This is a genomic window from Serratia sp. Tan611 (assembly GCF_905188235.1).
GTDB lineage: Bacteria > Pseudomonadota > Gammaproteobacteria > Enterobacterales > Enterobacteriaceae > Serratia_B > Serratia_B rhizosphaerae.
The window spans coordinates 3,441,737-3,898,953 of sequence record NZ_LR994655.1 but is presented as its reverse complement, the minus strand read 5'-3'; the positions used below and the strand labels follow the sequence as shown (position 1 = coordinate 3,898,953).

Below are 457,217 nucleotides of genomic sequence, written 5' to 3'. Positions count from 1 at the left end.
CCCGCGAGCCGCGTCCGCTGCCGAAGCTGGTGATCAAGCGTAAACCTGACTCGCTGTTCGATTACCGCTTTGAAGATTTCGAGATTGAAGGTTACGACCCACATCCGGCGATTAAAGCGCCAGTGGCGATCTGATTTCAGACGATGCTTCTTTACAGGGCGCAACTCCGGTTGCGCCCTTTTTCTTTGTTACCTGCCGGCGGTGATGCCGCTGAACGTTGCGCGTAACGCCGCATTTTTTCTGCTTTGTCTGCCATTTGCACCTTTTGTTTGCGCACTGTTTTCCAGGCGTTGACCGAGGCGCTGTTATCGTTTGCCCCGGTGATTACACTCAGCGTCATGAACGATAACTCTCACAACAACGTTTGCCGGCAGCGGGGAATCACGCTGATGGAGCTGCTGTTGGCAGTTTTGATTAGTGCGATGCTGAGCGGTTGGGGCGTGAGTCACTGGCGGCATCACCAGCAGGCGCTGCGGCTGGAGCAGGCCACCCAACAGCTACTGGTGTTTTTACAGCGCCTGCAGGCCGACGCCAACTGGCGCAACCGCACGGCATTGCTGTGGTTTAAACCGCATGGGCGCTGGTGCCTGGGCAGCGGGGCTGAACCGGCTGACTGTCAGCAGCCGGCAAGGTGGCTGTTCACGCCGCCGAGCGATGATATACAACTGCTCGACTTCACCCGTAAAGAGCTGGGTTTTTACGGGGTGCGTAACAGCGCGCAGGGCGGACATATCCGCCTGGGCAACCGCGCCGGCCAACTGCAGGTGGTGCTTTCCGCCCAAGGGCGCTTGCGCATTTGCAGCATGGGGGCCGCGCTGCGCGGGATCCGCGCATGTTAACGTCAGCGCGCGGGTTCACCCTGCCTGAGGTGCTGCTGGCCATGGCGGCGGGAAGCCTGATTATTTTGGCGGCGGCGAAGGCCTATCCTGCGCTGCGCCAGCAAAGCGCGGCGTTTCTCGGCGCTTATCAGCTGGAGCTAAGGCTGCGGCAGGCGGCGTTTGGTATTGAAAAAGATCTGCGCCGCGCGGGATTTTGCGCCGGGACGTGCATCGGGCGGGCGATGAGTATCGCGCGGCATGCCGGGGAGGCGCCCGACAGCTGCGTCATCGTCGCCTATGATTTGAACCGCAACGGCCGCTGGGAAGCGACGGGCGACGAGGCGGAGAAATTCGGCTACCGCTTACGTGAAGGGCGGCTTGAGCGCCAGCGCGGCGTTAGTCAGTGTAACGGCGGCGGCTGGGAAAACCTGTTTGAGCGTGCCGAAGTACACATTGAGACGTTTAACGTTCGTCTGCTGCCGGGGAAAGACGGGCGGCGCCTGCTCCGGCTGACGCTGGGCGGTCGTTCGGCGGATTCGGGGGCGATGACGCGCTCAATGCGGTGGGATATCAACGTGGAGGCGCCGTCAGCATGAACGGACGGGATTCTCAGCGCGGCAGCGTGCTGGCAGCGGTGATGTTGGTGCTGGTGATGGGGTTGCTGCTGCTGGGCGCCCAGCAAAAACAGCTGGATAGTGCGCTGCTGCTGGCGGTTGAGCAGCGGCGCTACCTGCAGGCGTATAATCGGGCGTCGTCTGCGTTGAACTGGGGACTGACGCAATCCTGGCCGCCGTCGTTGCTGAATGCAGGAGCGTGGCGCTGTCAGCGGCAACCTGCGTCGGGGCTACAGGCCTGCGTCAAGCGCGCCTCCCGGGCGGACATGATACTGCTGCGCGGGCTGGGTGAGATACCCGCAGCGGAACCGCTCTGGCTGTATCAGTTGGCCATGCCGGATGCGCACGGACGGCTGCGGGCAGAACCGGGCGGCTGGCTGGATTTTTGCCCGGAAAAGGATGCAGCGGCCTGTGAGGATTAATGGCAATAGCGGGGTGGGCCGGCATCAGCGCGGCTTCAGCCTGGCGGAAGTATTAATTGCGACACTGTTATTCTCGGTGTCGCTGCTCGGCCTGTTACAATACCATCAGGTATTATTACAGGGGCTGCAGCGGCAATGGCAGTACCGGCAGGCCTGGTCGCTGGCCCATCAGCAGTTGGAGCGTCTGGCCGCCGGCAGCGATGCTGATGATGTCCTGGCGCCCGGCTGGCGGCGCGAGGTGTGGCAGAGCGCCGTCGACGGCGTCTGCCGGCAGATCACGGTCAGAGTAGATACGCCGCAGCGTCAGCATGCTCAGCTTGGGCGCTGGTATTGCGGCGATGACTAACCCGGCGCGTATGTATATGGTTTTCAAGGAGCCTCATGTTTACGGTTTATCATTCCAATCAGCTGGACGTGCTGAAAACGCTAACCAGCGTATTGATCGCCAGAGAACCGTTGGCCGACCCTTTCCAGCAGGAGGTTGTGCTGGTGCAAAGCCCGGGAATGGCGCAGTGGCTGCAGATGCAACTGGCCGAGCAGTTCGGCATTGCCGCCAATATTGAGTTTCCGCTGCCGGCGACCTTTATCTGGGACATGTTTACCCGCGTGTTGCCGGGCATCCCGAAAGAGAGCGCCTTCAGTAAGGACGCTATGACCTGGAAACTGATGTGGCTGCTGCCCGATATGCTGACACAGCCCGAGTTTGCCCCGTTGCAGCACTATCTGACCGACGACGGCGATAAGCGCAAAATTCACCAGCTTGCCGGGCGCGTTGCCGATCTGTTTGACCAATATCTGGTGTACCGGCCGCAGTGGCTGGAAAGTTGGCAACGTGGCGAATTGATCGCCGATCTGCCTGAGGCGCAGCAGTGGCAGGCGCCGCTGTGGGCGCGGCTGGTGCAGTATACCCAGGAACTGGGGCAGCCGGAGTGGCACCGTGCCAACCTGTATCGCCGCTTTATCGCCACCCTTGAGCAGGCGGAACAGTGCCCGTCAGGGTTACCGGCGCGGGTGTTTATCTGCGGTATTTCGGCGCTGCCGCCGGTCTACCTTGAGGCGCTGCAGGCGCTGGGCAGGCATATTGATATTCATCTGATGTTCACCAACCCGTGCCGCTATTACTGGGGCGATATCCAGGACTACGCGTTTCTGGCGCGGCTGCAAAGCCGTAAGCGACGCCGCCGCCACCAGGCACAGGAACAGGGGTTATTCCGCGATCCCGAGCAGGCGGCGCAGCTGTTCGACGCTGAAGGCGAGCAGCTGCTGAGTAACCCGCTGCTGGCGTCATGGGGTAAGCTGGGGCGCGATCATCTGTATCTGCTGGCGCAGATGGAAACGCTGCAGGAGGTTGACGCTTTTGTCGATATCCCGGCGGACAACATGCTGCACGGCATCCAGCGCGACATGCTGGAGCTGGAGGATTGCGCGGTGATCGGCACCACGCCGGAAACTTTTGAACGCAGCGATGCCAAGCGACTGCTGGACCCCGACGATCGTTCACTCAGTCTGCACGCCTGCCATAGCCCGCAGCGCGAAGTTGAAGTGCTGCACGACCAACTGCTGGCGATGCTGGCGGAAGACCCGCAGCTTACCGCACGCGATATCATTGTGATGGTCGCCGATATTGACAGTTATACGCCATACATTCAGGCGGTGTTCGGCAATGCGCCGGCGGATCGCTACCTGCCGTTTGCCATTTCCGACCGTAAAGCGCGCCAGGCTCATCCGGCGTTGCAGGCGTTTATCTCATTGCTGGATTTGCCGCAGAGCCGCTTTACCTCTGAACAGGTGCTGCTGCTACTGGAGGTACCGGCGCTGGCCGCACGCTTTGCCATTCAGGAGGAGGGGCTGCGCCTGTTACGCCATTGGGTGGCTGAATCCGGCGTACGCTGGGGGCTGGATGATGACAACGTGCGCGAGCTGGCGCTGCCGACCACCGGCCAGCACACCTGGCGCTTCGGCATTACCCGCATGCTGTTGGGCTATGCCATGGACAGCAACGCCGGCGACTGGCAGGGGGTGTTGCCATACGATGAATCCAGCGGGCTGGCGGCGGAGCTGGCGGGTCAGTTGGCTGAACTGCTAACGCAGCTCGGCCTGTGGCGCCAACGTCTCAGCGAAACGCGCACCCTGGCGGAGTGGGCGCCGCTGTGCCGCCAGCTGCTGGAGAGCTTTTTTGCCGCCGATGGCGACACGGAAGCCGCGCTGGCGCTGATAGAAAAGCAGTGGCATCAGGTACTGGAGCATGGTGCCAATGCTCAATATCCCGATGCGGTACCGCTGAGTCTGTTGCGTGACGAGCTGGCGGCGCGTCTCGATCAGGAGCGGATCAGCCAGCGTTTTTTGGCCGGGCAGATCAATTTCTGCACGCTGATGCCGATGCGTTCCATCCCGTTCAAGGTGGTGTGCCTGCTTGGCATGAACGACGGCGTTTACCCGCGCACCCTGCCGCCGCTGGGCTTTGACCTGATGGCGCAGCAGGTGAAGCGCGGCGACCGCAGCCGCCGCGACGACGACCGTTATCTGTTCCTGGAAGCTATTTTGTCCGCGCAGGAAAAGCTATATATCAGCTTTATCGGGCGTTCGATTCAAGACAACAGCGAACGTTATCCCTCGGTGTTGGTGACGGAGTTACTGGAGTACCTGCAGCAGAGTTACCGTCTGCCGGGAGATGAGGAACGGGATGTCGATGCCAGCGCGAGCCGGGTTAGCGAACATTTACTTCGCTGGCATGCCCGTATGCCGTTTGCGGCAGAGAATTTCTTGCCGGACAGCGAGGCGCAAAGCTACGCCGCCGAATGGCTGCCGGCCGCCGACGGACGCGGCCAGGCGCACCCCGAGTTCAACCAGCCGCTGCCGCCCGAACCCAAAACACAGATCGCGCTGGATGAGCTGCAGCGTTTTTATCGCCACCCGATCCGCGCATTCTTCCAGCAGCGTCTGGGCGTTAGCTTTGTTCTGGAAGAAACCGAACTGCCGGACGAAGAGCCGTTTACGCTGGATAATCTCAGCCGCTATCAGTACAACAACCAACTGCTGAACGCGCTGATTGACGGCGACGATGCGGCAAAATTGTATCAGCGCATCAGGGCCTCCGGCGGTTTGCCTTACGGCGCCTTCGGCGAGATTTACTGGCAGAAGCAACAGGAAGAGATGCAGGATTTGGCGGCGCAGGTGCGTGAGGAGCGCAAGACAAGCGGCAGTCTGGAATTGGATATCGACGTGGCGGGCGTGCATATCGGCGGCTGGCTGCATCAGGTGCAGGAAGATGGCCTGCTGCGCTGGCGGCCGGCCGCTCTGTCGGCGGTGGACGGCATTCTGCTGTGGCTGGAGCATTTGCTGTATTGCTGTGCGGGCGGTCAGGGGGAAAGCCGCATGCTGGGGCGCAAGAACTCAGTCTGGCGTTTTGCCGCGCTGCCGGCGGAAGCCGCGCAAGAGCAATTGGCGGAGCTGGTGGCCGGCTATCAGCGCGGCCTGTGCCAGCCGCTGATGCTGCTTAATAAGAGCGGTTGGGCCTGGTTAAGCCAGTGTTATCAGCCGGAAAATCAGGCGATTGACTGGAACGAAGAGACGCAGAGTAAAGCGCGCGGTAAGCTGCTGCAGGCCTGGCAGGGCGACCAGCGAATTCCTGGCGAAGGGGAAGACCCTTATGTACAGCGGGTGCTGCGTCAGCTGGATAATGATGCCCTGGCGCAAATTTTAGCGGAAACAGAACGTTACCTGCTGCCGGTTGCCAGACATAATCTGGGATAGTGAGCCCGGGTGGTGCACCGTGGCGGGAGGTGGTAAAACTAGGGCTCGCTGCGGGTAAATACCCGGTTCTACAGTGACAGTAAGTACTTACCGGGGAGCTGCCGACAAGGCGTATTTTTACGCTGCAGCATGCTCGGCATGAGGTTTTGTGGTTTTTTTATCGGCTTCGCCGGCGCTCGGGAATAGGCGCTGCGGAGCGGAAATAGGGGTTTAATTTGGATATGCGCAGACGTTGGGCCCGTTTTTGCGGGGTAATGTTGTTGGTAGTCTTTTGGGCACCGTCAGGCTGGGCTGAGCAGGGATGGCAGCCGCTGGCGGAGAAAATCCATAAAAGTGAGCACGATCCGCGCCATTACCAGGCCATCAAGCTGGCTAACGGCATGACGGTGCTGCTGGTTTCCGATGAGCAGGCACCGAAGTCGCTGGCGGCGCTGGCCTTGCCGGTCGGTTCCCTGGAGGATCCCGACAGCCAACTGGGGCTGGCGCACTATCTGGAACATATGGTGCTGATGGGCTCCAAGCGCTATCCGGAGCCGGAAAATCTGTCTGAATTCCTCAAAAAACATGGTGGCAGCCATAATGCCAGTACCGCGTCGTACCGTACCGCCTATTATTTGGAGGTGGAAAACGATGCTCTGGCGCCAGCCGTCGACCGCATGGCTGATGCGATCGCCGAACCGCTGCTGGATCCTGGCAATGCGGATAAAGAGCGCAACGCGGTGAATGCCGAGCTGACCATGGCGCGTTCGCGCGACGGGATGCGCATGGCGCAGGTGGGAGCGGAAACGTTGAATCCGGCGCACCCGAGCGCGCGCTTTTCCGGCGGCAACCTTGATACGCTGAAGGACAAGCCCGGCAGCAAGCTGCATACGGAACTGACAACATTCTATCAACGCTATTATTCCGCCAATCTGATGGTCGGCGTGCTCTACAGCAGTCAGCCGCTGCCGCAGCTGGCAGCGCTGGCGGCGAAAACCTTTGGTCGGGTGCCGGACCATCAGGCCAGCGTGCCGCCGATTACCGTGCCGGCGGTAACCAAGGCGCAACAGGGCGTCATTATCAATTACGTTCCGGCGCAGCCGCGCAAACAGCTGAAAGTCGAGTTCCGTATTGATAACAACAGCGCGGCTTTCCGCAGTAAGACCGATACCTATATCAGCTATCTGATCGGCAACCGCAGTAAAAATACGCTGTCTGACTGGCTGCAGCAGCAGGGGCTGGCCGATGCCATTAACGCAGGCGCCGATCCGGTGGTAGATCGCAACGGCGGGGTGTTTGTCATCAGCGTCTCGCTGACGGACAAGGGTCTGGCGAAACGCGACCAGGTCGTGGCCGCTATCTTCAACTATCTGAAAATGCTGCGTCAGCAGGGCGTCAAAAAAAGCTATTTTGATGAGATTGCGCACGTGTTGAATCTGGATTTCCGCTACCCGTCGATCACCCGCAACATGGACTATATCGAATGGCTGGTGGATACCATGCTGCGCGTGCCGGTCGAGCATACGCTGGATGCGCCTTATCTGGCGGACCGTTACGATCCGGAGGCTATTGCGCAGCGTCTGGATGAAATGACGCCGCAAAACGCCCGCGTCTGGTTTATCAGCCCGAATGAGCCGCATAACAAAACGGCATACTTTGTCGATGCGCCGTATCAGGTGAATAAAATCACCCCGCAGCGTTTTGAACAGTGGCAGCGCCTGGGACAAGCGATCTCTTTGTCGCTGCCGACGCTGAACCCGTATATCCCGGATGACTTTACCCTCACAACGCCATCACACCGCTTTACCCAGCCGGAAGTGGTGGTGAACCAGCCGGGGCTGCGCGTGCTGTATATGCCGAGCCGCTATTTTGCCGATGAGCCGAAGGCCGACGTGACCGTTGCCTTCCGCAACGCCGAGACCATGAATTCGGCGCGCAATCAGGTGTTGTTCTCGCTGACGGATTATCTGGCCGGCATCGCACTGGATCAACTGAGTTATCAGGCTTCGGTCGGGGGCCTGAGCTTCAGTACCTCGCCGAGCAATGGCCTGCTGTTTAATGCTAACGGCTTTACCCAGCGTTTACCGCAACTGCTGACGTCGCTGATCGAAGGCTACGCCGGGTTTACGCCGACGCAGGCGCAGCTGGATCAGGCGAAGTCCTGGTATCTGCAACAGTTGGATGCCGCTGAGAAGGGCAAAGCCTTCGAACTGGCGCTCCAGCCGATTCAGATGGTGTCGCGTGTGCCCTACTCAGAACGCAGCGAACGGCGGGAGGTGCTGAAAACCCTGACGCTGAAAGACGTGCTTGCCTACCGTGACGGCCTGTTGAAAAACGCTACGCCGGAAATGCTGGTGGTGGGCAATATGAGCAAACCGCAGGTTGATCAACTGGCGTCCGCACTGAAGCAAAGCCTTGCCTGCCGCGGCATAACATGGTGGCACGGGGAAAATGTCCAGGTCGCTAAAAAACAGCTGGCGAATCTGCAGCGCACCGGCAGCAGCACCGATTCGGCGCTGGCGGCGGTCTATATCCCAACCGGCTATGATGAAATCAGCGGCATGGCGCACAGCTCGTTGCTGGGGCAGATTATTCAGCCTTGGTTCTATAGCCAGTTGCGCACTCAGGAACAGCTGGGGTATGCGGTCTTTGCTTTCCCGATGTCGGTCGGGCGGCAGTGGGGCGTAGGCTTCCTGCTGCAAAGCAACAGTAAACAGCCAAACTACCTCTACCAGCGCTATCAGGATTTCTACCCGAAGGCAGAAAAACGGCTGCGCGAGATGAGCGCCGCGGACTTTGCCCAATATCAGCAGGCACTGATTAATGAACTGAAGCAGCGGCCGCAAACGCTGAGTGAGGAAGCGGGGCGCTTTAGCAACGACTTCGAGCGCGGCAACTTCGCCTTTGATACGCGGCAGAAGCTGATCGCGCAGATACAGCTTCTGACGCCGGCCAAACTGGCGGACTTCTTCCACCAGGCGGTGATACAGCCGCAGGGGCTGGCGGTGCTGTCTCAGGTCAGCGGCAGCAGCCAGGATAAAGCCGATTATGCGGCGCCGCAGGGCTGGAGCGCTTACCCGAATGCATCCGCGCTGCAGCAAACCATGCCGCGCCAGGTGGTTAAACCATGATGGCGCAGGCTCCGCAAACGCTCGATCCGTTAACGCTGCCGCTTTGCGGCGAACGGCTGATTGAAGCCTCGGCGGGGACCGGCAAGACCTTCACCATCGGCGCGCTGTATCTGCGCCTGCTGTTGGGTTTGGGTAAGCAGGCGGCGTTTTCCCGCCCGCTGACGGTAGAGGAAATTTTGGTGGTGACCTTTACCGAGGCCGCCACCGAAGAGCTGCGCGGCCGTATCCGCAGCAATATTCACGGGCTGCGCATCGCCTGTATCCGCGGGCGTGAGCACTGCAACAACCCGCTGTTCGCTGCATTAATGGCGGAGATTGACGACCTGGCGGATGCGGCGGCGCAGCTGTTGGCCGCCGAGCGGCAAATGGATGAGGCGGCGATCTATACCATCCATGGCTTCTGTCAACGTATGCTGACCCAGAACGCCTTTGAGTCCGGCATTTTATTTGAGCAGACGCTGGTGCAGGATGAGCTGCCTCTGCGCCGGCAGGCTTGCGCAGACTTTTGGCGCCGCCATTGCTACCCGCTGCCGCTGGACGTTGCGCGCGCGGTCAGCCAGGAGTGGAGCGGGCCGGAAGCCTTGCTGAGCGACCTGTCCGCCTATCTGCACGGGGAGGCGCCAACGCTGCGCCAACCGCCGCAGGAGGATGAAACGCTGCTGGTGCGCCACCAGAAGATCGTGGCGCGTATTGAAGCCATCAAAGCGCAATGGAGCGCGGTGGCGGCCGATCTGCATGACCTTATCAGCAGTTCCGGCGTGGATAAACGCAGCTACAGCAGCAAGCACTTGCCTAACTGGCTACATAAGGTCGGAGAGTGGGCCGGGCAGGAAACGCAGGATTATCAACTGCCGAAGGAACTGGAAAAATTCCGCCAGTCGACGCTGCTGGAAAAAACCAAAAAAGGCGAGGCGCCGCGCCATGCCCTGTTTGACGCCGTTGATGGTCTGTTTGCCGAACCGTTGACGCTGCGCGATTTGGTGATGGCGCGCGCGCTGAGCGAGATTCGCACCTCGATTCAACAGGAAAAGCGCCAGCGCGCCGAACTGGGGTTTGACGACCTGCTAAGCCGACTGGACGGCGCCCTGCAAAGTGCGGGTGGCGATCATCTGGCGCAGGCGATACGTCAGCGCTATCCGGTGGCGATGATTGACGAATTTCAGGATACCGATCCGCAGCAGTATCGCATTTTCCACAAGTTATATGTGGGGCAGGCGGAGTGCGGACTGCTGTTGATTGGCGATCCCAAACAGGCGATTTACGCGTTCCGTGGGGCGGACATTTTCACCTATATGCGTGCCCGCTCTGAGGTGAGCGCCCACTATACGCTGGAGACCAACTGGCGCTCTTCCCCGACGATGGTCGGCAGCGTCAACCGGCTGTTTTCCCGGCTGGAAAAACCGTTTCTGTTCGGCGAGATCCCGTTTATTGACGTGGCGGCGGCGGATAAGAACCAGAAACTGGCGTTTGAACTGCATAATCAGCCGCAGGCCGCCATGCACTTCTGGCTGCAGCCGGGCGACGGTGTCGGAGTGAGCGACTACCAACAGCAAATGGCACGCCTGTGCGCGACGCAAATTCGCGACTGGCTGAATGCCGGGCAGCGCGGAGAAGCCTGGCTGGCGGATGGCGACAAGCGCCGGCCGGTACAGGCATCGGATATCACCATCCTGGTGCGCAGCCGGGCGGAAGCGGCGCTGGTGCGCGATGCGCTCAGCCTGTTGGCGATTCCTTCAGTATACCTGTCGAATCGCGACAGCGTGTTTGATACGCCGGAAGCCAAAGATTTGCTGTGGCTGTTGCAGGCGGTGCTGGCGCCGGAGCAGGAGCGGACCTTACGCAGCGCGATGGCGACCGGCCTGCTGGGGCTGGATGCGCCGACGCTGGATGCGCTGAATCATAACGAGCGGGCGTGGGATACGCTGGTCGAAGAGTTTGACCAATATCGCACGCTGTGGCTGCGGCGCGGCGTATTGCCGATGCTGCGCGAGGTAATGACGCAGCGGCATTTGGCTGAGAATCTGTTGGTCAGCCCCGGCGGCGAGCGGCGTCTGACCGATGTGATGCACCTGGGTGAACTGCTGCAGGAGGCGTCGGCACAGCTCGACAGCGAGCATGCGCTGGTGCGCTGGCTGGCGCAGCAGATTGCCCAGCCGAACAGCCAGTCGGACAACCAGCAGCTGCGTCTGGAAAGCGACCGCTACCTGGTGCAGGTGATGACGATTCACAAGTCCAAAGGGTTGGAGTATCCGTTGGTCTGGCTGCCGTTTGTCGGCAACTATCGCCAGCAGCAGCAGGTGCTGTATCACGATCGCCACAGTTTCAAAGCCTTGCTGGATCTGAATGCCGATGAAGAGAGCATAGCCTGGGCCGAGGAGGAGCGGCTGGCGGAGGATTTACGCCTGCTTTACGTCGCGCTGACGCGTTCGGTGTACCACTGTAGCATCGGCATTGCGCCGCTTATTCAGGGGACACGTAAAAAGCAGGGGGAGACGGATTTGCATCGCAGTGCGCTGGGGTATCTGGTGCAGGGCGGTCAGGCGGGGGATGCCGCCTATTTGCAGAGCTGTCTGCAGCAACTGGCTGATGAAAGCATTGCGTTATCCCTGCTGGAACCGCTGGATGAGCAGCCTTGGCAGCCGCAGAGCGAGCAGGCAGAGCTGTTGGCAGCCAGAGAGGTCAAGCGACAGTTGCAGGACTTTTGGCGGGTGACCAGCTATACCGGCCTGCAGCAACACGGCGCCGGGCTGATGCAGGATCTGCTGCCTCGTCTGGACGTTGACGCCGCGGGTGAGAAGGCGGCTGAAAGTGAGCCGTCACTGACCCCGCACACCTTTCCGCGCGGCGCAGCGCCGGGCACCTTTTTACACAGCCTGTTTGAAACGCTGGATTTTACCCAGCCGCTGGATGCCGCCTGGCTGGCGGAGCAGCTGCAGCTGAACGGTTATGACGCGTGTTGGCAGCCGGTGCTGCAGACGTGGATGGAGACGCTGCTGCATACCGTACTAAATGACAGCGGCGCCACGCTGGCGCAGCTGACGCCGCAGGCTAAACAGGCGGAGCTGCAGTTTTATCTGCCGATCGGCCAGCTGTTGCAGGCATCGCAGCTGGATACGCTGGTGAAGCGCTATGACCCGCTGTCGGCACGCTGTCCGGCGCTGGATTTTCAACGAGTGCAGGGGATGTTGAAAGGCTTTATCGACCTGATTTTCTGCTGGCAGGGAAAATATTACCTGCTCGACTATAAATCCAACTGGCTGGGTGAAGACAGCAGCGCCTATACGCAGCCGGCGATGGCGCAGGCGATGGCGGAACATCGTTACGACCTGCAGTATCAGCTGTATACCCTGGCGCTGCACCGCTATCTGCGCCACCGTCTGGCAGACTATGACTATCAACGCCACTTTGGCGGCGTGATTTATCTGTTTTTGCGCGGCGTCGACGGTCAGCATCCCGGCAACGGCATTTTTGCCTGCCGTCCTGAAGCTGCCTTGGTGGAGGGGATGGATCGGCTGTTCAGCGGCGACGATAACCAGGGGGAATCTGAAGCATGATGCAGCTACTCCAACAGGCGGTCACGCTTGGCGTGCTGCGTCCGCTGGACATACAGTTCGCCCGGGTGGTCGCCGAGCCGGAACGGCCGGATATGCTGCTGGCGGCTGCCTGCCTCAGCGCGGAAGCCGGTGCCGGCCACGTCTGTCTACAGCTGGAGCAGCTGTTGCCGGAGACGCTGTTCGGCGCGCGTCAGCCTGAGCTGGCGCAGGCGGTCTGGCAGGCTGCCGGCCAGCCGGACGTTGACGAATGGCGGCGTTTGCTGCTGTCGTCTGCTGCGGTCAGCGACGGCAGCCTGCCGACACCGCTGGTGCTGCAACAGCAGCGGCTCTATCTGCAGCGCATGTGGCAAAGCGAAGGTGAGGTGGCGGCCTTTATCGGCAGTGACGATATGCCGCAGGATATTGAGCCGCAGCGCCTGCGTCCGATCCTGGACCGTCTGTTTGGCGAAGCGGAGGCTACGCCGGACTGGCAGAAAATCGCCGCCGCCGTCGCCGCCACGCGGCGGATTGCGGTGATTTCCGGCGGGCCGGGCACCGGCAAAACCACCACGGTGGCAAAGCTGTTGGCGGCGTTGGTGCAGTTGGCCGATGGCGAGCGGCTGCGCATTCAGCTTGCGGCACCGACCGGAAAAGCGGCGGCGCGGTTGACCGAGTCGCTCGGCAGCGCCAGCCGCCGGCTGGGGCTGACGGCGCAGCAGCTGAGTCTGTTTCCTACTGAGGCGGCAACGCTGCACCGTCTGCTGGGTGCACAGCCGAACAGTCAGCGCATGCGCTATCACCGCGGCAACCCGCTGCATCTGGACGTGCTGGTGGTGGATGAGGCCTCAATGGTGGATTTGCCGATGATGGCGCGCCTGATTGCCGCCCTGCCTGAACATGCCAGAGTGATCTTCCTCGGCGACCGCGATCAGCTGGCCTCGGTGGAGGCGGGCGCGGTGCTGGGAGATATTTGCCGCTTTGCCGAGCAGGGCTACAGCGAAGCGCGAGCGGCGCAGCTCAGCCAATTGACCGGCTGTGCGCTGCAGGGGCAGCCGGCGCAGGCGGCTGCGGCAGTGCGCGATAGCCTGTGCCTGCTGCGTAAAAGCTACCGTTTTGACGCCAACTCGGGCATTGGACAGCTGGCGTTTGCGGTTAACGCCGGCGATGTCAGGGGCGCGCGCACGGCGCTGGACGGCCGCTTTGACGACGTCGCCGGCTATCCGCTGGCGGAAACGGCGGACTACCAGGCGCTGCTGGATGCCTGCGTGGTGGGCTATCGCGACTACCTGATGCAGGTGGCAGCCGGCACCGGTGCGCAGCAGGTGCTGGATGCGTTTGGGCGCTTTCAGGTACTGTGTGCCCTGCGGGAAGGACCGTTCGGCGTCAGCGGGCTGAATGAACGGATTGAGACTGCTCTGCAGCGCGCCGGGCTGATACGGCGTACGCCCGGCGCCGCAGGGCGCTGGTATCGGGGGCGTCCGGTGATGATTGGCCGCAACGACAGCGCTCTGGGGCTGTTTAACGGCGATATCGGCATTGCCTTACCGGATGAGACAGGGGAGTTGCGCGTTCACTTCCAACTGCCGGACGGCAGCATCAAGTCGGTGCAGCCAAGCCGCTTACCGGCGCATGAAACCGCCTATGCAATGACGGTGCATAAGTCGCAGGGGTCGGAGTTCGATCATACGGTACTGGTGCTGCCCAACCACTATCTGCCGGTGTTGACGCGGGAGTTGGTGTATACCGCCATTACCCGTGCGCGTAAGCGCCTGTCGCTGTATGCTGCCGATAAGGTATTGATGGGCGCCGTGCGTACGCCGACGCAGCGCCGTAGCGGGCTGGCGGAACGTCTGGTGATGGCAGACGATGAACAGGGGCGCTAAGGCGCCCCTGCATAACTTACAGGTCGGCCAGCAGGATTTTTGAGCGACGCTGATAGTTGTACAGCGCCTGTTTCTGCATCGGCAGTACGTCAACCTCCGCCGGTGTGAAGCCCCGTTCCTGGAACCAGTGAATACTGCGGGTGGTAAGCACGAACAGCTTTTGCAGCCCCATCTGCCGCGCCTGGCTTTCCACCCGCTGCAGCAGCATTTCACCGCGCGATGAGCTACGGTAATCCGGATGCACCGCCACGCAGGCCATCTCGCCGATCTTCTCTTCCGGGAAGGGGTAGAGGGCTGCACAGGCGATGGTCAGGTTATCCCGCTCAATAATGGTGAACTTATCGATCTCCATCTCCAACTGCTCGCGTGAGCGACGCACCAGAATACCCTGTTGTTCCAGCGGGCGAATCAGTTCGAGAATACCGCCGATGTCGTTGATGGTCGCCCGCCGTACCTGCTCGGCGCTTTCCATCACGATCTGCGTACCGATACCGTCGCGGGAGAACAGCTCCTGCACCAGCGCGCCGTCTTCCTGGTAGCTGATCAGGTGACAGCGCCGCACGCCGCTGCGGCAGGCTTTTACCGCGCCGCGCAGGAAGCGGACGGTGCCGGAGTGGTAGTCGCCACTCTCTTCCAACGCATCAAGGCGCTTCTGCGCATCGTTGGGGAATAGTTCGGAGATAATCTCGCCCTCGGCGTCGGTCACCCCTTGTGACGAACAAAAGCCGATCATCTTTTCCGCTTTCAGCTTGCTGGCCAACTGGGTCGCCACTTCTTCTGAGGTCAGGTTGAAGCTTTCACCGGTGACGGATACCGCCACCGGACCAATCAGCACGATGGCGCCGCTGTCGAGCTGACGGTTAATAGCCTCTTCATCAATACGGCGGATACGCCCGCTGTGGTAGTAATCCACGCCGTCATCGATACCCAGCGGTTGGGCGATAATAAAGTTGCCGCTGACCACATTGATATGCGCGCCCTGCAGTGGGGTGTTATTCAGGCTCATCGACAGCCGGGCGGTAATATCCAGTTGCAGCAGGCCGGCCGCCTGCTTGACCAGCTCCAGCGTCGGCGCATCGGTCACGCGGGTATGTTTGTGGTAGAGCGGTTCGAGATTATGTAGCGCCAGATTGGTGTCAATCTGTGGCCGTGCGCCATAAACCACCACCAGGCGAATGCCCAAGCTGTGCAGCAACCCGATATCGTTAACGATATTAGTAAAGTTTTCATGCTCAATCGCCTCGCCACCGAGCATCACGACGAATGTCTTGCCGCGGTGGGCGTTGATATAGGGAACTGAGTGACGGAATCCTTGAACCAGCTCTGTACTACGTTCCTTCACGGCAAACCTCATGTGAATATTTATACGATATTTTTGTATTTTTATTCTTTTCTGCCGCTAATGGCAAGGGGGGATTTGCGTTGTTTTCCCTGCTAACACTGTTAAATCGTTAATAAATTGAAAACCCATCAAAAGATTTTCTGATGACAGCGCCGAATGGATTCGTTAAAGTTTTCGCCATTGTCTCTGTTTTGCTGTTTTTTTAGTCTACTGCTATTGGTTGGAGCCGCATGTCAAACGATAATCACAATCTGGGTCGCCGTCGTCTGTTGCAGGGGGTTACCGCAACCTGGTTGCTGAGCGTGAGTCGTGTCGGTTTTGCCGCGTCGTCGCATGTTATCGCGGTGCGTGTCTGGCCTTCATCCACTTACACGCGCGTGACGCTAGAGTCCAACGTGGCGCTGAAATACAAACAGTTTGCGCTGACCAATCCCGATCGCATCGTGGTGGATATTGAGGGCGTGCAGCTTAACAGCGTGCTGAAAGGCATCGCCTCCCAGGTGCAAAACAGCGACCCTAACCTGAAGCAGGCGCGCGTCGGCCAGTTCGATAAAGACACCGTGCGTCTGGTGCTGGAGCTGAAGCAGGATGTCCGCCCGCATATGTTCACCCTGGCGCCGGTCGCTGAATACCGCAACCGTCTGGTGCTGGATATGTATCCCAGCAAGCCGGCGCCCGGTGATGATGACTATGATCCGCTGTTGGCGTTGCTGGAAGATTACAATAAGGGCGATCTGGAACGGACGCTGCCGGCACCGGCCAAAGCGCCGCAAACCGGTAAGGCGGGGCGCGATCGGCCGATCGTCATTATGCTCGACCCGGGACACGGCGGTGAGGATCCTGGTGCAATCGGCAAGTACAAAACGCGCGAGAAAGACATCGTGCTGCAGATTGCCCGCCGGCTGAGAACGATGATCAAGCGCGAACCGAATATGAAAGTCTTTATGACGCGTAACGAAGATGTCTTCATTCCGCTGAAGGTGCGGGTGGCAAAAGCGCGCAAGCAGCGCGCCGATCTGTTTGTCTCCATCCACGCGGATGCCTTTACCAACCGTGCGGCGCGTGGCTCATCGGTGTTTGCGCTGTCGACCAAAGGGGCAACCAGCGCTGCGGCGCGCTATCTGGCGCAAACGCAGAACGAATCGGATCAGATCGGCGGCGTCAGCAAAAGCGGTGACCGCTATCTGGATCACACCATGTTCGATCTGGTGCAGACGGCGACCATCAACGACAGCCTGAAATTTGGCAAGGAAGTGCTGCATCGGATGGGCAGTATCAACCGGTTGCACAAGAATCGTGTCGATCAGGCCGGTTTTGCGGTGTTGAAGGCACCGGACATTCCTTCCATTCTGGTGGAGACGGCGTTTATCAGCAACGTGGAAGAAGAGCGTAAACTGCGTACCAGCCGTTTTCAGCAGCAGATTGCGGAATCTATACTGGCGGGTATCAAGGCTTATTTCTCCAACGGCGGGGCGAGGCGTTAAAGAGAAAGATGACGCTGGGCTGCGGCCCGGCGTGATGATGTTGGCGGATTTTAGATACAAAAAAACACCCATAAGGGTGTCAATTGTCATCATCAATAATGGTTGCGGGGGCCGGATTTGAACCGACGACCTTCGGGTTATGAGCCCGACGAGCTACCAGGCTGCTCCACCCCGCGTCCGTCTTGATGCTTGTGCGTTCTTTATCGTTTGGTTGCGGGGGCCGGATTTGAACCGACGACCTTCGGGTTATGAGCCCGACGAGCTACCAGGCTGCTCCACCCCGCGTCCGTTTAACGCATTTTTCTCGAACCCAACCCATTATAAGATGCCGCTGGTACAGCATCGGTTGGTTGCGGGGGCCGGATTTGAACCGACGACCTTCGGGTTATGAGCCCGACGAGCTACCAGGCTGCTCCACCCCGCGTCCGATGGATGCGCACTATACTCTCCATGGTTTATGTTGCAACCCCTTTTTGCAGATAATTGGTCTAAAGCCGTTTTTTGGCTTATTTCGCCCGCACATTGCTTTCTTTTTCATCACCCTGCGCGGTGTGAGATTTTTTATTGGCAGCGATTCCTTTATCTGAAGGGGTTTGTTATCTTTCGCCGGTATCCCCTTTATTTTTCAAGCTGCAGATGTGCGACGGGGCCTGGCCTGCCGTCTGCACCTCGAAATGTCTTGGGTAAAAACCATACCTGTTTTTTAAGAGAGCGCGCGATGAAAGGACGTTGGGGTAAATACCTGCTGGGCGGGTTAGTGATAGCAATCTTGGCGGGCTGTTCGTCAAAGCCGACCGACCGTGGTCAGCAATATAAAGATGGGCAGCTGGAGCAACCGCTGGCGTTGGTTAATCAACCGAACACCCGTGGCGTGCCGATGAACGGCGATGATTACGCCAACCAACTGCTGGAGATTCAATACGCGTCTCCTTCTTTGTTTAACCGTAACAGCAGTACCTACCAGGCGGTAAAGAGCTGGATGGCCTCCGGTGCGGACACCCGCCAGCTTAGCCAGTTCGGCCTCAGCGCCTACCAGATGGAAGGGGCGGACAACTACGGCAACGTACAGTTTACCGGCTACTATACGCCGGTGGTGCAGGCGCGCTACACGCCGCAGGGCGAATTCCGCTACCCGCTGTACCGCATGCCGCCGAAACGCGGCCGTCTGCCGAGCCGTGCGGGCATTTATAACGGCGCGTTGGATGACCGCTACATCATCGCCTACAGCAACTCGCTGATGGACAACTTTATGATGGAAGTGCAGGGCAGCGGCTATGTCGATTTTGGTAACGGTCAGCCGCTGGTGTTCTTTGGCTACGGCGGCAAAAACGGCCATGCTTACCGCAGTATCGGCCGGGTATTGATCGACCGGGGCGAGGTGGCCAAGGCGGATATGTCGATGCAGGCGATCCGCAAGTGGGCCGATAGCCACAGCGAAGCGGAAGTACGCGAGCTGCTGGAGCAGAATCCGTCCTTTGTCTTCTTCCGCCCGGAATCTTTCGCGCCGGTGAAAGGCGCCAGCGCGGTGCCGCTGATCGCCAAGGCGTCGGTGGCGTCCGATCGATCGCTGATTCCTGCCGGCACCACGCTGCTGGCGGAAGTGCCTCTGCTGGACAACAAGGGTAAATTCACGGGAAAATATGAGATGCGCCTGATGGTGGCGCTGGACGTTGGCGGCGCGATTAAAGGCCAGCACTTTGATATCTACCAGGGTATCGGGCCGGACGCCGGCCACGCGGCTGGTTTTTACAACCACTATGGCCGGGTATGGGTGCTGAAGGGCGGCAACAGCGGCGCGCCGTTGTTCAGCGCCTATCGGCCAAAGGTCAGTCAGAGCGGGAGCTTGCTGGTGACGCGTTAATTGTTAACGCCCGTCGTCGTTAACCCGCAGGGGCCGGATTTTCCGGCCCTTATCATTTGCATAATTAAGGTAATTAAAGCGTTATGAGCACACCCTATTCAGAAGCCTATCTGCAACGTTTTGGCGGTACGGCGCGTTTGTACGGCCAGCAGGCGTTGGCGCTGTTCGCCCAGGCGCACGTGTGCGTGATCGGCATTGGCGGCGTGGGCTCATGGGCGGCGGAGGCGTTGGCGCGTACCGGCATCGGCGCCATTACCCTGATTGATATGGATGATGTCTGCGTCACCAATACCAACCGCCAGATCCACGCGCTGCGCGGCCACGTCGGCCAGTCGAAGACGGAGGTGATGGCCGAACGCATTCTGGCGATTAACCCGGAGTGTCGGGTGACCTGCATCGACGATTTTATTACGCCGGATAACGTGGCGGAACTGTTGGACAACGGTTTTAGCTATGTGATTGACGCCATCGACAGCGTGCGTCCGAAGGCGGCGTTGCTGGCCTATTGCCGCCGCTTTAAAATCCCGGTCGTCACCACTGGCGGTGCCGGCGGACAGATCGATCCTACACGTATTGAAGTGGCGGATCTGGCGAAGACCATCCAGGATCCGCTGGCGGCCAAACTGCGCGAGCGGCTTAAACACGATTTCAACGTGGTGAAAAACAGCAAGGGTAAACTGGGGATCGACTGCGTCTTTTCCAGCGAAGCGCTGGTCTACCCGCAGCCGGACGGCTCAGTGTGTGCATCGCGCAGTACGGCGGAAGGACCAAAGCGCATGGACTGCAGCGCCGGTTTCGGCGCGGCGACCATGGTCACCGCAACCTTCGGCTTTGTTGCGGTTTCACATGCGCTGAAGAAGATGATGGCTAAAGCGGCTCGTCAGGCATAGCGCGCGGCGATATCCTTTACCGCCGCAGCCAGCGCTTCCAGACCGCTGGCTCGGGTGGCGCTGAGCTGGGCGCGCAATCCCAGGCTGTCGAATAGCGCCAGAGGATCGGCGGCCAGCAGTTGCTGCGGCGTCTTTCCTTCCACGGTGGTTAATAACACCGCCAGCAGGCCGCGCACGATGCGGCCTTCGCTGTCGCCGTAAAAATGCAGTCGATTGTCATCCAACAGCTGATGGCCTAACCAGACGCGGTTTTCACAGCCGCTCAGCTCTATCTCCGCGTTGCGCAGCGCTTCCGGCAGCGTGGGCAGCTGTTTTGCCAGCATCACCAGTTGGCGATAGCGGTCTTCCCACTGTTTCAGCGCGCCGAATTTTTCTGTCAGGGCCGCAGCGGTAATGTCGTGGCCGAAGGGGTGAGGGGCTAGCATAGCGTCTCCGAAATTACAGTGTATCAATCTGCCAGCAGATCGACGGCATTCACCATGGCGTCGACCAGCCTGTCGACGTCTTCCGGCGTATTATAAGGGGCGAAAGAGGCGCGCAGGGTGCCGCTGACGCCCAGCGCCGCCATCAGCGGCTGCGCGCAGTGCTGCCCGGCGCGCAGCGCGATGCCTTGCTCCGCCAGCAGCGTGACGATATCGCTGTGATGAATACCGGCAATATCGAACGCCAGCAGGCTGGAGCCGGAGCAACGGAAGCTGCGAAAGCCTGCCAGTTGTGCCAACCGATGCTCGGCGTCGTCGGTTAATTGCCGTGCGTAGGCTTCCGCCGCCGGCAGATTTTGTTCCTCCAGCCAGCTCAGCGCTGCGCCCAGCCCCAGTACTCCGGCGATATTCGGCGTGCCGGCCTCAAAGCAGTAGGGCGGTTTTTGCGCGGTAAAGCCGTCAAACGAGGCCTGAGTCAGCATTTTGCCGCCGCCTTGCCACGGCGCCATCTGCGCCAGCAGTTCACTTTTGCCGTACAGCACGCCGATACCGGTCGGGCCATATAGCTTATGGCCGGAAAAGGCGTAAAAGTCGATGTTTAACCGCCGTACGTCCGCCGGACAGTGCACGATGCCCTGGGCGCCGTCGATCATGACTTTGGCACCGACGCCGTGCGCCAGCGCGATCGCCTGCGCCAGATCCGGACAGCCGCCGGTAACGTTGGACATCTGTCCCAGCGCCAGCAGCCGGGTTTTATCGCTGAGCAGCGTCGGCAGCAGCGCCAGGTCGGGCAGCCGGTCGGCCCCCAGCGGCAGTTTTGTTACGCAGGCACCGGTCTGCTCTGCGACCATCAGCCAGGGGATCAGGTTGGCATGATGCTCCGCCTCGCTGACGATAATTTCATCGCCGGGCTGTAGGCGGGGGCGCGCATAGCTTTGCGCCACCAGATTAATCGCCTCGGTGGTGCCGCGCGTCCAGACAATTTCTTCGGCGCCGGCGGCGTTAATCAATGCCGCCGCCTGATGGCGCGTCTGTTCAAAACGTACGGTCAGATCCTGAGCGGCCTTATGCTGGCTGCGGTGCACGGTGGCCGCCTCGCTGCTGTAAAACTGCTGCGTGGCGGCGATCACCGCCTGCGGCTTCAGCGCGGTGGCGGCGCTGTCCAGATAAACGCCGGGCTGCGCCAGCGCGGGAAACTGGCGGCGGAAAAGTGAGGAATTAAACGACGACATAGTGGATTATCATTGGTCGGAACACCTGTCGATCCTGTCCTATTTTGCCGTGACTGACAAGTCCATTGCAGCGGTTGTCTGGCATTCCGGTGTGAGTTTGTTATGCTGTTTCTACGGGTGCGCAACCTTGCCTTTATGTATCTAAAGGTCTTTTACAGCATTTTTATCTACAAGGAGTCCAAGATGAAGAAAACGGCCGCAGTTATCTCTGCTCTGATGCTGACGTTCACGTTGGCAGCCTGTTCCAGTAACTATGTGATGCACACCAATGATGGACGAACCATTGTTGCCGACGGTAAACCGCAGGTTGATGAAGATACCGGGATGATCAGCTATAAAGATGCGAACGGCGTCGAACAGCAAATTAACCGTGCCGACGTGAAAGAGCTGGCAGAAAGCGACCAGTAAGCGTCAGGTAAAAAAAAGCACCGCAATGTTTGCGGTGCTGCATAAATCACTATGGACAGACAGGGTAAATGTACAGGAAGTGAAAAAACAGTAGCTTAGCTACCATGTCCGGAATCGCCGGACAATTTGCAAACACAACATCACAACCACAAGCCAAAAGTTCATCGGCGTCCTCGACACCCAATCCCTTTTCGTTCCGGCCCGGGAAGTGCCGCCACTATAGGTATTTGCTGGCGTCTGCTCAACGGACAATTTATAATGCATCGGATAAAAAAAACTAATGAAATGGACGCGGAGAAAGCGAGCCAGCGCGCGTCTGTCAACGCAACCCGCTTTTAGGGTTGATGGTGTTGTAATTTTGTTACACAAAAGTAGCTAATTAATGTCTAAACGTTTACCACCCCTTAATGCGTTGCGGGTGTTTGATGCGGCAGCCCGCCATCTCAGTTTCACTAAAGCGGCCGAAGAGCTTTTTGTCACTCAGGCTGCGGTGAGCCACCAGATCAAGTCTCTGGAGGATTTCCTCGGCCTTAAACTGTTCCGCCGGCGCAACCGTTCTCTGCTGCTGACCGAAGAAGGACAGAGTTATTATCTGGATATCAAAGAGATATTCTCCTCCATCAATGAAGCAACGCGTAAGCTGCAGGCGCGCAGCGCCAAGGGCGCATTGACGGTCAGTTTGCCGCCGAGTTTCGCTATTCAGTGGCTGGTGCCGCGCCTGTCTGGCTTTAACTCAGCTTATCCGGGAATTGATGTTCGTATACAAGCCGTTGACCGGGAAGAGGATAAACTGGCCGACGACGTTGACGTCGCCATTTTTTATGGCCGCGGTAATTGGCCGGGGCTACGTGCGGAGCGATTGTATGCCGAATATCTGCTGCCGGTGTGTTCTCCTAGCCTGCTGACCGGCGAGCGCGCCTTAAAATCGCCGGACGATCTGGCTAATCACACGCTGCTGCACGATACTTCACGCCGCGACTGGTTGGCCTATACCCGGCAACTGGGTTTACAGCATATTAATGTGCAGCAGGGGCCGATTTTCAGCCACAGCGCGATGGTGGTACAGGCGGCGGTGCATGGTCAGGGCATTGCGCTGGTGAACAACGTGATTGCGCAGACGGAAATTGAAGCGGGCAGGTTGGTATGTCCGTTTAATGATGTTTTGGTCAGCAAAAACGCTTTTTATCTGGTATGTCATGACAGCCAGGCAGAACTGGGTAAAATAGCCGCCTTTCGCCAATGGATACTGGCGCGTGCTGCCAGCGAGCAGGAAAAATATCGTTTCCGCTATGAACAATAAACCGGCGGCCTCAGGCGGTCGGTTATCGACTAAAGGTAAATAACGATGAGCAGTCGTTCTATGCTGATTTTTGCCGCGATCAGCGGTTTTGTATTTGTTGCTTTGGGGGCATTTGGCGCGCACGTGCTGAGCGGTACGCTGGGCGCTAATGAAATGGCGTGGATCCGCACCGGGCTGGATTATCAAGGGGTGCATACCCTGGCGGTGCTGGCACTGGCGGTAGCGATGCAACGCCGCGTCAGCCTGTGGTTTTACTGGAGCGGAGCGCTGCTGGCGCTCGGCACCGTGTTGTTTAGCGGCAGCCTGTATTGTTTGGCGCTGTCGCACCTGAAGGTCTGGGTCTATATCACGCCGGTAGGCGGCGTGTGTTTCCTGATCGGTTGGGCATTGATGTTGATTGGCGCTTTGCGTCTGAGGAAAAAGGCCGAGCGCCATGAATAAAGTTGCATTGTACTGCCGCCCCGGCTTTGAAAAAGAGTGCGCGGCGGAAATTACGGATAAAGCCTCTCAGTTGGAGATTTTCGGCTTTGCCCGGGTAAAAGAAAACAGCGGCTATGTGCTGTTTGAGTGCTATCAGCCGGACGATGCTGACCGGCTGGCGAAAGAAATTCCCTTCCGCGAGCTAATTTTTGCCCGCCAGCTGATTGTCGTCGGTGAGCTGCTGCGCGATCTGCCGCCGGAAGACCGCGTTTCGCCGATTGTCGGTATGCTGATCGGCGTGGTCGATCGCGGCGGCGAGCTGCGGGTAGAAGTGGCGGACACCAACGAAAGCAAAGAACTGATGAAGTTCTGCCGCAAGCTGACGGTGCCGCTGCGCGCCGCGATGCGTGAGCAGAAGGTGCTGATGGCGCGTGAAAACCCGACGCGGCCGGTGGTGCACGTGTTCTTTATCGCGCCGGGATGCTGCTATGTCGGCTATTCATACAGCAACAATAACTCGCCGTTCTATATGGGCATCCCGCGGCTGAAATTCCCGGCCGATGCGCCAAGCCGTTCAACGTTGAAGCTGGAAGAAGCGTTCCACGTGTTTATTCCCGCCGATGAGTGGGACGAACGTCTGGGCAGCGGCATGCACGCCGTGGATCTTGGGGCCTGCCCTGGCGGCTGGACCTATCAGTTGGTGAAGCGCAGCATGATGGTGCATGCGGTGGATAACGGCCCGATGGCGCCAAGCCTGATGGATACCGGTCAGGTTACCCATCATCGCGCCGACGGTTTTAAATTTGAGCCGAACAGCAGCAAAATCTACTGGTTGGTGTGCGATATGGTGGAGAAGCCGGCTAAGGTCACCAGCCTGATGATTCAGTGGCTGGTCAAAGGCTGGTGCCGTGAGGCGATCTTCAACCTGAAGCTGCCGATGAAGAAGCGTTACGAAGAGGTCTCGCAGAATCTGCAGAGCATCCGGGAGGCGTTGGGTGCGGCAGGCATCAGCGCGGATGTGCATGCCAAGCAGCTGTATCATGACCGTGAAGAGGTGACGGTGCACGTACGCCGCATGTGGTCCGCCGTGCCGGGCCGCCGCGACGAACGGGACTGATATGACAGGGCGCTGCTTGCAGCGCCCTTAGTTTATCGGCAGCCGCAGCTGTTGCAGGTTGCCGTCCAGCATCAGATCGGTACGCAGCGTGGCGATCTGTTTGCTGACGTAGGCCATCTCGCGGTGCTGTTCCAGTTTTTTGCGCCATTTCTCCGGCACCGTATCCAACTGCTGATACAGCGTATCCAGATCCGCCGCCTGCTGCAGAAGCTGCACGGCGGTCTTCGGCCCGACGCCGGCAACCCCGGGGATTTTACTGTTGCTGATACCGGCCAGCCCCCAGTAATCCGGCAGCTGCTGCGGCGCTACGCCGAACTCTTTCTGCACGAAAGGCAGATCCAGCCAGCGTTTTTGGAAGTAATCGCGGATTTGCACCTGGGGCGCCAGCAGCTGGCAGTAGCCCTTATCGGTCGACACGATGGTAACCTGGTGGCCGCCGCCGGATACCTTGGCGGCCAGCGTTGCAGCCAGGTCGTCCGCTTCGTTGCCGGGGGAGTGCCAGCAGGCGACGCCGAGACTGGCAAACGCCTCGCGCAGCTGCGGCATTTCCTGCTGTAGAGTGTCCGGCATGGGCGAACGGCCGGCCTTATAGTCCGGCAGCAACTGGTGACGCCAGCTGTCGCCCCGGTCGTCTTCGTCAAAGACCGCGACCGCGTGGGTTGGTTTGCTGTGCTGAATCAGCTGCGTCAGCGCATGACGGCAGGCATCGACGCACGGAGAACCTTGTACGGCGTGGATACGGCGAATCAGGTTCAGGGCATCGACGATCAGTAGATGTATGGCCATAGTGGTTTAGCTAGCAAAAAGGCAGGGCGGCTGGGCGCCGCCCCACGGTTGGTCAGGTAATGATTTCATAGCAGGGCACGTAGGCGCTGCCCGGCAGCTTCATGCGGTGCTGGGCGACGAAGCCCTGCAGCAGCTGATCCATCTGCTTCATCATTTGCGGGTCGCCATGCAGTTTGTACGGGCCGAACTGCTCAATGGCGTGAATGCCGTTCTCTTTCACGTTGCCGGCGACGATGCCGGAGAACGCGCGGCGCAGCGCGGCGGCCAGTTCTTCCGGCGGCTGCTGCGGCGACAGGTTGAGGTTGGCCATATTCTCATGGGTCGGCTCAAACGGCAGCTGCAGGTCCGGAGCGATGCGCATCGACCAGTTGAAGCTGTAGGCGTCACCGGTATTGCGGCGGTTTTCTTTCACCAGCGGCATCGCCTTCTTCATCTGGCGCGCCACTTCGGCCGGGTCGTCGATGATAATGGTGTAATGGCGGCGCGCCGCGTCGCCGAGGGTATTCATGATGAACTCATCCAGCACCCGGAAGTAGTCGGCGCTCTCTTTTGGCCCGGTGAGGATCAGCGGCAGCACCTGCTCGCTGTTTTCCGGATTCATCAGGATGCCCAGCAGGTACAGCAGCTCTTCCGCTGTGCCCACGCCGCCCGGGAAAATAATGATGCCGTGGGCGATGCGCACGAAGGCTTCCAGACGTTTTTCGATATCCGGCATGATCACCAGTTCGTTGACCAATGGGTTAGGCGGCTCGGCGGCGATGATGGATGGCTCGGTCATGCCGATAAACCGGCTGTTGCGATAGCGCTGCTGAGCATGGCCGACCGCTGCGCCTTTCATTGGCGCCTCCATGGCGCCCGGGCCGCAGCCGGTGCAGATGTTCAGTTCGCGCAGGCCCAGCTCGCTGCCGACTTTACGCGCGTACAGGTATTCGTTCTGATTGATCGAGTGGCCGCCCCAGCACACCACCATATTGGGATCTTCATCCAGATGCAGCGTGCGCGCATTTCGCAGAATCGAGAACACCAGGTTGGTGATATGGACGGAGTTTTCCAGATTCAGGTGCTGGAAGCGCCCGGCGCTGGCGATTTGCCCGTGCACGAACAGAATATCGCGCAGCACCGCGAACAGGTTGGCCTGCAGGGAACGGATAATGCGCCCATCGACAAAGGCGTCTTCCGGCGGGTTGACCAGCTCGAGTTTTACGCCGCGCTCACGGCGCAGTACATTGATATCAAACGTTTCATAGCGTGACAGCAGCTGTTTGCTGTTGTCGGTCTGGCTGCCGGAGTTCAGCACCGCCAGTGAACAGTTGCGGAATAAACGATACAGGTCGCTGCTGGCGGTACGCTTCAGCATGTCTACTTCCAACTGCGACAGCAAATCCATTGAGCCAAGCGGGCTGATATGTGTAATCAAGGTAACTCCTTTGCACCCATGGCGGGGCGGTGGCAATCCATACGGCAGGACCGCCTGTCATTATGACGACCCCGCTTGTGCACGCTGCGGTTAATAACGCCTATCTGCTCTGCGGCACCCGCTATGCGTGAGGGCGCCGAGAATTAACCTTACCGCCGTCCCCTGATTTTTACCAATGCAAACCTGCTATTAGCTCAGTTGTTGAGCAACGCCTCGCATTTATTGGCGTGCCAGACGGCCGTGCGCCGGCGCAAAGGCGACGTTGCTGCGCCACGGGTTGATGTCCAGGCCGCCGCGGCGGGTATAGCGCGCATAGACCGAGAGGCGTTCAGGCTGACAAAAACGCATGATATCGTTGAAAATGCGCTCCACGCACTGTTCATGAAATTCATTATGATGGCGGAAAGAGACTAAATAGCGCAGCAACGCCTCGCGGTTAATCTGCGCGCCGCGGTAGGCGATTTGCACCGAGCCCCAGTCGGGCTGATTGGTGATCAGGCAGTTGGACTTCAGCAGATGGCTGACCAGCGTTTCTTCCACCACGGGGCTGCCCGCTGCCGCATCCTGCAGATAGTCGGCGCTGAACTGATAGTCATCGATGCTGATGTCCTGCTGGTCCAGGCATTCGCCCTGCAGCTGCGCAATAGGACGCCCTTCAATTTCATCCAGGCGGAACAGTTTCACTTCCACCTCTCCCTGCGCGCAGGCCGCCAGATCGCGCAACAGCGTGCAGCGCACCGCTTCCCAGTTCTCAAAACGGGTCTGGTTGAAGCTGTTCAGGTAGAGTTTGAAGCTTTTTGATTCGATCAAATTCAGGCTGAAGGCATCGAGGCTGATTTCTCCCACCGCCACCTGCGGCAGACCTTTAGCGTTGAGCCAGGAGAGCTCGTACAGCGTCCAGATATCCGCGCCGTGGAACGGCAGGCTATCGGGGTAAAGGCCCAGCGGCTCGCGGTTCATGCTGCGCGGCACCGGCTGCAGCAGCGTGGCGTCGTACTGGTCGTGGTAAGCGGTGGGTTTACCGAGCGCCAGCCCTGATAATGCCTGATGATTTTGATAGGAGGACATCTGCTGTCACCTTACTCCGGTTAGTGCTGAAAAATGGCATTGCAGACGCGGCAACGTGCTTAACGCCGGCGTCGCTGCAAGCAAGTATGCAAGGTTATGGGTACAATGGCCGTCAGTTTACCGTATGCGAGAGAAAATATGGACCATGATGTGACTCACGCCTTGCGTGAATTTACCCAGCGCTATGTGGCGCTCTGGCAGCAGCAGCGTGGCCATGCGCCGGCCAGCCGCGAATTGTACGGCGTGCCTTCACCGTGCGTGGTAGAAAATCGCGACGATGAGGTGCTGTGGCTGCCGCAGCCGTTTACGCCTGCGGCAACGCTGGAAAAGGTAGAAACTGCGCTGGAGCTGCGGCTGCAGCCGGATATTCACACCTTTTATACGCAGCAATATGCCGGGGATATGAGCGCGCAGTTCGGCGAGCATCGTCTTAGCCTGCTGCAGGTGTGGAGCGCGGATGATTTTATCCGCCTGCAGGAAAACCTGATCGGTCATCTGGTGACGCAGAAACGTCTGAAGCTGTCGCCGACGCTGTTCCTGGCGACCACGGAATCAGAGATGGAGATGGTGTCACTGTGCAACATCAGCGGCAATGTGGTGCTGGAACAGTTTGGCAGCGATCGGCGTACGCTGTTGGCGGCTACGTTGGGCAACTTCCTTGATGCGCTGCGCCCGTTAGCTGGTGATTGAGCTAAAACCCAAAATGCTTGTGAGATATCTCGCACAAACCTTGTGCGAGATCGCTTTTAATTTATAGACGCCTAATGGCAAAAATTGATTTATTGCTAGATGTATCAGTTGGTTAACGTATCGCTAAAAACTATCGTGTAACGCCTTTTTGTACTTTTGTCTCACAATCCCTTGTGGCGAGAAAGGAATTAAGCGATCTTATACATGCCGGACGGAAGGCGGCTGGAGCTGGAAGCATCGGGATGATGCAGACTTCTGGATGAAGAAGCGGATGCGCCCAGTGAAGGGTGGCGGGATGGCGTCAGGGCGATGCTCAGGATATTTCAGGAAAGAAATCAGGGACACCTCCAGGATGGAGATTGAGAGCCGGTACGGGATGGCTGGTGGGTCAGGGAGACCGAGGACCGCGTCAGGATGATGCTAGTTAAAGGATAAGGCATGGACGTTGGGTCAGGATGGCCGCAGGAAAAGTTTTCAGGGATTGAGCAGGGAGCATTCCGTGTAGCGGGAAAGCTATAAAACGAACCGGGGGCACTGTTCATACAGTGCCCCCAACTTTTTGCCTGCCTTGCGCATTTAGCCGATCGCTCCCAGCGTATCCCCTTGGCCCTGTTTTTTCGGCAGCAGGAACAGCGTGGCGTAGATATCCAGCAGATAAATGGCGGCCAACAGGCTGATGGCCGCGGTGAAGGATACCTGCGTCACCAGTGCGCCAATGACCAGCGGCCCCAACCCGCCAACGCCGCGTCCCAGATTAAACAGAATATTTTGCGCCGTAGCCCGAGCCTGCGTTGGGTAGGTGTCTGAAATCAGTGCGCCGTAACCGCCAATCATGCCATTGACGAACAACCCCATCACCGCGCCGGCCAGCAGCATCCAGGTCGGGTCGCTGAGTTGTGCGTAGCACACCACCATCACCACCGCACCCAACTGATAAGCGATGAAAATCTTCCAGCGTGCAAAGCGGTCGGCCAACATGCCGAACAGCCAGATGCCCAAGGTCATGCCGACGACCGTCACCGCAGTCCAGATGCCGGATTTGGTCAGGGAAAAGCCAAAGTTGGTCGCCAGATAGGTGGGCATCCAGATCATCAGCCCGTAGTAACCAAAATTTTGCACCGAACAAAGAATAAAAATGCCGATGCTGGCGCGTCCGGTCGCGCGGTCCTTGAACAGCAGACCGAGACGCTGGCGGAAGGATAAAACCGGCGCCGTGCTTTTTTGCCGCTCGAATTCTTCCGGCTCTCCCAGCGTGCGGCGGATCAGGAAGGAGGCCAGGGCCGGCACCAGGCCGACCAGAAACATGCCGCGCCAGCCGATATGCGTCAGCAGCAGCGGCGTCAGAAACGCCGCAGCCAGCACGCCAAGCTGCCAGCCCATGCCCACGTAGGCGGAGGCGCGGTTGCGCTTTTCCGCCGGCCAGGCTTCGGCGATCAGCGCCATACCGATGCCGAACTCGCCGCCCAGCCCGATACCTGCCAGCGTGCGGTAAGCCAGCAGATCCCAATAGCCGACCGCCAGCGCACACAGGCCGGTAAACAGTGAAAACATCAAAATAGTGACGGTAAGGATGCGGATCCGGCCGAAGCGGTCACTGAGGTGGCCGAAAATTATGCCGCCCAATACCGCGCCGATCAGCGTCCAGGTGACCAGCGAGCCGGATTCGGCAGAGGTGAGGTGTAGTTCGGCGGCGATAACCGGCAGCATAAAGCCCAGAATAAGCAGGTCAAAACCATCCATGGCATAGCCGGTCACCGAGGCCAGCATGGCTTTACCGGGCGTTGCGTGTTGTTTTACTGCTGATGTTGCGGTCATGTGTATCATCTTATTTATTGGTTTACTTAATGGATATTGTGCCGCGCGCGCAGTTCAGCCACCAGCGTAAAATCTGTCTTGCCGACGGAATTTGGGCTATAACCGGTTAAATGCTATGCTCTGCCGCCTTTCAGCCTGCGCGCTGAGTTTTATCGCTTCGAACGATCGGAAATGCAGATGAATATACATAATCAGGTTCGCCTTTACTTGCAGACTATCGAACAATCCATGCGCGATCTGGCGCTGTGGCAGGCTACGCCGCCGGCGCCTGAGGCGTTTAACAGCAGCGAACCGTTTTGCATTGACAGCATGCAGGCGGAGGAGTGGCTGCAGTGGGTGATGCTGCCGCGCATGTATGCCCTGCTGGACGCCAATGCGCCGTTGCCGACGCGCTTTGCCATCACGCCCTATTTTGAAGAGGCGCTGAAAGACAAAGAGCCTGGCTGTCTGCCGTTGTTGGTGGTGCTTCAGCGCCTGGATGACTTACTGAATCAAGAGCCGCAGTAATGCTGGAGATTCTTTATCAGGATGAGCATCTGGTGGCGGTGAACAAGCCCGCCGGCTGGCTGGTGCACCGCAGCTGGCTGGACCGCCATGAAAGCGTGTTTGTGATGCAGACGGTGCGCGATCAGATCGGCCAGCACGTTTTTACCGTTCACCGGCTTGACCGGCCGACGTCCGGCGTATTGTTGATGGCGCTGTCCAGCGAGGTTGCTCATCTGTTGTCGCAGCAGTTTGAACAGCATCAGGTAGAGAAAACTTACCATGCGGTGGTGCGCGGCTTTGTCAATGAAGCCGCGACGCTCGACTATCCGCTGACGCAGGAGCGGGACAAGATCGCCGATAAGTTTTCTGATGCGGATAAAGCGCCGCAGCCGGCACTGACCCACTATCGGCCGTTGGCGCAGGTGGAAATGCCGGTGGCGATCGGGCGCTATGACAGCGCGCGCTACAGCCTGATGGAGCTGCAGCCGGAAACCGGCCGCAAGCATCAGTTACGGCGCCATATGACGCATTTGCGCCACCCGATCATCGGCGACAGCAAACACGGCGATCTGCGGCAAAACCGCGGCATGGCGCAGCATTTTTCCTGTCCGCGCCTGATGCTGCATGCCAGCCACCTGCGGCTTAATCACCCGGTGAGCGGACAGCCGCTGCAGATTTCCGCCCGTTGGGATCAGGCCTGGCAGGGCGTAATGTCACAGTTTGGCTGGCTGGATGTTCTCCCTGAGCTCGTCAGGGTTGAGTTTCCGGCGGCTTACGGTCAAGCTAGCTGAGAATTTTTTCAGAGCATTAAGGGAGTTGTAAGCATGGCTCAGGTCGGTATTTTCGTCGGCACGGTATACGGTAATGCGTTGTTGGTGGCGGAAGAAGCGGAAACCATCCTTATCGAGCAGGGGCACGAGGTCAAACTGTTCGAAGAGGGGACGCTGGAAGAGTGGCAGGCCTATCATCAGCATTATGCGCTGGTGGTGACCTCGACCACCGGGCAGGGAGATTTGCCGGACAGCATCGCGCCGCTGTTCGTGGCGATTCGCGATCGGGTCGGTTATCAGCCGGAGCTGCGCTACGGAGTGATTGCGCTGGGCGACAGCAGCTATGACAATTTCTGCGGCGCCGGCCGGGCGTTTGATGCATTGCTGCAGGAGCAGGGGGCGACGCGCGTAGGGGAAGTGCTGGAAATTGATGCCATGGAACAGCCTGAACCCGAAGTGGTTTCCTGCCCGTGGGTAGAAAAATGGGCGGCATTGCTGAAGTAAACCCTGAAGGGCGCGGTGACCGCGCCCTGATGATTATTTGCCGCGGGTCAGCTTTTCCAGGTCGGCTTCAATCTCGGCAATCTTGTGCGACACCACGCCTTCCAGATGGCGCAGGTCTTCGAGGATCTTGCGTTTCAAATCGACTTCCGCCTGATCGCGCTGACACAGCTGATCCAGCTCATCGATCACATAGCGCAGGTTGGGGTTTATCTCGTGGATCTCTTTATAACCCTGACCGGCGTTGTCGGCCACCACGGTTTTACGCTGACGTGGATATTTGAATTTCACGCTTTTGGCGAAGAACTCGCCTTTATCCTTGCGGAAATAGATCTTGAGGATGTCGTTATTGGCCTCTTGCCGCAGGCTATAACGATCGATATCTTCCGGTTGATTAATGCCCAAGCTTTTCAAATTATCGTACATACGTCGCCCCTAGTAATAAGTGTTATTCCACGTTAGTGAGGATGCCCGCGTTGCTTAAGATAAAAAAATAGCGGGTGAATCACCCGCTATTCAGCTTAGTCGATGGTGCGCAATAACTCATTAATGCCGACTTTTCCGCGCGTCTTGGCGTCCACTTTTTTGACGATCACCGCACAGTACAGGCTGTAGGAACCATCTTTGGACGGCAGGTTGCCGGATACCACGACGGAACCCGCTGGGACGCGACCGTAGTGGATTTCGCCGGTTTCACGGTCGTAAATACGGGTGCTCTGGCCGAGGTAAACGCCCATGGAGATCACCGAGCCTTCTTCCACGATCACCCCTTCAACCACTTCGGAACGTGCGCCGATAAAGCAGTTGTCTTCGATGATGGTCGGGTTGGCCTGCAGCGGCTCCAGCACGCCGCCGATACCGACGCCGCCGGACAGGTGAACATTTTTACCGATCTGCGCGCAGGAACCGACGGTGGCCCAGGTATCGACCATGGTGCCTTCGTCAACGTAGGCGCCGATATTGACGTAGGATGGCATCAGCACGGTGTTGCGTGCGATAAACGCGCCCTGGCGCACGGTGGCCGGTGGTACGACGCGGAAACCTTCTTTCTGGAAGCGCGCTTCGTCGTAGTCGGCGAATTTCATCGGTACTTTGTCGTAATAGCGGGTTTCAGCCCCGTCCATCACCTTGTTGTCGTTGATGCGGAAAGAGAGCAGCACGGCTTTTTTCAGCCACTGATGGGTTACCCACTGGCCGTCAATCTTTTCGGCGACGCGCAGGGCGCCGCTGTCCAGCAGGGCGATGGCCTGGTTTACCGCTTCGCGCGTTACGGTGTCTACGCTCGTCGGGGTAATGTCCGCACGACGTTCAAAGGCGCTCTCGATAACGTTCTGTAATTGCTGCATTCTGTTCTCGTCCTGATAATGTTTAGCTAAAGGTTACTGGTTTACCCAAAAGATTTCGAGTGGCGGCGAGGCGGCAACCGCACGAGTTCCCCGGAGCTTACGTCGGTAAGTGACTGGGGTGAGTAAGGGCAGCCAACAACGCTGCCGCTTGAAAGATGAAGGGTATATCACATTTTATCGTTTGGATTGAGGGCCTCTGTCAACCGTTGTTCCAACTTTCTGCGCGTTTGGGCGTTTAAAGCACGCCGATCGCCGTCGGCCAGAATAAATAAATCCTCAACCCGCTCGCCGATAGTGGAAATGCGCGCGCCGTGCAGGGAAAGCCCCATATCGGCAAACACTTCACCGACGCGCGCCAGCAGGCCGGGCTGATCCAGCGCGGTCAGCTCCAGGTAACTGCGCCGGTCGGTGTGGGTCGGTAGAAAGCTGGCCTCCGTCGGCACGCTGAAGTGGCGCAGTTTGGACGATGGCCGGCGCACCCGCGGCGGCTGATAGTCGCGTTGGGTGATTGCCTGCAGCAGCGCCTGACGAATGGCGTTGTGGCGATCCTGCGCCAGCGGGCTGCCGTCCGGTTCCAGAACGATAAAGGTGTCCATCGCCATTCCGTCGCGGTTGGTGAAAATCTGCGCGTCGTGTACGCTCAGGTTGCGGCGGTCCATCTCTCCGGCGACGGCGGCGAACAGGTAGGGACGATCCGGGCTCCAGATAAAGATTTCGGTGCCGCCGCGCGTCGCCTGCCGGCTGACCAGCACCAGCGGTTTGGTGGAGTCGTGGGCCAGCAGGTGGCGTGCATGCCAGGCCAGCTGATTGGGCGAATGACGCAGGAAATAGTCGGCGCGGCAGCGGCTCCAGATGCGGTGCAGCGCCTCTTCGTCGATATTGTCCATGCGCAGCAGCGCCAGCGCCTGCAGGCGGTGGTGGCGTACGCGTTCGCGCAGGTCCGGGCTGTTCTGCATGCCGCGGCGCAGCTGCTTTTCCGTGGCGAAATAGAGCTCGCGCAACAGGCTCTGTTTCCAGCTGTTCCACAGCGTTTCGTTGGTGGCGCAGATATCCGCCACCGTCAGGCAGACCAGATAGCGCAGCCGTGTTTCGCTCTGTACTTCGGCGCTGAACTGCTGGATCACCGTCGGGTCCTGAATGTCGCGCCGCTGGGCGGTGACCGACATCAACAGGTGACAGCGCACCAGCCAGGCGACCAGCTGGGTTTCCCGCGAGTTGAGGCCGTGCAGCGCGGCGAACTCCACCACGTCTTCCGCCCCCAGAATAGAGTGATCGCCGCCGCGTCCTTTGGCAATATCGTGAAACAGCGCGGCGATCAGCAGCAGCTCCGGGTGGGGCAGGCGCGGATACAGCTCGACGCACAGCGGGTGGCGCGGCCGGGTTTCTTCATCGGCGAAGCTTTCCAGCTTTTGCAGCACGCGAATCGTGTGTTCATCTACGGTGTAGGCGTGGAACAGGTCAAACTGCATCTGGCCGACGATTTTTCCCCACTGCGGCATATAGGCCCACAGCACGCTGTGGCGGTGCATCGGCAGCAGGGCGCGCGCCACCGCGCCGGGATGGCGCAGAATCGCCATAAACAGCTCGCGGGCTTCGGGAATGGTGCACAGCGGCTGCTTCAGATGGCGACGCGCATGGCGCAGCTGGCGCACGGTGGTGGAGTAGATGCCGCGGATATCGCGGTTACGCACCATCAGATAGAACATGCGCATGATGGCTTCCGGCTGGCGTTCAAACAGCGTCTCGTCGCGCAGATCGATCAGATCGCCGCGCAGCTGGAAATCATCGTTCAGCGGGCGCGGTTTTTCCGTGGCGTCCAGCGCCAGAATTGCTTCATCAAACAGCTGCAGCAGCATGTTGTTCAGTTCGCTGACGCGGCGCGTCACGCGGTAGAAGTCTTTCATCATGCGCTCGACCGGCTCATTGCCTTCGCCTTGGTAGCGCAGCCGCTGCGCTACGCTGAGCTGGCGGTCGAACAGCAGCCGGTTATCATAACGCGACAGCTCCAGATGCAGCGCGAAGCGGATACGCCACAGCAGGCTCTGACATTCGTTCAGCTCGTTGCGTTCCGCCTGTGTCAGAAAGCCGAAACCGACCATTTCATCCAGCGAGGTGGCGCCGAAGTGGCGCCGCGCCACCCATAACAGGGTATGGATATCGCGCAGGCCGCCGGGGCTGCTTTTGATGTCCGGCTCCAGGTTGTAGCTGGTGCCGTGGTAGCGCTGGTGACGCTCCTGCTGCTCCTCTATTTTTGCGTGGAAAAAGTCGGGGGAGGGCCAGAAGCCGTCGCTGAAAATGTGTTTTTGCATCTGCAGGAACAGCGCCACGTCGCCGCAGATCATCCGCGATTCGATCAGGTTGGTGGCCACGGTCAGATCGGCCAGCCCTTCCAGCAGGCACTCTTCCAGCGTGCGTACGCTGTGGCCGACCTCCAGTTTCAGATCCCACAGCAGGGTGATGAATTCGCCGACGCGCGCCGCCTGCGGCTCGCTCAACCGCTGCTGGCTGAGCACCAGCACGTCGATGTCCGACAGCGGATGCAGCTCATCGCGGCCGTAGCCGCCCACCGCGACCAGTGCGGTTTCGGCAACCTGCTCAAAGCCGTAAAAACGCCACAGGCGGCGCAGCAGGCGGTCGACGAACTCACTGCGCGCCGCTACCAGGCTTTCGGCGCTGGCTCCGGCGTCAAAGGATGTCGCCAGCCAGTGCTGAAACTGCTCCAGTCGCTGTTTCAGCGTGCCGCAGTCCAGCTCATCATCGCCATAGGTATGGGGCGAGGCTGGCGGCGTCAGTGGCGCGACGACCGGCGGGGCGGATGCACGAAAATCTTCAGACATGGGATGGCCTATAAAAATAAAAAAGGCCGGCAAAAGCCGGCCTGTGTTATGCGTTTAGCGTACGGCGTTGCCGCCGCGCTTACATGTCATGCGTAATGATGTTGGGGATGGTGTCATCCTTGCGCAACGTCATTATCTCGCAGCCGTTTTCAGTCACCACAATAGTATGCTCATACTGTGCCGACAAGCTGCGATCTTTGGTTTTTACCGTCCAGCCGTCTTTCATGGTGCGGATGCGGTAGTCGCCGGCGTTGACCATCGGCTCGATGGTGAAGGCCATGCCCGCCTGCAGCACCACGCCGCCGTCGTCGGCGTCGTAATGCAGCACCTGCGGCTCTTCGTGGAACACTTCGCCGATGCCGTGTCCGCAGTATTCACGCACCACGGAGAACTTCTCGGCCTCTACGAACTGCTGAATGGCTTTGCCCAGCGTGCGCAGGCGGATGCCCGGCTTGACCATTTTCAGCGCCAGGTACAGGCTTTCCTGCGTGATGCGGCACAGGCGCTCGCCCAGAATCGTCGGTTTGCCCACCAGGAACATCTTGGAGGTGTCGCCGTGCCAGCCGTCTTTGATAACGGTGACGTCGATATTGACGATATCGCCGTCTTTCAGCACTTTGTCATCGCTCGGGATGCCGTGGCACACCACTTCATTCACCGAGATACAGACGGATTTCGGGAAGCCGTGGTAGCCCAGGCAGGCGGAGATCGCCTGCTGCTTTTCCGTGATGTATTCGTGACAGATACGGTCCAGTTCACCGGTGGTGACGCCGGGTTTGACGTAAGGCTCGATGATTTCCAGCACTTCGGCGGCCAGGCGGCCGGCTACGCGCATTTTTTGGATGTCATCAGCGTTTTTGATTGAGATGGCCATGAAATTCGTCCGAAGGTGTCGTGCTTGCCGACAATATTAAGAATATAGAAGCAGTTTGCTATGGTATCAGCCCGCCGGAGGGCTGCCAAATTTGATTTGCGCGCGCGGGCGGCGTTCAGGGGTTATACTGCAACAAAAGTTGGAGTCGGCGACGGGTTTATGGTATAAAGCGCGCCGGCGATCCGCGACTTCCGTCCAAAAGACGGTGGCCGGTGAGGCTGAAACTACTTAACTGCACTCGATTTGTGTAAATAACACACACGTATCGGCACATGCGCCGGGGTGCCTCAGGTGAGAACTTCGCTCTGGGGTCGGCGTTATGGGATACGTGGAGGCATAACCCCAATTTAATCTATAGAGGTTTAATCATGGCAACTGTTTCCATGCGCGACATGCTCCAGGCCGGTGTACACTTCGGTCACCAGACCCGTTACTGGAACCCGAAAATGAAGCCATTCATCTTCGGCGCTCGTAACAAGGTTCACATCATCAACCTGGAAAAAACCGTACCAATGTTCAACGACGCTCTGGCTGAGCTGAGCAAGATCTCTGCCCGTAAAGGCAAGATCCTGTTTGTTGGTACCAAGCGCGCAGCAAGCGAAGCGGTAAAAGAAGCTGCCAACAACTGCGACCAGTTCTTCGTGAACCATCGCTGGTTGGGCGGTATGCTGACTAACTGGAAAACCGTTCGTCAGTCCATCAAACGTTTGAAAGATCTGGAAACCCAGTCTCAAGACGGCACCTTCGACAAGCTGACCAAAAAAGAAGCGCTGATGCGTACCCGTGAACTGCAGAAGTTGGAAAACTCTCTGGGCGGTATCAAGGATATGGGCGGTCTGCCAGACGCTCTGTTCGTTATCGATGCCGATCACGAACACATCGCGATCAAAGAAGCCAACAACCTGGGTATCCCGGTATTCTCTATCGTTGATACCAACTCCGATCCAGACGGCGTTGACTTCATCATCCCTGGTAACGACGACGCAATCCGTGCAGTAAACCTGTACCTGACCGCCGTTGCTGCCGCAGTACGCGAAGGTCGCTCTCAAGATCTGGCCGTTCAGGCGGAAGAAGGCTTGGTAGAAGCTGAATAATAAGGCAAGCTCGAACTCGAGCCCTTATTAACCAGGTATTGACATATGTTGGTTAGGGGGGCCTTAAAGGCCCCCTTTGCTTATCTGAATGAGAACCCTGTCCGATAGGTTCCGCGTTGTTGCCCGGCGCGACGGCGCGAAAGGTATCGGGTAAATCTCCGAGTGAGATAACCGAGGAATTAAAAAATGGCTGATATTACCGCTGCCCTGGTAAAAGAACTGCGCGAGCGTACTGGCGCTGGCATGATGGATTGCAAAAAGGCGCTGGTTGAATCCAACGGCGACATCGAGCTGGCAATCGAAAACATGCGTAAGTCTGGTGCGATCAAAGCAGCGAAAAAAGCAGGCAACGTAGCTGCTGACGGCGTGATCAAAACCAAAATCGAAGGCAACTACGGCGTGATTCTGGAAGTTAACTGCCAGACTGACTTCGTGGCTAAAGACGCTGGTTTCCAGGCATTCGCTGACAAAGTGCTGGACGCGGCCGTTGCCGGTAAAGTAACTGACGTCGAAGTACTGAAAGCACAGTTCGAAGAAGAGCGCGTTGCTCTGGTGGCGAAAATTGGTGAAAACATCAACATTCGTCGCGTAGCCGTACTGGAAGGCGACGTGCTGGGCAGCTACCTGCACGGCGCACGTATCGGCGTTCTGGTTTCCGCTAAAGGCGCTGACGAAGAGCTGGTTAAGCAGATCGCAATGCACGTTGCGGCCAGCAAGCCTGAGTTCGTGAAGCCTGAAGACGTTTCTGCCGAAGTGGTGGAAAAAGAGTATCAGGTTCAGCTGGACATCGCTATGCAGTCCGGCAAGCCGAAAGAAATCGCAGAGAAAATGGTTGAAGGCCGCATGAAGAAATTCACCGGCGAAGTTTCTCTGACCGGTCAGCCTTTCGTTATCGAGCCAAGCAAATCCGTTGGTCAGGTGCTGAAAGAGCACAACGCTGACGTTGTTAACTTCATCCGCTTCGAAGTGGGCGAAGGCATCGAGAAAGTTGAAGCTGACTTTGCTGCTGAAGTTGCAGCAATGAGCAAGCAGTCTTAATGACTGTTAATGGAACCGCCGTCTGGCGGTTCCATTTTATATCCGCCGTATTTCAGGCAGCGGGTAGGGTGCCTTTTTCCTGCAACCTGAATTATTTAGGATATATCTTTATCCGGATCCAGCCAGATTTACTCCGATGGCGAGCCCTGCCGGGTTATACTCTGCGCAGGCGCATTTCATCGGCTAAAACCCCCAATACTATTACTGCTGCTTAGGACAGAATAACCATGGCAACCAATGCAAAACCCGTATATCAGCGTATCCTGCTCAAACTGAGCGGCGAAGCCCTGCAAGGCGCAGAAGGTTTTGGTATCGACGCGAGCGTTTTGGATCGCATGGCTCAGGAAGTGAAAGAGCTGGTCGAGCTGGGCATTCAGGTCGGTGTAGTTATTGGCGGTGGCAACCTGTTCCGCGGCGCGGGCCTGGCGCAAGCCGGGATGAACCGCGTAGTGGGCGACCACATGGGAATGCTGGCTACCGTGATGAACGGCCTGGCTATGCGTGATGCACTGCACCGTGCCTATGTGAACGCCCGCCTGATGTCGGCTATCCCGCTGAATGGCGTGTGTGATAACTACAGCTGGGCAGAGGCCATCAGCCTGCTGCGTAACAACCGCGTAGTGATTTTCTCTGCCGGTACCGGCAACCCGTTCTTTACCACCGACTCTGCCGCCTGCCTGCGTGGGATCGAAATTGAAGCAGACGTGGTATTGAAAGCCACCAAAGTGGATGGTGTATACTCCGCCGATCCGGTGAAAAACCCGGATGCGACGCTGTACGAACAGTTAACCTATCAGGACGTGCTGGAACGTGAACTGAAAGTCATGGATCTGGCCGCGTTTACGCTGGCGCGCGATCACAGCCTGCCGATCCGCGTGTTCAATATGAACAAGCCGGGTGCGCTGCGTCGCGTCGTGATGGGTGAGAACGAAGGTACATTGATCAGCAAGTAATTGCTGCTCGATACTGATTGAGCGGGGCGGGTGGCGACGTGCGCGCCTGTCCCCAGCAAGTAAAATTCACGGGCTATAATAAGCCTGCCAAGTAACCCGTTTCCAAAGGTTCGCAACGTGATTAATGACATCAGAAAAGATGCTGACGCACGCATGGAAAAAAGCGTCGAAGCATTCAAAAACCAAATCAGCAAAATCCGCACCGGCCGCGCGTCGCCAAGCATTCTTGACGGCATCATGGTGGAATACTACGGCGCCGCGACGCCGCTGCGCCAGCTGGCCAGCATCACGGTGGAAGATTCCCGTACGCTGAAAATCAACGTGTTCGATCGTTCCCTGAGCCAGGCGGTGGAAAAAGCCATCATGACCTCCGATCTGGGTCTGAACCCGTCTTCCGCTGGTTCCGACATCCGCGTGCCGCTGCCTGCGCTGACCGAAGAGCGTCGTAAAGATCTGATTAAGATCGTGCGTGGTGAAGCAGAGCAGGGCCGTGTGTCCGTGCGTAACGTGCGTCGCGATGCCAACGATAAGGTCAAGGCGTTGCTGAAAGACAAGGAAATCAGCGAAGATGAAGAACGTCGTGCGCAAGACGACATTCAGAAAATGACCGATGGTTATATCAAGCTGGTAGACGCCGCTCTGGCGGAGAAAGAAAAAGAGCTGATGGAATTCTAATCGGCTTTGCGCTGAACAAAGCGTCGCTTAGGCGGCGCTTTATTTTTTGCAGCGCAGATCTCGTTTTATCGTACTGAAAGATCGTGGACATCCGGTGAGCAAGGTTTCACACTGGAGCACTATCGATCTTATCAGACAGTTACTCAGAGCGAACTCATGAAGCAACTGACTATTCTTGGCTCCACCGGTTCCGTCGGCACCAGCACGCTGGCTGTTGTACGGGAAAATCCTGAACGTTTCGCCGTGAAGGCGCTGGTTGCCGGTCGCAATGCGACGGTGATGGCGCAGCAGTGCCTGGAGTTCCGCCCGGCCTATGCGGCGATGGCGGACGAAGCCTCGGCGGCGCAACTGCGCACGCTGCTGGCGGAGCAGGGCGTGACGACCGAAGTGATGGCGGGTGAACAGGCCGCCTGCGAGCTGGCGGCGCTGGACGACGTCGATCAGGTGACTGCGGCCATCGTCGGCGCCGCCGGTTTGCTGCCAACGCTGTCGGCAATCCGCGCTGGCAAGCAGGTGCTGCTGGCGAATAAAGAGTCGCTGGTGACCTGCGGCCGTCTGTTTATGGATGCGGTGCGGCAGAGTCAGGCGCAGCTTTTACCGCTCGATAGCGAGCATAACGCGATTTTTCAGAGTTTACCTGAGAGCATTCAGCGCCAGTTGGGATACTCTTCACTGGAAGATCATGGTGTTTCGCGCATTGTGCTGACCGGTTCCGGCGGCCCGTTCCGTACCACGCCGCTGGAGCAGTTTGCCGCGATGACGCCGGATCAGGCGTGTGCCCATCCCAACTGGTCGATGGGGCGCAAGATCTCGGTGGATTCCGCCACCATGATGAATAAAGGTCTGGAATATATTGAGGCCCGCTGGCTGTTTAATGCCTCGGCCGAACAAATGGAAGTGATTCTGCACCCGCAGTCGGTCATTCACTCGATGGTGCGCTATGTCGACGGCAGCGTACTGGCGCAGTTGGGCACGCCGGATATGCGTACGCCGATCGCCCACGCGATGGCCTATCCGCAGCGCGTGAATTCCGGCGTTGCCGCGCTGGACTTTTGCCGCATCGGCGCGTTGACCTTCTCCGAGCCTGAGCGTGAACGTTATCCCTGCCTGCATCTGGCCATTGCGGCCTTTGATGCGGGGCAGGCGGCGACCACCGCGCTTAATGCCGCCAACGAAGTGGCGGTGGCCGCTTTCCTGCAGGCGCAGATTCGCTTCACCGATATCGCGGCGGTGAACCAAAAAGTTGTCGAACGGCTGTCTTTGCAGGAACCGACCTGCGTTGACGCGGTCTTAGATATCGATCGCCAGGCGCGTGTTGCTGCCGCTGAAATTGTGAAGGCGCAGCGCGCCTGAGCCCGTGATATTGTCTGATTTTGTTCGTAAATTGCGCGCGCCGCTCTGGGCCTGTTTGTTCAGGCTTCGCTGAGGTGATATAGTCTGCGCCACCTGTCAGCGGTTATACCGTTGAATAATGGCCTGATTGGTATGCCGAATACCTCTTCGTCCCAGACGACGTCTGGGCTATCAGGACGTGCAGACGAAAAAGCCGTGTCGGGCACACGGCTTTTTTTGCGCGCAAGGGCCTGAAGTTCCGGAAAGGCTGTTGTGTTTCTATCGAGGAAATAAGTACGAGTTATGTCGTCCGCAAATCAACAAGAAGCTAATCCGTCCATTTCAGGGCCACGTCACGTTGCCATCATTATGGACGGTAACGGACGTTGGGCTAAACGTCAGGGCAAGTTACGTGTCTTCGGTCATAAAGCAGGGGTGAAATCGGTGCGCCGAGCCGTCAGCTTTGCCGCCAGCCATCATTTGGATGCGCTCACGCTTTATGCCTTCAGCAGTGAGAACTGGAATCGTCCGGCGCAGGAGGTCTCCGCATTGATGGAGCTTTTTGTGCGCGCCCTGGACAGTGAAGTGAAAAGCCTGCACAAACATAACGTCAGATTGCGCGTGATTGGCGATGTCAGCCGATTCAGCGCACGTTTGCAGGAGCGTATTCGTCGCTCCGAGCAACTGACTGAAAATAACGATGGCCTGACGCTCAACATTGCCGCCAACTACGGCGGTCGTTGGGATATCATGCAGGGAGTAAAGACTTTGGCCGAAAAAGTGCAGGAAGGTTTACTGCGCCCGGACCAAATCAGCGAAGAGTTGCTGAGCGAACAGGTTTGCATGAGCGATCTGGCGCCGGTGGATCTGGTGATCCGTACCGGCGGTGAACACCGCATCAGCAACTTCTTACTGTGGCAGATCGCTTATGCCGAACTTTACTTTACTGATGTACTCTGGCCTGATTTTGATGAACTTGTCTTTGAAGGTGCGCTGAATGCATTTGCACAACGTGAGCGCCGCTTCGGGGGAACAACACCTATCGGCGCTAATGCGTCCTAGGGGGAACTTTTGCTGAAGTATCGCCTCATAACTGCTCTGATTTTAATACCGATCGTTATTGCAGCGCTGTTTTTGCTGCCTCCGGTGGGATTTGCCCTGGTAACGCTGGTAGTGTGCATGTTAGCTGCGTGGGAGTGGGGCCAGTTGGCCGGGTTTGCCTCCCGTTCTCAACGTATCTGGTTGGCGATACTCTGCGGCTTTTTACTGGCGCTGATGATGCTGAGCGTACCGGCCTATCATCAGTCCGTTCACCTGCTGCAGGTTGGCGGGCCGCTGTGGATGTCGCTCGGATGGTGGCTGGCTGCGTTGCTGCTGGTGCTGTTTTATCCGGGCTCTGCAGGGCTGTGGCGTAATTCACGCCCGCTGCGGCTGGTATTCGGTATCCTGACTATCGTGCCGTTCTTTTGGGGCATGCTGGCGCTGCGTCAGTTCGGCTATGAGCAAAACCATTTTACCGGTGCCTGGTGGCTGCTGTATGTGATGCTGCTGGTATGGGGTGCGGATTCCGGCGCCTACGTCTTCGGCAAACTGTTCGGCAAACACAAGCTGGCACCGAAGGTTTCGCCGGGTAAAACCTGGGAAGGTCTGATTGGCGGTCTGGTGACCTCGGCGCTGATTTCCTGGCTGTTTGGCCGCTATGCGCCGCTGAACGTGGTGCCGGCAACTCTGCTGGTTTGTTCGGTGACTGCCGCGCTGGCCTCGGTGCTGGGCGACCTCACCGAGAGCATGTTCAAACGGGAAGCGGGCATCAAGGACAGCGGCCATCTGATTCCGGGACATGGCGGGATACTGGATCGTATCGACAGCCTGACCGCCGCCGTGCCGGTATTTGCCTGTTTGATGCTGTTAGTGTTTTAATCCGTCCGTGACGGGGAGTGTAGGGATGATGTTCAGCGTGCTCTGGAACCTGGTAGCGTTTATTATTGCACTCGGTATATTGATTACCGTGCATGAGTTCGGGCACTTTTGGGTGGCCCGTCGCTGCGGCGTCCGCGTTGAACGCTTCTCCATCGGCTTTGGCCGCGCCCTGTGGCGGCGCACCGACCGTCACGGCACCGAATTCGTTATCGCGTTGATCCCGCTGGGCGGCTACGTCAAAATGCTGGATGAGCGCGTGGAGACGGTGGCGCCTGAGCGGCGTCACCAGGCCTTTAACAATAAAACCGTCTGGCAGCGCGCCGCCATTGTCAGCGCAGGGCCAATCGCGAACTTCCTGTTCGCCGTGGTTGCTTACTGGCTGGTGTTTATCATCGGCGTCCCTAGTTTTCGTCCGGTTATTGGCGAAATATCACCACAATCTATCGCCGCTCAGGCGCAAATTTCACCAGGAATGGAACTAAAGTCCGTTGGCGGTATCGAAACGCCTGATTGGGAAGCTGTTCGTCTGGCGCTGGTGACCAAGATTGGCGATGAGAAAACCGAAGTAGGGATTGCGCCTTTTGGCACATCGCAGGTGGTAAATAAAACCCTGGATTTACGCCAGTGGAATTTTGAGCCAGACAAGCAGGATCCGGTGGTTTCACTGGGGATTATTCCCCGCGGGCCGCAGATTGAATCGGTATTGGCACAGGTGCAATCCGGTTCGGCAGCGCAAAAAGCGGGTTTGCAAGCCGGGGATAGGATCGTTAAAGTCGATGGTCAGCCTTTAGGACGTTGGCAAACGTTGGTGAAGCGAATTCACGACGGCCCGGGGCAGCCGCTGGCTTTAGAGATTGAGCGAAACGGCGCGCCGTTGTCATTGACGCTGGTTCCGGATAGCAAGACGGCGGCAGGAAAGGACATCGGCTTTGCCGGTATTATTCCGAAAGTGTTGCCACTGCCGGATGAGTACAAGACGATTCGTCAGTTTGGACCGTTCTCGGCGCTGTATCAGGCCGGGGACAAGACCTGGCAAATCATGCGCCTAACGGTCAGCATGCTGGGTAAATTAATAACCGGTGATGTGAAGCTGAACAACCTGAGCGGCCCGATTTCCATAGCACAGGGCGCCGGGGCTTCAGCCGGAGTCGGGTTTGTGTATTACCTGATGTTCCTGGCGTTGATTAGCGTCAACCTGGGGATCATCAACCTGTTCCCATTACCGGTGTTAGATGGTGGGCACCTCCTCTTCCTGGCGATAGAAAAGCTGAAGGGTGGCCCGGTTTCCGAGCGAGTACAGGACTACAGCTACCGCATAGGTTCGATTTTGCTGGTACTGTTAATGGGTCTTGCACTTTTCAATGATTTTTCTCGCCTGTAAGGGCGGGGATAGGTTAGGAAGAACGCATAACAACGATGGCGATGAAAAAGTTGCTCATAGCGTCGCTGCTGTTTGGCAGCGCCACCGTATACGGTGCAGACGGGTTCGTGGTGAAAGACATTCATTTCGAAGGCCTGCAGCGGGTCGCCGTCGGTGCGGCGTTACTCAACATGCCGGTTCGCGTAGGCGATACCGTCACTGACGATGACATCAGTAATACCATTCGTGCCTTGTTTGCCACCGGCAACTTCGAGGACGTGCGCGTACTGCGCGATGGTAATACGTTGATCGTGCAGGTTAAGGAACGTCCTACCATTGCCAGCATCACCTTCTCCGGCAACAAGTCGGTGAAAGATGACATGCTCAAGCAAAACCTGGAAGCCTCTGGCGTCCGGGTTGGCGAAGCGCTCGACCGCACCACGATTTCCAGTATTGAAAAAGGCCTGGAAGACTTCTACTACAGCGTTGGTAAGTACAGCGCCTCGGTGAAAGCCGTGGTGACGCCACTGCCGCGCAACCGTGTTGACCTGAAGCTGGTGTTCACGGAAGGGGTTTCCGCAAAAATTCAACAGATCAACATCGTCGGCAACCATGCCTTCACCAACGATGAACTGATTTCACGTTTCCAACTGCGTGATGAGGTGCCATGGTGGAACGTGGTCGGCGATCGCAAATACCAGAAGCAGAAACTGGCGGGCGATCTTGAAACCCTGCGCAGCTTCTATCTGGACCGCGGTTACGCGCGTTTCAACATTGATTCGACGCAGGTCAGCCTGACGCCGGACAAGAAAGGTATCTACATCACCATCAACATCACCGAAGGCGATCAGTACAAGCTTTCTGACGTGGTGGTGAACGGCAACCTGGCCGGCCATTCGGCCGAAGTCGCCCAGTTGACCAAGATTGAGCCGGGCGAACTGTACAACGGCAGCAAAGTGACCAAAATGGAAGACAACATCAAGAAGATGTTGGGCCGTTATGGTTACGCCTACCCGCGCGTACAGACTCAGCCGGAAATCAACGATGCGGATAAAACCGTCAAGCTGCACGTCAACATCGACGCGGGCAACCGCTTCTATGTGCGCCGCATCAAGTTCGAAGGTAACGACACCAGCAAAGATTCCGTACTGCGCCGTGAAATGCGTCAGATGGAAGGCTCATGGCTGGGCAATGACCAGGTTGAGCAGGGCAAAGAGCGTCTGAACCGTCTGGGCTACTTCGAAACCGTGGACGTTGAAACGCAACGCGTGCCGGGTACTGCCGATCAGGTTGACGTCACCTACAAGGTGAAAGAGCGCAACACCGGTACGTTCAACTTCGGCGTAGGTTACGGTACGGAAAGCGGCGTCAGCTTCCAGGTTGGCGTTCAGCAGGACAACTGGCTGGGCACCGGTTACTCGGTGGGCGTCAGCGGCACCAAGAACGACTATCAGACCTATGCGGAACTGTCCGCCACCAACCCATACTTCACCGTTGACGGTGTGAGCCTGGGCGGTCGTATCTTCTATAACGACTTTAAGGCCGACGACGCAGACCTGTCTGATTATACCAACAGCAGCTACGGCGTTGACGGTACGCTGGGTTTCCCAATCAACGAGAACAACTCGCTGCGCGCCGGCCTGGGCTATGTGCATAACAGCCTGTCCGACATGCAGCCGCAGATCGCCATGTGGCGTTATCTGAACTCGATGGGGCAGGATCCGAACACCATGGATCGCGCCAGCTATAAGGCGGATGACTTCACGCTGAACCTGGGCTGGACGTACAACAACCTTGACCGTGGTTATTTCCCGACCTCCGGTAACCGCACCACCCTGAATGGTAAAATCACCATTCCTGGCTCTGACAACGAATACTACAAACTGACGTTGGACAGCGTACAGTACGTGCCGATCAACGAAGATCGCACCTGGGTGCTGTTGGGCCGTGGCCGTCTGGGCTATGCCGACGGTCTGGGCGGTAAGGAAATGCCGTTCTATGAGAACTTCTATGCCGGCGGTTCCAGCTCCGTGCGTGGCTTCCAGTCCAATACCATTGGTCCGAAAGCGGTGTACTACAATTCCAACTCCTACAGCTGCAGCAACGGCACCAAGCTGTGCGGCTCTGACGATGCGGTCGGCGGCAACGCCATGGCGGTCGCCAGCATGGAGTTGATTACGCCTACGCCGTTTATCAGCGAAAAATACGCTAACTCGGTACGTACCTCGCTGTTCGTCGATGCGGGTACCGTGTGGGATACCAACTGGGAGAAGAACCAGACCGCTGGTTTCGATATTCCGGATTACAGCAAACCAGGCAACATTCGCGTGTCCGCCGGTATTGCGCTGCAGTGGATGTCGCCGCTGGGGCCGTTGGTGTTCTCTTACGCCAACCCGCTTAAAGATTACGAAGGCGATAAATCCGAGCAGTTCCAGTTTAATATTGGTAAGACCTGGTAACGGTTTTACCTCTGTGTAAAACGTTGCTAAGAATCGCAATAGCCAGACTGTCAAAGCGACAGAGGGAGAAAAGTCTCATTGTTTCGTGAGATAAGTCTGGCAGATTGTGTATTTCACGTGTCGAATGACACAAACGGTGATGGTAAGGAGTTTATAGTGAAAAAGTGGTTGTGTGCCGCAGGCCTCGGTTTAGCAATGGCTGCTTCAGCGAGTGTTCAGGCTGCTGACAGTATTGCTGTCGTTAACGTTTCCAGCATTTTCCAACAGTTGCCAGCACGCGAAACCGTGGCGAAACAACTGGAAAACGAATTCAAAGGCCGTGCAAGTGAACTCCAGAACATGGAACGCAGCCTGCAGACTAAAATGCAGCGACTGCAGCGTGACGGCTCTACGATGAAGGCGAGCGAACGCAGCAAGCTGGAAAAAGACGTGATGGCGCAGCGCGAGCAGTTCTCCAAGAAAGCTCAGTCTTTCGAGCAGGACAATCGCCGTCGTCAGATGGAAGAGCGTAACAAGATCCTGAGCCGTATTCAGGATGCAGTGAAAACTGTTGCCAGCAAAGAAGGTTATGACGTGGTGATCGACGCCAACGCCGTAGCTTACGCAGGTTCTTCCAAAGACATCACTGCTGACGTGCTGAAACAGGTTAAATAAAACATGCCTTCAATTCGACTGGCTGATTTAGCGCAGCAGTTGGATGCACAATTGCACGGTGATGGCGATCTCGTCATCACCGGCATTGCTTCTATGCATTCCGCACAAACTGGCCAAATTACGTTTTTGTCAAACAGCCGCTATCAACAGCAGCTGTCTTCCTGTCAGGCCAGCGCCGTGGTGCTGACTGAAGCAGATCTGCCACACTGCCGCAGCGCGGCGCTGGTGGTAAAGAATCCCTACCTGACCTATGCGCGCATGGCGCAACTGATGGACACCACGCCGGCACCGGCTCAGGATATCGCGCCAAGCGCGGTAATTTCTCCTGAAGCGCAGCTTGGGCAGAACGTGGCCGTCGGCGCGAATGCGGTTATTGAGTCAGGCGCCGTGCTCGGCGATAACGTGGTTATCGGCCCGGGCTGTTTTATCGGCAAGAATGCTCGCCTGGGCGCGGGTACGCGCTTATGGGCAAACGTCACCGTCTATCATGAGGTTGAAATTGGGCAACGCTGCCTGATTCAGTCGGGGACGGTGATTGGCGCAGACGGCTTCGGCTATGCCAACGAACGCGGAAACTGGGTGAAGATCCCCCAACTGGGCACGGTCATCATCGGCGATTGCGTCGAGATTGGCGCCTGCACCACCATTGACCGCGGTGCGCTGGATAACACTCTGATCGGAAATGGTGTTATCATCGACAACCAATGCCAAATTGCGCATAACGTGGTGATTGGCGAAAATACCGCCGTTGCCGGTGGCGTCATCATGGCTGGCAGTCTGAAAATAGGCCGCTATTGCCAGATCGGCGGCGCCAGCGTGATCAACGGTCACATGGAGATTGCCGACCAGGTGGTGGTCACGGGAATGGGAATGGTTATGCGACCAATCACCAAACCTGGGGTATACTCTTCGGGTATTCCGTTACAACCCAATAAAGCTTGGCGTAAAACCGCCGCGTTGGTGATGAATATCGATGAGATCAGCAAGCGTTTGAAAGCTGTCGAACGAAAAGTCGGTAAAGACGACGATTCCCAATAAGCTTGCCCGCTGCATCACGGCGTATTCAGTCCCAAAATGAAATACTGCAGGCAATATCGTGCACGTATAGGGAAACGAAGTGCAAAATAAAGATGCAGCTTGCAGGATGATGGGTATAATCACCGCCGCCCGCCTAACTGGGTAGAAAAACGAAACGCGTTGGCCGCTCGCGGCTAAAAGCGCAAAGTGTTGTGAATTTGCGGCCTGCCTGATGATCTCCTTTTTGGGGTCAACGCAGGCCGTGTTGTTGATGCCATCAGTTTTTAGAGACAGGAAGAGTATTTTGACTACTGACACTCATACTCTAGATATTGCAGAAATTTTGGAACTGCTCCCTCATCGTTATCCATTCTTGCTGGTTGACCGTGTACTTGAGTTTGAAGAGCATAAATATCTGCGTGCGGTAAAAAACGTTTCCGTTAACGAGCCGTTTTTCCAGGGCCACTTCCCTGGCAAGCCGATTTTCCCAGGCGTATTGATCCTGGAAGCCATGGCGCAGGCCACCGGTATTCTGGCGTTTAAAAGCGTCGGCAAGCTGGAGCCGGGCGAGCTGTACTATTTTGCCGGTATTGACGAAGCACGCTTCAAGCGTCCTGTCGTGCCTGGCGACCAGATGATTATGGAAGTCACTTTCGAGAAAACTCGTCGTGGCCTGACGCGCTTTAAAGGCGTGGCGACCGTCGACGGTAAAATTGTCTGCGAAGCAACCATGATGTGTGCCCGCAGCCGGGAGGCATAATCCGTGATAGACCAAACCGCCTTTATCCACCCAAGCGCAATTGTTGAAGACGGTGCCGTTATCGGCGCCGGAGCGCACATTGGCCCTTTCTGTTACGTCGGCTCCCAGGTGGAAATCGGCGAAGGCACGGTGCTTAAATCTCACGTAGTGGTCAATGGCATCACCAAAATTGGCCGCGAAAACCAGATTTATCAGTTCGCCTCTATCGGCGAAGTGAACCAGGATCTGAAATATGCGGGCGAACCGACGCGCGTTGAAATCGGCGACCGTAACCGCATTCGCGAGAGCGTAACCATTCACCGCGGTACGGCGCAGGGCACCAACGTGACCAAAGTCGGCAACGATAACCTGCTGATGGTTAATGTGCACGTGGCTCACGACTGCGTGGTGGGGAATTCCTGCATACTTGCCAACAATGCGACGTTGGCGGGCCATGTGGAGATCGACGATCATGCGATCATCGGCGGTATGACGGCTATTCACCAGTTCTGCATTATCGGCGCGCACGTCATGGTTGGCGGCTGCTCCGGCGTTGCGCAGGATGTGCCGCCTTTCGTTATCGCGCAGGGCAACCATGCAACGCCGTTCGGCGTGAATGCCGTTGGTCTGAAACGTCGCGGCTTTGATAAGGATGAAATGCAGGCGATCCGTAACGCTTACAAGACTCTGTATCGCAGCGAAAAAACGCTGGACGAAGCCAAGACGGAAATCGAAGCGCTGGCACAGCAGCAGCCGGTAGTGAAGCAGTTCCTCGATTTCTTCGCGCGTTCCACCCGCGGCATTATTCGCTGATCTATGTCAACGCGTCCATTGACTATCGGACTGGTCGCCGGCGAGACCTCCGGCGACATTCTTGGCGCCGGATTGATTCGCGCGCTGAAAGCGAAGCACCCGAATGCGCGCTTTGTCGGCGTAGCCGGCCCGCTGATGCAGGCCGAGGGATGCGAAGCCTGGTACGACATGGAGGAGCTGGCGGTAATGGGCGTGGTGGAAGTGCTGGAGCGCTTGCCCCGTCTGCTGAAGATTCGTAAGGATCTGACCCGCCGCTTCAGCGAACTGGCGCCTGACGTGTTTGTCGGTATTGACGCGCCAGACTTCAATATCACGCTGGAAGGTCGCCTGAAACAGCGCGGCATTCGCACCATTCACTATGTCAGCCCGTCCGTCTGGGCCTGGCGTCAAAAGCGCGTTTTCAAAATAGGCAAAGCGACCGACCTGGTGTTGGCGTTTCTCCCTTTTGAAAAAGCGTTTTACGATCGTTTCAACGTTCCCTGCCGTTTTATCGGCCATACCATGGCCGATGCGATGCCGCTGCAGCCGGATAAACTGGCCGCACGTGCCGCATTGGGCATTGCGCCGGAGGCGCGCTGTCTGGCGCTGCTGCCGGGCAGCCGCGGTGCGGAAGTGGAGATGCTGAGCGCCGATTTCCTACAAACCGCGCAGCTGTTACGCACCCGCTATCCGGACCTCGAAGTGGTGGTGCCGCTGGTGAATGCCAAGCGGCGCGAACAGTTCGAGCGCATCAAGGCGCAGGTAGCGCCGGATCTGCCCGCCCATCTGCTGGACGGCAAAGCGCGCGAGGCGATGATCGCCAGCGATGCGGCATTGCTGGCTTCCGGCACCGCTGCGCTGGAGTGCATGTTGGCCAAGTGTCCGATGGTGGTAGGCTATCGTATGAAGCCGTTCACTTTCTGGCTGGCGCAGCGGCTGGTGAAAACGCCGTACGTTTCGCTGCCGAACCTGCTGGCCGGGCGTGAAATCGTCACCGAGCTGCTGCAGCACGACTGCGTACCGGACAAGCTGGCCGCGGCGTTGCTTCCTCTGCTGGAAGATAGCCCGCAGGCGGAGCAGTTGAAACAGACTTTCCTTGAACTGCATCAGAGCATCCGCTGCGATGCAGACGAACAGGCCGCTCAGGCTGTGTTGGAGCTGGCGAACAAATGACTGAAGCCTTTATCTACCCCGACGCCCGGCTGATTGCCGGCGTGGATGAAGTCGGGCGCGGCCCACTGGTCGGCGCGGTGGTTACCGCTGCGGTGATCCTTGACCCGGCGCAACCGATCGTCGGCCTGGCCGATTCGAAAAAGCTCAGCGAAAAGCGCCGGCTGGCGCTGTATGATGAGATCCTCGCCAAGGCGCTCTCCTGGAGCCTCGGGCGTGCCGAGCCGGAAGAGATTGACCGTCTGAATATTTTGCATGCCACGATGCTGGCGATGCAGCGGGCGGTGGCCGGGTTGCATATTGAGCCGGATATGGTTTTAATCGACGGTAATCGCTGCCCGGCGCTGCCGATGCGTGCGCAGGCAGTGGTCAAAGGCGACAGCCGCGTGGCGGAAATCAGCGCGGCGTCTATCCTGGCGAAGGTGACGCGCGACCGTGAAATGACCGAGCTGGATCGCGCTTTTCCGGAATATGGCTTTGCGCAGCATAAAGGCTATCCGACCGCTTTCCATCTGGAGCGGCTGGCCGCGTTGGGCGCCACCGAACATCATCGTCGCAGCTTTGCCCCGGTAAGACGGGCGCTGGAGCTGTAATCTGCGGGCCGAACCGGGCCTGACAATACGCTGGAGTTAACCCGGGTTCAGCCTGCTGAGCCCCCCATTTTGGTATCTGGATATGGCCGAACCTCGTTTTATTCACCTGCGCGTTCACAGCGACTACTCCATGATAGATGGACTCGCCAAGACCGGCCCGTTGGTGAAGAGGGCCGCGGCGCTTACCATGCCGGCGCTGGCCATCACCGACTTTACCAACCTGTGCGGCCTGGTGAAATTTTATGGCACGGCGCACGGCGCCGGGGTAAAGCCGATCATCGGCGCAGATTTCCACGTACAGAGCGACGTGCTGGGCGATGAGCTGGCCGAGCTGACGGTACTGGCGGCGAACAACACCGGCTATCAAAACCTGACGCTGCTGATTTCCCGTGCTTACCAGCGCGGCTACGGCGCGGCAGGGCCGATTATCGACCGCGACTGGCTGATTGAATACCGCGAAGGGCTGATTCTGCTGTCCGGCGCCAGAATGGGCGACGTGGGCAAATTTATGCTGCGCGGCAACCAGGCGCAGGTCGATCAGTGTCTGGATTTTTATCAACAATACTTCCCCGACAGTTACTACCTGGAGCTGATCCGCACCGGACGCCCGGACGAGGAGAACTACCTGCACGCGGCGGTGGCGTTGGCGGCTGAACGCGGCCTGCCGGTGGTGGCCACCAACGACGTACGCTTCCTGGTAGAAGACGATTTTGACGCGCATGAAATTCGCGTCGCTATCCATGACGGCTTTACCCTCGACGATCCCAAACGCCCGCGCAACTATAGCGCGCAGCAGTATATGCGCAGCGAAGATGAGATGTGCGAGCTGTTTGCCGATATTCCTGAGGCGCTGATCAACAGCGTTGAAATCGCCAAGCGCTGCAACGTCACCATCCGTCTGGGCGAATATTTCCTGCCGCAGTTCCCGACCGGTGAGATGACCACCGAAGACTTCCTGGTCGCCAAGTCGAAAGAGGGGCTGGAAGAGCGCCTCGAGTTTCTGTACCCGGATCCGGAGGTTCGCGCCCAGCGACGCCCTGAATATGATGAGCGTCTGGATATCGAGCTGAAGGTCATCAACCAGATGGGTTTCCCCGGCTACTTCCTGATCGTGATGGAGTTTATCCAGTGGTCGAAGGATAACGATGTGCCGGTAGGGCCGGGACGTGGCTCTGGTGCCGGCTCACTGGTGGCCTACGCGCTGAAAATCACCGATCTGGATCCGCTGGAGTTCGATCTGCTGTTCGAACGTTTCCTTAACCCGGAACGTGTCTCGATGCCCGACTTCGATGTCGACTTCTGCATGGAAAAACGCGACCGGGTGATCGAGCACGTGGCGGACATGTACGGCCGCGAGGCGGTATCGCAGATTATTACCTTCGGCACCATGGCGGCGAAAGCGGTAATCCGCGACGTGGGCCGCGTGCTGGGGCATCCGTATGGCTTCGTTGACCGTATCTCCAAGCTGGTGCCGCCTGACCCGGGCATGACGCTGGAGAAAGCCTTTGCCGCCGAGCCGCAGCTGCCGGAAATCTATGAGGCGGATGAAGAGGTCAAAGCGCTGATCGATATGGCGCGCAAGCTGGAAGGCGTCACCCGTAACGCCGGTAAACACGCCGGGGGCGTGGTGATCGCGCCGACCAAGATTACCGACTTCGCGCCGCTGTACTGCGACGCCGAAGGGCATCACCCGGTGACGCAGTTCGACAAGAACGATGTGGAATACGCCGGTCTGGTGAAGTTTGACTTCCTGGGGCTGCGTACTCTGACCATCATCGACTGGGCGCTGGAGATGATCAACGCCCGGCGCGCCAAAAGTGGCGAGGAGCCGATAGATATCGCGGCGATCCCGCTCGATGACAAGAAAAGTTTCGATATGCTGCAGCGCTCGGAAACCACGGCGGTATTCCAGCTTGAATCGCGCGGCATGAAAGACCTGATCAAACGCCTGAAGCCCGACTGTTTCGAAGATATGATCGCACTGGTGGCGCTGTTCCGCCCGGGGCCGCTGCAGTCCGGCATGGTAGATAACTTTATCGACCGTAAGCACGGTCGTGAAGAGATCTCCTACCCGGATATCCAGTGGCAGCATGAATCGCTTAAACCGGTGCTGGAGCCGACCTACGGCATTATCCTGTATCAGGAACAGGTGATGCAGATTGCCCAGGTGCTGGCCGGCTATACGCTGGGCGGCGCGGATATGCTGCGCCGTGCAATGGGTAAGAAAAAGCCGGAAGAGATGGCGAAACAGCGCTCGGTGTTTGAAGATGGCGCGAAGAGCATCGGCGTCGACGGCGAACTGTCGATGAAAATCTTTGACCTGGTGGAGAAATTCGCCGGTTACGGCTTTAACAAATCCCACTCTGCCGCCTATGCGCTGGTATCCTACCAGACGCTGTGGCTGAAAGCGCATTATCCGGCCGAGTTTATGGCGGCGGTGATGACCGCCGATATGGACAACACCGATAAGGTGGTCGGCCTGGTGGACGAATGCTGGCGCATGGGGCTGAAGATCCTGCCGCCGGACATCAACAGCGGCCTGTATCACTTCCACGTCAATGATGACGGCGAGATCGTTTACGGTATCGGCGCGATTAAAGGCGTGGGTGAAGGGCCGATTGAGGCTATTCTTGAAGCACGCAACAGCGGCGAGCAGGGCTATTTTAAAGATCTGTTTGACCTGTGCGCGCGCTCGGATATCAAAAAGCTTAACCGGCGTATTCTGGAAAAGCTGATTATGTCCGGCGCATTCGACCGGTTGGGGCCGCACCGCGCCGCGCTGATGAACTCGCTGCCTGATGCATTGAAAGCGGCGGACCAGCATGCCAAGGCCGAGGCTATCGGCCAGGTGGATATGTTTGGCGTACTGGCGGAAGCGCCGGAACAGGTGGAACAGTCCTACGCCAACGTGGCGCCGTGGCAGGAGCAGGTGGTGCTGGACGGTGAGCGGGAAACGCTGGGGCTGTATTTGACCGGCCACCCGATTACCCAGTACCTGAAGGAGATCGAACGCTACGCCGGCGGCCTGCGTTTGAAAGATATGCACCCGACGGATCGGGGCAAAATGACTACCGCCGTCGGGCTGGTGGTCGCTGCGCGCGTGATGGTCACCAAGCGCGGCAATCGTATCGGTATTTGCACCCTGGATGACCGTTCCGGACGCCTGGAGGTGATGTTATTTACCGACGCGTTAGAAAAATACCAGCATTTGTTGGAAAAAGACCGTATCCTGATTGCCAGTGGACAGGTCAGCTTTGATGACTTTAGCGGTGGGCTTAAAATGACCGCCCGCGAGCTAATGGACATCAGTGAAGCCCGTGAAAAATATGCTCGTGGGCTTGCTATCTCGCTGACGGACAGGCAAATTGATGACCAGCTTTTGAACCGTCTCCGCCAGTCGTTGGAACCCCATCGATCGGGGACGATTCCAGTGCATCTGTACTATCAACGGGTCGACGCTCGTGCCAAGCTGCGTTTTGGCGCAACCTGGCGAGTGACGCCCACGGACCGCTTGTTGATAGACTTACGGACTTTGGTAGGTAATGAGCAGGTGGAACTGGAATTTGACTAATATAGGAATGCTATGAGTCTGAATTTTCTTGATTTTGAACAGCCGATTGCAGAGCTGGAAGCGAAAATTGACTCGCTGACTGCCGTCAGCCGTCAAGACGAAAAATTAGATATTAATCTGGACGAAGAAGTTCAGCGCCTGCGTGAAAAGAGCGTTGAGCTGACGCGCAAGATTTTTTCCGATCTTGGGGCCTGGCAAGTTGCTCAACTGGCACGCCACCCGCGCCGTCCTTATACCCTGGATTATATCGAACATATCTTTACCGATTTTGAAGAGCTGGCAGGCGACCGCGCCTATGCTGATGATAAAGCCATCGTCGGCGGCATCGCGCGTCTGGAAGGCCGTCCGGTGATGATTATCGGCCACCAGAAAGGTCGTGAGACGAAGGAAAAAATTCGTCGCAACTTCGGCATGCCGGCGCCGGAAGGCTACCGTAAGGCGCTGCGCCTGATGGAAATGGCCTCGCGCTTTAACATGCCTATCATCACCTTTATCGATACTCCGGGCGCCTATCCGGGCGTGGGCGCAGAAGAGCGCGGCCAGTCGGAAGCTATTGCCCGCAACCTGCGTGAGATGTCGCGTCTCAACGTGCCGGTGATCTGTACGGTCATCGGCGAAGGCGGCTCCGGCGGCGCGCTGGCTATCGGCGTGGGCGACAAAGTCAATATGCTGCAGTACAGCACCTATTCGGTGATTTCGCCGGAAGGCTGCGCCTCTATCCTGTGGAAGAGCGCGGACAAAGCGCCGATTGCCGCTGAGGCGATGGGCATCACCGCACCGCGCCTGAAAGAGCTGCAGCTGATCGACTCGGTTATCCCGGAGCCGTTGGGCGGCGCTCACCGCGATGTACCGGCGATTGCCGAATCGCTGAAGGCGCAACTGCTGGCGGATCTGACCGATCTCGACGGGCTGAACAAAGAAGAGCTGCTTAACCGCCGCTATCAGCGCCTGATGAACTACGGCTACTGCTGATCCCGGTGCCGATCAAAAACCGCCTGCGGGCGGTTTTTTTATGCCTGCGATTTGGCGCATCCGCTTTGATCGGCAACGGCGTTTTCGGCCGTTTCCCCGTTGACGGCGGCAAAGCCGGCCGATATGTTGCTAACGGTCTGAATAAAAGGAGAAAACTATGCTGGCATTACGTCAGGTGCACCATATTGCGATTATCGCGTCCGATTATGCCGTAAGTAAGCGTTTTTACTGCGATATTCTGGGCTTCACGCTGCAGGGCGAGTATTATCGCGCGGAGCGTGACTCCTGGAAGGGCGATCTGGCGTTGAACGGCCAGTATGTGATTGAGCTGTTTTCCTTTCCGTCGCCGCCGGCGCGGGTCAATCGCCCGGAAGCCTGCGGCCTACGTCATCTGGCGTTCAGCGTTGCGGATATTGAACAGGCGGTGGCGCAGCTGCAGGCGGCCGGCGTAGAGTGCGAGCCGGTGCGGGTTGACCCTTATACCGAGTCGCGGTTCACATTCTTCAGCGATCCGGATGGCTTGCCGCTAGAATTATATGAACAATGAATGCTTAATCGGCGCGTAATGGCTCAGGTTGCAGGCTGAATATGCTATTATCGCGCGCCTGCCTTAGGTTCTCTTTGAGTTATTTCCGCCATGCAACAGCCTGTTTTTCGCGTCGGAGAGTGGCTGGTTACGCCGGCTGACAACCAAATCAGCCGTGACGGGCGTCGGAAGACGCTGGAGCCACGTTTAATCGATATGTTGTTCTATTTCGCCTGCCACCCGGATGTGGTGCTGAGTCGGGATGAACTGATCGAGAATGTCTGGAAGCGTAATATCGTCACCAATCATGTGGTGACGCAAAGTATTTCCGAACTGCGTAAATACCTGAAAGACGGCGATGAGCAGAGTCCGGAATATATCATCACGGTACCGAAGCGCGGCTATAAACTGGCGGCGCCGGTGATATGGTGCCGCGAAGCTGAAGATACGCCGTTGGCAGCGCCTCAGGTGGCGGTGATTATGCATGAGCCGGAAGACGGCGATGATGAAGAGGATGCGCCGGTCTATGTGCCGCCGCGCCCGACGACGTCAACGGCGGCCAAAGGCAGTGACAGGCGGTTTTATCAGCGTTCGCCGTTTTGGGTATGGCTATGCTTCCTGGCCGCGCTCTGCGCCTGCGTGGCGTTTGTCGGTATTGCCACGCAGGCGCAGCGCGTGCCGGTCGCTACCATGCCGATGCTGCTCAATCCGCGCGATATCGATATCCGCATTCAGGGCGGCAACAGCTGCAGCAACTGGATGCCGCAGCTCTCCTACGTGGTGGGCATCAGCGAACTGATCGCCGATTCACTCAATACCTATTCCACCTTTCTGGTGCATGACCAGACCAACTACAACTACTCGGGGCCGAGCAGCTCCGGCAAGTCGCTGACCATCGAGTTCGTCAACCAGCGCCACTACCGCGCCCAGCAGTGCTTCCTGTCCGTGCGGCTGGTGGATAATGCCGACAGCTCAATCATGCTGGATAAGCGCTATTTTCTCACTAAGGATAATCAGCGCACGATCCTGATGGACCTGCTGAGCAATATGTCCGCCGTACTGAAACAGCCGTGGCCGCCCCAGTTGGAGACGCGGCTGAATAAGCTGTTGCCGAAGCAGGGGCCGGCCCTGCAGCAGTTCTATCAGGCGCACCAGCTGTTGATTCAGGGCGATATGGCGTCGCTGACGCGCGCCAGCGGGCTGCTGAGCGACCTGATGAAGAGCTCGCCCGATTTCCTGTATATCGCCGCGGAAAAAACGCTGGTCGATTTATTGCGTAATTCTTATCAGCCGTTCGACGGCGAGCAGTTGGCTCAGCTGCAACGCGATATTCAGCAGTTGGCCTCGGTGCCGGAATTACAAGACAGCCCGATCCTGCAGCAGATATATACCGTAGAGGCATTGGGGCAAGGGCAGGTTGACGAGGCGCATCAGGCAATTAATAAAGCGATTGATGTGCAGATGTCATGGCTGAATTATGTGCTGCTGGGCAAGGTATATGAAATGCAGGGGCAAAATCATTTGGCCGCCGACTCTTATATTACCGCGTTTAATCTACGGCCCGGTGAAAATACGCTGCACTGGATTAATAATGGAATATTTCAGACCTCGGTAAGCACCGTGGTGCCTTATCTGAACAACTACGCCAAGCAATAAATATGTCTTACTGACCGCGCCGCCAATGAGATTGGCGGCGCGGTTATTTTTTTGTTGGATGGTATTTTTATGCTGTTAATTTTAGGTTAACTTAATTTGTTGTCTTAGGCATTTATTTAACACGCTTTGTGCTTTTAATTTCATGTTTTTATTGGCTGTTTATCTTTTCTTGATTCCTTGATGTGTTAATGGAAAACCTCAGCTTATCATTTGTATGATCATGAGCGTAATATCACCTTATCTTTAGGACTTTATTCCCGTGGCTGCTTAATATCCTGAGCATCAAGTCAGGCGGCGCCGGCCGTTTTTTCCATTCTGACTTAGAGAAAAATAACACTCAGGAGAAACTGACCATGGCTTCATCCAAGAAAATTGGGCTTATTGCCTGTACCGGTGTCGTTGCCGGTAATATGATGGGGAGCGGGATAGCATTGTTACCCGCGAACCTGGCTAGCCTCGGCGGCATTGCTATATGGGGATGGGTAATCTCTATTATTGGCGCCATGTCTTTAGCCTATGTTTATGCCCGCCTTGCCACCAAAAATCCACAGGAAGGCGGCCCGATTGCCTACGCAGGGGAAATTTCCCCGGCATTCGGTTTCCAGACCGGCGTACTTTATTATCATGCCAACTGGATTGGTAATTTAGCCATCGGTATTACCGCTGTATCTTACCTTTCCACTTTCTTCCCCGCATTGAATAACCCGATCCCGGCAGGTATTGCCTGTATCGCCATTGTCTGGGTCTTTACCTTTGTGAATATGCTGGGCGGCACCTGGGTCAGCCGTCTGACCACCATGGGGCTGGTACTGGTGCTGATTCCTGTGATTGTGACCGCCATTGCCGGTTGGCACTGGTTTGATGTTGCCACCTATCACGCCAACTGGAACACCTCCGGCACCACTGACAGCCACGCGGTGATTAAAAGCATCCTGCTGTGCCTGTGGGCGTTTATCGGGGTGGAATCCGCCGCCGTCAGCACCGGCATGGTGAAAAACCCGAAACGCACCGTACCGCTGGCTACCATGCTGGGCACTGGCCTGGCCGGCATTGTCTACATCGCCGCAACGCAGGTGATGAGCGGCATGTTCCCCGCCAGCCAGATGGCCGCCAGCGGCGCGCCGTTCGCCATCAGCGCCTCTGCCATTATGGGCAGCTGGGCCGCGCCGATGGTTTCCGCCTTCACCGCATTTGCCTGCCTGACTTCATTGGGTTCGTGGATGATGCTGGTGGGTCAGGCCGGGGTGCGCGCCGCGCATGACGGCAACTTCCCGAAAGTGTACGGCGAGCTGGATAAAAACGGCATTCCTAAAAAAGGTCTGCTGCTGGCCAGCTGCAAAATGACCGCGCTGATGGTGCTGATCACCGTGATGAGCTCCAGCGGCGGCAAGGCGTCCGACCTGTTCGCTGAGTTGACCGGTATCGCGGTGCTGTTGACTATGCTGCCTTACTTCTACTCCTGCGTAGATTTGATCCGCTTCGAAGGCGTTAACGTACGCAACCTGTTGAGCCTGATTGCCTCCGTCTGCGGCTGTGGCTTCTGCTTTATCGCGCTGATGGGCGCCAACTCCTTCGAACTGTCCGGCACCTTTATCGTCAGTCTGATCATCCTGATGTTCTACGCCCGGAAGATGAATACCCGTCAGGTCGCCAAGCAGGCGGCTATCGAAGATAACGCCGCAGCGAAAGCACATTAAGCCGCGGCCGTTAACCCACTGATATTTATCCAGCCCTTTTCCTGCCGACCTGTCTGCCGTGACGGGAAGGGGCTGGCTTTGCCAGGAGATAGAGTATGAACGTTATTGCCATCATGAATCACATGGGCGTCTACTTCAAAGAAGAGCCGATCCGTGAGCTGCACCAGGCGCTGGAAAATCTGGGCTTCCGCCTGGTTTACCCGAACGATCGCGCGGACCTGCTGAAGCTGATCGAAAACAACGCCCGCCTGTGCGGGGTGATCTTCGACTGGGACAAATACAACCTGGAACTGTGTGAAGAAATCAGCCAGCTCAATGAATACATGCCGCTGTATGCATTCGCCAACACCTATTCGACGCTGGACGTCAGCCTGAACGATTTACGTATGCAGGTGCGCTTCTTTGAGTATGCGTTAGGCGCTGCTCAGGATATCGCCGCCAAGATAAAACAGAACACCGATGAGTATATCGACAGCATTATGCCGCCGCTGACCAAAGCGCTGTTCAAATACGTACGCGAAGGGAAGTACACCTTCTGTACTCCGGGCCATATGGGCGGCACCGCCTTCCAGAAAAGCCCGGTCGGCAGCCTGTTCTATGACTTCTTCGGGCCGAACACCATGAAGTCCGACATTTCGATTTCCGTTTCGGAGCTGGGTTCGCTGCTGGATCACTCCGGCCCGCATAAAGAGGCGGAAGAGTATATTTCCCGCGTCTTCAACGCCGAGCGCAGCTATATGGTGACCAACGGTACGTCAACGGCGAATAAAATCGTCGGCATGTACTCGGCGCCGGCGGGAAGCACGGTGCTGATTGACCGTAACTGCCATAAATCGCTGACGCATCTGATGATGATGAGCGACATCACGCCAATTTATTTCCGTCCGACCCGTAATGCCTACGGTATTCTTGGCGGCATCCCGCAGAGTGAGTTCAGCCGCGCTACCATCGCCAAACGGGTGAAAGAGACGCCGAACGCCAGTTGGCCGGTGCATGCGGTGATCACCAACTCCACCTATGACGGCCTGCTGTACAACACCGACTTTATCAAAGACACGCTGGACGTGAAGTCGATTCACTTTGATTCCGCCTGGGTGCCTTACACCAACTTCCATCCGATTTATAAAGGCAAATGCGGGATGAGCGGCGACCGTGTGGAAGGCAAGGTGATTTATGAAACCCAGTCCACCCATAAACTGCTGGCGGCGTTTTCGCAGGCGTCGATGATTCATGTGAAAGGCGACATTAATGAAGAAACCTTCAACGAAGCCTACATGATGCATACCACCACCTCGCCACACTATGGCATCGTGGCCTCTACCGAAACCGCGGCGGCGATGATGAAAGGCAACGCCGGTAAGCGTCTGATTGAAGGTTCTGTCGACCGTGCAATTAAATTCCGTAAAGAAATCAAACGGCTGAAAGTGGAGTCCGACGGTTGGTTCTTTGACGTCTGGCAGCCTGAGCATATCGATGACGCCGAATGCTGGCCGCTGCGTTCCGACAGCGCCTGGCACGGTTTCAAAAACATCGATAACGAGCATATGTACCTCGACCCGATCAAAGTCACCATCCTGACGCCGGGGATGAGCAAAGAGGGTGAGATGCAGCCGTTCGGTATTCCGGCCAGCATCGTGGCGAAATATCTGGATGAACACGGCATTATCGTTGAAAAAACCGGGCCGTATAACCTGCTGTTCCTGTTCAGCATCGGCATCGATAAAACCAAGGCGCTGAGCCTGCTGCGTGCGCTGACCGAATTTAAACGTGCGTTCGATCTGAACCTGCGGGTGAAAAACATGCTGCCGTCGCTGTATCAGGAAGCGCCCGAGTTTTATGAGGATATGCGCATTCAGGATCTGGCGCAGAATATTCACCGCCTGGTTGAGCAGCACAATCTGCCGAACCTGATGTACCGCGCCTTTGAAGTATTGCCAAGCATGGTGATGAACCCGTATCAAGCCTTCCAGAAAGAACTGCACGGTGAGGTGGAAGAGGTGTATCTGGAAGAGATGGTCGGTAAGGTGAACGCCAACATGATCCTGCCATACCCACCGGGCGTGCCGCTGGTAATGCCGGGTGAGATGCTGACCGAAGAGAGCCGCCCGGTTCTGGAGTTCCTGCAAATGCTGTGTGAAATCGGCGCGCATTATCTGGGTTTTGAGACCGATATCCACGGCGCTTACCGTCAGGCAGACGGACGTTACACCGTTAAAGTGCTGAAAAACGAAAAATAAGCGTAATCAGTCATCGGGAGGCGTTCGCGCCTCCCACTTTTTGTCGGCTACCGACTGATGGGAGACTCCTATGCAAACACCCACACAGCCGCGCGCAATCTACTATGTCGTAGCGATACAAATTTGGGAATATTTTAGCTTTTACGGCATGCGTGCGTTACTTATTCTCTATCTGACCCACCAACTCGGCTATTCTGACGGCCATGCCATCGAGCTATACAGCGCCTACGCTTCTCTGGTTTACGTTACCCCCATTCTCGGCGGCTGGCTGGCCGACCGCCTGTTAGGCAACCGCGCGGCGGTGATTGCCGGCGCGGTGTTAATGACGCTCGGCCATGTGGTGCTGGGCTTCAGCGGCGCATCCAGCCAGGCGCTTTATCTGGCGCTGGCGATCATTATCTGTGGCTACGGCCTGTTTAAATCGAACATCAGTTGCCTGCTGGGGGAGCTGTATCAACCGAATGACGCACGGCGCGAAGGCGGTTTTTCTCTGCTGTACGCCGCCGGCAACGTCGGCTCGATACTGGCGCCTATCGCCTGCGGGCTGGCGGCGGAACGCTATGGCTGGCATATCGGCTTTGCGCTGGCGGGGATCGGTATGTTTGCCGGCTTGACCCTTTTCCTGTGCGGCGGGCGTCATTTTCGTGGCGTGCGCGGCGTCAACCTGGTACAGCTGCGAGCCGTCTGCTGGGGCGTGCCGAACTGGGGCTGGTTGGCTGCGGCGTTACTGCTTGCGCCGCTGTTTTTCACCTTTCTGTTGATCTATGGTTTGTCCGGCTACCTGTTGATGCTGGTCTGTTCGGTGGCTGTGGTGTGGCTGGCGCGCATTCTTTGGCGGGCGGACGCCGACCAGCGCCGGGCGCTGTGGCAAATTATCACACTGATGCTGTTGGGGACGCTGTTCTGGGCCTTTGCGCAGCAGGGGGGCAGTTCTATCAGCCTGTTTATCGATCGCTTCGTCGACCGACGCTGGTTCAGTTGGACGGTGCCGACCGCGCTGTTCCAGTCGATCAACGCGCTGGCGGTGATGTTGGGCGGCGTGGCGCTGGCCTGGCTGGGGAGCAGCGGTGAAACAGGGCGTCGTGCGCTGCGTACTTGGTGCAAGTTCGCTTTTGGCCTGCTGCTGATCGGCAGTGGTTTTATGCTGATGGCGATCAATGCGCGGCTGGGGCAGTTAGGTAAACAGACCTCGATGGGGATGATGATTGCCGGGCTGGCGCTGATGGGTGCGGCTGAACTGTTTATCGATCCGGTGGCGATGGCGCAGATTACCCGTCTGAACATTCCCGGCGTTACCGGTGTGCTGACCGGTATTTATATGCTGGCGACCGGCGCGGTAGCCAACTATCTGGCGGGCGTGATTGCCAGCCATACCGTGGAGCAGCAGACCAGCGGCGCCGCCGTGCAGGCCTATGCGCAATTTTTCGCTCAGGTGGGTTGGTGGGCCGGCGGCAGCGCCAGCGTGATGATTGTGCTGCTGGGCGGCTGGTGGCTGGTGGCGCGCCGTCAAACGCGGGCGGTTAATGCTTGATTGATAATAGCCGCCGGGGTTACCTTGCAGCCATGTCGAGACGATAGAACCTATTCATGGACAGCAATCAATTAATCACCCGGGTGGCGGAGCAGTTGGGAACGTGCCGGCAGTTGCTACTGGCTTTCAGCGGCGGGCTGGATTCCAGCGTCCTGCTGCATGTGCTGACGCAACTGCGTCGCCGGCATCCTGAGTTGCAGCTGCGCGCGCTGCATGTGCATCACGGCCTGAGCCGGTTTGCCGACCGCTGGGTAATGCACTGTCAGCAGCAGTGCGATGCATGGCGGGTGCCGCTGACGGTGCGTCATGTGCAGCTTGATCCGCGCGCCGGCGGTATTGAGGCGGCGGCGCGCGATGCCCGCTATCAGGCGTTGCAGACGGCGTTGCAGCCGGGAGAAAGCCTGCTGACCGCTCAGCATCTGGATGACCAGTGCGAAACTTTTCTGCTGGCGCTCAAGCGCGGCAGCGGCCCGGCCGGATTGTCGGCGATGGCCGCCTGCGGCGCGCTGGGGGAACATGTTTTGCTGCGCCCCTTGCTTGGCGTCAGCCGTCAGCAACTGGAGCACTATGCAAAACAGCATCAGTTGGACTGGATTGATGACGACAGCAATCAGGATGCGCGTTTCGATCGCAACTTTTTACGTTTGCAGATTTTACCGTTGCTGCAACAGCGCTGGCCGCACTTTGCCGAAGCGACGGCGCGCAGCGCCAGCCTGTGCGCCGAACAGGAACAGCTGCTGGATGAGCTGCTGGCGGAGCAGCTGCAGACGTTGCTGGACGATGAGCGATCGTTGGCGATTGACGGCTTGAGCGCCTGCTCCGCCGCGCGCCGCTTTGCCCTGTTGCGCCGCTGGATCGCGGGCTTTGCGGTCAGCATGCCGGCAAGAGAACAGCTGCAGCGGGTGTGGGGGGAAGTGGCGCTGGCCCGCCGTGACGCCGAGCCGCAGCTGCGTCTGGGGAACTATCAGATTCGCCGCTTCCGCCAGCGGTTATACCTGTTGCCGCCGCTGGCAGATTTACGCGATCAATGCCTGGCCTGGCCGGATGAGGCGCCGCTGGCCCTGCCGGACGGTCTTGGCGTGCTCAGCCGCGAGGGCGGCCCGGATACCGTGCGGGCACCGCTGCCGCAGCAGCACGTCAGCGTACGCTTCGGCGTCAGCGGCACCCTGCGCATCGTCGGACGGGCGCATTCGCGCTCGGCGAAAAAACTGTGGCAGGAGCTGGGTATTCCGCCCTGGCAGCGTGAACGGATCCCCTTACTCTATTATGATGATCAACTGATTGCCGCGCCCGGCGTTTTTATTACCGAGGCGGGGCGGCCGCAGCCGGAACAGGCGTTCTGGTCGCTGCGGTGGCAGAAAACCTAAGTCCCACAGAGGAACGGCAATGAAATTTGTGAGCGTTGTTATTGCAGCAGCCGGGCTGCTGAGCCTGCCGGCGCTGGCCGCCGGCGATGCGGCGGCGGGCAAGAATAAGTCCGCCAGCTGTCTGGCCTGCCATGGCGCGGCGGGTAAGGTATCGGTGCCGATGTACCCGAATCTGGCGGGGCAAAATGCCCTGTATCTTGAGCATGCGCTCAAGGCTTATCAGAGCGGCGATCGCTCCGGCGGTCAGGCCGAGGTGATGAAGGCTTACGTCTCCGGCCTGTCGGACGCGGATATTGCGGATTTGGCGGCGTATTACGCCAGTCTGAAGCCTTAGCCTATGACAAGGGCAGCCGGCGGCTGCCCTGTAAGAGGAAGAGCGTGACAGTTCAGTCGGAAAGACTGACGACCACGGTACCGATTTCCGGATGGCTGAAACTGCTGATGTGGTCCAGGCGCAGATCGCGCTGCTGGCCGTTCAGTTCGATGGTTAAATATTCAACACGCTTTTTTTGCAGCATATCGACGGCTTTGGCTTCAAGCACTTCACCGTCGCGTAACTCCAGCTTCAGAATAAGTTTATGCTGACAGGCGAGTTCCAGGTTGTCGTAATCATCGCAATTGATGGGTTGGTACTCATCATTCATCAACATAGTCGCTCACCAATAAGTTAGCGGCGGCAAAGGCCGCCTGTTCCCGAACGGAGGACGGCAGTGCGCCGTTGGCGGCCACATCGTCCAATGCCTTTAAGACACAGGTTAGAGCATCAGGCACGTAGCCGAGATCTCCGCTGCCGATCCCGGCGTAAAAACGTCGTACTAACTCACAGTATTGTTGCACAATTTCCTCCCTTAAGAACCGCAGAGCCATCAATAATGCTAATGCGATGACGCGCAGGTTTGCGGAGTTTGTCGATCCTGAACGACTATAGCACGGTGTTATTAAGTTATCAGCACCCCCGGTCAGCGCTGAATATCCCGAGCTTTCCCTGCGTTGACGGATGAAATCAAGTACACTGTGCGTTGGAAATAATGAGGTTACGCATGGCACTGAAAGCGACAATTTATAAAGCCACGGTCAATATTGCGGATATGGATAGGCACTTCTATCACGACGCCGCGCTTACCCTTGCTCAACACCCTTCGGAAACCGAGCAGCGCATGATGCTGCGCCTGCTGGCGTGGATTTGCCATGCCGATGAGCGCCTGACGTTTACCAAAGGGCTAAGCGCCGATGATGAGCCGGAGCTCTGGCAGCGCAATGACCACAACGGCCTGGAGCTGTGGATTGAATTGGGGCTGCCGGATGAGAAACGATTAAAAAAGGCCTGCAACCAGTCACCGTGCGTGGTGCTGTATGCCTACGGCGAGCGCGCCGCCCAGGTCTGGTGGCAGTCGATGCAGAGTAAGGTTGCTGCTTACCGCAACCTCAGCATCCGCTTTTTAAATGACGAACAGCTGACCCGGCTGGCGGCGCTGGCCAACCGCAATATGACGCTGCAGGCGACACTGCAGGAGGGAACTATTTGGTTGTCCGATGCTCAGAGTAGTCTGGAAATCCAGTTTGCCGAATGGCAGCAGGCCGGAGAGTAACCGTTGCTGGAATTGTCACGAAGCGTGGCCATTGCGGACCATGAGATTGTGCTGACGGCCATCCGAGCGCAGGGGGCGGGCGGCCAGCATGTGAACAAAGCCTCAACGGCGATCCATTTGCGCTTTGACATCCGGGCCTCCAGCCTGCCAGAGTATTATAAAGAAAGATTACTGGCCTTTACGCATCATCTGATTACCAGCGAAGGGGTGGTGGTGATCAAGGCGCAGGAGTATCGCAGCCAGGAATTAAATCGTGAAGCGGCGTTGGCGCGGCTGGTGGCGTTGATCCGTCAGGCGATGGTGGTAGAAAAAACGCGCCGCCCGACCCGGCCAAGCAAAGGCGCACAGCGGCGTCGCGTGGAAAGCAAAGTACGTAAAGGCGCAACCAAGGCGTTACGAGGGAAGATTCGTCCCTGACATCTGTCATCGAGATAAGAAGCACAGTAGGAGAAAAACTGTGAAAAAAATAACTATTGCCCTGTTATTAGCCGCAGGGACGCTGTCATTGTTCGGTTGTAACAACCATTACCAGCCAAAAGAGCAGGCGCTGCAGCCTATGAAGCAGAGCTATCAGGGCGTATTGCCGTGTGCAGACTGCGAGGGGCTGGATACGTCGCTGTTCCTGGATGAAGACGGCACTTTCGTGCTGCAGGAAACCTACCGTGGCAGCCGTGACGGTGATAAAACCTTCGCCAACTACGGCAAATGGGCGCGCACGGCGGACAAGCTGGTGCTGACCGACAGCAACGGCGATAAGCGCTATTTCCATCCGGTGGGGAAAAATCTGGAGATGCTGGACCAAAGCGGCGCGCCGATTGACTCCAAGCTGAACTATCAGCTGCAGCCGGTGGAAAAATTCTTGCCGAAAACGCCGATGGCGCTGCGCGGCAGCTACACCTATATGGCGGATGCGGCAGTGTTTAAAGACTGTGCGACTGGTAAAACCTTCCCGGTGGATAACAACCTGGCGCTGGAGCGCGGTTACGCCAACAGCGGCGTGGAAGGCGGCGAGCCGGTATTCCTGATGCTCAGCGGCCACTTCAGCGTACAGCCGTCGATGGAAGAGGGGATGATGGAGAAAGCGCTGGTGCCGGATGGCAACATCAAGTTTGATAAGGCCAAAGGCTGCGACAGCAAATAACAGCGATAAAAAAACCCGCCTCGGCGGGTTTTTTGTTGGCTGAGAAACGTTAGCCTTTGATCTGCTTAACCAGATAATCGACGATGTCGCCGGTTTTGAGCATTTGCTTTTCGCCGTCGCGACGGTTTTTGTACTCGATCTCATCGTTGTCCAGGTTGCGGTCGCCGATGACGATAGAGTGCGGGACGCCAATCAGTTCCATATCGGCGAACATGACGCCCGGACGCTCTTTACGGTCGTCGAGGATCACGTCGATACCGTGGCCGCGCAGCTCGGCGTACAGTTTTTCCGCCAGCTCCTGCACGCGGAAAGACTTGTGCATGTTCATTGGCAGAATCGCCACCTGGAACGGCGCGATAGCGTCAGGCCAGATGATGCCGCGCTCGTCATGGTTCTGTTCGATAGCCGCCGCCACTACACGCGTGACGCCGATACCGTAGCAGCCCATGGTCAGCACCTGGTTACGGCCGTCTTCACCCTGTACGGTCGCCTTCATGGCTTCCGAGTATTTTGTGCCCAACTGGAAGATGTGACCGACTTCGATGCCGCGTTTGATCTGCAGCGTACCCTGACCATCCGGGCTGGCGTCGCCTTCAACCACGTTGCGGATGTCAGCCACCTGTGGCAGCGGCAGGTCGCGTTCCCAGTTGATGCCGAAGTAGTGCTTATCGTCAACGTTGGCGCCAGCGCCGAAATCGCTCATAGCCGCGACGCTGCGGTCGATCACCACCGGCACCGGCATATTGAGCGGGCCAAGCGAACCCGGGCCGGCGCCCACGATGGCGCGAATCTCATCTTCGGTGGCGAAGGTCAGCGGCGTTGCCACCTGCGGCAGTTTCTCCGCTTTGATCTCGTTCAGCGCGTGGTCGCCACGTACCAGCAGGGCGATCAGCGAATGGCCGCTCTCTTCGCTGGCGCGCACCAGCAGCGTTTTCACGGTTTTTTCCACCGGTAGCTGGAACTGTTCAACCAGCTCGGCGATGGTTTTGGCGTTTGGCGTATCGACGATGCGCAGCTCTTCCGTAGCGGCCGCGCGCGGCTGCGCCGGCGCGACGGCTTCGGCCAGCTCGATGTTGGCGGCGAAATCGGACACGGTGGAGAAGACGATATCGTCCTCGCCGCTGTCGGCCAGCACCTGGAATTCATGCGAGGCGCTGCCGCCGATGGAGCCGGTATCCGCCAGCACCGGACGGAAGTCCAGCCCCATGCGGGAGAAGATCTTGTTATAGGCTTCATACATGGCGTCATAGGTCGCCTGCAGCGATTCCTGCGTGGTATGGAACGAATAGGCGTCTTTCATCAGGAATTCGCGGGAACGCATCACGCCGAAACGTGGGCGCACTTCATCGCGGAATTTGGTCTGAATCTGGAAGAAGTTCAGCGGCAGCTGTTTATAGGAGCTGATTTCATTGCGAATCAGATCGGTAATCACTTCCTCATGCGTAGGGCCGAGTACGAACGGACGTTCGCCGCGATCGACGAAGCGCAATAATTCCGGGCCGTATTGCTCCCAACGGCCGCTTTCCTGCCACAGATCGGCGGGCTGAACCACCGGCATGGAAACTTCGATCGCATTGGCGTTGTTCATTTCTTCGCGAACGATGTTTTCAACTTTTTTCAGAACCCGCAGGCCGGTCGGCAGCCAGGTGTAAAGACCGGAGGCCAGCTTGCGAATCATCCCGGCGCGCAGCATCAGCTGGTGGCTGATCACTTCGGCATCGGCAGGGGTCTCCTTCAGAGTGGAGAGCATATATTGGCTAGTACGCATGGTGTTTTTGTTCCGTTAGAACTGCAAATTGCAACGGGCTGCCGACAAGGCGGCCAAAATTGTCAAAAGTGATTTAGTTTAACAGCGTGAGACGGTTGCCAAAAGAGAGCGGGACGAATTTTAACGCGGCTCCAGCGACAGCACCTCGGTCATGCCGGCGATGACCCGCCAACGCACGTTGAAGTCCAGAAGCCAGACGGCATAATCTCGCCCTGTATCTTCCCCCTTACGGTAGGCTGGACGCGGATCCTGCGCCAGCACCTGGGTAATGAAACGGCGCAGCTGAGGGTAGCGCGTTTGTTGCTGCAGCAGTTGCTGTTCCGCCAGCGGTGAAAAGCTGACGGGCATATCCGCCGTCGGCGCCGCCTGGGCAAAGCCGGCCACGGCCTGCGGCTGGCTTTCGGCGAACGGCAGGTAGGGTTTGATATCCACCACCGGCGTACCATCCACCAGATCCAGACTGCCGAGTTCCAGTACGACCTCACCGCCCTGAATGCGCACTTTTTTCAGCTCGACCAGCGACATGCCGATGGGGTTGGGGCGGAAGGTCGAACGGGTGGCGAACACGCCCATGCGGGCATTGCCGCCGAGGCGCGGCGGCCGCACGGTGGGGCGCCAGCCGCCATCCATGGTTTGGTGAAAAATAAACATCACCCACAGATGGCTGAACGCCTCAAGGCCGCGTACTGCTTCGGCCTGATTGTAAGGCGGCAGCAACAGCAACTCGCCGCCGCCGTCTTCTACCAGCCCCGGTTGCCTGGGAACGGCGAATTTTTCTTTATACGGCGAGCGGATAGTTCCGATCTGATTGACAACAAATTCACTCATTTGGACGAAACGTTAAGCGCAGAACCCTGGCAGACGGCCTGTTGGTAACAGCCGGCGACGCCTTTGACAATCTGGCAGTCGTGCAGCAGCACGGCGTTGGCCTTCATATAGGAGGCGCGGATCTGCATACGTTTACGTGCGGTGGTCATGTTCGGCGGGGAGTCCTGAATGGTGGTCTGGCAAGATTCGCCGGAGACTTCACCCAGATCGCGGAACGGCTTGCCGACCAGCTCTTCTGCGCTTTTATACAGTTTTACCGGCGCAGGGCGGGGCGCTGGCGCAGGTTTGCTTGACGTTGTGGTCGTGGGTTTGCTGGTACTGTTTGTCGGGGTTGATTCGGTATGCAGCATGGAGCAGCCGCTAAGCGCAAGCGCTAACAAACAGAGAGGTAAAGCACGCATAGAGATTCCTCTGCCTTTTCATAAAAGTGGCGCTATTGAAGCAATCTATGGTGGAAATAACAAGACGGGCCGAAGCCCGTCTTGCAATTATAGGAACAAAATAGCCTTAAGATTGCGAGCTATCTGATGTTATCCCACCGTAAAAAGCGTGGAATTACCAGCCTTTCACCGCGCCGCCGTTGAAGATTTTGTTCGCGGCTTCGTTCACTTCGTCTGACTGATAAGCCTGAACGAATTTTTTCACGTTTTCCGCATCTTTGTTGTTTTCACGCGCAACCAGCAGGTTGACGTAAGGCGAATCTTTACCTTCAACAAACAGGCCGTCTTTGGCCGGAGTCAGGCCAATCTGGCTGGCGTAGGTGGTGTTGATTACCGCCAGCGCGATTTGCTGATCGTCCAGCGAGCGTGGCAGCTGTGGCGCTTCCAATTCAACCAGCTTCAGGTTTTTCGGGTTTTCGGTCACGTCCAGAATGGTCGGCAGCAGGCCCACGCCGTCTTTCAGCTTGATCAGCCCTTCAGACTGCAGTAACAGCAGAGAACGGCCCAGGTTGGTTGGATCGTTCGGCAGCGCGATTTGCGAGCCAGGCTGCAGTTCGCTCAGCGATTTGATTTTCTTCGAGTAACCGGCAATCGGATACACAAAGGTATTGCCGACCGGCACCAGTTTATAACCGCGATCCTTGATCTGCTGATCCAGATACGGTTTGTGCTGGAAGGCGTTAACGTCGATATCGCCTTTGCTCAGCGCTTCGTTAGGCAGGACATAGTCGTTGAAGGTTACCAGCTCAACGTCAAGGCCATATTTGTCTTTCGCCACTTTTTGCGCGACTTCTGCAACCTGCTGTTCTGCGCCGACGATCACGCCGACCTTGATATGGTTTGGATCTTTTTCATCCTGGCCGCAGCCAGCCAGAGCCAGAGAGCCGATCAGTGCGCCGATTGCCGCGATGGATTTAAGTTTTAACGACATATCCCTTCCTCTTATTAGACTCGCATACAAAGATGCTGTGCGCGTTGCTGTGAAACTTATTTATGGGTGACGGCTTTGACAACCCGATCGCCGCAGAACTGGATCAGATACACCAGGATCACCAGTAATACTAATACGGTATTCATCACCGTGGCGTTATATCCGATATAACCATACTGATAACCAATCTGCCCCAGGCCGCCGGCGCCGACGGCACCGCCCATGGCGGAATAGCCCACCAGAGTGATCAGTGTGATGGTGGCGGCGTTAACCAGACCCGGAAGCGCTTCCGGCAGCAGAACTTTTTTGATGATCTGCAGCGGCGTGGCGCCCATGGCGCGCGCGGCCTCCACCAGACCGGACGGGATCTCCAGCAGGGCGTTCTCCACCATACGGGCGATAAACGGCGCTGCGCCGACGGTCAGCGGCACGATCGCCGCCTGCAGGCCGATGGAGGTGCCGACGATCATGCGCGTGAAGGGAATCATCCAGACCAGCAAAATAATAAATGGAATGGAACGGAAAATATTCACCAGTGCGGACAGCACTTTATACAGCGCCGGGTTGGCGATAATCTGTCCCGGACGGGTGACATACAGCAGCACGCCGACGGGCAGGCCGATGATAAACCCGAAGAAGCCGGAGACAAAGGTCATCATGACGGTTTCCCACACGCCACGCGCCATTAACCACATCATTGCCTCAGACATAACCCAGAACCTCTACTTTTACCTGATTTTCTTGCAGGAATTTAATCGTCGCCAGTGCGTCTTCATCGCTGCCGTGCAGCTCTGCCAGCATCACACCGAATTTCACTCCGCCCGCATAATCCATCTGCGCGCTGATAATATTGTTGTTGACGTTGAAGCGGCGAGCTGCTTCGGACAGCAGCGGCGCATCCACCGACTGGCCGGTGAACTCCAGGCGCAGCAGGGGTTGACGGTCGCCGCTGCGTTCCGGACTCAGGCGCTCGGCATAATCGTCAGGAATATCCAGATGCAGCGTGGACTGAATAAACTGCTGCGCCAGCGGCGTTTTCGGGTGCGAGAACACTTCGCTGACGCTGTCTTTTTCAATCAGTTGACCCTGGCTGATAACGGCGACCTGATCGCAGATGCGTTTTACCACGTCCATTTCGTGGGTGATAAGCAGGATGGTCAGCCCCAGGCGACGGTTAATGTCTTTCAGCAGTTCCAGAATCGAACGGGTGGTGGCCGGGTCCAGGGCGCTGGTGGCTTCGTCGCACAGCAGTACTTTAGGCTGGCTGGCCAGCGCGCGCGCGATCGCCACGCGCTGCTTTTGCCCGCCGGACAGGTTGGCCGGGTAGGCGTCGTGCTTATCGGCCAGACCGACCAGCTCCAGCAGTTCGCCGACGCGCTTTTTGATGTCGGCGCGCGGGGTGTTGTCCAACTCCAGCGGCAGCGCGACGTTGCCGAAGACGGTGCGGGACGACAGTAAGTTGAAGTGTTGGAAAATCATGCCGATTTGGCGGCGCGCGCGCGTCAGTTCGCTTTCTGACAGGGCGGTCAGATCCTGGCCGTCCACCAGAACCTGGCCTGATGTCGGGCGCTCAAGCATATTGGCGCAGCGGATAAGCGTACTCTTACCGGCCCCGGATGAACCGATAACGCCATAAATTTGCCCGGCAGGGACGTGGAGAGTCACGTCTGAGAGCGCGTTAATGGTACGCGAGCCCTGCTGGAACACTTTGGTAATGTTAGAGAGTTTAATCATATTCTTCTTATTTTAGCGTGGTTGCCCGTGGCTAGATAAAAGTAAACCTTGGCGTGGAACCAAGGCATGGTCAGATGTTAAGGCGTCTAGACGTCTAAGTCAACGGGGGAGCTTTCGCTACCGTTCTCAGTATGGGGTAAAACATGCGATACTGTCCGCGTTTTCAGGCCCTCAGGAGCAAACCGGTGACACAAAGCGTTCCAGCTATTTTTTTAGATCGTGACGGCACGATCAATGTCGACCATGGCTATGTCCATGAAATCGATGACTTCCAATTTATTGATGGTGTGATCGATGCATGCCGTGAATTAAAAAACATGGGCTTTGCGTTGGTGCTGGTAACCAATCAGTCGGGCATTGCGCGCGGGATGTTCAGCGAAGAGCAGTTTATGTATCTCACCGAATGGATGGACTGGTCGCTGGCTGACCGTGGCGTCGACTTCGACGGCATCTATTTCTGCCCGCATCACCCGGAAGGAACGGTAGAAGAGCTGCGTCAGGTGTGCGACTGCCGCAAACCACAGCCGGGCATGCTGCTGCAGGCGCAGCAGGAACTGAATATTGATATGGCCGCTTCTTATATGGTGGGCGATAAACCGGAAGATATGCAGGCCGCCGCCGCTGCGGGTGTCGGCATGAAAGTTCTGGTGCGTACCGGCAAAGCGGTAACGGCAGAAGGGGAGCAACAGGCCGATTGGGTGTTAAATAGTCTGGCTGAGCTGCCGCAGGCGATAAAACAGCGGGTTTAATCGACGTTGTGGCGTAATAGTGAGCGGTTGAGAAAAAAGTGAATATTAATCCTTGTCATTCTGAATCGCCTCCCTATAATGCGCCTCCATCGACACGGAACATGTGAACAACATCACAGAGTATCCGGGGTCGACAGGGAAAAAAATTCTGAAAAAATGAATTGACTCTGAAAGAGGAAAGCGTAATATACGCCACCTCGAGTTAGCAAGCGAAAGCACGTAACTCACTGCTCTTTAACAATTTATCAGACAATCTGTGTGGGCACTCACAAGACGATATCCAGCATCTTCGGATGCAAAAAAATATCAAGTCTTGAAGAGTGACTAACTGAAGTAAAATTCATGCAGTAAATCTTTGAGCAATAGCTATTAACTTAGCGAATCAAGCTTTTAATTGAAGAGTTTGATCATGGCTCAGATTGAACGCTGGCGGCAGGCCTAACACATGCAAGTCGAGCGGCAGCGGAAAGTAGCTTGCTACTTTGCCGGCGAGCGGCGGACGGGTGAGTAATGTCTGGGAAACTGCCCGATGGAGGGGGATAACCACTGGAAACGGTGGCTAATACCGCATAACGTCTTCGGACCAAAGTGGGGGACCTTCGGGCCTCACACCATCGGATGTGCCCAGATGGGATTAGCTAGTAGGTGGGGTAATGGCTCACCTAGGCGACGATCCCTAGCTGGTCTGAGAGGATGACCAGCCACACTGGAACTGAGACACGGTCCAGACTCCTACGGGAGGCAGCAGTGGGGAATATTGCACAATGGGCGCAAGCCTGATGCAGCCATGCCGCGTGTGTGAAGAAGGCCTTCGGGTTGTAAAGCACTTTCAGCGAGGAGGAAGGGTAGTGTCTTAATACGGCATTACATTGACGTTACTCGCAGAAGAAGCACCGGCTAACTCCGTGCCAGCAGCCGCGGTAATACGGAGGGTGCAAGCGTTAATCGGAATTACTGGGCGTAAAGCGCACGCAGGCGGTTTGTTAAGTCAGATGTGAAATCCCCGAGCTTAACTTGGGAACTGCATTTGAAACTGGCAGACTAGAGTCTCGTAGAGGGGGGTAGAATTCCAGGTGTAGCGGTGAAATGCGTAGAGATCTGGAGGAATACCGGTGGCGAAGGCGGCCCCCTGGACGAAGACTGACGCTCAGGTGCGAAAGCGTGGGGAGCAAACAGGATTAGATACCCTGGTAGTCCACGCCGTAAACGATGTCGATTTGGAGGTTGTGCCCTTGAGGCGTGGCTTCCGGAGCTAACGCGTTAAATCGACCGCCTGGGGAGTACGGCCGCAAGGTTAAAACTCAAATGAATTGACGGGGGCCCGCACAAGCGGTGGAGCATGTGGTTTAATTCGATGCAACGCGAAGAACCTTACCTACTCTTGACATCCAGAGAACTTTCCAGAGATGGATTGGTGCCTTCGGGAACTCTGAGACAGGTGCTGCATGGCTGTCGTCAGCTCGTGTTGTGAAATGTTGGGTTAAGTCCCGCAACGAGCGCAACCCTTATCCTTTGTTGCCAGCGGTTCGGCCGGGAACTCAAAGGAGACTGCCAGTGATAAACTGGAGGAAGGTGGGGATGACGTCAAGTCATCATGGCCCTTACGAGTAGGGCTACACACGTGCTACAATGGCGTATACAAAGAGAAGCGAACCTGCGAAGGCAAGCGGACCTCATAAAGTACGTCGTAGTCCGGATTGGAGTCTGCAACTCGACTCCATGAAGTCGGAATCGCTAGTAATCGTAGATCAGAATGCTACGGTGAATACGTTCCCGGGCCTTGTACACACCGCCCGTCACACCATGGGAGTGGGTTGCAAAAGAAGTAGGTAGCTTAACCTTCGGGAGGGCGCTTACCACTTTGTGATTCATGACTGGGGTGAAGTCGTAACAAGGTAACCGTAGGGGAACCTGCGGTTGGATCACCTCCTTACCTAAAGATATCCTGACTGTGCAGTGTCCACACAGATTGTCTGATGAAAAAGTAACGAGCAGAAATACCTTTATAGGCTTGTAGCTCAGGTGGTTAGAGCGCACCCCTGATAAGGGTGAGGTCGGTGGTTCAAGTCCACTCAGGCCTACCAAATTCTTCCTTATGCTGCGTTATGCTCTCGGTACGTTTACCAAAGTAAACTTCCCGGTCGCATGCCTTGCCTAAGAAAGAATTAACTCTTTACGAGTTGGTAATAACAAAGGTATTGCACGCGATTATATGGGGCTATAGCTCAGCTGGGAGAGCGCCTGCCTTGCACGCAGGAGGTCAGCGGTTCGATCCCGCTTAGCTCCACCATATAAGTCCGAAAATCAATACTTCAGAGTATATTGGCAACAGTATGCTGCGAAGTATTTTGCTCTTTAACAATCTGGAACAAGCTGAAAATTGAAACATGGCAGCTGAAACTTGTCCCCCGTAGACGTTTGGGATGAGGAGTAACCTGTCATAGAGTCTCTCAAATGTAGCAACGCGACGATGTCGGAAGACACCTTCGGGTTGTGAGGTTAAGTGACTAAGCGTACACGGTGGATGCCTAGGCAGTCAGAGGCGATGAAGGGCGTGCTAATCTGCGAAAAGCGTCGGTAAGGTGATATGAACCGTTATAACCGACGATACCCGAATGGGGAAACCCAGTGTGTTTCGACACATTATCATGTCATGAATACATAGTGGCATGAGGCGAACCGGGGGAACTGAAACATCTAAGTACCCCGAGGAAAAGAAATCAACCGAGATTCCCCCAGTAGCGGCGAGCGAACGGGGAAGAGCCCAGAACCTGAATCGGCTTGTGTGTCAGTGGAAGCGTCTGGAAAGTCGCACAGTAAAGGGTGATAGTCCCGTACACGAAGATGCACAGGTCGTGAGTTCGATGAGTAGGGCGGGACACGTGTTATCCTGTCTGAATATGGGGGGACCATCCTCCAAGGCTAAATACTCCTGACTGACCGATAGTGAACCAGTACCGTGAGGGAAAGGCGAAAAGAACCCCGGCGAGGGGAGTGAAATAGAACCTGAAACCGTGTACGTACAAGCAGTGGGAGCACCTTCGTGGTGTGACTGCGTACCTTTTGTATAATGGGTCAGCGACTTATATTTTGTAGCAAGGTTAACCGAATAGGGGAGCCGTAGGGAAACCGAGTCTTAACTGGGCGTCTAGTTGCAAGGTATAGACCCGAAACCCGGTGATCTAGCCATGGGCAGGTTGAAGGTTGGGTAACACTAACTGGAGGACCGAACCGACTAATGTTGAAAAATTAGCGGATGACTTGTGGCTGGGGGTGAAAGGCCAATCAAACCGGGAGATAGCTGGTTCTCCCCGAAAGCTATTTAGGTAGCGCCTCGTGAACTCATCTTCGGGGGTAGAGCACTGTTTCGGCTAGGGGGCCATCCCGGCTTACCAAACCGATGCAAACTCCGAATACCGAAGAATGTTATCACGGGAGACACACGGCGGGTGCTAACGTCCGTCGTGAAGAGGGAAACAACCCAGACCGCCAGCTAAGGTCCCAAAGTCATGGTTAAGTGGGAAACGATGTGGGAAGGCACAGACAGCCAGGATGTTGGCTTAGAAGCAGCCATCATTTAAAGAAAGCGTAATAGCTCACTGGTCGAGTCGGCCTGCGCGGAAGATGTAACGGGGCTAAACCATGCACCGAAGCTGCGGCAGCGACACTTAGGTGTTGTTGGGTAGGGGAGCGTTCTGTAAGCCGTTGAAGGTGTGCTGCGAGGCATGCTGGAGGTATCAGAAGTGCGAATGCTGACATAAGTAACGATAATGCGGGTGAAAAACCCGCACGCCGGAAGACCAAGGGTTCCTGTCCAACGTTAATCGGGGCAGGGTGAGTCGACCCCTAAGGCGAGGCTGAAAAGCGTAGTCGATGGGAAACAGGTTAATATTCCTGTACTTGGTGTTACTGCGAAGGGGGGACGGAGAAGGCTAGGCTAGCCGAGCGACGGTTGTCTCGGTTTAAGCGTGTAGGGGGAGTGACCTGGTAAATCCGGTTACTTGTTAACCCTGAGGCGTGATGACGATGCACTACGGTGCAGAAGTAGTTGATGCCAAGCTTCCAGGAAAAGCCTCTAAGCTCCAGGTAACACGAAATCGTACCCCAAACCGACACAGGTGGTCAGGTAGAGAATACCCAGGCGCTTGAGAGAACTCGGGTGAAGGAACTAGGCAAAATGGTGCCGTAACTTCGGGAGAAGGCACGCTGGCGCGTAGGTGAAGTCCCTCGCGGATGGAGCTGAAGCCAGTCGCAGATACCAGCTGGCTGCAACTGTTTAATAAAAACACAGCACTGTGCAAACACGAAAGTGGACGTATACGGTGTGACGCCTGCCCGGTGCCGGAAGGTTAATTGATGGGGTTATGGGTAACCAGAAGCTCTTGATCGAAGCCCCGGTAAACGGCGGCCGTAACTATAACGGTCCTAAGGTAGCGAAATTCCTTGTCGGGTAAGTTCCGACCTGCACGAATGGCGTAATGATGGCCAGGCTGTCTCCACCCGAGACTCAGTGAAATTGAACTCGCTGTGAAGATGCAGTGTACCCGCGGCAAGACGGAAAGACCCCGTGAACCTTTACTATAGCTTGACACTGAACATTGAGCCTTGATGTGTAGGATAGGTGGGAGGCTTTGAAGTGTGGACGCCAGTCTGCATGGAGCCAACCTTGAAATACCACCCTTTAATGTTTGATGTTCTAACTCGGCCCCCTAATCGGGGGTGAGGACAGTGTCTGGTGGGTAGTTTGACTGGGGCGGTCTCCTCCCAAAGAGTAACGGAGGAGCACGAAGGTTAGCTAATCACGGTCGGACATCGTGAGGTTAGTGCAAAGGCATAAGCTAGCTTGACTGCGAGAGTGACGGCTCGAGCAGGTGCGAAAGCAGGTCTTAGTGATCCGGTGGTTCTGAATGGAAGGGCCATCGCTCAACGGATAAAAGGTACTCCGGGGATAACAGGCTGATACCGCCCAAGAGTTCATATCGACGGCGGTGTTTGGCACCTCGATGTCGGCTCATCACATCCTGGGGCTGAAGTAGGTCCCAAGGGTATGGCTGTTCGCCATTTAAAGTGGTACGCGAGCTGGGTTTAGAACGTCGTGAGACAGTTCGGTCCCTATCTGCCGTGGGCGTTGGAAGATTGAGAGGGGTTGCTCCTAGTACGAGAGGACCGGAGTGAACGCACCACTGGTGTTCGGGTTGTCATGCCAATGGCATTGCCCGGTAGCTAAGTGCGGAAAAGATAAGCGCTGAAAGCATCTAAGCGCGAAACTTGCCTCAAGATGAGTCTTCCCTGGGCCTTTAAGGCCCCTGAAGGAACGTTTAAGACTAAGACGTTGATAGGCTGGGTGTGTAAGTGCAGCGATGCATTGAGCTAACCAGTACTAATGAACCGTGAGGCTTAACCTTACAACACCGAAGGTGTTTTAGAGACGTGATTTGATTTTCAGTGAAGTTCCGAGATTGGATTGACTGGCGACGTGGAAGCGTTGCGGGTTGATTGAAACAGAATTTGCCTGGCGGCAATAGCGCGGTGGTCCCACCTGACCCCATGCCGAACTCAGAAGTGAAACGCCGTAGCGCCGATGGTAGTGTGGGGTCTCCCCATGCGAGAGTAGGACACTGCCAGGCATCAAACAAAGTAAGAAGCCTCATGCGAAAGCATGAGGCTTTTTGCGTTTTTGGCCGTTAGGATCGTTTTATACGGGCGCACTGTAACAGTGCGTGACTTTCATCCTACTGTTTAATCCGTATCACAAAAATCACGACAATATTCTTCGCCTGCTACTCATTAAGTTGTTAATTTGTTGTAAACAACAAAGCAACAATAAACCTGCAGGGTGCCAAAACACTGGCTTGGAGAATAGATAATGACTGAAACAACCTCACCGCTCGGGGATGCCGCTACGTTAGAGGCACAAGATAAAAAAAAGCGAATCTTTGCCATTGTTGGCGCTTCATCGGGCAACCTGGTGGAGTGGTTTGATTTCTACGTTTATTCCTTCTGCTCGATCTATTTTGCCGCCGCTTTTTTTCCGGCAGGCAACAGTACCACCCAACTGCTGCAAACTGCCGGCATTTTCGCCGCCGGCTTCTTTATGCGGCCGATCGGCGGTTGGCTGTTTGGCTATATCGCCGATAAGCATGGCCGTAAAAACTCCATGCTGATCTCGGTCTGTATGATGTGCGCGGGATCGCTGGTGATCGCCTGTCTGCCCACCTACGCGTCGATCGGCAACTGGGCGCCAGTGCTGCTGCTGGTTGCGCGCCTGTTCCAGGGGCTGTCGGTCGGTGGTGAATACGGCACCAGCGCGACCTATATGAGTGAAGTGGCGGTGAAAGGCAAGCGCGGCTTTTACGCTTCTTTCCAGTATGTCACGCTGATCGGTGGCCAGCTGTTGGCATTGCTGGTTCTGGTGGTGCTGCAGCAGATCCTGTCTCATGCTGAGTTAGTGGCCTGGGGCTGGCGCATTCCGTTTGCGTTGGGGGCGGTACTGGCGGTTGTAGCGCTCTATTTGCGCCGCTCGTTGAACGAAACGTCTGACGCCTCAACCCGTAATCATCAGGATGCCGGTTCGCTGAGGGGGCTGTGGAAAAACCGCAAAGCATTCTTGATGGTGCTGGGTTTTACTGCGGCAGGCTCGCTGACGTTTTATACCTTTACCACCTATATGCAGAAATATCTGGTCAATACCGCCGGTATGGACGCCAGGCTGGCCAGCGGCATCATGACGGCGGCGCTGTTCGTCTTTATGCTGCTGCAGCCGGTAGCCGGAGCTCTGTCGGATAAGATCGGCCGTCGTAACTCCATGCTGATCTTCTCCACGCTGGCGACGCTGTTAACGGTGCCGATTCTGTTTACTCTGAAAAGCGTCTCCAGTCCTTATGCCGCTTTTGGCTTGATTGTTGTGGCGTTGATTATCATCAGTTTTTATACCTCGATCAGCGGCCTGCTGAAGGCGGAAATGTTTCCGCCTGAGGTGCGGGCGCTGGGCGTGGGGCTGTCTTATGCCGTTGCCAATGCGATGTTCGGCGGCTCGGCGGAATACGTCGCCCTGTCGCTGAAGTCATTCGGCATCGAGAATGTCTTCTTCTGGTATGTGTCCGGCATGAGCCTGCTGGCGCTGCTGGTTTCGCTGAAGCTGCATCGCAAAGGGAAGGAGATTCAGCTGTAAGTCAGCGGGTGGCGTGGTACAGGCTATAGCCCGCCGCCGCCCCGGCAACATCCCAGGCAAAATCCTTCCAGCTCCAGCCGGTGCCGCCTTCGCGGCTGTCATACAGCTCTTTGGCGGCGCCGACGCTGATGGCGAACATCAGGCCGAAAGTGCGGCTGTGAGGCTCGCTCCAATTCTGATGGTCGCCGTAGGCGCTACCGGCGGCGGCCAGCGCCGCAGAGCCGATAAAATGCTGGGCTTTGTCTTTACCGGTCCAGCTGTCGTTGGCCAGATGGCTGCAGCCGCCGGTGAATAACAGTGGGATCAGCAGGCAGAGATGCAATACACGCATAATGAAAACGTCCTGTTGTCATGGCGTACAAAAACCCCGGCGCGTGCCGGGGTCTGGAGAATCAATTATAGCGGAATCAGAGTATACGGCTAATCAACCGGTCGATGCGGATGCGTCGTAATCGGCGGATCAGCTTGCGTACTTTTACCGGGTATTGCTGAATGCTTTCCAGTTCCTGGTAGTGGCCGACCACGGTGGTGTGGGTGCGGATACATTCCAGTTCCTGGGCGCGCTGTTCACGCATTTCCTGGTTAGGATCGTGGATCAGGATGGCGTTCTCCAAATCCAGCCGCCAGGCGCGCGGGTTGAGGTTATTGCCGGTGAGCAGCTGCCATTCATCATCGACCCACATGCCTTTCAGGTGGTAACTGTTGTCACCGTCCTTCCACAGGCGGACGATCAGCTGGCCGGTATCGACATAGCGTTGCAGACGGGTAACGAAGCGGCGCAGGTTGATTTCATACAGGTACGGCAGCGCGCCGATGATTTTGAACGGTTGATCCTGCGGAATATAGAAATCGTTGGCGGTTTTGTCACCGACGATAATTTCCACCTGTTTGCCCTGGCGCAGCAGATAAATAATATTGCGCACCAGCAGCGCCGGCAGGTTGAAGTAGGGGGTGCACAGCGTCAGCTTTTGGTCGGTGCTGGCCATCAGGTGATGGATGGTCTTGTTCAGCACGCTTTGTTTGCCCAGCCCGACCAGCGGCGTCACCGCCAGCTCGTCGTTGCCTGCGCTACCACTGTACTGGTAGCCGGCGTGGCGCAGGGCAAGACGAAACTGCCGCGTTTCGTTTTTGATTTCCGGGCTTTTGGGGCGATCGCAGCGGTCCAGGCGCTGCACGGCGCCGGCGGTCAGCAGATGCTGCCTGATATAGTCGACCATCGCGCTGGCCAACGAGCCGTTGCCAAGCAGCTGGTAACGATCGTAACGGTATTTATCGTGCTGATGCAGATAGACATCGTTGATGCTGGCGCCGCTGTAGATCACGGTATCGTCGACGATAAAGCCTTTGAGGTGCAGTACGCCCAGCGCTTCACGGGTATTCACCGGCACGCCGTACACCGGTACGCTAAGATCCGGGTGCTGCTGCGCCATGGCGCAGTACCAGTCGGCGTTGGTATTGGCTGCGGCGGCGCCGATACGGCCGCGCTGTGCGCGATGCCAGTCCACCAACACGCAAATTTCCAGCTCAGGGCGCTGCTGCTTTGCCTGATACAGCGCGTTGAGAATATCGCGGCCGGCGTCATCGTGCTCAAGATACAGGGCGACCAGATAGATGCGCTGAGTGGCGTTGGCAATGGCGTCAAGTAAGGCGGTGCGGTAATCCGACGGCGTGTACAGCGTACGAACATCAGCTACCGACTGGGGAATTTTTGGCAGTTGTGCAAGGTGTTGTTGATGTTTGCTACGTTTAAATTTTGACAACATCACAGTGCGCTTCTTCTCTCATGATTAGATGGCCGGAACGCCACATGCAGACAACATAAAATCGAACAAGTGGTCGATAATACCATTAGTTGCCCCGATTGTGCGTATGTTTTGGCATTAAATGGTGGATTTGTAACGCGTTGCGACATAGCTCACCCCGCTTTTCCGGACTTCAGCGGCAGCGTCAGATTGACGATACCGTCTTCCAGCTGTACGTCCACCATAAAACCCAGTTTCTCTGCCAATGTCACCATACCGCGGTTATTCGGCATGGTGATGCCGCTCAAACGCAGCAGACCGCGGCTGCGCGCATAGCCAATCATCTTTTCCAGCAGTTGACGACCCAGGCCTAATCCTTTCAGATCGGAACGTACCAGGACGGCGAATTCGGCGTCGGTATTGTCCGGGTCGGACAGTGCGCGCGTCACGCCGATAATCTGCTGATCCTCGGCGACCGCGACAAATGCCATTTCACGATCGTAGTCGATTTGCGTCATATTCGCTAAGTCATCATGACTAAACTCATTGATCTCGCTGAAATATCGGTAATAAAGGTCTTCTTTGGTCACGCGGTCGATAAAGTGCTTCAGCGCCGGCTCATCTTCCGGCAGGATCGGCCGGAACAGACAGTGAGCACCGTTCTTCAGCGTGATGGTCTCTTCCAGCTCCTGCGGGTAGGGGCGAATGGCCAACCGCGCCTGCGGATCGCCGCTGAACGGCGCCAGCTGCATTGATACGTCCAGCAGCGTGAATTCGCTGCCGGTCGCCAGCACCGGATGAATATCCAGCCGGGCGATCTCCGGGCAGTCGAGGATCAGGTTGGAGACCTGCACCAGCAGCCGGCTAAGGCCGGGAATATCCAGCGGGCGCAGGGCACTGCGGCCGCGAATCTTGCCGCCTTTCACCGCCTGCAGCACCAGATAGCGCGCCAGCGCCATATTGAGCGGCGGCAGGGCGACGGCGGCCTGATGTTCCTGCCGCCACTCCACGCCGCCTTCGCCCAGCATAATCAGCGGGCCGAAGATCGGATCCTGCTCAACGGCGATCCGCAGTTCCTGCGCGCCGGCGCGGTTCGCCATGCTCTGCACCAGCAGGCCGTGGATGCGCGCCTGCGGATAGGTACGCTTGACGCGATCGAGAATCGCATCGGCGGCGCGCTGCACCTCGGTGGCGGTGCGTAGATAGAGCATCACCCCCTGAACCTCGGACTTATGCGGAATATCCGGCGAGCGCAGCTTCAGCGCCACCGGATAACCGATCTGCTCGGCGATATGCACCGCTTCGGCGCTGTCGCCAGCAATCCAGGTCGGCAGCGTGCTGAGGCCGTAGGCCTGCAGGATCGGCTGCACCTCATGGGTATCCAGTTGACTGGCGCCTTCGGCCAGCGCCTGATGAATCAGCTGATGAGCGGCGGCGGTATTGGCGGTCAGTCCGACCGGCAGGGCCGGCGTCTCCTTCAGCTGTTTCTGATTGCGGCGGTACTCCACCATATGCATAAAGGCGGTCACGGCGCCTTCCGGCGTGCGGTAGGTGGGTATCCCGGCGTCGGTGAACAGCCTGCGGGCTTCCTGCGAGGAGTATTCGCCGCACCAGTTGGTCAGCAGCGTAATGCGCTTGCCGCGCGGGTGCTGGCGAATTGCCGCGACCAGTTTCTCCGCGGTTACGGTGCCGGGCGCGGCGGCGCTGGGGGCATGAATCAGCAGCAGCGCGTCGTAATCGTTGCTGTCCAGCAGCACCTGCAGCGCTGCCAGATAACGTTCCGGCGTGGCGTCATCATGCAGGTCGAGCGGGTTGTTCAGCGGGATAAAACCCGGCAGCGCCGCGCTGAGTTGCTGCTGCGTCTCTTCGCTCAGCATGGCCGGTTTGCCGTTGCGCGCCAGCAACTGGTCGAGCGCCATCGCCGCCGGCGCGGCGCCGTTGCTGATAATCATCAGACGCTCGCCGCGCAGAGGGTGCATATGGCTGAGGGTCTCCACCGCCGAGAACAGCTCGTGGGTATCCTGCACGCGCAGCAGGCCGGCGCGCTGGATGGCGGCATCATAGGCGGCGTCCAGCCCCTGCTGGCCGTTCAGCAGACGCTGGGCCTGCTGGCTGCGACCGCTTTTTACCACCAGAATCGGCTTATTGCGGGAGGCGCTGCGCGAGGCTGACAGGAAACGGCGCGCATCGTGAATATTTTCCAGATACAGCAGGATGGCGCTGGTTTTCGCGTCGCGCGCCAGAAAGTCCAGTAGATCATCGACGTCGATATCCTGGCTGTCGCCTAATGCGACAAAATAGGAAAAGCCGACCTCGCGCTGCTGCGCCCAGTCGAGAATGGTATTGGCGACGGCGGCGGATTGTGAAATAAACGCCAGCCGGCCCGGCAGTATCGGCACCGGTGAGAAACTGGCGTTGATGCCTTGCCACGGCGCCAGCAGGCCGAGACTATTCGGCCCCAGCAGGCGTATGGCGTAACGCTGGGCGCAGGCTTTCAGCTCGGCGAACTGCTCCGGCTGGGCGGAGAGAATAATCACGGCTTTGCAGCCGCGTTCGCCCAATGCGCCAAGCAGTGGCAGATTGCGTGAGTCGTGAGTGCAGATAATTGCCAGGTCGGGGGCGATCGGCAGGCTGGCGACGTCGGCATAGGCCATCACGCCGCATACCGCCTTATAGCGCGGCGTGACCGGCAGAATCGGGCCGTTGAAACCGCCGGCGAGCAGGTTGTGCATCATCAGATGGCCCGAACGTCCCGGCCGTTGCGACGCCCCCAGCACGGCGATAGATTTGGGACGTAATAGCGCTTCCAAGCCTCGCTGACTCATAACCTCACTCCTTTAACCGCAACGTTGTCGCCTGATTTTAGGCGCTTTATGGCGATGTTGCTGTGATCGACGCCGCTGGACGCGTAGGTTTACCGGCCAGATAGCGCTGGCGGAAATAGCTGAAGTGCTGGCTCAGGCCGAGCGCGGCAGCGTCGTCACCCGCCTGTTGCAGCAGCGCGGCGGCGACTTCGGCGGTGCAGTGCTGTTCGGCGCGGCTGGCTTCACGCAGCTGATAGTCGGACGCTGCGGCGACGTCCAGTGAAAATACCGGGAACTGATTCAGGTAGGGGCTTTTGCGGAACATTTTGCGCGCTTCCGACCAGGTACCGTCGAGCATGATAAACAGCGGCGGCTTGCCACTCGTCGGCAGTTGGCTGTAGACCGGCCGCCCGGCATCGGCGTAGGAGGCAGGGAATACCACGTACGGCTGACGGTGCGGCTCGTTAATCGCCGCCAGCAGCGCCGGATCGACTTCGGTGCGCGACCAGAGAAATGCCTGGGTGTCCGGCAGAATATCGGCGATCAGCCGGCCGGTGTTGCTGGGCTTGAGCGGTTCGGCGCCGAACATGATCAGGCAGAAACGGCTGTCGGCGGACTGAGGAGTAATAGTGTCGCACAGGCAGTTTTTCTGCGGCAGCAGGCAGCCCTGGCAGCGCGCCACGCGGCAGCCACGTGCCAGAAAAGGACGGGTGGCGCGATCCAGACGAAGCTGGCGCAGGCGAAGTACGGCGTTGTCGGTCATAGCGATCCTGGGCAGGCCGGCGCTTATTCCGGCGTAAAAACCGCTATTGTAACGCAGAAAACATCAGGGTGGGATGGGGGCCGCCGTCCGTCACGGACGGCGCGGCGGCGGGTTTTGCGTTACACTGATTCATCAAGCCAGTTGTCAAACGGCGCTTTGGGCATCGCGCCGCTGAGCATATCCACCATTTTCCCGTCGCGGAACAGCATGATGGTCGGGATGCTGCGAATCCGGAAGCGCGCGCTGAGTTCAGGTTCAGCTTCGGTGTTGACCTTGACGAAGCGCACCTTGCCGGCCCGTTCTTCGGCAACGTCTTCGAAAATCGGCGCAAAGTTGAGGCAGGGGCCGCACCACGGCGCCCAAAAGTCAACCACTACCGGCAGGTCATCCTGCAGTAATTTATCCAGGGTCTCTGCGGTGGCGTTAATCACCTCGCCATCGAATAATTCATGGCCGCAGCGGCCGCATTTGGCGCCGTCAGTCAGACGGTCTTGCGGGACGCGGTTGGTGGCGTTACAAGCGGAGCAAACTGTATTCATGGGAACCTCGGGTACGGGTAGCTGACATAGCGCGCAAGCGTGGCGGCTATGTTTCGTTAATGCTGTTTATTATCGGCAAAAGCGCGTTATCGAACAAAGAGGTTTGTTCAATGAATGTAATAGCCGGGATCTTATTCGTCCAAGTTGGTGGCTTAGCAGACCGACATCAGGTAATCTTCGCGCCTGCGCGTTGGTGGAGAAGACAATGAACGACTCATTTAGTGGCAAAAACGGCAAAGTTAAAGTGATGTACGTCCGCAATGACGAAGACGGCGGCGACGATCGTAACAACAAACGCCCGGCCGGCAAAGGCCGTCCGGCGGACAAGTCGCGCTCCGGTCGCGGCGCTCAGGATAATAAGGCGCGCGGCGGCGACCGCGGCGGGCGTCGTCCGGCACGTACGGAAGGACGCGGCGGCAATGATTCGCCGTGGAAAACCGTATCGCGCGGCCCGGATGCGGAGCCGGCGTTTGACCACGGCGGCATCAGCGGCAAAAGTTTTATCGATCCGGAACAGCTGCGCCGCCAGCGTGCGGAAGAAACGCGGGTGTATGGCGAGAATGCCTGTCAGGCGCTGTTCGCCAGCCGTCCTGACGCTATCGTGCGCGCCTGGTTCGTGCAGTCGGTGACGCCGCGTTTCCGCGAGGCGCTGCGCTGGATGGCGGCTAACCGTAAGGCTTACCACGTGGTGGATGATGAAGAGCTGGCAAAAGCGTCCGGCACCGAGCACCACGGCGGCGTCTGCTTCCTGATCAAAAAGCGCCAGGGACTGGATGCGACCACTTACCTGAAGACGGCGCCGGCCAGTGACTGCGTGCTGGCGCTGGAAGCGGTGGGCAACCCGCACAACCTGGGGGCGATCATGCGCTCCTGCGCCCACTTCGGCGTGAACGGCGTGCTGCTGCAGGATCCGGCGCTGCTGGAATCCGGCGCGGCGGTACGTACCGCAGAAGGCGGCGCGGAGCATATCAAGGCGATCAATGCCGACGACTTTCTGTCGGTGCTGGATAGCTTCCGCCAGGCGGGCTACACCATCGTGACCACCTCCAGCCATAAAGGCGTGGCGTTGGCGCAGGCCAAACTGCCGGCCAAAATGGTGCTGGTGCTGGGTCAGGAACGCGATGGCCTGAGCGACGGCGCCTGGCAGCAGGGGGACATGAACGTCTCCATCGGCGGCACCGGCAAGGTGGAGAGTCTGAACGTCTCGGTCGCGACCGGCATTCTGCTGGCGGACTGGTGGCGTCAGAATCAGGCGTAATGGCCAGATTGCGATAAAAGAAACGGGCGCCTGAGGCGCCCGTTTTTTATGGATGGATCAGTGGGCGCCGTCGCCGCCCCCGCCGCTGGAACTGAACGGTGGTTTGGCGAACCACACCAGCGCCAGCAGAATCAGGAACACCCCCGCCGACAGCCAGAAGATTTCGTTGGCCGAGATAATCAGCCCCTGAGCGGTAATCTGCTGGGCGATATACCCCGAAGCCTGCTGTTGGCTCATTCCCAACTGCTCAAGCTGGTGGTACATCTCCTGCGACTGCGGGTTGTAAGGGTTCACAAACTCCGTCAGCTGCGAATGGTGCAGCGATTCGCGCTGCGTCCACAGCGTGGTGGTGATCGAGGTGCCGATTGAACCGGCCAGAGTACGCACGAAGTTCGACAGGCTCGACGCCGCCGCCATACGCTCCGGCGGCAGGCCGGACAGGGTAATCGTCGTCAGCGGCATAAAGAAGCAGGCGATGGCGAAGCCCTGGACGAACTGCGGCCAGGCGGAGGCGCCGAAGTCCATACCCGGTTCAAAGGTATAGGCGCGCCAGTAGAAGCACACGGCATACATAATAAAGCTGAAGGTCACCAGCCGGCGCATATCCAGCCGGTGGCCGAATTTGCCGATGAGCGGCGACAGCAGCACCGGGATCAGGCCGACCGGCGCCGAGGCCAGCCCGGCCCAGGTCGCAGTGTAGCCGTACACCTCCTGCAACAGCTGCGGCAACAGGACGATGGCGCCGAAGTAGAGCATATAGGCCAGGCTGATGCACAGCACACCGATGGTAAAGTTACGCGACTTGAACAGCGACAGATCCACCACCGGGTGATCGTCCGTCAGCTCCCAGACCACCAGGAACAGCAGCGCCACCACCGCCACCACCGTCAGGGTGATGATTTCGGTGGAGTTGAACCAGTCCAGCTCTTTCCCCTGATCCAGCATCACCTGCAGCGAACCGATGCCCACCACCAGCAAAATCAGCCCGATAGTGTCTATCGGTTTGATCTCGGTTTTGGTTTCACGGCCGCGCAGCGTCGCCAGGGCGGCGAAAATCACAAACGCCCCGATAGGGATGTTGATGAAGAAGATCCAGCCCCAGTGATAGTTGTCGCTGATATAGCCGCCGAGAATCGGGCCGAAAATAGGCGCGACGATCACCGTCATCGACCAGAGCGCCAGCGCCATGGCCCGCTTCGCCGGCGGATAGTTATTCAGCAACAGGCTTTGGGACAGCGGGATCAGCGGGCCGGCCACCAGCCCCTGGATCACGCGGAAGAAGATCAGCATGCCCAGACTGTTGGAGATACCACACAGCCAGGAAGCGATGGCGAACAGCGCGGTGGACCACAGGAACAGCCGCACTTCGCCGAAGCGCTTCGCCAGCCAGCCGGTAATCGGGATGGAGATGGCGTTCGCCACCCCGAACGAGGTGATAACCCAGGTGCCCTGCGAGTTGGATGACCCGAGGTTACCGGCGATGGTCGGTATCGCAACGTTGGCAATGGTGGAGTCCAGCACCTGCATAAAGGTCGCCATGGCGAGCGCGACCGTCATCCAGGCAAGCTGGGCCCCCTCAAGCGGTTTTTGTGCTGCCAAGGTAGCCTCCCGCTCGCTTAACCGGCGTTAGCATGAATAACATCGGCGATCATCTGGTTCACCGGCGCCAGCTGCAGCGTCAGCGCATCGCTCTGATAGCGCGGCTTGTCGTTGACCACGTTGGCCAGCATGCGGCCGTTGAGGTCGCTGGTATCGACGTTCACCAGCGTAGACAGGCCGATGCGCAGCGGATGATCGGCAATCTGCTTGGCGTCCAGCTCGATACGTACCGGCAGGCGCTGCACCACTTTAATCCAGTTGCCGGTGGCGTTCTGCGCCGGCAGCAGGGAGAAGGCGCTGCCGGTGCCCATATCGATACCGACCACTTTGCCGTGATACACCACGTCGTCGCCGTAGACATCGCTGACCACGGTGGCCGGCTGGCCGATGCGCATATTGGCGATCTGCGTTTCTTTAAAGTTGGCGTCAACCCACACGTGATCGGCCGGCACTACCGCCATCAGCGGCGAACCGGCGGCGATCTGCGCGCCGACCTGTACGCTGCGGCGTGAGACATAGCCGGTGATCGGGCTGATCACTTTGGTGCGCTGCAGCGCCAGCCAGGCGTCGCGCATCTGTGCGGCAGCCTGTTGCACGGCCGGCTGCTGTTCCAGCGGCGTATTCAGCACCATCGCCTGATTGGCGTTGTATTGCTGCACGGCCACTTCCAGCGCGGCTTTAGCGCTGGTGACGGCGTCGCGCGCGTGTTGCAGCTCTTCACGGCCGATGGCGTCGACGCTGCCCAGCACCACGCGACGCTTGAGGTCGTTCTCCGCCTTGCTCAGGTCAGATTTGCGCAGGGCGATATTGGCCTGATACTGCTTACTGTTGATAATCAGCTGGTGGGTCTGACGCACGCTGTTGGCCAGCCCGGTTTTCGCCCGTTCGAACGCCTGTTCGGCGTCGGTCGGGTCGAGAGTCAGCAGCACATCGCCCTGTTTGACGTAATCGGTATTATCGAAATTGATGCGCGTTACGCTGCCGCCGACCTGGGACATAATCTGCACCTGGTTGCCCGCCACGTAGGCATCGTCGGTTTCCTGATGATGACGCAGCACCAGGAACCAATACACTAAATAAGCCACCCCAATAACAATAAAAATCACCGTCAGCAGAAGCAGCCAAAATTTACGCTGTTTCTTTTTGCCTGTCGGTTGCTGCGGGGTTTGTGTCTCCGCATTTGTGCTCATGGTTTTCTCCACGTTTTTCCTTGCCGGTTCAGGCGACGACGCACGCCGGCCGCCGTGATACCGCTTTAATTATTTTGGATAGAGTTATTATGCTTTTTCGTCCGTGGCCGACGGGGCTTGATAGCCGCCGCCCAGCGCGCGGATCAGTCCTATCTTCGCCTGCATCATATTGCTGCTGGCGCTTAATTCCGTCAGTTGCTGCTGGATCAGCTGCGTCTGACTGGATAACAGATCGTCACGCCCGATAATCCCTGCCCGGTAACGTGCATTGGCGACCTGGTAAACTTGCTGCATAGACTGCGAGGCCGAGGAGGCCTGCTGCAACTGCTGGGCGGTACTTTGCTGAACCGTAATGGCGTCAGCGGTTTCCTGCAGCGCATTGAGGATAGTCTGGTTATAGGATTCTACCGCCTGATCGTAGAGGGCGGACTCTTCACCCAGCTTGCTGCGCAGCGCGCCGGCGTGGAAGATCGGCAGCGAAATCGCCGGGGCGATATTCCAGGCCTGGCTGGCGGCTTCGAACAGGTTCGGGCTGGTGCCGTTGACGTTGGTGGTGGTCAAACCGGCGAAGGCGGAAATCGACAGGCTCGGATAGAACTCTTTACGGGCCGCGGCGACGCGCTGGTTATAGGATTCCACCAGCTGACGCTGGGCCGCAATGTCCGGGCGTTTACCCAGCAGGTCGGCGGTCAGCTCGCCTTTCGGCGACAGCAGCGAGTCGGCCGGCAGTTTCACCGGACGCAAATGCTGCATCGCATTCGGGCCCTGGCCGCTTAGGGCTGCCAGCTGGTGTTTTAACTGCTCGATTTGCGACTGCAGCTGCAGAATCTGCTGCTTGGCCGCATCGGACTGTGCTTTGGTTTGTTGCGGTACGTCAACGCCGGTCATCCCGGCCTGATATTGCTGCTGGCGCAGCTGCGTCAGGCGGTCGTTGTTCGTTACTTCCTGCTGCAGCAGTTTTTCCTGCGCATAATAGTTCTGCAGCAGGTAATAGGCCGAAGCTACGGAGCTGGTCAGCGTCAGCGCCGCCTGTTCCTGCTCGGCGCGCGCGGCGTCAACCTGCGCTTTGGCGGCGTTGACCTGGTTGCGGTATTTGCCCCACCAGTCAAATTCGTAGGCCAGGTTCAGGCCGAGCGAGTTGGAGCTGGAGTAAATTGGCTTGTTGGGATAACCAAGGCCGGAGTTGACGTTTTGCGGGGTACGCTGGCGGGTGGTGCCGGCGTTGAGATCCAGGTTCGGGCCGTTGGCGGCGCTGGCTTCACCCATCACGCTGCGTGCTTCGCGCACCCGTGCGGCAGCCTGCTTCAGCGACGGCGAGTTTTGCAGCGCCTGAGTCATCAGGCCATCGAGCTGCGGATCGTTGAGGGCGCGCCACCACTGCGGGCTGATGGCCAGCGAACTGACCTTCGGTTGCGCCAGCTGCAGGTTTTGCGGATCCATCAGGGTAGACTGCGGGGCTATATTATCGGTAGATGCACACCCGGCCAGCAGTAAAACGGCGAACAGCGGGGTGAGTCTCCAGTTAAATGGGGATCGCATAAATTTGGTTACCTGAACAGAAATGAATAATTAGGATAACTGTTCTGAGACTTCCATTTGATCCAGACGTGCCAGCAGTTTGCGCGTCAGCTGCTCCAGCTGGCGTTGCTCATCGTTATTGAGTGTGGACCAAAGGAAATGCAGACATTTGTGCTGCGGCGGCAGCAGTTGCGCCAGGAATTCGGTGCCTTTTGGCGTCAAATGCAGATGCAGACAGCGGCGGTCGTTGTCGCTTTCCTTACGTTCAATCCACCCGCGTTTTTCCAGCTCATCGGCGATGCGTGTCGCATTGGTGCGCGAAGAGCCGAGTGCGGAGCTGAGCTCCGAAGGCTGAATGCTGTGGTTTTCCTGTGCATCCAGCGTAATCAGCGCCATAAACAATGTCTCGTTTATCCCTTGGGCCTTCAGCATTTTATTGCGATTTTCCAGCAACTTGCTTTGCATATGCATGCACAGCCGCGTCAGCAGAATTTCCTGATAGGGGAAGTCTTTCTGACGTTTGGCGCGGAAATTCAACATATTTTCTATGGGGGTAAACGAGTTTTCCATTATTTAGGGGCCTCATTGATTACGTTCGGTATAGTAACGATAGTGATTAATAATGTAAATCTTCAGCTTGGTGAATAATTTAACAATTTGTGTCATTTATTTGCCGTGATTGCGCCATTAATCGCCACTTTGCGCATGGTTATGTGAGGGAGCGCACGTAATGGCTCTCGGCTCAACCAAAAACAATAAGAATTTTTAAAGTAATGCCGAACGCCAGCGCGCCGAACAGCGTAGCGTAAATAATGCTTTTCGTGCGGTAAAAGCATAGCGCCAGCGCGGCGAAACCGGTTAACGTCGGCAGCAGCCTGGCGTGATCGCGCATCACCTCCGGGGTACTGGAAACCACCAGCAGCGCGCAGATGGAGGCAATGCCGATGCTGTCGAGCAGCAGGGCGATTTTACCGCGCGGCATACCCGGCCGTTGACGCGCCGGGGCAAACCGCAAGGGCAGGTAACGGAACAGGTAATTCGCGCAGCCGACCACCAGACCGATAAGCAGTACATCAGCGTTCATCGACGTTCTCCGTTGCCGTTGGTTGTAACAGCGCCGCCAGGCAGCCTGCGCCTATACCGCTCAGGATTGCCGCCGGAATAGAGAAACACAGCAGCCCCAGCAGCGCGCCGGCCAGTGAAGCGGCGATGATCAGACTTTGCGGGCGGGTGAAGGCAGCCAGCAGAAAACTGAGAAACAGCGCGGGCAGCATAAAGGAGAGCGAGGCCTCAATAACCGGGAACTGCTCCAGCGGGCCGTTGCCAAACAGAGCGCCTAACGCCGTGCCCGCCACCCAGGCGAGCCATGAGCTGAGCGCGATGCCGAGCATCCAGTTCTCGCTCCAGCTGCGCCGGTCGCGGATCAGTTTGGCGCTGGCGGCGGCGAAGACCTCGTCGGTCAGGCCAAATGCCCACAGAGCAGTTTTACCTTTGGACAGGCGGGCGCTAATGCGGTGGCGCAGCGCCGGCCCGTAGAGAATATGGCGGATATCCATCGCCATCACCGTCAGCGCGGACACCCACAGCGACATCCCGGCGCTGAGCAGCGCAGTGATGACGAACTGGCTGGCGCCAGCGTAGATGATGCAGGAAAAAAACAGGCTTTCCAGCGGCGAGAAGCCGAGCTTGACGGCGCTGAGGCCAAAGGCGAACGCCACCGGTAGGTAGCCGATAACGATTGGCAGGCTGTCAATAATGCCATTGACGAAAGTAGAGCGTGCGGTGGAAGGCGTCAGGTTCTCAGAGGCTTGGCTTTGCATATTGTCGGCGGCACAGAATAGGAGACCAATAGTTTATCTCCAGAACATTACCAGAGAGTGAGTAATGTTTATACCCTGTGCCGCTAATAAATTTCACTGGTTATTGTTTTCTTGCTAATCAGATTTTGACCGCCACTGGGGGTCGTGCCGCTGGCCGCGCCACCAGATTAACAGGCTGATGATGCACAGCGTAATGCCGGCGGCGGCGACACCGTACCAGCCTGCATGTTGGTAGGCAGAGGCCGACAGCAGCGAGCCCAGCGCGCCGCCGATAAAGTAGCTGGTCATATAACCGGCGGTCAGACGGTTGCGCGCGTCGGGCATCACGCGGTAAATCACGCTCTGGTTGGTGACGTGTACCGCCTGCACCGCCAGGTCCAGAATGATGATGCCGATTAATAGTGCCCAGAGTGATTGTTTAGCTAAAGCGATGGGTATCCAGGATAACAGCAGCAGGATCAGCCCGGCGCTGGTGGTGAATCCGGCCCGGCCTTTATCCGTCTGCTGGCCGGCGTGGGAAGCAGCCAGCGCGCCGGCGGCGCCGACCAGGCCGAACAGACCGATAACGCCTTCAGAATAACCGAACGGCGGGGCGGCCAGCAGAAACGCCATCGAGGTCCACAGCACGCTGAAATTGGCGAAGGAGAGCGCGCCGAGCAGGGCGCGGGTGCGCAGCAGCGGCGTGGTGCCGAACAGTACGAAGATCGATTTCAGCAGCTGCGGGTAATTCAGCCCGCTGTGCTGCTTATAGCGCGGCAGCGCGCGCCACAGGATCAGCGCCATGACGATCATCAGCGCGCTGGCCACCCAGTAAATGGTGCGCCAGCCGCCGACGGAGGCCAGCGCCCCGGCGACGGTGCGCGCCAGCAGAATGCCGAGCAGCAGGCCGCTCATAATAATGCCGACGGTTTTGCCGCGTTTTTCCGGATGCGCCAGCGTCGCCGCCAGCGGCACCAGAATTTGCGCCACCACGGAAAACAGCCCGGTCAGTGCGGTGCCGAGGATCATCACCGCCAGCGTACTGGAGGTGGCGGTGATCAACATGCCGCCGGCGGCCAGCAGTGTCATAAACACGATCAGGCCGCGCCGTTCGAACATATCGCCGAGCGGCACCAGAAACAGCAGGCCGACGGCATAGCCCAACTGGGCGGCGGTGACGATAAAGCCGGCCTGATTAACCGACAGGTTAAACTGCTGGGCAATGGTTTCCAGCAGCGGCTGGGCGTAATAGTTGCTGGCGACGGCCAGGCCGGTCGCCATGGCGATCAGCGCGGTCAGCGCCGGACTGAGTCCCGGGTGTTCTGTTGTTGTTTTCATCGGATTTCAGATAACTGGAAAAAGTGCGCAGAGTATCGGGCAGGAAAGCTGACAAATCCAATGTATAATTTTCATTTTATTTATCTCATTTCACGATAGATGCCATGAACCTGAAACAGATCCGCTATGCGCTGGCGGTGGCGGAGGAGCAGAGTTTTACCCGCGCCGCTCAGCGTTGCCATACCGTCCAGTCAGCCCTTAGCCACCAGATTGCCAAACTGGAGGAGGAACTGGGCTGCGTGCTGTTTGAACGCACCTCGCGCCGGGTGTCGCTGACCTCGGCCGGGCGCGCGTTTATCCTGCCGGCACAGCGGCTGCTGTCGGCTCGTCAGACGCTGGTGGATGAAGTGGTGTCGGCCAGCGGCACGCTGTCCGGCACGCTGACCATTGGCACCATCTCAACGCTGAATGCGATAGATCTGACGGAAAAGCTGGCGGCCTTTCATCGCCATCATCCGGCGGTCAATATTCGCCTGTACGTGGGGATCAGCGAGCTGCTGCTGGAAAACGTTCGTCAGCAGCAGACCGACGTAGCGTTTGTCGGCATCTGGCCGGGGGACAAGGATATGCTGCCGGCCTCTCACCGTCTGCTGACCGATGAGCCGCTGGTGGCTCTGGTGTCGCCTCGCCATGCGCTGGCCGGCTGTCGGCAGGTGACGCTGCCGGCACTGGCGGAAGTTCCGCTGGTGGATTTTTATAGCGGCACCGGCGCCCGGCGGCAGACCGACCGCGCCTTTCAGGCCGCCGGGGTCAGGCGGCACGTCAGCTTTGAAATCGACCATATTGAATGGCTGGAGAATCTGGTGCGCAGCGGGCTGGCGACCGGCATCGTGCCGGTTTCTACCGCCCTGCGTCTGAGCGGACTGGTGGCGGTGCCCATCAAGGATGGCCCGCGCAGACAGGTGTATTGCGCCTGGCATCAGCCGCTGTCCAGGGCGGCGGAGCGCTTTTTACAGTTTAGCGACCTGGGGCCGGCGGGAGAGTGAGAATCGGCCCTCCCGCAGAGAGAGGGCCGTAGAGGGAGGGATTACTTCTTCGCCGCGGCTTCTTCGGCGGTTTTCACCCAGCCGTCAAATGTTGCCTGATGGGCCTTGATCCAACCGTTAACGTGGTTTTCGATATCGGATTCAGACGCCTGGCCTTCATGCATACGCAGGTTTTGGGCGTTGATATCGGCGATAGGCAGTTTCATGGTGGCGAACAGCTTGGCGGCTGCCGGGTTCTTCTCTGCCCACTGTTTGTTGGCGGCAATACGCATGGTATTGACCGGGAAGCCATAGTTGGCGCCGTTAGGCAGCTTGGTGTCGACGTTCTTCTGCTCGCCCGGCAGGGAGGAGAACGGCACCTGCAGCCAGACCACATCGCGCCCCGGTACCAGTACGTCGCTCACCCAGTATGGCGTCCAGGTGTAGTACAGGATCGGTTTGCCTTCCTTGAAGCGGGTGATGGTGTCGGCGATCATTGCCGCGTAGTTGCCCTGATTGTGCGTGACGGTCTTTTCCAGCCCGTAGGCGTCCAGATGGTGGTTAATCACCGCTTCACAGCCCCAGCCCGGCGTACAGCCGGTCATATCGGCCTTACCGTCGCCGTTGGTGTCGAACAGCTTGGCGATTTTCGGATCTTTCAACTGCTCCACGTTGGTGATGTGATATTTTTCTGCGGTTTTCTTGTCGATCAGATAGCCCTGTGCGGCGCCGTTGACGTATACCCCTTCACGGTAGAACTTGGCATCACCGCCGGCGGCCTTGTACTGGTCGGCGTGCAGCGGATCCCAGTTGACGGCGAGGAAGGTGGCGTCGCCGGAGGCGATTGAGGTATAGGCAACGTTGTAGTCGACTTCACGCGGTGGTTTAACGTCGTAGCCCAGTTTTTCCAGCGCCTTGCTGACCAGCAGGGTCTGGAAGGTCTCTTCCGAAATGGTGCTCTGCACCGGTTGTACCGAAATACCTTTTCCTGGCAAATCAGCAGCGGAAGCAACCTGTGAACCAATCAGTGTGGTAAGGGCGACAGCCCAGATTCCTGTAGTGCGCATAGTCTTTCCTCTGTGTTTGATGTTGTGGCGTTGTGACCCGCCGGAACGCTGCCGGCGGGAAAACCTCTCAGGCTTTTTTCATAAATGGCCGGGCGAGCAGGCCGATGGGACCGTGGGCGTACCAGCGATGGGCGCCTTTGCTGCGGCTGTCACGCCCCAGCGACTGGGTGAGACGGTCAAGGATAATGGCCAGAATCACGATGCCGACGCCCCCGACGGCGGCCAGGCCCATGTCGAGCCGGCCGATGCCGCGCAGCACCATCTGTCCCAGACCGCCGACGGCGATCATCGAGGCGATCACCACCATCGACAGCGCCAGCATCAGCGTCTGGTTAACCCCGGCCATAATGGTCGGCATTGCCAGCGGCAGTTGCACCTTGAACAGCAGCTGGCGCGGGCTGGAACCGAAGGATTCGGCCGCTTCGATCAGATCTTCCGGCACCTGTTTGATCCCGAGGATCGTCAGACGCACGATCGGCGGCAGGGCGAAGATAATGGTCACCACCACGCCTGGCACGTTGCCGATACCGAACAGCATGACGATCGGCACCAGATAGACAAACGCCGGGGTGGTCTGCATGGCGTCGAGCAGCGGCCGGATGATTTTGGCGGCGTGTTTGCTGCGCGCCAGCCAGATGCCGAGCGGCAGGCCGATGACGATACAGAAGAACAGCGCCGTCAGCACCAGCGCCAGCGTCACCATCGCCTGCGACCAGGCGCCGATTGCGCCGATGGCGATCAGCGACACCAGCGTGGCGGCGCCCATGCCGAGGCCGGACAGCTGCCAGGCGATCAGCGAGAACACGATAATGGCGATTGGCGCCGGCATCCCCAGCAGCAGCTGTTGAAAGCCGCTGAGGATAAAATCAACCGGCACGCGAATGCCCTGAAACAGCGGGCGGAAATGCAGCACCAGCCAGTCGATGCCCTGCGTGACCCAGGAGTCAAACGGCACCCAGGCTTTGTGGAACGGGTCGAGCAGGTTGAAGTGCTCCGGCTGGGCCGGCGCGCTGTTCAGCCAGTCTGCGCCGCCCTGGGCAGCCTGCTGTCCGGCATCATGCGCGGCAGGCGGCGGGCTGCTGGACCAGGCGTCCGCGCCATTCCCGGCCGGTGCCTGTGCGGGCGCATCGCCGGCGGAACCGCCGGTTGACCAGGGATCGCTGCTGCCGCCTGCGGGGGCGTCCTGTGCCGGAGCGCCCTGTGTCGGGGCATCCTGCGCCGGCGTGTTTTGCGCCGGGGCGTCAGGTTGTTCAGAGGCGCTTGCCCACGGATCTTGGTTTTTGTCATCACTCATTCGCTGGGCCCTCTTTATCTAAAGCCTGCAGCAGCATGGCTTTGGAGATGATTCCGATATAGGTGTGCTCGTCGTCGATAACCGGTACGGCGCAGGGCGCCTGCGCTACCAGCGAAATCAGTTCGCTGAGCGGCATATCGGCAGCAACCGGCGCCGGGGCTTCCAGCAGTGCGTCATCAAGGCTCAGGTTGGCCTCCAGCGCTTTTTCCAGCGAGTCGATCGACACCACGCCGACAAATTTCTGCCCGCGGTCGAGCACGTAGCCATAGCCGCGGTCTTCGTCACGCAGCAGACGCAGCGCCGAACGCGGGCCGAAACCGGGCGCTTTGCGGATCAGGGTGACCGGGCGGCGCTGGGCGATATCCTTCGCGCTGAAAACGTGGCTGATATCGACGCCGCGGAAGAAGGTGCGGACATAGTCGTTGGCCGGGTTGTTGAGGATTTCATCCGGCGTGCCGACCTGAATCACTTCACCGCCCTGCATAATGGCGATGCGATCGCCAATGCGCATGGCTTCATCCAGATCGTGAGAGATAAATACGATGGTGCGCTGATGTTTGGCCTGCAGTTTCACCAGCTCATCCTGCATCTCGGTGCGGATTAACGGATCGAGCGCCGAGAAGGCTTCATCCATCAGTAATATATCCGGGTTATTCGCCATGGCGCGGGCCAGGCCGACGCGTTGGCGCATACCGCCGGATAATTCATCCGGGTAGGAGTGGGCATAATTTTCCAGCCCGACCTGACGCAGCGCCTCCAGCGCTTTTTGCTGCCGTTCCTGCAGCGGAATGCCGGCCAGTTCCATGCCGAATGCCGTATTATTTACTACATTCAGGTGCGGCATCAGCGCAAATGACTGGAATACCATGCTGATTTTATTTCTGCGCACCGTACGCAGCGCAGATTCCGATATTTTCGCAATATCTTCGCCGTCGATGCGTACTTCGCCGCGGGTGGGGGTGATCAGACGATTGAGAAGGCGTACCAGGGTTGACTTCCCGGAGCCGGAAAGCCCCATGATGACGAAGATTTCGCCTTCTTCAATGGCCAGATTGGCATTTTTCACGCCAAGTGAAAGTCCGGTTTTTTCAAACAACTGGTCTTTGCTGAACCCTTTGTCTATCAGCTTAAATGCGCGATCCGGATGTTCACCGAATATTTTATATAGATTCTTAACTTCTATTTTAATTGACATGCAATGTGCTGTTTCCTCTGGTTTATTTCAAACGATAAAAAACTTCCTAATACGAAAATAATAGTGCTTCATACCCTAACACAGTGAGCATTTGAGACAAGTCTCAATGTTATCAGTACGTCGGGCGGCGGTTTACATCAGGCGTTATCTTGGTTATGGTAAAATTGCCGGTGATTTAAAATTATTGGCAATGATCGCAAAATATTCCACTGAACAAGACGGATTTATTGATAAATATCTGTTGCCTGCGGCTGAAATGTCGGTTGATATTTTTCAGGATAAATCTTGCCTGCTGGAGGCATATTTTATCGTCCTGGATGACGGCGCAATGGGTAAATTTCAGCGTGGCGAAAATAATAAAAAACCCGGCGGATAGCCGGGTGAAATTCATCAGTATTCAACAACAGACGTCGACATCGAGGGGATATCGCCGGGGCAGTGTAACCGGCGACTGTGACAGTCTGATGTCACGTTACGCCTTACGGTACAAACGTCTGGGATGGCCGATATTGCCGTACACCATTTCGACCCGGACGAACTGCGTACTGACGCAGTATTCCAGGTAGCGGCGCGCGGTGGTTTTGCTGATGCCGGCCTGCTCGACAATATCCTCCACCGCATGGGCGTAATCCGGTCGGCGGATAAACAGCGCCTGCACCAGCTCCAGGGTATTGGGCTCGATGCCCTTGGCGCTCGGCTCATTGGAAAACTGCTTGGACTGCAGGTTATACAGGGCGTCGACGTTGCTCTGGTCGATCACTTTAAACGTACGCTGGGTCTGCACAAACTGCATAAAACGTTCCAGCGAGTTGCGCAGCCGTTTATACGACAGCGGTTTGATGATGTAATCAAAGGCGCCGTTACGAATGGCCTGGCTGCAGGTGTGCATATCGCTGGCGGCGGTGATGAAGATTACCGAACAGCCGGGATTTTTGACCGCAGGCTCTTCCATCAGCTCGATGCCTTGCCCGTCCGGCAGGAAATTGTCCAGCAGGATTAACCGCGGCCGTTGTGCGCTGACTTTGGCTCGCGCTTCGCTCAGGGTCGTGGCATAGGCGACGACGCGCAGATTAAAATTTTTCTCGATAAACTCTGCATGCAGCGTTGCCAGCTGCGGTTCATCTTCGACGATCAAAACGTCCAGTGCTTCAGGTTGCATGCTTCGGGTGCCCGTTTTTTATCAATTCTTGGGGATAAACAGGGAAAAAATGGCGCCGTGCGGCTCATTGTCCGACACTTCTATACTGCCGTGCGCCTGGGCGACATGGCTGGCGACCAGGTGCAGGCCGATGCCGTGATCGCCGTGCCGTTTGGTGGAAACGCCCTGTTCAAACAGCGTCTCGCGTATCTCCGCCGCGATGCCGCCGCCGTGGTCGGCGACCTCAATCACCAACTCATTGCCATTATCATTAATATAGAGTTCTACCGCGTCGTGCGGTGCAGCGCAATGCAGGGTTGCTTCCACCGCGTTATCCAGCAGGTTGCCGATAATCGACATCAGTTCGGTTTCATTCAGCGCGGCCGGTATCTGGCGCAGCTGACAGGCGGGGTCAAAACGCAGTTCCACGCCTTTTTCCCGCGCGCTGGCATATTTGCCCAGCAGCAGGCCGCACAGCGCCGCCGAACTGAAACGCTGCGAAATAAAGTCGAGGATCTCCTGCGCGCCTTCCGACTGCGCCTCCACGTAGCGTATGGCTTCGTCATAGCGCTGCATATGCAGCAGCCCGGCGAGGGTGGCAGTCCAGTTGAGTTGTTCGTGGCGCATAATGCGCAGGCTGTCGGCGTAGCGTTTCACCTGGCTGAGCTGGCTGCTCAGCGTATTGATGTCGTTTTTATCGCGGAAGCTGATCACCCAGCCCTGCAGACGATCTTCCTGCATGATGCGCACCCGGTTGGCGATCACCCGGACGTGGTTGAAGCGGCAGACCTCGTCGTGACAATCCTGGGCGAGCTGCGTCGGGCTGAAAAAGTCCGGCTGTGCCTGGATCACCTCGGCGATATCGCGCCCCATCAGGCTGCTGGCCGGCTGGCGCAGATCCAGCAGCTCGCGCGCGGCGTGGTTGATGGTGATGATCTTCTGCTGGGGATCGATGGCGATCACCCCTTCATAAATGGCTTCCAGCAGCGCCTTTTGTTGACGCACCAGCAGGGCGATATCCTGCGGCTCCAGCCAGAACATCTGGCGTTTGAGGTTTTTTGACAGCAGCCAGGAGAAAATAAACAGTGCGATCAGCAGCAGAATAATCGAGCCGATAATCTGCGTCAGGGTACGCGCATTTAAATTATCGATATGCGATTTAAGATAGCCGACCGACACAATGCCTATCACCTGATTATTTTCGTCGACGATCGGCGCTTTACTGCGTAACGATATTCCGATGCCGCCTTTGCGAATGGAAATAATGCTTTTACCTTCCAGCACCTCTTTATTATCGCCGCCGACCATCGCCGTGCCGTAACGGCCGGGATATTCGGAATGATAAAGGTGGCGAGCATGACGATCGCCGATCACAATATAACTGGCGTCGCTGCTGGCGCGGATTTTTTTCAGCAGGGCGGCAATGGCATGTGCGTCCTGTTGTTGCACCGCCTGCGCCAAAGAGGGAATCAGGGCAATTTCCCGGGCCTGCACCTGCGCCCGCGCGCCCAAATCGCGGTGCAGTTGGGCGTCCAGTTGATAATAGGTGTAAGCGCCGATCAGCGTCAGCAGCAGGCAGGAGAACGCGACCAGACACAGAAACAGTTTGATTTGAAATGAGAGTTTTCTACGCATGTCGGCCGTGGGTCAGGAAGCGAATTCGGTGGCTTACCCTATCACGAGATGCGTCGTCAGGTGTATTGCGTTCGATCATGTTGTGATCGCCGGCATGGCTTTATACTCGCCGTGGCGAATTCGTCTACACTGTTTATAATTCGATAAAGTTTAAATTAAATTATCTTTAAAACCATTAACACCACGCCATATTTTACATAACCCGATTAAAAACCATAGAAACCATAACCACCATTAAAAACCCTTTTTATCTTTGAACAGAATCACAGCGAATAATCTGTTGCATTATCTATGATGGCTGAACAAACCAATAAGAGGCCAGATTATGAGCACAACTGATGATTCTTATCTCGTTGCCGGCGATAAAACCGCAGACGTTCCGCTGCGGGAAAAGTGGTGGCGGGTTTTGGATAATTACAAAATAGGCATTATTCCGCTGCCGTTCTTTTTACTGGCTGGCGGACTGATTCTGCTCGACTGTCTGGAAGGCTCGTTGCCCAGCGATATCGTGGTGATGGTGGCGACGCTGGCCTTTTTTGGTTTTGCCTGCGGTGAGTTCGGCAAACGTCTGCCGCTGGTGGGGAAAATGGGGGCGGCAGCAATCTGCGCGACCTTTATCCCCTCTGCGCTGGTGCATTACGGTCTGCTGCCGGACGTGGTGGTGGCGTCGACCACCAAATTCTATAAGTCGACCAATATTCTTTATCTCTACATCTGCTGCATTATCGTCGGCAGCATTATGAGCATGAACCGCCAGGTGCTGATCCAGGGCTTCCTGCGTATCTTCGTGCCGATGCTGTGCGGCGAGATCGTCGGCATGCTGGTGGGGATGGGCGTCGGGCTGGCGCTGGGGCTGGAGCCGTTCCAGATCTTCTTCTTCCTGATCCTGCCGATCATGGCCGGCGGCGTCGGCGAAGGGGCGATTCCGCTGTCAATGGGCTATGCGACGATCCTGCATATGGAGCAGGGCGTGGCGCTGGGGCGCATTCTGCCGATCGTCATGCTCGGCAGCCTGACGGCGATCGTGATGGCCGGCCTGCTGAACCAACTGGGCAAACGCTACCCGCATCTCACCGGCGAAGGCAGCCTGATGCCGAGTAAAGCGGGCGGCAGCGAGATGTCGGCGGTCGAAAAAGTCAGCGGCAAGGTGGACGTCAGCACGCTGGCCTGCGGCGCGCTGCTGGCGATTCTGCTGTATATGGTGGGGATGCTGCTGCACCGTATGATTGGCCTGCCGGCACCGGTCGGCATGCTGTTTGCCGCCGTGGCGGTCAAACTGGCGCACGGCGTTTCGCCGCGTATCCAGGAAGGCTCACAGGTGGTGTATAAATTCTTCCGCACTGCGGTGACGTACCCGATTCTGTTCGCCGTCGGTGTGGCGATTACCCCGTGGCAGGAGCTGGTGGACGCCTTCACCGTGCAGAACCTGATCGTGATTGTCTGCACCGTCGGCGCGCTGGTGGGCACCGGTTTCCTCGTCGGTAAAAAAATTGGCATGCACCCGATCGATGTCGCCATTGTTTCCTGTTGCCAGAGCGGGCAGGGGGGCACCGGCGACGTGGCGATCCTGACGGCCGGCAACCGCATGTCGCTGATGCCGTTCGCCCAGATCGCCACCCGCATCGGCGGCGCGATCAACGTATCCCTTTCTCTGCTGGTGTTGTCGCATTTCTTTGCCTGATAGTGTTCCTTAGCAGGTCTTTGCCTTGCCCCGTCCCCACGGGGCTTTTTTTGGCCGCTTAAAACGCCCAGTCTTCATCTTCGGTGATCACCGCCTTGCCAATCACGTAAGACGACCCCGAACCGGAGAAGAAATCGTGGTTCTCGTCGGCATTGGGGGAGAGCGCCGACAGAATCGCCGGGTTAACCTCCGCCATGGATGCCGGGAACAGCGCCTCGTAACCGAGGTTCATCAACGCTTTGTTGGCGTTGTAGTGCAGGAAGGTTTTCACCTCTTCCGTCCAGCCCACCTCGTCGTACAGTTCCTCGGTGTAGTGCACCTCGTTTTCATACAGGTCCTGCAGCAGGTCGAAGGCAAAGCGCTTCACCTGCTGGCGACGGGCGGCGTCGACCTGCTCCAGCCCTTTTTGGAATTTATAGCCGATGTAGTAGCCATGCACCGCTTCGTCGCGGATGATCAGGCGGATCAGATCGGCGGTATTCGTCAGTTTGGCGCGGCTGGACCAGTACATCGGCAGATAAAAGCCGGAGTAGAACAGGAAGGATTCCAGAAACACGCTGGCGACCTTTTTCAACAGCGGATCGTCGCTGCGGTAATGCGCCAGAATGATATCGGCCTTTTTCTGCAGCGCGCGGTTCTCTTCACTCCAGCGGTAGGCCTCATCGACGTCGCGGGTCTGGCACAGCGTGGAGAAGATCGAGCTGTAGGAGCGTGCGTGCACCGCTTCCATAAAGCTGATATTGGAATAGACCGCCTCTTCATGTGGGGTGATGGCATCACCGATCAGCGTCGGCGCGCCGACGGTGTTCTGAATGGTGTCCAGCAGCGTCAGGCCGGTGAACACGCGAATGGTCAGCTGCTGCTCCTTCGGCGTCAGCGTGCCCCAGGAGGGGATATCGTTCGACAGCGGCACCTTCTCCGGCAGCCAGAAATTGGCGGTCAGCCGGTTCCATACTTCCAGATCCTTATCGTCTTCGATTTTATTCCAGTTGATCGCCTGGACTCTCTGCAGTTTCATAACGTTCCTCACAGCGCGCAGGACACGCAGCCCTGAACTTCGGTACCTTCCAGCGCCATCTGACGCAGGCGGATGTAGTAGATGGTTTTAATGCCCTTGCGCCAGGCGTAGATCTGCGCCCGGTTGATATCGCGGGTAGTGGCGCTGTCGCGGAAGAACAGCGTCAGCGACAGCCCCTGATCGACATGCTGGGTAGCGGCCGCGTAGGTATCAATGATCTTTTCCGGACCAATCTCGTAGGCGTCCTGGTAATACGCCAAATTATCATTGGTCATATAGGGCGCCGGATAATAGACGCGGCCGATCTTGCCCTCCTTGCGGATCTCGATACGCGAGACGATCGGATGGATGCTTGAGGTGGAGTTGTTGATGTAAGAAATCGAACCGGTTGGCGGCACCGCCTGCAAGTTCTGGTTGTACAAACCGTGCAGCATCACCGACTGGCGCAGCGCCTGCCAGTCCGCCTGTGTCGGGATAGAGACACCGGCGTCGGCAAACAGCGCGTTTACCCGCTCGGTCTGCGGCAGCCATGGGGTATCAATGTATTTGGCGAAGTATTCGCCGCTGGCATAGGCCGACTCTTCAAAGCCGCCGAAGCTGCATTTGCGCTCGATCGCCAGCTGATTCGAGGCGCGCAGGGCGTGATAGGCGACGCAGTAAAAATAGATATTGGTGAAGTCGATCCCTTCCGGCGAGCCGTAGAAGATGCGTTCACGCGCCAGATAGCCGTGCAGGTTCATCTGGCCGAGACCAATGGCGCGCGAGGCGCGGTTACCTTCGGCGACGGAGGGCACGGAACTGATATCGCTCATCTCTGCCACCGCGGTCAGCGCGCGAATGGCGGTTTCCACCGTTTTGCCGAAGTCCGGCGCGTCCATGGTTTTGGCGATGTTCAGCGAACCCAGGTTGCAGGAGATGTCCTTACCGATCTGCTGATAGCTGAGATCGTCGTTGTAGCGGCTGGCGCGGTTGACCTGCAGGATTTCCGAGCACAGGTTGCTCATATTGATGCGGCCGGCGATCGGATTGGCGCGGTTCACCGTATCTTCAAACATGATATAGGGATAACCGGACTCAAACTGAATTTCCGCCAGCAGCTGGAAAAACTCACGCGCGTTGATACGCGACTTGCGGATGCGCTTGTCGTCCACCATTTCGCGGTACTTTTCACTGACGCTGAGCTCCGACAGCGGCACGCCGTACACTCTTTCGACGTCATACGGCGAGAACAGGTACATCTCTTCGTTGTTTTTCGCCAGTTCGAAGGTGATGTCCGGGATCACGACGCCAAGGGACAGCGTCTTGATACGGATTTTCTCATCGGCGTTTTCGCGCTTGGTATCGAGGAAGCGCAGAATATCCGGATGGTGGGCGTGCAGATACACCGCGCCGGCCCCCTGTCGGGCGCCCAGCTGATTGGCGTAGGAGAAGGCATCCTCCAGCATCTTCATGATCGGGATCACCCCGGACGACTGGTTTTCGATCCGCTTGATCGGCGCGCCGGCCTCGCGGATATTGCTCAGCAGAAAGGCCACGCCGCCGCCGCGTTTCGACAGCTGCAGCGCCGAGTTCACCGCCCGGCCGATCGACTCCATATTGTCTTCGATCCGCAGCAGGAAGCAGGAAACCAGCTCGCCGCGCTGTTTTTTGCCGCTGTTCAGGAAGGTGGGCGTCGCCGGCTGGAAGCGTCCGGACACCATCTCCTCCACCAGATGCTGCGCCAGCGTGGTATCGCCGGCCGCCAGCGTCAGCGCCACCATACATACCCGGTCCTCATAGCGTTCCAGGTAGCGTTTGCCGTCGAAGGTTTTCAGCGTATAGCCGGTGTAATATTTAAAAGCGCCGAGGAAGGTCGCAAAGCGAAACTTTTTCGCATACGCCTGCTTAAACAGCTGCTTGATAAACGGGAAATCGTACTGCGTCAGCACCTGCGGTTCGTAGTAGCCCTCATCCACCAGATAGCGCAGCTTTTCCGCCAGATTATGGAAAAACACCGTGTTTTGGTTCACGTGCTGCAGGAAATAGTGGCGCGCGGCCTGTTTATCCTGCTCAAACTGGATGTGCCCTTCGGCATCGTAAAGGTTGAGCATGGCGTTAAGCGCGTGGTAGTCCAGCGCGTCGGCGCCGGGTCTGATCAATTCTGTCGTTGCCAAAATGCGGTTACTCCCTGTCGTACGTTTGCAACGTCTTGTGCGGTGCCGAGCAGTTCAAAGCGGTAAAGAAAAGGCACCTGGCATTTTTTGGCGATAATCTCGCCGGCGATGCCATACGCTGCGCCGAAGTTGGTGTTGCCGGCGGCGATGACGCCGCGCAGATAAGCGCGATTATGCGGATCGTTGAGAAAGCGGATTACCTGGATCGGCACCGCGCCGGTGGCGCTGCCGCCGCCATAGCTGGGTACGATCAAGATATAGGGGCGATCCACCTGCAGCTTTTCACGACTGCCGGCGATCGGGATGCGTATCGCCGGCAGCGCAAGTTTCTCAACGAACCTGTGTGTGTTCTCCGAACTGCTGGAGAAATAGACCAATGGATTCATCAGAACGACTCACGACGCCGTGGCGTGAATCAACGCGCCAATTTTGTCGGGGCGAAAGCCCGCCCAGTGATCGTCGCCGGCAACGATCACCGGAACCTGCTGGTAGCCTAATGATTTGACATGGTTGAGCGCTTGCTGATCCTGAGTGAGATCGATCACCTGATAAGCAATTCCCTGTTTATCGAATGCGCGATAGGTGGCGTTGCACTGGACACAGTCCGGCTTACTGTAAATAATAATACTCATGATTCGCATTTACCTTTTGGTTTGAAGGAAAGGCGGTAAAGTCAGAAACCAGAACCTGATGCGGCATTTCTGACGACGTTATCAACCCACGCGTTGTCCCTGCGGCTGATGTTTAAGATACTAGATATTGATCTTAGGTTTATCAACCGCTCTATATATAGTGTTTTATCCTATTTTTGTGCGAGGCCGCACCGGGGCTGGATCGGCGGCGGAAAATTTTTTTATGCCGCTAAGCAGGAGAGTCAATCAGGAGAGGTTTTGGTCGGTCTGGCGACGGTATGGGGGATAAAAGTAAGCGGCCCGCGGTTTCCCGCGGGCCAGACGCACATCTGTTTTATCTTTATGACTGCAAGGGGTGTTAACGCCGGTCCGGCAGCGCGTCGGGTGCGATACCCACGTTCTGCCAAGGTCTGTCATGCACATATTCATCAGCACATCTTTACAGTGTAGACCATTTTTCGGCCGCGCGTCGGCACGTGTGAGAGTCAGCACCTGTGGGGTTGTACATTTGGTTACTCAAGGAAACCAATCACTCACGGAAAGGCGACGGCGCTTCTTCTAGTATCTGCTGCAACGGCCCGCAGGGGCTTACCGAAGAACATACTGAGGAATGTAATGATGAAAAAATTATTAGCTCTGGCTGTTGCGGCAACGATGGGTCTGTCTTCCGTGGCCTTCGCGGCTGAAACTGCGGCTGCGCCGGCAGCAGCTGCACCGGCGGCAACCACCAGCTCACCGGCTGCCGCGGCGACAAAAGCGCCGGCAAAAACCAGCCATAAGAAAACGCATCACAAAAAAGCCCATAAAAAAGCCGCAGAGCAGAAAGCTCAGGCCGCCAAAGCGAAAAAACACGCTAAAAAAGCCCCGGCGCAAAAAGCGCAGGCGGCGAAAAAGCATCACAAAAAAGCAGGCAAGAAAGCCGCTTGATTAAGCGATCGCCATAAGCCACGCGTCAAGCGCCTGGCTTATGGCGTCTGATGCCAACACCCGGTTCCCCCGGGTGTTTTTTTAGGGCCGCCTGTCATGATAAATCGCTACCTGTTGGCGCTGATCTGCAGCGTGATTGCCTTGTGCGGCCTGTTGGTCGCCTGGTGGCTGTTTCTGAACCGTTTTTTGTAACCCGCGTGCCGCCCGTCGACGCCTGATTTCCCTTTCAAACGTAACGCCATTTTCCCCTTCGCTGCGCCTCAAACCGCGCGTTTGGTTCTGCAGAATGCAACGCTATCCCGCCATAAACCGTGCCTCAAGAATAGTCTGAAACCCCCGTGCTGACGGCGGAAAATTATTGTTTCGGCCAATGATTCCGGTAAGGTCGCACGGCAGTTTGGAATGAGAGGAGAAAGCGATGTATTTACGGCCGGATGAAGTGGCTAAGGTATTGGAGAGTACCGGCTTTAAGTGTGACTCGATGACCGACCAGGCGTATGGTTACCGCAAGGGCGAGCACTATGTGTACGTGAACCGGGAAGCCCGGATGGGCAGAACCGCGCTGGTGATTCATCCTGAGTTAAAAGAGCGCAGCCGCTATTTCGCCACGCCGGCTTCGCCGATACGCGTCAGCGAACAATACCTTGAATTCCCGCTGGACGTCAGCGGCGACAGTCCGGGCCAGCGTTACGGTATTCCCCACGGTTTCAGCTCGCGTGAAGCGCTGAGCCGCTACCTTTACAGCATGTTTCTGTAACCCCAACGCGGCTCGTTGCGCCGTGCCGGTACTCAGCCGTTGGCTACCGCATCCAGATTAAAACGCGCATTATAGGCGCGACGGAACTGCGCCAGTTCAAACGCGTCCAGATCCAATTCGGCAAAGTAGAACAGGGCGGATTCGGTGTATTCCGCATTCAGTTCCGGCGACAGGCCGGCGCGAATCAGCATATCGCGCCATTGGGCGAGCTGGGTGTCGTCTGCCTCCTTGATAAAGGCGACATAGATAAACAGCAGGTAGGCGGCCCGGTGCATCTCTTCGGTATAGCCGTTATTCAGCATGCGAATAAACGCTTGGCTGTTGCGGCCACCCATTTCCTGCATCATTGACTCAATCAGCATGGGCTTGACCCGCAGCCACTGGGCCAGCGAGTCAACGGCCTTGCGGGTATCGGACGTCAGGATCCGATAGCCGGCGATAAATACGACGATCAGAACAGCGATGATAATCCACGTCATGGCGCTATTTTCTACTCAGTGATGGTCTGGGGCGCCGGGCTGGCGCCTGCCGTTTCAGTGCTGCTCGCCGCTGAAGTTCCCTGCGGTCTGCTGCTGGTTTTGCAGATGGTGGTTGAACGTGGCGGCGTCTTTTGCCAACGCGTCCAGATGCGCACCCAGCATTTTTATCTGTTTTACCAGCGCATGCTGTTGCGGAACGGAAGTGGCGGTGCTCAGTTTGCGCGCCAGTTGCTCATTTTGCGCATGCAGCGCGGCCTCACGCCGTTTGGCCTCCTCCAGCAGCGCCATCTCACGCTGTTTGGATTCTTCCAGCTGTTGTTGCAGAGCGTCATAGCTTTGTTGCCATTCGCGGTGCTGCTTTTCGAAGCTGGCCTGCAACTCATTCATTGCATTTTGAAACTGGATTTCCAGCTCGCGCATAGTCATGGTCTTCTTCCCTTTGCGGCACTCAGTAGTCTGTCTGCAGTATAACGAAAAGCGCGCGTAAGCTCACCCGTTGCGAACAAAAGCAGACAAACTCCCGGTGCGCATCCGGAACTTGCAACCTGGCCGCAGGGTCTTACAATCAACGAAATTCCCCGCAGAACAAGGAGCCCCAGGTCGTTTCCGGTATCAACCCTTACGTGAGTGGCAGCGAGATGAGCAACGAAGATAAAGGCTTTTTTGAGCAGGCGATGGCGGACGTCATCCCGTTATCCGGGCAGCAGCAAACGCTGTATCTGCAACCGCAGTCCCAGGTCGATAAGCGCGCCCGGCGCGACGCGCTGGCACAGTCAGAGGAAAACCCACTCAGCAGCGATTTTTTGACGATTATTCCCGGCGATACGCCGCTCGAATACAAACGGGAAGGGATTCAGCAGGGCGTACTGGATAAGCTGCGCAGCGGACGTTACGCCCCGCAGGCCAGCCTGCACCTGCTGAGGCGGCCGGTGGAGGCCTGCCGGCAGGAGCTGTACCGGTTTATCACGCTGGCGGAAAAAGAGAACCTGCGCTCGCTGCTGATCGTACATGGTCGCGGGCGTGATGATGAGAGCCATGCCAATATTGTGCGCAGCTATGTCGCCAAGTGGCTGGCACAGCTGGAGCAGGTGCAGGCATTTTGCCGCGCGCTGCCGCGTGACGGCGGCGAGGGTGCCTGCTATGTGACGCTGCGTAAATCTGCGGCGGCCAAAGCGGATAATTTCGAGCGTCACGCCAAGCGCAGCCGTTAACGTCGCGCGCTCAGGCGGACAGCAGATTAGCGATTTCCAGCAGGTTATTATCCGGATCGCGCAGATACAGCGAGAGGAGAGAACCAATCGCGCCGGTGCGCTCCACCGGCCCCTCCTCAATGATGACGCCGAGGTCGTCCAGTTCTTCGATCACCTGCTCAAGCGGGGTCGAGGTGATAAAACACAGGTCGGCCGAGCCGGGCGTGGGGCGGTGCGCTTTTGGTTCAAACTCATGCCCCTGCCGGTGCAGATTGATTTTTTGCTGGCCGAAGCGCAGCGCCTTGCGGTCGCCGCGAAAGGTGATGATGTCAAATCCCAGCACCTGCTGATAAAACTGGCAACTGCGTTCAATGTCCGCCACCGTTAACACCAGGTGGTCCAGCCGTTCTATTTTCATGGCTATCCGCCGTCGTGCAGGGCGGCCGATGGCGCAGAATGCGCTAATCGGCCGCGTGGGTTATTTATCGAACAGTTTATGGTCCAGCGAGTAACGCCCGGCGCCGGTGACCGCCAGCAACAACAACCCGCCGATAATACTGACGTTTTTAAAGAAGTTAATCTCGTTGCCCATCATTTCCGCTCCGGTCATCTGCCAGAACGGATGGCCGATAAAGGCGGTGCCCAGCACGTACAGGGCGAAAAGCAGCGCGATGGGGCGGGTAAAGATCCCGACAATCAGCGCGATGCCAAACAAAAACTCCACCACCACGGCGATAATCGCCGCCAGATAGGGCATCGGGGCGCCGTAACCTTCCATGGAGGTGACGGTTGCGCCAAAGTTGGTCAGTTTCATCCAGCCGAAAATGATAAACAGGATCATCAGCAATATTCTGGCCAGCAGAATAACGCCGTCTTTTGAACTATCACCCATTGCTAACTCCTTAGCCACTGATAAACGTTATGTTGTGTTGCTGCTTAAAGCGTAGACCATGTTTACCGTTATTCGAGGTATGGTGCGGCCTGAACGTTGGCATAGGCGGAATTATGGCGCGCAGGCGCCGCGGGGGAGGCGGCCTCCCCGAAAATGGCAATATTGAATGAAGGGCAGGAGGAAAAATGCGGGGGAATTAGCGCGCCTTCTGCGCAGACAGGATGAAAATCATCGGACGCTCTTTTTCTTCATCCAGCGCCGGGGTGTCGCGGATTTGCTGTGCTGAAGGCCCCCATTCATTCAAATAATTGATGATGAAGCCCTGCTGCACCAGCATATTCAGGTAACTGCCCAGCATGCGATGCTGTTTGATCACCCCTTCCGCCAGCCAGTTGGAAATACGCTCTCCTTCACGCTGGTAGCCGTTGACCGGCCATGATTTTTTTCCGTCCTCGGCGATCAGCCAGCCCTGCCGCTGCGGCGCGGTGTAAATGGGGTGCTCTGCGGTGAAAATAAACCGGCCGCCGGGGCGCAGCGCCTGAAAGACGCGGCTGAACAGCGCTGGCAGGTCAACGATGTAATGCAGCGTCAGCGAGCTGTAAACCAGATCGGCAGACGCCGCCGGCAGCTGTGCCGTTTCCAGATCCTGCTGCTGATAGCGGATACCGGCGTCATTGGTCATGGATTGCGCTTTCTCGAGCATCTTTTGCGACAGATCGATCCCCAGCACTTCGACGGCCCCTTGCTCACGGGCGTAGCGGCAGAACCAGCCGTAGCCGCAGCCCAGATCGATGACGTTTTTCCCCTGTAGAGCCGGCAGTATTTCACGGATGCTGGCCCACTCCGGTGCACCGTCCAGGCCGTGTTGCGAGCGGCTGAGCTGCGCGTAACCGTCAAAGAAGCGTTGGTTGTCGTAGATATTTTGTGACATGGAATCTCCGGTGTCAGATGTGGTGGTAAATCACTCATTCGCCATAGTAGGCGGACGCATGATTGATTTCCAGCGGGGACGGTCACGGGGCGATTGCGCTACCCGGCTGAAATTTATATAACATCTGTTGCGACACTATGACGTTTCACCTACAGACAGGATGGTTTATGCCGTTGTTTTACCACCGTTTTTATAGGGTTTTATTTGTACTGCTGGTGAGCGTGTGCGCAACGGCGCCCGCCAGCGCCCGGCCGGATTTGGATCGCCGGATTGGCGTTACGGTGGCGGAGCGCGGGACGGCTGACTATGCCTTCAGCGACTTTCGTCTGGCCTCGGCGGATGGTGAACGCCACTACCGCATTCGCATCGCCAAGCCGAAACAGGCCGCCCCGGCGGCGGGGTATCCGGTGATTTATTTTCTGGATGGCAACGCCGTGTTGATGCAGCTTAATGCCGGGCTACTGCAGCGTCTGGCGCAGGCGCCGCATCCGCCGCTGTTGGTGATGCTGTCTTATGATAACGATCTGCGTATTGATGCAGCCGGGCGCGCCTATGATTATACGCCGGCGTTGCCTGCCGGGCAGCGTGGCCACCCGGTGCAGATGGGCCGCTGGCGCAGCGGCGGTGCCGATGCGTTTGCGACGCTGCTAGAGCAGCGCATCAAACCGCAGGTGGCGGCGCGCGTCACCGTGGATCCGCAGCGTCAGACGCTGTGGGGGCATTCATACGGCGCGCTGTTTGTGCTGCATACGCTGTTCCAGCGTCCGCAGTTGTTCCAGCACTATATTGCGGTGGAGCCTTCGCTGTGGTGGGGCAAAGGGCAAATTCTTAAGGAAGCGCAGGCGTTTGTCCGCCAGCCGCCGGTATTGAACGCCCGTCTGCAGCTGTGGGTGGGGCAACAGGCCCCTGAGGCGCAGCCGCATCCAGGGGAGCGTACGTCGCAGCCGGCCGATGTCGCGCGTCAGCTGTCGCAGCGTCTGGACACACTGCCGGGGTTGCGGGCCAGCTATCGCCAATGGCCGGCATTAAGCCACGGGGCGATGCTGGATGCCGCTATTGCGCCGGCGTTGGAAGGGATAGCCTCCGGGCAGTAATCTGAGATATGGCAAACAAAAAGCCCGCAGGCTGAGCTGCGGGCTTTTTTATTCGCGGTCAGATGACCGGGTGAGGCGGTTAGGCTACGCCCAGGTCGGCCGAAGCGGTGCCGGCAACGCCGTTAACGCTGACATCGGTGTAATGCAGGCTGTTAACCAGAGACTGGTGGTTCTGGTTAGTCAGGTAGATCACGCTGTCTGAATTATCGAGCGTGCCGTTGTCGTTGTTATCGATGATGACATAGCTGGCGTCTTTACTGCCATCGAACGCTACCGAGGCGATACCGACTTTGGAGGTCAGCGAGTTGCTGTTGCCCAGACCCAGAATGCCGCCCAGTAGGCCGACCACGCCATTGGTCAGGCCGCCAACCAGCGAGCCCAGCAGACCATCCATGATATCGGAAGAGCGCAGGCCGTAATCTGCTACCGAGCTGCCGGCAGCGCCGGAGAGGTGCACGCCGGACGTGGTGTCAACGATGCTGTCTTTAGCGCTGTTGAAGTCGGTGATGGTGATACCGGCTTTGGTGGTGCTGCCTTTCAGCTCGTAAGTGTTGTTGCCAGCCCCGCCGGTTACGGTGGTGTTGGCGGCGACGCTGAAGGTATCGTCAGCGCCGGTGCCGGTCACTTTCATCTGATAGCCGTTCAGGCCCAGCGTATTCAGCAGCGGCGTCAGCAGCGTGGTGGTCACGGTGCTCAGCGGCAGGATGTTCAGCAGTTGCACCAGGATACCGTCACCGGTACCGCCGTGAGCGGAATCCAGGTTGATGCCGCCGGTGTTGCCGGAAGCGTCGATGGTGCGTACGTTGCTGTAACCGCTGCCCAGCGTCAGGTCCAGGTTATGGTCGCCGGTCACTTTCAGGGTCTGTACCTGAGAGTTGGTTCCCACCAGATCCAGGATGTTGCTGAAGTCGCCCTTACCGCCGGAGGCGATATTGACGTTGGTCAGTGAGGTGCCGCCCAGCGCGCTGCTGCTGCTCGACAGGCTCAGGGAGCCGGCGTCGATATCTTTGGTGCTGGTGGCGTTGAAGTTGATGTCGAACTTGTTGGTGGCGTTCTGACGCAGACCGATGCTCAGATTGCTGTCGGCACCGGCGTTACCGGTGACGCTCAGCGCTGCGGCAGTACCGCCGCCGGCGTTGATGACTTTCACGTTATCCGCTTTGCCGGACAGTTCAAAACCTTGCGACCCCAGATTGGTGGCTTTCGCGCCCTGAGTGACGCTGCCGCCGCTGGTGCCTTCCACGGTGGCGGTGCCGTTCAGCAGGCCAAAGTCAAAGGTATGAGAACCGGTCGCGACCGCTTTACCGTTCAGCGTACCGCCGGATTTGCCCACGTAGCCCGCCAGATCGATTTTCTCAAAATTACTGAACTTGTCGGCGTTGCTGGTGATGGTGCTGCTGCGGATGCCCAGCACATTGCTGGTGGTGGCAACGGATTTGGTGAGGAAGTTGGCAGAAATGGTGTCCGTACCGTCACCGCCGTTGGCGCTGATCTTGCTGGATACGCTGTTGGCGCCGGTAGTCGCGTTGCCGGCCCAGACCAGCGAGTCATTGCCTTTGCCCAGGTTAAAGGTGCCGGAACCATTGGCGATGTTGGCGCTGGCGGAGACGCTGACGGTATCGTTGCCGGAACCTGCGTTCAGAACGACATTGGCATTGTTCAGCGCGATGTTCACACCGCTGTTGGCGCCGTTATCGGACAGATTGACCGTCGCCGCAGCGCTGCCGTTGATGGTCAGTTCGCTCAGATTGTCGGCGAATTTCAGGTTTACGCTGCCGGCTTTATCCGCGTTGAGCAGCACCTGTTTCAGGATTGCCGTTTCTGCGTTGGTCAACTGGTGGCTGCTGCCGGTGTTTACCGTGCCGCTGGCATTGCCGCCGCCTTCGCTCACGTTCAGGCTGGCTGCGGTTTTATACAGCAGGTTTTCGCCGATGCGCGCTTCGAAAGCATGCTGCTGGGTGATGGTGGTATCGTTGGTTGAGGTGGAGTCGCGCAGATCGCTGATGATGGATTCAATGATGGTCTGCTTATTCGGCAGCGACGAGTAAGCCGCCAGCTGCTCTGCGGTTGCCGCCACGCCGTGCACGATGGTGTACACATGTTGAGCTAACTCGGTGCCGTCGAGCTGGCCGACGGTACGCTGGAACTCAGGGTAGTCCAGCAGCGTTTTGGTCAGATAGTTGATGCTGCTGCCTTTTGCCAGCGCTTTACTCCAGGCTTCCAGCGACAGTGAGAACACGCCGCGATCGGCAATGCCCAGCGCCAGGGAAACGGCGTCTTCCTGGTGCTCCAGGGACGGCATGGTGGAGGCATCGCGATACAGCAGTTTATCAATGCTGTTTTCGAAGGTCGCCTGCTTGGTCAGGGTGGCGTTGTCGAAACCGTCATAGGTCAGCAGGTTATCGACCAGCGTGGCCAGCGCCTGAGCGGTGGAGCCGGTTCCCAGCAGTTGGGTGATCTGAGCGGCTGATGGCGTTTCGCCATAAGCACGAGCATACACCTGCGAGATGATCTGTTCGCTACTTTGGCCTGCGTACAGCTGTTGTCCTTTCGCTGAGTTCAGGAAGTCCGAGGCTAACGCGGCGACCGTTTTCGCTCCGCTTTCCAACTGGTTGGCGTAGTAGTTAAACGCATCGTTGGTCGTAGTGGCGGACCCCAGAATCGAATAGTAAATAGACGCAGCTTGTTGCTGTGATGGTAATACGGAAGCCATAAGGGCATCACCTCATATCAGTTCAAATGGATACGAATTGTTGTGACATTTGCAACTTTTCGACGTATCTCTCCCCCTGAGATATTGCATGTCCCCAGAACACAAAAGAATCAGCAGGGTGAGTAATAAGCGACAATTGACGCACTGAGGGCATCATTGGCACCCTGTAAAAGAAAGTTCAATGAATGCAAGCTGTCAATGTCGGTTTCAGAATAAGAGAAGTTTTCTCTTGAAGATGGCGCTGACAATAGAAGAAGGAAATTTTGTTTTGGTGAAAAAATAACGGACATAATTAAGAATAATGCCAGAGCAATAAAACAACTGGTAAGACGAGTTGTTTGTGTGACGCTTCTATTGCGGAAATACTTCATCGCTGAGTAAATGCACTCTTATTTATTTGTGATTGTTATTTATTGTATTGTTTTTATTTGGTTTTTTTGTTTTTCCATTAAAAGGGGGCTATAGCATGAATAATATTTATGCAAATATATTTAAATCCGTGATGCTGATATCTTGAACACCCGCTCTCGGCGTGTGGTTATTGGGGGCTATGACTTGGAAAGGATATTGTTGCCTTGTGATTTTCAAGGCGGTGATCCGCGGAATTATATGTCTGCTTTATCCGTATGGCTATTTAATCAATCCTTTTTATTTCTGGTATATTATAAAAAATCAAGATGGGATTATTCTTAATGCGTTGTTTTGTTGTGCGCGTCCATCTTGGTAAAAATAAGACTGCAAATACGTCTTGTTATCATCCTTGTCGCAACGTGGTCTGGACTGTTTCCAGAAAGAAAAAACCCGCAAAGTATCTTTGCGGGTTGGTGTGATTAGCCTCAGACAATCGGGCTTAACCTGCGGTGTGCCTTAGGCAATAGCCAAATCGGCCGCTGGTGCGTTAGCGACGCCGTTAACGCTCACTTCGGTGTAATGCAGGCTGTCGAGCAGCGACTGATGATCCTGGTTGGTCAGGTAGATCACGCTGTCAGAGCTGTCGAGCGTGCCGTTATCGTTGTTATCGATAATGACATAGCTGGCGTCTTTACCGCCGTCGAATGCGACCGAGGCAATACCGACTTTCGAGGTCAGCGAGTTGCTGCTGCCCAGGCCCAGGATACCGCCCAGTAGACCGACCACGCCGTTGGTCAGGCCGCCAACCAGCGAACCCAGCAGACCATCCATGATATCGGCAGAGCGGGTGCCGTAGTCTGCCACCGAGCTGCCGGCTGCGCCGGAGAGAGTGACGCCGGATGCGCTGTCAATGATGCTGTCTTTGGCGCTGTTGAAGTCGGTGATGGTTACGCCTGCCTGGCTGGTGCTGCCTTTCAGCTCATAGGTATTGCTGCCGGCGCCGCCGGTTACCGTCGTGTTGGCGGCAATGTTGAAGGTGTCATCGGCAGCGGTGCCGGTCACTTTCAACTGGTAGCCGTTCAGACCCAGCGTGTTCAGCAGCGGCGTCAGCAGACCGGTGGTGATGGCGCTCAGCGGCAGAATATTCAGCAACTGCACCAGAATGCCGTCGCCGGTGCCGCCGTGCGCAGAGTCTAAATCAATCCCCGCGGTATTGCTGGAGGCATCGATAGTGCGTACGTTGCTGTAACCGCTGCCCAGCGTCAGGTCCAGCTGATGATCGCCGGAAACGTTAAGGGTCTGTACCTGAGAGTTGGTGCCGATCAGCTGCAGAATATTGCTGAAGTCGCCTTGACCGCCCGAAGCGATATTCACCGTACCGAGTGCGGTACCGCCAAGGGTACTGCTGCTGCTGATCAGGCTCAGAGAACCGGCATCGATATTCTGTGCGCCGACGGCATCAAAACTGATATCGAATTTGTTGGTGGCGTTTTGGCGGAAAGCGATTTCCAGGTTGCTGTCGGCACCGGCATTGCCGGTAACGCTCAGGGCTGCGGCCGTACCACCGGCGGCGTTGATCACTTTGACATTATCCGCTTTGCCGGACAGGGCGAAGCCCTGCGATCCCAGATTGGTGCCCTGAGTGGCCTGAGTGATGCTGCCGCCGTTGGTGCCTTCTACGGTAGCGGTGCCGTTCAGAACACCAAAGTCGAAGGTGTGGTTACCGGTAGTCACCGCCTGACCGTTCAGCGTGCCGATGGATTTCCCGATGTAACCTGCCAGATCGATCTTCTCAAAATTGCTGAAGTTACTGGTGTTGCTGGTGACGGTGCTGCTGCGGATACCCAGCACATTGCTGGTGGTTGCCACAGACTTGGTGATGAAGTTGGCGGACAGCGTATCCGTGCCGTCGCCGCCGTTGGCGGTGAGGCTGCTGGATACGCTGTTGGCGCCGGTGGTGGCGTTGCCGGCCCAGGTCAATGCGTCATTGCCTTTGCCCAGGTTAAAGGTACCGGTGCCGCTGGCTACGTTGGCGCTGGAAGAGAGGTTGATGTCTTCATTCCCTGAACCGGCATTTAACGTGATATTGGCATTGTTGACGGCAATGGCGGTGTCGCCGCGTGCGCCGTTGTCAGACAGATTGACGGTGGCTGCTGCGCTGCCGTTGATGGTCAGGGCGCTGAGGTTATCGGCGAACGTCAGGTCAACCGTTCCTGCCGCGTCGGCTTCCAGCTGTACGGTTTTCAGCACGGCGGTTTCGGCATTGCTCAGTTGGTGGCTGGCCTGCGTATTTACCGTACCGGTCGCGTTGCCGCCGCCATCGGTAACGCTCAGTTTGGCTGCGGTTTTATACAGCAGGTTTTCCCCGATCTGCGCTTCGAAGGCGTGCTGTTGGGTCAGGCTGGCGTCGTCTGTGGCGGTGGAGGTGCGCAGATCGTCGATAATGGCTTCAATAATGCTTTGTTTGTCCGTCAGGGCGCCGTAGGTCGCCAGTTGTTCCGCCGTGGGGGCGACGCCATGCAGCGTGGTGAATACCTGGGTGATCAGTTCACTGCCTTCCAACTGCCCGACGGTGCGTTGGAATTCAGGGTAATCCAATAGTGTTTTGGTCAGGTAGTTAATGCTGGTGCCGTTATCCAGCGCTTTGCTCCAGGCTTCCAGAGACAGGGAGTAAACGCCGCGGTCGGCAACGCTTAAGGCCAGGGATACGGCTTGTTCCCGGAGTTCCAGCGAGGCCAGGTTGTCGGCATCGCGATACAGCAGGTTGTTTATGCTGTCTTCGAAGGTGACCTGCTTAGCCAGCGTGGCATCATCAAAACCCTGATAATTCAGCAGGTCATCAACGAGACCTGCCAGTGCCTGCTCAACCGACCCCCCCTGCAGTAACTGAGTGACCTGCTCTGTTGTTGGCGTTTCGCCATGCACCCGCGCATATACCTGAGAGATGATTTGCTCATTGCTTTGGCCGGCATACAGTTTTTGCCCTGCGGCTGAGTTGATGAACTCGGCGGCCAGACTTTCTACGGTTTTAGCGCCGCTTTCCAGCTGGATGGCATAGCTATTGAAGGCATCATGCGCCAGCGTGTTTGACCCCAGAATCGAGTAGTAAATGGAAGCAGCTTGTTGCTGTGATGGTAAAGAAGCCATAAGGATGTTACCTCATAAGTTCAAAAGGATGCGAAATATTTTGTGACACTTTTAAGCTCGGCACGCAGCTTCCCCAGAGAGGTTAGAAACCTCTCAGAAAATAAATGTCAGATAGGGAGCAACGGGCGATATCGGCACTGCATAAATGCGCCGATTTCACCTGTATAAAAGAAAGTTCAAAGAATAAAAGCTGTCAATGTTTACATTAAGAAATATTTTGTTAACGCCGTGACTGGGTGGTTTTTTCTGGTTTTTACTATTTTAAAATCAGGGTTTATCAGGTTTTTATTGTGTTTTTTATTTGTTGATTAGACTAATAATTTTATGTTTTTGTGCTTTGTCCGTAAGTGTTTCTGTTCTTATTTCATTGATTTTTAAAGTTTAATTCATTATTCTTGATGCGTGGTGATTGGTTTGTCCTTTTGGTTATTATTCAACTTGTAATTATTTCTTGTTTTTCGCATTAAAATACTATCGTCTCATTTTATTTACGTTGTGCGTACTGTTTTCATTTACAAATTAATATTTTTAATAAAATGCGTTATCCCCCCGGATTTTTTATCTTTATCCTGGTGTTTATATGTCGTGATTAAATAATTTTTTAGGATTGCTTTAAATGAAAAATAATCCATTGCATTATTGGCAATTACGAAAAATCAATATCAGATTAGTCTTATTTTTAAGTGTTCGATTGTCGGCTAGCGAAGCGGTGTTTGTTGGCTTACAACAAGTTACGTAGATATAGAATGGATAGTAGGGCCGTATGGGGCATGTGGTGTGTAACGTTTACAGGTGGCGTGAGTTAGGGGGAGGTCTTGATAGGTATGAGGCGTGAATGTCGCTGCGTAAGAGGTGTGAATTTACACGGCTATATAGGCATCTCTCTGTAACCGACATGCCAGTTCGCTGACGTTAACGTTCAGACAAAGCGCCACATCTTCAGCAAAGCCCCTTTCTGCCAGTTCCAGCGCCGAGGCGCATTCACCCAGGGCTGATAGACCATACAGGCTGTTTTGACGATATGCTGACGCGGCAGCCCTGGCTTCCGGGGACCATGTTTTTTCCGCCAGATAAGAAATAATGCCGCCGGCGGCGACCAAATCTTCAACCGCAGGGCGCAGCGTGCCATTTGGCCACCGTTCACCGCAGGGTATGACCAGGATGCGCTTAAAATGGCGGCAGGCTCTGGCGGTTGCCGCCATGTTTCTGAAGCAACCGCTGAAGACGGCTGCACCGCTATCCTTGGCGCGAAAAGAGATTGCCGAGCCATTGGGCGAGGGGAGAACGAGCCTGACGCCTTGTTCGATGTCTTTGAGCGAACAAGGGGATAAGGAATAACCGTTGCTTTTGAGGCGGCGCTCAGTACTTGCAACGATTGCCCCTTTCTCATTGCCATAGGCGATTGCCGACTCGTCTTTCCAGGGATAGGGATAAACCCTGGCGCCGTTATCCACCGCAAGGCTTATACAGGTTGAAAATGACATCACGTCAACGATGATGATGCAATCTGCCGTCTGGCCAAGTTGTTCGACAGCCTCTATCCCCCACTCAAGACGGACGGAGAACCGTTCTTGCGCATACCAAACCATAGCGGTGTCCTTCTGACTGAATTTATATAGCGTAGCGAAATATCCAAATATAAGAAGTGAACTACTATTGATCCTTTGTCAGATGTTTATGCTGGAACTGTCGCTTATTTTTAGATGAAAATATCAGCAGATCCGGCGTAGGGATTGCCATTAATGTTGGAGTTTAAAGGATGAGCAAGGTAAGTACGCCGGAAATGCGTATCGTCTGGCTGGCGGCGCTAATTCAACTGGTCAATGCGCTGGACTTTATGATGGTGATGCCGCTGGGGCCGGATCTTTCGCGAGAGCTGGGGATTTCACCCACCTATATCGGCTATCTGGGCGGGGGTTATACGCTGGCGGCGGCACTTTCCTCGCTGTTATGTGCGAAGTTTATTGACCGGTTCGATCGTAAGTCTGTCGCGCTGGTGGCGTTATTAGGGCTGTCGGCGGCGACCTGGGCATGCACGCGGCCTGGAATATGGAAAGTTTGTTTATCACTCGCCTGTTGGCAGGAGTTTGCGCCGGCCCGGCTACGTCGATAGCTTTGGCCATCGTAGTCGATGCGGTGCCACAACAGCAGCGTGGCCGGGCGATGGCTATCGTGATGGGCGCTTTTTCACTGGCGGCAATTGCCGGCGTTCCGTTGGGGCTGGAACTGGCGATGCGCTACGGGTGGAGCGCGCCTTTTTATATCGTCAGCGCTTTGGGCATGTGTGTCTTGGTGGCGGTGTACGCAAAATTGCCGACGATGACGGCGCATCTGCAGCAGCAACAGCCGTCGTTTTCCTTTGTCAAAATGCTGAGGCGTCCGGTGGTGTTGAACGCCTTTGCGGCGATCGGGCTGGCGATTTTCAGCACGTTCCTGATCGTGCCTAACGTGGCGACCTATTTCCAATTCAACCTTAACGTACCGCGCAGCGACATGAGCTATTACTACGTGACGGGCGGTATTTTTAGCCTGTTGGCGATGCAGTTTGGCGGTCGCCTGATTGATAAGCTGGGGGCCATGCGCATGACGCTGATAATGGGGCTGTTGATCCTGCTGGTGGTGTGGGATGGCTTCTTACATACGCCATCGATTCCGCCGATCGTGATTTTCACGCTGTTTATGGCGGTGACCGCGACGCGCACTATTGCCGTGGCGGCGGTAAACAGCCAGGTGCCCGAGCCCTGGGAAAGAGCGGGCTTTATGTCCTTACAAAGCGTTTGCCAGCATATCTTCAGCGGCCTGGCGGCGGTCGTATCTTCAATTATATTAACCAACGTGGATGGGCGGTTGGGCAATGTCGACCAGCTGGCCTGGCTGACGATGGTCCTGACGGTGATTCAGCCGCTTTTCCTGTTTATGCTGTTGAAGCGACTGCGTGCGGCGCCGGAGTTGGAGGAAAAGCCGGCTGGTGAATAAAAAGAGAAGGGCGCTGTGGTTGAGCCGATAGAGGTGGAGTGATGGTTATTGGCGGATGTTGCGGCGCCAGATTTTAGGGCGGGGATAAATCATTGTGACCCAAGTCAACAGAAATTGAATGAAGATAGAAAGAATGGATTGTATTGGGTAATATTTACCCAAATCGGACAAGTATAGGGAAATCGTATGGCCATAAAGCAATTTTCTTTCTGGCAAATCGCTGATTTGCGGGTAGAGGGAGTTGGAATGATGCACGGTGGATATTCAATTATTATTACTATTAAAGATGTGAATGCAACCGATGGTAGGAGGAATGTTCATATATCGGCAACCGGAAGAACCAATGCAGCTAAAGCAGCAGGGACCGGGAAAGTTATTTTTTTTGGTGTAATGTTTTGAATGGTATAGATAATAAAAAATACACACTGAATAGAAAGCCGAATGAAATGTGGGCTGTGGGAAGGGATGACTTTTATATAGGAGATGTGAATTTTGTTTTTCCTAGAGATACATACTTTACACCATCTATACATGTAGAGTGCGGATATATTTATGCAGATTATACAGGGCAAGTCGTCCCTACGCCTCGAAGCATGAGACGAGAAATAAAGTTAACGAGGTTTCACCTGTGAGGTTTTTAATGAAGATTAAAATTTCTTTAGTTGCCTTTCTGATGATTCTAATCCCGATTGCTGTTGTTGCAGCTAACAGAATAGAATATCAAGATAAACCGACAGAGGACGCGGCTAATCTGGTAACTAAGTATACGCTTTCTGGTGATGAGGAAAGGGGGGAGTATCTAAAACAGTTGGAGGAAATGACTGTTAAGCACCCCGGGAATAACAATGTAAGGAATATGTACGCAAACATATTACTTGCTGAGAAAAATTACCCCATGGGGTTAGAACAATTAAAGGTAATAAATAAAGATAACCCCAAACCCGGTTCAAAGCTGACAGAGTGTATGCTGATGGAAAAAACGGGTGAAAGTGTTGGTAGATGCTATCAGGACGCCGTGTGTCTATTCGAAAAAAGCAATAATGACGATGATAATTATATTCTGGCCCTTTACTTGGCTGACGATCCTAAATTTGAAGTTGAGAAAAATAAGCTGGTGAGTTCTGGAAGGTTAACGGACGCAGAGAAAAAGATATTGTCGTTGAGCAGGAACGAGTTGATTGGTTCTGTACTGCCCTGAGGCTCTTGGTTTTCGGACTTTTATGCCTCGATTATTTTTGAAATACCGTGATGGGGTTTGTGGATATGGGAAGGGAAAGATGCTGGTGGACAAACGGTGAAGTTACTGAACGGTGATTAAAACGAGTAGTGATAAGACGCCTCGGTTGAACCTATTCACATCATTAAGTTTGATACGGAACTTTGCAATGAAAAATGCTGAAAATTGTTATCCATCTCTTTCTCAGCTTATCGACTTTGTGCGTGATTTTACAGGGAGTCGCCGTGCTTCTATTACTGCGCAGACTTATCTTGAAGAAGATCTAGGCATTACCGGCGATGATGGTGCGGAGCTTTTGGAGGAGGTCGCACAGAGGTTTGGAATAGTCCTGCATACGGATGAAGACGGTTACCGGACTACATTCTCGCTGGGGGAGAACGAATATCTTTTCCATTCCGAAGGGTTTGATCCGCTTTGTATTGGACGGTTGATAGGTTGGCTGCGTAATAAGCCTCGTCCTATCATCCGCGATCTGACAGTAGGGGCGTTACATGATGCACTGGTTGCTGCTCATAGAAAAAATAGCGGATCTACTACATCGAGTACAGAGTATTAACATTTATCACTTTGGCTAGTTTTATCTTTATAATAGCTTTGAGTTACTCATTGCCATGCCCGAGTTTCAAATTAAAAATAGAATGGCTATCTATCTTTTTACAGAGTATGACTTTTATGGTTGGATGCTTCCATCGTTGGCATACGTGATTGGCCTTCATTATGTTAGGTGTCTGGAGATTACACCCACTTTTCTCGGCATCCGAACGGATGATCTTGCGATTGAGGGCACAAAAAAGCCCGCAGGCTGAGCTTGCGGGCTTTTTTGTCATTATCACCGGGTCTATCTGGTATCACCGGCGACCTATTTGGTGGAGCTGGGGGGATTTGAACCCCCGTCCGAAATTACTACACCGTCGGCACTACATGCTTAGTCCAATCTTTACATTCGCCGGCCAGCTGCGGATGGACACGCTACTGACAAACTAGCCTGATTGGATTTAACGCTTCAGCCCCAGGCAGGACATCCACGCGATCTCTTTTGGGTTTGACCTCTCTTGATCCCCGTCCTAAGAGCGGAGGCTAGGGAGAGAGGGCTCTGAGCAGGTTATTAAGCTGCTAAAGCGTAGTTTTCGTCGTTTGCGACTATTTTTTTGCGGCTTTTTACGAGGCCAACCGCCCCTCGGCATGCTCCTTGGGCTTCGCAAATCCCGTCGAATCCAGAATCAGCCCCAAGTAACTGTCAGGCAGTATATCAGAAGTTTACGCTGCTATGCCAGCGGCTTAACGATTTGCGTTCTTCATGATACGGGCTTTCGCCGTCTGCCATTCACGATCTTTGATGTTATCGCGCTTGTCGTGCTCTTTTTTACCCTTGGCAACGCCGATCTTCAACTTGCTCCAGGCGTTTTTCCAGTACATGGAAAGGGCGACGACGGTGTAACCGTCACGGTTGACGCGGCCAAGCAGCGAGTCCAGCTCGCGTTTTTTCAGCAGCAGTTTACGGGAGCGCGTTGGGTCGCATACCACATGTGATGAAGCCACGTTCAGTGGCGTGATGGTGGCGCCGAACAGATAGGCTTCACCGTCACGGAACATCACGTAGCTGTCACTGATATTGGCTTTGCCAGCACGCAGCGATTTTACTTCCCACCCTTGCAGAGACAGGCCAGCCTCGAGCTCTTCTTCGATGAAGTACTCGTAGCGGGCGCGTTTGTTCTGCGCAATGGTGGCTGAGCCGGGTTTGTATGCTTTTTTCTTTTTCATAAGGTGCTCATTATACTGGATGCCACAGCGAAAGAAATCCTTTAGCGTTCAACGTCTGCGCAATTTTTTTGCGTTAGCGGGCGTCTGCCCGCGTAGCAGATTTTTTGTCTGACGCCAGATAAATGTTATTATCTGTTCGATTTATGTTGCTCAGGAAATGATATGCCCCAGATTAGTCGATCTGCGCTGGTGCCGTTTAGCGCTGCGCAGATGTACCAGTTGGTTAACGATGTTCACGCCTATCCCGAGTTTTTACCGGGCTGCACCGGCAGTCGGGTACTGAATGCGACGGACAGTGAGATGACCGCCGCCGTGGACGTAGCCAAAGCCGGTATCAGCAAAACTTTTACAACGCGTAATACACTGCAGGATAACCATCGTATCAACATGCAACTGGTTGATGGCCCGTTCCGCAAGCTGATGGGCGGCTGGCAGTTTACGCCGCTCAGCCCGGAGGCCTGCAAGGTTGAACTGCATCTGGACTTTGAGTTCACCAACAAACTGATCGAACTGGCGTTCGGTAAGGTGTTTAAAGAGCTGGCCAGCAATATGGTGCAGGCTTTTACCCAGCGCGCCAAAGAGGTTTACAGTGTCTGAGATACGCGTAGAGGTGGTTTATGCGCTGCCGGAACGTCAGTATCTGCGTCAGGTTAAGCTGGCGGCAGGCAGTACGGTCGAACAGGCGGTTATAGCCTCCGGACTACTGGAACTCCGTAAGGATATCGATTTAGCGACCAACAAGGTCGGCATCTATAGCCGTCCGGCCAAGCCGGGCGATGTGCTGAATGATGGCGACCGGGTGGAGATTTACCGGCCGCTGATTGCCGACCCGAAAGAACTGCGTCGGCAACGCGCGGAGAAAGCAAAAAAATAAGGCGCTATCAGCGCCTTATTTTTTGAACCTCACCTGCCGAGTTGCAGCCTGTGACTGTCATACAAGATTAACCTACTCTTGTATGGGCCGGCGGGCGGCCCGTAATTACTTGCCGGTCAGCGCCGGTTTATTCTGGATATCCGTCAATACGCCGGCGCTATCGAAGGTCAGCGTCAGCGTTTGCTGGGTGATCTTCTCGTGGCCAGGCTGTTGGCGGAACACGTAGTACCAGGTCTGCGTGCCAAACGGGTCTTGCAGCATTGGCGTACCCAGAGTGTAGGCGACCTGCTGCTGGGTCATACCTTTGTGGATTTTGCCCACGTCGGCGGCTGTCAGGTAGTTCCCCTGATTGATATCAGGGCGATAAACGATTTTTTCGAAAGTCGAGCAGCCTGCAGTCAGCATCACAAGAACCACAGCGGCAGCAGTCAGCATTTTACAGCGCATAGTAATCATATTCCTTTAGGGCATAGGATGCCGATGATAATAGACCTTGCGGCAGTTGGAAACCTTTATACCCTTCAACTTTCAAGCGGCTGCGGCGATAGCCGTGCATTTTGACTCTGCAGGGCGGGGCATCGCCGCCCCTCAGGCCTGTCGGGCGGTCGGTATGCAGCAAGTTGAAATCGTTCAGGTTTACAGCGCTACATTCAGACCGCGAGAATATGAAAAAGTTGAGTTTTTTACGCCGCCAGCAGCTCTTTTGCGTTAGCCAGCGTATTCCGTGTGACTTCGCTGCCGCCCAGCAGGCGCGCCAGTTCTTGCAGGCGTGCGCGTTTACCCAGCGGCGACATCTGCGTCTCTGTCGCTGTGCCGTCGGTCTGTTTGCTGACGAAGAAGTGCTGATGTCCGCAGCCGGCCACCTGCGGCAGGTGGGTAACGCACATCACCTGGGTGGACTCGCCGAGTTGGCGCAGCAGGCGACCGACGATGGCGGCGGTTGGGCCGCTGATGCCGACGTCTACCTCATCGAAAATCAGCGCCGGGGTTTCCATCTTACGCGCGGTAATCACCTGAATCGCCAGCGCAATACGCGACAGCTCGCCGCCGGAAGCGACCTTCGCCAGCGGCTGCAGCGGCTGGCCGGGGTTGGTGGAAACGCAGAACTCAACGCGGCTTGCGCCCTCGGCGCCCAGATGTTCAGGTTCGAAATGTACGTCGATGCTGAACTGGCCGTGCGGCATTGACAGCGCATGCATGCTGTCGGTGATCAACTGGGTGAGTTCGGCGGCATAGTGCCGGCGCTGTTGGTGTAGGCGCTCCGCCAGCGCCATCGCCTGCTGATGGTGTTGGGTAACCGCTTCGTTCAGCTGTTGGTGGTCGCTTTCATACTGGGCCAGCAGTTCCTGCTCTTCCAGCAACTGCTGATGCAGGGTCGGCAGCTCTTCCGGCGTGACATGATGTTTGCGCGCCAGCGCTATCTGGCGTGAAATGCGCTGCTCCAGTTCATACAGGCGGTTGGGGTCGAGATCCATGCGTTCGGCATAGTGGCGCAGTTCGTCGCCGGCCTCGCTGATTTGAATCGACGCCTCTTCCAGCATATCCAGCAGGCCGGCAAGTTTGTCATCCATGCCGATAAGCTCCAGCAGCAGGTGTTTGACGCTGTGCAGCTGGCTCAGCATGTTGTGTTCGTCGCTATCGGCCAACAGCTGCAGCGCCTGCTGGCTGAGCGTCAGCAACTGGCCGCTGTTGGCCAGGCGTTTGTATTCCGTATCAATCTGCTCAAACTCGCCGCTTTGCGGCGCGAACTCGTTCAGCTCTTTCAACTGGTACTGCAGCAGTTGTTTACGCGCTTCGCGTTCGATGGATTGCTGCTGATGGTGCGCCAGCTCACGGCAGCTTTGGTGCCAGCGCTGATAGGCCTGGCGCATCTCCGTCATCAGTTCCGCTTCGCCGGCGTAGGCGTCCAGCAGTGATTTTTGGTGTTCCGGTTTCAGCAGCAGCTGATGTGCGTGCTGGCCGTGAATTTGGATCAGACGTTGGCCCAGCTCGCGCAGCTGCGACAGGGGCACGGAGGTACCGTTGATAAAGCCGCGTGAGCGGCCATCGGCGCCAATCACCCGGCGCAACAGGCATTCGTTGCCGTCGTCCAGATGATTTTGCTCCAGCCACTCGCGGGCGGAAGGTGTGTCGGCCAGGGAAAAGCGTGCGCACAGGTCGGCACGGGAGGCGCCCAGCCGGACCGCGTTGCCGTCGGCACGGCTGCCGAGGCACAGCCCCAGAGCATCAATCGCAATCGACTTACCGGCGCCGGTTTCACCGGTAATCGCCGTCATACCCGGTTGAAAGTCGATCTCCAACTCACGAACGATAGCAAAATTGCTGATGGTTAATTGCGACAGCATGGGAACCTTCCTGTGTATAAACACATAACTGTAATTTCATACAGTATAAACTGGTTTTATATACAGTAAAGTAGCTGAGCAAGATTTTAGAATAATTTTTTAGACCAGCCGAGTTTGGTGCTTAACGTATTGAAATAGCTGTAATCCTTTGGATGAATAAGATTCAGATGGAAATCACTACGACGAATGAGCACCTCTTCCCCCTCCTGGATAGGCAGGGCGATCTGGCTGTCGCAGCTAATTTCCAGATCGCTGCTGACGTGAGAAAACTTCAGCCGAATGGTGCTGTCGCCGTTAATGACCAGCGGGCGGGCGGAGAGGGTATGCGGGAACATCGGCACCAGCGCGATGGCTTCCAGCGACGGCGTCAGTATCGGGCCGCCGGCGGACAGTGAATAGGCGGTAGAACCGGTCGGCGTGGCGATAATCAGGCCGTCGGAGCGCTGGGAAAAAGCAAAGCGGTCATCGATATAGACTTCGAACTCGATCATGTGCGCCACTTTGCCGGGGTGCAGCACCACTTCATTGATGGCGGTGCTGATGCGGTATGGCTGCTGCTCACGCTGGACGATCGCCTCCAGCAGAAAGCGCTGCTCGTTGATGTATTCGCCTTCCAGCACGTCGGCCAACTGCTGCAGGGCATTGTCCGGGTCCAGATCGGTGAGGAAGCCGAGATTGCCGCGGTTGACGCCGATGACTTTAATCTCGTAACGCGCCAGCACCCGCGCCGCGCCGAGCATGTTGCCGTCGCCGCCGACCACCACCGCCAGGTCGGCCTGCTGGCCGATTTCCGCCAGGCTGCCGGTTACCGCTTCTTTCAGCCCCAGATCCTTGGCGATTTGTCGTTCAACCATCACGTTGTAGCCGCGGGCGACCAGCCAGTGGAACAGCATCTCGTGCGTTGCCAGCGCCGACGGGTGACGCGGGTGGCCAACAATGCCAATGCAGTTAAATTTTTTATTCATTGTTGCGTTTTCCCTCACCGGAGCCAGATTATGTCTTACATTGTGACCGGTTGACTTGAAACCCCGGTTTTGATCCCCATAATAAGCCAAGTTGCGGGATTAATGCTAAAACGCGGAGATATTCATGAGTAGTAAAGAACACAAGACGCCAAACGAGCAAGTCTCGGAAGAAATGGAACACGCTCAGCACGAGGACGTGCAGCAGGAAGCAGCAGAAGGTGTCGATCTGCGTGACGCACGTATTGCCGAGCTGGAAGCCCAACTGGCGGACGCTCAGCAGCGCGAACGCGAAAGCCAGCTGCGCGCCAAGGCTGAAGTAGAAAATATTCGTCGTCGTACCGAGCAGGATATTGAAAAGGCGCATAAATTCGCCCTGGAGAAATTCTCTTCCGATCTGCTGCCGGTAATCGACAACCTGGAGCGCGGGCTGGAGCTGGCGGACCGTAATAATCCAGAGCTGGCGGCGATGGTCGAAGGTATCGAACTGACGCTGAAATCCTTGCTGGACGTGGTGCGTAAATACGGTATCGAAATTGTCGGCGACGTGAATGTGCCGTTCAATCCGGATGTGCACCAGGCGATGAGCCTGATGGAGTCTGCCGATCATGAACCGAACCAGGTGATGATGGTGATGCAGAAAGGCTATACGCTGAACGGTCGTCTGTTGCGCCCGGCGATGGTGGCAGTTTCCAAATAATCGTTGCCTGTATGATGCAATAGATAAAGAAAAGGCACCCTCGGGTGCCTTTTTGCCGTCTGGCTTATTGCTGCGGTAAATGCGGCATCCAGTCGATCGGCGTTAGCCCCTGCTGTTCCAGCAGTTGGTTGGCTTGCGAGAAGTGCCGGCAGCCAAAGAAGCCGCGATGGGCGGAAAGCGGCGACGGATGCGGCGCTTTCAGCACGTGATGACGCTGACGGTCGATAAAATTGCCTTTCTTCTGCGCGTGTGAGCCCCACAGCAGGAACACCACGCCTTCGCGGTTTTCATTCAGCGCGGCGATGACCTTATCGGTAAAGGTTTCCCAGCCCAGGTTGGCATGCGAGTGCGCGTTTCCTCTCTCCACCGTCAATACGGTGTTGAGCAGTAGTACGCCCTGTTCCGCCCAGCTTTGCAGGCAACCGTGATCGGGGCGCTCGAAGCCCGGAATATCCGTTGCCAGTTCTTTATACATATTCACCAGCGACGGCGGCGCCGGCACGCCGGGAAGCACGGAAAATGAAAGGCCATGCGCCTGATTCGGGCCGTGGTAGGGATCCTGACCGAGGATCACCACCTTGACGTCGGCCAGTTCGGTAAAGCGAAAAGCGTTAAACACGTCTTTCTGCGGCGGGTAAATGGTTTTGCCGGCCTGACGCTCATTGGCAACAAAGGCGAGCGTGTCGACAAAATAGGGTTGCTCTTTCTCCTTGCCAATAACGTCATGCCAGGTGAGGGGAGTGGACATTAACGCTCTCCTTTGTTTTCGTTAATCATTCATCGGGCATAGCTTACCGTTTAGCTTTACGGAGCGAAACCCGCATTTAACATTCCCTGTCGCTCAGCGGCGGCGCAGATGGTCTTTGCAGGTTTTGTTGAAAATTTACAAAAATAATTGCCAGTACCGATTGGGTAAATATTGATATAAAACAGAAATTTGCCGTTTTGTAGCGCGTGGGCTTTGGTTGGAAATTGACCTTAATCAAAGAATTACCGGGGTCGGGCTGGTATACAGAACAATAAATGGTTTTACCAAATGACCTAAACCTTGTTCGGGTTATCAATGAAATAAGTTTTTTCGCCCTTGTACGGAGGCAATAACATGATTACCGGTATTCAAATTACCAAAGCAAACAATCAGGCGCTGGTGAACTCTTTCTGGCTGCTGGATAACGAAAAATCAGAAGCACGTTGCGTGTGCGCCAAAGCCGATTATGCTGAAGACCAAATCGTGCCGGTCAGCGAGCTGGGCACCATCGAGTATCGTGAAGTGCCGATGGAAATGCAGCCGACCGTGCGTGTTGAAGGCGGTCAGCATCTGAACGTCAACGTACTGCGTCGTGAAACGCTGGAAGACGCCGTGAAGCATCCGGAAAAATACCCGCAGCTGACCATCCGCGTTTCCGGCTATGCGGTGCGCTTTAACTCACTGACGCCGGAACAGCAGCGTGACGTGATTACACGTACCTTTACCGAAAGCCTGTAATTGTCAGGCGGTTGACTTATCGGGGGAGCCTTGGCTCCCCTTTTTTATGCCCGGCAATCAAAATTTAGACCGGGATCACACTCTGGTATTACAGAACTGCTCCGACCTGCCGATAGCTAACCTGGCGCTGGTTATCAGTGCGATGACTGAACTATCGACAAGGAGTCGGCATGAGCATGTCTTTAAGTTTTACTTCGGCGGCGTTGCCTGCCGTATCTTTGCCTGTGGTTCCCGAACGGCGCACGGAGCCGCCCATTCCGGCAGAGCCTGTCGCTGGCGAACGGTTGCCCACGGCGGCGCATCCATCAACGTCGTCACAGAACCGGCAAACGCAGCAACTGCTGCATTCGTTGGTCAATGATGTCGCCGCTGTCGCCTCGTCGGCCAAAACCGATCTGATGCGCGGGCAGATGCCGCAACAGGGGGATTACACCCTGGCGCTGCTGGCTAAGGACGTTTACAGCCTGGACGGAAAGGGCGTAGAAAATTTCAGCCGCCTGAGCGATGCGGCATTGCTGAGCGCCGGTATTGAGCCTGCAAGCCTGCATGATACGGCATCGGGTTTTCAGGCGGGCATTTACCATGACGGGCAGCAATATGTACTGGCCTTTGCCGGCACCAACGACTGGCGGGACTGGTTAAGCAATGTGCGTCAGGCGACGGGATACGATGACGTACAGTACAATCAGGCAGTGTCAGTAGCGAAAAGCGCCAAGGCGGCGTTTGGCGAGCAACTGGTAATTAGCGGGCACTCACTGGGGGGCGGTCTGGCGGCTACCGCCGCATTGGCCACCGGTACGCTGGCGGTCACCTTCAACGCTGCCGGAGTGTCCGATCACACCCTGAATCGCTTTGGTATCGATCCGGCCGCAGCCAGACAGGATGCGGAAGCCGGCGGTATTCGCCGCTACAGCGAGCAATATGACATGCTGACGTCGACGCAGGAGTCGACGTCGCTGATCCCGAATGCCATCGGCCATCAAATCATTTTGGAAAATAATGATACGCTAAATGGTATTGACGACTGGCGGCCGAGCAAGCATCTGGAGCGCAGTCTTGCCGCGCATGGTATTGATAAGGTGATTAGCTCGATGATGGAACAGAAACCGTGGGAGACAAAGGCCGATGCCTGACAGATTACGCTGGCCAATATTGCTGATGTTATTGATACCGTTAGCAGTATTGGCGTTGTCGGGAAAGGCCGAGGAGCTGCAGATGAATCAGCAAACGACGCCGTTTAACGGCCAGAGCTGCCAGCCGCTGGCGCTGGCGGTTGCCACTGGTGATACGGCCCGTATCGCGGCACTGGCGACGCCGGAGGCGCTTGGTGAGCGCGGCGAGCAGGGTATAACGCTGTTGCAGTGGGCGATTTTACGCCAGCAGCCTGGCAGCGTACAGGCGCTGCTGGATGCCGGCGCCGACGTGACGGAAACCGGCATGGACGGCAACAGCGCGCTGCATATCGCGGCGATGGTGGAGGATGCCGGCTATCTGACACAGCTGCTGGCGCGGCAGCCGGTGGTTGATGTGCGTAACGCCGTCAGCGGCGCGACGCCGCTGGCCGCTGCGGTGCTGGCCGGCCGTCCGACGCAGGTGCGCCAACTGCTGGATGCGGCTGCCGACAGCCGTCTGGCCGATCGCGTCGGTGATACGCCGCTGCATATTGCCGCCAGAATCAACGCGCCGCAGGTGGCGCTGATGCTGTTGCAAAACGGCGCGGATGCTGCGGCGGTTAATCGGCAGGGGATGACATTTCAGGCTTATTTCGCCCTGACGCCGCGGCATCTGCAGAATGAAGCCATGCGTCAGGCGCGTCAGCAGCTGGATGATTGGCTGCAGGCGCACCGGCTGGCGGCGCGTTATCGCGTATTGTGAGGAGATAAAAAAACCGCCGGAAGGCGGTTTTTCTGTGGCGTTCGTTATTCGCCGTCGGTTGCCGGTGCGCCTTTCGGCTGGCGGCGTTTGCCGATGTTTTTCGCCTCACGATGGCGAACTTTCACCTTGGCTTTATCCTTGCTTTTGGCTTTGTTCTTGTCGGCCGCGCGCTTGGCCAGCACTTTTTTGGACGGCTTGCCGTTGCTCTTTTCACTCGGCACGCGGGTTTTCGGCCGCAGTTCGTCAATCACGCGCGCTTTCAACGGTTCGTTGAGGTAGCGGCCGACTTTGCCCAGCAGCAGGTGATCGTGAGCCTCGACCAGCGAAATCGCGGTGCCTTTGCGGCCGGCGCGGCCGGTGCGGCCGATGCGGTGCAGATAGGTATCGGCGGTGCGCGGCATATCAAAGTTGAACACGTGGGTGATATCCAGAATGTCCAGACCGCGGGCGGCGACGTCGGTGGCGATCAGCACGTTGACGCGGCCGTCCATCATGCGTTTCACCGCTTCGTTGCGTTTGGCCTGCACCATCTCGCCTTCCAGATAGCAGGTGTTGATGCCTGCTTCCCGCAGCCAGGTGGCCAGCTCATGTACACGCTCGCGCTTGCGTACGAAGACCACTGATTTCTGTACATCCGGCTGCTGCAGCAGATTGATCAGCAGGGCGGTTTTATGCTGCACATCGTCAGCACGGTAGTACCACTGCAGGATTTTTTTACGCTCGCGGCGGGAAGGATCGGCTTCCACTTCCACCGGTTCGTTCAGGATGCGTTCTGCGAATTCGCGGATAGCTTCGCCTTCCAGCGTGGCGGAAAACAGCAGGGTCTGGTTGCGCCAGCGCGTCTCGGCGGAAATAGTTTCGATATCCTGGGCAAAGCCCATGTCCAGCATGCGGTCGGCTTCATCCAGGATCAGCGTTTCCACCGCGCGGCAGTCGAAGTTCTCTTCTTTAATATACTGCAGCAGGCGGCCGGTAGTGGCGACCACCAGATCCTGGTTTTCGCTGAATACTTCCGCGTGGTTCATATAGGCCACACCGCCGGTAATAGTGGCAATATCCAGTGAGGTATGGGCCGCCAGCTCACGCGCCTGATCGGCGACCTGCATCGCCAGTTCGCGCGTCGGGGTCAGGATTAATACGCGCGGCGGGCCGGACTTCTTGCGGGGGAAATCCAGCAGGTGCTGCAGCACAGGCAGCAAGAATGCGGCGGTCTTACCGGTGCCGGTCGGCGCCGAACCCAAGACGTCGCGCCCGTCCATTGCCGGTGGGATGGCTTCGGCCTGAATAGCGGTCGGGCGGTCGTAGCCTTTATCACGCAGGGCGTTGATCAGGCGTTCATCGAGATCGAGTTCGGAAAAATTGGTTGCTGTCATGGTCTACCTCTACTTGGGGCGCCGATTATAGACGGGTTGGCCGCCGGGTTCATCCTTTTTCAGGCCGGGACTCTTTTACCACTCCGCAGATTGCCTTATGCTACGCCGGTTTTCCAGCCAGGTACTCATTGTGGACAGTCAGTCAAAAGCCAATTTCAAACCGCGTCGCGGCGGTTTTACCTTCAAACAGTTTTTTGTCGCTCACGATCGCTGTGCCATGAAAGTCGGCACCGACGGCGTGCTGCTCGGCGCTTGGGCGCCGGTGACGGCGGTCCGGCGGGTGCTGGATATCGGCTGCGGCAGCGGGCTGATTGCGCTGATGCTGGCGCAGCGTACGGCGGATGACGTGCAGATCGACGCGGTAGAACTGGACGCCGCCGCCGCCGCGCAGGCGCATGACAATGCAGAAGCGTCGCCGTGGGCGTCGCGCATCCGTATATATGAGCAGGATATTCAACAGTTTGCCGGGCAGCGGGCCGCCAGCTACGATCTGATTGTTAGCAACCCGCCGTATTTTGCGCCGGCGGTAGCTTGCCGCGATCGGGCGCGAGATGCGGCGCGCTATACCGAAACGCTGACTCATGATGTACTGCTGGCCTGCGCCGAACGGCTGCTACAGCCCGACGGTATGCTGTGCGTGGTGCTGCCGTATGACATTGGTGAGGCCTTTGCCGCCGATGCGCTGCAGCGCGGCTGGCATTTGGCGCAGCGGGTGAACGTCAGCGACCGGGCGGATACCCCACGGCATCGTATATTGCTGGCGCTGACGCGCACGGCGCAGACGTGTGCGCACAGCGATCTGGCCATCAAGCAGGCGGAGGGTGACTACACTGCACCGTTCCGTCGCCTGATCACCGATTTTTATCTGTTTTATTGAGCAGGACGCCGGCGCGCCCTGAGCGCCTTACGGCTGCAGAATGGTAGGAAGCGCTTGCGGCAGCGGCTCCGGATAGTCCAGCGTGTAGTGCAGGCCGCGGCTCTCTTTGCGCGCCATAGCGCTGCGCACCATTAGTTCCGCCACCTGCACCAGATTACGCAGCTCCAGCAGGTTATTGGAGATGCGGAAATTGGCGTAGTACTCGTCGATTTCCTGCTGCAGCGTGTTGATACGGCGCAGAGCGCGCTCCAGGCGTTTAGTGGTGCGGACGATACCGACGTAGTCCCACATAAACAGCCGCAGTTCGTGCCAGTTATGCTGGATCACCACGCGTTCATCCGAGTCATCCACCCGGCTTTCGTCCCATTGCGGCAGTGCCTTGGCCAGCTTGATGGCCGGCAGGCGGCGCACAATATCCTCGGCGGCCGACCAGCCGTACACCAGGCACTCCAGCAGCGAATTAGAGGCCATGCGGTTGGCGCCGTGCAGCCCGGTATAGCTCACCTCACCGATGGCGTACAGTCCGTCCAGGTCGGTACGACCATGTTGGTCTACCATCACACCGCCGCAGGTGTAATGCGCCGCCGGTACGATCGGGATCGGCTGTTTGGTCAGGTCAAAGCCCAGCGTCAGCAGCTTGTCATGGATCATCGGAAAGTGCTGGATGATAAATTCGGCGGGTTTATGGCTGATATCCAGATACATGCAGTCGGCGCCGAGGCGTTTCATTTCATGGTCGATAGCGCGGGCGACAATATCGCGCGGCGCCAGTTCGCCTCGCGGGTCGAAGTCCGGCATAAAGCGGCTGCCGTCCGGGCGCAGCAGATGCGCGCCTTCGCCGCGCAGCGCTTCGGTCAGCAAAAAGTTGCGTGCCTGCGGATGGAACAGGCAGGTGGGGTGAAACTGGTTAAACTCCAGGTTGGCGACGCGGCAGCCGGCGCGCCAGGCCATGGCGATACCGTCGCCGGAGGAGATGTCCGGGTTGGTGGTGTACTGGTACACTTTGGCGGCGCCGCCGGTCGCCAGCACCACGGTTTTGGCGCGGTGCGTCTCCACCTGCTCCAGCTCGCGGTTCCAGACGTAGGCGCCCACCACGCGGCGGGTGCCGGGCAGGCCGACTTTGCTGGAGGTGATCAGGTCGACGGCGTTGCGGCGCTCCATGACGCAAATATTCGGATGTGCGCTTGCTTTCCCCACCAGTGTGGTCTCTACTTCCTTACCGGTGGCGTCTGCGGCGTGCAGAATACGGCGGTGGCTGTGGCCGCCTTCACGCGTCAGGTGATAGCGTTCCTCGCCCTGGGCGTTGGTTTCGGTATCAAACAGCACGCCCTGATCGATGAGCCACTGGACGCAATGGCGCGCATTGCCGGCGATAAACTCGACCGCCTCTTTATCACAAAGCCCCGCGCCGGCAATCAGCGTATCGTCAACGTGCGACGCAATGCTGTCCGTTTCATCAAATACCGCGGCGATGCCGCCTTGGGCATAAAAGGTGGCGCCTTCATTGAGCGGGCCTTTGCTCAGCACGGTCACCTTGCCGTGTTGTGCCAGCCGCAGAGCCAGTGACAGGCCTGCAGCACCGCTGCCGACGATCAGTACATCGCTAACATATTCAGAAGATGGTTGCATAACGTATGATGTGTGCAGAAGAAGAGTGAAAATCATGTTAGCCTAATTGTCCGGGCAAATGCCACGGATAGGGCGACATCAACAGAAAAAACAATGGCCGTATGGAACTTTGATTTCCATATGAACTCCAAGCGAGTGCTTGCTCAGGAAAAATGTATGGCTGGCAGTACAATTTCACGCGTGGAGACAGATTTGGGGAGAATTTACCTCGGATGAGCGAGCAGTTAACGGATCAGGTGCTGGTTGAACGGGTCCAAAAGGGCGATCAGAAGTCGTTTAACTTACTGGTGGTACGCTACCAGCATAAAGTGGCGAGTCTGGTTTCCCGCTATGTGCCGCAGGGCGATGTGCCTGATGTGGTGCAGGAGTCGTTTATTAAAGCCTATCGCGCGCTGGAATCTTTCCGCGGCGACAGCGCTTTTTACACCTGGTTGTATCGAATCGCTGTGAATACAGCAAAGAATTATCTGGTTGCTCAGGGGCGGCGTCCGCCGGCAAGTGATGTGGACGCCAACGACGCTGAAAACTATGAAAGCGCCGGCGCATTGAAAGAAATTTCGAACCCTGAGAACTTAATGTTGTCAGAAGAGTTGAGACAGATAGTTTTCCGTACCATTGAGTCGCTCCCTGAGGATCTGCGTATGGCGATCACCTTGCGGGAGTTGGATGGCCTAAGCTACGAAGAGATAGCCGCCATCATGGATTGCCCGGTCGGGACCGTACGCTCGCGTATTTTCCGCGCTCGGGAAGCTATCGATAATAAAGTTCAGCCGCTGATTCAGCGTTAGCGATGGCGGATACAGGAAGGGTATTTAGGCATGCAGAAAGAAAAACTTTCCGCTCTGATGGATGGTGAATCGCTCGATAACGAACTGCTGAGCTCTTTGTCGCAGGATCGGGCGCTTCAACAAAGCTGGCAGAGCTATCACCTGATACGTGACACGCTTCGGGGTGATGTAGGACAAGTAATTCATCTCGATATCGCCGAACGTGTTGCCGCTGCACTGGAGAAAGAGCCTGCTCGTCTGGTTCCTTCGGCGGTGCCTGAATCTCAGCCGCAGCCGGAAACCTGGCAGAAGATGCCTTTCTGGCACAAAGTGCGCCCATGGGCCAGCCAGCTGACTCAGGTCGGGGTTGCCGCCTGCGTCTCTCTGGCGGTGATCGTCGGCGTCCAACACTATAATCAGCCTGATGCCACGCAGCCGGGTTCTTCGGAAGCGCCGGTGTTCAACACGCTGCCGATTATGGGGCAGCCATCGCCGGTCAGCCTGGGCGTGCCGGCAGACAGTTTCTCAACCGGCAGCGGTCAACAGCAGCAGGTGCAGGAACAGCGTAAACGTATCAATGCGATGCTGCAGGATTACGAACTGCAACGCCGCTTGCATTCAAACCAATTGCAACTTGATCAAGGCACGCCGCAGCAGGCCGCCGTTCAGGTTCCAGGCACCCAGTCTTTAGGAATGCAGCAGCAGTAATGAAGCAACTTTGGTTCTCCGTTTGTCTATTGACGGGCAGCCTGCTCTACTCAAATATCGCCCCGGCGCAGACCGCGTCCGGGGCGTTGTTGCAACAAATGAGCAGCGCCAGCCGTTCACTCAATTACGAGCTTGCCTATATCAGCATCACCAAGCAGGGGATAGAGTCGTTGCGCTATCGCCATGCCCTGGTGGAGCAGCAGGCGCTCGGCCAGTTACTGCATATGGACGGTCCGCGGCGTGAAGTGCTGCAGCGCGGCGACGGCATCAGCTATTTCGAACCGGGCCTGGAGCCGTTTACCCTGTCGGGCGACCATATCGTTGATGCGCTGCCTTCCATTGTGTACGCCGACTTTACCCGTCTGGCGAAATACTATGATTTTATCTCCGTCGGCCGGACGCGTATTTCCGATCGTCCTTGCGAGGTGATCCGCGTGGTGGCGCGCGATGGTTCGCGCTACAGCTATATTGTCTGGATGGATGAAGAGACCAAACTGCCGCTGCGGGTGGATCTGCTTGACCGCAACGGCGAAACGCTGGAGCAATATCGGGTGATCTCATTTGAGGTGGGGGAAGAGGTGCAAAACGCGCTGAGCGGATTGCTGAAAGCCTCATTGCCGCCGCTGATTTCCCTGCCGGCGATGGACAATGTTAAACTGGGTTGGAACACGGCCTGGTTACCGGCCGGGGTCAGCGAAGTGGCGCGCAATCGCCGCAAGTTGCCGAACGTTTCCGTGCCGGTTGAAACGCGACTGTACAGCGACGGCCTGTTCAGTTTCTCGGTCAATGTCAGCCCGGCGGGCAGTGGCGTTGGCACGCAGCTCTATCGCCAGGGGCGACGGACGATTCAGACCGAATTACGCAACGGCAAAGAGATTACCATCGTCGGCGAACTGCCGCCGTCAACCGCCAAGCGTATTGCTGACGGTATTTCCTTCAGGGGATCGTCGAAATGATGAAAGAGTGGGCCACGGTAGTCTCGTGGCAACAGGGCGTGGCGCTATTGCGTTGCGAGCCTAAAGCGGGCTGCGGCAGCTGCAAGGCCCGTTCGGGCTGCGGTGCGCGTGCGCTGAATGAACTGGTGCCGGAAACCGAGCATCAGCTGCAGGTGCAGATTGAACAGCCGCTGGAGCCGGGGCAACGGGTTGAGGTGGGCATCACCGAAGGCAGCCTGCTGCGCTCGGCGATGCTGGTTTATCTGACACCGCTGCTGGGTATGATGCTCGGCGGCGGCGCGCTGCAGCTGTGGCTGGCGACGGACGGCGCTGCGGCACTGGGCGCGTTGTTTGGCGGCGTGGGTGCCTTTTTGCTGGCGCGTAAACTGGCCCACCGTCTGGGTGAACAGGACGCCTACCAGCCGGTGGTGTTGCAAATCGGCCTGCCTCCTACCGCGCTGCGCCTGCAGCCGGAATCCCCTCTGTCTGACTAAATGAACGGCCGCGTCATCGCCGAGTTGCGGTAGGCGGGGATGCGGTTGTTAATCATATGCTCCAGCAACGCAATAAACAGATCGGCGCTCAGCAGTGAATAGTAACGCAGCGTGGCCAGCGTCTGACCCTGGCTGTCCAGTAAATGGATAACGCCGTGCTGCGGCTGGCTGTCCAGCGAGCGGATTTGTTCGATGGCGATATCCCCCTGCGGCGTAACCAGCGTTTTGGCGCTCAGCCGCAGCGTCTGGCCCGGCAGGTGCCGTAATCTGCTGCCAAGAAGCCAGGTTAGCCAGCGGGTTCTGCCGGCAATATAGTTAAAGGCCAGCTCCTCTCCCTGATATAACGCATTGAGGGCCACCGGGCCGCGCAACAGGATCTGCTGGTTGATGATGGTGTCACGCAGCGCCCAGGCGTGTGACACATTGCTGAATACCGTACACCAGGGCTGATCGGCGGCGGTACGGAACGCCATGGCTTCGCACAGCCCGCCACACAGGTTGCCCAGCAGCGGCACGCTGCGGATGCGATAAATATCGACGATCTTCTCAAACGGGATAAAGCGTTCCTGGTGGTTATGGCTATTGAACACTCTGACGCCGTGTTCATACAGGCGATAGGTCTGCGTCGGGCGCAGAACATGACGCAGCGCCAGCAGGATACACGCCAGTAATATGGTTACCGCGCCGGTTTGCAGCAAGGTCAGTATGCCGCGCTCTTCCATATTGCTCATCAGCGGCAGCATTAGCAGCGCGCCGCCGATGGTTAACAGCAGCGCCGCCGCTGCCAGAATGCCCCAGTTGACCTTTGAAAAATCGTGCCGGCTCAGCATCTGCCCTTTATCGATCATACGCACCTTCCAATCAATCTACAGAGATATGCTGGTGAACTCCGGCGGGCTTGCCGATGTAGTGCCCTGATTTCATCATTTTATACGGAGCTCACCCTCTTTCTATCGAGGTGCGGACGTCAGGTATATGGGTTTTTTCCTAAAGCGCGAAAGTGGATAATTAACTGATATTAAGGTTGTTTTTTTGAGGGTTTAAGAGTGGGTTGATTGCACGGCGGTGCATTATGTATTAAGGGCGGGAGCGGTATGCGTTTTTACCGACCTTTTCCCGTCCGGGCAAAATGTTTTTCCGATTAACATTTGTTTTCATCCATGGCTGGCACCGGCCCCATTAAACAGCGCATAATAGAATGTTTTCGCTGCAGCGATCGCTAGGTTTTCGCTGTTACGGCATGTAGAATGCAGCGATTCAGGCGAAAGACGGCCTAACCCAACTCACTGTCGCTTTAGGTCCATGCGGGTTTCCATAGGCGAGTAATTCAGAAATACCAAGGCAGAAAAACTTTTATAATGAAGCATATACGAAATTTCTCCATTATTGCCCATATTGACCACGGTAAATCGACGCTGTCGGACCGTATTATCCAGATTTGCGGCGGCCTGACCGACCGTGAAATGGCTGCACAGGTGCTGGACTCCATGGATCTGGAGCGCGAACGCGGCATCACCATCAAGGCGCAGAGCGTCACGCTGGATTATAAGGCGCCCGATGGTGAAACCTATCAGCTGAACTTTATCGATACCCCGGGCCACGTCGACTTCTCTTATGAAGTTTCACGCTCGCTGGCGGCCTGTGAAGGCGCGTTGCTGGTGGTTGACGCCGGGCAGGGCGTAGAAGCGCAGACGCTGGCCAACTGCTATACCGCCATTGAAATGGATCTGGAAGTGGTGCCGGTACTGAACAAAATCGACCTGCCGGCTGCCGATCCGGATCGTGCGGCGCAGGAGATTGAAGATATCGTCGGCATCGACGCTGCCGATGCGGTGCGTTGTTCCGCGAAGACCGGCGTCGGCGTGCCGGACGTGCTGGAGCGTCTGGTGCGTGACATTCCGCCGCCGGAGGGCGATCCTGATGAGCCGCTGCAGGCGCTGATCATCGACTCCTGGTTTGATAACTATCTTGGCGTGGTATCGCTGGTGCGGATTAAAAACGGCACCATGCGTAAAGGCGACAAGATCAAGGTCATGAGCACCGGTCAGATTTATAACGCCGATCGCCTGGGGATTTTCACCCCGAAACGCGTCGACCGCGACGTGCTGAACTGCGGCGAGGTAGGCTGGCTGGTCTGTGCGATTAAAGACATTCTGGGCGCCCCGGTGGGCGATACCCTGACCACCGCGCGCCAGCCGGCGGAGAAACCGCTGCCGGGCTTCAAAAAAGTGAAGCCGCAGGTGTATGCCGGCCTGTTCCCGATCAGCTCTGACGATTATGAAGCCTTCCGCGATGCGCTGGGCAAACTGAGCCTGAACGATGCCTCGCTGTTCTATGAGCCGGAAAGTTCCACCGCGCTGGGCTTTGGTTTCCGCTGCGGCTTCCTCGGCCTGTTGCATATGGAGATCATTCAGGAGCGTCTGGAGCGTGAATACGGTCTGGATCTGATCACCACCGCGCCGACGGTTGTCTACGAAGTGGAGACCACCGGCGGTGAAACGGTATATGTCGACAGCCCGTCCAAACTGCCGCCGCTCAACAATATTGCCGAGCTGCGCGAGCCGATCGCCGAATGTCATATGCTGATGCCGCAGGAGTACCTGGGCAACGTGATTACGCTGTGCGTGGAAAAACGCGGCGTGCAGACCAATATGGTGTATCACGGCAATCAGGTGGCGCTGACCTATGACATTCCGATGGCGGAAGTGGTGCTCGACTTCTTCGACCGCCTGAAGTCCACCTCGCGTGGTTATGCGTCGCTGGATTACAACTTCAAACGCTTCCAGGCCTCCGACATGGTGCGCGTCGACGTGCTGATCAACAGCGAGCGCGTGGATGCGCTGGCGCTGATCACCCACCGCGATAACGCGCAATACCGCGGCCGCGAGCTGGTGGAAAAGATGAAAGATCTGATCCCGCGTCAGCAGTTCGATATTGCCATTCAGGCGGCCATCGGCACGCATATCATTGCGCGCTCAACGGTGAAACAGCTGCGTAAGAACGTTCTGGCCAAGTGCTACGGCGGCGACGTCAGCCGTAAGAAAAAGCTGCTGCAGAAACAGAAAGACGGTAAGAAGCGCATGAAACAGGTCGGCAACGTTGAGCTGCCGCAGGAAGCGTTCCTGGCCATTCTGCACGTGGGTAAAGACGGTAAGTAAGAGCGAAGGCTCGATAACAAGGGAGTTTGCATGGCGAATATGTTTGCCTTGATCCTGGCGATTGCCACGTTGGTGACCGGGATCATCTGGTGCCTGGAGCGCTTTAAGTGGGCGCCGGCTCGCCGGGCGAAAATTGCGGCGGTCAACGAACAGACCGACGGCACGCTGGATGACAAGACGCTGGCGAAAGTTGCCAAGCAGCCGGGCTGGGTGGAAACCGGCGCATCGGTTTTCCCGGTGTTGCTGCTGGTCTTCGTGGTGCGCTCGTTTGTTTACGAGCCGTTCCAGATTCCATCCGGTTCGATGATGCCGACGCTGTTGATCGGCGATTTTATTCTGGTGGAGAAGTACGCTTACGGGATTAAAGATCCGATTACCCAGACCACGCTGATTGAAACCGGCCACCCGAAACGCGGCGATATCGCGGTATTTAAATACCCGCTGAATCCGAAGCTGGATTATATCAAGCGCGTTGTCGGCCTGCCGGGCGATAAGGTCAGCTACGATCCGCTGAACAAGCGCGTTACGGTACAGCCGGCATGTGACAACGGCCAGTCCTGCGATAAGGCGCTGGCGGTCACCTATAATCAGGCGGCGCCGAGCGATTTCGTACAAATGTTCAGCCGCAGCGGCATGGGCGAAGCCAGCAACGGCTTCTACAATGTGCCGCTGAACGACAGCGTGCCGCAAGGCGGTATTCGTCTGCGTGAGCGCAACGAAACGCTGGGCGACGTGACGCACCGGGTGCTGACCGTGCCGGGCACGCAGGATCAGGTTGGCGCCTATTACCAGCAGCCGGGTAATCAGCTGGCCGAGTGGGTAGTGCCGGCCGGTCATTACTTTATGATGGGCGATAACCGCGATAACAGCGCCGACAGCCGTTATTGGGGCTTCGTACCGGAGAAGAACCTGGTGGGTAAAGCGACCGCAATCTGGATGAGCTTTGAAAAACAGGAAGGTGAGTGGCCGACCGGCGTAAGATTAAGCCGTATTGGTGGTATTCACTAATTCCGCATGTCTTCCCGTTCTGCCCGGTGCCGTATTAATTTAGTGCGGCGTGAAGCAGGGCGGGGAGATAAACGCAGCATTCTGTTGCTGCTCGTTGTAGAATACCGGGCGATAAAAGTTGGTTCGATTTAGAGCCACTGCAAACGAAACAGCTTTGGAAAGCAGGTCTGTTCCGTATGCTGTAAAGTTTTTGACGCATTCTTGATCTATTGGTAACTCATGAATCCCATCGTAATTAACAGGCTGCAGCGCAAGCTGGGCTACACTTTTCAACAGCAAGAACTTTTGCTGCAGGCGCTGACTCACCGCAGCGCCAGCAGCAAACATAATGAACGTCTTGAGTTCCTGGGCGACTCTATTTTGAGTTTTGTCATCGCCAATGCGCTCTACCACCGCTTTCCTCGCGTAGACGAGGGCGATATGAGCCGTATGCGCGCCACGCTGGTGCGCGGCAATACGCTGGCGGAGATGGCTCGTGAGTTTGACCTGGGCGAATGTTTACGCCTTGGCCCTGGCGAGCTGAAAAGCGGCGGTTTCCGTCGCGAGTCGATTTTGGCGGATACGGTGGAAGCCTTGATTGGCGGCGTCTTCCTGGACAGCGATATTCAGACCGTCGAACGTTTGATTCTTGACTGGTATCGTAGCCGGTTGGATGAAATCAGCCCGGGCGACAAGCAGAAAGACCCAAAAACCCGTTTGCAGGAGTTTCTGCAGGGGCGTCATCTGCCGTTGCCTTCTTATCTGGTGGTGCAGGTTCGCGGTGAAGCGCACGACCAGGAGTTTACCATCCACTGTCAGGTGAGTGGTTTGAGCGAACCGGTGGTAGGCACCGGCTCAAGCCGCCGTAAAGCCGAGCAGGCGGCAGCGGAACAAGCGCTGAAAAAGCTGGAGCTTGAATGAGCGAAGAAACACAATACTGCGGATTTATCGCGATCGTTGGGCGTCCCAACGTGGGCAAATCCACGTTGCTGAACCAACTGCTGGGGCAAAAAGTCTCCATTACCTCGCGTAAGCCGCAGACCACGCGTCACCGCATTATGGGTATCGACACTGAAGGGCCTTATCAGGCGATCTACGTGGATACCCCGGGGCTGCACATCGAAGAAAAGCGCGCCATCAACCGCCTGATGAACCGTGCGGCCAGCAGCTCGATCGGCGATGTGGAGCTGGTGATCTTCGTGGTCGAAGGCACCAACTGGACCGACGACGATGAGATGGTGCTGAACAAACTGCGCAGCCTGAAGTGCCCGGTACTGCTGGCGATCAACAAGGTCGACAACGTAACCGACAAATCCAAACTGCTGCCGCATATCGCTTTCCTCAGCCAGCAGATGAACTTCCTCGACGTGGTGCCAATCTCCGCCGAGAAAGGGATGAATGTCGACACCATCGCCGGCATTGTGCGCAAGCTGCTGCCGGAAGCGGAACACCACTTCCCGGAAGATTACATCACCGATCGTTCGCAGCGTTTTATGGCGTCGGAAATTATCCGCGAAAAACTGATGCGTTTCCTGGGTGAAGAGCTGCCTTATTCGGTGACCGTTGAGATTGAACAGTTCGTCGCCAACGACCGCGGCGGCTATGACGTGCATGGTCTGATCCTGGTTGAGCGCGAAGGCCAGAAGAAAATGGTTATCGGCAACAAGGGCGCGAAGATTAAAACCATCGGTATTGAAGCCCGTCAGGACATGGAACAGATGTTTGAAGCCAAAGTGCATCTGGAACTGTGGGTGAAAGTTAAATCCGGCTGGGCGGACGACGAACGTGCGCTGCGCAGCCTGGGCTATGTCGACGATCTGAAGTAACCGCCGATGGACGGCTGGGAGCGCGCTTTCGTCCTGCATGGGCGACCGTACAGTGAAACCAGCCTGATGCTGGATCTGTTTACCGAAGGCCACGGGCGGGTGCGTTTACTGGCCAAAGGCGCGCGTAGCCGCCGCTCCAATCTGAAGGGCTGCCTGCAGCCCTTTACCCCTCTGTTAGTCCGCTGGGGCGGGCGTGGCGAAGTAAAAACGCTGCGCAACGCCGAAGCAGTCTCCCTCGGTTTACCTCTCAGCGGCATGATGCTGTACAGCGGCCTGTACGTTAACGAATTGCTGTCGCGCGTGCTGGAGCAGGAAGCCAACTATTCGGTACTGTTCTTTGACTACCTGCAGTGTCTGCAGGCGCTGGCGGCGGCAGACGGCTCGCCGGAACATGCGCTGCGGCAGTTTGAACTGGCGCTGTTGCATCATCTGGGTTACGGCGTGGATTTTCTGCACTGCGCCGGCAGCGGCGAGGCGGTTGATGACGGCATGACCTACCGCTATCGTGAGGAAAAAGGCTTTATTGCCAGCCTGGTAGTGGATCATTACAGCTTTACCGGCCGCGAACTGCGCGCGCTGGCCGAGCGTCAGTTCCCGGATGCCGATACCCTGCGCGCCGCCAAACGTTTTACCCGTATCGCATTGAAACCCTATCTTGGCGGCAAGCCGCTGAAAAGCCGCGAGCTGTTTCGTCAGTTCGTCCGTAAGCAACCGCATACGCCGGTTGATGACGCCTGACGCCCTTTCTGCTTTTGCCGCTTTCCGCCTGCGTGTAAACTGCGGGAACGAAAATTTCAATCTAAGAGGTTGTCATGGCTGATTTACTGCTCGGCGTTAATATCGATCATATCGCCACCTTGCGTAACGCGCGCGGAACCCAATATCCCGATCCGGTACAGGCGGCATTTACCGCTGAACAGGCCGGTGCAGACGGCATTACGGTTCATCTGCGTGAGGACCGCCGCCACATCACCGATCGCGACGTGCGTATTTTGCGCCAGACCATCCAGACGCGGATGAATCTGGAAATGGCCGTGACCGACGAGATGCTGGACATCGCCTGTGAACTGCAGCCGCACTTCTGCTGCCTGGTGCCGGAAAAGCGTGAGGAAGTGACCACCGAGGGCGGGCTGGACGTCGCCGGCCAGTTGGACAAAATGACGCTGGCGGTTGAGCGTCTGACGCAGGCGGGCATTCAGGTTTCGCTTTTTATCGACCCGGATCATCGCCAGATTGATGCGGCGGTGGCGGTGGGCGCGCCGTACATTGAGATTCACACCGGCGCCTATGCCGAAGCGCAGGGCGAGCTGGCGGTAGAGGCCGAACTGCTGCGCATTGCGCAGGCGGCGCGCTATGCGGCGGAAAAGGGCCTGAAGGTCAATGCCGGCCACGGTCTGACCTACCATAACGTGCAGCCGATTGCCGCACTGCCGGAAATGCATGAGCTGAATATCGGCCACGCCATTATCGGGCAGGCGGTGATGAGCGGCCTGGCAGACGCGGTTGCCGAGATGAAGCTGCTGATGCGGGAAGCGCGTCGCTAATGGCGGTACTTGGGCTTGGCACCGATATCGTTGAAATTGCACGTATTGAAGCGGTGGTTGAACGCAGCGGCGATCGGCTGGCACGGCGCGTGCTGAACGCGGCCGAATGGGCGCTCTATCAGCAGCATCAGCAACCGGTGCGTTTTCTGGCCAAGCGTTTTGCCGTCAAAGAGGCGGCGGCAAAGGCGTTCGGCACCGGTATTCGCAACGGCCTGGCGTTTAATCAGTTCGAAGTGTTTAACGACGGATTAGGCAAGCCGAATATTCGCCTGCATGAACGGGCGGCGGAGCTGGCGCAGGAAATGGGTGTGACGAACATCCACGTTTCACTGGCCGATGAGCGCCGTTATGCCTGCGCGACGGTGATAATCGAAAGCTGATGACGATACGGACGCCGCCGGGCGCGGCGTCCGTGAATTACAGCCTGTCGGCGTGATGCAGCACCACAAATTTATCCCACAGCTGTTCCTGGCTTTCCGTATGCTGCGGGTCGACCACAATGGTGTTATCAATCGGGCATACCTGCTGACAGGTCGGTGTATCATAATGACCGACGCATTCGGTGCAGCGTTCGGTATCAATCTGGTAAATGTCCGCGCCCATTGAGATAGCCTGATTCGGGCACTCGGGTTCACACATATCGCAGTTGATGCATTTTTTGGTAATCAGCAGAGCCATATTAGTAACAATTCCATCTTACATGCCGGGGTGTGCGCAGAAGCAGTTTCTGCCGCCGCGCACTTTACCACAAAACCGAATTATGACTGGTTGTTTTTTGTCCGTTTCAACTGCTTTCATCGACGAGATCAAGCTTATCTTCTGCTGGCGCGGCATAGTGCCTGTTTTTGCCTGCACGGATGGTGTGCCGGGCATTGATATGGCGGTATTTTGAGCGGTACTGTATCCAGGATGGCTTTTAGAGGGGGTTTTATGCATGATAAGACTTTCATGTTCCATGTACGGCGACATACTATCAGTGATTGACATAAATGGAGTTTATTTGTGAAAAATGAATGCTTTAATCCCGGTTATTATCATGAAGACGATCTCAGAGAGTGTGGGTTTAAGTCAGTAGGAACGAATGTTTTAGTTGCAAAAAATTGCACCATTATCGGTATTGAGAATATCTCTCTGGGAGATAATGTCAGAATTGACGGGTTTTCGACAATTATTGCGGCAGGCGATGGTTTTCTTGATATAGGTTCTTATGTTCATATCGGCGGCTATGCTGCAATTTTCGCGGGCGCGGGCGTTATTATGCGCGACTTTTCCGGTATATCACAGTCGGTGAAGCTTTATTCAAAAAGTGATGACTATAGCGGCAGGTTTATGACAAATCCTACCGTTCCCGCCGCACTTACGGGCGTCGTTTCTGGAACGATTGTACTTGAACGGCATGTGATTGTGGGGTCTCAATCCATTGTCATGCCGGGGATAACGCTGGCTGAAGGAACGTCGGTTGGCGCCAACTCATTGGTAATGAAAAATACAGAAGAGTGGGCGATGTATTTTGGTTCTCCGGCCAAGAGGATTAAAAGCAGGAAAAGGAATCCATTGGAATTAGAGAAATCATTACGCTAAACACACGGCGGCTTTGTGACGCCTCGGCCTCCCGGCTTGCGTTCTATTTTTCCCATGTCGGGAGATACGCGATAGGGCGATCTATCTGGACGTGATAATGACGAGCGCCGGATTTTTACGCCAGATAGATGACGTTATTAATAACTAGAGTTTATTTAAACCAATTTCCTCATCAACTGTTCGCTATGTTTAATACGTACTCGCGCATGATCCAAATCATGTTGGATTAACGCCATAAACAACAGGTCGGTAAGGGCATATTGGGCAGTGCTGGAGGAAATGGCGGCGCTGCGGGTGCTAGGTTCTTCGGCAATGGTATACAGGCAGTGGTCCGCACGCTGCTGCAGGCTGTTGGGGGAAAAGCAGGTGAGCGCCAGAACTTGTGCGCCGGCCGCTTTGGCTTCGTCGGCGGCCAGATTGATTTCGCGCCGCTCGCCGCTGAAGGAGAGGGCAACCAGCAAGTCTTGCGGGTCCAGCGCCTGCACCGCAGCCAGTTGCGCATGCATATCGGCTTCGGCCACCGCCATCACGCCGATTTTCAGCAGTTTGTAGGAAAAGTCTTTGGCGACCAGACCTGAGGCGCCAATCCCCATAAGAAACACTCGCCGCGCGCCGCGCAGCATGGTTAAGGCCTGGTACAGGCGTTCTTCACTGTTAATATCCAGCGTGGCGCGCAACGCCGCCTGTTTCTCCAGTAAGAGCTTCTCACCGACGATTTTGAGCGTATCGCTGCTGAGAATCCGGTTATGCACGGTCACCACCGGCTCCGACTGCGGCTGTGCCAGCGTTTCGCTCAGCGCCAGTTTCAGCGCCGGGAAACCTTTATAACCCATCTTCTGCGCAAACTTGACCACGCTGGACTGGCTGACGCCGGCCACCTGGGCCAGTTTTTGTGAACTCAGATGGCGAGCCTCTTCGGCGTTGTGCAGCAGGTAATCCGCCAGTTTTCGATCGTTCTGCGCCAGGGCGGGATACATTTGACGAATGCGAAGAAGGGTACTCATGCCGTTATTCCTAATAGTGCCAGTGGGAAGATGTTGCCATAACGGCGCGTTGGCGCGCAGTAAAAATTTTTGTGAGCGCGCCAGTATAAACTAGCAAATAGTGCTCGCTTTGTTGAATTAAATATTCAAATATTACCTTGTATTTTTGAATTAAAAATTCCAGAGGTTACCCAATGAATTTAGGCGCACTCGTATCCGAAACCCGCAATCCAGAGACGATGACGTTGGATGAAATGTCGACGCTGGAGATGGTGACCTGCTTTAACCATGAAGACCGTAAAGTGCCGCAGGCGATTGCGGCGGTACTACCGGAGATCGCTCAGGCGGTCGATTTGGCAGCGGCGGCGCTGCAGACAGGCGGCCGCCTGATTTATCTGGGGGCGGGCACCAGCGGTCGCCTTGGCGTGCTGGACGCGTCCGAATGTCCGCCAACCTTCGGCGTGCCGCACGGTGTGGTCGTGGGTCTGATCGCCGGCGGCCCCGGCGCGCTGTTAAAAGCGGTAGAGGGCGCTGAGGATGACGCAGCGCTGGGGGAGCGTGACCTGCAGGATCTGACGTTAACACCGACTGACATGGTGGTTGGGCTGGCGGCTTCCGGCCGTACGCCTTATGTGATCGGCGCATTGCGCTATGCGCGTCAGTTAGGTTGCCCGACGGCGGCGATCTCCTGTAATCCCGACTCGCCGATCGCTGCGGAAGCACTGGTGGCAATTTCCCCGCTGGTCGGTCCGGAAGCGTTGACCGGTTCGACCCGTATGAAGTCCGGCACTGCGCAAAAACTGGTGCTGAACATGATCTCAACCGGCGCGATGGTCAAACTGGGCAAGGTGTACCAAAACCTGATGGTGGACGTGAAGGCGACCAACGTAAAGCTGGTGGATCGTGCCTGCCGCATTGTCGTTGAGGCGACCGGCGCCGAACGCAGCCAGGCGGAAACTGCGCTGGCGCAGACTGATTTTGAGGTGAAGCCGGCGATTCTGATGCTGTTGGCCGGAATCAGCGCTGAAGAGGCGCAGCGGCGTTTACTGGCGCATCACGGCTACCTGCGTGCGGCGTTGGCGGATTAATGGCTCATTGAGGTGATCAATGGATAAGACGGCGGCACTGGCCCGGCAGATTTTGGCGGGCGTCGGCGGCGAGGGGAACATCCTCAAGCTGGAAAACTGTATGACGCGGGTGCGTGTCGAGGTCAGCGATGAACTACGGCTTGAGCTGTCCCTGTTACAGCGGCTGGAAGGCATCAAGGGGTACATCAAGCAGGGCGGGCAGCACCAGTTTATCGTTGGGCCGGGCGCCGCCGCCAAGGTGGTGGATGAGATGCGCGCCTTGCTGAGTGAGCCTGCTGCCTCTCTCGATGCCGATGATAACATTGCTGAAAATAAAGCCGCCGCCAAAGCCAAATACGCCGCGCCGATGAGCGGGGTGCTGAAAAAACTGGCTAATATTTTTATTCCGTTGATACCGGCGTTTATCGCCTCCGGCCTGATTACCGGCATCATTAATCTTTTGAAACGGCCGGATATCGCCGGCGATATCGCCCTGAGCTACCCGAATATTCTTGGCCTGCTGGCGATCTTCGGCAGCGCGGTGTTCGCCATTATGAATATTTTGGTCGGCGTTAACGCGGCGCGGGTGTTCGGCGGTTCGCAGGCGATGGGCGGGGTAATGGCCGGCATTCTTTCCAGTCCGCAGCTGGCGCAAATAACCCTGTTTGGCGAAGCGCTGCAGCCGGGGCGCGGCGGTGTGATCGCTGTGCTGCTTGTGGTGGCGCTGATGTGCTGGCTGGAAAAGCGCCTGCGCAGGCTGCTGCCGGAATCGGTGGAGCTGATTTTAAATCCGCTGCTGACTACGTTGATTACCGCTTCGCTGGCGATTGCGATCCTGCAGCCGTTAGGCGGTTATATTTCCGATGCGATTACCCACGGTGCCAACCTGGCGCTGGACAAGGGCGGGCTGCTGGTTGGCGCACTACTGTCCGGCCTGTTTCTGCCGCTGGTGTTGTCCGGGCTGCATCAAGGGTTGGTGCCGATCCACGTTGAACTGGTGCAGGCGCATGGTGCCAATCCGCTGCTGCCGATTTTGGCGATGGCGGGCGTAGGGCAGGTTGGTGCAACCCTCGCCGTACTGTTGAAAACTCGTAACGCGCGGCTGAAAAAAGTGATTAAGGGCGCGCTGCCGGTTGGTATTCTGGGCATTGGCGAGCCGCTGATTTTTGGCGTGACGCTGCCGCTGGGCAAACCATTTATTGGCGCCTGCCTCGGCGGTGCGGTCGGCGGTGCGCTGATCAGCTACTGGAAGGTGGCGACGGTGATTACCTTCGGCCTCTCCGGGCTGCCTTTGGCGTTGACTATCGTCTCGGGCAAGGTGATGTTGTATCTGGCCGGGATGCTGATTACGATTGTAGCAGGGTTCATTTTCACCTGGGTCATGGGGTTCAACGATCCTGAGGAGTAGCGTTTGAGTGACCAGTCACGCCAGAAGGCCGAAGAGTCGCGCCGCATCGTGTTCTTCGATCTGGATGGCACTTTGCATCAGGAAGATATGTTTGGCAGCTTCTTGCGCTTTTTATTGCGGCATCAGCCGCTGAATCTTGTGTTGGTGATCCCCCTGTTGCCGTTGGTGGGCGCGGCGCTGCTGATTGCCGGACGCGCGGCGCGCTGGCCGATGAGCCTGCTGCTGTGGGCAATCACTTTTGGCCATTCGGAGGCGCGGTTGCGGGCGCTGGAAGCGCGCTTTGTAGCCTACTTCCGCGCCAAGGTGACCGCATTTCCTGTGGTGCAGATGCGGTTACGCCAGTATCTTGATGCGCATGATGCGCAGGTGTGGCTGATTACCGGTTCACCGGAAAGGCTGGTGGAGCAGGTGTATCAGGATTCGCGGTTTTTACCGCGGGTGCGCTTGATCGGCAGCAGGATGACGCGCCGCTATGGCGGCTGGGTGCTGGTGATGCGTTGCCTGGGGGAACAAAAAGTAACGCAGTTGGAGCAGCGCATCGGCGCGCCGTTAAAATTGTACAGCGGCTACAGCGACAGCAAACAGGACAATCCGCTGCTGTTCTTCTGCGAACACCGCTGGCGGGTAAGTAAAGAAGGCGAGCTGCAGCAGTTGGAATAACAAAAAAGGGCAGGATGTGAATCCTGCCCTTTTTGCCGTTTATTACCAGACGCAGCGGATGTTGCCCGGTGCGGTTTACATGGCCGCTTTAAAGATGGCGACAATCTGCTCGTGGTTGGCCTGGATCGGGTTGGTGAAGCCGCAGGCGTCTTTCAGCGCGTTAGCCGCCAGCGTATCGAAGTCTTCTTCTTTCACCTGCAGATCGCGCAGCCCGGCCGGGATGCCGACATCCTGCGCCAGCTTGCGGATGGCTGCGATACAGGCCGCAGCGCCCTGACTGTCGTTCAGGTTGCTCACTTTCAGCCCCATCGCAACGGCGACGTCTTTCAGGCGGCCTGCCGCTACGGAGGCGTTGAACTCCTGTACGTGAGGCAGCAGCACCGCGTTGCAGACGCCGTGCGGCAGGTTATAGAAGCCGCCCAACTGGTGGGCCATGGCATGCACGTAGCCCAGAGAGGCGTTGTTGAACGCCATGCCGGCCAGGAACTGGGCGTAAGCCATATCTTCACGCGCCTGCATGTTCTTGCCGTCGTTCACCGCATCGCGCAGCGACGCCATAATCATGGTTACCGCCTTCAGTGCACAGGCGTCGGTGATCGGGTTGGCGGCGCTGGAGACGTAGGCCTCGATGGCGTGCGTCAGCGCGTCCATCCCGGTGGCCGCCGTCAGCCCTTTCGGCATGCCGGTCATCAGGTGCGGATCGTTAACGGACAGGATTGGCGTGACGTGTTTATCGACAATAGCCATTTTGATATGGCGGACTTCGTCGGTAATGATACAGAAACGGGTCATTTCTGACGCGGTGCCGGCGGTGGTGTTAATCGCCACCATCGGCAGCTGCGGTTTGGCGGAGCGGTCAACGCCCTCATAATCCTTGATATCGCCGCCGTTGGTGGCGACCAGCGCGATGCCTTTGGCGCAGTCGTGCGGAGAGCCGCCGCCAAGAGAGATGACGCAGTCGCACTGATGTTCGCGCAGCAGCGCCAGCCCCTGTTCAACGTTGCTGGTGGTTGGGTTAGGGTGAGTGCCGTCGTACACGCAGCTCTGGATATCCTGTGCGGTGAGCAGTTGTTGCACCTGGGCGACCACGCCGATGTCGTTCAGTACCCGGTCGGTGACGATCAACGCATGGCGCAGGCCTTGCTCTTGCATGGTTTTCGCCGCCTCTTCCAGGCAGCCGGAGCCGATCATATTAACGGAAGGAATATAGAATGTTGCAGCAGCCATTGTGCGCTCCTTGAAATCATTGATTTTATGGCTGCTACGTTACTCCGTTCGGGGGAGGTGAGACATGATCTACCACAATGATTTGGCGAATATTCAGCGTATTAGGGGCGTACACCGGGGAAAGGCCGCCATTCTGCACCCGCTGTTCGGGAGCGAGCGTGCTTTTGCCGGTGACAAAAGAGGAGCGGGAATCGGCTACTGTGTATAATGCCGGCCGCAAAGCGCACGAGGAACGAGATAATGACCGAATATAATGACGATTACTGGATGCGCCAGGCGCTGAAACTGGCCCTGCGTGCGCAGGAAGAAGGCGAGGTGCCGGTGGGGGCGCTGCTGGTGCTGGACAATCAGGTTATCGGCGAGGGCTGGAACCGGCCGATTGGCCGCCATGACCCGACCGCCCATGCGGAAATTATGGCGTTACGGCAGGGCGGCGCGGTGCTGCAGAACTACCGGCTGCTGAATGCGACGTTATACGTGACGCTGGAACCCTGCGTGATGTGTGCGGGCGCGATGGTGCACAGCCGCATACGGCGTCTGGTGTATGGCGCCTCAGACGAAAAGACCGGTGCGGCAGGCTCGCTGGTGGATATTCTGCGACATCCGGGCATGAATCATCAGGTGGAGATTACCGCTGGCGTACTGGCGGATGAGTGCGCCGCGACGCTGAGCAACTTTTTCCGCCTGCGCCGCGAACAGAAAAAGGCGCTGAAGCTGGCGCAGCGCGCGGCCGGCGCTGCGGATTAATCGAGGTTGAGCGCCAGTTTGGCCGGCACCGCCGGGTAGCTCTGCATCATGGCGGTCTGCTCCTGCCGTTCCCGCGCGGCTTTTTTCTCTTTTTCCTGCAGGTATCCCACCAGGCTGACCTGATAACGGCGGATGTTTTCTACGTAGTTATAGGCTTCCCGGCCGCGCGCATAGCCGTAGGTCAGCTGCGGGTAGTAGCGCTTTTGGCTGAGCATTGGCAGGCGCTGTTTCACATCGACCCAGCTGTCTGGATTGCCGCTTTGCATTTTGGTCAGTTTGCGCGCGTCGAGCATATGCCCCCAGCCGATGTTATAGGCCGCCAGCGCAAACCAGATCCTTTCATCTTCCGGCACCGTTTCCGGTATTTTTGCCATCAGGCGCTGCAGATAGAGTGCGCCGCCCTGAATACTCTCTTCCGGGTCGAGGCGGTCGTTCACGCCGAGTCCGTCGGCGGTAGCGCGGGTCAGCATCATCAGGCCGCGCACGCCGGTTGGTGAGGTCGCCAGCGGATTCCAGTGCGACTCCTGGTAGGCGATCGCCGCCAGCAGGCGCCAGTCAAACGCCGTGGCATATTTCTGGAACAGCGGCTGGTAGGTCGGCAGCACCGAATCGATCGCCGACAGGAAAGATTTGGTGTCCACGTAGTCGAAGCTGCCGACATGGCCGAGATATTTCTCTTCCAGCCGCGCCAGCGTGCCGTCTTCCACCATTTGGCTGAAGAAGTCCAGCATGGCGGCATACAGGCTGTCATCGCCGCTGCGTTTCAGGTACCAGGTGACCGGCTCCTCGTCGGCGACGTCGAAGGCGACGGCCAGTTGCGGGTGGATGCGCTGCAGCAGCGCGATGCTGACTGAATCGCCGATGGTGTAGTCCAGTTTGCCGGCGGCCACCTGCTCCAGCAGCTCGCGCGATGTCCGGTCGCTGGATGACTCCCACTGCAGGTCAGGATATTTATCGTGTTTCAGCTGTTTCAGCGTGCTGACGTGGGCAGAGCCGGAGGCCACCGCCAGTTTGCCTTTAATGTCGGCAAAGGTTTTCGGCCGCGCATTGCCCAGCCGGTACACCAGCTGTTGGGAGACGGAGTAGTAGGCCGGGCCGGTACGGGCGCGGCTGAGGCGCTCCTGATTGTAGATCAGGCCGGCGGCCAGAATATCAGCATCATTATCGTCCAGATCGTCAAACAGATCGTTGATGTTTTGATGCGGCAAAACGACCAGTTTCACGCCCAGATAATTGGCGAAGCGTTTCGCCAATTCATAGTCCAGGCCGCTCGGGCCTTTGGGGGTAGTGAAATAGGTTAACGGCGAGTTGAGCGTACTGATGCGCAGCTCTCCCCGGGATATGATCTCTTCGAGTTGCCCGCCCTGACCGCTGCGCCAGGGGATGTTCGGCCAGAGCGCAAGAGCCAGAAGCACGGTGATAACGCCGATGAGAATGTAGTTTAGTTTTTGGTGTTTCAAATAGTTATCTCGCGGCGACGCCTGTCTGCATCGGGCCGGAAAGCATTTATTAGTATGGGGATATCGACAGTATTTGCGGGCATTTTGCGTAACAAAACGCCAGTGTGCAACTTTATTGACACAATATGACAATCAGACGGCAGAATTAGGAATTATCAATAATCACCACGCAAACGGTTTCGTCTGCGGCGCGGATTCTCTATAATGGCGCGCGTTTTCCCCTGTTGCGCCCAATGAAGCGCTGAAATCAGCTGCTTCGAAGACGAGAGAACTTTGATTATGGAAATACTGCGTGGTTCGCCCGCTTTGTCGGCTTTTCGTATTACCAAACTGCTGTCCCGCTGCCAGGACGCACAACTTCCGGTCAGTGATATCTATGCCGAGTACGTCCACTTTGCCGATGTTAGCGCACCGCTAAGTGCCGAAGAACACGCCAAACTTCAGCGCTTGCTTAAGTATGGTCCCTCTCTCGCCGAACATGCCCCTGCAGGCCGCCTGCTGCTGGTGACGCCGCGTCCGGGCACGATTTCCCCCTGGTCTTCCAAAGCGACCGATATCGCCCATAACTGCGGTTTAACGCAGGTGGTGCGTCTGGAGCGCGGCCTGGCGTTTTATATCAGCGCGCCGGCGCTGGACGATGCGCAGTGGCGGCGGCTGGCCGCGCTGCTGCATGACCGCATGATGGAAACGGTATTTGACGATCTGCAACAGGCACAACAGCTGTTTGCTCATCATCAGCCGGCCCGTTACCAGACGGTGGACGTGCTGGGCGAAGGGCGCGGCGCGCTGGAGCAGGCCAACCTCAAGCTTGGCCTGGCGTTGGCGCAGGATGAAATTGACTACCTGCTGAATGCCTTTACCGGTTTGGGGCGCAACCCGACGGATATCGAACTGTATATGTTCGCGCAGGCCAACTCTGAGCACTGTCGTCATAAAATTTTCAACGCTGACTGGGTGATTGACGGCGAACAGCAACCGAAGTCGCTGTTCAAAATGATCAAAAATACCTTTGAGCAGACGCCGGATCACGTGCTGTCGGCCTATAAAGACAACGCCGCGGTGATGGAAGGCTCTCAGGTCGGCCGCTTTTTCGCCGCGCCGGGCAGCGACCAGTATGATTACCATCAGGAAGATGCGCATATCCTGATGAAGGTGGAAACCCACAACCACCCGACCGCTATTTCGCCATGGCCGGGCGCCGCGACCGGCTCCGGCGGCGAGATCCGCGACGAGGGCGCCACCGGGCGCGGGGCGAAGCCGAAGGCCGGCCTGGTCGGCTTCTCGGTGTCCAACCTGCGCATCCCGGGCTTTGAACAGCCGTGGGAGCAGGACTTCGGCAAGCCGGAGCGCATTGTTACCGCGTTGGACATCATGACCGAAGGCCCGCTGGGCGGCGCGGCGTTTAACAACGAATTCGGCCGTCCGGCGCTGCTGGGCTACTTCCGTACTTATGAAGAGCAGGTCAACAGCCACAACGGCGTCGAACTGCGCGGCTATCACAAGCCGATTATGCTGGCCGGCGGCATCGGCAACATCCGCGCCGACCACGTACAAAAAGGTGAAATCACCATCGGCGCCAAGCTGGTGGTGCTGGGCGGCCCGGCGATGAATATCGGCCTGGGCGGCGGCGCGGCGTCTTCCATGGCCTCCGGCCAGTCTGACGCTGACCTGGATTTTGCCTCGGTACAGCGCGATAACCCGGAAATGGAGCGTCGCTGTCAGGAAGTGATCGACCGCTGCTGGCAGCTCGGTGCGGAAAACCCGATTCTGTTTATTCACGACGTCGGCGCGGGCGGCCTGTCCAACGCCATGCCGGAGCTGGTCAGCGACGGCGGCCGCGGCGGGCGTTTCGAACTGCGCGACATCCTGAACGATGAGCCGGGCATGAGCCCGCTGGAAGTGTGGTGTAACGAATCGCAGGAGCGTTACGTGCTGGCGGTGGCGCCGGAACAGCTGGCGCAGTTTGACGAAATCTGCCGCCGCGAGCGCGCGCCGTACGCGGTGATCGGTGAGGCGACCGAAGAGCAGCATCTGACGCTTAACGATACACATTTCGACAACCAGCCAATCGATATGCCGCTGGACGTCCTGCTGGGCAAAACGCCGAAAATGACGCGCGACGTCACCCGGCTGCAGGCGCAGGGCGAGCCGATGGCGCGCGAAGCGATTACGCTGGCGGACGCGGTGAAGCGCGTGCTGCACCTGCCGACCGTGGCGGAAAAAACGTTCCTGATCACCATCGGCGACCGTACCGTTACCGGTATGGTGGCGCGCGACCAGATGGTGGGGCCGTGGCAGATTCCGGTGGCCGACTGCGCGGTGACCACCGCCAGCCTCGACAGCTACTACGGTGAAGCAATGTCGATCGGCGAACGCGCGCCGGTGGCGTTGCTGGACTTTGCCGCTTCCGGTCGTCTGGCGGTCGGTGAAGCGCTGACCAATATGGCGGCGACGGAAATCGGTTCGCTCAAACGCGTGAAGCTGTCCGCTAACTGGATGGCCGCTGCGGGCCACCCGGGCGAAGATGCCGGCCTGTATGAAGCGGTAAAAGCGGTGGGCGAAGAGCTGTGTCCGGCGCTGGGCATCACCATCCCGGTGGGTAAAGACTCGATGTCGATGAAAACCCGCTGGCAGGAAGGTGACGAACAGCGCGAAATGACGTCACCGCTGTCGCTGGTGATCACCGCCTTTGCCCGCGTGGAAGACGTGCGCCACACCGTGACGCCGCAGCTGCGCACCGACAAGGGTGACACTGAACTGCTGCTGATCGACCTCGGCAACGGCCATAATGCGCTGGGCGCTACCGCGCTGGCGCAGGTGTATCGGCAACTGGGCGACAAGCCGGCGGATGTGCGTAATGTCGAACAGTTAGCCGGCTTCTTTAACGCCATGCAGCAGCTGGTGGCCGATCGTGCGCTGCTGGCTTACCACGACCGTTCCGACGGCGGCCTGCTGGTGACGCTGGCGGAAATGGCCTTTGCCGGCCATTGCGGCGTGGAGGCGGATATTCAGACGCTGGGCGCGGATACGCTGGCGGCGCTGTTCAACGAAGAACTGGGTGCGGTGATTCAGGTCAGCGCCGATCGGGTCGAGGCGGTACTGCAGGCGTTTGCCCAACACGGTCTGGTGGACAATGTGCACCGCATCGGCCGCGTGCAGCAGGACGATCGCTTTGTGATCAAGAGTGGCGAGCAGCCGGTATACAGCGAAAGCCGCAGCACCCTGCGCACCTGGTGGGCGGAAACCACCTGGCAGATGCAGCGCCTGCGCGATAATCCGAGCTGTGCCGATCAGGAACACCAGGCCAAGCAGAATGACAGCGATCCGGGGCTGAACGTCAAGCTGACCTTTGCGCCGGATGACGACATCGCTGCGCCTTATATCGCCAGCGGCGCGCGTCCGAAGGTGGCGGTGCTGCGTGAGCAGGGCGTCAACTCGCACGTGGAGATGGCAGCAGCGTTCCACCGCGCCGGTTTTGACGCGGTGGACGTGCATATGAGCGACCTGCTGTCCGGGCGCCGCGACCTGCAGGACTTCCACACGCTGGTGGCCTGCGGCGGCTTCTCGTACGGCGACGTGCTGGGCGCCGGTGAAGGCTGGGCGAAGTCTATCCTGTTTAACGAGCGGGTGCGTGATGAATTCACCTCATTCTTCCATCGTCCGCAGACGCTGGCACTGGGCGTATGTAACGGCTGTCAGATGCTGTCCAACCTGCGCGACCTGATCCCGGGCGCCGAGCACTGGCCGCGTTTTGTACGCAACCTGTCGGACCGTTTTGAAGCGCGCTTTAGCCTGGTGGAAGTGGCGGCCAGCCCGTCGCTGTTTATGCAGGATATGGCCGGCTCGCGGATGCCGATCGCGGTTTCACACGGCGAAGGTCACGTAGAGGTGCGTGACGCGGCCCATCTGGCGGCGCTGGAGAGCCATAACCTGGTGGCGTTGCGCTTTGTGGACAACGCCGGTCAGGTGACGGAGGACTATCCGGCCAACCCGAACGGCTCACCAAACGGCATCACTGCGGTGACCAGCGCCAGCGGGCGCGCGACGGTGATGATGCCGCACCCTGAGCGCGTATTCCGCACCGTCAGCAACTCTTGGCATCCGGAAGAGTGGGGCGAAGACAGCCCGTGGATGCGGATGTTCCGCAACGCCCGCCGGCAGTTAGGCTAAATCGCGGTTTGAGGCCGGGCCATCTTCGGCTCGGCCAACGAGATAATAAGGGAACGGTGACGTTCCCTTTTTTAATGCATTGTATTTAAATGTTTTTATATAAAATGTCGGTATTTTGCGACAAGGGTTATTTAGGGTGTCGTCAAAAGGTGACATTTAACGTATTGATTTATAAGAGTGATAATAAAATTCACTTAAGGTGTCGGGTTTTGGCGACGGCATGGCGAAGAAATCAGCGCCGGCAGCATGACCATAAGCGGACTGAAAATAGACAATTAAATTTTAACCAAATAAAATCAATACATTATGCTTTGTGTCTTAAAGTTGGCACGCTGTGTGCATTTAATGACTGCAGTTGCTCATTCAACTTTTTATGACGGCGCCGTCTTGTGACGGACATCTTGCCTCATAAGCCTCCGAATGATGCCAAAGAAATGGTGCCTATCGTCCAACTAAACCGATAATTGCCGCTTACGCGACTTTATCAAGCATCGGGCGACACGTGGAGTGAGGCACCGCCTGTATCCAACTGTGATGAGCTTTTTCATCAATCCCGGATACATTAGGATGCTATTCGTCCTGTTCGATGCCAGCATTTTGCTACATCACCCAGGGGACGAGGCCAACGGGCATCCACATCTTCCTTGCGCTGGGGCGCGATGCCCCAACGTCAATTTCCTTGTTCCCGCTGCGATTTTCCCTTTTTCCTGTGCTATTGCCGTCCTGGATGCCATACCCGGTGAAACTTCACTGTCCGATCCCGCCGTTCAGGCTTTTCTCTTGCTGAAGACTCGGTTAGCATCAGGGCAGACAAGGGACAATGAGATGATTTCGTTGAAAAGATGGCGTTTATTCCCCCGCTCGCTGCGCCAACTGGTGCTGATGGCGTTTCTGTTGGTGCTGCTGCCGTTGCTGGTGCTGGCCTATCAGGCCTACCAGAGCCTCGATCATCTCAGCGCGCAGGCGGCTAATATCAACCGGACGACGCTGGTGGACGCGCGCCGCAGTGAGGCGATGACCAGCGTGGCGCTGGAGATGGAACGCAGCTACCGGCAATATTGCGTGCTGGTCGATCCCACGCTGGCGCGGCTGTATCAGAACCAGCGTAAGCAATATTCGCAAATGCTCGACGCGCATGCCCCAATCCTGCCCGATGAACGCTATTATCAAACATTGCGTCAGCTGCTAACGCAGCTGGCGACCATCCAGTGCCAGAGCAGCGGTCCGGATAAAGACGCCTCAACCCTGCTTGAATCCTTCTCCAATTCCAATGCGGAAATGGTGCAGGCGACGCGGGCGGTGGTATTTTCCCGCGGCCAGCAGCTGCAGCAGGCAATTGCCGAGCGGGGCCAGTACTTCGGCTGGCAGGCGCTGCTGCTGTTTTTGGTCAGCGTGCTGCTGGTGGTGCTGTTTACCCGGATGATTATCGGGCCGGTCAAGGCGATCGAACGGATGATTAACCGGCTGGGCGAGGGGCGGGCGCTCGGTTCCGCCGCGACGTTTAAAGGGCCGCGTGAGCTGCGCTCTTTGGCGCAGCGCATTATCTGGCTGAGCGAACGGCTGGCCTGGCTGGAATCTCAGCGTCACGAGTTCCTGCGCCATATTTCCCATGAGCTGAAAACGCCGCTTGCCAGCATGCGCGAAGGCACCGAGCTGCTGGCGGATGAGGTGGCCGGTCCGCTGACCGCCGACCAGAAAGAGGTGGTGACGATTCTCGACCAGAGCAGCCGCCATCTGCAGCAGCTGATTGAGCAACTGCTGGACTATAACCGCAAGCTGGCCGACGGCCCGTCGGAGCATGAGGCGGTCGCGCTGACGGAGATGGTTGAGCAGGTGGTGGCCGCGCACAGCCTGCCGGCAAGGGCCAAGCTGATTCGCACCGATATCGCGCTGGAAGCGAAAAACTGTTGGGCAGAGCCTACGCTATTAATGCGCGTGCTGGATAATCTCTATTCCAATGCGGTGCACTATGGCAAGGAATCCGGTAACATTTGGATTCGCAGCCGTCAGGCAGGGCAGCGGGTGCAGATTGACGTCGCCAACACCGGCACGCCAATCCCCGAAGCCGAACGAGCCATGATTTTCGAGCCTTTTTTCCAGGGTAGTCACCAGCGAAAAGGGGCGGTAAAAGGAAGCGGACTGGGGCTGAGTATCGCTCATGACTGCATCCGCCGCATGCGCGGGGAGCTGCAGTTGGTTGACGTCGACGATGCCGATGTCTGTTTCCGTATTGAATTGCCACTAACCGCCGAGAACGAATAAATAATGTACACATGGTCTAAACGCGCTCGTCTACCGAAGACCGAACCTTCAACGCGCGCGCAGCAACGTGCTTTGCTCGGCAAACGTCCGCTCTCTTTATTGGGGACGCTGTTTTTTGTCCCGCTGTTGCTGGCAGGCTGCGCCGATCGCGCCGTCAGCGGCGGTTTGGGACAGCAGCCCCAAGAGGCTATTCCTGACGCCAAAGTGGTGGATTACCACATCGCGCCTTGCGACACCCTGTGGCAGTTGGACGGTAAAGAAGCGCTGGAGAATTCCCTGTACTGGCTGCGCGCCATGGACTGTGCCGAACGTATCGGATCCACGCAGGCGCGCGCGCAGGCGAGAGCGTTGCCGGCCGCCAGCTGGGACGGCGTTTTCAAGCAAAGCATTCTGCTCGGCAGCGCCGAGCCAACCCAGGCGGAGCGGCGTCAGATGCTCGATCGGCTTAACGGCTATCGCCTGGATTTCCCCAGCTCTCTGCGTCCATTGCTGCAGCTGTGGCGTCAGCAGCAGCAGCAGCAGGTAGCGTTGGCCGAAGAGCGACTGCGTTACCAGCGTCTGCAGGAAAACAGCGACAACCAGGTCGATGCTCTGCGCCAAAGTCAGGCGCGGTTGCAAAATCAGCTGCAGGAAACCTCGCGTAAACTGGAGAACCTGACGGACATTGAGCGGCGTCTCTCCTCGCGCAAACAGCTGCAGGGCGAGCTGCCGGACAATAACGCGCCGCAGGGCAAGGCCGGTAACGGCGCCTCGGTGCGCAAGACGGCTGAGCCGGAAAGCATACCGGAAAAAGGCACCGCCATTCCCGTCGAGCCTGAAGATACTTACGCGCCACCTGAGGCCAACAAGGAGTCCGACGCGCAATGACAGCACGTAAAGCGGCCAATTTACTTCTGGTTGATGACGATCCCAGCCTGCTGAAGCTGCTGGGCATGCGCCTGACCAGCGAAGGTTTTCACGTTACGACCGCCGAAAGCGGACAGGAAGCGCTGCGCCTGCTGGCGCGCGAGCAGATCGATCTGGTGATCAGCGATCTGCGCATGGATGAGATGGACGGCATGGCGCTGTTTGCGGAAATCCAAAAGCGTCAGCCCGGCATGCCGGTGATTATTCTGACCGCGCACGGCTCCATTCCGGACGCCGTGGCGGCGACCCAGCAGGGGGTATTCAGCTTCCTGACCAAACCGGTCGATCGCGATGCGTTATACAAGGCGATTGACGAAGCGCTGTCGCTGTCGGCGCCGGCGGGCGATGATAGCTGGCGTGAGGATATCGTCACCCGCAGCCCGGCGATGCTGCGTCTGCTGGAGCAGGCGAACATGGTGGCGCAGTCGGACGTCAGCGTACTGATTAACGGCCAAAGCGGCACCGGTAAAGAGGTGCTGGCGCAGGCGATCCACCGCGCCAGCCCGCGCGCCAAGAAAGCCTTTATCGCCATTAACTGCGGCGCGCTGCCGGAACAGCTGCTGGAGTCTGAGCTGTTCGGCCATGCCAAAGGCGCCTTTACCGGCGCGGTCAGCAACCGCGAGGGGTTGTTCCAGGCGGCGGCGGGCGGCACGCTGTTCCTCGATGAAATCGGCGATATGCCGCTGTCGCTGCAGGTTAAACTGCTGCGCGTGCTGCAGGAGCGCAAGGTGCGTCCGCTGGGCAGCAACCGCGATCTGGATATCGACGTGCGCATTATCTCGGCGACCCACCGTGACCTGCCGAAGGCGATGGCGAAAAACGAATTCCGTGAGGATTTGTACTACCGCCTGAACGTGGTGAACCTGAAGATCCCGGCGCTGAACGAGCGCGCCGAGGATATTCCGCTGCTGGCCAATCACCTGCTGCGTGAATCGGCCAAGCGGCATAAACCCTTTGTGCGCAGTTTCTCCACCGATGCGATGAAGCGTCTGATGACCGCCAGCTGGCCGGGCAACGTGCGTCAGCTGGTGAACGTGATCGAACAGTGCGTGGCGCTGACCTCGGCGCCGGTGATCGGCGAGGCGCTGGTTGAGCAGGCGCTGGAGGGCGAAAACACCGCGCTGCCGACCTTTGCCGAGGCGCGCAACCAGTTTGAGCTGCATTACCTGCGCAAACTGCTGCAGATTACCAAGGGCAATGTGACACAGGCGGCGCGTATGGCGGGCCGTAACCGTACCGAATTTTATAAGTTGCTGTCGCGCCACGAACTGGACGCCAACGACTTTAAAGAATGATATTTTCAACCCACTAAGCGGGTGTGGATATCCCCCAGCCGATGCGTAAACGGCGCGGTGAAGGGTATACACTCCATGTTTGTGATGCATGGCAGAGCATAAAGTTATGAGCAGATCACTTTCCATTGCGTTGGCCCAGCTGAATTTGCTGGTGGGCGACATTGAAGGCAACAGCGAACGCATGTTGCAAATCGTGCAGGAGCAGCAGAAGGCGGGAGCCGATCTGGTCATGTTCACCGAACTGGCGCTGTCCGGCTATCCGCCGGAAGACCTCCTGTACCGCGATGATTTTTACCAGCGCTGCGACGTGCAGCTGGGCCGCCTGCAGCAGGCGTCCGGCGAGGTGGCGATTCTGGTTGGTCACCCGTGGCGTGAAGAGGGCAAACTGTATAATGCCCTGTCGCTGTTTGCCGAAGGTAAACTGCAGGCGCGCTACTTCAAGCAGCAACTGCCCAACTACGGCGTGTTTGATGAAAAACGCTACTTCCATGAAGGGGATGCCAGCTGCGTCGTCGAGCTGAAAGGCTACCGTCTGGGGCTGCTGATTTGTGAGGATCTGTGGTTCCCGCAGCCGATCGATACGCTGAAAGCGGCCGGCGCTGAGATCGTGCTGTCGATCAACGCGTCGCCGTATAACCGCGAGAAGCCGTATATCCGCAAGACGCTGATGGCCGGCCACTGTCGCCGCACCGATCTGCCGCTGGTGTACCTGAACCAAATCGGCGGCCAGGACGAGCTGATTTTCGACGGCTGCTCGAAGGTGTTCGATGCCGCCGGCAATATGACGCACCGCCTGGCGGCCTTTGCCGAACAGGTCACGCTGCTGCGCTTCAACGAGCTGGAGGTTGAGCCGATGACCGCGCCGGCCGCCGAGCTGCCGCAGCTGGCGCAGATTTACGAGGCGCTGGTGCTGGCGGTGCGCGACTATGTGAATAAGAATGGCTTCCAGGGCGCGGTGCTTGGCCTGTCCGGCGGTATCGACTCGGCGCTGACGCTGGCGATCGCCGTCGATGCGCTCGGCAAAGAAAAAGTGCAGGCGCTGATGATGCCGTTCCGCTATACCGCCGATATCAGCATCGCCGATGCAAAAGAAGAGGCGGAGATTCTGGGGGTGGAATTTGACGTGGTCTCCATCGAGCCGATGTTCGACGCCTTTATGGGGCAGCTGGCGCCGATGTTTGCCGGCACCGAGCGAGACACCACCGAAGAGAACCTGCAGGCGCGCTGCCGCGGCGTGGTGCTGATGGCGCTGTCCAACAAGCGCCGCAGCATCGTGCTCACCACCGGCAACAAGAGCGAGATGGCGGTGGGTTACGCGACGCTGTACGGCGATATGGCCGGCGGTTTCGACGTGCTGAAGGACGTGCCGAAAACGCTGGTGTTCAAACTGTCGGAGTACCGTAACACCGTCTCCTACGTCATCCCGCAGCGGGTGATTGACCGTCCGCCGTCGGCGGAGCTGGCGCCGGATCAGGTCGACCAGGACAGCCTGCCGCCGTATGACATTCTGGATGCTATTCTGGAAGGCTATGTCGAACACGACAAGTCGGTGGCCGATCTGGTGGCGGCCGGCTTTGACGAGGCGGTGGTGCGCAAGGTGATCCGTCTGGTGGATATTAATGAGTATAAACGGCGTCAGGCCGCCGTCGGGCCGCGTATTACCGCCCGTAACTTCGGCAAGGACCGCCGCTATCCGATCACATCCGGCTTTGGCCGCAAAAATTGGTAATTAAGGAATACAAATGAAGAAGATTGACGCGATTATCAAGCCGTTCAAACTGGATGACGTGCGTGAAGCGCTGGCGGAAGTCGGCATCACCGGGATGACGGTCACCGAGGTCAAAGGCTTTGGCCGCCAGAAAGGGCATACCGAACTGTACCGCGGCGCGGAGTATATGGTCGACTTTCTGCCGAAGGTGAAGATTGAGATTGTGGTGGCCGATGATATCGTCGACACCTGCGTGGAAACCATTATGCAGACCGCGCAGACCGGCAAGATTGGTGACGGTAAGATCTTCGTTTTCGACGTGGCGCGCGTGGTGCGTATCCGCACCGGCGAGCAGGACGAAGAGGCGATTTAAGCGATGCGCCGGGCAGGGTAGCCCTGCCCGGCGGCGAACCTTACAGCACCTTATGCGGGCCGAAGCATTCGTAATGCATGCGTTCGGCGTCGACGCCCATCTCCAGCAGCTGTTTGGCGACAAACTGCATAAAGCCGACCGGGCCGCAGAAGTAGTAGTGCATCTGCGGATTCACCAGCGTCGCGCGCAGCGCGCCAAGATCCATCAGACCCTGTGACTGATAGTCACGTCCAGCCACATCATCCTTGCCCGGTTCGCGGTACCAGACGTGACGGCTGAGGTTCGGCATTTCTGCGGCGATAGCCGCCACTTCATCGGCAAAAGCATGCACCTGGCCGTTTTCCGCCGCGTGCAGCCAGTGCACCTCGGCCTGATGCCGTTTGGCGTGCAGCGTATTGAGCATGCCCAGCATCGGCGTCTGACCAACGCCGGCGGAGATCAGCGCCACCGGCGTGGTCGGCGCCACGTCGAGGAAGAAGTCGCCGTGCGGCGGCGCGATATCGATGACATCGCCTTCCTGTGCTTTCTGATGCAGATAGTTGGATACCAGCCCGCGATCCTCGCGTTTGACCGCAATGCGGTAGTATTCGCCGTTAGGGGCGGCGGTCAGGGAATATTGGCGGATTTCCTGATGTTCCAGGCCATCGTCCTTGATATATACCGCCAGATACTGCCCCGGTTTAAAGTCAACCACCTTACCGCCGTCCACCGGCGCCAGAATAAAGCTGCTGATAATGTCGCTCTGCGGCTGTTTCTTCACAATGCGGAACGCGCGGCGATCGCGCCAGCCGCCGTCGCCGGTGGCGCTTTCCTGATAAATCTGCCCCTCGCGCTGGATAAACACGTCGGCCAGTACGCCGTAGGCTTTGCCCCAGGCATCCAGCACTTCCTGGCCCGGGCTGAACATTTCGTCCAGCGTCGCCAGTAGGTGGGTGCCGACGATCTGATACTGCTCCGGCTGGATATTGAAGCTGGTATGTTTTTGCGCGATGCGTTCCACTGCCGGCAACAGCGCCGCCAGGTTTTCCAGATTACCGGCGTAGGCGCAGATGGCGTCGAACAGCGCCTGCCGCTGGTCGCCGTTACGCTGGTTGCTCATGTTGAAAATATCTTTCAGCTCTGGATTGTGGGTAAACATGCGGTCGTAGAAATGGGCAGTCAGTTTGGGGCCGGTCGCCGCCAGCAGAGGAATGGTTGATTGGACGGTGGCGATGGTTTGTTGATCCAGCATGGTCATACTCCTGTATATGTCCGGCCTGCTTCAGGTATCAGGCGGGTCATCAGTTTATCCCCACGGTTTCCCATGTTTTTTGATGGATTGTGGGGCAGCCTTATGGTGAAGTTTTAATGTTGCATTTTAAATGCATCTTATAAGCTTCTTAACAGGTTGTAAATACCCGCTTTTTTGTTGCGTATTTGTTAACTGACGATCCGCCTCACAGAACATGAAAAAAACGCATCGGGCCGATGAGAAAATATCCGTTGAAATACGGGAAGCTTAAATGGATTAAAGCCTTGCGCAGCCTCAAGCCAATCGTTTGCGTAAAAACCTCTGTCAAGGCCTATCCTCAATGGGGGAAAACAGTTTACACTGTGGCCCACAACCCAAAACGGGTGATTTTAAGTTAGCTGATTGAGTCAGGAGATGCCGGATGTTAAAGCGTGAAATGAACATTGCAGATTACGATGCCGAACTGTGGCGCGCAATGGAACAGGAAGTCGTTCGTCAGGAAGAGCACATCGAACTGATTGCCTCTGAAAACTACACCAGCCCGCGCGTGATGCAGGCTCAGGGTTCTCAGTTGACCAACAAATACGCAGAAGGCTATCCGGGCAAGCGTTATTACGGCGGCTGCGAATATGTGGATATCGTCGAGCAACTGGCGATTGACCGCGCGAAGGCGCTGTTCGGCGCCGATTACGCCAACGTACAGCCGCACTCCGGCTCCCAGGCCAACTTCGCGGTGTACACCGCGCTGCTGCAGCCGGGCGACACCATCCTGGGGATGAACCTGGCGCACGGCGGCCACCTGACTCACGGCTCTCCGGTTAACCTGTCCGGCAAACTGTACAACGTGGTGCCTTACGGCATCGACGAACAAGGCCAAATCGACTATGACGACCTGGCCAAGCAGGCGCAGGCTCACAAGCCGAAAATGATCATCGGCGGCTTCTCCGCATACTCCGGCGTAGTCGACTGGGCCAAAATGCGTGAAATCGCCGACAGCATCGGCGCTTACCTGTTCGTCGACATGGCGCACGTCGCTGGTCTGATTGCCGCAGGCGTCTACCCGAACCCGGTGCCTCATGCGCACATCGTAACCACCACCACCCACAAAACGCTGGCGGGTCCGCGCGGCGGCCTGATCCTGGCGAAGGGCGGCGACGAAGATCTGTATAAGAAACTGAACTCCGCCGTGTTCCCGGGCGGGCAGGGCGGCCCGCTGATGCACGTGATCGCCGGTAAAGCGGTGGCGCTGAAAGAAGCGATGGAGCCAGAGTTCAAAACCTATCAGCAGCAGGTAGCGAAAAACGCCAAAGCGATGGTGGAAGTGGTGCTGGAGCGCGGCTACAACGTGGTTTCCGGCGGTACGCATAACCACCTGTTCCTGCTGGATCTGGTCGATAAAAACCTGACCGGTAAAGAAGCTGACGCCGCATTGGGCCGCGCCAACATCACCGTCAACAAAAATAGCGTGCCGAACGATCCGAAGAGCCCGTTCGTCACCTCCGGCATCCGTATCGGCACCCCGGCTGTTACCCGTCGCGGCTTCAAGGAAGCGGAAGTGCGCGAACTGGCCGGCTGGATCTGCGACGTGCTGGACAACATCCATGACGAAGCCGTTATCGAACGCACCAAACAGAAAGTGCTGGATATCTGCGCCCGTCTGCCGGTTTACGCGTAATCCGCGTTTCTGCACCCTGAAAAAACCCGCTGCGGCGGGTTTTTTTGCGTCTGTTACCGGGCAAAGTGTGAGGTGTTTGGCACTATCATCCTATAGGTCGTAAGCGTTATTGCGGGCCGGTGTGAGCTCTGTCAAAGTATCGCCCACACACCGGAGGGAACATGGTTCTGCAATCAACACGTTGGCTGGCGCTCAGCTATTTCACCTACTTCTTTTCTTACGGTATTTATCTCCCGTTCTGGAGCGTTTGGCTCAAGGGCGAAGGGCTGGAGCCTGATGTCATCGGTATTCTACTGGGCGCCGGACTGGTGGCGCGCTTTCTCGGCAGCCTGCTGATTGCCCCTCGGGTGAAAGATCCCGCCAATCTGGTGACGGCGCTGCGCATTCTGGCGCTGTTGACGCTGGCTTTCGCCGTCGGCTTCTGTTTTGGCAACGCCTGGGGCTGGCTGATGCTGGTCATCGCCGGTTTTAACCTGTTCTTTTCACCGCTGGTGCCGCTGACCGACGCGCTGGCCGGCACCTGGCAAAAGCAAATTACGCTGGACTACGGCCGGGTGCGGCTGTGGGGATCGCTGGCGTTTGTGATTGGCTCCGCGCTGACCGGCCAGCTGGTAGCGGCCTGGGGACATCACGCCATCTTATACTGTCTGCTTGCCAGCCTGCTGGCGATGTTGCTCGGCATGCTGCTGAAGCCGACGGTGATGCCGCAGGGAGAGACGCGCGTACAGAACCAGCCGCAACGCTCGTGGCGTGAACTGCTGACGGAAGGGCCGGTCTGGCGTTTTCTGCTGTGCGTGACGCTGCTGCAGGGCGCGCATGCCGGTTATTACAGCTTTGCCTCGATTTACTGGCAGGAGGCCGGCTACTCGGCCGCTGCCATCGGCTATTTCTGGTCGTTGGGCGTAGTGGCCGAGGTGATTATTTTCGCCAGCAGCAGCATCCTGTTCCGGCGCTGGAACGCACGCAATCTGCTGCTGCTGTCGGCCTGCTGCGGCGTGGCGCGTTGGGGACTGATGGGGGCCACCACCGATTTGGGCTGGCTGTTGCTGGTGCAGATACTGCACTGCGGCACCTTTACCGTCTGCCACCTGGCGGCGATGCGCTTTATCAGCGCACGCAGCGGGCCGGACGTTATTCGTCTGCAGGCGGTTTATTCCGGCCTGGCGCTGGGCGGCGGCATCGCGGTGATGACGGTGATCGCCGGCTTCCTGTTTGAACACTGGCAGGGCGGCGTGTTCTGGGTGATGGCGGCGCTTGTGCTGCCGGCGCTGTTTATCCGGCCGCCGGCGGTCAGCGTCGCGCGTTAAGGAGTTTCCAGCAGGGCGCGCAGGGTCTTGCGTTGCCCGCGCGCCAGCGGCAGTTCGGTGTAGATCAAAGGCGGCTGCGTTGCCTGCGGCGGCGCGGCGTAAGGGGTGATCACCAGCGTGACGTCATGCGGCGCGCCGGAACGCAGAAAGTCGCGCAGCGGCTGATATTTGATATTGAGCGGCAGCAGCGTCAGTTCACGCAGCTGATACTCCAGCTCTTCCTCCAGCTGCGGGTTATCCAGCGTCAGCAGCAGTACCTGTTTTTCCTGCAGGGCGTTGCCCTGCATTAGCCAGGCGCCGAAGCTTATCGCCACCAGGCCGGCCTCCTCGCGTGAAAAACGAATACCATATTCCTGCTCAAACGGCTCCAGCGCCTGCTGCGTGGTGCGCATCAGCCGCGGGTATTTACGCACCACTTCTTCCAGCAGCATATTATCAATACCGATATCAAAGTGGCAGCGCTCTACCGCCGGCGCCAGATGGGCGAACAGATGGGTAATCAGGTCCGCTCTGCTGCTGAAACTCATGCCGGAAAGCTGCTGGAAATGTTCAACCATCCGTTCGATCGCCGCCATCAGGCGTAAATCTTCGTCAGAGTGATCGCTCTCATAGCTGTGGTTTTTTAACAGGGTGAACATCAGCACCAGAAAGTCTTGTTCATCGGCCTGAGGGGGGCGACGGGACAGCGCCAGCAGCAGCGGATAAAGCCTGGCGGCGGCCTGTTGCTCCGGCTTCTGATGCAGCCAGGCGCGCTGGGCGTCGGTGAACGACGGGTGGCGCTGTTGGCGGATTTCCCACAGGCAGTAGCAAAGATAGGGCGGCAGGAACAGGCGGATGCGCTCCTCAAGCGGCTGTTTCAGCGTGGCGGCGCAGTTTTCCAACGCCTGCTGCAAGCGGGACGCCTGTGCGCTGTCGAGGGTCAGCGCCCGGTGCAGCTGCGGGCTGAAGGTGTCTTCAACAAACTGCGGGCAGCAGCGCAGCGCCCGTCGTAGCCAATGGATCAGACAGAGGCGTTGATTCAGCGTGCTCCCGGTCAGTTGGTAGCCCTCTTCGGGGGTTCCCGCGATCTCCAGGTGATGGAATCGCCGGATTTCACTGCTCACCTCGGCGATATCTTGCCGGGTGGTGGGGAGGTCGACGCCGTTGATGTGGCTGATAGTCTCCAGTTTTACCGTAGGCGGCGGAGTAAACAGCAGCAACAGCAGGCGGCAGCGCCGCTGTTGACTGGAGAGCTCAGGCACGGGGGAAGTGTCCAGGCTCATGGGTGTATCCAGCAGGTAACATTGAAATTATGTTTAAGCATAGCAAACGGTATTGAGCCGGCGCGGTTCTGGCACCGGGTTTTGCTTCGGCTTATAACTTTCGTCACAATTCTGGCGTGGTGTGATGCCGGTTTATCAATACATTGTGTTATGTTATAACAAAAGTACAGGTTGATATGATGAAGCTAAGAGGTTTGCTGGTCGGATTGGCGGCGTGGTATAGCGTGGATGCAGCGGCGCATCCGCACAGTTTCATCGATATGAACACCACCTTTGTGGTGCAGGAACAGCAACTGGTTGGTTTGAGAATGGTGTGGGTGATGGACGAAATGACGTCGGCGGACCTGTTGTACGATGCGCAGAATGCCAAAAGCGACTCGGAAACCTGGAAAAAACTGGCGGCGCAGGTGATGGCCAACGTGTTGGGGCAGCACTACTTTACCGATATCTACCGCGATGGCAAACCGGTGAAATATACCAATTTGCCGCCGGAATACCGGCTTTCCCGTCAGGGGCACAAGGCGGTGCTGGAGTTTGTCCTGCCGCTGGCGCATCCGCAGCCGCTGGCGGGGAAACCTTTTAGTATCTCCACCTATGATCCCACCTACTTTGTCGATATGAGCTATCAGGCTTCATCGGCGATCCATCTGCCGGCCGAGATGGCGCAGCAGTGTCGCTTCGAGCTGTTCACGCCCACACCGGACGCCTCGCTGCAGGCGTATGCGCTGTCGCTGGATAAAAACGATTCGCCGGGAGAGGACCTGCAGCTTGGCCAACAATTCGCCCAACGGATTACTTTACAATGTCACTAAACCTCGGCAGCTCGCCGCTTCGTCGCCGTAATTGGGCCGCCAGCCTGTGGCCATTACTGTTGCTGCTGCTGGCGCTGGCGGCCGGTGCGCAGCTGGTGTGGCACTATTGGCCGCAAATTATGCTGCAGAGCGTGGCGTGGCAGAAAACGCTGAACCAGCAGCTGGCGGCGCTGTTGCAGCAGGTGAAAGCCGATCCGCAGCGCGCCGGAATCACGCTGATGCTGTTCAGCCTGAGCTACGGTGTATTGCACGCGCTGGGGCCGGGCCACGGTAAAGTGGTGATTTCGACCTATCTGGCGACGCATCCGACGCGGCTGAAAAGCAGCCTGAAACTGACCTTTGCCGCTTCTTTGCTGCAGGGGTTGGTGGCGGTGGCGTTGGTGGCGCTGCTGCTGGGTGTGCTGCAGCTGTCATCGCGTCAACTGCACCAAAGCAGCTTCTGGCTGGAGCAGGGCAGTTACCTGCTGGTTGTGCTGCTGGGCGCACTGCTGAGCTGGCGGGCGCTGCGCCGTCTGACCGCCGCGCTGAAGGCGCTGAAGCCGGCACCGGCGTTGCGTATCCAGCGTCTGCAGCCGCTGGCTGACGATCACGTGCACAGCGCGCATTGCGGCTGCGGACACCGTCATTTACCCAGCGACAGCGAACTACAGGCCGGCAGCGACTGGCGCACGCGGGCGGCGATTGTTCTGGCGATGGGCATCCGACCCTGTTCCGGCGCGATTCTGGTGCTGCTGTTTTCCAAGGTGCTGGGCGTGTTTGCCTGGGGCGTGGCGTCGGCGCTGGCGATGGCGCTGGGCACATCGCTGACCATTTCGCTGCTGGCGCTGTTTGTACATTACGGTCGCCGGCTGGCGGAACGCATCAGCGTGTCGCGCGCGTCGGCAAACTGGCAGGCGGTGGCGTGGGGATCGCTGGCGTTGCTGGGCGGGTTGTTGTTGCTGTTTGCCGGGGTATTGCTTTACGCCAGCGCGCAGCCGGAGTTCAGCGGCGGGGTGCGGCCTTTCTCGCGTTAAGGCGGAATAGATACGACAAAGGCGAGGCCTAAGCCTCGCCTTTGTTTGCTGGCGGGTCTGATTAACGCTTCAGCGCTTCGCTCAGTTCTTCACGCATGGTGCCCAGCAGCGCTTTGACGACGCGTGGGTTGCCGGCGACCACATTGCCGGAGCTGAAGGAGTTATGACCGCCGACGAAGTCGGTGACCACGCCGCCGGCTTCACGCACCAGCAGCTCGCCTGCGGCGAAATCCCACGGCTTGAGGCCGATCTCGAAGAAACCGTCAACGCGGCCGGCGGCAACATAGGCCAGATCCAGCGCGGCGGAACCGGTACGGCGGAAGTCGGCGCACTGGGTGAACAGTTTACCGATCAGATTGATGTAAGCCGGCGCGTGCTGTTTCGCCTTGAACGGGAAACCGGTGGCCAGAATGGTGCCGTCGAGGTCTTTGGCGCTGGTGCCGCGCAGACGGTAACCGTTGAGCTGTGCGCCCTGGCCGCGGGTTGCGGTGAACAGTTCGTTGCGCATTGGATCGTAAACCACCGCCACTTCGGTGCGGCCTTTGATGCGCACGGCGATAGAAACGGAGAAGTGTGGGAAGCGTTTGATAAAGTTGGCGGTGCCATCCAGTGGATCGATCACCCATTGTACATCGCGATCTTCGCCAATCAGCTCGCCGCGTTCTTCACTGATGATAGTGTGTTGCGGGTAAGACTTGCGGATGACGTCGATGATCAGATGCTCTGCATCGCGATCGACGTTAGTGACGAAATCGTTACTCCCTTTTTGGCTCGCTTCAACAGCGTCCGGAGTTTCGTAGTTTTTGGCAATCAGGTTACCGGCCTTACGCGCAGCGCGCACGGCGATAGTCAGCATCGGATGCATGGGTATCTTCCACTAGGATGTTAAAGAACAGGAAACGGCGCGGAGTATAGCAGGTGTTCTGTGAAATGCCTAACCTCTTCACGGGTTAAATTGCAGATGGGCGTAACGCGCATGCCATTAATCCCTCTCCTGTGATAGGATGTTGCGATTTCCGACACGCTCAGAGTTTGTATGCTGCACAATATCCGCATTGTTCTGGTTGAAACCTCTCATACCGGCAATATGGGCTCAACGGCCCGGGCCATGAAAACCATGGGTTTAACCAACCTTTATCTGGTCAATCCGCTGGTAAAACCTGATTCTCAGGCCATCGCGCTGGCCGCCGGCGCCAGCGATGTTATCGGCAACGCCACCATTGTTGACACTTTTGACGAAGCGATCGCCGGCTGCGGCCTGGTGGTGGGCACCAGCGCGCGCTCCCGCACCTTGCCCTGGCCGATGCTTGAACCGCGCGAATGCGGCGTGCAGGCGGTGAAAGAGGGCGAGCAGGCGCCGGTAGCGCTGGTGTTTGGCCGTGAACGTGTCGGCCTGACCAACGATGAACTGCAAAAGTGCCATTACCACGTGGCGATCCCGGCCAACCCGGATTACAGCTCGCTGAACCTGGCGATGGCGGTACAGATCCTGGCCTATGAGGTGCGCGTTGCCTACCTCGACCGCCAGCAGGCGGAAGCGCCGGCGCAGCAGGAAGAAGAAGCTTACCCGCTGGTGGATGACCTTGAGCGTTTCTATCAGCATCTGGAACAGACGCTGCAGCGCAGCGGGTTTATTCGCCCGACGCATCCGGGACAGGTGATGAGCCGCCTGCGTCGTCTGTTTACCCGCGCGCGCCCGGAAGCGCAGGAGCTGAATATTCTGCGCGGCATGCTGACGTCGATAGATAAGCTAGGCAAATAATTGAAAAATAAGTATTCGTTATGCTTTATTACAAAACGTGCTAATACCTGAGTGAATTACTCGGTTAAATAGTTGACTGAATTACTCGGGAATGTCAGACTTTCCGCCATGTTTGACCAACAGGTAACCATTGACTATGAGACTGACATCCAAAGGCCGTTATGCCGTAACCGCTATGCTTGACGTGGCATTGCACTCCCAGGAAGGGCCCGTACCATTGGCTGATATTTCAGAGCGGCAAGGAATTTCGCTCTCTTATCTGGAGCAATTATTTTCCCGTCTGCGTAAGAACGGTTTGGTAGCCAGCGTGCGCGGCCCGGGTGGCGGTTATCTGCTGGGCAAAGACGCCGGCGAGATTGCCGTCGGCGCGGTGATTACCGCCGTTGATGAATCGGTCGACGCGACCCGCTGTCAGGGGAAAGAAGGCTGCCAGGGCGGCGATCGCTGCCTGACGCACACCCTGTGGCGTGACCTGAGCGAGCGTATCAGCGGTTTCCTGAACAGCATTACGCTGGCTGAATTGGTCAATAATCAGGAAGTACTGGATGTTGCCGACCGTCAGAATAATGACACGCGTCGTTCCGCCAACGGCCGCCAGGAAGAGACGATCAACGTTAATCTGCGCGCATAAGCAGCTGACGAATACTTGAGCATTTTGTTTTTGGAAGTGATGTACGGAGCACAAGAGCAATGAAATTACCGATTTATCTGGATTATTCAGCAACGACGCCGGTTGATCCGCGCGTTGCTGAAAAAATGATGCAGTTTTTGACCCTGGACGGCACCTTCGGTAACCCGGCTTCCCGTTCCCACCGTTTCGGTTGGCAGGCTGAGGAAGCGGTGGATATCGCCCGCAATCAGATTGCTGAACTGGTGGGCGCCGATCCGCGTGAAATCGTGTTTACTTCCGGGGCGACCGAATCCGACAACCTGGCGATTAAAGGCGCTGCCAATTTCTATCAGAAAAAAGGCAAGCACATCATCACCAGCAAAACCGAACACAAAGCCGTGCTGGACACCTGCCGTCAGCTGGAGCGCGAAGGGTTTGAAGTCACCTACCTGGCGCCGCAGAGCAACGGCATCATCGACCTCAAAGAGCTTGAGGCGGCGATGCGCGATGACACCATTCTGGTGTCCATCATGCACGTGAACAACGAAATCGGCGTGGTGCAGGATATCGCCACCATCGGCGAAATGTGCCGCGCGCGCGGCATCATTTACCACGTGGACGCGACCCAGAGCGTGGGCAAACTGCCTATCGATCTGAGCCAGCTGAAAGTGGACCTGATGTCCTTCTCCGGTCACAAAATCTACGGGCCGAAAGGCATCGGCGCGCTGTACGTACGCCGTAAGCCGCGCATCCGTATCGAAGCGCAGATCCACGGCGGCGGCCACGAGCGCGGCATGCGTTCCGGCACCCTGCCTGTGCACCAGATCGTCGGCATGGGCGAAGCGTACCGCATCGCCAAAGAAGAGATGGACAGCGAGATGGCGCGCCTGCGCACGCTGCGCGACCGTCTGTGGAACGGCGTGAAGGATATGGAAGAAGTATACCTGAACGGCGACCTGGAGCAGGGCGCGCCGAACATCCTGAACGTCAGCTTCAACTATGTTGAAGGCGAATCGCTGATTATGGCGCTGAAAGACCTGGCCGTATCTTCTGGCTCAGCCTGTACCTCCGCCAGCCTGGAGCCATCCTACGTGCTGCGTGCGCTGGGAATGAGCGATGAATTGGCGCACAGTTCGATCCGTTTCTCGCTGGGGCGTTTCACCACCGAAGAAGAGATCGACTACACCATCGAGCTGGTTCGCAAGTCTATCGGCCGTCTGCGCGACCTTTCTCCGCTGTGGGAAATGTTCAAGCAGGGCGTGGATATCAACAGCATCGAATGGGCACATCATTAATTCTCAGGATTCAGGAGCAAGGTCATGGCTTACAGCGAAAAAGTAATCGATCACTACGAAAACCCGCGTAACGTGGGTTCCTTCGACAATGAAGACCCAAGCATCGGCAGCGGCATGGTCGGCGCACCGGCCTGCGGCGACGTGATGAAGCTGCAGATCAAGGTGAACGACGCCGGTATCATCGAAGATGCGCGTTTCAAAACCTACGGCTGCGGCTCCGCCATCGCTTCCAGTTCGCTGGTGACCGAATGGATGAAGGGCAAGTCGCTGGATCAGGCGGAAGCGATTAAAAACACCCAAATTGCTGAAGAGCTGGAACTGCCGCCGGTAAAAATCCACTGCTCTATCCTGGCGGAAGACGCGATCAAAGCGGCGATTGCTGATTATAAAAGCAAGCACGACGCCAAGTAAGTTCAGTGTAGGGCGTAGCATGTTGCATGCTGCGCCCGCGTTTATTGGGACGATGTCTGTTGTCCCGGGGCCGGTTCGCTCCCCGACGCCGGTTTGCAAGATGCAGGGGATATTGAGTGTGAGGTTGTTATGTCGATTACTATGAGCGACAGCGCTGCGCAACGCGTTCAGGCGTTCCTGAATAACCGCGGTAAAGGTCTCGGCCTGCGTCTTGGGGTTCGCACCTCCGGCTGTTCCGGGATGGCGTACGTGTTGGAATTTGTTGACGAAGTCAATGACGACGACATGATCTTCGAAGACAAAGGCGTTAAGGTGATCATTGACGGCAAAAGCCTGGTCTACCTTGACGGCACCGAACTTGATTTCGTTAAGGAAGGCCTGAACGAAGGCTTCAAGTTCAACAACCCGAATGTCTCAAGCGAGTGCGGCTGCGGCGAAAGTTTCAACGTCTGATAGCCCGTCGTGTTCCTCCGCAGAGGCTTTGCGGAGGGATGAGATGCCCCCGCACGGCGCGGGGGGACCCGAAACCCTCACGATAACGCCCAGAGCACGCTATGGATTACTTTACTTTATTCGGGCTGCCAGTTCGCTATCCCGTGGACGGCAGCCTGCTTGCATCCCGCTTTCAGGATCTGCAACGTCAATTCCATCCCGACCGTTTTGCCAGCCAGCCGGAACGCGAACGCCTGATGGCGCTGCAGCAGGCGGCGACCATTAACGAAGCCTACCAGACCCTGAAGCACCCGTTAAAACGCGCCGAGTATATGCTATCGTTGCACGGTTTTGATCTGGGTAATGAACAACATACCCTGCGCGATACGGCGTTCCTGATGGAACAGCTGGAGCTGCGTGAAGAGCTTGACGGCATTGAACGCAAAGCGGATGACGCCGCGCTGGCCGCCTTTGGCGAACGCCTCGCCGCCGCCGTCAGACAGCGCAGCGCCCAGATGGTGCAGCAGTTGGACAGCGAACAGTGGACCGACGCCGCCGATACCGTGCGCAAACTGCGCTTTTTGGACAAACTCCAGCAACAGGTTGAACAACTCGAAGAAAAACTGCTGGGTTTTGAGTGATTTTTTTAATTCTGGAAGCTCAACATGGCCTTATTACAAATCAGTGAGCCCGGGTTAAGCGCCGCGCCACATCAGCGCCGTCTGGCGGCCGGCATCGATCTGGGCACCACCAACTCGCTGGTCGCCACGGTGCGCAGCGGGCAGGCTGAAACGCTGCCCGATGCCGAAGGGCGTCACCTGCTGCCGTCGGTGGTGCACTATGGCGAGCAGGCCGTGCAGGTCGGCGCCGCCGCGCGCGCGCAGGCTGCGCAGGATCCGGCCAACACCATCAGCTCGGTCAAACGCATGATGGGCCGCTCCCTGGCTGACGTACAGCAACGCTATCCGAACCTGCCTTACCAATTCCAGGCCAGCGACAACGGCCTGCCGATGATTGCCACCTCCGCCGGGCTGCTTAACCCGGTCAGCGTGTCCGCCGATATCCTCAAGACTCTGTCTGCCCGGGCGCAGCAGGCGCTGGAGGGTGAACTGGACGGCGTGGTGATCACCGTTCCCGCTTATTTTGATGACGCGCAGCGTCAGGGCACCAAAGACGCCGCGCGTCTGGCGGGCCTGCACGTGCTGCGTCTGCTGAACGAACCGACCGCCGCGGCCATCGCCTACGGGCTGGATTCCGGGCAGGAAGGCACCATTGCCGTGTACGACCTGGGCGGCGGTACCTTTGATATCTCTATTTTGCGCCTCAGCCGCGGCGTCTTCGAAGTGCTGGCCACCGGCGGTGACTCTGCACTGGGCGGCGATGACTTCGACCACCTGCTGGCCGACTGGCTGCGCGAGCAGGCCGGCGTGGCCGACCGTAGCGATCACGGCCTGCAGCGTCAGCTGCTGGACGCCGCCATCCAGGCCAAAATCGCGCTGAGCGACGCCGAGTCCGTGACGGTGGAGGTTGCCGGCTGGCAGGGTGAAGTCACGCGTGAACAGTTCAACAGCCTGATTGCCACGCTGGTCAAACGCACGCTGATGGCCTGCCGCCGCGCGCTGAAAGACGCCGGCGTCAGCGCGGAAGAGGTGCTGGAAGTGGTGATGGTGGGCGGTTCGACCCGCGTGCCGCTGGTGCGTGAGCAGGTCGGCGCCTTCTTTGGCCGCACGCCGCTGACGTCGATCGACCCGGATAAAGTAGTCGCCATCGGCGCCGCCGTGCAGGCTGACATCCTGGTGGGCAACAAGCCCGACAGCGAAATGCTGCTGCTGGACGTGATCCCGCTGTCGCTGGGGTTGGAAACCATGGGCGGTCTGGTGGAGAAGGTGATTCCGCGCAACACCACCATTCCGGTGGCGCGCGCGCAGGAGTTCACCACCTTTAAAGACGGCCAGAGCGCGATGATGATTCACGTGCTGCAGGGTGAGCGCGAACTGGTGCAGGACTGCCGTTCGCTGGCCCGCTTTACGCTGCGCGGCCTGCCGCCGCTGCCGGCGGGCGGGGCGCATATCCGCGTCACCTTCCAGGTGGATGCGGACGGCCTGCTGAGCGTGACCGCAATGGAGAAATCCACCGGCGTTGAGGCGTCGATTCAGGTGAAGCCGTCCTACGGTCTGTCGGATGACGAGATCGCCGGGATGATCAAAGATTCGATGGCCCATGCGCAGAGCGATGTCGGTGCGCGCATGCTGGCAGAGCAGCGGGTGGAAGCCGCGCGCGTGCTGGAAAGCCTGCAGGGCGCGCTGGCGAGCGATGCGGCGTTGCTGAGCGAAGAAGAGCGCCAGGCGATCGACGCTGCCATGGCCGCCTTGCAACAGGCGGTACAGGGCGATCGGCCGGCGGCCATTGAAGCCGCAATAAAAACATTAGATGCGACTACGCAAGATTTTGCCGCGCGCCGTATGGATGCTTCCATCCGACGGGCGCTGGCTGGCCATTCTGTGGATGAGGTTTAACCATGCCTAAAGTTGTTTTCCTGCCCCATCAGGACTTATGCCCGGAAGGGGCGGTATTGGACGCGGAACAAGGGGAAACCATCCTCGATGTTGCGCTGCGTAACGGTATCGATATCGAGCACGCCTGTGAAAAATCCTGCGCCTGCACCACCTGCCACTGCATCGTGCGTGAAGGTTTTGACTCTCTGGATGAAAGCAGCGAGCTGGAAGACGATATGCTGGACAAAGCCTGGGGGCTGGAGCCGGAAAGCCGTCTGAGCTGCCAGGCGCGCGTCGCGGACGACGATCTGGTGGTTGAGATGCCGCGCTATACCGTTAACCACGCGCGCGAGCACTAATTGTTAGCCGCCATCCTGAACGGGAGATCATAATGGGACTCAAGTGGACCGACAGCCGCGAGATCGGCGAAGCCCTGTACGATGCCTATCCGGACACCGATCCGAAAACCGTGCGTTTTACCGATATGCATCAGTGGATCTGCGAGCTGGAAGAGTTTGATGACGATCCGCAGGCTTCCAACGAGAAAATACTGGAAGCGATTTTGCTGGTCTGGTTAGATGAAGCAGACTAGCGACTAATAGCGTAACGGGCTGCCATGGGCGGCCCGTTTATTTTGTATCCGACCGATAAAAACGTATATACCCTAAATCATTCGAGTGGCGGGAAGGCGGCAAGAGAAGGCATTCCGAATCACTTACACCGGTAAGTGATACGGGTGACTGAGCGCAGCCAACACACCTGTCACGTGAAGTATGACGGGTATAAAGCATATACGGAGTAGGCTATGACGACTGAAACCATGCAGATTACCCTGTCCCACCAGCCCGCAGATGCGCGCTGGGGTGAAAAAGCCCTGCTGAGCACCAACAATGACGGCATCACCATCCATCTGACCGGCGGCGGCAAGCTGGGCGCAATTCAACGCGCGGCGCGTAAAATCGACGGTCAGGGTATCCGTCAGGTCACGCTGGCCGGCGAAGGCTGGGGCCTGGAGCAAAGCTGGGCGTTCTGGCAGGGGTTCCGCGGGCCGAAGGGCACGCGCAGCGTTGAATGGCCGCAACTGTCCGCCGAGGAGCGCCAGGAACTGGATCGCCGCCTGAAGATCGTTGACTGGGTGCGTGACACCATCAACATGCCGGCGGAAGAGCTGGGGCCAGAGCAGCTGGCAACCCGCGCCGTCGACCTGATGTGTGACGTCGGCTGCGATGCGGTCAGCTACCGCATCATCAAAGGCGAAGATCTGCGCGAGCAGAATTATGCCGGCATTCATACCGTTGGCCGTGGTTCCTCGCGTCCGCCGGTGCTGCTGACGCTGGACTACAACCCGAGCGGCAACCCGGAGGCGCCGGTGTTCGCCTGTCTGGTCGGCAAAGGCATCACTTTTGATACCGGCGGCTACAGTCTGAAGCAAAGCGCCTTTATGGATTCGATGAAGGCCGATATGGGCGGCGCGGCCACGGCGACCGGCGCGCTGGCGCTGGCGGCGGCGCGCGGTCTCGACAAGCGGGTGAAGCTCTACCTGTGCTGCGCGGACAACATGGTCAGCGGCAATGCCTTTAAACTGGGTGATATTATCCGCTATCGCAACGGTAAAACCGTCGAAGTGATGAATACCGACGCCGAAGGGCGCCTGGTGCTGGCCGACGGCCTGATCGACGCCTCCGCCCAGCAGCCGGAACTGATTATCGACTGCGCCACCCTGACCGGCGCGGCGAAAACTGCGCTGGGCAATGACTACCATGCGCTGTTCAGCTTTGACGATGCACTGGCGCAGGAGCTGCTCAGCAGCGCACAGGAAGAGCACGAGCCGTTCTGGCGTCTGCCGCTGGCCGAGTTCCACCGCAGCCAACTGCCGTCCAACTTCGCCGAGCTGAATAATATCGCCGGCCCGGCCTACAGCGCTGGCGCCAGCACCGCGGCGGCCTTCCTGTCGCACTTTGTTACCCAGTATCAGCAGGGCTGGCTGCATATCGACTGCTCCGCCACCTACCGTAAAGGCGCGGTGGATCAGTGGTCCGCCGGCGCTACCGGGCTGGGTGTGCGCGCCGTTGCCAACCTGCTGCTGAACAAAGCAAAATAAAGCTGAAGAGATCGTTAACAGACCGTAAGGGGCCAGCGTGCTGGCCCCTTAATGATTGGAGTTGGTCATGAGTTCCCACCACCACGATAATGTCGCCGCTGACGACAACGAACTGGAGCGCCTGCTGAAGCTGGCGGTCAGCGAAGCGGCGCACCGGCCGGCGTTTTTCCGCGAGCTGCTGGAGTCGACCGTCTATATCCTAGGCGACGGCGAGCAGGTGCAGCAGCAGGGCGAAATCGTCCTGAATGCGGATACGCCGGTGAACATTCAGCATTGGGAAAAGCAGGACGGCAGCAGCGTCGTGCCGTTCTTTTCCTCCCTGCGTCTGCTGCAGCAGGCGGTAGAGGACGAACAGCCGTTTATCGCCATGCCGGCGCGGGTACTGTTTGAAATTACCCAGGGCGCTGAACTGTTCCTGAACCCGAAGGCGGAATACGGCAAAGAGTTTTATCCGGAAGAAGTGGCGATGCTGCTGGCGAACGGCGGGGTGAGCAAGCCGGTTGAACACTATATCGATAAAGAATCGCAAATCCTGCTTGGCCAGCCGGAGGTGTATCCGGCGGCGATGGTGGATGCGCTGACCACGCTGTTCAGCCAGCGCAAGCCGGTACGCCGGGCATTCCTGGCCCTGATGCATGACCGTGCGCTGGATGAGAAACCCAATCTGCTGGTCGGCGTGGAAGTGGACGGCGATGCGGCGGAGATCGATGCGCTGATTCAGGAAGCGGGCAGCGTCGCCAGCGAAGCGCTACCGGACGATGAGCCGGTGGACTTCTGCCTGGTGTCGGAAAAAGAGCGCGGCGTCAGCCACTACCTGATCGCCCATACCCAGCCGTTCTATCAGCGTCGCTGGGGCAGCTGGCTGCGCAACATCATTCCTTCCACGGATACCACCCAATAGCGGCGCATTGTTGTACGCCGGCGGGGCGTTGGCGGCAAAATCGTCGCCGGCGCTAATATTTTTTTAAAGAAATGTTGGTTTTCCCGTAGGCAAGCGTTAACAGCGCACATATAATTTGCGCCACTTGAACAAGGCCGGCGGATTTTTTCTGAGTCCGGCCCGTATTAGGAAGTTAGACTGAGGCCATTATGACCGTAGAACGTACCTTTTCCATCGTTAAACCAAACTCCGTAGCCAACAACGACATCGGCGCTATCTATGCGCGTTTCGAGCGTGCGGGTTTCAAAATCATCGCCGCTAAAATGCTGAAGCTGAGCCGTGAGCAAGCTGAAGGCTTCTACGCTGAGCACAAAGGCCGTCCATTCTTCGATGGTCTGGTTGAGTTCATGACCTCTGGCCCGATCATGGTGCAGGTTCTGGAAGCAGAAAACGCGATCCAGCGTAACCGCGACATCATGGGTGCAACCAACCCGGACAACGCGCTGGCCGGCACTCTGCGTGCTGACTTCGCGGACAGCTTCACCGCTAACGCGGTGCACGGTTCCGACTCCCCGGAATCCGCTGCGCGTGAAATCGCTTACTTCTTCAACGACAGCGAAATCTGCCCGCGTTGATAGCGTTGGTTTCTACCGACAAGGGGTAATATTCACCGGCTGAAACAATAAAAATGCCCTGAATGCTTTCCCGTCGTGGAAACTCGCTACTAAAATTTGTACAATGCCGCGCCCTGGATGAGTCAGCTTGTCCAGGGCGTGTTTTATCCCGGCACTGTCCGCCGCCTGAAAGCGACGGCAGGGATAACAACACACTTCGCCCATTCTTGTTCCCGAAAGGGAGCCAGCCATAACGTGTAATAACGAGGCTAAAGATCATTATGTTAGAACCCATCGCGTCCGAGCACACCGTGTCTGAAAATAATTCTATGCAAGATCAATCCGTTAAAACGGAGCAACCGGCTGCCGCCAAAATTAACCTGCTGGATCTGAACCGCCAGCAAATGCGTGAGTTTTTCGCCTCGCTGGGCGAAAAGCCGTTCCGCGCCGACCAGGTCATGAAGTGGATCTATCACTACTGCTGCGATGACTTCGAGCAGATGACCGATATCAACAAGGTGCTGCGTGGCAAACTGCAGCAGATTGCCGAAATTCGCGCGCCGGAAGTGGCCGAAGAGCAACGTTCGAGCGATGGCACCATCAAGTGGGCGATCAAAGTCGGCGACCAGCAGGTTGAAACCGTCTATATCCCGGAGGCCGACCGTGCGACGCTGTGCGTCTCTTCACAGGTAGGCTGCGCCCTGGAGTGTAAATTCTGCTCCACCGCGCAGCAGGGCTTTAACCGCAACCTGCGCGTGTCGGAAATCATCGGCCAGGTGTGGCGTGCGGCGAAAATCATCGGCGCGCAGAAGGTGACCGGCCAGCGTCCGATCACCAACGTGGTGATGATGGGCATGGGCGAGCCGCTGCTCAACCTGACCAACGTGGTGCCGGCGATGGAAATCATGCTCGACGACTTCGGCTTCGGCCTGTCGAAGCGCCGCGTAACGCTGTCGACCTCCGGCGTGGTGCCGGCCCTGGATAAACTGGGCGACATGATCGACGTAGCGCTGGCGATCTCGCTGCATGCACCGAACGACGCGGTGCGCGATGAAATCGTGCCGATTAACCGCAAATACAATATCGAAGCCTTCCTGGCCGGGGTGCGCCGCTATCTGGCGAAATCCAACGCCAACCAGGGGCGGGTGACGGTGGAGTATGTGATGCTGGATCACGTTAACGACAGTACCGACGATGCGCATCAGTTGGCGGAAGTGCTGAAGGATACGCCGTGCAAGATTAACCTGATCCCATGGAACCCGTTCCCGGGCGCGCCGTATGGCCGCAGCTCCAACAGCCGGGTCGATCGTTTCTCCAAAGTGTTGATGGAATACGGCTTTACGACTATTGTTCGTAAAACCCGCGGCGATGATATCGACGCGGCCTGCGGGCAGCTGGCGGGCGAGGTAATCGACCGCACCAAGCGCACGCTGAAAAAGAAAATGGCCGGGGAACCTATCAAGGTGCAGACGGTCTGAAGTCTATAGGAAGATTTTAGTTATCTAACAGCCTGTTATGTAAGCAGCAATCCCTCAGGCGATCGGGTAACATCGTACAAGGAGTTCAAACGGCATGAAGCTGAAATCCTGGGGATGGCTGTTGACGGCAGGCCTGTTGGCCGGCTGTTCCGGTTCGGTGCCGGATAACCCGGCGGCGGCGCAGACGCGTCTGCAGCTGGGTTTGGCGTATCTGCAGCAGGGCAACCTGGAGGCGGCGCGTAAAAATCTGGCGAAGGCGGCGGACGCCGCGCCGCAGGATTACCGCACCCAGCTGGGGATGGCGCTGTATCAGCAGCGCATCGGCGCGTCCGATGCTGCGCGGCAGCGTTATCAGCAGGCGCTGAAACTGGCGCCGGGCAATGGTAGCGTATTGAATAATTACGGTGCGTTTCTTTGCAGTTTAGGGCAGTATGTAGAGGCGCAACAGCAGTTTAGCGCCGCAGCGTCAGCCGCCGATTACGGCCAGATCGCCGACAGTCTGGAAAACGCGGGTTACTGTTTTTTACAGGCTGATCAATACGATCGGGCGCGGCCGCTGCTGATGAAGGCGTTAAAGATCGACCCGGATAAAGGCTCACCGCTGTTGGTTGAGGCTGAAAAGCAATTTGGTGCAGGGAAACGTGCGCAGTCGCAGTTTCTATTGGATGTTTATCAGCACGTTCTGCCGGCCAGCGCCGACAGTTTATGGTTACAGATTCGTTTCGCCGCGTTAGCCGGCCGTCAGGATAGCGTTCAGCGCTATGGAAGGCAGTTAGCGCGAAGTTTTCCACAATCCAAACAGTACCAGCAGTTCTTAGCCGATGAATACTGAAGCCTCCCAAGACAAAACCGTATCCATGACGACAGGCGAGCGCCTGCGTCAGGCCCGAGAGCAGCTCGGGCTGAGTCAGCAGGCCGTTGCGGAACGCCTGTGCCTCAAAATGTCTACCGTACGCGACATCGAAGCGGACAACCTGTCGGACGATCTGGCTTCGACCTTTGTGCGCGGTTATATCCGCTCTTACGCCAAGCTGGTGCATGTGCCGGAGGATGAACTGCTGCCGGCGATGGTCAAGCAGACGCCGGTGAAGATGGCCAAAGTGGCGCCGATGCAAAGCTTTTCATTGGGCAAACGGCGCAAGAAGCGCGACGGCTGGCTGATGAGCTTTACCTGGCTGATCCTGTTTGTGGTGATCGGCCTGACCGGCGCCTGGTGGTGGCAAAATCACAAGGCGCAGCAGGATGAGATTGCCAACATGGCCAACCAGTCATCGGCGCAGCTGTCGCAGCAGAGCGAAGGCCAGTCGGTACCGCTGACGGACAATAATGCCGATACGCAGACGCCGGCAGCGGATGCCGCTCCAACGCCTGCGCCGGCCGACAGTGCGCCGGCAGCGCCTGCGCCGTCCACACCATCGGTCGCCAGCGGCAGCGACGCCGCGCAGCAGCCGGCGGTGGTGGCGCCAAGCCAGGCCAGCATTCCTGATGCCGCGCCTGCCGATAACGCCGCGTCATTGCCGACCGGTGATGCCGCCATGGCCGCGCCGGCGGTCGACCCGAATGCGCTGGTGATGGATTTTTCCGCCGATTGCTGGTTGCAGGTCACCGACGCCAGCGGTAAAACGCTGTTCAGCGGCATGCAGAAAAGCGGCGGTAAGCTGAACCTGACCGGCTCCGCGCCTTACAAGCTGACCATCGGTGCGCCGGCGGCAGTGCAGATTCAATATCAAGGTAAACCGGTAGATTTAAGCCGGTTTGTTAAGTCAAACCGTGTTGCCCGTCTGACCGTTGCCGCGCAGTGATTGCGCGGCTGGCGTCTTGAGTGATGAGCAGCAATGGAGAAGAGTAAGTGATGCATAACCAAGCACCCATTAACCGTCGCAAATCAACACGCATTTACGTCGGCAAGGTGCCCATTGGCGATGGCGCGCCGATTGCGGTGCAGTCCATGACCAATACCCGTACTACCGATGTTGAAGCCACGGTTAACCAGATCAAATCGCTGGAGCGCGTCGGCGTTGATATCGTCCGCGTTTCCGTACCGACTATGGACGCCGCCGAGGCGTTCAAGCAGATCAAGCAGCGGGTCAACGTACCGCTGGTGGCGGATATCCACTTCGATTACCGCATCGCCCTGCAGGTGGCCGAATACGGCGTCGATTGCCTGCGTATCAACCCCGGCAATATCGGCAACGAATCGCGCATTCGCTCAGTGGTTGACTGCGCGCGCGATAAAAACATCCCGATTCGTATCGGCGTCAACGGCGGTTCGCTGGAAAAAGACCTGCAGGAAAAGTACGGCGAACCAACGCCGGAAGCGCTGTTAGAATCCGCGATGCGCCACGTCGATATTCTCGACCGTCTCAACTTCGACCAGTTCAAGGTCAGCGTGAAAGCCTCCGACGTATTCCTGGCGGTGCAGTCCTATCGCCTGCTGGCCGCGCGCATCGATCAGCCTTTGCACCTGGGGATTACCGAAGCCGGCGGCGCACGCAGCGGGTCGGTGAAGTCGGCCATTGGTCTGGGCCTGCTGCTGTCGGAAGGCATCGGTGATACGCTGCGCATCTCGCTGGCGGCGGATCCGGTGGAAGAGGTGAAGGTCGGCTTCGATATTCTGAAGTCATTGCGTATCCGTTCGCGCGGTATCAACTTTATCGCCTGCCCGACCTGCTCGCGTCAGGAGTTCGACGTGATCGGCACGGTCAATGCGCTGGAGCAGCGCCTGGAAGACATCATCACGCCGATGGATGTATCGATTATCGGCTGCGTGGTCAATGGCCCGGGCGAGGCGCTGGTCTCGACGATGGGCGTGACCGGCGGCCATAAGAAAAGCGGCTTCTATGAAGACGGCGTGCGTCAGAAAGAGCGCTTTGATAACGAACAGATGATTGACCAGCTGGAAGCCAAGATCCGCGCCAAAGCGGCGATGATGGATGAAAGCAACCGCATTACGGTCAACATGCTGGAAAAGTAAGCACTATTGCCGGGCAGGCCTGATGTCTGCCCCCCAGATGAACCCGGGGGCGCTTGCGCATTGAATCACGCAGGCGAAAGTCCCTATAATCGGGTTCATTTTTATATAAAACGAACAGAGAACTCACGTGGCAAAAAACATTCAAGCCATTCGCGGCATGAACGATTACCTGCCGGCAGAAACGGCATTATGGCAGCGTATTGAGGGCACCCTGAAGCAGGTGCTGGGCAGCTATGGTTACAGCGAAATCCGGTTGCCGATTGTAGAGCAGACCCCGTTGTTTAAACGCGCCATCGGTGAAGTGACCGACGTCGTGGAAAAAGAGATGTATACCTTCGACGACCGCAACGGCGAGAGCCTGACGCTGCGTCCTGAAGGTACGGCGGGTTGCGTACGCGCCGGTATCCAACATGGTCTGCTGTACAATCAGGAACAGCGTCTGTGGTATATCGGCCCGATGTTCCGTTATGAACGTCCGCAGAAAGGCCGCTATCGCCAGTTCCATCAGCTGGGCGCCGAAGTATTCGGCCTGCAGGGGCCGGATATCGATGCTGAACTGATCCTGCTGACCGCGCGCTGGTGGAAAGCGCTGGGCATCGCCGAGCACGTCAAGCTGGAGCTGAACTCCATCGGTTCGCTGGAGGCGCGCGCCAACTACCGCGATGCGCTGGTGGCGTTCCTGGAGCAGCACGTCGAGGTGTTGGATGAAGACTGCAAGCGTCGCATGTACAGCAACCCGCTGCGGGTGCTGGACTCGAAGAACCCGGACGTACAGGCGCTGCTGAATGATGCGCCGCGCCTGTCCGAGTATCTGGACGACGAGTCCAGAGCGCATTTCGACGGCCTGTGTGAACTTTTAACCGCCTCCGGCATCCCATATACCGTTAATGAGCGTCTGGTGCGCGGCCTGGATTATTACAACCGCACGGTGTTTGAGTGGGTCACCACCAGCCTGGGCGCGCAGGGTACCGTGTGCGCCGGCGGTCGTTACGACGGTCTGGTCGAGCAACTGGGCGGCCGCGCCACGCCGGCGGTAGGCTTCGCCATGGGGCTGGAGCGTCTGGTGCTGCTGGTGCAGGCGGTGAACCCGGAGTTCCAGCCCGATCCGGCGGTGGATATTTATGTCATCTCCTCCGGTGCAGGGGCGCAGAGCGCGGCGATGCGTCTGGCGGAGCAGGTGCGCGACGCTGCGCCGCAGCTGAAATTAATGACCAACTACGGCGGCGGCAACTTCAAGAAGCAAATCACCCGCGCGGATAAATGGGGCGCTCGCGTGGCGCTGATCCTGGGTGAAGATGAAGTGGCGCAGCAGCAGGTGGTGGTAAAAGACCTGCGTAGTGGTGAACAAGAAACGCTGGCGCAAAGCGAACTCGCGGCGAAGCTGGCTTTGATGTTAGGTTAAGGAGAAGGACACCGTGGAAGTCTATACCACCGAAAACGAACAGGTTGACGCTCTCCGTCGCTTCTTTGCCGAAAACGGCAAGGCGCTGGCGGTCGGCGTGGTGCTTGGCATTGGTGCCCTGGTTGGCTGGCGTATCTGGCAGAGTCATCAGGACTCCAATATGCTGGCTGCCTCCCAGTCTTATCAGCAGACCAGCGAAGCGCTGGCTGCCGGCAAATCGGGCGACGTCGCCGCTGCGGAGCAGTTCATTCAGGCGAATGGCAACAGCTATGGCGTGATGACGGCGATGGAGCTGGCGAAGCATTTCGTTGAACAAAAAGATTTTGCAAAAGCGGAACAGCAACTGGTGTTGGCGCAGGGGAAAGCGAAAGAAGATAACCTGCTGTCAATCGTTAACCTGCGTTTGGCGCGCGTCCAACTGCAGGAAAAAAAGCTGGATGAAGCACTGAAAACGCTGGATGGCGTCAAAGGCGAAGGCTGGGCGGCGATGCAGGCGGACATCCGCGGCGACGTACTGCTGGCGAAAGGCGACGCCAAGGGCGCGCGTGAAGCCTACAGCAAAGGTCTTGAATCCAATCCTTCTCAGGCTCAGCAGGCGCTGCTGCGCATGAAATTGAATAACTTGTCCAGCTAAGGGGAATTCCCAATGCAATTGCGTAAAACACTCTTGGTCGGGCTGGTTTCCGCCGCCCTGCTGAGCGGTTGTTCGCTGTTCAACAGCGAAGAAGACGTGGTCACCATGTCTCCGCTGCCAAAAGTTGAAAATCAGTTTACTCCGAGCAAAACCTGGAGCACCTCGGTCGGCGACGGCATCGGCGAATATTATTCGCACCTGCGTCCGGCCTACCAGGACGGCACCGTGTATGCTGCCGACCGTCATGGCATTGTGAAGGCGCTGGACGCCGAAAGCGGTAAAGAAAAGTGGAAGGCCGATCTGTCTGAGAAAACCGGCTTCTTCTCGAGTAACCGTTCAGCCTTGTTATCCGGCGGCGTGACGGTTGCCGGCTCCAATGCCTATGTGGGCAGCGAGAAGGCGGTGGTTTACGCACTTAACACCTCTGACGGCACGCTGGCCTGGCAGGCCAAGGCCGCCGGTGAAGTGTTGTCCCGTCCGGTGGTGAGCGACGGCATGGTGCTGGTGCATACCAGCAACGGCCAGCTACAGGCGTTTAATGAGGCCGACGGCGCGGTGAAGTGGACCGTTAACCTGGATATGCCGGCGCTGTCTCTGCGCGGCGAATCCGCTCCGTCCACCGCCTACGGCGCAGCGATTGTCGGCGGTGATAACGGCCGCGTTAACGCCGTGCTGATGCAGCAGGGCCAGCTGATCTGGCAGCAGCGCATTTCCCAGCCGAGCGGCGCTACGGAAATCGACCGTCTGAATGACGTTGACACCACGCCGGTGATTGTTGACGGCGTAGTCTACGCATTGGGGTATAATGGCAACCTGGCGGCGCTGGATCTGCGCTCCGGCCAGATTATGTGGAAGCGCGAGCTGGGTTCGGTGAGCGACTTTATCGTTGATGCCGGCCGTATCTATATGGTTGACCAAAACGACCGCGTGATTGCCCTGAGCACCGAAGGCGGCGTGACCGTCTGGACGCAGAGCGAACTGCTGCACCGTAACCTGACGCCGCCGGCGATGTATAATGGTTACCTGGTGGTTGGCGATTCCGAAGGCTACCTGCACTGGATCAACACCACCGACGGCCGTTTCGTTGCTCAGCAGAAAGTGGACAGCTCCGGCTTCCTGTCTGCGCCGATGGTAGCGGGCGAGAAGCTGGTGGTGCAGGCCAAGGGCGGCGAGGTTTACGCATTTACCCGCTGAGCCCGGCCGCTCAAGCACCGAGACCCGCAGGCCAGGACATAACCGTCTAGAGGTGATGCGGGCACAACGGCTCCTGAAACGTTCAGGGGCCGTTTCGTATTTTTATAAGCTGCGCTGCCGGTGTCCATCCGTAGCGTGGTAACGCATTGATAATTAAGTAATAGAGGCTTCAACAATGATACCTGTCGTCGCGCTGGTCGGGCGCCCGAATGTGGGTAAATCCACCTTGTTTAACCGTTTGACACGTACGCGCGATGCGCTGGTGGCGGATTTCCCCGGGCTCACGCGTGACCGCAAGTATGGTCGTGCCGAAGTAGAGGGCAACGAATTTATCATCATCGATACCGGCGGCATCGACGGTACCGAGGATGGCGTCGAAACCCATATGGCCGGCCAGTCGCTGCTGGCGATTGAAGAAGCCGATATCGTGCTGTTTATGGTCGATGCGCGCGCCGGGCTGATGCCTGCCGATCAGGGCATTGCCCAGCATCTGCGCAGCCGTCAGAAGGCGACCTTCCTGGTGGCCAACAAAACTGACGGTATCGACCCGGATATGGCCAGCGCCGATTTCTACGCGCTGGGGCTGGGTGATGTGCATCCTATCGCCGCCTCTCACGGCCGTGGCGTGACGCAGCTGATTGAACACGTGCTGGTGCCGTTTGTGCCGGAAAAAGAGCAGGAAGTCGAGCTCACCGAAGAAGAGGCCAACGCCGCTTACTGGGCGGAGCAGAACGGCGAGCTGGAAGAAGAGGGCATCCCGGCGGATGAGGAAGATGACTTCAACCCGCAGGATCTGCCGATCAAACTGGCGATTGTCGGCCGGCCGAACGTTGGCAAATCCACGCTGACCAACCGCATCCTCGGCGAAGAGCGCGTGGTGGTGTACGACATGCCGGGCACCACCCGCGACAGCATCTACATTCCGATGGTGCGCGATGAGCGGGAATATGTGCTGATCGATACCGCCGGCGTGCGTAAGCGCGGCAAAGTAACGGAAACCGTAGAGAAATTCTCGGTGATCAAAACGCTGCAGGCGATCGAAGACGCCAACGTGGTGCTGCTGGTGATCGATGCGCGCGAAGGCATCTCCGATCAGGATCTGTCGCTGCTCGGCTTTATCCTCAACAGCGGGCGCTCGCTGGTGATTGCGGTCAACAAGTGGGACGGCATGAGCGAGGAAGACCGCGATCACGTCAAAGAGATGCTCGACCTGCGTCTGGGCTTCGTTGATTTTGCCCGCGTGCACTTTATTTCCGCACTGCACGGCAGCGGCGTCGGCAACCTGTTCGAGTCGGTGCAGGAAGCCTACGAATGCGCCACGCGCCGCGTTAACACCTCGCTGCTGACCAAGATCATGAACATGGCGGCGGACGACCACCAGCCGCCTTTGGTGCGCGGGCGTCGCGTGAAGCTGAAGTACGCCCACGCCGGTGGTTACAACCCGCCGATCGTGGTGATCCACGGCAACCAGGTGACCGACCTGTCGGATTCCTACAAGCGTTATCTGATGAACTACTTCCGCCGCTCGCTGAAGGTGATGGGGACGCCGATCCGTATCCAGTTCAAAGAGGGTGAGAACCCGTTTGCCGGCAAGCGCAATACGCTGACGCCGACCCAGATGCGTAAGCGCAAACGCTTGATGAGCCATCTGAAGAAAGGCAAATAATTCGAGTGGCAGGAAGGCGGCAAGGGAAGGCATCCCGATGAGCTTACACAGGTAAGCGATTCGGGTGACTGAGCGCAGCCAACACACCTGAAACTTGGAGTATGACGGGTATAACAGGGCGCGGCGTTGACCGCGCCCTTTTTTATTTGTCCGAAATCGTTTTATTATCTGAGTATTATTGTTGCCGCACTTGAGTCTGAAGGAACACCATGTCCTGGGAAACCTGGAATTTTGCATTCAGCGTTACCGTACCGAATTTATTGATGATGTTGCTGGGCGTGTTCCTGCGCTATCGGCGTCTGATGGACGATCGCTTTATCGACGGCACCAGCAAGCTGGTGTTCAACCTGGCGCTGCCTTGCCTGCTGTTTTTCAGCATTGCCACCAACCATCCGCATATCCTGGCTAATCTGCCGCTGGTGATGTACGGCGCGCTGGGCACCGTCGCCACCTTTCTGATGCTGGAGATCGCCGCGCTGTGGCTGGTGAAAGAGCCGCGCGAGCGCGGCGTCTTCGTGCAGGGGGGCTTTCGCGCCAATACCGCCATCGTCGGCCTGGCCTATGCGATGACCGCCTACGGCGATGAGGGCGTGGCGCTGGGGTCGTTGTATCTGACGGTCACCGTGATTTTGTTCAACGTGCTGTCGGTGATCACCCTGACGCGCAGTCTGCAGGGCGGGCCGGACAAGAAAATCAGCCGCCTGTCGCTACTGCGCGGCATCGTCACCAATCCGCTGATTATCGGCCTGGTGTGCGGGCTGGCGTATGCCCAGACCGGGCTGGGCATTCCGCAGGTGATTGTGCAGACCGGCAGCTATATCTCCGGCCTGTCGCTGCCGCTGGCGCTGCTGTGCACCGGCGCCAGCCTCGACCTGCGCGCGATGTTCCGCTCCTCCAACGTGGCGGCGCTCTCCTCGGCGGCCAAGCTGTTTGTGGTGCCGGTGCTGATGACGATGGGCGGCTGGCTGTGCGGCTTTGAGGGCGCGGCGCTGGGCATTATTTTCCTGTTTTCCGCCACGCCGACCGCCTCCGGCAGCTATGTCATGACGCGGGCGATGGGCGGCAACGCGACGCTGGCGGCCAATATTATCGCCATCACCACCGTCGGCTCTTTCTTCACCACCGCGCTGGGAATTTATTTCTTACGTTCCTGGGGCGCAATCTAACAGGAGAAAACGGATGGACGCACTGTGTCCCGACTGCGGTCAGCCGCTGGTGTGGGAGAAGGGTCACTTTCACTGTCAGGGCTGCCAGCGCGACTACCGACAGCGGGCCGACTGCCCGGAGTGCGGGCAGCCGCTGCAGGAACTGAAGGCCTGCGGCGCGGTAGATTACCTGTGCCAGCACGGCCACGGGTTAATCAGCAAAAAGCGCGTGCGCTTTCGCTATCTGCCGCTGACCTGATACGCCGCCGTACCGGCGGCGTAGCGCGCTATTTATCCACCTGGCCGGTCTGCCACAGATCGACCAGCGCCTGCGGCGCCTCGCTTTCCGGGATCAGCAGCACGATTTGGCTGCTGCCGTCCTGGCCGTAGTAATCAATCTGTACGCGAAAATAACGCTGGTCGCCGCGGCCGGGGGAGTCGGGCTGCCCCTCCTCGCGGGCGTAGGGCAGCGACTGATTGAGCAACTGTTCCAGACGTTGGCATTCATCCGGCGAAATATCGGCGACGACGATGCGCCGCAGTCCGGCCAGTTTGGGAATAAAGGCGAAGCCGCCTTCCCGGGCCAGTTCAATCACCGTTATCTGGCTGAACGATGGCAGCGGACGCATTATTCCACCCCCACTTGCCGCCAGGCCGCCTGAACTTTATCCGCCACCTGTTGGCTGAAACGTTGCCCGGCGTGCTTAACGGTCAGCGCGGCAAAGGTGGCGAAGTCGGCATCCTGCGGCAGCGCCTTGTCGCACAGCGTGTCGTACCACACTACGCCGGCCTGTTCCCAGGCATAGCCGCCCAGGGCGCTGGCCGCCAGATAAAACGCGCGGTTAGGAATGCCGGAATTGAGATGGACGCCGCCGTTATCCTCTTTGGTATCAATATAATCCTGCATGCTGGCGGGCTGCGGGTCTTTGCCCAGCAGCGGGTCGTCATAGGCGGTGCCGGGGGCAGACATCGAACGCAGCCCCTTGCCGTTGATGCCCTCGGCCAGCAAGCCTTCACCGATCAGCCAGTCGGCCTGCTCGGCGGTCTGCTTCAGGTGGAATTGTTTGACCATCGCGCCAAAGACGTCGGACAGCGACTCATTCAGCGCGCCGGCCTGCTGAAAATAGACCAGCCCGGCTTCGCTTTCGGTAACGCCGTGCGCCAGCTCGTGGCCGACGACGTCGATGGCGATGGTAAAGCGGTTGAAGATTTCGCCGTCGCCGTCGCCAAACACCATCTGCTGGCCATTCCAGAAGGCGTTCTGGTATTCGTGGCCGTAATGTACGCTGCCGGTCAGCACCAGCCCCTGGTTGTCCAGCGAGTTGCGTTTAAAGGCCTGCCAGAAGAAGTCGTAGGTAACGCCGAGGTAGTCGTAAGCTTCGTCCACCGCCACGTCACCGTTGCTGGGCTGGCCCTCTTTGCGCACCGCCTTGCCCGGCAGTTGGGTGCCGTTTTGCGCGTCATAGATATCGCGCTCCACGCTGCCGGCGGCGGCGGTTTGCGTGCCGTCGGCGCGCAGCGGCATATTGCCGAGCAGGCTCTGCACATGGTTCAGGGTATGCTGGGCGCAATCGCGCTGCGGTACGCTGCCGTGTTCGACGATTCGTCGCAGGATATAAGGCGGAATAACGGAACGAGCAAGCAGGTTAGACATGATGACTCTCCTTAGGCTGCCACGCCGGTTAACGCATCAGATGCACTCCGCTTAAGTGTAGTTCACACGTCATACAGCTTGTGGTGGTAAGTGCTCACCGCCGGCGTCGCCTGCTGCGCGTTCAGACGCTTGACCGATTCACGGATCGCCAGCCGCCCCTGCAGCAGCAGGTTGCAGACCGGGGCGTCCGGCCGCAGCATCCGCCGTTGCAGCAGTTGGATGGCTTCCGCGCCCAGTTCGTCGCGCGGCACGTGCAGCGAGGTCAGCGGCACGTCGTGGATTTCCGCCAGGTTGAAACCGTCCATACTCATCACCGACATATCGTTGGGTACGCTGAAGCCGAGCCGTTGCAGGGCGTTAACCGCGCCGACCGCCATATAGTCGCCGCCGGCCAGCACCGCCGTCGGCAATGCGTTGCGGTCAACGAGCTGGCCGATAAAGGTCGCGAGCGCCTGCTCCGCCTCCGCGCTGCCGAAGCCGGAGGTGGTGATCAGCTGCCGGCTTTCATCAAACGGCATGTGCTGCTGCATATACGCCTGGCGTATGCCGGCCAGCCGCAGCTCCATGGTGCGGCGGCGCAGGCACTGTAGGTGCAGGATACGCTGGTGGCCCTGCTGCAGCAGATAGTCGGCGGAAAATTCGCCGATGCGCTGATGGTCGGGGGAGATGCTGTCGAGCCGCATGCTGCGGTCGCTGCAGTTGATCAGCACGCAGGGTTTGTTGAGATCGGCAGCCAGCGCGTGGATATGCTCGTCATCGATGCCGATAATCAGCGCCGCCTGGGTTTGCGGCTCATTCATTTTGGCCAGGAACAGCGCCCCGTCGCTGTGCGTTTCTTCCAGCGCGCAATAGCGGATCCTGACCTCATGCTGCGCCAGCGCAGCGATAATCCCCTGAATCACCCGGTAGTAAAAAATATCGGTGCGCACGTCAAACGCGCGCTGTGGCGCAAACACCATCACGCTGTTGAGCATCAGGCGCCCGCTGGAAATGGCGTGCAAAATGCCGTTGCGCTGCGCGCACTCCAGCACCTTTTGCCGTGCGGCGCTGCTGGTGTTGGCCTTGCCCGCCAGAACCCGGGAAACCGTACTGATTGACAGGCCGGTTTGGCGGGCAATTTCCTGCACTTTCAGCTTTCCGTTCATTTTGTGATCTCGTTCAAATCGCGTGATGAAAATTTTTTCATAGCGCCGGTTCTGCGTATTTACTGGCGTTGCCGCCTTGTCACGCCGTGGTTATTTAATGTATGAAAATTTTTGCAAAAAACCACGTTTCTCTGTTCATCGCTGGCCGATAGTCTGATCTGGTTCACCAATTTGCCCGAGTTATCAGGCCAATTTGGCGGTTTTACTGCACCGGATTGTCGTAACAGGGCGAGGTTTGCGCCGCTGTTAATCCCTCCGAATAACACATGTACCCATAAAAAGGCCGAAGCGACAGACGCCGACGCCGCGGAGCAGAGAAGATGAGTGTTGAGATAAACCAGGAAGCCGTGCACGGCGGACGGCGTAAGTTCAAATCGTTACGCTGGTGGATGCTGGCGCTGTTTCTGCTGGGGGTGACGGTCAACTACATTACCCGCAACTCGCTGGGCATTTTGGCGCCGGAGCTGAAAACCAGCCTGAATATGACCACCGAACAGTATTCCTGGGTCGTCGCCGCTTTCCAGCTGGCGTACACCCTGTTCCAGCCGCTGTGCGGCTGGCTGATTGACGTGATCGGCCTGAAAATGGGCTTCCTGATTTGCGCCAGCGTCTGGGCGTTGGTCTGTATGTTGCACGCCGGCGCGGGCAGCTGGCTGCAACTGGCGATCCTGCGTTTCTTTATGGGCGCATCGGAAGCCGCCGCCACGCCGGCCAACGCCAAGGCGATTTCCGACTGGTTCCCGAAAAAAGAGCGGCCGATTGCCGCCGGCTGGGCCGGGGTGGGCTTTTCCGTCGGCGCGATGCTGGCGCCGCCGATTATCGTGGTTGCTCACGTCTCCTTTGGCTGGCAGGGCGCATTTTTGTTCTCCGGCGCGCTGGCGATGGTTTGGGTGCTGCTGTGGTGGCGCTTCTATCATGCGCCGCAGCAGCACCCGAATCTGAGCCAACAGGAGCTGGCGCTGATCGGTGCGGACAATGAGCCAGAACTGGCGCGTCTGCCGTTTTTTAAATCCCTCAAACTACTGGCCAAAAACAAAAAATTCTACGGTATCGCCATTCCGGCCTTCCTCGCCGAACCGGCCTGGGCGGTCTTCAGCTTCTGGGTGCCGCTGTACCTGGCCAGCGAACGCGGTATGGACCTGAAGCAGATCGCCATGTTCGCCTGGCTGCCGTTCTTGGCGGCGGATATCGGCAGCGTCGCCAGCGGCTACCTCACCACGCTGTACCGTAAATGGTTTGGCTGCACGCGCGTGAACTCGGTGGTCGCCAGCTCGGTGACCGGCGCTTTCCTGATGGTGTCGCTGGCGTTTGTGGCGATCACCAAAGATCCCTATCTGGCGATCCTGCTGATTTCGATCGGCGGTTTCGGCCACCAGGTGATCTCCTGCATGTTGAGCGCGCTGGTGGTGGAGTCGTTCGATAAAAATCAGGTGGCGACGGTCAACGGCATGCGCGGTTCCAGCGCCTGGATCGCCAGCTTCCTGTTCACGCTGCTGATCGGCGCGGTGTCCGATACCGTCGGCTTCGGCCCGCTGTTTGTGGCGATGGGCTTCTTTGACCTGATCGGCGCGCTGTTCCTGATTGCCCTGATTGCCGAGCGCGGCAAGAAAAAAAACCTTAACCCGTAAGATGGATGCCCTATGAAAACGCTAAAGAACTGGAGCCTCGCCGGCCAATATGACGACCGCATCGAACTGCTGGTGGATGATCAGCATCTGTTTTGCCTCTACGTGCTGGAGGAGGATCTGTTCCGCGTGTTGCTGAAACGCAACGGCGAGCTGGCGCTGGACCGCACCTGGAGCATTGCGCCGCAGCAGGACGTGCCGTGGGAAGGGCGCGACCGGCTCAGCGTGGCGGGTTTCAGCCTGCCGGGCTACCGCCTGGAGCAGCATGACGATCGGCTGGTGGTGACCAGCGCCGCGCTGCGGGTGACGGTGCATCAGCCCCTGTGGCTGGAGTGGGAGTATTGCACCGCCGACGGGCAGTGGCGTCCGCTGGCGGCCGACCGGCCGACCAGCGCCTATCTGCTGAACGCGCACGGCGACGGCGTGGCGCACTATCAGCGCCGCTTCGGCGGCGAGCACTATTACGGGCTGGGGGAAAAATCCGGCGATCTGGAGCGCAGCGGCCGCCGTTTTGAGATGCGCAACCTGGACGCCATGGGCTACAACGCGGCCAGCACCGATCCGCTGTATAAGCATATTCCGTTTACCATCACCCGGCGCGAGGACGTCAGCTTCGGCCTGTTTTACGATAACCTGAGCAGCTGCTGGCTGGATCTGGGCAATGAGCTGGACAACTACCATCCGGCCTACCGCCGCTATCAGGCGGAGGCGGGGGATCTGGATTATTACCTGTTCCTCGGGCCGCAGGTGCTGGACGTGACCAAAGCGCTGCTGCGTCTGACCGGGAAAACGCACTTCGGTCCGAAGTGGAGCCTGGGTTACAGCGGCTCCACCATGCACTATACCGACGCGCCGGATGCGCAGCAGCAGCTGCAGCAGTTTATCGCCCTGTGCCGGCAGCATGAGATTCCCTGCGATTCGTTCCAGCTCTCCTCCGGCTATACCTCGATTAACGATAAACGCTACGTGTTCAACTGGAACTACGACAAGGTGCCGCAGCCGAAGGCGCTGAGCGCGGCGTTCCACCAGGCCGGGCTGAAGCTGGCGGCGAATATCAAACCCTGTCTGTTGCAGGACCACCCGCAGTACGCAGCGGTGGCGGAGCAGGGGCTGTTTATCCGCGACTCGCAAAGCGACGCGCCTGAGCGCTCGAGCTTCTGGGATGACGAAGGGTCACACCTCGACTTCACCAACCCGGCGACGGTGCGCTGGTGGCAGCAGGGCGTCACGCAGCAGCTGCTGGAGATGGGCATCGATTCCACCTGGAACGACAACAACGAATACGAAGTGTGGGATGGCGAAGCGCGCTGCCACGGTTTTGGCCGGCCGATCGCCATCAAGCATATCCGCCCGGTGATGCCGTTGCTGATGATGCGCGCCTCGATGGAGGCCCAGCAGCGCTTTGCCCCCGGCCTGCGGCCGTACCTGATTTCCCGTTCCGGCTGCGCCGGCATGCAGCGCTATGTACAGACCTGGAGCGGCGATAACCGCACCAGCTGGCAGACGCTGCGTTACAACATCCGCATGGGGCTGGGGATGAGCCTGTCCGGGCTATATAACGTCGGTCATGACGTCGGCGGCTTCTCCGGTGATAAGCCGGACGCCGAGCTGCTGGTGCGCTGGGTGCAAAACGGCGTGATGCATCCGCGTTTTACCATTCACTCCTGGAACGACGACGCCACGGTGAACGAGCCATGGATGTACCCGGCAGCGACGCCGATGATCCGTCAGGCGATCAACCTGCGTTATCAGCTGATGCCGTATCTGTATACGCTGTTGTGGCAGGCCTGCGCCGAGGATGAGCCGATGCTGCGGCCGACATTCCTCGATCACGAGCAGGACAGCCGCGTCTGGTGCGAAAACGACGACTTTATGCTGGGGCGCGATCTGCTGGTGGCCAGCGTGGTGGAGCCGGAGCAGCGTGAGCGTACGGTATATCTGCCGGATAACCAGGCGGGCTGGTACTGCTTCTACAGCGGCCAGTGGTTCAGCGGCGGGCAGAGCGTAACGCTGCCGGCGCCGCTGGAGCGTTTGCCGCTGCTGGTGCGGGCCGGCGCCGCCTTGCCGCTTTCGCGCCGTCTGGCGCACGTTGACGTGGCGGCGGATGACCAGCGTGAACTTAAACTGTTCCCGCTGCAGCAGGGCGAGCGCTCAGGGCTGCTGTTTGAAGACGATGGCGAGAGCGACGCCTGGCGGCAGGGCGGCGCGCTGTGGCTGCGCTGGCGGATGCAGTGCGACGCGCAGCGCATTACGCTGATGTTTAGCCATGACGGGGATTTCCGCCCGGCGTGGCGGCGGCTGGCGGTGACGCTGCCGGCGGCGGAAACGCGCGAGCTGTGGATCAACGGGGAACGGGCGGACGGCTATTCGCTGAGCTAAACAAACGGGCGCCGTCATGGCGCCCGCTGAAGACTATTCCGCCGCGCGCTTCTTGCGCGGCTTGCTCACTTTTTTGATGGTTTTCACTTCGCTTTCCAGCCAGCCGTCCTGCAGACGGGTTTTCAGGATTTCGCCCACCTGCGCCTGTTTGGTGGTTTTCAGCACCTCGCCGCGCGGGGTTTGCGTCACGCTGTAGCCGCGCGCCAGCGTTGCCAGCGGGCTGACCGCCTCAAGCTGGCTGCAGGCCACGCCGAAGCGCTGGCGGTAGCCGCTCAGCTGACGTTCCAGCGCCTGCTGCAGCCGGTACTCCTGCTGTTGAATACGCTGCTGACAGCGGTGAATGCGCCCCAGCGGCTGCACCTGATTCAGGCGCTGCTGCAGGCGCTCGCTGCGGCGTGACGTCAGACGCAGCTGATGCTGCATGCCTTCTTCCAGCCGGCGCTGCAGTTTGAACAGCAGCGTCTGCTGACGCGCCAGCCGCAGGTGCGGGTGCTGTTGCTGCAGGCGGTGATGCAGGCGGCTGAACTGCTGCTGACGCTGCGCCAGGTAGTAGTCCATCGCCATTTCCAGCCGCTGCTGCTGCGACTGCAGCTGACGCAGCAGCTCCAGCTGATTGCGGCTGACCAGTTCGGCGGCGGCGGAAGGCGTGGGGGCGCGCAGATCGGCGACGAAATCGGCGATGGTGACGTCGGTTTCATGGCCGACGGCGCTGACCACCGGGATATGGCTGGCGAAAATCGCCCGCGCCACGCGTTCGTCGTTAAAGCTCCACAGATCTTCCAGCGAACCACCGCCGCGGCCGACGATCAGCACGTCGCACTCATCGCGCCGGTTGGCGGTTTCAATCGCCCGGACGATTTGCAGCGGCGCGTCCGCGCCCTGTACCGCGGTGGGGTAGATGACGATCGGCAGCGACGGATCGCGCCGCTGCAGCACCTGCAGAATATCGTGCAGCGCGGCGCCGCTGGCGGAGGTGATCACGCCGAGGCGTTTGGCCGGGCTGGGCAGCGGCTGTTTAAACTGCGGGTCGAACAGCCCTTCGGCCGCCAGTTGCTGCTTCAACTGTTCGAACTGCTGCTGCAGCAGGCCGTCGCCCGCCGGCTGCATGCTTTCGGCGATCAACTGATAATCGCCGCGCGGCTCATACAGCGTGATGCTGGCGCGCACCAGCACCTGCTGGCCGTTTTGCGGACGGAAGTTGACGCGGCGGTTGCTGTTGCGGAACATCGCGCAGCGTACCTGAGCGCGGTCGTCTTTCAGCGTGAAATACCAGTGGCCGGAAGCGGGCTGGGAGAAGTTTGAGATCTCGGCGGAGAGCCAAATCTGCCCCATCTCCATTTCCAGGAGCTGTTTAACCGTCTGATTCAGGCGGCTTACGGTAAAAATGGATGGTGCGGTAGGTAGCGACATGTGACCCAGATCAAATTTCAAAACAACCACTTAATTGACTGATACTACATGCCTCAAACAGCTAATCAAGAGTTTTTGTAAGAAAGTGCTGGAGGCAACCGATTCCGCTCTGTATAATGCCGCGGCAATATTTTATCTTTTCCGCATCCACCCTGGTGAGATATTGCCCATGCTACGTATCGCTAAAGAAGCTCTAACGTTTGACGACGTTCTCCTGGTTCCAGCCCACTCCACCGTTCTGCCGAACACCGCAGAATTAGGCACTCAGCTGACCAAAACCATCCGCCTGAATATCCCTATGCTGTCCGCAGCAATGGATACCGTTACCGAATCCGGCCTGGCTATCGCGCTGGCGCAGGAAGGCGGCCTCGGCTTCATCCACAAAAACATGTCTATTGAGCGTCAGGCTGAAGAAGTCAGCCGCGTGAAGAAACATGAAAGCGGCGTAGTTACCGACCCGCAGACCGTTACCCCGTCCACCACGCTGAAAGAAGTCAAAGAACTGACCGAACGTAACGGCTTTGCCGGCTACCCGGTGGTGACCGAAGACAACGAGCTGGTAGGCATCATCACCGGCCGCGACGTGCGCTTTGTGACCGACCTGAACCAGGCGGTGACCGCGGTCATGACGCCGAAAGATCGTCTGGTGACGGTGAAAGAGGGCGAGGCGCGTGAAGTGGTGCTGCAAAAAATGCACGAGAAGCGCGTTGAGAAAGCGCTGGTGGTTGACGAAAGTTTCCACCTGCTCGGCATGATCACCGTAAAAGATTTCCAGAAAGCAGAACGTAAGCCTAACGCCTGTAAAGATGAGCAGGGTCGCCTGCGCGTTGGCGCGGCGGTCGGCGCCGGCGCCGGCAACGAAGAGCGCATCGACGCGCTGGTCGCGGCAGGCGTTGACGTGCTGCTGATTGACTCCTCCCACGGCCACTCCGAAGGCGTGCTACAGCGCATCCGTGAAACCCGCGCCAAATACCCGGATCTGCAAATCGTCGGCGGCAACGTCGCGACCGCAGCCGGCGCCAAAGCGCTGGTTGAAGCCGGCGTCAGCGCGGTGAAAGTGGGCATCGGCCCTGGCTCCATCTGTACTACCCGTATCGTGACCGGCGTCGGCGTACCGCAGATTACCGCTATCTCCGATGCGGTTGCAGCGCTGGAAGGCACCGGTATTCCGGTCATCGCCGACGGCGGCATCCGCTTCTCCGGCGATATCGCCAAGGCGATCGCCGCGGGCGCATCCTGTGTGATGGTCGGCTCCATGCTGGCGGGCACCGAAGAATCTCCGGGCGAAATCGAGCTGTATCAGGGCCGTTCGTTCAAGTCCTACCGCGGTATGGGCTCGCTGGGCGCGATGTCCAAAGGCTCTTCTGACCGTTACTTCCAGACCGACAACGCGGCGGACAAACTGGTGCCGGAAGGCATCGAAGGCCGCGTGGCGTACAAAGGCATGCTGAAGGCCATCGTACACCAGCAGATGGGCGGCCTGCGCTCCTGCATGGGCCTGACCGGCTGCGGCACCATCGACGAACTGCGCACCAAGGCGGAATTCGTACGCATCAGCGGCGCCGGCATCCAGGAAAGCCACGTGCACGATGTGACCATCACCAAAGAGTCACCAAACTACCGTATGGGCTAACCCTCGGCAGAGATGTTTATGCGTAGCGGCGTGGCATATCACGCCGCTGGCCCCGCGGAGAGCGGGGCCGTCACCACGCGCTTATTGTTGTTTTTTCTCCTTTTGTTGCTGGAATTCGCCTCACATGACACAAAATATTCATAAGCATCGCATTCTTATTCTGGACTTCGGTTCGCAGTACACCCAACTGGTTGCCCGTCGCGTGCGCGAAATCGGCGTTTACTGCGAGCTGTGGGCCTGGGACGTCAGCGAAGAGCAGATCCGCGAATTCAACCCGAGCGGCATCATCCTTTCCGGCGGCCCGGAAAGCACCACCGAACATAACAGCCCGCGCGCGCCGGAATACGTCTTCAACGCCGGCGTACCGGTGCTGGGTGTGTGCTACGGCATGCAGACCATGGCGATGCAGCTGGGCGGCCACGTACAAGGCTCCAACGAGCGTGAGTTCGGCTATGCGCAGGTGGAAGTGACCACCGAAAGCGCGCTGATCCGCGACATCGAAGACGCCATCAGCCCGGCAGGCAAACCGCTGCTGGACGTATGGATGAGCCACGGCGACAAAGTCACCGCCATCCCGTCCGACTTTGTGACCGTTGCCAGCACCGACACCTGCCCGTTCGCCATTATGGCCAACGAAGAAAAACGCTTCTACGGCGTGCAGTTCCACCCGGAAGTGACCCATACCCGTCAGGGCCAGCGCATGCTGGAGCGTTTTGTGCTGGATATCTGCCAGTGTGAAGCGCTGTGGACGCCGGCCACCATCATCGAAGATGCGGTTGAACGCATCCGCGAGCAGGTGGGTGAAGACCACGTGATCCTCGGCCTGTCCGGCGGCGTGGACTCTTCCGTTACCGCGATGCTGCTGCACCGCGCCATTGGCAAGCGCCTGACCTGCGTCTTCGTCGACAACGGCCTGCTGCGCCTGAACGAAGCCAACCAGGTGATGGAAATGTTCGGCGACCACTTCGGCCTGAACATCGTGCACGTGCCGGCGGAAGAGCGCTTCCTGAGCGCGCTGGCGGGCGTGGACGAGCCGGAAGCCAAGCGTAAAATCATCGGCCGCGTGTTCGTGGAAGTGTTTGACGAAGAAGCCTGCAAGCAAGAGCAGGTGAAATGGCTGGCGCAGGGCACCATTTATCCTGACGTGATCGAATCTGCCGCTTCCGCCACCGGTAAAGCGCACGTGATCAAGTCGCACCACAACGTGGGCGGCCTGCCGAAAGAGATGAAGCTGGGCCTGGTCGAGCCGCTGAAAGAGCTGTTCAAAGACGAAGTGCGCAAGATCGGTCTGGAGCTGGGCCTGCCTTACGACATGCTGTACCGTCACCCGTTCCCGGGGCCGGGTCTGGGCGTGCGTGTGCTGGGCGAAGTGAAGAAAGAGTACTGCGACCTGCTGCGCCGTGCCGACGCCATCTTCATCGAAGAGCTGCACAAAGCCGACTTGTACAACAAGGTCAGCCAGGCGTTCACCGTGTTCCTGCCGGTGCGCTCCGTCGGCGTGATGGGCGACGGCCGTAAATACGACTGGGTTGTTTCGCTGCGTGCGGTGGAAACCATCGACTTTATGACCGCGCACTGGGCGCACCTGCCGTATGAGTTCCTCGGCCGCGTTTCCAACCGCATCATCAACGAAGTAGACGGCATCTCCCGCGTGGTGTACGACATCAGCGGCAAGCCGCCGGCGACGATTGAGTGGGAATGATTTAACGTCATAGCCTGCACGTAAAAGCAGTAAAGTACCTCTAAGTCCGCGTAACTGCGGGCTTTTTTGTTTTTATGTCTGGCACTTTCTGGCAGCTGTTAGCAACGGGAAGCACGGTTTTTTCAATGGAATTTTTGATGGTACTCTCTGGTTTCGAATTCAGGTTTGAAAAAGTACCATGTGATAAATTCCGGTTGAGTTATGGTATTTGTTTTTAAAAAAATCGATTAAAAACAGATAGTTAAATGGTTTTTTTGATTTTTTTACAACTTGGGTTTTTTTGACAAAGGAAACAATAAACCATGTTGACTGACACACAGGCTGTGTCACCTTAAGCCGAAGGAGACCGTTACTTTTGGCCGCTATGGTGTTGGAGGGATCACGCTTGCAGAAGCGCGTGAATGGCTCAATGAAGCTAAAAAAATGGTTGCCGGTAGAAGATTTCCTGCAAGGGAAAAAGCCGGAGATAAAGTGACTCGTCCTGAATAGCATTGACACATTTTACTCACGTACAGAGGAAAATGTGATGAACCAGTATGTTAAACGCACACAACGCGATTACTCTCTATCCTTTAAATTAGCCGTCGTCGAACAAGTTGAAAAAGGCGAGATGACATACCGTCAGGTGCAAGGCCGCTACGGTATCCAAGGCAGTCAGACTGTCATGAACTGGCTGTGCAAATTGACTGGCGGATCTCTCCTTCTACCAAAACGTGCGGAGATAACATGCCCAAACTCCCCCTGACGGCCGAACAGCGTATTAAAAAACTTGAGCAGTAACTGGCTGAATCTGAAATCAAAGCTCAGTTCTTCGAAGCCGTCGTTAAAGTGATGAATACCGGCTTTGGCACCACGCTGACAAAAAGCAGTTAGCCACCTTATCGCGCAAACACAAGTACCGAGACTCACAGTAACCCGGGCCTGCCGATGGATGAGCATCAGCCGACAAGCGTGGTATCAGCCCCTGCAGCGTGAAGCTGGCAGAGAAGAGCAGGTTCGGCATCTTGTCGAACAGGTGATGGCCATCCGACTGCATCAGTCCCGGCCGGGGACACGTAAGCTGCATCGTTTGTTGCGGCACACCCCGAATTAAACGGTCAGATCACAAGACAACGCACAGCCACCATCGTTTTTATCGCCATCCCAACTTGCTGAAGGCGGGGGATAATCAGGCCATAGCCAGCCGTCCGGAACACGTATAAGTAGCGGATCTCATCTACCTTCCGCTGAAAACGGGAATGGTGTACGTCAGCTTGGTAATGGATGCCTGTACGAGAAAAATCGTGGGGCATCATGTGTATGACAGTCTGCATACCTGGCATGTCGCCTGCGCGTTCAAAACGGCGCTGGCCGGCAGATGCACGGTGTTGTCGTTGGTGCACCAATCTGACTGGGGGATCCAGTACTGCTCACAGGAATATCAGGCGTTACATCAGAGATATGGCGTCACCTGCTCGATGATGGACGGGTATGACAGTTATCAGAACGCGCTGGCGGAACGGATAAACGGGATACTCAAAACGGAATATTTGCTCGGTAGGCCAGAATATATTGTGCAGACAAGAAAAATGGTCCGGGAGTTGGCGAACCTCTACAATATGCGGCGGCCGCACCTGTCGCTGAAATACAAAACGCCCGATGAGGTTCATCGGGCGTTATTTGACTGAAAAGTGTCAATCTATATCAGGACTAGTCAAAAACATAAAAAACCTTGTCATATATTTTAAAATTAGTATTATGAAACAAGATGGTCATAATTTGCTTTAAGGAGAAAACATGGAATCTATAGCAATTCACAACCTGCGTTCATTAAAAAACACAGGGGACATTTCGTTAAAACCAATAAATATATTGGTTGGAACAAATAGCTCAGGGAAAAGTACTTTCTTAAGGGTTTTTCCTTTATTAAGACAAAGTGTGGAAAGAAAAACCATGGGTCCTATTTTATGGAATGGTGAATATACAGACTTTGGTTCATTTGAAACATCACTGTGCAACTATAGTACTATTGCGACAAAAGATGGGACCTCAGAGACAAACCATATTTCTTTTGATTTTGAATTCAGCATTCCAAGAGAAACTTACACTCCCTACAGAAGAAGACATGAAGGTCAGGAAAAAATAAAAATAAAAGCATCGATAAAGATCAAGAAAGGAAATTTTACCGAATCATCATATACTAACGAATACAAAATAATAATAAATGATAACAAAGTTGTTTTTGAATTGGATGAAATGGGTGTCATTGGAAGAATATCTTCCCCTACAATATACTGGGAGCTTAGAAAACAAGAAATAAAATATCAGCGAACTATAAAAGATACACTATTACCTGTATTCATAAACACTAATTTAGATAACCCGTATACCTTTTTCAATGAGAAAGGGCAAATGGCTGATGCACTACTTAAACAAATAAAGAGAAAGTTAACAGAATATAGCGGTAGCTCTAGTGAAAGAAAAACACATGATATGGCGAAGTATTTAACAAGGAAACTTGAAAGTCCCGAGGAAAGACTCAATAGAATTAAAGCCATAAGTAGCACAATGAAATTCAGACAAAAAACACAATCATGGAGCACATCAAACTCTGAATTTTTATTTCTTTCGGCACTTATCGATTGGTACTTTATTGTGACAAACTCATTTGTTATAAACAATGAAATCACGAAAATTTTAAAAAACGTCCATTATATAGCTCCTCTTAGAGCATCGACAGAGCGTTATTACCGTTTTCAAGATCTTGGAGTGGAGGAAATAGATCACAAAGGTAGTAATTTAGCTATGTTCATACGAAATATTTATCATGTAGATAGAGATTCTCTAGACAAATGGACAAAAGACAACTTTGATTTCAGAATAGAAAACTCTGATGATAGCGACAGTCATTTATCAATAAGAATATCAAGAGGTGATGGCAGGTCTTATAATATTTCTGATATGGGATTCGGATATTCGCAAATATTACCAATCATAGTTCAACTTTGGGCTATATCTAGCGGATATGAACTAAAGATGAAAAACAATGGGGTGAATCACAATGAGTTTACAAGCGTCATTGTAGCAATAGAACAACCTGAACTGCATTTACATCCCAAAATGCAAGCTGACATCGCTGTAGTTTTTTCTAAAGCAATAAAGTTAGCTGAAGAAAACAGAATAAATCTAAAATTAATTATTGAGACACATAGTCAAACACTCATATCAAAACTAGGTGATATGATATGCTTAGGAGATGATATTTCCAGCGATGATGTTAATATAATATTATTTGAGCAAGACAATGAAAAACCGTTAACTAAAATAAGCTACTCGTCATTTAATGAAGATGGCGTCCTAAAATCTTGGCCCTATGGTTTCTTTAATTACTAACATGATTATTCAATTTGATTCATCAGTTTATGCCTTCTGCGTTAATGAAAAAGATCACAACGCAAAATACTTTATTGATGATTTATGCTCATCAAGAAAACTAGGATATATAGTATTATACTCTACAAAAAGAATAATCTTAGCTATTCTTAACCGAAGTGATCTATCCCCACTACAAAAGGCTATAATAAACAACATTAAAGAAATGATAACCTTTAAGTTATCATTGTTTGAAAGAGTAAAATTTAGAGCTATTGTTTTTCATTCACAAATAGGTTTTGACAAATCAATGTATGATGATACTAATTTATTCATAGACCTACATGATTATTATAATAGATATACAAAGAATGGAATAAATCCATTTAACAAACCAAAGCTAGTACTTGAAGATATCAATGATTACAAAGTTTATAATTATATATGCAAGTGGTATAAGAATAACAATACTGTATTTACAGATCATAACATAAGCTTAGATATTGAACATGGTGGTGGTAACAGGACTGCAAATATATGTGAACAGTATTTTTCTGATGGAAAAACAGTATTTAGTATCTGTGATAGTGATTCTAAATATCCGGGGGATCCTAAGAAGCATGATACTGCTTCAAGCTTAATAAAACTGTTCTCCAGCAAAATAAATATCAATCAGTTGTATGTTTTAAAATGTCAAGAAGTTGAAAATTTAATTCCATTATCTATATTAAAGGGAACGGCTAATGGAACACAACTCCCTGCTGTAAAATTCATAGAGCATGTAATAGATCACGACCCAGAGTATTATTTTTTCATAGATTTAAAAAATGGATTTAAATACAATCTGGTATTCCCAGATGTCGAAACTGAATATTCTAGACATTGGAGTAAATTTTTCGAAGATTTTGATTGTGAGCACTACAACCGATCAGTGCAAGGTGTTATAAATAAAGCCATCCCTACTAACTCGTCTATTATATGTAAGCTTTCGTCAATGCTGCCACACGCAATTGACAGAATGAATAGTATGCCTATAGATACTGAAATTGAACCATACCTTATCGCTGAATGGAAAAATATAGCTGAAAGAATATACTCATGGGGGTGTTCAGGAAAACAGCTTAGAGTGTTTTGATTAATATCCCCGGGAAACACCGGGGACCTATTTCGAGCAGGAAAATGCATAACTAAATTAGATATTCTAGATCCGAAAGACCGATTGTACTCTTTGAAAGCGTAAAATTATTTTCTGATCAATTTATCACCAGTTGCTTTTTTTAAGCAATAGGACTGCTTTTATGTAGTCTTTGGTTTCGTCGCAAATTTCGACAAAGTTCGCGTCTCTATGTTTTTTACGAGACTCATCTATCGGATGATTGAAGTGGTTTACTGAATTTGGCTACCTATCCTAAGCATGCTGATGAGGTGCTCACCACTACGATGGTTGAGTCCCAGCACGGTTTTCTGATAGTAGCCTATGAGGCAGTCACCGCAGGCCCGTTGATGGATTTTCTGCAAGGCCTTTGGAGTAGTCCTCCAGAGCGGCAGAAAATGATCGGTGAGTTCATCGCTGAGGGGCCCGTCCATTCGACGTTTTTGATTTTCGCCCACCGGATACCGTCGTTGTGGGCCATACAGCGCGGTGTTCGGTCGATCAGGAAAATCAGAAAGATTGAGATGAGAGGGTCAGGAGGTTCTACTGAACCCGTCGTTATCGGTGCGTGGTATTTTTTATGGCATTATATTGACGGATATTTATAAGTTATTGTTCTTAATTTTAATTATTTGATAGTTAATAATAGAGTGAGAATGATTTAGCAGCCAGCACGTATAAGCAGTAAAAACATCTACAAGCCCGCGTAACTGCGGGATTTTTTTCGTGCCTGGTAATGATTAGCAAATTCTAGCATTGGCAAACACCATTTTGGGAAATAGTTATTGGTATTACACGTCCTCTATACCAATGTTCGAACCTGTACGACACTACTTCAATAAAGCGTATAGCGCAGTGGAAACAGCGTATTCCTAGTTAAATTTATCGCTGTCCGCCTGCTAGGTCATGCTTCCGCCAAGTTTAAAATCAAGGGCAGACCCTGACACACTGTGTTCCTTGGCCAAGGTTTCGATTTTCGCCCGCACCTTGTCAATTTCAGTAGGCGTCGCATACCATTTATTGGCGACATTCTTACCTTCCACATAAAAATCGAATCCGCACTCGTTTTGAAGTGTTTTAAAATTTTCTTAAATACATAAAATACTTAATTGAAAAAATGATGTTAGTCCTGAGGTGGGTACGTATCGCCACCGAGAGAAACGAGTACATATTTGTTATCCTTCTGCCAACCACTGTTCAAAGTTTTATGGACTACCCCTTTTTATTCTTCCCCGCCGGCTTGAGGGGAACTGGTTTATATTTACCAAATATTCTCACGCCACCGTGTGAACATTTATTGTTTTCATTATTTACCCAACCTAACTCATTGAGATAAGTAAGGTAATGTGATGAAAGGATTCTCTGGAGTCCGCGTTGCAAGCGGAAGTTTTTTTAAAATGGTCATCCCATATCTAATAATATAGAAAATTATTTAACTTAGGGAGTTAAAATGAATTATTTGTTTTCTAGGATGGTTATTTGTATCATATCTGCTAATATCTGCCTGCGCACTAGGCCCTTTAGGGACTAAACGTTATCAACCCTACGCTGCGACGGATTCCTCTGTTATTTACACTCAGGTCAATGAAAAAAATCAAGGATTAATTTATTTAAAGAGGTTTATTAAAGAAATCGATTACTATGAGGAAGTTGAGACTGTTTATATTAGCAATGATTTTATGTAAGGAGCGGTTAATCTACTTTTTGGAAGTAGAATTAAACCCAATCAATATTTGTTGATTTATGTTATAGATAATTAAAGTGGCGTTCGAATCTACGGTAGCGTGGCATTCGTCCCAGAAGTGTTGGGATTAATTATCGCGGGGTGGTTGAGATTCCTCAAGAGTTAAAAATATCAGACAGCGATGATTTATATTAAATCTACGAAAAATATAAAAACAAACCAGCGAAAAAATGGAATGTCTGTGATGACATGTGTAAGTTTTGGTTTGCAAAATTAATGGGGGCATAACCCATTGCTGTTACCTGGACGCAGCAAGGTAACTTTTGGGGGCTTGTTGCGATGTGGAGACAGTCCATTATTTATCACCGGCCAGATGGCGTGGTGTTTATTGATAAAGCGGTACTTCAGTCGGACCCCCTTGCAAAGTACCATGCGGTCTTTGCAAGGATATCCCGTTCTTCTTCGGTACGTTTTAACTGTGCCCTGAGCTTCAGGAGTTCGCTTTTGGCCTCGAGTAAATCACGGGCATGCTTCTCTGCTCGTTGTTATCGGGTTTGATAGCCCGCATCCACTTGTAGAGACTGTGTGCGGAAAAGCAGAGACGGTCAGACATTTCGGCAAGGGAATAGCCAAGCTCCGTGATTTTCCGGACAGTTTCTTCCTTAAATTCGGGTGTAAATTGTGGTGTGCCCATACGCTCTTCCTATGCTCAAAATATATGACAGGATCGTCTGGCGGCATAGGGGAAGTCCAGTTTTCGCCCCCGGCTGGTGGCTGGTTTTCATTATCCTGTATCTCCCCGACTAAGTGCTCAATTACGTTATCTCACTTTGTGATTAATAGAATGCTCAAATGTGAACCATATCTCAAAAAATACGGCCATCTATTTAACGTGTTAATAGCCATATCGGGCGTTCACTTTTCGGTAGAAACCGAAGGAATTAAACAACGTGCTGGTTTTTCAGGCCAGGTTCAGCGACAGTGGACATGGCCGGTGAGTTGCCAATCGCCCCGTTGGCTATAGGCCTATATAAGGCCTTTGTCACCGTGCTCACGGAAATAAAAAAACATAATTAATAAGTACAAAAACGTAATAGATCACCAGCCGTAATCTGTGTCAGAAAGTATTCCGCGTTCACAAAATAGGCAGGAGATGTGATAAAAATGAGTGGAAACATAATGCAAAGTCAGCACGATGAGTATCATAAACTAACGCGTGGAGAACGCATTGGTTATGGGCTGGGTGACTTTGCCCAAAATCTTGTTTTTGGGACAATAGGCGGTTTTCTTGCTCTACACATGTTGACTGTTAATGCAATCAGCACCGCAGCCGCGGGGTTTATATTTCTTTTTGTCAGAATTATCAATGTGTTTTGGGACCCGATGGTCGGAACTTTTGTTGATAAAAGGAGTTCAGTGTCCGGGAAATACCGTCCCTGGCTGCTAAGAGCCGGTATTCCACTCGTTATTCTCTCCGCCTTGCTGTTTGCACCTATTCCTGAAGTGCGTGGCTCCGTACCTTTTGCCTTCGTCGTTTATCTGGCGCTGGATTTGGTTTATTCGGTGGTAAATATTCCGTATGGTTCTCTTAATGCTTCATTAACCAGAGATCCTGCGTCAATCGATAAGCTGACGAGTACGCGCATGATGCTGGCCAATAGCGCCAACCTTCTTGTCTATACCTTATTTCCCATGTTCGTACAAATGGCTGCCCCCAAAGATCGCAGCATCAAGGATACCGGGTTTTTCGGGCTTAAGCTGGAACTGGGGAACTATACCGATCCGTCCGCCAGCTACGCGTGGTTTGGCGTTTATTCTGTGTATATGATCGTCGGGGCGGTGGCGCTTTTCCTGTGTTATAAATTAACCAAAGAACGCGTTGTCGCCACGGTAGAGCAATCTGCCAATGTAAAAGCGACGGATTTATTCCTTGAACTCAAAAATAACCGGCCGCTTGTTATTCTCGGCGTGTTTTTTATGCTGGCCTTTACCTTCATGTTTTTCATGAACACGGTTAATGGTTTTTTCAATCAGTTTGTTGTCGGCCATTCGGAATGGATGGGCGCCGTTGGTCTTGTCGCCTCAATTCCAGGCATTTTATTCCCGATTTTTTGGCCAAGACTTAAGAAAATATTTGGTAAAAAAGGGTTCTTCCACCTTTTTCTTGGCATGTTTATCGTGGGGGAATTGCTGACATACATCTGGTCACTCGATGGCATGCATGATGAACTCTGGCTAGCTTATATCGCAACATTTATTAAACAGTGGGGGTTAACGTCGGCGACCGGCTTTATGTGGGCGCTTGTCCCAGAGGTTATTGCGTATGGTGAATTAAAATCAGGCAAGCGAAACGCCGCAATTATTAATGCCATTATGGGGCTTTTTTTCAAAGTCGGCTTTACTCTTGGCGGCGCCATTCCGCTTTGGCTGCTGGCCGCTTATGGCTTTAACGAAGTCGCTGCCCAACAAGATGCAAACGCTATTGCTGGAATCAATATGACGGCGATTTGGATCCCGATAGCGCTAGCCTTTGTGTCGATGATCGTTATTCAATGCTATCCCATCTCAGATAAAAACATCACGGATATCAACCGTCAGCTCGATGAAATACGCATATAATTAAATGATTGATAAATAAGATAAATTTATTAAGAAGGTAAAGCCCTATGTCACTGATTCAAAACCCTATATTGCCTGGATTTAATGCAGACCCAAGTATTATCCGCGTCGAGGACACTTACTATATCGCAAATTCGACCTTTGAGTGGTTCCCCGGCGTTCGTTTACATGCGTCAAAAGACCTGGAGCACTGGCGTCTTCTGCCGAGTCCATTGTCTACAACGGCGCTTTTGCAGATGAAAGGGAACCCTTCATCAGGTGGGATCTGGGCTCCGGCTCTCTCTTATGCCGATGGCAAATTCTGGTTGGTTTATACGGATGTGAAAGTCACCGAGGGCGCCTTTAAAGACATGACCAACTACCTGACCACCGCAACGGATATCCGTGGTCCATGGGCCGATCCCATCAAACTGAATGGCGTCGGTTTTGATGCTTCGCTTTTCCACGACGATAATGGCCGTAAATACCTGGTGCAACAAACCTGGGACCACCGAGAGTACCGCCACCCTTTTAACGGCATTACGTTAACTGAATTTGATGCCGATACGCTGAAATTAAAACCGGAAACGGCGCGCACCATTTATCGGGGCACTGCGGTTGCGCTGGTTGAAGGGCCACACCTCTACAAACTGAACGGATACTATTATCTTTTTGCCGCTCAGGGGGGAACCGTCTTTACCCATCAGGAGGTTGTTGCCCGTTCAACCAGCCTGGACGCCGACAGTTTTGTAACGGCTCCGGGGGAGGTCTTCTTAACCAACGTAGATACTCCGGACAGCTATATCCAAAAACAGGGCCACGGCAGTCTGGTGTCAACCCCCGAAGGTGAATGGTATTACGCCTCACTCTGCGCGCGCCCCTGGAACCATGCCGGTGAGTCTGTCTACGATCCGCGCGGGTGGTCAACGCTTGGCCGGGAAACGTCGATTCAAAAAGTTTATTGGGATGAAGAGGGTTGGCCACGTATTGAGGGCGGCCACGGAGGCAAAACCTTTGTCGAAGGGCCAAAAGGTGCCGTTGGTAGCCACAGCGCAAGGGATCATAATCAGCAAGATGATTTTAAATCGTCGACGCTCGATCTCAACTGGAATACGCTCCGCGTTCCGTTCACCGAAAAAATGGGTACAACAGGCGACGGAAAATTGACGTTAATCGGACAAGGTTCTTTAGCGAATACTCATGACCTGTCGCTTATTGCCCGGCGCTGGCAGGCCTTCTATTTTGATGCGCAGGTTAAAGTTAAATTCAATCCATTTAATTACCAGCAAATGGCAGGCTTGACGAATTACTATAACGATCGTCACTGGAGCTTTGTATTCATTACCTGGAATGAAATTAATGGTGCGGTTATCGAGGTAAGTGAGAACAATCGTGGTAAATATACCTCGTATCTGAAAGAGGATGCCATAAAAATTCCGGAAGGTAGTGAGTATGTCTGGTTCCGCACAAAAGTAAGAAAGGAAAGTTATACCTATGAGTATAGCTTTGATGGGATTAACTTCACTGAGATTCCGGTCACCCTGGATGCCGCTGTTCTTTCTGACGACTATGTATTGCAAAGCTATGGCGGGTTCTTTACCGGTGCGTTTGTCGGCCTGGCGGTCGTAGACTACTCCGGCTATGCCGCCAGCGCAGAGTTTTATAATTTCGCCTATCAGGAACATGGTGATTCGTTAATGGCAAATGGCAGTTATAGCTGGGAAGCCAGTGAATCACGCTTTAATTAAAGGCAAAAGTTGTAATTAAGATAATAAGTACAGCGTCAGTCGGGGGACAATTCGTCCCTGACTGATTATGCGCACCCTCTGTGAAATTAACGCGGGTGCTGGCAGCGAAGTGTCCGATAGATACCTTACCGACCTGTTAACTGTTGGCATGACGTAATCACGTCCGTCAATATCTGATTATTCTGACTACGGAGGATATTATTACGCCGATGTAATCACTGTACCTCTGAGAAATAAAAATAGAATCAACTTGTTTTGGTGGCGTCATTTCTATTGGCACCAGAACGGGATGGTTATTTTCTTAAAATATAATGAATTTGAGATAGCCATGAAAACTGTAAATAAAATCCCTTTAGCTATGGCGGCTATCGCCGCGCTGTGCCCTGTTTCCGTACTGGCGCAGGAATTCACCCAGGAACAGATTGACGCCATCGTGGCTAAAGCGGTCGATAAAGCGTTGGCCGAACGGCAGGTGAAAATTGACGCCGCAGCCGATAAAAAGATTGATGTTATTACCACCCCGCAGACCACCGCGGCCTCGCCGGATTTGGCGATTCCATTCGGCCTTAAGTTCAGCGGCTATGCCCGCTATGGCGCCCACTTCCAGACCGGCGATCAGAAATATGTCGGCGTCGACGGTTCCTATAACGGCGCCTCGGCGATCGGCCGTCTGGGTAACGAAAGCAACGGCGGCGAATTCCAGATCAGCAAAGCTTTCAAAAGCGCCCAAGGGGCGATCTGGGATATTAATGTCATGTTTGACCACTGGAGTGACGAGGTGAACCTGAAAAAGGCCTACGTGGGCGTCACTAACGTGCTCGAATCCAACCCGAATGCCTACCTCTGGGCCGGCCGGGACTTCCACCAACGTCCGCAGCAGGGGATCAACGATTACTTCTGGATGAACCACGACGGCCAGGGAGCCGGGGTGAAGAACTTTGATATTGGCGGCGTACTGTTTGACGTGGCGGCGGTGTCGCAGGTGGAATCCTGCAGCCCGGAAGTGATGGCCGATGAGACGAACCCGTCACGCATCACCTGCACGGGCAGCTCCGATACCGGCGACAACGGCCACTACGCGCTGACCACCAAAACCCACGGCATCAAGGCCGGGCCGATCGACGTTGAAGTGTACGCCAACTACGGCTTTGACTCGAAAGCGGTGGATAGCGACGAGCGGCTCGATGCCTGGCAGGGCGGACTGGTGCTGAGCCACACCAACGACAGCGGGGTGAACAAGCTCATCCTGCGCTACTCCGACAACGCGGATAACAGCGTCTACAACAAAACCGACGACCTGACCACGGTCTACGCCAGCTTCGAGGGCAGCCATAAATTCACCCAGCAGGCGCAGATCGAATATCTGCTGGCCTTCCATGATTACGACAACGGCAAGGACAACACCGACAACCGTAAAAACTACGGCGCCATCGTGCGGCCGATGTATTTCTGGAACGATGTGCACTCCACCTGGCTGGAAGCTGGCTACCAGCGCGTGGATTATGATCGGGGCGGCGATAACAAGGGCTGGAAGCTGACGCTGTCGCAGAACATCGCCATCGGCATGGGGCCGGAGTTCCGTCCGATGCTGCGCTTCTACGTGACCGGTGGCCAGGTGGATAACCAGCATACCGCCAACGTCGAGGGCACCAGCAATGAGCGGCTGGATTCGCTGAATATCGGCGGCATGTTTGAGGCGTGGTTCTAAGTTGGGGTGATAACCCCCTCACGCCTTACGGGGGGGATTCACCACCGGGCGAGGCTCCGGCTGCCCTGTCTCCCCCGGGCCGGAGTCACTCGCCTGCGTTAAACACGCTTCTGGCCCACTCAATAAAAATACGCACTTTAGAGGGCAACTGACGATTTTCCGGCCAGGCGATATGTATCGGTATCGGCGTGTTGTGCCAGTCAGGGAACAGCTCAACCATTTGCCCGTTTGACAGATATTCCTCAACCAGAAACCGGTATGTCGTCACTACGCCCAAGCCATTAAGCGCGGCTGTACGCGCGCCCATTGAATCATTCACCGCAAACTGCCACTGCGCGCTGACTCTTTCTGTCTGACCGTCACGATAAAGCTCATTAACTACCATTTGTCCGGTGCGGGGCGAAACAATCTGCACCAGCGTATGCCCCAGAGCCAGGTCGGCAGGATGCACCGGCAGTCCGGTGCGCTCAATATATTGACGGCTGGCGCAGGTCACCTGCGGCAGCTCCCCTAAAGAGCGGGCAATCAGCGAGTCGTTATACAGCTCACCAATCCGTATGACACAATCAATATTCTGTTCGATCAGATTGGCCGTTCGGTTGCCGACGCTGACCTCGATCTGGATATCGGGATAGCGGGCCAGGAAATCGGGCAACGCCGGTATCACCAGGCAATAGGCCAGGGCGTTCGGTATCTCTACGCGTATTTTCCCCCGTGGTTGCATTGCTGACATCTGCACGTTGCTATCCAGAATGTCGAGGCTTTCCAGCAACCGTAACGTCCCCTGATAGTAAATCCGCCCCTGCTCGGTCAGGTTTAGCGTACGCGAAGTGCGGTTAAGCAGCTTCACGCCCAGCTCATGCTCCAGTGCCTGGATATGCCTGGTGATGGTGGACTTGGGGATATTGAGCCGCCCGGCAGCGCTGACAAAAGAGCCGGAATCCACCACCCGGACAAAAGAGCGCATCATTGTAAGCCTATCCAATCTTGTTTACCTCAGCCTATCGTTGCGAAATCTGCAACCATCCATCCCCGCCACCTATCTTGTTCTCGCGGGGTAAACCGGTAAGTATGAAACCTGTTATAGGGTGAACATGAAGGTGAGTAAAGTTATGTCTGTTATTACTACGCATAAAATCGGCCGTGCACGGATAAGCAAAATCCCGGAGCTGGCGTTGGAAAACATACCGGGATCGTTTCTCTATCCGCAATGGCAGGACGAGATCGCGCAAGACGCTGCAAAGGCATTGCCTGACGACTTTTTCTCCGATGGGTTTACCTCTCTGGCGCAAAGTACCCATAGCTGGTTATTGCAGGTCGACGGGCTAACCTTGCTGATTGATACGGCGTCCGGGAATGGGAAATCACGACCTCACAACCCGCTGTTCCACCAGCTGGATGTGCCGTATCTCGCCCGGCTTCGCGAGGCCGGCGTGGAGCCGGAGCAGGTAGACTATGTCTTTAATACCCACCTGCATGTCGATCATGTTGGCTGGAATACCGTGCTGCGTGAAGGTCGCTGGGTACCTACCTTTCCTAACGCACGCTATCTCTTTTCGCAGAAAGAGAGTGTGTTTTATGCAGATCCTCAAAACGTACGGCAGCCGAGCGAATTCGTTTATGAAGACAGCGTCGCCCCGGTTATCGCTGCCGGTGCGGATATGCGTATACGCAGCGATGACGATTTTCCATTGGCAGGTTTCCGGCTCCATTCCACGCCAGGACACAGCTATGACCACCTGTCGTTGAGTTTTACGTCAGAAGGTGAAACGGCCTTTTTCTGGGGAGATGTTATGCATCATCCGCTACAAATAGCGCTCCCTCAGTGGAATTCGGTGTTTTGTGAGTTTCCCGAACGGTCTCTGCATTCGCGCCGCCAAGCGCTGGAATTCGCCGTAGAGACGGGCGCAACCGTATTCACCACCCATTTCCCCGGCGCCTCGGCAGGGAAAATCGAAGCAAATGCTGAAGGCAAATTACGGTGGTTATCGTTATAGATGAGGAGCCAACATGTCTGAGCAGCAAATTTTTAGCGAAAGTTTTTTGATCCCTTCTGATACCCACGGTATTGAATTGAACGTTATCAGAAAATGTCTGGATAAAAACCAGACCTATGATGAATCAAAAACCTTATTGATGGTACACGGCGCAACGTATTCGTCCGGCAGTCTGTATGATACGCCGGTTGCGGGCGCCTCTTTTATGGATCATCTGGCCTACGCGGGGTTTGATGTGTACGCCGTAGATGTGCGGGGTTACGGTGGATCGACCCGCCCACAGGCGATGACACAGCCGACACGCTCTGGCCTGCCGCTGGGTCGTACGGAGACCGCGGTGCGTGATTTTACCTGCGCAGCGAACTTTCTGCTGAACACAAGACAACTGAAACAACTTAATATTTTTGGTATGTCCTGGGGAGGCACTATCGCTGCAACCTATACAACGAAAAATAACGAAAAAGTGCGCCGTCTCGGCCTGCTTGCGCCTCAATGGCTCAGCCATAAACCGGTTCCCATTGATTCCGGGGACGCATTGGGAGCCTGGCGTATCGTTAATATGCATGCGGCGAAGCAGCACTGGCTGAGCGGGGCGCCTGCCGACAAGCGTGATAGCCTGATCCCCGCAGGAACCTTTGACGCCTGGGTCGAGCGTACCTTACCTGATGAACCTGACGCAGAATTACGTGCGCATGCCTCATTTAAATCAGGCAATGGCCCTATTCAGGATATACGGGAATATTGGACAGCAAATAAGCCTTACTACGATCCGAAAGATATCGACGTCCCCGTCATTCTGATTCACGGTGAATGGGATATTGATGTGCCCATTGATTTAGCACAAGACTGGTTCCTGAGAGCAACCGGTTCACCAGAAAAAAGATGGGTTGAAATTGGTGAAGCGACGCACATGCTGATATTGGAAAAAAATCGGTTGTCGGCAATACACGCCCTAACGGATTTTATTTCTGCGCCCCGTTTGTGAGCGACGGGGAGAAGGCTTGCCTCCGTCAACTTATTCAGAACAGACAGGAACTCGTTGCCCCCGGCGTGGATTCCATCCGCGCAGGGGGCGCACCCTACCATCACAGGTTGCTGACATTATGCCCGCTGCTGAAGCCGGCATCGGAGCGTGCCGCAGCGGCCGTGGAATCAGCCTCTTATCTCCGCAACGGTCCGAGAGTCAGCGGCGCGACTGCGAGCGATCAGGGCCAGCAGCAGCGCCAGACCCAGCGTCGAGACGATGGCGCCGGTGACGCCCGTATAGCCGATGCCGACGGTACCGATCGTCACGCCGCCCAGCACTGAGCCCAGGGCGATGCCAGAGTTGAAGCCCGCGATGTTCAGACCTGCAGCGACGCCGTGGGCGTGCGGCGCATGCCGTTCGGCGATAGTGATAAGGCGGGCCTGCAGGGCCGGTACGGAAGCGAAGCTAAACAGGCCCAGCAAGGCAACCAGTATGCCCATGGCTACGGCCGAGGAGGCAAAGAGCCACATTCCCAGCACGACCAGGGCAATGGCGGAGATAACAATCACGCTGGCGCGGTTGACGCCCATACGGTCGGTTATCTTGCCGCCGATGACGTTGCCGATGGCCGCCAACACGCCGTAGGCCAGCATAAACAGGCTGACGGTGGCGGCGCTAACCTGCGTCACGTCGGTCAGCAGCGGCGCGATAAAGGTGTAGGCCGTGAATGAACCGGCATAGCCCAGGACGGTGACCAAGGCAGCCAGCAACAGGGTCGGGTGGAAGATAGCCTTCAGGGCCTGCGCAACGGACTCACTACCTGCATGTTCCCCATTTCTGGGTGGCTCCTTCATCCCCAGCAGCAGGCCCAGAAAACCCAAGGCGCCGAATGCGGCAATCGCGCCGAGTACCGGTCGCCAGGTATTTATACCGCCCAGATAAGTACTGATGGGGACGCCGATCGCCATGGCTATCGTGAAGCCGCCGAATACCACCGCGACGGCGCTGCCGGCTTTCTTTGCGCCGACGAGGCGCGCTGCCGTGCTGGAGGCGACCGCGAGGAACAGACCGTGTCCGAGCCCGGCAATAAAGCGCGCAATCAGCATCATCGAGATGCTGGTGGCAAGCGCCGCGGCCAGACTGCCAATGGTGAAGACCAGCATCGTCGTCAGCATGGTCCGCTTGCGGGACCAGTTGGCCGTTAAGGCGGTCAGCACCGGTGCGGCAAAGGTTGCGCCCAGGGCATACCAGGTCACTGCGCGGCCGACGTGTTCGACGCTGACGTTCAGGTTTTGGGCAATAACGTCAGTCAGGCCGATAGGAACGAATTCAGCCAGGCCCAGCGCAAAGGCGCTGAGCGTAAAAATATAGACGATGAGCGGCATGACAATCTCTCTTGATGAATCAGGGTAAACGGCCATTGGCCGCCGTTGGCCAGCAGAGTAGAGAGCGTTGTGAAATATGAGAAATTATTATTTAATCTATCAGTGATAAATATTTTTATGCCTTGGCGCGCCGAGGCCTGACGATGCACCGGCGCGGCTGAAAGGAAGACGATACATGAGCCATCTCGACCATCTGCGCACCTTTATCGAGGCCTACCGGTTACAGTCGTTCTCGCGGGCGGCCGAGTCCCTGGGCATGACGCAGCCTGCGGCATCGCTGCACATTCAGGCGCTGGAAGCCTTTGTCGGTAAGCCGCTGTTTGTACGGCGCGCACGCGGCGTTACCGCAACGGAAGCGGCTGATGAGCTGGCGCGGGCGATCGGCCCGATGATTGATGGGTTGGAAACCAGGATGGCCTCCTACCGCAGCGGCGGCGAACTGGGGGGAACGGTGCATATTGCCGGGCCGTCTGATTTCATCTATTCCAGAATCGCGGCGGGACTGGCCCCGCTGTTGGGACAAGGGTTTCGTATCCGGGTTCATACCGGCAACCGGGAACGTATCTACGCACTGTTAAATAATGCCACGGCCGATCTGGCGATTACCGCCTCGATGCCGGATGAGCGTTCACATGGCTTTGCCCGGCTGCTGACAGAGCGCTTTCTGCTGGTGTCGGCGCCAGAGATGGCTGAACAGCTGGGGCCGCACCCTACTGCAGAACAGTTTGCCGGCCTCCCGCTGATTGCGTTTGACGAGGATCTGCCTCTGATTCGGCCTGTCTGGACCGCGCTGTTTCAATTGGCGCCAACCCTGCAGGCGGCGTTAACCATTCCCGAGCTGCGCATCATTCAGGATCTGGTGATTAAAGGGCAGGGCTGGAGCGTGCTGCCTGACTATCAGTGCGTTGATGCGCTGGCATCGGGAACGTTGGTGTCCCTCACCCCGGCTGAAGATGCGCCGACCAACAATCTGTATCTGGTGTGGAATAAGGCATCAATGCGTAATCCGCGCATCGTGCACGTACGTGATTTTATCCTCGGCCTGTTTGGCGGGGGGCAATGACTGACCTTTGGCCTACTGCAACGTTGTCTGCTATTAAGCGGCACCAACCTGCACTCTTGCGGGTTTTGTGACCCTGATATTATGCGGTGGCTTTCGTCCCGTAATGTCGTGTTAGCCACCAGAATACCAGCGCCAGCAGGCTGACCGCAGCGCCGAGCAGGCACACGCCCCGCCAGCCGGCGTAGGCGTAGGTCGCCGTGGTGCTGATGGCGCCCAGGCCGCTGCCGAGCGCGTAGAACAACATGTAGAGGCCGACCAGCCGGCTCTGGGCCTCAGGACGCGCGCGGAAAATCATGCTCTGATTGGTGACGTGCAGCGCCTGTCCCCCCAAATCAAGCAGTACGATGCCGATCATCAGTGCGCCCAGCGACCAGGCCATCAGCGACAGCGGCCACCAGGCCAGCAGCAGTGCCGCCAGCGCCGCCGCGCTGGTGCGTTGGGCATATCCCCGGTCGGCCCAGTGGCCGGCTCGCACGGCAGCCAGCGCGCCAATCGCGCCGACCAGGCCAAAAGCGCCGATGGCGGTGTGCGAGAAGCCGTAAGGCGGCGCGCTCAACGGCAATACCAGCGCGCTCCAGAAGATATTGAACGCGGCAAACATCAGCAGCGCCAGCATGCCGCGCACTTGCAGTACTTTTTCCTCCCGCAGCAGCGTCAGCATTGAGACGATCAGGCTTAGGTAGCGCATCTTGGGCTGCGTGGCCGGAAGGCGTGGCAGCCTTCGCCAAAGCGGCAGCGCGATCGCCAGCATCAGCACGGCGGCGCACAGGTAGACGCCGCGCCAGCCCGCCAGATCGCTGATGCCTCCGGCAAACACCCGCGCCAGCAGCAGGCCGATAAACACGCCGCTTTGCGCCGCCCCCACGACGCGCCCTTGCTCATGCGGTGCAGCGGCGCTTGCGGCATAGGCGATCAACCCCTGCGTCATCGCGGTACCCAGCAGGCCTACGGCGAGCATGCCCGTCAGCAGGGCGGGCGCGGAGCGCGCCAACCCCACCGCGACAAGCGTGGCCGCGAGAGCAAACAGCTGTAGCGTGATAAGGCGGCGGCGATCCAGCCGGTCGCCCAGCGGTACCAGCAATAGCAGAGCCAGGGCGCAGCCGAGCTGCGTGGCGGTGATCACGCCGCCGACGGCCGCATGGCTGATGCCGAAGTCCAGCGCCAGCGCATCAAGCAAAGGCTGCGCGTAATAGACGTTCGCCACGCTCAGCCCGCTGGCGACGGCGAACAGCCACACCAGGCTGCCGGGCATCTTTACCGGCTGAGCCTGCATATCGTTTGGGGGGGAGGGTAACGGCGATGCCAGAGAAGTCTTCATATTCCAACGTCCTTTCAGCCTGGTTTCAAAATGAAACTGATTGAATGCTAGGCTATGAAGTTTTAAAATGCAACCAGAATCCGGCCGGATATTGAGGAGATGCCATGCCGCCCCGTAAACCGATGAACGATGAACCCTGCCCGGTAGCGCGCGGCGTCGATCTGATTGGCGACCGCTGGTCGCTGCTGATCGTTCGCGATGCCTTTGATGGCATGCGCCGCTTCGGGGATTTTCAGCGCAGCCTGGGGATGGCGCGCAATATTCTTGCCGACCGGTTACGTAAGCTGGTTGAGGCCGGCGTACTCGAGATGCAGGGCGCGTCAGATGGTTCGGCGTATCAGGAATATGTGCTGACGGACAGGGGGGAGAGCCTGTTTCCCGTGGTGGTGGCGCTACGGCAATGGGGAGAACGGCACCTGTTCGCGCAGGGTGAACGGCATTCGCTGCTCATTGATAAGCGTAGCGGCGAACCGGTGCCTTTTATGGCCCCGACAGCGCAGGACGGCAGCGTGCTGGCGGCAAGCGAGGCCGAGGTGCGCAAGATAAAGTAAAGATGATGCCGGGCGTGTTCAGCCGGCATCAATGGCAGCGGGGCCGCGAAAGGCCCGGCGCCATTCACTGGGGCTGACGCCAAACCGGGTCTTGAAACTTTGCCTGAAAGACACGGGGGACTGAAACCCTGCCTCATCCGCCACGCTTTCAATGCTGTTATTGGTCGTTTCCAGCAGTTCCTGGCTTCGTTGCAGGCGTTCGGCATTGAGCCACTCGCCCAGCGGGATGCCGGTGGCTTTCACAAAGTGGCGCGTCAGCGTGCGCCTGCTCATATTGACAAAGCGGGCCAGCGAGTCGAGATCGTGCGGCTTAGCCAGGTTACGCCGCAGATAATCGATAAGCTCGTTGATTTTGCCGTCGCGGGTATTTACCGGAATGGGGCGTTCAATAAACTGAGCCTGTCCGCCCTCCCGGTATGGGGGGACCACCATTCTTCTGGCGACCCGGTTGGCAATGGCGGTGCCGTAATGGTCACGGACAATATTGAGGCAGCAATCGATACCGGCCGCCGTACCGGCAGAGGTAATCAGACGTTCATCGGTGGTGTACAGCGAGTTGCTGTCCAGATGAACCTCCGGGAAGCGCTGCGTGAAGTCGCTTTCATATTCCCAATGCGTTGCCGCGCGGTGCCGATCAAGCAAGCCGCTGTAGGCCAGCACGTAAGTGCCAAGACACAGGCCGACCACTTCAGCGCCACGCTGCCAGGTGCTGACCAGTTTATCCAGCAGTAATTGAGAGGGTTTTTCATCCGGATCGTGCCAGAAGGGCACGATAACAATATCCGCGCTGTCGAGTCGCTCCAGTCCATGTTCCACATTGATGGACAGGCCAATATCCGACAGGACGACACCTGGCGTTTCCGCGCAGATATCTACCTGAAAGAGATCCGGTTCCGGCATCGCCGTGCCAAACAGAATACAGGGCACCGAAAAATGAAACGGACTGAACCCATTGGTGACAATCACCGCTACTTTCAGCGCAGACATCGTGAACCTCACAGTTGTTGTGACCGATCGTTTTCGGCAGGCTGCGGCATACCCGCAGCCTGTCAGCATGATATTTTACCGCAGAATCGGCAGGGTGGCTGAATTAGAACGTCAGGGTTTCGCCATCGGCCGGAATCAGCACCTTATCTTCAATACCGTGTTCAAGCGTATATTCGCGTAACTCCGCGCGGGTCAGCAGGCAGTGGTTAATGGACTCCATATGGGAAGCCACGACGGTTGTTTCAGGCAGTATCTGCAGCGTGCGCAGCGTATCCTCTTTACCCATAATGATCGAACCGTAGTCATTGATAACGGCATCCCCGGTATTCAGCACCACAACATCCGGTTGGAAGCGCTGCAGGCTTCTGACATACGGTTTTACCCAAATGGTATCGCCGGCAATATAAAGCGTTTTTTCATCGTGATGGGTAAATACCAGGCCGCATGCGTCACCCAGCAAATCAGCCATAACGCTATCGGCATACAGATCGTTGCTGCCGTGTTGGCCGTCGGTGGTGAAAATCGTCAGCCCGTCAACGAAGCGGTTTTCGCTTTCAAGCGCCCGGACGTTGAGGAACCCCTGGGAACGGATCAGGGCGGCATCGCTCTCGTTCTGGGTATAAATCAGCATGTCTTTCGGCACTAACTGCTGCGCCGCCTCATCCCAGTGGTCGGTATGGGTATGGGTGATAATCACCGCATCAACGTCCAGCAGTTCTTCAATGGCGACGGGCAAGGCTACCATCGGATTGCGCAGATGCGAGCGCGCGCTGCCGGCAAAGCCGTCCCAGGCATCCTTTTCCGCGAGCATCGGGTCAATCAGGAATTTTTTACCGGCGTATTCCAGCACCAGCGTGGCATTGCGGATTTGAGTCAGTTTCATGTTTGCTCCGGGGTTCATCTTGTTAACAGGTGCGGCCGCCGCGATAGCGTGTTGTTCCGGCAGTGGCTGCGAGGTGTTTTACTTTACGGGGAGGGGATGCCGGAGTGTGATATGTCCACAGGACATAAAGCGATGTAATCGGGTCAATCGGCGTAGCGTGATGACAAGAGAGAGGTTGGCTACGGGTTGAATCAATCAGGCTTGGGGTCCAACGTGCTGACCTGCTTTAACCAGCGCGCTACTACCATCAGTTCGGCCTCGCTAAACTGTGCGGATAAAAGCGTATTCAACTGTTGCAGCGCGGCGTGCGCCTGCAGGCCGGCGGCTTCCCCGGCGTCTGTCAGCGTCAGGCGCATTTTCCGTGAATCCTGCTCGTCAACCATACGGTCGATCAATCCCGTTGCCTGCATGCGTTTGGATAAACGGGTGATGGCCGCAGGCGCCACCCGCAATGCCGTTGACGCCTCGCCAACGGTTGCCATGCCGGCGGAGCGCAGGAAAAACAGCAGCCCGACCTGGGCGGAACTGATATCTTCCCATGCCTCCGGCCTGGCCTCGATCCAGCGCTGAAGCGCCCTGTGTGCGTGGCCGAGCAGGAAAACGAAGCGCGGCGGTTGTGTTTTACTCATGTTCGCTTCCGGGTAAGGTGATGTTCTCTGACAGCCAGTCACCGACAACAGGCCACAGCGTTTTGGCGCAGCGCTGGCGGAAGAACCCCATATGGCCGATAGCGGCAACGCCGGCGTCGGCAGGTTTGAAACTGCGCCTCTCAATAATGGCATGTTTAAGCGGGGTAATCAGCCGCGTTATCGCCCCCGGATTCGCCCAGGGATCGTCATCAAACCCCAGCACCAGCAGCGGGATATCCACCCGCGCGGCGCGCTGGCCGGCATTCATCGCCGGGTCGTCATAAAAATAACCGGGCAGGCTGCTCCAGTAGCTCCATTGCAGCATGACGGGGCCGGGAAGATCTTCTCCGATGCCCAATCGCCGGGCGGGCATATAGCCAAACAGGCGGCATAGCACCGGAGCCAGCAGGCGCAACACGCACCAGACGCGGATTTTTTCCGCCGTGGCCTGTATGGTGCGGGTCACGCCGGCGTGCGAGGCGATAAGCACCGCCGCCTGTAACGCGCGCGTTGCGGAGGATAAGACGATGGCGTGGCCGCCGACGCTGTGTCCGACGGCCAGCAGCGGCATGCCGGGAAAGCGCGATGTCGCCCAGTCGGTAACGCGGCCGACATCCTCTTCCATCCAGTCCGCCATAGAAACCTTACACTCGCGGAGGTTGCCACGCGAGCGGCCGGTTCCCCGGTAATCGTAGGTCATAACGTTAAAACCGCGTTCATTCAGGTAGCGGGCAAAATCATAGTAAAACGTCTGCACCACGGCCGTCGCCGGGTGGAGGATAACGACGGCTTTTGCCTGCGCGACTTCCCACAGCGTTGCACTTATCGTTTCAACCGCAGATAGCGGGATAGAGATCTGTTCCATTGCCCGACGCCCATTTTATTTAACGTGTTAAATAAATTAGACCACGCTGATAAAAGCGTCAATTTGCTACGCGCTTTGCCCTGAAGGAAGGTGATGGCTGACGCTTATCCGCATCTTGTCCGGCCAGTGCGCGATGCTAAATCTGTTCGTCCACGAAGATCGCCCATAACTCCTCCACCGCTCTGGACATTCGGGCGGCGGGTCGGAACAGCCTGATGTCAATCGGGAGCCATAATGCGCTCTTCTGTGGTGCCGCGACGGCGATCGTGCCGGCTGCGACGTCCGGTGCCGCCAGGCTTTCCGGCAGCCAGGCAATACCGTCTCCGGCCTTGACCATAGCTAATAACGTTGCCGCCAGATCGGCGGTGAAGGCGGTATCCATGCCACGTCTGGCGCGGTTCACCTGCGAGGTGTTGGAGAGGATCCTGCCCAGACCGGATTCTGCGGAAAACGAGAGAAAGGGAAATTTTTTTCCGTCCTCAGCCTGCCAGAGCGGCTGACGATTGACGGGATCGCACTTTGAATAGGGCTGTAATGTTTCATGCCCGAGTCGGACGCTGAGGTATTTGGTCTGATCGAGGTTGATATGCATGTGAGGGTGGTAGTAACACAGCAGAAACTGCGCGTCGCCTTTGTCAATCATCCGCTCACAGGCGCTGAGCGTATCTGATAACAGGCGGAATGAGCCGAAGCGGGCAATTTTCTCGTTGTTACGCATCAGCGCCGGAAAAAAGGAGAACGACAGTGAGTGCGTCGCGGAGAAAATAACGTCCGGTTTGGCATCACCCGCCGCTTCGATGGCTTCACTGCGCAGGGTATAGAGCGCGCGAATCAGCTCCGGAATCTGAGCGACAAAGATCTCCCCGGCGCGCGTCAGGCTGACGCCGCGTCGGTTTCTTTCAAAAAGCGGAGTCCCCAGCCACTCTTCCAGCGAGATAATCCGCCGGCTGAATGCCGGCTGTGTCACATATCGGGAAGCCGCCGCGCGGGAAAAATTGAGTGACTGAGCCAGCGCAACACAGTCTTCAAGCCATGTTAGTTCCAAGTGATGCCGATTTTGCATTACAGGCTGCCTCTTTGGCATTAGTTCGCGTTTTATAAACTGCCTATGATGAAACAAGACAGGACACCGAGGTCCGTTAACTCTACGTGAGTGCATTATGCCAATAATAAATTGGCATGAGCTAACACTTTTCGTAGGCGCTCAAGTTTGTTTGCATTTGACGAAAAACTGCCGGAGAGAACATGCGTATTCTAGACGTTGTAGAAATGACCAAGCCCATCGCTTCCCCCATCCGCAACGCGTATATCGATTTCAGCAAAATGACGACCAGCCTGGTTGCCGTCGTGACTGACGTTGAGGTGGACGGACGCCGTGTGGTGGGGTACGGCTTTAACTCTAACGGCCGCTACGGTCAGGGTGGCCTGATCCGCGAGCGTTTCCGCAACCGTATTCTGGAGGCCGAGCCTGAAAGCCTGCTGAACGCACAGGGCGATAACCTGGATCCGCATAAAATCTGGGACGTTATGATGAGCAATGAGAAACCGGGCGGGCACGGTGAACGCTCAGTTGCGGTCGGGACGCTGGATATGGCCATCTGGGATGCCACCGCAAAAATCGCCAACCAACCGCTATTTCGCCTGCTGGCAGAGAGAAAGGGCGTAGCGGCCAATCCACGCGTCTTCGTTTACGCGGCTGGCGGTTACTACTACCCGGGCAAAGACCTGAGCGCCTTGCGTCAGGAGATGCGCGGCTATCTGAACCGCGGCTATAACGTAGTTAAAATGAAAATTGGCGGGGCGTCTCTGGAAGAGGATCGTCGCCGCATTGAAGCTGTTCTCGATGAAATAGGCGCTGAAGCGCGTCTTGCCGTTGACGCCAACGGCCGCTTCAATCTGGAAACCGGTATTGCCTACGCCAAAATGCTGCGTGAATACCCGCTGTTCTGGTATGAAGAAGTGGGCGATCCGCTGGATTATTCCCTGCAGGCGGCGCTGGCAGAGTTCTATCCTGGCCCGATGGCGACCGGTGAAAACCTCTTTTCTCATCAGGATGCGCGTAACCTGCTGCGCTATGGCGGCATGCGTCCGGATCGCGACTATCTGCAGTTTGACTGTGCGCTCTCTTATGGTCTGGTTGAATACCTGCGCACGCTGGACGTACTGGAGCAGTTTGGCTGGTCACCGTCACGCTGCATCCCTCACGGCGGTCACCAGATGTCTCTGAACATCGCGGCAGGTCTCGGCCTGGGCGGTAACGAAAGTTATCCGGATCTGTTCCAGCCCTATGGCGGCTTCCCAGACTCGGTGACGGTCGAAGATGGTCACATTATCATGCCGGAACTACCGGGCATTGGCTTCGAAGGTAAATCTGATCTCATTAAACAAATGCGTGCGCTGGCTGAATAAAAATCCGGTCTGCACATTACGTTGCGCGTTTATATTGCGCCCCGCTGTATACGGGGCGTAGCGGGAACGGTCAATGAATCGATAACGTTATATGACGCCGGAAGAATATAACACTGCGGTATGGTGATCCTTATTGCCGCAGAAGCTCCTCAATATATGCCGTCTCCGCCAGATATTAATCAATAAAATATTAAATCCAACTGATCGATAAAAAGGAATTTGAATCAGCCTTTCCTCTCCCTACATTTGTGCCAAGCGAGGAAGTTATCATGAGTAATAATGCTCTAAAAGGTAATGCCCTTATCGGGAAAAAACGCTGGACGATAATATTACCCGCCGTTTTTATTATGTATACAATTTCTTTTTTCGATCGGGTCAATATAGGCATGGCGCTGCCCCATATTACGGCGGAAATGAGGCTCAGTGCCGTTGAGGCCGGCTGGCTTGGCGGCGCATTTGCCTGGGGCTATGTGGCTACGCAATTCACCGCAGGCTGGCTGGCCCTGCGCTTTGGCTCCAGAAGAATCATCGGCATCAGCCTGTTTCTGTTCGGCGCCTGCGCCATGCTGACCGGGCTAACGCGCAACTTCAGCGAACTGGTTGCGATCCGCTTTTTCCTCGGGTTGGCCGAAGGCCCTATTCAGGCTGCGACGGCGATGTTTCTGGCGCAATGGTTTATGACGTCGGAGCGCGGGCGTGCTTTTGGCATCTGGAACCTAAGCTTGGGCGCCGGGGCGTTTCTTGCCGGGCCGATTTCGGGCTGGATCCTGGCGCATCATAACTGGCGAATGATGATGGTTATCGAGGGCGCGCCAGCGTGGATTTTCTGCATCATCTGGTTTTATCTGGTGCCGAAGAGTATTCAGGCCGCGCGCTGGCTGAGCACCGAAGACAGGGAACAGATACAACAGGAGCTTGCGACAGAGCAGTCGAACTACATAAAGGAAAAATCGGACCCCTGGTGGACAATCCTGAAAATACCGGCGCTGTGGCTGATGCTCATCGGCTATTCGCTACACAGCATGCTGGCGTATGGCTTCACGCTCTGGCTGCCGACGGCTCTCAAAGGTTACGGCATGCTGAGCGAATTCACCGTCGGCTTAATCAGCGGCATGCCGTTCCTGATGACCATGGTCGGTATTTGGTACATCACCAGACGTTCAGATAAGTATAACCAGGAGCGAAGGCTGCATGCGGCCATCCCTACCGTCTTGTGCGGTATTGCCCTGTCGGCGGCAGCCTTTGTCCCGCTTTCTTTTTACTGGATGCAGATTGCCCTGTTCATGTTCGTCGGCCTGACGATGAAGATGCTGGTGCCGCTGGTGTATGTCCGGCTGACAGAGATTCTGCCGACAAAGAAAGCGGTTCCTGCCGTGGCATTTGTCGGCGCATGCAGCAATTTTATCGGACAGTTTGGCGGGCCGCTGGTCGCCGGATACCTGAAGCATCTGGGCGGCGGCAACGATATGACGCTGGCGTGGGGCGTTCTCGGTCTGTTCTCCATCATTGGCGGCGTGCTGTTTGCACTGGCGGTGGGGCGTGAAGAGCGCATCTGGGACATCAAACCGGCATTCAGGCAGACTTCACGCCGGCCTATGCCTGCCAGAGAATAGCGCGTTTATATTCCGGTGAAAGTAACGCCCCCTGGTGAGGGGGCGAATCTGTTCGCATGGCAGCATCACGCTCCGACGATGCAGTGCTATACCCCGCCGCACAGGTCGGTAAAACTGCCGGTCACAAACGATGCTTCATCGCTCAGCAGCCAAAGAATGGCATAGGCAACTTCTTCAGGCGTGCCGCCTCGTTGCATCGGAAAGTTTTTGGCAATCCGATCCACCCGCAACGCCTCGCCGCCGTCGGCATGGATATCGGTGTAAATACCGCCCGGGCGAACGCAGTTGACCCGGATGCCGTCAGCGGCGACCTCTTTCGACAGGCCGGTGGTAAAGGTATCGACGGCGCCTTTCGACGCGGCATAATCGACGTATTCGAACGGGGAGCCGCTTTTCGCTGCGCCGGATGACACGTTGACGATGGCGCCTCCGCGCCCCCCGCGGGAAAGCGACATGCGTTTGATTGCCTCGCGTGAGCAATAAAAGTGGCTCATGACATTGGTCAGCAGCACTTGCCGGAAACGCTCGCCATCCATATCAATCATCGCCATTTTTTGCTTCAGGATGCCGACATTATTGACCAGGTGGGTAATGGTGCCTAGCTGGCGATCGATATCGTCAAACATCTTGATGACCTGCTGCTCATCGGCGACATCGGCGCGAATGGCGATGCATTTCCCACCCCGGCTTAAAATTTGATCGCGAACGTTAAATGCGGATTTTTCATCGTTTAAATAGTTCAAACAGATCGAATAGCCGCGTTCTGCCGCCAGTAATACTGTCGCTGCGCCAATACCGCGTCCTGAACCCGTCACCAATAATACTTTATCGTTTGTCATAATCCTGTATTACGCCTTACATTGAAAATAAAAATAGAGAGTTAATCGCAAATAAATAAGAAAATTCGATCGCTGTTAATATATAGTCGGATTTATTGAGTAAATCGAACTTTATCCGCTGCCGGGGCAGATGATACCGCCCCGACATCGACGGGACTTGGCAGATAGCCGGCAAGTTTCAGCCCGCACGAACGGTGCCGGGTTATTACGCTGAACCAAACCGTTCGATTACTTCAGACAGCATAATATGGCCGCGGCAGGCACCGTTGCCGCGCTGTGTCTCGCCGTTTTCCAGCGCCGTTGCGTAAATAACCGCCGGATCGGCTTCAAGGCGCTTTCTCAGTGCGGCCAGCTTCGGCCAGCGCGCGGTTTCAGCCACCTGATGAACGTCGAGCCAACGGGCGACGCCGATCAAAATCGCGTCCGCCAGCGTGGGCTGGTCAGCGATCAGAAAAGGCGTCTCGCCGATCATCTCTTCGAGCCGATCGTGGCGTTGGATCACGGCTTCGCGCCCCCATGTCTGCAACGCTTCTTTCATCGCCGGATTGGGCGAAGCCATCTCCATCGCCACCCAGAGTGGGGTAAAAGCGCCGGTAAAGCCGGTGTTGATAAACGCCATCAGCTGGTGCATGCGGTCGGCGTTGCGCGACAGCGGGTCGGCGCTGATCCGGCGCGTTGTGTCCCGCGCTTCCAGCCACGCGGCGATTGCCAGGTTTTCCGTCAGCACCTCCCCCCGGTCGGTGATCAGCACGGGCGTTTCCACCCGAGGGTTGATGCGTTTATAAGCGGGGGTGCGCATCTCGCCTAACATATCGACGCGGCACAGCTTGTACGGCTGCCCCAGCCATTCAAGTGCGGCAACGAGCCCCATGGAGCTTCCCGCCGGGAAGCCGTATAGCAAAATAGGTTCCATACTTTAGGTTCTCCAGGATTGAGTGGATGGCGCTGCGCAGCGATGTGCTACTGTAACAGTCGATTCCGCCAAGTAAATTACGCACTTTTTTGTTACCACGAGCCTGATATGAAAGATCTGATTTCTCGTTGTCCGATAGAAGAAGTGATGCAGGTTCTCAGCGGCCGCTGGCCGACGTTGCTGATCTACTACCTGCAGGACGGCGTCAAACGTTTTAACCAGCTGCGCCGGGATAATCCGACGATCTCACACAAGATGCTGACGCTGGAGCTGCGCAAGCTGGAGGAGGCCGGCATCGTGCAGCGCACGGAGTTTGAGGGTTACCCGCGGCGCGTCGACTATGCGCTGACGCCGGCAGGAGAAAGGCTGGTGCCGCTGATTGATGCGCTGGGGGAGTGGTGGGTGGAGACGGATAGCCAGGGTAAAGAAACCTTGGATGGCTCTTTCTCCATGGTGTAGAGGAGTGCCATTTTAAACATTATGAAACAATATGTCGGTGTGGTTAGGAAGTTTCATCATTCTGGCAAGCTAGAATTTAAGAAAAGTATTTTTAAATTGTACAATGCTGAATATATTTACCAATTTTGGTATTTTTGGATATTACGTTGATAACATAACTTGTACGATAGATGGATTGAAAATAGCAGCTAAGGGAGTAGTTTACTATGCGTGGATTAACAAGGCCGTTAACGATTTTTACGAGCAAAAAATCTTTTGGTGACCGTTTTGCTGATGATATGCAATTTGGTGATATGAATGAATTGACCTTAAAAAAAACATTATGCTTTAGATCAGGTGTCAACACACGTTGACTGGAGTACCTATAAATCACCTTATTTTCATTCGGCAACGAGAAATACTCCACCAAGGAGTAAAGAAAAGGTGGTTTCAATGCTGTTTGATGAATTGAGAACGTCATCAAGGTTTTTTTCATTTGTGGGGGCATTTGTCGCATTGCTTGTTGTTATTTTTCTGGTCTGGATGGTCGTTAGGCCGGTGAGTATTGTTAGAGTTGATGGTGGTGCTGTTTATGTTCATAATCTGCCATTGACCACTGAAGGTAAAATTTCTTGGTGGAATGAAAACAAGAGGCTGTTAAGGGATAAATACTCCATTATTAGAAACCCAAGTCATTTTACCATTGTTATTATGAATTTTGGTGGCTATGTATCACCTCCAACGGGTAGTAATGATGGTAGTATCGATGATTATCACTGTTTTAATGATATAAAGAATGATAATAAATGTATTTATAATGATATATCAATGGTTGTTAGTGGAAATCTTGATAATAAAGTTTTTATTAGCGTTGATGGGAAAACATATGTCCAGTTACCTAATGGGAAAGTAGCACTATTGAGTAAGTCTTAATTTAATAATTATCTTTTAATTGTGGGGGCATTATAAAAATAATTTATCTGATACGAAAAGGTACTCTCGTCCCCCATCCCGTTTCAATATGGCGCGGCGTTCAGGTAGATGGTCGTGGCGTAGCTGGCGCCGTTATGGAACTTGTAGACACTGCCCCGCACAGACAGCCGGATAGTGCCGCCTTCAATCTCTACCTTGGCGTCCCGATCTGACGTAGATAAGAACGATAGATACTCATCGTTGACCCCTTTCAGAAACGCTTTGTCTGTAATTCCCGTCGGCACCACGTAATACTGGTAAACAAGTGGTGACAAGTCAGCCATATTTCGTCCGGCAGCGAAGTATGGCCGGGTTCTTCGTTCCATGATGTTTATCACAATGAAAAAGGAGCCTGTTATGTTTGCCATTGCCACCAAAACCATCATACCTGCGGTGTTGTCATGCCGGCTGGTTATTGTCGCCGGGAGAGTAACGTCATGACGGATTTTGACACCGCTACGCTGCTGCTGAGCGGCGTGGTTTTTCTGCTGGCCGGGCTGGTGAAAGGCGTAACCGGTATGGGGCTGCCGACCGTGGCGATGGGGCTGCTGGGCGCGCTGATCTCCCCGGTGGCAGCGGCAGGCATGCTGCTGCTGCCCTCATTGGTTACCAATATCTTTCAGTTGGTCGGCGGCGCCAACACGGCGGCGCTGCTGCGCCGGCTGTGGCCGATGTTGCTGATGGTATCGGTTGCCACACTTGGTACCAGCGGCTGGATAGCTGCGGGCGACAGCAGCCGCACGCAGCTGGCGTTGGGCGTGGCGCTGATTATCTACGGGCTGTGGACCCTGTCAGGGCGCATTTACGCCGTCTCCACCCGGGCTGAAAAATATGGTTCCCCGCTTATCGGGCTGGTCACCGGCATGCTGACCGGCGGAACCGGGGTTTTTGTGATGCCGGCGGTGCCCTGGCTACAGGCACTGGGGTTGGAAAAGGATGAGCTGGTACAGGCGTTGGGCATCTCTTTTACTTGCTCGACCCTGGCGCTGGCGGCGGGGCTATGGTGGCACGGCGCCTTTCAGGTCGGATCGTTAAACATGTCGGCGCTGGCGGTGCTGCCCGCATTAGCAGGATTGTTTGTCGGGCAGAAGCTGCGCCGCGTGATCTCACCGCTGCTGTTTCGTCGCTGTTTTCTGCTCTGCCTGATTGTTCTGGGCGTAGAGATGGCGCTGCGTGCGATCTGAATCCAGCGTTTATACCCGCAGATAGCCCTCCAGACTGCGGGTATCGTCGGGGTTGACCCTGCGTGCCAGTACCGGGTCGAAAAACAGCGTGTTGCCCTGCGGATCGCTGAATTTCAGCACGGTATGGTTTTTCAGTTCGAACCTGGCGTTAGGCTTTACGCCGGGAATCTCCGGGCTGTCGCCCATGGCGATGGACAGCGGCGTATCAATGGTATGCAGCTCAACTTGATGGTGGCCGGCGCTTTTCGCCAGCGCCTGAAACAGTTTGTTGATGGAATCTGCGTCGGCCTGTTGTTCGAGCGCGATGTCATAGATATCGCGCTGGCTTTCCGTCGGGTTGAATTTTATTGTCTGGCTGCGCTTATTTTCGTCCGCCAGCTTCTGCAGCAGGCTCAGGGTGCTTTCTTTGCTATGGGTATGTTTGAATAGCGGGGCAAATGCCCGCTGAATGTGCAGACCTGCCTCGTGCCGTTTCGTTTCCAGCCCCGGTTCAGGGAAGGTGTTGATGCCCGCTCTCATCAGTGCATCCATAATGCCTCTGCCATACACGGCGGTTTCCTGTGGGTGGCGCTCGCGGATATAGGCGGTTTCATCGCCAGCGAGACCGGCGGTATTCAGATAGTTTTCCATGCTGTCGCTGCGAAAAGGATTAACCGCACGGCCCAGCAACGGGTCGAAATAGCAGCTGTTGCCGTTCTCGTCGCTGATTTTTAACACTGCGTGTTCGCTTAGCGGATGATGTTCGCCAGGCCGGTTGGCCACCGCTACGCTGAGGTTGCCGGCGACGGAAAAGGCATGCGTCTGCGCCTTGAAGCCTGCCGCCTGTGCCATCACCAGATAGAAACGGCAGGCCGCCTTCGCATCGCCGCGTTTTTCCTGCATGGCGGCCAGCATATTGCCCGGGAATGTCGGATCGAATCGAAAAGCCGCGGTTTTTTTATCTTCCGCATGGAGTTTGTGCAGCAGCTCTGCGGCGCTTTTTTCCTGACCCGTCACATTGTTGAACAGTGGCCCCATGTTGCGCTGAAAGGTCTGGCCCATTCTTTTCGCGCTGGCGGCGTCGTGCGGGCAGGCGGCGCTGCCTTCCTTCATCAATCCGTCAAACAGCTTGCGGCCAAATGCCTCCCGGGTGGCGGCCACTGTCGGATCCGGCCGTTCCAACTCTTCTATCGGGTCGTTATCTTCGGCGATTTCCGAGCGTGAAGCGGGAGCCGTACCGGTCGGACGCCGGAGCGTGGCATGGTTTGCCGTTATCTCGGCTTGCTGCGGTGGTGATGGCGCGTGCGCCGCCGAAGGTGCTGGCGCTTTGACTGTCGCCGTAGGTGTATCGACATGCGCTGCCGGAGGCGTGTTCCTTTGCGCAGACGGCGGCGTTGCCTTGGCGTCTGTCGGCCGCTGCGGCTCAGTTTTTCCGGCCGGCGTAGGATGACTGACGCAGGCGGGATCTGGTGTACCGAGCTGTCGCACAACCTCATCCACCACAATATTCAGCAGTTCAATCAGCGGCCCGCGCGGGTGGGGTTTGCCATGCAGGCTTTCATGCTGTGGCAATCCGGTCAGCCCTTCGAGCAGCGCATGGAGCAGGGCGCGCCGTTGACTTAACGGCTGCTGCCCCTGTTCGGTGGTATAGCCGGGCGGTTTGCCGTTTAACACCTCGAGCAGCAGCTTCAACCCCAGCGTCTTGGCGGATGGCTGATGCGCCGGCGTACTCGATGCCGCCAGCGGATCGAGCTGCCAGTGAGGAGCATGGCCACCGAATCTGACCTCGTCACGGTAGGCGTGATTAAACGCCGCGCGGAAGGTGGCGCTGTGGGCGTAGGCTTCCTGCAGGCCGCTGGTTACCGTATGGTGCAGTGCGCGCAGCGCGTTATTACCCTGTTTGATGGCGGAGAGAAACATCTCCGGCAGTTCGCCGGGGCGGAACTTGTGCGTGGCGTCGTTGAGTTTGGCCGAAAATGCGTGGCGCAACGGACTTGGTTGGGTAAATTGCCGCATCAGCGCTGGGGAATGCGCACTCAGCAACCGGTCGTGCGCGCGTCCCGCCATCTGGGGCAGGGCGGCAAAGCCATGGCGCTGGTGGTGCAAACTCTGACTGATGCCTCTTACCGCCGCGCCAAGCAGCGCAGGATTTAACCCGACCATAAATTACCCTCCGTTCGCTCCGCCAGCGTCTCATCATTGCTATCATAGTGAGTGGTTATTGCGCGCAGAGGGTTCCCTCGATGGCGAACATTTATAACTGGCTGCTCGATCATTCCGGTATCGGAGTGGCTGATATTTACCGCTCGGCGGCATTCTATCAGGCGCTGTTGGCGCCGCTGAACGTCGGCGTGGTGATGCGTATTTCACGCCGTTTTGAGCCGGCGCAGGCGGACGATGCTGATTTGGCCGGCGTGGCGTTCGGTATTGATTACCCGGTGTTTTGGCTCGATATTTTTCATCCGCACAGTCAGTGGCAGCACGTTGCCTTTCGCGCCGTGAGCCGTGAACAGGTGCGGGCATTTTATCGGGCCGGTCTGGCGGCGGGCGGTGTCGATAACGGCGCGCCAGGTCTGCGGACGGATGATTTTTCATCGGGATATTACGCGGCGTTTGTGTTGGATCCGGATGGTAATAATATTGAAGCGGTGCTGCGAGAAGGGCGTTAACGGCGCGGATTATCTGGCGGCGCTGTGCAGCAGGTAATAGGCGTCTTCACCTTCGCCTCCCTGGCTGATAATTCGCCAGCCGTGCCGCTGATAAAACACCAAAGCCGGTTCGTTCCTGACCAGACATTTCAACGCGCCGGTGGTGCGGAAGGTGGATTCTGCCTGTTTGAGCAGGGTGCTGCCTATGCCGCGCGTTTGTTGAGCGGGGTCGACATACAGGTTATGGATAAAATCTTCGGCCCGGTGAATGGAAACAAAACCCAGAGGTATGCCGTTTTCTTCAGCCACCCAGATCTCTTCCCCCAGCGTAGCGCGATCGAAATCTTTCGGTTGGTAGTGGCTGGTATCCCGCCAGTGAAAGGCGGTTTTACGCGCGGCCAAATACAAGCGGCGCAGAAAGGGGCGATCGGATTCTTGGTATAGCCGTATTTGCATCATGCTCCCTCGGTGGCGGACGCGTGGAAACCCAGTGGTGTCGACACCTGAGTATGTCGGAATATCATGCCGTTGGCGAGAGATAGAAAAAAGAGCAAATATCATTATTTGCTCTTGAATATGACGCGTTACCGGGCGGAGCGCAAAGCGCTGCCGGCCCGGTAGATATTGGCGACGTTACTTGGTGTAACGACCTTCCCAGAAACCACGGACAAGGTTAAATACGCCGTCGGTGAAGATCTTGCCTACGCCTCTGGCTGCGTTGGTAAAGCTGCCGAGGATGGATTCGGCGCCCTGGGTGATAGAACCAACAACACCACCCAAGATACCACCGAAGATACCGCCTGATACTTCGCTGACTTCAACGTTAGATAATTCTCTCATGGTTTTTCCTTAAACATTAAATGAGGTCGATAATAAGGGCTGGATAATTACGGCGTGGGAATGGCTGCGGCGCACTCATTCAGCTCAACGGGCTTGCTGGAGGAGGTCACGTTGCCAAACTTGTCAACGCAGCCCACGGTCCGGTAGCAAGCCAGCCCTGAGGATGACGGAGATAAGCTGTGGCTTACTTTACATCCCCAAGCGCCACCAATAATATTCATTGCTTCGCCTTGCGCTAATTTTTGCATAACTATTAATTATCCTTTTTGTTTTTACGGATGACTTAACGTGATCCGCATCAGACAGTTAATGATTAGCGGCGAGCGGCTTCGCTTGGGGCATCTGGCGCTGGCTGGTTTGGTCGGCTTGGACGGAAAGCATTGACGAGTCTGTCCAGGAAGCCCATGCCCAGGCCAATGGTGTTGCCGATAGAGTTGGCGATATTGCCGACGATGTTGCCCGCGATGCCGGTCAGGGTATCAACGCCAGCGTTGATGATATTGCCGATAATGCCACCGAAAATGCCGCCGGAAACTGTTTCAACTTCAACGTTAGATAATTCTCTCATGATAAATTCCTTTTTTATTAAAAATAAAAGAGTATGGGGTTGAATACAATGGTGACACCTTGGCATGGAAAGCCAAGGTGTTATTTAATATTACCCTCTTTTCTTATCTTATAAATACTGTTTGCAGAATTTCGTTCGTTTTAAGGATAATTCTTGTTGGCTTAAAATAGGCCGTCTGGCTTTATCCTAAATTCACCGCATTTATATTTTAATGGGTGATAATTGAAATTTTATTTTCTGATTTTTTTAATGTTTCCGGCCGCAGGACGCCATACATAAATCATAAACATGACGATGAAAGATTTGAATCCCGCCGGGGGCGGAGTATGATGTGGCCGCAGTCGCCATCCCTGCGGGATGTGCTGCGAAGACTCGGGGTGCCCTTCATGTATGTGAAGGCTGAGAAATACCCGTATTACCTGATCTGGATAATACCAGCGTAGGGAAGTCTTGGCGTCCTGACCGGCGCCCGCCTTCTTTAACGCCGGTTGGGAGAACTATGATCGCTCGACCTGATGAATTGCCCGGCGCAACGGCCGCGGCCAGCTTACAGCTGCTTAAACAACATTCCCCACTGATTCACTGCCTGACCAACGACGTGGTGCAAACGCTGACGGCCAACGTTTTGCTGGCGCTGGGCGCTTCGCCGGCGATGGTGATCGAACCGTCCGAAGCGGCGCAGTTCAGCCGCCTGGCCGATGGCGTGCTGATCAATATCGGCACGCTGACCGCCGCCCGCGCGGAATCGATGCTGGCGGCGGTGGAGGCGGCCAATCAGGCCGCGACACCGTGGGTGCTGGACCCGGTTGCGGTCGGCGGACTGACCTTTCGTACCGAGTTTGCCAACCGGCTGCTGACGCTGCAGCCGGCGGCCATTCGCGGCAACGCGTCGGAAATTATGGCGCTGAGCGGGCTGCAGGCCTCGGGGCGCGGCGTCGACAGCACGGCGGATTCTCTGGCCGCGCTGCCGGCGGCGCAGCAGCTGGCGCAGCGCAGCGGCGCGATTGTCGCGGTCACCGGCGCCACTGACTACATTACCGACGGGCAGCGTAGCTGGGCGGTTGGCGGCGGCGATCCGCTGATGACGCGGGTGGTGGGCACCGGCTGTGCTTTATCGGCGGTGGTGGCGGCGTTTTGCAGCCTGCCGGGCGAGCGGCTGGACCACGTCGCCGCCGCCTGCCGGGTGATGACGCACTGCGGCGAGGCGGCCAGCAAACAGGCCGGCGGCCCCGGCAGCTTTACCCCTGCATTTCTCGACGCGCTGTACCACTGGCAGGGAGAAGAATAATCATGAAACGCATCAATGCATTAACCATCGCCGGTACCGATCCGAGCGGCGGCGCCGGCATTCAGGCGGATCTGAAAGCCTTCTCGGCGCTCGGCGCCTATGGCGCCAGCGTGATCACCGCGCTGGTGGCGCAAAACACGCGCGGCGTGCAGTCGGTGTACCATATTGAGCCGGCGTTCGTGGCCGCGCAGCTGGATTCCGTGCTGAGCGACGTGCGCATCGACAGCGTGAAAATCGGCATGTTGGCCAACGCCGACATCGTGCAGGCGGTGGCCGAGCGCTTGCGGCATTATCAGCCGCCGTTTGTGGTGCTGGATACGGTGATGCTGGCGAAAAGCGGCGATCCGCTGCTGGCGCCGGAGGCGGTGGCGTCGATCCGGCGTGAACTGTTGCCGCAGGTGTCGCTGATTACGCCTAACCTGCCGGAAGCGGCGGCGCTATTGGCGTGTCCGCCGGCGGATAATGAGCAGCAGATGCGCGAGCAGGGACGGGCGCTGCTGGCGATGGGCTGCCAGGCGGTGCTGATGAAGGGGGGCCATCTCAGTGAAGAAGAAAGCCCGGACTGGCTGTTCAGCCGCGGTACGGAGCAGCGCTTCAGCGCGCCGCGCGTCGCCACGCGCCATACGCACGGCACCGGCTGCACCCTGTCTGCGGCACTGGCCGCCCTGCGTCCGCGTTATGACGACTGGCCGCAGACGGTGGCGGCGGCGAAGGATTACCTGCAGCGTGCGCTGCAGCAGGCGGATAGCCTGGAAGTCGGTCAGGGCATCGGCCCGGTGCACCATTTCCATGCCTGGTGGTGAGCCAACTTTTTCGCGCGGCGATGGTCTGAGTAGATGCAATGTCTTTGTCTATTTTCGGAGGGAGAATCACCATGACAGGAATGCATAAACGTCGTTATATGCTGCTGGGCGCGTTGCTGGCCGTCAGCGCCGGCAGCTTTGCCCAGCAGGTGGTGACCACGGCGGATCTGGTTCAGCAGCCGGGTTATCAGAGCGGCTGGCAGCAGATGATGAAAGGTCAGGCCCGGCTGCCGGGCTGGGCGCGTAAGGGCAGCGGCACTTCGACGCCGGCGGAGACGATCGGCTGGCAGGGGCAGCAGTATCAGGTTGGCAATATCTGCAAACCTCACGATTGCGGCAACAACTTTTTGATCGTCGCCTTCAAAGCGGACAAGTCGCAGGCCTGGGGCGTGCGGGTTGAGGTGGAAGACCGGCCGGAAGCGGTGGCGCACCCCAAAAAGTACGCCAAATATCAGTGGCTCGGCAAGCCGGACAGCAATATGCGGGCGCTGCTGCGTCAGCAGTTTGAAAACAGCCCGGACTGGAAGTAAACCGAGTTTGCAGGGACGGGCGCGCCCGTCCCTGATGGTCAGCCGATGCCGGCCTGATGCAGGTCGTGCAGGTTCAGCGCGCCGACCAGTTCCCCCTCAACGTTGACCACCGGCGCGGCGCTGATATGCTGCTCGTGCAGCGCCTCCAGCGCTTCTCCCGCGCGCCACTGTTCCGGCAGGCGATAGCCGGGGCGGGTAATCGCCGGGCTGAGCGGATCCTCCAGCTTGTGGCCCTGCACCAGCCAGCGGCGCAGATCGCCGTCGGTGAAGACGCCCACCACTTTTTGCTGCTCGTCGCACACCGCCACCAGTCCCAGGCCGGTGCGGCTCAGCTCCAGCATCGCCGCCATCACGTCGGCGCTTTCCTGCACCTTCGGCAGACGATCGCCGGTGCGCATCAGGTGATGCACGCGGTTAAGCAGACGCGCGCCGAGGCTGCCGCCCGGGTGTGAACGGGCGAAGTCTTCGGCGTTGAAGCCGCGCTGACGCATCAGCGCCATCGCCAGCGCATCGCCGATCATCAGAGTGTTGACCGCGCTGGAGGTCGGCGCCAGCCCCATCGGGCAGGCTTCGCGCTCGACGCTGATATCCAGCACGCAGGCGGCGCCCTGCGCCAGCGGTGAGGCGGTGCCGCCGGTAATGGCGATCACCGGGATCCGGCTCTCGGCCAGCAGCGGCAGGATCAGATCCAGCTCTTTGGCGCGGCCGGAGTATGAAATAAAGATCATCACGTCGTCCGGGCCGATCATGCCGAGATCGCCGTGCAGCGCTTCCGCCGGATGCAGGAAGAAGGCGGGCGTCCCGGTGCTGGCCAGCGAGGCGGCGATTTTCTTGCCGATATGGCCGGATTTGCCGATGCCGGAAATCACCGCCTTGCCGCGGCAGTTCAGCAGCAGCTCGCAGGCGCGGACAAAGTTGTCGTCCAGCCGCGCCAGCAGGCGCTGCGCTTCGGCCAGTTCAATCTCCAGCGTTTCGCGGGCGAAGGTGAGCAGGGTGCTCGCGTTATCCATCAGTCTCTCCTGCGGAATGAATCAAGGCGGAAATATAGTGTTATTTGCCGGATGAAACACGCGACACGCCGGTTTTTTTTAAACGGATCACAGTTTGAGGAATCAGCCGGGAAGGCGTGCGGACGAGAAGCCGGGCGAAAAGCCCGGCTTCTGCGGCGGCGTCAGGCGATGGTGACGCTGCTGTCGAGATAGGTATCCTGCACGGCGTTAATCAGCGCCACGCCGTCCTTCATCGATTTTTTGAAGGCCTTACGCCCCAGAATCAGCCCCATGCCGCCGGCGCGTTTGTTGATCACCGCGGTGCGCACCGACTCCTGCAGATCGTTTTCCCCGGCGGCGCCGCCGGAGTTAATCAGGCCGGCGCGTCCCATATAGCAGTTGGCCAGCTGATAGCGCACCAGATCGATCGGGTGATCGCTGGTCAGTTTGTCGTATACCCGGTCGTCGGTGTAGCCGAAGTTCACGGCGCGGTAGCCGCCGTTGTTTTCCGCCATTTTCTGTTTGACGATATCGGCGCCGATGGTGGCGGCGATATGGTTGGCCTGGCCGGTGAGATCGGCGCTGGAGTGGTAGTCGACGCCGTCTTTCTTGAATGCCGGGTTACGCAGATAGGCCCACAGCACGGTCACCATGCCCAGTTCGTGCGCGCGCTCGAAGGCGGCGGAAATCTCTTCAATCTGGCGGCGCGACTGCTCGGAACCGAAATAGATGGTGGCGCCGACCGCCACCGCGCCCATATCGAACGCCTGCTCAACGCTGGCGTACAGGGTCTGGTCGTACTGGGTCGGGTAGCTGAGGGTTTCGTTGTGGTTCAGTTTGACCAGGAACGGGATCTTGTGCGCATAGCGACGTGATACCGCCGCCAGCACGCCGTAGGTGGAGGCGACGCAGTTGCAGCCGGCTTCGATCGCCAGTTCGACGATGTTTTTCGGGTCAAAATAGAGCGGGTTGGCGGCGAACGAGGCGCCGGCCGAGTGCTCAATGCCCTGGTCCACCGGCAGAATGGACAGATAGCCGGTGCCGGCCAACCGGCCGTGGTTGAACAGGGTCTGCATCGAGCGCAGCACGCTGTTGGGGCGGTTATTATCGATCATCACCCGATCGACAAAATCGTCGCCGGGCAGGTACAGATTCTCTGCGGGGATGGTGGTACAGCGGTGTTGCAACAGGTCTTCCGCTTCCTTACCTAACAACTGCGCAATATCAGTCATGGTGAACTCCCGTTAAAGCTAATCCCTAGGCCGGAAAGTCATACTGATGGTCACCGGCGTCGCGAAAAGCGGTGATTGAAGCCGTAAGCACGATACTACTGAAGTTGCATCGTCAGGGAGAAACAATAGATGCGATTGCGGGGAAATGCCATTTACGTCGTGTAAAGCGGCGGGGGCGGGCGCCCCCGAGTTATTCGACCTCGAACCAGCTGCTGTTTTGCAGGGCGATCGGCGTGATGGAGTAAATCATCTCCTGCAGATGGTCGTGAACGGCCCGCTCGGCGGCGTCCGGGTCGTGCGCCTTCAGCGCGTCGAAAATGCGGTAGTGCTGTTGGATCAGCGTTTCCGGCGGCGAGACTTCGCTCAGGCTGAGAAAACGTACCCGATCCATGGTGGCCTTGATGGTTTCGATGGTTTCCCAGGCCAGCGGACAGTTGGCGATCTGCGTCAGCAGGCGGTGGAACTCATCGTCCAGCAACAGGAATTCCCGTATTTGCTGGCCGTTGGCCGCCAGCGCCTGACGCTGCAGGTTATGCTCCAGCAGCGCCAGCTGCGGCGGGGTAATGCCGGTGGCGGCCCGGCGGACGATGGCGCACTCCACCGCCTGACGGATAAAGCGGCCGTCCGCGACGCGTTTGGCGGAAATTTTCATCACGAAGGTGCCGCGCTGCGGCAGTATCTGCACCAGCCCCGCCTCGGCCAGTTTGATAAAGGCCTCACGCACCGGCTGGCGCGACACGCTGAAACGGCTGGAAATCTCCTTTTCCGACAGCAGCGTCCCCGGCGCAATGGTGCAGTCGACGATATCCTGCCGTAAAAAGCGGTAGATTTGCTGATTCACCGGCAAGGTGTTGGTAAGGCTGTAATTTTCAGACATGGCGCGATTGGTTATCTGGCAATGATTCAAATGCCACCATACTAGCAGATTATTGTTCAATGGCGGGGGGATAAATCCCCTCGCCAAGAGCGGTCATCAGTGGTGCCAGTCCTGATACTCCTGCTGTCGCCGCTGCGGGGCGGTTTCCGGCATCAGCCACAGGCCGACGGCGGAAATCACCCCCAGCACGATCATATAGCCCGCCAGGCCGTAATAGTGGCCGCCGGTCATCTGCAGAATTTTCACCGCCAGCAGGCCGAGAATACCGCTGCCGACCAGCGAGCCGATCTGCCAGATCAGCGCGATGCCGCTGCAGCGCACGCGGGTCGGAAACAGCTCCGGGAAGTACGATGCCTGCGGGGCGTAACACATGCTGTGGCCGAGGGTCAGCACCACGATCATCGCCAGCTGGGTCAGCCAGAAGTTATCAGCATTCAGCAGCATAAAGAACGGTACGATGCAGACCACCTGCAGCAGCGCGCCGGCGATGTAGACCGGTTTGCGCCCCAGCCGGTCGGAAAGGTGCCCCATCAGCGGGATGGCGAAAATCTCCAGCACCACCGCCACGATCATCGTCTCCAGCAGAATACTTTCGCTCAGCTGGTTGGCTTTGCCGTAGGCCAGCACGATCACCGTGAACATGGCGAACGCGCAGGCTTCGATCAGTTTGGCGCACACGCCTTTGCCGATCAGGCCCGGATAGGCGCGCGCCACTTCCACCACCGGCCGGCTTTCCACCGCCTTGGTGGCGCGGATCTGGGCAAACACCGGCGACTCGTCGATCTTCAGGCGGATAAACAGCCCGACGATCACCAGCAGCAGGCTGAGCAGGAACGGAATGCGCCAGCCCCACTCGAGCATCTGCGCCGGCGACAGCAGGGCGGTCAGCAGGGCGAACAGGGCGGAGGGCAGTAAAAAGCCGGCCGGCGCGCCGATCTGCACCCAGCTGGCGTAGAAACCGCGCCGCCGGGGAGGCGCGTATTCGGCGGTCATCAGCACTGCGCCGGCCTGTTCGCCGCCGACGCCGAAGCCCTGCAGCACGCGGATCAGGATCAGGGCGATCGGCGCCCAGATGCCGATCTTGTCGTAGGTGGGCAGCAGGCCGATGCAGAAGGTGCCGAGGCCGACGATCAGAATGGTGATCACCAGCGCCTTTTTGCGGCCGACCTTATCGCCGATATGGCCGAAGACAATGCCGCCCAGCGGGCGCGCCAGAAAGCCGACCGCGTAGGTGGCGAAGGCCGCCAGCGTGCCGACCAGCGGATCGGCGCTGGGGAAGAACAGCTGGCCGAAAAACAGCACCGCCGCGGTGCCGTAGGCGAAAAAGTCGTAGTATTCCGCCGCCGTGCCGATGGCGGAGGCGCTGGCGACGCGCTTTAACAGCGGCTGATGGTCGCCGGCGTCGGCGTCGTGCGTGGTGGTGGTCATCAGGTGCTCCGGGAGGGTAGGGTCAGTGGGCTGACGGCGTTGCGGGCGTTGCCGCCCGCGCCGTTCTGTTTAGGGTTTTAAGGTTTGCGGCTGCGCCAGCGGACGCGGCGCACGCACAACCAGCAGCACCAGCAGCGCGCCGAGCGCGGCGATGCCGCCGGCCAGGATAAAGGCGCTGTCGAACTTGCCGGTATGCTGCACGATGTAGCCGGTAACCACCGGGCCGACAATACCGGATACACTGCCGACCAGGTGAATAAAGCCGCTGGCGCCGCCGACGCGGGATTTATGCACCACGTCCTGAATAATCGCCCAGTAGATCGCGCCGGTGATATACAGGAAGAAGATGGATACCGACATCAGCAGCACCGCCGGCATCACGCTGCTGACGGTGCCCGCCAGCGCTACGCACGCGGCGGCGGCCAGCAGGCTGACCACCAACACAATCTTGCGCGATAGCAGCAGTTTGCCGGTGATGTTGAAGATCTTATCGGAAATATAGCCGCCGAGCGCCAGGCCGACAAAACCGACGATCCACGGGATCACCGTCGTCAGGCTCATCTCTTTGATGTTCAGGTTGTGCGCCTGTACCAGATAGGCGGGGAACCAGCTGAGGAAGAAGAACAGGATGTAGTTGTAACAGAAGAAGGCGAAGGCGGTCGCCAGAATGATCGGCTGTTTCAGGTAGTAGCCCAGCCCGTGCGCGCTGCCGCTGAGCGCCTCTTCCGGGTGGTGGCCTTCGGCCTTCTGCGCATTGACCAGCGCCCGCTCTTCCTCGCTGACGCGCTTGCTTTTCTCTGGGTTGTCCGCCGCGATAAAGAACCAGACCAGCATCCAGACGATGCCGACCGAACAGATAATCATAAAGGCCGGCCGCCAGCCGAACGCCAGCGCCAGATAGCCGACGATCGGCCCCGCCACCGCGCCGCCAAGCGGCGAGCCGGCGCTGAGCAGCCCCATGGCGGTGGCCGCCTGTTTCTTCGGGAACCAGCCGTTGATCATTTTGTTGGCGGAGGCGCAGATCGGGCCTTCCGCCATGCCGAACAGTACGCGCAGGATCAGCATGGAGTAAAAGCCGCTGGCGAGCGCGGTCATGCCGCAGAAGATCGACCACAACCCCACCGCCAGCCCCATCACCAGCGTCGGACCGAACCGGTCCACCGCCAGGCCGCCGATAAAGTTGAAGATCGCGTAGCCGAAGAAGAAGCTGCCGAAGATGATGCCGAATTGTTCGGCGTTGAGCAGCAGATCCTGTTCGATCATCGGCACGGTGATCGACAGCGCCACCCGATCGAGATAGTTGATCATGTAGACCAGGAACAGCAGGAATACGAGGGTCCAGCGTAAGTTCTTAACCATGGCAAACACTCCACTTGGTGTCGTTTTAATCGTGTGCGTTGTTGTCCATTTCGGTGTGTCAGGCATTATCAGCCGAACTGCAGCAGTACCTTGCAGCAGGTCTGGCGATCGTGTTCAAACAGATGCAGCGCCGCTTCAACGTCGTCCGCCGCCACGCTGTGGGTAATCAGCCGTTCCGGTGCGATCAGTCCCTCGGCCATCCAGTCAATCACCTGCGGGAAGCGGGCGCTGTTGAGGCGTGAGGAGAAAATCGACAGCTCTTTACTGGTGATGCTCTGTTGGTTGATCACACACGGCTCGGCGGAAAAGCCCATGATGCCGATGCGCGCCGCCGGCGATGCCAGCTGAATGGCCTGCGGCAGAATATCGGGGTGGCAGGCGGCGTCGATAATCAGCGTCGGGCGGATATCGCGCTGCGCCAGCGCTTCCGGCAGCGACGTCTGCTGGTTATTGACCACCTCATCGGCGCCGTTGGCGAACGCCATTTCCAGCCGCGCGGCGATACGGTCGGCGACGATCACCTGACGTACGCCGTACACGCCTTTCAGCACCTGGATCGCCGTCAGCCCCATCGGCCCCGCGCCGTAGATCAGCGCCACGTCGCGTGCGGTCGGCTGCAGGTGGGCGGTGATATTGGCGGCGATGGTGAACGGCTCCACCATTGCCGCCTGCCGATCGCTGAGCGCATCGGGGATGCGGTAGGCGTTGGCGGCCGGCACGCAGCTAAAATCGCTGAAGCCGCCGTCGCGGTGGACACCGATCACCTGCAGCTGGTGGCAGACGTTCGGCCGTCCGACCGAGCAAGGGTAGCAGTGGCCACAGCTGACCACCGGGTCGACGGCCACGCGCTCGCCGAGCCGGGCGGCGTCGACGTGTGCGCCGACGGCGTCAATCACGCCGCAGAACTCGTGGCCGATCACCCGCGGATAGCGGGCGAACGGGTTATGGCCGTGGTAGATATGCACGTCGGAACCGCAGATGCCGGCGAGTTTGACCTTGACCCGCACTTCGTCGGCGGCGGGTTCCGGCAGCGGGCGTTGGGCTATCGTCAGCTGGCCCGGCTGTTCAATCACTACGCTTTTCATGCTGATATTCTCCGTTACCAGTTCCACAGGGTGCCGTCTTCCAGGCGCGCGACCGGCAGATAGGCCGGGTCGTAGGGGTATTTGGCCGCCAGCTTTTCGTCGAACTCGATGCCGATGCCCGGCTTGTCGCCCGGATGCATATAGCCGTTATCGAAGGTCCAGCTGTGGGGGAACACCTCCAGCATCTGTTCCGAATAGCCCATATACTCCTGCACGCCGAAGTTCGGCACCCACAGGTCGAAGTGCAGCGCTGCCGCCATGCAGACCGGCGACAGATCGGAAGGGCCGTGCGAGCCGGTGCGCACCTGATACAGCGAGGCGAAATCGGCGATGCGCCGCATACCGGTGATGCCGCCAGCGTGGGTGAGCGTGGTGCGGATATAGTCGATCAGCTGCTCTTCGATCAGTTGCTTGCAGTCCCAGATGCTGTTGAACACTTCGCCGACGGCGATCGGCGTGACGGTGTGCTGGCGGATCAGGCGGAAACAGGCCTGGTTTTCCGCCGGCGTCGGGTCTTCCATCCAGAACAGGCGGTAAGGTTCGACGCTTTTACCGAAGCGGGCGGCCTCGATAGGCGTCAGCCGGTGGTGCATATCGTGCAGCAGATGCTGGTCGAAACCGAACCTGTCGCGCACCGCCTCAAACAGCTTCGGGGTGAAGTCGAGGTATTTCTCCGTCGACCACAGCTGCTCTTCCGGCCAGTGGCCTTTGGTCGCCGGCTCATAGGCCTGGCCTTTGCCTTTCGCCATGCCGTAGGTGGTTTTCATCCCCGGCACGCCGCACTGCACGCGGATCGCCTTAAAGCCCATTTCCTGGTGGCGGGCGTAATCGTCCAGTACCTCGTCGATGCTGTGGCCGGTGGTGTGGCAATAGACCATCACGCCGCTGCGCGAAGCGCCGCCAAGCAGCTGGTACAGCGGCATATTGGCCGCTTTGGCCTTGATATCCCACAGTGCCATATCGATGGCGGAAATGGCGGACATGGTCACCGGGCCGCGGCGCCAGTAGGCGCCCTTGTAAAAGAACTGCCAGATATCTTCGATCCGGTGCGCATCGCGGCCGATCAGCTGTGGGCACAGGTGGTCGCGCAGGTAGGAGGCGACTGACAGTTCGCGGCCGTTGAGCGTGGCGTCGCCCAGCCCGGTAATCCCTTCGTCGGTGGTGATTTTCAGGGTGACGAAATTCCTGCCGGGGCAGGTGACAAACACTTCAGCATTGATAATTTTCATCGCGTGCGCTTTCCGTTGTTCAGGCTGTATGATGGGCGAACATATGCCATGACCTAACTACCATACAAGTATGATTTGCGCATTTTGCGGGCGGCGATCACATTTCGCCCGTGTTAAGACGGACGGGGAAAACGGAAAGAGGGCGACGTAAATCGCCCTTCAGGCGGTGAGGCGGGGGAGTTAACCGAGCAGCTGACAGTTAGGCGGCAGGCGGCACAAAATGGCGTTCGGCAGCACCTCAATGCGGAAATGTTTGCCCTTCAGCGGTTCGCCGTCGAGGTTAAACGTCATCTCGTGCGGCGCGTCGATCTCCAGCCAGGGCAGCGCGGCGCTGACGATATTCTTGTTGTCGTCTTCATTAAACAGGCTGGCGACCAGGGCCGGCAGCAGTTCGCCGGCGATCAGCAACCGCAGCTGCAGCAGGCCGTCGTTGATCAGCGCATCCGGGCACAGTTGCTGGCCGCCGCCGGCCTGCTTGCCGTTACCGATGCCGATCACCAGTGCTTCGCCGCGCCAGGCGAAATCCGGCCCGCGGATTTCACAGCGGTCGGCCTTCAGGCTCTCCATGCGCAGCAGGCCGTGAATAAAGTAGGAGACGCCGCCCAGCGCCGCCTTGAGCTTTTCCGGCGTTTCGGTGGTGATACGCGTGCCGAAGCCGCCGGTGGCCATATTGATAAAGTAGCGTTCACCGTTGACGCAGGCCAGGTCGATCGGCACTGCACGGCCTTTAATCGCCAGGTTCAGCGCCTGTTCCGGCACCAGCGGAATATTACAGGCGGTGGCAAAGTCGTTGGCGGTGCCGAGCGGCAGGATGCCCAGCACCGGGCGCTGCCCGGCCGGTATCAGCGCCAGCGCGGCGGCCACTTCGTTGATGGTGCCGTCGCCGCCGCCGGCGATCAGCGTGCCGACGCCGAGCTGCCGCGCTTCTTCTACGTAGCGGGCGGCATCGCCGCCCTCCCAGGTAACGCGCACGTGCAGAATGTCGCCGGCCGCCCGCAGCTTTTGCACCGCAGCGCGCACCAGCTCATCGCCGGCGCCTTTACCGTTAATGATAAGTAATGTTGGCGCGTGTTGACCCATGTCTGTTGTCCTGCCTTGCTAAAATCCGTTGGTTATCAACGATAGACCACTGTCAATTCGGAAGCCATAAGAATATTCAGTTAAGGATATCGCATAGTGAAACGCATTTTCCGGATTTATCGTGCACGGCTGGAATATTGTTTTTTTGTTGTAGTGAAAAGTGTTGGGAATATATTAATTAAAATCGCTGTTATATATATTTATATTGGACGAGGGATTTCCTGTAAATATATAAGGTGAATGAATGGGGAACGGTATTAACCGGTGTCGGGGAGTGAAAAAGAAAAAGCCAGCCCAAGGGAGATTGGGCTGGCCAAGGAGGTGGTTCCTAGTATTGCTATGCAAATATTCTCGTTCTTTATTTTAGCGGTTTGATAGTAACGACTTTTCCCGCAGATTGGTGTGATCCAATTCTAATATTTGCACTTCTATGTGTTTTATTTCTGTGAACTCCCCTCATATTTAGGACTTTTCTCGTAAATTGAGGGGGGATTGCCATTCAAATCTCGTGTGCGGCGCGTGTTATTTTTCCGCCGCGCCGTTGGCCTGCGGTAAATTACGAATCAGCAGGGCGTAGCTGAGGTCGACGTCCTGCGGGATCGGCAAATACACCAGATGGCCGTTGCCCGGCGCCACCGTTATCGCCTCATCTTTTTTATTGCGCATGCTGTCCAGCGTAAACTGGATGTTGCCGCCCGGCGTCATCAGCTCCACGCTGTCGCCGCAGGAGAATTTGTTTTTTACATCCACCTCGGCCCAGCCGTCACGGCGTACGCCGGTGAACTCGCCGACGAACTGCTGCCGCTCGGAAACGGAGGAGCCGTAGTCGTAGTTCTGATGCGCGTCGTGGGTGTGGCGGCGCAGGAAACCTTCGGTATAGCCGCGGTGCGCCAGGCCTTCCAGCGTGGTGAGCAGGCTGGCGTCGAACGGTTTGCCGGCGGCGGCATCATCGATGGCGCGGCGGTAGACCTGCGCGGTGCGGGCGCAGTAGTAGAAGGACTTGGTGCGGCCTTCGATTTTCAGTGAATGCACGCCAAGCTGCGTCAGGCGCTCCACGTGCTGAATGGCGCGCAGATCCTTGGAGTTCATGATGTAGGTGCCGTGTTCGTCTTCGAACGCGCTCATATATTCGCCCGGCTTCTGCGCTTCGGACAGCATAAAGACCTTATCGGTCGGCGCGCCGATGCCGAGCGTCGGCTCAACGGTTTGCACCGCGATCGGTTCATGCAGGTGCACGATGTTGCCGGCGTCGTCTTCTTTGCCTTCCTCGGCCTTGTACTGCCAGCGGCAGGCGTTGGTGCAGGTGCCCTGATTCGGATCGCGTTTGTTGATATAGCCGGACAGCAGGCAGCGGCCGGAGTAGGCCATGCACAGAGCGCCGTGTACGAAGACTTCCAGCTCCATCTCCGGCACCTGGCTGCGGATCTCGGCGATCTCCTCCAGCGACAGCTCACGGGACAAGATGACGCGCGTCAGCCCCATCTGATGCCAGAACTTCACCGTGGCCCAGTTCACCGCATTGGCCTGCACCGACAGGTGGATCGCCATCTGCGGGAAGGCTTCGCGCACCAGCATAATCAGGCCGGGATCGGACATGATCAGCGCGTCCGGCCCCATATCCACCACCGGCTTCAGATCGCGCAGAAAGGTCTTCAGCTTGGCGTTGTGCGGCGCGATATTGACCACCACATAGAATTTTTTGCCCAGCGCGTGGGCTTCGTTGATGCCCTGCGCCAGGTTCTCGTGATTGAATTCGTTGTTGCGTACCCGCAGGCTGTAGCGTGGCTGGCCGGCGTAAACCGCATCGGCGCCGTAGGCGAAGGCGTAACGCATGTTCTTCAGCGTGCCGGCCGGGGAGAGGAGTTCCGGTGTAAACATAGTGATTCTCAGTCTGATTTCAAGTCAGCGTCGCGCCACCTGATGGCGCGGCGAAAGCGAGGAATTGTAGCGGCAGCGCGCGCGGAAATCAGCAAGTAACCGGAGTTTCTTAGTGGGAATTGATTTATATCATAGTGAGACGCGCAGCGCGGACGCTGCGCGGGGGAAATTAGCCGGCGCTGAGGTCGCGCACATCGGTGGTCGGGCCGTTTTTGATCACCGACTGGATGCCGTTTTTCGCGGCGCTGTCTGAGCTGTACATCTGGCTGGTGCCGATTACCTGGTGGTTTTTGGCCTTCAGCACAAAGTAGGGCTTGCCGCTGCTGCTGACTTTGCTTTCATACTGCGCTTCGTGCGGGGAGTTGGTCTGCACCGAGGCGATGCCGTTTTCCGCCGACGCCTTGCTGGTATACATTTCGCTGGAAAGAATGATCTCGCCGTTGCTGGCTTTTAACGTGAAGTGAAACTGTCCGTTGCTGCCGGATTTTTTTAGTTCATAGTGGCCGTTTGCCATGGGTCCTTCTCCTGTAGGTTCAGACATACGATGAGCCGCCGTCTTTCAGCGGCCGCAGGCGCGCCGCTGAAATATGCTGCTACTAAGTGTAGCCAATGCCTTGAATTTCGGAGCGTTGAAATCGCGTAAAAGGCGCAGTGCGGCGACAAAAGCCCGCCGCAGCGGGGATCAGAGACCGTTGACCAGCCGGCAGGGTTCGGCTTCCCAGCGGTAGCCGACGCCGTAGACGGAGCGGATGAACGCCTTGTCGCCGTCGAGCAGTTCCAGCTTGCGGCGCAGGTTTTTTATGTGGCTGTCGATGGTGCGGTCGGTCACCACCCGGTAATCATCGTAGAGGTTGTTCAGCAACTGCTCGCGTGAGAACACATTGCCCGGTTGGCTGGCCAGGGTTTTCAGCAGGCGGAACTCCGCCGGCGTCAGATCCAGTATCTGGCCCTGATAGCTGGCCTGAAAGCGCGGTTCGTCGATATGCAGCAGCGCATCTTCCTGCCCCTGCGCATCGCCGGGGCGGTAACAGCGTCGCAGAATGGTTTTTACCCGCGCCACCACTTCCCGCGGGCTGTACGGCTTGCAGATATAGTCGTCCGCACCGATTTCCAGCCCCAGCAGACGGTCAATCTCTTCGATTTTCGCCGTCACCATCATGATGGGAATATCGCTGAAGCGGCGCAGTTCGCGGCAGACCGTCAGACCGTCGCTGCCCGGCAGCATCAAATCCAGCAGGATCAGCGCCGGTGGCTGTTGCTGCACCGCCGGCACCACGTCGCTGCCGTTGGTCAGCCAGCGGGTGGCGTAACCGGCGGCCTGCAGATAATCCACCAGCAGCTGGCCCAGTTTGGGTTCATCTTCCACGATCATGATCTGTAACGGTTGGTTGAGCGTTTCCATCAGGATGCCTTGTTCTTTACTGGGGAGCTGGGATAGGGGAATTCTAGCGCAATGCGCACCCCGCCCAAAGGTGAGTGCTGCGCGTAAATACGCCCGCCGTGGGCTTCGGCGATATTCTGGCAGATTGACAGCCCAAGCCCGGAGCCGCCGCTGGCGCGGTTGCGCGAGCCTTCGGTGCGGTAGAAACGCTCAAGGATGCGCGGCAACTGGTCGTCATGCACGCCGGGAGCGCTGTCCTGCCAGTACAGCAGCAGGCTGCCGGGCTTCACCTCGGCGCCGATCTCCAGCGTGCCGCCGGCGTCGGTATAGCGCAGGCTGTTTTCCAGCAGATTGTTAAACAGCTGGTGGAGACGATCCGGGTCGCCGAACAGCGGCGCGCGCTCCGGCAGGCGGGTGACGATGTTCAGCCCCTTGGCGTGGAAGCGCTCGCGGAAGGCGGCGACCGACACCTGCAGCAGATGGACGCAGTCTACCTGCGACTTGCGATAGGCCAGAGCACCGAGGTCGGACAGCGACAGCTGGTGCAAATCATCCACCAGCTTGGTCAGCGTGGCGACTTCCGCCTGCAGTGAGCCGAGCGAATCCGGCGTCGGCTGGCGCACGCCGTCCTGCAGCGCCTCCAGTTCGCCGCGCAGCACCGCCAGCGGGGTGCGCAGCTCATGGGAGACGTCGGCCATAAACGCCCGGCGCATGCGTTCATTTTTTTCCAGTGAGGTGGCGAGCTGGTTAAAGTCCTGCGCCAGCCGTCCCAGCTCATCCTGGCTGCTGACCGCGACGCGGGCGCTGAAGTCGCCGGCCGCCAGCCGGTGGGTGCCGGCCACTAGACGTTTGACCGGTGCCAGCAGGCCGCGCGACATCAGCAGGGTGGCGGCGGCGGCCAGCAGCGCCGACAGTGCGGCAATCAGCCAGCTGGTGCGTTTTTGCTGGCGGTCGAAGTTGATATCGGCGTTGCGCGTCAGCCGCTCCGGCGGCGTGGCGATCACCCAGCCGACGATCTGGTTGTTATAGCGGATCGGCTGCCGGGTGCCCTCTTTGGGGAACGGGCCGGAGTGGCCCACCAGACGCCGGAACCGGCTGTCGACCACCCAGAACTGCGTACGCCAGCCCTTCGGCGGCAGGTTATGGCTGCTGTCGCTGCTCTGCTCAAATGAACGCATAATCTGATACACCACCCGATCGTTGTTGCGCAGAAACGCCCAGTTGCCGTGGCGGCTGTACTGATCTTCCAGCGCATCGCTCAGCATGGCGATACGCTGCTCGTTGCTGTGCTTGATGTAGTCGATAAAACCGCGTTCAAAGCTGAGGCGCACGCCCCAGTGCATGGTGATCAGCACCAGCATACAGGTGGCGAAGATGGCCAGAAACAGCTTGCCGGTAATGCCTATTTTCATTCAGTCCTCGTTGCGCTTGTCTGGCGCGTTGCTCTGGGTTGCAGCCGCGTCGCGCTACTCCGGCAGCGGCTGCAGCTTTTTACCGCGCCGCAGGCGCGTCTGCAATCGGTCGAAATAGAGGTACACCACCGGCGTGGTGTACAGCGTCAGCAGCTGGCTCATCAGCAGCCCGCCGGCGATGGTGACCCCCAGCGGCTGACGCAGCTCCGCGCCGTCGCCGCTGGTCAGCACCAGCGGCAGCGCGCCGAACAGCGCCGCCAGCGTGGTCATCATAATCGGCCGGAAGCGCAGCAGGCTGGCTTGGAAAATCGCCTCGCGCGCGCTGATGCCGCCGCGGCGCTGCGCGTCGAGCGCAAAGTCGACCATCATGATGGCGTTCTTTTTCACGATGCCGATCAGCAGCATGATACCGATCAGCGCAATCAGGCTAAAGGCCGCGCCGAACAACTCCAGCGCCAGCAGCGCGCCGACCCCGGCGGAGGGCAGGGTGGAGAGAATGGTCAGCGGGTGAATATAGCTTTCATACAGCACGCCGAGCACGATATACACCGTGGCGATCGCCGCCAGAATCAGGAACAGCTGCGAGCGCAGCGTATCCTGATACACCTGCGCGGTGCCGGCAAAGGCGCCGCGCACCGTCGGCGGCACGCTGAGCGCGGTCATGGTGCGCTCGATGGCTGCGGTAGCGTCGGACAGGCTGCCGCCGTCCGGCAGGTTGAACGAAATGGTCGACGCCGCCGTCAGCCCCTGATGGTTCACCGACAGCGGCGCGTTGGCCGGCCGCCAGCTGGCGAAGTAGGAGAGCGGAATGGCTTTCCCTTCGTTATTGATGACGAACATCTTTTCCAGCGCGCTGACGTCCTGGGTATACGGCGGCGCCACTTCCATCACTACCTTGTACTGATTGAGCGGCTGATAGATGGTTGAGATCTGGCGCTGGCCGAAGGCGTTATTCAGCAGGTTATTGGCGTCGCTGACGGAAATGCCGAGGCGCGCCATGGTTTCGCGGTCGTAGACCAGATCCAGTTCGGAGCCTTTGTCCTGCTGATCGGAGTTAACGTCCGTCAGCGCCGGCAGTTTCGCCAGCGCGTCGCGGATCTTCGGCTCCCATTCGCGCAGCGCGCCGAGGTCGTCCGCCAGCAGCGTGTACTGGTAGCTGGCGTTGGCCTGACGGCCGCCGGCGCGGATATCCTGCACCGCCATCAGGAACAGGTTGGCACCCGGCTCTTTCGCCAGTTTGCCGCGCAGGCGGGCGATCACCTGCTGGGCGCTGCTGCTGCGTTCGGACAGCGGTTTCAGCGAGATAAACATCGAACCGGAGTTGGTGCGCGACCCGCCGGTAAAGCCGGTGACGTTATCCACGTCCGGGTCTTCCCGCACGATTTTCATAAAGTCTTCCAGCTTACTGCGCATTGCCTGGAAGGAGATGCTCTGGTCCGCCTGAATAAAGCCCATCAGCCGGCCGGTGTCCTGCTCCGGGAAGAAGGTCTTCGGGATGCTGACGTACAGCCAGACGTTGAGGGCGATGGTGGCGAGAAACAGCGCCAGCACCCAGCGGGCATGGCCCAGCACCCAGTTGAGCGAGCGGCCGTAGCCCTGCTGCAGCGCGTTAAGCAGCCGGCCGAAACCGCGGGTGCGGCGCTGGGCGCGCGCCGGCTGATGGCGCAGCAGATAGGCGCACATCATCGGCGTCAGCGTCAGCGAGATAATCAGCGACAGGCCGATGGAGACCGACAGCGTGACGGCGAACTCGCGGAACAGCCGGCCGGGCAGCCCCTCCATCAGCAGCAGCGGAATAAACACCGCCACCAGCGAGACGCTCATCGACAGCACGGTAAAGCCGACCTCGCGCACCCCCTGCAGCGCGGCGTTGATCGGCTTGACGCCGGCTTCAACGTGGCGCGAGATATTCTCCAGCACCACGATGGCGTCATCCACCACAAAGCCGGTGGCGATGGTCAGCGCCATCAGCGACAGGTTGTTCAGGCTGAAGCCGCACAGGTACATGGCGGCGAAGGTGCCGATCAGCGACACCGGCACCGCCACCGCCGGGATCAGCGTGGCGCGGCCGGAACGCAGGAAGATAAACACCACCAGAATCACCAGCGCGATGGCGATCGCCAGCGACTGCTCCACCTCCGCCAGCGAGGCGCGGATGGTCGGCGAGCGATCCTGCGCGATATTCAGCTGGATCGACGCCGGGATATTCTCCTGCAGGTCCGGCAGCTCGGCGCGGATGCGGTCGATAGTGGCGATAATATTGGCGTCCGGCGCGCGGCTGACGGTCATAATGATCGCCGGTTTGGCGTTGGTCATGCCGGCGTTGCGCACGTTCTGCACCGAGTCTTTCACCTCGGCTACGTCGCCGAGGCGCACCGCCGAACCGTTGTTGTAATGAATGATCAGCGGCTGATAGTCGGCGGCGGTTTTCAGCTCGTCGTTGGTCTGCAGCTGCCAGCGCTGCTGCGGATTTTCCAGCGCGCCCTGCGGTTTGCGCACGTTGGCGCTGCTGATGGCCTGGCGCACGCTGTCGAGCGATACGCCCTGATTAAACAGCGCGCCGGGGTTGAGCTCCACCCGCACCGCCGGCAGCGAGCTGCCGCCCACCGACACGTCGCCGACCCCTTCGGTCTGGGCGATGCGCTGCGCCAGCTGGGTGGAGGCGAAATCATACAGCTGCCCCTGACTGTAAGTGTCGGAGGTCAGCGTCAGGATCATGATCGGCGCGTCGGACGGGTTGACCTTGCGGTAGCTGGGGCGGCTCGGCATGCCGCTGGGCAGCAGGCTCTGCGCCGCGTTAATCGCCGCCTGCACGTCGCGCGCCGCGCCGTTGATATCGCGATCCAGATCGAACTGCAAAATCACGCGGCTGCTGCCGAGTGAGCTCATCGAGGTCATTTCATTGACCCCGGCGATGCGTCCCAGCGCGCGCTCCAGCGGCGTCGCCACCGACGAGGCCATGGTTTCCGGCGAGGCGCCGGGCAGCGAGGCGCTGACCACGATCACCGGGAAATCCACCTGCGGCAACGGTGAGACCGGCAGCAGGCGAAAGCCCATCACGCCGGCAATGGCGATCGCCAGCGTCAGCAGCGTGGTGGCTACCGGGCGGTGGATAAATAGCGCAAAGAATCTCACGGCAGCTCCTGCGCGTCCGGCCGGCGGCGGGTGTTGCGCGCCAGTTTGTCAAACAGCAGATAAATCACCGGCGTGGTGAACAGCGTCAGGATCTGGCTCATGATCAGGCCGCCCACCATACAGACCCCCAGCGGCTGGCGCAGCTCCGCGCCGACGCCGGTGCTGAGCATCAGCGGCAGCGCGCCGAGCAGCGCCGCCAGCGTGGTCATCAGGATCGGCCGAAAGCGCAGCAGACAGGCCTGATAAATGGCGTCGTACGGCGTCATGCCCTGTTCGCGCTCCGCCGCCAGCGCAAAGTCGATCATCATGATGGCGTTTTTCTTCACGATGCCGATCAGCAAGATGATGCCGATGATGGCGATCACGTCCAGATCGTTGCCCGCCATCATCAGCGCCAGCAGCGCGCCGACGCCGGCTGTCGGCAGCGTCGACAGAATGGTCACCGGGTGGATAAAGCTTTCATACAGCACGCCGAGCACGATATACATCGCCACGACCGCCGCCAGAATCAGCCACAGCGTGCTGCCGAGCGCCGCCTGGAACGCCAGCGTCGCGCCCTGGAAGCGGGTGCTGATATCCTTCGGCAGGTTGAGGCGTTCCTCCGCCTGGGTAATGGCGTCCACCGCCTCGCCGAGCGAGTAACCGTCGTTAACGTTGAACGACACCGTCGCCGACGGGAACTGATCGAGATGGTTGATCGACAGCGGGCCGAAGCGTTCTTCAACCTTGGCAATGCTGCGCAGCGGCACCATGGCGCCGTCGCTGCCCGCGAGGCGGATATCATCCAGCGCTGCCAGGCCGGGGGTCTGGCTGACGTCATGCTCCAGCACGACGCGGTACTGGTTGGCCTGGGTATAGATGGTGGAGATCAGCCGCTGGCCGAAGGCGTTATACAGCGCGTTATCGACATCGCTCATGCTGACGCCGAGGCGCGTGGCCGAGTCGCGGTCGACGTTGACGTAGGCCACCAGCCCGCGGTCGAGCCAGTCGCTGGTGACGTCGGCCAGCTGCGGCGCCTGCTTCAGTTCATTCATCAGCTGTGGTACCCACAGGCTCAGCTCATCCAGCGACATCGCCTGCAGCGTGACCTGATACTGGGTGCGGCTCACCTGGGTATCGATGGTCAGATCCTGCACCGGCTGCAGATAGAGCTTCACCCCGGGAATGTTGGCCGTTTGCTGCTGCAGACGGCTGATGATCGCCGGAATACGTTCGCTGCGTTCGCTGAGCGGCTTCAGGTTGATCTGCAGCCGGCCGCTGTTGAGCGTGGCGTTGCTGCCGTCGATGCCGACGAAGGAGGTCAGGCTTTCGACCGCCGGATCTTTCAGGATTTGCGCGGCGACCTGCTGCTGACGCTCGGCCATATTGCTGAAGGAGACGCTCTGCGGCGCCTCCAGCGTGCCCTGAATAATGCCGTTGTCCTGTACCGGGAAGAAGCCTTTCGGGATCAGCAGGTACAGCAGCACCGTCAGCGCCAGCGTGGCGAACGCCACGCCCAGCGTCAGCCACGGGTGATTAAGCACGCTTTTCAGCCACACGCCGTAGCGGGCGATCACCCGCTCGAAAAAGCGTTCGCTGGCGGCGGAAAAGCGGTTCTGTTTACGCAGCGATTCGTGGCTCAGCATGCGCGCGCACATCATCGGCGTCAGCGTCAGCGACACCACGGCGGAGATCAGAATCGCCACCGCCAGCGTGACGGCGAACTCGCGGAACAGGCGACCGACGATATCGCCCATAAACAGCAGCGGAATCAGCACCGCCACCAGCGAGAAGGTGAGGGAGATAATGGTAAAGCCGATCTCACCGGCGCCTTTCAGTGCGGCATCCAGCGGCTTTTCGCCCTTTTCGATATAGCGCGAGATATTCTCTATCACCACGATAGCGTCATCGACCACGAAACCGGTGGCGATGGTCAGCGCCATCAGCGTCAGGTTGTTGACGGAAAAGCCGAGGAAATACATGGCGGCGAAGGTGCCGACCAGCGACAGCGGCACCGCCACGCTGGGAATAATGGTGGCCGGCACGTTGCGCAGGAAGACGTAAATCACCATCACCACCAGGGCGATCGCCAGCAACAGCTCGGACTGCACGTCGCTGACCGAGGCGCGGATGGTGGTGGTGCGGTCGGTCAGCACTTTCACATCCACCGATTTCGGCAGGCTTTTCACCAGCGTCGGCAGCATCTCGCGGATGCTGTCGGCGGTGGTGATGACGTTAACCCCCGGCTGGCGCTGAATATTCAGCACGATCGCCTGATCTTTATTGGCCCAGGCCGCCAGTTTGGTGTTCTCGGCGCCCTGTTCGACGGTGGCGATATCCCGCAGACGGATCGCCGCGCCGTCTTTGTAGGCGACAATCAGCTGGCGGTAATCGTCGGCGGACTTCATCTGGTCGTTGGCCGACAGCGTTACCGAGCGGGTGGGGCCGTCCAGGCTGCCCTTGGCGGAGTTGACGTTGGCGTTGCTGATGGCGCTGCGCACCGTTTCGCTGTCCAGCCCGTAGGCCGCCACCGCTGCGGCGTTCAGCCTGACGCGCACCGCCGGGCGCTGCCCGCCGGACAGCGTCACCAGCCCGACGCCGGTGACCTGCGAGATTTTCTGTGCGACGCGGGTTTCCACCATATCTTCCACCTGCGTCATCGGCATGGCGCTGGAGGTGACCGCCAGCGTCATAATCGGCGGGTCGGCCGGGTTGACCTTGCTGTAAATCGGCGGGTAGGGCAGGTCATTCGGCAGTAGATTGGTGGCCGAGTTGATGGCCGCCTGAACTTCCTGCTCGGCGACGTCCAGCGGCAGTTCGAGCTGGAACTGCAGCGTCACCACCGACGCGCCGCCGGAGCTTTGCGACGACATCTGTTTCAGCCCGGACATCTGGCCGAACTGCCGTTCCAGCGGCGCGGTGATCGCCGAGGTCACCACGTCAGGGCTGGCGCCGGGGTACAGCGTCACTACCTGAATGGTGGGGTAATCCACTTCCGGCAGGGCGGACACCGGCAGCGCGCGGTAGCCGATAATGCCCGCCAGCAGGATGGCCACCATCAGCAGCGTGGTGGCGACCGGACGCAGGATAAACAGGCGGGACGGCCCGCCGTTAGCCTTATGCGGCGTCGGCTGCATCAGGATTTCCCCTGCACTTGCGGCTGGCGGCGCGGCGTGGCGGCTGCCGGCGTTTCCTGCGGCGTCAGCACCTCGACCTGAATGCCGTCGGTCAGACGGTCGATGCCGTCGGTAACCACCCGGTCACCGGCGCTCAGGCCGGCGCTGATCACCACCTGTTGGCTGTCCTGCACGCCGGTGGTGACGCGGTGTTTACTGACGGTATTGTCATCCCCCAGCGTCCAGACGAAGTTGCCCTCGTTGTCCATCTGCAGCGCCGCCGTCGGGATCACCACCGCGTTGTGCAGGGTATCCACTTTCAGGCGCGCGTTGACGAACTGGTTGGGGAACAGCTCATCATCCTGATTGCTAAAGCGCGCTTTGAGCTTGATGGTGCCGGTGGCGGTATCTATCTGGTTATCCAGGCTCAGCAGGCTGCCGGTCGCCAGCCGCTGCGAATTGGTGCGGTCCCAGGCTTCGACCGCCACCGCACCGGCCTTCTGCGCCTTAAGCAGATCGGCGATATTGCCTTCCGGCAGGGTAAACACCACGTCGATCGGCCGGGTTTGGGTGATCACCACCAGCGGCGTGCTGCTGCCGCTGGTGATGTAGTTGCCGACGTCGACCTGCTTCAGCCCGACGCGGCCGTCAATCGGCGCGGTGATGCGGCTGTAGGTGATTTGCAGTTTGGCGCTGTCCACCGCGCCCTGATCGGCCTTGATCGCTCCTTCGGTCTGGCGCACCAGCGCCCGCTGCGCATCCAGATCCTGGCGAGAGATCAGATTGGTTTTCACCAGTTGCTGATAGCGCGCCAAATCCTGTCTGGCGTTGGCCAGCGTCGCCTGGTCTTTCGCCAGCTGGCCTTCGGCCTGCGTCAGCTGCACCTGGAACGGACGCGGGTCAATCTCCGCCAGCAGATCGCCGGCCTTGACCTGTTGCCCTTCGGTAAAGTGAATGGCCATCAGCTGCCCGTCGACCCGGCTGGTGACGGTGACGGTATTCGCCGCGCTGGCGGTGCCCAGCCCGGACAGATAACGCGGCACGGTCTGCTGCATGGCGGTTGCCGCCTGTACCGGCGACATCGGCATCTTGCGCCGTCCGCCATTATTCGCCTGTTTGCCCGCCGCCTGGCGGGCGGACGGCAGCGGTTCGACGGGTGCGGCGGCGAAAAAATGTCGCCAAATCAACACGGCGGCGATAACCAACAGCGCGAGAACGACAAGGCGCAGGATCAAGGGGCGGCGTTGAGGTTTTGCATTCATGACGATGAAAATACTCCAAAGGCGGGCAACAAGCCGAAAGGCCAACTTCTTATAGGATACTAGTTTACCGGCCGTTACCGGGATAAAAATGGAGGAAAAATGGAGGAATCGTCAGTTTTCCATGAAGAGAAAGAGGGTTTACCGATAAGCGTCGCGTTTTTGGCGTTTGATTATATTTCAGGCTAATAATAATTACTCAAACCATTTGGCTGATAGAGGGTGAGATGAGCAAGCGTGAATTGGGACGTAGCGGAATCAGGGTGCCGAAACTGACGTTCGGCGGCAATGTGTTCGGCTGGACGGCGGATCGGGCGACGTCTTTCAGCCTGCTGGACGCGCTGGTGGACAACCAACTGAATTTTATCGATACCGCCGATGTGTATTCCTACTGGGCGCCGGGCAATCAGGGCGGCGAGTCGGAAACGGTGATCGGCGAATGGCTGAAACAGAGCGGCAAGCGCGATCGGGTGATTATCGCCACCAAAGTGGGGAAAATGAACGATGCAGCCGGCAAACCGCAGCTGTCGGCCGGCTATATCCGCCAGGCGGTGGAGAATTCGCTGCGCCGTCTGCAGACGGACTATATCGATTTATACCAATCTCATGACGACGACCGCGACACCCCGCTGGCGGAAACCCTGGCGACCTTTGACGCGTTGATCAAAGAGGGCAAGGTACGGGCGATCGGCGCATCCAACTATCAGGCCGATCGGCTGGAAGAGGCGCTGCGGGTCAGCGAGCAGCACGGGCTGGCGCGCTATGAGACCCTGCAGCCGGAATATAACCTCTATGCCCGACAAGGCTATGAACAGGCGCTGGAAGGGGTTGCCGTCAGGCACGGGCTGGGGGTGATCAACTTCTGGGCGCTGGCCAGCGGTTTTCTTACCGGCAAGTACCGCAGCGCCGATGATATCGGCAAGAGTCAGCGTGGCGACACCATCGTGGCGCGCTATTTGAACGCGCGCGGTTTACGCATTCTGGAGGCGCTGGATAGCGTGGCGCAGCGGCATGCGACGACGCCGACTCAGGTCTCGCTGGCCTGGCTGATGGCGCGGCCGAGCATTACCTCGCCGATTGCCAGCGCCACCTCGCTGGCCCAGTTGGATGAGCTGATCGGCGCTACGCAACTGTCGCTGAGCGCAGAAGATATTCGCCAGCTGGATCGGGCCAGCGAGGAATAAGGTGCGGGCGTCAGTCAGCCTGCTCCCGCCACTGCTGCCGGTTCAGCCGGTACACCACATGGCGGCGCAGGCGGTGGCCCGGCGGCAGGCGCGGATGGTCAAAATACTCGTCAGCGCAGCGCATGCCGATGCGTTCCATCACCCGGCGTGAGGGATGGTTGACGACGGCGGTAAACGACACCACTTCCGGCAGTTGCAGCTGTGAAAACGCATGGTTCAGCGCTGCCCGTGCGGCCTCGCTGGCGTAGCCGTGGCCCCAGTGGGCGGCGGCCAGCCGCCAGCCGATCTCCACGCAGGGCGACAGCGGCAGATCGTCGCCGACCTGGGCCAGGCCGACAAAACCGATAAAGGGAACATGGCCCGGCAGTTCGACGGCCCATAATCCCCAGCCGTGCTGCTGCATAAACTGGCGGATCGCGGCGGCCTGCGTTTCGCTGGCGGCGGCGGACAGCGGGGCGGGGAAGTAACGCATCACCTGCGGATCGGCGTTCAGCGCGGCGAAAGCGGCCAGATCGCTGTCTTGCCAGGCGCGCAGGCGTAAACGTTCGGTATTCAGCGTGGCGATAGGCATGGTTTTCACCTCGTTCTGTAACGGGGCGCGACCTTGACGTCGCGCCCGATGCCCCGTGGCGGGGTTAACGGAACAGCGTCTGCGCCCAGCGCGCCAGCCCGGCGGTGACCGAGCCGAAGTCATTGCCGCCGACGATCGGAATGCCGGGCAGCTGCTGTTGCAGCGCCGCGCGCAGCAGCGGCGAACGGGCGCTGCCGCCGGTCAGGTAGATCACGTCCGGCTGCGTCTGGCTGGTGGCCAGCGCGGCGGTGACCTGCTCCTGGATGCGCTGCAGCGGCTGGGAAATGGCATCCGCCAGCTGTCCCTGACTGATGAGTTCTGCCAGTTCCGGCTGGACAAACGCCAGCGGTACGCGGGTGGTTTCCTCGCCGGAGAGGGCGATTTTACTCTCTTCCGCCGCGCGCACCAGCCGGTAGCTCAGACGTTTCCGATACACCTGCAGCAGCCGACGCACTTTTTCCGGCTCCGCCGCGTCGCGGATCAGATCGTTCAGCAGTCTGGCATTGGCGCTGCTGTAAAACTCATTCTGCGCCGGCACGTCGTTGGTGGCGACCGCGTTCCAGTACGGCAGCGCCGGCAGGGCGATGCCTTTTGCGGTTTCACCGCCCATGCCGAACAGCGGCATCAGTTGCTTGAATGCCAGCATGATATCGAGGTCGTTACCGCCGACGCGGCAGCCGCTGTGGCCGATCAGGCTCTGCTGGCGATCGGCGCTGTCGCGCCACTGCGGCCCCATCAACAGCACCGAGCAGTCGGTGGTGCCGCCGCCGATATCGACCACCAGCACGGTTTTCTCTTCCTGCAGCGTGGCTTCGAAATCCAGCCCGGCGGCCACCGGCTCAAACTGGAATTCGATCTGCTTAAATCCGGCGCGCTGGGCGGCGCGCAGCAGAATGCCCTGCGCCTGGCTGTTGGCCTCTTCGCCGCCGGTGCCCTGGAAGTTGATCGGCCGGCCGATCACCGTCTGCTCGATCTGCTGTTGCAGCACGCCTTCCGCCTGGCGCTTGATATGGAACATCATCGCGCAGACCAGGTCTTCAAACAGCGCGATTTGCTGCGCCTTCAGCCCGTTGGCGCCGAGGAATGATTTCGGCGAGCGGACGAAGTACACCTCTTCCGGGTCTTCAACATAGTGCGCCAGCGCCTGCAGACCAAAGTGCAGGCTGTCGGCGTTGACCGGAATATCCTCTTCGCGGTTGTAGCTGACGGCGCGCCGCAGCAGTTGCTGGTTTTCCTCGCTGCCGGTCGGCACCTGCCAGTGGCGGTGCAGACATTCGCTGACCGCTTCGCGGCTCGGCGCGCACAGCATCGACGGCAGATACGGTTCATTGTTTTCCAACGCCAGCAGCTCCGGGCCGTTTTCCCGCATCACCGCAACGGAACAGTTAGCCGTTCCGTAGTCGAATCCTATAAACATTTTCTATCCCCATGCCAATGAAGGGGGGCGACTTTACCCGAGAGCGGGCGTCTGGGCAATGCAGCGCGTGCCGGACGGCGAAAATTTTAGCGGCAGCGTTAAGGAGATGCTTAACTAAGCCTATCTTGATGTCCGAATTCCGCACGTCAGCCCGCAGTCTGAGCGCCATAATGATGAAAAAACCGACACCGAGCGTTGCCATGAGTGAACACCAGGCGTTATATGCCGCGCTGCGCGCGCGGGATCGCAAATTTGACGGCCGTTTCTTTGTCGGCGTGTCGTCGACCGGCATCTACTGCCGGCCGGTGTGCAGCGCCCGCACGCCGAAAAGCGAGAACTGCAGCTTCTACCCCAGCGCCGCCGCCGCTGAACTGGCGGGCTTTCGCCCCTGCCTGAAGTGCCGGCCGGAACTGGCACCGGGCCTGGCGCTGATCGACCTGGGCAACCGCTATGCGCAGGTTGCGGTGCAGCTGATTGAGCAGGGCTACCTGTCTGAACACAGCTGTGAGGCGCTGGCGGCGCGGCTGGGGATTTCCGATCGCCATCTGCGGCGCATCTTCGCCGAGCAGTTCGGCGCTTCGCCCATCGATTATGCGCAGTCGCACCGGCTGCTGCAGGCCAAGCGCCTGCTGGCGGATACCGATATGCCGCTCAGCGAGGTGGCGTTCGCCGCGGGGTTTGGCAGCCTGCGGCGCTTTAATGAACTGTTTAAACAGCGCTACCGCCTGAGTCCGTCGGCGCTGCGTGAAAGCAGCGGCCGGCAGACACGCGCCGCCGACAGCGGGCTGGTGTTTCATCTGGGCTATCGCCCGCCGTACGACTGGCCGCGCATGCTGAATTTTTTACAGGCGCGTGCGGTCAGCGGCGTGGAGTGCGTGCAGGACGGGCGTTATTACCGCTCCATCGCGGTGACGCTCGGCGGAGAGTCGTATCAGGGCTGGGTCAGCGTGCAGCCGGAAACGGCGCGCGATCGGGTGCGGGTGGAGATTGCGCCGTCGCTGAGCCGGGTGACGACCGACGTGCTGCGGCGCGTGCGCCAGCTGTTCGATCTGGATGCGGCGCCGGACGTCATCGCCGCCGCGCTGGGGCCGCTGGTGACCGACCCCGGCCTGCGCCTGCCCGGCTGTGTCAACGGCTTCGAACAGGCGACGCGCGCGGTGCTGGGGCAACTGGTCAGCGTGAAGATGGCCGCCGTGTTTGCCGGACGGATGGCGGAGCGTTGGGGAACACCGCTGGCGCAGCCGCACGCCGGCATTACTCATGTGTTTCCGCTGGCCGGGCAGATAGCCGCGCTGCAGCCGGAGATGCTGCGGCCGCTCGGTATTCAGCTCAAACGCGCAGCAGCGTTGATCGCGCTGGCGCGTGCGCTGGAAGAGGGGCGGCTGGCGCTGGATAACGTGCTGGATATTGAGCAGGGCATCAAGGCGCTGACCGCGCTGCCGGGCATCGGCGACTGGACGGCGAGCTATATTGCGATGCGCGCCTGGTCATGGCCGGACGTATTTCTGAGCGGCGATTATCTGATTAAACAGCGCTTTCCCGGCATGACGCCGCGCCAGATTGAGCGCTATGCCGAACGTTGGCGGCCGTGGCGCTCTTACGCCACTTTGCATCTGTGGCATCACGACGGCTGGCAGCCTGAGCGATAGAAAAACGGGCCGGCGCAGGCCGGCCCGGAAGGTCAAAGCAGGAACAGGCTGGCCAGGCCGAGGAAGATGAAAAAGCCGCCGGTATCGGTCAGGGCGGTGATCAGCACGCTGGAGCCGACCGCCGGGTCGCGTCCCATCTTCAGCATCACCATCGGGATCACTACGCCCATCAGCGCGGCGACCAGCAGGTTGAGGATCATGGCCAGCGTCATCACGCCACCCAGCGCCCAGTCGTCGTACAGTAAATAGGTGACCACGCCCATAATGCCGCCCCACACCAGGCCGTTGATGATCGCAACGCCCAGCTCTCTGAGCAGCAGACGAGAAATATTGCCCTCTTCAATCTGGTGCAGCGCCAGCGCGCGGACGATCATGGTGATAGTCTGGTTGCCGGTATTGCCGCCAATGCCGGCGACGATCGGCATCAGCGCGGCCAGCGCCACCAGCTGCGAAATGGTGTGCTCGAACAGGCCAATCACCCGCGAGGCGATAAAGGCGGTGCACAGGTTGATAGCCAGCCAGGCCCAGCGGGTTTTTACCGCCTTGCTGACCGGCGCGAATACGTCCTCTTCCGGGCTTAAGCCCCCCATGCGGCGCAGGTTGCTTTCGCTCTCTTCATTCACCACGTCGACGATCTCTTCGATGGTCAGACGCCCCATCAGTTTGCCCTGCGCGTCGATCACCGGGGCGCTGATCAGGTCATAACGTTCAAACGCGCCGGCCGCCGCTTCGGCCTTATCTTCCGGCTGGAAGCTGGTGGGTTCGCTGTCCATCACGCTGGCGACCTGTGTTTGCGGGTCGTTCAGCAGCACCGCCGTCAGCGGCAGTTCGCCGAGCAGAGTGTTCTTACGATCGGTGACAAAGATTTTATCGGTGGCGTCCGGAATGGTTTTGCGCTGGCGCAAAAAGCGGTGCACCGCGCCCAGCGTAACATCGGGCCGCACCGTGACCAGCTCGAAGTCCATCATCCAGCCGACGGTCTCTTTGCCGTAGTGCATCATCTCGCGCACCTGTGCGCGCTGCCCCGGCTCCAGCGAGGTCAGCAGGCGGCCCATCAGGTTACGCGGCAGGAACTGCGCCAGATAGGCCTGTTCATCGATATCCAGCGTTTTGATCGCCTTGAGCAGGTCTTTATCGCTCATCTCTTCGATCAGGCTGTCCCACACCGGTTCAGCGACTTCCACCAGCGTTTGGCCGCGGCGCGGCGGATCCACCAGCCGCCACAGCGCCAGGCGTTCATCCTGCGGCAGCGCTTCCAGCAGGTCGGCGAGGTCGGCGGCGTGCATCTCTTCCACCAGCGCGCGAATTTCGGCGGTCTGGTCCATCAGCGCCTGGCGGCTGAGCTGCTGCTCTTCGTCCGGTCGGCCGAGGATGCCGTCGACCAGCGCTTTGTTGTTCAGTAACAGGGACAGGATGTGCTGACGGTGTTCAGCCACCTTTTTGACATTATGTGTTGCGGCAGACATGGTATTCCTTAACGCTTGGCACGCGGAGCTCCTGAGTCATAACTTGTACAAGATAGAACATCTCAGAGTATGGCGTCATTTTTATGATCGGGACGATACGCAGCCAAAGAATGGGTAAAGCGTCTGTTGACAGGCGGCTTACCCATTCGGCGGCGCGCGGACAGGCACGCGCGTTCACTGCGTTTCAGAGGCGTTGTCCCGTGGCGGATTGAGTGGTTGACTGATGTGCTGTTCCTGGGCGGAAACATTTTTTTCCTGATGATGGGGAATGGCGGCGAGAGTGGTATACAGAAGCCGGCCTATCAAAATGATAAAGCTTACCAGCAACACTATTTTGGTCATTTGTCCGGTGGTTCTTTTACGCATGATTTTTCCGGAAGTATCGGTCCTTGTGGCGCAGTTGTTGGTTATGCCCGTCATTTTTCCATGAGTGGCGTAATTTTAGTGGCGGCTGGCAAAATTTGTCTATGTATTTCACCGGGAAGCAAAAACAATCCTGCCGTTCGTTGAGTGTTGGTTTGATTTTATCCGGCGGCGTGGAGCGCTTTTTTTATCGCAGTAATGTTATTCCGGTTTTTAACCAACAATTATCTATTAATTGATCTAAATCAATTTTTAACCCACCGTTGCGCATAGAATTCGTGACCAGCTGTAAATTTTGCTGAATTTTTCATCACTGCTACCCCGATCTCGGCGACGGGCGGACGCCGCTTACTGACAGGTTACCAAGGTCTGGACGATAAATTGCTTCGCGCGTCAGCGGAGATATTCACTTCATAATGGTTAAATTGAAACTCTGGAATGATTTACGCCACCGTTGGTGGGGCCAGCCCTTAATCTGGAGCCTGGTGTTTATCCCTCTGGCCGGCTGGCTGTCTCCGCGCATTATGTTGCCGGAGGGGAAGGTGTACCTGGTCTATCTGCCGCTGGCGGTGTGCATTTCGCTATTGATGGTGTATGACTGGATGGCGATTCCCGGCATTGCCATTGCTATCATGGTCCGCTACAGCGCCCGGCTGGGGCCGGAAATCGGCATTATCATGACGCTGCTGTATCTGTTCTGCCTCGGTGTCTGCTGGTTGGGCTACCGCTGCCAGACGCAGCGCAGCTGGTGCGCCCGCATTAACGTGCTGGGATTTACGCCACCGCGCCTGATCTGGCTGCTGACGTTTCCGCCGCTGCTGTTTATCCTCAGCCTGCAGCTGATGACCGGTATGGGACTTTTGCCGGACGAGATGGGCATGGTGTTCGGCAGAGCCAATCTGATGCATACGCTGGTGAATTTCCATGCGTTGCTGATCGCCGGCCTCTCTTCCACGCCGCTGTTCTATTTTGTACTGCGCATGCTGAATAACCCGCGCTTTATGCGGACGCTGCGGCGCCGTTTCCGGCTGGAAGTCGCGCCGGGCGTCAAAACCGGCGAGCCGCAGCTCTGGCTGTTGCTGCTGGCCGGCATGGTGTTTGCGCTGTGTTACCCCACCGGCGTCGGGCACAAGGAGTTTTGGGTCGACTACAGCCTGACGCTGTTGCTGCCGCTGATGCTGTACGGCGCCATGCGCTTCGGCTATCACCTGAACTGCATCGCCTGGTCGATCGCGCTGCTGGCGCTGTTCTTCAACTATCGCAGCTATGTGCGGGTGGACGGGCGCCTGCACGATCTGGCCGTGGTCTCCTCGATGATGCTGGTGTTCACCCTCAGCGTATTCCTGCTGTCGGCGATTAACTCCCGCCAGCTGGTGCTGTTCGCCAAAATGCGACGCGCCTCGCTGCAGGATCCGATGGTCGGCCTGCCCAACCTGCGCGCCCTGAAGCGGGACCTAGCGCAGGCGCCGCGCTCGACGCTGTGCTTTTTACGCATTGCCGAACTGGATCTGCTGAGCCGCCATTACGGCATGCAGCTGCGTATCCGTTTTAAACAGCACCTGGCCAGTACTCTGCGTAAAGTGATGGCGGCGGACGAAGAGGTCTATCAGCTGCCGGGCTACGATCTGGTGCTGCGGCTTAACGGCTATGACGCCGAAGCCAAAGTGGCGGAGGTGCACGCCACGCTGGAGAACTTCCGCCTGGTCTGGAACGGGTTGCCGATCCATCCGCCGCTGGGTGTCAGCTACTGCGGCATCGCCGGAGAAGTGGAGCACCTGCATCTGCTGCTGGGGGAGCTGAGTTCGCTGGCTGAACTTTCACTGACCAGCGGCGAGCCGGAGAGTATCCGCAGCGATCATCAGGACGTGCAGAATGAGCTGAAGCACAAGGTGCGTTTGCTGCACCGGGTGCAGCGGGCGCTGGATGGCGACGGGTTTATCCTGATGGCGCAGCCGATATCCGGGGTGCGCGGCGACAGCTACCATGAAATTCTGCTGCGCCTGCCCGATGATAAAGGCGGTACGCTGCCGCCGAGCGAGTTTTTGCCGGTGGTGCATGAGTTTGGTCTGGCGTATCAGCTGGACCTGTGGGTGCTGAACAACACGCTGAAGTTTATGGATAGCCACCGCAATACGCTGCCGAGCGCGCGTTTTGCGGTGAACATCTCGCCGCCGACGCTGTGCCGCCCGACGCTGAGCCGCGATGTACGCCAGGCGCTGCAGCAGTATGACATTGAGCCGTACCAGCTGATTCTGGAAATCACCGAATCACACCTGATGCAGGATATCCACTATGCGGCTACCACCCTGCGGGAGCTGCGCGAACTGGGCTGCCGCATCGCGATTGACGATTTCGGCACCGGCTATGCCAGCTACAATCGTCTGCGGATGCTGGAGGTGGATACGCTGAAAATCGACGGCAGCTTTGTGCGCGATATGCTGAATGACCCGGTGGATCACCAGATTATCGCCTCTATCTGCAAGGTGGCGTTAATGAAGCGGCTACATATCGTGGCGGAATATGTCGAAAGCGAAGAGCAGCAGATGGCGCTGCGGGCGTTGGGGGTCGATTATATGCAAGGCTACCATATCGGCCGGCCGGTGCCGCTGACGTCGCTGGTGACACCGGCGCAGGAGCCGCCGGCGTAACGCTCTGCGGCCCTTTGCCGGGGCAGAGGGCCGCAGAGTAGGCAATCAGGCGAGGCGCTGCTCGTCCTGCTGCGCGTCTTCTTCCTCAATCAGCAGCTTCCAGCCGACGACGTCGTTCCAGTATTCCTGCTCGCGCTCCAGATCCAGCTGCACCAGCGTATTTTGCGCCAGATAGCCGGCCGGGAAGCGCAGCGTCCAGTGATTGTCATCGGTGGACAGACGCAGGGTTTCCGGCGTGGTGGTGGACTGACGCTGGTTATTCAGCAGCGCGCTCAGGCGCAGCAGCTGAATCAGCGGCAGATAGTGCTTCTTCTTGAACAGGTTCAGGCGCGGCAGCTCTTCCAGTTTGATGGCTTTACGGTGGAAGCGCACCAGCGCCGCCAGCAGCAGCTGCTGTTCCTGATTAAAGCCCGGCAGATTGGTGTTTTGCAAAATATAGGCGGAGTGCCGGTGCATGGCGCTGTGATTGATGCTCAGCCCGACCTCGTGCAGCATGGCGGCCCACTTCAGCAGCGCCTCCAGCTGCGGGTTGACCAGCTTGGTATTTTGCGCCATCCACTGGGCGTACAGCAGCTCGGTGGTCGCCAGCACCCGGCCGGCCTGGTCGCGATCGATATTGTAGTGCTCGGCCAGGCTTTTGGCGGTGCGGCTGCGAATATCCTGATGGCGGAAACGGCCTTCCATTTCATACAGCACGCCTTCGCGCAGCGCGCCGTCAGACAGACGCAAATCGCGGATCGCCAGCGCGTCGAACACGCCGCATAAAATGGCCAGCCCCGGTACAAACACCGCTTGGCGCTCTTCCGACAGCCCCGGCAGGCTGAGGGCGCTGAAGTTCTTGAACTGCAGCACCTGCTCGCTCAGCATTTCCAGCCGCTCCTGGGTGATCAGGCCGTCTTTTTCACCCATCGCAACCAGCACTTCGTGCGCCGCCTTGATCGAGCCGGAGGCGCCAAGAGCGTATTGCCAGCCCTGGATGCGGTATTGCCAGGCCAGGGTTTCCAGCTTTTGTGCCGCCGCCAGCCGGGCGCGGCGGAAGTTGGTGCGGTTGATTTCGCCTTCAGGGAAGAAAATGTGGGCGAAGCTGACGCAGCCCATGCGGCGGCTTTCCGCCAGCAGCGGTTCGAAATCTTCGCCGATCACCAGTTCCGTTGAACCGCCGCCGATATCGATCACCAGCTTGCGGCCCTTTTCCGGCTGGGTGTGTTCCACACCCATAAAGATCAGGCGCGCCTCTTCCTGCCCGGAGATAATCTCGATCGGGTAGGGGATCACGTCGGCGGCGCGTTTCAGGAAGGCTTCGGCATTCACCGCCTGACGCAGCGTATGCGTACCGACGATGGTGACGTTTTCCGCCGGGAAGCCCTGCAGCCGTTCGGCAAACAGGGCCAGGCAGGCCAGACCGCGTTCTATTGCTTCTTCACTGAGCACATTATTGGCGTCCAGGCCATCGGCAAGGTGTACCCGCTGTTTTAAGCGGCCCAATACCTGAAGGGCGCCGTTTACGACGCGGGCAATAACCATATGGAAGCTGTTCGAGCCCAGATCGATGGCGGCGATTTCCAATGGTTTATGAGTAGCAGTGCTGTTTAGCGGCATAGTTACTGGCCTAATTTCCTGGTTGTTCCAGAGCTTTTAAATAGTCGTAAATGGCAATTTGCGAACGGACCTTGCGGCGGTTGCCGCGCGGCACGTACTGATTGCTCAGCTCTTTATCAATATAACGGGCTTTGACGGTGTCGCTGAATTGGATCGCCAGAATATCCAGCACGCGCTGTTTCAGCGCCGGATCCAGCAGCGGCGCCGCCACTTCGATACGGTAATCTATATTACGGGTCATCCAGTCGGCGGACGACAGATAGACCTTGGTGTCACCTTGATTTTCGAAAACGTAAACGCGGTCATGCTCCAGATAGCGGTCAACAATGCTGATGGCCTGAATATTGTCGCTGATCCCCGGCAGATTGGGAATCAGCGAACACATACCGCGCACCAGCAGGCGTACCTTTACGCCGGCGCCGGAAGCGGTATATAACCGATCCACCAGCCCTTTATCCACCAGATTATTCAATTTCAGCGTAATGCCGGCCGGTTTGCCCGCCAACGCGCTGGCGATCTCATGGTCGATCAGATCGTACAGCATGCGGCGCGAGTTCTGCGGCGACACCATCAGGTAGTCGAAATGCACCGGGCGGTAGGGGTTTTCAATAAAGTTGAACACCCGGCGCACTTCGTTGGTAATGCGCGCATCGGCGGTCAGCAGAGAGTAGTCGGTGTAAACGCGCGCGGTTTTTTCGTTGAAGTTGCCGGTGCCGATATGGGCGTAGCGCACAATGGCGTCGCCTTCGCGGCGCGAAATCAAAAACAGCTTGGCGTGAATTTTCAGACCGGGGGCCGAGAAGATCACGTGTACGCCGGCTTCCGTCAGGCGTTTGGCCCAGTGAATGTTGGCCTCTTCGTCAAAGCGTGCCTGCAGCTCGACCACCACCGTCACTTTTTTGCCGTTATGCGCCGCGTGGATCATCGATTCGATAATGCGTGAATCTTTCGCTACGCGGTAAATATTGATTTTTATCGCCAGCACGCTGGGGTCGAACGACGCCTGCCGCAGCCATTCCAGCACGTGCTCGAAGGTGTGGTACGGATAGTACAGCAGCACGTCTTTTTCCCGGATGGCGTCAAAGCCGTTGCGGAACTTGTCGAACCAGGTATGACGCAGGCGCGGCAGCGGCCGGTTGACCAGGTTGCTTTTGCCGACGTTGGGGAAGCCGATAAAGTCCTTGAAGTTGTGGTAGCGGCCGCCGGCGATCACCGAGTCGTAGTTGGAGATGCCCAGCTTTTCGCGCAGCAGCTCCACCATTTTGTTCGGCATATCGCGCTGGTACACAAAGCGCACTGGCTCGGCGGTCAGGCGCTGTTTCAGGCTGGAGGACATCAGTTCCAGCAGGCTGGACTCCATTTCCGTCACCAGATCGTATTCCGCATCGCGCGTCATCTTCATTGAATAGGCGTTGAGCGCGTCGTAGTCGAAGAAGCCCTTAAAAATATCATCCAGGCAGTAGCGCAGAATATTGTCCAGCAGGATCATCGGTTTGCGCCGGCGCGGCGCCTCCGGCGGCAGATTGACGAAGCGCGGCACCTTATCAGACGGAATTTCCAGCAGCGCATAGTCGATATGGGTACCGCGGATGATCTCCACCGCCAGATAGGTGTAGTCGTCCTTCAGAAACTGCACCAGATTGGTGTCGTGATTGATCAGAATCGGCGTAATATGCTGGCGCAGATGCTGCTTGAAGTACTGGCGTAGCCAGACTTGCTGGTTCTCGGAGACCTGACGCTCATTGATCAGAAAGATTTGATTGCGCGCCATTTCCAGCAGCAAATCGTTATACAGGGTGTCGAACTCCTGGTCGGTTTTTAACACCTTGGCCTGGATTTTCTTCAGCAAATGGCGTGATGACCCGGCGGAGCCCTGTTCTTCGCTGATCAGTATCCGACGTTTCAGATCGGCAAAGCGGACTTGGTAAAACTCGTCGAGGTTATTGGAGTAAATGCCCAGAAAGCGCATGCGTTCAATCAGGGGATTGCTCTTATCTGCGGCTTCCTGCAACACGCGTTCATTAAAGGATAACCAGCTTAGTTCTTTCTCGATGTAGAGCTTTTCCTGACCCATTATTACTCCGGTTAAATCATGGGAAAAATCGAATGGCATTCCCCTATGCCGGCCCAGGCCGCCTGCCGCGCAGGCGGGTGAGTGGCGCCGTAGCCCATCGTTCACGCTGCCTGGATGCCGCTCTAATGTCCTACAACATTATTGCGAGAGATTGACAGTAATGTCCAACAGATCTGCCGGCCGGCGGCGGTAAACTTTGTCATGCAAACGACATTAATCTGACATAAGATGCCCGGTTATCTTTTGGCGTAAGCCGGACCAGCAACAAAGACAGAGAGTGATGGTACAGACAACGGCAAATCAACTTCCCCGCGATCGGCGGCGCGCGCGCATTGATAGCGGCGTACGGGCCATGGTGACCGTCAGCGGCCTGCTGGTGCTGATGATGCTGATGTTAATCTTCGTCTACCTGCTGTTTGCCGTGCTGCCACTGTTTAAATCGGCGTCCATCGAGACGTCACCGGCGCTGACGCTGAACCACGCGTCGCCGGCCATGGCGCTCGGGATGGATGTTCAGCAACGGGTGGGCTATCGCATCGACCGTCGGGGAGAAGGGCAGTTTTACCGTCTGACGGCGCGGCAGGGGCAGGCGGCCGGCACGCTGCTGACCAGCCAGCGGCTGCTGCCGGCGCCGACGCTGTTGGCCCGGGCGGTGGGCGCGCGCGACCTGTTTGCGCTGGCGCAGGCCGACGGGCGCTTTATGATTGCCCAGGCCGATTTTGCCGCGGCGCCGCAGGAAAAACCGCGCTGGACTCTGCCGCTGGGCGAGCGGCCACGGGCTCTGCTGCCCCATGGCGGCGCGCTGACACAGCTGGCGCTGGCGCCGGCGCGCGAGGCCGGTGAGTATCTGGTGGCGGCGGTGACCGAACGGCGTCAGCTGTTGTTTGCCCGCGTTGCCGCACAGCAGCCGGCGGCGGTAAGTCGCGTCGCGCTGGATGCTGACGTCCAGCAACTGGTGCTGGCGCCGGATGGCCGCCAGCTCTATCTGCTGAGCGGCAACCGACTGGCGCGTTACCAGATCGACGGGACACAGCTGCGGCTGCAGGAGACGCAAACGCTCGGAGAACAGACGCCTTACCGTCTGACGGCGCTGCCGGGCGGCAGCGCGCTGATCGTGCATGCCGCCGACGGCACGCTGCAGGAGTGGTTCGACGTGGAGAAAAACCAGCGCTGGCGCCTGACCGCGGCGCAGCAGTTCGCGCCGCAGCCGGCTGCGGACGTTACGGTGATTGCCGAACCGTTCCGCCGGGTGTTCGCCAGCGTACAGCCGGACGGTGCGTTTGCGCTCTACGCCAGCATTCAGTCCCGGCCTTTGCTGAGCGCCCGGCTGGCCGCCGGCGTGCAGCAGGCGGCGTTTGCGCCGCGCGGCGACGGTCTGTTGCTGGAGACCGCACAGGGCTGGCAGCGCTATCGCCTGAATAATGACTACCCTGACGTAACCTGGCGCTCGCTGTGGCAGAAGATCTGGTATGAGAACTATCCGCAGCCGGCGCTGGTCTGGCAGTCTACCTCCGGGGAGGACAGCTATCAGGCCAAGTTCAGCCTGGCGCCGGTGATTTTCGGCACCCTGAAAGCCGCCGTCTATGCGATGCTGTTCGCGATTCCGCTGGCGCTGGGCGGCGCTGTCTATACGGCCTGTTTTATGTCGCCGGCGCTGCGGCGGCTGGTGAAACCGGCGATCGAAGTGATGGGGGCATTGCCGACGGTAGTCATCGGGCTGGTGGCGGGCATCTGGCTGGCGCCGGTGATCGAGCGCCATTTGCTGGTGATACTGGCGTTGCCGCTGCTGTTGGCCGGCGCGGTGATAGGATGCGGCCTGGCTCAGAAGCGCTGGTGGCCGGGCCGGCTGCGTCCCGGCGCCGATTTACTGCTGCTGTTGCCGGTGATGGCGCTGACCGTCTGGCTGGCGATGATCCTCGGCCCCTGGCTGGAGACGCTGCTGTTCGGCCAGCCGATGCACGTCTGGCTGGGCGATGACTTTGATCAGCGTAATACGCTGGTGGTCGGCGTGGCGATGGGTTTTGCGCTGGTGCCGATTATTTTCTCTCTGGCGGAGGATGCGCTGTTCAGCGTGCCGACGTCGCTCACTCAGGGATCGCTGGCGCTGGGCGCCACGGCTTGGCAGACGGTGGTGAGGGTAACGTTGCCCGCAGCCAGCGCCGGCATTTTCTCGGCGCTGATGATCGGTTTCGGACGGGCGGTAGGGGAAACCATGATCGTGCTGATGGCTACCGGCAATACGCCGATTATCGACGGCAGTCTGTTCCAGGGGCTGCGTGCGCTGGCGGCGAATATCGCCATTGAAATGCCGGAGGCGGTGTTCGCCAGCAGCCACTACCGGGTGCTGTTCCTGACCGCGCTGGTGCTGTTTGTGTTTACCTTTATTTTCAACACGCTGGCTGAGGCGATTCGCCAGCGGCTGCGCGAGCGCTATAGCCAGAATCAGGAGGCGCCATGAGATCCTGGCTAAAGTCGGGTTCCCCTTGGGTATGGCTGACCGCCGGATCGGTCAGCGTCAGCCTGTTGGCGCTGCTCGGCATTTTGCTGCTGCTGGCGGGGCAGGGCATGCGCTATTTTTGGCCCAGCCCGGTGTATCAGTTTGAGCTGAATCAGGCGGCGGCCGGGCCGGTAACGCTGATCGGCGAACTGTATCAGCAGCAGACGATTTCGCGCCGGCAGTTACAGGAAGCGGGCGTGACGCCACCGGGTGAGGCGGAGCAGGTCACCCGCTATCTGATCAAGGTCGGTAACCGCGAAAGTGAGGGGCAGGATTTCCGTACGCTGCTGGCCAGCGATATTCGCCGTCAGAGCACGCCGCGCGACCTGATGGTGCTGGAGCGCAACAGCAACGGCACCGCCTATGGTTTTCTGGCCGGCCTGCTGGAGGACGGCCAGCCGCTGACCGGCCGCGATCTTAGCCAGGCGCTGCAGCAGCGCCTGCCGCAAATTGCGGCGCTGTCGCGCCAGGCGCATGATATTCAGATTCATGAGATGGCGCGGATTAATGAGCAGTTTGCCGCGCTCAACCTGCGTGAGAAAAAGCTCCGGCGTGACGACAGGTTTGATGCCCGCGCCCAGGCGCAGATGAAAGCCGAGCGGCTGGAACTGCAGCGTCAGTATCGTCAATTGGCGGATCGGCTGGACGGGCTGAACCGGGATCGCCAGCGCGACGCGCTGCTGCTGCGGGATATGCGCGGCCAGGTGCATACCATTCCCCTGAGCCAGATACGCGATGCCTGGTACCCCAATGCGATGACATTCGGCCAGAAAATGGCGCACTGGGGCGAGCAGGTGAAGAAGTTTCTGAGCGACAGCCCGCGCGAGGCCAATACCGAAGGCGGCGTCTTCCCGGCGATTTTCGGCACCGTGCTGATGGTGGTGCTGATGTCGATCGTGGTGATGCCGTTCGGGGTGATTGCCGCCGTTTATCTGCATGAGTATGCCGGCAAGAACCTGCTGACGCGGCTGATTCGCATCGCGGTGGTCAATCTGGCCGGGGTGCCTTCTATCGTCTACGGCGTATTTGGCCTGGGCTTTTTTGTCTATCTGATCGGCGGCAGCATCGATCGGTTGTTTTATGCCGAGTCCCTGCCCAACCCGACCTTCGGCACGCCCGGCGTGCTGTGGGCCGCGCTGACGCTGGCGCTGCTGACGCTGCCGGTGGTGATCGTGTCGACCGAAGAGGGGCTGTCGCGGATACCTGTTTCGCTGCGTCAGGGGTCGCTGGCGCTGGGCGCCAGCCGGGCGGAGACCTTATGGCGCATTGTGTTGCCGATGGCGGCGCCGGCCATGATGACCGGCCTGATTTTGGCGATTGCACGGGCGGCGGGTGAGACCGCGCCGCTGATGCTGGTCGGCGTGGTGAAGTCGGCGCCGGTGTTGCCGGTGGACGATATTTTTCCGTATTTACATCTGGAACGTAAGTTTATGCACCTGAGCTTCCAGATTTACGATATGGCGTTCCAAAGTCCCAGCGTCGAAGCGGCCAGGCCGCTGGTGTTCGCCACCGCTTTCCTGCTGGTGGCGATCGTCGTCGGGCTGAATCTGGCAGCGATGGGCATCCGTCATTCGCTCAGGGAGCGTTACCGGGTATGGGAGCAGTAACGGTGATAACGAGTTTGGGGATCGCTTCATGGGATTAAAAACGCCGGGCAGTTTGCCCAGGCTGGATGTGCAGCAGCTGGATGACCAGAATACGGCGCTGGCGGCTGACGGGCTGCAGCTGTTTTACGGTGACAAACAGGTGCTGCATGATATTTCGCTGCGGATTCCGAAGCACCGGGCTACGGCGCTGATCGGCCCCTCCGGCTGCGGTAAATCCACGCTGCTGCGCTGTTTTAACCGCATGAACGATCTGGCGGACAACTGCCGTATTGACGGCGATCTGCAGCTGAACGGCGAGCTGATTTCCGGTGCGGACATTGACGTAGCGGCGCTGCGCCGGCGGGTGGGGATGGTGTTCCAACGGCCGAATCCGTTCCCGAAATCGATTTACGAAAACGTGGTGTACGGCCTGCGTCTGCAGGGCATTCGCGAGCGGCGGGTGCTGGATGAGGCGGTGGAGCGTTCGCTGCGCGCGGCGGCGCTGTGGCATGAGGTGAAGGACCGGCTGCGGGAAAACGCCCTGCGGCTGTCCAGCGGCCAGCAGCAGCGGCTGGTGATTGCCCGCGCCATCGCCATTGAGCCTGAAGTGCTGCTGCTCGATGAGCCGACGTCGGCGTTGGATCCGATCTCTACCCTGACCATCGAAGAGCTGATTTCGACGTTGAAACAGCGTTACACGGTGGTGCTGGTGACGCACAATATGCAGCAGGCGGCGCGCGTTTCGGACTATACGGCGTTTATCCACCAGGGGCGCCTGGTGGAATATAACGATACCGACGCCATTTTTACCTCTCCCCGCCAGCGGCGGACGGAGGATTACATCACGGGCCGCTATGGCTGAGGCTATTTGACCTGCTGCGGTTCCTGCAGCTGCGGGGCCGCATCGGCAGGGGCGGGGCGCGCCGTTTTCAGCGCCGTGACCTTGCCGGCGCCGGCGGCCGTTTGCGGCATCAGCTGGGACTGCCCGACAAACACGCCGCCTTTCTCAATAGAAAACTCGTCGGTAAAAATATCGCCGCGCATATGGCCTTTCGGCTGGATGGTCAGGCTGTCGGCGTGACAGCTGCCTTCGACGGAGCCGTTGATCATAATATGCTGGGCGTGGATTTCACCTTTCACATGGCCGGTCGGTTCGATGCGCACCTGGTGGGAGCAGGTCAGGCTGCCTTCAATCACGCCTTCGACAATAATGTTGCCCTGGCCTTCAATGGTGCCGGTCAGCTGGGTGCCCTGTGAGACAAAGGTGTCCTTGATGGCCTTAACCGGTTTGCTGCTTTCCAGTAGTTCCGCTAATGGCGGCGGCGCGGGGGCCGTCTTGACCGGCTCTTTCATATCATTGTGCAGGGGCTTGGCATCGTCCGTTTTTTTACCGGACTTCTCTGTGGGATTTTTCTTGGATTTATTAAATAGCTGCATGGGGTCCTTCCTGTATATGCTATATATTGCTTGAATAATAAGTAATGAACAAAAGACGGCAATAGCTACCATTATCGGATTCATCTTGTTATTTAATAGAGTATCCCAAGATAACCAGATAATGATTAGCAGTGCCCATAAAATCCAGACATACCAAAGTATATTGTATTTTCGCATCTTTCCTGATTAAGATAATCCATTCTTAAGTAACGTTTATTAATAATCGGCAACGACGAACTGTAATATCGATGTTGTCATTATAATTGATGACGGTCAATAATGAATAACGCCTGATGCCAGCGGATTATTCACGGATCTGACGGCTGTTATTATGTCTGGTGATTTATTGCCGAAATCTATTTACATTAAATTTAGATTATCGGCAATGTTTACATTTTATTTAGCTAATTTTTCACTCTTGGGCGCGGCTTTGAACTTTGCCAGGTATTGCGGCTGGAAAATGCACATGCGCAATACGGTGCGGTATTCGCCGTTAACGAAGAATTCGTTAATCAGTTCCCCCTCCACTTCAAAACCCAGTTTGCTGTAGATATGGATCGCTTTGGGGTTTTCTTTGTCGACAATCAGGTACAGCTTATACAGGTTCAGAACGGAGAAGCCGTAGTCCATCGCCAGTTTGGCGGCGGTGCTGGCGTAGCCTTTACCCTGATGCGTCGGGTCGATAATAATCTGGAACTCCGCCCGACGGTGAATATGATCGATCTCCACCAGCTCGACCAGGCCGACCTTAGCCCCTTCGTGCTCAATGATAAAGCGACGTTCGCTCTGATCGTGGATATGTTTATCGTACAGGTCGGACAGTTCGACAAAGGCTTCATAAGGCTCTTCGAACCAGTAGCGCATGACGCTGGCGTTATTGTCCATCTGATGGACAAAGGTTAAATCATCCCGCTCCAGTGGGCGTAGGCGGACGCTGGCGGAACCAGGCATGTGTATTCTCCTATGTGACTGACATACGGGGAAGTATAGCGTTGAGTCGGCCAGAAGAGGTAAAAAAAACGGCGCCGGAGGGCGCCGTTGAGGATTGGTTTAGAAAGCGCGCTCAGTCGGCGGCGTGCCCCTGTTCGGGCAGGCGTTCGCCGTCCAGCCAGGCGGCGTTGTCGCGCATCGCCAGACGGCCATCGACGAACCAGCCGACCACCAGCGGATAGAGGGTATGCTCCTGCACCTGTACCCGCTCAACCATCTCATCTTCTTCGTCGCCGGGGAAGATCGGCACTTTGGCCTGCAGAATAACCGGCCCGCCGTCGAGCTGCTCGGTGACGAAGTGTACCGAAGTGCCGTGCTCGTCATCGCCGTTGTCGATCGCCTGGCGATGGGTATGCAGACCCGGATATTTCGGCAGCAGAGAAGGGTGGATATTCAGCATCCGGCCGGCATAGCGCTGGACGAACGGCGCGCTGAGAATACGCATATAGCCGGCCAGCACCACCAGATCCGGCTGGTACTGGTCGATGGCGTCCGCCAGCGCGTCGTCAAACGCCTGGCGGTCGGCAAAGGCTTTGGCATCCAGCGCGTGGGCGGCAATGCCTGCCGCCTCGGCACGTTGCAGACCATAGGCCTGCGCCTTGTTGCTGAATACTGCGACGATCTCGGCGGCGATCCGCCCCTGCTGGCAGGCGTCGATCAGCGCCTGGAGATTACTCCCCTGGCCGGAGATCAACACCACAATCTTTTTCATCACTGAATGACCACTTGCTGTTCGTCGGAAGATGCAGTGAGTTTACCGATTTTCCAGGCTTTTTCACCTGCCGCGTTCAGCAGGGCGATGGCGGCCTCTACTTCGCTTTCCGGCAGGGCAATCAGCATCCCGACGCCGCAGTTAAAGGTGCGGTACATTTCGTGACGGCTGACGTTACCCGCCTGCTGCAGCCAGTTGAACACCGCCGGCCACTGCCAGCTGGATTCATCGATCACCGCCTGCATGCCTTCCGGCAGTACGCGCGGGATATTTTCCCAGAAGCCGCCGCCGGTCAGGTGGGCGATGGCGTGCACCTCGCGGTTGGCGATCAGTTCCAGTACCGATTTCACGTAGATTTTAGTCGGCGCCAGCAGGTGGTCGGCCAGCGGTTTGCCGTCCAGCTGAGTGGTGGTCGGGTCGGTATTGCTGACCTCGAGGATTTTACGCACCAGCGAGTAGCCGTTGGAGTGCGGGCCGGAAGCGCCCAGCGCGATCAGCGCGTCGCCGGCCTGCACCTTGCTGCCGTCGATGATTTCAGACTTTTCGACCACGCCGACGCAGAAGCCGGCCACGTCATAGTCGTCGCCGTGGTACATGCCCGGCATTTCAGCGGTTTCGCCGCCTACCAGCGCGCAGCCGGACTGTTTACAGCCTTCGGCAATGCCGGTAATAACGCTGGCGGCGGTGTCGACGTCCAGCTTGCCGGTGGCGTAGTAGTCCAGGAAGAACAGCGGCTCTGCGCCCTGTACCACCAGGTCGTTGACGCACATGGCCACCAGGTCGATGCCGATGGTGTCGTGACGCTTCAGATCCATGGCCAGACGCAGTTTGGTGCCCACGCCGTCAGTGCCGGAAACCAGCACCGGTTCGCGGTATTTCTGCGGCAACGCGCACAGCGCGCCAAAACCGCCCAACCCTCCCATCACTTCCGGGCGACGGGTCTGTTTTACTACACCTTTGATACGGTCTACCAATGCATTGCCAGCATCGATATCGACACCTGCGTCTTTATAGCTGAGAGAGGTTTTGTCGGTCACTGCGCGATCCCCACGACGGTTTGCGGATTGAAAAACGGGGCTTCCGGCCTTTGCTTCCGGAACCCGGCGCGGCAATTCTAACAGTGCAGGCAAACGTTTGCGAGCGGCTTGTGAGGCCGATCTACATTTTCATCCCCTATACTGATAATCATACTTTTGTTGATCCCGATCGGGCTATTGTGGGTGGCGTGGCGGGAAAAAGGCGGTATAATCCCGCGATTTTTTTGGCCGTCAACCACCTTAATAGGAGAAAAATGATGAAGATCGTTGAGGTGAAACACCCGCTGGTAAAACACAAGCTTGGCCTGATGCGCGACCACGAAATCAGCACCAAACGCTTTCGTGAGCTGGCTTCTGAAGTGGGGAGTTTGTTGACCTATGAAGCGACCGCCGATCTGGCTACCGAAACGGTCACGATTGAAGGCTGGTGCGGGCCGGTTGAAGTTGAACAGATTAAAGGGAAAAAAATTACCGTGGTGCCGATCCTGCGTGCGGGTCTCGGCATGATGGAAGGGGTGCTGGAACACGTGCCTAGCGCGCGCATCAGCGTAGTCGGCGTTTATCGCGATGAAACAACCCTGGAACCGGTGCCGTATTTCCAGAAGCTGGTATCCAATATTGAAGAGCGTATGGCGCTGGTGGTAGACCCGATGCTGGCGACCGGCGGCTCGATGATCGCCACGATCGACCTGTTGAAGAAAGCCGGCTGCACCAGCATTAAGGTGCTGGTATTGGTGGCGGCGCCGGAAGGGATCAAAGCGCTGGAAAAAGCGCACCCTGACGTTGAGCTGTATACCGCGTCCATCGATCAGTGCCTGAATGAGCACGGCTACATCGTGCCGGGGCTGGGCGATGCCGGCGACAAGATATTTGGTACCAAATAAGATAATTAGCCGACTTAACGAGTCGGCTTTTTTTTGGCTTACAACTTATAAAATCAATAAGCACGAGGAAAAACACTCATGACCCGTCGCGCCATTGGCGTTAGCGAGCGACCGCCGCTGCTGCAGACCATCCCGCTCAGCCTTCAGCATCTGTTCGCCATGTTTGGCGCCACCGTGCTGGTGCCGATCCTGTTCAAGATTAACCCGGCCACGGTGCTGCTGTTTAACGGCGTCGGCACGTTGCTGTATCTGTTTATCTGTAAAGGCAAGATTCCGGCCTATCTGGGATCCAGCTTTGCCTTTATTTCACCGGTGCTGCTGCTGTTGCCGCTGGGTTATGAACTGGCGCTCGGCGGCTTTATCGTCTGCGGCCTGCTGTTTTGTCTGGTGGCGCTGATCGTCAAGAAAGCCGGCACCGGCTGGCTCGACGTGATGTTCCCGCCGGCGGCGATGGGGGCGATTGTTGCGGTTATCGGTCTTGAACTGGCGGGCGTGGCGGCCAATATGGCAGGGCTGCTGCCGGCGGACGGCGCAGCAGCGGACGGCACCACCATCACCATTTCGCTGGTGACGCTGGGTGTCACCATTCTCGGTTCGGTGCTGTTCCGTGGATTTTTGGCGATTATCCCGATTCTGATCGGCGTGCTGGCGGGGTATGCGCTGTCGTTCTTTATGGGCGTGGTCGATCTGACGCCGATTCGCGAAGCGCACTGGTTTGCGCTGCCAACCTTCTATACGCCGCGTTTTGAGTGGTTCGCTATTTTCACCATTCTGCCGGCGGCGCTGGTGGTGATCGCCGAACACGTCGGGCATCTGGTGGTGACCGCCAATATTGTTAAAAAGGATCTGATCCGCGAGCCGGGCCTGCATCGTTCGATGTTCGCCAACGGTATTTCCACGGTGATTTCCGGCTTATTCGGCTCGACGCCGAATACGACCTACGGTGAGAACATCGGCGTGATGGCGATTACCAAGGTTTACAGCACCTGGGTGATCGGCGGCGCGGCGATTCTGGCGATTCTGCTCTCCTGCGTCGGCAAGCTGGCGGCGGCGATCCAGGCGGTGCCGGTGCCGGTGATGGGCGGCGTCTCACTGCTGCTGTACGGCGTGATCGGCGCGTCGGGAATCCGCGTACTGATTGACTCGAAGGTGGATTACAACAAGGCGCAGAACCTGATCCTGACCGCAGTGATCCTGATTATCGGCGTCAGCGGCGCCAAGGTGCATATCGGCGCGGCGGAACTGAAGGGCATGGCGCTGGCGACCATCGTCGGCATCGCTCTGAGCCTGCTGTTCAAGCTGATTAGCCTGCTGCGCAAGGAAGAAGAGGTGATTGACGCCGACGAGGGGTTGGAGCAGAAATAGTGCGGGCGTCCGCGCCGGGCAGCCAGGGATGACGCGGGTTCATCCCTGAGGTTTACGGCGCGCTGGCGCGCCGTAATGTGAGGATTACTGATTTGCGGGCTGTGGCTGTTCCGCCGGTGCGTCGGCAGCTTCGGCCTGTTTTTGCGCCTCTTGCTGTTTATTATCGATGCTCTGCTGAATTTCCGAGGTTTTCGCCTTCGCCTCTTCGGTGAGCTGGTTCGCGCCGCTGATGGCGTCATTTTTGATCGTTTTCGCCTGTTCAACCAGGTGCTGACTCTGCTGGTCTGCTTGCTGTTTAATGGCTTCCGCCTTGGCCTGGGCATCGTTAGTGATGGCTTCGGCCTGTTTGCCGGCGTCGTTTTTCAGCGAGGAGGCCTGATCTTTCAGCTGATCGGCCTGCTCTGCTGCGGCCTGTTTGAGCTCTTGTGCCTTGGCTTTGGCGCTGTCGGTCAACTGCTCGGCCTTTTTGTCCGCGGCGTCTTTCATCTGTTCTGCGCTGTCCTTGGCTTTATCCAGGTTGTTGTCAACCTTGGAGGCGTCATCACAGCCCGCCAGCGCCAAACCGATCAGTGAAGCCAGTAAAATTTTATTCCATGATTTCATCGTTTAAATCCTTGTGATAAGCCGTTGTGATGGTAGTGCGGTTTTGCATTTTTATACTAGGACAGCTTATCCGAAAAGTGCAAGCCGCCCGGATGGAACGGCGATTGTTGCAGCATGTTGCCTACTATTACGGCATAAGATCCTACTGGTTCAACAGTGTGCGTTTTCTATGTTAAACTGACGCCGTTTTCCTGCCAGTTTTGGTTGAGGTGCTTCTGAATACGCCGGCACAGCTTTCACTGCCACTTTATCTTCCCGATGATGAAACGTTCGCCAGTTTTTATCCGGGGGAGAATCCGTCCCTATTAGCTGCGATCCAGTCTGCCGTTCGTCAGGAACACGGCAGCTATATCTATTTCTGGTCGCGCGAAGGCGGCGGACGCAGCCATCTGCTGCATGCGGCCTGCGCTGAGCTTTCACAGCGCGGGGAAGCTGCGGGCTATGTGCCGCTCGACAAGCGCGCCTATTTCGTGCCGGAAGTGCTGGACGGTATGGAGCAGCTGGCGCTGGTCTGCATCGACAACATCGAATGCATCGCCGGCGACGAAGAGTGGGAAATGGCGATCTTCAATCTCTATAACCGCATTCTGGAAACCGGGCGCACCCGGCTGTTTATTACCGGCGACCGTCCGCCGCGCCAGCTGAACCTGCAGCTGCCGGATCTGGCGTCGCGTCTGGATTGGGGGCAGATCTATAAACTGCAGCCGCTGTCGGATGATGAGAAATTGCAGGCCCTGCAGCTGCGCGCCAAACTGCGCGGCTTTGAGCTACCGGAAGACGTGGGCCGTTTCCTGCTGAAGCGGCTGGATCGCGAGATGCGCACGCTGTTTATGACGCTGGATCAGCTCGATCGCGCGTCGATCACCGCCCAGCGTAAGCTGACCATTCCGTTCGTCAAAGAGATCCTCAGTCTATAGCGGGGCCGTGCGCCGGCCCCGCATCCCTTACAGAATGTCCAGCACCTGCTCCGGCGGCCGGCCGATGCGCGCCTGCTTGCCTTTAACCACGATCGGACGTTCGATCAGTTTCGGGTTTTCCACCATTGCCTGCAGCAGTTGCTGTTCGCTCAGGCTGTCATCCGCCAGATTAAGCGATTTGTAGAGATCTTCCTTCTTACGCATCAGCTCGCGGGCGGAGCTGAACCCCAGCTGTTGCAGCAGCGTGGTTAACTGCGTGACCGAGGGCGGGGTCTCCAGATACAGCACCACGTCGGGCTGGACGCCGTACTGCTCCAGCAGGGCCAGCGTTTCACGGCTTTTGGAGCAGCGCGGGTTGTGGTAAATGGTGACGTTTTTCATCTGTTTCTTCCTTAAAAATCAGCTGCGCTGGTATTGACGGAAACGTTGCTGCAGCTGACGGAGTTGATCGATACGCGCATCATAGCGCGCCTGTTTCAGGCTGCCGAGTTTTTGCAGGGCGCTGGCGTTGCTCAGCAGGCCGATAGCCTGATCGAGACGCCCGCCCAGCGCCAGACTTTCGGCGCGGGCGGACAGCTCTTCATCTCGCAGCCCCTGCGCCGCGCTGGCCTGCGCCAGCAGATCCCAGCCGTTGGGATCGTCGGGGTGGGCGAAGGTATAGCGGTTGAGAATTTTCGACGCCTGCGCCGGCTGGTTGCCTTCGACATAGGCGTTAGCCAGGTTAAGCTGCAGCACCGGATTGTTGCTCTGCGCCGCGTTGGCGGCCTGCAGACGGGCAATCGCCTGGGCGGCGCGCTTTTGCCCCAGATCGATATCGGTCATCAGATCCAGGAACCACACGTTGTCGCGCTCTTTGTCCAGCAGCGGCTGGATCAGCCGGCGTGCGGCATCGTACTTTTTCGCTTCGTAGAACAGGATGGCGCGGCCGTACTTGGCGGCGGTCTGCTGGCGGACATTGCCTTTTTCGTAGGCGCCGAGCACGTCCTCCGTCAGGCCGTAGCCGGTGGAACTGTACATGCCGAGTGCGCGCACCTTGGCCATATAGTAGTCCTGAGTGGACTGGGTAATGCGCCGCGCCATCTGGTTGGCGCGGTTGCGGGCGTCGGAAAGGCGGCTGTCCGGCAGCGGGTGCGTCAGCAGCATTTCCGGCGGTTTAGAGGCATAGCGCGACTGATCGGCCAGTTTCTGCAGGAAGTTAGGCATCGCTTCCGGATCGAAACCGGCGCGCTGCAGCACCTGAATGCCGATGCGGTCGGCCTCCTGCTCGTTGGATTGGGTAAAGCTGATCATCCCCTGCTGGGTGCCGGCCATGGTGCCGCTCAGCGCCGCCATGCCCATGGTCGGGTTGGCCATCGCCAGCAAAATGGAGCCCAGCGCGCCGACCCAGGTCAGCGGGGCGTTGCGCTGTTGGTCTTCCATCGCGCGCGCCAGGTGGCGCTGCGTGACGTGCGAAATTTCGTGCGCCAGCACCGAGGCGAGCTGGCTCTCATTGTCGGTTTCACGGAATAGCGCCGTGTGCAGCACCACGTTGCCGCCGAAGAAGGCGAAGGCGTTGATTTCGTCGTTGCGCACCAGGAAGAAATGGAACGGCGTACGCACCGAATAGGCGTTGGCCACCAGCCGGTTGCCCAGTTGGTTGATGTAGGTGCTTAACAGCGGGTCATTGACCAGCGGCGCGCTGGCGCGCAACTGACGGACGTAAAAGTCGCCCATCGCCATTTCCTGACCGATGCTCAGCGTGCCGCCGGCGGTGGTGCCCATATCCGGCAGTTGGTCCTGATTGGCCGCCATGGCGGGGGCAATGGCGCTCGCATTGAGCGTGCCAAGCAGCAGCATGGCGATTGCTTGTTTGGTCAACCGGGTGGTCATAGTCAGGGGTATCCCTCGTCATATCGTATTAACTAGGACGTTTATCAGGCGCAAGAGTTCTGCTGCTCGCGCACAAGAGTTCTTCTTCCGTGGCGAACTCTCCAGTACAATCAGCGCGCAAGTGAGCCAACTCACAAAAATGGCGGCAGAGCGCGCGGCGCCGACCCATCACATCATAGACAGCCGCAGGCCGTAATGAAACCTTTGCCCGAGGAAATCAGGGCGAAGATTGTGTTACAACAAGAACTCTGTTTTCCCGCTGCGCTGCTACGGAACGGCAGCCAACGATTCCTCTGTTATGGACCCAAGGAGCAATCTCTGATGTTGGAGATGTTATTACAGTGGTACCGACGTCGTTTCACCGACCCGCAGGCGATCGCCCTGCTGGTGATACTGGTCGCCGGATTCTGCATTCTCTATTTTCTGCATGGCATTCTGACGCCGCTGCTGGTGGCGATCGTGCTGGCTTATCTGCTGGAGTGGCCGACCGCGCGTCTGCAGCGTATCGGCTGCTCCCGCAGCTGGGCGGCGAGCCTTATGCTGCTGGTGTTCGCCGGCATCGCCATGCTGCTGGTGTTTGTGGTGGCTCCGACCGCCTGGCAGCAGGGCATGAACCTGATGACCGACCTGCCGGGCATGGTGAATCAGTTCTACAATTTTGCCGCGACGCTGCCGAAGCGCTACCCGGCGCTGGTGGACGCCGGCATCATCGATATGATGGCGGAGAACCTGCGCAGCCGCCTGTCCGGCGTCGGCGAGTCGGTGGTCAAGTTCTCGCTGGCGTCGCTGGTGGGGCTGCTGACGCTGGCGATCTATCTGATTCTGGTGCCGATGATGATGTTCTTCCTGCTGAAGGACAAAGAGCAGCTGCTGAACGGCGTGCGCCGCATTCTGCCGCGCGATCGCGGGCTGGCAGGCCAGGTGTGGGCGGAGATGAATCAGCAGATCACCAACTATATCCGCGGCAAGGTGCTGGAGATGGTGATCGTCGGCGTGGCGACCTATCTGGTGTTCCTAGTGCTGGGCATGCGCTACTCGCTGCTGCTGGCGGTTCTGGTCGGTTTCTCGGTGCTGATCCCCTACATCGGCGCGGTGCTGGTCACCATTCCGGTGGTGGTGGTGGCGATGTTCCAATGGGGCGTCGGCGCGGATTTCTGGACGCTGATTATCGCCTATCTGGTGGTGCAGGGGCTGGACGGCAACCTGCTGGTGCCGATTTTGTTCTCGGAGGCGGTCAACCTGCACCCGCTGCTGATTATTCTGGCGGTGATTATTTTCGGCGGGCTGTGGGGGTTCTGGGGCGTGTTCTTCGCCATCCCGCTGGCTACCCTGGTAAAAGCGGTGATCCACGCCTGGCCGGATGAAATGCTGGTCGAGCGCGACAGCGAATAATCTTGCGCTCCTCGTTACGCCAGGCCCGGCTATCTCGGGCCGCCAGACGACGTTGCCATAAAGCAAAGGCCCCGGAAACCGGGGCCTTTGGCGTTATCAGGGCGGTGAGACTCAGTGCGCCTGCAGATACTCCAGCACGATATCGTGGTGGTTGGTGGTCTTAAAGCTGTCGAACACTTTCTCCACCTTGCCGTCCGCGCCGATCAAGAAGCTGATGCGGTGGATGCCGTCATAGGTTTTACCCATAAAGGTTTTCTCTCCCCACACGCCGAACTGCTCGGCAACCTGATGGTTTTCATCAGACAGCAGCGTAAAGTTCAGCAGCTCTTTCTCGGCAAAGCGGGACAGCTTCTCCGGCTTGTCGGTGCTGATGCCCAGCACTTCAACGCCGACCTGCTTCAGCTGATCCATGTTGTCGCGCAGACCGCAGGCCTGCACGGTACAACCGGGCGTCATGGCCTTCGGGTAGAAATAAACCAAAACCTTCTGTCCCTGGAAGTCGGCCAAACTAATTTCCTCACCGTCCTGGTCAGGCAAACTAAATTTCGGCGCTGTATCACCGGCTTTCAATGGGCTCATCACTACTCTCCATCTCTCTCATCATGCTGTGGATAGTTCACAACGTTAATACTGCCTTGCGCATTCAATTCTGTACATAGGCGATGGAAGGCTTGCTCAATATTTAACGCATCCGCCTTGCCGGGGCTGTGCGCGGTAATCTGAATATACAGCTGCGGCGGCCGATCGCCTTCGGCGGGCTGGGTGCGCGACACCAGCTCGGCGATATTCATCTGGCTGGAGTCGAACAGGTCGGTAAAGCGCTCGATGATATGCGGCGAGTCCTGCACCTCCACCTGCACCCAGACCGTGGCCGGCATCGGCGGGCGTTCGTGCGAATTTGTGCGTTTCATCACAATCAGCAGCTCAAGCTCGGCGCCTTTCTGCGGCAGGGTCGACTCGATCAGCGTAATGGCGTTCCAACTGCCGGACAGCAGCATAATAAAGGTGAATTCTTCGCCCAACATGGCCAGACGGCTATCTTCGATATTGCACCCGCAGCTACTGACGTGGCGGGTGATGGTGTTGACGATACCGGGTCGGTCGGCGCCGAGAGCGGTAATCACCAGATAGTGTTCAGCGGACTGTGGCGACATGGGGCTTCCTGTTGTGCTCAATGGAATACGCGTGCCGGCGGATACAACGCCGCGTATTTTGGGTATACCATGGTAAACATAAAAAAAACCGCCTGCCAAGCGCTTACAACGCCGTTGTTTGCTTGCTTTTGGTTAGACGCACCGTGTGTTCCTAATTTATAACGCAGACTATGTTTTTTGCCCGTGCTCGCAGCCCTGCGCAAATAATCACCTGGTTTTCCCATGCTAAATATTTTATCGCATTGCGTGATGCGAACCTGAGTTGAATTTTATGGCCGGTATGGCAACCGCTATGGGGGAGGATACGTATCTGACTATATTGATTGACGTCGGTTGTCAAACATTCAGACCAAATATGGCCGCATGCTGGCTGGTAAAAAAGAAGTGATAAGATTAACTTATCATAATGAAACTACATCGATGTAGCCAACAGTACACCCATCAAAGCAGAGATAAAATAGGGTATGAGACTGATTTTTCTATCATTTGAGAACATGTCCCCGGATGACTTTCCTAGGATACTTAGTCCTTCGATGGCTCATTATGAGCTGGACCGCGATTACCTGTTTGGCGGGGCTGCCGGGATGTCTATATGCAGCCAGTATCGCGTTGTCCGTAATACCCAGTCGGGCATCGGTGTCACGGGATATAAAGAAGACACTACCATGAAGCGTATCGTATTCGATGACCTCAATCATGGTGAGTTGGTGGCGATTGGTGAAGGGGGGGGCACTTGGTCGCCGTCTAAACAGGTCTTCTACGTTGATGAGGAGGGGCGGTTACGACGTTATCCTGGTAGTTATCTGCCGATTCTATATCCCGTTGAACGGGTGATATCGCGCTATGAGACGATGGTGAAACGCTATGGTCATCGTGCCAGACCAACGATCTTGCCACCGAATCAGAATATAACCCGTAAGCCGCCGCTGCAGCAGGCTATAGCAACAGCGGCCGCAGCCGTTGTCGCTACAGCGAAAGCAATGCGGCCGATGACCAAGGCGGAACGTTGGCAAGAGCGGCAGTCCCTGATTGCGCGAGGAAATCGCAGTATTTACCCGGACGCACGTATCGCTGCGCAACGGCTGGCTCAGAACAACGTGGCGGTAGAAAAAGCGAAGTTAGCCGAGAATGTTTATAAGACGACAAATCCCTTGGTGGAAACTCCTGGTGTGCCTGAGGGATGGAAAGATATTAGCAACGATGATATTGCATTAGACAAAATTGGATTGAGCAAAGATATGCTCTATGACGACGAGGGTTCCCCTGGTTTTTTAGCCCGTGTCTACCAGCCGGACGAAAATGTATTTGGTAAGGCAATGAATCCGACAGTGGTATTTAGGGGGTCACGCGCGCCAGAGTTTCCTGAAGGAATAGGTAATGCTACAAAAAATGTATTACTCAAAAGAGATTTATCAGGGATTAAAAATGTCAATGACTGGGATAATAATGGCTCGCAAGGTTTGGGATTTTATTCAGACTATTACCAAAAAGCAGTAAATATAGGTAAGGGAATTAAAGGGGATGTCGATATTTCGGGGCATTCCCTTGGTGGCGGCATGGCATCAGCAGCATCGATTGCCAGCGGAAAATCAGCTTGGACATTTAATGCAGCGGGATTGAACTCCGGCACAGTAGAAAAATATGGCGGCACAGCCGTAGGCAGTGAAAAAAACATACAAGCATACCGTGTTGAAGGTGAACTTTTAACAAAAGTACAAGAGGTTGATTTGTGGGAAGATGCGAAAAGTGTTTACTTCTATCCTCAAGCCGTAGTGCTTAAGGAAGAGGTATCCATGCTGGCGCCTGATGCCGTGGGTGTCAAACATACTCTACCGGGCGGTACGGGCTCATTATTGGACAAGCATGGTATCGATCAGGCAATAAACTGCATCGAGTCTGAAAAAGACGATGATATAGCGATCATTCGGGGGAGAATATGAAAAAAATCATTATCGCTATCACATTGTTATGCTCGATATTCATTATTCAGGGGTGTAAGGAAGATATGGATTTACAACCGCAGGATTATTTTAAGGGTACACAGTTGGAAATCGCTAAAACTATTTATGATGGTGATGAGCGGAGACTCGACAAAGTGTTGCCGACAGTGAGTGAAGATGACCTGAATCGTCCGGCTAAGGCTGAAATAACGTTGCTCTTTTGGGCAATAAATAACGCAATTTATGATAATGCTACACCAGAAAGACTCCAGATTATCACAGACCTAATTAAGGCTGGAGCGGATCCATTACAACCCAGACCTGCGGGAAAAAGCAGTCCGGTTGAATTTGTTATGAAAGCTAACAAAGGGGTCTGGATTCAAGCCATGCTGGAGGCTGGTTTATCGCCTAATGCAAGAGATAAAGTAAATAATCAACCCATTATATTTAAAAGTTTACAAGCACCTAATACGGAAACATTAAAAACACTGATTAAATATGGCGCTAACGTTAACATCAAAGGACGTATGAATAGAACTCCGCTAATAAATTCATTATATAACAGCAAGATAGAGCATATTGAGGTGTTATTGGATAATGGTGCGGATCCATCAATGAAAGATAATTTTGGTGATAGCTTTTCTTCATTGATTTCGGCAGAGATAGAAAAAGGCGATAAGGCTAATACGTATATAAAGGAACTTATAAAAATAAAAGAAAAAATGGATGCTAACCATTAATTTATTCTTTTTATGGACAGGCCGCGATAATTCTCCAGTAGAAAAAAAGAACTGGGGGGAGAATCCCGCCCGTTCGTATCTATTACGCGTCAGGCATGATGGTAAAATCAACGTGATGAAGTGAGTATCTGCCGGTCCACGTTCTCGACGTGTGGTACACGTTTTGCCTCCGGCAAGCGATCGATATGAGGCTTTTTTTGACCCCGCTTGCATACAAAATCAGTCCGGCGTGCTGTTGCTTCGGTCTGTTCCGGGAGGGATTACCCAACCCAAAGAGTCTGGCACCAACAAGATCCGTCCAGTCAGGGGGCGCGGAGAGGGCGCGTTAACGCCGCTTATGAGCACGTTGCGCTTGACGATTATGTGTAATTGAACTGCTGCGGTTGTAGTTAAACGCTGATACAATTCGGTGATGCTATGGGTATGTTTTCTCACGGCGTGGTCAATTTTTGGGCGATGATTTTTATTTTCGTATTTAAGTCATGGTGTTGTATTGACAAAAAAAAGAACCATGGGTGACTTGTTTGTGGAGGGGACGGCCAATGTTTACGGGAAGTATAGTTGCGCTGGTTACGCCGATGGACGACGCGGGCGCCGTCGATCGTGCGAGCCTAAAAAAACTGATTGATTACCATGTTGCCGCCGGGACGTCGGCAATTGTTTCCGTCGGGACGACTGGCGAGTCGGCAACGCTTGCCCATGATGAGCATGTGGACGTGGTCCTGCAGACGCTGGAACTGGCCGACGGCCGCATTCCGGTGATCGCCGGCACCGGCGCCAACGCCACCGCCGAGGCGATCGCCCTGACCCAGCGTTTCAACGGCAGCGGCGTTGCAGGCTGCCTGACGGTGACGCCTTATTACAACAAACCGACGCAGGAAGGGCTGTTCCAGCACTTCAAGGCGATTGCCGACAGCACCGATCTGCCGCAAATCCTGTATAACGTACCGTCTCGTACCGGCTGCGATATGCTGCCGGCGACCGTGGCGCGGCTGGCCAAAATTAAAAATATTGTCGCAATTAAAGAGGCGACGGGGAACTTAAGCCGCGTTAGTCAGATCCAACTGCTGGTTGATGATGAAGATTTCATTCTGCTGAGCGGCGACGACGCCAGCGGTCTGGACTTTATGCAACTGGGCGGTAAAGGGGTAATATCCGTGACGGCCAACATCGCCGCGCGTGACATGGCGCAGCTTTGTCAGCTGGCCGCGCAGGGCGATTTCGCCGCCGCGCGCCGTTTGAACCAGCGCCTGATGCCGCTGCATCAGGACCTGTTTGTCGAAGCGAACCCGATTCCGGTGAAGTGGGCCTGCAAGGCGCTTGGCCTGATTGCCAACGACACCATGCGTCTGCCGATGACGCCGCTGGCTGACGCCGCCCGCCCGATTGTTGAGCGTGCGCTGAAAAGCGCCGGTTTGCTTGAACCCTGAGTGCGTGATGCCGCGGTAAAACGCTGCGGCCGAGGGTGCACGGGATGAAACTCTTAAAGGAAATTTGATGGCTTATTCATTGCAAAAGTCGACGGTGGCAAAAGTTGTCGGCATCTCCCTGGTGATGATGCTGGCGGCCTGTTCCAGCGATCAGCGTTACAAACGTCAGGTTAGCGGCGACGAGGCTTATCTCGACTCGGCACCGCTCAAAGCGCTGAACGCGCCTGCCGGCATGATTCTGCCGGTGCAAAATGGCAACTACGATGTACCGCAGACCGCCGCCAAAGGCCTGGTCGGCAAGCAGCTGGACATTCGTCCGCCGGTGCAGCCTCTGGCCCTGTTGAGCGGTTCACGCGCGCAGTACGCCGGCGACAGCGGCACGCTGCTGCTGGAGAACAGCCCGCAAAACCAGAATCTGTGGTCGCGCGTGGTCAGCCAACTGCAGGCGAAAAACATCAGCATCGCTTCCCGTCAGGACGCCGCTCAGACGTTGACCACCGACTGGGTGAAGTGGAACCGCCTGGATGAAGACAACCAGTACGAAGGCCGCTATCAGATCAGCGTGCAGCAGCAGGGTTACCAGCAGGCGCTGGTGGTGAAAAGCGTCGGCCTGCAGCAGCAGGGGAAAACCGAACAGGTTACCGACCCGTCTGACGTGCAGCGCTATAACGGCATGATGATGAACACTCTGGTGGAAGGGCTGGACAAGCAGGACAACCTGGCTAACGCCCAGACCGCCAATCGAGCAGGCGCGCTGGACGTACAGAGCGGCGCTGATGATACCGGCCTGCCGGTGCTGATCGTGCGTGCGCCGTACACCGTGGTGTGGGACCGTCTGCCGCCGGCGCTGGAAAAAGTCGGCATGAGCGTGGGCGACCGCAGCCGTCCGCAGGGCACCGTGGCCGTGACCTACAAATCCCTGAGCAGCAGCGACTGGGATGCGCTGGGCGTGAAGGATCCAGAACTGACCGAAGGCGATTACAAGCTGCAGGTCGGGGATCTGAACAACCGCACCAGCCTGCAGTTTATTGCTACCAAAGGGAAACCGCTGACCCAGTCGCAGAACGACGCGCTGGTGTCGGTATTCCAGTCTGCGTTTAGTCAAACCAGCGCAAAATAATCGAAAAGGGGCTACGGCCCCTTTTTGTTTTGTTGATACGGTATCGTTTGCGTCGCAGTTTTGGCACAATAGAGGCCCGTGCGTTGAGGCATTTTTTTAGAACTATTCTTTATTGGAGTAAGTAAGATGCAAAAGCTAGCTGAGTTGTATCGCGGCAAGGCAAAAACGGTCTACACCACTGAAAATCCGGATCTGTTGGTGCTGGAATTCCGTAACGATACGTCAGCACTGGATGGTCAGCGCATTGAGCAATTCGATCGCAAAGGGATGGTGAACAACAAGTTCAACCACTTTATCATGAGCAAGCTGGAAGAAGCCGGCATCCCGACGCAGATGGAACGCCTGCTGTCGGATAATGAAGTGCTGGTGAAAAAGCTGGATATGGTGCCGGTCGAATGCGTTATCCGCAACCGCGCCGCCGGCTCGCTGGTGAAGCGTCTGGGCATTGAGGAAGGCCTGGAGTTGAACCCGCCGCTGTTCGATCTATTCCTGAAAAACGATGCGATGCACGACCCGATGGTCAACGAATCCTACTGCGAAACCTTCGGCTGGGTCGGCAAAGAGCACCTGGCGCGTATGCGCGAGCTGAGCTACCGCGCCAACGAGGTACTGAGCAAGCTGTTTGACGACGCCGGCCTGATCCTGGTGGACTTCAAGCTGGAGTTTGGCCTGTTCAACGGCGAAGTGGTGCTGGGCGACGAGTTCTCACCGGACGGCAGCCGTCTGTGGGACAAAAACACTCTGGATAAAATGGATAAAGATCGCTTCCGCCAGAGCCTGGGCGGCGTGATCGAAGCCTATGAAGAAGTGGCGCGCCGCATCGGCGTAACGCTGGATTAATTACGCGCGCTAACGGGACGCGGTAAGCGCGTCCCGTCATTTCAGCACCATTTCCGGAAAAATTCTGCATTTCCCCCCGTTGCAAACCTTTATACTGTAGTCACTGGCAGGACAGGCGAAACCGTACTCGCTATTGCGGGCGGCCGTCTAATTACCTACGATTATTAAAAAATTCATCTGGAGTTTACTTATGCGTTGGCAAGGGCGTCGGGAAAGTGACAATGTTGAGGATCGTCGCGGGCAATCTTCAGGTCAGGGCGGCGGCGGTTTCCGTCCGCCGATCCGCGGTAAGGGCGGCATTGTGCTGCTGGTGGTGGTGTTGGTCGCCGGTTATTACGGTATTGACCTGTCGCCGCTGCTGACCGGCGGCGATGTGACGCCGCAAACGCAGCAGCAGAGCGCCAACATCAGTCCGAAAGATGACGAACTGGCGAAATTTACCTCGGTGGTGCTGGCCTCCACCGAAGATAACTGGAAAGAAGTATTCCAGCGGATGGGAAAAACCTACGAACCGCCCAAGCTGGTGATGTACCGCGGCGTGACGTCTACCCGCTGCGGCACCGGCCAGTCGGCGATGGGGCCGTTTTACTGCCCGGGCGACAGAGCGGTGTATATCGACCTGTCGTTCTATCAGGATATGAAAGATAAGCTGGGCGCCGGCGGCGACTTCGCCCAGGCGTATGTGGTAGCGCATGAAGTGGGCCACCACGTGCAGAACCTGCTGGGCATTGAGCCGAAGGTGCGGCAGATGCAGCAGGGCGCCAGCCAGGCCGAGGTTAACCGCCTGTCGGTGAAAATGGAGCTGCAGGCTGACTGCTTCGCCGGCGTGTGGGGCAAGTACGCCGAGAAACAGCAGATGCTGGAAGAGGGCGATCTGCAGGCGGCGCTGAATGCGGCGCAGGCGATCGGCGATGACCGTCTGCAGCAGCAGAGCCAGGGGCGCGTAGTACCGGACAGCTTCACCCACGGCACTTCCGAACAGCGTTACACCTGGTTTAAACAGGGCTTCGACAGCGGCGATCCGAACAGCTGCAACACCTTCGCCAGCCGTTGAGCACGCCGTTTTTAATATTGACCGACATGCCGGCGCAAACGCGCCGGCATTTTTTATCTCCGGGCTGAACACTTATGTTACCGACTATGCAACAGCGTATGCAGCGGCAGGGCATCCGCCGGCTGTTGGTATTAAGCGGCGATGCCGACTGGTGTCGCCAGCAGGCACAACGGCTGATGGCCACCATGCCTGGTGACTGGCCATGGTGCGGCGGTGAGGCGCCGCACGGCGCACAGGCGCTGAACCACGGCGAAGTGCGTACTATGCTGGGGCAGGAGCGGCTGCATGCGGTATTTGACGCCGGCGACGGGCTGGACGTCGAGGCGCTGGCCCAACTGGCCGGCGTACTGCGCGCCGGCAGTTGGCTGCTGCTGCTGACGCCGCCGTGGCAAAGCTGGCCGCAGCGCGCGGATGCCGACAGCCTGCGCTGGAGCGACAGCCCGCAGCCCATCGCCACGCCGAATTTTATCACGCACTTACAGCAGCGACTGACGGCGGACGCCGAAGTGAGCATCTGGCGGCAGGGCCAGCCGTTGCAACTGGCGCCGCTGCCGGCAAGGCCGGACTGGCAGGCGCCGAACGGCGAACCCACCGCTGAACAGCAGGCTTTGCTGACGCGGCTGCTGGCGAGCGAGCGCGGCATCTGGGTGCTGACCGCACCGCGTGGCCGGGGTAAATCGACGCTGGCGGGCATGCTGGTGCAGCGTTCGGCGCAGAGCTGCTGGATCACCGGCCCCAGCCGTGCGGCCACCGAGGTCGCCAGCCAGTGGGCGCAGGGAAACGCGCAGTTCTGGGCGCCGGACGCGCTGCTGGCGCACTGTCGGCAGCCGGGAAGCGCAGTTGCCGACTGGCTGCTGGTTGACGAGGCGGCGGCGATCCCCGCGCCGCTGTTGCAACAGCTGATTGCCTATTTCCCTCGGGTTCTGCTGACCACCACGGTGCAGGGCTATGAAGGCACCGGTCGAGGTTTTCTGCTGAAATTTTGCGCCTCGCTGCCGCAGTGGCAGGGTCTGAGTCTGCAACAGCCGATGCGCTGGGCGGCCGGTGACGCGCTGGAGCGGATTATTGATGACGCACTGCTGTTTAACGAACTGCCGCCCTGGCAGACGGCCGGCCAGACGATCGGCTATCGCCCGCTGACGCAGCCGCAGCTGTGTGGCGATGACGCGCTGCTGCAGCGCTTTTACGCCTTGCTCACCAGCGCCCATTACCGTACCTCGCCGCTTGATCTGCGGCGGCTGATGGATGCGCCGGGTATGCAGTTTGCCGCCGCCGTGCAGGCGGACGGCGAAGTGGCGGGCGCGCTGTGGCTGACGGAAGAGGGCGGGTTGCCCGCGGCGCTGGCTCACGAGGTGTGGGCCGGACGGCGGCGTCCGCGCGGCAGTCTGGTGGCGCAGTCGCTGGCGGCGCACGGCGGCCAGTGGTGGGCGCCGACCCTGCGGTCGCGCCGTATTACCCGCGTGGCGGTGCTGCCGGTGCTGCGCCGGCAGGGCATTGCCCGCCGGCTGATTGAGCAGCAGCGCCGGCAGGCGCAGGGGCTGGATTACCTGTCCGTCAGCTTTGGCTACACCGAGCCGCTGTGGCGCTTCTGGCAGGGCTGCGGCTTTGAGTTGGTGCGCATCGGCAGCCGGCCGGAGGCCAGCAGCGGCTGCTACAGCGTGATGGCGCTGTTGCCGCTCAGCGAGCAGGGCGAAATGCTGTGCCAGGCGGCGCGTAAGCACTTGGCGCGCGACTGGCGCTGGCTGCAGCAGCGCATTGCGCTGACGCTGGCGATCCCCGGCGACGATGGCGATCCGCAGCTCAATGAAGATGACTGGCGTGAGCTGGCGGGCTTTGCCTTTGCCCACCGACCGCTGGAGGCCAGCCTTGGCGCGCTGCAGCGTCTGCTGCTGCACAGCACGTTGCCGTTGCCGGCGTTGCGCGCGCACTTACAGCAGCAGCTGTCCGTGGAGCAGTGCGTGACGCAGTGCCGTGTGAACGGCCAGAAGGCGTTGCTGCGCCAGTGGCGGCAGGAAGCCGCTCAGGCGTTGGCGCAGATGGATGAACAGCACTGTCGCCGCTGGCGTGAGTGGAGCGCCGCCCGGCCATAAATAAACAGGGCGCCGTATGGGCGCCCTGAGATTATTTCTTTTTCGGCCAGTCGTCTTCGTCGTCCCACTGTGCGTTGTTATCACGGTGTGGCGGCAGTTCGGGCTTATCGGCCAGGTACTTTTTGACGTCGACGCGGCGCAATTCCTTAATGCCGCTGATGACCATCCCGACCAGTACCAGGAGGATTACCCACCAGTAATCTGCTAACCAATGCATATTTACACCTTTCCTTCAGCGCGTATAAAACGCGAAAAAATCGCCGGCAAATGCTGTGCCAGCCATTCGCTACCGGCCACGTCCTTATCCTGCCAGGCTGCCAGCAGCAGCGCCGGCGTCAGCAGATGCTCCGCCTGCTGCGCCAGCGGGCGATAGCTCAGGTGCCAGGGTTCAACCGCCACGCCGTCGCCGTCTTCGGTAAACGGGCGATAAAAGCCGAATTCGGCCATATGCGCCGTCAGCCACCGGTTGAGCGGCGCGAAGTAGCCGCCTTCCTCATACTCCCACGGCTCCAGCTGCAGTTTCTGGCCTGCCGGCAGCAGCGTGGGATCGTAGATATCCAAATCGCTGCCCCAGTGGTGGCGGCTGGCGCCCGGCAGCGCCGACCAGCGCAGAATCGCGGTGCAGCGTTCTTCCGCCGACAGCGGCCCGATATCCATCGGGCGGCTCTCTTTGTCTAATACTGGCCGCTCGCCGCAGAATTTGCCATTCCAGATCGCCAACTGCCGGTCGAAATCGCGGAAGGTGCTGGCGGGCTGCAGGTCAAAACCTGCCTGTGCGGCAGCCTGCTGCATGGCGAGAAAGGCCTGCACCGCCTGCGGCTGCAGGCGGTGGTTGCCGACCAGCGGCACCAGATGTTCGGTTGAACGTCCGGTTAGCATTTCCGGGGTGATCATGCGATCAGTTGCTCCATAATGCGTTGATACATCCGGCTGAGCTGCTGCAGATCGGCGGCGTTCACGCATTCGTTGATTTTGTGGATAGTGGCGTTGACCGGCCCCAGTTCCACCACCTGAGCGCTCATCTGGGCGATAAAGCGCCCGTCGGAGGTGCCGCCGGTGGTCAGCAGCTGCGGCGTCAGCTCAGTATAATACTCAACGGCGTTAACCACCGCATCCACCAGCGCGCCGCGCGGGGTGAGGAACGGCTGGCCGGAAAGACGCCATTCGATACTGTAGTTTAGCTGATGGCGTTCCAGCAGCTCTTCGACCCGCTGTTTGATGATGGCGTCGGTCAGTTCGGTGCTGAAGCGGAAATTAAACTGGACAAACAGTTCACCGGGGATGACGTTATTGCTGCCGGTGCCGGCCTGGATATTGGCGATCTGCATGCTGGTCGGCGGGAAATAGTCGTTGCCGCGATCCCATTCGATGCTTACCAGTTCATTCAGCGCCGGCATGGCGCGGTGCACCGGGTTATCCGCCAGGTGCGGATAGGCGACGTGGCCCTGTACGCCGTGGATACGCAGGTTGGCGGTGATGGAGCCGCGGCGGCCGTTTTTCACCACGTCGCCGACGCGGTCGGTGCTGGACGGTTCGCCGACCAGGCAGTAGTCCAGCCGCTCGTTGCGCGCCATCAGCGTCTCGACCACTTTCACCGTGCCGTGGGTGGCGCTGGCCTCTTCATCGGAGGTGATGAGAAACGCCAGCCGTCCCCGATGGTTGGGGTTGGCGGCGACGAAGCGTTCTGCCGCGACCACCATCGCCGCCAGTGAGCCTTTCATATCGGCCGCGCCGCGGCCGTACAGCATGCCGCCGCGGATGGTCGGTTCAAACGGCGGGTTGTCCCAGTGGCTTTCATCGCCGCTCGGCACCACGTCGGTATGGCCGGCGAACGCCAGCGTCTCGCCTTCGCCGCGCCAGGCCCAAAAATTCTGCGTATCTTCGAAATCCATCTGCTCGACGGTAAAGCCGATAGCCGTCAGGCGCTCAATCAGCATCGCCTGGCAGCCTTCATCGTGCGGGCTGAGGGAAGGGCGGCGGATTAACTGTTGCGCCAGATCGATCACGGGGCAAATCATGCGGTTACCTCGGCAATAAATTGTTGGTAGTTCTCAGCTTTGAAGCCCAGCAGCGCATGGCCGTTGCCGTCGTCCAGCAGCGGACGCTTGATGATGGCCGGCTGCGCCAGCATCAGGGCGATGGCCGCCTCGGCGTTGTCGCAGGCGTTGCGCTGCGCTTCATCCAGATTGCGCCAGGTGGTGCCGCGGGTGTTCAGCAGCGGCTGCCAGCCCAGCAGCTCGACAAAGCCGCGCAGCTGCTGTTCACTCAGCCCGTCCGCGCGATAGTCGTGAAATTGGTACGCCACGCCCTGTTCTTCCAGCCAGCGGCGTGCTTTTTTAATGGTGTCGCAGTTTTTGATGCCGTACATGGTCAACGTCATGGTGTTGTGCCCTTTTTTGCCACGAAATACCGGAATTACCGGTGAAAAAACCGCCGTCGGCGGTAAAACGAAAATTAGCGTTCAGCATGCCGAAAAAAGGCGGTGAGTTCCACCGTGCAATGCTCTGAAAGGCAGAGAAAACGTGAAAAAATCGCCGTGGGCGCCGGCTGCTAAAATTTTGCTAATTCTACCGGCGGAGCGATTAAAAAGATGAATAAAACGGCTTAGCGCACATAGCCATTATCCTGCAGCCGGCTGAGCGCCGCGCCTTCGGCAAACACCATGCCGGTGGTCAGATCGTGGAAGCCGTATTTTTTATAGAAAGCCAGCTTATCGGGAACGGCGTAGATAAATATTTTACCGAGCGGCGCCAGGTCTTCCATGATGCGATCCATCAGCTGCCGGCCGTAGCCGCAGCCCTGATAGTCCGGGTGAATCGCCACGTCGGCCAGATAGGCCACCGAAATGCGGTCGCTGATGGCGTGGGCGGTGGCGATCAGCTCGCCGTCCAGGTAGCCCCAGTAGCAAAATGCATTGTTGTGGTAGATCTGCTCGGTCAGCTGCGGGTCGCGTTTGCCCAGCCCGGCGGCTTCCAGCAGTTCAGCCAGACGCGTCCAGTCAACGCGGTAGCGCCGTTGGTCGGTGACGATTTCCATGGATGCTCCTTGATTTACGGCAATAGGGGGCAACGGATTACCCGGTTCAGATTGATGCTGTTCAGTATGCACGCCGGAAAATAAAACGGCAGCGAAAACCGCTGCCGTTTTTTAAGAATTAGCCGTCGCTATGCTCCGCCGGCGGCAGGATTTTTTGCCGGCCGGGGAAGCGGCGGCGCACCAGCACGAAGAACAGCGGCACAAAGTAAATCGCCAGCAGGGTGGCGGAGATCATCCCGCCCATCACCCCGGTGCCGACCGCATGCTGGCTGCTGGAGCCGGCGCCCTGGCTGGTGGCCATCGGCAGCACGCCGAAGATAAAGGCCAGCGAGGTCATCAGAATCGGACGCAGGCGCATGCGCGCGGCCTCCAGCGTGGCGGCGGTCAGCTCTTTGCCCTGCTGATGCAGCTCATTGGCGAATTCGACAATCAGAATCGCGTTCTTGGCGGACAGCCCGATAATCGTCAGCAGACCGACCTGGAAATAAACGTCGTTCTCCAGCCCGCGCAGCCAGGTGGCGGCCACGGCGCCAATCACTCCCAGCGGCACCACCAGCATCACGGAGAACGGAATCGACCAGCTTTCATACAGCGCCGCCAGACACAGGAACACCACCAGCAGCGAGATGGCGTACAGCGCCGGCGCCTGCGCGCCGGACAGGCGTTCCTGATAGGACATGGCGGTCCATTCCAGGCCGAAGCCGTTCGGCAGCTGTTTGACCAGCCGCTCCATTTCATCCATCGCGGTGCCGCTGCTGATGCCGTCGGCGGCTTCGCCGACGATTTCTACCGACGCGCTGCCGTTATAGCGTTCCAGGCGCGGCGAACCGTATTCCCAGCGGCTGGTGGCGAAGGCCGAGAAGGGCACCATGCCGCCGCTGCTGTTGCGGACATACCATTTGTTGATGTCTTCCGGCAGCATGCGGAATTTCGCAGCGGCCTGCACATACACTCTTTTCACCCGGCCGCGGTCAACGAAGTCATTGACGTAGGTGGAGCCCCAGGCGGTGGAGAGCGTATTGTTGATATCATCTACGTTAACCCCCAGCGCCTGCGCCTTACGCTGGTCGATGTCAATCTGCAACTGCGGGCTGTCGTCCAGGCCGTTGTGACGCACGCGCGACAGCAGCGGGCTTTCCGCCGTCAGTTGCAGCAGCTGGTCGCGGGCGGCCATCAGCTTGACGTGCCCGAGGCCGCCGTGATCTTCCAGCTGCATATCAAAGCCGGATGAGCTGCCCATGCCGCTAATAGCCGGCGGACTGCTGGCGATCACCCGCGCTTCTTTGATGTTTTTGAAGGCTTCGCCGGCGCGGGCGATGATATCGAAGGCCGATTCGCCGGCGCCGCGCTGCTCCCAGTCTTTCAGGCGCACAAACAGCCGCGCCACGTTCTGGCCGTTGCCGCCGGGACCGGCGCCGATGATGGCGAACACCGACAACACGTCGTTTTTCTCCGCCGTCAGCAGATAGTTTTCCACTTTCTCCACCACTTTGCTGGTTTGTTGCTGGGTAGAGCCGGTCGGCAACTGAACCTGCACGGTGAAGACGCCACGGTCCTCCAGCGGCAGGAAGGAGGTCGGCAGTTTGATAAACAGCAGCGCCAGGCCGCCAAGCAGCAGCAGATAAATCAGCAGGTAACGCACGCCGTGATGCAGCACGCGCGCCACGCCGCGCTCATAGCGCATCGTGTTGCGGTTGAACATGCGGTTGAACCAGCCGAAGAAACCGCGTTTGCCATGATGATGCCCTTTGGCGATCGGTTTGAGCATCGTGGCGCACAGCGCCGGGGTCAGAATCATCGCCACCAGTACCGACAGCACCATGGAAGAGACGATGGTGATGGAGAACTGGCGGTAGATGGCGCCGGTGGTGCCGCCGAAGAACGCCATCGGGATAAATACCGCCGACAGCACCAGCGCAATGCCGACCAGCGCACTCTGGATCTGCCCCATCGATTTGCGCGTGGCCTCGCGCGGCGGCAGGCCTTCTTCGCTCATCACGCGCTCGACGTTCTCCACCACCACGATGGCGTCATCCACCAGCAGGCCGATCGCCAGCACCATGGCGAACATGGTGAGGGTATTGATGCTGAAGCCGAAGGCGGAGAGGATGGCAAAGGTGCCGAGCAGCACCACCGGCACGGCGATGGTCGGGATCAGCGTCGCGCGGAAGTTCTGCATAAACAGATACATCACCAGGAACACCAGCAGTACCGCTTCCAGCAGGGTTTTCACCACGTCTTTGATCGAGGCTTTGACGAACGGAGTGGTTTCGTAGGCGACCTTGGCCTCCAGCCCGCGCGGGAAATACTGCGACAGTTCGTCGATTTTGGCTTTTACCAGCTCGTCGGTTTGCAGTTCGTTGGCGCCGGAGGCGAGCTTGATATTCATCCCTGCCGCCGGCATGCCGTTGTAGCGGCTGAGGTAGTCGTAGTTTTCGCCGCCTAACTCAATGGTGGCGACGTTGCCGAGGGTGACCAGCGAACCGTCCTGATTGACGCGCAGGGTGATATCGCGGAACTGCTGCGGCGTCTGCAACTGCGACTGGGCGTTGATGGTGGCGTTCAGCGCCTGCTTATCGACCGACGGCGTGCCGCCGACCTGGCCGACGGCCACCTGGGCATTCTGTGATTGGATGGCGTTGACCACGTCGGTGGTGGTCAGGGCGTAGCTGTTAAGCTTGTCGGGATCGAGCCAGATACGCATGGCGTACTGCGAGCCGTACACGTCCATACTGCCGACGCCGTTGATGCGGCTGAGCGGATCCTGCAGGTTGGAGACGATATAGTCGGCGATGTCCTGTTTATCCATACTGCCGTCGGTGGAGACGAAGGCCACCATCATCAGCGTGGTGTCGCCGGATTTGGAGACCGTCACCCCCTGCTGCTGCACCGCCTGCGGCAGCCGCTTGACCGCGGCCTGCAGCTGGTTCTGCACCTGCTGCATCGCCTCGTTGGGGTCGGTGCCGGCCTCAAAGGTCAGGGTTACCGTGGCGCGCCCGGTGTTGGTGCTCTGCGACGACATATACATCATATTGTCGAGGCCGGTCATATTCTGTTCGATGATCTGCGTGACGGTATTTTCCAGCGTCTGGGCGGAGGCGCCGGGGTAATTCGCACTGATGCGCACGTTAGGCGGCGCCAGGTTAGGGTACTGTTCCACCGGCAATGAATAAATCGCCAAGGCGCCCGTGAGGCAAAGAATAATTGCCAGCACCCAGGCGAAAATCGGGCGATCAATAAAAAAATTGGCCATGCAGCGCGAACCTCGTTATGACTTGTTCTATCTTTATTACGCACCAACGTTGCGTTTTTCAGAGCCCGGGAAGGATCCCGAGGCTATTGCACTTTACTCGGGATGGGCAGGGAAAGCGTGGAGAAAAAAAGGAGATAGTGTAAAAAACGGTAGTTAGCACGTTCCGCATCAGAACGCAGACTGTTTGAGGCCGGATGCGGAAAAATTCCCCCGACGCTGGAGCAAACCATGGAATTAAACCCGGTATTCGCCCGCCGCTTGTATTTATGCTGGCTGATTAGCCACAGCGAACGTCCCAATGTTCCCAAACTGATGGAACTGACCGGCTGGCCGCGCCGCACGCTGCAGGATGTGCTGAAAGCCTTGCCCGGGCTGGGCGTGGAGCTGCAGTTTGTGCAGCAGGGCGTACGCAATAACGATGGTTATTATCAGCTGGAAAGCTGGGGGCCGTTGAATAAAAGCTGGGTCCATCAGCACCATCAGACCCTGCTTGACGCTATCGCCTGATGGGCTGCGGCCCGCAGAGTTACTGGCTTTTGTGTTCCAGATACATCACCGTGGCGGCGACGCGCGAGCGGACATCCAGCTTGCGCAGCATATTGCGGATATGCACCTTCACCGTTTCTTCGGAAATATGCAGCTGCGCGGCGACCTCTTTGTTTGACATGCCGCGCGCCACTTCCTGTAGTACGTCCAGCTCGCGCTCGGTCAGTTCGGCGAAAGGATCGTGCTGCTCGCTGCGGGAGGCGAGGTAGCCGGCGATCGCCTCGCTGATCACATTGTTGCCTTCCGCCGCCGCGCGGATATCTTCCAGCAGCTGTTCCGGCTCGCTGTCTTTGAGCAGATAGCCGTCCGCGCCTGCGTCGATCAGGGCGTACACATCGCTGCGCGCGTCCGAGACGGTCAGCACCACGATGCGCGCATCGACGCCGTCGTCACGCAACGCCTTCAGCGTATCCAGCCCGGAAAGCCCTTTCATGTTTAAGTCCAGCAGAATGATATCCGGCTGTTTCTGTGCCGCCAGCGCAATGGCCTCGTTGCCATTACTGGCTTCGGCGATGGTGCTGAACTGCGGATCCAGCCCCAGCAGCTGTTTGATGCCGCGCCGCATCAGCGGATGGTCATCGACGATCATTACCTTATAATTTTGCATCACCATGAAATGGCTCCCTGTCAGGTATCAAGCCGAGCCACTATGAGTATCGGCACGATGGGGCTGAATCTTATAAAAATAGAAGTTTTTGGCGCCTGGCGCGCCGTTTTACCGTCAGGCGGTTAATTATGCCGGAAAAGACAAGCTGACTTCCGTACCGCTCTGTTGACCACGGGCAATGCGTAATGTTCCGCCAAGGCGGGCGGCGCGTTCATTCATTATATTCAGCCCGTAATGGCCTTCCGGCTCATTCAGGCTGGCAATGCCGCAGCCGTTGTCGGTAATGGTGATTTGGTTATCGCCGCCTGCGGTTTTGCCGCAGCGAATGACGATATCCTGCGCGTTGGCGTGTTTGATCGCGTTGAGCACCGCTTCGCGCACGATCTGCAGCGCGTGCACCTGCTGCTGCGCATTTAACGCCTGCGAAGGCAGCTCACAGTGTAACTGAATCCGCGCCTGGGTTAGAACTTTTAATGGCGCCAGCAGCTGCTGCAGCGCGGTGTTCAGGTCGGCGTCCTGAATGCTCAGACGGAACGTGGCCAGCAGTTCGCGCAGCTGACGGTTGGCGTCGGCCAGCGCCCGATCGAAGTCGTCGATAATCGTCTGCGTCTGCGGCGGGCTGTCGGCCAGCGTGCGTTTCAGCAGCGTCATCTGAATGCGCAAAAATGCCAGCGCCTGCGCCAGCGAGTCGTGCAGCTCGCGGGCGATGGTGGCGCGCTCCTCCATCAGCAAAAACTGCATATGCTGCTTTTGCGTACGGTTGAAGTAGAGGCCGCGGCCCAGCATGTTCGCCACGCTTTGCATCAGGTGCGGGTTGGCCGCCTGCTGCCGGGCCTGCCAGCAGAGCTGACCCAGCGAATGCTGTTCCTGCATGATGGTCAGCCGCTGCCACTCGGCGCCTTCCTGCGGGCTGCCGCTGCACAGCTGCCAGCGATGCTGTCCGTCCTGCACGCCAAGCTGCAGGCACTGCAGCTGTTCGCTCTGGCGCACGATATGCAGCACCTTTTCAAAGGCGTGGCGATCGATTTGCCCGCTGCTTAACGCCTGCGAACAGCTATACATGACCTCCAGCGTTTTATTGGCCTGTTGCAGGCGCTCGGTTTTCTCCTGCACCTTGTGCTCCAGCGAGTGATACAGGCGCGAAAGTTCGCCGGACATGGCGGTGAAGGCCTGCGACAGTACGCCCAGTTCGTTCGGCAGCGTAACGTCCAGCGGCGTGTGGTTGAAATCGCGGCGCTGGATCTGTTGGCTGGCGTCCACCAACTGCCTGAGCGGCGCCACCACCTGCCTGCGCATCAGGCGGATACAGAACAGCACCAGCGCGATAATCACGACGTAGCCGAGCACGCTGAAGGCGGCGACGATTGCCAGTTTGATCTCCGAATAGCGCTGCAGCGCCAGCACAAAATGGTCGATCTGGTTGACGTAACTGACCACGCTGGCCTGATACGCCTGCGCGCGGCCGGCGCGGATATGCTGTTCCAGCGGCTGCCAGGCCTGCTGCAGCGCCCGGTATTTGTCGCGCACGTCGGCCGGCACGTAGAAACGGCTGAGCTTTTGCAGCGCCGGCGCCTGCAGCGATTGGCGGTAGTGGCGCAGGTGCTGCGGCAGCGCCGCGTTATTTTGCGTCAGGTCATACGCCAGACGGTAGCTCTGCATACGCAGCGAACCGGCGATATTCACCGCTTCGGCGTCGCGCAGGCTGTCGGCGACGGTGGTCAGCGCCAGGCCGGTGGACAGCACCGACAGGGCGACGATGGCGATCAGGGCCTTGGCCAGGCTGCGGGTGACGGAGCGTTTAACAAGCAAACACGGATCCTTTTCGGCTAAGCGCAGTGGGGGTTATTGAAGTAGATATATTTTATTTATATTAAAGCCTATGTATTGGCCTAGTCGATAAAAAGCCCCGGATTGCCGGATTGTTCCCCCATGGCCAGATGCGTTTTCGCTTTTATCAGGGACTGCAGACATCAGCGCCACCCCTTCGGTATTAACAAACGCGCATACGCTAACAGCCCGCCAGGCGGTTGATAAACAATATTCCGCACTTATTTGACCTGGCGCAACGAACCCCGCTGTTTACCCCTTTCGGGTGATTATAACCCCCTATGATTAGCCCTATTTTTACCCTGCCAAAAAACACAGTGATTATAAGGATAAACAGCATGGCCGAATTGTCGCGGCGCAAACTGCTCAGCGGACAATGGCGTCGACCTTCCAACGTACAGCGTCCGCCCTGGGCGCGTGAGGAAGCCCTGTTTATCTCCGGCTGCAGCCGCTGCCGCGCCTGTATCGACGCCTGTGAAACCGGCGTGCTGATCGCCGGTGGCGGCGGTTACCCGGAAATCGATTTTTCCCGTGCGGAGTGCAGCTTTTGTCGCCGCTGCGTCAGCGCCTGTGACGCGGGCGTATTTGACGCGGAGGCGGACAGGCCATGGCGGCTGCAGCCGAGTGTCTCGACGCGCTGCCTGGCGCTGCAGGGCGTGGAGTGCCGCAGCTGTCAGGACGGCTGCGATACCGGGGCTATCCGCTTTCGGCCACGCCTGGGCGGTATTGCGCAGCCCGTGCTGACGGCGGCGGCCTGCAGCGGCTGCGGCGCCTGTGTTGCGCCTTGTCCGACCGACGCCATCGCGCTAACCCGGAGTGAAAACAATGAATAACGAATGGCACGTCAGCGGTCTGCTGGTGCAGGCCCGCCCGGAGGCTTTTCAGCAGTTGGTTCCCGCGCTGCTGGCGATCCCGGACACCGAAATACCGGCGCAGGATTGCGCACAGGGCAAGCTGGCGGTGGTGATGCAGGCGGCGCACTCGCATGCGCTGCTGGAAAAAATTGAGTCGGCGCGCAATCTGGAAGGCGTGCTGGCGGTGTCGCTGGTTTATCACCAGCAGGATGAGCAAGGTGAGGTAATGCCATGAAACTCAGTCGTCGAGACTTCATGAAAGCCAATGCCGCAGCGGCAGCCGCCGCGGCGGCCGGGTTGACCATTCCGACGGTGGCGCAGGCGGTGGTTGGCGGTACGGAAGAGATTAAATGGGACAAGGCGCCCTGCCGCTTCTGCGGTACGGGCTGCGGGGTGCTGGTCGGCACGCAGAACGGCCGCATCGTCGCCTCGCAGGGCGACCCGGATGCGCCGGTCAACCGCGGTCTGAACTGCATCAAAGGCTACTTCCTGCCCAAAATCATGTACGGCAAAGATCGTCTGACGCAGCCGCTGCTGCGTATGAAGAACGGGCAGTACGATAAACAGGGCGAGTTTACGCCGGTCAGTTGGGACCGCGCCTTTGATGTCATGGCGGAGAAGTTCAAAGATGCGCTGCGGGAAAAAGGGCCGGATGCGGTGGGGATGTTCGGCTCCGGTCAGTGGACCATCTGGGAAGGCTACGCCGCCGCCAAACTGTTCAAGGCGGGGCTGCGCACCAACAACCTCGATCCGAACGCGCGTCACTGCATGGCTTCCGCCGTGGTGGGCTTTATGCGCACCTTCGGCATGGATGAGCCGATGGGCTGCTACGACGATATCGAACAGGCCGACGCCTTCGTGCTGTGGGGCTCCAATATGGCGGAGATGCACCCGATTCTGTGGTCGCGCATTACCAACCGCCGCCTGAGCAGCGAGCAGGTCAACGTCTCGGTGCTCTCCACCTTCGAACACCGCAGCTTCGAACTGGCGGATAACGCCATGGTGTTCACGCCGCAGACCGATCTGGCGATCATGAACTACATCGCCAACTACATTATTCAACATGACGCCGTCGACCGTGACTTCCTGGCGCGTCACGTCAATATCCGCCAGGGGGCGACCGATATCGGCTACGGCCTGCGTCCGACGCATCCGCTGGAAAAGGCCGCCAAAAACCCGGGCAGTGACGCGTCGGAGCCGATGAGTTTTGAGGCGTTTAAGGCATTCGTTGCCGACTATACGCTGGAGAAAACCGCCGAGCTGAGCGGCGTGCCGCAGGATCAGCTGGAAGCGCTGGCGAAGCTGTATGCCGACCCGAACGTTAAGGTGGTCTCCTACTGGACGATGGGCTTTAACCAGCATACGCGCGGCGTATGGGCCAATAACCTGTGTTACAACCTGCACCTGCTGACCGGCAAGATCTCCAAGCCCGGTTGCGGGCCATTCTCCCTGACCGGCCAGCCTTCCGCCTGCGGCACCGCCCGCGAGGTCGGCACTTTTGCCCACCGTCTGCCGGCCGATATGGTGGTGACCAACGACGCGCACCGCAAGATTGCCGAGGAAAAATGGCGGCTGCCGGCCGGCACCATTCCGGCCAAAGTGGGGCTGCACGCGGTGGCGCAGGACCGGGCGCTGAAAGACGGCACGCTCAATGCCTATTGGGTGATGTGCAACAACAACATGCAGGCCGGGCCGAACATCAATGAAGAGCGGATGCCGGGCTGGCGCGATGCGCGCAACTTTGTGGTGGTGTCCGATCCATATCCGACGGTCAGCGCGCTGGCGGCAGACCTGATCTTGCCGACCGCGATGTGGGTCGAGAAAGAGGGCGCCTACGGCAACGCCGAGCGGCGCACGCAGTTCTGGCGCCAGCAGGTACGCGCGCCGGGCGAGGCCAAGTCCGACCTGTGGCAGCTGGTGGAGTTCTCCAGACGTTTCAAGGTGGAGGAAGTCTGGCCGGAGACGCTGCTGGCGCAAAGCCCGCAGCTGCGCGGGAAAACGCTGTTCGACGTGCTGTACGCCAACGGCAGCGTCGATCGGTTCAAACTGGATGAGATCCCGGACGATCAACTGAACGACGAGGCGCGCGCCTGCGGTTTTTATATTCAGAAAGGGCTGTTTGAAGAGTACGCCAGCTTCGGCCGCGGCCACGGCCACGATCTGGCGGCGTTCGATATGTATCACCAGGCGCGCGGTCTGCGCTGGCCGGTGGTTGACGGTAAGGAAACCCTGTGGCGTTACCGTGAAGGCGCGGACCCTTACGTGAAAGCGGGCGAGTCGGTGCGTTTCTACGGCAAACCGGACGGTAAGGCGGTGATCTTCGCGCTGCCGTACGAGCCGGCGGCGGAAAGCCCGGATGAAGAATACGATCTGTGGCTGTCGACCGGCCGCGTGCTGGAGCACTGGCATACCGGTTCAATGACCCGCCGCGTGCCGGAGCTGCACCGCGCCTTCCCGGAGGCGGTGCTGTTTATTCACCCGCTGGATGCCAAGCGTCGCAATCTGCGGCGCGGCGACAAGGTTAAAGTGCTGTCGCGCCGTGGTGAAGTGGTGAGCATGGTGGAAACCCGCGGGCGCAACCGCCCGCCGCAAGGGCTGGTGTATATGCCGTTCTTCGATGCGGCGCAGCTGGTGAACAACCTGACGCTGGACGCCACCGATCCGTTATCCAAAGAAACCGACTTCAAGAAGTGCGCGGTCAAGCTGGAGAAGGTGTAAGGGCTGCCTATGAGCCGGCAACGAGACAAGGCCCCGGCGCGTCGCCGCTTCCTGCGGGATGCGGCGCGCAGTGCCGCCGGGCTGGCAGGGATCGCGGCGCTGCTGGGATTGCAGCAGCGTCAGTCGCAGGCGCGCGACGGTCTGGCGTTGCGCCCGCCGGGGGCGCTGGCGGAAGGGGATTTTGTCAACGCCTGCATCCGCTGCGGCCAGTGCGTGCAGGCCTGCCCGTATCAGACGCTGAAGCTGGCGACCTTGCTGTCGCCGCTGGCGGCGGGCACGCCGTATTTTGTCGCACGCGATGTGCCCTGTGAGATGTGCGAGGACATTCCCTGCGTAGCGGCCTGCCCGAGCGGCGCACTCGACCCACAACTGAACGATATTGACCAGGCGCGGATGGGGCTGGCGGTGCTGCTGGATCATGAAAACTGCCTCAACTGGCAGGGGCTGCGCTGCGATGTCTGCTACCGCGTCTGCCCGCAGATTGACGCCGCCATCACGCTGGAGCTGCAGCGCAACCCGCGTACCGGCAAGCACGCGCTGTTTTTACCCACGGTACACAGTGATGCCTGTACCGGCTGCGGCAAGTGCGAACAGGCCTGCGTACTGGAGGAAGCGGCGATAAAAGTGCTGCCGCTGTCGCTGGCGCGCGGCCAGCTGGGCGGTCATTACCGCTGGGGCTGGCAGGAGAAACAGCGCGCCGGTCAGGCGCTGGTGCCGGAAGGCGGACAGTTGCCGGCGCACGGCGTTGGGGAGGGGAAATAATGGCAAATCCGGTTGCTCAGGCCGGCCGTGATGCGCGTCTGCGTCACGGCTGGTGGCGCAGTCACCGCTTTTTGATCCTGCGGCGCTGCAGCCAGCTGTTGATTTTGCTGATGTTTCTGTCCGGCCCGCTGTGGGGCGTGTGGATCCTGCGCGGCAACTACAGCGCCAGCCTGCTGCTTGACACTGTGCCGCTCACCGATCCGCTGATGCTGCTGGAAAGCCTGCTGGCCGGGCAGTGGCCGGCCTGGCTGGCCTGGGTCGGCGCGGCGGTGGTGTTGACGTACGGGCTGATCGGCAACCGGGTGTTCTGCGGCTGGGTCTGTCCGCTGAATCCGCTGACCGATCTGGCAGCCTGGCTGCGGCGACGACTGGGGCTGCGCCAGTCCGCCACGCTGTCACGCCGGCTGCGTTACGGCATCTTGCTGATGGTGCTGGCGGGCAGCGCGTTCAGCGGCAGCCTGCTGTGGGAGTGGGTCAACCCGGTGGCGCTCACCGGACGCGGCCTGATCCACGGCGCTGCCAGCGATGCCGCCGGTTGGCTGCGTGGGTTGGCGGCGGCGTTTGGCGCCGGCGTCTGGCTGCTGCTGGCGCTGTTTCTGTTCGACCTGCTGGTGGTGGAGCACGGCTGGTGCGGCCACCTGTGTCCGGTCGGCGCCATGTACGGCGTGATTGGCAGCCAGGGCGTGATGCAGATCAGCGCGCAGCGGCGGGAGCAATGCACCCGCTGTATGGACTGTTTCCACGTCTGTCCTGAGGCGCAGATACTGCGCGAACCGCTGTTGTCATCAGACGCCCCGCCGCAGGTGGCCAGCGATGCCTGCATTGTTTGCGGGCGCTGCATCGATGTCTGTGCGGAAAACGTATTCACAATAACAAGCAAATTTCATTCTTCGGGAGCCAAAAAATGAAAAGCACCGTACTGAAAAAGCGCGGGGCCCTGTGGGCGGCGCTGATGTCTCTGGCCGTGGCAGGTTTCGCCTTTGCCGCCACCGATGTCGACCTCAGTCAGTCGCCGGAGGTATCCGGCACTGCCGAAGGGCAGATCAAAATGCCTAAGCAGCAAGAGCGCATGGCGCTTAACTACGTCAATCAGCCGCCGATGATTCCGCACAGCATTGATGGCTATCAGGTGAGTAAAAACACCAACCGCTGTCTGCAGTGCCATGGCGTTGAGCACTACCGCACCACCGGTGCGCCGCGTATCAGCCCGACGCACTTTATCGACAGCGACGGCAGGGTGCGCGGCGACGTCGCGCCGCGTCGTTATTTCTGTCTGCAATGCCACGTACCGCAAACCGACGCGGCGCCGATTGTCGGCAATAATTTTGAGCCGTTGCCAGGCTTTGGCAAATAATCGGAGGAGCTATGGCTGAACGTAATACTGATAAAAAACCGGGGCCGATCCGCCGTTTGTGGCAATGGTGGCGCAGGCCAAGCCGGCTGGCGCTGGGCACCTTGCTGCTGCTGGGGTTTGTCGCCGGGATCCTGTTCTGGGGCGGTTTCAACACCGGGATGGAGGTGGCGAACACCGAGCAGTTCTGTATCAGCTGCCATGAAATGCGTGAAAACGTGTACGAAGAGTATATGGAGACCGTGCACTACAACAACCGCAGCGGGGTGCGCGCCACCTGCCCGGATTGCCATGTGCCGCATGAGTGGGGGCCGAAAATGCTGCGTAAGCTGAAGGCCAGCAAGGAACTGTATGCCAAGATTTTCGGTCTGATCGACACGCCGCAGAAGTTTGAAAGCCACCGTCTGACGATGGCGAGTAACGAATGGGCGCGTATGAAAGCGAATAATTCGCAGGAGTGCCGTAACTGCCATAACTTCGAGTATATGGATTTCACCGCGCAAAAAACCGTGGCGGCCAAAATGCATGACAAGGCGATTAGCGAAGGGAAAACCTGTATCGACTGCCATAAAGGCATCGCCCATAAACTGCCGGATATGCGCGAGGTGCCAAACGGTTTTTAACCGTTCAGCCTGCCCAGACCCCGCCTTGCGCGGGGTTTTTTATTGCGCGTTTTTTGCTACCGTAGTGGGCTGACTCCGAGTGGTGAAAGAAGGGTGTATGTCCGCAAAAATCGACAATGTGAAAAAAGAGCTGCTATCTGACAATTGGTATGTGCTCAATAAATATTCCTTTGATCTGAAACGTAAAAACGGCGGAAGCGTGCAGCAGGTGCGGGAGGTGTATGACCGTGGTAACGGCGCCACCATCTTGCTGTATAACCGCGCCAAGGGCAGCGTGGTGCTGACCAATCAGTTTCGTATGCCGACCTACGTCAACGGTAATGAAAGTGGCATGCTGTTGGAGGCCTGTGCCGGGCTGCTGGATGGTGATGCGCCGGAGCTGTGCGCCCGCCGCGAAGCGGAAGAAGAAACCGGTTTTCAGGTGGATAAGGTGCAAAAGGTGTTTGAGGCCTACATGTCGCCGGGTGGCGTCACCGAGCTTATCCACTTCTTTATTGCCGAGTATCAGGATGAACAGCGCCGCGCGGCCGGGGGCGGCATTGAGGATGAGGATATTGAGGTGGTCGAGTTGCCGTTTAGCGAAGCCATCGCCATGATCGCCGACGGCCGCATCAAGGACGGCAAGACCATTATGCTGCTGCAGTATCTGCAGTTGCATAATCTGATGTAAGGCTGGTTTGCCGGTAACGAAAAAGGCGCCGCAAGGGCGCCTTTATTGATGGCTGCTTTCAGCCGCTTACTTCAGCAGTGCCTGAGCCTGCGCCACCACGTTTTCCACGGTGAAGCCGAACTCCTTGAACAGCTGGTCCGCCGGCGCCGACTCACCGAAGGTGGTCATGCCCACCACCGCACCGTTCAGCCCGGTGTACTTCAGCCAGTAGTCTGCAATGCCCGCTTCAATCGCCACCCGCGCCGTGACCGCCGCCGGCAGCACCGACTCGCGGTAGGCCGCATCCTGCTTGTCGAACGCGTCGGTCGACGGCATCGACACCACGCGCGCCTTGCGGCCCGCCGCCGTCAGCTGACCCGCCGCCTCAACCGCCAGCTCCACTTCCGAGCCGGTGGCAATCAGGATAACGTCCGGCGTGCCGTCACAGTCCTGCAGCACGTAGGCGCCGCGATACACGTTCGCCAGCTGCTCCGCCGTACGCGGCTGCTGCGCCAGGTTCTGACGCGAGAAAATCAGCGCCGTCGGGCCGTCGTTGCGCTCGATGGCGTACTGCCAGGCAATCGCCGACTCCACCTGGTCGCACGGACGCCAAGTGCTCATGTTCGGCGTGACCCGCAGGCTGGCCAGCTGCTCCACCGGCTGGTGGGTCGGGCCGTCTTCGCCCAGACCGATGGAGTCGTGGGTGTAGACGAACACGTTGCGCTGCTTCATCAGCGCCGCCATGCGCACCGCGTTACGCGCGTATTCCACAAACATCAGGAAGGTCGCCGAGTACGGCAGGAAGCCGCCGTGCAGCGCGATGCCGTTGGTGATGGCGCTCATGCCGAACTCGCGCACGCCGTAGTGGATGTAGTTGCCCGCCGGGTCTTCGTTCAGCGCCTTGGAGCCGGACCACATGGTCAGGTTGCTCGGCGCCAGGTCGGCGGAGCCGCCGAGGAATTCCGGCAGCAGTTTGCCGTAGGTTTCCAGCGCGTTCTGCGACGCCTTGCGGCTGGCGATGTTGGCCGGGTTGGCCTGCAGCTGCTCGACGTAGGCCCTGGCCTGCGCCTGCCAGTCGGCCGGCAGCTCGCCGCTCATGCGGCGGGTGAACTCGGCGGCCAGCTCCGGGAAGGCGGCGGCGTAGGCGGCGAACTTGTCGTTCCAGGCCGCTTCACGCGCCTGACCGGCTTCCTTGGCGTCCCACTGGGCGTAGATGTCCTGCGGGATTTCAAATGGCGGGTAGTGCCAGCCCAGTTGCTCGCGGGTGGCGGCCACTTCGGCGTCGCCCAGCGGCGCGCCGTGGGAATCGTGGGTGCCGGCCTTGTTCGGCGAGCCGAAGCCGATAACGGTCTTGCACATCAGCAGGGACGGCTTGTCGGTAACCTTGCGGGCTTCCTCAATCGCCGCCTTGATGGCGTCGGCGTCGTGGCCGTCCACGCCGCGTACCACGTGCCAGCCGTAGGCTTCGAAACGCTTGGCGGTGTCGTCGGTGAACCAGCCGTCGACGTGGCCGTCGATGGAGATGCCGTTGTCATCGTAGAAGGCGGTCAGCTTGCCGAGCTTAAGGGTGCCGGCCAGGGAGCAGACTTCGTGTGAGATGCCTTCCATCATGCAGCCGTCGCCCATAAAGGCGTAGGTGTTGTGGTCGACGATGTCATGGCCCGGACGGTTGAACTGCGCGGCCAGGGTGCGTTCGGCGATGGCGAAGCCGACGGCGTTGGCGATGCCCTGCCCGAGCGGGCCGGTGGTGGTCTCGACGCCCGGGGTGTAGCCGTATTCAGGGTGTCCCGGTGTTTTGGAATGCAGCTGACGGAAGTTTTCCAGCTCGCGCATCGGCAGGTCGTAGCCGGTGAGGTGCAGGAGGCTGTAAATCAACATGGAGCCATGGCCGTTGGAGAGGACGAAGCGGTCACGGTCGGCCCAGTGCGGGTTGGTCGGGTTGTGGCTGAGGTAGTCGCGCCACAGGACTTCGGCGATATCGGCCATGCCCATAGGGGCGCCCGGGTGACCGGATTTTGCTTTTTGTACGGCGTCCATGCTGAGTGCGCGGATGGCGTTGGCTAATTCTTTGCGTGAAGACATAGTAAAGCTCCGGGTAATTACAGTTCAGCGGCCAGCATGTCTTCCAGCTTCTGCTGGTCAACGGCGAACAGGCGGATGCCCTCGGCCAGTTTTTCTACCGCCATCGCGTCCTGATTATGCAACCAGCGGAATTCTGCTTCGGCCAGCGGCGCCGGCTGATGGAAACCTTCGGTAGACGGCGTCAGTTTGCGCTCAACCGGCTGTTCGCTTTGCTTCAGCTGTTCCAGCAGGTTTGGCGCGATCGTCAGGCGGTCGCAGCCGGCCAGCGCCAGGATCTGCTCAACCTTACGGAAGCTGGCGCCCATGATCACGGTCTGATAGCGGTGCTGTTTATAGTATTCATAGATGTCACGCACGGATTTCACGCCCGGATCCTGTTCGACGTCGTAGTCGGCGCTCGGCTGTTTTGCCTGATACCAGTCGTAGATACGGCCGACGAACGGTGAGATCAGGTACACGCCCGCTTCGGCGCAGGCGCGGGCCTGGGCGAAGGAGAACAGCAGCGTCAGGTTGGTATTGATGCCTTCTTTTTCCAGCTCTTCCGCCGCCTTGATGCCTTCCCAGGTGGAAGCCAGTTTGATCAGGATGCGTGACTTGTCGATCCCTTGTTCCTGATACATGGCGATCAGTTTGCGCGCTTTGGCTACGCACATGCCACGGTCGAAGGAGAGGCGGGCGTCCACTTCGGTGGAGATGCGGCCCGGCACGCTTTTCAGAATCTCGACGCCGATATTGACCGCCAGTTTGTCACAGGCGTTGATCAGCTGGGTTTCTTTATTGCCGCCCTGTTGGCGCGCATAGGACAGCGCCTCGGTAATCAGCGCTTTGTACTGCGGCAGCGCGGCGGCTTTCAGGATCAGTGAAGGGTTGGTGGTCGCATCTTCCGGTTCGAACTGGCGGATAGACTCAATGTCGCCGCTGTCGGCAACCACTACGGTCAACTGCTTGAGTGCGTCTAATTGGTTCATGTATAGCTCCTTGATTTACCCTTCATCTCTAAGGGGGCAACAGCGCAGAACCGCGCTTTTGCGCCATCAGGTTAAACGTCTATTTAATAGGGTGAACACACTGCATCATAGGTGTGCCAAATAAAATGCGCTTTTTCTGATTGTTGCGATGGATAAGAACAATGAATCCCGAGTAAACGCAGGCAGGACGCGCGTTGGCGCGCGCCTGCCTCTGGCCGGAAAGCGGTTTCAGCGTGGTTGGAGCGCCTGTTCATAGTGGCTGATTTTCGCCACTTTGGGCGCCGAACCGCCGCCTTCAAACTCGGAAGCCAGCCAGGCGTCGACGATGGTTTTCGCCAGCTCGGCACCGATCACCCGCGCGCCCAGCGTGATGATCTGGGCGTCATTGCTCTTGCGCGCCCGCTGTGCCGAATAGGTATCGTGGCACTGGGCAGCGCGTATCCCCGGCACTTTATTGGCGACGATGCTCATGCCAATGCCGGTGCCGCATAACAGAATACCACGTTGATGCCGCTCATTCCTGATGGCCTGCGCCACCTGAAAGGCGATATCGGGGTAGATCCCGTTATCGTCGCCGCGATCCCGGGTGTAATCGGTTACGGCGATATCGCGTTGCTGCAGATAGGCAACGATCACATTCTTCAGTTCAATGGCGGCATCATCGGCGCCGATGGCAATAGGCAACATAACGATCTCCTGGTTGATAGCGGAAAGACTGACGATCCTCGCTGGTGCGTCTGCTGTTTAAGATATCGACACAATTACAAATGTTCAATAGATGTTCTTTTGTTTTATCTGTTTTAGTCATTAAGCTCACGTTTAAAGTGATGCCAATCACATATTTAACGGTTGTTAGCACTTAAATAGCTTCTATAGGCGAGTTTTTGAGCGTAATCACAGTTTGAAAAGATCATGGTGGGCAAATTCGCCGGCTGAGTTTAGTGTTCATTTGTTCTTATTTTGTATTAATGTTCATGTTAATGACCCAGCCAGAGGACAAAACTATGTGTCAGACCTGTGTAACAGCGGCAAAAATGGCGGACGGCATCCCAGAAACCATGAAGGCGATCGTTGCCTACGCGCCCAAGGATTACCGTCTGGAAGAGGTAGCGGTGCCGAAGATCGGCCCGAAAGAGATCCTGGTGAAGATTGAGGCCTGCGGCATCTGCGCCGGCGATATCAAGGCGTTTGAAGGGGCGCCGAGCTTCTGGGGCGATGAGACGCAGCCGGCCTATATCAAGGCGCCGATGATCCCGGGCCATGAATTTATCGGCCATGTGGTTGGCTACGGCGAGGGCGTGGAAGGATTTGATATCGGTGACCGGGTGATCTCGGAACAGATCGTGCCCTGCTGGCAGTGCCGTTTCTGCAACCGAGGCCAGTACTGGATGTGTGAAAAACACGATCTGTACGGCTTTCAGAAGAACGTCAACGGCGGCATGGCCGAGTACATGAAGTTCACCAAAGAGGCGATTAACTACCACGTGCCGGCGGATCTGCCGATTGAAAAAGCCATTCTGATCGAACCTTACGCCTGCTCGTTCCATGCAGTGCAGCGCGCCAATATCAAACTGGGGGACGTGGTGGTGCTGGCCGGGGCCGGCACGCTGGGGCTGGGGATGATCGGCGCGATCAAAAAATCCGGACCGTCGAAGCTGATCGTGCTCGATCTGTCGGATGAGCGGCTGGCGCTGGCGAAGACCTTCGGCGCGGATCTGACGCTCAACCCTACCCGTGACGACGTACCGGCGGTCATCAAGCAGCTGACCGACGGCTACGGCTGCGATATCTACATTGAAGCCACCGGTGCGCAGAAGTCGGTGGAGCAGGGGCTGACGCTGATCCGCAAGCTCGGCACCTTTGTGGAGTTCTCGGTGTTCAAGGATCCGGTAACCGTCGACTGGAGCATCATCAGCGACCGCAAAGAGCTGGATGTGCTCGGCTCACACCTTGGCCCGTACTGCTATCCGCTGGTGATTGAGGGCATTGGCAACGGCGATTTGCCGACCGAAGGCGTGGTGACCCACACCCTGCCGCTGGAGCAGTTTGCCGAAGGCTTCGAGCTGATGAAACGCGGCATCGGGTCGATCAAAGTGGTGCTTAATCCAAATCTGTAAACCTGCGCCATTCCTCGGGTGCAGGCCTGCCTGCGCCTCCACAATGACATGTGTTGGGGTGTTCTATGTTGCACGGACTGATTCATCGCATTGGTCTTTCACCGAAACTGCTGCTGGGCTATGCCGGCGTGCTGGTGTTTATGATGGGGGAAGGGCTGGAGCAGGGCTGGCTGTCGCCCTACCTGATTGGCAAGGGGCTGAGCATTCAGGAGTCGGCGCTGTTGTTCAGCGTTTATGGCTTTGCCGCCGCCATCGCCGCCTGGTTCTCCGGCGTGCTGGCGGAAATCTTTACCGCCCGTCGGGTCATGCTGGCCGGCCTGCTGCTGTTTCTGTTTGGCTCGGTGTGTTTTCTGGTGTTTGGCCTGCCCAGCAACAATCTGACGATTATGGTGCCGACCTACGCCCTGCGCGGGCTGGGCTATCCGCTGTTTGCCTACGGCTTTCTGGTGTGGGTGGCCTATGAGGCGCCGCCGGAAAGGCTGGGTTCCGCCGTCGGCATTTTCTGGTTCGTATACAGCGGCGGGCTGAGCGTGTTGGGCGTACTGTATTCCAGCATCATGCTGCCGTATCTCGGTGAGATACATACTTTGTGGAGCGCGCTGATCTTTGTGGTGCTGGGGGCGGCGATCGCGCTGTTGCTGAACCGTGGAACGCCTGATGGGCAAAGCGCCAATAAAGAGAAGGCGTCGCTCAGCTATGTGCTGAAGGGCATCACCATCGCCTTTGAGAATCCGAAGATTGGTCTGGGCGGCATCGTACGCACCATCAATACCTCGGCGGCTTACGGTTTTGTGGTGTTTATGCCGATGTACATGATGGATATGGGCTTTACCCGCACCCACTGGCTGCAGATGTACGCCGCGCTGTGGACGGTGAACATCATTTTCAACCTGATTTTCGGCGTGATCAGCGACGGCCTGGGCTGGCGTAACGTGGTGATGTGGTTCGGCTGCGTCGGCTGCGCGATCACCACGCTGATGTTCTATTACGCCCCGCAGTTCTTCGGCGCCAATTACCTGATCACCGTGGCCGCCGCCGGCCTGTTCGGCGCCTGTCTGGCCGCCTTTGTGCCGCTGTCGGCGATTATGCCGTCGCTGGCGCCGGAGAATAAAGGCGCCGCCATGTCGATTTTAAACCTCGGCGCCGGCCTGAGCACCTTCGTCGGGCCGGCGGTGGTGGGGCTGTTTATCGGCAGCCTCGGCGCGGTCGGGGTGATCTGGATCTTCACCGGTCTGTATCTGTTCAGCGGCGTGCTGATGAAATTCGTCACGCTGCCGAAAGAAGCGCCCGGCGATAGCAACGACGCTAACCCCAGTTTGGCGAAAATATCCTGATGCAACGTGATATCCACCGTTTAGGGAGAGAAAGATGAACAATCAGCAACGAACAGGCGAAGGCGCGCTGGCCTTGCAGGGCAAGGTGGCGCTGATCACCGGCGGCGGTGCCGGCATCGGCTACGCGATAGCCGAACAGTATGTGCAACACGGCGCGCGCGTGGTGCTGCTGGACCGTGCCCCCGACGTGGCGGAAACGGCGCAGCGTCTCGACGCCGAGCGTGCGCTGGGCGTGGTTGCCGACGTAACCGGACAGGCATCGGTGGAGCAGGCGGTGGCCCAGAGCCTGGCGCATTTCGGCCGGCTGGACGTGCTGGTCAACAGCGCCGGCATTGTGGCGCTGAACCCGGCGGAGGAGGTGACGGAGGCGGAGTGGGACGCCACGCTGGCGGTGAACCTGAAAGGGGTCTTTCTCACCAGCCAGACGGTCGGCCGGCATTTTATCCGCCAGCGCAGCGGCAGCATTATCAACCTGGCTTCACAGGCGGGCGTGGTGGCGTTGCCCAATCATCTGGCCTATTGCGCCAGCAAGGCCGGCGTGATTGGCCTGACGCAGGTGCTGGCGCTGGAGTGGGGGCCGCACAACGTGCGGGTGAACGCCATTTCGCCCACCGTGGTGCTGACCGAACTGGGACGCAAGGCGTGGTCCGGCGAGCCGGCGCGGCAGATGCTCGACAAAATTCCGCTGCGGCGCTTTGCCGAACCGCAGGATATCGCCGCCGGCGCGCTGTTTCTGGCCGGTGACGGTGCATCAATGATTAACGGCGCGAATCTGGTGATCGACGGCGGATACACCATTCAATAATTCATCTTCAGGCGAGAGAGGCAGCAATGAACAGAATTATCAACGATCCCGACCATGTGGTGGAAGATGCGATTCAGGGCTATCTGCAGGCGCATCCCGACTATTTTACCCCGACCGATAACGCCCGGGTGCTGAAGTACCCTGCCGCGCCGGTCAGCGGCAAGGTGGGCATCGTCACCGGCGGCGGCTCCGGTCATGAACCGGCGTTTCTGGGCTATGTGGGCAAAAATATGCTGGATGCGGTGGCGATTGGTGAAATTTTTTCATCGCCGACCGCCGGCGCGTTTCTCGACGCGTTTAAAGCCGCCGACGGCGGCGCCGGGGTGGCCTGCCTGTACGGCAACTATGCCGGCGATAACATGAACGTCAAAATGGCGATGAAAAAGGCCGCCGCCGCCGGGATTGCGGTGAAAACCGTGGTGGCGAATGACGACGTGGCTTCGGCGTCGGCCAGTGAGATCGACAAGCGCCGCGGCGTGGCCGGGGAAATTCTGATGTGGAAAGTCGGCGCTGCCGCCGCCGCCAAAGGCTATGACCTGGACGGCGTGATCGGCGCGGCGCAAAAGGCGATCGACAACTGCCGTTCGATTGGCGTGGGGCTGAGCTCCTGCACTATTCCGGCGGTGGGCAAACCCAATTTCCATATCGACGACGGCAAAATGGAGATCGGCATCGGCCACCACGGGGAGCCGGGCATTGAGGTGTCGCCGATCCAGCCGGCGTCGGAAATGGCGGCGACCATGCTGGATTTCGTCCTCGGCGATATGCCGCTGGCGCAGGGCGACGACGCGGTGGTGCTGATCTCCGGCCTGGGGGCCACGCCGGTGATGGAGCTGTACATCTATTATGGCGAAATCGCCCAACGCTTGGCGGCGCGCGGCATCAATGTGCACCGTCGCTACGTCGGCAACTATTTCACCTCGCTGGAGATGATGGGCGTGACGCTGACAATCATGAAGCTGGATGATGAACTGAAAACCCTTATCGATATGCCGAGCCAGTCGCTGGGCTTGACCCAGGTGGAGTGATGTGATGACAGAACAGATTTCAACGCAGTACGGTAATGAGATGGTGGAAGGGCTGGTGGCGGTGATCGTCAGCCATCGCGACGTCCTGAGCGAGATCGACGGCGCGATCGGCGACGGCGACCACGGCATCAATATGGCCAAGGGCTTTACCCTGTGCGGCGAGGCGATGAAGGGCAAATCTCTGTCGCTGGCGCAGGCGTTCGATACGCTGTCCGATGCGCTGATGGAGGGCATCGGCGGTTCAATGGGGCCGCTGTACGGCAGCCTGTTTATGGGCATGGCGGACAGCGTGCGCGACAAGGCGCAACTGGATGCGCCGGCGTTTCTCGCCATGTTGCAGCAGGGGCTGAGCGAGCTGCAGGACATCAGCAGCGCCGGCGTCGGTGATAAATGCCTGATGGATACGCTGATCCCGGCGCTGGCGGCGTTCGAGCAGGCGCTGCAGCGCGGCGACGACTTTTCCGGCGCGCTGGCGCAGATGAAGCAGGCGGCGGCGGACGGGCGCGATTCTACCCGCGATCTGGTGGCGAAAATCGGCCGCGCCAGCCGGCTGGGCGAGAGGTCGCGCGGCGTGCTGGATGCGGGGGCGGTCTCGTGCTGTCTGCTGCTGACCACGCTGGCGGAGGCGACGGAACGGCGTTTGCAGACCGTTGCCGCCTGAGCTGGCGGAGTTGCCGCGGCGTTTCGGCGCCGCCTTGATGCAACGTTAATTATTTAGGGTATATACTGGCGACAGTTAAGTTTTATCGCACAATGGGTTCAGAGCCTCTGAACCCATTGCCGTCGATAACCGGCCAAACCTGCCGTGGGGAATCGTGTAGCGGATGGAAAAACAAACAGTGTCCCAGGATAACGAACTACTGACTGAAATTGCCGTTGCGTATTATCAGGACGAAATCACCCAGGAAGAGATTGCAAAAAAATTCGGCATCTCGCGCATTAAAGTGGGGCGTCTGCTCAAGCGCGCGAAAGAAGAGGGCATCGTTGAGATTACCGTGCGTTATCACCCGGTGTTCAGCACCCGGCTGGAACAGCAGATGCTGGAGCGGTTTCCCATCAGCCGCGCGCTGATCGCCCTCGACCATCAGGATGAAGATGAACAGCGGCGGCAGGTGGCGGCGCTGGTGTCCAATTATCTGTCGATGTCGCTGAAGGATGATATGGTGCTGGCGGTCGGGCAGGGGCGCAACGTGGCGGCGATTGCCGATCACGTCGGCAGCGTGCCGGAGCGCAACTGCAGGTTTATCAGCGGCATCGGCGGCACCCACCGGCCCGGCGATGCGATTAACGCCGACCACATCAGTCGCCGGCTGGCGAAAAAGTTCGGCGGCAGCAGTGAGACGCTGTACGCGCCGGCCTACGTGGAGAACCGCGCGCTGAAGCAGGCTTTTATGCAAAACGGCACCATCAAAGAGACGCTGGACCGGGCGCGCAAGGCCGATGTGGCGCTGGTGGGCATCGGTGATATGAACGAAAACAGCTATATGGTCAAACTGGGCTGGTTTACGCCGCATGAGATTATCGACGCCAGCCTGAATCAGGGCGTGATCGGCGATATCGCCGGCTATGATTTTTTCAACGCCCAGGGGCAGCATGTGGATACGGTGATGAACGATCGGGTGATCGGGCTGAGCATCGACGAGCTGCGTAAAATTCCCTGCGTCATCGCCATCGCGTCGGAAAACACCAAGGCGCTGGCGATCCTCGGCGCGCTGCGCACCGGCGCGATTGATATTATCGCCACCAGCGCGCTGAATATCCGCACCCTGCTGAATATGTCGCAGTAGGCGGCAATCCTCTCCTATTCGCAATAACCAAGGGTCAGCGCTGCCTGGCCCTTGGGCGTCAATTTATCGCTTAATTGCTCAGGCCAGCGTCAATCGCCGGATAAAACGCGTTGGCGCTATCGACGCCGGGCTGGTTGGGCCTCCGGGACGGCGGTTTTTTTCTTGTTCATTCTGTGTTACTTGTTTTTAACCTAATGTATACCTTTCATACATGAAGTTGTCCTGAACCGGCGGTCGCAGCGTCTGGATGTGGCTTCGCACTGCCGCAACTTCAATTATTTCAGGTATCTGAAAGTTTCGCGCAGGGTTATGGCAGGCTTCAAAGTTTGCGGCGATTCTCTCACTATACTGGTGTAACAAAACAGCCTTACCTCAGATAAAAGTAAAAAACAAAGGACCCTATAATGGACGAACAGCTCAAACAGAGTGCCCTTGATTTCCATCAGTATCCTGTTCCAGGGAAAATCCAGGTTTCCCCGACCAAACCGCTGGCTACCCAGCGCGATCTGGCGCTGGCCTACTCGCCGGGCGTGGCTGCGCCTTGCCTGGAGATCGCCGAAGATCCGCTGGCGGCCTACAAATATACCGCCCGCGGCAACCTGGTGGCGGTGATCTCCAACGGCACCGCGGTGCTGGGGCTGGGCAATATCGGCGCGCTGGCCGGCAAGCCGGTGATGGAAGGCAAGGGCGTACTGTTCAAGAAGTTTTCCGGCATCGACGTGTTCGATATTGAAGTGGATGAGAATGACCCGGATAAGCTGATTGACGTAATCGCCGCGCTGGAGCCGACCTTTGGCGGCATCAACCTGGAGGATATCAAGGCGCCGGAGTGTTTCTATATCGAGAAGAAACTGCGCGAGCGGATGAAAATTCCGGTGTTCCACGATGACCAGCACGGCACGGCGATCATCACCACGGCGGCGGTGCTGAACGGCCTGCGGGTGGTGAAGAAAAATATCTCCGACGTGCGTCTGGTGGTGTCCGGCGCCGGCGCGGCGTCGATCGCCTGCCTTAACCTGCTGGTGGCGCTGGGGCTGCATCCGCAGAACATCACGGTGTGTGACTCCAAAGGGGTGATCTACAAAGGCCGTGACGAGAAAATGGAAGAAACCAAGGCCGCCTATGCGATCGCGGACAACGGGCAGCGCACGCTGGCCGACGCGATTCCGAACGCTGATATCTTCCTTGGCTGCTCCGGCCCGGGTGTCCTGACGCAGGAGATGGTGAAAACCATGGCGCGGGATCCGCTGATCATGGCGCTGGCCAACCCGGAACCGGAAATTCTGCCGCCGCTGGCGAAGGAAGTGCGCCCGGACGCGATTATCTGTACCGGTCGTTCCGACTACCCGAACCAGGTCAACAACGTACTGTGCTTCCCGTTTATTTTCCGCGGCGCGCTGGACGTCGGCGCCACCACCATCAACGAAGAGATGAAGCTGGCCTGCGTACACGCGATTGCCGATCTGGCGCTGGCGGAGCAGAGCGACGTGGTGGCTTCCGCCTATGACGATCAGGATCTGTCATTCGGCCCGGACTACATTATTCCCAAGCCGTTTGACCCGCGCCTGATCGTCAAGATCGCGCCGGCGGTGGCCAAGGCGGCGATGGATTCCGGCGTGGCGATGCGGCCGATTGAAGACTTCGACGCCTACGTGGAGAAACTGACCGAGTTCGTTTACAAAACCAACCTGTTTATGAAGCCTATTTTCGCCCAGGCGCGCAAAGAGATGAAGCGCGTGGTGCTGGCCGAAGGCGAAGAAGAGCGGGTGCTGCATGCCACGCAGGAACTGGTGTCGCAGGGACTGGCGTTCCCGATTCTGGTGGGGCGTCCGAGCGTGATTGAGATGCGCCTGAAGAAGCTGGGCCTGCAGATGACGCCGGGCAAAGACTTCGAAGTGGTGAATAACGAATCCGATCCGCGCTTTAAAGAATACTGGGGCGAGTATTACCAGATCATGAAGCGCCGCGGCGTCTCGCAGGAGCAGGCACGCCGTGCGGTGATCGGCAACCCGTCGCTGATTGCCGCCATTATGCTGCACCGCGGCGAGGCCGACGCGATGATTTGCGGCACCATCGGCAGCTACCATGAGCACTACGAGGTAGTGAAAAACGTGTTCGGTTTCCGCGAAGGAACGCACGTCGCCGGGGCGATGAATGCCTTGCTGCTGCCAAGCGGCAACACCTTTATCGCCGATACCTATGTCAACGACGACCCGACGCCGGAACAGCTGGCGGAAATTACCCTGATGGCGGCGGAAACCGTGCGGCGCTTTGGTATTGAGCCGAAGGTTGCGCTGCTGTCGCACTCCAGCTTCGGCTCTTCCGACTGCCCGGCGGCGCGCAAAATGCGTAAAACGCTGGAGCTGGTCAACAGCATGGCGCCGGAGTTGGAAATTGACGGCGAAATGCACGGCGACGCCGCGCTGGTGGAAAGCATTCGTCACGATCTGATGCCGGACAGCCCGCTGAAAGGCTCGGCCAACCTGCTGATCATGCCGAACATGGAGGCAGCGCGTATCAGCTATAACCTGCTGCGCGTCTCTTCCTCGGAAGGGGTGACCGTCGGGCCGGTATTGATGGGGGTGTCGAAGCCGGTGCATATCCTGACGCCGATCGCCTCGGTGCGACGCATCGTCAATATGGTGGCGCTGGCGGTGGTTGAGGCACAGACCGCGCCGCTGTAATCGTCGCACGGTGGCGTATATGAGAAGGGCGCAGCATTTGCTGCGCCCTTTTTTCGTTTAGCGTCCGGCGAGCTGTCCGGCAATAGCGCGGATATCCTGCGGCGTGGTTCGGCAGCAGCCGCCGATCAGGCGCGCGCCGCTCTGCCGCCAGGCGTCCGCCTGGCTGCCCAGGCTGCCGTGCTCACCGCCGCAGGCGTGCCAGGTTTTGCTGACCGCGTCGTAGTGTTCGCCGGAGTTCGGATACGCCAGCAGCGGCAGCGTGGTCAGGGCGGCCAGCGTGCGCAGCGCCGGGGTAACCTGTTCCAGCGCGATGCAGTTAACGCCGACGGCCAGCGCCTGCGGGCTGTTGTTCAGCAGGGCAGCGACCTCGGCAAGCGGCGTGCCGTCGCTCAGGTGCTCGCTGTCGCGCAGCGTAAAGGAGAACCAGGCGCCCAGCGTCGGGTAGTCCGCCAGCAGCGTCAGCAGCGCCTGCAGCTCGGCGAACGAGGGCAGGGTTTCGCAGGCCAGCAGATCGACGCCGGCGGCGGCCAGCGCGTCGATGCGCGGGCGGTGGAAGGCGATCATTTCTGCCTGCGGCAAGTGATAATCACCCCGGTATTCGGAACCGTCGGCCAGAAACGCGCCGTAAGGGCCGACGGAGCCGGCCACCAGCAGCGGCGCTTCCTGCGGCTGCTGCGCCAGATAATCCGTACGCGCCTGCTGCGCCAGCTGCACGCTTTTGGCAATCAGCGCCAACGCCTGTTTTTCATCCAGGTCGCGGCGCAGAAAGCCCTGCGGCGTGGCCTGGTAGCTGGCGGTGATGGCGCACTGCGCGCCGGCGCGGAAATAATCCAGATGCACCTGATAGATAAGCGTGGGGTTTTCCAGCAGCACCTTGGCGGACCAGAGCGGATCGCTCAGATCGCAGCCGCGCGCCTCCAGCTCGGTGGCCAGCGCGCCGTCGAGAATCAACGAGCGTCCGTCGGCCAGCAGCGGGGCCAGAGGATTATTAACCGACATGTTTTTCTCCTGCATTGAGTTCGGTGGTTTTTTTGCCCGCGCCGTGGCTGAAGTAGTAGGCGGCGTAGCACAGCGCGACAAACGGCAGGCCGCAATAGAGCGCAATACGCTGTTCGGCGTCGAAGGCCAGGCCGATACAGGCCAGCAGGCAGAGCGAGAAGCCGGCGATCGGCGTCAGCGGGTAGGCGGGCGCGCGGAATTTGAGGCCGCTCAGCGGCTGGCCGCTGCGCAGATAGCTGCGGCGAAACGCATAGTGGGCCGCGCAGATGCTCAGCCATACCGCCACCACGGCAAAGCCGGAAATCGCCGACAGCGCCACAAAGACCGTATCCGGCGCAATCACACTGGTCAGCAGCGCCAGCACGCCGCCGAGCATACTGAAGGTCAGGGCGTTAAACGGAATGCCGCGACGGTTAACCCGGGCGAAATAGGCCGGCAGCGTGCGCTGATTAGCCAGCGACCACAGCATGCGGCCAGAGGCGTACAGTCCAGAATTGGCGGCCGACAGAATGGCGGTCAGGATCACGAAGTTGAAGATATCGGCGGCATAGGGCACGCCGATGCGCTCGAACACCAGCACAAACGGGCTTTTCACCACACCGGCCTGTTCCATCGGCAGCAGGGCCGCCAGTACGAACACGGTGCCGATAAAGAACACCATCAGGCGGATCACCGTGGTGCGAATCGCCCAGGGCAGCACTTTTTCCGGGTTTTCGGTTTCTCCGGCGGCAATGCCGATCAGCTCCGTGCCGGAAAAGGCGAAGTTCACCGCCACCATGGTCATCAGAATCGGCAGCGTACCGTTCGGCAGCCAGCCGGAGGCGGTCAGGTTATGCAGGAACGGCGCCGGCGTGCCGTCCTTCATCGGAATAATGCCGAACAGCGCCGCGCCGCCCAGAATGATAAACGCCAGAATGGTGACGACCTTGATCAGCGAAAACCAGAATTCGCTTTCGGCGAAAAAGCGGGTGGTGACCACGTTCAGCAGGAAGATTGCCGCGCAGAAAACCAGGCACCACAGCCACACCGGCGACTGGGGGAACCAGTACTGCATACAGAAACCGGCGGCGGTCAGGCTGGAGCCGAGCGCCACCGTCCAGGTCAGCCAGTACAGCCAGGCGACGGTGTAGCCGGTCGCCGGCCCGAGATAGCGCGACGCGTAAACGTGAAACGCGCCGGTTTCCGGCATGGCGACGGAGAGTTCGCCCAGGCACAGCATCACCAGATAGACCACCAGGGCGCCGATCAGATAGGCCAGCAGCGTGCCGAGCGCGCCGGTGGTGGCGATAATATAGCCGGTGTTGAAGAACAGGCCGGTGCCGATAACCCCGCCGAGGGAAAGCATCACCAGATGGCGGGCCTTCATACTGCGTTTGAACTGCCCTTCATGGGTGACAGAAGATGTTTGCATTTGTTGTCCGTATAGACGTCTAAATATCTAAATGGCTAATCGTTATACCTGCTCCGTGCGGCGAAATCAATGCGCAAAGCGGTTTGACGCTAATTTGTTATTTGGAAATGATAATTGTTATCTATAATGGGCGCACCATCGGCTGAGGGGCAACATTATGAAATTTTTGGTTTTCATCGCGGCGCTGGCGCTTAGCGCCTGTGCGCATTTTCCTGCTGCTCAGCGCGCTGAGCCGGTTGCGCCGCCGCCGGGAACCATCACCGATTTGCGCAGCGGTGAAACGCTGACGCCGTCACAGCTGTTGGTGCGGCTGGCGGCGGCGCCGCGGCTGATCGTCGGCGAAAAACACGACAACGCCTACCATCATCGTGCGGAGCTGTGGCTGCTGCAGCAGTTGCCGCAGCAGCGCCCGCAGGGCAGCGTGCTGCTGGAGATGATCAACCCCGATCGGCAGGCGCAGGTTGATGCGCTGCAGGCGCGCCTGCGGCGTGGCGAACGGGTCGCACCGGGCGAACTGCCGGCAGAACTGGGCTGGCGGCAGAGCTGGCCGTGGGCGCAGTATGGCGATCTGGTGACTGCCGCGCTGGCGGCGCCGTATCCGCTGTGGTCGGCCAATCTGGATCGCAGCGAGATTATGGCGATTTATCAACGGCCGCAGCTGCCGCCGGGCAGGCAGTCCACCCGCGCCGCGGTGCGACAGGGGCTGGCAGAGACCATTCGTGCGGCACACGGCGGCCAGATTGAGCAGCAGCAGCTGGCGGCGATGGTTGCGATTCAACAGCAGCGCGATCGCCGGATGGCGCAGCGGCTGCTGGCGGCGCCGACGCCGAGCCTGCTGATCGCCGGCGGTTATCACGCCTCCCGGTTGGTGGGCGTGCCGCTGCATATGCAGGATTTACAGCCGGCCGTGCAGCCGGCGGTGTTGATGCTGGTGGAACAGGGGAGCGAAGTGGGTAAGGAGCAGGCCGACTATCTGTGGGCGACGCCGGCGACGGATTAGCGTTTGCTCTGCTGCAGCCATTTATCCAGTTCGTTGGCGAACTGCTGACGGTCGCGCTGGTTCAGGGCGTTCGGGCCGCCGGTCTGAATGCCGCTGGCGCGCAGCGTATCCATAAAATCGCGCATGTTGAGCCGTTCGCGAATGGTTGCCGGCGTATAGCGTTCGCCGCGCGGATTCAGCGCCGCCGCGCCTTTTTCTATTACCTCCGCCGCCAGCGGAATATCGGCGGTGATCACCAGATCGCCCGCTTCGCAGCGGCGGACGATCTCATTGTCCGCCACGTCGAAACCGGCTGCCACCTGCAGCGTGCGCAAATACTTTGACGGCGGCGTGCGCAACGGCTGATTGGCCACCAGCGTCACCAGCGTGGCGGTGCGATCGGCGGCGCGGTACAGCACCTCTTTAATCACGTTCGGACAGGCGTCCGCATCAACCCAGATCTGCATTACGCTTCCTCCTGCAGCCAGTCGCGCACCGGCAGGAAATCGCGGTACAGCAGCGCTTCCGGGCTGCCTTCTTCCGGCTGGTAGCCGTATTCCCAGCGTACCAGCGGCGGCATCGACATCAGGATCGACTCGGTGCGCCCGCCGGTCTGCAGGCCGAACAGCGTGCCGCGATCCCACACCAGATTGAACTCGACGTAGCGGCCGCGGCGGTACAGCTGAAACGCACGCTCTTTCTCGCCCCAGCTCAGGGTTTTGCGCTTCGCCACGATTGGCAGATAGGCATCAAGGAAACCGTTGCCGACCGCGCGGGTAAAGGCAAAGCAGTGCTCAAAGTCCGGGCTGTTCAGATCGTCGAAGAACAGCCCGCCGATGCCGCGCGCTTCATTGCGGTGTTTGATAAAGAAATAGTCGTCGCACCACTTCTTATAGCGGGGATAGACCTCGTCGCCGAACGGCGCACACAGCTGCTGGGCGGTACGGTGCCAGTGCACCGCGTCCTCTTTGAAGCCGTAATAGGGGGTTAAATCGAAACCGCCGCCGAACCACCATACCGGCGCTTCGCCCGGCTTTTCGGCGATAAAGAAGCGCACGTTGGCGTGGCTGGTGGGGATATAAGGATTCAGCGGGTGGATCACCAGGGAGACGCCCATCGCCTGAAAACTGCGGCCCGCCAGCTCGGGCCGGTGCGCGGTGGCGGAAGCCGGCAGCATGGCGCCGGAGACGTGCGAAAAGTTGACCCCGGCCTGTTCGAATACCGCGCCTTCGGTCAGCACCCGGCTGCGGCCGCCGCCGCCTTCTGCGCGCGTCCAGTTGTCTTCGACAAAGGCGCCGCCGCCGTCGGCCAGCGCCAGTTGCTCGCAGATGCGGTCTTGCAGCGCCAGCAGGAAGGATTTTACTTCAGCGATATCGGGTGAACTCATAGGGTATTTCGCAACGTCAGTCTTAATCAGCCGACAAGTATATACCCAAAAGCCCGTCCGGGGCGATCAGGCCGTACGCCGGCGGCGATCGGCCTCATGGAAGAAGGCAAGGATGCCGTCGGCGATTGCGCGGGCGATTTTTTCGCGAAAGGCGGTGGTGCCGAGCAACTGCTCTTCATGCGGATTGGTGATAAACGAGGTCTCCACCAGCACCGACGGAATGGAAGGGGATTTCAGTACCGCAAACGCCGCCTGCTCGGTGCTTTGGCTGTGCAGATGGTGCACCGGACGGATCTGCCCCAGCACGTGGCGGCCGAGGGTCAGGCTGTTGTTGATAGTATTGGTCTGCACCAGATCGAACAGCGCCTGCTGCAGATAATTATCCTGCTGTTTGTATTTGGCGCCGGCAACCTCATCGGCGGCATTTTCACGTTTTGACAGATAGCGCGCCATGGCGCTGCTGGCGCCGCGGTTGGACAGGGCGAAGACCGATGCGCCGGAGGCCGACGGATTGGTGAAGCCATCGGCGTGGATGGAAATAAACAGATCGGCCTGATGCTGATGGGCGATTTCCACCCGCTGGAACAGCGGAATAAAGTGGTCTTCTTCACGCGTCAGCCGCGCCTCGACGTGATCGTGCTGGTGCAGAAAGCGGCGCACGTGATTGGCAATTTCCAGCACCACGTGTTTTTCCTGCGACCCTTCGTGACCTACCGCGCCGGAGTCGATGCCGCCATGACCGGGGTCGAGCATCACCAGCCGTTTGGCGCCCGCCGGCTTGGCGGCCGGTTTGGCGTGTGCGCTGCGCAGCATGCCGCCGGACTCCCGCGCCTGCGCCGCGCCGGCTTTGCCGCCGAGCAGGGCAAACGCCAGGCCCGACAGCAACAGGTGGCGACGTGAGGAGGAGGTGTTCAGCGGGGTGAAGTTAAGAAAAGATTTTGCCTGTTTTTTCATGCCGTTGTGCTCCGTCGCTGCAAACCGTTTGCAATGTTATATCGTATTGAACGGTGTCGATCGAGGTGATAACTATTTCCATTTATTAACATGGTTACCGTTTCCGATAGCGGAAAAAGACCTTCTCTTTCAGCGTCCTTGCGGCAACGCCGCTGATTTGGGATATAATCAGAGAAATAACTCATGAACAGCGGCGAACAACGATGGAAATTCGCGTATTTCGGCAAGACGACTTTGAAGAGGTCATCACGCTCTGGGAAAGGTGCGATCTGTTGCGCCCGTGGAACGATCCGGAAATGGATATTGAACGTAAACTGCATCACGATGCCGATCTATTCCTGGTGGCAGAGGTTGGCGGCGAGGTGGTGGGATCGGTGATGGGCGGTTATGACGGCCACCGCGGTTCGGCGTACTATCTTGGCGTACATCCGGATTATCGCGGTCGCGGTATCGCCAACGCGCTGATTAACCGGCTGGAGAAGAAGCTGATGGCGCGCGGCTGTCCGAAAATCAATCTGATGGTGCGCGAAGATAACGACACCGTGGTCGAAATGTATGAAAAACTCGGCTATGAGATCCAGGGCATTACCAGCCTGGGGAAACGGTTAATCGAGGATCAGGAATACTGAACCGAGAGGGCGGCCCTGCCGGCCGCCCCGTCAGCGGTTACTGGATTTTCTTGATGTTTTTCACATCCAGTTCCAGGTTGCTCCAGTCTTTATCGACTTTACCTTCCAACTGCACCTTGTCTTTCGGCGTGATGGTCTGGCCGTTCCAGCGTTTGTGGTCAATTTCCACCGTCAGCGTGCCGGTGGCGTCGCGGAAGGTATAAGTATCGTCGCCGACGCGCTGTTCAATATTGCCTTGTAGCATCACCCAGGCGTCGTCGCTCATCGATTTCACCTTATCGACCGTGGTCAGCGAGGCGCTGGGGCCGGAAAAGCCGCCCTGCTGAGTCTGCTGAACGTTCTGTGAACCAGGGCCGTTGAAACCGCCCTGTTGCGCCAGAACCGGGGTGCTGCACAGAGCGATTAATGCTGCCAGAGTCAGTTTTTTCATCGTTAAGCTTCCTTTTCGTTTTGCAGTGAATCTTGCGCGCCGGGATGCGGCGTCGCTCAGTTGATAGCGATAAGTAAAGCACATCAATCTTAAGAGGTTCTTAAGCCAGCGCAGGAATTTATGCCGGGCAGGATTGAAATTTCCGGTGCGGGCTCCCATCTGTGTCTGCACGATAACGGATAATAAGGAAACGGCCGTGAAGCCTTCACCCGTCTTTTCCCCGGATGATTACGACAGCCACGGCGTATTGCGCCTGCCGCTGTGGTTTTGGGGCGTATTAATTTTGCAGGCGCGCACCTGGCTGCTGTTTGTGATGGCCGGCGCCTCTCGCCAGCAGGGGGAAAGCATGCTGGCGCTGTTTTACCCGGATACCCAGCGTTTTTGGTACGGTATCGCGCTAGGCCTGCCGGCGGCGCTGGCGTTTTTGCTCAGCGGACGCCGGGCGCAATGGCCGCGTCTGTGGCGCGCCTGGCGTTGGGTACTGCTGTTTTCGCTGCTGGCGGCGCTGGGCGGTTCGCTGGCGGGCGTATGGCGGCAGGAAGACGGCGCGCCGCTGCTTGACGGGGTGCTGGCGCTGCTGGATGCGCTGGCGCTGGGCTATCTTCTGTTTAATCGTCGCGTCCGCGCCTGTTTCTCGGATTCCGCGCAGCTGTAGCGCATCAGTTTGCGGCACTTTTCGCATTTTCTGCACTCCAAGCAGGCAACCGATGGTGAAGCGCCAGCCATTGTGAGAGGCTGGCGTTCAGATAACGCGATAAACCCCGGAGGCGCTGTGCGCCTTCGCGACCGATGTTAAGGAGCTACGAAATGAATATTCGCCCGCTGTTGTTAGGGCTGCCGCTGTTGCTGACCGGCTGTTCGACGATGTCCAATTTTTCCTGGTCGAGCCTGTCGCCGTTCAACTGGTTCGGCAGCAGTCTGGAAGTCAGCGGCAAGGGCGTCGGCGGCATTAACGGCGGCACGCCAATGCTGGAGCACGCGATCGACGAGGGCCTGGACGGCAATTATCGCCTGCGCAGCGGCATGGGCACTAATAACGGCCAGATCGTCGCCTTTTATCAGGCGATGGACGGCGATGACATCAAGCTGGTGATCAGCGGCGAGCCGAAAGGCAGCGTGCAGCGGGTCGACGTGATGGATCAGGACGTGGTGACCGCGTGGGGCAGCAAGCTCGGCACGCCGTTCAGCGAGCTGTACAGCAAGGCCTTCGGCGCCTGTAAGCCGGGCGAGGGCGAAGACGTCGGCAAGGTGGAGTGCGTCGCCGGCCAGAGCCGCTACGTCACCTATCTGTTCAGCGGCCAGTGGGCCGGGCCGAAAGATATTATGCCGCCGGATGATACGCTGCAGAGCTGGACGGTCAGCAAAATTGTCTGGCATGCCAAACCGCAGTAAATATTCTGCGGCGGAATGAGCGATTTTCTTTGCGTTCAGGCAAGGTAATCTTGCCGGCTTGCGGTATGATTATGGCTGGTTTTAACCGCCGCGGGCAGCGCCTGTGCGGTGAGCGAATAAGGAACGAGGTAACTACATGACACAGGTTCAGAGCGGTATTCTGCTGGAGCACTGCCGTTTCGCCATTTTTATGGAAGCCATGGTTCAGGGGGAGTTTGCCGATCTGCGTCAGGGCTGCAAGCAGTTTTGCCAGACGTTGAGCGAACTGCAGCAACAATTCCCTGACGCCAAACTGGGGGCGGTGGTCGCCTTTGGTTACGACGTCTGGCACGATCTTTCCAACGGTCAGGGCGCGTCAGAACTCAAGCCGTTCACGCCGCTTGGCAAAGGTCTGGCGCCGGCAACGCAGCGCGATCTGCTGATTCATATCCAGTCTTTACGTCATGATGTTAACTTTTCCCTGGCTCAGGCGGCGCTGGCGGCCTTCGGCAACACCATCAAGGTGGAAGAAGAGACCCACGGCTTCCGCTGGGTGGAGGAGCGTGACCTGAGCGGCTTTATCGACGGCACCGAAAACCCGCAGGGCGAGCAGCGCGCGGAGGTGGCGGTGATTGGTGAAGACGACGCGCAGGACGCCGGCGGCAGCTACGTGTTCGTACAGCGCTATGAGCATAACCTGCGCCAGTGGTCACGCTTTAGCACCGAGCAACAGGAACAGATTATCGGCCGTACCAAGCAAGACAGCGAAGAGCTGCCGCCTGAGGCGCGGCCGAACACTTCTCACGTGAGCCGCGTCGATCTGAAAGAGGACGGCAAAGGGCTGAAAATTCTGCGCCAGAGCCTGCCTTACGGCACTGCCAGCGGTAAACACGGTCTGTTCTTTATCGCCTACTGCGCGCGTTTACATAATATCGAACAGCAGCTGCTGAGCATGTTCGGCGAGACGGACGGCAAGCATGACGCCATGCTGCGTTTCACCCGCGCGGTGAGCGGCAGCTATTACTTTGCACCGTCGCTGACGCGTTTGCTGGCGCTGTAACGCGCCGCCGCGGGGCCGCAGCGCCGGCCCCGTTACCTCTCTTTAGCCCCGCCCCCCCATGCCGCTCCGCTCTTGCCTTATAGCATTTGATGCTTGCAAATCACCAAACGGTATATAAAAGCGTTACAGATCTGCACCGAGTTATAAATACACTGATCGCACGGGGATGCTACCCGACAGATTGATCGAGTAATTAAGGTGCAAAATGAAACAGACGCGGGTTAAACATATGATGCTGAAAGGGTGGCTGGCAGCGGCGTTGCTGGTCAGCGGCACCGTTTCGGCTACCGAATTATTAAACAGTTCCTATGATGTTTCCCGCGAACTGTTTACCGCGCTGAATCCGGGCTTTATCCAGCAGTGGAACCAGCAGCATCCGGATGACAAGCTGACCATCAAACAATCGCACGCCGGCTCTTCCAAGCAGGCGCTGGCGATTCTGCAAGGGCTGCGCGCCGACGTAGTGACTTACAACCAGGTCACCGACGTACAGATTCTGCACGATCGCGGCAAGCTGATCGCCGCCGACTGGCAGACGCGCCTGCCGAACAACAGCTCGCCATTTTATTCCACCATGGCGTTCCTGGTGCGCAAGGACAACCCGAAAGGCATTCACGACTGGAGCGATCTGGTGCGTGACGATGTGAAGCTGGTGTTCCCGAACCCTAAAACTTCGGGCAACGGCCGCTACACCTATCTGGCGGCCTGGGGTGCGGCCAGTCAGGCCGACGGCAATGACGCAGAGAAAACGCGCGCCTTTATGACTCGCTTTTTGAAAAACGTGGCGGTGTTCGACACCGGCGGCCGCGGTGCAACCACGACCTTTGTTGAACGCGGTCTCGGCGACGTGCTGATCAGCTTTGAGTCGGAAGTGAACAACATCCGCAAGCAGTACGGCGAAGACAAATACCAGGTGATCGTACCGCCGGTCGATATTCTGGCCGAGTTCCCAGTGGCCTGGGTGGATAAAAACGTTGAGCGTAACGGCAGCGAACAGGCGGCGAAGGCTTACCTGAACTACCTGTACAGCCCGGCGGCACAGCAGATTATCACCGGCTATTACTACCGCGTTAACAATGAGCAGGCGATGGCGGCGGCGAAAGATAAGTTCCCGCAGACCAAACTGTTCCGGGTTGAAGATCAGTTCGGCGACTGGCCGCAGGTGATGAAAACCCACTTCGCCAGCGGCGGCGAGCTGGATCGGTTATTAGCAGCAGGGCGTAAGTAATGTTGTCGTTAACCCGTTCCAGTAAACGCGTACTGCCCGGATTCGGCCTGAGCCTGGGCAGCAGCCTGTTTTATACCTGTCTGATTCTGCTGCTGCCGCTGAGTGCGCTGGTAATGCAGTTGTCGCAGATGACGCTGGCGCAGTATTGGGAAGTGATTTCCAACCCGCAGGTGGTGGCAGCCTATAAGGTCACGCTGCTGGCGGCGGGCGTGGCCAGCCTGTTCAACGCGCTGTTCGGCATGCTGATGGCGTGGATCCTGACCCGCTACCGGTTCCCCGGCCGCTCGCTGCTGGACGGCCTGATTGATTTGCCGTTCGCGCTGCCGACCGCCGTTGCCGGCCTGACGCTGGCCGGGCTGTTTTCCACCACCGGTTGGTACGGCCAGTGGTTGGCGCACTTTGATATCAAAGTCACCTTTACCTGGATTGGCATTGCGGTGGCGATGGCGTTTACCAGCCTGCCGTTTGTGGTGCGTACCGTACAGCCGGTGCTGGAAGAGCTGGGGCCGGAGTATGAAGAGGCGGCGGAAACGCTGGGCGCTACCCGCTGGCAGAGCTTTCGCCGTGTGGTGCTGCCGGAGGTGTCGCCGGCGCTGCTGGCCGGCACCGCAATTTCTTTCACCCGCAGCCTGGGCGAGTTCGGCGCCGTGATTTTTATCGCCGGCAACATCGCCTGGAAGACCGAAGTGACCTCGCTGATGATTTTTGTGCGCCTGCAAGAGTTTGATTACCCGGCGGCCAGCGCCATTGCCTCCGTGATTCTGGCGGCGTCGCTGCTGCTGTTATTTAGCATCAACCTGCTGCAAAGCCGCTTCGGCAAGCGTATTGGGGGGCACTAATGGCTGATATTTCCGCCTTCAATGGCGCTCAGCGGCAGCGCATCAACTGGGGTAAATGGGCGCTGATCGCCATTGGCGTGCTGTTTTCACTGCTGTTGCTGGTGATCCCGATGATTTCCATTTTCGCCGAGGCCTTTTCCAAGGGTAGCGGCGAAATGTGGCGCAACCTGATGGATGCGGACATGCTGCACGCCATCTGGCTGACGGTGCTGATCGCGTTGATCACCGTGCCGGTTAACCTGATTTTCGGCACTCTGCTGGCCTGGCTGGTAACGCGCTTTACCTTCCCGGGCCGCCAGTTGCTGCTGACGCTGATCGACATTCCGTTTGCCGTGTCGCCGGTAGTGGCGGGCCTGATTTATCTGCTGTTTTACGGCAGCAACGGCCTGCTGGGCGGCTGGCTGGATGCGCATAACATCCAGCTGATGTTCTCCTGGCCGGGTATGGTGCTGGTGACGGTATTTGTCACCTGTCCGTTTGTGGTGCGTGAGCTGGTGCCGATGATGCTCAGCCAGGGCAGCCAGGAAGATGAAGCCGCCATTTTGCTGGGCGCTTCCGGCTGGCAGATGTTCCGCCGGGTGACGCTGCCCAATATTCGCTGGGCGCTGCTGTACGGCGTGGTGCTGACCAACGCCCGCGCCATCGGCGAGTTCGGCGCCGTATCGGTGGTTTCCGGCTCAATTCGCGGGGAAACCTACAGCCTGCCGCTGCAGGTTGAGCTGCTGCAACAGGATTACAACACCGTCGGCTCGTTTACCGCCGCCGCGTTGCTGACCATTATGGCGATAGTGACCCTATTTTTGAAAAGCGCTCTGCAATGGCGTCTGGAACGACAGAACGTACGCCGCGAGCGGGAGGAAAACCAATGAGCATTGAGATTAACAACATCAGCAAATATTTCGGTCGCACCAAAGTATTGAACGACATCTCGCTCGATATTCCTTCCGGCGAGATGGTAGCGCTGCTCGGGCCGTCCGGCTCCGGCAAAACCACCCTGCTGCGTATTATCGCCGGGCTGGAAAGCCAGAGCGGCGGCAAGCTGGGCTTCCACGGCACCGACGTCAGCCGGATGCACGCGCGCGATCGCCGCGTGGGGTTTGTGTTCCAGCATTATGCGCTGTTCCGCCATATGACGGTGTTCGATAATATCGCCTTTGGCCTGACGGTGCTGCCGCGTCGCGAACGTCCCAACGCGCAGGCGATCAAACAGAAAGTTGAGCGGCTGCTGGAAATGGTGCAGTTGGCGCACCTGGCCAACCGCTATCCTTCGCAGCTGTCTGGCGGGCAGAAGCAGCGTGTGGCGCTGGCGCGCGCGCTGGCGGTAGAGCCGCAGATCCTGCTGCTGGATGAGCCTTTCGGCGCGCTGGACGCGCAGGTGCGCAAAGAGCTGCGCCGTTGGCTGCGCCAATTGCACGAAGAACTGAAGTTCACCAGCGTATTCGTCACCCACGATCAGGAAGAGGCGATGGAAGTGGCGGACAGCATTGTGGTGATGAGCCAGGGCAATATTGAACAGGTCGGCTCGCCGGTTGAGATTATGCGCGAGCCGGCCAGCCGTTTCGTGCTGGAGTTTATGGGCGAAGTGAACCGTCTGAACGGCGAAATACGTGGTTCGCAGCTGTTCGTCGGCGCGCACCAATGGCCGCTGGCGTTCCAGCCGATGCATCAGGGCAGCGTTGAACTGTTCCTGCGTCCGTGGGAAATGGAAGTCAGCAGCGAGAGCAGCGCCCGCTGCCCGTTGCCGGTCCAGGTGCTGGAAGTCAGCCCGCGCGGCCATTTCTGGCAGTTGACGGTGCAGCCGCTCGGCTGGCATCAGGAGCCGATTACGGTGGTGCTGGCGGAAGGCCATGAAACCCCGGTGCGCGGCGGCCGCTACTTTGTCGGCGGCCTGAATGCGCGCCTGTACGCCGGCGAACAATTGCTACAACCGGTTGCGCTCGCCAAAAGCGCCTGATAGTTTTTAATTCCCATCAGAAAAATAGCAGGGTCCGGCAGTGCCGGACCCTATTACATTATGCACAGGCAACGATTGTGACAACGCTGGAACAACACATCGGCAATACGCCGCTGATCAAATTACAACGTCTGGCCACGGAGACGGGCAGCGAAGTGTGGGTCAAACTGGAAGGCAACAACCCGGCCGGCTCGGTCAAGGACCGCGCGGCGCTGGCGATGATCCAGCAGGCTGAGCGGCGCGGCGAAATTGCCCCCGGCGATGTGCTGATTGAGGCCACCAGCGGCAATACCGGTATCGCGCTGGCGATGATTGCCGCGATGAAGGGCTACCGGCTGAAGCTGCTGATGCCGGAAAATATGAGCATGGAGCGTCAGGCGGCGATGCGTGCCTACGGCGCCGAACTGATTCTGGTCAGCCGCGAACAGGGGATGGAAGGCGCGCGCGATCTGGCGCTGGAGATGGAGCGTCAGGGGCAGGGCAAGGTGCTGGACCAGTTTAATAACCCGGATAACCCTTATGCGCACTTCACCACCACCGGGCCGGAGATTTGGCGCCAGAGCGAAGGGCGCGTGACGCACTTTGTCTCCAGTATGGGCACCACCGGCACCATTACCGGCGTCGGCGAGTTCCTGAAGAAGCAGAATGCCGCGGTGCAGATCGTCGGCCTGCAGCCGGCGGAAGGCAGCAGTATTCCCGGCATCCGCCGCTGGTCGCCGGCTTACCTGCCGGGTATTTTCCGCCCGGAGCTGGTGGACCAGGTGCTGGATATCAGCCAGGACGCTGCCGAAACCACCATGCGCCAGCTGGCGCAGCGTGAGGGCATCTTCTGCGGCGTCAGCTCCGGCGGCGCGGTAGCGGGGGCGTTACAGATAGCCGCCGCCAACCCCGGCAGCGTGATCGTGGCGATTATCTGCGATCGCGGCGATCGCTATCTGTCCACCGGGGTGTTTTCCTAAGACTGTCCCTCGGCGTTTATCTTCTCTCTCCCTTTGCTTCGCCCGGAATTTTCCGGGCGAACGTTTTCCCGCAGCAATGTTTTTTTCCGCCTTTTAGCACGCCGGCTATGCTTTAGTCGGGGCGGCTGAACTGTAAGGATTGCGTAAAATCGGCTGCGCAGTAAGCGATTTGGCGGGAAGATAGCGCAAATAAGTGAAGGAGCAACCATGAAAATCTTACTGGTCGATGATGACCTCGAATTGGGCACCATGCTGAGTGAATATCTGACGGCGGAAGGCTTCAACGCCAGCCTGGTGCTGACCGGCAAAGCCGGCGTTGAAGGGGCGCTGTCCGGCGATTATACCGCCATGATCCTCGATATTATGCTGCCGGATATGAGCGGCATCGATGTGCTGCGTGAAGTGCGCAAGAAGAGCCGCCTGCCGGTGATTATGCTGACGGCGAAAGGCGACAATATCGACCGGGTAATCGGGCTGGAGATGGGCGCCGACGACTATATGCCGAAGCCGTGCTATCCGCGTGAGCTGGTGGCGCGGCTGCGCGCCGTGCTGCGCCGTTTTGAGGAGCAGCCGGAGGTGCAGGACGGCGACGCTGAAATTGTGCAGGGGGACTTAATCCTGAACCCTTCGACCCGCAGCAGCGAATGGCGCGGGCAGAGCTTCGACCTGACCGCCTCGGAATTTAACCTGTTGGAGCTGCTGCTGCGTTCGCCGGAGCGCGTGGTGTCCAAGGATGAGCTGTCGGAGAAAGGCCTGGGACGACCTCGGGAGGCCTACGACCGCAGCGTTGATGTGCATATCAGCAATATCCGCCAGAAGCTGGCCGCGCTGCCGGGCTGTACGCTCGGCATTGAAACGGTGCGCAGCATCGGCTATCGCGTCAGGTAAGCATGATGCGCGGCAGACTGTTCTGGAAAATCCTGCTGGGTTACTGGTTGATTTTTATCATCATGATGCAGGTACTGTGGATCTCTTTTGCCGTTTACGGCAACCGGGAGCCGCCGGAGAATGCATTGGCCCGCCGTTTGGTCAATATGCAGATTACTTCGGCGGTGTCGATGCTGCAAAGCGGCGGCATGCCGGCGCTGAACGCGATGATCGCCGACTGGCCGGCGGAGGATCGGCGCTTTCTGCGCGTGACGCCGGCGTCGCAGCCGCCGGTTGGCCAGCTATCACCGCCGGTAGAGTCGGGGCGGATGCCGAAAAAAATCGTGGAGTGGGTGCGCGGGGCCGATCGGCAGGGCTATCTGCTGAGTTATGACGTGGAAAGCCTGCGCGCCCAATACCGGATGAACCGGCGCTGGCATCTGTTCCATATCCCGGAGCCGATGCTGTGGATCGGCGGGGTTGGCGGTTTGCTGTTTAGCGCACTGTTGGCCTGGAACCTGACGCGGCCGATGCGTCAACTGCGCGGCGGGTTTGACCGTCTGGCGCAGGGCGATTTGGCGATCCGTCTGTTCCCTTCGATGCGGCGGCGGCACGATGAGCTGTCGGAGGTGGCGCGCGACTTTGATTCGATGGCGGAACGGTTGGAAGTACTGGTCAGCGCGCGTGAAGAACTGCTGCACGATGTGTCGCACGAGCTGCGTTCGCCGCTGGCCAGGCTGCAGCTGGCTATCGGTCTGGCGCGGCAGAATCCGGATAACGTAGAGAATTCTCTGCAGCGCATTGAGCACGAAACCGGGCGGCTGGATAAAATGATCGGCGAACTGCTGGCGCTGTCGCGCGCCGAAAACAGTAACCAGGCGGGTGAGGAGTACTTCGACCTGTACGGCCTGGTGACGGCGGTAGTGAACGATGCGCGTTATGAAGCGCAGGTGCCGGGCGTGGAGATTGCTCTGCAGGCTAATGCTGACGATGAGTATACGGTGAAGGGCAACGCCGAGCTGATGCGCCGGGCGCTCGACAACGTGGTGCGCAATGCGCTGCGTTTTTCCGGCAGCGGACAGCGGGTGACGGTGGTGTTAAAGCGTGCGGAGCAGCAGTTCCATATTGTGGTGAGCGATCAGGGGCCGGGCGTGGAGGAATCCAAACTGTCCAGCATTTTTGACCCCTTTGTGCGGGTAAACTCGCCTAAATCGGGCAAGGGCTACGGTTTGGGTCTGGCGATTACCCGCAAGGTGTTGCTGGCGCACGGCGGTCAGGCCGAGGCGCGCAACGGCGAGCAGGGCGGGCTGGTGATCACCCTGAAGGTGCCCGGTTGGCAGGCATAAAAAAACGGCGCCGATGGGCGCCGTTTTTATCTCATTCGCAATTACTTCTTGATGCGGATGATCGGGGTCTCGCCCACGGTGACGCTGCCGGACAGTTTGATCAGCTCTTTGATCTCGTCCATGTTGGAGATAACCACCGGCGTCAGGGTAGACTTGGCTTTCTCTTCCAGCAGAGGCAGGTTGAACTCGATAACCACATCGCCTTTCTTGACGCGCTGGCCTTCTTCGGCAATGCGTTTGAAACCTTCGCCTTTCAGTTCTACGGTATCGATGCCGAAGTGCACGAACAGCTCAATGCCGCTGTCGGATTCGATAGAGAAAGCGTGGTTGGTTTCGAAAATTTTACCGATAGTGCCGTCAACCGGAGCAACCATTTTGTTGCCGGCAGGTTTGATGGCAATACCGTCGCCGACGATCTTTTCAGCGAATACTACATCAGGCACATCTTCGATGTTGACGATTTCGCCAGAAAGCGGAGCGACGATCTCGATAGTGCCCGTGTCTTTCTTGTCATCTGAAACCAGAGATTTCAACTTATCGAACAAACCCATGATCTTCTCCTAAGCATTTAATTGGGCGGCGTTCCAGTGTCGTGGAAGTTTAGCAGAGTGTCTTCTCTTCGATGAACTTATTCACGCAGTTCATCAGATCTTGCGCCGTTGGCTGTGCCAACGCCTGCGCTGCCAACGCCTTCACATCTTCGAAATTGGTATTACGAATAATTTTCTTGATGCGCGGGATTGAAATCGCACTCATGCTGAACTCATCCAGCCCCATGCCCAATAACAACAGTGTAGCACGTTCATCGCCAGCCAGTTCACCGCACATGCCGGTCCACTTGCCTTCTGCGTGAGATGCGTCAATAACCTGTTTGATCAGGCCAAGCACTGATGGGGACATCGGGTTATAGAGATGAGAAATCAGCTCGTTGCCGCGATCTACCGCCAGAGTATACTGGGTTAGATCGTTTGTCCCAATACTAAAGAAGTCGACTTCTTTTGCCAGGTGGTGAGCAATCACCGCCGCTGCCGGGGTTTCGACCATTACGCCGACCTCGATGGTTTCGTCGAACGCTTTGCCCTCTTCACGCAGCTGAGCCTTCAGCGTCTCCAGTTCGCCCTTCAGATCGCGCACTTCTTCCACGGAGATAATCATCGGGAACATGATGCGCAGTTTGCCGAAGGCGGAGGCGCGCAGAATGGCGCGCAGCTGTGCGTGCAGGATTTCCCGGCGGTCCATCGCGATGCGGATCGCGCGCCAGCCGAGGAACGGGTTTTCTTCTTTCGGCAGGTTCATGTACGGCAGGTCTTTATCGCCGCCGATGTCCATGGTGCGGACGATGACCGCCTGTGCGCCCATGGCTTCCGCAACGGCTTTATATGCCTGGAACTGCTCTTCTTCGGTCGGCAGCGCGTCGCGGTCCATGAACAGGAATTCGGTACGGTACAGGCCTACGCCTTCCGCGCCGTTACGTTCAGCGCCGGCGACGTCGCGCACGGTGCCGATGTTGGCGCAGACTTCAACCTGATGGCCGTCCAGCGTGATCGCCGGCAGGTCCTTCAGTTTGGCCAGATCGTTTTTCTCGGTGATGTACAGGTTCTGTGCGGCTTTCAGCTCGTCGATCACGTCTGCGGTCGGGTTGACGTAAATCTTGTTGTTGACCGCGTCCAGAATCAGGTAGTCGCCGTTTTTCACCTGCTTGGTCACGTCGGTGGTGCCGACGATGGCCGGCAGCTCCAGCGAGCGCGCCATAATCGAGGTGTGAGAGGTACGGCCGCCAAGATCGGTAATAAAGCCCAGCACCTTGTCCAGGTTCAGCTGCGCGGTCTCGGAAGGCGTCAGGTCGGCGGCGACCAGAATCACTTCATCCTGAATGGAGCCCAGATCGACGATCGGCATCCCCAGAATGTTTTTCAGCAGACGTTTGCCGATGTCGCGCACGTCGGCGGCGCGTTCTTTCAGGTATTCGTCGTCCAGCTCTTCCAGCGCCTTCGCCTGACCTTCGATCACGGTATAGGCAGCGGCGTCGGCGGAAGCCAGTTCGTCTTTGATTAGGGCTATGATTTCCTGCTCAAGCTCTTCATCTTCCAGCAACATGATGTGGCCTTCGAAGATGGCTTCTTTCTCTTCACCGAAGGTTTCGCCGGCTTTGGTCTTGATGGCTTCCAACTGCTCCGATGCTTTGGCGCGGCCTGCCAGGAAACGTGCAACTTCCTGCTCCACAAGATCTGCGGAGATTTTCTTCCGGTTGACGACAATTTCATCTTCTTTCAGCAGGAGAGCCTTACCAAAAGCGATGCCCGGTGATACTAAAATGCCTGAAATCATAACCCTACCTTACTCTTGACTGGTGTTAACTAAAAAGACGGGCCGATTACTCAAGCTCTGCCATCAGTTTAACCAAGTGCTCAACGGCTTTCTGCTCGTCTTCGCCTTCAGCAGAAATGGTTACTACGGTCCCTTGGGTCAGGCCCAGAGTTTGCAGCTTGAACAGGCTTTTGGCGCTGGCGCTTTTGCCGTTGGAGGTCACGGTGATTTCAGACGTGAAGCCTTTAGCTTCTTTAACGAACTGAGCGGCTGGGCGGGTATGCAGACCATTCGGAGCGGTAATAGTAACTTCTTGCTGGAACATTGATGTTTCCCCAACTTATTGGATTAATATTGTGGAGCTAAAGTTTAGCCTAGCGGGGCGACTTTAGCTTGTCCGTTTAGCGCCTGACTATGGTACAGGGGCGAGGCTTGATGCAACAGAAAACGACGCTTTACCCCGTCCAGATCAAAAAAACCGTACCGGCGGGCCGTCGTTTCAATCCGCTCCCCATTATGCCGTGTTTTACGCCGCGGCGACAAACGCGTAAATCGATTCAGCGCAAATCAGAGGCGGGGGACGATTAATTTTGTGCACCGAAATAATGGAAGGGTTAAATACTAGAGCCAACGGGTAAAATCAATCTTCGGCGGGTATAAACTTTGATCCAGCCCACAAAAAAGCACCCCGTGAGGTGCTTTTTTAGCTTTTCGTGCACTGCCTGAATTATTGCTGTAATTCCTGCTCGGTGAACAGATCGGCAAACAGCGCGGTGCTCAGGTAGCGCTCGCCGGAAGAGGGCAGAATCACTACGATGGTTTTGTCGGCGAACTCAGGTTCCTGAGTCAGTTTGACGGCGGCTTCCACCGCGGCGCCGGAGGAGATGCCGGCCAGAATGCCTTCTTCTTCTATCAGACGGCGCGCCATGCTGATGGCTTCGTCATTGGTAATTTGCACCACGCGATCGACCTGATCCAGATCGAGGTTACCCGGAATAAAGCCGGCGCCGATGCCCTGGATCTTGTGTGGGCCGGGCTTGAGCTCTTCGCCCGCCAGCGCCTGGGAGATCACCGGCGAGTCGGTCGGTTCAACGGCCACGGTGGTAACGGCCTTGCCCTTGGTGTTTTTCAGATAACGGCTGACGCCGGTCAGAGTGCCGCCGGTACCGACGCCGGAGATAAACACATCCACGTCGCCATCGGTGTCTTCCCAGATTTCCGGGCCGGTGGTCTTTTCGTGAATTTCCGGGTTCGCCGGGTTGCTGAACTGCTGCAGAATAATATAGCGATCCGGATCGGTGGCGACGATCTCTTCCGCTTTGGCGATGGCGCCCTTCATACCTTTGGCACCTTCGGTCAGCACCAGATTGGCGCCCAGCGCTTTCAGCAGCTTGCGGCGTTCGATGCTCATGGTTTCCGGCATGGTCAGCGTCAGTTTATAACCACGCGCCGCTGCCACGTAGGCCAGCGCGATGCCGGTGTTGCCGCTGGTCGGTTCAACCAGCTCTTTGCCCGGCGTCAGGATGCCGCGTTTTTCCGCGTCCCAAATCATATTGGCGCCGATGCGGCACTTAACGCTAAAGCTTGGGTTGCGGGATTCGACCTTGGCGAGGATGCGCCCGTTACCGATGCGGTTCAGACGAACCAGCGGCGTATGGCCGATTGTTAATGAGTTGTCTTCATATATCTTGCTCATAGCCCGTCCTTTAACTCTATGAATAATGTAGGGAACGTCGAAAGCATACGCTAACGCTCCCGGCAGGGAAGTAAGGAATTGGTATATTGATATGTTATTAGAGAATATGTGCTAGAAGGGTTATTTTTTCAAATTATATGTAAATTCAAGTAATTATTGGTGTTTGACGCGTTTATCCGGCGGGGCATTTGTCAGTACCGATGCCGCTATGTGGTTATAAGGCGCGATTGCGGCGGCGGGAAACGATGACCAACAGCTCTGCAAGCAGGGCCGTTGGTCAGGGGAGGGGGGATTAATGTGCGACGAACTGACGGCGATAGCGGTCAACCCACATCGCCGTGGCGCCGCATACCGCCACCGGCAGGATCACCAGGTTAAGGATCGGGATCAGGGTAAACAGGCTGACCAGCGCGCCGAACTGCAGGTTATGCACCTTATTCTGCCGCAGGGCGCGGCGCATATCGGCAAAGCTGACCTTATGGTTGTCGAACGGGTAGTCGCAGTACTGAATCGCCAGCATCCAGGCGCTGAACAGGAACCACAGCACCGGCGCTACCGTTTGGCCGACGACCGGCACAAAGTACAACAGAAACAGCACCAGCGCGCGCGGCAGGTAGTACGCCAGCTTGCGCCACTCACGCGCCATAATGCGCGGCACGTCTTTGACCAGGCCGACCATGCCGCTGTCCGGCAGCGGTTTACCGGTCAGCTGGCCTTCCAGTTGCTCGGCCAGCAGGCCGCAGAACGGTGCGGCGATCAGATTGGTGATGGTGCTGAACAGATAGCCGGCCACCAGCACCACGGAGATGACGGTGATCGGCCACAGCAGGTAGCTGAGCCATTGCAGCCAGTCTGGCACGTGCGCCATCATCTGCGGGATCCAGCCGCCGAGTTTGCTGAAGAGCCACCAGAAGGCAGAACCCATCAGCAGCACGTTGACCAGTAACGGCAGCACCACGTAGCGTTTAATGCCGGGGCGTGTAATCAGGCGCCAGCCTTCGGCAAAGTAATGCACGCCGCTGGCGGAGGAAGAAGTTTGCTGCGAATAAGACATATCTTAAGTCATCTCGTTAACAGAACGGGCAAGCTGGCTATCATATAGGGATGATTTTCTGCTGACTAGCGTGTTGTTGGCTGAAAAAAAAGCAAAAAAGGCAGAATTATCATCTTTATTAGCATAAAGTTCAGCACGGACTTGCACTTGTCTGCACAGGCAAATAGAGTTAAAGAGTGAATGTTTGCCGCGGTGGCAATGTATTGGAACAACAGAGATAGCAATGATGCAGGATTTGCGTCTGATATTAATCGTTGTTGGCGCGATCGCCATAATAGCGTTGTTATTACATGGTCTGTGGACCAGCCGTAAGGAACGCTCGTCCCTTTTCCGCGATCGCCCAGCCAAGCGTTCTAAAAAAGAACGTGAACCAACTTCTGACGACGACTTCGATGACGGCGTGGGAGAAGTGCGTGTGCGCTCCGCCCATCCGCAAGAGGAGCCGTCGTTCGGTGATTTCGATGCCGCTCGCGAAGAACCGGTAGCTGCGCCGAAGCCCGCTCCGGCGGCCGAGCCGGCGCCGCGCGAGGTGCAGCCGGCTGCCCATCAGCCTGCGCCGCTGTCTCAGCGGCCGGACTACGATGATGTGCTGCTGGACGACTACGAACCGGAAGCGAAACCTGCCGAAGAACAGCAGCCAGCGCCGCGGCGTGAGCCGCGCGTCGACGACCTGCCGCCGGCAGAAGCAGAGCCTGCGTTTGAACAGGAAGCAGCGCCTGCGCCGCAGCCTGAAAGCAAACCGGCCGAGCCTGAGCCTGTAGCGGAACCTGCGCCGGCACAGCCGGCCCCGGAGCCGGCCAAGCGCAAGGAAACCGTACTGGTGCTGCACGTTGCGGCGCACCAAGGCGGCATTATCGGCGGCGAAGTCTTGCTGCAGAGCGTGCTGCAGTCCGGCTTCCAGTTCGGCGAGATGGGCATTTTCCATCGCCATATCAGCCCGGCCGGCAGCGGCCCGGTGCTGTTCAGCCTGGCGAATATGGTGAAACCGGGTTCTTTCGATCCGGATTCAATGTCCGACTTCTCTACGCCGGGCGTGTCCATGTTTATGATGGTGCCGTCCTACGGCGACGCCAATCAGAACTTCAAGCTGATGCTGCAGTCGGCGCAGCGCATCGCTGACGACGTTGGCGGCGTGGTGCTGGATGACGAGCGTCGCATGATGACGCCGCAAAAGCTGGAAAGCTATAAAGCGCGTATCCGTGAAGTGTTGGAAAACAACGCCTGACGGTTGCAATGCGCACTGAACATTACGTCTCCTGAAACCCCCACTCGCTGGGGGTTTTTTATCTCTGATGGTGAGCTATGGCCACAACAATCGAAACAATCAATCAACTGCGAACCCAACTGCGCCATCATGAATACCAGTACCACGTGCTGGATGCGCCGGAAATTCCCGATGCGGAATATGACCGCCTGATGCGCGAGCTGCGCGAGCTGGAAGAGGCGCACCCTGAGCTGGTCACCGCCGACTCGCCGACCCAACGCGTTGGCGCCGCGCCGCTGTCGGCGTTTGAGCAGGTGCGCCATGAAGTACCGATGCTGTCGCTGGACAACGTATTCGACGATGAGAGTTTCCTGGCGTTTTATAAGCGGGTGCAGGATCGGCTGAAAAGCAGCGAGGCGCTGAGCTTCTGCTGCGAGCTGAAGCTGGACGGGCTGGCGGTCAGCCTGCTGTATGAAGACGGCGAGCTGGTGCGCGCCGCCACGCGCGGCGACGGCACCACCGGCGAGAACATCACCGCCAACGTGCGCACCATCCGCGCCATTCCGCTGCGTCTGACCGGCGACAATATTCCGCGCCGGCTGGAAGTGCGTGGCGAAGTGTTTATGCCGCAGGCCGGCTTTGAAAAAATGAATGAAGAGGCGCGCCGTAAGGACGGCAAGGTGTTCGCCAACCCGCGTAACGCCGCCGCCGGCTCGCTGCGTCAGCTGGACCCGCGCATTACCGCCAAACGTCCGCTGACCTTCTTCTGCTACGGCGTCGGCCTGCTGGAAGGCGGCGAACTGCCGCGCAGCCACTGGCAGCGCCTGATGCAATTTAAAGCCTGGGGGCTGCCGGTCAGCGATCGCGCCAGAGTGTGCAGCGGCAGCGACGAGGTGCTGGCCTTTTACCGCCAGGTTGAACAGGACCGCGGCGGGCTCGGGTTTGATATCGACGGCGTGGTGGTGAAGATTGACGATATCGATCTGCAGGAACAGTTGGGGTTTGTCGCCCGGGCGCCGCGCTGGGCTACCGCCTTTAAATTCCCGGCGCAGGAGCAGATTACCCAGGTGCGCGAGGTTGAGTTTCAGGTCGGTCGCACCGGGGCGATTACGCCGGTGGCGCGTCTGGAGCCGGTGCTGGTGGCCGGCGTCACCGTCAGCAACGCTACGCTGCACAACGCCGATGAAATTGAACGGCTCGGGCTGCGCATCGGCGATACGGTGATCGTTCGCCGCGCCGGCGATGTAATCCCGCAGGTGGTGGGCGTGGTGGAAGAGCGCCGTCCCCTCGATGCGCGCGAGGTGGTGTTCCCGCAGCACTGTCCGGTATGCGGCTCCGACGTTGAACGGGTGGAAGGCGAAGCGGTCGCGCGCTGCACCGGCGGCTTAATTTGCGCGGCGCAGCGGAAAGAGGCGCTGAAGCACTTTGTCTCCCGCCGTGCGCTGGACGTTGACGGCATGGGCGACAAGATCATCGAACAGCTGGTGGAAAAAGAGTACGTCAAGGATCCCGCCGATCTGTTCCGCCTGTCTGCCGGTCTGCTGACCGGGCTGGATCGCATGGGGCCGAAGTCGGCGCAGAATCTGGTCAATGCGCTGGAGAAATCCAAACAGACCACCTTTGCCCGTTTCCTGTATGCGCTGGGCATCCGTGAGGTCGGCGAAGCCACGGCGGCCAACCTGGCGGCGCATTTCGGCTCGCTGGACGCGCTACGAGCGGCGGACGTCGAAGCGTTAAAACTGGTGCCGGACGTGGGCGAAGTGGTGGCGAAGCATGTGGTCAACTTCTTTGCCGAAGCGCTGAATCAGCGGGTGATTGATGAACTGGTCAGCCCGGAAATCGGCATTAACTGGCCGGCGCCGGTGGTGGTGGCGGCAGAAGAGATAGACAGCCCGTTTGCCGGTAAAACCGTGGTGCTGACCGGTTCTCTGAGTCAGCTGTCGCGTGATGAAGCCAAAGATCGCCTGACGGCGCTGGGGGCTAAAGTAAGCGGCAGCGTATCGAAGAAAACCGATCTGGTGATCGCCGGCGAAGCCGCCGGCTCCAAGCTGGTTAAAGCACAGGAGCTGGGCATCGAAGTGATCGACGAAGCGGAAATGATCCGCCTGCTGGGTGACTGATGGAAAAGGAAAACCTGATTGAAATCGCCAATACGGTGATGCCTTTTGGCAAATACCAGGGGCGGGTGCTGATTGATTTGCCGGAAGAGTATCTGCTGTGGTTTGCCCGTAAGGGCGAGTTTCCCAAAGGCAAACTGGGCATGCTGATGGAGATGACGCTGGCGCTGAAAATTGAAGGATTGGACGCGCTGGTGAAGCCGCTGAAACGCGGTTGACTGACGACGGGGACGCAGATGCGTCCCCGTTGCTTTTTCAGAGGGCTTTCACCTGCGATGCCTGCTGCTGCCGCAGCTGTTTTTGCTGATAGCGCCGCGCCAGCATCGCGCAGGTCATCAGCTGCACCTGATGGAACACCATTAACGGCAGCACCATCACCCCGACGCTGGCGGCCGGAAACAGAATATTGGCCATCGGGATGCCGTTCGCCAGGCTCTTTTTCGAGCCGCAGAACACGATAGTGATCTCATCCGCTTTATTGAACCCCAGCCAGCGCGCCATCTGAATATTGATCAACAGCACAACGGCCAGCAGCGCCAGGCTGACGAGCAGAATAAACAGCAGCGCCTTCCATCCCACCTGATGCCAGATGCCGTGGGTCACCGCTTCGCTGAAGGCGGCGTATACCACCAGCAGAATTGATGTCTGGTCGGTTTTGCCAATCCATTTCCGGTGGCGGTCAATCCATTTGCCGATCAGCGGCCGCGCCAGGTGGCCGGCGATAAACGGCACCAGCAGTTGCAGCACGATACTGCCGACCTGCTGCAGGCCGCCGGTTTCGCCATGCACGTTCAACAGCAGGCCGACCAGCAGCGGCGAAACGAAGATGCCCAGCAGGCTGGAGGCTGAGGCGCTGCATACCGCCGCCGCCACATTGCCGCCGGCCAGCGAGGTAAAGGCGATGGCGGACTGCACCGTCGCGGGCAAAATGCACAGATAGATAAAGCCGTTATACAGTTCCGGACTGACGGCCACCGGCGACCACCACTTAAACAGCACGCCGAGCAGCGGGAAAATGATAAAGGTGCTGAACATCACCCACAGATGCAGCCGCCAGTTATTGCTGCCGGCGAGAATCGCCTCGCGCGACAGTTTGGCGCCGTGCATAAAAAACAGCAGGGCGATGGCGGCGACGGTCAGGGTATTCAGCCAGCCGACCGCCACGCCGCGTGCCGGCAAAAACGAAGCTAACAGCACGGTGGCGAGCAGCGTCAGGGTAAAACGGTCGGGGAGAAATTTCATATGGCTAAACTCGTACGGGAAAATAATAGGAATAGTGTGGCGCGCCGGAATATAATAATAAAATTGATTTATTTAATTTATATATGAATAAAAATCATGAACTACTCCCTGAAGCAACTGCGCGTATTTGTTGCCATTGCGCGCCACGGCAGTTTTAGCCGCGCCGGCGAAGCGATAGGGCTGACGCAGTCGGCGGTCAGCCACAGCGTTAAAGAGCTGGAGGCGGAAATCGGCGTGCGCCTGCTGGACCGCACCACCCGCGAAGTGTTGCTGACCGACGCGGGGCGCCGGCTGGCTAACCGCGTCGAACGTTTGCTGGATGAGCTGCAGGCGTCGCTGTTGGACGCGCGCAGCTTTGGCGTGCAGCGCAGCGGCACCGTGCGGGTGGCTTCCAGCCAGACCATTTCGGCACACCTGATGCCGCAGTGCATCGCCGCCGGCGAGCGGCAGTATCCGGACATCCGTATCCTGCTGCGCGATCAGGCGCAGCAGTGGGTGCTGAACAGCATCCGCAACGCCGAGGTGGACTTCGGCATCGTGGTCGATCCGGTGCAGGCGATCGATCTGGATTGTGAACCGATCCTGCATGAGCCGTTTTTACTGCTGTGCCGGGACGATCATCCGTTTGCCGATCTGCCGCAGGTGCATTGGTCGGCGCTGAGCGGCAGCCGGCTGGTGTTGCAGGATTATGCCTCCGGCAGCCGGCAGTTGATCGACAGCGCGCTGCGTCAGCAGGGCGTGGAAGCGGAGGTGGTGCAGGAGATCGGCCATCCGGCCACGCTGTTTCCGATGGTGGCCGCGGGCATCGGCATCAGCATCTTCCCGGCGCTGGCGTTGCCGCTGCCGGAGGGCGGTCAGCTGCGGGTGAAGCGGCTGCAGCCGGAGATCCACCGCGCCCTGATGCTGGTGCGGCGCAAGAACCGTTCGCTGTCGCCGGCGGCGGAGGCGGTCTGGCAGGTCGTGCGGGAACAGGCGGCGCTGTTGCAACAGCAGCGTCAACAACGGCCGGCCGGCTGACTCAGATATAGACGTCCAGCGCGTTGTACGGCGTAGGGCGGTTGACGCCGTCGGCCGTTTTCGCGTGTTCTAACTGCTGTTTTTCCATCTCTTCTTTGCGGATGCGCGCGATCTCGGCCTGCAGCATGGCGATACGCGCCTGGAGCAGCTGTTTTTGCTGTTCGATCTGTTTAGCATCGCCGTCTGAGTCTTTCAGCTCCAGCAGCTGTTGCTGTAAATCCTGAATTTGCTGCTGCAACGCCTTGATACGCGCCGGCGCGCCGTGCTCAACGGGCGCTGCGGGCTGGTTGCCATCGTTCTTCTTCGCTTTGCCGGCGTTGGGATGGGTGTCCAGCGGCGTGGCCATCAGCAGCTGGCCGGCGTTGCCCGGTGCGCTGGCGAGGCGGCCGACCGCCGGCAGGGCCGGTTTGAGTACTGCGGACGTGATGATGCTGTTTATCATATCGCGGTTCCTGAGTCGGGTGATCTCTCACTCTTATCGGCAGGGTGCGCGCAAACTTTAGACAGCAGACTGTCGCAGTTGCGGCCAGCGCTGCAGCCAGCCTTTGTCGGCAACACGCTGCTGATAGGCGGCGAAATTGGCGCTTTTGGCGTTGAAGGTAATGCTGTCGGCGAACAGCGCCTGCAGGCCGAAGGGGGCGACCAGCGTAATGCTGTCGTCGGCGTTGAGCCGTGCGCCGACCGCCGTTTCGATCTCTGTCCAGTAACTGATGGCGTCTTCACTGCTGCGGTAGGGCGCGCGCCCGGCGCGCAGGTGCATCCGCGCCTGATTTTTCACCGACCAGGGCTGCGGCAACCACTCCCGCAGGCGCGCCTCCAGCATGCGATCGCGTTCGGGCTGGGTGCGCTGCGGATCAAAATGGATCACGTCGATATCGTTCAGCGGCGTCGGCTGCGCATAGTCGTGCCGCCGATCCCACACTAAATTGCGCACAAAACCGGCGCCGAGGCACCAGTCGCCCAGCCCCAGACGGCGCGCGGCGCGCAGGGCGTTGATGCGCGCTTCATCCTGTTGTAACCACTCAATAATCTGCTGCTCTGGCTGCATAAGCGCTCCTTGGTTGCGGCTACTGTACCCTGAAGCGGAAAAGGATGAAATGCGCGATGTCTCAGGCCCAGCTGGGCGGCTGGCCGATATATTGCTGCAGCAGCGTGGTGAAGGCCGCCAGCCTGGCGGAAACCTTGGCTACCGGGCGCAGCAGATAAATCCCTTGCTCCTCGCCACGCGGGTCGTCCATCAGCGGCAACAGCGCGCCGCTATGCACGTCCGGTCCTACCACCCAGTTGGGCAGGAAGGTGATGCCGATACCGCTGAGCGCCGCCAGCCGCTGGGCGGTGAAATCATCGCAGCGTAAAGCCAGCTTGCAGCGGTTAAGCAGCGCGGCGTCAAGAATTTGCCCCCAGCAGGCCGGCTGCTGCTGATGTAAGCGCGCAATCAGCCGGTGCTGTGGCAGGTCGGCCAGCGTGCTCGGGCGTCCGTAGCGGGCGACATAGGCCGGGCTGGCGCACATCAGCCAGCGTTGGGTGGCGATGCGGCGGGCATACAGCGAGCTGTCTTTCTGCTCGCCGATACGCAGCGCGGCGTCGAGGGACTCCTGTTTGGGATCGGCGGGGCGCTCGGTGAAATCCAGCTCCACCGCCAACTGCGGATAGCGCTGCGCCAGTTCCGGCAGCAGCGGCAACAGGTAGGTTTTACCAAAGGTCGGCAGGCAACTGATGCGCAGCACGCCCTGCGGCACATCGCTGAGCGAGTGCAGTTCGGCGCGCAGGGTCAGCATATCGGCTTGCAGCGCTGCGGCGCGGCTCTGCAGCATTTTCCCGGCATCGGTCAGCTGTAAGCCGCGGGTCGAGCGGATAAACAGTGTCACCGCCAACTGTTGCTCCAGCGTATCGATATGGCGCACCAGCGAAGAGGGCACCATGCCCAGCTTGCGGGCTGCGGCGGAGAAGCTGCCCAGTTGGGCGACTTCCAGAAAAATCGGCAAATGTTCGGCATAACGGGTGTCGTTCATCTTTGCATTATATGCAAAAGCGTTTCTTATGAATATAGGGTTCTCAGCGCTGCGGCTTAATCCTACTATTTTTAAGGAGATAATGCGGGTTTCCGACACATTATCGCCGATAAATTAAGAGAAAATGTAAAAATATTACTGTTGTCATAACTTGTTACGTGGTTGTGGCGGATAGCTTCCGGCAACCCTTTTTTTGCTTCAACACCAGAAAACGTTTTTATCACGGCGGAATTAGAGAGACTAAAGGTTAGAAATGTTAATCATTTGTTTCTCCCAACGTGGTGTCGACCCCAGAGGTCGATTTTTTGTTGCCGGTAGCTGAATCGTTACAACGCGAAGCGGGCTGAGCAGCATAGTTGAACGCGCGGACGCCGTATGTCCGCGCTGGTGGAGGAGTATTGCATGAACCAGAACCACGGGTGTTCCTGTGCGCAGCATTTGGCACAGGGTTTTGCCAGCCAGTCGGCGGCAACCGGTGAAGGGGAGATTTACCAGATTTCGCTGATGAGCGCGCTGATCGGCGGGGTATACGAGGGAGACGTCACCATCGCCGAACTGCTGCGCCACGGTGATTTCGGCCTGGGAACCTTCAACCATCTTGACGGCGAACTGATCGCCTTTGACCAGGAAATTCATCAGCTGCGCGCCGACGGCAGCGCACGCCCGGCGCAGCAGGATCAAAAAACGCCGTTTGCCGTAGTGACCTTTTTCAAGCCCAGCGTCACGCAGCATTTCGACCGTCCTATCACCAAAGCTCAACTGCACCAGTGCATCGACGAACAGGTGGCCTCGCCCAATCTGTTTTGCGCGCTGCGCGTCGACGGCGAGTTCAGCCATGTGGAAACCCGCACCGTACCGCGTCAGGAACGCCCCTACAAGCCGATGCTGGAGGCGATAGAAGCACAGCCGACCTTCGCCTTTACGCGGCGCTGCGGCACGCTGGTGGGCTTCCGCTCGCCGGATTATATGCAGGGCATCGGCGTGGCCGGCTATCACGAACATTTTGTCACCGACGACCGTAACGGCGGCGGCCACGTGCTGGATTATCAGCTGGAACAGGGTCGTCTGCAGTTTGGCGTCATCACGCGTCTCAACCTTCAATTGCCGCACGATGCGGATTTTCTGCGCACCAACCTCTGCCCGGAGGATTTGGACAGCGCCATTCGTTCTGCCGAAGGCTAAACAGGCCTGCGCCATGCGTGTCGTGGCGCAATAACGGCGGTCGATTTTTTTACTTTATGAGGTGGAACCATGAAACAGCTTAATACGGATGAAAACTGGCAGTGCGGCGCCGATTTGGTGGTGAAAAATCTGGAAGCACAGGGGGTAAAGCACGTGTTCGGCATCCCCGGGGCAAAAATCGACCGGGTGTTTGATTCGCTGGAGGATGCGCCGTCGATTGAGACCGTGGTGGTGCGTCACGAGGCCAACGCCGCCTTTATGGCGGCGGCGGTCGGCCGCCTGACCGGTAAGGCCGGGGTGGCGCTGGTGACGTCCGGCCCCGGCAGCTCCAACCTGATCACCGGTCTGGCGACCGCCACCTCGGAAGGCGATGCGGTGGTGGCGCTGGGCGGGGCGGTGAAACGTGCCGATAACCTCAAGCAGACCCACCAGAGTATGGATACCGTCAGCATGTTCCGCCCGGTGACCAAATATTGCGCTGAAGTACACGCCGGTTCGGCGATTTCTGAGGTGATCGCCAATGCTTTCCGCAGCGCCGAGTTCGGCCGTCCGGGGGCGTCTTTTATCAGTCTGCCGATGGATATCGTCAATGAACCGGTAAGCGCGCCGGTGCTGGCCGGCTGCCCCGCACCGCGCATGGGCGCCGCGGCCAGCGACGATATTCAGCGGGCGGCGGCGCTGATTCAGCAGGCCGCCTGCCCGGTGCTGCTGCTGGGGCTGCAGGCCAGCCGGCCGGAAAACAGCGAGGCGGTACGTCAGCTGCTGTACCGTACGCAGATGCCGGTGGTCGGCACCTATCAGGCGGCCGGGGCGATTGACGTTAATCATTTCGCCCGTTTCGCCGGCCGCGTCGGCCTGTTCAATAACCAACCGGCGGATCAGCTGCTGCAAAAGGCCGATCTGGTGGTCAGCGTCGGCTACGGGCCGATTGAGTACGATCCGTGTATGTGGAACGGCGCGCGTCATCTTAAGCTGGTGCATATCGACGTGCAGCCGGCGGAGATCGACTGCTGTTACCGACCGGACGTCGAACTGGTGGGTAATATCAGCGCCACCATTCAGGCGCTCGGCGATAGCCTGCCGGGGCGGCTGACCATACCAACGGAGGTGGAAACCATTCTGGCCGATCTGAGCCGTCAGCGCAGCGAGCTGGCCGAGCGTGCGGCGCGGCGCGGCGGCATGCCGATTCATCCGCTGCGCATCGTGAAGGAGCTGCAGGATATCGTCAGCGATGACGTGACGCTGTGCGTGGATATGGGCAGCTTCCATATCTGGATCGCCCGCTACCTGTACAGCTTCCGCGCGCGTCAGCTGCTGATTTCCAACGGCCAGCAAACCATGGGCGTGGCGCTGCCGTGGGCCATCGGTGCGGCGCTGGTGCGGCCGGGGGATAAGGTGGTGTCGATTTCCGGCGACGGCGGCTTTATGCAGTCGAGCATGGAGCTGGAAACCGCGGTGCGGCTGAAAACCAACATCGTGCACGTTATCTGGGTGGATAACGCCTATAACATGGTGGAAATGCAGGAGGTGAACAAGTACCAGCGCAAATCCGGCGTGTCATTCGGGCCGATTGATTTTAAAGCCTACGCCGAATCCTGCGGCGCGGTGGGCTTCGCCGTCCAGTCGGTGGACGAGCTGCGGCCGGTGCTGCGTAAGGCGATGGAGATTCAGGGGCCGGTGGTGGTGGCGATCCCGGTGGATTACGCCGATAACTACAAGCTGATGGCGCAGATGAATTTCAGCCAGATGATTTAAGCGGACTTCTTTACCTGATAGAAAACGCGCCCTGGAGGGCGTTGATAATAAAAAACCGGTCAACATGCTGACCGGTTTTTTTATGGCAGTGCCGGGGGGGATGTTTTCATCCCGGCGTTACCCGCTATCAGAAGTGGGTGTTGATGCTCATATAGAAGGTACGGCCCGGTTCGTTGTAGGTAGCCGCCCCGGCGCCGGCAATATTGACCGCGCCGGTGGTCGGGTTGCCGACGTTCTGCGCGTTGCCGGCGCGGAACTGGCGTTTGTCGAACAGGTTGTCTACCCCGGCGGTCATGCTGACGTTTTTGCTGACGTCGTAGGTGGCGCTGAGGCCGACGATGGCGTACGGGCTGACTTCACGTCTTTCACTGCCGCTGGTGGCTTCCCCTTTGTAGTTGTACTTCTTCGGCTTCTGACGGCCGTACCAGGTCAGGGTGCTTTGCATCGACAGGTCCTGCGTCGCCTGCCAGCTCAGGGTGGAGTTGAGCGTGAACTTGGGAATAACCGACAGGTAATCGTCGGTGGTCTTATTCTTGTTCTCGATCATATAGGTCAGGTTGTTGGTCCAGGAGACCGTTTCGCTGACCGGCACGTTCAGCGACCCTTCCAGACCCTGCACCACCGCCTTAGGCACGTTCTCCCAGCGATAGATATCGGTTTTACCGTTGCTGGTCTGGCTGACAGGCGTGTAGCCGGCTTCTATCTTGTTGCGGTAGTCGTTGCGGAAGTAAGTGACGCCGGCCAGCCAGCCGTCGTTGTGGAACTCCAGCCCGATTTCTTTGTTAACGCTGGTTTCTGCCTTCAGATCGTCGTTGCCCATCAGGTAGCAGCCGACGCCGCTGGAGCTGTTGGCGCAGCCCTGGCCTTTGCTGTACAGGATATAGTTCGGGTTGGTCTGGAACAGGTTCGGCGCTTTATAGGCGCGGGCGATGCCCATCTTCAGGGTGAAGTATTCACCCAGCTCCTGCGACAGATTCAGCGACGGGCTCCAGTTATCGCCGGACACCGAGTGGTGATCGTAGCGCATGCCCGGCGTCAGCATGGTGGTGTCGGTGAGCTCAATATTATCTTCGGCAAACAGCGAGAAAATACGCGCGGACGAGTAGGGGCTGCGATCCGAACTGGAGAGACCGTCGATATCGCCGCCCTGCAGCGCCTGGCTGACGATTGAACTGCTCTTCATCTTCTGCTGGTTCCATTCGGCGCCCAGCGTGGCGGTTTGCGGCACCCACATTTCAAACGGCACGCTGACTTCGCTGTGCAGCAGGATATCGTCCAGATCGGTATCGTTAAAGCCGGCGTCTTTCTCGTTGAAAATCCCTTCGGTGCCCCCGGCCAGCCCTTCGTTCATCCGCGAGTTGCGGGTGTTTTCGTATTGCACATAGTTATTGGTGCTGACGCCGTTGTCCCAGGCGCCCTGATAACGTAAGGCGTAGGTTTCGCGGTACATACGGTTGGTCTCTTTACCGTACATATCCTTCACCAGGTCATTGCTGTTGGTGTTCTGGGTATCGCCGGCGTACAGGTTGCCCTGACGGCCGTAGCCATATTCGAACTCCAGCGATTGCAGATGGGCGAAATCCCAGTGCAGCAGGCCGTTGATGTTTTTGTCGATCACCCCTTCGCGACCGGCCGGCAGGCTGTCGGCATAGGCGCCGTAGCGGTCGGACTGATGACCCTGGTTGATATATTGGGAATCCGCCTGGGTTTTGCTGTAGCCGCCGAACAGGCGGAAGCTCAGGGTATCGGTTAACGGCCCGGCCAGGCTGAAGTCGGTGCGTTTGGTGGCGCCTTCCTCTTTATGCTGCGGAATGTTGTAGTAGGCATTCAGCGAGCCGTGCAGTTCTTTGGTCTGTTTCTTGGTGATGATATTGACCACGCCACCGGCGGCGCCGCTGCCATAGCGGGCGGCGGCCGGGCCGCGCAGCACTTCGATGCGCTCAATCATTTCCGGCGGCACCCAGGCGGTGTCGCCGCGGGTATCGCGCTCGCCGCGCCAGCCCTGACGCACCGAGTTGCGGCTGCTGGCCGGCATACCGTCGATCAGAACCAGCGTGTTTTCCGGCCCCATGCCGCGGATATCCAGCTGGCGGTTGTTGCCGCGCTGGCCGCTGGTGGAGTTGCCGGTCAGGTTGACGCCGGGCATGGTGCGGATCAGTTCGCTGATATCGCGCGCCGGCGGGCGCTTTTTGATTTCGTCGGCGGTGATGGTGGAGACGCCGGGCGCCTGCAGGTTCTGCTTGGCGGCGGTCACCAGGATGGTGTCTTCGGCCGGTTTTGCTGGTTTTTTATCGTCAGCGGCGGCGGTGTTTTCCGCGTTTGAGGGGGTATCCGTTTGCTGTGCGGCGTGTGCCAAAGTGGACGCGCCTAAACCCAGGCCGATAAAGGTAGCCAGAGAATAACGAGAAAGTGTGCGATTCATTGTGATTTCCTGCCGTTTTGCCATCCCTGCGGCGTAGCTCATGCCGGCAGGGCAGCCGGTTGTCGTTTTTTATGTCGTCAATGATTCATGGATAGAATAAGCCGGAGACGCGCCCGGCATTCGACCCGTTACTAATAATCGGCATCCGTCCCCGATGAAGAATACCGACCCTGTTTGTGGGCCCGTACACACTATTGCAAATGAAAATAATTATCAATAGTATTCGATTTACCGTGTCTATATATGCGGTAGGGCAGCCGGATATTTTCCGTGCGCACAGCGTGTTATGCCAACTACCAGGTGAGTGGGTGTTTTGAAAACTGAACAACAGCCAACAAGCAGTACGTTATTAACAAGCAAGCACGTCGGGAGCCATGGCTGGTGGCTGGAGATTGCCCGGCGCGGCACGCCGTTGGTGGAACCGACCGACAACGGCCGCTGGAAGGTGACCTTCCTCTGGCGCGATCCGCAGGGGTGCGAACTGACGTCCGCCTATAAGCGCGTCTGGATCAACATTAATTGCCTGACCGACCACCATCAGCCGAATCCGCCGCAGAGTCTGCAGCGTCTGAGCGGCAGCGATGTGTGGTACTGGCAAACTGAACTGAACGCCGACTGGCGCGGCAGTTACTGCTTTATTCCCAGCATGGACGACCGTCCGCTGCGCGTCGACGGGGCTGATGCCCACGCCAATATGCATGCGCGGCGCCATTGGTGGCATCAGGTGTTCGCCAGCGCGACGCACGATCTGTTGAACCCTTACCGCTCCTGGCCGGCCGCCGGCGGTAATATTGTCTCCGGGCTGCATATGCCGGAAGCGCCGCCGCAGCCTGCCTGGCATGATTTTGACAACTATGAGGTTGCCAGCGGCCGCTGCATTCCGCCGGCGCCGGCGCGTCTGCAGCAGCATACCTGGCACAGCGAGCGGCTCGGCAACAGCCGCAAAGTGTGGGTGTACACCACCGGCGACGGCGATCCGACGCAGCGACCGCTGGCGATTCTGCTCGACGGCCAGTTCTGGACACAGCAGATGCCGGTGTGGGATCCGCTGATGCAGATGACCCGTGCAGGCCAGTTGCCGGCAGCGGTGTATGTGCTGATCGATATTATCGATTTGAAACATCGCGCCCAGGAGCTGAGCTGTAACCCCGATTTCTGGCTGGCGCTGCAGGAAGAGCTGCTGCCGCAGTTGGCGGAGTGGGCGCCGCACAGCGCCGAGGCTGCGCGCACCGTGGTGGCCGGGCAAAGTTTTGGCGGCCTCTCCGCGTTGTATGCCGGGTTGAACTGGCCGCAGCGTTTCGGCGCGGTAATCGCCCAGTCCGGTTCTTACTGGTGGCCGCGGCGCGATATGCTGCAACTGCCGACCCCGCCAGAGGACGCCTGCTGGCTGCAGCGTCAGGTAGAGCAGGGATTGGGCAGCCACGGCGCGCTAAAGGTGTTTATGGAAGCCGGCATGCATGAGCCGTTGGTGCATCGGGTCAGCGGCCAGATGGCGACGCTGCTCAGCCAGCGCGGACATCGGGTGCACTATCGGGCGGTCGAAGGCGGCCATGATGCGTTGTGCTGGCGCGGCGGCCTGCTGGATGGCCTGCAGGCGCTGTGGCAGCCTGATTTTGTCACCGCCCACCAAACCACGCCGGTTGCCGATCCCCGTCTGATTCAAGGAGCCCGCGATGGACATGCCGAACCCGTTTGACGACCCGCAGCAGCGCTGCCTGATTCTGTGCAACGGGCAGCAGCAGTACAGCCTGTGGCCTGACTTCAGTCCGGCACCGGACGGCTGGCGTACGGTGTTCGGCCCGGCAGAACGCGCCGAATGCGTCGGCTGGCTGGAAACGCACTGGCGGGACATGCGGCCCGCCGCGCAGCGTGAGCAACAATGATGACTGGAGCAAGTACGGTGTCAGAAAATTCTAATTTAGCGGCGGATTATCAGGCATGCCCGGAGATGCCGCTGGTTGCGGCGCAGCCCGGCATCTGGGTCGCCGATCAAATTTCGCCGCACGGCAATGCCTATGCGGTGGCGCATTATATTGAACTGAATGGCGCGTTGGACAAAGAGTGCCTGCTGCGCGCCATCGGCCTGGGATTGTCCGAGGCCGATACCCTGCGCCTGCGCTTTGAAGAGCGCGACGGCGTGCCGCTGCAGTGGCTGGATGCAGAGTGTGCCATCCACGCGGCGGAATATCTCGATTTTACCGACTCGGCGGACGCCGAAGCCGCGGCGACGGCGCTGATGGACATCGATCTCGACGGCGAGCTGCGTGTCAGCAGCGGAAACCCGCTGTACCGCAACGTGCTGATGCGCGTGGCGGACGATCGTTGGTTCTGGTATCAGCGCTATCACCATATGCTGGTCGATGGCTTCAGCTTTACCGCCATTACCCGTCGTGTCGCCCACATTTACAGCCGGCTGCGCCGCGGCGAAACGCCGGATCCGACGCCGTTCAGCGCATTTAGCGACGTAGTGGCCGAATATCAGGCGTATCAACAGTCCGCCGGCTGGCAGCGGGATGCCGGTTATTGGCGCGACAAGGCAGCCCAGTTGCCGCCGCCGGCGACCCTCAGCCCGCAGCCGCTGGCCGGGCAGGCGTCGACCACGCGCATTCATCGCCTGAGCCAGCACTGTTCGGCGGCCGATTTCGCGCCGCTGGCGGCGCTTGGCCGCCAGCATCAGCTCAACGCCGCCGATATGGCGATCGCGCTGCTGGCGCTGTGGGTGTCGCGCCTGAGCGGCCAGCCGCACTTCAGCGCCGGCTTTATCTTTATGCGCCGTACCGGCTCCGCCGCGCTGTGCGCCACCGGGCCGGTGATTAACGTCTTGCCGATGGAGATGCAGGTGGATCCGCAGGCGACGTTGGCGGAGGTGGCGCTCACGCTCAGCCGTGAGCTGAAGAAGGTGCGCCGCCATCAGCGTTATGATGCCGAGCAGGTGCAGCGCGATCTGGGACGCATTGGCGATGCCGAGCCGCTGTACGGCACGGTATTCAATTTTAAAATGTTTGATTACCAGCTGGATTTTGACGGTATTGCCGGCATTACCCACGATCTGGCCTCCGGGCCGGTGCGCGATCTGGAAATTGCGCTGTTTATCGGCGACGACGGCCAGCTGAAGGTAGAACTGCTGGCCAATGCCGAGCGTTATCAGCGCGATGAACTGGCGGCCCATCTGCAGCGTTTGCCGCTGTTGCTGAGCCAGTTTACCGCCCGGCCGCAGCTGCCGGTGGGGGAAGCCGATATGCTGACCGCCGCTGACCATGCGCTGTTGGAGCAGGTGAATGATACTGCCCACCCGGTGGCGCCGCAGACGCTGAGCGGCCTGCTGGCGCAGCAGGCGCAGCGCACGCCGGACGCGCCGGCGCTGTCCGATGCGCATTTCCGCTTTACCTACCGCGAGACCCGCGAACAGGTGAGCGCGCTGGCGCGCCAGCTGACCGTACAGGGCGTGCGGCCGGGCGATATCGTTGCCGTGGCGCTGCCGCGTTCGGTATTCCTGTCGCTGGCGCTGATGGCGATTGTTGAAGCCGGCGCCGCCTATCTGCCGCTGGATACCGGTTATCCCGATGAGCGTCTGACGATGATGCTGGAAGACGCCACACCGCGGCTGATTATCACTGAACCGTCGCAGCAGGCGCGTTTTGCCGGACAGGGCGATATCCTGCTGTTCGATGCGCCGCTGGCCGCCGACCATGCCGCGCAGGTCGAGGTGACGGGGCCGACACCGCACCATCCGGCCTATATTATTTTCACTTCCGGCTCCACCGGCCGGCCGAAAGGGGTACTGGTCGGCCATCAGGCGATCGTTAACCGCCTGCTGTGGATGCAGGACCACTATCCGCTGAATGCGCAAGACGTGGTGCTGCAGAAAACGCCGTGCAGTTTCGACGTGTCGGTCTGGGAGTTCTTCTGGCCGCTGATCGTCGGCGCGCAGCTGGTGATGGCTCCGCCGGAAGCGCACCGTGACCCGCAGCAGCTGCAGCAGTTGATCGCCCGCCACCGCGTGACCACTATGCACTTTGTGCCGTCGATGCTGGCGGCGTTTGTCAGCGCGCTGGAAGGGCCGGAAGCGGTTGAACAGTGCGCCAGCCTGCGCCGGGTGTTCTGCAGCGGCGAAGCGCTGCCGGCCGAGCTGTGCCGTCAGTGGCAGAGCCGCACCGCGGTGCCGTTGCACAACCTGTATGGCCCGACGGAGGCTGCGGTGGACGTGACCTGGCATCCGGCCTGGGGTGAGGCGCTGGCGGCGGTAACCGGCGCCAACGTACCGATTGGCCTGCCGGTGTGGAATACCGGGCTGCGTATTCTTGATGCGCGTCTGCGCCCGGTGCCGCCGGGCGTTGCCGGGGATCTGTACCTGACCGGGGTTCAGCTGGCGCACGGCTATCTGGGGCGGCCGGAGCTGACCGCCAGCCGTTTTGTCGCCGACCCGTTCGGCGACGGCGGGCGGATGTACCGCACCGGCGACGTGGCGCGCTGGCTGCCCGACGGGGCGGTGGAATATCTGGGGCGCAGCGACGATCAGCTGAAGATCCGCGGACAGCGCATCGAACTGAGTGAGATCGATCACGCGCTGCTGTCGCTGCCGGGCGTGCAGCAGGCGGTGACCCATGCGCTGGTGCTGACCGGTACGCCGACGGACGCCGGCGGCGATGCGCGCCAGCTGGTGGGCTATTTGGTGCCGCAGGCGGGGGTGACGCTGGATCTGACGGCGCTGCGCGCTGCGCTGGCCGACCGTCTGCCGCCGCACATGGTGCCGGTCGCGCTGATGGAGATGGCGGAGCTGCCGCTCAGCGCCAACGGCAAACTGGATCGTAAAGCCCTGCCGCAGCCGCAAAGCGGCACGCGCAGCGCCGGCCGTGAACCGCTGCCCGGGCTGGAAAGCGAGATCGCCGCGGTGTTCGCCCGTCTGCTGCAGCGTGAGCAGGTGTTTGCCGACGACGACTTCTTCGCCTTGGGCGGTCATTCGCTGCTGGCGATGCGTCTGGCGGCGGAACTGCGCCGCGATCTGGATAAGGCAGTTTCAGTCGGACAGGTGATGGTGGCGTCGAAGGTGGAACAGCTGGCGGCGCTGCTGGCGGAGGAGCGTACGCAGGAAGAGGCCGACCGCTGCGGCTTCGACAGCGTGCTGCCGCTGCGCACTACCGACGGCCCGACGCTGTTCTGCCTGCATCCGGCCTCCGGTTTCTCCTGGCAGTTCAGCGTATTGCCGCGCTATATCGATCAGCACTGGTCGCTGGTGGGCATTCAGTCGCCGCGCCCTGACGGCCCGCTGGCGCTGAGCGAAGATATGGATCAGGTATGCGAGGCGCATCTGGCGACGGTATTGTCGGTACAGCCGCACGGCCCGTACCACTTCATCGGTTATTCGCTGGGCGGCACGCTGGCGCAGGGCATTGCCGCCCGGCTGCAGGCGCGCGGTGAAGAGGTGGCGTTCCTCGGACTGTTGGATACCTATCCGCCGGAAACGCAGAACTGGGACGTGATGCTGGACGATAACGTGCTGAAAGAAGTGCAGCGCGAACGCGAACAGTTCCTGGCGGTGTCGGAAGATACGCTGGACCCGGCGCTGGGTGAGACCCGCACGGCGATGTTCGACAATATTGAAGCCAACTACGCCGACTCGGTGCGCTTGCTGTCCCGTACCCATACTGCCAACTTCCGTGGTCAGGCGACGCTGTTTGTCGCCAAACGCACGCTGCAGGAAGGGATGGACGTGCAGCAGACCTGGGCGGAATATGTTGATGCGTTGCAGGTACACGAGCTGGACTGCGCGCATGTGGACATCGTATCGCCGGCATCGTTCAAGGTGCTGGGGCCGCTGTTGAACCGTATCTTGCGTACGCTGTAGGCGGGCAGGGCGCGTTGCGCCCGATGATGAGGCATTAAAAAGGCGCGTAAGCGCCTTTTTTATCGTTAATCGGTGTCAGTCCGATGGGGAATCGGCATGCACATGCCGATGCAGCACGGGATTATCTGCAGCCGTAGTGCCGGAAGGCGGGCCGGACGCTTCAATAACCGGGTTATTGGATGGCTGGTCCTGTTCTGACTGAACCGAGCGGACCAGGCGGTTGAGCGCCAGGACCCGGCGCTCGGCGATCGGACGTTTAGTGTTGAGCATCTGCATTTCCCTCGCTTGTCTGCTGTCTGAAAATTGGACAAATTTTACCATGAGCTTGCTGCGAACCCAACGTCAGCGCGAGTAGTTTTCAATATAGGCTTCCAGTGCGCTAAAACGCGTAACGCAGTCCATACTGCCGGGAATCTGCCGGAAGTCGGCATGGGATAAGTAGTAGCGAAGCGTATGCGGATTAATCGCTTGGCGGATGGTTATGCGCAGCGTTTTTTCATCACAGCCGCAGCGTGCTATCAGCCCGAGCGCATAGAAATATAAGGTATACAAAACGTACTTAAACATTTTGCCGTGGAGCGGGTGCCGTGCGTTATCCGTCATAAAGTTTTCAAGGGCAGTGACTTCGAGAGTATTGAAGTGAACATCGTAGATATACAGGCAAATGCCGGCAGGCTGCGTAGGGTCCGTTTGTAGTTTGAAGGCAAAATCAAAGCCTCCCTGGTGGCGGTAACGCATGGTGCGGTCGTCAAAGCGTGATACTAAATGGCGCCAGTTGAGTCTGAGCCGATGCATATTGTGGTGTAGCCAGCTTTCATCGGCGCGTTGAACAGCCGTGATGGTCAACCCGCCGGCAATTAACACCGTATTCATATCGGCCAGAGCCTGACGAATGATTTCTTTATGCGTTGTTGCAGAAAGCGGCCTCTGCCGGGGCGGGCATTGGCCGTTGACGATATCTTCCATGATTTAATGCCTTTGATCCGTGGTTCCCGGTAGGTTAACGACGGGCCTGGGGGATGGCAAACGGCGATGTTTAAATCAGGAAGGCCGATCGCAAAGTTCAGGGTTTACCCAGCGGCACCACCAGCGGCGTATGCGACACCGGATCGTCAATGATCATGCACTTCAGGCCGTACACCTCTTCGATCAGCTGCGGCGTGACGATATCTTTCGGCGCGCCTTCGGCGATCACCTTTCCGCCGCGCATGGCAATCAGATGGGTGGCGTAGCGGCAGGCGTGGTTCAGATCGTGCAGCACCACCACTAACGTATGGCCGCGCTCGCGGTTCAGCTGGCGCATCAGCTCCAGTAGTTCGATCTGGTGGGTGATATCCAGCCAGGTGGTCGGTTCGTCCAACAAGAGCAGCGGCGTTTGCTGCGCCAGCACCATGGCGATCCATACGCGCTGGCGCTGACCGCCGGAGAGCGTGTCGACCGCCTGTTCCGCCAGATCTGCCACGCCGGTGGCGCGCATCGCTTCTTCTACCGCCTGCTGATCCTCCTCCCGCCAGCGGCTGAACAGGCGCTGATGAGGATAGCGGCCACGGGCCACCAGATCGAACACGGTAATATCGCCGGGGGCGATCGACGTTTGCGGCAGCAGCCCGAGCTGGCGCGCCACCTCTTTGGTGGCGTAGTCGCGGATGGGTTTGTCATTCAGCCACACCTGGCCCTGCTGCGGCTGCATCAGGCGGCTGAGGGTACGCAACAGCGTCGACTTGCCGCAGGCGTTGGGGCCGATAATGACCGTCAGCTCGCCGTGCGGAATGGCGACGGACAGGTCGCTCGCCACGATTTTCTTGTCATAGCCCAGCGTCAGGTTTTCGGCGCGCAGCGGCGCGGACAGCGGCGTTACAGTATTCATTTTCTACGTGACTCACGGATTAATAGCCAAATCAGGTAAATACCGCCCAGGCAGACGGTCAGCACGCCGACCGGCAATTGATACGGTATAAACAGCCGCTGGGCGGCGACGTCGGCCGCCAGCAGCAGCAGGGCGCCGGTCAGCGCGGTCAGCAGCAGCACGTGGCGGTTGGCGCACAGGCGGCGGGCGATCTGCGGCGCCACCAGCGCGATAAAGGAGATCGGCCCGGCGACGGCGGTAGCTGCGGCGGTCAGCACCACGCCGAGCAGCAACAGCAGAACGCGCGATCGATCGACCGAAACGCCGAGCGCGCAGGCGGCGTCGTCGCCCATCTCCAGCAGACGCATGCGGCGCGACAGGCCGCACAACAGCAGCGTCGACAGCGCGATTGCCAGCAGCGCCGGCTGGCTTTTCGCCCAGGTGATGCCGTTCAGTGAACCGGCGCTCCACAGGCCGGCGGTCATCGATGCCTCCAGCGACGCGCTGACGATCATCCAGGTATTGGCGCCCATCAGCAGCGCGCGTACCGCGATGCCGACGATAATCAGGCGAAAGGCGTCAACGCCGTTACGCCAGGCCAGCAGGTATACCAGCAGCGCGGTCAGCAGGCCGCCGGCCAGCGCGCCGCTGGTGATGCCGAGGATACTGCTGTTAAACAGCACTACGGCCACCAGTACACCGCTGTAGGCACCGGTATTGAAACCGATAACGTCGGGGCTGCCCAGCGGGTTGCGCAGCAGCGACTGGAATATCGCGCCGCTGATGCCGAGCGCCGCGCCCAGCAGCAGCGCCATCACCACGCGCGGCAGACGCCACTGGGTGACGATTACCGCCAGATTGGCGGGGCCTTCGCCGCGCAGGGCGTCAATCACCTGCGCAGCGCTCAAAGACAGCGTGCCGGCGCCGAGGGCATAGACGGCCAGTGCCGCGCAGGCGGCGGTGAGCAGCAGCACGGTCAGGGTGGCGCGCGACAGGCGGGCGGCGCGTTGCGGCGCGGACAACATGGCGGTATGGCTGGCCATCAGCGGCTCCTCCTGAACATATGACGCTGACGCACCAGCGCAATCAGCACCGGTGCGCCAATCAGCGCGGTGACGATGGAGACGCGCAGCTCGCCCGGCACCAGGAAACGGCCGACTAAATCGGCGCTGAGCAGCAGGATCGGCGTCAGCACCAGCGTCCAGGGTAAAATCCAGTGCAGTTCGGAGCCGGCCAGACGGCGGGCGATATGCGGCATCATCAGGCCGACGAAGGCGATTGGGCCGACGGCGGCGGTGGCGCCGCCGCACAGCAGGGTGATGGCCAGCAGGCCGAGCAGCTGCGTACGTACGATGCCGGTACCCAGAGCGGTGGCCAGATCGCTGCCCATGCTCAGGCTGTTGAGGGCTTTGGTCAGCCACAGGGCGATCAGCGTACCGAGGAGAATCGGCAGCGCGACGGTGCGCACCACCTGCATATTTTGGATATCCAGCGAGCCGGCCTGCCAGAAGCGCAGCTGGTCGAACACCTGCGGGTTAAGCAGAGAAATCCCGGTGGTCATGCCGTCCAGCACCGCGCCCAGCGCCACGCCCGCCAGCGTCAGGCGCACCGGATTCAGCGTGCTGCGCCCGAGCGCACCCACCAGCGCCACCAGCAGCGAGGCGCAGAGCGCACCGGCAAAGGCGAACCACAGATATTGATCGATGTCGGTGGCGCCGAACAGCGACATGCCCAGCACCACGGCGAAACCGGCGCCGGCGTTGACGCCGAGAATGCCCGGGTCAGCCAGCGGGTTGCGCGACAAGGTCTGCATCAGGGCGCCGGCCAGACCGAGCGCGATGCCGGCCAGCACGCCGATCAGCGTACGCGGCAGGCGGGCGTCGGTGATGATCACGCAGTCAACGCCGCTGCACTGGCCGTTTAATGCCTGCAGAACGGTGGAGAAGGGGATGGATTGGGCGCCCAGCGCCAGGCTGAGCGCCATCATCAGCAGCAGAATCAGTACGGCGAACAGTAGCGCGTAGAGCCGGCGGCGAAAGGCGCGCGTAGTACCTAAAAACAGAGTTTCCTGGGGCGCTGAAGCAGCGTGCGAGCAATTGTGTGTAAGCCGGAACATAACAGCCCATTATTCAATTGAATATTAATGATATTTATTATCATTATTGATTGTATTCATCTATGGTAGCATGAGTCGCTGCCCCATTGCAGTAGCAAGCGTGCAATTCCTTTATAAAGCTGTGGTGATAAAACACATGAGTAAGCCCTCGATTTTGCTTGATTTTGGTTTGTTAAAGACCAATCAGGCGTTCCGCGCCGTTTTCTGCGCGCGCTTTATCTCTATTCTGGCGCTGGGATTGATGGCGATTGCCATTCCGGTGCAGATCCAGGCGCTGACCGATTCGACGCTGCTGGTTGGTCTGGCGGTGACGCTGGCCGGCGGCGGCATGTTTGCCGGTCTGCTGATGGGCGGCGTCCTGGCCGACCGCTATGAGCGCCGTCGCCTGATCCTGTTTGCCCGCTCCACCTGCGGCGTCGGCTTTGTCGGCATGTGCCTCAATGCGGCGCTGCCGGAGCCGTCGCTGACGGCGATTTACCTGCTGGCGGTGTGGGACGGCTTCTTCGGTGCGGTGGGCGTCACGGCGCTGCTGGCGGCGACGCCGGCGCTGGTCGGCCGTGAAAATATCGTACAGGCCGGCGCCATCAGCATGCTGACGGTACGCTTTGGCTCGATTCTCTCACCGGCGGCGGGCGGTCTGCTGATCGCCCACGCCGGGGTGGCCTGGAACTACGGGCTGGCGGCGCTTGGCACGCTGCTGACGCTGGTGCCGTTGCTGCGTCTGCCGCAGCTGCCGCCGCCGGAGCAGCCGCGCGAACACCCGCTGAAGGCGCTGGCCGGCGGTTTCGCCTTCCTGTTCCAGAACAAAGTGATTGGCATGGTGGCGCTGATCGGCGCGCTGCTGACCATGGCCAGCGCGGTGCGCATCCTGTATCCGGCGCTGGCCGGCAGTTGGGGCGTTGACGCTTCGCAACTGGGCTTTATGTATGCCGCCGTGCCGCTGGGGGCCGCCCTCGGCGCCTTCACCAGCGGCCGGGTGGCGCAGGTGGCGCGGCCGGGCTGGATGATGCTGCTGACCGCCATCGCTGCCTTTATCGCCGTCGGCCTGTTTGGCCTGATGCCGTGGTACGGCCTGGCGCTGGCGTGTCTGGTGGCCTTTGGCTATCTGAGCGCGCTGAATTCCCTGTTGCAGTACGGGCTGATTCAGAACCTGACGCCGGATGCGTTCCTTGGCCGCGTCAATGGCCTGTGGACCGCGCAGAACGTGGTGGGCGACGCGCTGGGCGCGCTGCTGCTGGGGGCGATGGGGGCGTTTATGCTGCCGGCCATGACCTCGACCGGCTTCGGCTTCGGTGCGGCGCTGCTGGGCGTGGTGCTGCTGTTGGTGATGGGCAGTTTGCGGCGGGTAACGCGCAGCGAGCCGGAGGTGCCCCTCCAGCCCGCTGCGGCGCAGACTAGCGGGAAGTAAAGCGTTTTTCCAACAGCGTCAGCAGGTTGCTGGCGCTGTAGTAGTCCAGACGGAAGGTTTCGTTGCCGAGCGCATAGACCTGTTTATTTTGCACCGCCGGCAGCTGCGCCAGAAATTTATTATTCACCAGACGCTGTACGTCATTCTCGTCATTGGCGAACAGCAGCAGCGTCTGGCCATTCAGCCCCGCTGCCAGACTCTCTCCCGACAGTTGAATAATATCTTCACGCGAGCCTTGGCTGGTGCTGGTGTGCAGGTTGGCCGGCGGCTGCGCCAGGGTGAACCCCAGCTGCTGCAGCATTTTCCCCTGTGAGGATTCGCCGGTCCACAGGTTGGCGGCTTTGCCGTCCTGACGGAAAACCAGGGCGGAGACCGGCTGCGGCGGCAGCGTGATGTGCTGCTTCAGCGCCTGTTCGCGGGCGGCGAAGTCGGCGGTCAGTTTCTCGGCCTGGGCGTCGCGCCCGGTGGCATAACCCAGCTCTTTCGCCAGTTCCTGCCAGCTTTTATCGTCATAGTTGACCACCAGCACCGGCGCGATGACGGACAGCTGGTCATACAGCTGCAGCGCGGAGTCGCCGCCGGTGGCGGAAATCACAATCAGGTCCGGCGCTTCGCCGGCAATGCTTTCGGCATTGGGCTCGCCGACGTACAGACGTTTCACGCCGCGCTGTGTGGCGATCTTTCCCCATTGTAGGAAGAAGCCTTGCTTATCGGTAAAGCGCCCGTTGGGGTTGGTGGCGCCGCTGGCGATCACCGGGGCGTCAATCGCCAGCAGGGTGCCGGTCAGGGTCACGCTGGTGGAAACGATGCGCGTCGGGGGCTGCTTGAGGGTGACGGGGCCGTGGGAGGTTTCAATCGTGCGGGGCCACTGTGGGGAAGCCGCCTGTGCTGCTGAGATGGCCAATAACGCCAGCCCCAAAAGCAGGATCTTCTTCATCCGGGTAATCCTTGTTGGTGTCGTTGACGAGCCTGACTCGCCGTTAAATGCGAAAAGCTTAATGGTTATCATTTATCTAGAGAATACCACAACGTTTATACCATGATTATCAGGGTAAAGAAGTGTTTACGTTTATTGACATAGCCAGAGACGGAGGGTAATTTAGCGCCACGAAACACAAATGATAATCATTATTATATTGGTTATTATTGGCGAATAACAGAGGGCGTACCCATGGATACAGCCGTGAATGGTGCTCAGCAGAAGGCACCGCACGCGAAAGAGAACGAACAGGCGCAATTCGGTGTCGATCCGGCGTCAGGCTTCTTTTTCACATCACCTTTTCGCAGCCTGACGACGCAAGGGTGCTTTGCCACTATCACTCTGCCGGCCGCCGGCGGTGATGATATCAACGGCGAGTTTCAGCAGGCCGTGCGTCACGCCTTTGACGACGCGCGACTGGCCGGCATTAAAAAGCCGGTGCTGTGCGGCGCGATTCCGTTTGATACCCGCCAGCCGTCGTCGCTGTTTATTCCGCAGCATACCCAGTGGTTTGATCGCGAAGCCTTTATGGCGGCGCAGCCGGCGGCCGACGCCGACGGCCCGGAAATTGACGCCCTGAATGAACTGCCGGCGCAGGCGCCCTTTATGCAGATGGTCAGCGACGCCGTGGCGGCAACTGCCAGCGGCGAGCTGGATAAGGTGGTGCTGTCGCGCCTGCTGGAAATCGAAACCCGGCAGCCGGTCGACCGCCAGGCGCTGATGGCGCGCATTATCGCTCAGAACCCGAACGGCTTTCATTTCCATGTGCCGCTGGAAGACGGGGCGCTGCTGGGCGCCAGCCCGGAACTGCTGCTGCGTAAGTCCGGCGCGCAGTTCTATTCCAACCCGCTGGCCGGCTCCGCCCGACGCGACGCCAATCCGCAGCGCGACCGTGAGGTGAGCGAGCAGCTGCTGGCGTCGAGCAAAGATAACGTCGAGCACGATTTTGTCACCGAAGGCATGCGCCAGGTGCTGACTAGCCGCTGCCGCTACCTGAATATCCCGACGGCTCCCGAACTGCTGAGCACCACCACGCTGTGGCATCTGTCGACGCCGATCGACGGCGAAGTGGACTGCCGCCGGGAGAATGCGCTGTCGCTGGCCTGCCTGCTGCACCCTACGCCGGCGCTGTGCGGCACGCCGACGCTGAAAGCGCGCGATCTGATTGCCGAACTGGAGCCTTTTGACCGCGGCCTGTTCGGCGGCATCGTCGGCTGGTGCGACGCCGAAGGCAACGGCGAGTGGGTGGTCACCATCCGCTGCGGCACCGTGCAGGGCCGCCAGGTGCGCCTGTTTGCCGGCGCCGGCATCGTTAAAGATTCTTCGCCGGAGTCTGAATGGCATGAAACCGGCACCAAGCTCAGCACCATTTTGCGTGCGTTTGGATTGAACCAAGGATAACAACACCATGAGTATTGCATTTACCCCGTGGCCGGCCGAGTTTGCCCAGCGCTACCGCGACCGCGGCTACTGGATTGACCAACCGCTGACCGACATTCTCGATCGCCAGGCGGACAACGACGCGATCGCACTGGTCGACGCCGAGGGCAGCCTGAGCTATCGCCAGCTGCATCAACAGTCAGATAGTCTGGCCGCCGCGCTGCTGCGCCGCGGTATTCAGCCGGGGGAAACCGCCCTGGTGCAGTTGGGCAACGTGGTGGAATTTTATGTCACCTTCTTCGCCCTGCTGAAAATTGGCGTGGCGCCGGTCAATGCGCTGTTCAGTCACCAGCGCAGCGAACTGAACGCCTACGCCGAGCAAATCAAACCGGCGGTGCTGATTGCAGACAGCAAACATGCGCTGTTCGGCAATGACGATTTTCTGGCGACCTTCCGGGCGCAGCACCCGTCGCTGCGCGTGGTGGCGCTGCGCAGCCAGGCGCAGGGCGAACAGTCGCTGGCGGCGATGCTGGCGGAAGAGCGCGGCGATTTCCGCGCAACGCCGTCTGCGGCCGACCAGGTGGCGTTTTTCCAGCTGTCCGGCGGCAGCACCGGCACGCCGAAACTGATTCCGCGTACCCACAATGATTACTACTACAGCATTCGCCGCAGCGTAGAGGTGTGCCGTTTTGACAGTGAGACGCGTTACCTGTGCGCGCTGCCGGTGGCGCATAACTACCCGATGAGCTCGCCGGGCGTGCTGGGCGTGTTTTATGCCGCCGGTCAGGTGGTGTTCGCCGCCGATCCGGACGCCAGTCAGTGCTTCAAACTGATTGAGCAGCATCAGATTAACGTCACCGCGCTGGTGCCGCCGGCGGTCACGCTGTGGCTGCAGGCGATTGAAGAGTGGGGCGGCAACGCGCCGCTCGCCAGCCTGAAGCTGCTGCAGGTTGGCGGCGCCAAGCTGGGCGAAAGCCTGGCGGCGCGCATTCCGGCGGAGATTGGCTGCCAGCTGCAGCAGGTGTTCGGCATGGCGGAAGGGCTGGTGAACTATACCCAACTGGACGATGACGATCGCCATATCCTCACCACGCAGGGCTGCCCGATGTCGCCGGACGACGAAGTCTGGGTGGCTGATGACGACGGTAATCCGCTGCCGGCCGGCCAGGTCGGTCGCCTGATGACGCGCGGCCCGTACACCTTCCGCGGTTACTACCAGAGCCCGGCGCACAATGCCGACGCGTTCGACGCCGACGGTTTCTACTGTTCCGGCGATCTGATCCGCATGACCGAAGACGGCTATATCTGCGTGGAAGGGCGACAAAAAGACCAGATTAACCGCGGCGGCGAGAAGATCGCGGCGGAAGAGATCGAAAACCTGCTGCTGCGTCATGGTGCGGTGATTAACGCCGCGCTGGTATCGATGCCGGATGCGCTGATGGGTGAAAAGAGCTGCGCCTATTTTATCGCCGGCGAGACGCTCAAGCCGGTGGTGCTGCGCCGTCATCTGCGTGAGCAGGGCGTTGCTGAATTTAAATTACCGGACCGTTTTGTGCAGGTTGAGAGCCTGCCGCTGACGGCGGTCGGTAAAGTTGACAAGAAACTGTTGCGCCAGCGCCTGCTGGAAGCGCAGCAAGCCACCCAGGTCCAGGGAGATTGAACGATGGCCATTCCTAAACTCAATGATTATGCGCTGCCGACCGCGGCTGAATTACCGGCCAATAAGGTCAACTGGACGGTTGAGCCACAGCGCGCCGCGCTGCTGATTCACGATATGCAGCAGTATTTTCTTAACTTCTGGGGTGAAGACAGCCCGATGATCAAACAGGTGGTGGAGAATATCGCCAACCTGCGCCGCTACTGCAAGTCTCAGGGCATCCCGGTATTTTATACCGCGCAGCCGAACCAGCAGAGCGATGAAGACCGTGCGCTGCTGAACGATATGTGGGGGCCGGGGCTGAATAAACATCCGGAACAGCAGGCGGTGGTGGCTGCGCTGGCGCCGGAAGAGGATGACACCGTGCTGGTGAAATGGCGCTACAGCGCCTTCCATCGCTCGCCGCTGCAGGACATCTTGCAGGAAACCGGCCGTGACCAGCTGATTATCTGCGGCGTGTACGCGCATATCGGCTGCCTGACCACCTCCATCGACGCCTTTATGCGTAATATCCAGCCGTTTATGGTGGCGGATGGGCTGGCGGACTTCTCGCGCGACGAACACCTGATGGCGCTGCGTTACACCGCCGGCCGCTGCGGCCGCGTGGTCAGCACCGCCGAACTGCTGCCGCAAAGCAACGCCATCGCCAGCAAAGAGGCGCTGCGGGCGATGATCCTGCCGCTGTTGGATGAAGACAGCGAAGATATGGGCAACGACGAGAACCTGATTGATTACGGCCTGGATTCGGTGCGCATTATGGAGCTGGCGACACGCTGGCGTAAAATTCGCGGCGATATCGATTTTATCGCGCTGGCCAAGAATCCGACCATTGACAGCTGGTGGGCGCTGCTCGCCGGAGAGCAGGCCGGATGAGCAACTGGGATTTTAGCGGCAAACGCGTATGGGTGACCGGCGCAGGCGCCGGCATCGGCTTACAGACCGCGCGACAGTTTGCGGAAGCGGGTGCCGAGGTTATCGGCTTTGATCTGCGGTTCGCCGAGTCGGCGTACCCATTTCGCACCGAAGTGCTGGATATCGCCGACGCCGAGGCGGTGGATCGCGTATGCACGCGGCTGCTGGCGGAGCACGGCGAGCTGGACGTGCTGGTCAACGGCGCCGGCATTTTGCGCATGGGCCTGACCGACGCCACCAGCAGCGCCGACTGGATGGCCTGCCTGAACGTTAACGCCGGCGGGGCGTTCAATATGTTCCGCCACACGCTGCCGGTATTCCGCCGCCAGCGTCGCGGTGCGATCGTCAGCATTGCCTCCAACGCGGCGCACGTGCCGCGCGTCGGCATGGCGGCCTACTGCGCCTCCAAGGCGGCGCTGCGTAGCCTGTGCCAGACCGTGGGGCTGGAAATGGCCGAATTCGGCGTGCGTTCGAATATGGTGTCGCCAGGTTCGACCAATACGCCGATGCAGCGTGGCATGTGGCAGGATGAAACCGGCGAGCAAAAAACCATCAACGGTTTCCCCGAGCAGTTTAAGCTGGGCATTCCGCTGGGGAAAATCGCTCAGCCGCAGGAGGTCAGCGATGCCATTCTGTTCCTGGCTTCGGATATGGCCAGCCATATCACCATGCAGGATATTGTGATTGACGGCGGGGCGACGCTGGCGGCCTGAGGGCTACCGTGTGGATCGGGGGCGCAGCGCAGGCTGCGCCTTTTTTGTTTGGGCTGTGGAAAGGGCGCAGGGCGTGGTGACAGGACGTATATGGCGGGTCGTGCAGGATTGACTCGGCCTTTGGGCAACGCTGCGCGTTGTCGTCTCGCTTCGCTCGGCTCGAACCTGAACGCAGGTTCTCATCCCACACGACCTCTGAGGCATATGTCATGTTGGCGTTGGGGATTATTATGGAGCGCACATGCAAAAAAAGCGCCAAAAGACGCTTTTTTCTAATATGGTGGGTCGTGCAGGATTCGAACCTGCGACCAATTGATTAAAAGTCAACTGCTCTACCAACTGAGCTAACGACCCATAGAAGTGGTGGGTGATGACGGGCTCGAACCGCCGACCCCCTCCGTGTAAAGGAGATGCTCTACCAACTGAGCTAATCACCCACTTCGGGACTTCCAGGTACTGCTTGAGCATGAAAATGATGGTGGGTGATGACGGGCTCGAACCGCCGACCCCCTCCGTGTAAAGGAGATGCTCTACCAACTGAGCTAATCACCCTCATTTTTCTTACTGCTCTCAACAAGATGGTGGGCGATGACGGGCTCGAACCGCCGACCCCCTCCGTGTAAAGGAGATGCTCTACCAACTGAGCTAATCGCCCCGTCTTGTTGGAGTCGCATTATAGGGATAGTTCAAAGTGAGTCAACGGTTTTTAAAATGATTTCAATCGTTCGCCGCAAATTTAAGCAAGCTGCGATATTTATCGCCAGCAATGCCGATTCTTTGCGCATAATAGGAAGAAATACGATGTTGGCAGGGTGAAATAAACTTGCCGGACGCCGCGTCGGCGTTGAGGAATTAACGCGTAGTGATACAATGTTGCCCACTTTTTTCAATTCCGAGCAATTGTCGACACCCGTCGACGCGACGTTGCGTAATAAGGCAGTGATCCCAATGAAAATCAAAACCCGTTTTGCACCTAGCCCAACCGGCTACCTGCACGTCGGCGGCGCCCGTACAGCGCTTTACTCCTGGTTGTTCAGCCGTCATGCCGGCGGTGAGTTCGTGCTGCGTATCGAAGATACCGATCTGGAACGTTCCACCCAGGATGCTATCGATGCGATTATGGATGGCATGAACTGGTTGAATCTGGATTGGGACGAAGGCCCGTATTACCAGACCAAACGCTTCGATCGCTATAATGCGGTGATCGACCAGATGCTGGAGCAGGGTACCGCCTACCGCTGCTACTGTTCTAAAGAGCGTTTGGAAGCGCTGCGTGAAAAGCAGATGGAAAACGGTGAGAAGCCGCGTTATGACGGCCGCTGCCGCGACAGCCAGTGCAGCCATACGTCGGATGAGCCGCACGTGGTGCGCTTCCGTAACCCGCAGGAAGGCTCGGTGATCTTTAACGACCAGATCCGTGGCCCGATCGAATTCAGCAACCAGGAACTGGACGATCTGATCATCCGCCGCACCGACGGTTCGCCGACCTACAACTTCTGCGTGGTGGTGGACGACTGGGATATGGAGATTACCCACGTGATCCGCGGTGAAGACCATATCAACAACACGCCGCGTCAGATCAATATCCTGAAAGCGCTGGGTGCGCCGGTGCCGGAGTATGCGCACGTTTCGATGATCCTGGGCGATGACGGCAAAAAACTGTCCAAGCGTCACGGCGCGGTCGGCGTTATGCAGTACCGCGACGACGGCTATCTGCCGGAAGCGCTGCTCAACTATCTGGTGCGTCTGGGCTGGTCCCATGGCGATCAGGAAATCTTCTCGGTCGACGAGATGAAACAGTTCTTTACGCTGGACGCCATCAGCAAATCCGCCAGCGCCTTCAACACCGAAAAGCTGCAGTGGCTGAACCACCACTACATTAACCATCTGCCGGCCGAGCAGGTGGCGGTGCACCTGGCCTGGCACGTTGAGCAGCTCGGCATTGAAACGCGCAACGGGCCGGAGCTGAAAGACATCGTCAAACTGCTGGGCGAGCGCTGCAAGACGCTGAAAGAGATGGCGGCGGCCTGCCGTTACTTCTATGAAGACTTCAGCGAGTTTGATGCCGACGCGGCGAAGAAACACCTGCGTCCGGTGGCGCGTCAGCCGCTGGAGACCGTACGCGCCAAGCTGGCAGCCATCAGCGACTGGACGGCGGAAAACGTGCATGACGCCATTCAGGGCGCGGCGGACGAACTGGGCGTCGGCATGGGTAAAGTAGGGATGCCGCTGCGCGTTGCCGTTACCGGCGCCGGCCAGTCGCCAAGCATGGACGTTACTGTACAGGCGATCGGTCAGCAGCGTTCTCTGCAGCGTATCGATATGGCGCTGGCCTATATTGCCGAGCGCGAAGCACAAGCCTGATCGTAAAGGCAGGCCGATGAAAAACCCCGGGGATGCGTTCCCGGGGTTTTTTTTCACTGACCGGACATGTACCCGATCAAATCGCGGGGGAGGAAGCGGCGTATTTTTGCCCGCAATGGTCAATCTTTAGCTGTAAACGCGCTGATTTGGCGGCTTTTTCAGCGCTTGATCGAGGAATTTAATTTAGCCGTTGACAGCGTACGGCGGGTTTCATATTATGCGCCCCGTTCACAGCACAAAGTGATTGTGAGTCGGGGCTATAGCTCAGCTGGGAGAGCGCTTGCATGGCATGCAAGAGGTCGACGGTTCGATCCCGTCTAGCTCCACCAACCTTTATCTCAGAAAGGTTGGCGAAGACACCGTAACGCCGGTTAATGCGGACCACATTTGTGGGGCTATAGCTCAGCTGGGAGAGCGCTTGCATGGCATGCAAGAGGTCAGCGGTTCGATCCCGCTTAGCTCCACCATCATTTAGAAAAGCCGACCTTAGGGTCGGCTTTTTGCTTTGCAGCGTTTAGCGCAGCCTTATCCGGAACATTAGCCAATAAAAAAGGCCGCCGTAGCGACCTTTCTTAACCGCAGTGCGGCGTTTACCCCAGCACCAGGCCGGCGATAGAGGCGGACAGAATGCTGACCAGCGTAGAGCCGTAAACCAGCTTCAGGCCGAAGCGGGAAACCACGTTGCCCTGATGTTCGTTCAGGCCTTTAATCGCCCCGGCGACGATGCCGATGGAGGAGAAGTTGGCAAACGACACCAGGAATACCGACAGCATCCCTTGGCTGCGCGGCGTCAGTTCGGCGCTGATTTTCTGCAGTTCCATCATCGCGACGAACTCATTGGAAACCAGCTTGGTCGCCATAATACTGCCGACCTGCAGCGCTTCATGCTTGGGAATACCCATAATCCAGGCGAACGGATAGAAGAAGTAGCCGAGGAGCTCCTGGAAGCTCAGGCCGAACAGGGCGCTGAACAGGGCGTTGACGGCGGCGATCAGCGCGATAAAGCCGATCAGCATCGCGGCGACGATAATCGCCACTTTAAAGCCTGCCAGAATATATTCCCCCAGCATTTCAAAGAAACTCTGGCCTTCGTGCAGGTTGCCCAGATGCAGCTCTTCTTCCTGGCTGGTGTCGTACGGGTTGATCAGAGACAGCACGATAAAGGTGCTGAACATGTTGAGCACCAGCGCTGCCACCACAAATTTTGCATCCAGCATCGACATATAGGCGCCGACGATCGACATGGACACCGTCGACATGGCGGTCGCCGCCATGGTGTACATGCGTTTTTCCGACATCTTGCCGAGAATATCTTTATAGGCGATAAAGTTTTCGGACTGGCCGAGGATCAGCGAGCTGACGGCGTTGAACGATTCGAGCTTGCCCATCCCGTTCACCTTCGACAGCACGGTGCCGATGATGCGGATCACAACCGGCAGCACTTTAATATATTGCAGAATACCGATCAGCGCGGAGATAAAGACGATCGGGCACAGCACCTTCAGGAAGAAGAACGCCAGGCCTTTATCACCCATGCCGCCGAATACAAACTCAGTCCCTTGTCCTGCAAATCCGAGCAGCTTATCAAACAGCGCGGCGAATCCTTTTACAAAGCCCAATCCCGCTTCCGAATGCAGGAAGAAGTAGGCCAGTAACACTTCAATAACCAATAATTGAATAACATAGCGAATGCGGATGCTTTTGCGATCGCGGCAGACCAACAGCGCCAGAATCGCCACCACCACTAACGCTAACGCAAAGTGCGCAATATGGGACATGTGTGCTCCAAACTTGAGGCAGGCTGAATTTCGGTTGTCATTCTATGTAACGCTACGTTTAAAAACGAGACTTCAATTACAAATATGGGAAATAACACTGGGATTTTTCTCAAATCAGCATGATAAATCGCCAAAAATCAACATGTTAATAATTTTGCGCATTGATGGGGATTTTATGTTAATTTGAGTATTAGGCATATTTCGTCCTGCATCTGTGCTGTTCCGTTGAGTACAAAACGTTTGAATTTGCTGCGATCTGTTCTTCAACCTTCGTTGCTGTCTATCACAGAGATAAGCATTACCGCATTAAATGCGATTGATAATTATTATCATCTTGGTAGGATGATGGTTAGCTTAATAATAGTAAGGGTTTCACGATATGCTGAACAGTCGCGCGGTTAACACCTCTACATCTACCGACCGCCCGTCCAGAAAGATTAAACTTTCTCTGATGGGGCCGGCATTTATCGCCGCCATCGGCTATATCGACCCCGGCAACTTCGCCACCAATATCCAGTCCGGCGCTTCCTTCGGCTATAAGCTGCTGTGGGTGGTGGTGTGGGCTAACGTAATGGCGATGCTGATCCAGCTTTTGTCCGCCAAACTGGGGATCGCCACCGGCAAGAATCTGGCTGAGCATATTCGCGATCGCCTGCCGCGCCCGGCAGTATGGGCCTATTGGGTGCAGGCGGAAATTATCGCCATGGCGACCGACCTGGCCGAGTTTATCGGTGCGGCGATAGGCTTTAAGCTGCTGTTGGGCGTGACTCTGCTGGAAGGGGCGATCCTGACCGGTATTGCTACTTTCCTGATTCTGATGCTGCAAAAACGCGGGCAAAAGCCGTTGGAGCTGGTGATCGGCGGGTTGCTGCTGTTCGTTGCCGCGGCCTATATTGTCGAGCTGGTGTTCTCGCAGCCGCAGCTGAGCGGGCTGGTTAAAGGCATGGCGATACCGGATCTGCCTAATGGTGATGCGGTATTCCTGGCCGCCGGTGTGCTCGGCGCTACTATCATGCCGCACGTGATTTATCTGCATTCGTCGCTGACGCAGACCGCCGGCAACAGTTCCAAGGCGCAGCGCTATGCTTCGACCAAGGTCGACGTGGCGCTGGCGATGACCATTGCCGGCTTCGTTAATCTGGCGATGATGGCCACCGCCGCGGCGGCTTTCCATTTTAGCGGCCACAGCGGCATTGCCGATCTTGACCAGGCTTACCTGACGCTGCAGCCGCTGCTGGGGCACGCGGCGGCCACGGTATTCGGCCTGAGTCTGGTGGCGGCCGGCCTCTCATCTACCGTGGTGGGGACGCTGGCGGGGCAGGTGGTGATGCAGGGCTTTGTCCGCTTCTATATCCCGCTGTGGGTGCGCCGGGTAGTGACCATGCTGCCGTCTTTTGTGGTTATCATGCTGGGGATGGACGCCACGCATATTCTGGTGATGAGCCAGGTGCTGCTGAGTTTCGGCATCGCGCTGGCGCTGGTGCCGCTGCTGAAGTTTACCGGCAACCGCGAGCTGATGGGGGAGATGGTCAACGGACGCGTCGTTCAGAACATTGGCTGGCTGATTGTTGCCATCGTGGTGGGGTTAAACGGCTATTTGTTGCTGAGCAGTCTGTTCTAACCGGCGACGCCGGCCGCAAAACACAACAGGGCGCGAATTCGCGCCCTGTTTGCTATCAGTCATCGTGGTGGTGACGATGGTGGTGCTTATACTCTTTGTAGCGTTCTTTCTGGTATTTTTTATATTCTTTATCACGTTCCTTTTGGTACTTCCTGTACTCTTTTTCGCGCTCTTTCTGGTATTTCTTGTACCTTTTGTACTCGTGCTTATCGTATTTACGATAGCGTCCGTCATGGTAGTAGTAATGTTTGCGCCAGTAATCGTGGTCGCGCCAGCGATAACCATCCCAGTAGTAGCCGCGCCGGCTGCGCTCGCCCAGTTCGCGGCCGCGATGGCTCTCCCACCAGTCGCGATCGCGCCAGTCATAGCCGTCCCAATAGTTGCCGCGTCGGTCCTGATCGCCGATACGCAGAGAAACGCCGGGTAGTAAATCGATATTCAAGCCGTCCGCCTGCGCCTGCGGCGCCAGGGGAACGGTCGCGGCCACGAAAACGGCGGCCAGTAGCAGAGGTTTGAACATGCTTTCTCCTTATTATCGGCGGTTCATAGGCGGCATAATTTATATGTTGCCTATAAACCGTCCTTATACTTTTGTGCCGTAGCAGGGTAACGGCATCACGACGTCAAACCTTTGAGGGAGAATCCGAAAAGAATCTAACCCAAGGTAAATTAAGATTTTTCTGTGAATATTTGCCTGTCCTCGACTGAAACCGATATGGTTGTAACCGATTACATTAATATCTGTTCGATTAGCGCCAGCTCTTCCTGACTAAAGTCGCGATGCGCCAGCATGCCGACCGCATCCTCTATCTGCGTCGTTTTACTGGCGCCAATCAGCACCGACGTGACGGCTTGATGCCGCAGCACCCAGGCCAGCGCCATCTGCGACAGCTTCTGTCCTCGTTGCAGCGCAAGCTGATTCAGGCGGCGCACTTTGTCTAACCGTTCATCAGTCAGCTGCTCCGGGCGCAGGAACTGGCTGCCGCTGGCGGCGCGCGAATCTTGCGGAATCCCCTGCAGATAGCGATCGGTCAGTATGCCGCCCGCGAGGGGGGAAAAGGCGATGCAGCCGACGCCGTGTTGCTGCAGGGTATCAAGCAATTGCGTCTCTGCATCGCGTTCAAACAGGGAGTATTTCGGCTGATGGATCAGGCAGGGCGTGCCCAGCCGCTGCAGGATAGCGAACGCTTCGCTGGCGCGCTGTGCCGGATAGTTCGACAGGCCGATATACAGCGCCTTGCCCTGACGCACCAGCAAATCCAGCGCCGCCATGGTTTCTTCCAGCGGCGTATGCGGATCCGGCCGGTGGTGATAAAAGATATCGACGTACTCCAGCCCCAGGCGGCGCAGGCTCTGGTCAAGGCTGGCGACCAGATACTTTTTGGATCCCCAGTCGCCGTAAGGGCCAGGCCACATGGTATAGCCGGCCTTGGTCGAAATAATCAGCTCATCGCGGTATGGCCGCAGATCGCTTTGCAGCATACGGCCAAAACTTTCTTCGGCGGCGCCGGGCGGCGGGCCATAGTTGTTGGCCAGATCGAAATGGGTAATCCCCAGGTTGAAAGCGTGCTGCACCAGCCGGCGCGCGTTATCCTGCGAGGATACTTCACCGAAGTTGTGCCACAGGCCCAGCGCAATGGCCGGCAACTGCAGGCCGCTGCGCCCGCAGCGCTGGTAGTGCATATGTTGATAACGGGAATCGTCCGCCTGATAAGCCATATTCATACTCAAGAATCGCCGATAGTCAGAAAGAAGATTTTTAGTGTATACACTTTCATTAAAAGGCGCTGCGTACATTAATCTTTCAACTGACGGAAGCCGGCGGTTTCTCGGCATGCGATGCGGTGAAGCTTGGCCCGCCTCTTTTTTGCTCGTAATCTGCGCCCTGTCGTCAATACTTAACGGTACATACCGCAGTCAGACAGGTGACGCTTATGAACGCCCACTACACGGTAGCTGATTATCTTCTCGATCGTCTGGCGCAGATAGGCATCCGCCATCTTTTTGGCGTGCCGGGCGATTACAACCTGCATTTTCTGGATCATGTGATCGATCACCCGCAAATCCGCTGGGTAGGCTGCGCCAATGAGCTGAACGCCGCCTACGCGGCCGATGGCTATGCGCGTTGTCAGCCGGCCGCGGCGTTGCTGACTACTTACGGCGTGGGGGAGTTGAGCGCCGTCAACGGCATTGCGGGCAGCTATGCCGAGTATCTGCCGGTCATTCACCTGGTGGGGGCGCCGATGCTGCGCGCCCAGCGTGCCGGAGAGATGCTGCACCATACGCTGGGAGACGGTGACTTCGGCCACTTTGCGCGCATGGCGCAAGAGGTGACGGCGGCGCAGGCCAGCCTGACGCTGGACAACGCCAAGGCGGAAATTGACCGCCTGCTGAGCGTGGCATTAACCGAACGGCGACCGGTTTATCTGCTGCTGCCGGGCGACGTGGCGCAGGCACCGCTGACGCCGCCGCTATCGCCGCTGAGGTTACCGGCGTTTCATTCGGCGCCGGAGGCGCTGGCCGGGTTTATCGCCGCCGCGCGCGAACTCCTGCAGCCGGCGTGCCACGTCACGCTGGTGGCGGATTTTCTCGCCGAGCGCTTTGGCGTAAGGCAGGCGTTGGCGCAGTGGATGAATGAAGTCCCTTTGCCGCACGCAACCTTGCTGATGGGCAAAAGCGTGCTGGATGAAACCCATGCCGGATTTATCGGCACCTACAGCGGCGCGGCCAGCGATCCGCTGGTCAGGCAGCGAGTGGAAGAGGCGGATGCGACCATACTGGTCGGCGTGCGCTTGACCGACACCATCACCGCCGGTTTCAGCCAGCGGTTAACGCCGGAAAAATGTATCGATATCCAGCCGTTCGCCGCCTGCGTCGGTCAGCAGACCTTCAGCCCGCTGGCGATGCATGATGCGGTACAGGCGCTGCATCAGCTGACGATGTCGCTGAATGGGCAGTGGCCGCCGCTGGCCGTGAGTCGCCCGGAATTACCCGCCGCTGAGGGCGATAAACTGGATCAGCACGCACTTTGGCGTCAACTGCAGGCATTTTTGCAACCCGGTGACGCGATCATTGCCGATCAGGGCACCGCCTGTTTTGGCGCGGCGGCGCTTAGCCTGCCGCAGGGTTGCCTGTTTATCAATCAGCCGCTGTGGGGGTCGATCGGCTACACCCTGCCGGCGGCGTTTGGCGTGCAGACGGCGCAGCCGGATCGTCGGGTGGTGCTGCTGATCGGCGATGGCGCCGCGCAGCTGACGATCCAGGAGTTGGGATCGCTACTGCGTGACGATCTCAAACCGGTGATTTTGCTGCTGAATAATGGTGGCTATACCGTCGAACGCGCCATCCACGGGCCGCAGCAGCGCTATAACGATATCGCCACCTGGGACTGGTGCGCGCTGCCGCAGGCGTTAGGGTCGGCAACGGCCAGCACGGTGCGGCGGGTCAGTACGCCGCAGCAGCTGCAGAGCGCGCTGCAGACGGCCGGCAACAGCGGGCGGCTGGCGTTGATTGAGGTGCTGCTGCCGCCGATGGATGTGCCGGAATTGCTGAACAGCATCTCGCAGGCGATTCAATTACGCAATGATGCTGCCTAGCCTGAAGACCCTTTCAGCAGATGCTCCAGCAGCCAGAACCCCGCCGGCCCCGGCGGGGTCAGTTTTGACCAGGCCGCATCTACGGAGATCAGCATCGGCCAGCCGCGTGGCTGCAATTCGGTCAGGTGGCCGTGGTCGTATTGCTTTACCAGCCAGTGCGGCAGAATCGCCCAGCCAAATCCCTGTTCCGCCATCTCCAGCAGCATCAGATAGCTGGGGGCCGACCAGACGCGTCCCTGCGGCTTGTTTCGGTTGTTGATATAGCTGTTGAGATACAGCTGCCGGGCGCTGGCGAGCTGCTCCTGTGTGGGATGGACGACGCTGGCCAGCGGATGCTGATGAGAGACGAAAATGCCCATTTCGGTGCGCTCCGGCAGCCGCGCCGCCGCGATATCGGACGGGTAGTCCGGCTGCACCGCCAGCATCCCCAGATGGGCGCGGCCGCTCTGCAGTAAGTCCAGCACGTCCTCCCCTTCGCCAACCATGCATTCCAGCTCAATATCCTGATAGCGCTGTTCAAACTGCGCCATCAGGTTTTCATGATAACTCGGCTGATAAGTATCAGAAAAAACGATGGTCAGCCGTGGTTCTATCTTGTCCGCCAGGCGGATGCTCAGGGCGTCCAGCCGTTCGCTGGCGGCCAGAATCTCCTGTACGTGCCCCAGTACTTTATGGCCGGCGACGGTCAGCGTCGGCTGACGCGACTGTCGGTCGAACAGGGTTAAGTCGAGATCCGCCTCCAGATTGGCGATAGCGGTGCTGATGGTCGACTGACTTTTCTTCAGCTTGCGGGCGGCGGCGGAAAATGAACCGAGCGCCGCGGCTTCAACAAATGCCAATAAGGCTTCGGGTGAGTAGCGCATAGATGTATCTACTTTATCGATGGAACCTATTTTTAATCTACGCAAAAAAGCGATGATAATCACCTCACTTTTCCAACCATGAGTAAAAAAACAGGTGAGTTATGCAACTGCAAAACAAGTCTTTTAGCGAACGTATCGTCCACGCGGTGGGGTTTGAAGCGATCGCCGTCATGATCTGCGCACCGATTGGTTCGTGGATCCTGGGCCGTTCCATGGCGCAGGTCGGTGCTTTGGCGGTCATGCTTTCCAGCGTTGCCATGCTGTGGAACATCGTTTACAACGCGGGGTTTGATCGCCTGTGGCCGGTGAGCCGGGTAGTACGCAACCTGAAAGTGCGGATGCTGCACGCGGCCGGCTTTGAGGCCGGCTTTATTCTGATTGGCGTACCGATTGCCGCCTTTATGCTGAACCTGACGCTGGTGCAGGCTTTTATGCTGGAACTGGGCTTTTTCCTGTTCTTCCTGCCGTATACCGTATTGTATAACTGGGCCTATGACGCGCTGCGCCAGCGCTGGATCGCGGCTCGGCTGGCGGTAAAATAACCGGTCGTCAAGCGGCGATAGCTCAGGTAAGGTCGCTATTATCCGTAACGTACTCCGGGGGCGATGATGAAAGTGCTGGGACTGTTAGGCGGGATGAGTTGGGAATCCACCATTCCTTATTACCGTATGATCAACGAACAGGTGAAAACGCAGCTGGGCGGTTTGCATTCGGCGAAAATCGTGCTGTATAGCGTTGATTTCCATGAAGTCGAGCAGCTGCAGCATCGCGGCGACTGGGAAGGTGCCGGACGATTGCTGGCTCAGGCGGCGACGGCGCTGCGTGCGGCGGGCGCCGAAGCGATAGCGATTTGCACCAACACCATGCACAAAGTGGCGGATGTGGTGGAGCAGGCCAGCGGCCTGCCGCTTATTCATATCGCCGATGCCACGGCGCAGCAGGTACGCCAGCAAAATATCCGCCGCGTCGGGCTGCTGGGTACGCGCTTTACCATGGAGCAGGATTTTTATCGCGGGCGGTTGCAGGATAAATTCGGCATCGAAGTGGTGACGCCGGTGGCGACGGATCGCGACAGCGTGCACCGTATAATCTATGAGGAGCTGTGTCTGGGCCATATTCATGTCGCTTCGCGCGAGGAGTATCGGCGCATTATCAGCGATCTGGAACAGCAAGGCGCGCAGGGGATTATTTTCGGCTGTACGGAAATCGGCCTGTTGGTCGGCCCGCAGGATGCTTCGGTACCGGTATTCGATACCACGGCGATTCATGCGCGTGCGGCGGCGGAGTATATCCTGGCGCGTTAGAGGGAATGTTTTGCACGCCGTGATGGTCGGCCGAAACGATTTTTGTGATCTATGTTACTATTGAGCCGCCGTGCCGCGGGCAGCGATTGTTGTTTTCCCGACGGGGTTTTACAGTGTTGGCTGCCTGCCGTTTATTTACTTTTTTGCGGAGAAAACATCGATGACATATGCCCTCGTAGGTGACGTTGGCGGCACCAATGCCCGCCTGGCGCTTTGCTCGCAAGAGACGGGTGAAATCAGCCAGGCGAAAACCTACTCAGGCCTGGAGTTTGACAGCCTGGAAGCGGTGATCCGCCAATATCTGCAGGAGCATCAGCTGGAGGTGCAGGACGCCTGTATCGCCATCGCCTGTCCGGTGACGGAAGACTGGGTGGCGATGACCAATCATTCCTGGGCATTTTCGATCAGACAAATGAAGGCGAACCTGGGACTGGCGCACCTGGAAGTCATCAACGACTTCACTGCGGTGTCGATGGCGATTCCGATGCTGACGGATGCCGACGTGCTGCAGTTCGGCGGCGGCCAGGCGCAGCAGGATAAACCGATTGCCGTTTACGGCGCCGGCACCGGGCTGGGGGTGGCGCATCTGATCCACGTCAATCGCCAGTGGGTAAGCCTGCCGGGCGAAGGCGGCCACGTAGACTTCGCACCCAACAGCGAAGAAGAAGACATCATTCTGGAAACGCTGCGGGCGGAGATGGGCCATGTTTCGGCGGAGCGCGTGCTGTCCGGGCCGGGGCTGGTCAACCTGTACCGGGCGATTGTCAAATCTGATGGCCGGCTGCCGGAGAACCTGGCGCCGAAAGATATTACCGAACGCGCGCTGGCCGACAGCTGTATCGACTGCCGACGCGCGCTGTCGCTGTTTTGCGTGATTCTGGGGCGTTTCGGTGGCAACCTGGCGCTGACGCTGGGCACTTTCGGCGGCGTTTATATCGCCGGCGGCATCGTGCCGCGCTTTATGGAATTCTTTAAAGCTTCCGGCTTCCGCGCGGCGTTTGAAGACAAGGGGCGCTTTAAGGATTACGTGCAGGAGATCCCGGTGTTTATGATTACCCATGCGCAGCCGGGCCTGCTGGGCGCCGGCGCCCACCTGCGACAGACGCTGGGGATTGAGCTGTAACGGTACGGACATGAAAAAAGGGGCGCAGCTTAATGGCTGCGCCCCTTTTTGTTGGCCGGATATCAGGCTTTGACCAGATCCGCCGGCTGATGTTCGTCCTGTTCGGCCGTGATGGCCGGCTGCGGCGTTTTGATAAACAGGGTAATCAGCAGGGACAGCAGCGACAGGACGCCAATCACCATAAAGGTGGTGTGGAAGCCGCCGAAGTATTTGGCGATAAACGAGCCGGCCAACGCGCCCAGTCCGAAGCCCTGGTAGATGATGCCGTAGTTTTTGCTGTGGTTTTTCAGGCCGAAGAAGTCGCCGACAATCGCCGGGAATACGGTGATATTGCCGCCGAAGCAGAAGGCGACGGCGCCGACGCACAGGAAGAACAGGCTGTGGCTGAGGGTAAAGGTGCTCAGGGCGACGATCGCCAGCACGGTGACCAACATGGTAAAGCTGATGACGCGCATCCGGCCGACTTTATCCGACAGGGTGCCGAGAATAATACGGCCGGCGGTGTTGAAAATCGCCACGGCGGAGACGGTGTTGGCGGCGGTGGCAACGTCCATTCCGGCCAGCTGCACCCCCATATCCTTGACGATGCCGATCAGGTACAGGCCGCTCATGCAGGCGGAGAAGAAAATGGCAAACAGCAGGTAGGCTTCTTTGGTCGTCAGCATTTGGCGCACGCTGTAGTTAACGCTCCGGCCACCTTGCGCCGCTGCGTTGGAGGCTGCGGCGGCCGGCTCTTTCAGCAGCAGCGAACCGAAGACGATTAACGCCATCACGATAACGCCCCAGTAGAAGAAGGCGGCGGAGACGCCCGCATTGGCAATCAGCGCGGCGTTAACGTATTTGAACAGCAGGCTGCCGCTGCCGAAGGCGCCGACGGAGATGCCGGAAATCAGCCCTTTGTTGGCCGGGAACCACTTGATCAGGTTGGACAGGGTGGAGATATAGGCGATGCCGACGGCGAAACCGACCACCACGCCGGCCAGCAGATAAATCATATCCAGCGAGCTGGCGTGGGCGCTGGCGATCAGCCCCAGCCCGACCAGCACGCCGGCGGCCAGCGTCAGGTTGCGGATGCCGAAGCGTTCCTGCAATTTGCCGGCGAACAGAGTGGAAAACGCCAGGAAGAAACTGGTGATGGAGAACGTGGTGGCGACATCCGCCAGGCCCCAGTGGAATTTATCCACCAGCGGCTGGTTAAACAGGCTCCAGGTATAGATAGTTCCCAGGCCCATCTGACAGATGATGGTGCCCAGAACGATAAGGCTGCGATTTACCGGTTTTGTTCTCATGGCCGGTTTCTCCTGTATGTAAGTGTGCGTTACCCGTGGTGTAAATGCGCGGAGCAAATCGGCTCCGCAGTATGGGGATATTATATGGCCGGGGTGGCGGCCGGCGGCGGATTGGGCATGAGTTGCCTCTGCCGAGGAATGAAATGCATCAGGCGCTGCATGAGTTGCCGTTTTTGGCGCAAAAACGTCGTGAAATGCGCCCCTGGACATGTGATCTAAATCAAAATTATCAACGATTTATTGCCGGACGGCGGGGAAGGATTGTGGGGGAATTGTGAAGGTTCTGTGCGGATGAGGTAAACCGGCGTTTGTCTGATGGAGCGGCTGCGGGTGTGGTATTAGGGTAACGGCAGGCGGATTCGATCCGTTAATGCAGGAGCCATAGTATGAAAAAAAGAGCACTATTATTGGCGGCGCTACTGGCGCTGCCGCTGGTGAGCCAGGCCGGAATTTTTATTAACGTCACCCCGGACAGCGCATGGCGCGTCGGCGACCGTGACCACCGCGGCCACTACTGGGATGGCCACCGCTGGCGCGAGGCGCGCTGGTGGCGTGCACATCACCGCGATTACCGGCCGCCGCGCCACTACCGCGGGCACGACCGTCCGCCGCACCGGGCGGATTTCCGTCAGCGGGAATGGCATCACCACCACGATCACCATCACCGCGGCTAATTACAGACGCATCAGCTGGCGGAACGCCTTGACCTTGCTGCGGCTGACCGGCACCTCAAACTCCAGGTCGCTCAGCCGCAGAATATAGGTGTTATTGAACCAGGGCACGATTTCGCGGATTTTCGCCAGGTTGACGCAGTAGGAGCGGTGGCAGCGGAAGAAATGCTCTTCCGGCAGCCGGGCGTAAAACTCGCTGATATTCATCGGCATCACAAACTCTTCACGGCGGGTGTACACCCGCGTCACCTTCTCATCGGCCGCCGCATAGTAAATATCGTTGATGTCGGTAACGATGATGCGATCGTTTTTTATCAGGTTAATGCTGTGGCCGCCGCGCCCGGCCGGCTGCTGCTGTTCGGGCTGATTCAGCGAACGCTGGTGCAGCGCCTCCAGCTTTTGCAGCATGGTGACGATACGCGCCTCGTGGTACGGCTTGAGAATATAGTCGAAGGCTTCGATCTCAAAGGCTTCCACCGCGTGCTCTTTATAGGCGGTAATAAAGATAATCGCCGGCCGGTGGGCGAACTTGCTGATGTTCTGCGCCAGCAGCACACCGTCGAGAGACGGGATATTAATATCGAGGAAGATGGCGTCCACCTGATGATTTTGCAGGTATTTCAGCACGTCCAGCCCGTCATCGAAGGTGGCCTCGATGGTGATGTTGCTGTGCTGTTTGATCAGGTAGCTCAGCTCTTCCTGCGCCAAAAACTCATCTTCAACAATGATGGCTTTCATACTTTCCTCATGCTTCTTCTGCCGGCTGTTCGGCGGCCGGGCGCCGTTTGCCGCCGTCTTTAGTGATATAAAACGCAATTTCGGTGCCTGGCTCCAGACGGCGAATCTTCAGCCCGGCGCCGTACAGCAGCGAGACGCGGTGGTGCACATTGAGCAGGCCGATATGGTTGCCCGGCATTTCGTTGCGCGCCACCCGGTCAATCACCGCCTGGCTGATGCCGTGGCCGGTGTCTTGCACCGAAATCCGAATGCGCTCACCGTGGTCCTTGACCGCAATCACCACCACACCTTTGCCGCGGCAGGGCTGAATGCCGTGCACGATGGCGTTTTCCACCAGCGGCTGGATCAGCAGGCTGGGAATGCGCAGCGCGATATCGTCGTCGATATCGTAGATCACCGTCAGTTTGTCGCCGAAGCGCGCCTGTTCAATGGCGATATAGTCTTGTACCTGATGCAGCTCCTTACGGATATCAATCAGCTCATCGTTCAGTTCCAGGTTGTAACGCAGGTAACGCGACAGGTTGATAATCAGCTGGCGCGCGGTGTCCGGTTTGAGGCGGATCGATGAGGAGATGGCGTTCAGCGCATTAAACAGAAAGTGCGGGTTGATCTTGCTCTGCAGCGCGCGCATTTCGGCTTTGTCCGCCATCTGGCGCAGCTGCTCAATGCGGGACACCTCCATCTGGGTGGAGATAATCTGTGACAGACCGACCGCCATCACCTTCAGGGTATTGGTGATCTGGTGTGCGTGGCAGTAGTAGATTTTCAGCGTGCCGCTGACTTCGCCCTTTTCCCACAGCGGGATCACCAGCTGCGAGTGGATCTGCGGCGTGGCGGGGCTTTCATGGTTGTTCTTGATGATGATTTTGCCGTGGCGGATGCTTTCCCGCGTCACCCGGCTGAGGCTTTCCCGCCCGACCGGATAGTGCTCCTCGCCGACGCCGACGTAGGCCAGCACGCTTTGGGTATCGGTCATCGCCACCGCATCGGCCTGAATATCGTGGCGGATAATGTCGCAGATGGTGGTCAGCGACTCGCTGTTGAAGTTGCGGAAGTAGGGCAGCGTTTTACGGGCGATATCCAGCGCCAGCTTGGCCTGACGTGCGGCGATCACCTCTTTTTCATCCTCGACGCTCTGCACCAGCAGCACGATCAGGCCGATGCACACCGTGCCGAGGATCATCGGCAGGGCGATTTGCGCCACGATCTCCAGCCCCAGCTCGGTCGGCGACGCCCACAGGACGATCAGCAGCATGGTCAGGCTTTCGCACAGCATGCCGCCGAGAATGCCGATACGCCAGCGACGCTCTTTTTTCACCTTCAGGTTGATATAGGCGGCGCTGATGCCGGCGATGATGCTGGTGATCAGACAGGGCACCGAGGTAATGCCGTCGATATCGATCAGATAGCGGTGCACGCCGGCGATAATGCCGGTGACGACGCCGACCCACGGCCCGAACAGGATGCCGCCGGCCATAATGGCGATCACCCGCACGTTGACCAGCGAACCTTCGACGTTGATACCGGAATAGGTGCTGAACAGCGCGAACAGCGAGAAAATGGCGGTGACCGCCGCCAGTTCCAGCGGCGTGTGCTCCTCTTTTTGCAGCAGCTGCCGAAACAGCCGGGTGCGCGTCAGGAAGAACAGGCAAATTAACATCAGCGCGGCACGATCGAATACCGCTAACAGCATTTCAAAAAAAGGGTGCACAACGGCTACTCGCTGCGGCGAAACAAGATGGCGCCCAGTATATCACAGCGTCGGGCGCCGGCTCAGGGAACGCACGTCCTCGCCGTCAGCGTTTAAAGCCCGGGATAAAGCGCGTGACGTCCACCTCCATAAAGGCGCTGCGCTGGAACTGCGCCTTCAGCGCGTAGGGCACCGTGCAGTCAAAAATGGCCTTGCAGGCGATGCCCTCCGCGCGGATGGACGGACTGAAGGCCGGTGACGATGACGGATCCAGCGGGTGGCAGCGTACGCCGGGAATAAACACCGTGCTGACGTCGCCCTGATAGCGGGTGGTCATTGCCCACATCACGTCGTTCATATCGAACAGGTCGACGTCCTCGTCCACCAGCATGACGTGTTTCAGCTCTGAAAAGGCGGCGAATGCCAGCAGTGCCGCCTGCCGCTGGCGGCCTTCGTCGTTTTCCGAGCGTTTTTTCACCTGCAGCACCGCCAGATATTTGCCGGTGCCGGGGGAAGGGCAGTGGACGTTCAGTACAAAGCCGGGCAGCGCCCGTTCGACCATCTGCAGAATGCTGGCCTCGGTGGGGATGCCGGCCAGATTAGTGTGTTCATCGCTGGCGCCGATGCAGGTTTGCAGGATCGGGTGTTTGCGGTGGGTGATCGCCTTCACTTTGATCACCGGCAACGCCGCTTTGGCCTCCCCGGTATAGCCGGGGAACTCCGGCATCGCCTTGCCGCTGTTGGTGTGCTGATCTTCGCGCACCCGCACGCCCGGCAGCAGTTCGCCCTCAATCACCACCTCGGCGTGGGCGATGGCGCGTGCCGCCACCGTCAGGCACGGTGCCAGTTCCACCGGGCGGTTGCGCAGCGCGCCGGCCACCGACAGCTCGTCGAAGCCCAGCGGCGTGGTGGGCGGCTCAAAACAGGCGCCGATCTCAATGGCCGGATCAACGCCGATGCTGATGGAGATCGGCAGCGGCTGGCCTGCCGCTTCGGCCTTCATGCGGAAGGTATCAAGGTGGCGGCCGGGCACGAAGTACATCGAAATTTCATCTTTGCCCTGGACGCACAGGCGGTGAATGGTCACGTCATGTTCGCCGGTTTCCGGATCGGCGGCGTAACACATGCCCAGCGTAAAATAGGGGCCGGCATCGTCCGGCGTATTGGTCGGCGCCGGCAGCAGTTTGAGGATGTCGAAATCCGGGTCGCTGGCCAGGTGCACCACTTCCTGGCAGGCGGCCTGCTCACGCGGGATCTCCACCGGCGCAATCGGCTTGCTCACCGAGTCTTTCAGCAGCCAGGCCAGCCGTTCCGGCGTACTGCCCAGCAGGTGGGCCACGCGTTTGCGCGACGCCAGCAGGCCGATCAGCACCCGCATATCGTCATAGCCTTTGATGCGGTTGAACATCATGGCCGGGCCGATGCGCGTCGGGCGCATCACGGTGCCGTGCGCGCCGACGTAGCGGTAAACGCCGGACAGTTCGGCCATCGGATCGACCGGTTCATCGGTGGCGATCAGTTCATCATCAATGTGGCGCAGCAACTCCAGGGCGGAACGCAGGTCGTGCACCTGCGGTAGTTCGGTGGTCGTGGTCATTGGCGTTGTCCGTCAGGTTGTAGGGGTAAGGCGATTTATTGGTGGTTATTTCTCCACTATCGGGCGAGGATTGATTTCTGTCTAATAGGCTTTAGCCTGTTTTTAATCATCATTCGTTATCACAGGATGGCTTATGAGCGATATGCGTCAGCTGTACTCGTTTATTGCGCTGGCCGAAGAGATGCACTTCGGGCGTGCGGCGGCCAATGTGCACATTGCCCAGCCGGCGCTGAGCCAGCACATCAAGCTGTTGGAGCAGCGTCTGGGGCTGCGGCTGTTTGAACGCGATCGCCGCCACGTGGCGCTGACGCCGGAAGGGCGCGTGTTGCTGGAGAAAGCGCGCGATACGATAGGTCGCTATGAAGGACTGCTGCAGACCGCCGCCAGCCTGCGCAGCGGCGCCGACGGCGCGATCCGGCTGGGATATGTCGGATCGGCAATTTACGATCCGGCACTGATGACGCTGATGCGCGACTACCGTCAGGCGCGGCCGGGCATCGAGCTGGCGATGGAGGAGCATGATGTGAACCGCCAGCTCACCCTGCTGCAGAACGGCGATCTTGATGCGGCGCTGGTGCGTACGCCGGTGCCGCAGTTGCCCGGGCTGGTTTATCAGCAGGTGGTGCAACGGACGTTGATCGCGGTGCTGCCAAAGGATCATGCGCTGAGCGGATGCGGAACGCTGTCGCTGCGGCAGCTGGCGCAGGCGCCGTTTTTGATCCAGAACGATCCGCCGGGTATCGGGCTGGCCTGGTCGGTACTGGACGCCTGCCGGCGCGCTGGCTTTACGCCGCACCCGCTGAAGGCCACGCGTGATGTGGCGGTGACCATCGGGCTGGTGGCGCTGGGGATGGGCGTGGCGCTGGTGCCGGAGACGCAGGCGCTGGCGCGGCGTGAGGATATCAGCTACCACCCGCTGGACGATCCGCTGGCGGTGAGTACGCTGACGCTGGCCTATCGGCAGAACACTCAGCAGGCGGCGGTGAAGGACTTTGCCCGCTTTGTCCGGCAGCGCGCCGCGCACTGAGGTACGGCGCGCTACGGGCGGTTATTTCAGGCCGAGCTGTTCTCTGCCGAGCGGCGTCAGTAGCTCTTCGCCGCCACGGCCGACGAAGTCCACTTCGAAATCGTCCGCGGCGAAGTCCGGCGGCGTGCGGCCGCTCAGGAAGCTGGGCAGCTGACGCTGCAGATAGGCGTCGTTCTTTTCACAGCCCGGCGCGGCGGCGATATACATCACGTTACTGTCGAACTCGCCGTGGTGCTCGTTTTCCACCGCGTGGATCACATCACAGTGCCAGAATACGCAGTCGCCCGGTTCCAGATCCGGAATAGGGGAAATCCCTTGCAGTAAAAGGGGATGCCATGTTTCCGAAATCGACAGCGCGCGTCCCGGCGCGGCATCGCACAGGTCGTCGTCGGCCACGTCGTCCTGCAGCGCGCGCAGCAGTACATAGGCCATGGCGTTGGCAATCGGCACCAGATTCAGCGTGCCGGCATGGGTGCGCTGCGGCGTCAGCGCGGTCCAGCCCTGAAAGGTGCGGAACATCGAGCAGACCGCCGGCGAGGCTATTTCCCGCACCTCGGTGCGGCCGTCGGCGGCGAAAGGATTATAGCGTTGCCAGTCGCCGGAGAACACGTGGCGGTAGACATAGCGGAAATTCTCGTCCAGCCAGCGTTCGATGGTGCCGCTGTCGACGTGCGGCGACAGGCCGAGCGAGGAGGAGTTGGGCGGACGGCGGCGGGTGCGGTCGGCATAGGTGGCGACGCGCTGCGGGTCGAAGTGCTGTTTGCCGTTGCTTTCAGTTTCCCACAGGCTGTTCATAAACACCTGCACCGCATGCATGCGCCGATCCTGCCGCGCTTCCACCTGCGGCTTCGACCAGTAGATACCGTAAATCTGCGGCTTGCTGGCGGCCAGCTTGCCGAAGTAATTATCTTCGGCGGCGTTTTTCAGCCGTTCGACGAAATTGTTGCGCGTCAGATAATCGCCGATCTCACGGTTCCAGCTTTCGGCGGTATCGCGTGGAAACACGCCGCGAATGGCGCAGGCGCCGCGCTGCCTGATCAGCGCTTTTTGCTGCTCGCTCACCCGTTGTTGCAGGATATCGTCGGCGTCGATTTGCGGCACCGGATTGTGGCCTGCCGCCAGCTCGCGGCGAATCTGTTCCACCTGTTGGCGGATGTTCTCTTCCAGCGCCAGAAACACCTTGCGGTAGTTGGGCAGCGCCTGACGCAACTGCCGTTTAACGTTTCTGATGGCGGTGGGGATGTCGTCGATAACCAGTGCTGTCATAAGGTGCTCCTTATCTCGCCGGTGACAGAGGGTAAGTAATAATTTTGTTTTTTTTACGTTAATGATTATCTGGCCTAAAACGGGATAAATAAAGCGTTATATTTCATTCGAAACTTCCTCTTTTTTGTTATACGAAAGATGTCAGCGCTGAAAGCGGTGATGAAAAAAGTTATTGTTCAGGGGATGGACAGCCTGAATCTGCTGCGATATGTTCGATAACAGGCCAAAAACTGGCCAGCGTCGCTCGGACGGTCCGGGCGCTTACGTCTCTTCGAGGAATCTATGGCTGATAATCACAGTCCGCGCCGCTTTACGCGCATTGAACGTCTTCCCCCGTACGTGTTTAACATCACCGCCGAACTGAAGATGGCCGCACGCCGTCGCGGCGAAGATATTATCGACTTCAGCATGGGCAACCCCGACGGCCCGACGCCGCCGCACATTGTGGAGAAACTCTGCACCGTGGCACAGCGTGAAGATACGCATGGCTACTCGACTTCACGCGGTATTCCGCGCCTGCGCCGGGCGATTTCGCGCTGGTATCAGCAGCGCTATCAGGTGGATATCGATCCGGAAAGCGAAGCCATCGTCACCATCGGCTCCAAAGAGGGGCTGGCGCATCTGATGCTGGCGACGCTTGACCATGGCGATACCGTGCTGGTGCCGAACCCGAGCTACCCGATTCATATTTACGGCGCGGTGATCGCCGGCGCACAGGTGCGTTCGGTGCCGCTGGTGGAAGGCGGTGATTTCTTTGGTGAGCTGGAGCGCGCCATCCGTGAAACCATTCCGCGGCCGAAAATGATGATCCTCGGCTTTCCCTCCAACCCGACCGCGCAGTGCGTGGAGCTGGATTTCTTCGAACGGGTGGTGGCGCTGGCGAAGCAGTACAACGTGCTGGTGGTGCATGATCTGGCCTATGCCGATATCGTCTATGACGGCTGGCAGGCGCCGTCGATTATGCAGGTGCCGGGGGCCAAAGATATCGCGGTTGAGTTTTTCACCCTGTCGAAAAGCTACAACATGGCAGGCTGGCGTATCGGCTTTATGGTAGGCAACCCGGAGCTGGTCAGCGCGCTGACGCGCATCAAGAGCTATCACGATTACGGCACCTTTACGCCGCTGCAGGTGGCGGCCATCGCCGCGCTGGAGGGCGACCAGCAGTGCGTGCTGGATATCGCCGAGCAGTATCGCCAGCGTCGCAACGTGTTGGTGAAAGGCCTGCATGAAGCCGGCTGGATGGTGGATAACCCGAAGGCGTCCATGTACGTCTGGGCGAAAATCCCCGAGCCTTATGCTCACCTGGGGTCGCTGGAGTTCGCCAAACGTCTGTTGGCGGAGGCGAAGGTCTGCGTGTCGCCGGGTATCGGCTTTGGTGAGTATGGTGACGATCACGTGCGCTTTGCACTGATTGAAAATCAGGACCGTATCCGCCAGGCGGTACGGGGCATCAAGGCGATGTTCCGCGCTGATGGTCTGATCGCGCCGGCGGCCAAATAGCGCGCCAGATGCAGAAATAACAAAGGGGCGCCGGTGCGCCCCTTGTTGCCGTTCTGGGTTTGGTGGTCCGTCAGGAAACCATATACATGAAGGTACCAACCCATGCAACCAGCATGAATGAAATGCCCATCAAAAAGTATTTCACTTAATAACTCCCCTCATGGAGTGCTCGCAAGTCAACGATCCCGATTGTTGTGCTGAGTATTTTATAGGATGCCCGGCGCGCCTGGCCGGTTCTTTTTGTCATAAAAACAGCCTGCTGGTAGCTTGAGCATCCCGGTCGTCGCATTTTATCCGTTTAAGAAAACACGGGAAACGCGACAGGATCGGCGCTCAATGTACTCCCAATCTTTGTATTATTTCAATACTGTGTTTTTGATCACACTTCATGGCTGTTTTTTAATCACTTTCCGTTATTTTCTCATCGATTTCCGTCCGGCTGCACGATGTGGAGAAACGGGGCGATGTTTATCACATTTCGAGCAGGGCAATGCCCGCCGCTGCGGCAAACCAGAACAACAGACAGCCCAGTAACACTGCGCACCAGATATGGCGACGTATCCATGCCATGATCAACTTTTCTCATGCCGGTGAAGGGAGATAATCCATTCATCGGCCGCCGCAGGGAAATGTTTAGTCCGGTCGCGTACAATTTTTTATGGCTTATCGCCAGTATGCACCGAGAGCCGGATTTCGTAGCCCAGCAAGAACAGCGCCTGTTCCAGCGCTTCGGCTTTCGAGGCATAGGCAATATCCAGCAGGCGGTTCATCTGCCCGGCGTTAAAGCCCAGTTGGCGCGCCAGTAACGCTTTCGGCATCTGTTTTGCCAGCAGGGCGTTATGCAGCGCGACCTTCAGCTGTACCAGCAGAGGCAGCGGTACCTGCAGTTCGTCGCTATCGTTCGCGGAGGGCGGCGGCACCGCGCGGCCTTCTTCAATCTCAATGGCGAGGGCGGTCAGCAGTGAGTCCTGCGCTTCCAGCTCCACGTCTTCACGTTTATAGCAGGCGGCCTGAAATTCCGGGAAATCGCGAAAGCCGATGTGCCAGCAGTCGTCTTCGTCATCAAAGTGGTAGTGGGCCGGATAGTGGCTAGACATAGCGCTTCCTGATTGTCGGCATGATGGTAATGGCTGGCAAGGGTAGCATGAGTCGGGGGAGAAAAGGGGACGGATTGATATTCCGAGGAAATGGGTAGCGCGACACCGGCATCGTGCGGGCAATGGCGACGGAAGTGCAACGCCTTTGTCATCTGATATGATCTGCGCATCTATTGGCAACGGTTTACTTTAAAAGTATTCTAATCCTTAACATAGATCCCGTGATGTCTTAAAGATAAATTAATTTTAAAAATATATTTTAGGATTTAACGCAGATATAAAATTATTTTACGCAGGAAAACTAAAGTTAGAAAGGATGTCAATAATTACTGACGCCTATCATGTATATAAGGCAATGAATTTGTCTTTTAATATATCCAATTTAAGGAGAAGGATTATTTTTAAATAAAAGTAAAAAGAGGCGTGTTTGGGCTGGAGGAATGTGTCTTTATCAGTGTAGAGAGCAACCGTAAATGGTACCCCCGACTGGAATCGAACCAGTAACTAGCCCTTAGGAGGGGCTTGTTATATCCGTTTAACTACGGGGGCATGCCGGATTCGGGGCATTATACCCGTTTTTCTTCCCAGAATAAGCGCTTAGCGGTGCGTTTGCTTATTTCCTCGCCAGTGGGGATAGCCGCTGGCCGACAGAACGGGGAAAATTCAGCGTTTGTCATCACCGTCAACGGCGCGTGTTGCCTGTGCTTTCGCCTGATTGCTGATGTCGTTGCGAATCTGCGCATGGCTGATTAACGCAAAGATAAAAGTACCGCCGATGATATTACCGGCAAGTGTCGGCAGCGCGAACGGATAAATAAATTGTTGCCAGCCGATGACGCCGTTGCACACCAAATAGATGATCTCAACTGAACCGACGACGATATGGGTCAGATCGCACAGCGCCACCAGATAGGTCATCAGCACGATCACCCAGATTTTAGCGCCGCCGGCGGACGGCAGCATCCAGACCATAGTGGCAATAATCCAGCCGGCGAGGATCCCATTGGCAAACATCTCCTGCGGGGTGTTATGCATCACTTCCTGTCCCAGGGAGACAAAGGCCTGCCGGGTGGCGGCGTCAAACAGCGGCAGGTGGGTAAAAGCCAGCGCCGCCAGCCCGGTGCCAAGCAGGTTGCCCAACAGCACCACGCCCCACAGTCGCAACAGAATAAGCAGGTTCTTCGGCGTGGGCTTGTGCATGATCGGCAGCACCGCCGTTACGGTGTTTTCGGTAAATAGCTGCTGACGCGCCATAATGACGATGACAAAACCAAAGGTATAGCCGATATTCTCAATGAAAAAGCGGCTGGGATCGTCGGGCAGGCGGGCGTGGAAGATGCCTTTGGCCATCAGCGATGCGCCCATCGACAGCCCGGCGGCGATGGCCGACCACAGCAGCGCCAGCCAGTCACGCTCCAGCTCTTTTTCCCCTTCCATACGGATCTGTTCATGCACCGCCGCAGCGCGGGAGGGCAGGTTCTCCGCGTTGACGTCAATGGCGGCTTTTCCCTGCTCCCGCTCTTGGCTGTCTACTGTGACATCGCTTTCGGACTGCTGATTGTCTGTTGCGTCGCCTGGTTGCTTATTATCCATGCATATCCTCCGACAGCCGTACCGAGATTATTTATTAAGCGTAGCCGCAGGGGCGGCGGGAAGGGAAATAAGTTGGTCAAATTGCAGAAAAAAGTAACAAGGGTTTAACGTTGGCGCATTTTTCTACGCATTATTGATCTGGTGCGCAATATTACCCCTATTGGAGTAGTTTCTGCGCTGGCCGCAGGCTACGAGCCGCCGATCGCTTGTGCTATCATGCGCACACCCAAAGAACAATAGCCGAGTCCTGCCGATGCTGGAAGCCAAAAACCTGAGTTGTGTCCGCGATGAGCGCACCCTGTTTAGCGGGCTGAGTTTTTCGGTGAGTCCGGGCGATATGGTGCAGGTGGAAGGGCCGAACGGCGCGGGAAAAACCAGCCTGCTGCGCATTCTGGCCGGTCTGGCGCGTCCGGATGAAGGCGAAGTGCGCTGGCGGGGCGAGAATACCCGCCGCAGCCGCGAACGCTATCATGCCGAGCTGCTGTTCCTCGGCCATCAGCCGGGCATCAATGCGATGCTGACGCCGTTTGAAAATCTGCGCTTTTATCAGCGCGCGGCCCGCGGCGGTGACGGACAGGCAATCTGGCAGGCGTTGGAGCAGGTGGGGCTGGTCGGCTATGAGGATCTGCCGGTGGCGCAGCTGTCCGCCGGGCAACAGCGTCGCGTCGCGTTGGCACGACTGTACCTGAGCGACAGCCCGCTGTGGATCCTGGACGAGCCTCTGACCGCCATCGATAAACAGGGCGTCGCCGAATTGATTCGCCATTTTGAACAACATGCGCAACAGGGCGGTATGGTAGTGTTGACCACCCATCAGGAGCTGGCCGGCAGCCAGCGGCCAGTGACGAAAATTAGTTTGTCGGACGCAGGGATGGAGACGGCCTGATGTTTTTAACCCTGCTGCGGCGTGAATTGAAAATCGCCTTTCGCAAAGGCTCGGAAATCGTTAACCCGCTGTGGTTCTTTCTGATCGTTATCACGCTGTTCCCGTTGGGCGTCGGCCCGGAGCCGCAGCTGCTGGCGCGTATCGCGCCGGGCATCATCTGGGTGGCGGCGCTGCTGGCGTCGCTGCTGTCGCTGGAAAGGCTGTTCCGCGACGACTTTCTTGACGGCTCGCTGGAACAGCTGCTGCTGCTGCCAACCCCGCTGCCGTTGGCGGTGTTAGGCAAAGTATGTGCTCACTGGGTGGTGACGGGGCTGCCGTTGCTGCTGCTGTCGCCGCTGGTGGCGCTACTGCTGTCGCTGGACGTGCAGACCTGGCTGGCGGTAGCCGCCACCTTGCTGCTCGGCACGCCGACGCTGAGCCTGATCGGCGCCATCGGCGTTGGGCTGACCGTCGGGCTGCGCAAAGGCGGGGTGTTGCTGAGCCTGCTGGTGCTGCCGCTGTATATCCCGGTGCTGATCTTCGCCACCGGCGCGATTGACGCTGCGGCGATGGGGATGCCGATTGACGGCTATCTGGCGATACTCGGCGCGATGCTGGCGGGCAGCGTGACGCTGGCGCCGTTTGCCACCGCCGCTGCGCTGCGGGTAAGCGTGCACTAGCTAACAGATAAGAAGAGCCGGGCAACGCCGACAAGAGCGGCCCCGGCATACATCATTTGCCGCCCCGCAGCGCAGGGCGGCGGACGTTTTCATTTACCGTGAGCAATGACAACAATGTGGAAATGGTTACATCAATTCGCCAGGCCCGAGAGGCTCTACCAGGTTTGTGGGCGCTTAGTACCCTGGCTTGGCGCGGCGGGCGCCGTCTGCCTGCTGCTCGGCTGGATATGGGGCTTTGGCTTCGCGCCCAAGGATTATCAACAGGGCGATAGTTTCCGCATTATGTATATCCACGTGCCGGCGGCGATGTGGTCGATGGGCATTTACGCCTCCATGGCGGTGGCCGCTTTTATCGGCCTGGTATGGCAGATGAAAATGTCCGATACCGTCGTCGCGGCGATGGCGCCGGTGGGGGCGGTATTCACCTTTATCGCGCTGGTGACCGGCTCCGCCTGGGGCAAGCCGATGTGGGGCGCCTGGTGGGTCTGGGACGCGCGCCTGACCTCCGAACTGGTGCTGCTGTTCCTGTATATGGGCATCATCGCGCTGTACAACGCTTTTGAAGACCGCCGGCTGGCCGGCCGCGCCGCCGGTATTCTGGTGCTGGTCGGCGTGGTCAATATCCCGATTATTCATTTCTCGGTCGAATGGTGGAACACGCTGCATCAGGGGTCGACCAATATGCAGCAGAGCATTGCGCCAAGCATGCGTACGCCGCTGCGCTGGGCGATCCTCGGCTATTTGCTGTTCTTTATTACCCTGACGCTGATGCGCCTGCGCAACCTGATTCTGGCGCAGGAGCGTCATCGCCCGTGGGTGGCGGCCCTGGTTAACAAGGAGCGTCAGTCATGAATGCCGCATTTTCCTCCTGGACGGCGTTCTTCGCCATGGGCGGTTACGCCTTTTATGTGTGGCTGGCGGTGGCCGCCACGCTGATTCCGTTGCTGGGTCTGGTGTGCCATACCCTGTGGCAACGCCGGCAGCTGCTGGCCGATGTGCGCCGCCGTCAGGCGCGCGAACGCCGTATCCGCCAATCACAACATGCTAAAACATCGGCTGCGCCGCAGTCCGCCGCTGCGCGGGAGAAATCATTGTGAATCCACGTCGTAAAAGTCGCCTCTATCTGGCCATTGTGGTGCTGGTCGGCATCGCGCTTACCGCTTCGTTGGTGCTGTATGCGCTGCGCTCCAACATCGATCTGTTTTATACCCCGGGTGAAATCCTGCAGGGCAAAGGGGAAAATCACGAAAAACCGGAGGTCGGGCAGCGCCTGCGCATCGGCGGCATGGTGATGCCGGGCTCGGTGAAGCGCGATCCGGAAACGCTGAAGGTCAGCTTTAAGGTGTATGACGCGCGCGGCGCAATCGCCGTGACCTATGAAGGCATCCTGCCGGATCTGTTCCGCGAAGGGCAGGGCGTGGTGGCGCAGGGCGTGCTGGGGGAAGGCAACGTGGTGAACGCCAAAGAAGTACTGGCCAAGCACGATGAGAAATATACCCCGCCGGAAGTGGCCGATGCGATGAAAGAGAACCATAAAGGGCCGGCGTCGGCCTATCGCGCGCCGCAGGAGGACAGCCAGTCATGATACCGGAGCTGGGAAGTTTTCTGTTGTGTCTGGCGCTGGCGGTATCGCTGCTGCTGAGCATTTACCCGCAGTGGGGAGCCGCGCGTCAGGACCGCCGCATGATGGCGGTGGCGCGTCCGCTGACCTATGGCATGTTCGCCGCCATTGCGCTGGCGTTTATCTGCCTGGTGCACGCCTTTATCGTTAACGATTTTACCGTCGCCTATGTTGCCGCTAACTCCAACACGCAGCTGCCGGTCTATTACCGCATCGCCGCCACCTGGGGGGCGCATGAAGGCTCGCTGCTGCTCTGGGTGCTGCTGCTGAGCTGCTGGTCGCTGGCGGTGGCGCTGTTCAGCCGCTCCATGCCGCAGGATGCGGTGGCGCGGGTGCTGTCGGTGATGGGGATGATTACCGCCGGTTTCCTGCTGTTTATCATTATGACTTCCAACCCGTTCACCCGCACCTTGCCGAACTTCCCGATCGACGGCCGCGATCTGAACCCGTTGCTGCAGGACGTCGGGCTGATTTTCCATCCGCCGCTGCTGTATATGGGCTACGTCGGCTTTTCGGTGGCGTTTGCCTTCGCCATTGCCTCGCTGATGGCCGGGCGGCTCGACACCGCCTGGGCGCGCTGGTCGCGGCCGTGGACTACCGCCGCCTGGGTGTTTCTGACCCTCGGCATCGTACTGGGCTCCGCCTGGGCCTACTACGAGTTGGGCTGGGGCGGCTGGTGGTTCTGGGATCCGGTGGAGAATGCCTCCTTCATGCCGTGGCTGGCGGGCACCGCGCTGATGCACTCGCTGGCGGTGACGGAAAAACGCGGCACCTTCAAGGCGTGGACGGTGCTGCTGGCGATCACCGCGTTCTCGCTGTGTCTGCTCGGCACCTTCCTGGTACGTTCCGGCGTGCTGGTGTCGGTGCACTCTTTTGCCTCCGATCCGGCGCGCGGCATGTTTATTCTCGCCTATCTGGTGATTGTGATCGGCGGTTCGCTGCTGCTGTACGCTTTTAAAGGCGGCCAGGTGCGCAGCCGGGTGCAGCACGAAACCTTTTCCCGCGAGACCTTCCTGCTGGGCAACAACGTATTGCTGATGGCCGCGATGCTGGTGGTGCTGCTGGGTACGTTGCTGCCGCTGGTGCATAAGCAACTCGGGCTGGGCAGTATCTCGATCGGCGAGCCTTTCTTCAACACCATGTTCACCTGGCTGATGGCGCCGATGGCGCTGCTGCTGGGCATCGGCCCGCTGGTGCGCTGGCGCCGTGACGAGCCGAGCAAGCTGTGGCGTCGCCTGGGCGTTGCGCTGGTGGTGACTCTGCTGCTGTCGATTCTGCTGCCGTGGCTGCTGCAGGACAGCATTGCCGGCATGACGGTGGTCGGGCTGCTGATGGCGGTCTGGGTCATTGTGCTGACGCTGATGGAGCTGCACGAGCGTGCCACGCACCGTCACGGCTTCTGGCGCGGCCTGCGCCATTTGTCGCGCAGCCACTGGGGCATGGTGCTGGGCCACCTGGGCGTGGCGGTAACGGTGATCGGTATCGCCTTCAGCCAGAACTACAGCGTGGAGCGTGACGTGCGGATGAAGGCCGGCGACAGCGTGGATATTCATGACTATCACTTTGTATTCCGCGACGTGCACGATATCCGCGGACCGAACTACACCGGCGGCGTCGGCATTATCGACGTGACGCGCAACGGTAAGGCGGAAGCGACGCTGCATGCGGAAAAACGCTACTACAGCGTGGCGCGCAGCATGATGACGGAAGCCGCGATCGACGGCGGCCTGACGCGCGATCTGTACGCGGCATTGGGCGAGGAGCTGGACGACGGCTCCTGGGCGGTGCGGCTGTATTACAAACCGTTCGTCCGCTGGATCTGGTTCGGCGGCGTATTTATGGCGCTGGGCGGGCTGCTGTGTATCCTCGATCCGCGTTATCGCATGAAGAAAAAACTGGCGCGTCAGGGCAAGCGGGAGGCGCAGGTATGAACCGTAAACTGTTATTTATTCCCTTAATCCTGTTCTTGTTGCTGGTGGCCGCCTTTATGGTGCAGCTGACGCGCAACGCCGGCGGGGAGGATCCGACCATGCTGGAATCGGCATTGATCGGTAAACCGGTGCCGACCTTTAAACTGGAGTCGCTCGATCGGCCGGGTAAAACCTACGATCAGGCGGTGCTGCGCGACGGTAAACCGATATTGCTGAACGTCTGGGCCACCTGGTGCCCGACCTGCCGCGCTGAACACCAGTATCTGAATCAGCTGGCGAGCCGCGGCGTGCGCGTGGTGGGGCTGAACTACAAGGACGACCGCGCCAAGGCGGTCAACTGGCTTAACAGCCTGGGCAACCCTTACGCGCTTAGCCTGTTTGACGGCGACGGTATGCTGGGGCTGGACCTTGGCGTATACGGCGCGCCGGAAACCTTTCTGATCGACGGGCAGGGCATTATTCGCTACCGCCACGCCGGCGATATGAATGAACGGGTCTGGCAGCAGGAAGTGCTGCCGCTGTACCGCAAGTACGGAGGCGCAGCATGAGGTTCGCCGCCGTGATATTGGCCGCATTGCTGAGCTTTAGCGCCGCTGCGGCCATTGATACTTACCATTTTGATTCGGTGGAGCAGGAGCAGCAGTATCGCGAGCTGACCGAACAGCTGCGCTGCCCGAAATGCCAGAACAACAGCATCGCCGATTCCAACGCCATCATCGCCGCCGATATGCGCGCCAAAGTCTATGAGCTGATGATGCAGGGGCAGAACAAGCAGCAGGTCATCGATTATATGGTGGCCCGCTACGGCAACTTCGTCACCTATGAACCGCCGGTGACGCCGGCGACGCTGATCCTGTGGGTCGGCCCGCTGCTGTTTGTGCTGATTGGCGGCGCGGTGGTGATTATGCGCAGCCGCCGCCGCACTCCGGCGGATAACGACGACTTCTCCGCACAGGAGCAACAGCGTCTGGCGGCGCTGCTGGAAGAGACTGACAGGAAGAAACGCTAATGGCTTTTTGGCTGATGATTATCGTGTTGCTGCTGGGCGCCGCCGCGCTGTTGCTGGTGCCGGCTATGCGGCAGAATCGGGCGGACAGCGCCACCAGCCGCGACACGCTGAACAAGGTGCTGTACCAGGAGCGTCTGAGTGAGCTGGAACAGGATGAACAACAGGGCGTGGTCGCCGAGCGTCCCGAACTGGTGAAAGAGCTGCAACAGAACCTGCTGGACGATATTCCCGGCCAGGCGACGGCGCAGAGTAAACCGATCAACCGCTGGGCGCTGTTGCCGGGCGTGCTGCTGCTGATCGTGGTGGCGGTTGGCTTTTATCTGAAAACCGGCGGTATGGCGCAGGTGGCGGCCTGGCGGCAGGTGCAGGATCAGATGCCGGCGCTGCGCGCCCGGGTCGCCAACGAGCATGCGCAGCCGCTCAGCATGGAAGAGATCGCCCGTCTGGGGCTGGGGCTGCGCACCGCGCTGCAGCAGGACGGCCGTAATATCAACGACTGGATGATGCTGGGGCGGGTCGGTATGGCGCTGAATAACGCCACCACCGCCACGCAGGCGTTTGCCCATGCCTATCAGCTGGATCCGAATAATCTGGAAGTCCGTCTGGGGTACGCCGAAGTGTTGACGCGTTCCAACGATCCGGAAGATAACAAGCAGGCGTCGCTGATGCTGCGTAAAATGATCGCTGAAGATCACAGCAACCTGCGTATTCTCAGCCTGTTGGCGTTTAACGCTTTTGAACAGGGCGACTACCGGCAGGCCATCGGCGCCTGGCAGGTGATGCTAAAATTATTACCGGCTGACGATCGCCGTGCGGAAGTGCTAAAGCGCAGTATTGAACAAGCAAAAGTACAGGCCGGCGACGAAACTGTTAAACTTGGTGTCAATGTCACGTTGTCTCCAGAGGCAGCCAACGCATTACCCCAACAAGGGACGCTGATAATTTCGGTGACCGATGGCAAAAGCCCGGTGCCGGTTGCTGTAAAACAATTACCTCTGAGCCGTTTCCCGCTGTCGTTCTCGCTGGATGACAGCAACGCCATGATGCCGGAGCGTTTGCTGTCGTCGCTGCATCAGGTGAAGGTGCGCGTACGGGTTTCTCATGACGGTCTGGCAACGCCGCAGGCCGGCGACTGGTTCGGTGAGAGTGCGCTGCAGACGTTCAGCGGTAACGGGCAAGTTAGCGTTCAGATAGACAAACAGGTCCCTTAATAAAAGACTGAGCGTACTGTTTTTTATGGAGAAAAATATGAACTTTCGCCTGACTGGGCTGGCTTTCGCAACGGTGTTGCTCGTCGGGTGCGCTAGCACCCCTGAGAACGAACCCCAAGGGCGATCCGATCCTTTGGAAGGATTCAACCGGACGATGTTCGATTTTAACTACAACGTGTTGGATCCGTATGTGCTGCGGCCGGTGGCGGTAGCGTGGCGTGATTATGTGCCGCAGCCGGCGCGTAACGGCCTGAGTAACTTTACTTCTAACCTTGAAGAGCCGGCCAGCATGGTCAACGCCTTCCTGAAGGGCGACCCGTATCGCGGGATGATCCACTTCAACCGCTTCTTCCTGAACACCATTCTCGGCATGGGCGGCCTGATCGACGTGGCCGGCATGGCTAACCCGAAACTGGCGCGCGAAGAGCCTAACCGTTTCGGCAGCACGATGGGGCACTATGGCGTCGGTTACGGCCCGTATGTGATGCTGCCGGGCTATGGCAGCTTCACCCTGCGTGACGAGGGCGGCGACTGGGCCGATTCGCTCTATCCGGTGCTGAGCTATCTGACCTTCTGGATGTCGGCCGGCAAGTGGGTGGTGGAAGGCATTGAGACCCGCGCTCAGCTGCTGGATTCCGATGGCCTGCTGCGCAACTCTTCCGATCCGTACCTGATGGTGCGTGAGGCGTACTTCCAGCGCCACGACTTTATCGCCAACGGCGGCGTGCTGAAGCCGGAAGAGAACCCGAACGCCAAGGCGATTCAGGGCGATCTGGACGATATCGATTCGGCGGAATAGGCCGGCACAGAAAGCGCATAAAGAAAAACCCGCCATCCGGCGGGTTTTTTTATCGTTGATACTGTCGGGCGCAGCTTAGAACGTGTAGTTGAAGTTAGCGCCGTACAGCCAGGCTTTACCTTCAGACTCGAAGGTGTACGGGCCTTCCTTGACGGTAACGTGCTGACCGTGCATATAGGAGACGCCCACGTCCACCGAGGCGTTCTGGTTGAACGCGTAGGTGGTGCCGGCGCTGAGCCAGAAGCGGTCCTGATCCGGGATGGAAATGGAGCGGTTCTGGGCCGGTACCGGGCTGTCATCGAAGGCGATACCGGTACGGAAGGTCCAGTTATCGTCGTAGTAATAGGTGGTACCCAGCGCGATGCGGTAAGCGTCTTTGAAGCCTTCATGCTTCTCGAACAGCGTCTGGCCGTTGCTGCCGGTGGCGCGCAGCTCCTGGAACTGGCTCCAGCTGGTGTATGCCAGGCTGTAGTGAACGGCCCACTTTGGCGCCACCCGGTTATAACCGGAAATTTCCCACATCTCAGGCAGGTGCAGCGACAGAGAGCCAGGAATAGTGTTGCCGTCGGTGCCCCATGGCAGGCCGGTCATGCCCTGCATCGGGTTAAAGCTTGATGGGACGCTGCTCTTGTAATCGCCGTCGAAGTCGACTTTGATTTCGGAACGGTAGGTCAGGCCGTAGCGGTTGTTTTCATCCACTTCATACAGGATGCCGGCGTTCCAGCCGTAGCCCCATTCGTCGCCCTTCAGGTGCGAAATCTGGGTATCGGCAGGCATGCCGACCGCGGCGCCGCTTTCGCCAGCGTAGCGTTCGAGCTTGGCCTTGGCGTATAGCGCATCAAAGCCCAGGCCGAAGCTGAAGTGCTGGTTCAGGCGGTACGCGGCGCTCAGGTTGAGGTTAACGGTGGTCAGATCGGTTTTACCGGCGTACGGGCCGGCGGTATAGCCGTCGTTAAATTCGGTCGCCAGGCCGTAGTTGCTGGTGACCGAGCCGCCGACGGCCCACTGGTCGTTCAGCGGGTGGATATAATGAAGGTTCGGGATCCACTGTGCCGGCGCGATGTTTTTCGCATCCAGGCTGTTGCCGGAGCGCGAGGTGCCGGAGATATCAACGCCCGGGTCGACAAAGATGGCGCCGGCGGAGAAGGTTGGGCGGTCAAACATCATCATGGTCGCCGGGTTGCGGCTGGCTGAGGTGGCATTGTCGGCGACGGCGCCTTCACCAGAAAAAGAACGGCCTAAACCAGAAGAAGAGTACTCATTCAACTGGAATCCTGCGGCATACACGTTTGAAGAAATAATCGCCACTGCAGCTGCAAGAGCTGTTTTCTTGAATAGGTTTTTCTGGCTCATGACCAAAACCTCATTATGTGTTTATTATTTAAACTATGTTACACGTGGTAACAAGGAGCGCGGGATTGTAGGGTCCGTTATCCATCAGACAAATCAGACCAGTGGCTGAATTATAGGTCTGACCTGTTAAGATGTTGCAACTTTGTTTTTGAAATATTTCCAGATTGATATCAAAAAAGAGATCTGCTTAACAAAACGCCAGTGGTAAATAACAAAATTCCTATGTTTATTTATCAAATTAATATTTTTATTTGTGATTTCCATCACTTAAAACACCTACAGAGAGTAAGTGCTAGTGATCTCATACGGCGAGGCGTAAAATGGCTTACAGAATCTTGGGTCTTTGCGCCGGGTCATACGCCCAGGCGTCGTGAGGAGAATTAACTATGTCAGATGCAATTAATAAATGCAGCGCACAGGAAACGGCAGCATGCTGCTGTGTGGATGTCGGCACCGTGATGGACAATACCGACTGCACCGCGTCCTACAGCCAGATTTTTACCGACGAGCAAGACGCGCAGCAAACGCTGACGGCGCTGACGGAAAAAGCGCGTTCGGTGGAGTCCGATCCCTGCGCCATCAGCAGCAGCCTGCAGCCGGTAGACGGCGGCGTGCAGCTGAACGCTGATTTCACCTTTGCCTGCCAGGCGGAAACGCTGATTTTTCAGCTGGGCCTGCGTTAACGCATCACGGTATTCTGCGCGGCGCCCGCCGCGCAGCCTCTTTAATTTTCCCCTTGCCGGTTTATCCCCCGTTTGAAAGTTGCTCCTGCTCGCAGATTTCACCTCTGACGGTTTGCCAAATGTAAACATCTGGTTAACAATGACCTCATCAGGTCAGACCTGTTTTGCGGATTGCGCTGACGTTACTTTCTTCAGGAGCATTTATGAGTAAGGCACTGCCGCTGGTCACCCGTCAGGGAGACAGAATTGCAATAGTTAATGGATTACGCACCCCGTTCGCCAAACAGGCGACCGCCTATCACGGCGTGCCGGCGGTGGATCTCGGTAAAATGGCGGTCAGTGAGTTGGTGGCGCGCAGCGGCATCGACGCGACGCTGATTGAACAACTGGTGTTTGGCCAGGTGGTGCAGATGCCGGAGGCGCCGAATATCGCGCGCGAGATCGTGCTCGGCACCGGCATGAGCGTACATACCGACGCCTACAGCGTCTCCCGCGCCTGCGCCACCAGTTTCCAGGCGATCGCCAACGTGGCGGAAAGCATTATCGCCGGCAGCATCAGCGTCGGCATTGCCGGCGGCGCTGATTCCTCCTCCGTACTGCCGATCGGCGTCAGCAAAGCGCTGGCGCGCACGCTGGTGGACGTCAACAAGGCGCGCACGCTGTCGCAGCGCCTGAAGCTGTTCAGCCGGTTGAAATTCCGCGACCTGCTGCCGGTGCCGCCGGCGGTAGCGGAATACTCCACCGGCCTGCGGATGGGCGACACCGCCGAACAAATGGCGAAGACGCACGGCATCAGCCGTGAAGATCAGGACGCGCTGGCACACCGTTCTCACCAGTTGGCGGCCAATGCCTGGGAGCAGGGCTGGTTGCACGATGAAGTAATGACGGCCTATGTGCCGCCGTATAAGGCGGAACTGACCGAAGACAACAATGTCCGCAAAGACTCCAGCCTGGCCTCCTACGCCAAATTAAAGCCGGCTTTCGATCGTAAACACGGCAGCGTGACCGCGGCCAACAGTACGCCGCTCACCGACGGTGCGGCGGCGGTGCTGATGATGAGCGAATCCCGCGCCAGAGAGCTGGGGCTGCAGCCGCTCGGCTATCTGCGCAGCTTCGCCTTTGCCGCCATCGACGTCTGGCAGGATATGCTGCTGGGGCCGTCGTACGCCACGCCGCTGGCGCTGGATCGGGCGGGCATTACGCTGGCCGATTTAACGTTGATCGATATGCATGAAGCCTTCGCCGCGCAGACGCTGGCCAACCTGAAAATGTTCGCCAGCGCGGCGTTCGCCCGCGAGAAGCTGGGGCGCGACGCGGCGATCGGGGAGGTCGACATGGAGAAGTTCAACGTGCTGGGCGGCTCTATTGCCTACGGGCACCCGTTTGCCGCCACCGGCGCGCGCATGATTACCCAGACGCTGCATGAGCTGAAACGTCGCGGCGGCGGTCTGGGGCTGGCGACCGCCTGCGCCGCCGGCGGTCTGGGCGCGGCGATGGTTGTGGAGGTGGAATAATGAGCGCAGCGACCAATGCACTGCATGAGCAACGGGCTCCACAGACGGCGTTTCGTCTGACCCTGCGGCCGGACAACATCGGCGTGATTACCATCGACGTGCCGGGAGAAAAGGTCAATACGCTGAAGGCGGAGTTTGTTGAACAGATTAATGATGTGCTGATCCAGGCGCAGCAGCAGACCACGCTGGAAGGCCTGGTCATTATCTCCGGTAAGCCCGATTCCTTTATCGCCGGCGCCGATATCACCATGATCGCCGCCTGCAACGGCGCCAAAGAGGCGCAGTCGCTGGCGAAGAAAGGGCAGGGCACGCTGGCGCAGTTGGCGGCTTTTCCGGTGCCGGTGGTGGCGGCGATCCACGGTGCCTGTCTGGGCGGCGGGCTTGAGCTGGCGCTGGCTTGCCACAGCCGGGTATGTTCCCTGGACGATAAAACCGCGCTCGGCCTGCCGGAAGTGCAGCTGGGGCTGTTGCCGGGATCCGGCGGCACGCAGCGGCTGCCGCGTCTGATTGGCGCCGGCAAAGCGCTGGATATGATGCTGACCGGCAAACAGATCCGCGCTCGTCAGGCGCTGCGCATGGGGCTGGTGGACGATGCGGTGCCGCACGCCATTTTGCTTGAGACGGCGGTCGCGCGCGCCAGGCAGGGCTGGTCGGCGCGGCGCGAACTGCCGTGGCAGGAGCGGTTGCTCAACGGCCCGCTCGGGCGCAGTGCGCTGTTCGCCATCGTGCGCAAGAAAACGCTGGAGAAGACGCACGGCAATTATCCGGCGGCGGAGCGGATTATCCAGGTGGTGCGTACCGGTTTGGACCAGGGCAGCGCCAGCGGTTATGAGGCCGAGGCACGCGCCTTTGGCGAGCTGGCGATGACGCCGCAGTCAGCGGCGCTGCGCAGCCTGTTTTTTGCTTCCACCGCGCTGAAAAAGGAGCGTGGCGCCGATGCGCAGCCGCACGCGCTTGAACGGGTTGGTATTCTGGGCGGCGGCCTGATGGGCGGCGGCATTGCCTGTGTGACGGCTACGCGCGGCGGTTTGCCGGTACGTATTAAGGACATCAGCACCCAGGGCATTAATCACGCGCTGAAATACAGCTGGGACGTGCTGGGCAAGCGGGTGCGCCGTAAGCGTATGCGTCCGGCGGAGCGGCAAAAGCAGATGATGCTGATTTCCGGCACCACCGATTACTGCGGTTTCGAGCAGGTGGACATCGTGGTGGAGGCGGTGTTCGAAGATCTGGCGCTGAAGCAGCAGATGGTGGCGGAGATAGAGCAGCACGCCGCGTCGCATACCGTCTTTGCCTCTAACACCTCTTCGCTGCCGATTAGCCAGATCGCCGCCAAGGCGCAGCGGCCGGAGCAGGTGATCGGGCTGCACTATTTCAGCCCGGTGGACAAAATGCCGCTGGTGGAGGTGATACCGCATGCCGCAACCAGCGCCGCAACCATCGCCACTACCGTAGCGTTGGCGCATAAGCAGGGGAAAACGGCGATAGTGGTGGCCGACCGCGCCGGTTTTTACGTTAACCGCATCCTGGCGCCCTATATTAATGAGGCGGCGCGCTGTCTGCTGGCCGGCGAGCCGATCGAGGCGCTGGATAAGGCGCTGGTGGATTTCGGCTTCCCGGTGGGGCCGATTACACTGTTGGACGAGGTCGGTATCGACGTCGGCACCAAAATTATTCCTATTCTGGTGGAAGAACTGGGGTCGCGCTTCGCCGCGCCGGCGGCGTTTGATGCGGTGCTGAAAGATGGCCGCAAAGGGCGCAAGAACGGCAAGGGCTTCTATCTGTATCCCAGCGAAGGCCAGCAGCGCCAGCGCCGAAAACGTGCTGACGCTTCGGTTTATACGCTGCTCGGCGTCACGCCGAAGGCGCATCTGCCGCCGGCGGAGATCGCCCAGCGCTGCGTGATGATGATGCTGAACGAAGCGGCGCGTTGTCTGGAAGAAGGCGTGATTCGCAGCGCCCGCGACGGCGATATCGGCGCGGTGTTCGGCATTGGCTTCCCGCCGTTCCTCGGCGGACCATTCCGCTATATGGATGAGCTTGGTGCGGAGACGGTGGTGAAAACCCTGCAATATCTGCAGCAGCAGCACGGCGAGCATTTTGCGCCGTGCGAACGTCTGCAGCGCATGGCACAACAGGGCGAGCGTTTCTATCCCCGCTAGCGGGCAGCATGGCGGCCCGATTTGCACTACAGTAACAACAGAGGCGTGATGTGATCGCTATCACTCCTTGCGACACCTGCAATCCCGGACGCTGTACAGGGAGATGGGGGCGAGGTAACGTAGGCTGTCGGCGGCGAAGGGTGAGCCGCCGGTATGAAATCTCGCGCATTGCGCGTGAAATTTAACCTGTTGAATTGGTTGTAAAGTGAACGATGGCTTCGCGTAAAGTCGCGCCGACGGCGAAAAAACGGCGTTTTCTTTACGTGAACTTTCAGGCAAAATGCCCGGCCGCCATAGAGAGACGGCGCGTTATCGTTTGGAAGCACGATGTGCTTTTGCGTTAATCAGGGGCCCGGCGCTACGGCACGTTCAGCGTGGCGGGTAATGAGCCGGAGTCATTGAAGCGGCTGCTGCAATTACGCAGTTATTTTGTCAACAACAGCGGTGCACTATGCAAGTTTTGATTATGCGTCACGGAGAGGCGGCGCTCGACGCGGCCAGCGATGCGGTAAGACCTCTTACCCTCTGCGGTCGTGATGAGTCACGTCAGATGGCGGCCTGGTTGAACACCAAGTCTGTGGATATTGAACGCGTGCTGGTCAGTCCTTATCTGCGCGCCGAGCAGACGCTGGACACGGTGCGCGCTGCGCTGACGCTGCCGGAAGGCGCGGAAGTGATGCCGGCGCTGACCCCGGGCGGCGACGCCGCGCTGGTCGGCAGCTATCTGCAGGTCCTGGCCCAGCAGGGGGTGAAGTCGGTGCTGATCGTTTCCCACCTGCCGCTGGTCGGCTATCTGGTGGCGGAACTGTGCCCGGGCGAGTGCCCGCCGATGTTCGCCACCTCGGCAATTGCCAACGTCGAACTGGCGCAGGACGGCCATGCGGGCAAGCTGGAGTGGCAGGTCGGCCCGTCTCAGCTGATGGTGAAAGCCTGACGGCGTAATGTGCGTTAATTGCAAAGGGCGATGATAAACATCGCCCTTTGTCATTTCTGCGGCCTAGTCGGCCAGCTCGACCAGCAGCAATATGGCGGCGTTGCCGCCCCATTCTTTCGGCGCCTGATGGAACGCCAGCACGTCCGGGTGCTGCGCCAGCCACAGCGGCGTCTGTTGCTTGAGAATATGTTTGCCGTGCCCGTGCATCACGCAGGCGCAGTAGACGTGCTCACGTTTACAGGCGGCGATCAGCGCCCCCAGCTCCTGCTTGGCCTGCAGCTGCGTCAGCCCGTGCAGATCGAGAAACAGATCCGGCACATAGTCGCCGCGGCGCAGCTTTTTCAGTTCAAACTGGCTGGCGCCGGGGCGTACATAGCGGGTCGGGCCGTCTTCGTCCAGCTGCGGCTGGAACTCATCGGAAAAATAGAAACTGGCGTCGACCTGTTCCTGCAGCAGGCGCTGCGGCGGCGTCTGCTTGATTTTGGGTTTGGGCGGGCGATGGACAATGGTGTCCTGACGCAGCTTCTTGGCGCCCGTCACCGAGTCTCTGAAGAGCTGCAGTTCATCCTGGCTCAGCGGCGGTTTGTTCTTCATGGTTCTCATTCACTGACGACTATTTTACCGTTAGTTTATCGTGTCGCGTGCGATCTGACGACGCAAAACTGTTGCCTTCAGGTTAAGCCAGGTGAATGAGAAGCGGCTAACCTTAACGTGATGACCGCTCATCCCGCCTGTCGGCCGCCGTGTACCGGTGCGTCGGCAACTTGCGGCAGGGGCGTATATAGCTGCTGATTTGTCGCGGGCTTCGTGGCAAACTATGCGGCTATCTCATGAATCACAGCCGCCTGCCGGAGGGCACTTTGGACAAAATTTTCGTCGACGAAGCAGTGAACGAACTGCACACCATTCAGGATATGCTGCGCTGGACCGTCAGCCGCTTCAGCGCCGCCAATATCTACTATGGTCACGGAACCGATAATCCGTGGGACGAAGCGGTGCAGCTGGTTCTGCCGAGTTTGTATCTGCCGCTGGATATTCCGGAAGAGATGCGCAGCGCGCGTCTGACCTCCAGCGAGCGCCATCGCATCGTCGAGCGGGTCATCCGCCGTATCAACGAGCGCGTGCCGGTGGCGTATCTGACCAACAAGGCCTGGTTCTGCGGCCTGGAATTTTACGTCGATGAGCGCGTGCTGGTGCCGCGTTCGCCGATTGGCGAGCTGATCAACGAGCGGTTCAGCGGCCTGATCCCGCAGCCGCCGCGCCATATTCTGGATATGTGCACCGGCAGCGGCTGCATCGCCATCGCCTGCGGTTACGCCTTCCCGGAAGCGGAAGTGGACGCGGTGGATATCTCCAGCGACGTGCTGGCGGTTACCGAGCGCAATATTCAGGCGCTGGGCGTTGAACATCAGGTGATCCCGATCCGTTCCGATCTGTTCCGCGACGTTCCCGCGATCCAGTACGATCTGATCGTCACCAACCCGCCGTATGTCGATGCTGAAGATATGTCCGATCTACCGGAAGAGTTCCGCTTTGAGCCGGAACTGGGCCTGGCGGCGGGCAGCGACGGCCTGAAACTGGTGCGCCGCATTCTGGCCTGCGCGCCGGACTTCCTCAGCGATGACGGCGTGCTGATTTGTGAAGTCGGCAACAGCATGGTACACCTGATGGAGCAGTACCCGGATATTCCGTTCACCTGGTTGGAGTTTGCCAACGGCGGCGACGGCGTATTTATGCTGACCAAGCAGCAGCTGGTGGACTGCAAGGCGCATTTCAGCATGTATCGCAGCTGATGATTTTCCCTGGCCTGCTGCGGCAGGCCCGATAACAAAAAATGTAACGGTAAGGAGCCGTGATGGCAGGGAACAGTATTGGGCAGTTATTCCGCGTCACCACCTTTGGCGAATCTCACGGGGTGGCGCTGGGATGTATCGTTGACGGGGTGCCGCCGGGCATCGCGCTGACGGAAGAAGATTTGCAACATGACCTGGACCGCCGTCGTCCGGGCACCTCGCGCTATACCACGCAGCGCCGTGAACCCGACCGGGTGCGCATTCTTTCCGGCGTGTTTGAAGGCGTGACCACCGGCACCAGCATCGGCCTGATGATCGAAAACACCGATCAGCGCTCACAAGACTACGGCGCGATCAAAGACGTGTTCCGTCCGGGCCATGCCGACTACACCTACGAACAGAAATACGGCGTGCGCGACTACCGCGGCGGCGGCCGCTCATCGGCGCGGGAAACCGCGATGCGCGTGGCGGCCGGCGCGATTGCCAAAAAGTACCTTGAACAGAAATTCGGCGTGAAGGTGCGCGGCTACCTGGCGCAGATCGGCGACGTCAGCTGCGAGCTGAAAGACTGGGAGCAGGTTGAGCAGAACCCGTTCTTCTGCCCGGATGTCGACAAGCTGGAAGCGCTGGATGAACTGATGCGCGCGCTGAAAAAAGAGGGCGACTCCATTGGCGCCAAAGTCAGCGTGGTGGCGGAGAACGTGCCGGTCGGCCTCGGCGAGCCGGTGTTTGACCGCCTGGATGCCGATCTGGCGCATGCGCTGATGAGCATCAATGCGGTGAAAGGCGTGGAGATCGGCGACGGTTTTGCCGTGGTCACCAAGCGCGGCAGCGAAAACCGCGATGAAATTACCCCGGAAGGCTTCCAGAGCAACCACGCCGGCGGCATTCTCGGCGGCATCAGCAGCGGCCAGCCGGTGATTGCCCATCTGGCGCTGAAGCCGACCTCCAGCATTATGGTGCCGGGGCGCACCATCAACCGCCAGGGCGAAGCGGTGGATATGGTAACCCGCGGCCGCCACGATCCGTGCGTTGGCATCCGCGCGGTGCCGATCGCCGAAGCGATGATGGCAATCGTGCTGATGGACCATCTGCTGCGCCAGCGCGGGCAGAACGGCGACGTGCTCTCCGACGTGCCGCGCTGGTAACCGCGCCGTATCATTGTTCTCATGTCTGGGCATCGTCACGATGCCTGTTTTTCCGGCGGTGCGGCATTGTGTCCGCCCGCATGGCGAAATCAATGGATATCACGATGAAAAATGGGTTGTTGGGTCTGATGGCGCTGCTGGCGTCAACGTCCGCGCTGGCGTTGACGCCGTGGCAAAAAATTGATCATCCGGTAGCGGGGTCGGCGCAGGCGATTGGCGGCTTTTCTAACGGCTGTGTGATCGGCGCCCGGCCGCTGCCGCTCAATGCGGCGGACTATCAGGTGATGCGCCAGGATCAGCGCCGCTATTTCGGTCATCCGGAACTGCTGGCGTTTATTCAGCGTCTGACCCGTGAGACCGGGCAGCAGGGGCTGGGCACGGTGCTGATCGGCGATATGGCGATGCCGGCCGGCGGGCGTTTCAGCAGCGGCCATGCCAGCCACCAGTCCGGTCTGGACGTCGATATCTGGCTGCAGCTGCCGCATCAGCGCTGGAGCGAGCGACAGCTGCTGAAGCCGCAGCCGATAGATCTGGTGAGCGGCGACGGCATGCGGGTGCGTAATAATCAGTGGCAGCCGCAGATTGGTTCGCTGATCAAACTGGCGGCGCAGGACGACAAAGTGGCGCGCATCTTCGTTAACCCGGCGATTAAACAGCGGCTGTGCGACGATGCCGGCAGCGATCGCGCCTGGCTGCATAAGGTGCGGCCGTGGTTTGGCCACCGCGCCCATATGCACGTGCGGTTGAGCTGTCCGCCGGACAGTCTGGAGTGCAAGGATCAGGATCCGCCGCCGCCGGGCGACGGCTGCGGTTTCGAGCTGGCCAGTTGGTTTGAACCACACCAGCCAAGCTCGAAACCGGGCAAGCGGGTTGTGCCGCCGTTGCCGCCTTCCTGTCAGGCGTTGTTGGATAACCATTTTTCTGCGGAATAATTCATGGACTGGTTGATGGTCAGCCCCGAAATGCTCGGGGTGTTGTTTGCCGTGGCGTTACTGGCAGGTTTTATTGATTCCATCGCCGGCGGTGGCGGATTGCTGACGGTACCGGTGCTGCTGGCGGCAGGGGTGCCGCCGGCGCAGGCGCTGGCGACCAACAAGCTGCAGTCGGTGGGCGGTTCGCTGTCCGCCAGCCTGTACTTTATCCGCCGTAAGGCGGTCAATCTCGGCGAACAGAAGCTGACGATCCTGCTGACGCTGATCGGCTCGATCGCCGGCGCGATTCTGGTGCAGCATATGCGCGCCGATCTGCTGCGGCAGATGTTGCCGCTGCTGGTGATTGGCATCGGGCTCTATTTCCTGCTGACGCCGCGTCTGGGAGAAAGCGATCGCCAGCGGCGTCTGAGCGCGCTGCCGTTCGGTCTGGTGGCCGGCGGCTGCGTCGGTTTTTACGACGGCTTTTTCGGCCCCGGTGCCGGCTCTTTCTACGCGCTGGCCTATGTGACGCTGTGCGGCTTCAACCTGGCGAAATCCACCGCGCACGCCAAGGTGCTGAACTTCACCTCCAACTTCGGCAGCCTGATCTTCTTTATCATCGGCGGCAAGGTGGTGTGGGGCATCGGCCTGCTGATGCTGGTCGGGCAGGTGCTGGGCGCGCGGATGGGTGCGCATATGGTAATGACGCGCGGGCAGAAGCTGATTCGCCCGATGATCGTGGTGGTTTCACTGGTGATGAGCCTGAAGCTGCTGTACGACAGTCACGGCGCTGAAATTCAGCAGTGGCTGGCCATGCATTTTTAACGGGTCAATCGGGCGGCAACGTGAAATAATAGCCGCCCTGTTTTTGTGGTTACTTTGAGTTTTTTTATGTCAGACACGCACCAGTATCCCCAGCTGATTGAGATTTTTAATCAGTGCTTCAGCGACGATTACAATACGCGCCTGGTTAAAGGCGACGACGAGCCGATTTATCTGCCGGCGGATGATGAACTGCCTTACCACCGCATCGTATTTGCCCATGGTTTCTACGCCAGCGGCCTGCATGAAATTTCCCACTGGTGTATCGCCGGCGCAGAGCGGCGCAAGCTGGTCGATTTTGGCTACTGGTACTGCCCGGACGGCCGCGATGCGCAAACGCAAAGCGAATTTGAGGCGGTGGAAGTCAAACCACAGGCGCTGGAGTGGTTGTTCTGCGTTGCCGCCGGCTTCCCGTTTAACGTCAGCTGCGACAACCTGAACGGTGACTGCGAGCCGGATCGCGTCGCTTTCCAGCGAAAAGTACGCGCCCGGGTGCTGGAGCTGTTGGAAAAAGGCATTCCCGAACGGCCGGCGCGCTTTATTCAGGCGTTACGATCGTTTTACAATACGCCGCCGCTGACGGCTGAGAATTTTCCTTATCCGGAAGATCTGAACTGATTTTACTTTAAACACCGCTCCTGACCGGCGACATGCCGCAGGGGAACATGAGGACATGCGATGATCGCTGAATTTGAAGCGCGCGTTTTGGCGCTGATTGATGACATGGTAGACCACGCCAGTGATGATGAACTGTTTGCCGGTGGCTATCTGCGCGGTCATCTGACGCTGGCGGTAGCCGAAGCGGAAGAGCAGGGCGAACACAGCGCCGAACAGCTGAAGGCGCGGGTTGAAGACAGCCTGCATAACGCCATCCGCGCCGGCGAGCTGTCGCCGCCGGATCAGGTGCTGGTAGAAGCGATGTGGGAGAATTTGTACCAGGCCGCATTGCCTACCGCCTGATTCTGCACTTTGCCGCCCCTTTCGCCGCGCAGGGAAAGGGGCGTGCCTCTTGCCCGATTTACAGCGGGCGACCCTTCAGCAGTTTTCTTACCCACATCCGGTTCGGATTAAGCGCCGCCAGCACCTCGGCATCGGCCGGCAACGGCTCGCCGAACAGCTGCGCCGCCAAAATTTCCGCCGTCAGCGGTGCGGAACACAGCCCGCGTGAACCAAGCCCGCCGAGTATAAACAGGTTCGGGTAGCCCGGCGCCTTATCAATCTCTTCCCCGCGCTGCCGCCGTTTTGGCAGATTCTGGTAGCACGCCAGCGTTTGCTGGTAGTCCGGCAGCGCGCCGGCCATCGGCAGATGATCGCGTGTGGCGCAGCGCACGCCGCAGCGGGCCTGCCCGTCGCTGACGTCCGCCTGTTGCGTCCACGCCTGTTGCGGCAGGCAGCGCAGCAGCCGCGCGCGGTTTTCCTGTTGTTCCTGCTCGCTGTAGGCGGTATCGGTCACGCCGCGCTGGTAGCTGGCGCCGATGCAGTGCTGCTGATGCTGCGGGCTGACCGGCGTCAGATAACCTTCATAGCACAATACCTGTCGCAGCTGGCCCAGCGCCGGTGCGGTCGGAATATGGGAGACCTGGCCGCGCACCGCATACATCGGCAGTTCGGTGCACTGGGGCAGCGTCGCCAACTGGTGGCCGTTGGCCAGCAGCACCACATCATGCCGGCGGCTGTCGCCGTGGCTGAAATCAAGCCGCCAGCCGTCCTGCTCTGCCGTCAGCGCACTGAGCCGGTGGCGGTAATGGCAGCGTAGCCCTTGGCGCTGCGCCAGTTCCAGCGCGCCGCGCGTCAGTTCCGCCGGGCAGAGCCAGCCGCCCTGCGGATAATTGATGCCGCCGAAGCCGCTGTCGACGCCGCACAGCTGGCTGAGCGTATCGCGATCGGCGGCGAAGGCAAACGCCGTCGGCCAGTCGGTGCCCAGCATATTGTCGATTTTCGCCGCGCTTTTTTCATCGTAGGCCAGCTGGCTGACGCCGCACCACTGATGCTCAAAGACGACGCCGCTGTCGGCCAGCGCGTCATACAGACGGCGGGCGAAGGGAAAGGCGGCGCTGAAAAAACGCTCCAGCACGTCGCCGCGGCCGTTGAGCAGCGGATACAGCGCCCCCTGACGGTTGCCGGAAGCGCCGGCGGCCGGCTCATCGTCCGCGCAGTACAGCGTCACCTTGGCGCCGCGCCGCAGCAGCGCCAGCGCGGTGAGGGCGCTGGCGATACCGCCGCCGACCAGGGCGATATCCTGTGTCGCATCGGCGGGCGGACGGTGGAACCAGGGTGCGGGGTCGGGCGTCGGCGCGCTGTCCGCCGGCAGCGTGCCGACCAGCATTTCGCGTTTCTGACCGAAGCCTTTGACTCTTTCTACCGCAAAGCCCGCCTGCTGCAGGCCGCGACGCACGAAGCCGGCGGCGGTAAAGGTGGCGAAGCTGCCGCCCGGCCGGGCAAAGCGCGCCATGGCGGCGAACAGCTGTTCGCTCCACATATCGGGATTTTTCGCCGGGGCGAAGCCGTCGAGGAACCAGGCGTCGACCTGATTATTGATGCTGTGATCGAAGCGCGGCAGCAGCGCGTTGACGTCGCCGAACCACAGGTCGAGCGTGATGCGCCCCTCCGCCAGCAGCAGGCGGTGACAGCCGGGCAGCGCCTGCGGCCAGCTGGCGCGTAGTTGGTCGGCGTACGGCGCCAGCTCCGGCCAGCGGGCGTGCGCCGCCGCCAGATCCGCCGGCTGCAGCGGGAATTTCTCAAAGCTGATAAAGTGCAGGCGTTGCAGCGGGGCGGTGGGGTTCGCCTGCAGATGGCGTTCAAACGCCTGCCACAGGGTTAAAAAGTTCAGCCCGGTGCCGAAGCCGGTTTCCGCCGCGATAAACAGCGGGCGCGGGTGTTCGGCGAAGCGCGCCGGCAGCCGGTTGCCGCCGAGAAAGACGTAGCGGGTTTCTTCCAGCCCATCCTGATTGGAAAAATAGACGTCATCAAACTGTTTCGAAACAGGTGTACCCTGTTCGTTCCAGGATAGCGCTGCGGTTTGGATGGGGGAGTTGCTCACGGTTGGTTGCTCGTCATTCAAGGGGGTAGCGCGATTTTAACGGCGCTGGCGCTGCGGCGCAAACTGGATAAGAATAAAGCTGAAAAACGCTGATCGGACTTGTTCGGCGTACATCTGTACGCTAAAGTGCGAGGCAAAATCCCGAATGTAAAATTGTGGAAGAGGTATTGAATGAAACGTGCAGTGATTACTGGCCTGGGTATTGTCTCCAGCATTGGTAATAACCAACAGGAGGTCCTGGCGAGCCTGCAGGAAGGACGTTCTGGGATTACTTTCTCTCAGGAGCTAAAAGATTCCGGCATGCGTAGTCACGTATGGGGCAATGTTAAACTGGACACTGCCGGCCTGATCGATCGTAAAGTTGTACGCTTTATGAGCGATGCTTCCATTTATGCGTACCTGTCCATGCAGGAAGCGATTAACTCTTCCGGCCTGAAGGAAGAAGAGTACCAGAATAACCCGCGCGTTGGCCTGATTGCCGGTTCCGGCGGCGGTTCCCCGCGCTTCCAGGTGTTCGGCGCCGATGCGATGCGCAGCCCGCGCGGCCTGAAAGCCGTCGGCCCTTACGTGGTCACCAAAGCCATGGCCTCCGGCGTTTCCGCCTGCCTGGCGACACCGTTTAAAATCCACGGCGTTAACTACTCCATCAGCTCCGCCTGCGCCACCTCCGCACACTGTATCGGTAATGCGGTAGAGCAGATCCAGCTGGGCAAACAGGACATTGTGTTTGCCGGCGGCGGCGAAGAGCTGTGCTGGGAAATGGCCTGCGAGTTTGATGCGATGGGCGCACTGTCCACCAAATATAACGAAACGCCGGAAAAAGCTTCCCGCACCTATGACGCCGATCGCGACGGCTTCGTTATCGCCGGCGGCGGCGGTATGGTGGTGGTAGAAGAGTTGGAGCACGCGCTGGCGCGCGGCGCTCACATCTATGCCGAAATCGTCGGCTACGGCGCCACCTCCGACGGCGCGGATATGGTCGCACCATCCGGCGAAGGCGCGGTGCGCTGCATGCAGATGGCGATGCAGGATCTGGATGCGCCGATCGACTACATCAACGTGCACGGCACCTCGACGCCGGTTGGCGATGTGAAAGAGCTGGGTGCGATCCGCGAAGTGTTCGGCGACACCACGCCGGCTATCTCCTCCACCAAAGCGATGACCGGCCACTCGCTGGGTGCCGCCGGCGTGCAGGAAGCTATCTACAGCCTGCTGATGCTGGAACACGGCTTTATCGCCCCGAGCATCAACATCGACAATCTGGACGAGAAGGCGGCGGGGATGGATATCGTTACCCAGCCGACCACGCGCGCACTGAACACCGTGATGTCCAACAGCTTCGGTTTCGGCGGCACCAACGCCACGCTGGTGATGCGTAAACTGCAGAAGTAAGTTTATTCATTAACTGGATAGATTCAGTATTAACAATGGGTTCGGTTTACCGAACCCATTTTTTTTTGCATGCTAATTGCCGAATGCCTCCCTGCCATTGACTGAAATCAAAGAATTTTATCCCCTCTCCGTCATGATTGGCCTCACCTTGTCACGGAGGTGAAGGGCATTCGCCGTTCCGCAATACTCTTGGTGACATATTTTCAGGAAGAATAAATGTCCGTTCAGGCCGTCCTTTCACAGTTTATGCATCGTCTGCGCTTCGTCAGCAAGCGTAGCGGCGCATGGCTGTTGCTGCTGGCCTGGCTGCTGCTTAACGGCCAGCTGGCGCTTGCCGGTCACGGCTGCGATTTGCAGCCTGACGGCAGAGCGGCCGCCGCACAGCATATGTCGCATCTGCAGCAGGCGACGCCGGGCATGGACAGCCATACGGGCACCGGTGCGCTGTGTGAAAAACACTGCGTGCCGGATAACGCGCAGCAGGATCATGCCAGCCCCTCGCTGGCGATCTTGCTGGTCAGCCTCAGCGTGTTGCTCGCCATACCGCGAACCACCGCGCGGATTTCTCTTATCCACTGGCAAACGCCGCCGATAGCAGGGCCGCCGACAGAGGTTGTATTCTGTCGGTTCCGTGAATAGCCAACCCCGCGCTTTACCGTCTCCCGGACGGCATATCGTGTTGGTTAACTATTTTATGGAGCTATTGTCATGCGTAATTTATTGAGCGTTGCCGTTTTTTCTCTTCTGTTGTTATCCCCCGTCGTGCAGGCCGAAGAGCCGACGACCTCCCACCATGCTGCCACCGAACACGGTGCGGCGGTCACCCACACTCAGGGCGTGTTGAAAGCCTGGAATCCGCACAAGGTGTCGATCGCTCACCCGGCTATTGAATCCCTCGGCTGGCCGCCGATGACCATGAACTTCCTGCAGCCGCAGCCGCCGTTGGCGGAGCTGCCCGCAGATACGCCGATTGAATTCAGCTTCCGCCAGGTTGATGGCGGCTACCAGCTGATTACCCTCAGCGCCAGTCAGCAGTAAGGAGCGGTATGTCCAACTTATTTTCTCACCCGGCACGGGTGGGCTGGCTGCTGCTTGTCTGCTGTTCGGCGAGCGCACAGGCGGCCGGCCTGACGCTGGAACAATCGCTGTCGGCGGCGGAGCGTTACTCCGCCGAGCTGTCCGCCAACCGCCATCAGGTTTCCGCACTGCGCAATATGGCGGATTCCGCGCTGCAGTTGCCCGATCCCAAACTGAAGCTGGGGATTGAGAACATACCGGTACAGGGCGGCAACGGCCATCGCCTGACGCGCGACGGCATGACGATGGGACGTATCGGCATCATGCAGGACTACGTCAGCGGCAATAAGCGTCAGCGTAAAGCCGATACGCTGCGGGCAGAGGCGGAAAAAACCTCGGCCAACAGCGCGGCGATCCGCGCGCGTTTGCAGCAGCAGACCGCGCAGGCGTGGCTGGAGCTGGCGCTCAGCCAGCAGACCCTGCGCGACGCCAGGGCGTTGGTTGCGGAGAGCGAGCGCCAGATTAGCGCGCAGCGCGCCGGCGTGGCCAGCGGCAGTTCGTCGGCCAGCGAGGTGGTGGACGCACGTCTGACCCTGCTGGCGATGCAGGACCAAATCAGCACCGCCGAGCGCGACGTGACGGTGGCGCAGGCCAGGCTGACGCAGCTGACCGGGCAACAGATCGAGCAGGTTGTCGGTAAGCTGCCGCGCTTTGAGCGTTTGCCGGCCGACGGTGACGTGCTGCGCCAGGCGATACGCCAGCATCCGGACGTGGTGCAGGCCGGCCGCGAAGCCGATGTGGCCAAGGCGCGCTCCGCCCAGTCGGCGATTGCCGCCATTCCCGACGTTGGCGTGGAGGTGTATTACGCGCGCCGCGCCGACGGCTATGAAGATATGGCCGGCGTCATGCTGAGCGTCGACCTGCCGCTGTTTAAAGCGCAGCGACAGGATAAAAACTATGCTGCCGACGTGTCGCGCACCCTGGAGGCCAACGACCAGCTGACCTTGCTGATCCGCGACCATCGGGCGCAGCTGGACACCCTGTTGGCGCAGTATCAGGCGGCGCAGGCGCAGTGGCAGCGTCAGCAGCAGCAGGCGATTCCACTGCAGCAGCAGCGTCTCGATCTGCTGCTGGCGCAGTACCGCAGCGGCAACAGCAACCTTTCCGCTGTGCTGTCGGCGCGTCGCGCGTTGCTGGATGCCCGGCTGAACGCCGGCCAGGCCGCCCGTCAGCTGGCGCAGCTGTGGGCCGCCATCCGTTACCTGATCCCGCAGGAGATCCTCTGATGAAAATGCGTTTTAACCTTGCGTTATTGGCGGCGCTGGCGGCAGGCGCCGGGGCCGGTTACTGGCTGGCGACGCCGCCATCATCAGCGCCGACGGGGAGCGCGACGCCGGCGGCTGAGCGTCAGGTGCTGTATTGGTATGACCCGATGGTGCCGGGGCAGCGCTTTGACAAGCCGGGGCCTTCACCGTTTATGGATATGGATCTGGTGCCGCGCTATGCCGACGAGGTGCAGGAGCAGGGCGGGGTGACCATCAGCGCCCGTCAGCAACAAAACCTTGGCGTGCGCACCGCAGCGGTGGAGCTGCGCCCGCTGGCGCCGCAGCTGGAGGCGTACGGCAGCGTAGCGATTGACGAGCGCGGCGTGCAGGTGATCGCCGCGCGCGCCAGCGGTCTGGTGGAGAAGCTGTGGGTGCGCGCCAGCCAGCAGCAGGTGAAAAAAGGCCAGGCGCTGGCGCAGCTGTGGATCCCGGCGTGGCATGCGGCGCAGCAGGAGTATCTGGCGGTGCGACGTCTGGGGGACAGCGCGCTGAGCGCCGCGGCGCGTCAGCGCCTGCAGCTGCAGTTTATGCCGGAGTCGGTGATCCGCGAGGTGGAGCGCAGCGGCCGGCCGCAAACGCGCATTACCGTCACGGCGCCCGCCAGCGGCTTTATCAACAGTCTGGATGTGCGTGAGGGCGCGCAGGTCAGCGCCGCGCAGGGGCTGTTTGAACTGGCGACGCTCGACCGGGTATGGATGGTGATCGACTATCCGCAGGCGCAGGCCGGGGTGGTGCAGGTCGGCGATGCGGTCAGCGCCGGCAGCGCCAGCTGGCCGGGCGAACGTTTCAGCGGCACGATCGATGAACTGCTGCCGAATGTCGATCCGCTGACGCGCACCTTTAAGGCGCGGGTGCAGCTGCAAAACCCGCAGCAGCGGCTGAAACCGGGCATGTACCTGCAGGTGCGCCTCAGCCAGCCGGCGGCGGGGCGGCCGGTGCCGGCAATTCCGCTGGAGGCGTTGATCATGAGCGGCGATCGTAACCGGGTGCTGGTGAGCGAAGGCGACGGCTACTTTATACCGGTCGAGGTGGAAACGGGCCGGCAGGAGGGCGGTTGGGTGGAGATCACGCGCGGGCTGAAGGCCGGACAACGGGTGGTGACCGCCGGGCAGTTCCTGATCGATTCCGAAGCCAGCCTGCGCAGCGCGCTGCCGCAGCTGACGGCTGAACCTGAGCCTCACGATCGCGGGGCACATCAGCCGCCTGCGGCCGCGATGGCGCACGGGGAACATTCGACGCCGCAAGCGCATGGCGAACATGCGGATCATCATGCACACGGAGGTCACCAATGATCGCCGCAATCATTCGCTGGTCGCTGCGCAACCGGCTGCTGGTGCTGCTGGCGGCGGCGATGCTGGCCGGCTGGGGCGTCTGGGCGCTGCAGAAAGCGCCGCTGGACGCGCTGCCGGATCTGTCCGACGTTCAGGTGATCGTACGCGCCAGCTATCCGGGCAAAGCGCCGCAGGTGGTGGAGGACCAGGTGACCTATCCGCTGACCACCACCATGCTGACGGTACCCGGCGCGAAAACCGTGCGCGGGTTCTCCATGTTCGGCGATGCCTATGTCTACATCCTGTTTGAGGACGGCACCGATCTGTACTGGGCGCGCTCGCGCGTGCTGGAGTCGCTCAGCCAGGTGCAGTCCGCGCTGCCGTCGCAGGTGAAGGTGGCGCTCGGGCCGGACGCCACCGGCGTCGGCTGGGTGTATGAGTATGCGCTGGTGGACAGGAGCGGCCGTCACAGCCTGGCGGATCTGCGTGCGCTGCAGGACTGGACGCTGAAATTCGAGCTGAAAACCGTGCCCAACGTCGCCGAAGTGGCCAGCGTGGGCGGCATGGTGCGCCAGTATCAGGTGGTGCTCAACCCGGAAAGCCTGCGCGCGCTTAACGTCTCCCACCAGCAGGTGGTCAAGGCGCTGCAGGAGGCGAATCAGGAAGGCGGCGGTGCGCTGCTGGAAATGGGGGAAGCGGAGTATATGGTGCGCAGCGCCGGCTATCTGAAAACGACGGCGGATTTCGCCAATGTGGTGATAGCGGTGCGCGACGGCGTGCCGATCCTGCTGTCCCAGGTGGCGACGCTGCGCGAAGGGCCGGAAATCCGCCGCGGCGTGGCGGAGCTGAACGGCGAAGGGGAAGTGGCCGGCGGTATTGTGGTGATGCGCTACGGCCAGAACGCGCTGGAAACCATCAACGCGCTGAAAGACAAGCTGCAGCAGCTGCGGCAGACGCTGCCGCCGGGCGTGGAGATCGTCACGGTTTACGACCGTTCACAGCTGATCGAGCAGGCGATCGATAACCTGTCGTTCAAGCTGCTGGAGGAGTTCGTGGTGGTGGCGCTGGTGTGCACGCTGTTCCTGTTCCACTTCCGTTCAGCGCTGGTGGCGATGGTGACCCTGCCGCTCGGTATTCTCGGCGCGTTTGTGGTGATGCACTATCAGGGGGTGAACGCCAACATTATGTCGCTGGGCGGCATCGCCATCGCCATCGGCGCGATGGTGGACGCGGCGATCGTGATGATCGAGAACATGCATAAGGTGCTGGAGCAGTGGCGGCAGCGCCATCCTGAACGGCAGCCGGAAGCGCAGGACTACTGGCGCATTGCCGAGCAGGCGGCGGTTGAGGTCGGGCCGGCGCTGTTCGGCAGCTTATTGATCATCACGCTGTCGTTTATTCCGGTGTTCACGCTGCAGGCGCAGGAGGGCAAGATGTTCGCGCCGCTGGCCTTCACCAAAACCTACGCGATGGCGGTGGCGGCCGGGCTGGGCATTACGCTGGTGCCGGTGCTGATGGGCTACTTTATCCGCGGACGTATTCCTGATGAGCAGGCCAACCCGATCAACCGCTGGCTGATTCGCTTGTACCAGCCTTTGCTGGCGGCGGTGCTGGCGCGGCCGCGCCTCACGCTGGGCCTTTCCGCGCTGCTGCTGGCGCTGACGCTGTACCCGCTCAGCCGGCTGGGCAGCGAATTTATGCCGCCGCTCGACGAAGGGGATCTGCTGTATATGCCTTCGACCCTGCCGGGGATTTCGGTGCGTGAAGCGGGGCGTCTGCTGCAGCTGACCGACCGGCTGATTAAAACGGTGCCGGAGGTGGAGACGGTCTTCGGCAAGGTCGGGCGGGCGGAAACCGCCACCGACCCGGCGCCGCTCACCATGCTGGAAACCACCATCCGTTTTAAACCGCGCGACCAGTGGCGGCCAGGCATCACCATGGACAAGCTGGTGGCGGAGCTGGACGAGGCGGTCAAGGTGCCGGGCATTGCCAACGTCTGGGTGCCGCCGATTCGCAACCGGCTGGATATGCTGTCTACCGGGATTAAAAGCCCGGTGGGGATCAAGGTTAACGGCAGCAACCGCGTGGATATCGAACGCGTCGCCGGGCAGATTGAGCAGGTGGTGCGGCAGGTGCCGGGCGTCTCCTCGGCGCTGGCGGAGCGGCTTAGCGGCGGGCGCTATGTTGATATTGATATCGATCGTCAGCGCGCTGCCCGCTATGGCGTGTCGGTGACCGAGCTGCAATCAATGGTGGCTTCTTTAGTCGGCGGCGAAAACGTCGGCGAAACCATTGAAGGGCGGGCGCGCTATCCGATCAACGTGCGCTATCCGCGCGAGATCCGCGACTCACTGCAGGGGCTGCGCGATCTGCCGGTGGTGACGGCGAACGGCAGTCAGCTGCCGCTGTCGGCGCTGGCGGATATTCGCGTCAGCGACGGACCGCCGATGCTGAAAAGCGAGAACGCCCGGTTGTCCGAATGGATCTATGTCGATCTGCGCGGGCGGGATCTGAAGTCGGCGGTGGAAGAGATGCAGCACGCGGTGGCGCAGCAGGTCAGGCTGCCGTCCGGCATTTCGCTGAGCTGGTCCGGGCAGTTCGAGTATCTGGAACGCGCCAGCGCCCAGCTGAAGGTCGTGCTACCGGTCACCCTGGGGATTATTTTTGTGCTGCTGTTCGTCACTTTCAACAGCGTGCGCGACGCGCTGCTGATTATGGCGACGCTGCCGTTTGCCCTGATCGGCGGTGTCTGGCTGCTGTATCTGCTGGACTACAACCTGTCGGTGGCCGGCGCGGTGGGCTTTATCGCCCTGGCCGGGGTGGCGGCGGAGTTCGGCGTGATCATGGTGCTGTATCTGAATCAGGCGCTGCACAAGCAGCGGCAGAGCGGCCGGCCGATGACCCGCCAGCAGCTGCTGGCGGCCATCAGCGAAGGGGCGGTGCTGCGCGTCCGGCCGAAGGTGATGACGGTGGCGACCATTATGGCCGGGCTATTGCCGATTATGTGGAGCGACGGTTCCGGTTCCGAGGTGATGCAGCGCATCGCCGCGCCGATGATTGGCGGCATGATCAGCGCGCCGATTTTATCGATGCTGGTGATCCCGGCGGTGTATCTGCTGATGCATAAACCAGAGGAATAAATAAACTGGGGGGCCGCGCGGCCCCCTGATGTTATTGCAGCAGAAACGCCTTAAACTGCGGCGTCATCTGCGCGCTGAAGCCGCTGTTGGTTTTGCTGATCATATACACCGCCAGCCCTTGCTCTTCCGCCAGCTTCATGGCTTTTTCACTGCCCAGCACCATCAGGCCGGAGTCCCAGCCGTCGGCTTCCAGTGCGGTGGGGGCGATCACCGTTACCGAAACCAGGCGGTGGTTAATCGGCCGGCCGGTATTGGGGTCGATAATATGCGAATAGCGCTGGCCGTTTTGCTCAAAATAGTTGCGATAGCTGCCGGCGGTGCTGATGCCGTAGCCCTGCAGATCTACCAGCGCCTGCACCGCATTTTCTCGGTCGGTCGGTTTCTGGATTGCCACGCGCCATGGTTTGCCCTGATCGTTAACGCCGCGCGATCGCACCGCGCCGCCTACCGACACCAGGTAGTTGGTGATGCCTTTACGCGCCATCAGCTGCGCCAGCAGGTCCGCGCCGTAGCCTTCGCCCAGCGTCGACAGATCGACATACAGCCCCGGCAGATCCTTTTGCAGCCACTCGCCCTGCGCATTGCTGGTCAGCGTCAGGTGCTGCAGGCCGACGTTGCGTTTGGCGGCGTCAATCTGCTGCTGGCTGGGAACGTTCACCGGACGTTTGTCCGGGCCGAAGCCCCACAGGTTCACCAGCGGGCCGACGGTGATGTTCATCGCGTCATGGGTATCGCGGCCGATGCGCTGGGCGGTGAGAATAATATCCGCCATGCCGCGCGGGATCGGCTGCGGCGCGCCGCTGTGTGAACGGTTAAAGCGCGACAGCACCGAATCGGCGCGGTAAGTGGAGATATCGTCATTGGCCTGCTCCAGCAGCGCGTCGATCTCCTGCTGCAGCTGTTGGCGGTTTTCCGCGACCTCGCCGCTGATCTTGACGCTGTAAAACGTCCCCATGGTTTTACCGGCGATATCCATCTGCGGGCGGGTGGCGGCGTTATCACAGGCGGCGAGCAGCGTAAGCGCGACGCCGAGCAACAGGCTTCTGGCGAAAGAGTGGGCCATGGCGGGATCCTTGAAGACAAAATAAAGGCGCTATAAATAGAGCAAAGTGCGGCAAATATAAAGGGGCGGCGGCGACAAAATGCATTTTGTTGCACAACGAGCGAGGTATCTGTGCGCTCAGCCGGGGCGCAAATGGGCCAAGCGCGCCACGGCGGCACTGATTTCTCCCGGTGTGAGCGCGGAAAAACCCAGCAGCCAGCCGTCACGGCGCGCGGCGTCGTGCTGATAATGGGCCGCCAGCCCGGGCGTCAGCACGCCGGCCTGTCTGGCCTGACGGGTTAGCGTTGCCTCGCATCCGTCCGGCAGCCACACGCTGAGCTGCAGGCCGCCGTGAGTCGGCTGCGGCGTGGCGAAGTGCCGCCAGTGATGTGCTATCTGTTGTTGCAGATGGTCGCGGCGGCTGCGGTACAGCTGGCGCATATAGCGGATATGGGCGGCAAAGTGCCCCTGGCGCATAAACTCTGCGGTGACGGCCTGGTTCAACTGCGTGGTGTGACCGTCATAGACGCTGCGGGCGGTGACAAAGGTTTCAACCAGCGGCGGCGGCGCGATCAGATAAGCCAGCCGTAGCGACGGGAACAGCGATTTGGAAAATGTGCCGATATACAGCACGTTGCCTGCACGATCCAACCCCTGCATGGCGGGCATCGGCTGGCCGTCATAATGAAACTCGCTGTCGTAATCGTCCTCCACGATCCACGCCTGCTGTTTCTCCGCCAGCGCCAGAAGAGCCAGCCGGCGGGCCAGACTGAGCGTGACTCCGCTGGGGTATTGGTGGGAGGGGGTCAGGTAGATCAGGCGCGGGGTGGGCAGAGCGTCATGCGGTCGCATGCCGGCGTCATCAACTGCGACCGGCGTCAGCTGCGCGCCGGCGCTGAGAAACGCGTTGCGCGCGCCGGGGTAGGCGGGATCTTCAATCCACACCCGGTCACCGTCGTCCAGCAGCAGCGCGGTAATCAACTGCAGAGCCTGTTGTGAGCTGGTCAGTACGATAACCTGCCGCGCATCGCAGTTGACGCCGCGCGTTTGGTTGACGTGAGCGGCAATCGCCTCCCGCAGTGGCAGATAACCCTGCGGATCGCCGTAACGCATCAGCGTTTCCCCCTGCAGGCGCCATTGCTGCGCGGTGAGCTGCTGCCACTGTTTGACGGGGAACAGGCGCAGGTCGGGGGAGCCGGCAGCGAACGGCAGCGGCCGCTGCGGATCGCGGCAGCCGCCGGTGGTGACGATCTGGCTGCCGCGGCGGGAAAGCTGCGGGCGCTGCTGCGGCCGGGCAGGCGGCCGCATTCTGGCGACGGAAATGGCGACAAAAGTACCCTGGCCGATGCGGCGCCGCAGGTATCCCTCGGCTTCCAACTGGCCATAGGCGGCTTCCGCCGTCACGCGGGAGACGCCTAAATCTGCGGCCAGCGTGCGGCTGGAGGGCAGGCGTTGTCCGTACGTTAGCGCGCCGGTATGAATCGCGCGCCGCAGCGTACTGCAAACACGTTCGCGCAGTGAAGCGTTGGTATGTTCCGGCCGTTGGAACAGCGTCAGCAGCGTTTTGGTCATCATGGGTCTTGCCATTGATAAAAAATGGGTCTCATTGATAAGACCAAAATAGGGCATGCTTGTCACCATCATTTGAGCGTAACTGAGGATAAACTGCATGACGTATCGTTCACTGGTTCTGGCCGTTCCTCCTGCTGAACCGGAAGAGAACCTGGCCTATCTGGCCGCGAAACTGAGTTTTTACACCGATGCCTGGGATGTGGCGGAGGATTTGCGTCACGGCGTCGACGCTATCGTCGTCATTGATGCGCGTTCCGAACAGCACTATCTGGCGGGGCATATTCCCGGCGCCGTCAGTCTGCCGCACCGGCTGATGGATGAAGTCAGCACGGCGGCGTTGGATCGCGATAAAGTGTATATCACCTACTGCGACGGCATTGGCTGTAACGCATCGACGCAAGGGGCCTACAAACTGGCCCGGCTGGGGTTTAAGGTCAAAGAGTTGCTTGGCGGGCTGGATTTCTGGCTGCGCGACGGCTATCCGGTGGCCGTCGGCGAGTCTTGCGGTTCGCTGATGGGGCAGCAGCCGGGCGCCGACTGCGGCTGTGCCTGATGCTGAAGGCTACAGCGCCAGCATCAGCACGATAACCAGCACCAGCACCAGTGCGACCAGAGCCCAGCCCCGCTTGCTGAGAGCGGCCTGCAGCGGCAGCGCCACGTTGGCGATCAGCGGATTGAGCTGCGGCTGCGGCGTCTCGTTATGAATCGTCGGCGTGACGCCGGCCTTTTCCAACCGGCGGGCGAACAGCTGCGTCACCGCCTCGTTGATCTGCGCCTGGGTCAGCGGGGTGTTGGCCGCGCAGTGGAAGCGCGTCTGGCAGTAATCCAGCAGCAGCTGCTGCTCTTGCCGGTCCGCCGGCTGTTTGAGCACCGTCAGCAGGTTATTCAGCGTTGGCGCGTGCTGCGCGCTCAGCGCCGTTTTCACCTGCAGATACTGACTTAACAGCTGGAAATGGCGCGCCGGCAGCGGGTCGTTGGTTTTTACCCCGACCAGATTAAACAGGCTCTGCCAGATTTTAGCCGGCGATTCGCCGGTGGCGGCGCTCAGGCGCGTCACCTGCTGCTGCAGGTTCTGGTGTTCGGCCGGCAGTAAAGGACGGTCGCTGACGGCGCTCTGCTGCGGATGCGGAATGGTCAGGCTGCCGCTCTGCAGCTGGCTCAACACCTGCTGTAACTGCTGGTGGCTGAGCTGGCTCAGCACGGTATGGCCGAACTGCTGGCGGATAAAATCACTGACCGCCTGGCGGTTATTCCCCTGCGGCAGCAGCTCGGTCAGCTGTTGCAACAGCTGGCGGCTGGCGTGATTCTGCTGCGCCTGGCTCAGACGCTGTTGCAGCAGTTGCTCCGCCGGCTGAAAGTGGCGCGCCCGCAGTTCGCTGCCGTCGGTGGCGCCCAGATCGTGGCGCAGGCTGGCCCAAATCTCGGCGGATTTGGCCGGGCTGAGCGCCATAATCTTCACCACCAGCTTTTCCAGCATGGTGCGCTGCGCCGGAGAGAGCGGCTGCGTATCGGAGGCGGTGTTTTTCTCCCCGGATGGGGGGCGATCGGAAAGGTTGTGGGCGCCGGGGCCGCTCAAAGGTTGCATGTCACCAGTCCTTCGCTGTGCAGAAAGAAGTCATACCCGGCGAAAAGCGCAGGTTCTATAAATCGTATAGCGACTATGATACCTGTAAATTCCCCTTATCAATACCATTCGCACGACATTTCTTTACAGGTAAAACGTTGCCAATCGCCTCGCTGCCGCTAAGATAGGCGGATTACGCTCGCGAGGATGTCATGGTCAAACGGCAACAGATTGCAAAATGGTTTTTATGCCTGGCTTGCCTGGTCGTCCTGACCTGCATGACGCAGCGTATGGCGAGCCTGCACGCGCTGCAACTGACGCTGGGTATTCCGGCGGTCAGCGCGGCGGCGGCCGACGACAACGGTGAAGCCGTTGCCGCCACCAGTCCGTGCGAACTGAGCGCCAAATCGCTGCTGGCCGCGCCGCCGGTCATCTTTGAAAGCGTACTGCTGGGGCTGGGTCTGCTGTTGGCGCTGCTGGCCCCGGTGATTGCCGCGCGTCTGCGCATTCCGCCGCCGCGTGCGGTTTCCCCTCCCACCCTCAGGGTGCACCTGCGATTATGCGTTTTCCGTGAATGAGACCCTCGCCCAACCTGGACGATAACTGACTCATTTACGGAGAAAAATATGTTGAATACCTTTAGGTCGGCATTAGCCTGCCTGCTGCTGCTATGGCTGCCGATGCTACAGGCGGCGGACAGCGGCTGGCTGCAAAGCCCGACCAACGATCATGCCAAGGTGCGGCTGCGCGCCGATACTTCCCAGGCCGGAGAAACGCGCCTGCTGCTGTCGGTAGAGCTGCAGAAGGGCTGGAAAACCTACTGGCGCTCTCCCGGCGAAGGGGGCATCGCGCCAGCGATCAAGTGGCAGGGCAATCCGCCGCCGTCGGCCACATGGTTCTGGCCGGCGCCGCAGCGTTTTGACGTGGCGGGCATCACCACGCAGGGCTACCACGACGGCGTCACTATCCCGATTGTGATTAAGGGGGCTGCGCCGGCGCGTCTGGCCGGCACCCTGACGCTGTCCACCTGCAGCAACGTCTGCATCCTGACCGACTATGCGTTCAATCTGGATCTGTCGGCGGCCAATGACGCGCAGTTCAACCATGACTTTGCCCAGGCGATGGGCAAGGTGCCGATTGACAGTGGCCTGACCGACAATCTGCGCGTCGGTTACCGCAACGGCGAGCTGCAAGTCAGCGCCGAGCGTAATGCCGGCGCAAACTGGCGTCAGCCCGCGCTGTTTTTTGACACCTTGCCGGATGCGGATATCGGCAAGCCGACCATCAGCCACAGCGGCGCAACGATGCAGGCGCGGGTGCCGGTCAGCGACGGCTGGGGCGACGCCGCCCCCGATCTGCGCGGACAAACGCTGACGCTGGTGATCACCGACGACGGTCTGGCGCAGCAGACGACGCTGACCGTCGGCGAGCCGCTGGCGGTGTCGTCATCGGGCGGCGTTACGCTGTGGCAGGCGGTGCTGATGGCGCTGGTCGGCGGTTTGATTCTGAACCTGATGCCGTGCGTGCTGCCGGTGCTGGGGATGAAGTTGGGTTCCATTTTGCAGGTGGAACAGCGCGACCGGCGCAGCGTGCGCAAGCAGTTCCTTGCCTCCAGCGCCGGGATTGTAGCGTCGTTTCTGGTGCTGGCGCTGCTGATGACCGCTTTACGGCTGAGCAATCAGGCGCTGGGTTGGGGCATCCAGTTCCAGAACCCGTGGTTTATCGGCTTTATGGTGCTGGTGACGCTGCTGTTCAGCGCCAACCTGTTCGGACTGTTCCATCTGCAGCTCTCTTCCGGACTCAGCACCCGCCTGGCGACCCACGGCGGCCAGGGGATGAGTGGCCACTTCTGGCAGGGGGCGTTCGCTACCTTGCTGGCGACGCCGTGTACGGCGCCGTTCCTCGGCACCGCGGTGGCCTTTGCGCTGGCCGCGCCGCTGCCGGTGCTGTGGGGCATGTTCCTGGCGCTGGGCATCGGCATGAGCCTGCCGTGGCTGCTGATTGCCGCCTGGCCGGCATTGGCGCTGCGCCTGCCGCGTCCCGGGCGCTGGATGAACGTGCTGCGTCTGGTGCTGGGGCTGCTGATGCTGGCGTCGTCGCTGTGGCTGCTGAGTCTGATGACCAACCATATCGGCGTTCAGGCGACGCTGGTGGTCGGTGGTGCGCTGCTGCTGGGGCTGCTGCTGGCGGTCTGGCGGCGTTACGGTGCGCGGTCGGCGGGCATCGCCGGCGCCAGCCTGCTGGTGGTCACCGGCCTGACGCTGCTTACGCTGTCGCTGACGGCGAACCTGTGGCGGCAGCCGCTGCAGGACCGGGTGACGTGGCAGCCGCTGAGCGAGCAGGCCATCACCCAGGCGCTGGCCCAGAACAAGCGAGTGTTCGTCGATGTGACCGCCGACTGGTGTGTCACCTGTAAAGCCAATAAATTCAACGTATTGATGCGTGACGATGTACAGCAGGCGCTGATGGCCGATGACGTGGTGGCGCTGCGCGGCGACTGGAGCCGGCCTTCGGTCGAGATTAGCGCGTTTCTGCAACGCCGCGGCAGCGTCGGCGTCCCTTTCAACCAGATTTATGGCCCCGACAGCCCGAACGGCGTGGTGTTATCACCGTTATTGACCCGCGATGCCGTTCTGCAAACCCTGTCCGCCGCTAAAGGAACTGAACAATGAAGAAGTTACTGATTATTTTACTGATGATGGTATCCCCCGTGTGGGCCGCTGCCCCTTTTACCCCGGAACAGGAGGCGCGCGTGAAGGAGATGATCCGTGAAACGCTGGTGTCCAACCCGGATATTCTGGCGCAGGCGGTCGACGCCTGGCAGAAGCAAACCTCCGATCAACAGGTCAGCCAGGTGATCAAGCAGCAGGCGAAAACCCTGTATCAGGATCCGGCCAGCCCGCGGCTGGGGGCGAAGGACGCCAAGCTGACGATGGTGACCTTTACCGATTACAACTGTCCGTACTGCAAGCAGTTCGATCCTATGCTGGAAAAAATCGTCAAGAAATACCCGGACGTGGCGCTGGTGGTGAAACTGCTGCCGTTTAAAGGCGAAAGCTCGGTCAGTTCGGCGCGCATCGCGCTGACCACCTGGCAGCAAAACCCGCAGCAGTTCTGGGCGCTGCATCAGCGGCTGATGGCGAAAAAGGGCTTCCATGATGACGCCAGCATCGCCGCGGCGCAGCAGAAAACCGGCGTGAAGGCGGTAACGCCGAGCGAGCAGAGCATGAGCACGCTGCGCACCAATATGCAGCTGGCGGAACAGCTGGGCGTGCAGGGTACGCCGGCGACGCTGATTGGCGATCAGATGCTGCCGGGGGCGGTGTCCTACGAACAGCTGGAGTCGCTGGTGAAGCAGCAGCTGGCGCAGGCCGACCGTGGTTAGGCTGAAACGCTGGGGGCGTGAAATCGCGCTGCTGTTGCTGATGTTGGCGGGGATTCTGTTCGCCATGGATCTGTGGCGCGCACCGCAGGCGCCGCCGGCGTTCGACACCCAGCGGCTGACCACTCTGGACGGCGCGTCGTTCTCGCTGGCGCAGCGCAGTCAAGAACGGCCGCTGCTGGTCTACTTTTGGGCCAGCTGGTGCGGCGTCTGCCGTTACACTACCCCCAGCGTCGCCAAGCTGGCGGCGCAGGGCGGCAACGTGCTGAGCGTGGCGCTGCGCTCCGGCGATGACCAGCAGGTGGCGGCCTGGCTGGCCGCCAAGCGGCTGAGTCTGCCGGTGGTCAACGATCCCGCCGGCGAGCTGGCGGCGCGCTGGCAGGTGGGCGTTACGCCCACCTTCGTCATCATCGATAAGGGCAAGGTGGTGCAGAGCACCACCGGCTGGACCAGCTACTGGGGGATGAAACTGCGCCTGTGGTGGGCAGCCTGGTAGTTTGGGGTAACAATAAAAAAAGGCCGGATTATCCGGCCTTTTACATTGCTGCAGGTAATGCTTATTCGGCCTTGGCGGTCTCTACCGTCTGGCTGCGGCGTTTGCGTATCACGCGCAGTACCGGCGGCACCACCAGTACCGCCACCGCCAATACCAGCAGGCTTTGGGCAATGCCGCTGCCCCACAGAATGCCGTATTCGCCGTTGCTGATCGACAGCGCGCGGCGCAGGTTCTGCTCCAGCAGTTCGCCCAGCACAAAGCCCAGAATCAGCGGCGACATCGGGAAGTGCATTTTGCGCAGGATATAGCCGAATACCCCCAGTCCGACCATCAGCATCAGATCGAAGGTGGTGCTGTGCACCGCGTACACGCCGACTGCCGATACGGCGGCGATCGCCGGCACCAGGAACCACAGCGGAATGGTCAGCATGCGGGTAAACAGACCAATCAGCGGGATGTTCATGATCAGCAGCATCACGTTGGCGATCAGCAGCGCGGCGATCAGCCCCCAGACAATATCGGGCTGTTCGGTGAACATCGCCGGCCCCGGCGTGATGTTGTACAGCGTCAGCGCACCCATCATCACCGCGGTGGTGCCGGAACCCGGTACGCCCAGCGTCAGCATCGGAATAAACGAGCCGCAGGCCGATGCATTGTTAGCCGCCTCCGGCGCCGCCACGCCGCGGATATCCCCTTTGCCGAAGCTGTCACTGTTGCCGCTGATTTTCTTCTCGGTCATATAGGTCAGCGCGCTGGCGATGGTCGCCCCGGCACCCGGCAGTATGCCGACGAAGAAACCGACTACCGAAGAGCGCAGGGCCGGGCCGGCGCACTCTTTCGCCTCTTTACGGTTAAACAGCAGCCGCCCGGTTTTACGCACCAGCTTTTGGCCGGCGCCGGTGCTCTCCAGCATCAGCAGGATTTCGCTGACCGAGAACAGGCCGATCACCACCACGATAAACTGAATGCCGTCGGAGAGGTGCACGCTGTCGAAGGTAAAGCGGTAGACGCCGGTGTTGGCATCGACGCCGACCGTCGCCAGCCCGAGGCCGATCAGCGCCGCCAGCAGCGACTTCAGCGGGTTCTGGCTCATCATGCTGCCGAGACAGGCGATGGCGAAGATCATCAGCGCGAAGTACTCCGCCGGGCCGAAGGCCAGCGACCAGCGCGCCAGCAGCGGGGCGAACAGAATAATGCCGCCGATGGCGATGATGGAGCCGATAAACGAGCTGACCGCGGAAATGGACAGCGCCACGCCGGCGCGCCCCTGCTGCGCCATCGGGTAGCCGTCCAGCGCGGTCATGATCGCCGCGGCGTCCCCGGGCACGTTCAGCAGGATGGAGGAGATGCGGCCGCCGTACTCACAGCCGATATACACCGTCGCCAGCAGAATCAGCGCCGATTCCGCCGGCAGCTTCAGCGCGAAGGCCAGCGGCAGCAGGATCGCCACGCCGTTAATCGGCCCGAGGCCCGGCAGCAGCCCGACGATGGTGCCGACGAAACAGCCGATCAGCGCAATAACCAGGTTCTGTGGAATCAGCGCCACCTCGAACCCTTGTGATAAATATAACCAGGTATCCATTATCGTTCCTCAGTTCAGCCAGGCGCCGAGCGGCAGCGTAACGTCGAGCAGGCGGTCAAAGGCGTAATACAGCGCTACGCCCATCACCGCGCCGGAGATCGCCGCCGCCGGCACGCGCGCGCCGAACAGCAGTGCGATGCTGAAGGTCAGCAGGGCGGTAGCCAGCGGAAAGCCCAGCAGCTCAAAACACCAGGCGTACAGCGACAGCGTGATGGTCAGCAGCAGCAGACGCTGCAGGGTGGCGCGGTGCGGCCAGGCCACCACCTGCGGATGGCGCAGCAGCATCAGAACGGCGCACAGCGCCATCAGGCTGAGGATGATCAGCGGAAACGGGCGCGGCCCCAGCGGCTCATAGCTGTATTCGCTGTGAATGCCCCAGCCGATATACAGGCCGCCGATGCACAGCAGTAGCCACACCCCGGCAAAAATACGATCGCTCATGGATGCCTCCGGATTACTTGGCCAGGCCGAAGGCTTTCGCCTGTTCACGGTAGTCGCTGACCTGTTTCTTCACGTAGGCGTCCAGCTCTTTGCCGCGCAGGTTAAATTCAAACAGCCCGCGCAGGTCACGCTGCTTTTTGAACTCTTCGGTCTGCTGCAGTTTGGCGAAGGCATCGGTCCACCACTGGTACTCTTCATCGCTGACCTTCGGCCCCAGGTAGAAACCGCGGATCACCGGCCACACCAGGTTATAGCCCTGCTCTTTAGCCGTCGGCACCTCGGCCAACTGGCCCGGCAGGCGTTCTTCCGAATACACCGCCAACACGCGGATTTTGTCGCCCTGCAGGTAAGGCACCATTTCGCTCAGGTCGCCGGATACCGCCTGAATATGGTTGCCGAGCAGCGCGGTCACCGGTTCGCCGCCGCCTTCAAAGGCGACGTAGCGCATCTTGCGCGGGTCGACGCCCACTTCACGCGCCAGCAGCGCGGTTTTCATCCAGTCCTGGCTGCCGATCGAGGCACCGGCGCCGAACACCACGCTGGTGGGATCTTTCTTGAAGGCTTCCATCAGGTCTTTCAGCGTTTTATACGGCGAGTCGGCGCGCACGGCGATCATGCCGTAATCGGTGCCGACCGCCGCCAGCCACTTGACGTCATCCACGCCGTAGCGGCCGAATTTGCCCTGCGACAGGTTGAGCAGCGAGCCGCCGGAGAAGGCGACCACGGTGCCGAACTCCGCCGGGCGCTGGGCGACGATGGCGTTATAGGCCACCGCGCCGACGCCGCCTGGCATATAGGTAACGCGCATCGGTTTATTGATGGCTTTGGTTTCCTGCAAAGACACCTGCAGCAGTTTACAGGTCAGATCGAAGCCGCCGCCGGGCTTGGCCGGCGCGATACATTCGGTACGGTCGGGCGCTTCAATGGCGAAAGCCTGATTGGCTGCCAACAGCAGAGCGGTTGCGGTCAGAGTACGGGTGATTATTTTTTTCATTGCCTTCCCCTAGGTATTTTTTCTTTCAGTCTGTGAGAACTCCCGCTGACACGGGGTTGCCAAATTGTTAAAACATAAACCTTTCATTTACCTTTCAACGTACGGGAAAGTTTACAGGATGTGATATGCGTCTCTTGTTAGTGGAAGATCACCCCGAATTATCCCATTGGCTGCAGAAGGCGCTGACCGGCGCCGGCTTCGCCGTGGACGTGGCCTCGGACGGCGTGGTGGCCGACCATCTGCTGTTAAACGAACATTACAGCCTGGTGGTGCTGGACGTGGAGCTGCCGCGCCTCAACGGGCTGGATCTGCTGGCGCGGGTGCGCAAGCGCGGTCAGAATCTGCCGGTATTGCTGCTGACCGCCCGCGCTGACGTCAGCGACCGGGTCAGAGGGCTGAATCTCGGCGCCGATGATTACCTGAGCAAACCGTTTGAACTGGACGAGCTGGAGGCACGCATCCGCGCGCTGCTGCGCCGCAGCGTGGGTGTCACCCAGCAGACCCTGCAGTTTGGCGCGCTGACCTACCACGACGACGGCTATTTTCTGCTGGATAATCGGCCCTTGGCGCTGACGCCGCGCGAACTGTCGGTGCTGACCACGCTGATCCACCGGCGCGGCCGGCCGGTCGCCAAGCAGCAGCTGTTCGAGCAGGTGTTTACCCTGTCTGACGAGGCCAACCCGGAGAGCATTGAGCTATATGTGCACCGGGTGCGTAAAAAATTGCACGGCAGCAATGTGGCGATCGTTACGCTGCGCGGTTTGGGGTACAGCCTGGAGCTGAGCGATGACGTGGTTTAAACCGCCGGCTTCACTGTTCTACCAACTGTTGCTGTTTTTCGGTTTGCCGCTGACGATACTGGGCGGCATCTCTATTTACACCCACTACTTTAGCGCCACCCATGCCGCGACGTTGGCCTACGACCGCACGCTGCTGGCGTCGGCGCGCACCGTGGCGGAGCGGCTGGTGGTGCGCGAGGGCAAGCTGAAGATCGACGTGCCCTATGTGGTGCTCGACAGCTTCGAGCGTAATATGAATGACCAGCTGTATTACGAAGTGATTTCGCCGCAGGGGCGCAGTATCTCCGGCTATGACGATCTGCCGTT

The 457,217-nt window shown here is 58.5% G+C and carries 410 protein-coding genes, 12 tRNA genes, 3 rRNA genes, 2 other RNA genes, 4 pseudogenes and 1 riboswitch (2 of these 432 running past the window's edge); of the genes and pseudogenes, 251 read left to right on the top strand and 180 right to left on the bottom strand.

What is annotated here, in order from left to right; all coding sequences use genetic code 11:
• Positions 1-134: the 3' end of a thymidylate synthase gene (gene thyA, locus TAN611_RS18390; protein WP_187044205.1), read on the top strand. 661 nt of this gene lie to the left of the window's left edge; the window shows 134 of its 795 coding nt (coding positions 662-795); the start codon falls outside the window, past its left edge; its stop codon occupies positions 132-134.
• Positions 135-151: 17 nt separating this feature from the next.
• On the opposite strand, the gene TAN611_RS18385 is transcribed toward thyA, so the two are convergent.
• Entirely contained in the window at positions 152-340 is a 189-nt protein-coding gene (locus TAN611_RS18385) for a hypothetical protein (RefSeq protein WP_105232335.1), read from the bottom strand.
• Here TAN611_RS18385 and TAN611_RS18380 point away from each other — a divergent pair.
• From TAN611_RS18380 to recD, 8 genes are all read left to right on the top strand, one after another.
• Positions 339-839: a prepilin peptidase-dependent protein gene (locus tag TAN611_RS18380; RefSeq protein WP_187044206.1), complete on the top strand. Its 501-nt coding sequence runs from the start codon at positions 339-341 to the stop codon at positions 837-839. The genes TAN611_RS18385 and TAN611_RS18380 overlap by 2 nt on opposite strands.
• On the top strand, positions 833-1,414 hold the full coding sequence (locus TAN611_RS18375; RefSeq protein ID WP_105232333.1) for a prepilin peptidase-dependent protein: 582 nt from the start codon (positions 833-835) through the stop codon (positions 1,412-1,414). Before TAN611_RS18380 ends, TAN611_RS18375 begins: the two co-directional genes overlap by 7 nt.
• Positions 1,411-1,854 carry a YgdB family protein gene (locus TAN611_RS18370; protein WP_197950979.1) on the top strand — a complete coding sequence of 148 codons (444 nt, stop codon included), beginning with the start codon at positions 1,411-1,413 and terminating at the stop codon, positions 1,852-1,854. Before TAN611_RS18375 ends, TAN611_RS18370 begins: the two co-directional genes overlap by 4 nt.
• The gene (locus TAN611_RS18365) at positions 1,832-2,200 is read left to right on the top strand and encodes a prepilin-type N-terminal cleavage/methylation domain-containing protein (protein ID WP_105232331.1); all 369 of its coding nucleotides are present in this window, start codon (positions 1,832-1,834) and stop codon (positions 2,198-2,200) included. The genes TAN611_RS18370 and TAN611_RS18365 overlap by 23 nt, the downstream gene beginning before the upstream one ends.
• Before the next feature lie 35 nt (positions 2,201-2,235).
• Positions 2,236-5,607, top strand: coding sequence for an exodeoxyribonuclease V subunit gamma (recC, locus tag TAN611_RS18360; RefSeq protein ID WP_203066839.1), 3,372 nt, complete (start codon positions 2,236-2,238; stop codon positions 5,605-5,607).
• A gap of 221 nt (positions 5,608-5,828) precedes the next feature.
• Positions 5,829-8,717, top strand: a complete 2,889-nt coding sequence (ptrA, locus tag TAN611_RS18355) for a pitrilysin (RefSeq protein WP_187044210.1) — start codon at positions 5,829-5,831, stop codon at positions 8,715-8,717.
• Positions 8,714-12,271, top strand: coding sequence for an exodeoxyribonuclease V subunit beta (recB, locus tag TAN611_RS18350; protein ID WP_203066838.1), 3,558 nt, complete (start codon positions 8,714-8,716; stop codon positions 12,269-12,271). Before ptrA ends, recB begins: the two co-directional genes overlap by 4 nt.
• Positions 12,268-14,133 carry an exodeoxyribonuclease V subunit alpha gene (gene recD, locus TAN611_RS18345; protein WP_197950985.1) on the top strand — a complete coding sequence of 622 codons (1,866 nt, stop codon included), beginning with the start codon at positions 12,268-12,270 and terminating at the stop codon, positions 14,131-14,133. Before recB ends, recD begins: the two co-directional genes overlap by 4 nt.
• 16 nt (positions 14,134-14,149) lie before the next feature.
• Here recD and argA read toward each other — a convergent pair whose 3' ends face one another.
• Entirely contained in the window at positions 14,150-15,487 is a 1,338-nt protein-coding gene (gene argA, locus TAN611_RS18340) for an amino-acid N-acetyltransferase (protein WP_172606259.1), read from the bottom strand.
• Between the two features lie 218 nt (positions 15,488-15,705).
• Between argA and amiC the strand changes: the two genes are divergently transcribed.
• Positions 15,706-16,959, top strand: a complete 1,254-nt coding sequence (gene amiC, locus TAN611_RS18335; RefSeq protein WP_105232325.1) for an N-acetylmuramoyl-L-alanine amidase AmiC — start codon at positions 15,706-15,708, stop codon at positions 16,957-16,959.
• 99 nt (positions 16,960-17,058) lie between these two features.
• On the opposite strand, the gene TAN611_RS18330 is transcribed toward amiC, so the two are convergent.
• From TAN611_RS18330 to TAN611_RS18320, 3 genes are all read right to left on the bottom strand, one after another.
• Positions 17,059-17,135, bottom strand: a tRNA-Met gene (locus TAN611_RS18330).
• Between the two features lie 32 nt (positions 17,136-17,167).
• Positions 17,168-17,244 (bottom strand) — tRNA-Met (locus tag TAN611_RS18325).
• 62 nt (positions 17,245-17,306) lie between these two features.
• Positions 17,307-17,383, bottom strand: a tRNA-Met gene (locus TAN611_RS18320).
• Between the two features lie 294 nt (positions 17,384-17,677).
• On the opposite strand from TAN611_RS18320, the gene mltA reads away from it, so the two are divergent.
• Together mltA and tcdA are read left to right on the top strand one after the other, a co-directional pair.
• On the top strand, positions 17,678-18,820 hold the full coding sequence (gene mltA / locus TAN611_RS18315) for a murein transglycosylase A (RefSeq protein ID WP_105232324.1): 1,143 nt from the start codon (positions 17,678-17,680) through the stop codon (positions 18,818-18,820).
• An 83-nt stretch (positions 18,821-18,903) separates the two neighbouring features.
• Complete coding sequence (gene tcdA / locus TAN611_RS18310; RefSeq protein ID WP_105232323.1) at positions 18,904-19,710, top strand: tRNA cyclic N6-threonylcarbamoyladenosine(37) synthase TcdA; 807 nt, start codon at positions 18,904-18,906, stop codon at positions 19,708-19,710.
• Here tcdA and csdE read toward each other — a convergent pair.
• The gene (csdE, locus tag TAN611_RS18305) at positions 19,701-20,135 is read right to left on the bottom strand and encodes a cysteine desulfurase sulfur acceptor subunit CsdE (RefSeq protein ID WP_105232322.1); all 435 of its coding nucleotides are present in this window, start codon (positions 20,133-20,135) and stop codon (positions 19,701-19,703) included. The two genes, tcdA and csdE, sit on opposite strands and share 10 nt — an antisense overlap.
• A gap of 23 nt (positions 20,136-20,158) precedes the next feature.
• Entirely contained in the window at positions 20,159-21,364 is a 1,206-nt protein-coding gene (csdA, locus tag TAN611_RS18300) for a cysteine desulfurase CsdA (protein ID WP_105232321.1), read from the bottom strand.
• A gap of 183 nt (positions 21,365-21,547) precedes the next feature.
• On the opposite strand from csdA, the gene TAN611_RS18295 reads away from it, so the two are divergent.
• The 4 genes from TAN611_RS18295 (at position 21,548) to rlmM (ending at position 24,609) form a co-directional block, all read left to right on the top strand.
• Complete coding sequence (locus tag TAN611_RS18295; RefSeq protein WP_105233494.1) at positions 21,548-21,772, top strand: YgdI/YgdR family lipoprotein; 225 nt, start codon at positions 21,548-21,550, stop codon at positions 21,770-21,772.
• A 382-nt stretch (positions 21,773-22,154) separates the two neighbouring features.
• A complete protein-coding gene (locus TAN611_RS18290; protein WP_105232320.1) occupies positions 22,155-23,072 on the top strand; it encodes a transcriptional regulator GcvA in 918 nt (305 codons plus the stop codon).
• Positions 23,073-23,117: 45 nt separating this feature from the next.
• Positions 23,118-23,513: a DUF423 domain-containing protein gene (locus TAN611_RS18285; RefSeq protein WP_099050025.1), complete on the top strand. Its 396-nt coding sequence runs from the start codon at positions 23,118-23,120 to the stop codon at positions 23,511-23,513.
• Positions 23,506-24,609, top strand: a complete 1,104-nt coding sequence (gene rlmM, locus TAN611_RS18280; protein WP_105232319.1) for a 23S rRNA (cytidine(2498)-2'-O)-methyltransferase RlmM — start codon at positions 23,506-23,508, stop codon at positions 24,607-24,609. Before TAN611_RS18285 ends, rlmM begins: the two co-directional genes overlap by 8 nt.
• Before the next feature lie 27 nt (positions 24,610-24,636).
• Here rlmM and xni read toward each other — a convergent pair whose 3' ends face one another.
• The 3 genes from xni to queF form a co-directional block, all read right to left on the bottom strand.
• Complete coding sequence (gene xni, locus TAN611_RS18275; protein WP_203066837.1) at positions 24,637-25,395, bottom strand: flap endonuclease Xni; 759 nt, start codon at positions 25,393-25,395, stop codon at positions 24,637-24,639.
• Positions 25,396-25,447: 52 nt separating this feature from the next.
• A complete protein-coding gene (gene ppnN / locus TAN611_RS18270; protein ID WP_015673574.1) occupies positions 25,448-26,812 on the bottom strand; it encodes a nucleotide 5'-monophosphate nucleosidase PpnN in 1,365 nt (454 codons plus the stop codon).
• Between the two features lie 219 nt (positions 26,813-27,031).
• Positions 27,032-27,880, bottom strand: a complete 849-nt coding sequence (gene queF, locus TAN611_RS18265) for an NADPH-dependent 7-cyano-7-deazaguanine reductase QueF (protein ID WP_111736558.1) — start codon at positions 27,878-27,880, stop codon at positions 27,032-27,034.
• Between the two features lie 138 nt (positions 27,881-28,018).
• Here queF and syd point away from each other — a divergent pair, with 138 nt between their 5' ends.
• On the top strand, positions 28,019-28,570 hold the full coding sequence (gene syd / locus TAN611_RS18260; RefSeq protein WP_187044214.1) for a SecY-interacting protein: 552 nt from the start codon (positions 28,019-28,021) through the stop codon (positions 28,568-28,570).
• A gap of 576 nt (positions 28,571-29,146) precedes the next feature.
• Here syd and TAN611_RS18255 read toward each other — a convergent pair.
• Positions 29,147-30,385 carry an MFS transporter gene (locus TAN611_RS18255; RefSeq protein WP_197950991.1) on the bottom strand — a complete coding sequence of 413 codons (1,239 nt, stop codon included), beginning with the start codon at positions 30,383-30,385 and terminating at the stop codon, positions 29,147-29,149.
• 177 nt (positions 30,386-30,562) lie between these two features.
• Between TAN611_RS18255 and TAN611_RS18250 the strand changes: the two genes are divergently transcribed.
• The 3 genes from TAN611_RS18250 to TAN611_RS18240 are packed head-to-tail and all read left to right on the top strand — an operon-like array spanning position 30,563 to position 32,145.
• Entirely contained in the window at positions 30,563-30,892 is a 330-nt protein-coding gene (locus TAN611_RS18250) for a YqcC family protein (RefSeq protein ID WP_172606260.1), read from the top strand.
• The gene (truC, locus tag TAN611_RS18245; protein ID WP_105232313.1) at positions 30,892-31,662 is read left to right on the top strand and encodes a tRNA pseudouridine(65) synthase TruC; all 771 of its coding nucleotides are present in this window, start codon (positions 30,892-30,894) and stop codon (positions 31,660-31,662) included. The genes TAN611_RS18250 and truC overlap by 1 nt, the downstream gene beginning before the upstream one ends.
• A 33-nt stretch (positions 31,663-31,695) precedes the next feature.
• On the top strand, positions 31,696-32,145 hold the full coding sequence (locus TAN611_RS18240; protein WP_105232312.1) for a flavodoxin: 450 nt from the start codon (positions 31,696-31,698) through the stop codon (positions 32,143-32,145).
• A 33-nt stretch (positions 32,146-32,178) separates the two neighbouring features.
• Here TAN611_RS18240 and TAN611_RS18235 read toward each other — a convergent pair whose 3' ends face one another.
• The 4 genes from TAN611_RS18235 to map form a co-directional block, all read right to left on the bottom strand.
• On the bottom strand, positions 32,179-32,568 hold the full coding sequence (locus TAN611_RS18235; RefSeq protein WP_105232311.1) for a DUF3461 family protein: 390 nt from the start codon (positions 32,566-32,568) through the stop codon (positions 32,179-32,181).
• A 95-nt stretch (positions 32,569-32,663) separates the two neighbouring features.
• A complete protein-coding gene (gene dapD / locus TAN611_RS18230) occupies positions 32,664-33,488 on the bottom strand; it encodes a 2,3,4,5-tetrahydropyridine-2,6-dicarboxylate N-succinyltransferase (protein WP_105232310.1) in 825 nt (274 codons plus the stop codon).
• 167 nt (positions 33,489-33,655) lie between these two features.
• Positions 33,656-36,325, bottom strand: coding sequence for a bifunctional uridylyltransferase/uridylyl-removing protein GlnD (glnD, locus tag TAN611_RS18225; RefSeq protein WP_105233492.1), 2,670 nt, complete (start codon positions 36,323-36,325; stop codon positions 33,656-33,658).
• Between the two features lie 79 nt (positions 36,326-36,404).
• Complete coding sequence (map, locus tag TAN611_RS18220) at positions 36,405-37,199, bottom strand: type I methionyl aminopeptidase (protein ID WP_015673564.1); 795 nt, start codon at positions 37,197-37,199, stop codon at positions 36,405-36,407.
• Positions 37,200-37,567: 368 nt separating this feature from the next.
• On the opposite strand from map, the gene rpsB reads away from it, so the two are divergent.
• The 24 genes from rpsB to TAN611_RS18100 all read left to right on the top strand — a co-directional run bounded on the left by rpsB (position 37,568) and on the right by TAN611_RS18100 (position 66,886).
• Positions 37,568-38,293: a 30S ribosomal protein S2 gene (rpsB, locus tag TAN611_RS18215; protein WP_105232309.1), complete on the top strand. Its 726-nt coding sequence runs from the start codon at positions 37,568-37,570 to the stop codon at positions 38,291-38,293.
• Positions 38,294-38,479: 186 nt separating this feature from the next.
• Positions 38,480-39,331 (top strand): translation elongation factor Ts, encoded by an 852-nt coding sequence (gene tsf, locus TAN611_RS18210; protein WP_203066836.1) that lies wholly within the window; start codon positions 38,480-38,482, stop codon positions 39,329-39,331.
• A gap of 227 nt (positions 39,332-39,558) precedes the next feature.
• Complete coding sequence (gene pyrH / locus TAN611_RS18205; protein WP_105232307.1) at positions 39,559-40,284, top strand: UMP kinase; 726 nt, start codon at positions 39,559-39,561, stop codon at positions 40,282-40,284.
• A gap of 117 nt (positions 40,285-40,401) precedes the next feature.
• The gene (frr, locus tag TAN611_RS18200) at positions 40,402-40,959 is read left to right on the top strand and encodes a ribosome recycling factor (RefSeq protein ID WP_203066835.1); all 558 of its coding nucleotides are present in this window, start codon (positions 40,402-40,404) and stop codon (positions 40,957-40,959) included.
• A 156-nt stretch (positions 40,960-41,115) separates the two neighbouring features.
• Positions 41,116-42,312: a 1-deoxy-D-xylulose-5-phosphate reductoisomerase gene (ispC, locus tag TAN611_RS18195; RefSeq protein ID WP_203066834.1), complete on the top strand. Its 1,197-nt coding sequence runs from the start codon at positions 41,116-41,118 to the stop codon at positions 42,310-42,312.
• A 282-nt stretch (positions 42,313-42,594) separates the two neighbouring features.
• Positions 42,595-43,353, top strand: coding sequence for a (2E,6E)-farnesyl-diphosphate-specific ditrans,polycis-undecaprenyl-diphosphate synthase (ispU, locus tag TAN611_RS18190; RefSeq protein WP_054306199.1), 759 nt, complete (start codon positions 42,595-42,597; stop codon positions 43,351-43,353).
• Positions 43,354-43,362: 9 nt separating this feature from the next.
• Entirely contained in the window at positions 43,363-44,211 is an 849-nt protein-coding gene (gene cdsA / locus TAN611_RS18185) for a phosphatidate cytidylyltransferase (protein WP_015673558.1), read from the top strand.
• Between the two features lie 28 nt (positions 44,212-44,239).
• On the top strand, positions 44,240-45,592 hold the full coding sequence (gene rseP / locus TAN611_RS18180) for a sigma E protease regulator RseP (protein ID WP_105233490.1): 1,353 nt from the start codon (positions 44,240-44,242) through the stop codon (positions 45,590-45,592).
• Between the two features lie 35 nt (positions 45,593-45,627).
• Positions 45,628-48,030: an outer membrane protein assembly factor BamA gene (gene bamA, locus TAN611_RS18175; RefSeq protein ID WP_105232304.1), complete on the top strand. Its 2,403-nt coding sequence runs from the start codon at positions 45,628-45,630 to the stop codon at positions 48,028-48,030.
• A 156-nt stretch (positions 48,031-48,186) separates the two neighbouring features.
• Positions 48,187-48,684, top strand: coding sequence for a molecular chaperone Skp (gene skp / locus TAN611_RS18170; RefSeq protein WP_105232303.1), 498 nt, complete (start codon positions 48,187-48,189; stop codon positions 48,682-48,684).
• Positions 48,685-48,687: 3 nt separating this feature from the next.
• The gene (gene lpxD, locus TAN611_RS18165; RefSeq protein ID WP_105232302.1) at positions 48,688-49,722 is read left to right on the top strand and encodes a UDP-3-O-(3-hydroxymyristoyl)glucosamine N-acyltransferase; all 1,035 of its coding nucleotides are present in this window, start codon (positions 48,688-48,690) and stop codon (positions 49,720-49,722) included.
• A 283-nt stretch (positions 49,723-50,005) separates the two neighbouring features.
• Positions 50,006-50,461: a 3-hydroxyacyl-ACP dehydratase FabZ gene (gene fabZ / locus TAN611_RS18160; protein ID WP_015673553.1), complete on the top strand. Its 456-nt coding sequence runs from the start codon at positions 50,006-50,008 to the stop codon at positions 50,459-50,461.
• A gap of 3 nt (positions 50,462-50,464) precedes the next feature.
• Positions 50,465-51,253, top strand: coding sequence for an acyl-ACP--UDP-N-acetylglucosamine O-acyltransferase (lpxA, locus tag TAN611_RS18155; RefSeq protein ID WP_105232301.1), 789 nt, complete (start codon positions 50,465-50,467; stop codon positions 51,251-51,253).
• Positions 51,254-51,256: 3 nt separating this feature from the next.
• Positions 51,257-52,405: a lipid-A-disaccharide synthase gene (gene lpxB / locus TAN611_RS18150; protein WP_187044217.1), complete on the top strand. Its 1,149-nt coding sequence runs from the start codon at positions 51,257-51,259 to the stop codon at positions 52,403-52,405.
• Positions 52,402-52,995: a ribonuclease HII gene (gene rnhB / locus TAN611_RS18145; protein WP_105232299.1), complete on the top strand. Its 594-nt coding sequence runs from the start codon at positions 52,402-52,404 to the stop codon at positions 52,993-52,995. Before lpxB ends, rnhB begins: the two co-directional genes overlap by 4 nt.
• An 82-nt stretch (positions 52,996-53,077) precedes the next feature.
• On the top strand, positions 53,078-56,566 hold the full coding sequence (gene dnaE, locus TAN611_RS18140) for a DNA polymerase III subunit alpha (protein WP_105232298.1): 3,489 nt from the start codon (positions 53,078-53,080) through the stop codon (positions 56,564-56,566).
• A gap of 12 nt (positions 56,567-56,578) precedes the next feature.
• Positions 56,579-57,538 carry an acetyl-CoA carboxylase carboxyl transferase subunit alpha gene (gene accA, locus TAN611_RS18135; protein ID WP_105232297.1) on the top strand — a complete coding sequence of 320 codons (960 nt, stop codon included), beginning with the start codon at positions 56,579-56,581 and terminating at the stop codon, positions 57,536-57,538.
• A gap of 157 nt (positions 57,539-57,695) precedes the next feature.
• Positions 57,696-58,085 (top strand): VOC family protein, encoded by a 390-nt coding sequence (locus tag TAN611_RS18130; protein WP_105232296.1) that lies wholly within the window; start codon positions 57,696-57,698, stop codon positions 58,083-58,085.
• A 90-nt stretch (positions 58,086-58,175) separates the two neighbouring features.
• Positions 58,176-59,720, top strand: coding sequence for a lysine decarboxylation/transport transcriptional activator CadC (cadC, locus tag TAN611_RS18125; protein ID WP_203066833.1), 1,545 nt, complete (start codon positions 58,176-58,178; stop codon positions 59,718-59,720).
• 353 nt (positions 59,721-60,073) lie between these two features.
• Positions 60,074-61,417: a cadaverine/lysine antiporter gene (gene cadB / locus TAN611_RS18120; RefSeq protein WP_105232294.1), complete on the top strand. Its 1,344-nt coding sequence runs from the start codon at positions 60,074-60,076 to the stop codon at positions 61,415-61,417.
• A 95-nt stretch (positions 61,418-61,512) separates the two neighbouring features.
• The gene (gene cadA, locus TAN611_RS18115; protein ID WP_203066832.1) at positions 61,513-63,654 is read left to right on the top strand and encodes a lysine decarboxylase CadA; all 2,142 of its coding nucleotides are present in this window, start codon (positions 61,513-61,515) and stop codon (positions 63,652-63,654) included.
• Positions 63,655-63,724: 70 nt separating this feature from the next.
• Positions 63,725-65,185: a dipeptide permease DtpD gene (dtpD, locus tag TAN611_RS18110; RefSeq protein ID WP_203066831.1), complete on the top strand. Its 1,461-nt coding sequence runs from the start codon at positions 63,725-63,727 to the stop codon at positions 65,183-65,185.
• Between the two features lie 56 nt (positions 65,186-65,241).
• A complete protein-coding gene (gene tilS, locus TAN611_RS18105) occupies positions 65,242-66,552 on the top strand; it encodes a tRNA lysidine(34) synthetase TilS (protein WP_203066830.1) in 1,311 nt (436 codons plus the stop codon).
• A gap of 19 nt (positions 66,553-66,571) precedes the next feature.
• Positions 66,572-66,886, top strand: coding sequence for a cytochrome c (locus tag TAN611_RS18100; protein ID WP_105232290.1), 315 nt, complete (start codon positions 66,572-66,574; stop codon positions 66,884-66,886).
• A 52-nt stretch (positions 66,887-66,938) separates the two neighbouring features.
• Here TAN611_RS18100 and rof read toward each other — a convergent pair whose 3' ends face one another.
• Together rof and TAN611_RS18090 are read right to left on the bottom strand one after the other, a co-directional pair.
• Positions 66,939-67,202: a Rho-binding antiterminator gene (gene rof / locus TAN611_RS18095; RefSeq protein WP_105232289.1), complete on the bottom strand. Its 264-nt coding sequence runs from the start codon at positions 67,200-67,202 to the stop codon at positions 66,939-66,941.
• Complete coding sequence (locus TAN611_RS18090) at positions 67,189-67,389, bottom strand: YaeP family protein (protein ID WP_015673539.1); 201 nt, start codon at positions 67,387-67,389, stop codon at positions 67,189-67,191. The genes rof and TAN611_RS18090 overlap by 14 nt, the downstream gene beginning before the upstream one ends.
• A 203-nt stretch (positions 67,390-67,592) precedes the next feature.
• Between TAN611_RS18090 and TAN611_RS18085 the strand changes: the two genes are divergently transcribed.
• The 3 genes from TAN611_RS18085 to nlpE are packed head-to-tail and all read left to right on the top strand — an operon-like array spanning position 67,593 to position 69,282.
• Positions 67,593-68,141: a YaeQ family protein gene (locus TAN611_RS18085; RefSeq protein ID WP_203066829.1), complete on the top strand. Its 549-nt coding sequence runs from the start codon at positions 67,593-67,595 to the stop codon at positions 68,139-68,141.
• Positions 68,142-68,144: 3 nt separating this feature from the next.
• Positions 68,145-68,558: an alternative ribosome rescue aminoacyl-tRNA hydrolase ArfB gene (gene arfB, locus TAN611_RS18080; RefSeq protein ID WP_105232287.1), complete on the top strand. Its 414-nt coding sequence runs from the start codon at positions 68,145-68,147 to the stop codon at positions 68,556-68,558.
• A 40-nt stretch (positions 68,559-68,598) separates the two neighbouring features.
• Positions 68,599-69,282 carry an envelope stress response activation lipoprotein NlpE gene (gene nlpE / locus TAN611_RS18075; protein WP_203066828.1) on the top strand — a complete coding sequence of 228 codons (684 nt, stop codon included), beginning with the start codon at positions 68,599-68,601 and terminating at the stop codon, positions 69,280-69,282.
• A gap of 49 nt (positions 69,283-69,331) precedes the next feature.
• Here the strand turns inward: nlpE and proS are convergent, their stop codons facing one another.
• The 6 genes from proS to metN all read right to left on the bottom strand — a co-directional run bounded on the left by proS (position 69,332) and on the right by metN (position 74,983).
• The gene (gene proS, locus TAN611_RS18070; RefSeq protein WP_203066827.1) at positions 69,332-71,050 is read right to left on the bottom strand and encodes a proline--tRNA ligase; all 1,719 of its coding nucleotides are present in this window, start codon (positions 71,048-71,050) and stop codon (positions 69,332-69,334) included.
• 120 nt (positions 71,051-71,170) lie between these two features.
• Positions 71,171-71,878 (bottom strand): tRNA (N6-threonylcarbamoyladenosine(37)-N6)-methyltransferase TrmO, encoded by a 708-nt coding sequence (gene tsaA, locus TAN611_RS18065; protein ID WP_203066826.1) that lies wholly within the window; start codon positions 71,876-71,878, stop codon positions 71,171-71,173.
• Positions 71,875-72,279, bottom strand: coding sequence for an Rcs stress response system protein RcsF (gene rcsF / locus TAN611_RS18060; protein ID WP_105232282.1), 405 nt, complete (start codon positions 72,277-72,279; stop codon positions 71,875-71,877). Before rcsF ends, tsaA begins: the two co-directional genes overlap by 4 nt.
• A gap of 154 nt (positions 72,280-72,433) precedes the next feature.
• Positions 72,434-73,249 carry a MetQ/NlpA family lipoprotein gene (locus TAN611_RS18055; RefSeq protein WP_105232281.1) on the bottom strand — a complete coding sequence of 272 codons (816 nt, stop codon included), beginning with the start codon at positions 73,247-73,249 and terminating at the stop codon, positions 72,434-72,436.
• Between the two features lie 56 nt (positions 73,250-73,305).
• Positions 73,306-73,959: a methionine ABC transporter permease MetI gene (locus TAN611_RS18050; protein ID WP_105232280.1), complete on the bottom strand. Its 654-nt coding sequence runs from the start codon at positions 73,957-73,959 to the stop codon at positions 73,306-73,308.
• Positions 73,952-74,983: a methionine ABC transporter ATP-binding protein MetN gene (gene metN / locus TAN611_RS18045; RefSeq protein ID WP_105232279.1), complete on the bottom strand. Its 1,032-nt coding sequence runs from the start codon at positions 74,981-74,983 to the stop codon at positions 73,952-73,954. The genes TAN611_RS18050 and metN overlap by 8 nt, the downstream gene beginning before the upstream one ends.
• Positions 74,984-75,168: 185 nt before the next feature.
• Between metN and gmhB the strand changes: the two genes are divergently transcribed.
• The 7 genes from gmhB (at position 75,169) to TAN611_RS18010 (ending at position 82,903) form a co-directional block, all read left to right on the top strand.
• Positions 75,169-75,732 (top strand): D-glycero-beta-D-manno-heptose 1,7-bisphosphate 7-phosphatase, encoded by a 564-nt coding sequence (gene gmhB, locus TAN611_RS18040; RefSeq protein ID WP_105232278.1) that lies wholly within the window; start codon positions 75,169-75,171, stop codon positions 75,730-75,732.
• 391 nt (positions 75,733-76,123) lie between these two features.
• Positions 76,124-77,665: ribosomal RNA gene (locus tag TAN611_RS18035) — 16S ribosomal RNA — on the top strand.
• Positions 77,666-77,739: 74 nt separating this feature from the next.
• Positions 77,740-77,816 (top strand) — tRNA-Ile (locus TAN611_RS18030).
• A gap of 130 nt (positions 77,817-77,946) precedes the next feature.
• Positions 77,947-78,022: transfer RNA gene (locus tag TAN611_RS18025), tRNA-Ala, on the top strand.
• A 207-nt stretch (positions 78,023-78,229) separates the two neighbouring features.
• Positions 78,230-81,137: ribosomal RNA gene (locus TAN611_RS18020) — 23S ribosomal RNA — on the top strand.
• A gap of 106 nt (positions 81,138-81,243) precedes the next feature.
• A 5S ribosomal RNA gene (gene rrf / locus TAN611_RS18015) occupies positions 81,244-81,359 on the top strand.
• Together the 16S, 23S and 5S rRNA genes with 2 tRNA genes alongside form the textbook arrangement of a ribosomal RNA operon.
• A 239-nt stretch (positions 81,360-81,598) precedes the next feature.
• Positions 81,599-82,903, top strand: a complete 1,305-nt coding sequence (locus tag TAN611_RS18010) for an MFS family transporter (protein WP_105232277.1) — start codon at positions 81,599-81,601, stop codon at positions 82,901-82,903.
• Between the two features lies 1 nt (position 82,904).
• Here the strand turns inward: TAN611_RS18010 and TAN611_RS18005 are convergent, their stop codons facing one another.
• The 5 genes from TAN611_RS18005 to trxC form a co-directional block, all read right to left on the bottom strand.
• A complete protein-coding gene (locus TAN611_RS18005) occupies positions 82,905-83,234 on the bottom strand; it encodes a YfiM family lipoprotein (RefSeq protein ID WP_105232276.1) in 330 nt (109 codons plus the stop codon).
• 76 nt (positions 83,235-83,310) lie between these two features.
• Positions 83,311-84,666 (bottom strand): CDP-diacylglycerol--serine O-phosphatidyltransferase, encoded by a 1,356-nt coding sequence (gene pssA / locus TAN611_RS18000; protein ID WP_172606261.1) that lies wholly within the window; start codon positions 84,664-84,666, stop codon positions 83,311-83,313.
• Between the two features lie 152 nt (positions 84,667-84,818).
• On the bottom strand, positions 84,819-87,470 hold the full coding sequence (locus tag TAN611_RS17995) for a bifunctional acetate--CoA ligase family protein/GNAT family N-acetyltransferase (protein ID WP_111736573.1): 2,652 nt from the start codon (positions 87,468-87,470) through the stop codon (positions 84,819-84,821).
• A 46-nt stretch (positions 87,471-87,516) separates the two neighbouring features.
• The gene (locus tag TAN611_RS17990) at positions 87,517-88,212 is read right to left on the bottom strand and encodes a tRNA-uridine aminocarboxypropyltransferase (protein WP_203066825.1); all 696 of its coding nucleotides are present in this window, start codon (positions 88,210-88,212) and stop codon (positions 87,517-87,519) included.
• 119 nt (positions 88,213-88,331) lie between these two features.
• Complete coding sequence (trxC, locus tag TAN611_RS17985; RefSeq protein WP_111736575.1) at positions 88,332-88,751, bottom strand: thioredoxin TrxC; 420 nt, start codon at positions 88,749-88,751, stop codon at positions 88,332-88,334.
• A gap of 205 nt (positions 88,752-88,956) precedes the next feature.
• Here trxC and TAN611_RS17980 point away from each other — a divergent pair, with 205 nt between their 5' ends.
• The gene (locus TAN611_RS17980; RefSeq protein WP_105232271.1) at positions 88,957-90,009 is read left to right on the top strand and encodes a tRNA/rRNA methyltransferase; all 1,053 of its coding nucleotides are present in this window, start codon (positions 88,957-88,959) and stop codon (positions 90,007-90,009) included.
• Between the two features lie 57 nt (positions 90,010-90,066).
• On the opposite strand, the gene emrB is transcribed toward TAN611_RS17980, so the two are convergent.
• From emrB to TAN611_RS17945, 7 genes are all read right to left on the bottom strand, one after another.
• Positions 90,067-91,566 carry a multidrug efflux MFS transporter permease subunit EmrB gene (emrB, locus tag TAN611_RS17975; RefSeq protein ID WP_111736576.1) on the bottom strand — a complete coding sequence of 500 codons (1,500 nt, stop codon included), beginning with the start codon at positions 91,564-91,566 and terminating at the stop codon, positions 90,067-90,069.
• A 59-nt stretch (positions 91,567-91,625) separates the two neighbouring features.
• Positions 91,626-92,798: a multidrug efflux MFS transporter periplasmic adaptor subunit EmrA gene (gene emrA / locus TAN611_RS17970; RefSeq protein ID WP_105232269.1), complete on the bottom strand. Its 1,173-nt coding sequence runs from the start codon at positions 92,796-92,798 to the stop codon at positions 91,626-91,628.
• Positions 92,799-92,885: 87 nt separating this feature from the next.
• Entirely contained in the window at positions 92,886-94,337 is a 1,452-nt protein-coding gene (locus TAN611_RS17965) for an efflux transporter outer membrane subunit (protein WP_197950193.1), read from the bottom strand.
• Positions 94,338-94,367: 30 nt separating this feature from the next.
• Complete coding sequence (mprA, locus tag TAN611_RS17960) at positions 94,368-94,886, bottom strand: transcriptional repressor MprA (RefSeq protein ID WP_111736577.1); 519 nt, start codon at positions 94,884-94,886, stop codon at positions 94,368-94,370.
• 172 nt (positions 94,887-95,058) lie between these two features.
• The gene (ygaH, locus tag TAN611_RS17955; protein ID WP_105232266.1) at positions 95,059-95,400 is read right to left on the bottom strand and encodes an L-valine transporter subunit YgaH; all 342 of its coding nucleotides are present in this window, start codon (positions 95,398-95,400) and stop codon (positions 95,059-95,061) included.
• A complete protein-coding gene (locus tag TAN611_RS17950; RefSeq protein ID WP_203066824.1) occupies positions 95,390-96,136 on the bottom strand; it encodes an AzlC family ABC transporter permease in 747 nt (248 codons plus the stop codon). Before TAN611_RS17950 ends, ygaH begins: the two co-directional genes overlap by 11 nt.
• Before the next feature lie 114 nt (positions 96,137-96,250).
• Positions 96,251-97,453, bottom strand: a complete 1,203-nt coding sequence (locus TAN611_RS17945; protein ID WP_105232264.1) for an MFS transporter — start codon at positions 97,451-97,453, stop codon at positions 96,251-96,253.
• Between the two features lie 104 nt (positions 97,454-97,557).
• On the opposite strand from TAN611_RS17945, the gene TAN611_RS17940 reads away from it, so the two are divergent.
• Entirely contained in the window at positions 97,558-98,439 is an 882-nt protein-coding gene (locus TAN611_RS17940; RefSeq protein ID WP_197950191.1) for a LysR family transcriptional regulator, read from the top strand.
• 41 nt (positions 98,440-98,480) lie between these two features.
• Here the strand turns inward: TAN611_RS17940 and proX are convergent, their stop codons facing one another.
• The 3 genes from proX to proV form a co-directional block, all read right to left on the bottom strand.
• On the bottom strand, positions 98,481-99,485 hold the full coding sequence (gene proX, locus TAN611_RS17935) for a glycine betaine/L-proline ABC transporter substrate-binding protein ProX (RefSeq protein WP_203066823.1): 1,005 nt from the start codon (positions 99,483-99,485) through the stop codon (positions 98,481-98,483).
• 67 nt (positions 99,486-99,552) lie between these two features.
• On the bottom strand, positions 99,553-100,779 hold the full coding sequence (proW, locus tag TAN611_RS17930) for a glycine betaine/L-proline ABC transporter permease ProW (protein ID WP_105232261.1): 1,227 nt from the start codon (positions 100,777-100,779) through the stop codon (positions 99,553-99,555).
• Positions 100,772-101,974 (bottom strand): glycine betaine/L-proline ABC transporter ATP-binding protein ProV, encoded by a 1,203-nt coding sequence (gene proV / locus TAN611_RS17925; protein WP_105232260.1) that lies wholly within the window; start codon positions 101,972-101,974, stop codon positions 100,772-100,774. The genes proW and proV overlap by 8 nt, the downstream gene beginning before the upstream one ends.
• A 106-nt stretch (positions 101,975-102,080) precedes the next feature.
• Here proV and TAN611_RS17920 point away from each other — a divergent pair, with 106 nt between their 5' ends.
• Positions 102,081-102,350: a hypothetical protein gene (locus tag TAN611_RS17920; RefSeq protein WP_203066822.1), complete on the top strand. Its 270-nt coding sequence runs from the start codon at positions 102,081-102,083 to the stop codon at positions 102,348-102,350.
• Between the two features lie 96 nt (positions 102,351-102,446).
• Here the strand turns inward: TAN611_RS17920 and TAN611_RS17915 are convergent, their stop codons facing one another.
• Both TAN611_RS17915 and TAN611_RS17910 read right to left on the bottom strand, forming a co-directional pair.
• The gene (locus TAN611_RS17915) at positions 102,447-103,133 is read right to left on the bottom strand and encodes a response regulator (RefSeq protein WP_203066821.1); all 687 of its coding nucleotides are present in this window, start codon (positions 103,131-103,133) and stop codon (positions 102,447-102,449) included.
• 21 nt (positions 103,134-103,154) lie between these two features.
• Positions 103,155-104,747, bottom strand: coding sequence for a sensor histidine kinase (locus TAN611_RS17910; RefSeq protein WP_105232257.1), 1,593 nt, complete (start codon positions 104,745-104,747; stop codon positions 103,155-103,157).
• Between the two features lie 325 nt (positions 104,748-105,072).
• On the opposite strand from TAN611_RS17910, the gene TAN611_RS17905 reads away from it, so the two are divergent.
• Positions 105,073-106,428 (top strand): 2-hydroxycarboxylate transporter family protein, encoded by a 1,356-nt coding sequence (locus tag TAN611_RS17905; RefSeq protein ID WP_187044231.1) that lies wholly within the window; start codon positions 105,073-105,075, stop codon positions 106,426-106,428.
• A gap of 58 nt (positions 106,429-106,486) precedes the next feature.
• On the opposite strand, the gene nrdF is transcribed toward TAN611_RS17905, so the two are convergent.
• The 5 genes from nrdF to TAN611_RS23730 all read right to left on the bottom strand — a co-directional run bounded on the left by nrdF (position 106,487) and on the right by TAN611_RS23730 (position 110,652).
• Complete coding sequence (nrdF, locus tag TAN611_RS17900; RefSeq protein ID WP_111736583.1) at positions 106,487-107,446, bottom strand: class 1b ribonucleoside-diphosphate reductase subunit beta; 960 nt, start codon at positions 107,444-107,446, stop codon at positions 106,487-106,489.
• An 8-nt stretch (positions 107,447-107,454) separates the two neighbouring features.
• Positions 107,455-109,599, bottom strand: coding sequence for a class 1b ribonucleoside-diphosphate reductase subunit alpha (gene nrdE / locus TAN611_RS17895; RefSeq protein ID WP_105232254.1), 2,145 nt, complete (start codon positions 109,597-109,599; stop codon positions 107,455-107,457).
• Complete coding sequence (nrdI, locus tag TAN611_RS17890; protein ID WP_111736585.1) at positions 109,581-109,985, bottom strand: class Ib ribonucleoside-diphosphate reductase assembly flavoprotein NrdI; 405 nt, start codon at positions 109,983-109,985, stop codon at positions 109,581-109,583. The genes nrdE and nrdI overlap by 19 nt, the downstream gene beginning before the upstream one ends.
• A 9-nt stretch (positions 109,986-109,994) precedes the next feature.
• Positions 109,995-110,231 carry a glutaredoxin-like protein NrdH gene (nrdH, locus tag TAN611_RS17885; protein WP_105232252.1) on the bottom strand — a complete coding sequence of 79 codons (237 nt, stop codon included), beginning with the start codon at positions 110,229-110,231 and terminating at the stop codon, positions 109,995-109,997.
• A gap of 358 nt (positions 110,232-110,589) precedes the next feature.
• On the bottom strand, positions 110,590-110,652 hold the full coding sequence (locus TAN611_RS23730) for a hypothetical protein (RefSeq protein ID WP_222618814.1): 63 nt from the start codon (positions 110,650-110,652) through the stop codon (positions 110,590-110,592).
• A 197-nt stretch (positions 110,653-110,849) separates the two neighbouring features.
• Here TAN611_RS23730 and asr point away from each other — a divergent pair, with 197 nt between their 5' ends.
• Both asr and TAN611_RS17875 read left to right on the top strand, forming a co-directional pair.
• Positions 110,850-111,158 (top strand): acid resistance repetitive basic protein Asr, encoded by a 309-nt coding sequence (gene asr / locus TAN611_RS17880; protein WP_105232251.1) that lies wholly within the window; start codon positions 110,850-110,852, stop codon positions 111,156-111,158.
• Between the two features lie 418 nt (positions 111,159-111,576).
• Positions 111,577-111,915 carry a DUF2002 family protein gene (locus TAN611_RS17875; protein WP_105232250.1) on the top strand — a complete coding sequence of 113 codons (339 nt, stop codon included), beginning with the start codon at positions 111,577-111,579 and terminating at the stop codon, positions 111,913-111,915.
• Between the two features lie 32 nt (positions 111,916-111,947).
• Here the strand turns inward: TAN611_RS17875 and TAN611_RS17870 are convergent, their stop codons facing one another.
• Positions 111,948-112,394 (bottom strand): DUF1198 family protein, encoded by a 447-nt coding sequence (locus TAN611_RS17870; RefSeq protein WP_105232249.1) that lies wholly within the window; start codon positions 112,392-112,394, stop codon positions 111,948-111,950.
• Between the two features lie 54 nt (positions 112,395-112,448).
• A complete protein-coding gene (locus TAN611_RS17865; protein WP_111736586.1) occupies positions 112,449-112,820 on the bottom strand; it encodes an MbeD/MobD family mobilization/exclusion protein in 372 nt (123 codons plus the stop codon).
• 212 nt (positions 112,821-113,032) lie between these two features.
• Here TAN611_RS17865 and smrA point away from each other — a divergent pair, with 212 nt between their 5' ends.
• Positions 113,033-113,605 carry a DNA endonuclease SmrA gene (gene smrA, locus TAN611_RS17860; RefSeq protein WP_105232247.1) on the top strand — a complete coding sequence of 191 codons (573 nt, stop codon included), beginning with the start codon at positions 113,033-113,035 and terminating at the stop codon, positions 113,603-113,605.
• Positions 113,606-113,615: 10 nt separating this feature from the next.
• Here the strand turns inward: smrA and TAN611_RS17855 are convergent, their stop codons facing one another.
• From TAN611_RS17855 to TAN611_RS17845, 3 genes are all read right to left on the bottom strand, one after another.
• Complete coding sequence (locus tag TAN611_RS17855; protein ID WP_203066820.1) at positions 113,616-114,002, bottom strand: VOC family protein; 387 nt, start codon at positions 114,000-114,002, stop codon at positions 113,616-113,618.
• 60 nt (positions 114,003-114,062) lie between these two features.
• On the bottom strand, positions 114,063-114,476 hold the full coding sequence (locus TAN611_RS17850) for a DoxX family protein (RefSeq protein WP_203066819.1): 414 nt from the start codon (positions 114,474-114,476) through the stop codon (positions 114,063-114,065).
• Between the two features lie 196 nt (positions 114,477-114,672).
• Positions 114,673-115,407, bottom strand: coding sequence for a bifunctional 2-polyprenyl-6-hydroxyphenol methylase/3-demethylubiquinol 3-O-methyltransferase UbiG (locus TAN611_RS17845; protein WP_203066818.1), 735 nt, complete (start codon positions 115,405-115,407; stop codon positions 114,673-114,675).
• A gap of 167 nt (positions 115,408-115,574) precedes the next feature.
• Between TAN611_RS17845 and TAN611_RS17840 the strand changes: the two genes are divergently transcribed.
• Positions 115,575-116,501: an alpha/beta hydrolase gene (locus TAN611_RS17840; RefSeq protein ID WP_203066817.1), complete on the top strand. Its 927-nt coding sequence runs from the start codon at positions 115,575-115,577 to the stop codon at positions 116,499-116,501.
• 79 nt (positions 116,502-116,580) lie between these two features.
• Here TAN611_RS17840 and TAN611_RS17835 read toward each other — a convergent pair whose 3' ends face one another.
• The 3 genes from TAN611_RS17835 to TAN611_RS17825 form a co-directional block, all read right to left on the bottom strand.
• Positions 116,581-119,214 carry a DUF4214 domain-containing protein gene (locus tag TAN611_RS17835; protein ID WP_203066816.1) on the bottom strand — a complete coding sequence of 878 codons (2,634 nt, stop codon included), beginning with the start codon at positions 119,212-119,214 and terminating at the stop codon, positions 116,581-116,583.
• A gap of 867 nt (positions 119,215-120,081) precedes the next feature.
• Positions 120,082-122,712 (bottom strand): DUF4214 domain-containing protein, encoded by a 2,631-nt coding sequence (locus tag TAN611_RS17830; RefSeq protein ID WP_203066815.1) that lies wholly within the window; start codon positions 122,710-122,712, stop codon positions 120,082-120,084.
• An 860-nt stretch (positions 122,713-123,572) separates the two neighbouring features.
• On the bottom strand, positions 123,573-124,301 hold the full coding sequence (locus TAN611_RS17825) for a 2-phosphosulfolactate phosphatase (RefSeq protein WP_203066814.1): 729 nt from the start codon (positions 124,299-124,301) through the stop codon (positions 123,573-123,575).
• 170 nt (positions 124,302-124,471) lie between these two features.
• Between TAN611_RS17825 and TAN611_RS17820 the strand changes: the two are divergent.
• The 4 genes and pseudogenes from TAN611_RS17820 (at position 124,472) to TAN611_RS17805 (ending at position 127,481) form a co-directional block, all read left to right on the top strand.
• Positions 124,472-125,688, top strand: a pseudogene (locus TAN611_RS17820) (MFS transporter).
• 186 nt (positions 125,689-125,874) lie between these two features.
• Positions 125,875-126,087 (top strand): hypothetical protein, encoded by a 213-nt coding sequence (locus TAN611_RS17815; RefSeq protein ID WP_203066813.1) that lies wholly within the window; start codon positions 125,875-125,877, stop codon positions 126,085-126,087.
• Positions 126,088-126,328: 241 nt separating this feature from the next.
• Positions 126,329-126,886 (top strand): hypothetical protein, encoded by a 558-nt coding sequence (locus TAN611_RS17810; protein WP_203066812.1) that lies wholly within the window; start codon positions 126,329-126,331, stop codon positions 126,884-126,886.
• A 187-nt stretch (positions 126,887-127,073) separates the two neighbouring features.
• Positions 127,074-127,481, top strand: coding sequence for a DUF1493 family protein (locus tag TAN611_RS17805; protein ID WP_203066811.1), 408 nt, complete (start codon positions 127,074-127,076; stop codon positions 127,479-127,481).
• A 308-nt stretch (positions 127,482-127,789) separates the two neighbouring features.
• On the opposite strand, the gene ssrA is transcribed toward TAN611_RS17805, so the two are convergent.
• Together ssrA and smpB are read right to left on the bottom strand one after the other, a co-directional pair.
• Positions 127,790-128,153: a transfer-messenger RNA gene (ssrA, locus tag TAN611_RS17800) on the bottom strand.
• 50 nt (positions 128,154-128,203) lie between these two features.
• On the bottom strand, positions 128,204-128,686 hold the full coding sequence (gene smpB, locus TAN611_RS17795; protein WP_015673473.1) for an SsrA-binding protein SmpB: 483 nt from the start codon (positions 128,684-128,686) through the stop codon (positions 128,204-128,206).
• A 162-nt stretch (positions 128,687-128,848) separates the two neighbouring features.
• Here smpB and TAN611_RS17790 point away from each other — a divergent pair, with 162 nt between their 5' ends.
• Positions 128,849-129,283 carry a type II toxin-antitoxin system RatA family toxin gene (locus TAN611_RS17790; RefSeq protein ID WP_015673472.1) on the top strand — a complete coding sequence of 145 codons (435 nt, stop codon included), beginning with the start codon at positions 128,849-128,851 and terminating at the stop codon, positions 129,281-129,283.
• Positions 129,276-129,560 carry an RnfH family protein gene (locus TAN611_RS17785; protein ID WP_105232238.1) on the top strand — a complete coding sequence of 95 codons (285 nt, stop codon included), beginning with the start codon at positions 129,276-129,278 and terminating at the stop codon, positions 129,558-129,560. The genes TAN611_RS17790 and TAN611_RS17785 overlap by 8 nt, the downstream gene beginning before the upstream one ends.
• Positions 129,561-129,665: 105 nt before the next feature.
• Here the strand turns inward: TAN611_RS17785 and bamE are convergent, their stop codons facing one another.
• From bamE to nadK, 3 genes are all read right to left on the bottom strand, one after another.
• Positions 129,666-130,007, bottom strand: a complete 342-nt coding sequence (gene bamE, locus TAN611_RS17780; RefSeq protein WP_105232237.1) for an outer membrane protein assembly factor BamE — start codon at positions 130,005-130,007, stop codon at positions 129,666-129,668.
• 236 nt (positions 130,008-130,243) lie between these two features.
• Positions 130,244-131,905, bottom strand: a complete 1,662-nt coding sequence (recN, locus tag TAN611_RS17775) for a DNA repair protein RecN (protein ID WP_187044239.1) — start codon at positions 131,903-131,905, stop codon at positions 130,244-130,246.
• A gap of 86 nt (positions 131,906-131,991) precedes the next feature.
• On the bottom strand, positions 131,992-132,870 hold the full coding sequence (nadK, locus tag TAN611_RS17770; RefSeq protein ID WP_105232236.1) for an NAD(+) kinase: 879 nt from the start codon (positions 132,868-132,870) through the stop codon (positions 131,992-131,994).
• Positions 132,871-132,994: 124 nt separating this feature from the next.
• On the opposite strand from nadK, the gene grpE reads away from it, so the two are divergent.
• Positions 132,995-133,567 carry a nucleotide exchange factor GrpE gene (gene grpE, locus TAN611_RS17765; protein ID WP_105232235.1) on the top strand — a complete coding sequence of 191 codons (573 nt, stop codon included), beginning with the start codon at positions 132,995-132,997 and terminating at the stop codon, positions 133,565-133,567.
• Between the two features lie 64 nt (positions 133,568-133,631).
• Here grpE and ung read toward each other — a convergent pair whose 3' ends face one another.
• Positions 133,632-134,315, bottom strand: a complete 684-nt coding sequence (ung, locus tag TAN611_RS17760; protein ID WP_111736600.1) for a uracil-DNA glycosylase — start codon at positions 134,313-134,315, stop codon at positions 133,632-133,634.
• Between the two features lie 354 nt (positions 134,316-134,669).
• Here ung and grcA point away from each other — a divergent pair, with 354 nt between their 5' ends.
• The 3 genes from grcA to TAN611_RS17745 all read left to right on the top strand — a co-directional run bounded on the left by grcA (position 134,670) and on the right by TAN611_RS17745 (position 136,928).
• A complete protein-coding gene (gene grcA / locus TAN611_RS17755; RefSeq protein ID WP_105232233.1) occupies positions 134,670-135,053 on the top strand; it encodes an autonomous glycyl radical cofactor GrcA in 384 nt (127 codons plus the stop codon).
• A gap of 170 nt (positions 135,054-135,223) precedes the next feature.
• Positions 135,224-136,186 carry a phospholipase gene (locus TAN611_RS17750; protein ID WP_197950166.1) on the top strand — a complete coding sequence of 321 codons (963 nt, stop codon included), beginning with the start codon at positions 135,224-135,226 and terminating at the stop codon, positions 136,184-136,186.
• Positions 136,179-136,928: an ankyrin repeat domain-containing protein gene (locus tag TAN611_RS17745; RefSeq protein WP_203066810.1), complete on the top strand. Its 750-nt coding sequence runs from the start codon at positions 136,179-136,181 to the stop codon at positions 136,926-136,928. The genes TAN611_RS17750 and TAN611_RS17745 overlap by 8 nt, the downstream gene beginning before the upstream one ends.
• Positions 136,929-136,972: 44 nt before the next feature.
• Here the strand turns inward: TAN611_RS17745 and srmB are convergent, their stop codons facing one another.
• On the bottom strand, positions 136,973-138,301 hold the full coding sequence (gene srmB / locus TAN611_RS17740) for an ATP-dependent RNA helicase SrmB (protein WP_111736602.1): 1,329 nt from the start codon (positions 138,299-138,301) through the stop codon (positions 136,973-136,975).
• Between the two features lie 130 nt (positions 138,302-138,431).
• Here srmB and TAN611_RS17735 point away from each other — a divergent pair, with 130 nt between their 5' ends.
• Positions 138,432-139,178 carry a tRNA1(Val) (adenine(37)-N6)-methyltransferase gene (locus TAN611_RS17735; RefSeq protein WP_370576233.1) on the top strand — a complete coding sequence of 249 codons (747 nt, stop codon included), beginning with the start codon at positions 138,432-138,434 and terminating at the stop codon, positions 139,176-139,178.
• Positions 139,179-139,205: 27 nt separating this feature from the next.
• Here TAN611_RS17735 and nadB read toward each other — a convergent pair whose 3' ends face one another.
• Positions 139,206-140,807 carry an L-aspartate oxidase gene (nadB, locus tag TAN611_RS17730; protein ID WP_172606263.1) on the bottom strand — a complete coding sequence of 534 codons (1,602 nt, stop codon included), beginning with the start codon at positions 140,805-140,807 and terminating at the stop codon, positions 139,206-139,208.
• Between the two features lie 212 nt (positions 140,808-141,019).
• Between nadB and rpoE the strand changes: the two genes are divergently transcribed.
• The 4 genes from rpoE to rseC are packed head-to-tail and all read left to right on the top strand — an operon-like array spanning position 141,020 to position 143,711.
• Complete coding sequence (gene rpoE / locus TAN611_RS17725) at positions 141,020-141,595, top strand: RNA polymerase sigma factor RpoE (protein ID WP_105232227.1); 576 nt, start codon at positions 141,020-141,022, stop codon at positions 141,593-141,595.
• 30 nt (positions 141,596-141,625) lie between these two features.
• Positions 141,626-142,282, top strand: coding sequence for an anti-sigma-E factor RseA (gene rseA / locus TAN611_RS17720; RefSeq protein ID WP_054306833.1), 657 nt, complete (start codon positions 141,626-141,628; stop codon positions 142,280-142,282).
• Positions 142,282-143,238: a sigma-E factor regulatory protein RseB gene (gene rseB / locus TAN611_RS17715; protein WP_105232226.1), complete on the top strand. Its 957-nt coding sequence runs from the start codon at positions 142,282-142,284 to the stop codon at positions 143,236-143,238. The genes rseA and rseB overlap by 1 nt, the downstream gene beginning before the upstream one ends.
• Positions 143,235-143,711, top strand: a complete 477-nt coding sequence (rseC, locus tag TAN611_RS17710; protein ID WP_105232225.1) for a SoxR-reducing system protein RseC — start codon at positions 143,235-143,237, stop codon at positions 143,709-143,711. The genes rseB and rseC overlap by 4 nt, the downstream gene beginning before the upstream one ends.
• On the opposite strand, the gene TAN611_RS17705 is transcribed toward rseC, so the two are convergent.
• Positions 143,708-144,559 carry a hypothetical protein gene (locus tag TAN611_RS17705; protein ID WP_105232224.1) on the bottom strand — a complete coding sequence of 284 codons (852 nt, stop codon included), beginning with the start codon at positions 144,557-144,559 and terminating at the stop codon, positions 143,708-143,710. The two genes, rseC and TAN611_RS17705, sit on opposite strands and share 4 nt — an antisense overlap.
• Positions 144,560-145,069: 510 nt before the next feature.
• Between TAN611_RS17705 and lepA the strand changes: the two genes are divergently transcribed.
• The 7 genes from lepA (at position 145,070) to acpS (ending at position 151,606) form a co-directional block, all read left to right on the top strand.
• A complete protein-coding gene (gene lepA / locus TAN611_RS17700) occupies positions 145,070-146,869 on the top strand; it encodes a translation elongation factor 4 (RefSeq protein WP_111736604.1) in 1,800 nt (599 codons plus the stop codon).
• Between the two features lie 30 nt (positions 146,870-146,899).
• Positions 146,900-147,877, top strand: coding sequence for a signal peptidase I (gene lepB / locus TAN611_RS17695; protein ID WP_105232222.1), 978 nt, complete (start codon positions 146,900-146,902; stop codon positions 147,875-147,877).
• Positions 147,878-148,096: 219 nt separating this feature from the next.
• On the top strand, positions 148,097-148,777 hold the full coding sequence (gene rnc, locus TAN611_RS17690) for a ribonuclease III (RefSeq protein WP_004929158.1): 681 nt from the start codon (positions 148,097-148,099) through the stop codon (positions 148,775-148,777).
• Positions 148,774-149,682, top strand: coding sequence for a GTPase Era (gene era / locus TAN611_RS17685; RefSeq protein WP_015673452.1), 909 nt, complete (start codon positions 148,774-148,776; stop codon positions 149,680-149,682). Before rnc ends, era begins: the two co-directional genes overlap by 4 nt.
• A gap of 6 nt (positions 149,683-149,688) precedes the next feature.
• Positions 149,689-150,420 (top strand): DNA repair protein RecO, encoded by a 732-nt coding sequence (gene recO, locus TAN611_RS17680; RefSeq protein ID WP_105232220.1) that lies wholly within the window; start codon positions 149,689-149,691, stop codon positions 150,418-150,420.
• Positions 150,421-150,494: 74 nt separating this feature from the next.
• Positions 150,495-151,226 (top strand): pyridoxine 5'-phosphate synthase, encoded by a 732-nt coding sequence (gene pdxJ / locus TAN611_RS17675; RefSeq protein WP_105232219.1) that lies wholly within the window; start codon positions 150,495-150,497, stop codon positions 151,224-151,226.
• Positions 151,226-151,606 (top strand): holo-ACP synthase, encoded by a 381-nt coding sequence (gene acpS, locus TAN611_RS17670; protein WP_015673449.1) that lies wholly within the window; start codon positions 151,226-151,228, stop codon positions 151,604-151,606. Before pdxJ ends, acpS begins: the two co-directional genes overlap by 1 nt.
• A gap of 37 nt (positions 151,607-151,643) precedes the next feature.
• Here the strand turns inward: acpS and TAN611_RS17665 are convergent, their stop codons facing one another.
• Together TAN611_RS17665 and TAN611_RS17660 are read right to left on the bottom strand one after the other, a co-directional pair.
• Positions 151,644-151,904, bottom strand: coding sequence for a YfhL family 4Fe-4S dicluster ferredoxin (locus TAN611_RS17665; RefSeq protein ID WP_054306838.1), 261 nt, complete (start codon positions 151,902-151,904; stop codon positions 151,644-151,646).
• A gap of 18 nt (positions 151,905-151,922) precedes the next feature.
• Positions 151,923-152,162: a hypothetical protein gene (locus tag TAN611_RS17660; RefSeq protein ID WP_203066808.1), complete on the bottom strand. Its 240-nt coding sequence runs from the start codon at positions 152,160-152,162 to the stop codon at positions 151,923-151,925.
• 66 nt (positions 152,163-152,228) lie between these two features.
• On the opposite strand from TAN611_RS17660, the gene TAN611_RS17655 reads away from it, so the two are divergent.
• Positions 152,229-152,807: an acyltransferase gene (locus TAN611_RS17655; protein ID WP_203066807.1), complete on the top strand. Its 579-nt coding sequence runs from the start codon at positions 152,229-152,231 to the stop codon at positions 152,805-152,807.
• Between the two features lie 155 nt (positions 152,808-152,962).
• Here TAN611_RS17655 and TAN611_RS17650 read toward each other — a convergent pair whose 3' ends face one another.
• Entirely contained in the window at positions 152,963-153,811 is an 849-nt protein-coding gene (locus TAN611_RS17650; RefSeq protein WP_203066806.1) for a MurR/RpiR family transcriptional regulator, read from the bottom strand.
• A 173-nt stretch (positions 153,812-153,984) separates the two neighbouring features.
• On the opposite strand from TAN611_RS17650, the gene murQ reads away from it, so the two are divergent.
• From murQ to yfhb, 3 genes are read left to right on the top strand one after another with little or no spacing between them, the layout of a single operon-like run.
• Positions 153,985-154,878 carry an N-acetylmuramic acid 6-phosphate etherase gene (gene murQ, locus TAN611_RS17645; protein ID WP_105232216.1) on the top strand — a complete coding sequence of 298 codons (894 nt, stop codon included), beginning with the start codon at positions 153,985-153,987 and terminating at the stop codon, positions 154,876-154,878.
• 19 nt (positions 154,879-154,897) lie between these two features.
• Positions 154,898-156,265, top strand: coding sequence for a PTS transporter subunit EIIC (locus TAN611_RS17640; RefSeq protein ID WP_111736609.1), 1,368 nt, complete (start codon positions 154,898-154,900; stop codon positions 156,263-156,265).
• Between the two features lie 3 nt (positions 156,266-156,268).
• Positions 156,269-156,925, top strand: coding sequence for a phosphatidylglycerophosphatase C (gene yfhb, locus TAN611_RS17635; RefSeq protein ID WP_105232214.1), 657 nt, complete (start codon positions 156,269-156,271; stop codon positions 156,923-156,925).
• 75 nt (positions 156,926-157,000) lie between these two features.
• Here the strand turns inward: yfhb and yiaY are convergent, their stop codons facing one another.
• Positions 157,001-158,152, bottom strand: a complete 1,152-nt coding sequence (yiaY, locus tag TAN611_RS17630) for an L-threonine dehydrogenase (protein ID WP_203066805.1) — start codon at positions 158,150-158,152, stop codon at positions 157,001-157,003.
• A gap of 240 nt (positions 158,153-158,392) precedes the next feature.
• On the opposite strand from yiaY, the gene tadA reads away from it, so the two are divergent.
• On the top strand, positions 158,393-158,899 hold the full coding sequence (tadA, locus tag TAN611_RS17625; protein WP_105232212.1) for a tRNA adenosine(34) deaminase TadA: 507 nt from the start codon (positions 158,393-158,395) through the stop codon (positions 158,897-158,899).
• Here tadA and mltF read toward each other — a convergent pair.
• Positions 158,896-160,359, bottom strand: a complete 1,464-nt coding sequence (gene mltF / locus TAN611_RS17620; protein ID WP_105232211.1) for a membrane-bound lytic murein transglycosylase MltF — start codon at positions 160,357-160,359, stop codon at positions 158,896-158,898. The genes tadA and mltF overlap by 4 nt on opposite strands.
• Positions 160,360-160,638: 279 nt before the next feature.
• Here mltF and purL point away from each other — a divergent pair, with 279 nt between their 5' ends.
• The 6 genes from purL (at position 160,639) to glnB (ending at position 171,073) form a co-directional block, all read left to right on the top strand.
• Positions 160,639-164,529 carry a phosphoribosylformylglycinamidine synthase gene (gene purL / locus TAN611_RS17615; protein ID WP_203066804.1) on the top strand — a complete coding sequence of 1,297 codons (3,891 nt, stop codon included), beginning with the start codon at positions 160,639-160,641 and terminating at the stop codon, positions 164,527-164,529.
• Between the two features lie 825 nt (positions 164,530-165,354).
• Positions 165,355-166,791 carry a HAMP domain-containing sensor histidine kinase gene (locus TAN611_RS17610; RefSeq protein WP_105232208.1) on the top strand — a complete coding sequence of 479 codons (1,437 nt, stop codon included), beginning with the start codon at positions 165,355-165,357 and terminating at the stop codon, positions 166,789-166,791.
• A 3-nt stretch (positions 166,792-166,794) separates the two neighbouring features.
• On the top strand, positions 166,795-167,658 hold the full coding sequence (qseG, locus tag TAN611_RS17605) for a two-component system QseEF-associated lipoprotein QseG (protein WP_105232207.1): 864 nt from the start codon (positions 166,795-166,797) through the stop codon (positions 167,656-167,658).
• Entirely contained in the window at positions 167,655-168,992 is a 1,338-nt protein-coding gene (gene glrR, locus TAN611_RS17600) for a two-component system response regulator GlrR (protein ID WP_105232206.1), read from the top strand. The genes qseG and glrR overlap by 4 nt, the downstream gene beginning before the upstream one ends.
• A 106-nt stretch (positions 168,993-169,098) precedes the next feature.
• Entirely contained in the window at positions 169,099-170,721 is a 1,623-nt protein-coding gene (locus TAN611_RS17595; protein ID WP_160030266.1) for an NAD+ synthase, read from the top strand.
• Between the two features lie 13 nt (positions 170,722-170,734).
• Entirely contained in the window at positions 170,735-171,073 is a 339-nt protein-coding gene (glnB, locus tag TAN611_RS17590; protein ID WP_004847623.1) for a nitrogen regulatory protein P-II, read from the top strand.
• A gap of 40 nt (positions 171,074-171,113) precedes the next feature.
• Here glnB and hmpA read toward each other — a convergent pair whose 3' ends face one another.
• Positions 171,114-172,304 (bottom strand): NO-inducible flavohemoprotein, encoded by a 1,191-nt coding sequence (gene hmpA / locus TAN611_RS17585; protein WP_187044248.1) that lies wholly within the window; start codon positions 172,302-172,304, stop codon positions 171,114-171,116.
• Between the two features lie 421 nt (positions 172,305-172,725).
• On the opposite strand from hmpA, the gene glyA reads away from it, so the two are divergent.
• Positions 172,726-173,979 carry a serine hydroxymethyltransferase gene (gene glyA / locus TAN611_RS17580; protein WP_105232204.1) on the top strand — a complete coding sequence of 418 codons (1,254 nt, stop codon included), beginning with the start codon at positions 172,726-172,728 and terminating at the stop codon, positions 173,977-173,979.
• A gap of 161 nt (positions 173,980-174,140) precedes the next feature.
• Positions 174,141-175,286: a 3-phenylpropionate MFS transporter gene (locus TAN611_RS17575; RefSeq protein WP_187044249.1), complete on the top strand. Its 1,146-nt coding sequence runs from the start codon at positions 174,141-174,143 to the stop codon at positions 175,284-175,286.
• Here TAN611_RS17575 and csiE read toward each other — a convergent pair.
• Positions 175,283-176,548, bottom strand: a complete 1,266-nt coding sequence (csiE, locus tag TAN611_RS17570) for a stationary phase inducible protein CsiE (RefSeq protein ID WP_197950152.1) — start codon at positions 176,546-176,548, stop codon at positions 175,283-175,285. The genes TAN611_RS17575 and csiE overlap by 4 nt on opposite strands.
• Positions 176,549-176,724: 176 nt before the next feature.
• On the opposite strand from csiE, the gene TAN611_RS17565 reads away from it, so the two are divergent.
• The gene (locus TAN611_RS17565) at positions 176,725-177,360 is read left to right on the top strand and encodes a DUF1007 family protein (RefSeq protein ID WP_203066803.1); all 636 of its coding nucleotides are present in this window, start codon (positions 176,725-176,727) and stop codon (positions 177,358-177,360) included.
• The gene (locus TAN611_RS17560; protein ID WP_203066802.1) at positions 177,351-178,373 is read left to right on the top strand and encodes a nickel/cobalt transporter; all 1,023 of its coding nucleotides are present in this window, start codon (positions 177,351-177,353) and stop codon (positions 178,371-178,373) included. The genes TAN611_RS17565 and TAN611_RS17560 overlap by 10 nt, the downstream gene beginning before the upstream one ends.
• Positions 178,374-178,434: 61 nt before the next feature.
• Here TAN611_RS17560 and suhB read toward each other — a convergent pair whose 3' ends face one another.
• Positions 178,435-179,238, bottom strand: a complete 804-nt coding sequence (suhB, locus tag TAN611_RS17555) for an inositol-1-monophosphatase (RefSeq protein WP_105232199.1) — start codon at positions 179,236-179,238, stop codon at positions 178,435-178,437.
• A gap of 171 nt (positions 179,239-179,409) precedes the next feature.
• Between suhB and trmJ the strand changes: the two genes are divergently transcribed.
• From trmJ to TAN611_RS17445, 22 genes are all read left to right on the top strand, one after another.
• On the top strand, positions 179,410-180,135 hold the full coding sequence (gene trmJ / locus TAN611_RS17550) for a tRNA (cytosine(32)/uridine(32)-2'-O)-methyltransferase TrmJ (protein ID WP_105232198.1): 726 nt from the start codon (positions 179,410-179,412) through the stop codon (positions 180,133-180,135).
• Between the two features lie 136 nt (positions 180,136-180,271).
• Positions 180,272-180,766 carry a Fe-S cluster assembly transcriptional regulator IscR gene (gene iscR, locus TAN611_RS17545; protein ID WP_105232197.1) on the top strand — a complete coding sequence of 165 codons (495 nt, stop codon included), beginning with the start codon at positions 180,272-180,274 and terminating at the stop codon, positions 180,764-180,766.
• A 59-nt stretch (positions 180,767-180,825) separates the two neighbouring features.
• Positions 180,826-182,040: a cysteine desulfurase gene (gene iscS, locus TAN611_RS17540; protein ID WP_105232196.1), complete on the top strand. Its 1,215-nt coding sequence runs from the start codon at positions 180,826-180,828 to the stop codon at positions 182,038-182,040.
• 24 nt (positions 182,041-182,064) lie between these two features.
• Complete coding sequence (gene iscU / locus TAN611_RS17535; RefSeq protein WP_105232195.1) at positions 182,065-182,451, top strand: Fe-S cluster assembly scaffold IscU; 387 nt, start codon at positions 182,065-182,067, stop codon at positions 182,449-182,451.
• Between the two features lie 129 nt (positions 182,452-182,580).
• A complete protein-coding gene (iscA, locus tag TAN611_RS17530; protein ID WP_105232194.1) occupies positions 182,581-182,904 on the top strand; it encodes an iron-sulfur cluster assembly protein IscA in 324 nt (107 codons plus the stop codon).
• A gap of 101 nt (positions 182,905-183,005) precedes the next feature.
• Entirely contained in the window at positions 183,006-183,524 is a 519-nt protein-coding gene (gene hscB, locus TAN611_RS17525; protein WP_105232193.1) for a co-chaperone HscB, read from the top strand.
• A 24-nt stretch (positions 183,525-183,548) separates the two neighbouring features.
• Positions 183,549-185,399 carry a Fe-S protein assembly chaperone HscA gene (gene hscA / locus TAN611_RS17520; RefSeq protein WP_105232192.1) on the top strand — a complete coding sequence of 617 codons (1,851 nt, stop codon included), beginning with the start codon at positions 183,549-183,551 and terminating at the stop codon, positions 185,397-185,399.
• Positions 185,400-185,401: 2 nt separating this feature from the next.
• On the top strand, positions 185,402-185,737 hold the full coding sequence (fdx, locus tag TAN611_RS17515) for an ISC system 2Fe-2S type ferredoxin (protein ID WP_105232191.1): 336 nt from the start codon (positions 185,402-185,404) through the stop codon (positions 185,735-185,737).
• A 32-nt stretch (positions 185,738-185,769) separates the two neighbouring features.
• Positions 185,770-185,970 carry a Fe-S cluster assembly protein IscX gene (gene iscX, locus TAN611_RS17510; protein WP_015673419.1) on the top strand — a complete coding sequence of 67 codons (201 nt, stop codon included), beginning with the start codon at positions 185,770-185,772 and terminating at the stop codon, positions 185,968-185,970.
• Positions 185,971-186,183: 213 nt separating this feature from the next.
• Positions 186,184-187,479 (top strand): aminopeptidase PepB, encoded by a 1,296-nt coding sequence (gene pepB / locus TAN611_RS17505; protein WP_105232190.1) that lies wholly within the window; start codon positions 186,184-186,186, stop codon positions 187,477-187,479.
• Positions 187,480-187,546: 67 nt separating this feature from the next.
• The gene (gene sseB, locus TAN611_RS17500) at positions 187,547-188,380 is read left to right on the top strand and encodes an enhanced serine sensitivity protein SseB (protein ID WP_105232189.1); all 834 of its coding nucleotides are present in this window, start codon (positions 187,547-187,549) and stop codon (positions 188,378-188,380) included.
• 188 nt (positions 188,381-188,568) lie between these two features.
• The gene (ndk, locus tag TAN611_RS17495) at positions 188,569-188,994 is read left to right on the top strand and encodes a nucleoside-diphosphate kinase (protein ID WP_015673416.1); all 426 of its coding nucleotides are present in this window, start codon (positions 188,569-188,571) and stop codon (positions 188,992-188,994) included.
• Between the two features lie 260 nt (positions 188,995-189,254).
• Positions 189,255-190,451, top strand: coding sequence for a bifunctional tRNA (adenosine(37)-C2)-methyltransferase TrmG/ribosomal RNA large subunit methyltransferase RlmN (locus TAN611_RS17490; protein WP_015673415.1), 1,197 nt, complete (start codon positions 189,255-189,257; stop codon positions 190,449-190,451).
• Between the two features lie 94 nt (positions 190,452-190,545).
• Positions 190,546-191,283, top strand: a complete 738-nt coding sequence (pilW, locus tag TAN611_RS17485) for a type IV pilus biogenesis/stability protein PilW (RefSeq protein ID WP_105232186.1) — start codon at positions 190,546-190,548, stop codon at positions 191,281-191,283.
• Positions 191,273-192,253 carry a cytoskeleton protein RodZ gene (gene rodZ, locus TAN611_RS17480; RefSeq protein WP_203066801.1) on the top strand — a complete coding sequence of 327 codons (981 nt, stop codon included), beginning with the start codon at positions 191,273-191,275 and terminating at the stop codon, positions 192,251-192,253. Before pilW ends, rodZ begins: the two co-directional genes overlap by 11 nt.
• A gap of 50 nt (positions 192,254-192,303) precedes the next feature.
• On the top strand, positions 192,304-193,425 hold the full coding sequence (gene ispG / locus TAN611_RS17475) for a flavodoxin-dependent (E)-4-hydroxy-3-methylbut-2-enyl-diphosphate synthase (protein ID WP_105232184.1): 1,122 nt from the start codon (positions 192,304-192,306) through the stop codon (positions 193,423-193,425).
• A gap of 127 nt (positions 193,426-193,552) precedes the next feature.
• Positions 193,553-194,827, top strand: coding sequence for a histidine--tRNA ligase (hisS, locus tag TAN611_RS17470; protein WP_160030280.1), 1,275 nt, complete (start codon positions 193,553-193,555; stop codon positions 194,825-194,827).
• Positions 194,828-194,840: 13 nt separating this feature from the next.
• Positions 194,841-195,461: a YfgM family protein gene (locus tag TAN611_RS17465; protein WP_105232182.1), complete on the top strand. Its 621-nt coding sequence runs from the start codon at positions 194,841-194,843 to the stop codon at positions 195,459-195,461.
• Between the two features lie 12 nt (positions 195,462-195,473).
• Positions 195,474-196,655 (top strand): outer membrane protein assembly factor BamB, encoded by a 1,182-nt coding sequence (bamB, locus tag TAN611_RS17460; RefSeq protein WP_105232181.1) that lies wholly within the window; start codon positions 195,474-195,476, stop codon positions 196,653-196,655.
• 175 nt (positions 196,656-196,830) lie between these two features.
• The gene (gene der / locus TAN611_RS17455) at positions 196,831-198,321 is read left to right on the top strand and encodes a ribosome biogenesis GTPase Der (RefSeq protein WP_111736617.1); all 1,491 of its coding nucleotides are present in this window, start codon (positions 196,831-196,833) and stop codon (positions 198,319-198,321) included.
• A 209-nt stretch (positions 198,322-198,530) separates the two neighbouring features.
• A complete protein-coding gene (locus TAN611_RS17450) occupies positions 198,531-199,487 on the top strand; it encodes an AEC family transporter (RefSeq protein ID WP_105232179.1) in 957 nt (318 codons plus the stop codon).
• 13 nt (positions 199,488-199,500) lie between these two features.
• Complete coding sequence (locus tag TAN611_RS17445; protein WP_111736618.1) at positions 199,501-199,725, top strand: zinc ribbon domain-containing protein; 225 nt, start codon at positions 199,501-199,503, stop codon at positions 199,723-199,725.
• A gap of 28 nt (positions 199,726-199,753) precedes the next feature.
• On the opposite strand, the gene TAN611_RS17440 is transcribed toward TAN611_RS17445, so the two are convergent.
• The 3 genes from TAN611_RS17440 to TAN611_RS17430 all read right to left on the bottom strand — a co-directional run bounded on the left by TAN611_RS17440 (position 199,754) and on the right by TAN611_RS17430 (position 202,265).
• Complete coding sequence (locus TAN611_RS17440) at positions 199,754-200,095, bottom strand: protealysin inhibitor emfourin (RefSeq protein WP_105232177.1); 342 nt, start codon at positions 200,093-200,095, stop codon at positions 199,754-199,756.
• Entirely contained in the window at positions 200,095-201,120 is a 1,026-nt protein-coding gene (locus tag TAN611_RS17435; RefSeq protein ID WP_187044257.1) for a M4 family metallopeptidase, read from the bottom strand. The genes TAN611_RS17440 and TAN611_RS17435 overlap by 1 nt, the downstream gene beginning before the upstream one ends.
• Before the next feature lie 62 nt (positions 201,121-201,182).
• Positions 201,183-202,265 carry a LacI family DNA-binding transcriptional regulator gene (locus TAN611_RS17430; RefSeq protein ID WP_203066800.1) on the bottom strand — a complete coding sequence of 361 codons (1,083 nt, stop codon included), beginning with the start codon at positions 202,263-202,265 and terminating at the stop codon, positions 201,183-201,185.
• Between the two features lie 320 nt (positions 202,266-202,585).
• Between TAN611_RS17430 and TAN611_RS17425 the strand changes: the two genes are divergently transcribed.
• Together TAN611_RS17425 and TAN611_RS17420 are read left to right on the top strand one after the other, a co-directional pair.
• On the top strand, positions 202,586-203,893 hold the full coding sequence (locus tag TAN611_RS17425) for an MFS transporter (protein ID WP_105232174.1): 1,308 nt from the start codon (positions 202,586-202,588) through the stop codon (positions 203,891-203,893).
• A gap of 12 nt (positions 203,894-203,905) precedes the next feature.
• The gene (locus TAN611_RS17420) at positions 203,906-206,269 is read left to right on the top strand and encodes a glycoside hydrolase family 31 protein (RefSeq protein ID WP_203066799.1); all 2,364 of its coding nucleotides are present in this window, start codon (positions 203,906-203,908) and stop codon (positions 206,267-206,269) included.
• A 33-nt stretch (positions 206,270-206,302) separates the two neighbouring features.
• Here the strand turns inward: TAN611_RS17420 and xseA are convergent, their stop codons facing one another.
• On the bottom strand, positions 206,303-207,679 hold the full coding sequence (gene xseA / locus TAN611_RS17415) for an exodeoxyribonuclease VII large subunit (RefSeq protein WP_105233483.1): 1,377 nt from the start codon (positions 207,677-207,679) through the stop codon (positions 206,303-206,305).
• A gap of 169 nt (positions 207,680-207,848) precedes the next feature.
• Here xseA and guaB point away from each other — a divergent pair, with 169 nt between their 5' ends.
• The 6 genes and pseudogenes from guaB to TAN611_RS17385 all read left to right on the top strand — a co-directional run bounded on the left by guaB (position 207,849) and on the right by TAN611_RS17385 (position 215,500).
• On the top strand, positions 207,849-209,312 hold the full coding sequence (gene guaB / locus TAN611_RS17410; RefSeq protein ID WP_145961106.1) for an IMP dehydrogenase: 1,464 nt from the start codon (positions 207,849-207,851) through the stop codon (positions 209,310-209,312).
• Positions 209,313-209,436: 124 nt separating this feature from the next.
• Positions 209,437-211,014 carry a glutamine-hydrolyzing GMP synthase gene (gene guaA / locus TAN611_RS17405; RefSeq protein ID WP_105232171.1) on the top strand — a complete coding sequence of 526 codons (1,578 nt, stop codon included), beginning with the start codon at positions 209,437-209,439 and terminating at the stop codon, positions 211,012-211,014.
• 339 nt (positions 211,015-211,353) lie between these two features.
• Positions 211,354-211,485, top strand: a pseudogene (locus tag TAN611_RS17400) (integrase); the annotation flags it as partial.
• A gap of 55 nt (positions 211,486-211,540) precedes the next feature.
• Positions 211,541-212,681, top strand: a pseudogene (locus TAN611_RS17395) (IS3 family transposase).
• A 109-nt stretch (positions 212,682-212,790) separates the two neighbouring features.
• Positions 212,791-214,386, top strand: a complete 1,596-nt coding sequence (locus tag TAN611_RS17390; RefSeq protein ID WP_197950138.1) for an AAA family ATPase — start codon at positions 212,791-212,793, stop codon at positions 214,384-214,386.
• Positions 214,367-215,500, top strand: coding sequence for a hypothetical protein (locus TAN611_RS17385; protein ID WP_197950136.1), 1,134 nt, complete (start codon positions 214,367-214,369; stop codon positions 215,498-215,500). Before TAN611_RS17390 ends, TAN611_RS17385 begins: the two co-directional genes overlap by 20 nt.
• Positions 215,501-217,562: 2,062 nt before the next feature.
• On the opposite strand, the pseudogene TAN611_RS17380 reads toward TAN611_RS17385, so the two are convergent.
• Positions 217,563-217,896: pseudogene (locus TAN611_RS17380) on the bottom strand (transposase); the annotation flags it as partial.
• A 485-nt stretch (positions 217,897-218,381) separates the two neighbouring features.
• On the opposite strand from TAN611_RS17380, the gene TAN611_RS17375 reads away from it, so the two are divergent.
• From TAN611_RS17375 to TAN611_RS17365, 3 genes are all read left to right on the top strand, one after another.
• Positions 218,382-219,821 (top strand): MFS transporter, encoded by a 1,440-nt coding sequence (locus TAN611_RS17375; RefSeq protein WP_197950134.1) that lies wholly within the window; start codon positions 218,382-218,384, stop codon positions 219,819-219,821.
• A 47-nt stretch (positions 219,822-219,868) separates the two neighbouring features.
• Positions 219,869-221,548, top strand: a complete 1,680-nt coding sequence (locus TAN611_RS17370; RefSeq protein ID WP_197950132.1) for a glycoside hydrolase family 43 protein — start codon at positions 219,869-219,871, stop codon at positions 221,546-221,548.
• 328 nt (positions 221,549-221,876) lie between these two features.
• Positions 221,877-223,256, top strand: coding sequence for a carbohydrate porin (locus TAN611_RS17365; RefSeq protein WP_197950130.1), 1,380 nt, complete (start codon positions 221,877-221,879; stop codon positions 223,254-223,256).
• Between the two features lie 85 nt (positions 223,257-223,341).
• Here the strand turns inward: TAN611_RS17365 and TAN611_RS17360 are convergent, their stop codons facing one another.
• Positions 223,342-224,226: a LysR family transcriptional regulator gene (locus TAN611_RS17360; protein WP_203066798.1), complete on the bottom strand. Its 885-nt coding sequence runs from the start codon at positions 224,224-224,226 to the stop codon at positions 223,342-223,344.
• 142 nt (positions 224,227-224,368) lie between these two features.
• Here TAN611_RS17360 and TAN611_RS17355 point away from each other — a divergent pair, with 142 nt between their 5' ends.
• Positions 224,369-225,253, top strand: a complete 885-nt coding sequence (locus tag TAN611_RS17355; protein ID WP_203066797.1) for an MBL fold metallo-hydrolase — start codon at positions 224,369-224,371, stop codon at positions 225,251-225,253.
• A 13-nt stretch (positions 225,254-225,266) separates the two neighbouring features.
• On the top strand, positions 225,267-226,238 hold the full coding sequence (locus TAN611_RS17350) for an alpha/beta hydrolase (RefSeq protein WP_203066796.1): 972 nt from the start codon (positions 225,267-225,269) through the stop codon (positions 226,236-226,238).
• A gap of 167 nt (positions 226,239-226,405) precedes the next feature.
• On the opposite strand, the gene TAN611_RS17345 is transcribed toward TAN611_RS17350, so the two are convergent.
• Positions 226,406-227,605: an MFS transporter gene (locus tag TAN611_RS17345; protein ID WP_187044272.1), complete on the bottom strand. Its 1,200-nt coding sequence runs from the start codon at positions 227,603-227,605 to the stop codon at positions 226,406-226,408.
• Positions 227,606-227,780: 175 nt separating this feature from the next.
• Between TAN611_RS17345 and TAN611_RS17340 the strand changes: the two genes are divergently transcribed.
• Complete coding sequence (locus TAN611_RS17340) at positions 227,781-228,668, top strand: LysR family transcriptional regulator (RefSeq protein ID WP_203066795.1); 888 nt, start codon at positions 227,781-227,783, stop codon at positions 228,666-228,668.
• A gap of 79 nt (positions 228,669-228,747) precedes the next feature.
• Here the strand turns inward: TAN611_RS17340 and TAN611_RS17335 are convergent, their stop codons facing one another.
• Positions 228,748-229,986 carry an MFS transporter gene (locus TAN611_RS17335; RefSeq protein ID WP_370576232.1) on the bottom strand — a complete coding sequence of 413 codons (1,239 nt, stop codon included), beginning with the start codon at positions 229,984-229,986 and terminating at the stop codon, positions 228,748-228,750.
• A gap of 104 nt (positions 229,987-230,090) precedes the next feature.
• Between TAN611_RS17335 and TAN611_RS17330 the strand changes: the two genes are divergently transcribed.
• On the top strand, positions 230,091-230,537 hold the full coding sequence (locus TAN611_RS17330) for a helix-turn-helix domain-containing protein (protein WP_105232156.1): 447 nt from the start codon (positions 230,091-230,093) through the stop codon (positions 230,535-230,537).
• Between the two features lie 18 nt (positions 230,538-230,555).
• Here TAN611_RS17330 and TAN611_RS17325 read toward each other — a convergent pair whose 3' ends face one another.
• The 5 genes from TAN611_RS17325 to TAN611_RS17305 all read right to left on the bottom strand — a co-directional run bounded on the left by TAN611_RS17325 (position 230,556) and on the right by TAN611_RS17305 (position 234,964).
• Positions 230,556-231,524: a GlxA family transcriptional regulator gene (locus tag TAN611_RS17325; protein ID WP_105232155.1), complete on the bottom strand. Its 969-nt coding sequence runs from the start codon at positions 231,522-231,524 to the stop codon at positions 230,556-230,558.
• A 103-nt stretch (positions 231,525-231,627) separates the two neighbouring features.
• Entirely contained in the window at positions 231,628-232,407 is a 780-nt protein-coding gene (locus TAN611_RS17320; RefSeq protein WP_111736632.1) for an MBL fold metallo-hydrolase, read from the bottom strand.
• A 191-nt stretch (positions 232,408-232,598) separates the two neighbouring features.
• Positions 232,599-233,036 (bottom strand): MarR family winged helix-turn-helix transcriptional regulator, encoded by a 438-nt coding sequence (locus TAN611_RS17315; protein WP_105232153.1) that lies wholly within the window; start codon positions 233,034-233,036, stop codon positions 232,599-232,601.
• A complete protein-coding gene (locus TAN611_RS17310) occupies positions 233,029-233,901 on the bottom strand; it encodes an alpha/beta fold hydrolase (RefSeq protein WP_197950119.1) in 873 nt (290 codons plus the stop codon). Before TAN611_RS17310 ends, TAN611_RS17315 begins: the two co-directional genes overlap by 8 nt.
• A 136-nt stretch (positions 233,902-234,037) precedes the next feature.
• Complete coding sequence (locus TAN611_RS17305) at positions 234,038-234,964, bottom strand: LysR family transcriptional regulator (RefSeq protein ID WP_111736634.1); 927 nt, start codon at positions 234,962-234,964, stop codon at positions 234,038-234,040.
• Positions 234,965-235,146: 182 nt separating this feature from the next.
• On the opposite strand from TAN611_RS17305, the gene TAN611_RS17300 reads away from it, so the two are divergent.
• Together TAN611_RS17300 and TAN611_RS17295 are read left to right on the top strand one after the other, a co-directional pair.
• A complete protein-coding gene (locus TAN611_RS17300; protein WP_105232150.1) occupies positions 235,147-236,310 on the top strand; it encodes a mandelate racemase/muconate lactonizing enzyme family protein in 1,164 nt (387 codons plus the stop codon).
• 269 nt (positions 236,311-236,579) lie between these two features.
• Positions 236,580-237,923 (top strand): MFS transporter, encoded by a 1,344-nt coding sequence (locus TAN611_RS17295; protein ID WP_111736635.1) that lies wholly within the window; start codon positions 236,580-236,582, stop codon positions 237,921-237,923.
• An 86-nt stretch (positions 237,924-238,009) separates the two neighbouring features.
• Here TAN611_RS17295 and TAN611_RS17290 read toward each other — a convergent pair whose 3' ends face one another.
• The gene (locus TAN611_RS17290; protein ID WP_105232148.1) at positions 238,010-238,762 is read right to left on the bottom strand and encodes an SDR family oxidoreductase; all 753 of its coding nucleotides are present in this window, start codon (positions 238,760-238,762) and stop codon (positions 238,010-238,012) included.
• Between the two features lie 205 nt (positions 238,763-238,967).
• Entirely contained in the window at positions 238,968-239,675 is a 708-nt protein-coding gene (locus TAN611_RS17285) for a glutathione S-transferase family protein (RefSeq protein ID WP_187044278.1), read from the bottom strand.
• Positions 239,676-239,783: 108 nt separating this feature from the next.
• Between TAN611_RS17285 and TAN611_RS17280 the strand changes: the two genes are divergently transcribed.
• The 3 genes from TAN611_RS17280 (at position 239,784) to TAN611_RS17270 (ending at position 241,046) form a co-directional block, all read left to right on the top strand.
• Positions 239,784-240,134 carry a helix-turn-helix domain-containing protein gene (locus tag TAN611_RS17280; RefSeq protein ID WP_105232146.1) on the top strand — a complete coding sequence of 117 codons (351 nt, stop codon included), beginning with the start codon at positions 239,784-239,786 and terminating at the stop codon, positions 240,132-240,134.
• A gap of 206 nt (positions 240,135-240,340) precedes the next feature.
• Complete coding sequence (locus TAN611_RS17275; RefSeq protein ID WP_203066794.1) at positions 240,341-240,487, top strand: DUF3289 family protein; 147 nt, start codon at positions 240,341-240,343, stop codon at positions 240,485-240,487.
• Positions 240,471-241,046 (top strand): DUF943 family protein, encoded by a 576-nt coding sequence (locus TAN611_RS17270; RefSeq protein WP_203066793.1) that lies wholly within the window; start codon positions 240,471-240,473, stop codon positions 241,044-241,046. The genes TAN611_RS17275 and TAN611_RS17270 overlap by 17 nt, the downstream gene beginning before the upstream one ends.
• Before the next feature lie 83 nt (positions 241,047-241,129).
• Here the strand turns inward: TAN611_RS17270 and TAN611_RS17265 are convergent, their stop codons facing one another.
• On the bottom strand, positions 241,130-241,369 hold the full coding sequence (locus TAN611_RS17265; RefSeq protein WP_203066792.1) for a hypothetical protein: 240 nt from the start codon (positions 241,367-241,369) through the stop codon (positions 241,130-241,132).
• A 153-nt stretch (positions 241,370-241,522) separates the two neighbouring features.
• Between TAN611_RS17265 and TAN611_RS17260 the strand changes: the two genes are divergently transcribed.
• Positions 241,523-242,269 (top strand): sulfite exporter TauE/SafE family protein, encoded by a 747-nt coding sequence (locus tag TAN611_RS17260; RefSeq protein ID WP_111736639.1) that lies wholly within the window; start codon positions 241,523-241,525, stop codon positions 242,267-242,269.
• A 9-nt stretch (positions 242,270-242,278) separates the two neighbouring features.
• On the opposite strand, the gene TAN611_RS17255 is transcribed toward TAN611_RS17260, so the two are convergent.
• Positions 242,279-244,411 carry a PipA/GogA/GtgA family type III secretion system effector gene (locus tag TAN611_RS17255; protein WP_203066791.1) on the bottom strand — a complete coding sequence of 711 codons (2,133 nt, stop codon included), beginning with the start codon at positions 244,409-244,411 and terminating at the stop codon, positions 242,279-242,281.
• An 80-nt stretch (positions 244,412-244,491) separates the two neighbouring features.
• Here TAN611_RS17255 and TAN611_RS17250 point away from each other — a divergent pair, with 80 nt between their 5' ends.
• Positions 244,492-244,917 carry a VOC family protein gene (locus TAN611_RS17250; RefSeq protein WP_203066790.1) on the top strand — a complete coding sequence of 142 codons (426 nt, stop codon included), beginning with the start codon at positions 244,492-244,494 and terminating at the stop codon, positions 244,915-244,917.
• Between the two features lie 9 nt (positions 244,918-244,926).
• On the opposite strand, the gene TAN611_RS17245 is transcribed toward TAN611_RS17250, so the two are convergent.
• The 4 genes from TAN611_RS17245 to TAN611_RS17230 all read right to left on the bottom strand — a co-directional run bounded on the left by TAN611_RS17245 (position 244,927) and on the right by TAN611_RS17230 (position 246,304).
• The gene (locus TAN611_RS17245) at positions 244,927-245,352 is read right to left on the bottom strand and encodes a GNAT family N-acetyltransferase (protein WP_203067796.1); all 426 of its coding nucleotides are present in this window, start codon (positions 245,350-245,352) and stop codon (positions 244,927-244,929) included.
• Between the two features lie 177 nt (positions 245,353-245,529).
• Positions 245,530-245,736 carry a hypothetical protein gene (locus tag TAN611_RS17240; protein ID WP_105232141.1) on the bottom strand — a complete coding sequence of 69 codons (207 nt, stop codon included), beginning with the start codon at positions 245,734-245,736 and terminating at the stop codon, positions 245,530-245,532.
• Between the two features lie 47 nt (positions 245,737-245,783).
• On the bottom strand, positions 245,784-245,984 hold the full coding sequence (locus tag TAN611_RS17235; RefSeq protein WP_145961107.1) for a DUF4762 family protein: 201 nt from the start codon (positions 245,982-245,984) through the stop codon (positions 245,784-245,786).
• Positions 245,985-246,049: 65 nt separating this feature from the next.
• Complete coding sequence (locus TAN611_RS17230; protein ID WP_105232140.1) at positions 246,050-246,304, bottom strand: hypothetical protein; 255 nt, start codon at positions 246,302-246,304, stop codon at positions 246,050-246,052.
• 363 nt (positions 246,305-246,667) lie between these two features.
• Positions 246,668-246,767, top strand: a riboswitch (TPP riboswitch).
• A gap of 36 nt (positions 246,768-246,803) precedes the next feature.
• Here TAN611_RS17230 and thiM point away from each other — a divergent pair.
• From thiM to TAN611_RS17215, 3 genes are all read left to right on the top strand, one after another.
• Positions 246,804-247,592 (top strand): hydroxyethylthiazole kinase, encoded by a 789-nt coding sequence (gene thiM / locus TAN611_RS17225; RefSeq protein ID WP_203066789.1) that lies wholly within the window; start codon positions 246,804-246,806, stop codon positions 247,590-247,592.
• A 2-nt stretch (positions 247,593-247,594) separates the two neighbouring features.
• Positions 247,595-248,395: a bifunctional hydroxymethylpyrimidine kinase/phosphomethylpyrimidine kinase gene (gene thiD / locus TAN611_RS17220; RefSeq protein ID WP_105232138.1), complete on the top strand. Its 801-nt coding sequence runs from the start codon at positions 247,595-247,597 to the stop codon at positions 248,393-248,395.
• Between the two features lie 71 nt (positions 248,396-248,466).
• Positions 248,467-248,925, top strand: coding sequence for an inhibitor of vertebrate lysozyme family protein (locus TAN611_RS17215; protein ID WP_203066788.1), 459 nt, complete (start codon positions 248,467-248,469; stop codon positions 248,923-248,925).
• A 38-nt stretch (positions 248,926-248,963) separates the two neighbouring features.
• Here the strand turns inward: TAN611_RS17215 and gutQ are convergent, their stop codons facing one another.
• The 15 genes from gutQ to TAN611_RS17140 form a co-directional block, all read right to left on the bottom strand.
• A complete protein-coding gene (gene gutQ, locus TAN611_RS17210) occupies positions 248,964-249,935 on the bottom strand; it encodes an arabinose-5-phosphate isomerase GutQ (protein WP_105232136.1) in 972 nt (323 codons plus the stop codon).
• Positions 249,936-250,096: 161 nt separating this feature from the next.
• Entirely contained in the window at positions 250,097-251,146 is a 1,050-nt protein-coding gene (gene fbaB / locus TAN611_RS17205) for a class I fructose-bisphosphate aldolase (protein ID WP_105232135.1), read from the bottom strand.
• A 190-nt stretch (positions 251,147-251,336) separates the two neighbouring features.
• A complete protein-coding gene (locus TAN611_RS17200; RefSeq protein WP_105232134.1) occupies positions 251,337-252,023 on the bottom strand; it encodes a GntR family transcriptional regulator in 687 nt (228 codons plus the stop codon).
• 96 nt (positions 252,024-252,119) lie between these two features.
• Positions 252,120-253,451 carry an MFS transporter gene (locus tag TAN611_RS17195; RefSeq protein ID WP_160030320.1) on the bottom strand — a complete coding sequence of 444 codons (1,332 nt, stop codon included), beginning with the start codon at positions 253,449-253,451 and terminating at the stop codon, positions 252,120-252,122.
• 69 nt (positions 253,452-253,520) lie between these two features.
• A complete protein-coding gene (locus TAN611_RS17190) occupies positions 253,521-254,810 on the bottom strand; it encodes an MFS transporter (RefSeq protein WP_105232132.1) in 1,290 nt (429 codons plus the stop codon).
• 68 nt (positions 254,811-254,878) lie between these two features.
• Complete coding sequence (locus TAN611_RS17185; protein ID WP_105233473.1) at positions 254,879-255,895, bottom strand: Zn-dependent oxidoreductase; 1,017 nt, start codon at positions 255,893-255,895, stop codon at positions 254,879-254,881.
• A 14-nt stretch (positions 255,896-255,909) separates the two neighbouring features.
• Entirely contained in the window at positions 255,910-257,124 is a 1,215-nt protein-coding gene (gene manD / locus TAN611_RS17180; protein WP_105232131.1) for a D-mannonate dehydratase ManD, read from the bottom strand.
• Positions 257,125-257,304: 180 nt separating this feature from the next.
• A complete protein-coding gene (gene yegS / locus TAN611_RS17175) occupies positions 257,305-258,204 on the bottom strand; it encodes a lipid kinase YegS (protein WP_105232130.1) in 900 nt (299 codons plus the stop codon).
• 522 nt (positions 258,205-258,726) lie between these two features.
• On the bottom strand, positions 258,727-260,082 hold the full coding sequence (gene yegQ, locus TAN611_RS17170; protein ID WP_111736644.1) for a tRNA 5-hydroxyuridine modification protein YegQ: 1,356 nt from the start codon (positions 260,080-260,082) through the stop codon (positions 258,727-258,729).
• Positions 260,083-260,251: 169 nt separating this feature from the next.
• Positions 260,252-260,596 (bottom strand): YegP family protein, encoded by a 345-nt coding sequence (locus tag TAN611_RS17165; protein WP_105232128.1) that lies wholly within the window; start codon positions 260,594-260,596, stop codon positions 260,252-260,254.
• Positions 260,597-260,764: 168 nt separating this feature from the next.
• Positions 260,765-261,484, bottom strand: a complete 720-nt coding sequence (gene baeR / locus TAN611_RS17160; protein WP_105232127.1) for a two-component system response regulator BaeR — start codon at positions 261,482-261,484, stop codon at positions 260,765-260,767.
• Complete coding sequence (baeS, locus tag TAN611_RS17155) at positions 261,484-262,875, bottom strand: two-component system sensor histidine kinase BaeS (protein WP_105232126.1); 1,392 nt, start codon at positions 262,873-262,875, stop codon at positions 261,484-261,486. The genes baeR and baeS overlap by 1 nt, the downstream gene beginning before the upstream one ends.
• 54 nt (positions 262,876-262,929) lie before the next feature.
• Positions 262,930-266,010, bottom strand: coding sequence for a multidrug efflux RND transporter permease subunit MdtC (gene mdtC, locus TAN611_RS17150; protein ID WP_203066787.1), 3,081 nt, complete (start codon positions 266,008-266,010; stop codon positions 262,930-262,932).
• Positions 266,007-269,126 (bottom strand): MdtB/MuxB family multidrug efflux RND transporter permease subunit, encoded by a 3,120-nt coding sequence (locus TAN611_RS17145; RefSeq protein ID WP_105232124.1) that lies wholly within the window; start codon positions 269,124-269,126, stop codon positions 266,007-266,009. The genes mdtC and TAN611_RS17145 overlap by 4 nt, the downstream gene beginning before the upstream one ends.
• Positions 269,126-270,367 (bottom strand): MdtA/MuxA family multidrug efflux RND transporter periplasmic adaptor subunit, encoded by a 1,242-nt coding sequence (locus TAN611_RS17140; protein WP_105232123.1) that lies wholly within the window; start codon positions 270,365-270,367, stop codon positions 269,126-269,128. The genes TAN611_RS17145 and TAN611_RS17140 overlap by 1 nt, the downstream gene beginning before the upstream one ends.
• Before the next feature lie 224 nt (positions 270,368-270,591).
• On the opposite strand from TAN611_RS17140, the gene TAN611_RS17135 reads away from it, so the two are divergent.
• Positions 270,592-271,548, top strand: coding sequence for an aldo/keto reductase (locus TAN611_RS17135; protein WP_203066786.1), 957 nt, complete (start codon positions 270,592-270,594; stop codon positions 271,546-271,548).
• Positions 271,549-271,558: 10 nt separating this feature from the next.
• On the opposite strand, the gene TAN611_RS17130 is transcribed toward TAN611_RS17135, so the two are convergent.
• Both TAN611_RS17130 and yegD read right to left on the bottom strand, forming a co-directional pair.
• Positions 271,559-272,119: a GNAT family N-acetyltransferase gene (locus TAN611_RS17130; RefSeq protein WP_187044288.1), complete on the bottom strand. Its 561-nt coding sequence runs from the start codon at positions 272,117-272,119 to the stop codon at positions 271,559-271,561.
• 64 nt (positions 272,120-272,183) lie between these two features.
• Positions 272,184-273,536 (bottom strand): molecular chaperone, encoded by a 1,353-nt coding sequence (yegD, locus tag TAN611_RS17125; protein ID WP_203066785.1) that lies wholly within the window; start codon positions 273,534-273,536, stop codon positions 272,184-272,186.
• Positions 273,537-273,706: 170 nt separating this feature from the next.
• Here yegD and alkA point away from each other — a divergent pair, with 170 nt between their 5' ends.
• Positions 273,707-275,185: a DNA-3-methyladenine glycosylase 2 gene (alkA, locus tag TAN611_RS17120; protein ID WP_197950093.1), complete on the top strand. Its 1,479-nt coding sequence runs from the start codon at positions 273,707-273,709 to the stop codon at positions 275,183-275,185.
• A gap of 32 nt (positions 275,186-275,217) precedes the next feature.
• Here alkA and mgtE read toward each other — a convergent pair whose 3' ends face one another.
• A complete protein-coding gene (gene mgtE, locus TAN611_RS17115; protein ID WP_105232119.1) occupies positions 275,218-276,651 on the bottom strand; it encodes a magnesium transporter in 1,434 nt (477 codons plus the stop codon).
• A 216-nt stretch (positions 276,652-276,867) separates the two neighbouring features.
• Here mgtE and TAN611_RS23725 point away from each other — a divergent pair, with 216 nt between their 5' ends.
• A complete protein-coding gene (locus TAN611_RS23725; protein ID WP_187044291.1) occupies positions 276,868-277,161 on the top strand; it encodes a hypothetical protein in 294 nt (97 codons plus the stop codon).
• Between the two features lie 269 nt (positions 277,162-277,430).
• On the top strand, positions 277,431-279,662 hold the full coding sequence (locus TAN611_RS17105) for an EAL domain-containing protein (RefSeq protein WP_105232118.1): 2,232 nt from the start codon (positions 277,431-277,433) through the stop codon (positions 279,660-279,662).
• A gap of 45 nt (positions 279,663-279,707) precedes the next feature.
• On the opposite strand, the gene ppx is transcribed toward TAN611_RS17105, so the two are convergent.
• Positions 279,708-281,261: an exopolyphosphatase gene (gene ppx, locus TAN611_RS17100; RefSeq protein WP_105232117.1), complete on the bottom strand. Its 1,554-nt coding sequence runs from the start codon at positions 281,259-281,261 to the stop codon at positions 279,708-279,710.
• A gap of 10 nt (positions 281,262-281,271) precedes the next feature.
• The gene (ppk1, locus tag TAN611_RS17095) at positions 281,272-283,335 is read right to left on the bottom strand and encodes a polyphosphate kinase 1 (RefSeq protein ID WP_105232116.1); all 2,064 of its coding nucleotides are present in this window, start codon (positions 283,333-283,335) and stop codon (positions 281,272-281,274) included.
• Positions 283,336-283,615: 280 nt separating this feature from the next.
• Here ppk1 and TAN611_RS17090 point away from each other — a divergent pair, with 280 nt between their 5' ends.
• The 3 genes from TAN611_RS17090 to pstB are packed head-to-tail and all read left to right on the top strand — an operon-like array spanning position 283,616 to position 288,280.
• Positions 283,616-285,793: an ABC transporter permease subunit gene (locus tag TAN611_RS17090; protein WP_203066784.1), complete on the top strand. Its 2,178-nt coding sequence runs from the start codon at positions 283,616-283,618 to the stop codon at positions 285,791-285,793.
• A complete protein-coding gene (pstA, locus tag TAN611_RS17085; RefSeq protein ID WP_105232114.1) occupies positions 285,790-287,439 on the top strand; it encodes a phosphate ABC transporter permease PstA in 1,650 nt (549 codons plus the stop codon). The genes TAN611_RS17090 and pstA overlap by 4 nt, the downstream gene beginning before the upstream one ends.
• A gap of 28 nt (positions 287,440-287,467) precedes the next feature.
• On the top strand, positions 287,468-288,280 hold the full coding sequence (gene pstB, locus TAN611_RS17080; RefSeq protein ID WP_105232113.1) for a phosphate ABC transporter ATP-binding protein PstB: 813 nt from the start codon (positions 287,468-287,470) through the stop codon (positions 288,278-288,280).
• 2 nt (positions 288,281-288,282) lie between these two features.
• Here pstB and TAN611_RS17075 read toward each other — a convergent pair whose 3' ends face one another.
• The 4 genes from TAN611_RS17075 to purM all read right to left on the bottom strand — a co-directional run bounded on the left by TAN611_RS17075 (position 288,283) and on the right by purM (position 291,594).
• On the bottom strand, positions 288,283-288,855 hold the full coding sequence (locus TAN611_RS17075; protein ID WP_187044294.1) for a polymer-forming cytoskeletal protein: 573 nt from the start codon (positions 288,853-288,855) through the stop codon (positions 288,283-288,285).
• A 396-nt stretch (positions 288,856-289,251) separates the two neighbouring features.
• Positions 289,252-289,806 (bottom strand): spermidine N1-acetyltransferase, encoded by a 555-nt coding sequence (speG, locus tag TAN611_RS17070; RefSeq protein WP_105232111.1) that lies wholly within the window; start codon positions 289,804-289,806, stop codon positions 289,252-289,254.
• Positions 289,807-289,918: 112 nt separating this feature from the next.
• A complete protein-coding gene (purN, locus tag TAN611_RS17065) occupies positions 289,919-290,557 on the bottom strand; it encodes a phosphoribosylglycinamide formyltransferase (RefSeq protein ID WP_203066783.1) in 639 nt (212 codons plus the stop codon).
• Complete coding sequence (gene purM, locus TAN611_RS17060; protein ID WP_105232109.1) at positions 290,557-291,594, bottom strand: phosphoribosylformylglycinamidine cyclo-ligase; 1,038 nt, start codon at positions 291,592-291,594, stop codon at positions 290,557-290,559. Before purM ends, purN begins: the two co-directional genes overlap by 1 nt.
• A 257-nt stretch (positions 291,595-291,851) precedes the next feature.
• On the opposite strand from purM, the gene upp reads away from it, so the two are divergent.
• Both upp and uraA read left to right on the top strand, forming a co-directional pair.
• Positions 291,852-292,478 (top strand): uracil phosphoribosyltransferase, encoded by a 627-nt coding sequence (upp, locus tag TAN611_RS17055; protein WP_105232108.1) that lies wholly within the window; start codon positions 291,852-291,854, stop codon positions 292,476-292,478.
• A gap of 78 nt (positions 292,479-292,556) precedes the next feature.
• Positions 292,557-293,843: a uracil permease gene (gene uraA / locus TAN611_RS17050; protein ID WP_105232107.1), complete on the top strand. Its 1,287-nt coding sequence runs from the start codon at positions 292,557-292,559 to the stop codon at positions 293,841-293,843.
• A gap of 84 nt (positions 293,844-293,927) precedes the next feature.
• Here the strand turns inward: uraA and TAN611_RS17045 are convergent, their stop codons facing one another.
• On the bottom strand, positions 293,928-294,446 hold the full coding sequence (locus tag TAN611_RS17045; protein WP_105232106.1) for an E3 ubiquitin--protein ligase: 519 nt from the start codon (positions 294,444-294,446) through the stop codon (positions 293,928-293,930).
• A gap of 209 nt (positions 294,447-294,655) precedes the next feature.
• Here TAN611_RS17045 and hda point away from each other — a divergent pair, with 209 nt between their 5' ends.
• Complete coding sequence (hda, locus tag TAN611_RS17040; protein WP_105233467.1) at positions 294,656-295,363, top strand: DnaA inactivator Hda; 708 nt, start codon at positions 294,656-294,658, stop codon at positions 295,361-295,363.
• A 27-nt stretch (positions 295,364-295,390) separates the two neighbouring features.
• Here the strand turns inward: hda and arsC are convergent, their stop codons facing one another.
• Positions 295,391-295,744, bottom strand: a complete 354-nt coding sequence (arsC, locus tag TAN611_RS17035; protein ID WP_203066782.1) for an arsenate reductase (glutaredoxin) — start codon at positions 295,742-295,744, stop codon at positions 295,391-295,393.
• 18 nt (positions 295,745-295,762) lie between these two features.
• On the bottom strand, positions 295,763-297,199 hold the full coding sequence (locus TAN611_RS17030; RefSeq protein ID WP_238404545.1) for a M48 family metallopeptidase: 1,437 nt from the start codon (positions 297,197-297,199) through the stop codon (positions 295,763-295,765).
• 354 nt (positions 297,200-297,553) lie between these two features.
• On the opposite strand from TAN611_RS17030, the gene TAN611_RS17025 reads away from it, so the two are divergent.
• Complete coding sequence (locus TAN611_RS17025) at positions 297,554-298,624, top strand: AI-2E family transporter (RefSeq protein WP_105232103.1); 1,071 nt, start codon at positions 297,554-297,556, stop codon at positions 298,622-298,624.
• 111 nt (positions 298,625-298,735) lie between these two features.
• On the opposite strand, the gene bcp is transcribed toward TAN611_RS17025, so the two are convergent.
• Positions 298,736-299,203 carry a thioredoxin-dependent thiol peroxidase gene (gene bcp / locus TAN611_RS17020; RefSeq protein ID WP_105232102.1) on the bottom strand — a complete coding sequence of 156 codons (468 nt, stop codon included), beginning with the start codon at positions 299,201-299,203 and terminating at the stop codon, positions 298,736-298,738.
• Positions 299,204-299,205: 2 nt separating this feature from the next.
• Positions 299,206-299,778, bottom strand: a complete 573-nt coding sequence (locus tag TAN611_RS17015) for a glycine cleavage system transcriptional repressor (RefSeq protein ID WP_105232101.1) — start codon at positions 299,776-299,778, stop codon at positions 299,206-299,208.
• Positions 299,779-300,242: 464 nt separating this feature from the next.
• Here TAN611_RS17015 and TAN611_RS17010 point away from each other — a divergent pair, with 464 nt between their 5' ends.
• The 7 genes from TAN611_RS17010 to TAN611_RS16980 all read left to right on the top strand — a co-directional run bounded on the left by TAN611_RS17010 (position 300,243) and on the right by TAN611_RS16980 (position 308,992).
• Positions 300,243-301,718, top strand: coding sequence for a phospholipase (locus tag TAN611_RS17010; protein WP_203066781.1), 1,476 nt, complete (start codon positions 300,243-300,245; stop codon positions 301,716-301,718).
• On the top strand, positions 301,715-302,458 hold the full coding sequence (locus TAN611_RS17005) for an ankyrin repeat domain-containing protein (RefSeq protein WP_203066780.1): 744 nt from the start codon (positions 301,715-301,717) through the stop codon (positions 302,456-302,458). Before TAN611_RS17010 ends, TAN611_RS17005 begins: the two co-directional genes overlap by 4 nt.
• Positions 302,459-303,000: 542 nt before the next feature.
• Entirely contained in the window at positions 303,001-303,888 is an 888-nt protein-coding gene (dapA, locus tag TAN611_RS17000; RefSeq protein WP_105232100.1) for a 4-hydroxy-tetrahydrodipicolinate synthase, read from the top strand.
• A gap of 67 nt (positions 303,889-303,955) precedes the next feature.
• On the top strand, positions 303,956-305,008 hold the full coding sequence (gene bamC, locus TAN611_RS16995) for an outer membrane protein assembly factor BamC (protein ID WP_111736656.1): 1,053 nt from the start codon (positions 303,956-303,958) through the stop codon (positions 305,006-305,008).
• 126 nt (positions 305,009-305,134) lie between these two features.
• Positions 305,135-305,848: a phosphoribosylaminoimidazolesuccinocarboxamide synthase gene (purC, locus tag TAN611_RS16990; protein WP_105232098.1), complete on the top strand. Its 714-nt coding sequence runs from the start codon at positions 305,135-305,137 to the stop codon at positions 305,846-305,848.
• A 190-nt stretch (positions 305,849-306,038) separates the two neighbouring features.
• Positions 306,039-306,902, top strand: coding sequence for a neutral zinc metallopeptidase (locus TAN611_RS16985; RefSeq protein ID WP_111736657.1), 864 nt, complete (start codon positions 306,039-306,041; stop codon positions 306,900-306,902).
• A gap of 74 nt (positions 306,903-306,976) precedes the next feature.
• Positions 306,977-308,992 (top strand): tRNA(Met) cytidine acetyltransferase TmcA, encoded by a 2,016-nt coding sequence (locus TAN611_RS16980; RefSeq protein WP_203066779.1) that lies wholly within the window; start codon positions 306,977-306,979, stop codon positions 308,990-308,992.
• 31 nt (positions 308,993-309,023) lie between these two features.
• Here TAN611_RS16980 and TAN611_RS16975 read toward each other — a convergent pair whose 3' ends face one another.
• From TAN611_RS16975 to acrD, 6 genes are all read right to left on the bottom strand, one after another.
• The gene (locus tag TAN611_RS16975; protein WP_105232095.1) at positions 309,024-309,209 is read right to left on the bottom strand and encodes a YpfN family protein; all 186 of its coding nucleotides are present in this window, start codon (positions 309,207-309,209) and stop codon (positions 309,024-309,026) included.
• Positions 309,210-309,211: 2 nt separating this feature from the next.
• A complete protein-coding gene (locus tag TAN611_RS16970; protein ID WP_105232094.1) occupies positions 309,212-309,886 on the bottom strand; it encodes a M15 family metallopeptidase in 675 nt (224 codons plus the stop codon).
• Complete coding sequence (gene dapE / locus TAN611_RS16965; protein ID WP_203066778.1) at positions 309,883-311,010, bottom strand: succinyl-diaminopimelate desuccinylase; 1,128 nt, start codon at positions 311,008-311,010, stop codon at positions 309,883-309,885. Before dapE ends, TAN611_RS16970 begins: the two co-directional genes overlap by 4 nt.
• On the bottom strand, positions 311,007-311,372 hold the full coding sequence (locus TAN611_RS16960) for an ArsC family reductase (RefSeq protein WP_203066777.1): 366 nt from the start codon (positions 311,370-311,372) through the stop codon (positions 311,007-311,009). Before TAN611_RS16960 ends, dapE begins: the two co-directional genes overlap by 4 nt.
• A 224-nt stretch (positions 311,373-311,596) precedes the next feature.
• A complete protein-coding gene (locus TAN611_RS16955; RefSeq protein ID WP_203066776.1) occupies positions 311,597-312,028 on the bottom strand; it encodes a GNAT family N-acetyltransferase in 432 nt (143 codons plus the stop codon).
• A 118-nt stretch (positions 312,029-312,146) separates the two neighbouring features.
• Entirely contained in the window at positions 312,147-315,281 is a 3,135-nt protein-coding gene (acrD, locus tag TAN611_RS16950) for a multidrug efflux RND transporter permease AcrD (protein WP_203066775.1), read from the bottom strand.
• A 228-nt stretch (positions 315,282-315,509) separates the two neighbouring features.
• Between acrD and TAN611_RS16945 the strand changes: the two genes are divergently transcribed.
• The gene (locus TAN611_RS16945) at positions 315,510-315,788 is read left to right on the top strand and encodes a helix-turn-helix domain-containing protein (RefSeq protein ID WP_105232089.1); all 279 of its coding nucleotides are present in this window, start codon (positions 315,510-315,512) and stop codon (positions 315,786-315,788) included.
• A 19-nt stretch (positions 315,789-315,807) separates the two neighbouring features.
• Here TAN611_RS16945 and narL read toward each other — a convergent pair whose 3' ends face one another.
• Positions 315,808-316,440, bottom strand: a complete 633-nt coding sequence (gene narL, locus TAN611_RS16940; protein ID WP_105232088.1) for a two-component system response regulator NarL — start codon at positions 316,438-316,440, stop codon at positions 315,808-315,810.
• Between the two features lie 120 nt (positions 316,441-316,560).
• Entirely contained in the window at positions 316,561-318,243 is a 1,683-nt protein-coding gene (gene narQ, locus TAN611_RS16935; protein ID WP_203066774.1) for a nitrate/nitrite two-component system sensor histidine kinase NarQ, read from the bottom strand.
• Between the two features lie 356 nt (positions 318,244-318,599).
• Between narQ and napF the strand changes: the two genes are divergently transcribed.
• From napF to nudK, 8 genes are all read left to right on the top strand, one after another.
• Positions 318,600-319,094, top strand: a complete 495-nt coding sequence (gene napF / locus TAN611_RS16930; protein ID WP_111736661.1) for a ferredoxin-type protein NapF — start codon at positions 318,600-318,602, stop codon at positions 319,092-319,094.
• Positions 319,087-319,350 carry a chaperone NapD gene (gene napD / locus TAN611_RS16925; RefSeq protein WP_105232085.1) on the top strand — a complete coding sequence of 88 codons (264 nt, stop codon included), beginning with the start codon at positions 319,087-319,089 and terminating at the stop codon, positions 319,348-319,350. Before napF ends, napD begins: the two co-directional genes overlap by 8 nt.
• The gene (gene napA / locus TAN611_RS16920; protein WP_203066773.1) at positions 319,347-321,833 is read left to right on the top strand and encodes a nitrate reductase catalytic subunit NapA; all 2,487 of its coding nucleotides are present in this window, start codon (positions 319,347-319,349) and stop codon (positions 321,831-321,833) included. Before napD ends, napA begins: the two co-directional genes overlap by 4 nt.
• A 9-nt stretch (positions 321,834-321,842) precedes the next feature.
• Positions 321,843-322,595: a ferredoxin-type protein NapG gene (gene napG / locus TAN611_RS16915; RefSeq protein ID WP_187044305.1), complete on the top strand. Its 753-nt coding sequence runs from the start codon at positions 321,843-321,845 to the stop codon at positions 322,593-322,595.
• Positions 322,595-323,503, top strand: coding sequence for a quinol dehydrogenase ferredoxin subunit NapH (gene napH, locus TAN611_RS16910; RefSeq protein WP_203066772.1), 909 nt, complete (start codon positions 322,595-322,597; stop codon positions 323,501-323,503). The genes napG and napH overlap by 1 nt, the downstream gene beginning before the upstream one ends.
• Positions 323,500-323,949: a nitrate reductase cytochrome c-type subunit gene (gene napB / locus TAN611_RS16905; protein ID WP_105232082.1), complete on the top strand. Its 450-nt coding sequence runs from the start codon at positions 323,500-323,502 to the stop codon at positions 323,947-323,949. Before napH ends, napB begins: the two co-directional genes overlap by 4 nt.
• Before the next feature lie 11 nt (positions 323,950-323,960).
• Positions 323,961-324,569 carry a cytochrome c-type protein NapC gene (gene napC / locus TAN611_RS16900; protein WP_105232081.1) on the top strand — a complete coding sequence of 203 codons (609 nt, stop codon included), beginning with the start codon at positions 323,961-323,963 and terminating at the stop codon, positions 324,567-324,569.
• A 97-nt stretch (positions 324,570-324,666) separates the two neighbouring features.
• Entirely contained in the window at positions 324,667-325,239 is a 573-nt protein-coding gene (gene nudK, locus TAN611_RS16895; RefSeq protein ID WP_105232080.1) for a GDP-mannose pyrophosphatase NudK, read from the top strand.
• Positions 325,240-325,305: 66 nt separating this feature from the next.
• Here the strand turns inward: nudK and tkt are convergent, their stop codons facing one another.
• The 3 genes from tkt to rpiB all read right to left on the bottom strand — a co-directional run bounded on the left by tkt (position 325,306) and on the right by rpiB (position 328,955).
• On the bottom strand, positions 325,306-327,300 hold the full coding sequence (gene tkt / locus TAN611_RS16890) for a transketolase (RefSeq protein ID WP_203066771.1): 1,995 nt from the start codon (positions 327,298-327,300) through the stop codon (positions 325,306-325,308).
• Between the two features lie 17 nt (positions 327,301-327,317).
• Entirely contained in the window at positions 327,318-328,268 is a 951-nt protein-coding gene (gene tal / locus TAN611_RS16885; RefSeq protein WP_105232078.1) for a transaldolase, read from the bottom strand.
• A gap of 228 nt (positions 328,269-328,496) precedes the next feature.
• Positions 328,497-328,955 carry a ribose 5-phosphate isomerase B gene (gene rpiB / locus TAN611_RS16880; RefSeq protein ID WP_105232077.1) on the bottom strand — a complete coding sequence of 153 codons (459 nt, stop codon included), beginning with the start codon at positions 328,953-328,955 and terminating at the stop codon, positions 328,497-328,499.
• A gap of 317 nt (positions 328,956-329,272) precedes the next feature.
• Here rpiB and TAN611_RS16875 point away from each other — a divergent pair, with 317 nt between their 5' ends.
• The 7 genes from TAN611_RS16875 (at position 329,273) to maeB (ending at position 338,023) form a co-directional block, all read left to right on the top strand.
• A complete protein-coding gene (locus TAN611_RS16875; RefSeq protein ID WP_105232076.1) occupies positions 329,273-330,385 on the top strand; it encodes an alcohol dehydrogenase catalytic domain-containing protein in 1,113 nt (370 codons plus the stop codon).
• A 65-nt stretch (positions 330,386-330,450) separates the two neighbouring features.
• The gene (locus tag TAN611_RS16870) at positions 330,451-331,719 is read left to right on the top strand and encodes an MFS transporter (RefSeq protein ID WP_105232075.1); all 1,269 of its coding nucleotides are present in this window, start codon (positions 330,451-330,453) and stop codon (positions 331,717-331,719) included.
• A gap of 34 nt (positions 331,720-331,753) precedes the next feature.
• Positions 331,754-332,524 (top strand): GolD/DthD family dehydrogenase, encoded by a 771-nt coding sequence (locus TAN611_RS16865; protein ID WP_105232074.1) that lies wholly within the window; start codon positions 331,754-331,756, stop codon positions 332,522-332,524.
• A gap of 26 nt (positions 332,525-332,550) precedes the next feature.
• Entirely contained in the window at positions 332,551-333,552 is a 1,002-nt protein-coding gene (locus TAN611_RS16860) for a dihydroxyacetone kinase subunit DhaK (RefSeq protein ID WP_203066770.1), read from the top strand.
• A 40-nt stretch (positions 333,553-333,592) separates the two neighbouring features.
• Complete coding sequence (gene dhaL, locus TAN611_RS16855; protein ID WP_370569841.1) at positions 333,593-334,213, top strand: dihydroxyacetone kinase subunit DhaL; 621 nt, start codon at positions 333,593-333,595, stop codon at positions 334,211-334,213.
• A gap of 163 nt (positions 334,214-334,376) precedes the next feature.
• Positions 334,377-335,339 carry a sugar-binding transcriptional regulator gene (locus TAN611_RS16850; RefSeq protein WP_015673306.1) on the top strand — a complete coding sequence of 321 codons (963 nt, stop codon included), beginning with the start codon at positions 334,377-334,379 and terminating at the stop codon, positions 335,337-335,339.
• 404 nt (positions 335,340-335,743) lie between these two features.
• Positions 335,744-338,023: an NADP-dependent oxaloacetate-decarboxylating malate dehydrogenase gene (maeB, locus tag TAN611_RS16845; RefSeq protein WP_105232071.1), complete on the top strand. Its 2,280-nt coding sequence runs from the start codon at positions 335,744-335,746 to the stop codon at positions 338,021-338,023.
• Between the two features lie 57 nt (positions 338,024-338,080).
• On the opposite strand, the gene mmuM is transcribed toward maeB, so the two are convergent.
• Both mmuM and mmuP read right to left on the bottom strand, forming a co-directional pair.
• The gene (gene mmuM, locus TAN611_RS16840; protein ID WP_160030371.1) at positions 338,081-339,022 is read right to left on the bottom strand and encodes a homocysteine S-methyltransferase; all 942 of its coding nucleotides are present in this window, start codon (positions 339,020-339,022) and stop codon (positions 338,081-338,083) included.
• On the bottom strand, positions 339,012-340,433 hold the full coding sequence (mmuP, locus tag TAN611_RS16835) for an S-methylmethionine permease (RefSeq protein ID WP_203066769.1): 1,422 nt from the start codon (positions 340,431-340,433) through the stop codon (positions 339,012-339,014). Before mmuP ends, mmuM begins: the two co-directional genes overlap by 11 nt.
• A gap of 157 nt (positions 340,434-340,590) precedes the next feature.
• On the opposite strand from mmuP, the gene TAN611_RS16830 reads away from it, so the two are divergent.
• On the top strand, positions 340,591-341,433 hold the full coding sequence (locus TAN611_RS16830; RefSeq protein WP_187044312.1) for a ChaN family lipoprotein: 843 nt from the start codon (positions 340,591-340,593) through the stop codon (positions 341,431-341,433).
• On the opposite strand, the gene TAN611_RS16825 is transcribed toward TAN611_RS16830, so the two are convergent.
• The 3 genes from TAN611_RS16825 to amiA form a co-directional block, all read right to left on the bottom strand.
• Complete coding sequence (locus TAN611_RS16825; RefSeq protein WP_105232067.1) at positions 341,430-341,879, bottom strand: YaiI/YqxD family protein; 450 nt, start codon at positions 341,877-341,879, stop codon at positions 341,430-341,432. The two genes, TAN611_RS16830 and TAN611_RS16825, sit on opposite strands and share 4 nt — an antisense overlap.
• Entirely contained in the window at positions 341,879-342,799 is a 921-nt protein-coding gene (hemF, locus tag TAN611_RS16820; RefSeq protein WP_203066768.1) for an oxygen-dependent coproporphyrinogen oxidase, read from the bottom strand. The genes TAN611_RS16825 and hemF overlap by 1 nt, the downstream gene beginning before the upstream one ends.
• A 66-nt stretch (positions 342,800-342,865) precedes the next feature.
• Positions 342,866-343,753: an N-acetylmuramoyl-L-alanine amidase AmiA gene (gene amiA, locus TAN611_RS16815; protein ID WP_187044313.1), complete on the bottom strand. Its 888-nt coding sequence runs from the start codon at positions 343,751-343,753 to the stop codon at positions 342,866-342,868.
• Positions 343,754-343,956: 203 nt separating this feature from the next.
• On the opposite strand from amiA, the gene TAN611_RS16810 reads away from it, so the two are divergent.
• On the top strand, positions 343,957-344,382 hold the full coding sequence (locus tag TAN611_RS16810; protein ID WP_105232064.1) for a GNAT family acetyltransferase: 426 nt from the start codon (positions 343,957-343,959) through the stop codon (positions 344,380-344,382).
• Between the two features lie 37 nt (positions 344,383-344,419).
• On the opposite strand, the gene TAN611_RS16805 is transcribed toward TAN611_RS16810, so the two are convergent.
• Positions 344,420-344,812, bottom strand: coding sequence for a YgiW/YdeI family stress tolerance OB fold protein (locus tag TAN611_RS16805; protein ID WP_105232063.1), 393 nt, complete (start codon positions 344,810-344,812; stop codon positions 344,420-344,422).
• Between the two features lie 196 nt (positions 344,813-345,008).
• Between TAN611_RS16805 and TAN611_RS16800 the strand changes: the two genes are divergently transcribed.
• The 10 genes from TAN611_RS16800 to TAN611_RS16755 all read left to right on the top strand — a co-directional run bounded on the left by TAN611_RS16800 (position 345,009) and on the right by TAN611_RS16755 (position 354,436).
• Entirely contained in the window at positions 345,009-345,467 is a 459-nt protein-coding gene (locus tag TAN611_RS16800) for a DUF2919 domain-containing protein (RefSeq protein ID WP_187044314.1), read from the top strand.
• 152 nt (positions 345,468-345,619) lie between these two features.
• Positions 345,620-346,204, top strand: a complete 585-nt coding sequence (locus TAN611_RS16795) for an RpoE-regulated lipoprotein (protein WP_105232061.1) — start codon at positions 345,620-345,622, stop codon at positions 346,202-346,204.
• Between the two features lie 136 nt (positions 346,205-346,340).
• Positions 346,341-347,243, top strand: coding sequence for a Dyp-type peroxidase (locus tag TAN611_RS16790; RefSeq protein ID WP_105232060.1), 903 nt, complete (start codon positions 346,341-346,343; stop codon positions 347,241-347,243).
• A 205-nt stretch (positions 347,244-347,448) separates the two neighbouring features.
• Complete coding sequence (locus tag TAN611_RS16785) at positions 347,449-348,471, top strand: sulfate ABC transporter substrate-binding protein (RefSeq protein ID WP_203066767.1); 1,023 nt, start codon at positions 347,449-347,451, stop codon at positions 348,469-348,471.
• Entirely contained in the window at positions 348,471-349,310 is an 840-nt protein-coding gene (gene cysT, locus TAN611_RS16780) for a sulfate/thiosulfate ABC transporter permease CysT (RefSeq protein ID WP_105232058.1), read from the top strand. The genes TAN611_RS16785 and cysT overlap by 1 nt, the downstream gene beginning before the upstream one ends.
• On the top strand, positions 349,310-350,179 hold the full coding sequence (cysW, locus tag TAN611_RS16775) for a sulfate/thiosulfate ABC transporter permease CysW (RefSeq protein ID WP_105232057.1): 870 nt from the start codon (positions 349,310-349,312) through the stop codon (positions 350,177-350,179). Before cysT ends, cysW begins: the two co-directional genes overlap by 1 nt.
• Positions 350,176-351,264, top strand: coding sequence for a sulfate/thiosulfate ABC transporter ATP-binding protein CysA (gene cysA / locus TAN611_RS16770; protein WP_105232056.1), 1,089 nt, complete (start codon positions 350,176-350,178; stop codon positions 351,262-351,264). Before cysW ends, cysA begins: the two co-directional genes overlap by 4 nt.
• Positions 351,265-351,341: 77 nt before the next feature.
• Positions 351,342-352,223, top strand: a complete 882-nt coding sequence (cysM, locus tag TAN611_RS16765; protein WP_203066766.1) for a cysteine synthase CysM — start codon at positions 351,342-351,344, stop codon at positions 352,221-352,223.
• Positions 352,224-352,430: 207 nt separating this feature from the next.
• The gene (locus TAN611_RS16760) at positions 352,431-353,111 is read left to right on the top strand and encodes a response regulator transcription factor (protein WP_105232054.1); all 681 of its coding nucleotides are present in this window, start codon (positions 352,431-352,433) and stop codon (positions 353,109-353,111) included.
• Between the two features lie 5 nt (positions 353,112-353,116).
• Positions 353,117-354,436 carry an ATP-binding protein gene (locus TAN611_RS16755; RefSeq protein WP_105233465.1) on the top strand — a complete coding sequence of 440 codons (1,320 nt, stop codon included), beginning with the start codon at positions 353,117-353,119 and terminating at the stop codon, positions 354,434-354,436.
• A 41-nt stretch (positions 354,437-354,477) separates the two neighbouring features.
• Here TAN611_RS16755 and crr read toward each other — a convergent pair whose 3' ends face one another.
• The 5 genes from crr to cysZ form a co-directional block, all read right to left on the bottom strand.
• Positions 354,478-354,987, bottom strand: coding sequence for a PTS glucose transporter subunit IIA (crr, locus tag TAN611_RS16750; protein ID WP_004936467.1), 510 nt, complete (start codon positions 354,985-354,987; stop codon positions 354,478-354,480).
• Between the two features lie 49 nt (positions 354,988-355,036).
• A complete protein-coding gene (gene ptsI / locus TAN611_RS16745) occupies positions 355,037-356,764 on the bottom strand; it encodes a phosphoenolpyruvate-protein phosphotransferase PtsI (protein WP_105232053.1) in 1,728 nt (575 codons plus the stop codon).
• A 46-nt stretch (positions 356,765-356,810) separates the two neighbouring features.
• Positions 356,811-357,068, bottom strand: a complete 258-nt coding sequence (ptsH, locus tag TAN611_RS16740) for a phosphocarrier protein Hpr (protein WP_000487600.1) — start codon at positions 357,066-357,068, stop codon at positions 356,811-356,813.
• Positions 357,069-357,470: 402 nt separating this feature from the next.
• A complete protein-coding gene (gene cysK / locus TAN611_RS16735) occupies positions 357,471-358,439 on the bottom strand; it encodes a cysteine synthase A (protein WP_203066765.1) in 969 nt (322 codons plus the stop codon).
• A gap of 292 nt (positions 358,440-358,731) precedes the next feature.
• The gene (gene cysZ / locus TAN611_RS16730) at positions 358,732-359,493 is read right to left on the bottom strand and encodes a sulfate transporter CysZ (RefSeq protein ID WP_105232051.1); all 762 of its coding nucleotides are present in this window, start codon (positions 359,491-359,493) and stop codon (positions 358,732-358,734) included.
• A gap of 223 nt (positions 359,494-359,716) precedes the next feature.
• On the opposite strand from cysZ, the gene zipA reads away from it, so the two are divergent.
• The 3 genes from zipA (at position 359,717) to TAN611_RS16715 (ending at position 363,032) form a co-directional block, all read left to right on the top strand.
• Positions 359,717-360,718, top strand: coding sequence for a cell division protein ZipA (gene zipA, locus TAN611_RS16725; RefSeq protein ID WP_105232050.1), 1,002 nt, complete (start codon positions 359,717-359,719; stop codon positions 360,716-360,718).
• A 77-nt stretch (positions 360,719-360,795) separates the two neighbouring features.
• Entirely contained in the window at positions 360,796-362,817 is a 2,022-nt protein-coding gene (ligA, locus tag TAN611_RS16720; RefSeq protein ID WP_105232049.1) for an NAD-dependent DNA ligase LigA, read from the top strand.
• The gene (locus TAN611_RS16715) at positions 362,817-363,032 is read left to right on the top strand and encodes a DUF3820 family protein (RefSeq protein WP_015673278.1); all 216 of its coding nucleotides are present in this window, start codon (positions 362,817-362,819) and stop codon (positions 363,030-363,032) included. Before ligA ends, TAN611_RS16715 begins: the two co-directional genes overlap by 1 nt.
• Before the next feature lie 37 nt (positions 363,033-363,069).
• On the opposite strand, the gene TAN611_RS16710 is transcribed toward TAN611_RS16715, so the two are convergent.
• The gene (locus TAN611_RS16710; RefSeq protein WP_105232048.1) at positions 363,070-364,056 is read right to left on the bottom strand and encodes a bile acid:sodium symporter family protein; all 987 of its coding nucleotides are present in this window, start codon (positions 364,054-364,056) and stop codon (positions 363,070-363,072) included.
• Between the two features lie 96 nt (positions 364,057-364,152).
• On the opposite strand from TAN611_RS16710, the gene TAN611_RS16705 reads away from it, so the two are divergent.
• Entirely contained in the window at positions 364,153-365,073 is a 921-nt protein-coding gene (locus TAN611_RS16705) for a LysR family transcriptional regulator (protein ID WP_105232047.1), read from the top strand.
• 1 nt (position 365,074) lies between these two features.
• Here the strand turns inward: TAN611_RS16705 and TAN611_RS16700 are convergent, their stop codons facing one another.
• The 3 genes from TAN611_RS16700 to TAN611_RS16690 all read right to left on the bottom strand — a co-directional run bounded on the left by TAN611_RS16700 (position 365,075) and on the right by TAN611_RS16690 (position 367,085).
• A complete protein-coding gene (locus TAN611_RS16700) occupies positions 365,075-365,515 on the bottom strand; it encodes a FlxA-like family protein (RefSeq protein ID WP_187044319.1) in 441 nt (146 codons plus the stop codon).
• A 57-nt stretch (positions 365,516-365,572) separates the two neighbouring features.
• Positions 365,573-366,121: a nucleotidyltransferase family protein gene (locus tag TAN611_RS16695; protein WP_105232045.1), complete on the bottom strand. Its 549-nt coding sequence runs from the start codon at positions 366,119-366,121 to the stop codon at positions 365,573-365,575.
• Between the two features lie 61 nt (positions 366,122-366,182).
• The gene (locus TAN611_RS16690) at positions 366,183-367,085 is read right to left on the bottom strand and encodes a LysR family transcriptional regulator (protein WP_105232044.1); all 903 of its coding nucleotides are present in this window, start codon (positions 367,083-367,085) and stop codon (positions 366,183-366,185) included.
• A 402-nt stretch (positions 367,086-367,487) separates the two neighbouring features.
• Between TAN611_RS16690 and budA the strand changes: the two genes are divergently transcribed.
• On the top strand, positions 367,488-368,267 hold the full coding sequence (budA, locus tag TAN611_RS16685) for an acetolactate decarboxylase (protein WP_105232043.1): 780 nt from the start codon (positions 367,488-367,490) through the stop codon (positions 368,265-368,267).
• A 69-nt stretch (positions 368,268-368,336) separates the two neighbouring features.
• On the top strand, positions 368,337-370,022 hold the full coding sequence (alsS, locus tag TAN611_RS16680) for an acetolactate synthase AlsS (RefSeq protein ID WP_105232042.1): 1,686 nt from the start codon (positions 368,337-368,339) through the stop codon (positions 370,020-370,022).
• Between the two features lie 127 nt (positions 370,023-370,149).
• On the opposite strand, the gene TAN611_RS16675 is transcribed toward alsS, so the two are convergent.
• Complete coding sequence (locus tag TAN611_RS16675; protein WP_105232041.1) at positions 370,150-372,444, bottom strand: TonB-dependent siderophore receptor; 2,295 nt, start codon at positions 372,442-372,444, stop codon at positions 370,150-370,152.
• 313 nt (positions 372,445-372,757) lie between these two features.
• Here TAN611_RS16675 and fes point away from each other — a divergent pair, with 313 nt between their 5' ends.
• The 3 genes from fes to TAN611_RS16660 all read left to right on the top strand — a co-directional run bounded on the left by fes (position 372,758) and on the right by TAN611_RS16660 (position 378,289).
• Positions 372,758-374,140 carry an enterochelin esterase gene (gene fes / locus TAN611_RS16670; protein ID WP_203066764.1) on the top strand — a complete coding sequence of 461 codons (1,383 nt, stop codon included), beginning with the start codon at positions 372,758-372,760 and terminating at the stop codon, positions 374,138-374,140.
• A complete protein-coding gene (locus TAN611_RS16665; RefSeq protein WP_105232039.1) occupies positions 374,118-374,327 on the top strand; it encodes an MbtH family protein in 210 nt (69 codons plus the stop codon). The genes fes and TAN611_RS16665 overlap by 23 nt, the downstream gene beginning before the upstream one ends.
• A 65-nt stretch (positions 374,328-374,392) precedes the next feature.
• The gene (locus TAN611_RS16660; protein ID WP_203067795.1) at positions 374,393-378,289 is read left to right on the top strand and encodes an enterobactin synthase subunit F; all 3,897 of its coding nucleotides are present in this window, start codon (positions 374,393-374,395) and stop codon (positions 378,287-378,289) included.
• A gap of 75 nt (positions 378,290-378,364) precedes the next feature.
• Here the strand turns inward: TAN611_RS16660 and TAN611_RS16655 are convergent, their stop codons facing one another.
• The 5 genes from TAN611_RS16655 to fepD form a co-directional block, all read right to left on the bottom strand.
• Positions 378,365-378,559: a hypothetical protein gene (locus TAN611_RS16655; protein ID WP_203066763.1), complete on the bottom strand. Its 195-nt coding sequence runs from the start codon at positions 378,557-378,559 to the stop codon at positions 378,365-378,367.
• Between the two features lie 72 nt (positions 378,560-378,631).
• Entirely contained in the window at positions 378,632-379,255 is a 624-nt protein-coding gene (locus TAN611_RS16650; protein WP_203066762.1) for a hypothetical protein, read from the bottom strand.
• Positions 379,256-379,352: 97 nt separating this feature from the next.
• Complete coding sequence (locus tag TAN611_RS16645) at positions 379,353-380,156, bottom strand: ATP-binding cassette domain-containing protein (protein ID WP_105232035.1); 804 nt, start codon at positions 380,154-380,156, stop codon at positions 379,353-379,355.
• Positions 380,153-381,178: an iron-enterobactin ABC transporter permease gene (gene fepG / locus TAN611_RS16640; RefSeq protein WP_111736682.1), complete on the bottom strand. Its 1,026-nt coding sequence runs from the start codon at positions 381,176-381,178 to the stop codon at positions 380,153-380,155. Before fepG ends, TAN611_RS16645 begins: the two co-directional genes overlap by 4 nt.
• Positions 381,178-382,251 carry a Fe(3+)-siderophore ABC transporter permease gene (gene fepD, locus TAN611_RS16635; RefSeq protein WP_105232033.1) on the bottom strand — a complete coding sequence of 358 codons (1,074 nt, stop codon included), beginning with the start codon at positions 382,249-382,251 and terminating at the stop codon, positions 381,178-381,180. Before fepD ends, fepG begins: the two co-directional genes overlap by 1 nt.
• A 136-nt stretch (positions 382,252-382,387) precedes the next feature.
• On the opposite strand from fepD, the gene entS reads away from it, so the two are divergent.
• Positions 382,388-383,659 (top strand): enterobactin transporter EntS, encoded by a 1,272-nt coding sequence (entS, locus tag TAN611_RS16630; RefSeq protein ID WP_203066761.1) that lies wholly within the window; start codon positions 382,388-382,390, stop codon positions 383,657-383,659.
• On the opposite strand, the gene fepB is transcribed toward entS, so the two are convergent.
• Positions 383,646-384,596, bottom strand: a complete 951-nt coding sequence (gene fepB, locus TAN611_RS16625; RefSeq protein WP_111736684.1) for a Fe2+-enterobactin ABC transporter substrate-binding protein — start codon at positions 384,594-384,596, stop codon at positions 383,646-383,648. The two genes, entS and fepB, sit on opposite strands and share 14 nt — an antisense overlap.
• 234 nt (positions 384,597-384,830) lie before the next feature.
• On the opposite strand from fepB, the gene TAN611_RS16620 reads away from it, so the two are divergent.
• From TAN611_RS16620 to dhbA, 4 genes are read left to right on the top strand one after another with little or no spacing between them, the layout of a single operon-like run.
• Positions 384,831-386,039 carry an isochorismate synthase gene (locus TAN611_RS16620; protein WP_203066760.1) on the top strand — a complete coding sequence of 403 codons (1,209 nt, stop codon included), beginning with the start codon at positions 384,831-384,833 and terminating at the stop codon, positions 386,037-386,039.
• A gap of 7 nt (positions 386,040-386,046) precedes the next feature.
• Complete coding sequence (locus tag TAN611_RS16615) at positions 386,047-387,678, top strand: (2,3-dihydroxybenzoyl)adenylate synthase (protein WP_203066759.1); 1,632 nt, start codon at positions 386,047-386,049, stop codon at positions 387,676-387,678.
• A 3-nt stretch (positions 387,679-387,681) separates the two neighbouring features.
• Positions 387,682-388,548: an isochorismatase gene (locus TAN611_RS16610; RefSeq protein ID WP_105232028.1), complete on the top strand. Its 867-nt coding sequence runs from the start codon at positions 387,682-387,684 to the stop codon at positions 388,546-388,548.
• Positions 388,545-389,300 (top strand): 2,3-dihydro-2,3-dihydroxybenzoate dehydrogenase, encoded by a 756-nt coding sequence (gene dhbA / locus TAN611_RS16605; protein ID WP_187044326.1) that lies wholly within the window; start codon positions 388,545-388,547, stop codon positions 389,298-389,300. The genes TAN611_RS16610 and dhbA overlap by 4 nt, the downstream gene beginning before the upstream one ends.
• Positions 389,301-389,391: 91 nt before the next feature.
• Here the strand turns inward: dhbA and TAN611_RS16600 are convergent.
• The 5 genes from TAN611_RS16600 to TAN611_RS16580 form a co-directional block, all read right to left on the bottom strand.
• Positions 389,392-389,504, bottom strand: a non-coding RNA gene (locus TAN611_RS16600) — RtT sRNA.
• Positions 389,505-389,578: 74 nt separating this feature from the next.
• Positions 389,579-389,654 (bottom strand) — tRNA-Lys (locus TAN611_RS16595).
• Positions 389,655-389,661: 7 nt separating this feature from the next.
• Positions 389,662-389,737: transfer RNA gene (locus TAN611_RS16590), tRNA-Val, on the bottom strand.
• Positions 389,738-389,776: 39 nt separating this feature from the next.
• Positions 389,777-389,852: transfer RNA gene (locus tag TAN611_RS16585), tRNA-Val, on the bottom strand.
• Between the two features lie 27 nt (positions 389,853-389,879).
• Positions 389,880-389,955, bottom strand: a tRNA-Val gene (locus TAN611_RS16580).
• A gap of 293 nt (positions 389,956-390,248) precedes the next feature.
• Here TAN611_RS16580 and gltX point away from each other — a divergent pair.
• From gltX to TAN611_RS16565, 3 genes are all read left to right on the top strand, one after another.
• The gene (gene gltX / locus TAN611_RS16575) at positions 390,249-391,664 is read left to right on the top strand and encodes a glutamate--tRNA ligase (protein ID WP_105232026.1); all 1,416 of its coding nucleotides are present in this window, start codon (positions 390,249-390,251) and stop codon (positions 391,662-391,664) included.
• A gap of 253 nt (positions 391,665-391,917) precedes the next feature.
• Positions 391,918-391,993, top strand: a tRNA-Ala gene (locus TAN611_RS16570).
• 62 nt (positions 391,994-392,055) lie between these two features.
• Positions 392,056-392,131, top strand: a tRNA-Ala gene (locus TAN611_RS16565).
• Positions 392,132-392,254: 123 nt separating this feature from the next.
• Here the strand turns inward: TAN611_RS16565 and TAN611_RS16560 are convergent.
• Positions 392,255-393,442: a NupC/NupG family nucleoside CNT transporter gene (locus TAN611_RS16560; protein WP_105232025.1), complete on the bottom strand. Its 1,188-nt coding sequence runs from the start codon at positions 393,440-393,442 to the stop codon at positions 392,255-392,257.
• 379 nt (positions 393,443-393,821) lie between these two features.
• Between TAN611_RS16560 and TAN611_RS16555 the strand changes: the two genes are divergently transcribed.
• Positions 393,822-395,063 (top strand): Nramp family divalent metal transporter, encoded by a 1,242-nt coding sequence (locus TAN611_RS16555; protein ID WP_105232024.1) that lies wholly within the window; start codon positions 393,822-393,824, stop codon positions 395,061-395,063.
• 55 nt (positions 395,064-395,118) lie between these two features.
• Here TAN611_RS16555 and TAN611_RS16550 read toward each other — a convergent pair whose 3' ends face one another.
• Both TAN611_RS16550 and TAN611_RS16545 read right to left on the bottom strand, forming a co-directional pair.
• The gene (locus tag TAN611_RS16550; RefSeq protein WP_111736687.1) at positions 395,119-395,583 is read right to left on the bottom strand and encodes a DUF2502 domain-containing protein; all 465 of its coding nucleotides are present in this window, start codon (positions 395,581-395,583) and stop codon (positions 395,119-395,121) included.
• 209 nt (positions 395,584-395,792) lie between these two features.
• Positions 395,793-396,782, bottom strand: coding sequence for an aldo/keto reductase (locus TAN611_RS16545; RefSeq protein ID WP_203066754.1), 990 nt, complete (start codon positions 396,780-396,782; stop codon positions 395,793-395,795).
• Positions 396,783-396,997: 215 nt separating this feature from the next.
• Between TAN611_RS16545 and TAN611_RS16540 the strand changes: the two genes are divergently transcribed.
• Positions 396,998-398,659 carry an alpha-keto acid decarboxylase family protein gene (locus tag TAN611_RS16540; protein ID WP_203066748.1) on the top strand — a complete coding sequence of 554 codons (1,662 nt, stop codon included), beginning with the start codon at positions 396,998-397,000 and terminating at the stop codon, positions 398,657-398,659.
• On the opposite strand, the gene TAN611_RS16535 is transcribed toward TAN611_RS16540, so the two are convergent.
• Entirely contained in the window at positions 398,656-399,522 is an 867-nt protein-coding gene (locus tag TAN611_RS16535) for a LysR family transcriptional regulator (RefSeq protein WP_203066747.1), read from the bottom strand. The genes TAN611_RS16540 and TAN611_RS16535 overlap by 4 nt on opposite strands.
• Before the next feature lie 101 nt (positions 399,523-399,623).
• Between TAN611_RS16535 and TAN611_RS16530 the strand changes: the two genes are divergently transcribed.
• The 3 genes from TAN611_RS16530 to glk all read left to right on the top strand — a co-directional run bounded on the left by TAN611_RS16530 (position 399,624) and on the right by glk (position 401,949).
• Entirely contained in the window at positions 399,624-400,064 is a 441-nt protein-coding gene (locus TAN611_RS16530; RefSeq protein WP_105232019.1) for a multidrug/biocide efflux PACE transporter, read from the top strand.
• Between the two features lie 66 nt (positions 400,065-400,130).
• Complete coding sequence (locus TAN611_RS16525) at positions 400,131-400,826, top strand: aspartate/glutamate racemase family protein (protein WP_203067794.1); 696 nt, start codon at positions 400,131-400,133, stop codon at positions 400,824-400,826.
• A gap of 160 nt (positions 400,827-400,986) precedes the next feature.
• Positions 400,987-401,949, top strand: coding sequence for a glucokinase (glk, locus tag TAN611_RS16520; protein ID WP_105232017.1), 963 nt, complete (start codon positions 400,987-400,989; stop codon positions 401,947-401,949).
• A 62-nt stretch (positions 401,950-402,011) separates the two neighbouring features.
• Here glk and TAN611_RS16515 read toward each other — a convergent pair whose 3' ends face one another.
• Positions 402,012-403,238 carry an OFA family MFS transporter gene (locus TAN611_RS16515; RefSeq protein ID WP_203066745.1) on the bottom strand — a complete coding sequence of 409 codons (1,227 nt, stop codon included), beginning with the start codon at positions 403,236-403,238 and terminating at the stop codon, positions 402,012-402,014.
• Between the two features lie 143 nt (positions 403,239-403,381).
• Here TAN611_RS16515 and TAN611_RS23625 point away from each other — a divergent pair, with 143 nt between their 5' ends.
• Together TAN611_RS23625 and TAN611_RS16510 are read left to right on the top strand one after the other, a co-directional pair.
• Entirely contained in the window at positions 403,382-403,516 is a 135-nt protein-coding gene (locus tag TAN611_RS23625; RefSeq protein ID WP_255414255.1) for a hypothetical protein, read from the top strand.
• Between the two features lie 108 nt (positions 403,517-403,624).
• The gene (locus tag TAN611_RS16510; RefSeq protein ID WP_105232015.1) at positions 403,625-403,912 is read left to right on the top strand and encodes a DUF2502 domain-containing protein; all 288 of its coding nucleotides are present in this window, start codon (positions 403,625-403,627) and stop codon (positions 403,910-403,912) included.
• Here the strand turns inward: TAN611_RS16510 and TAN611_RS16505 are convergent, their stop codons facing one another.
• The 3 genes from TAN611_RS16505 to TAN611_RS16495 all read right to left on the bottom strand — a co-directional run bounded on the left by TAN611_RS16505 (position 403,913) and on the right by TAN611_RS16495 (position 407,934).
• On the bottom strand, positions 403,913-404,647 hold the full coding sequence (locus tag TAN611_RS16505) for a LytTR family DNA-binding domain-containing protein (protein WP_105232014.1): 735 nt from the start codon (positions 404,645-404,647) through the stop codon (positions 403,913-403,915).
• A gap of 7 nt (positions 404,648-404,654) precedes the next feature.
• Positions 404,655-406,340 (bottom strand): sensor histidine kinase, encoded by a 1,686-nt coding sequence (locus TAN611_RS16500; RefSeq protein ID WP_105232013.1) that lies wholly within the window; start codon positions 406,338-406,340, stop codon positions 404,655-404,657.
• A gap of 103 nt (positions 406,341-406,443) precedes the next feature.
• Positions 406,444-407,934 (bottom strand): UbiD family decarboxylase, encoded by a 1,491-nt coding sequence (locus tag TAN611_RS16495; protein WP_105232012.1) that lies wholly within the window; start codon positions 407,932-407,934, stop codon positions 406,444-406,446.
• Positions 407,935-408,067: 133 nt separating this feature from the next.
• Here TAN611_RS16495 and TAN611_RS16490 point away from each other — a divergent pair, with 133 nt between their 5' ends.
• Positions 408,068-408,961: a LysR substrate-binding domain-containing protein gene (locus TAN611_RS16490; RefSeq protein ID WP_105232011.1), complete on the top strand. Its 894-nt coding sequence runs from the start codon at positions 408,068-408,070 to the stop codon at positions 408,959-408,961.
• A 21-nt stretch (positions 408,962-408,982) separates the two neighbouring features.
• Here the strand turns inward: TAN611_RS16490 and TAN611_RS16485 are convergent, their stop codons facing one another.
• Positions 408,983-410,227, bottom strand: a complete 1,245-nt coding sequence (locus TAN611_RS16485; protein WP_111736691.1) for a DUF1479 domain-containing protein — start codon at positions 410,225-410,227, stop codon at positions 408,983-408,985.
• Positions 410,228-410,509: 282 nt separating this feature from the next.
• Here TAN611_RS16485 and alaC point away from each other — a divergent pair, with 282 nt between their 5' ends.
• Positions 410,510-411,727 (top strand): alanine transaminase, encoded by a 1,218-nt coding sequence (alaC, locus tag TAN611_RS16480; protein ID WP_105232009.1) that lies wholly within the window; start codon positions 410,510-410,512, stop codon positions 411,725-411,727.
• A 70-nt stretch (positions 411,728-411,797) separates the two neighbouring features.
• On the opposite strand, the gene ypdK is transcribed toward alaC, so the two are convergent.
• The 4 genes from ypdK to TAN611_RS16460 all read right to left on the bottom strand — a co-directional run bounded on the left by ypdK (position 411,798) and on the right by TAN611_RS16460 (position 414,417).
• Positions 411,798-411,857, bottom strand: coding sequence for a membrane protein YpdK (gene ypdK / locus TAN611_RS16475; RefSeq protein WP_370447008.1), 60 nt, complete (start codon positions 411,855-411,857; stop codon positions 411,798-411,800).
• A gap of 526 nt (positions 411,858-412,383) precedes the next feature.
• Entirely contained in the window at positions 412,384-412,824 is a 441-nt protein-coding gene (locus TAN611_RS16470; RefSeq protein WP_105232008.1) for a hypothetical protein, read from the bottom strand.
• Between the two features lie 474 nt (positions 412,825-413,298).
• Positions 413,299-413,373, bottom strand: a tRNA-Arg gene (locus TAN611_RS16465).
• Between the two features lie 114 nt (positions 413,374-413,487).
• Positions 413,488-414,417, bottom strand: coding sequence for a formate/nitrite transporter family protein (locus tag TAN611_RS16460; protein WP_105232007.1), 930 nt, complete (start codon positions 414,415-414,417; stop codon positions 413,488-413,490).
• A 253-nt stretch (positions 414,418-414,670) separates the two neighbouring features.
• Here TAN611_RS16460 and ccmA point away from each other — a divergent pair, with 253 nt between their 5' ends.
• From ccmA to mlaA, 10 genes are all read left to right on the top strand, one after another.
• Entirely contained in the window at positions 414,671-415,303 is a 633-nt protein-coding gene (ccmA, locus tag TAN611_RS16455) for a cytochrome c biogenesis heme-transporting ATPase CcmA (RefSeq protein ID WP_111736693.1), read from the top strand.
• The gene (ccmB, locus tag TAN611_RS16450; RefSeq protein ID WP_111736694.1) at positions 415,303-415,962 is read left to right on the top strand and encodes a heme exporter protein CcmB; all 660 of its coding nucleotides are present in this window, start codon (positions 415,303-415,305) and stop codon (positions 415,960-415,962) included. Before ccmA ends, ccmB begins: the two co-directional genes overlap by 1 nt.
• Before the next feature lie 114 nt (positions 415,963-416,076).
• Positions 416,077-416,814, top strand: a complete 738-nt coding sequence (locus tag TAN611_RS16445) for a heme ABC transporter permease (RefSeq protein WP_105232004.1) — start codon at positions 416,077-416,079, stop codon at positions 416,812-416,814.
• On the top strand, positions 416,811-417,059 hold the full coding sequence (gene ccmD / locus TAN611_RS16440) for a heme exporter protein CcmD (protein WP_105232003.1): 249 nt from the start codon (positions 416,811-416,813) through the stop codon (positions 417,057-417,059). Before TAN611_RS16445 ends, ccmD begins: the two co-directional genes overlap by 4 nt.
• A complete protein-coding gene (ccmE, locus tag TAN611_RS16435) occupies positions 417,056-417,547 on the top strand; it encodes a cytochrome c maturation protein CcmE (RefSeq protein WP_105232002.1) in 492 nt (163 codons plus the stop codon). The genes ccmD and ccmE overlap by 4 nt, the downstream gene beginning before the upstream one ends.
• Positions 417,544-419,514: a heme lyase CcmF/NrfE family subunit gene (locus TAN611_RS16430; protein WP_187044336.1), complete on the top strand. Its 1,971-nt coding sequence runs from the start codon at positions 417,544-417,546 to the stop codon at positions 419,512-419,514. Before ccmE ends, TAN611_RS16430 begins: the two co-directional genes overlap by 4 nt.
• Positions 419,511-420,062, top strand: a complete 552-nt coding sequence (locus tag TAN611_RS16425; RefSeq protein WP_105232000.1) for a DsbE family thiol:disulfide interchange protein — start codon at positions 419,511-419,513, stop codon at positions 420,060-420,062. The genes TAN611_RS16430 and TAN611_RS16425 overlap by 4 nt, the downstream gene beginning before the upstream one ends.
• On the top strand, positions 420,059-420,523 hold the full coding sequence (locus TAN611_RS16420; RefSeq protein WP_105231999.1) for a cytochrome c-type biogenesis protein: 465 nt from the start codon (positions 420,059-420,061) through the stop codon (positions 420,521-420,523). The genes TAN611_RS16425 and TAN611_RS16420 overlap by 4 nt, the downstream gene beginning before the upstream one ends.
• Positions 420,523-421,734: a c-type cytochrome biogenesis protein CcmI gene (ccmI, locus tag TAN611_RS16415; protein ID WP_105231998.1), complete on the top strand. Its 1,212-nt coding sequence runs from the start codon at positions 420,523-420,525 to the stop codon at positions 421,732-421,734. The genes TAN611_RS16420 and ccmI overlap by 1 nt, the downstream gene beginning before the upstream one ends.
• 37 nt (positions 421,735-421,771) lie before the next feature.
• Positions 421,772-422,533: a phospholipid-binding lipoprotein MlaA gene (gene mlaA, locus TAN611_RS16410; protein ID WP_015673230.1), complete on the top strand. Its 762-nt coding sequence runs from the start codon at positions 421,772-421,774 to the stop codon at positions 422,531-422,533.
• 75 nt (positions 422,534-422,608) lie between these two features.
• On the opposite strand, the gene fadL is transcribed toward mlaA, so the two are convergent.
• Positions 422,609-423,886, bottom strand: coding sequence for a long-chain fatty acid transporter FadL (fadL, locus tag TAN611_RS16405; protein WP_160030428.1), 1,278 nt, complete (start codon positions 423,884-423,886; stop codon positions 422,609-422,611).
• Positions 423,887-424,272: 386 nt separating this feature from the next.
• Here fadL and TAN611_RS16400 point away from each other — a divergent pair, with 386 nt between their 5' ends.
• From TAN611_RS16400 to sixA, 4 genes are all read left to right on the top strand, one after another.
• Complete coding sequence (locus TAN611_RS16400) at positions 424,273-424,569, top strand: YfcZ/YiiS family protein (RefSeq protein ID WP_105231996.1); 297 nt, start codon at positions 424,273-424,275, stop codon at positions 424,567-424,569.
• 203 nt (positions 424,570-424,772) lie between these two features.
• Positions 424,773-426,083, top strand: a complete 1,311-nt coding sequence (fadI, locus tag TAN611_RS16395) for an acetyl-CoA C-acyltransferase FadI (RefSeq protein WP_111736696.1) — start codon at positions 424,773-424,775, stop codon at positions 426,081-426,083.
• Entirely contained in the window at positions 426,083-428,245 is a 2,163-nt protein-coding gene (fadJ, locus tag TAN611_RS16390) for a fatty acid oxidation complex subunit alpha FadJ (protein WP_203066743.1), read from the top strand. The genes fadI and fadJ overlap by 1 nt, the downstream gene beginning before the upstream one ends.
• 451 nt (positions 428,246-428,696) lie before the next feature.
• Positions 428,697-429,179 carry a phosphohistidine phosphatase SixA gene (sixA, locus tag TAN611_RS16385; protein WP_105231993.1) on the top strand — a complete coding sequence of 161 codons (483 nt, stop codon included), beginning with the start codon at positions 428,697-428,699 and terminating at the stop codon, positions 429,177-429,179.
• Positions 429,180-429,242: 63 nt separating this feature from the next.
• On the opposite strand, the gene smrB is transcribed toward sixA, so the two are convergent.
• Complete coding sequence (gene smrB / locus TAN611_RS16380; RefSeq protein ID WP_105231992.1) at positions 429,243-429,773, bottom strand: endonuclease SmrB; 531 nt, start codon at positions 429,771-429,773, stop codon at positions 429,243-429,245.
• 266 nt (positions 429,774-430,039) lie between these two features.
• Here smrB and prmB point away from each other — a divergent pair, with 266 nt between their 5' ends.
• The 6 genes from prmB (at position 430,040) to TAN611_RS16350 (ending at position 434,813) form a co-directional block, all read left to right on the top strand.
• Positions 430,040-430,972: a 50S ribosomal protein L3 N(5)-glutamine methyltransferase gene (prmB, locus tag TAN611_RS16375; protein ID WP_105233461.1), complete on the top strand. Its 933-nt coding sequence runs from the start codon at positions 430,040-430,042 to the stop codon at positions 430,970-430,972.
• A 62-nt stretch (positions 430,973-431,034) separates the two neighbouring features.
• Complete coding sequence (aroC, locus tag TAN611_RS16370) at positions 431,035-432,120, top strand: chorismate synthase (protein WP_105231991.1); 1,086 nt, start codon at positions 431,035-431,037, stop codon at positions 432,118-432,120.
• Between the two features lie 104 nt (positions 432,121-432,224).
• The gene (mepA, locus tag TAN611_RS16365) at positions 432,225-433,052 is read left to right on the top strand and encodes a penicillin-insensitive murein endopeptidase (protein WP_105233459.1); all 828 of its coding nucleotides are present in this window, start codon (positions 432,225-432,227) and stop codon (positions 433,050-433,052) included.
• Between the two features lie 3 nt (positions 433,053-433,055).
• Positions 433,056-433,856, top strand: coding sequence for a sulfite exporter TauE/SafE family protein (locus TAN611_RS16360; RefSeq protein ID WP_105231990.1), 801 nt, complete (start codon positions 433,056-433,058; stop codon positions 433,854-433,856).
• Positions 433,857-433,922: 66 nt separating this feature from the next.
• On the top strand, positions 433,923-434,471 hold the full coding sequence (locus TAN611_RS16355; RefSeq protein WP_105231989.1) for an elongation factor P hydroxylase: 549 nt from the start codon (positions 433,923-433,925) through the stop codon (positions 434,469-434,471).
• Positions 434,472-434,531: 60 nt separating this feature from the next.
• A complete protein-coding gene (locus TAN611_RS16350; RefSeq protein WP_105231988.1) occupies positions 434,532-434,813 on the top strand; it encodes a YfcL family protein in 282 nt (93 codons plus the stop codon).
• Between the two features lie 58 nt (positions 434,814-434,871).
• Here the strand turns inward: TAN611_RS16350 and mnmC are convergent, their stop codons facing one another.
• Complete coding sequence (gene mnmC, locus TAN611_RS16345; RefSeq protein WP_197950039.1) at positions 434,872-436,893, bottom strand: bifunctional tRNA (5-methylaminomethyl-2-thiouridine)(34)-methyltransferase MnmD/FAD-dependent 5-carboxymethylaminomethyl-2-thiouridine(34) oxidoreductase MnmC; 2,022 nt, start codon at positions 436,891-436,893, stop codon at positions 434,872-434,874.
• A gap of 171 nt (positions 436,894-437,064) precedes the next feature.
• Here mnmC and fabB point away from each other — a divergent pair, with 171 nt between their 5' ends.
• From fabB to TAN611_RS16315, 6 genes are all read left to right on the top strand, one after another.
• On the top strand, positions 437,065-438,285 hold the full coding sequence (fabB, locus tag TAN611_RS16340) for a beta-ketoacyl-ACP synthase I (RefSeq protein ID WP_105231986.1): 1,221 nt from the start codon (positions 437,065-437,067) through the stop codon (positions 438,283-438,285).
• Positions 438,286-438,501: 216 nt separating this feature from the next.
• On the top strand, positions 438,502-438,924 hold the full coding sequence (locus TAN611_RS16335; RefSeq protein WP_203066742.1) for a hypothetical protein: 423 nt from the start codon (positions 438,502-438,504) through the stop codon (positions 438,922-438,924).
• 69 nt (positions 438,925-438,993) lie between these two features.
• Positions 438,994-439,323 (top strand): copper-binding protein, encoded by a 330-nt coding sequence (locus tag TAN611_RS16330; RefSeq protein ID WP_111736700.1) that lies wholly within the window; start codon positions 438,994-438,996, stop codon positions 439,321-439,323.
• 8 nt (positions 439,324-439,331) lie between these two features.
• Positions 439,332-440,588, top strand: coding sequence for a TolC family protein (locus tag TAN611_RS16325; RefSeq protein WP_105231983.1), 1,257 nt, complete (start codon positions 439,332-439,334; stop codon positions 440,586-440,588).
• On the top strand, positions 440,588-441,919 hold the full coding sequence (locus TAN611_RS16320) for an efflux RND transporter periplasmic adaptor subunit (protein ID WP_203066741.1): 1,332 nt from the start codon (positions 440,588-440,590) through the stop codon (positions 441,917-441,919). The genes TAN611_RS16325 and TAN611_RS16320 overlap by 1 nt, the downstream gene beginning before the upstream one ends.
• On the top strand, positions 441,916-445,038 hold the full coding sequence (locus TAN611_RS16315) for an efflux RND transporter permease subunit (RefSeq protein WP_203066740.1): 3,123 nt from the start codon (positions 441,916-441,918) through the stop codon (positions 445,036-445,038). Before TAN611_RS16320 ends, TAN611_RS16315 begins: the two co-directional genes overlap by 4 nt.
• A 31-nt stretch (positions 445,039-445,069) precedes the next feature.
• Here TAN611_RS16315 and apbE read toward each other — a convergent pair whose 3' ends face one another.
• Positions 445,070-446,101: an FAD:protein FMN transferase ApbE gene (gene apbE / locus TAN611_RS16310; RefSeq protein ID WP_203066739.1), complete on the bottom strand. Its 1,032-nt coding sequence runs from the start codon at positions 446,099-446,101 to the stop codon at positions 445,070-445,072.
• A gap of 117 nt (positions 446,102-446,218) precedes the next feature.
• Positions 446,219-447,652: a PLP-dependent aminotransferase family protein gene (locus tag TAN611_RS16305; protein ID WP_203067793.1), complete on the bottom strand. Its 1,434-nt coding sequence runs from the start codon at positions 447,650-447,652 to the stop codon at positions 446,219-446,221.
• 97 nt (positions 447,653-447,749) lie between these two features.
• Here TAN611_RS16305 and TAN611_RS16300 point away from each other — a divergent pair, with 97 nt between their 5' ends.
• Positions 447,750-448,205, top strand: a complete 456-nt coding sequence (locus tag TAN611_RS16300) for a rhodanese-like domain-containing protein (protein ID WP_187044347.1) — start codon at positions 447,750-447,752, stop codon at positions 448,203-448,205.
• Positions 448,206-448,214: 9 nt separating this feature from the next.
• On the opposite strand, the gene flk is transcribed toward TAN611_RS16300, so the two are convergent.
• Entirely contained in the window at positions 448,215-449,237 is a 1,023-nt protein-coding gene (flk, locus tag TAN611_RS16295; protein WP_203066736.1) for a flagella biosynthesis regulator Flk, read from the bottom strand.
• Positions 449,238-449,428: 191 nt separating this feature from the next.
• Here flk and TAN611_RS16290 point away from each other — a divergent pair, with 191 nt between their 5' ends.
• Genes TAN611_RS16290 through TAN611_RS16275 form a run of 4 tightly spaced genes read left to right on the top strand, consistent with a single transcriptional unit; the run spans position 449,429 to position 453,094 of the window.
• Positions 449,429-449,794, top strand: a complete 366-nt coding sequence (locus TAN611_RS16290; RefSeq protein ID WP_105231976.1) for a copper resistance protein — start codon at positions 449,429-449,431, stop codon at positions 449,792-449,794.
• Positions 449,795-449,842: 48 nt separating this feature from the next.
• Positions 449,843-451,888: a protein-disulfide reductase DsbD gene (locus TAN611_RS16285; RefSeq protein ID WP_203066735.1), complete on the top strand. Its 2,046-nt coding sequence runs from the start codon at positions 449,843-449,845 to the stop codon at positions 451,886-451,888.
• Positions 451,885-452,601, top strand: coding sequence for a DsbA family protein (locus TAN611_RS16280; protein WP_203066734.1), 717 nt, complete (start codon positions 451,885-451,887; stop codon positions 452,599-452,601). Before TAN611_RS16285 ends, TAN611_RS16280 begins: the two co-directional genes overlap by 4 nt.
• Positions 452,594-453,094, top strand: a complete 501-nt coding sequence (locus TAN611_RS16275) for a protein disulfide oxidoreductase (protein WP_197950025.1) — start codon at positions 452,594-452,596, stop codon at positions 453,092-453,094. The genes TAN611_RS16280 and TAN611_RS16275 overlap by 8 nt, the downstream gene beginning before the upstream one ends.
• Before the next feature lie 61 nt (positions 453,095-453,155).
• Here TAN611_RS16275 and TAN611_RS16270 read toward each other — a convergent pair whose 3' ends face one another.
• Genes TAN611_RS16270 through TAN611_RS16260 form a run of 3 tightly spaced genes read right to left on the bottom strand, consistent with a single transcriptional unit; the run spans position 453,156 to position 456,111 of the window.
• The gene (locus TAN611_RS16270) at positions 453,156-454,676 is read right to left on the bottom strand and encodes a tripartite tricarboxylate transporter permease (RefSeq protein WP_111736711.1); all 1,521 of its coding nucleotides are present in this window, start codon (positions 454,674-454,676) and stop codon (positions 453,156-453,158) included.
• Between the two features lie 9 nt (positions 454,677-454,685).
• Positions 454,686-455,117, bottom strand: coding sequence for a tripartite tricarboxylate transporter TctB family protein (locus tag TAN611_RS16265; RefSeq protein WP_105231970.1), 432 nt, complete (start codon positions 455,115-455,117; stop codon positions 454,686-454,688).
• A 13-nt stretch (positions 455,118-455,130) separates the two neighbouring features.
• On the bottom strand, positions 455,131-456,111 hold the full coding sequence (locus tag TAN611_RS16260; protein ID WP_105231969.1) for a tripartite tricarboxylate transporter substrate binding protein: 981 nt from the start codon (positions 456,109-456,111) through the stop codon (positions 455,131-455,133).
• A 125-nt stretch (positions 456,112-456,236) separates the two neighbouring features.
• On the opposite strand from TAN611_RS16260, the gene tctD reads away from it, so the two are divergent.
• Both tctD and TAN611_RS16250 read left to right on the top strand, forming a co-directional pair.
• Positions 456,237-456,911, top strand: a complete 675-nt coding sequence (tctD, locus tag TAN611_RS16255) for a transcriptional regulator TctD (RefSeq protein ID WP_105231968.1) — start codon at positions 456,237-456,239, stop codon at positions 456,909-456,911.
• On the top strand, positions 456,898-457,217 hold the 5' end (the start) of the coding sequence (locus TAN611_RS16250) for a sensor histidine kinase (protein WP_105231967.1). The gene runs 1,096 nt beyond the window's last position; 320 of the gene's 1,416 nt are visible here — the first part of the coding sequence; its start codon is at positions 456,898-456,900; its stop codon lies beyond the right edge, outside the window. The genes tctD and TAN611_RS16250 overlap by 14 nt, the downstream gene beginning before the upstream one ends.

Bases quoted from the DNA above. Each gene is read 5' to 3' on its own strand.
- TAN611_RS18380 (WP_187044206.1), top strand. From the start codon at position 339: ATGAACGATAACTCTCACAACAACGTTTGCCGGCAGCGGGGAATCACG.
- TAN611_RS18385 (WP_105232335.1), bottom strand. From the start codon at position 340: ATGACGCTGAGTGTAATCACCGGGGCAAACGATAACAGCGCCTCGGTC.
- TAN611_RS18375 (WP_105232333.1), top strand. From the start codon at position 833: ATGTTAACGTCAGCGCGCGGGTTCACCCTGCCTGAGGTGCTGCTGGCC.
- TAN611_RS18370 (WP_197950979.1), top strand. From the start codon at position 1,411: ATGAACGGACGGGATTCTCAGCGCGGCAGCGTGCTGGCAGCGGTGATG.
- TAN611_RS18365 (WP_105232331.1), top strand. From the start codon at position 1,832: ATGCAGCGGCCTGTGAGGATTAATGGCAATAGCGGGGTGGGCCGGCAT.
- recC (WP_203066839.1), top strand. From the start codon at position 2,236: ATGTTTACGGTTTATCATTCCAATCAGCTGGACGTGCTGAAAACGCTA.
- ptrA (WP_187044210.1), top strand. From the start codon at position 5,829: ATGCGCAGACGTTGGGCCCGTTTTTGCGGGGTAATGTTGTTGGTAGTC.
- recB (WP_203066838.1), top strand. From the start codon at position 8,714: ATGATGGCGCAGGCTCCGCAAACGCTCGATCCGTTAACGCTGCCGCTT.
- recD (WP_197950985.1), top strand. From the start codon at position 12,268: ATGATGCAGCTACTCCAACAGGCGGTCACGCTTGGCGTGCTGCGTCCG.
- argA (WP_172606259.1), bottom strand. From the start codon at position 15,487: ATGAGGTTTGCCGTGAAGGAACGTAGTACAGAGCTGGTTCAAGGATTC.
- amiC (WP_105232325.1), top strand. From the start codon at position 15,706: ATGTCAAACGATAATCACAATCTGGGTCGCCGTCGTCTGTTGCAGGGG.
- mltA (WP_105232324.1), top strand. From the start codon at position 17,678: ATGAAAGGACGTTGGGGTAAATACCTGCTGGGCGGGTTAGTGATAGCA.
- tcdA (WP_105232323.1), top strand. From the start codon at position 18,904: ATGAGCACACCCTATTCAGAAGCCTATCTGCAACGTTTTGGCGGTACG.
- csdE (WP_105232322.1), bottom strand. From the start codon at position 20,135: ATGCTAGCCCCTCACCCCTTCGGCCACGACATTACCGCTGCGGCCCTG.
- csdA (WP_105232321.1), bottom strand. From the start codon at position 21,364: ATGTCGTCGTTTAATTCCTCACTTTTCCGCCGCCAGTTTCCCGCGCTG.
- TAN611_RS18295 (WP_105233494.1), top strand. From the start codon at position 21,548: ATGAAGAAAACGGCCGCAGTTATCTCTGCTCTGATGCTGACGTTCACG.
- TAN611_RS18290 (WP_105232320.1), top strand. From the start codon at position 22,155: ATGTCTAAACGTTTACCACCCCTTAATGCGTTGCGGGTGTTTGATGCG.
- TAN611_RS18285 (WP_099050025.1), top strand. From the start codon at position 23,118: ATGAGCAGTCGTTCTATGCTGATTTTTGCCGCGATCAGCGGTTTTGTA.
- rlmM (WP_105232319.1), top strand. From the start codon at position 23,506: ATGAATAAAGTTGCATTGTACTGCCGCCCCGGCTTTGAAAAAGAGTGC.
- xni (WP_203066837.1), bottom strand. From the start codon at position 25,395: ATGGCCATACATCTACTGATCGTCGATGCCCTGAACCTGATTCGCCGT.
- queF (WP_111736558.1), bottom strand. From the start codon at position 27,880: ATGTCCTCCTATCAAAATCATCAGGCATTATCAGGGCTGGCGCTCGGT.
- syd (WP_187044214.1), top strand. From the start codon at position 28,019: ATGGACCATGATGTGACTCACGCCTTGCGTGAATTTACCCAGCGCTAT.
- TAN611_RS18255 (WP_197950991.1), bottom strand. From the start codon at position 30,385: ATGACCGCAACATCAGCAGTAAAACAACACGCAACGCCCGGTAAAGCC.
- TAN611_RS18250 (WP_172606260.1), top strand. From the start codon at position 30,563: ATGAATATACATAATCAGGTTCGCCTTTACTTGCAGACTATCGAACAA.
- truC (WP_105232313.1), top strand. From the start codon at position 30,892: ATGCTGGAGATTCTTTATCAGGATGAGCATCTGGTGGCGGTGAACAAG.
- TAN611_RS18240 (WP_105232312.1), top strand. From the start codon at position 31,696: ATGGCTCAGGTCGGTATTTTCGTCGGCACGGTATACGGTAATGCGTTG.
- TAN611_RS18235 (WP_105232311.1), bottom strand. From the start codon at position 32,568: ATGTACGATAATTTGAAAAGCTTGGGCATTAATCAACCGGAAGATATC.
- dapD (WP_105232310.1), bottom strand. From the start codon at position 33,488: ATGCAGCAATTACAGAACGTTATCGAGAGCGCCTTTGAACGTCGTGCG.
- glnD (WP_105233492.1), bottom strand. From the start codon at position 36,325: ATGTCTGAAGATTTTCGTGCATCCGCCCCGCCGGTCGTCGCGCCACTG.
- map (WP_015673564.1), bottom strand. From the start codon at position 37,199: ATGGCCATCTCAATCAAAAACGCTGATGACATCCAAAAAATGCGCGTA.
- rpsB (WP_105232309.1), top strand. From the start codon at position 37,568: ATGGCAACTGTTTCCATGCGCGACATGCTCCAGGCCGGTGTACACTTC.
- tsf (WP_203066836.1), top strand. From the start codon at position 38,480: ATGGCTGATATTACCGCTGCCCTGGTAAAAGAACTGCGCGAGCGTACT.
- pyrH (WP_105232307.1), top strand. From the start codon at position 39,559: ATGGCAACCAATGCAAAACCCGTATATCAGCGTATCCTGCTCAAACTG.
- ispC (WP_203066834.1), top strand. From the start codon at position 41,116: ATGAAGCAACTGACTATTCTTGGCTCCACCGGTTCCGTCGGCACCAGC.
- ispU (WP_054306199.1), top strand. From the start codon at position 42,595: ATGTCGTCCGCAAATCAACAAGAAGCTAATCCGTCCATTTCAGGGCCA.
- rseP (WP_105233490.1), top strand. From the start codon at position 44,240: ATGTTCAGCGTGCTCTGGAACCTGGTAGCGTTTATTATTGCACTCGGT.
- bamA (WP_105232304.1), top strand. From the start codon at position 45,628: ATGGCGATGAAAAAGTTGCTCATAGCGTCGCTGCTGTTTGGCAGCGCC.
- lpxD (WP_105232302.1), top strand. From the start codon at position 48,688: ATGCCTTCAATTCGACTGGCTGATTTAGCGCAGCAGTTGGATGCACAA.
- lpxB (WP_187044217.1), top strand. From the start codon at position 51,257: ATGTCAACGCGTCCATTGACTATCGGACTGGTCGCCGGCGAGACCTCC.
- rnhB (WP_105232299.1), top strand. From the start codon at position 52,402: ATGACTGAAGCCTTTATCTACCCCGACGCCCGGCTGATTGCCGGCGTG.
- dnaE (WP_105232298.1), top strand. From the start codon at position 53,078: ATGGCCGAACCTCGTTTTATTCACCTGCGCGTTCACAGCGACTACTCC.
- accA (WP_105232297.1), top strand. From the start codon at position 56,579: ATGAGTCTGAATTTTCTTGATTTTGAACAGCCGATTGCAGAGCTGGAA.
- TAN611_RS18130 (WP_105232296.1), top strand. From the start codon at position 57,696: ATGCTGGCATTACGTCAGGTGCACCATATTGCGATTATCGCGTCCGAT.
- cadC (WP_203066833.1), top strand. From the start codon at position 58,176: ATGCAACAGCCTGTTTTTCGCGTCGGAGAGTGGCTGGTTACGCCGGCT.
- cadB (WP_105232294.1), top strand. From the start codon at position 60,074: ATGGCTTCATCCAAGAAAATTGGGCTTATTGCCTGTACCGGTGTCGTT.
- cadA (WP_203066832.1), top strand. From the start codon at position 61,513: ATGAACGTTATTGCCATCATGAATCACATGGGCGTCTACTTCAAAGAA.
- dtpD (WP_203066831.1), top strand. From the start codon at position 63,725: ATGCAAACACCCACACAGCCGCGCGCAATCTACTATGTCGTAGCGATA.
- tilS (WP_203066830.1), top strand. From the start codon at position 65,242: ATGGACAGCAATCAATTAATCACCCGGGTGGCGGAGCAGTTGGGAACG.
- TAN611_RS18100 (WP_105232290.1), top strand. From the start codon at position 66,572: ATGAAATTTGTGAGCGTTGTTATTGCAGCAGCCGGGCTGCTGAGCCTG.
- rof (WP_105232289.1), bottom strand. From the start codon at position 67,202: ATGTTGATGAATGATGAGTACCAACCCATCAATTGCGATGATTACGAC.
- TAN611_RS18085 (WP_203066829.1), top strand. From the start codon at position 67,593: ATGGCACTGAAAGCGACAATTTATAAAGCCACGGTCAATATTGCGGAT.
- proS (WP_203066827.1), bottom strand. From the start codon at position 71,050: ATGCGTACTAGCCAATATATGCTCTCCACTCTGAAGGAGACCCCTGCC.
- tsaA (WP_203066826.1), bottom strand. From the start codon at position 71,878: ATGAGTGAATTTGTTGTCAATCAGATCGGAACTATCCGCTCGCCGTAT.
- rcsF (WP_105232282.1), bottom strand. From the start codon at position 72,279: ATGCGTGCTTTACCTCTCTGTTTGTTAGCGCTTGCGCTTAGCGGCTGC.
- TAN611_RS18055 (WP_105232281.1), bottom strand. From the start codon at position 73,249: ATGTCGTTAAAACTTAAATCCATCGCGGCAATCGGCGCACTGATCGGC.
- TAN611_RS18050 (WP_105232280.1), bottom strand. From the start codon at position 73,959: ATGTCTGAGGCAATGATGTGGTTAATGGCGCGTGGCGTGTGGGAAACC.
- metN (WP_105232279.1), bottom strand. From the start codon at position 74,983: ATGATTAAACTCTCTAACATTACCAAAGTGTTCCAGCAGGGCTCGCGT.
- TAN611_RS18010 (WP_105232277.1), top strand. From the start codon at position 81,599: ATGACTGAAACAACCTCACCGCTCGGGGATGCCGCTACGTTAGAGGCA.
- TAN611_RS18005 (WP_105232276.1), bottom strand. From the start codon at position 83,234: ATGCGTGTATTGCATCTCTGCCTGCTGATCCCACTGTTATTCACCGGC.
- pssA (WP_172606261.1), bottom strand. From the start codon at position 84,666: ATGTTGTCAAAATTTAAACGTAGCAAACATCAACAACACCTTGCACAA.
- TAN611_RS17995 (WP_111736573.1), bottom strand. From the start codon at position 87,470: ATGAGTCAGCGAGGCTTGGAAGCGCTATTACGTCCCAAATCTATCGCC.
- TAN611_RS17990 (WP_203066825.1), bottom strand. From the start codon at position 88,212: ATGACCGACAACGCCGTACTTCGCCTGCGCCAGCTTCGTCTGGATCGC.
- trxC (WP_111736575.1), bottom strand. From the start codon at position 88,751: ATGAATACAGTTTGCTCCGCTTGTAACGCCACCAACCGCGTCCCGCAA.
- TAN611_RS17980 (WP_105232271.1), top strand. From the start codon at position 88,957: ATGAACGACTCATTTAGTGGCAAAAACGGCAAAGTTAAAGTGATGTAC.
- emrB (WP_111736576.1), bottom strand. From the start codon at position 91,566: ATGACGGTCGCGCTCGCCATGGCGACCTTTATGCAGGTGCTGGACTCC.
- emrA (WP_105232269.1), bottom strand. From the start codon at position 92,798: ATGAGCACAAATGCGGAGACACAAACCCCGCAGCAACCGACAGGCAAA.
- TAN611_RS17965 (WP_197950193.1), bottom strand. From the start codon at position 94,337: ATGCGATCCCCATTTAACTGGAGACTCACCCCGCTGTTCGCCGTTTTA.
- mprA (WP_111736577.1), bottom strand. From the start codon at position 94,886: ATGGAAAACTCGTTTACCCCCATAGAAAATATGTTGAATTTCCGCGCC.
- ygaH (WP_105232266.1), bottom strand. From the start codon at position 95,400: ATGAACGCTGATGTACTGCTTATCGGTCTGGTGGTCGGCTGCGCGAAT.
- TAN611_RS17950 (WP_203066824.1), bottom strand. From the start codon at position 96,136: ATGCAAAGCCAAGCCTCTGAGAACCTGACGCCTTCCACCGCACGCTCT.
- TAN611_RS17945 (WP_105232264.1), bottom strand. From the start codon at position 97,453: ATGAAAACAACAACAGAACACCCGGGACTCAGTCCGGCGCTGACCGCG.
- TAN611_RS17940 (WP_197950191.1), top strand. From the start codon at position 97,558: ATGAACCTGAAACAGATCCGCTATGCGCTGGCGGTGGCGGAGGAGCAG.
- proX (WP_203066823.1), bottom strand. From the start codon at position 99,485: ATGCGCACTACAGGAATCTGGGCTGTCGCCCTTACCACACTGATTGGT.
- proW (WP_105232261.1), bottom strand. From the start codon at position 100,779: ATGAGTGATGACAAAAACCAAGATCCGTGGGCAAGCGCCTCTGAACAA.
- proV (WP_105232260.1), bottom strand. From the start codon at position 101,974: ATGTCAATTAAAATAGAAGTTAAGAATCTATATAAAATATTCGGTGAA.
- TAN611_RS17920 (WP_203066822.1), top strand. From the start codon at position 102,081: ATGTTATCAGTACGTCGGGCGGCGGTTTACATCAGGCGTTATCTTGGT.
- TAN611_RS17915 (WP_203066821.1), bottom strand. From the start codon at position 103,133: ATGCAACCTGAAGCACTGGACGTTTTGATCGTCGAAGATGAACCGCAG.
- TAN611_RS17910 (WP_105232257.1), bottom strand. From the start codon at position 104,747: ATGCGTAGAAAACTCTCATTTCAAATCAAACTGTTTCTGTGTCTGGTC.
- TAN611_RS17905 (WP_187044231.1), top strand. From the start codon at position 105,073: ATGAGCACAACTGATGATTCTTATCTCGTTGCCGGCGATAAAACCGCA.
- nrdF (WP_111736583.1), bottom strand. From the start codon at position 107,446: ATGAAACTGCAGAGAGTCCAGGCGATCAACTGGAATAAAATCGAAGAC.
- nrdI (WP_111736585.1), bottom strand. From the start codon at position 109,985: ATGAATCCATTGGTCTATTTCTCCAGCAGTTCGGAGAACACACACAGG.
- nrdH (WP_105232252.1), bottom strand. From the start codon at position 110,231: ATGAGTATTATTATTTACAGTAAGCCGGACTGTGTCCAGTGCAACGCC.
- asr (WP_105232251.1), top strand. From the start codon at position 110,850: ATGAAAAAATTATTAGCTCTGGCTGTTGCGGCAACGATGGGTCTGTCT.
- TAN611_RS17875 (WP_105232250.1), top strand. From the start codon at position 111,577: ATGTATTTACGGCCGGATGAAGTGGCTAAGGTATTGGAGAGTACCGGC.
- TAN611_RS17870 (WP_105232249.1), bottom strand. From the start codon at position 112,394: ATGACGTGGATTATCATCGCTGTTCTGATCGTCGTATTTATCGCCGGC.
- TAN611_RS17865 (WP_111736586.1), bottom strand. From the start codon at position 112,820: ATGACTATGCGCGAGCTGGAAATCCAGTTTCAAAATGCAATGAATGAG.
- smrA (WP_105232247.1), top strand. From the start codon at position 113,033: ATGAGCAACGAAGATAAAGGCTTTTTTGAGCAGGCGATGGCGGACGTC.
- TAN611_RS17855 (WP_203066820.1), bottom strand. From the start codon at position 114,002: ATGAAAATAGAACGGCTGGACCACCTGGTGTTAACGGTGGCGGACATT.
- TAN611_RS17850 (WP_203066819.1), bottom strand. From the start codon at position 114,476: ATGGGTGATAGTTCAAAAGACGGCGTTATTCTGCTGGCCAGAATATTG.
- TAN611_RS17845 (WP_203066818.1), bottom strand. From the start codon at position 115,407: ATGTCACAAAATATCTACGACAACCAACGCTTCTTTGACGGTTACGCG.
- TAN611_RS17840 (WP_203066817.1), top strand. From the start codon at position 115,575: ATGCCGTTGTTTTACCACCGTTTTTATAGGGTTTTATTTGTACTGCTG.
- TAN611_RS17835 (WP_203066816.1), bottom strand. From the start codon at position 119,214: ATGGCTTCCGTATTACCATCACAGCAACAAGCTGCGTCTATTTACTAT.
- TAN611_RS17830 (WP_203066815.1), bottom strand. From the start codon at position 122,712: ATGGCTTCTTTACCATCACAGCAACAAGCTGCTTCCATTTACTACTCG.
- TAN611_RS17825 (WP_203066814.1), bottom strand. From the start codon at position 124,301: ATGGTTTGGTATGCGCAAGAACGGTTCTCCGTCCGTCTTGAGTGGGGG.
- TAN611_RS17815 (WP_203066813.1), top strand. From the start codon at position 125,875: ATGGCCATAAAGCAATTTTCTTTCTGGCAAATCGCTGATTTGCGGGTA.
- TAN611_RS17810 (WP_203066812.1), top strand. From the start codon at position 126,329: ATGAAGATTAAAATTTCTTTAGTTGCCTTTCTGATGATTCTAATCCCG.
- TAN611_RS17805 (WP_203066811.1), top strand. From the start codon at position 127,074: ATGAAAAATGCTGAAAATTGTTATCCATCTCTTTCTCAGCTTATCGAC.
- smpB (WP_015673473.1), bottom strand. From the start codon at position 128,686: ATGAAAAAGAAAAAAGCATACAAACCCGGCTCAGCCACCATTGCGCAG.
- TAN611_RS17790 (WP_015673472.1), top strand. From the start codon at position 128,849: ATGCCCCAGATTAGTCGATCTGCGCTGGTGCCGTTTAGCGCTGCGCAG.
- bamE (WP_105232237.1), bottom strand. From the start codon at position 130,007: ATGCGCTGTAAAATGCTGACTGCTGCCGCTGTGGTTCTTGTGATGCTG.
- recN (WP_187044239.1), bottom strand. From the start codon at position 131,905: ATGCTGTCGCAATTAACCATCAGCAATTTTGCTATCGTTCGTGAGTTG.
- nadK (WP_105232236.1), bottom strand. From the start codon at position 132,870: ATGAATAAAAAATTTAACTGCATTGGCATTGTTGGCCACCCGCGTCAC.
- grpE (WP_105232235.1), top strand. From the start codon at position 132,995: ATGAGTAGTAAAGAACACAAGACGCCAAACGAGCAAGTCTCGGAAGAA.
- ung (WP_111736600.1), bottom strand. From the start codon at position 134,315: ATGTCCACTCCCCTCACCTGGCATGACGTTATTGGCAAGGAGAAAGAG.
- grcA (WP_105232233.1), top strand. From the start codon at position 134,670: ATGATTACCGGTATTCAAATTACCAAAGCAAACAATCAGGCGCTGGTG.
- TAN611_RS17750 (WP_197950166.1), top strand. From the start codon at position 135,224: ATGAGCATGTCTTTAAGTTTTACTTCGGCGGCGTTGCCTGCCGTATCT.
- TAN611_RS17745 (WP_203066810.1), top strand. From the start codon at position 136,179: ATGCCTGACAGATTACGCTGGCCAATATTGCTGATGTTATTGATACCG.
- srmB (WP_111736602.1), bottom strand. From the start codon at position 138,301: ATGACAGCAACCAATTTTTCCGAACTCGATCTCGATGAACGCCTGATC.
- nadB (WP_172606263.1), bottom strand. From the start codon at position 140,807: ATGCAACCATCTTCTGAATATGTTAGCGATGTACTGATCGTCGGCAGC.
- rpoE (WP_105232227.1), top strand. From the start codon at position 141,020: ATGAGCGAGCAGTTAACGGATCAGGTGCTGGTTGAACGGGTCCAAAAG.
- rseA (WP_054306833.1), top strand. From the start codon at position 141,626: ATGCAGAAAGAAAAACTTTCCGCTCTGATGGATGGTGAATCGCTCGAT.
- rseB (WP_105232226.1), top strand. From the start codon at position 142,282: ATGAAGCAACTTTGGTTCTCCGTTTGTCTATTGACGGGCAGCCTGCTC.
- rseC (WP_105232225.1), top strand. From the start codon at position 143,235: ATGATGAAAGAGTGGGCCACGGTAGTCTCGTGGCAACAGGGCGTGGCG.
- TAN611_RS17705 (WP_105232224.1), bottom strand. From the start codon at position 144,559: ATGATCGATAAAGGGCAGATGCTGAGCCGGCACGATTTTTCAAAGGTC.
- lepA (WP_111736604.1), top strand. From the start codon at position 145,070: ATGAAGCATATACGAAATTTCTCCATTATTGCCCATATTGACCACGGT.
- lepB (WP_105232222.1), top strand. From the start codon at position 146,900: ATGGCGAATATGTTTGCCTTGATCCTGGCGATTGCCACGTTGGTGACC.
- rnc (WP_004929158.1), top strand. From the start codon at position 148,097: ATGAATCCCATCGTAATTAACAGGCTGCAGCGCAAGCTGGGCTACACT.
- era (WP_015673452.1), top strand. From the start codon at position 148,774: ATGAGCGAAGAAACACAATACTGCGGATTTATCGCGATCGTTGGGCGT.
- recO (WP_105232220.1), top strand. From the start codon at position 149,689: ATGGACGGCTGGGAGCGCGCTTTCGTCCTGCATGGGCGACCGTACAGT.
- pdxJ (WP_105232219.1), top strand. From the start codon at position 150,495: ATGGCTGATTTACTGCTCGGCGTTAATATCGATCATATCGCCACCTTG.
- acpS (WP_015673449.1), top strand. From the start codon at position 151,226: ATGGCGGTACTTGGGCTTGGCACCGATATCGTTGAAATTGCACGTATT.
- TAN611_RS17665 (WP_054306838.1), bottom strand. From the start codon at position 151,904: ATGGCTCTGCTGATTACCAAAAAATGCATCAACTGCGATATGTGTGAA.
- TAN611_RS17660 (WP_203066808.1), bottom strand. From the start codon at position 152,162: ATGCATAAAACCCCCTCTAAAAGCCATCCTGGATACAGTACCGCTCAA.
- TAN611_RS17650 (WP_203066806.1), bottom strand. From the start codon at position 153,811: ATGAGTACCCTTCTTCGCATTCGTCAAATGTATCCCGCCCTGGCGCAG.
- murQ (WP_105232216.1), top strand. From the start codon at position 153,985: ATGAATTTAGGCGCACTCGTATCCGAAACCCGCAATCCAGAGACGATG.
- TAN611_RS17640 (WP_111736609.1), top strand. From the start codon at position 154,898: ATGGATAAGACGGCGGCACTGGCCCGGCAGATTTTGGCGGGCGTCGGC.
- yiaY (WP_203066805.1), bottom strand. From the start codon at position 158,152: ATGGCTGCTGCAACATTCTATATTCCTTCCGTTAATATGATCGGCTCC.
- tadA (WP_105232212.1), top strand. From the start codon at position 158,393: ATGACCGAATATAATGACGATTACTGGATGCGCCAGGCGCTGAAACTG.
- purL (WP_203066804.1), top strand. From the start codon at position 160,639: ATGGAAATACTGCGTGGTTCGCCCGCTTTGTCGGCTTTTCGTATTACC.
- TAN611_RS17610 (WP_105232208.1), top strand. From the start codon at position 165,355: ATGATTTCGTTGAAAAGATGGCGTTTATTCCCCCGCTCGCTGCGCCAA.
- qseG (WP_105232207.1), top strand. From the start codon at position 166,795: ATGTACACATGGTCTAAACGCGCTCGTCTACCGAAGACCGAACCTTCA.
- glrR (WP_105232206.1), top strand. From the start codon at position 167,655: ATGACAGCACGTAAAGCGGCCAATTTACTTCTGGTTGATGACGATCCC.
- TAN611_RS17595 (WP_160030266.1), top strand. From the start codon at position 169,099: ATGAGCAGATCACTTTCCATTGCGTTGGCCCAGCTGAATTTGCTGGTG.
- glnB (WP_004847623.1), top strand. From the start codon at position 170,735: ATGAAGAAGATTGACGCGATTATCAAGCCGTTCAAACTGGATGACGTG.
- hmpA (WP_187044248.1), bottom strand. From the start codon at position 172,304: ATGCTGGATCAACAAACCATCGCCACCGTCCAATCAACCATTCCTCTG.
- glyA (WP_105232204.1), top strand. From the start codon at position 172,726: ATGTTAAAGCGTGAAATGAACATTGCAGATTACGATGCCGAACTGTGG.
- TAN611_RS17575 (WP_187044249.1), top strand. From the start codon at position 174,141: ATGGTTCTGCAATCAACACGTTGGCTGGCGCTCAGCTATTTCACCTAC.
- csiE (WP_197950152.1), bottom strand. From the start codon at position 176,548: ATGAGCCTGGACACTTCCCCCGTGCCTGAGCTCTCCAGTCAACAGCGG.
- TAN611_RS17565 (WP_203066803.1), top strand. From the start codon at position 176,725: ATGATGAAGCTAAGAGGTTTGCTGGTCGGATTGGCGGCGTGGTATAGC.
- TAN611_RS17560 (WP_203066802.1), top strand. From the start codon at position 177,351: ATGTCACTAAACCTCGGCAGCTCGCCGCTTCGTCGCCGTAATTGGGCC.
- suhB (WP_105232199.1), bottom strand. From the start codon at position 179,238: ATGCATCCGATGCTGACTATCGCCGTGCGCGCTGCGCGTAAGGCCGGT.
- trmJ (WP_105232198.1), top strand. From the start codon at position 179,410: ATGCTGCACAATATCCGCATTGTTCTGGTTGAAACCTCTCATACCGGC.
- iscR (WP_105232197.1), top strand. From the start codon at position 180,272: ATGAGACTGACATCCAAAGGCCGTTATGCCGTAACCGCTATGCTTGAC.
- iscS (WP_105232196.1), top strand. From the start codon at position 180,826: ATGAAATTACCGATTTATCTGGATTATTCAGCAACGACGCCGGTTGAT.
- iscU (WP_105232195.1), top strand. From the start codon at position 182,065: ATGGCTTACAGCGAAAAAGTAATCGATCACTACGAAAACCCGCGTAAC.
- iscA (WP_105232194.1), top strand. From the start codon at position 182,581: ATGTCGATTACTATGAGCGACAGCGCTGCGCAACGCGTTCAGGCGTTC.
- hscB (WP_105232193.1), top strand. From the start codon at position 183,006: ATGGATTACTTTACTTTATTCGGGCTGCCAGTTCGCTATCCCGTGGAC.
- hscA (WP_105232192.1), top strand. From the start codon at position 183,549: ATGGCCTTATTACAAATCAGTGAGCCCGGGTTAAGCGCCGCGCCACAT.
- fdx (WP_105232191.1), top strand. From the start codon at position 185,402: ATGCCTAAAGTTGTTTTCCTGCCCCATCAGGACTTATGCCCGGAAGGG.
- iscX (WP_015673419.1), top strand. From the start codon at position 185,770: ATGGGACTCAAGTGGACCGACAGCCGCGAGATCGGCGAAGCCCTGTAC.
- pepB (WP_105232190.1), top strand. From the start codon at position 186,184: ATGACGACTGAAACCATGCAGATTACCCTGTCCCACCAGCCCGCAGAT.
- sseB (WP_105232189.1), top strand. From the start codon at position 187,547: ATGAGTTCCCACCACCACGATAATGTCGCCGCTGACGACAACGAACTG.
- ndk (WP_015673416.1), top strand. From the start codon at position 188,569: ATGACCGTAGAACGTACCTTTTCCATCGTTAAACCAAACTCCGTAGCC.
- TAN611_RS17490 (WP_015673415.1), top strand. From the start codon at position 189,255: ATGTTAGAACCCATCGCGTCCGAGCACACCGTGTCTGAAAATAATTCT.
- pilW (WP_105232186.1), top strand. From the start codon at position 190,546: ATGAAGCTGAAATCCTGGGGATGGCTGTTGACGGCAGGCCTGTTGGCC.
- rodZ (WP_203066801.1), top strand. From the start codon at position 191,273: ATGAATACTGAAGCCTCCCAAGACAAAACCGTATCCATGACGACAGGC.
- ispG (WP_105232184.1), top strand. From the start codon at position 192,304: ATGCATAACCAAGCACCCATTAACCGTCGCAAATCAACACGCATTTAC.
- bamB (WP_105232181.1), top strand. From the start codon at position 195,474: ATGCAATTGCGTAAAACACTCTTGGTCGGGCTGGTTTCCGCCGCCCTG.
- der (WP_111736617.1), top strand. From the start codon at position 196,831: ATGATACCTGTCGTCGCGCTGGTCGGGCGCCCGAATGTGGGTAAATCC.
- TAN611_RS17450 (WP_105232179.1), top strand. From the start codon at position 198,531: ATGTCCTGGGAAACCTGGAATTTTGCATTCAGCGTTACCGTACCGAAT.
- TAN611_RS17445 (WP_111736618.1), top strand. From the start codon at position 199,501: ATGGACGCACTGTGTCCCGACTGCGGTCAGCCGCTGGTGTGGGAGAAG.
- TAN611_RS17440 (WP_105232177.1), bottom strand. From the start codon at position 200,095: ATGCGTCCGCTGCCATCGTTCAGCCAGATAACGGTGATTGAACTGGCC.
- TAN611_RS17435 (WP_187044257.1), bottom strand. From the start codon at position 201,120: ATGTCTAACCTGCTTGCTCGTTCCGTTATTCCGCCTTATATCCTGCGA.
- TAN611_RS17430 (WP_203066800.1), bottom strand. From the start codon at position 202,265: ATGAACGGAAAGCTGAAAGTGCAGGAAATTGCCCGCCAAACCGGCCTG.
- TAN611_RS17425 (WP_105232174.1), top strand. From the start codon at position 202,586: ATGAGTGTTGAGATAAACCAGGAAGCCGTGCACGGCGGACGGCGTAAG.
- TAN611_RS17420 (WP_203066799.1), top strand. From the start codon at position 203,906: ATGAAAACGCTAAAGAACTGGAGCCTCGCCGGCCAATATGACGACCGC.
- xseA (WP_105233483.1), bottom strand. From the start codon at position 207,679: ATGTCGCTACCTACCGCACCATCCATTTTTACCGTAAGCCGCCTGAAT.
- guaB (WP_145961106.1), top strand. From the start codon at position 207,849: ATGCTACGTATCGCTAAAGAAGCTCTAACGTTTGACGACGTTCTCCTG.
- guaA (WP_105232171.1), top strand. From the start codon at position 209,437: ATGACACAAAATATTCATAAGCATCGCATTCTTATTCTGGACTTCGGT.
- TAN611_RS17390 (WP_197950138.1), top strand. From the start codon at position 212,791: ATGGAATCTATAGCAATTCACAACCTGCGTTCATTAAAAAACACAGGG.
- TAN611_RS17385 (WP_197950136.1), top strand. From the start codon at position 214,367: ATGGTTTCTTTAATTACTAACATGATTATTCAATTTGATTCATCAGTT.
- TAN611_RS17375 (WP_197950134.1), top strand. From the start codon at position 218,382: ATGCAAAGTCAGCACGATGAGTATCATAAACTAACGCGTGGAGAACGC.
- TAN611_RS17370 (WP_197950132.1), top strand. From the start codon at position 219,869: ATGTCACTGATTCAAAACCCTATATTGCCTGGATTTAATGCAGACCCA.
- TAN611_RS17365 (WP_197950130.1), top strand. From the start codon at position 221,877: ATGAAAACTGTAAATAAAATCCCTTTAGCTATGGCGGCTATCGCCGCG.
- TAN611_RS17360 (WP_203066798.1), bottom strand. From the start codon at position 224,226: ATGATGCGCTCTTTTGTCCGGGTGGTGGATTCCGGCTCTTTTGTCAGC.
- TAN611_RS17355 (WP_203066797.1), top strand. From the start codon at position 224,369: ATGTCTGTTATTACTACGCATAAAATCGGCCGTGCACGGATAAGCAAA.
- TAN611_RS17350 (WP_203066796.1), top strand. From the start codon at position 225,267: ATGTCTGAGCAGCAAATTTTTAGCGAAAGTTTTTTGATCCCTTCTGAT.
- TAN611_RS17345 (WP_187044272.1), bottom strand. From the start codon at position 227,605: ATGCCGCTCATCGTCTATATTTTTACGCTCAGCGCCTTTGCGCTGGGC.
- TAN611_RS17340 (WP_203066795.1), top strand. From the start codon at position 227,781: ATGAGCCATCTCGACCATCTGCGCACCTTTATCGAGGCCTACCGGTTA.
- TAN611_RS17335 (WP_370576232.1), bottom strand. From the start codon at position 229,986: ATGAAGACTTCTCTGGCATCGCCGTTACCCTCCCCCCCAAACGATATG.
- TAN611_RS17330 (WP_105232156.1), top strand. From the start codon at position 230,091: ATGCCGCCCCGTAAACCGATGAACGATGAACCCTGCCCGGTAGCGCGC.
- TAN611_RS17325 (WP_105232155.1), bottom strand. From the start codon at position 231,524: ATGTCTGCGCTGAAAGTAGCGGTGATTGTCACCAATGGGTTCAGTCCG.
- TAN611_RS17320 (WP_111736632.1), bottom strand. From the start codon at position 232,407: ATGAAACTGACTCAAATCCGCAATGCCACGCTGGTGCTGGAATACGCC.
- TAN611_RS17315 (WP_105232153.1), bottom strand. From the start codon at position 233,036: ATGAGTAAAACACAACCGCCGCGCTTCGTTTTCCTGCTCGGCCACGCA.
- TAN611_RS17310 (WP_197950119.1), bottom strand. From the start codon at position 233,901: ATGGAACAGATCTCTATCCCGCTATCTGCGGTTGAAACGATAAGTGCA.
- TAN611_RS17305 (WP_111736634.1), bottom strand. From the start codon at position 234,964: ATGCAAAATCGGCATCACTTGGAACTAACATGGCTTGAAGACTGTGTT.
- TAN611_RS17300 (WP_105232150.1), top strand. From the start codon at position 235,147: ATGCGTATTCTAGACGTTGTAGAAATGACCAAGCCCATCGCTTCCCCC.
- TAN611_RS17295 (WP_111736635.1), top strand. From the start codon at position 236,580: ATGAGTAATAATGCTCTAAAAGGTAATGCCCTTATCGGGAAAAAACGC.
- TAN611_RS17290 (WP_105232148.1), bottom strand. From the start codon at position 238,762: ATGACAAACGATAAAGTATTATTGGTGACGGGTTCAGGACGCGGTATT.
- TAN611_RS17285 (WP_187044278.1), bottom strand. From the start codon at position 239,675: ATGGAACCTATTTTGCTATACGGCTTCCCGGCGGGAAGCTCCATGGGG.
- TAN611_RS17280 (WP_105232146.1), top strand. From the start codon at position 239,784: ATGAAAGATCTGATTTCTCGTTGTCCGATAGAAGAAGTGATGCAGGTT.
- TAN611_RS17275 (WP_203066794.1), top strand. From the start codon at position 240,341: ATGCGTGGATTAACAAGGCCGTTAACGATTTTTACGAGCAAAAAATCT.
- TAN611_RS17265 (WP_203066792.1), bottom strand. From the start codon at position 241,369: ATGGCTGACTTGTCACCACTTGTTTACCAGTATTACGTGGTGCCGACG.
- TAN611_RS17260 (WP_111736639.1), top strand. From the start codon at position 241,523: ATGACGGATTTTGACACCGCTACGCTGCTGCTGAGCGGCGTGGTTTTT.
- TAN611_RS17255 (WP_203066791.1), bottom strand. From the start codon at position 244,411: ATGGTCGGGTTAAATCCTGCGCTGCTTGGCGCGGCGGTAAGAGGCATC.
- TAN611_RS17250 (WP_203066790.1), top strand. From the start codon at position 244,492: ATGGCGAACATTTATAACTGGCTGCTCGATCATTCCGGTATCGGAGTG.
- TAN611_RS17245 (WP_203067796.1), bottom strand. From the start codon at position 245,352: ATGCAAATACGGCTATACCAAGAATCCGATCGCCCCTTTCTGCGCCGC.
- TAN611_RS17240 (WP_105232141.1), bottom strand. From the start codon at position 245,736: ATGAGAGAATTATCTAACGTTGAAGTCAGCGAAGTATCAGGCGGTATC.
- TAN611_RS17235 (WP_145961107.1), bottom strand. From the start codon at position 245,984: ATGCAAAAATTAGCGCAAGGCGAAGCAATGAATATTATTGGTGGCGCT.
- TAN611_RS17230 (WP_105232140.1), bottom strand. From the start codon at position 246,304: ATGAGAGAATTATCTAACGTTGAAGTTGAAACAGTTTCCGGCGGCATT.
- thiM (WP_203066789.1), top strand. From the start codon at position 246,804: ATGATCGCTCGACCTGATGAATTGCCCGGCGCAACGGCCGCGGCCAGC.
- thiD (WP_105232138.1), top strand. From the start codon at position 247,595: ATGAAACGCATCAATGCATTAACCATCGCCGGTACCGATCCGAGCGGC.
- TAN611_RS17215 (WP_203066788.1), top strand. From the start codon at position 248,467: ATGACAGGAATGCATAAACGTCGTTATATGCTGCTGGGCGCGTTGCTG.
- gutQ (WP_105232136.1), bottom strand. From the start codon at position 249,935: ATGGATAACGCGAGCACCCTGCTCACCTTCGCCCGCGAAACGCTGGAG.
- fbaB (WP_105232135.1), bottom strand. From the start codon at position 251,146: ATGACTGATATTGCGCAGTTGTTAGGTAAGGAAGCGGAAGACCTGTTG.
- TAN611_RS17200 (WP_105232134.1), bottom strand. From the start codon at position 252,023: ATGTCTGAAAATTACAGCCTTACCAACACCTTGCCGGTGAATCAGCAA.
- TAN611_RS17195 (WP_160030320.1), bottom strand. From the start codon at position 253,451: ATGACCACCACCACGCACGACGCCGACGCCGGCGACCATCAGCCGCTG.
- TAN611_RS17190 (WP_105232132.1), bottom strand. From the start codon at position 254,810: ATGGTTAAGAACTTACGCTGGACCCTCGTATTCCTGCTGTTCCTGGTC.
- TAN611_RS17185 (WP_105233473.1), bottom strand. From the start codon at position 255,895: ATGAAAAGCGTAGTGATTGAACAGCCGGGCCAGCTGACGATAGCCCAA.
- manD (WP_105232131.1), bottom strand. From the start codon at position 257,124: ATGAAAATTATCAATGCTGAAGTGTTTGTCACCTGCCCCGGCAGGAAT.
- yegS (WP_105232130.1), bottom strand. From the start codon at position 258,204: ATGGGTCAACACGCGCCAACATTACTTATCATTAACGGTAAAGGCGCC.
- yegQ (WP_111736644.1), bottom strand. From the start codon at position 260,082: ATGTTTACACCGGAACTCCTCTCCCCGGCCGGCACGCTGAAGAACATG.
- TAN611_RS17165 (WP_105232128.1), bottom strand. From the start codon at position 260,596: ATGGCAAACGGCCACTATGAACTAAAAAAATCCGGCAGCAACGGACAG.
- baeR (WP_105232127.1), bottom strand. From the start codon at position 261,484: ATGGAAACGCTCAACCAACCGTTACAGATCATGATCGTGGAAGATGAA.
- baeS (WP_105232126.1), bottom strand. From the start codon at position 262,875: ATGAAAATAGGCATTACCGGCAAGCTGTTTCTGGCCATCTTCGCCACC.
- TAN611_RS17145 (WP_105232124.1), bottom strand. From the start codon at position 269,126: ATGCAGCCGACGCCGCATAAGGCTAACGGCGGGCCGTCCCGCCTGTTT.
- TAN611_RS17140 (WP_105232123.1), bottom strand. From the start codon at position 270,367: ATGAATGCAAAACCTCAACGCCGCCCCTTGATCCTGCGCCTTGTCGTT.
- TAN611_RS17135 (WP_203066786.1), top strand. From the start codon at position 270,592: ATGAGCAAGCGTGAATTGGGACGTAGCGGAATCAGGGTGCCGAAACTG.
- TAN611_RS17130 (WP_187044288.1), bottom strand. From the start codon at position 272,119: ATGCCTATCGCCACGCTGAATACCGAACGTTTACGCCTGCGCGCCTGG.
- yegD (WP_203066785.1), bottom strand. From the start codon at position 273,536: ATGTTTATAGGATTCGACTACGGAACGGCTAACTGTTCCGTTGCGGTG.
- alkA (WP_197950093.1), top strand. From the start codon at position 273,707: ATGATGAAAAAACCGACACCGAGCGTTGCCATGAGTGAACACCAGGCG.
- mgtE (WP_105232119.1), bottom strand. From the start codon at position 276,651: ATGTCTGCCGCAACACATAATGTCAAAAAGGTGGCTGAACACCGTCAG.
- TAN611_RS17105 (WP_105232118.1), top strand. From the start codon at position 277,431: ATGGTTAAATTGAAACTCTGGAATGATTTACGCCACCGTTGGTGGGGC.
- ppx (WP_105232117.1), bottom strand. From the start codon at position 281,261: ATGCCGCTAAACAGCACTGCTACTCATAAACCATTGGAAATCGCCGCC.
- ppk1 (WP_105232116.1), bottom strand. From the start codon at position 283,335: ATGGGTCAGGAAAAGCTCTACATCGAGAAAGAACTAAGCTGGTTATCC.
- TAN611_RS17090 (WP_203066784.1), top strand. From the start codon at position 283,616: ATGGTACAGACAACGGCAAATCAACTTCCCCGCGATCGGCGGCGCGCG.
- pstA (WP_105232114.1), top strand. From the start codon at position 285,790: ATGAGATCCTGGCTAAAGTCGGGTTCCCCTTGGGTATGGCTGACCGCC.
- pstB (WP_105232113.1), top strand. From the start codon at position 287,468: ATGGGATTAAAAACGCCGGGCAGTTTGCCCAGGCTGGATGTGCAGCAG.
- TAN611_RS17075 (WP_187044294.1), bottom strand. From the start codon at position 288,855: ATGCAGCTATTTAATAAATCCAAGAAAAATCCCACAGAGAAGTCCGGT.
- speG (WP_105232111.1), bottom strand. From the start codon at position 289,806: ATGCCTGGTTCCGCCAGCGTCCGCCTACGCCCACTGGAGCGGGATGAT.
- purN (WP_203066783.1), bottom strand. From the start codon at position 290,557: ATGAAAAAGATTGTGGTGTTGATCTCCGGCCAGGGGAGTAATCTCCAG.
- upp (WP_105232108.1), top strand. From the start codon at position 291,852: ATGAAGATCGTTGAGGTGAAACACCCGCTGGTAAAACACAAGCTTGGC.
- uraA (WP_105232107.1), top strand. From the start codon at position 292,557: ATGACCCGTCGCGCCATTGGCGTTAGCGAGCGACCGCCGCTGCTGCAG.
- TAN611_RS17045 (WP_105232106.1), bottom strand. From the start codon at position 294,446: ATGAAATCATGGAATAAAATTTTACTGGCTTCACTGATCGGTTTGGCG.
- arsC (WP_203066782.1), bottom strand. From the start codon at position 295,744: ATGAAAAACGTCACCATTTACCACAACCCGCGCTGCTCCAAAAGCCGT.
- TAN611_RS17030 (WP_238404545.1), bottom strand. From the start codon at position 297,199: ATGCTGCTGCTTGGCACGCTCAATGCGAGCGCCATTGCCCCCGCCATG.
- TAN611_RS17025 (WP_105232103.1), top strand. From the start codon at position 297,554: ATGTTGGAGATGTTATTACAGTGGTACCGACGTCGTTTCACCGACCCG.
- bcp (WP_105232102.1), bottom strand. From the start codon at position 299,203: ATGAGCCCATTGAAAGCCGGTGATACAGCGCCGAAATTTAGTTTGCCT.
- TAN611_RS17015 (WP_105232101.1), bottom strand. From the start codon at position 299,778: ATGTCGCCACAGTCCGCTGAACACTATCTGGTGATTACCGCTCTCGGC.
- TAN611_RS17010 (WP_203066781.1), top strand. From the start codon at position 300,243: ATGAGACTGATTTTTCTATCATTTGAGAACATGTCCCCGGATGACTTT.
- TAN611_RS17005 (WP_203066780.1), top strand. From the start codon at position 301,715: ATGAAAAAAATCATTATCGCTATCACATTGTTATGCTCGATATTCATT.
- dapA (WP_105232100.1), top strand. From the start codon at position 303,001: ATGTTTACGGGAAGTATAGTTGCGCTGGTTACGCCGATGGACGACGCG.
- bamC (WP_111736656.1), top strand. From the start codon at position 303,956: ATGGCTTATTCATTGCAAAAGTCGACGGTGGCAAAAGTTGTCGGCATC.
- purC (WP_105232098.1), top strand. From the start codon at position 305,135: ATGCAAAAGCTAGCTGAGTTGTATCGCGGCAAGGCAAAAACGGTCTAC.
- TAN611_RS16985 (WP_111736657.1), top strand. From the start codon at position 306,039: ATGCGTTGGCAAGGGCGTCGGGAAAGTGACAATGTTGAGGATCGTCGC.
- TAN611_RS16980 (WP_203066779.1), top strand. From the start codon at position 306,977: ATGTTACCGACTATGCAACAGCGTATGCAGCGGCAGGGCATCCGCCGG.
- TAN611_RS16975 (WP_105232095.1), bottom strand. From the start codon at position 309,209: ATGCATTGGTTAGCAGATTACTGGTGGGTAATCCTCCTGGTACTGGTC.
- TAN611_RS16970 (WP_105232094.1), bottom strand. From the start codon at position 309,886: ATGATCACCCCGGAAATGCTAACCGGACGTTCAACCGAACATCTGGTG.
- dapE (WP_203066778.1), bottom strand. From the start codon at position 311,010: ATGATTTGCCCCGTGATCGATCTGGCGCAACAGTTAATCCGCCGCCCT.
- TAN611_RS16960 (WP_203066777.1), bottom strand. From the start codon at position 311,372: ATGACGTTGACCATGTACGGCATCAAAAACTGCGACACCATTAAAAAA.
- TAN611_RS16955 (WP_203066776.1), bottom strand. From the start codon at position 312,028: ATGGAAATCGTCACCGACCAACGGCGCTACCGCGTTGACTGGACGCGT.
- acrD (WP_203066775.1), bottom strand. From the start codon at position 315,281: ATGGCCAATTTTTTTATTGATCGCCCGATTTTCGCCTGGGTGCTGGCA.
- TAN611_RS16945 (WP_105232089.1), top strand. From the start codon at position 315,510: ATGGAATTAAACCCGGTATTCGCCCGCCGCTTGTATTTATGCTGGCTG.
- narL (WP_105232088.1), bottom strand. From the start codon at position 316,440: ATGGTGATGCAAAATTATAAGGTAATGATCGTCGATGACCATCCGCTG.
- napF (WP_111736661.1), top strand. From the start codon at position 318,600: ATGGCCGAATTGTCGCGGCGCAAACTGCTCAGCGGACAATGGCGTCGA.
- napD (WP_105232085.1), top strand. From the start codon at position 319,087: ATGAATAACGAATGGCACGTCAGCGGTCTGCTGGTGCAGGCCCGCCCG.
- napA (WP_203066773.1), top strand. From the start codon at position 319,347: ATGAAACTCAGTCGTCGAGACTTCATGAAAGCCAATGCCGCAGCGGCA.
- napG (WP_187044305.1), top strand. From the start codon at position 321,843: ATGAGCCGGCAACGAGACAAGGCCCCGGCGCGTCGCCGCTTCCTGCGG.
- napH (WP_203066772.1), top strand. From the start codon at position 322,595: ATGGCAAATCCGGTTGCTCAGGCCGGCCGTGATGCGCGTCTGCGTCAC.
- napB (WP_105232082.1), top strand. From the start codon at position 323,500: ATGAAAAGCACCGTACTGAAAAAGCGCGGGGCCCTGTGGGCGGCGCTG.
- napC (WP_105232081.1), top strand. From the start codon at position 323,961: ATGGCTGAACGTAATACTGATAAAAAACCGGGGCCGATCCGCCGTTTG.
- nudK (WP_105232080.1), top strand. From the start codon at position 324,667: ATGTCCGCAAAAATCGACAATGTGAAAAAAGAGCTGCTATCTGACAAT.
- tkt (WP_203066771.1), bottom strand. From the start codon at position 327,300: ATGTCTTCACGCAAAGAATTAGCCAACGCCATCCGCGCACTCAGCATG.
- tal (WP_105232078.1), bottom strand. From the start codon at position 328,268: ATGAACCAATTAGACGCACTCAAGCAGTTGACCGTAGTGGTTGCCGAC.
- rpiB (WP_105232077.1), bottom strand. From the start codon at position 328,955: ATGTTGCCTATTGCCATCGGCGCCGATGATGCCGCCATTGAACTGAAG.
- TAN611_RS16875 (WP_105232076.1), top strand. From the start codon at position 329,273: ATGTGTCAGACCTGTGTAACAGCGGCAAAAATGGCGGACGGCATCCCA.
- TAN611_RS16870 (WP_105232075.1), top strand. From the start codon at position 330,451: ATGTTGCACGGACTGATTCATCGCATTGGTCTTTCACCGAAACTGCTG.
- TAN611_RS16865 (WP_105232074.1), top strand. From the start codon at position 331,754: ATGAACAATCAGCAACGAACAGGCGAAGGCGCGCTGGCCTTGCAGGGC.
- TAN611_RS16860 (WP_203066770.1), top strand. From the start codon at position 332,551: ATGAACAGAATTATCAACGATCCCGACCATGTGGTGGAAGATGCGATT.
- dhaL (WP_370569841.1), top strand. From the start codon at position 333,593: ATGGTGGAAGGGCTGGTGGCGGTGATCGTCAGCCATCGCGACGTCCTG.
- TAN611_RS16850 (WP_015673306.1), top strand. From the start codon at position 334,377: ATGGAAAAACAAACAGTGTCCCAGGATAACGAACTACTGACTGAAATT.
- maeB (WP_105232071.1), top strand. From the start codon at position 335,744: ATGGACGAACAGCTCAAACAGAGTGCCCTTGATTTCCATCAGTATCCT.
- mmuM (WP_160030371.1), bottom strand. From the start codon at position 339,022: ATGTCGGTTAATAATCCTCTGGCCCCGCTGCTGGCCGACGGACGCTCG.
- mmuP (WP_203066769.1), bottom strand. From the start codon at position 340,433: ATGCAAACATCTTCTGTCACCCATGAAGGGCAGTTCAAACGCAGTATG.
- TAN611_RS16830 (WP_187044312.1), top strand. From the start codon at position 340,591: ATGAAATTTTTGGTTTTCATCGCGGCGCTGGCGCTTAGCGCCTGTGCG.
- TAN611_RS16825 (WP_105232067.1), bottom strand. From the start codon at position 341,879: ATGCAGATCTGGGTTGATGCGGACGCCTGTCCGAACGTGATTAAAGAG.
- hemF (WP_203066768.1), bottom strand. From the start codon at position 342,799: ATGAGTTCACCCGATATCGCTGAAGTAAAATCCTTCCTGCTGGCGCTG.
- amiA (WP_187044313.1), bottom strand. From the start codon at position 343,753: ATGAAAAAACAGGCAAAATCTTTTCTTAACTTCACCCCGCTGAACACC.
- TAN611_RS16810 (WP_105232064.1), top strand. From the start codon at position 343,957: ATGGAAATTCGCGTATTTCGGCAAGACGACTTTGAAGAGGTCATCACG.
- TAN611_RS16805 (WP_105232063.1), bottom strand. From the start codon at position 344,812: ATGAAAAAACTGACTCTGGCAGCATTAATCGCTCTGTGCAGCACCCCG.
- TAN611_RS16795 (WP_105232061.1), top strand. From the start codon at position 345,620: ATGAATATTCGCCCGCTGTTGTTAGGGCTGCCGCTGTTGCTGACCGGC.
- TAN611_RS16790 (WP_105232060.1), top strand. From the start codon at position 346,341: ATGACACAGGTTCAGAGCGGTATTCTGCTGGAGCACTGCCGTTTCGCC.
- TAN611_RS16785 (WP_203066767.1), top strand. From the start codon at position 347,449: ATGAAACAGACGCGGGTTAAACATATGATGCTGAAAGGGTGGCTGGCA.
- cysT (WP_105232058.1), top strand. From the start codon at position 348,471: ATGTTGTCGTTAACCCGTTCCAGTAAACGCGTACTGCCCGGATTCGGC.
- cysW (WP_105232057.1), top strand. From the start codon at position 349,310: ATGGCTGATATTTCCGCCTTCAATGGCGCTCAGCGGCAGCGCATCAAC.
- cysA (WP_105232056.1), top strand. From the start codon at position 350,176: ATGAGCATTGAGATTAACAACATCAGCAAATATTTCGGTCGCACCAAA.
- TAN611_RS16760 (WP_105232054.1), top strand. From the start codon at position 352,431: ATGAAAATCTTACTGGTCGATGATGACCTCGAATTGGGCACCATGCTG.
- TAN611_RS16755 (WP_105233465.1), top strand. From the start codon at position 353,117: ATGCGCGGCAGACTGTTCTGGAAAATCCTGCTGGGTTACTGGTTGATT.
- crr (WP_004936467.1), bottom strand. From the start codon at position 354,987: ATGGGTTTGTTCGATAAGTTGAAATCTCTGGTTTCAGATGACAAGAAA.
- ptsI (WP_105232053.1), bottom strand. From the start codon at position 356,764: ATGATTTCAGGCATTTTAGTATCACCGGGCATCGCTTTTGGTAAGGCT.
- ptsH (WP_000487600.1), bottom strand. From the start codon at position 357,068: ATGTTCCAGCAAGAAGTTACTATTACCGCTCCGAATGGTCTGCATACC.
- cysK (WP_203066765.1), bottom strand. From the start codon at position 358,439: ATGAGCAAGATATATGAAGACAACTCATTAACAATCGGCCATACGCCG.
- cysZ (WP_105232051.1), bottom strand. From the start codon at position 359,493: ATGTCTTATTCGCAGCAAACTTCTTCCTCCGCCAGCGGCGTGCATTAC.
- zipA (WP_105232050.1), top strand. From the start codon at position 359,717: ATGATGCAGGATTTGCGTCTGATATTAATCGTTGTTGGCGCGATCGCC.
- ligA (WP_105232049.1), top strand. From the start codon at position 360,796: ATGGCCACAACAATCGAAACAATCAATCAACTGCGAACCCAACTGCGC.
- TAN611_RS16715 (WP_015673278.1), top strand. From the start codon at position 362,817: ATGGAAAAGGAAAACCTGATTGAAATCGCCAATACGGTGATGCCTTTT.
- TAN611_RS16710 (WP_105232048.1), bottom strand. From the start codon at position 364,056: ATGAAATTTCTCCCCGACCGTTTTACCCTGACGCTGCTCGCCACCGTG.
- TAN611_RS16705 (WP_105232047.1), top strand. From the start codon at position 364,153: ATGAACTACTCCCTGAAGCAACTGCGCGTATTTGTTGCCATTGCGCGC.
- TAN611_RS16700 (WP_187044319.1), bottom strand. From the start codon at position 365,515: ATGATAAACAGCATCATCACGTCCGCAGTACTCAAACCGGCCCTGCCG.
- TAN611_RS16695 (WP_105232045.1), bottom strand. From the start codon at position 366,121: ATGCAGCCAGAGCAGCAGATTATTGAGTGGTTACAACAGGATGAAGCG.
- TAN611_RS16690 (WP_105232044.1), bottom strand. From the start codon at position 367,085: ATGAACGACACCCGTTATGCCGAACATTTGCCGATTTTTCTGGAAGTC.
- budA (WP_105232043.1), top strand. From the start codon at position 367,488: ATGAACCAGAACCACGGGTGTTCCTGTGCGCAGCATTTGGCACAGGGT.
- alsS (WP_105232042.1), top strand. From the start codon at position 368,337: ATGAAACAGCTTAATACGGATGAAAACTGGCAGTGCGGCGCCGATTTG.
- TAN611_RS16675 (WP_105232041.1), bottom strand. From the start codon at position 372,444: ATGAATCGCACACTTTCTCGTTATTCTCTGGCTACCTTTATCGGCCTG.
- TAN611_RS16665 (WP_105232039.1), top strand. From the start codon at position 374,118: ATGGACATGCCGAACCCGTTTGACGACCCGCAGCAGCGCTGCCTGATT.
- TAN611_RS16660 (WP_203067795.1), top strand. From the start codon at position 374,393: ATGCCGCTGGTTGCGGCGCAGCCCGGCATCTGGGTCGCCGATCAAATT.
- TAN611_RS16655 (WP_203066763.1), bottom strand. From the start codon at position 378,559: ATGCTCAACACTAAACGTCCGATCGCCGAGCGCCGGGTCCTGGCGCTC.
- TAN611_RS16650 (WP_203066762.1), bottom strand. From the start codon at position 379,255: ATGGAAGATATCGTCAACGGCCAATGCCCGCCCCGGCAGAGGCCGCTT.
- TAN611_RS16645 (WP_105232035.1), bottom strand. From the start codon at position 380,156: ATGAATACTGTAACGCCGCTGTCCGCGCCGCTGCGCGCCGAAAACCTG.
- fepG (WP_111736682.1), bottom strand. From the start codon at position 381,178: ATGGCCAGCCATACCGCCATGTTGTCCGCGCCGCAACGCGCCGCCCGC.
- fepD (WP_105232033.1), bottom strand. From the start codon at position 382,251: ATGTTCCGGCTTACACACAATTGCTCGCACGCTGCTTCAGCGCCCCAG.
- entS (WP_203066761.1), top strand. From the start codon at position 382,388: ATGAGTAAGCCCTCGATTTTGCTTGATTTTGGTTTGTTAAAGACCAAT.
- fepB (WP_111736684.1), bottom strand. From the start codon at position 384,596: ATGAAGAAGATCCTGCTTTTGGGGCTGGCGTTATTGGCCATCTCAGCA.
- TAN611_RS16620 (WP_203066760.1), top strand. From the start codon at position 384,831: ATGGATACAGCCGTGAATGGTGCTCAGCAGAAGGCACCGCACGCGAAA.
- TAN611_RS16615 (WP_203066759.1), top strand. From the start codon at position 386,047: ATGAGTATTGCATTTACCCCGTGGCCGGCCGAGTTTGCCCAGCGCTAC.
- TAN611_RS16610 (WP_105232028.1), top strand. From the start codon at position 387,682: ATGGCCATTCCTAAACTCAATGATTATGCGCTGCCGACCGCGGCTGAA.
- dhbA (WP_187044326.1), top strand. From the start codon at position 388,545: ATGAGCAACTGGGATTTTAGCGGCAAACGCGTATGGGTGACCGGCGCA.
- gltX (WP_105232026.1), top strand. From the start codon at position 390,249: ATGAAAATCAAAACCCGTTTTGCACCTAGCCCAACCGGCTACCTGCAC.
- TAN611_RS16560 (WP_105232025.1), bottom strand. From the start codon at position 393,442: ATGTCCCATATTGCGCACTTTGCGTTAGCGTTAGTGGTGGTGGCGATT.
- TAN611_RS16555 (WP_105232024.1), top strand. From the start codon at position 393,822: ATGCTGAACAGTCGCGCGGTTAACACCTCTACATCTACCGACCGCCCG.
- TAN611_RS16550 (WP_111736687.1), bottom strand. From the start codon at position 395,583: ATGTTCAAACCTCTGCTACTGGCCGCCGTTTTCGTGGCCGCGACCGTT.
- TAN611_RS16545 (WP_203066754.1), bottom strand. From the start codon at position 396,782: ATGGCTTATCAGGCGGACGATTCCCGTTATCAACATATGCACTACCAG.
- TAN611_RS16540 (WP_203066748.1), top strand. From the start codon at position 396,998: ATGAACGCCCACTACACGGTAGCTGATTATCTTCTCGATCGTCTGGCG.
- TAN611_RS16535 (WP_203066747.1), bottom strand. From the start codon at position 399,522: ATGCGCTACTCACCCGAAGCCTTATTGGCATTTGTTGAAGCCGCGGCG.
- TAN611_RS16530 (WP_105232019.1), top strand. From the start codon at position 399,624: ATGCAACTGCAAAACAAGTCTTTTAGCGAACGTATCGTCCACGCGGTG.
- TAN611_RS16525 (WP_203067794.1), top strand. From the start codon at position 400,131: ATGAAAGTGCTGGGACTGTTAGGCGGGATGAGTTGGGAATCCACCATT.
- glk (WP_105232017.1), top strand. From the start codon at position 400,987: ATGACATATGCCCTCGTAGGTGACGTTGGCGGCACCAATGCCCGCCTG.
- TAN611_RS16515 (WP_203066745.1), bottom strand. From the start codon at position 403,238: ATGAGAACAAAACCGGTAAATCGCAGCCTTATCGTTCTGGGCACCATC.
- TAN611_RS23625 (WP_255414255.1), top strand. From the start codon at position 403,382: ATGCATCAGGCGCTGCATGAGTTGCCGTTTTTGGCGCAAAAACGTCGT.
- TAN611_RS16510 (WP_105232015.1), top strand. From the start codon at position 403,625: ATGAAAAAAAGAGCACTATTATTGGCGGCGCTACTGGCGCTGCCGCTG.
- TAN611_RS16505 (WP_105232014.1), bottom strand. From the start codon at position 404,647: ATGAAAGCCATCATTGTTGAAGATGAGTTTTTGGCGCAGGAAGAGCTG.
- TAN611_RS16500 (WP_105232013.1), bottom strand. From the start codon at position 406,340: ATGCTGTTAGCGGTATTCGATCGTGCCGCGCTGATGTTAATTTGCCTG.
- TAN611_RS16495 (WP_105232012.1), bottom strand. From the start codon at position 407,934: ATGACCACGACCACCGAACTACCGCAGGTGCACGACCTGCGTTCCGCC.
- TAN611_RS16490 (WP_105232011.1), top strand. From the start codon at position 408,068: ATGAGCGATATGCGTCAGCTGTACTCGTTTATTGCGCTGGCCGAAGAG.
- TAN611_RS16485 (WP_111736691.1), bottom strand. From the start codon at position 410,227: ATGACAGCACTGGTTATCGACGACATCCCCACCGCCATCAGAAACGTT.
- alaC (WP_105232009.1), top strand. From the start codon at position 410,510: ATGGCTGATAATCACAGTCCGCGCCGCTTTACGCGCATTGAACGTCTT.
- TAN611_RS16470 (WP_105232008.1), bottom strand. From the start codon at position 412,824: ATGTCTAGCCACTATCCGGCCCACTACCACTTTGATGACGAAGACGAC.
- TAN611_RS16460 (WP_105232007.1), bottom strand. From the start codon at position 414,417: ATGGATAATAAGCAACCAGGCGACGCAACAGACAATCAGCAGTCCGAA.
- ccmA (WP_111736693.1), top strand. From the start codon at position 414,671: ATGCTGGAAGCCAAAAACCTGAGTTGTGTCCGCGATGAGCGCACCCTG.
- ccmB (WP_111736694.1), top strand. From the start codon at position 415,303: ATGTTTTTAACCCTGCTGCGGCGTGAATTGAAAATCGCCTTTCGCAAA.
- TAN611_RS16445 (WP_105232004.1), top strand. From the start codon at position 416,077: ATGTGGAAATGGTTACATCAATTCGCCAGGCCCGAGAGGCTCTACCAG.
- ccmD (WP_105232003.1), top strand. From the start codon at position 416,811: ATGAATGCCGCATTTTCCTCCTGGACGGCGTTCTTCGCCATGGGCGGT.
- TAN611_RS16430 (WP_187044336.1), top strand. From the start codon at position 417,544: ATGATACCGGAGCTGGGAAGTTTTCTGTTGTGTCTGGCGCTGGCGGTA.
- TAN611_RS16425 (WP_105232000.1), top strand. From the start codon at position 419,511: ATGAACCGTAAACTGTTATTTATTCCCTTAATCCTGTTCTTGTTGCTG.
- TAN611_RS16420 (WP_105231999.1), top strand. From the start codon at position 420,059: ATGAGGTTCGCCGCCGTGATATTGGCCGCATTGCTGAGCTTTAGCGCC.
- ccmI (WP_105231998.1), top strand. From the start codon at position 420,523: ATGGCTTTTTGGCTGATGATTATCGTGTTGCTGCTGGGCGCCGCCGCG.
- mlaA (WP_015673230.1), top strand. From the start codon at position 421,772: ATGAACTTTCGCCTGACTGGGCTGGCTTTCGCAACGGTGTTGCTCGTC.
- fadL (WP_160030428.1), bottom strand. From the start codon at position 423,886: ATGAGCCAGAAAAACCTATTCAAGAAAACAGCTCTTGCAGCTGCAGTG.
- TAN611_RS16400 (WP_105231996.1), top strand. From the start codon at position 424,273: ATGTCAGATGCAATTAATAAATGCAGCGCACAGGAAACGGCAGCATGC.
- fadI (WP_111736696.1), top strand. From the start codon at position 424,773: ATGAGTAAGGCACTGCCGCTGGTCACCCGTCAGGGAGACAGAATTGCA.
- fadJ (WP_203066743.1), top strand. From the start codon at position 426,083: ATGAGCGCAGCGACCAATGCACTGCATGAGCAACGGGCTCCACAGACG.
- sixA (WP_105231993.1), top strand. From the start codon at position 428,697: ATGCAAGTTTTGATTATGCGTCACGGAGAGGCGGCGCTCGACGCGGCC.
- smrB (WP_105231992.1), bottom strand. From the start codon at position 429,773: ATGAAGAACAAACCGCCGCTGAGCCAGGATGAACTGCAGCTCTTCAGA.
- aroC (WP_105231991.1), top strand. From the start codon at position 431,035: ATGGCAGGGAACAGTATTGGGCAGTTATTCCGCGTCACCACCTTTGGC.
- mepA (WP_105233459.1), top strand. From the start codon at position 432,225: ATGAAAAATGGGTTGTTGGGTCTGATGGCGCTGCTGGCGTCAACGTCC.
- TAN611_RS16360 (WP_105231990.1), top strand. From the start codon at position 433,056: ATGGACTGGTTGATGGTCAGCCCCGAAATGCTCGGGGTGTTGTTTGCC.
- TAN611_RS16355 (WP_105231989.1), top strand. From the start codon at position 433,923: ATGTCAGACACGCACCAGTATCCCCAGCTGATTGAGATTTTTAATCAG.
- TAN611_RS16350 (WP_105231988.1), top strand. From the start codon at position 434,532: ATGATCGCTGAATTTGAAGCGCGCGTTTTGGCGCTGATTGATGACATG.
- fabB (WP_105231986.1), top strand. From the start codon at position 437,065: ATGAAACGTGCAGTGATTACTGGCCTGGGTATTGTCTCCAGCATTGGT.
- TAN611_RS16335 (WP_203066742.1), top strand. From the start codon at position 438,502: ATGTCCGTTCAGGCCGTCCTTTCACAGTTTATGCATCGTCTGCGCTTC.
- TAN611_RS16330 (WP_111736700.1), top strand. From the start codon at position 438,994: ATGCGTAATTTATTGAGCGTTGCCGTTTTTTCTCTTCTGTTGTTATCC.
- TAN611_RS16325 (WP_105231983.1), top strand. From the start codon at position 439,332: ATGTCCAACTTATTTTCTCACCCGGCACGGGTGGGCTGGCTGCTGCTT.
- TAN611_RS16320 (WP_203066741.1), top strand. From the start codon at position 440,588: ATGAAAATGCGTTTTAACCTTGCGTTATTGGCGGCGCTGGCGGCAGGC.
- TAN611_RS16315 (WP_203066740.1), top strand. From the start codon at position 441,916: ATGATCGCCGCAATCATTCGCTGGTCGCTGCGCAACCGGCTGCTGGTG.
- apbE (WP_203066739.1), bottom strand. From the start codon at position 446,101: ATGGCCCACTCTTTCGCCAGAAGCCTGTTGCTCGGCGTCGCGCTTACG.
- TAN611_RS16305 (WP_203067793.1), bottom strand. From the start codon at position 447,652: ATGACCAAAACGCTGCTGACGCTGTTCCAACGGCCGGAACATACCAAC.
- TAN611_RS16300 (WP_187044347.1), top strand. From the start codon at position 447,750: ATGACGTATCGTTCACTGGTTCTGGCCGTTCCTCCTGCTGAACCGGAA.
- flk (WP_203066736.1), bottom strand. From the start codon at position 449,237: ATGCAACCTTTGAGCGGCCCCGGCGCCCACAACCTTTCCGATCGCCCC.
- TAN611_RS16290 (WP_105231976.1), top strand. From the start codon at position 449,429: ATGGTCAAACGGCAACAGATTGCAAAATGGTTTTTATGCCTGGCTTGC.
- TAN611_RS16285 (WP_203066735.1), top strand. From the start codon at position 449,843: ATGTTGAATACCTTTAGGTCGGCATTAGCCTGCCTGCTGCTGCTATGG.
- TAN611_RS16280 (WP_203066734.1), top strand. From the start codon at position 451,885: ATGAAGAAGTTACTGATTATTTTACTGATGATGGTATCCCCCGTGTGG.
- TAN611_RS16270 (WP_111736711.1), bottom strand. From the start codon at position 454,676: ATGGATACCTGGTTATATTTATCACAAGGGTTCGAGGTGGCGCTGATT.
- TAN611_RS16265 (WP_105231970.1), bottom strand. From the start codon at position 455,117: ATGAGCGATCGTATTTTTGCCGGGGTGTGGCTACTGCTGTGCATCGGC.
- TAN611_RS16260 (WP_105231969.1), bottom strand. From the start codon at position 456,111: ATGAAAAAAATAATCACCCGTACTCTGACCGCAACCGCTCTGCTGTTG.
- tctD (WP_105231968.1), top strand. From the start codon at position 456,237: ATGCGTCTCTTGTTAGTGGAAGATCACCCCGAATTATCCCATTGGCTG.